This window comes from Blattabacterium cuenoti, from assembly GCF_014252275.1.
Taxonomy (GTDB): Bacteria; Bacteroidota; Bacteroidia; order Flavobacteriales; family Blattabacteriaceae; genus Blattabacterium; species Blattabacterium cuenoti_O.
Genome location: NZ_CP059214.1, coordinates 117,249 through 561,052, shown reverse-complemented (window position 1 = coordinate 561,052; position 443,804 = coordinate 117,249). Strand labels below are relative to the sequence as shown.

The 443,804-nt window shown below is 26.7% G+C and carries 398 protein-coding genes, 26 tRNA genes, 3 rRNA genes, 1 other RNA gene and 6 pseudogenes (1 of these 434 only partly in view); 255 read left to right on the top strand and 179 right to left on the bottom strand.

Annotated elements, in window-relative coordinates; translation table 11 throughout:
* Positions 1-128 precede the first annotated feature (128 nt).
* From H0H42_RS02725 to rpmA, 13 genes are all read left to right on the top strand, one after another.
* Positions 129-1,385 (top strand): mechanosensitive ion channel family protein, encoded by a 1,257-nt coding sequence (locus H0H42_RS02725; protein ID WP_223843683.1) that lies wholly within the window; start codon positions 129-131, stop codon positions 1,383-1,385.
* Between the two features lie 529 nt (positions 1,386-1,914).
* A complete protein-coding gene (locus tag H0H42_RS02720) occupies positions 1,915-2,685 on the top strand; it encodes an alpha/beta fold hydrolase (RefSeq protein WP_185868510.1) in 771 nt (256 codons plus the stop codon).
* A 28-nt stretch (positions 2,686-2,713) separates the two neighbouring features.
* A complete protein-coding gene (locus tag H0H42_RS02715) occupies positions 2,714-5,008 on the top strand; it encodes an aconitate hydratase (RefSeq protein ID WP_185868509.1) in 2,295 nt (764 codons plus the stop codon).
* The gene (gene yidD / locus H0H42_RS02710) at positions 5,009-5,212 is read left to right on the top strand and encodes a membrane protein insertion efficiency factor YidD (protein ID WP_185868777.1); all 204 of its coding nucleotides are present in this window, start codon (positions 5,009-5,011) and stop codon (positions 5,210-5,212) included.
* Positions 5,213-5,362: 150 nt separating this feature from the next.
* Positions 5,363-6,169: a prolipoprotein diacylglyceryl transferase gene (locus H0H42_RS02705; protein ID WP_394798836.1), complete on the top strand. Its 807-nt coding sequence runs from the start codon at positions 5,363-5,365 to the stop codon at positions 6,167-6,169.
* Entirely contained in the window at positions 6,166-6,687 is a 522-nt protein-coding gene (locus H0H42_RS02700) for a DUF192 domain-containing protein (RefSeq protein WP_185868507.1), read from the top strand. Before H0H42_RS02705 ends, H0H42_RS02700 begins: the two co-directional genes overlap by 4 nt.
* 64 nt (positions 6,688-6,751) lie before the next feature.
* A complete protein-coding gene (locus tag H0H42_RS02695; RefSeq protein ID WP_185868506.1) occupies positions 6,752-7,081 on the top strand; it encodes a HesB/IscA family protein in 330 nt (109 codons plus the stop codon).
* Positions 7,082-7,085: 4 nt separating this feature from the next.
* The gene (sufB, locus tag H0H42_RS02690) at positions 7,086-8,522 is read left to right on the top strand and encodes a Fe-S cluster assembly protein SufB (protein WP_185868505.1); all 1,437 of its coding nucleotides are present in this window, start codon (positions 7,086-7,088) and stop codon (positions 8,520-8,522) included.
* 21 nt (positions 8,523-8,543) lie between these two features.
* Positions 8,544-9,293, top strand: coding sequence for a Fe-S cluster assembly ATPase SufC (sufC, locus tag H0H42_RS02685; protein ID WP_185868504.1), 750 nt, complete (start codon positions 8,544-8,546; stop codon positions 9,291-9,293).
* A 21-nt stretch (positions 9,294-9,314) separates the two neighbouring features.
* The gene (gene sufD / locus H0H42_RS02680; RefSeq protein ID WP_185868503.1) at positions 9,315-10,640 is read left to right on the top strand and encodes a Fe-S cluster assembly protein SufD; all 1,326 of its coding nucleotides are present in this window, start codon (positions 9,315-9,317) and stop codon (positions 10,638-10,640) included.
* Between the two features lies 1 nt (position 10,641).
* The gene (locus tag H0H42_RS02675; RefSeq protein WP_185868502.1) at positions 10,642-11,877 is read left to right on the top strand and encodes a SufS family cysteine desulfurase; all 1,236 of its coding nucleotides are present in this window, start codon (positions 10,642-10,644) and stop codon (positions 11,875-11,877) included.
* 11 nt (positions 11,878-11,888) lie between these two features.
* Positions 11,889-12,215 (top strand): 50S ribosomal protein L21, encoded by a 327-nt coding sequence (gene rplU / locus H0H42_RS02670; RefSeq protein ID WP_185868501.1) that lies wholly within the window; start codon positions 11,889-11,891, stop codon positions 12,213-12,215.
* The gene (gene rpmA, locus H0H42_RS02665; protein ID WP_185868500.1) at positions 12,216-12,476 is read left to right on the top strand and encodes a 50S ribosomal protein L27; all 261 of its coding nucleotides are present in this window, start codon (positions 12,216-12,218) and stop codon (positions 12,474-12,476) included. It abuts the gene before it with no gap.
* A 22-nt stretch (positions 12,477-12,498) separates the two neighbouring features.
* On the opposite strand, the gene H0H42_RS02660 is transcribed toward rpmA, so the two are convergent.
* A tRNA-Ile gene (locus H0H42_RS02660) sits at positions 12,499-12,572 on the bottom strand.
* Between the two features lie 70 nt (positions 12,573-12,642).
* On the opposite strand from H0H42_RS02660, the gene H0H42_RS02655 reads away from it, so the two are divergent.
* On the top strand, positions 12,643-12,945 hold the full coding sequence (locus H0H42_RS02655; protein ID WP_185868499.1) for a ribosome-binding factor A: 303 nt from the start codon (positions 12,643-12,645) through the stop codon (positions 12,943-12,945).
* A gap of 222 nt (positions 12,946-13,167) precedes the next feature.
* Here H0H42_RS02655 and H0H42_RS02650 read toward each other — a convergent pair whose 3' ends face one another.
* Both H0H42_RS02650 and H0H42_RS02645 read right to left on the bottom strand, forming a co-directional pair.
* On the bottom strand, positions 13,168-14,085 hold the full coding sequence (locus H0H42_RS02650; RefSeq protein ID WP_185868498.1) for a ribonuclease Z: 918 nt from the start codon (positions 14,083-14,085) through the stop codon (positions 13,168-13,170).
* A 40-nt stretch (positions 14,086-14,125) separates the two neighbouring features.
* A complete protein-coding gene (locus tag H0H42_RS02645; RefSeq protein ID WP_185868497.1) occupies positions 14,126-14,950 on the bottom strand; it encodes a type II CAAX endopeptidase family protein in 825 nt (274 codons plus the stop codon).
* Between the two features lie 147 nt (positions 14,951-15,097).
* Here H0H42_RS02645 and H0H42_RS02640 point away from each other — a divergent pair, with 147 nt between their 5' ends.
* Positions 15,098-16,273: a M14 family zinc carboxypeptidase gene (locus H0H42_RS02640; RefSeq protein ID WP_185868496.1), complete on the top strand. Its 1,176-nt coding sequence runs from the start codon at positions 15,098-15,100 to the stop codon at positions 16,271-16,273.
* A 10-nt stretch (positions 16,274-16,283) separates the two neighbouring features.
* On the opposite strand, the gene rpmH is transcribed toward H0H42_RS02640, so the two are convergent.
* Positions 16,284-16,436 carry a 50S ribosomal protein L34 gene (gene rpmH / locus H0H42_RS02635; protein WP_185868495.1) on the bottom strand — a complete coding sequence of 51 codons (153 nt, stop codon included), beginning with the start codon at positions 16,434-16,436 and terminating at the stop codon, positions 16,284-16,286.
* 257 nt (positions 16,437-16,693) lie between these two features.
* On the opposite strand from rpmH, the gene fabZ reads away from it, so the two are divergent.
* The 6 genes from fabZ (at position 16,694) to gap (ending at position 21,668) form a co-directional block, all read left to right on the top strand.
* Positions 16,694-17,197 (top strand): 3-hydroxyacyl-ACP dehydratase FabZ, encoded by a 504-nt coding sequence (gene fabZ, locus H0H42_RS02630; RefSeq protein WP_185868494.1) that lies wholly within the window; start codon positions 16,694-16,696, stop codon positions 17,195-17,197.
* 52 nt (positions 17,198-17,249) lie between these two features.
* A complete protein-coding gene (sucD, locus tag H0H42_RS02625; RefSeq protein ID WP_185868493.1) occupies positions 17,250-18,131 on the top strand; it encodes a succinate--CoA ligase subunit alpha in 882 nt (293 codons plus the stop codon).
* A 24-nt stretch (positions 18,132-18,155) separates the two neighbouring features.
* Positions 18,156-18,746, top strand: coding sequence for an aminoacyl-tRNA hydrolase (pth, locus tag H0H42_RS02620; RefSeq protein WP_185868492.1), 591 nt, complete (start codon positions 18,156-18,158; stop codon positions 18,744-18,746).
* Positions 18,727-18,797 (top strand) — tRNA-Arg (locus tag H0H42_RS02615). Before pth ends, H0H42_RS02615 begins: the two co-directional genes overlap by 20 nt.
* An 18-nt stretch (positions 18,798-18,815) precedes the next feature.
* Positions 18,816-20,624, top strand: a complete 1,809-nt coding sequence (lepA, locus tag H0H42_RS02610; protein WP_185868491.1) for a translation elongation factor 4 — start codon at positions 18,816-18,818, stop codon at positions 20,622-20,624.
* A 33-nt stretch (positions 20,625-20,657) separates the two neighbouring features.
* Positions 20,658-21,668: a type I glyceraldehyde-3-phosphate dehydrogenase gene (gene gap / locus H0H42_RS02605; RefSeq protein WP_185868490.1), complete on the top strand. Its 1,011-nt coding sequence runs from the start codon at positions 20,658-20,660 to the stop codon at positions 21,666-21,668.
* Positions 21,669-21,676: 8 nt separating this feature from the next.
* Here the strand turns inward: gap and H0H42_RS02600 are convergent, their stop codons facing one another.
* Positions 21,677-22,120 carry a type I restriction enzyme HsdR N-terminal domain-containing protein gene (locus tag H0H42_RS02600; RefSeq protein ID WP_185868489.1) on the bottom strand — a complete coding sequence of 148 codons (444 nt, stop codon included), beginning with the start codon at positions 22,118-22,120 and terminating at the stop codon, positions 21,677-21,679.
* 45 nt (positions 22,121-22,165) lie between these two features.
* On the opposite strand from H0H42_RS02600, the gene trxB reads away from it, so the two are divergent.
* Entirely contained in the window at positions 22,166-23,104 is a 939-nt protein-coding gene (trxB, locus tag H0H42_RS02595) for a thioredoxin-disulfide reductase (protein ID WP_185868488.1), read from the top strand.
* Positions 23,105-23,126: 22 nt separating this feature from the next.
* A complete protein-coding gene (locus tag H0H42_RS02590) occupies positions 23,127-24,569 on the top strand; it encodes a glycine--tRNA ligase (protein ID WP_185868487.1) in 1,443 nt (480 codons plus the stop codon).
* Here the strand turns inward: H0H42_RS02590 and pheT are convergent.
* Both pheT and H0H42_RS02580 read right to left on the bottom strand, forming a co-directional pair.
* Positions 24,566-26,680, bottom strand: a complete 2,115-nt coding sequence (gene pheT, locus H0H42_RS02585) for a phenylalanine--tRNA ligase subunit beta (protein ID WP_185868486.1) — start codon at positions 26,678-26,680, stop codon at positions 24,566-24,568. The two genes, H0H42_RS02590 and pheT, sit on opposite strands and share 4 nt — an antisense overlap.
* Before the next feature lie 62 nt (positions 26,681-26,742).
* Positions 26,743-26,816, bottom strand: a tRNA-Met gene (locus H0H42_RS02580).
* A gap of 58 nt (positions 26,817-26,874) precedes the next feature.
* Between H0H42_RS02580 and pdxH the strand changes: the two genes are divergently transcribed.
* A complete protein-coding gene (gene pdxH / locus H0H42_RS02575) occupies positions 26,875-27,531 on the top strand; it encodes a pyridoxamine 5'-phosphate oxidase (protein WP_185868485.1) in 657 nt (218 codons plus the stop codon).
* A gap of 59 nt (positions 27,532-27,590) precedes the next feature.
* Here pdxH and H0H42_RS02570 read toward each other — a convergent pair whose 3' ends face one another.
* Both H0H42_RS02570 and fmt read right to left on the bottom strand, forming a co-directional pair.
* The gene (locus H0H42_RS02570) at positions 27,591-27,857 is read right to left on the bottom strand and encodes an HU family DNA-binding protein (RefSeq protein WP_185868484.1); all 267 of its coding nucleotides are present in this window, start codon (positions 27,855-27,857) and stop codon (positions 27,591-27,593) included.
* A gap of 57 nt (positions 27,858-27,914) precedes the next feature.
* Complete coding sequence (gene fmt / locus H0H42_RS02565) at positions 27,915-28,877, bottom strand: methionyl-tRNA formyltransferase (RefSeq protein ID WP_185868483.1); 963 nt, start codon at positions 28,875-28,877, stop codon at positions 27,915-27,917.
* 108 nt (positions 28,878-28,985) lie between these two features.
* Here fmt and H0H42_RS02560 point away from each other — a divergent pair, with 108 nt between their 5' ends.
* From H0H42_RS02560 to H0H42_RS02550, 3 genes and pseudogenes are all read left to right on the top strand, one after another.
* Positions 28,986-29,219 (top strand): DUF2795 domain-containing protein, encoded by a 234-nt coding sequence (locus H0H42_RS02560; protein WP_185868776.1) that lies wholly within the window; start codon positions 28,986-28,988, stop codon positions 29,217-29,219.
* 20 nt (positions 29,220-29,239) lie between these two features.
* Positions 29,240-32,318 (top strand): annotated as a pseudogene (locus H0H42_RS02555) (preprotein translocase subunit SecA); the annotation flags it as partial.
* A 243-nt stretch (positions 32,319-32,561) separates the two neighbouring features.
* Positions 32,562-32,960 (top strand): annotated as a pseudogene (locus H0H42_RS02550) (SanA/YdcF family protein); the annotation flags it as partial.
* A 121-nt stretch (positions 32,961-33,081) separates the two neighbouring features.
* On the opposite strand, the gene menD reads toward H0H42_RS02550, so the two are convergent.
* From menD to H0H42_RS02525, 4 genes and pseudogenes are all read right to left on the bottom strand, one after another.
* Positions 33,082-34,773, bottom strand: coding sequence for a 2-succinyl-5-enolpyruvyl-6-hydroxy-3-cyclohexene-1-carboxylic-acid synthase (gene menD, locus H0H42_RS02545; RefSeq protein WP_185868481.1), 1,692 nt, complete (start codon positions 34,771-34,773; stop codon positions 33,082-33,084).
* An 8-nt stretch (positions 34,774-34,781) separates the two neighbouring features.
* Positions 34,782-35,516 carry a 3-oxoacyl-ACP reductase FabG gene (gene fabG / locus H0H42_RS02540; protein WP_185868480.1) on the bottom strand — a complete coding sequence of 245 codons (735 nt, stop codon included), beginning with the start codon at positions 35,514-35,516 and terminating at the stop codon, positions 34,782-34,784.
* Entirely contained in the window at positions 35,500-36,195 is a 696-nt protein-coding gene (gene cmk / locus H0H42_RS02535) for a (d)CMP kinase (RefSeq protein WP_185868479.1), read from the bottom strand. Before cmk ends, fabG begins: the two co-directional genes overlap by 17 nt.
* A gap of 693 nt (positions 36,196-36,888) precedes the next feature.
* Positions 36,889-38,127 (bottom strand): annotated as a pseudogene (locus H0H42_RS02525) (PCRF domain-containing protein).
* 86 nt (positions 38,128-38,213) lie between these two features.
* Between H0H42_RS02525 and clpB the strand changes: the two are divergent.
* Positions 38,214-40,841, top strand: a complete 2,628-nt coding sequence (clpB, locus tag H0H42_RS02520) for an ATP-dependent chaperone ClpB (RefSeq protein WP_185868477.1) — start codon at positions 38,214-38,216, stop codon at positions 40,839-40,841.
* A gap of 610 nt (positions 40,842-41,451) precedes the next feature.
* Here clpB and tyrS read toward each other — a convergent pair.
* Positions 41,452-42,738 carry a tyrosine--tRNA ligase gene (tyrS, locus tag H0H42_RS02515; protein WP_185868476.1) on the bottom strand — a complete coding sequence of 429 codons (1,287 nt, stop codon included), beginning with the start codon at positions 42,736-42,738 and terminating at the stop codon, positions 41,452-41,454.
* A 359-nt stretch (positions 42,739-43,097) separates the two neighbouring features.
* Entirely contained in the window at positions 43,098-44,663 is a 1,566-nt protein-coding gene (locus H0H42_RS02510; protein WP_185868475.1) for a hypothetical protein, read from the bottom strand.
* 160 nt (positions 44,664-44,823) lie between these two features.
* On the opposite strand from H0H42_RS02510, the gene H0H42_RS02505 reads away from it, so the two are divergent.
* Genes H0H42_RS02505 through leuB form a run of 4 tightly spaced genes read left to right on the top strand, consistent with a single transcriptional unit; the run spans position 44,824 to position 49,085 of the window.
* Positions 44,824-46,029 (top strand): 2-isopropylmalate synthase, encoded by a 1,206-nt coding sequence (locus tag H0H42_RS02505; RefSeq protein ID WP_185868474.1) that lies wholly within the window; start codon positions 44,824-44,826, stop codon positions 46,027-46,029.
* Entirely contained in the window at positions 46,019-47,425 is a 1,407-nt protein-coding gene (gene leuC / locus H0H42_RS02500) for a 3-isopropylmalate dehydratase large subunit (protein ID WP_185868473.1), read from the top strand. The genes H0H42_RS02505 and leuC overlap by 11 nt, the downstream gene beginning before the upstream one ends.
* Entirely contained in the window at positions 47,412-48,008 is a 597-nt protein-coding gene (gene leuD, locus H0H42_RS02495) for a 3-isopropylmalate dehydratase small subunit (protein WP_185868472.1), read from the top strand. Before leuC ends, leuD begins: the two co-directional genes overlap by 14 nt.
* Before the next feature lie 15 nt (positions 48,009-48,023).
* Positions 48,024-49,085: a 3-isopropylmalate dehydrogenase gene (gene leuB, locus H0H42_RS02490; RefSeq protein WP_185868471.1), complete on the top strand. Its 1,062-nt coding sequence runs from the start codon at positions 48,024-48,026 to the stop codon at positions 49,083-49,085.
* On the opposite strand, the gene H0H42_RS02485 is transcribed toward leuB, so the two are convergent.
* On the bottom strand, positions 49,072-51,708 hold the full coding sequence (locus H0H42_RS02485) for a PD-(D/E)XK nuclease family protein (RefSeq protein ID WP_185868470.1): 2,637 nt from the start codon (positions 51,706-51,708) through the stop codon (positions 49,072-49,074). The genes leuB and H0H42_RS02485 overlap by 14 nt on opposite strands.
* A gap of 318 nt (positions 51,709-52,026) precedes the next feature.
* On the opposite strand from H0H42_RS02485, the gene atpD reads away from it, so the two are divergent.
* The 7 genes and pseudogenes from atpD to yihA all read left to right on the top strand — a co-directional run bounded on the left by atpD (position 52,027) and on the right by yihA (position 58,084).
* Positions 52,027-53,553 (top strand): F0F1 ATP synthase subunit beta, encoded by a 1,527-nt coding sequence (atpD, locus tag H0H42_RS02480; RefSeq protein WP_185868469.1) that lies wholly within the window; start codon positions 52,027-52,029, stop codon positions 53,551-53,553.
* A gap of 9 nt (positions 53,554-53,562) precedes the next feature.
* Positions 53,563-53,799 (top strand): F0F1 ATP synthase subunit epsilon, encoded by a 237-nt coding sequence (locus H0H42_RS02475; RefSeq protein WP_185868468.1) that lies wholly within the window; start codon positions 53,563-53,565, stop codon positions 53,797-53,799.
* Positions 53,800-54,388: 589 nt separating this feature from the next.
* Positions 54,389-54,652, top strand: coding sequence for an acyl carrier protein (locus H0H42_RS02470; RefSeq protein ID WP_185868467.1), 264 nt, complete (start codon positions 54,389-54,391; stop codon positions 54,650-54,652).
* A gap of 45 nt (positions 54,653-54,697) precedes the next feature.
* Positions 54,698-55,957 (top strand): beta-ketoacyl-ACP synthase II, encoded by a 1,260-nt coding sequence (fabF, locus tag H0H42_RS02465; protein ID WP_185868466.1) that lies wholly within the window; start codon positions 54,698-54,700, stop codon positions 55,955-55,957.
* 3 nt (positions 55,958-55,960) lie between these two features.
* Positions 55,961-56,686 (top strand): ribonuclease III family protein, encoded by a 726-nt coding sequence (locus tag H0H42_RS02460; RefSeq protein ID WP_185868465.1) that lies wholly within the window; start codon positions 55,961-55,963, stop codon positions 56,684-56,686.
* 10 nt (positions 56,687-56,696) lie between these two features.
* Positions 56,697-57,483: pseudogene (locus H0H42_RS02455) on the top strand (alpha/beta fold hydrolase).
* A complete protein-coding gene (yihA, locus tag H0H42_RS02450) occupies positions 57,458-58,084 on the top strand; it encodes a ribosome biogenesis GTP-binding protein YihA/YsxC (protein ID WP_185868463.1) in 627 nt (208 codons plus the stop codon). Before H0H42_RS02455 ends, yihA begins: the two are co-directional and overlap by 26 nt.
* Here yihA and H0H42_RS02445 read toward each other — a convergent pair.
* The 3 genes from H0H42_RS02445 to H0H42_RS02435 are packed head-to-tail and all read right to left on the bottom strand — an operon-like array spanning position 58,051 to position 60,109.
* The gene (locus tag H0H42_RS02445; protein WP_185868462.1) at positions 58,051-58,479 is read right to left on the bottom strand and encodes a type II 3-dehydroquinate dehydratase; all 429 of its coding nucleotides are present in this window, start codon (positions 58,477-58,479) and stop codon (positions 58,051-58,053) included. The two genes, yihA and H0H42_RS02445, sit on opposite strands and share 34 nt — an antisense overlap.
* Positions 58,457-59,200, bottom strand: coding sequence for a pseudouridine synthase (locus H0H42_RS02440; protein WP_185868461.1), 744 nt, complete (start codon positions 59,198-59,200; stop codon positions 58,457-58,459). Before H0H42_RS02440 ends, H0H42_RS02445 begins: the two co-directional genes overlap by 23 nt.
* Before the next feature lie 3 nt (positions 59,201-59,203).
* A complete protein-coding gene (locus tag H0H42_RS02435; RefSeq protein ID WP_185868460.1) occupies positions 59,204-60,109 on the bottom strand; it encodes a mevalonate kinase family protein in 906 nt (301 codons plus the stop codon).
* 60 nt (positions 60,110-60,169) lie between these two features.
* On the opposite strand from H0H42_RS02435, the gene H0H42_RS02430 reads away from it, so the two are divergent.
* The 3 genes from H0H42_RS02430 (at position 60,170) to H0H42_RS02420 (ending at position 64,478) form a co-directional block, all read left to right on the top strand.
* Positions 60,170-61,054, top strand: coding sequence for an NAD kinase (locus H0H42_RS02430; protein ID WP_185868459.1), 885 nt, complete (start codon positions 60,170-60,172; stop codon positions 61,052-61,054).
* 73 nt (positions 61,055-61,127) lie between these two features.
* Positions 61,128-61,859, top strand: coding sequence for an isoprenyl transferase (locus H0H42_RS02425; protein ID WP_185868458.1), 732 nt, complete (start codon positions 61,128-61,130; stop codon positions 61,857-61,859).
* Positions 61,860-61,874: 15 nt separating this feature from the next.
* Complete coding sequence (locus H0H42_RS02420) at positions 61,875-64,478, top strand: BamA/OMP85 family outer membrane protein (protein WP_185868457.1); 2,604 nt, start codon at positions 61,875-61,877, stop codon at positions 64,476-64,478.
* A 21-nt stretch (positions 64,479-64,499) separates the two neighbouring features.
* Here the strand turns inward: H0H42_RS02420 and H0H42_RS02415 are convergent.
* Positions 64,500-64,572 (bottom strand) — tRNA-Phe (locus tag H0H42_RS02415).
* Positions 64,573-64,714: 142 nt separating this feature from the next.
* On the opposite strand from H0H42_RS02415, the gene H0H42_RS02410 reads away from it, so the two are divergent.
* The gene (locus H0H42_RS02410) at positions 64,715-65,986 is read left to right on the top strand and encodes a hemolysin family protein (protein ID WP_185868456.1); all 1,272 of its coding nucleotides are present in this window, start codon (positions 64,715-64,717) and stop codon (positions 65,984-65,986) included.
* Complete coding sequence (locus H0H42_RS02405) at positions 65,983-68,109, top strand: SurA N-terminal domain-containing protein (RefSeq protein ID WP_185868455.1); 2,127 nt, start codon at positions 65,983-65,985, stop codon at positions 68,107-68,109. The genes H0H42_RS02410 and H0H42_RS02405 overlap by 4 nt, the downstream gene beginning before the upstream one ends.
* 5 nt (positions 68,110-68,114) lie before the next feature.
* On the opposite strand, the gene H0H42_RS02400 is transcribed toward H0H42_RS02405, so the two are convergent.
* Positions 68,115-68,420, bottom strand: a complete 306-nt coding sequence (locus H0H42_RS02400) for a Sec-independent protein translocase subunit TatA/TatB (RefSeq protein ID WP_185868454.1) — start codon at positions 68,418-68,420, stop codon at positions 68,115-68,117.
* Positions 68,421-68,526: 106 nt separating this feature from the next.
* Between H0H42_RS02400 and H0H42_RS02395 the strand changes: the two genes are divergently transcribed.
* A complete protein-coding gene (locus tag H0H42_RS02395) occupies positions 68,527-69,246 on the top strand; it encodes a TerC family protein (RefSeq protein ID WP_185868453.1) in 720 nt (239 codons plus the stop codon).
* On the opposite strand, the gene H0H42_RS02390 is transcribed toward H0H42_RS02395, so the two are convergent.
* From H0H42_RS02390 to folP, 5 genes are all read right to left on the bottom strand, one after another.
* On the bottom strand, positions 69,243-70,445 hold the full coding sequence (locus H0H42_RS02390; protein ID WP_185868452.1) for a dihydrolipoamide acetyltransferase family protein: 1,203 nt from the start codon (positions 70,443-70,445) through the stop codon (positions 69,243-69,245). The two genes, H0H42_RS02395 and H0H42_RS02390, sit on opposite strands and share 4 nt — an antisense overlap.
* A 19-nt stretch (positions 70,446-70,464) precedes the next feature.
* Positions 70,465-71,463: a pyruvate dehydrogenase (acetyl-transferring) E1 component subunit alpha gene (gene pdhA, locus H0H42_RS02385; RefSeq protein WP_185868451.1), complete on the bottom strand. Its 999-nt coding sequence runs from the start codon at positions 71,461-71,463 to the stop codon at positions 70,465-70,467.
* A gap of 74 nt (positions 71,464-71,537) precedes the next feature.
* The gene (locus tag H0H42_RS02380; protein ID WP_185868450.1) at positions 71,538-72,854 is read right to left on the bottom strand and encodes a UDP-N-acetylmuramoyl-tripeptide--D-alanyl-D-alanine ligase; all 1,317 of its coding nucleotides are present in this window, start codon (positions 72,852-72,854) and stop codon (positions 71,538-71,540) included.
* Positions 72,855-72,868: 14 nt separating this feature from the next.
* Positions 72,869-73,333 (bottom strand): diadenylate cyclase, encoded by a 465-nt coding sequence (locus tag H0H42_RS02375; RefSeq protein ID WP_223843682.1) that lies wholly within the window; start codon positions 73,331-73,333, stop codon positions 72,869-72,871.
* Between the two features lie 341 nt (positions 73,334-73,674).
* Positions 73,675-74,448, bottom strand: a complete 774-nt coding sequence (gene folP, locus H0H42_RS02370) for a dihydropteroate synthase (protein WP_185868449.1) — start codon at positions 74,446-74,448, stop codon at positions 73,675-73,677.
* A 117-nt stretch (positions 74,449-74,565) separates the two neighbouring features.
* On the opposite strand from folP, the gene H0H42_RS02365 reads away from it, so the two are divergent.
* From H0H42_RS02365 to H0H42_RS02355, 3 genes are all read left to right on the top strand, one after another.
* Positions 74,566-75,042, top strand: a complete 477-nt coding sequence (locus tag H0H42_RS02365) for a nucleotide modification associated domain-containing protein (RefSeq protein ID WP_185868448.1) — start codon at positions 74,566-74,568, stop codon at positions 75,040-75,042.
* A gap of 1 nt (position 75,043) precedes the next feature.
* Positions 75,044-75,802 carry a triose-phosphate isomerase gene (gene tpiA / locus H0H42_RS02360; RefSeq protein WP_185868447.1) on the top strand — a complete coding sequence of 253 codons (759 nt, stop codon included), beginning with the start codon at positions 75,044-75,046 and terminating at the stop codon, positions 75,800-75,802.
* A gap of 17 nt (positions 75,803-75,819) precedes the next feature.
* Positions 75,820-75,893: transfer RNA gene (locus H0H42_RS02355), tRNA-Arg, on the top strand.
* Between the two features lie 8 nt (positions 75,894-75,901).
* Here the strand turns inward: H0H42_RS02355 and H0H42_RS02350 are convergent.
* The 5 genes from H0H42_RS02350 to ubiE are packed head-to-tail and all read right to left on the bottom strand — an operon-like array spanning position 75,902 to position 81,526.
* Positions 75,902-76,765: a sigma-70 family RNA polymerase sigma factor gene (locus tag H0H42_RS02350; RefSeq protein WP_185868446.1), complete on the bottom strand. Its 864-nt coding sequence runs from the start codon at positions 76,763-76,765 to the stop codon at positions 75,902-75,904.
* A 4-nt stretch (positions 76,766-76,769) separates the two neighbouring features.
* Positions 76,770-78,944: a polyribonucleotide nucleotidyltransferase gene (locus tag H0H42_RS02345; RefSeq protein ID WP_223843681.1), complete on the bottom strand. Its 2,175-nt coding sequence runs from the start codon at positions 78,942-78,944 to the stop codon at positions 76,770-76,772.
* A gap of 13 nt (positions 78,945-78,957) precedes the next feature.
* Positions 78,958-79,221: a 30S ribosomal protein S15 gene (gene rpsO, locus H0H42_RS02340; RefSeq protein ID WP_394798835.1), complete on the bottom strand. Its 264-nt coding sequence runs from the start codon at positions 79,219-79,221 to the stop codon at positions 78,958-78,960.
* 36 nt (positions 79,222-79,257) lie between these two features.
* Entirely contained in the window at positions 79,258-80,790 is a 1,533-nt protein-coding gene (locus tag H0H42_RS02335) for a GH3 auxin-responsive promoter family protein (RefSeq protein WP_185868445.1), read from the bottom strand.
* Between the two features lie 7 nt (positions 80,791-80,797).
* Positions 80,798-81,526, bottom strand: coding sequence for a bifunctional demethylmenaquinone methyltransferase/2-methoxy-6-polyprenyl-1,4-benzoquinol methylase UbiE (gene ubiE / locus H0H42_RS02330; RefSeq protein WP_185868444.1), 729 nt, complete (start codon positions 81,524-81,526; stop codon positions 80,798-80,800).
* A gap of 535 nt (positions 81,527-82,061) precedes the next feature.
* Here ubiE and H0H42_RS02750 point away from each other — a divergent pair.
* The 6 genes from H0H42_RS02750 (at position 82,062) to H0H42_RS02300 (ending at position 88,407) form a co-directional block, all read left to right on the top strand.
* Positions 82,062-82,196, top strand: a complete 135-nt coding sequence (locus H0H42_RS02750) for a beta-ketoacyl-[acyl-carrier-protein] synthase family protein (RefSeq protein WP_262887291.1) — start codon at positions 82,062-82,064, stop codon at positions 82,194-82,196.
* Between the two features lie 544 nt (positions 82,197-82,740).
* The gene (locus H0H42_RS02320) at positions 82,741-82,995 is read left to right on the top strand and encodes a type B 50S ribosomal protein L31 (protein WP_185868443.1); all 255 of its coding nucleotides are present in this window, start codon (positions 82,741-82,743) and stop codon (positions 82,993-82,995) included.
* Between the two features lie 9 nt (positions 82,996-83,004).
* Entirely contained in the window at positions 83,005-84,210 is a 1,206-nt protein-coding gene (locus tag H0H42_RS02315; protein ID WP_185868442.1) for a putative sugar nucleotidyl transferase, read from the top strand.
* Between the two features lie 23 nt (positions 84,211-84,233).
* A complete protein-coding gene (gene metE / locus H0H42_RS02310; RefSeq protein WP_185868441.1) occupies positions 84,234-86,528 on the top strand; it encodes a 5-methyltetrahydropteroyltriglutamate--homocysteine S-methyltransferase in 2,295 nt (764 codons plus the stop codon).
* A 44-nt stretch (positions 86,529-86,572) separates the two neighbouring features.
* Positions 86,573-87,019, top strand: coding sequence for a SufE family protein (locus H0H42_RS02305; RefSeq protein WP_185868440.1), 447 nt, complete (start codon positions 86,573-86,575; stop codon positions 87,017-87,019).
* A 2-nt stretch (positions 87,020-87,021) separates the two neighbouring features.
* Positions 87,022-88,407 (top strand): aldehyde dehydrogenase family protein, encoded by a 1,386-nt coding sequence (locus tag H0H42_RS02300; protein WP_223843680.1) that lies wholly within the window; start codon positions 87,022-87,024, stop codon positions 88,405-88,407.
* Here H0H42_RS02300 and rpoN read toward each other — a convergent pair.
* From rpoN to H0H42_RS02270, 6 genes are all read right to left on the bottom strand, one after another.
* On the bottom strand, positions 88,402-89,880 hold the full coding sequence (gene rpoN / locus H0H42_RS02295; protein ID WP_185868439.1) for an RNA polymerase factor sigma-54: 1,479 nt from the start codon (positions 89,878-89,880) through the stop codon (positions 88,402-88,404). The two genes, H0H42_RS02300 and rpoN, sit on opposite strands and share 6 nt — an antisense overlap.
* A 5-nt stretch (positions 89,881-89,885) precedes the next feature.
* Complete coding sequence (gene asnS / locus H0H42_RS02290; protein WP_185868438.1) at positions 89,886-91,298, bottom strand: asparagine--tRNA ligase; 1,413 nt, start codon at positions 91,296-91,298, stop codon at positions 89,886-89,888.
* 5 nt (positions 91,299-91,303) lie between these two features.
* Positions 91,304-91,858 (bottom strand): ribosome-recycling factor, encoded by a 555-nt coding sequence (locus H0H42_RS02285; RefSeq protein WP_185868437.1) that lies wholly within the window; start codon positions 91,856-91,858, stop codon positions 91,304-91,306.
* Entirely contained in the window at positions 91,855-92,586 is a 732-nt protein-coding gene (gene pyrH / locus H0H42_RS02280; RefSeq protein WP_185868436.1) for a UMP kinase, read from the bottom strand. The genes H0H42_RS02285 and pyrH overlap by 4 nt, the downstream gene beginning before the upstream one ends.
* A 53-nt stretch (positions 92,587-92,639) precedes the next feature.
* Positions 92,640-94,070 (bottom strand): Glu/Leu/Phe/Val family dehydrogenase, encoded by a 1,431-nt coding sequence (locus tag H0H42_RS02275; protein WP_185868435.1) that lies wholly within the window; start codon positions 94,068-94,070, stop codon positions 92,640-92,642.
* A 77-nt stretch (positions 94,071-94,147) separates the two neighbouring features.
* The gene (locus tag H0H42_RS02270) at positions 94,148-96,940 is read right to left on the bottom strand and encodes a class I tRNA ligase family protein (RefSeq protein ID WP_223843679.1); all 2,793 of its coding nucleotides are present in this window, start codon (positions 96,938-96,940) and stop codon (positions 94,148-94,150) included.
* Positions 96,941-97,013: 73 nt separating this feature from the next.
* Between H0H42_RS02270 and mgtE the strand changes: the two genes are divergently transcribed.
* Entirely contained in the window at positions 97,014-98,387 is a 1,374-nt protein-coding gene (gene mgtE / locus H0H42_RS02265) for a magnesium transporter (protein ID WP_185868771.1), read from the top strand.
* Here the strand turns inward: mgtE and H0H42_RS02260 are convergent.
* Entirely contained in the window at positions 98,379-99,383 is a 1,005-nt protein-coding gene (locus tag H0H42_RS02260; RefSeq protein WP_185868434.1) for an RluA family pseudouridine synthase, read from the bottom strand. The two genes, mgtE and H0H42_RS02260, sit on opposite strands and share 9 nt — an antisense overlap.
* A gap of 39 nt (positions 99,384-99,422) precedes the next feature.
* Positions 99,423-100,022: a PASTA domain-containing protein gene (locus H0H42_RS02255; RefSeq protein WP_185868433.1), complete on the bottom strand. Its 600-nt coding sequence runs from the start codon at positions 100,020-100,022 to the stop codon at positions 99,423-99,425.
* Between the two features lie 14 nt (positions 100,023-100,036).
* Here H0H42_RS02255 and H0H42_RS02250 point away from each other — a divergent pair, with 14 nt between their 5' ends.
* Entirely contained in the window at positions 100,037-101,011 is a 975-nt protein-coding gene (locus H0H42_RS02250; RefSeq protein WP_185868432.1) for a D-alanine--D-alanine ligase, read from the top strand.
* Between the two features lie 109 nt (positions 101,012-101,120).
* Here H0H42_RS02250 and feoB read toward each other — a convergent pair whose 3' ends face one another.
* Together feoB and H0H42_RS02240 are read right to left on the bottom strand one after the other, a co-directional pair.
* Positions 101,121-103,229 (bottom strand): ferrous iron transport protein B, encoded by a 2,109-nt coding sequence (gene feoB / locus H0H42_RS02245; RefSeq protein WP_185868431.1) that lies wholly within the window; start codon positions 103,227-103,229, stop codon positions 101,121-101,123.
* Complete coding sequence (locus H0H42_RS02240; protein WP_394798845.1) at positions 103,214-103,426, bottom strand: FeoA family protein; 213 nt, start codon at positions 103,424-103,426, stop codon at positions 103,214-103,216. The genes feoB and H0H42_RS02240 overlap by 16 nt, the downstream gene beginning before the upstream one ends.
* A gap of 175 nt (positions 103,427-103,601) precedes the next feature.
* Between H0H42_RS02240 and rseP the strand changes: the two genes are divergently transcribed.
* Positions 103,602-104,885: an RIP metalloprotease RseP gene (rseP, locus tag H0H42_RS02235; RefSeq protein ID WP_394798834.1), complete on the top strand. Its 1,284-nt coding sequence runs from the start codon at positions 103,602-103,604 to the stop codon at positions 104,883-104,885.
* On the opposite strand, the gene H0H42_RS02230 is transcribed toward rseP, so the two are convergent.
* From H0H42_RS02230 to recG, 9 genes are all read right to left on the bottom strand, one after another.
* Positions 104,875-105,447: a 5-formyltetrahydrofolate cyclo-ligase gene (locus tag H0H42_RS02230; RefSeq protein ID WP_185868429.1), complete on the bottom strand. Its 573-nt coding sequence runs from the start codon at positions 105,445-105,447 to the stop codon at positions 104,875-104,877. The two genes, rseP and H0H42_RS02230, sit on opposite strands and share 11 nt — an antisense overlap.
* A gap of 18 nt (positions 105,448-105,465) precedes the next feature.
* On the bottom strand, positions 105,466-106,269 hold the full coding sequence (locus H0H42_RS02225) for an alpha/beta fold hydrolase (protein WP_185868428.1): 804 nt from the start codon (positions 106,267-106,269) through the stop codon (positions 105,466-105,468).
* Between the two features lie 62 nt (positions 106,270-106,331).
* Complete coding sequence (locus H0H42_RS02220; protein ID WP_185868427.1) at positions 106,332-106,736, bottom strand: HIT family protein; 405 nt, start codon at positions 106,734-106,736, stop codon at positions 106,332-106,334.
* Entirely contained in the window at positions 106,729-107,211 is a 483-nt protein-coding gene (gene greA, locus H0H42_RS02215; RefSeq protein ID WP_185868426.1) for a transcription elongation factor GreA, read from the bottom strand. Before greA ends, H0H42_RS02220 begins: the two co-directional genes overlap by 8 nt.
* A 184-nt stretch (positions 107,212-107,395) precedes the next feature.
* Positions 107,396-108,706, bottom strand: a complete 1,311-nt coding sequence (gene murA / locus H0H42_RS02210) for a UDP-N-acetylglucosamine 1-carboxyvinyltransferase (RefSeq protein WP_185868769.1) — start codon at positions 108,704-108,706, stop codon at positions 107,396-107,398.
* Entirely contained in the window at positions 108,636-109,289 is a 654-nt protein-coding gene (locus H0H42_RS02205; RefSeq protein ID WP_185868425.1) for a DUF4290 domain-containing protein, read from the bottom strand. The genes murA and H0H42_RS02205 overlap by 71 nt, the downstream gene beginning before the upstream one ends.
* Position 109,290: 1 nt before the next feature.
* Positions 109,291-110,322: a cation diffusion facilitator family transporter gene (locus H0H42_RS02200; protein ID WP_185868424.1), complete on the bottom strand. Its 1,032-nt coding sequence runs from the start codon at positions 110,320-110,322 to the stop codon at positions 109,291-109,293.
* A 24-nt stretch (positions 110,323-110,346) separates the two neighbouring features.
* Positions 110,347-112,488: an ATP-dependent helicase gene (locus tag H0H42_RS02195; RefSeq protein WP_185868423.1), complete on the bottom strand. Its 2,142-nt coding sequence runs from the start codon at positions 112,486-112,488 to the stop codon at positions 110,347-110,349.
* Positions 112,485-114,557 carry an ATP-dependent DNA helicase RecG gene (gene recG / locus H0H42_RS02190; RefSeq protein ID WP_185868422.1) on the bottom strand — a complete coding sequence of 691 codons (2,073 nt, stop codon included), beginning with the start codon at positions 114,555-114,557 and terminating at the stop codon, positions 112,485-112,487. The genes H0H42_RS02195 and recG overlap by 4 nt, the downstream gene beginning before the upstream one ends.
* 70 nt (positions 114,558-114,627) lie before the next feature.
* On the opposite strand from recG, the gene H0H42_RS02185 reads away from it, so the two are divergent.
* From H0H42_RS02185 to H0H42_RS02160, 6 genes are all read left to right on the top strand, one after another.
* A tRNA-Val gene (locus tag H0H42_RS02185) sits at positions 114,628-114,702 on the top strand.
* 27 nt (positions 114,703-114,729) lie between these two features.
* On the top strand, positions 114,730-114,927 hold the full coding sequence (gene rpsU, locus H0H42_RS02180; protein ID WP_185868421.1) for a 30S ribosomal protein S21: 198 nt from the start codon (positions 114,730-114,732) through the stop codon (positions 114,925-114,927).
* Positions 114,928-114,934: 7 nt separating this feature from the next.
* Positions 114,935-115,702, top strand: coding sequence for a shikimate dehydrogenase family protein (locus tag H0H42_RS02175; protein ID WP_185868420.1), 768 nt, complete (start codon positions 114,935-114,937; stop codon positions 115,700-115,702).
* Positions 115,690-116,691: a dihydrofolate reductase family protein gene (locus H0H42_RS02170; RefSeq protein WP_185868419.1), complete on the top strand. Its 1,002-nt coding sequence runs from the start codon at positions 115,690-115,692 to the stop codon at positions 116,689-116,691. Before H0H42_RS02175 ends, H0H42_RS02170 begins: the two co-directional genes overlap by 13 nt.
* Before the next feature lie 22 nt (positions 116,692-116,713).
* Positions 116,714-117,037 carry a 4Fe-4S binding protein gene (locus H0H42_RS02165; RefSeq protein WP_185868418.1) on the top strand — a complete coding sequence of 108 codons (324 nt, stop codon included), beginning with the start codon at positions 116,714-116,716 and terminating at the stop codon, positions 117,035-117,037.
* Positions 117,021-117,704, top strand: coding sequence for a uracil-DNA glycosylase (locus H0H42_RS02160; protein ID WP_185868417.1), 684 nt, complete (start codon positions 117,021-117,023; stop codon positions 117,702-117,704). The genes H0H42_RS02165 and H0H42_RS02160 overlap by 17 nt, the downstream gene beginning before the upstream one ends.
* Positions 117,705-117,713: 9 nt before the next feature.
* Here H0H42_RS02160 and lpdA (H0H42_RS02155) read toward each other — a convergent pair whose 3' ends face one another.
* Entirely contained in the window at positions 117,714-119,135 is a 1,422-nt protein-coding gene (gene lpdA / locus H0H42_RS02155; RefSeq protein ID WP_185868416.1) for a dihydrolipoyl dehydrogenase, read from the bottom strand.
* Between the two features lie 519 nt (positions 119,136-119,654).
* Positions 119,655-121,232: a ribonuclease Y gene (gene rny, locus H0H42_RS02150; RefSeq protein ID WP_185868415.1), complete on the bottom strand. Its 1,578-nt coding sequence runs from the start codon at positions 121,230-121,232 to the stop codon at positions 119,655-119,657.
* A gap of 217 nt (positions 121,233-121,449) precedes the next feature.
* On the opposite strand from rny, the gene H0H42_RS02145 reads away from it, so the two are divergent.
* The 8 genes from H0H42_RS02145 (at position 121,450) to rplS (ending at position 130,515) form a co-directional block, all read left to right on the top strand.
* A complete protein-coding gene (locus H0H42_RS02145) occupies positions 121,450-122,625 on the top strand; it encodes a cysteine desulfurase family protein (protein WP_185868414.1) in 1,176 nt (391 codons plus the stop codon).
* A 46-nt stretch (positions 122,626-122,671) separates the two neighbouring features.
* Positions 122,672-123,313 carry a succinate dehydrogenase cytochrome b subunit gene (locus H0H42_RS02140; protein ID WP_185868413.1) on the top strand — a complete coding sequence of 214 codons (642 nt, stop codon included), beginning with the start codon at positions 122,672-122,674 and terminating at the stop codon, positions 123,311-123,313.
* A gap of 17 nt (positions 123,314-123,330) precedes the next feature.
* Positions 123,331-125,379 (top strand): fumarate reductase/succinate dehydrogenase flavoprotein subunit, encoded by a 2,049-nt coding sequence (locus H0H42_RS02135; protein ID WP_394798833.1) that lies wholly within the window; start codon positions 123,331-123,333, stop codon positions 125,377-125,379.
* Between the two features lie 24 nt (positions 125,380-125,403).
* Complete coding sequence (locus H0H42_RS02130; protein WP_185868411.1) at positions 125,404-126,159, top strand: succinate dehydrogenase/fumarate reductase iron-sulfur subunit; 756 nt, start codon at positions 125,404-125,406, stop codon at positions 126,157-126,159.
* A gap of 29 nt (positions 126,160-126,188) precedes the next feature.
* Positions 126,189-127,145 carry an acetyl-CoA carboxylase carboxyltransferase subunit alpha gene (locus H0H42_RS02125; RefSeq protein WP_185868410.1) on the top strand — a complete coding sequence of 319 codons (957 nt, stop codon included), beginning with the start codon at positions 126,189-126,191 and terminating at the stop codon, positions 127,143-127,145.
* A 27-nt stretch (positions 127,146-127,172) separates the two neighbouring features.
* Positions 127,173-128,669 carry a replicative DNA helicase gene (gene dnaB, locus H0H42_RS02120; protein WP_185868768.1) on the top strand — a complete coding sequence of 499 codons (1,497 nt, stop codon included), beginning with the start codon at positions 127,173-127,175 and terminating at the stop codon, positions 128,667-128,669.
* Between the two features lie 107 nt (positions 128,670-128,776).
* Complete coding sequence (locus H0H42_RS02115) at positions 128,777-130,195, top strand: phosphohexomutase domain-containing protein (RefSeq protein WP_185868409.1); 1,419 nt, start codon at positions 128,777-128,779, stop codon at positions 130,193-130,195.
* Positions 130,168-130,515 carry a 50S ribosomal protein L19 gene (gene rplS / locus H0H42_RS02110; RefSeq protein WP_185868408.1) on the top strand — a complete coding sequence of 116 codons (348 nt, stop codon included), beginning with the start codon at positions 130,168-130,170 and terminating at the stop codon, positions 130,513-130,515. Before H0H42_RS02115 ends, rplS begins: the two co-directional genes overlap by 28 nt.
* Positions 130,516-130,575: 60 nt before the next feature.
* Here rplS and H0H42_RS02105 read toward each other — a convergent pair whose 3' ends face one another.
* Positions 130,576-130,893 (bottom strand): hypothetical protein, encoded by a 318-nt coding sequence (locus H0H42_RS02105; RefSeq protein ID WP_185868407.1) that lies wholly within the window; start codon positions 130,891-130,893, stop codon positions 130,576-130,578.
* A gap of 215 nt (positions 130,894-131,108) precedes the next feature.
* Here H0H42_RS02105 and guaB point away from each other — a divergent pair, with 215 nt between their 5' ends.
* The gene (gene guaB / locus H0H42_RS02100) at positions 131,109-132,566 is read left to right on the top strand and encodes an IMP dehydrogenase (RefSeq protein ID WP_185868406.1); all 1,458 of its coding nucleotides are present in this window, start codon (positions 131,109-131,111) and stop codon (positions 132,564-132,566) included.
* Positions 132,567-132,568: 2 nt separating this feature from the next.
* Here guaB and H0H42_RS02095 read toward each other — a convergent pair.
* From H0H42_RS02095 to mutS, 3 genes are all read right to left on the bottom strand, one after another.
* Positions 132,569-132,653: transfer RNA gene (locus H0H42_RS02095), tRNA-Leu, on the bottom strand.
* Between the two features lie 12 nt (positions 132,654-132,665).
* Positions 132,666-132,739, bottom strand: a tRNA-Gly gene (locus H0H42_RS02090).
* Between the two features lie 48 nt (positions 132,740-132,787).
* A complete protein-coding gene (mutS, locus tag H0H42_RS02085) occupies positions 132,788-135,313 on the bottom strand; it encodes a DNA mismatch repair protein MutS (protein ID WP_185868405.1) in 2,526 nt (841 codons plus the stop codon).
* Between the two features lie 101 nt (positions 135,314-135,414).
* Here mutS and ileS point away from each other — a divergent pair, with 101 nt between their 5' ends.
* The 16 genes from ileS (at position 135,415) to rpoC (ending at position 152,279) form a co-directional block, all read left to right on the top strand.
* Positions 135,415-138,840 (top strand): isoleucine--tRNA ligase, encoded by a 3,426-nt coding sequence (ileS, locus tag H0H42_RS02080; RefSeq protein ID WP_185868404.1) that lies wholly within the window; start codon positions 135,415-135,417, stop codon positions 138,838-138,840.
* 49 nt (positions 138,841-138,889) lie between these two features.
* The gene (locus H0H42_RS02075) at positions 138,890-139,558 is read left to right on the top strand and encodes a lipoprotein signal peptidase (RefSeq protein WP_185868403.1); all 669 of its coding nucleotides are present in this window, start codon (positions 138,890-138,892) and stop codon (positions 139,556-139,558) included.
* Between the two features lie 82 nt (positions 139,559-139,640).
* Positions 139,641-139,714, top strand: a tRNA-Thr gene (locus H0H42_RS02070).
* 7 nt (positions 139,715-139,721) lie between these two features.
* A tRNA-Tyr gene (locus H0H42_RS02065) sits at positions 139,722-139,806 on the top strand.
* 11 nt (positions 139,807-139,817) lie between these two features.
* Positions 139,818-139,893 (top strand) — tRNA-Gly (locus tag H0H42_RS02060).
* Between the two features lie 23 nt (positions 139,894-139,916).
* Positions 139,917-139,988 (top strand) — tRNA-Thr (locus H0H42_RS02055).
* Between the two features lie 28 nt (positions 139,989-140,016).
* A complete protein-coding gene (gene tuf / locus H0H42_RS02050; protein WP_185868402.1) occupies positions 140,017-141,204 on the top strand; it encodes an elongation factor Tu in 1,188 nt (395 codons plus the stop codon).
* A 29-nt stretch (positions 141,205-141,233) separates the two neighbouring features.
* Positions 141,234-141,307: transfer RNA gene (locus tag H0H42_RS02045), tRNA-Trp, on the top strand.
* A 20-nt stretch (positions 141,308-141,327) separates the two neighbouring features.
* A complete protein-coding gene (gene secE / locus H0H42_RS02040) occupies positions 141,328-141,513 on the top strand; it encodes a preprotein translocase subunit SecE (RefSeq protein WP_185868401.1) in 186 nt (61 codons plus the stop codon).
* Positions 141,514-141,516: 3 nt separating this feature from the next.
* Positions 141,517-142,071, top strand: a complete 555-nt coding sequence (nusG, locus tag H0H42_RS02035) for a transcription termination/antitermination protein NusG (RefSeq protein WP_185868400.1) — start codon at positions 141,517-141,519, stop codon at positions 142,069-142,071.
* 21 nt (positions 142,072-142,092) lie between these two features.
* On the top strand, positions 142,093-142,521 hold the full coding sequence (gene rplK / locus H0H42_RS02030; protein WP_394798832.1) for a 50S ribosomal protein L11: 429 nt from the start codon (positions 142,093-142,095) through the stop codon (positions 142,519-142,521).
* A 13-nt stretch (positions 142,522-142,534) separates the two neighbouring features.
* Positions 142,535-143,230 (top strand): 50S ribosomal protein L1, encoded by a 696-nt coding sequence (gene rplA, locus H0H42_RS02025; protein ID WP_185868399.1) that lies wholly within the window; start codon positions 142,535-142,537, stop codon positions 143,228-143,230.
* Between the two features lie 4 nt (positions 143,231-143,234).
* Positions 143,235-143,813, top strand: a complete 579-nt coding sequence (gene rplJ, locus H0H42_RS02020) for a 50S ribosomal protein L10 (protein WP_185868398.1) — start codon at positions 143,235-143,237, stop codon at positions 143,811-143,813.
* 1 nt (position 143,814) lies between these two features.
* Positions 143,815-144,186 carry a 50S ribosomal protein L7/L12 gene (gene rplL / locus H0H42_RS02015; protein WP_185868397.1) on the top strand — a complete coding sequence of 124 codons (372 nt, stop codon included), beginning with the start codon at positions 143,815-143,817 and terminating at the stop codon, positions 144,184-144,186.
* Between the two features lie 24 nt (positions 144,187-144,210).
* Entirely contained in the window at positions 144,211-148,029 is a 3,819-nt protein-coding gene (rpoB, locus tag H0H42_RS02010) for a DNA-directed RNA polymerase subunit beta (protein WP_185868396.1), read from the top strand.
* 17 nt (positions 148,030-148,046) lie between these two features.
* The gene (rpoC, locus tag H0H42_RS02005; RefSeq protein WP_185868395.1) at positions 148,047-152,279 is read left to right on the top strand and encodes a DNA-directed RNA polymerase subunit beta'; all 4,233 of its coding nucleotides are present in this window, start codon (positions 148,047-148,049) and stop codon (positions 152,277-152,279) included.
* Positions 152,280-152,285: 6 nt separating this feature from the next.
* Here rpoC and glnS read toward each other — a convergent pair whose 3' ends face one another.
* The gene (glnS, locus tag H0H42_RS02000; RefSeq protein WP_185868766.1) at positions 152,286-153,911 is read right to left on the bottom strand and encodes a glutamine--tRNA ligase; all 1,626 of its coding nucleotides are present in this window, start codon (positions 153,909-153,911) and stop codon (positions 152,286-152,288) included.
* A 107-nt stretch (positions 153,912-154,018) separates the two neighbouring features.
* On the opposite strand from glnS, the gene H0H42_RS01995 reads away from it, so the two are divergent.
* Entirely contained in the window at positions 154,019-155,275 is a 1,257-nt protein-coding gene (locus H0H42_RS01995; RefSeq protein WP_185868394.1) for a bifunctional folylpolyglutamate synthase/dihydrofolate synthase, read from the top strand.
* Between the two features lie 12 nt (positions 155,276-155,287).
* A tRNA-Val gene (locus H0H42_RS01990) sits at positions 155,288-155,363 on the top strand.
* Here H0H42_RS01990 and miaA read toward each other — a convergent pair.
* The 6 genes from miaA to H0H42_RS01960 form a co-directional block, all read right to left on the bottom strand.
* On the bottom strand, positions 155,323-156,249 hold the full coding sequence (gene miaA, locus H0H42_RS01985) for a tRNA (adenosine(37)-N6)-dimethylallyltransferase MiaA (protein WP_223843705.1): 927 nt from the start codon (positions 156,247-156,249) through the stop codon (positions 155,323-155,325). The two genes, H0H42_RS01990 and miaA, sit on opposite strands and share 41 nt — an antisense overlap.
* 17 nt (positions 156,250-156,266) lie before the next feature.
* Positions 156,267-157,355 carry a chorismate synthase gene (gene aroC, locus H0H42_RS01980; RefSeq protein WP_185868393.1) on the bottom strand — a complete coding sequence of 363 codons (1,089 nt, stop codon included), beginning with the start codon at positions 157,353-157,355 and terminating at the stop codon, positions 156,267-156,269.
* 39 nt (positions 157,356-157,394) lie between these two features.
* Entirely contained in the window at positions 157,395-158,738 is a 1,344-nt protein-coding gene (locus H0H42_RS01975) for a DEAD/DEAH box helicase (RefSeq protein ID WP_185868392.1), read from the bottom strand.
* A gap of 84 nt (positions 158,739-158,822) precedes the next feature.
* A complete protein-coding gene (locus tag H0H42_RS01970) occupies positions 158,823-160,172 on the bottom strand; it encodes an MATE family efflux transporter (RefSeq protein WP_223843678.1) in 1,350 nt (449 codons plus the stop codon).
* A 13-nt stretch (positions 160,173-160,185) separates the two neighbouring features.
* The gene (gene gcvT, locus H0H42_RS01965; RefSeq protein WP_185868391.1) at positions 160,186-161,316 is read right to left on the bottom strand and encodes a glycine cleavage system aminomethyltransferase GcvT; all 1,131 of its coding nucleotides are present in this window, start codon (positions 161,314-161,316) and stop codon (positions 160,186-160,188) included.
* Between the two features lie 120 nt (positions 161,317-161,436).
* Entirely contained in the window at positions 161,437-161,997 is a 561-nt protein-coding gene (locus tag H0H42_RS01960) for an isopentenyl-diphosphate Delta-isomerase (RefSeq protein ID WP_185868390.1), read from the bottom strand.
* A gap of 55 nt (positions 161,998-162,052) precedes the next feature.
* Here H0H42_RS01960 and H0H42_RS01955 point away from each other — a divergent pair, with 55 nt between their 5' ends.
* A complete protein-coding gene (locus H0H42_RS01955; RefSeq protein ID WP_185868389.1) occupies positions 162,053-162,508 on the top strand; it encodes a PaaI family thioesterase in 456 nt (151 codons plus the stop codon).
* Positions 162,502-163,536: a chorismate-binding protein gene (locus H0H42_RS01950; RefSeq protein ID WP_185868388.1), complete on the top strand. Its 1,035-nt coding sequence runs from the start codon at positions 162,502-162,504 to the stop codon at positions 163,534-163,536. Before H0H42_RS01955 ends, H0H42_RS01950 begins: the two co-directional genes overlap by 7 nt.
* On the opposite strand, the gene H0H42_RS01945 is transcribed toward H0H42_RS01950, so the two are convergent.
* Positions 163,529-164,821, bottom strand: a complete 1,293-nt coding sequence (locus tag H0H42_RS01945; RefSeq protein WP_185868387.1) for an NAD(P)/FAD-dependent oxidoreductase — start codon at positions 164,819-164,821, stop codon at positions 163,529-163,531. The genes H0H42_RS01950 and H0H42_RS01945 overlap by 8 nt on opposite strands.
* An 84-nt stretch (positions 164,822-164,905) precedes the next feature.
* Here H0H42_RS01945 and H0H42_RS01940 point away from each other — a divergent pair, with 84 nt between their 5' ends.
* On the top strand, positions 164,906-165,604 hold the full coding sequence (locus H0H42_RS01940; RefSeq protein WP_185868386.1) for a zinc metallopeptidase: 699 nt from the start codon (positions 164,906-164,908) through the stop codon (positions 165,602-165,604).
* 61 nt (positions 165,605-165,665) lie between these two features.
* Here H0H42_RS01940 and H0H42_RS01935 read toward each other — a convergent pair whose 3' ends face one another.
* From H0H42_RS01935 to nusB, 4 genes are read right to left on the bottom strand one after another with little or no spacing between them, the layout of a single operon-like run.
* On the bottom strand, positions 165,666-165,782 hold the full coding sequence (locus tag H0H42_RS01935; protein ID WP_185868385.1) for a 30S ribosomal protein THX: 117 nt from the start codon (positions 165,780-165,782) through the stop codon (positions 165,666-165,668).
* A complete protein-coding gene (coaE, locus tag H0H42_RS01930; RefSeq protein ID WP_185868384.1) occupies positions 165,766-166,404 on the bottom strand; it encodes a dephospho-CoA kinase in 639 nt (212 codons plus the stop codon). Before coaE ends, H0H42_RS01935 begins: the two co-directional genes overlap by 17 nt.
* Positions 166,401-166,742, bottom strand: a complete 342-nt coding sequence (gene yajC, locus H0H42_RS01925) for a preprotein translocase subunit YajC (RefSeq protein WP_185868383.1) — start codon at positions 166,740-166,742, stop codon at positions 166,401-166,403. Before yajC ends, coaE begins: the two co-directional genes overlap by 4 nt.
* Positions 166,743-166,766: 24 nt before the next feature.
* On the bottom strand, positions 166,767-167,690 hold the full coding sequence (gene nusB, locus H0H42_RS01920) for a transcription antitermination factor NusB (RefSeq protein ID WP_185868382.1): 924 nt from the start codon (positions 167,688-167,690) through the stop codon (positions 166,767-166,769).
* 525 nt (positions 167,691-168,215) lie between these two features.
* On the opposite strand from nusB, the gene H0H42_RS01915 reads away from it, so the two are divergent.
* A complete protein-coding gene (locus tag H0H42_RS01915; protein WP_185868381.1) occupies positions 168,216-168,626 on the top strand; it encodes a DUF3276 family protein in 411 nt (136 codons plus the stop codon).
* Positions 168,627-168,705: 79 nt separating this feature from the next.
* Complete coding sequence (locus tag H0H42_RS01910; RefSeq protein WP_223843677.1) at positions 168,706-169,185, top strand: KdsC family phosphatase; 480 nt, start codon at positions 168,706-168,708, stop codon at positions 169,183-169,185.
* Positions 169,186-169,560: 375 nt separating this feature from the next.
* Here H0H42_RS01910 and groL read toward each other — a convergent pair whose 3' ends face one another.
* The 5 genes from groL to miaB all read right to left on the bottom strand — a co-directional run bounded on the left by groL (position 169,561) and on the right by miaB (position 174,595).
* The gene (groL, locus tag H0H42_RS01905; protein ID WP_185868379.1) at positions 169,561-171,204 is read right to left on the bottom strand and encodes a chaperonin GroEL; all 1,644 of its coding nucleotides are present in this window, start codon (positions 171,202-171,204) and stop codon (positions 169,561-169,563) included.
* Between the two features lie 55 nt (positions 171,205-171,259).
* Entirely contained in the window at positions 171,260-171,538 is a 279-nt protein-coding gene (locus H0H42_RS01900; RefSeq protein WP_185868378.1) for a co-chaperone GroES, read from the bottom strand.
* Between the two features lie 116 nt (positions 171,539-171,654).
* Positions 171,655-171,900 carry a preprotein translocase subunit SecG gene (gene secG / locus H0H42_RS01895; protein ID WP_185868377.1) on the bottom strand — a complete coding sequence of 82 codons (246 nt, stop codon included), beginning with the start codon at positions 171,898-171,900 and terminating at the stop codon, positions 171,655-171,657.
* Positions 171,901-171,952: 52 nt separating this feature from the next.
* Complete coding sequence (locus H0H42_RS01890; protein ID WP_185868376.1) at positions 171,953-173,206, bottom strand: sigma 54-interacting transcriptional regulator; 1,254 nt, start codon at positions 173,204-173,206, stop codon at positions 171,953-171,955.
* A 33-nt stretch (positions 173,207-173,239) separates the two neighbouring features.
* Positions 173,240-174,595, bottom strand: coding sequence for a tRNA (N6-isopentenyl adenosine(37)-C2)-methylthiotransferase MiaB (gene miaB, locus H0H42_RS01885; RefSeq protein ID WP_185868375.1), 1,356 nt, complete (start codon positions 174,593-174,595; stop codon positions 173,240-173,242).
* Positions 174,596-175,558: 963 nt separating this feature from the next.
* Here miaB and H0H42_RS01880 point away from each other — a divergent pair.
* From H0H42_RS01880 to H0H42_RS01865, 4 genes are all read left to right on the top strand, one after another.
* Positions 175,559-175,837 (top strand): RNA recognition motif domain-containing protein, encoded by a 279-nt coding sequence (locus H0H42_RS01880; protein WP_185868374.1) that lies wholly within the window; start codon positions 175,559-175,561, stop codon positions 175,835-175,837.
* Positions 175,838-175,923: 86 nt separating this feature from the next.
* The gene (gene dapA, locus H0H42_RS01875) at positions 175,924-176,835 is read left to right on the top strand and encodes a 4-hydroxy-tetrahydrodipicolinate synthase (RefSeq protein ID WP_185868373.1); all 912 of its coding nucleotides are present in this window, start codon (positions 175,924-175,926) and stop codon (positions 176,833-176,835) included.
* Positions 176,829-177,338 (top strand): ferritin, encoded by a 510-nt coding sequence (locus H0H42_RS01870; RefSeq protein WP_185868372.1) that lies wholly within the window; start codon positions 176,829-176,831, stop codon positions 177,336-177,338. The genes dapA and H0H42_RS01870 overlap by 7 nt, the downstream gene beginning before the upstream one ends.
* A gap of 64 nt (positions 177,339-177,402) precedes the next feature.
* Positions 177,403-177,711: a hypothetical protein gene (locus H0H42_RS01865; RefSeq protein WP_185868371.1), complete on the top strand. Its 309-nt coding sequence runs from the start codon at positions 177,403-177,405 to the stop codon at positions 177,709-177,711.
* Here the strand turns inward: H0H42_RS01865 and H0H42_RS01860 are convergent.
* Complete coding sequence (locus tag H0H42_RS01860; protein WP_185868370.1) at positions 177,698-178,366, bottom strand: transaldolase family protein; 669 nt, start codon at positions 178,364-178,366, stop codon at positions 177,698-177,700. The genes H0H42_RS01865 and H0H42_RS01860 overlap by 14 nt on opposite strands.
* Before the next feature lie 123 nt (positions 178,367-178,489).
* Here H0H42_RS01860 and lpdA (H0H42_RS01855) point away from each other — a divergent pair, with 123 nt between their 5' ends.
* From lpdA (H0H42_RS01855) to obgE, 3 genes are read left to right on the top strand one after another with little or no spacing between them, the layout of a single operon-like run.
* Complete coding sequence (gene lpdA, locus H0H42_RS01855) at positions 178,490-179,887, top strand: dihydrolipoyl dehydrogenase (protein WP_185868369.1); 1,398 nt, start codon at positions 178,490-178,492, stop codon at positions 179,885-179,887.
* Positions 179,888-179,937: 50 nt separating this feature from the next.
* On the top strand, positions 179,938-180,525 hold the full coding sequence (locus tag H0H42_RS01850) for an adenylate kinase family protein (protein WP_185868368.1): 588 nt from the start codon (positions 179,938-179,940) through the stop codon (positions 180,523-180,525).
* A gap of 8 nt (positions 180,526-180,533) precedes the next feature.
* Positions 180,534-181,523 carry a GTPase ObgE gene (gene obgE / locus H0H42_RS01845; protein ID WP_185868367.1) on the top strand — a complete coding sequence of 330 codons (990 nt, stop codon included), beginning with the start codon at positions 180,534-180,536 and terminating at the stop codon, positions 181,521-181,523.
* Here obgE and clpX read toward each other — a convergent pair.
* Complete coding sequence (gene clpX / locus H0H42_RS01840) at positions 181,514-182,707, bottom strand: ATP-dependent Clp protease ATP-binding subunit ClpX (RefSeq protein ID WP_185868366.1); 1,194 nt, start codon at positions 182,705-182,707, stop codon at positions 181,514-181,516. The two genes, obgE and clpX, sit on opposite strands and share 10 nt — an antisense overlap.
* A 23-nt stretch (positions 182,708-182,730) precedes the next feature.
* Positions 182,731-182,832, bottom strand: an RNA gene (gene ffs / locus H0H42_RS01835) — signal recognition particle sRNA small type.
* 105 nt (positions 182,833-182,937) lie between these two features.
* Here ffs and H0H42_RS01830 point away from each other — a divergent pair.
* Together H0H42_RS01830 and yidC are read left to right on the top strand one after the other, a co-directional pair.
* On the top strand, positions 182,938-184,581 hold the full coding sequence (locus tag H0H42_RS01830) for a CTP synthase (RefSeq protein WP_185868365.1): 1,644 nt from the start codon (positions 182,938-182,940) through the stop codon (positions 184,579-184,581).
* Entirely contained in the window at positions 184,578-186,260 is a 1,683-nt protein-coding gene (gene yidC, locus H0H42_RS01825) for a membrane protein insertase YidC (RefSeq protein ID WP_185868364.1), read from the top strand. The genes H0H42_RS01830 and yidC overlap by 4 nt, the downstream gene beginning before the upstream one ends.
* Positions 186,261-186,278: 18 nt before the next feature.
* On the opposite strand, the gene H0H42_RS01820 is transcribed toward yidC, so the two are convergent.
* Entirely contained in the window at positions 186,279-187,046 is a 768-nt protein-coding gene (locus H0H42_RS01820; protein WP_185868363.1) for a biotin--[acetyl-CoA-carboxylase] ligase, read from the bottom strand.
* A gap of 76 nt (positions 187,047-187,122) precedes the next feature.
* Here H0H42_RS01820 and rsfS point away from each other — a divergent pair, with 76 nt between their 5' ends.
* Positions 187,123-187,434 (top strand): ribosome silencing factor, encoded by a 312-nt coding sequence (gene rsfS / locus H0H42_RS01815; RefSeq protein WP_185868362.1) that lies wholly within the window; start codon positions 187,123-187,125, stop codon positions 187,432-187,434.
* 58 nt (positions 187,435-187,492) lie between these two features.
* On the top strand, positions 187,493-189,430 hold the full coding sequence (gene ftsH, locus H0H42_RS01810; RefSeq protein WP_185868763.1) for an ATP-dependent zinc metalloprotease FtsH: 1,938 nt from the start codon (positions 187,493-187,495) through the stop codon (positions 189,428-189,430).
* A gap of 155 nt (positions 189,431-189,585) precedes the next feature.
* Here ftsH and dnaK read toward each other — a convergent pair whose 3' ends face one another.
* Positions 189,586-191,475, bottom strand: coding sequence for a molecular chaperone DnaK (gene dnaK / locus H0H42_RS01805; protein WP_185868361.1), 1,890 nt, complete (start codon positions 191,473-191,475; stop codon positions 189,586-189,588).
* A 195-nt stretch (positions 191,476-191,670) separates the two neighbouring features.
* Here dnaK and rplM point away from each other — a divergent pair, with 195 nt between their 5' ends.
* The 44 genes from rplM (at position 191,671) to H0H42_RS01585 (ending at position 220,447) form a co-directional block, all read left to right on the top strand.
* Positions 191,671-192,120 carry a 50S ribosomal protein L13 gene (gene rplM / locus H0H42_RS01800; RefSeq protein ID WP_185868360.1) on the top strand — a complete coding sequence of 150 codons (450 nt, stop codon included), beginning with the start codon at positions 191,671-191,673 and terminating at the stop codon, positions 192,118-192,120.
* Positions 192,120-192,500, top strand: coding sequence for a 30S ribosomal protein S9 (gene rpsI / locus H0H42_RS01795; protein ID WP_185868359.1), 381 nt, complete (start codon positions 192,120-192,122; stop codon positions 192,498-192,500). Before rplM ends, rpsI begins: the two co-directional genes overlap by 1 nt.
* Positions 192,501-192,515: 15 nt before the next feature.
* Positions 192,516-193,223, top strand: a complete 708-nt coding sequence (rpsB, locus tag H0H42_RS01790; protein WP_185868358.1) for a 30S ribosomal protein S2 — start codon at positions 192,516-192,518, stop codon at positions 193,221-193,223.
* Positions 193,224-193,236: 13 nt separating this feature from the next.
* On the top strand, positions 193,237-194,061 hold the full coding sequence (gene tsf / locus H0H42_RS01785; RefSeq protein ID WP_185868357.1) for a translation elongation factor Ts: 825 nt from the start codon (positions 193,237-193,239) through the stop codon (positions 194,059-194,061).
* Between the two features lie 9 nt (positions 194,062-194,070).
* Complete coding sequence (gene gpmI / locus H0H42_RS01780; RefSeq protein ID WP_185868356.1) at positions 194,071-195,627, top strand: 2,3-bisphosphoglycerate-independent phosphoglycerate mutase; 1,557 nt, start codon at positions 194,071-194,073, stop codon at positions 195,625-195,627.
* Positions 195,624-196,442, top strand: a complete 819-nt coding sequence (map, locus tag H0H42_RS01775; protein WP_185868355.1) for a type I methionyl aminopeptidase — start codon at positions 195,624-195,626, stop codon at positions 196,440-196,442. Before gpmI ends, map begins: the two co-directional genes overlap by 4 nt.
* A gap of 40 nt (positions 196,443-196,482) precedes the next feature.
* Entirely contained in the window at positions 196,483-196,866 is a 384-nt protein-coding gene (gene rpsL, locus H0H42_RS01770; protein WP_185868762.1) for a 30S ribosomal protein S12, read from the top strand.
* Complete coding sequence (rpsG, locus tag H0H42_RS01765; protein ID WP_185868354.1) at positions 196,866-197,342, top strand: 30S ribosomal protein S7; 477 nt, start codon at positions 196,866-196,868, stop codon at positions 197,340-197,342. The genes rpsL and rpsG overlap by 1 nt, the downstream gene beginning before the upstream one ends.
* A gap of 2 nt (positions 197,343-197,344) precedes the next feature.
* Positions 197,345-199,459: an elongation factor G gene (gene fusA, locus H0H42_RS01760; RefSeq protein WP_185868353.1), complete on the top strand. Its 2,115-nt coding sequence runs from the start codon at positions 197,345-197,347 to the stop codon at positions 199,457-199,459.
* A 3-nt stretch (positions 199,460-199,462) separates the two neighbouring features.
* Positions 199,463-199,768, top strand: coding sequence for a 30S ribosomal protein S10 (rpsJ, locus tag H0H42_RS01755; protein ID WP_185868352.1), 306 nt, complete (start codon positions 199,463-199,465; stop codon positions 199,766-199,768).
* A 4-nt stretch (positions 199,769-199,772) separates the two neighbouring features.
* Complete coding sequence (gene rplC / locus H0H42_RS01750) at positions 199,773-200,399, top strand: 50S ribosomal protein L3 (protein ID WP_185868351.1); 627 nt, start codon at positions 199,773-199,775, stop codon at positions 200,397-200,399.
* Positions 200,400-200,402: 3 nt separating this feature from the next.
* Positions 200,403-201,032 (top strand): 50S ribosomal protein L4, encoded by a 630-nt coding sequence (rplD, locus tag H0H42_RS01745; protein ID WP_185868350.1) that lies wholly within the window; start codon positions 200,403-200,405, stop codon positions 201,030-201,032.
* An 8-nt stretch (positions 201,033-201,040) separates the two neighbouring features.
* Positions 201,041-201,406 carry a 50S ribosomal protein L23 gene (gene rplW / locus H0H42_RS01740; protein ID WP_185868349.1) on the top strand — a complete coding sequence of 122 codons (366 nt, stop codon included), beginning with the start codon at positions 201,041-201,043 and terminating at the stop codon, positions 201,404-201,406.
* Positions 201,372-202,196: a 50S ribosomal protein L2 gene (gene rplB, locus H0H42_RS01735; protein WP_185868348.1), complete on the top strand. Its 825-nt coding sequence runs from the start codon at positions 201,372-201,374 to the stop codon at positions 202,194-202,196. Before rplW ends, rplB begins: the two co-directional genes overlap by 35 nt.
* 9 nt (positions 202,197-202,205) lie before the next feature.
* The gene (rpsS, locus tag H0H42_RS01730) at positions 202,206-202,496 is read left to right on the top strand and encodes a 30S ribosomal protein S19 (protein WP_185868347.1); all 291 of its coding nucleotides are present in this window, start codon (positions 202,206-202,208) and stop codon (positions 202,494-202,496) included.
* A gap of 13 nt (positions 202,497-202,509) precedes the next feature.
* Positions 202,510-202,887: a 50S ribosomal protein L22 gene (rplV, locus tag H0H42_RS01725; RefSeq protein WP_185868346.1), complete on the top strand. Its 378-nt coding sequence runs from the start codon at positions 202,510-202,512 to the stop codon at positions 202,885-202,887.
* Between the two features lie 22 nt (positions 202,888-202,909).
* Entirely contained in the window at positions 202,910-203,623 is a 714-nt protein-coding gene (rpsC, locus tag H0H42_RS01720; RefSeq protein WP_185868345.1) for a 30S ribosomal protein S3, read from the top strand.
* A gap of 12 nt (positions 203,624-203,635) precedes the next feature.
* Positions 203,636-204,049, top strand: a complete 414-nt coding sequence (gene rplP / locus H0H42_RS01715; protein ID WP_185868344.1) for a 50S ribosomal protein L16 — start codon at positions 203,636-203,638, stop codon at positions 204,047-204,049.
* Positions 204,050-204,080: 31 nt separating this feature from the next.
* Complete coding sequence (rpmC, locus tag H0H42_RS01710) at positions 204,081-204,269, top strand: 50S ribosomal protein L29 (RefSeq protein WP_185868343.1); 189 nt, start codon at positions 204,081-204,083, stop codon at positions 204,267-204,269.
* 11 nt (positions 204,270-204,280) lie between these two features.
* Positions 204,281-204,538 (top strand): 30S ribosomal protein S17, encoded by a 258-nt coding sequence (gene rpsQ / locus H0H42_RS01705; protein ID WP_185868761.1) that lies wholly within the window; start codon positions 204,281-204,283, stop codon positions 204,536-204,538.
* Between the two features lie 7 nt (positions 204,539-204,545).
* Positions 204,546-204,923: a 50S ribosomal protein L14 gene (gene rplN, locus H0H42_RS01700; RefSeq protein ID WP_185868342.1), complete on the top strand. Its 378-nt coding sequence runs from the start codon at positions 204,546-204,548 to the stop codon at positions 204,921-204,923.
* Between the two features lie 2 nt (positions 204,924-204,925).
* Entirely contained in the window at positions 204,926-205,315 is a 390-nt protein-coding gene (gene rplX, locus H0H42_RS01695) for a 50S ribosomal protein L24 (protein ID WP_185868341.1), read from the top strand.
* Positions 205,299-205,874, top strand: coding sequence for a 50S ribosomal protein L5 (rplE, locus tag H0H42_RS01690; protein WP_185868340.1), 576 nt, complete (start codon positions 205,299-205,301; stop codon positions 205,872-205,874). Before rplX ends, rplE begins: the two co-directional genes overlap by 17 nt.
* A 17-nt stretch (positions 205,875-205,891) precedes the next feature.
* Positions 205,892-206,161 carry a 30S ribosomal protein S14 gene (gene rpsN, locus H0H42_RS01685; protein ID WP_185868339.1) on the top strand — a complete coding sequence of 90 codons (270 nt, stop codon included), beginning with the start codon at positions 205,892-205,894 and terminating at the stop codon, positions 206,159-206,161.
* Between the two features lie 16 nt (positions 206,162-206,177).
* Complete coding sequence (gene rpsH / locus H0H42_RS01680; RefSeq protein WP_185868338.1) at positions 206,178-206,567, top strand: 30S ribosomal protein S8; 390 nt, start codon at positions 206,178-206,180, stop codon at positions 206,565-206,567.
* Positions 206,568-206,604: 37 nt separating this feature from the next.
* Positions 206,605-207,153, top strand: coding sequence for a 50S ribosomal protein L6 (rplF, locus tag H0H42_RS01675; protein WP_185868337.1), 549 nt, complete (start codon positions 206,605-206,607; stop codon positions 207,151-207,153).
* A 19-nt stretch (positions 207,154-207,172) separates the two neighbouring features.
* A complete protein-coding gene (gene rplR / locus H0H42_RS01670) occupies positions 207,173-207,490 on the top strand; it encodes a 50S ribosomal protein L18 (RefSeq protein WP_185868336.1) in 318 nt (105 codons plus the stop codon).
* Between the two features lie 5 nt (positions 207,491-207,495).
* Positions 207,496-208,020: a 30S ribosomal protein S5 gene (rpsE, locus tag H0H42_RS01665; RefSeq protein ID WP_394798844.1), complete on the top strand. Its 525-nt coding sequence runs from the start codon at positions 207,496-207,498 to the stop codon at positions 208,018-208,020.
* Positions 208,001-208,501: a 50S ribosomal protein L15 gene (gene rplO / locus H0H42_RS01660; RefSeq protein WP_185868334.1), complete on the top strand. Its 501-nt coding sequence runs from the start codon at positions 208,001-208,003 to the stop codon at positions 208,499-208,501. The genes rpsE and rplO overlap by 20 nt, the downstream gene beginning before the upstream one ends.
* The gene (secY, locus tag H0H42_RS01655) at positions 208,501-209,856 is read left to right on the top strand and encodes a preprotein translocase subunit SecY (protein ID WP_185868760.1); all 1,356 of its coding nucleotides are present in this window, start codon (positions 208,501-208,503) and stop codon (positions 209,854-209,856) included. The genes rplO and secY overlap by 1 nt, the downstream gene beginning before the upstream one ends.
* 45 nt (positions 209,857-209,901) lie before the next feature.
* The gene (gene infA / locus H0H42_RS01650; RefSeq protein WP_185868333.1) at positions 209,902-210,117 is read left to right on the top strand and encodes a translation initiation factor IF-1; all 216 of its coding nucleotides are present in this window, start codon (positions 209,902-209,904) and stop codon (positions 210,115-210,117) included.
* A gap of 19 nt (positions 210,118-210,136) precedes the next feature.
* Positions 210,137-210,253 carry a 50S ribosomal protein L36 gene (gene rpmJ, locus H0H42_RS01645; protein WP_185868332.1) on the top strand — a complete coding sequence of 39 codons (117 nt, stop codon included), beginning with the start codon at positions 210,137-210,139 and terminating at the stop codon, positions 210,251-210,253.
* Positions 210,254-210,257: 4 nt separating this feature from the next.
* Entirely contained in the window at positions 210,258-210,638 is a 381-nt protein-coding gene (gene rpsM, locus H0H42_RS01640) for a 30S ribosomal protein S13 (RefSeq protein ID WP_185868331.1), read from the top strand.
* Between the two features lie 9 nt (positions 210,639-210,647).
* Positions 210,648-211,037 carry a 30S ribosomal protein S11 gene (rpsK, locus tag H0H42_RS01635; RefSeq protein WP_185868330.1) on the top strand — a complete coding sequence of 130 codons (390 nt, stop codon included), beginning with the start codon at positions 210,648-210,650 and terminating at the stop codon, positions 211,035-211,037.
* A gap of 26 nt (positions 211,038-211,063) precedes the next feature.
* Complete coding sequence (rpsD, locus tag H0H42_RS01630; RefSeq protein ID WP_185868329.1) at positions 211,064-211,675, top strand: 30S ribosomal protein S4; 612 nt, start codon at positions 211,064-211,066, stop codon at positions 211,673-211,675.
* Between the two features lie 20 nt (positions 211,676-211,695).
* On the top strand, positions 211,696-212,703 hold the full coding sequence (locus tag H0H42_RS01625) for a DNA-directed RNA polymerase subunit alpha (protein ID WP_185868328.1): 1,008 nt from the start codon (positions 211,696-211,698) through the stop codon (positions 212,701-212,703).
* 11 nt (positions 212,704-212,714) lie between these two features.
* Positions 212,715-213,200 carry a 50S ribosomal protein L17 gene (gene rplQ, locus H0H42_RS01620; protein ID WP_185868327.1) on the top strand — a complete coding sequence of 162 codons (486 nt, stop codon included), beginning with the start codon at positions 212,715-212,717 and terminating at the stop codon, positions 213,198-213,200.
* Positions 213,154-214,443 carry a phosphopyruvate hydratase gene (eno, locus tag H0H42_RS01615; protein WP_185868326.1) on the top strand — a complete coding sequence of 430 codons (1,290 nt, stop codon included), beginning with the start codon at positions 213,154-213,156 and terminating at the stop codon, positions 214,441-214,443. The genes rplQ and eno overlap by 47 nt, the downstream gene beginning before the upstream one ends.
* A 50-nt stretch (positions 214,444-214,493) precedes the next feature.
* Positions 214,494-215,768: a sodium:proton antiporter NhaD gene (nhaD, locus tag H0H42_RS01610; protein ID WP_185868325.1), complete on the top strand. Its 1,275-nt coding sequence runs from the start codon at positions 214,494-214,496 to the stop codon at positions 215,766-215,768.
* A gap of 90 nt (positions 215,769-215,858) precedes the next feature.
* A complete protein-coding gene (menB, locus tag H0H42_RS01605; RefSeq protein WP_185868324.1) occupies positions 215,859-216,683 on the top strand; it encodes a 1,4-dihydroxy-2-naphthoyl-CoA synthase in 825 nt (274 codons plus the stop codon).
* A complete protein-coding gene (gene menA / locus H0H42_RS01600; protein ID WP_185868323.1) occupies positions 216,680-217,597 on the top strand; it encodes a 1,4-dihydroxy-2-naphthoate octaprenyltransferase in 918 nt (305 codons plus the stop codon). The genes menB and menA overlap by 4 nt, the downstream gene beginning before the upstream one ends.
* Positions 217,598-217,621: 24 nt before the next feature.
* Positions 217,622-218,317, top strand: a complete 696-nt coding sequence (locus tag H0H42_RS01595) for a metal-dependent hydrolase (RefSeq protein WP_185868322.1) — start codon at positions 217,622-217,624, stop codon at positions 218,315-218,317.
* 8 nt (positions 218,318-218,325) lie between these two features.
* Positions 218,326-219,372: an enolase C-terminal domain-like protein gene (locus H0H42_RS01590; RefSeq protein ID WP_185868321.1), complete on the top strand. Its 1,047-nt coding sequence runs from the start codon at positions 218,326-218,328 to the stop codon at positions 219,370-219,372.
* Positions 219,373-219,415: 43 nt separating this feature from the next.
* A complete protein-coding gene (locus H0H42_RS01585; RefSeq protein WP_185868320.1) occupies positions 219,416-220,447 on the top strand; it encodes an AMP-binding protein in 1,032 nt (343 codons plus the stop codon).
* Position 220,448: 1 nt separating this feature from the next.
* Here the strand turns inward: H0H42_RS01585 and H0H42_RS01580 are convergent, their stop codons facing one another.
* Positions 220,449-221,690 carry an NADP-dependent isocitrate dehydrogenase gene (locus tag H0H42_RS01580; protein ID WP_185868319.1) on the bottom strand — a complete coding sequence of 414 codons (1,242 nt, stop codon included), beginning with the start codon at positions 221,688-221,690 and terminating at the stop codon, positions 220,449-220,451.
* Between the two features lie 257 nt (positions 221,691-221,947).
* Between H0H42_RS01580 and H0H42_RS01575 the strand changes: the two genes are divergently transcribed.
* Genes H0H42_RS01575 through H0H42_RS01565 form a run of 3 tightly spaced genes read left to right on the top strand, consistent with a single transcriptional unit; the run spans position 221,948 to position 225,377 of the window.
* Positions 221,948-222,781: a serine O-acetyltransferase gene (locus tag H0H42_RS01575; protein WP_185868318.1), complete on the top strand. Its 834-nt coding sequence runs from the start codon at positions 221,948-221,950 to the stop codon at positions 222,779-222,781.
* 10 nt (positions 222,782-222,791) lie between these two features.
* Positions 222,792-223,703: a cysteine synthase A gene (cysK, locus tag H0H42_RS01570; protein WP_185868317.1), complete on the top strand. Its 912-nt coding sequence runs from the start codon at positions 222,792-222,794 to the stop codon at positions 223,701-223,703.
* A gap of 9 nt (positions 223,704-223,712) precedes the next feature.
* Positions 223,713-225,377: a diflavin oxidoreductase gene (locus H0H42_RS01565; protein ID WP_223843676.1), complete on the top strand. Its 1,665-nt coding sequence runs from the start codon at positions 223,713-223,715 to the stop codon at positions 225,375-225,377.
* 520 nt (positions 225,378-225,897) lie between these two features.
* On the opposite strand, the gene H0H42_RS01560 is transcribed toward H0H42_RS01565, so the two are convergent.
* Positions 225,898-226,257, bottom strand: a complete 360-nt coding sequence (locus H0H42_RS01560) for a hypothetical protein (protein ID WP_185868316.1) — start codon at positions 226,255-226,257, stop codon at positions 225,898-225,900.
* Entirely contained in the window at positions 226,211-228,547 is a 2,337-nt protein-coding gene (locus H0H42_RS01555) for a transglycosylase domain-containing protein (protein WP_456318682.1), read from the bottom strand. Before H0H42_RS01555 ends, H0H42_RS01560 begins: the two co-directional genes overlap by 47 nt.
* A 480-nt stretch (positions 228,548-229,027) precedes the next feature.
* Here H0H42_RS01555 and coaD point away from each other — a divergent pair, with 480 nt between their 5' ends.
* Positions 229,028-229,528 carry a pantetheine-phosphate adenylyltransferase gene (gene coaD, locus H0H42_RS01550; RefSeq protein ID WP_185868314.1) on the top strand — a complete coding sequence of 167 codons (501 nt, stop codon included), beginning with the start codon at positions 229,028-229,030 and terminating at the stop codon, positions 229,526-229,528.
* On the opposite strand, the gene H0H42_RS01545 is transcribed toward coaD, so the two are convergent.
* Positions 229,508-231,442 carry a ribonuclease R family protein gene (locus H0H42_RS01545; protein WP_185868313.1) on the bottom strand — a complete coding sequence of 645 codons (1,935 nt, stop codon included), beginning with the start codon at positions 231,440-231,442 and terminating at the stop codon, positions 229,508-229,510. The two genes, coaD and H0H42_RS01545, sit on opposite strands and share 21 nt — an antisense overlap.
* 181 nt (positions 231,443-231,623) lie before the next feature.
* On the opposite strand from H0H42_RS01545, the gene H0H42_RS01540 reads away from it, so the two are divergent.
* Both H0H42_RS01540 and glmS read left to right on the top strand, forming a co-directional pair.
* Positions 231,624-232,466 carry a glycogen/starch synthase gene (locus H0H42_RS01540; protein ID WP_185868312.1) on the top strand — a complete coding sequence of 281 codons (843 nt, stop codon included), beginning with the start codon at positions 231,624-231,626 and terminating at the stop codon, positions 232,464-232,466.
* Positions 232,467-232,496: 30 nt separating this feature from the next.
* Positions 232,497-234,356, top strand: coding sequence for a glutamine--fructose-6-phosphate transaminase (isomerizing) (gene glmS / locus H0H42_RS01535; protein WP_185868311.1), 1,860 nt, complete (start codon positions 232,497-232,499; stop codon positions 234,354-234,356).
* Positions 234,357-234,371: 15 nt separating this feature from the next.
* On the opposite strand, the gene H0H42_RS01530 is transcribed toward glmS, so the two are convergent.
* The 5 genes from H0H42_RS01530 to H0H42_RS01510 form a co-directional block, all read right to left on the bottom strand.
* Positions 234,372-235,124 carry a uroporphyrinogen-III synthase gene (locus tag H0H42_RS01530; RefSeq protein ID WP_185868310.1) on the bottom strand — a complete coding sequence of 251 codons (753 nt, stop codon included), beginning with the start codon at positions 235,122-235,124 and terminating at the stop codon, positions 234,372-234,374.
* Positions 235,125-235,184: 60 nt separating this feature from the next.
* Positions 235,185-235,256 (bottom strand) — tRNA-Cys (locus H0H42_RS01525).
* Positions 235,257-235,264: 8 nt separating this feature from the next.
* Positions 235,265-235,618: a dihydroneopterin aldolase gene (gene folB / locus H0H42_RS01520; RefSeq protein ID WP_185868309.1), complete on the bottom strand. Its 354-nt coding sequence runs from the start codon at positions 235,616-235,618 to the stop codon at positions 235,265-235,267.
* A 9-nt stretch (positions 235,619-235,627) separates the two neighbouring features.
* A complete protein-coding gene (locus tag H0H42_RS01515; protein ID WP_185868308.1) occupies positions 235,628-236,248 on the bottom strand; it encodes a superoxide dismutase in 621 nt (206 codons plus the stop codon).
* A 48-nt stretch (positions 236,249-236,296) separates the two neighbouring features.
* Complete coding sequence (locus H0H42_RS01510; protein WP_185868307.1) at positions 236,297-237,502, bottom strand: phosphoglycerate kinase; 1,206 nt, start codon at positions 237,500-237,502, stop codon at positions 236,297-236,299.
* Between the two features lie 230 nt (positions 237,503-237,732).
* On the opposite strand from H0H42_RS01510, the gene H0H42_RS01505 reads away from it, so the two are divergent.
* The 3 genes from H0H42_RS01505 (at position 237,733) to H0H42_RS01495 (ending at position 238,330) form a co-directional block, all read left to right on the top strand.
* Positions 237,733-238,161, top strand: coding sequence for an RpiB/LacA/LacB family sugar-phosphate isomerase (locus H0H42_RS01505; protein WP_317167323.1), 429 nt, complete (start codon positions 237,733-237,735; stop codon positions 238,159-238,161).
* 5 nt (positions 238,162-238,166) lie between these two features.
* Positions 238,167-238,241, top strand: a tRNA-Asn gene (locus H0H42_RS01500).
* 14 nt (positions 238,242-238,255) lie between these two features.
* Positions 238,256-238,330: transfer RNA gene (locus H0H42_RS01495), tRNA-Pro, on the top strand.
* A 21-nt stretch (positions 238,331-238,351) separates the two neighbouring features.
* Here the strand turns inward: H0H42_RS01495 and gmk are convergent.
* Positions 238,352-238,918, bottom strand: a complete 567-nt coding sequence (gene gmk / locus H0H42_RS01490) for a guanylate kinase (RefSeq protein ID WP_185868306.1) — start codon at positions 238,916-238,918, stop codon at positions 238,352-238,354.
* Positions 238,919-238,965: 47 nt separating this feature from the next.
* Between gmk and H0H42_RS01485 the strand changes: the two genes are divergently transcribed.
* Entirely contained in the window at positions 238,966-239,961 is a 996-nt protein-coding gene (locus H0H42_RS01485; protein ID WP_185868305.1) for an aspartate-semialdehyde dehydrogenase, read from the top strand.
* On the opposite strand, the gene rsmI is transcribed toward H0H42_RS01485, so the two are convergent.
* Entirely contained in the window at positions 239,952-240,632 is a 681-nt protein-coding gene (rsmI, locus tag H0H42_RS01480; protein WP_185868304.1) for a 16S rRNA (cytidine(1402)-2'-O)-methyltransferase, read from the bottom strand. The genes H0H42_RS01485 and rsmI overlap by 10 nt on opposite strands.
* 223 nt (positions 240,633-240,855) lie before the next feature.
* Between rsmI and H0H42_RS01475 the strand changes: the two genes are divergently transcribed.
* Complete coding sequence (locus H0H42_RS01475) at positions 240,856-241,293, top strand: hypothetical protein (protein WP_185868303.1); 438 nt, start codon at positions 240,856-240,858, stop codon at positions 241,291-241,293.
* Between the two features lie 3 nt (positions 241,294-241,296).
* On the opposite strand, the gene topA is transcribed toward H0H42_RS01475, so the two are convergent.
* The 3 genes from topA to queA are packed head-to-tail and all read right to left on the bottom strand — an operon-like array spanning position 241,297 to position 245,458.
* On the bottom strand, positions 241,297-243,381 hold the full coding sequence (gene topA / locus H0H42_RS01470) for a type I DNA topoisomerase (protein WP_185868302.1): 2,085 nt from the start codon (positions 243,379-243,381) through the stop codon (positions 241,297-241,299).
* 15 nt (positions 243,382-243,396) lie between these two features.
* Positions 243,397-244,380 carry a polyprenyl synthetase family protein gene (locus tag H0H42_RS01465; RefSeq protein WP_185868301.1) on the bottom strand — a complete coding sequence of 328 codons (984 nt, stop codon included), beginning with the start codon at positions 244,378-244,380 and terminating at the stop codon, positions 243,397-243,399.
* 34 nt (positions 244,381-244,414) lie between these two features.
* Positions 244,415-245,458: a tRNA preQ1(34) S-adenosylmethionine ribosyltransferase-isomerase QueA gene (gene queA / locus H0H42_RS01460; RefSeq protein ID WP_185868300.1), complete on the bottom strand. Its 1,044-nt coding sequence runs from the start codon at positions 245,456-245,458 to the stop codon at positions 244,415-244,417.
* Positions 245,459-245,659: 201 nt separating this feature from the next.
* Between queA and H0H42_RS01455 the strand changes: the two genes are divergently transcribed.
* The 5 genes from H0H42_RS01455 to rrf all read left to right on the top strand — a co-directional run bounded on the left by H0H42_RS01455 (position 245,660) and on the right by rrf (position 250,590).
* Positions 245,660-247,195: ribosomal RNA gene (locus tag H0H42_RS01455) — 16S ribosomal RNA — on the top strand.
* A gap of 97 nt (positions 247,196-247,292) precedes the next feature.
* Positions 247,293-247,366, top strand: a tRNA-Ile gene (locus H0H42_RS01450).
* A 3-nt stretch (positions 247,367-247,369) separates the two neighbouring features.
* Positions 247,370-247,443: transfer RNA gene (locus H0H42_RS01445), tRNA-Ala, on the top strand.
* A gap of 56 nt (positions 247,444-247,499) precedes the next feature.
* Positions 247,500-250,413, top strand: a 23S ribosomal RNA gene (locus H0H42_RS01440).
* A 66-nt stretch (positions 250,414-250,479) separates the two neighbouring features.
* Positions 250,480-250,590 (top strand): 5S ribosomal RNA (gene rrf / locus H0H42_RS01435).
* Together the 16S, 23S and 5S rRNA genes with 2 tRNA genes alongside form the textbook arrangement of a ribosomal RNA operon.
* Before the next feature lie 63 nt (positions 250,591-250,653).
* Here rrf and H0H42_RS01430 read toward each other — a convergent pair.
* Together H0H42_RS01430 and rpsA are read right to left on the bottom strand one after the other, a co-directional pair.
* A pseudogene (locus tag H0H42_RS01430) lies at positions 250,654-252,318 on the bottom strand (ribonucleoside-diphosphate reductase subunit alpha); the annotation flags it as partial.
* 12 nt (positions 252,319-252,330) lie between these two features.
* Positions 252,331-254,142 (bottom strand): 30S ribosomal protein S1, encoded by a 1,812-nt coding sequence (gene rpsA / locus H0H42_RS01425; protein WP_185868299.1) that lies wholly within the window; start codon positions 254,140-254,142, stop codon positions 252,331-252,333.
* A gap of 148 nt (positions 254,143-254,290) precedes the next feature.
* On the opposite strand from rpsA, the gene dnaE reads away from it, so the two are divergent.
* The 11 genes from dnaE to H0H42_RS01370 all read left to right on the top strand — a co-directional run bounded on the left by dnaE (position 254,291) and on the right by H0H42_RS01370 (position 270,327).
* Positions 254,291-258,550, top strand: a complete 4,260-nt coding sequence (gene dnaE, locus H0H42_RS01420; RefSeq protein ID WP_185868757.1) for a DNA polymerase III subunit alpha — start codon at positions 254,291-254,293, stop codon at positions 258,548-258,550.
* 123 nt (positions 258,551-258,673) lie between these two features.
* Positions 258,674-260,482: an argininosuccinate synthase domain-containing protein gene (locus H0H42_RS01415; protein WP_185868298.1), complete on the top strand. Its 1,809-nt coding sequence runs from the start codon at positions 258,674-258,676 to the stop codon at positions 260,480-260,482.
* Positions 260,483-260,498: 16 nt separating this feature from the next.
* Positions 260,499-261,479, top strand: a complete 981-nt coding sequence (gene argC / locus H0H42_RS01410) for an N-acetyl-gamma-glutamyl-phosphate reductase (RefSeq protein WP_185868297.1) — start codon at positions 260,499-260,501, stop codon at positions 261,477-261,479.
* Positions 261,480-261,493: 14 nt separating this feature from the next.
* Complete coding sequence (locus tag H0H42_RS01405) at positions 261,494-262,642, top strand: aspartate aminotransferase family protein (protein WP_185868296.1); 1,149 nt, start codon at positions 261,494-261,496, stop codon at positions 262,640-262,642.
* Positions 262,632-263,726 (top strand): glutamine-hydrolyzing carbamoyl-phosphate synthase small subunit, encoded by a 1,095-nt coding sequence (gene carA, locus H0H42_RS01400; RefSeq protein ID WP_185868295.1) that lies wholly within the window; start codon positions 262,632-262,634, stop codon positions 263,724-263,726. The genes H0H42_RS01405 and carA overlap by 11 nt, the downstream gene beginning before the upstream one ends.
* A 76-nt stretch (positions 263,727-263,802) precedes the next feature.
* On the top strand, positions 263,803-267,042 hold the full coding sequence (gene carB / locus H0H42_RS01395) for a carbamoyl-phosphate synthase (glutamine-hydrolyzing) large subunit (RefSeq protein WP_185868294.1): 3,240 nt from the start codon (positions 263,803-263,805) through the stop codon (positions 267,040-267,042).
* A 9-nt stretch (positions 267,043-267,051) separates the two neighbouring features.
* A complete protein-coding gene (locus H0H42_RS01390; protein ID WP_185868293.1) occupies positions 267,052-268,008 on the top strand; it encodes a Rossmann-fold NAD(P)-binding domain-containing protein in 957 nt (318 codons plus the stop codon).
* A complete protein-coding gene (argB, locus tag H0H42_RS01385) occupies positions 268,005-268,781 on the top strand; it encodes an acetylglutamate kinase (protein WP_185868292.1) in 777 nt (258 codons plus the stop codon). The genes H0H42_RS01390 and argB overlap by 4 nt, the downstream gene beginning before the upstream one ends.
* Complete coding sequence (locus tag H0H42_RS01380; RefSeq protein ID WP_185868291.1) at positions 268,772-269,845, top strand: M20/M25/M40 family metallo-hydrolase; 1,074 nt, start codon at positions 268,772-268,774, stop codon at positions 269,843-269,845. The genes argB and H0H42_RS01380 overlap by 10 nt, the downstream gene beginning before the upstream one ends.
* Before the next feature lie 59 nt (positions 269,846-269,904).
* Positions 269,905-270,240: a thioredoxin gene (gene trxA, locus H0H42_RS01375; protein WP_185868290.1), complete on the top strand. Its 336-nt coding sequence runs from the start codon at positions 269,905-269,907 to the stop codon at positions 270,238-270,240.
* Positions 270,241-270,253: 13 nt separating this feature from the next.
* A tRNA-Asp gene (locus tag H0H42_RS01370) sits at positions 270,254-270,327 on the top strand.
* 55 nt (positions 270,328-270,382) lie between these two features.
* Here H0H42_RS01370 and H0H42_RS01365 read toward each other — a convergent pair.
* Positions 270,383-272,293: a DNA translocase FtsK 4TM domain-containing protein gene (locus H0H42_RS01365; RefSeq protein WP_185868289.1), complete on the bottom strand. Its 1,911-nt coding sequence runs from the start codon at positions 272,291-272,293 to the stop codon at positions 270,383-270,385.
* Positions 272,294-272,825: 532 nt separating this feature from the next.
* Complete coding sequence (locus H0H42_RS01360; RefSeq protein ID WP_185868288.1) at positions 272,826-273,731, bottom strand: 5'-3' exonuclease; 906 nt, start codon at positions 273,729-273,731, stop codon at positions 272,826-272,828.
* Positions 273,732-273,779: 48 nt separating this feature from the next.
* Between H0H42_RS01360 and metG the strand changes: the two genes are divergently transcribed.
* Positions 273,780-275,462 carry a methionine--tRNA ligase gene (gene metG / locus H0H42_RS01355; RefSeq protein ID WP_185868287.1) on the top strand — a complete coding sequence of 561 codons (1,683 nt, stop codon included), beginning with the start codon at positions 273,780-273,782 and terminating at the stop codon, positions 275,460-275,462.
* 29 nt (positions 275,463-275,491) lie between these two features.
* On the opposite strand, the gene H0H42_RS01350 is transcribed toward metG, so the two are convergent.
* The 4 genes from H0H42_RS01350 to ligA all read right to left on the bottom strand — a co-directional run bounded on the left by H0H42_RS01350 (position 275,492) and on the right by ligA (position 281,408).
* Positions 275,492-275,578 (bottom strand) — tRNA-Ser (locus H0H42_RS01350).
* 7 nt (positions 275,579-275,585) lie between these two features.
* Positions 275,586-276,815: a diaminopimelate decarboxylase gene (lysA, locus tag H0H42_RS01345; protein WP_185868286.1), complete on the bottom strand. Its 1,230-nt coding sequence runs from the start codon at positions 276,813-276,815 to the stop codon at positions 275,586-275,588.
* Positions 276,816-276,848: 33 nt separating this feature from the next.
* Positions 276,849-279,251 (bottom strand): endopeptidase La, encoded by a 2,403-nt coding sequence (lon, locus tag H0H42_RS01340; protein ID WP_185868285.1) that lies wholly within the window; start codon positions 279,249-279,251, stop codon positions 276,849-276,851.
* Between the two features lie 147 nt (positions 279,252-279,398).
* Positions 279,399-281,408 carry an NAD-dependent DNA ligase LigA gene (ligA, locus tag H0H42_RS01335; RefSeq protein ID WP_185868733.1) on the bottom strand — a complete coding sequence of 670 codons (2,010 nt, stop codon included), beginning with the start codon at positions 281,406-281,408 and terminating at the stop codon, positions 279,399-279,401.
* Positions 281,409-281,697: 289 nt separating this feature from the next.
* Here ligA and mnmE point away from each other — a divergent pair, with 289 nt between their 5' ends.
* From mnmE to mtaB, 15 genes are all read left to right on the top strand, one after another.
* Complete coding sequence (gene mnmE, locus H0H42_RS01330; RefSeq protein WP_185868732.1) at positions 281,698-283,128, top strand: tRNA uridine-5-carboxymethylaminomethyl(34) synthesis GTPase MnmE; 1,431 nt, start codon at positions 281,698-281,700, stop codon at positions 283,126-283,128.
* A 7-nt stretch (positions 283,129-283,135) separates the two neighbouring features.
* Positions 283,136-284,656 carry a glutamate--tRNA ligase gene (gene gltX / locus H0H42_RS01325; RefSeq protein WP_185868731.1) on the top strand — a complete coding sequence of 507 codons (1,521 nt, stop codon included), beginning with the start codon at positions 283,136-283,138 and terminating at the stop codon, positions 284,654-284,656.
* A gap of 64 nt (positions 284,657-284,720) precedes the next feature.
* A complete protein-coding gene (gene rpsF / locus H0H42_RS01320) occupies positions 284,721-285,068 on the top strand; it encodes a 30S ribosomal protein S6 (protein WP_185868730.1) in 348 nt (115 codons plus the stop codon).
* Positions 285,065-285,382 carry a 30S ribosomal protein S18 gene (gene rpsR / locus H0H42_RS01315; RefSeq protein ID WP_394798843.1) on the top strand — a complete coding sequence of 106 codons (318 nt, stop codon included), beginning with the start codon at positions 285,065-285,067 and terminating at the stop codon, positions 285,380-285,382. Before rpsF ends, rpsR begins: the two co-directional genes overlap by 4 nt.
* 13 nt (positions 285,383-285,395) lie before the next feature.
* Entirely contained in the window at positions 285,396-285,851 is a 456-nt protein-coding gene (gene rplI / locus H0H42_RS01310; RefSeq protein ID WP_185868729.1) for a 50S ribosomal protein L9, read from the top strand.
* Between the two features lie 174 nt (positions 285,852-286,025).
* Entirely contained in the window at positions 286,026-286,865 is an 840-nt protein-coding gene (locus H0H42_RS01305) for a prephenate dehydratase (protein WP_185868728.1), read from the top strand.
* Positions 286,862-288,016: a pyridoxal phosphate-dependent aminotransferase gene (locus H0H42_RS01300; protein WP_185868727.1), complete on the top strand. Its 1,155-nt coding sequence runs from the start codon at positions 286,862-286,864 to the stop codon at positions 288,014-288,016. Before H0H42_RS01305 ends, H0H42_RS01300 begins: the two co-directional genes overlap by 4 nt.
* Positions 288,013-288,861: a prephenate dehydrogenase gene (locus H0H42_RS01295; protein WP_185868726.1), complete on the top strand. Its 849-nt coding sequence runs from the start codon at positions 288,013-288,015 to the stop codon at positions 288,859-288,861. The genes H0H42_RS01300 and H0H42_RS01295 overlap by 4 nt, the downstream gene beginning before the upstream one ends.
* Before the next feature lie 15 nt (positions 288,862-288,876).
* Positions 288,877-289,965, top strand: coding sequence for a chorismate mutase (locus H0H42_RS01290; protein ID WP_185868725.1), 1,089 nt, complete (start codon positions 288,877-288,879; stop codon positions 289,963-289,965).
* A gap of 38 nt (positions 289,966-290,003) precedes the next feature.
* On the top strand, positions 290,004-291,254 hold the full coding sequence (metK, locus tag H0H42_RS01285; RefSeq protein ID WP_185868724.1) for a methionine adenosyltransferase: 1,251 nt from the start codon (positions 290,004-290,006) through the stop codon (positions 291,252-291,254).
* 8 nt (positions 291,255-291,262) lie between these two features.
* Positions 291,263-292,054 (top strand): enoyl-ACP reductase FabI, encoded by a 792-nt coding sequence (locus tag H0H42_RS01280; RefSeq protein ID WP_185868723.1) that lies wholly within the window; start codon positions 291,263-291,265, stop codon positions 292,052-292,054.
* Between the two features lie 39 nt (positions 292,055-292,093).
* On the top strand, positions 292,094-292,753 hold the full coding sequence (gene rpe / locus H0H42_RS01275) for a ribulose-phosphate 3-epimerase (RefSeq protein WP_185868722.1): 660 nt from the start codon (positions 292,094-292,096) through the stop codon (positions 292,751-292,753).
* On the top strand, positions 292,750-294,639 hold the full coding sequence (gene dnaG / locus H0H42_RS01270; RefSeq protein WP_185868721.1) for a DNA primase: 1,890 nt from the start codon (positions 292,750-292,752) through the stop codon (positions 294,637-294,639). Before rpe ends, dnaG begins: the two co-directional genes overlap by 4 nt.
* Positions 294,640-294,707: 68 nt before the next feature.
* The gene (locus H0H42_RS01265) at positions 294,708-295,352 is read left to right on the top strand and encodes a peroxiredoxin (RefSeq protein WP_185868720.1); all 645 of its coding nucleotides are present in this window, start codon (positions 294,708-294,710) and stop codon (positions 295,350-295,352) included.
* Positions 295,346-296,677 (top strand): tRNA (N(6)-L-threonylcarbamoyladenosine(37)-C(2))-methylthiotransferase MtaB, encoded by a 1,332-nt coding sequence (gene mtaB, locus H0H42_RS01260; protein WP_185868755.1) that lies wholly within the window; start codon positions 295,346-295,348, stop codon positions 296,675-296,677. The genes H0H42_RS01265 and mtaB overlap by 7 nt, the downstream gene beginning before the upstream one ends.
* 22 nt (positions 296,678-296,699) lie before the next feature.
* On the opposite strand, the gene lipB is transcribed toward mtaB, so the two are convergent.
* Entirely contained in the window at positions 296,700-297,395 is a 696-nt protein-coding gene (gene lipB / locus H0H42_RS01255; protein ID WP_185868754.1) for a lipoyl(octanoyl) transferase LipB, read from the bottom strand.
* 59 nt (positions 297,396-297,454) lie between these two features.
* On the opposite strand from lipB, the gene lysS reads away from it, so the two are divergent.
* Positions 297,455-298,942, top strand: a complete 1,488-nt coding sequence (gene lysS / locus H0H42_RS01250) for a lysine--tRNA ligase (protein ID WP_185868719.1) — start codon at positions 297,455-297,457, stop codon at positions 298,940-298,942.
* 1 nt (position 298,943) lies between these two features.
* On the opposite strand, the gene H0H42_RS01245 is transcribed toward lysS, so the two are convergent.
* Entirely contained in the window at positions 298,944-299,909 is a 966-nt protein-coding gene (locus tag H0H42_RS01245; protein WP_185868718.1) for an amidohydrolase family protein, read from the bottom strand.
* A gap of 361 nt (positions 299,910-300,270) precedes the next feature.
* Here H0H42_RS01245 and H0H42_RS01240 point away from each other — a divergent pair, with 361 nt between their 5' ends.
* Positions 300,271-301,461: a pyridoxal phosphate-dependent aminotransferase gene (locus H0H42_RS01240; RefSeq protein ID WP_185868753.1), complete on the top strand. Its 1,191-nt coding sequence runs from the start codon at positions 300,271-300,273 to the stop codon at positions 301,459-301,461.
* 8 nt (positions 301,462-301,469) lie between these two features.
* Here H0H42_RS01240 and H0H42_RS01235 read toward each other — a convergent pair.
* From H0H42_RS01235 to H0H42_RS01220, 4 genes are all read right to left on the bottom strand, one after another.
* A tRNA-His gene (locus H0H42_RS01235) sits at positions 301,470-301,544 on the bottom strand.
* Positions 301,545-301,572: 28 nt separating this feature from the next.
* Positions 301,573-302,649, bottom strand: coding sequence for a diphosphomevalonate/mevalonate 3,5-bisphosphate decarboxylase family protein (locus tag H0H42_RS01230; protein ID WP_185868717.1), 1,077 nt, complete (start codon positions 302,647-302,649; stop codon positions 301,573-301,575).
* A gap of 18 nt (positions 302,650-302,667) precedes the next feature.
* Positions 302,668-304,062 carry a dicarboxylate/amino acid:cation symporter gene (locus H0H42_RS01225; protein WP_185868716.1) on the bottom strand — a complete coding sequence of 465 codons (1,395 nt, stop codon included), beginning with the start codon at positions 304,060-304,062 and terminating at the stop codon, positions 302,668-302,670.
* Positions 304,063-304,127: 65 nt separating this feature from the next.
* A tRNA-Gln gene (locus H0H42_RS01220) sits at positions 304,128-304,198 on the bottom strand.
* Positions 304,199-304,310: 112 nt separating this feature from the next.
* On the opposite strand from H0H42_RS01220, the gene rpsP reads away from it, so the two are divergent.
* Positions 304,311-304,649 carry a 30S ribosomal protein S16 gene (gene rpsP / locus H0H42_RS01215; protein ID WP_185868715.1) on the top strand — a complete coding sequence of 113 codons (339 nt, stop codon included), beginning with the start codon at positions 304,311-304,313 and terminating at the stop codon, positions 304,647-304,649.
* Here the strand turns inward: rpsP and truB are convergent.
* The 4 genes from truB to trmD form a co-directional block, all read right to left on the bottom strand.
* Positions 304,646-305,383 (bottom strand): tRNA pseudouridine(55) synthase TruB, encoded by a 738-nt coding sequence (truB, locus tag H0H42_RS01210; protein ID WP_185868714.1) that lies wholly within the window; start codon positions 305,381-305,383, stop codon positions 304,646-304,648. The genes rpsP and truB overlap by 4 nt on opposite strands.
* Complete coding sequence (locus H0H42_RS01205) at positions 305,380-306,186, bottom strand: undecaprenyl-diphosphate phosphatase (protein ID WP_185868713.1); 807 nt, start codon at positions 306,184-306,186, stop codon at positions 305,380-305,382. Before H0H42_RS01205 ends, truB begins: the two co-directional genes overlap by 4 nt.
* A 25-nt stretch (positions 306,187-306,211) precedes the next feature.
* Positions 306,212-308,131, bottom strand: coding sequence for a DNA topoisomerase subunit B (locus H0H42_RS01200; protein ID WP_185868712.1), 1,920 nt, complete (start codon positions 308,129-308,131; stop codon positions 306,212-306,214).
* A 107-nt stretch (positions 308,132-308,238) separates the two neighbouring features.
* The gene (trmD, locus tag H0H42_RS01195; RefSeq protein WP_185868711.1) at positions 308,239-308,913 is read right to left on the bottom strand and encodes a tRNA (guanosine(37)-N1)-methyltransferase TrmD; all 675 of its coding nucleotides are present in this window, start codon (positions 308,911-308,913) and stop codon (positions 308,239-308,241) included.
* A 93-nt stretch (positions 308,914-309,006) separates the two neighbouring features.
* On the opposite strand from trmD, the gene der reads away from it, so the two are divergent.
* Genes der through H0H42_RS01180 form a run of 3 tightly spaced genes read left to right on the top strand, consistent with a single transcriptional unit; the run spans position 309,007 to position 313,267 of the window.
* Complete coding sequence (gene der, locus H0H42_RS01190; protein WP_185868710.1) at positions 309,007-310,332, top strand: ribosome biogenesis GTPase Der; 1,326 nt, start codon at positions 309,007-309,009, stop codon at positions 310,330-310,332.
* A 21-nt stretch (positions 310,333-310,353) separates the two neighbouring features.
* Positions 310,354-310,953: a Holliday junction branch migration protein RuvA gene (gene ruvA, locus H0H42_RS01185; RefSeq protein WP_185868709.1), complete on the top strand. Its 600-nt coding sequence runs from the start codon at positions 310,354-310,356 to the stop codon at positions 310,951-310,953.
* A 37-nt stretch (positions 310,954-310,990) separates the two neighbouring features.
* Positions 310,991-313,267: an inorganic phosphate transporter gene (locus H0H42_RS01180; RefSeq protein WP_185868708.1), complete on the top strand. Its 2,277-nt coding sequence runs from the start codon at positions 310,991-310,993 to the stop codon at positions 313,265-313,267.
* 46 nt (positions 313,268-313,313) lie between these two features.
* Here the strand turns inward: H0H42_RS01180 and H0H42_RS01175 are convergent, their stop codons facing one another.
* Positions 313,314-313,871 carry a CvpA family protein gene (locus H0H42_RS01175; protein ID WP_185868707.1) on the bottom strand — a complete coding sequence of 186 codons (558 nt, stop codon included), beginning with the start codon at positions 313,869-313,871 and terminating at the stop codon, positions 313,314-313,316.
* 116 nt (positions 313,872-313,987) lie between these two features.
* Here H0H42_RS01175 and pheS point away from each other — a divergent pair, with 116 nt between their 5' ends.
* Positions 313,988-314,977 carry a phenylalanine--tRNA ligase subunit alpha gene (pheS, locus tag H0H42_RS01170; RefSeq protein WP_394798842.1) on the top strand — a complete coding sequence of 330 codons (990 nt, stop codon included), beginning with the start codon at positions 313,988-313,990 and terminating at the stop codon, positions 314,975-314,977.
* Between the two features lie 6 nt (positions 314,978-314,983).
* Here pheS and rlmB read toward each other — a convergent pair whose 3' ends face one another.
* Together rlmB and H0H42_RS01160 are read right to left on the bottom strand one after the other, a co-directional pair.
* Positions 314,984-315,766 carry a 23S rRNA (guanosine(2251)-2'-O)-methyltransferase RlmB gene (gene rlmB, locus H0H42_RS01165; RefSeq protein ID WP_394798841.1) on the bottom strand — a complete coding sequence of 261 codons (783 nt, stop codon included), beginning with the start codon at positions 315,764-315,766 and terminating at the stop codon, positions 314,984-314,986.
* A 140-nt stretch (positions 315,767-315,906) separates the two neighbouring features.
* On the bottom strand, positions 315,907-316,182 hold the full coding sequence (locus H0H42_RS01160; RefSeq protein ID WP_185868706.1) for a YtxH domain-containing protein: 276 nt from the start codon (positions 316,180-316,182) through the stop codon (positions 315,907-315,909).
* Positions 316,183-316,269: 87 nt separating this feature from the next.
* Here H0H42_RS01160 and murB point away from each other — a divergent pair, with 87 nt between their 5' ends.
* Entirely contained in the window at positions 316,270-317,289 is a 1,020-nt protein-coding gene (murB, locus tag H0H42_RS01155; protein WP_185868705.1) for a UDP-N-acetylmuramate dehydrogenase, read from the top strand.
* A 208-nt stretch (positions 317,290-317,497) separates the two neighbouring features.
* Here the strand turns inward: murB and H0H42_RS01150 are convergent, their stop codons facing one another.
* Positions 317,498-318,523, bottom strand: coding sequence for an Mrp/NBP35 family ATP-binding protein (locus H0H42_RS01150; RefSeq protein ID WP_185868704.1), 1,026 nt, complete (start codon positions 318,521-318,523; stop codon positions 317,498-317,500).
* Positions 318,524-318,788: 265 nt separating this feature from the next.
* Between H0H42_RS01150 and H0H42_RS01145 the strand changes: the two genes are divergently transcribed.
* Entirely contained in the window at positions 318,789-319,241 is a 453-nt protein-coding gene (locus H0H42_RS01145; RefSeq protein WP_223843701.1) for a 4'-phosphopantetheinyl transferase family protein, read from the top strand.
* A 33-nt stretch (positions 319,242-319,274) separates the two neighbouring features.
* Here H0H42_RS01145 and hisS read toward each other — a convergent pair whose 3' ends face one another.
* The 14 genes from hisS to rsmH all read right to left on the bottom strand — a co-directional run bounded on the left by hisS (position 319,275) and on the right by rsmH (position 334,326).
* The gene (hisS, locus tag H0H42_RS01140) at positions 319,275-320,681 is read right to left on the bottom strand and encodes a histidine--tRNA ligase (protein WP_185868703.1); all 1,407 of its coding nucleotides are present in this window, start codon (positions 320,679-320,681) and stop codon (positions 319,275-319,277) included.
* A gap of 49 nt (positions 320,682-320,730) precedes the next feature.
* Positions 320,731-322,074, bottom strand: coding sequence for a cell division protein FtsZ (gene ftsZ, locus H0H42_RS01135; protein ID WP_185868702.1), 1,344 nt, complete (start codon positions 322,072-322,074; stop codon positions 320,731-320,733).
* Complete coding sequence (ftsA, locus tag H0H42_RS01130; protein ID WP_185868701.1) at positions 322,074-323,441, bottom strand: cell division protein FtsA; 1,368 nt, start codon at positions 323,439-323,441, stop codon at positions 322,074-322,076. The genes ftsZ and ftsA overlap by 1 nt, the downstream gene beginning before the upstream one ends.
* Before the next feature lie 302 nt (positions 323,442-323,743).
* Positions 323,744-324,073 (bottom strand): hypothetical protein, encoded by a 330-nt coding sequence (locus H0H42_RS01125; RefSeq protein WP_185868700.1) that lies wholly within the window; start codon positions 324,071-324,073, stop codon positions 323,744-323,746.
* Complete coding sequence (murC, locus tag H0H42_RS01120; protein ID WP_185868699.1) at positions 324,074-325,453, bottom strand: UDP-N-acetylmuramate--L-alanine ligase; 1,380 nt, start codon at positions 325,451-325,453, stop codon at positions 324,074-324,076.
* On the bottom strand, positions 325,450-326,550 hold the full coding sequence (gene murG / locus H0H42_RS01115) for an undecaprenyldiphospho-muramoylpentapeptide beta-N-acetylglucosaminyltransferase (RefSeq protein ID WP_317167340.1): 1,101 nt from the start codon (positions 326,548-326,550) through the stop codon (positions 325,450-325,452). Before murG ends, murC begins: the two co-directional genes overlap by 4 nt.
* Positions 326,547-327,776 (bottom strand): FtsW/RodA/SpoVE family cell cycle protein, encoded by a 1,230-nt coding sequence (locus H0H42_RS01110; RefSeq protein WP_185868698.1) that lies wholly within the window; start codon positions 327,774-327,776, stop codon positions 326,547-326,549. The genes murG and H0H42_RS01110 overlap by 4 nt, the downstream gene beginning before the upstream one ends.
* Positions 327,769-328,629 (bottom strand): UDP-N-acetylmuramoyl-L-alanine--D-glutamate ligase, encoded by an 861-nt coding sequence (gene murD, locus H0H42_RS01105; RefSeq protein WP_262887295.1) that lies wholly within the window; start codon positions 328,627-328,629, stop codon positions 327,769-327,771. Before murD ends, H0H42_RS01110 begins: the two co-directional genes overlap by 8 nt.
* Positions 328,630-328,646: 17 nt before the next feature.
* Entirely contained in the window at positions 328,647-329,123 is a 477-nt protein-coding gene (locus H0H42_RS02755) for a Mur ligase family protein (RefSeq protein WP_262887294.1), read from the bottom strand.
* Positions 329,124-329,135: 12 nt separating this feature from the next.
* Positions 329,136-330,311: a phospho-N-acetylmuramoyl-pentapeptide-transferase gene (locus H0H42_RS01100; protein ID WP_185868697.1), complete on the bottom strand. Its 1,176-nt coding sequence runs from the start codon at positions 330,309-330,311 to the stop codon at positions 329,136-329,138.
* Positions 330,312-330,334: 23 nt separating this feature from the next.
* On the bottom strand, positions 330,335-331,789 hold the full coding sequence (locus H0H42_RS01095; protein ID WP_185868696.1) for a UDP-N-acetylmuramoyl-L-alanyl-D-glutamate--2,6-diaminopimelate ligase: 1,455 nt from the start codon (positions 331,787-331,789) through the stop codon (positions 330,335-330,337).
* 256 nt (positions 331,790-332,045) lie between these two features.
* Entirely contained in the window at positions 332,046-333,098 is a 1,053-nt protein-coding gene (locus H0H42_RS01090; protein ID WP_207105629.1) for a hypothetical protein, read from the bottom strand.
* A gap of 47 nt (positions 333,099-333,145) precedes the next feature.
* Complete coding sequence (locus H0H42_RS01085) at positions 333,146-333,445, bottom strand: FtsL-like putative cell division protein (protein ID WP_185868694.1); 300 nt, start codon at positions 333,443-333,445, stop codon at positions 333,146-333,148.
* A gap of 11 nt (positions 333,446-333,456) precedes the next feature.
* Positions 333,457-334,326, bottom strand: a complete 870-nt coding sequence (rsmH, locus tag H0H42_RS01080; RefSeq protein WP_185868693.1) for a 16S rRNA (cytosine(1402)-N(4))-methyltransferase RsmH — start codon at positions 334,324-334,326, stop codon at positions 333,457-333,459.
* 64 nt (positions 334,327-334,390) lie between these two features.
* Between rsmH and tgt the strand changes: the two genes are divergently transcribed.
* Positions 334,391-335,515 (top strand): tRNA guanosine(34) transglycosylase Tgt, encoded by a 1,125-nt coding sequence (gene tgt / locus H0H42_RS01075; protein ID WP_185868692.1) that lies wholly within the window; start codon positions 334,391-334,393, stop codon positions 335,513-335,515.
* A gap of 83 nt (positions 335,516-335,598) precedes the next feature.
* On the opposite strand, the gene H0H42_RS01070 is transcribed toward tgt, so the two are convergent.
* Positions 335,599-336,807, bottom strand: coding sequence for a S1C family serine protease (locus tag H0H42_RS01070; RefSeq protein WP_185868691.1), 1,209 nt, complete (start codon positions 336,805-336,807; stop codon positions 335,599-335,601).
* Between the two features lie 127 nt (positions 336,808-336,934).
* Here H0H42_RS01070 and dapF point away from each other — a divergent pair, with 127 nt between their 5' ends.
* The gene (gene dapF / locus H0H42_RS01065) at positions 336,935-337,777 is read left to right on the top strand and encodes a diaminopimelate epimerase (RefSeq protein WP_185868690.1); all 843 of its coding nucleotides are present in this window, start codon (positions 336,935-336,937) and stop codon (positions 337,775-337,777) included.
* Entirely contained in the window at positions 337,755-338,840 is a 1,086-nt protein-coding gene (locus H0H42_RS01060) for a zinc-binding metallopeptidase family protein (protein ID WP_185868689.1), read from the top strand. Before dapF ends, H0H42_RS01060 begins: the two co-directional genes overlap by 23 nt.
* 4 nt (positions 338,841-338,844) lie before the next feature.
* Here H0H42_RS01060 and H0H42_RS01055 read toward each other — a convergent pair whose 3' ends face one another.
* Positions 338,845-339,840, bottom strand: coding sequence for a redox-regulated ATPase YchF (locus tag H0H42_RS01055; RefSeq protein ID WP_185868688.1), 996 nt, complete (start codon positions 339,838-339,840; stop codon positions 338,845-338,847).
* Positions 339,841-339,875: 35 nt separating this feature from the next.
* On the opposite strand from H0H42_RS01055, the gene tatC reads away from it, so the two are divergent.
* Entirely contained in the window at positions 339,876-340,682 is an 807-nt protein-coding gene (gene tatC, locus H0H42_RS01050; protein ID WP_185868687.1) for a twin-arginine translocase subunit TatC, read from the top strand.
* 103 nt (positions 340,683-340,785) lie between these two features.
* On the opposite strand, the gene H0H42_RS01045 is transcribed toward tatC, so the two are convergent.
* Together H0H42_RS01045 and smpB are read right to left on the bottom strand one after the other, a co-directional pair.
* Positions 340,786-342,471, bottom strand: a complete 1,686-nt coding sequence (locus H0H42_RS01045) for a hypothetical protein (protein WP_185868686.1) — start codon at positions 342,469-342,471, stop codon at positions 340,786-340,788.
* 113 nt (positions 342,472-342,584) lie between these two features.
* Positions 342,585-343,031: an SsrA-binding protein SmpB gene (gene smpB, locus H0H42_RS01040; protein WP_185868685.1), complete on the bottom strand. Its 447-nt coding sequence runs from the start codon at positions 343,029-343,031 to the stop codon at positions 342,585-342,587.
* A gap of 82 nt (positions 343,032-343,113) precedes the next feature.
* Between smpB and H0H42_RS01035 the strand changes: the two genes are divergently transcribed.
* The 6 genes from H0H42_RS01035 to murI all read left to right on the top strand — a co-directional run bounded on the left by H0H42_RS01035 (position 343,114) and on the right by murI (position 347,462).
* Positions 343,114-343,974, top strand: coding sequence for a transketolase (locus H0H42_RS01035; protein WP_185868684.1), 861 nt, complete (start codon positions 343,114-343,116; stop codon positions 343,972-343,974).
* Between the two features lie 22 nt (positions 343,975-343,996).
* Complete coding sequence (locus H0H42_RS01030; protein WP_185868683.1) at positions 343,997-344,977, top strand: transketolase family protein; 981 nt, start codon at positions 343,997-343,999, stop codon at positions 344,975-344,977.
* 37 nt (positions 344,978-345,014) lie between these two features.
* Positions 345,015-346,253, top strand: a complete 1,239-nt coding sequence (locus H0H42_RS01025) for a 3-phosphoshikimate 1-carboxyvinyltransferase (RefSeq protein ID WP_185868682.1) — start codon at positions 345,015-345,017, stop codon at positions 346,251-346,253.
* Between the two features lie 48 nt (positions 346,254-346,301).
* A tRNA-Glu gene (locus H0H42_RS01020) sits at positions 346,302-346,373 on the top strand.
* Between the two features lie 22 nt (positions 346,374-346,395).
* A complete protein-coding gene (gene rpsT, locus H0H42_RS01015; RefSeq protein ID WP_185868681.1) occupies positions 346,396-346,629 on the top strand; it encodes a 30S ribosomal protein S20 in 234 nt (77 codons plus the stop codon).
* Positions 346,630-346,640: 11 nt separating this feature from the next.
* Complete coding sequence (murI, locus tag H0H42_RS01010) at positions 346,641-347,462, top strand: glutamate racemase (protein ID WP_185868680.1); 822 nt, start codon at positions 346,641-346,643, stop codon at positions 347,460-347,462.
* A 1-nt stretch (position 347,463) separates the two neighbouring features.
* Here murI and H0H42_RS01005 read toward each other — a convergent pair whose 3' ends face one another.
* The 7 genes from H0H42_RS01005 to gcvH form a co-directional block, all read right to left on the bottom strand.
* Positions 347,464-349,746 carry an NADP-dependent malic enzyme gene (locus H0H42_RS01005; RefSeq protein WP_185868679.1) on the bottom strand — a complete coding sequence of 761 codons (2,283 nt, stop codon included), beginning with the start codon at positions 349,744-349,746 and terminating at the stop codon, positions 347,464-347,466.
* A gap of 52 nt (positions 349,747-349,798) precedes the next feature.
* Positions 349,799-350,248, bottom strand: coding sequence for a cytochrome C oxidase Cbb3 (locus H0H42_RS01000; RefSeq protein WP_185868678.1), 450 nt, complete (start codon positions 350,246-350,248; stop codon positions 349,799-349,801).
* A 22-nt stretch (positions 350,249-350,270) separates the two neighbouring features.
* Positions 350,271-351,158, bottom strand: coding sequence for a cbb3-type cytochrome c oxidase N-terminal domain-containing protein (locus H0H42_RS00995; RefSeq protein ID WP_185868677.1), 888 nt, complete (start codon positions 351,156-351,158; stop codon positions 350,271-350,273).
* Between the two features lie 171 nt (positions 351,159-351,329).
* A complete protein-coding gene (gene ccoN, locus H0H42_RS00990) occupies positions 351,330-353,531 on the bottom strand; it encodes a cytochrome-c oxidase, cbb3-type subunit I (RefSeq protein ID WP_185868676.1) in 2,202 nt (733 codons plus the stop codon).
* 29 nt (positions 353,532-353,560) lie between these two features.
* Positions 353,561-353,686, bottom strand: a complete 126-nt coding sequence (locus H0H42_RS00985; RefSeq protein WP_394798840.1) for a cbb3-type cytochrome oxidase assembly protein — start codon at positions 353,684-353,686, stop codon at positions 353,561-353,563.
* 23 nt (positions 353,687-353,709) lie between these two features.
* Positions 353,710-355,938, bottom strand: a complete 2,229-nt coding sequence (locus H0H42_RS00980) for a heavy metal translocating P-type ATPase (protein WP_185868674.1) — start codon at positions 355,936-355,938, stop codon at positions 353,710-353,712.
* 13 nt (positions 355,939-355,951) lie between these two features.
* Complete coding sequence (gene gcvH, locus H0H42_RS00975; RefSeq protein WP_185868673.1) at positions 355,952-356,359, bottom strand: glycine cleavage system protein GcvH; 408 nt, start codon at positions 356,357-356,359, stop codon at positions 355,952-355,954.
* Between the two features lie 346 nt (positions 356,360-356,705).
* On the opposite strand from gcvH, the gene H0H42_RS00970 reads away from it, so the two are divergent.
* The 7 genes from H0H42_RS00970 to trpA are packed head-to-tail and all read left to right on the top strand — an operon-like array spanning position 356,706 to position 363,073.
* A complete protein-coding gene (locus H0H42_RS00970; protein ID WP_185868672.1) occupies positions 356,706-358,112 on the top strand; it encodes an anthranilate synthase component I family protein in 1,407 nt (468 codons plus the stop codon).
* A gap of 6 nt (positions 358,113-358,118) precedes the next feature.
* A complete protein-coding gene (locus H0H42_RS00965) occupies positions 358,119-358,691 on the top strand; it encodes an anthranilate synthase component II (protein ID WP_185868671.1) in 573 nt (190 codons plus the stop codon).
* An 18-nt stretch (positions 358,692-358,709) separates the two neighbouring features.
* Complete coding sequence (trpD, locus tag H0H42_RS00960) at positions 358,710-359,705, top strand: anthranilate phosphoribosyltransferase (protein WP_185868670.1); 996 nt, start codon at positions 358,710-358,712, stop codon at positions 359,703-359,705.
* Complete coding sequence (gene trpC, locus H0H42_RS00955; protein WP_185868669.1) at positions 359,702-360,484, top strand: indole-3-glycerol phosphate synthase TrpC; 783 nt, start codon at positions 359,702-359,704, stop codon at positions 360,482-360,484. The genes trpD and trpC overlap by 4 nt, the downstream gene beginning before the upstream one ends.
* A 23-nt stretch (positions 360,485-360,507) precedes the next feature.
* Complete coding sequence (gene trpF / locus H0H42_RS00950; protein WP_185868668.1) at positions 360,508-361,122, top strand: phosphoribosylanthranilate isomerase; 615 nt, start codon at positions 360,508-360,510, stop codon at positions 361,120-361,122.
* A complete protein-coding gene (gene trpB / locus H0H42_RS00945) occupies positions 361,119-362,309 on the top strand; it encodes a tryptophan synthase subunit beta (RefSeq protein WP_185868667.1) in 1,191 nt (396 codons plus the stop codon). Before trpF ends, trpB begins: the two co-directional genes overlap by 4 nt.
* Complete coding sequence (gene trpA, locus H0H42_RS00940; protein ID WP_185868666.1) at positions 362,306-363,073, top strand: tryptophan synthase subunit alpha; 768 nt, start codon at positions 362,306-362,308, stop codon at positions 363,071-363,073. Before trpB ends, trpA begins: the two co-directional genes overlap by 4 nt.
* 10 nt (positions 363,074-363,083) lie before the next feature.
* On the opposite strand, the gene H0H42_RS00935 is transcribed toward trpA, so the two are convergent.
* Genes H0H42_RS00935 through H0H42_RS00920 form a run of 4 tightly spaced genes read right to left on the bottom strand, consistent with a single transcriptional unit; the run spans position 363,084 to position 366,673 of the window.
* Positions 363,084-363,722 carry a YggS family pyridoxal phosphate-dependent enzyme gene (locus H0H42_RS00935; RefSeq protein ID WP_185868665.1) on the bottom strand — a complete coding sequence of 213 codons (639 nt, stop codon included), beginning with the start codon at positions 363,720-363,722 and terminating at the stop codon, positions 363,084-363,086.
* On the bottom strand, positions 363,719-364,786 hold the full coding sequence (serC, locus tag H0H42_RS00930) for a 3-phosphoserine/phosphohydroxythreonine transaminase (RefSeq protein WP_185868664.1): 1,068 nt from the start codon (positions 364,784-364,786) through the stop codon (positions 363,719-363,721). The genes H0H42_RS00935 and serC overlap by 4 nt, the downstream gene beginning before the upstream one ends.
* A gap of 26 nt (positions 364,787-364,812) precedes the next feature.
* A complete protein-coding gene (tilS, locus tag H0H42_RS00925) occupies positions 364,813-366,144 on the bottom strand; it encodes a tRNA lysidine(34) synthetase TilS (protein WP_185868663.1) in 1,332 nt (443 codons plus the stop codon).
* Between the two features lie 19 nt (positions 366,145-366,163).
* Positions 366,164-366,673, bottom strand: a complete 510-nt coding sequence (locus tag H0H42_RS00920) for a shikimate kinase (RefSeq protein WP_185868662.1) — start codon at positions 366,671-366,673, stop codon at positions 366,164-366,166.
* A gap of 41 nt (positions 366,674-366,714) precedes the next feature.
* Between H0H42_RS00920 and H0H42_RS00915 the strand changes: the two genes are divergently transcribed.
* Positions 366,715-366,787, top strand: a tRNA-Lys gene (locus H0H42_RS00915).
* Here the strand turns inward: H0H42_RS00915 and H0H42_RS00910 are convergent.
* Entirely contained in the window at positions 366,780-367,583 is an 804-nt protein-coding gene (locus tag H0H42_RS00910; RefSeq protein WP_185868661.1) for an exodeoxyribonuclease III, read from the bottom strand. The genes H0H42_RS00915 and H0H42_RS00910 overlap by 8 nt on opposite strands.
* A 160-nt stretch (positions 367,584-367,743) precedes the next feature.
* On the opposite strand from H0H42_RS00910, the gene hisG reads away from it, so the two are divergent.
* Genes hisG through hisIE form a run of 8 tightly spaced genes read left to right on the top strand, consistent with a single transcriptional unit; the run spans position 367,744 to position 374,898 of the window.
* Positions 367,744-368,601 carry an ATP phosphoribosyltransferase gene (gene hisG / locus H0H42_RS00905; protein WP_185868660.1) on the top strand — a complete coding sequence of 286 codons (858 nt, stop codon included), beginning with the start codon at positions 367,744-367,746 and terminating at the stop codon, positions 368,599-368,601.
* A gap of 21 nt (positions 368,602-368,622) precedes the next feature.
* Positions 368,623-369,915 (top strand): histidinol dehydrogenase, encoded by a 1,293-nt coding sequence (hisD, locus tag H0H42_RS00900; RefSeq protein ID WP_185868659.1) that lies wholly within the window; start codon positions 368,623-368,625, stop codon positions 369,913-369,915.
* Between the two features lie 11 nt (positions 369,916-369,926).
* Positions 369,927-371,024, top strand: coding sequence for a histidinol-phosphate transaminase (gene hisC, locus H0H42_RS00895; RefSeq protein ID WP_185868658.1), 1,098 nt, complete (start codon positions 369,927-369,929; stop codon positions 371,022-371,024).
* A complete protein-coding gene (gene hisB, locus H0H42_RS00890; protein ID WP_185868657.1) occupies positions 371,017-372,162 on the top strand; it encodes a bifunctional histidinol-phosphatase/imidazoleglycerol-phosphate dehydratase HisB in 1,146 nt (381 codons plus the stop codon). The genes hisC and hisB overlap by 8 nt, the downstream gene beginning before the upstream one ends.
* Positions 372,163-372,174: 12 nt before the next feature.
* A complete protein-coding gene (gene hisH, locus H0H42_RS00885) occupies positions 372,175-372,765 on the top strand; it encodes an imidazole glycerol phosphate synthase subunit HisH (protein WP_185868656.1) in 591 nt (196 codons plus the stop codon).
* 14 nt (positions 372,766-372,779) lie between these two features.
* Positions 372,780-373,502 (top strand): 1-(5-phosphoribosyl)-5-[(5-phosphoribosylamino)methylideneamino]imidazole-4-carboxamide isomerase, encoded by a 723-nt coding sequence (gene hisA / locus H0H42_RS00880; RefSeq protein WP_185868655.1) that lies wholly within the window; start codon positions 372,780-372,782, stop codon positions 373,500-373,502.
* Between the two features lie 18 nt (positions 373,503-373,520).
* Complete coding sequence (hisF, locus tag H0H42_RS00875; RefSeq protein WP_185868654.1) at positions 373,521-374,297, top strand: imidazole glycerol phosphate synthase subunit HisF; 777 nt, start codon at positions 373,521-373,523, stop codon at positions 374,295-374,297.
* 1 nt (position 374,298) lies between these two features.
* Positions 374,299-374,898 carry a bifunctional phosphoribosyl-AMP cyclohydrolase/phosphoribosyl-ATP diphosphatase HisIE gene (hisIE, locus tag H0H42_RS00870; RefSeq protein ID WP_185868653.1) on the top strand — a complete coding sequence of 200 codons (600 nt, stop codon included), beginning with the start codon at positions 374,299-374,301 and terminating at the stop codon, positions 374,896-374,898.
* Positions 374,899-374,921: 23 nt separating this feature from the next.
* Here hisIE and H0H42_RS00865 read toward each other — a convergent pair whose 3' ends face one another.
* Both H0H42_RS00865 and rsmA read right to left on the bottom strand, forming a co-directional pair.
* Entirely contained in the window at positions 374,922-375,797 is an 876-nt protein-coding gene (locus H0H42_RS00865; RefSeq protein WP_185868652.1) for a bifunctional 5,10-methylenetetrahydrofolate dehydrogenase/5,10-methenyltetrahydrofolate cyclohydrolase, read from the bottom strand.
* The gene (gene rsmA / locus H0H42_RS00860) at positions 375,790-376,563 is read right to left on the bottom strand and encodes a 16S rRNA (adenine(1518)-N(6)/adenine(1519)-N(6))-dimethyltransferase RsmA (RefSeq protein WP_185868651.1); all 774 of its coding nucleotides are present in this window, start codon (positions 376,561-376,563) and stop codon (positions 375,790-375,792) included. Before rsmA ends, H0H42_RS00865 begins: the two co-directional genes overlap by 8 nt.
* Positions 376,564-376,649: 86 nt before the next feature.
* Between rsmA and serS the strand changes: the two genes are divergently transcribed.
* Positions 376,650-377,921, top strand: coding sequence for a serine--tRNA ligase (gene serS / locus H0H42_RS00855; protein WP_185868650.1), 1,272 nt, complete (start codon positions 376,650-376,652; stop codon positions 377,919-377,921).
* 12 nt (positions 377,922-377,933) lie between these two features.
* Positions 377,934-378,896 (top strand): methylenetetrahydrofolate reductase [NAD(P)H], encoded by a 963-nt coding sequence (gene metF / locus H0H42_RS00850; RefSeq protein WP_185868649.1) that lies wholly within the window; start codon positions 377,934-377,936, stop codon positions 378,894-378,896.
* 10 nt (positions 378,897-378,906) lie between these two features.
* On the opposite strand, the gene H0H42_RS00845 is transcribed toward metF, so the two are convergent.
* Together H0H42_RS00845 and H0H42_RS00840 are read right to left on the bottom strand one after the other, a co-directional pair.
* Positions 378,907-379,890 carry a pyruvate dehydrogenase complex E1 component subunit beta gene (locus H0H42_RS00845; RefSeq protein ID WP_185868648.1) on the bottom strand — a complete coding sequence of 328 codons (984 nt, stop codon included), beginning with the start codon at positions 379,888-379,890 and terminating at the stop codon, positions 378,907-378,909.
* Positions 379,891-380,544: 654 nt separating this feature from the next.
* A complete protein-coding gene (locus H0H42_RS00840; protein WP_185868647.1) occupies positions 380,545-381,045 on the bottom strand; it encodes a dihydrofolate reductase in 501 nt (166 codons plus the stop codon).
* Positions 381,046-381,083: 38 nt separating this feature from the next.
* Between H0H42_RS00840 and H0H42_RS00835 the strand changes: the two genes are divergently transcribed.
* A complete protein-coding gene (locus H0H42_RS00835) occupies positions 381,084-383,747 on the top strand; it encodes a valine--tRNA ligase (protein ID WP_185868646.1) in 2,664 nt (887 codons plus the stop codon).
* Here H0H42_RS00835 and H0H42_RS00830 read toward each other — a convergent pair.
* From H0H42_RS00830 to H0H42_RS00820, 3 genes are all read right to left on the bottom strand, one after another.
* A complete protein-coding gene (locus H0H42_RS00830) occupies positions 383,744-384,457 on the bottom strand; it encodes a TPM domain-containing protein (protein WP_223843700.1) in 714 nt (237 codons plus the stop codon). The genes H0H42_RS00835 and H0H42_RS00830 overlap by 4 nt on opposite strands.
* A gap of 61 nt (positions 384,458-384,518) precedes the next feature.
* The gene (locus tag H0H42_RS00825) at positions 384,519-385,121 is read right to left on the bottom strand and encodes a LemA family protein (protein WP_185868644.1); all 603 of its coding nucleotides are present in this window, start codon (positions 385,119-385,121) and stop codon (positions 384,519-384,521) included.
* Positions 385,118-385,576: a nucleoside-diphosphate kinase gene (locus tag H0H42_RS00820; protein ID WP_185868643.1), complete on the bottom strand. Its 459-nt coding sequence runs from the start codon at positions 385,574-385,576 to the stop codon at positions 385,118-385,120. The genes H0H42_RS00825 and H0H42_RS00820 overlap by 4 nt, the downstream gene beginning before the upstream one ends.
* Positions 385,577-385,636: 60 nt before the next feature.
* Between H0H42_RS00820 and H0H42_RS00815 the strand changes: the two genes are divergently transcribed.
* The 11 genes from H0H42_RS00815 (at position 385,637) to rplT (ending at position 398,779) form a co-directional block, all read left to right on the top strand.
* The gene (locus H0H42_RS00815; RefSeq protein ID WP_185868642.1) at positions 385,637-388,084 is read left to right on the top strand and encodes an alpha-ketoacid dehydrogenase subunit alpha/beta; all 2,448 of its coding nucleotides are present in this window, start codon (positions 385,637-385,639) and stop codon (positions 388,082-388,084) included.
* A 12-nt stretch (positions 388,085-388,096) separates the two neighbouring features.
* Positions 388,097-389,158 carry a branched-chain amino acid aminotransferase gene (locus H0H42_RS00810; RefSeq protein WP_185868641.1) on the top strand — a complete coding sequence of 354 codons (1,062 nt, stop codon included), beginning with the start codon at positions 388,097-388,099 and terminating at the stop codon, positions 389,156-389,158.
* 24 nt (positions 389,159-389,182) lie between these two features.
* Positions 389,183-390,946 carry an arginine--tRNA ligase gene (gene argS, locus H0H42_RS00805; protein WP_185868640.1) on the top strand — a complete coding sequence of 588 codons (1,764 nt, stop codon included), beginning with the start codon at positions 389,183-389,185 and terminating at the stop codon, positions 390,944-390,946.
* A gap of 20 nt (positions 390,947-390,966) precedes the next feature.
* Positions 390,967-392,328, top strand: coding sequence for a signal recognition particle protein (gene ffh / locus H0H42_RS00800; RefSeq protein WP_185868639.1), 1,362 nt, complete (start codon positions 390,967-390,969; stop codon positions 392,326-392,328).
* A gap of 111 nt (positions 392,329-392,439) precedes the next feature.
* Positions 392,440-394,077, top strand: a complete 1,638-nt coding sequence (locus H0H42_RS00795; RefSeq protein WP_185868638.1) for a glycerol-3-phosphate dehydrogenase/oxidase — start codon at positions 392,440-392,442, stop codon at positions 394,075-394,077.
* Between the two features lie 28 nt (positions 394,078-394,105).
* Positions 394,106-395,596, top strand: coding sequence for a glycerol kinase GlpK (glpK, locus tag H0H42_RS00790; RefSeq protein WP_185868637.1), 1,491 nt, complete (start codon positions 394,106-394,108; stop codon positions 395,594-395,596).
* A gap of 64 nt (positions 395,597-395,660) precedes the next feature.
* Complete coding sequence (locus H0H42_RS00785) at positions 395,661-396,410, top strand: MIP/aquaporin family protein (RefSeq protein ID WP_185868636.1); 750 nt, start codon at positions 395,661-395,663, stop codon at positions 396,408-396,410.
* A complete protein-coding gene (gene thrS, locus H0H42_RS00780) occupies positions 396,403-397,647 on the top strand; it encodes a threonine--tRNA ligase (protein WP_185868635.1) in 1,245 nt (414 codons plus the stop codon). The genes H0H42_RS00785 and thrS overlap by 8 nt, the downstream gene beginning before the upstream one ends.
* Positions 397,648-397,772: 125 nt before the next feature.
* A complete protein-coding gene (gene infC, locus H0H42_RS00775) occupies positions 397,773-398,234 on the top strand; it encodes a translation initiation factor IF-3 (RefSeq protein ID WP_394798839.1) in 462 nt (153 codons plus the stop codon).
* A gap of 4 nt (positions 398,235-398,238) precedes the next feature.
* Positions 398,239-398,427: a 50S ribosomal protein L35 gene (gene rpmI, locus H0H42_RS00770; protein WP_185868634.1), complete on the top strand. Its 189-nt coding sequence runs from the start codon at positions 398,239-398,241 to the stop codon at positions 398,425-398,427.
* A gap of 4 nt (positions 398,428-398,431) precedes the next feature.
* A complete protein-coding gene (gene rplT, locus H0H42_RS00765) occupies positions 398,432-398,779 on the top strand; it encodes a 50S ribosomal protein L20 (protein WP_185868633.1) in 348 nt (115 codons plus the stop codon).
* Between the two features lie 41 nt (positions 398,780-398,820).
* Here the strand turns inward: rplT and def are convergent, their stop codons facing one another.
* Entirely contained in the window at positions 398,821-399,303 is a 483-nt protein-coding gene (gene def / locus H0H42_RS00760) for a peptide deformylase (protein WP_185868632.1), read from the bottom strand.
* Positions 399,304-399,307: 4 nt separating this feature from the next.
* Positions 399,308-399,730: a RuvX/YqgF family protein gene (locus H0H42_RS00755; RefSeq protein ID WP_185868631.1), complete on the bottom strand. Its 423-nt coding sequence runs from the start codon at positions 399,728-399,730 to the stop codon at positions 399,308-399,310.
* 73 nt (positions 399,731-399,803) lie between these two features.
* Between H0H42_RS00755 and H0H42_RS00750 the strand changes: the two genes are divergently transcribed.
* The 4 genes from H0H42_RS00750 to H0H42_RS00735 are packed head-to-tail and all read left to right on the top strand — an operon-like array spanning position 399,804 to position 403,638.
* Positions 399,804-400,625, top strand: a complete 822-nt coding sequence (locus H0H42_RS00750; RefSeq protein WP_185868630.1) for a 2,3,4,5-tetrahydropyridine-2,6-dicarboxylate N-succinyltransferase — start codon at positions 399,804-399,806, stop codon at positions 400,623-400,625.
* Positions 400,625-401,209, top strand: a complete 585-nt coding sequence (locus tag H0H42_RS00745) for an L-threonylcarbamoyladenylate synthase (protein ID WP_185868629.1) — start codon at positions 400,625-400,627, stop codon at positions 401,207-401,209. Before H0H42_RS00750 ends, H0H42_RS00745 begins: the two co-directional genes overlap by 1 nt.
* Before the next feature lie 7 nt (positions 401,210-401,216).
* Positions 401,217-402,653, top strand: coding sequence for a CCA tRNA nucleotidyltransferase (locus tag H0H42_RS00740; RefSeq protein ID WP_185868628.1), 1,437 nt, complete (start codon positions 401,217-401,219; stop codon positions 402,651-402,653).
* Between the two features lie 4 nt (positions 402,654-402,657).
* Positions 402,658-403,638: a DHH family phosphoesterase gene (locus tag H0H42_RS00735; protein ID WP_185868627.1), complete on the top strand. Its 981-nt coding sequence runs from the start codon at positions 402,658-402,660 to the stop codon at positions 403,636-403,638.
* 1 nt (position 403,639) lies between these two features.
* On the opposite strand, the gene H0H42_RS00730 is transcribed toward H0H42_RS00735, so the two are convergent.
* Genes H0H42_RS00730 through H0H42_RS00720 form a run of 3 tightly spaced genes read right to left on the bottom strand, consistent with a single transcriptional unit; the run spans position 403,640 to position 406,110 of the window.
* The gene (locus H0H42_RS00730; protein WP_185868626.1) at positions 403,640-404,182 is read right to left on the bottom strand and encodes a thioredoxin family protein; all 543 of its coding nucleotides are present in this window, start codon (positions 404,180-404,182) and stop codon (positions 403,640-403,642) included.
* On the bottom strand, positions 404,154-404,975 hold the full coding sequence (locus H0H42_RS00725; protein ID WP_185868625.1) for a zinc ribbon domain-containing protein: 822 nt from the start codon (positions 404,973-404,975) through the stop codon (positions 404,154-404,156). The genes H0H42_RS00730 and H0H42_RS00725 overlap by 29 nt, the downstream gene beginning before the upstream one ends.
* A 1-nt stretch (position 404,976) precedes the next feature.
* The gene (locus tag H0H42_RS00720; RefSeq protein ID WP_223843699.1) at positions 404,977-406,110 is read right to left on the bottom strand and encodes a Nif3-like dinuclear metal center hexameric protein; all 1,134 of its coding nucleotides are present in this window, start codon (positions 406,108-406,110) and stop codon (positions 404,977-404,979) included.
* A gap of 50 nt (positions 406,111-406,160) precedes the next feature.
* On the opposite strand from H0H42_RS00720, the gene lipA reads away from it, so the two are divergent.
* Positions 406,161-407,015, top strand: coding sequence for a lipoyl synthase (gene lipA, locus H0H42_RS00715; RefSeq protein WP_185868624.1), 855 nt, complete (start codon positions 406,161-406,163; stop codon positions 407,013-407,015).
* An 8-nt stretch (positions 407,016-407,023) separates the two neighbouring features.
* Here the strand turns inward: lipA and H0H42_RS00710 are convergent, their stop codons facing one another.
* On the bottom strand, positions 407,024-409,621 hold the full coding sequence (locus tag H0H42_RS00710; protein WP_185868623.1) for a UvrD-helicase domain-containing protein: 2,598 nt from the start codon (positions 409,619-409,621) through the stop codon (positions 407,024-407,026).
* A gap of 128 nt (positions 409,622-409,749) precedes the next feature.
* Here H0H42_RS00710 and fbaA point away from each other — a divergent pair, with 128 nt between their 5' ends.
* Together fbaA and accD are read left to right on the top strand one after the other, a co-directional pair.
* Positions 409,750-410,817: a class II fructose-bisphosphate aldolase gene (fbaA, locus tag H0H42_RS00705; RefSeq protein WP_185868622.1), complete on the top strand. Its 1,068-nt coding sequence runs from the start codon at positions 409,750-409,752 to the stop codon at positions 410,815-410,817.
* A 10-nt stretch (positions 410,818-410,827) separates the two neighbouring features.
* Positions 410,828-411,667: an acetyl-CoA carboxylase, carboxyltransferase subunit beta gene (gene accD, locus H0H42_RS00700; RefSeq protein ID WP_185868621.1), complete on the top strand. Its 840-nt coding sequence runs from the start codon at positions 410,828-410,830 to the stop codon at positions 411,665-411,667.
* 1 nt (position 411,668) lies between these two features.
* Here accD and guaA read toward each other — a convergent pair whose 3' ends face one another.
* From guaA to aroB, 14 genes are all read right to left on the bottom strand, one after another.
* A complete protein-coding gene (gene guaA, locus H0H42_RS00695; RefSeq protein ID WP_185868620.1) occupies positions 411,669-413,204 on the bottom strand; it encodes a glutamine-hydrolyzing GMP synthase in 1,536 nt (511 codons plus the stop codon).
* Between the two features lie 13 nt (positions 413,205-413,217).
* Entirely contained in the window at positions 413,218-414,456 is a 1,239-nt protein-coding gene (purD, locus tag H0H42_RS00690) for a phosphoribosylamine--glycine ligase (RefSeq protein WP_185868619.1), read from the bottom strand.
* Between the two features lie 12 nt (positions 414,457-414,468).
* A complete protein-coding gene (purH, locus tag H0H42_RS00685; RefSeq protein WP_185868618.1) occupies positions 414,469-415,992 on the bottom strand; it encodes a bifunctional phosphoribosylaminoimidazolecarboxamide formyltransferase/IMP cyclohydrolase in 1,524 nt (507 codons plus the stop codon).
* A 56-nt stretch (positions 415,993-416,048) separates the two neighbouring features.
* Positions 416,049-416,606, bottom strand: coding sequence for a formyltransferase family protein (locus H0H42_RS00680; protein WP_185868617.1), 558 nt, complete (start codon positions 416,604-416,606; stop codon positions 416,049-416,051).
* Positions 416,603-417,592 carry a phosphoribosylformylglycinamidine cyclo-ligase gene (purM, locus tag H0H42_RS00675; protein WP_185868616.1) on the bottom strand — a complete coding sequence of 330 codons (990 nt, stop codon included), beginning with the start codon at positions 417,590-417,592 and terminating at the stop codon, positions 416,603-416,605. Before purM ends, H0H42_RS00680 begins: the two co-directional genes overlap by 4 nt.
* A gap of 12 nt (positions 417,593-417,604) precedes the next feature.
* On the bottom strand, positions 417,605-419,023 hold the full coding sequence (gene purF, locus H0H42_RS00670; protein WP_185868615.1) for an amidophosphoribosyltransferase: 1,419 nt from the start codon (positions 419,021-419,023) through the stop codon (positions 417,605-417,607).
* A 58-nt stretch (positions 419,024-419,081) separates the two neighbouring features.
* Positions 419,082-419,828 carry a phosphoribosylaminoimidazolesuccinocarboxamide synthase gene (purC, locus tag H0H42_RS00665; protein WP_185868614.1) on the bottom strand — a complete coding sequence of 249 codons (747 nt, stop codon included), beginning with the start codon at positions 419,826-419,828 and terminating at the stop codon, positions 419,082-419,084.
* Positions 419,825-420,307, bottom strand: coding sequence for a 5-(carboxyamino)imidazole ribonucleotide mutase (purE, locus tag H0H42_RS00660; RefSeq protein WP_185868613.1), 483 nt, complete (start codon positions 420,305-420,307; stop codon positions 419,825-419,827). Before purE ends, purC begins: the two co-directional genes overlap by 4 nt.
* A gap of 29 nt (positions 420,308-420,336) precedes the next feature.
* A complete protein-coding gene (locus H0H42_RS00655) occupies positions 420,337-424,038 on the bottom strand; it encodes a phosphoribosylformylglycinamidine synthase (RefSeq protein WP_185868612.1) in 3,702 nt (1,233 codons plus the stop codon).
* A gap of 52 nt (positions 424,039-424,090) precedes the next feature.
* On the bottom strand, positions 424,091-425,506 hold the full coding sequence (purB, locus tag H0H42_RS00650; RefSeq protein ID WP_185868611.1) for an adenylosuccinate lyase: 1,416 nt from the start codon (positions 425,504-425,506) through the stop codon (positions 424,091-424,093).
* 12 nt (positions 425,507-425,518) lie between these two features.
* Positions 425,519-426,820, bottom strand: coding sequence for an adenylosuccinate synthase (locus tag H0H42_RS00645; RefSeq protein WP_185868610.1), 1,302 nt, complete (start codon positions 426,818-426,820; stop codon positions 425,519-425,521).
* Between the two features lie 74 nt (positions 426,821-426,894).
* Complete coding sequence (gene ruvB / locus H0H42_RS00640) at positions 426,895-427,857, bottom strand: Holliday junction branch migration DNA helicase RuvB (RefSeq protein WP_185868609.1); 963 nt, start codon at positions 427,855-427,857, stop codon at positions 426,895-426,897.
* Positions 427,858-428,027: 170 nt separating this feature from the next.
* Complete coding sequence (gene gyrA, locus H0H42_RS00635) at positions 428,028-430,478, bottom strand: DNA gyrase subunit A (protein WP_185868608.1); 2,451 nt, start codon at positions 430,476-430,478, stop codon at positions 428,028-428,030.
* 23 nt (positions 430,479-430,501) lie between these two features.
* On the bottom strand, positions 430,502-431,587 hold the full coding sequence (aroB, locus tag H0H42_RS00630; RefSeq protein WP_185868607.1) for a 3-dehydroquinate synthase: 1,086 nt from the start codon (positions 431,585-431,587) through the stop codon (positions 430,502-430,504).
* Positions 431,588-431,820: 233 nt separating this feature from the next.
* On the opposite strand from aroB, the gene H0H42_RS00625 reads away from it, so the two are divergent.
* On the top strand, positions 431,821-432,471 hold the full coding sequence (locus tag H0H42_RS00625) for a DedA family protein (RefSeq protein WP_185868747.1): 651 nt from the start codon (positions 431,821-431,823) through the stop codon (positions 432,469-432,471).
* Here the strand turns inward: H0H42_RS00625 and H0H42_RS00620 are convergent.
* From H0H42_RS00620 to H0H42_RS00610, 3 genes are read right to left on the bottom strand one after another with little or no spacing between them, the layout of a single operon-like run.
* Entirely contained in the window at positions 432,464-432,919 is a 456-nt protein-coding gene (locus H0H42_RS00620) for a nucleoside deaminase (RefSeq protein ID WP_185868606.1), read from the bottom strand. The genes H0H42_RS00625 and H0H42_RS00620 overlap by 8 nt on opposite strands.
* A complete protein-coding gene (locus tag H0H42_RS00615) occupies positions 432,916-433,515 on the bottom strand; it encodes a 50S ribosomal protein L25 (RefSeq protein ID WP_185868605.1) in 600 nt (199 codons plus the stop codon). Before H0H42_RS00615 ends, H0H42_RS00620 begins: the two co-directional genes overlap by 4 nt.
* A gap of 2 nt (positions 433,516-433,517) precedes the next feature.
* A complete protein-coding gene (locus H0H42_RS00610) occupies positions 433,518-434,456 on the bottom strand; it encodes a ribose-phosphate diphosphokinase (protein ID WP_185868604.1) in 939 nt (312 codons plus the stop codon).
* A gap of 58 nt (positions 434,457-434,514) precedes the next feature.
* On the opposite strand from H0H42_RS00610, the gene H0H42_RS00605 reads away from it, so the two are divergent.
* On the top strand, positions 434,515-435,324 hold the full coding sequence (locus H0H42_RS00605; protein WP_185868603.1) for a thymidylate synthase: 810 nt from the start codon (positions 434,515-434,517) through the stop codon (positions 435,322-435,324).
* Positions 435,325-435,342: 18 nt separating this feature from the next.
* Here the strand turns inward: H0H42_RS00605 and thrC are convergent, their stop codons facing one another.
* From thrC to thrA, 3 genes are read right to left on the bottom strand one after another with little or no spacing between them, the layout of a single operon-like run.
* The gene (gene thrC, locus H0H42_RS00600) at positions 435,343-436,671 is read right to left on the bottom strand and encodes a threonine synthase (RefSeq protein WP_185868602.1); all 1,329 of its coding nucleotides are present in this window, start codon (positions 436,669-436,671) and stop codon (positions 435,343-435,345) included.
* A 21-nt stretch (positions 436,672-436,692) separates the two neighbouring features.
* Positions 436,693-437,658 carry a homoserine kinase gene (locus tag H0H42_RS00595; protein ID WP_185868601.1) on the bottom strand — a complete coding sequence of 322 codons (966 nt, stop codon included), beginning with the start codon at positions 437,656-437,658 and terminating at the stop codon, positions 436,693-436,695.
* Positions 437,659-437,663: 5 nt separating this feature from the next.
* Positions 437,664-440,111, bottom strand: a complete 2,448-nt coding sequence (thrA, locus tag H0H42_RS00590) for a bifunctional aspartate kinase/homoserine dehydrogenase I (protein WP_185868600.1) — start codon at positions 440,109-440,111, stop codon at positions 437,664-437,666.
* 292 nt (positions 440,112-440,403) lie between these two features.
* Here thrA and H0H42_RS00585 point away from each other — a divergent pair, with 292 nt between their 5' ends.
* Together H0H42_RS00585 and ureC are read left to right on the top strand one after the other, a co-directional pair.
* Entirely contained in the window at positions 440,404-441,033 is a 630-nt protein-coding gene (locus H0H42_RS00585; protein WP_185868599.1) for an urease subunit gamma, read from the top strand.
* Positions 441,030-442,742 carry an urease subunit alpha gene (ureC, locus tag H0H42_RS00580; RefSeq protein ID WP_185868598.1) on the top strand — a complete coding sequence of 571 codons (1,713 nt, stop codon included), beginning with the start codon at positions 441,030-441,032 and terminating at the stop codon, positions 442,740-442,742. The genes H0H42_RS00585 and ureC overlap by 4 nt, the downstream gene beginning before the upstream one ends.
* Positions 442,743-442,751: 9 nt before the next feature.
* Here ureC and H0H42_RS00575 read toward each other — a convergent pair.
* Together H0H42_RS00575 and H0H42_RS00570 are read right to left on the bottom strand one after the other, a co-directional pair.
* A tRNA-Leu gene (locus tag H0H42_RS00575) sits at positions 442,752-442,839 on the bottom strand.
* Positions 442,840-442,846: 7 nt separating this feature from the next.
* Positions 442,847-443,161: a cytidine/deoxycytidylate deaminase family protein gene (locus H0H42_RS00570; protein WP_317167343.1), complete on the bottom strand. Its 315-nt coding sequence runs from the start codon at positions 443,159-443,161 to the stop codon at positions 442,847-442,849.
* Between the two features lie 233 nt (positions 443,162-443,394).
* Between H0H42_RS00570 and H0H42_RS02780 the strand changes: the two are divergent.
* A pseudogene (locus H0H42_RS02780) lies at positions 443,395-443,490 on the top strand (hypothetical protein); the annotation flags it as partial.
* A 60-nt stretch (positions 443,491-443,550) separates the two neighbouring features.
* Positions 443,551-443,804 carry the beginning of a TrmH family RNA methyltransferase gene (locus tag H0H42_RS00565; RefSeq protein WP_223843698.1) on the top strand. It continues 274 nt past the right edge of the window, so the window shows 254 of its 528 coding nt (coding positions 1-254); its start codon is at positions 443,551-443,553; its stop codon lies beyond the right edge, outside the window.

Below are 443,804 nucleotides of genomic sequence, written 5' to 3'. Positions count from 1 at the left end.
AAAAATTAAAATTTTAAAATCGAATTGAAATTTTTTAAATTCAATGCCTCATCCGTTAATTCAAATAAAAGACATATAAAAAATATATAAAAAACAAATTTATTGAGAATAACCGATTATATTATATTATGATGAAAATATTATCAGTAATTTTTCAAGATCAAATTCCTTATGAGTTTATTTATGATTTTGATTGGAAGAAGTGGGGAAGTATGATAATTTTTGTGATTGTAAAATTAGTATTATTTTCGATGTCATTATTCATATTGGAAATATTATTTAATCGAATCATTCACTATATAGAAAAAAAGGCAATTTCTTCTAATTTTGTTTGGAAACGAATATTATATGAAAATAAAGTTTTTGATAGTTTATCGCATTTTTTTCCACTTTTAATTGGATTTTTATTAATCAATCCTTTATTCAAAAAAAATACTCCTGTTGTCTTTTGTTTAGATAGAATTTTTAACATTTTATTTGTTTTAATCGTTTTACAATTTTTAATCAGATTAGTCAATTCGATTATAAAAATTGCTACAAATGAAAATAATCATCAAACTATTGCGATACGTACTATTTCTCAATTACTAAAAATTATGTCTATTTTATTATGTAGTTTGATGATTATTTCTATTCTCACAAGAACTCAGCTCATTACTATTTTAACAAGTTTAGGTGCTATTACTGCATTCGTTATATTAGTTTTTAGAGATGTCATTCTTGGATTTGTTTCTGGAGTACAAATATCTTTTACAAAGATGATTAAAGTTGGAGATTGGATAGGAATTCAAAAATATCATGTAGAAGGAACTGTTATAGAAATCAATTTAACTTCTGCGAAGATAGAAAATTTTGATAAAACAATTACAAATGTTCCAACATATGATTTAATCTCTACTGCTGTCACTAATTTTGAGGAAATGCGAAAGAAAAATATGAGAAGAATTAAAAGATCTATTTTATTTAGTATTCCATCGTTTCATTTTTGTAATGAGGAGAATTTGAAAAAATTTAAAAATGTTTTTTTGATTAAGAATTATATTGAAAAAAAACAAAAAGAAATAAATTTTTTTAATAAAAAGAAAAATATAGATGATAAAAATACCAATCTTAATGGAAAAAGAATAACGAATATTGAATTATTTCGTCAATATGCATGGGAATATTTAAATCATCATCCTAAAATTTTAAAAAAAGAAATTTTAATGGTTAGGTATTTAGAACCTAATCATTATGGACTTCCTATAGAACTATATTGTTTTGTGAAAACATCTGAATCCATTAAATATGAACAAATACAGTCCAATATTTTGGATCATTTATTAACCGCAGCAAAAGAATTTAATTTAGAAATAACACAAGTTTTAAATGAAAAAAAATATTGATATAAAAACTCAATTTAATTTTGAATTAAAATAGAAGAGACATTAAGAAATTTTATATGTGTGAAATTTGAACAAAAAATTAAAATTCCTTGTAATGGACGAAAATTGATATAACTAACTAGTCATTATTATATACGTTATCATAAATTAACAACATCAGTTAATAATTTTGATAATTTTAATTATAGATAGAATGTAGTAATTCATCAATATTTTTTGAAACGAATCAATTGAAAAATATAAAGAAATACGTAATTCGATTTATTAATCACGATACAACCATGAGATATCCATGATGTATTCATAACATAATTCAATCCTGGAAAAAATAAGATTGAGTATTGATATAACATATTTACTTCATAGTAAGAAAAAAATCGTTAATATTTATTTTATTCATTAAATATTATAAATAATTGAAATAAGAAATTCGTTAATTTCTTATGCTCTATTATAATTATATGAATGAGAAAAAACAATTCAAAAATATTTAAAAGAAATACATAAATTTTTGAAAAAAAAGATGAAAATGTTATTATATTCTAAAATTTTTGGGAAAGGAAATGACTTTGTTATTCTTCATGGATTATTTGGAAATGGAAACAATTGGATTTCTTTTGCTAAAAAAATAGCAAAAAATTTTCAAGTCCATTTATTAGATATTAGAAATCATGGTTATAGTTTTTTTACAGATGAAATGGATTTAGATCTTATGTCAAAAGATTTATTAAATTATATTAACTATCATAAATTAAAAAATCCTATTTTGTTAGGACATTCATTAGGAGGAAAAATTTTAATGCATTTTTCGATGCAGTTTCCTTTTTTTACGAAAAAATTGATTATAGTTGACATTGCACCGAAATTATATAAAAAAAATAATCAAAAAGAACTGATATCAATCTTGAATAAAGTAAATTTTAACGTAATTAAAACAAGAAATGAACTTAGTTGTTTTCTAAAAACACATATCAAAGATATTAAGATTATAGAATTTTTTTCTAAAAATGTTGAAAAACAAAAAAATGGAAAATTATGTTTTCGTTTTTTTTTATCGGGAATTGAAAAAAATTATGATAATTTTATGTTTCAAAACATGAAAAATAAAATATATAATGGTTCTGTATTATTCATCCGTGGAGAAAAATCTGATTATATTTCTTTGAATGATTTTTCTTCTATAAAGAAATTTTTTCCTAAAGCAATAATTAAAACCATAAAAAATGCATCACATTGGGTTCATATAGATAATCCTAAAGATTTTTATAATATCATTCATGGGACTGTTTTACAAGAGTAATTTTTTTGATGTTAAAAAATAATTTTTTATGATTTTTGATTTTCATATTGTAAAAAAATTTTATTCAAAATTTGAATTTTTAATTAGGAAGGTAAGGTCTTTTATTCATTCTCCTATGACCTATTCTGAAAAAATACTATACTCTCATCTTTTTGATATTAATATATTGAAGAATAAGAAAAAACATTCTATTAAAAAAAGTTCATGTTATATGGATTTTTTACCGGATAGAATTGCTCTTCAAGATGCAACAGCACAAATGACTATTCTTCAATTCATGCAAACAGAAAAAAGAAAAACCATAGTTCCTACTACTATTCATTGTGATCATTTAATTTCTGCAAAATATGGAAATAATAGAGATTTATCTTTTTCTATCAAACAAAATAAAGAAATTTATAATTTTCTTCAATTATCATCGAAAAAATATGGAATTGGTTTTTGGAATCCTGGATCTGGAATTATTCATCAAGTGATTTTAGAAAATTACGCATTTCCTGGAGGTATGATGATTGGTACTGATTCTCATACTCCTAATGCAGGAGGATTAGGAATGTTAGCAATAGGTGTTGGTGGATCCGATGCTGCTGAGGTTATGTCTGGTTATTTTTTAGAGTTGAAAATCCCTAAAATTATTGGTGTTCACTTAAAAGGAAAACTAAGTGGTTGGGTTTCACCTAAAGATGTAATTTTAAAACTATCCGGCATGATGGGTGTTATGGGAGGAAAAAATGCAATTATAGAATATTTTGGAGAAGGAACTAAAAGTATCCATTGCACAGGAAAAGCGACGATATGTAATATGGGAGCAGAAATAGGTGCAACTGCTTCGATATTTCCCTATGATATCAATATGAAAAATTATTTAGATAATCATGGAAGAAGAAAAATTTCCGTTATGTCTGAAAATATAAAATATTCTTTAATAGCTGATAAAGAAGTATATCTCAATCCATCTCATTATTATCATAAAGTCATAGAAATTGATCTCTCTAATTTAGAGCCCCATATCAATGGACCTTTTACTCCAGATAAATCCACTCCAATATCTAAGATGAAGGAAGAATATAAAAAATATAAATGGCCAAGGAAAATATCAGTAGGATTAATTGGGTCATGTACTAATTCATCTTATGAAGATTTATCAAGAGCTATATCAATTATTATACAAGCGAAGAAAAAAAAATTAAAAATAAAGTCTAAATATTTAATTTCTCCAGGATCTAAAAGAGTTTTATTTTTATTAAAAAAAAAGGGAATTTTACATTATTTTGATTGTATTGGAGGAAAAATTTTATCAAACGCTTGTGGTCCTTGTATTGGACAATGGGATCGAACAGATAATATAAAAAAAGTAAAAAATACTATTATTCATTCTTTTAATCGTAATTTTTCATCTAGAAACGACGGAAATCCTAAGACATATGCTTTTATTGCATCTCCAGAAATTGTAACTGCTTTAGTTTTATCAGGAGATATTACTTTTGATCCTAGAAAGGATCTAATAATCAATGAAAATGGTGAATCTGTTAAACTTGAGGAACCGAAATACGAAGAATTTGATTCAAGTCTTCAAATAAATCCAAAAAAATTAGGATATCTTATGAAAGATGATCTTGATGATAATGAAAAAATAAATGTTTTAGTAAAGGAGAATTCTGAACGATTACAATTATTGAAACCATTTAATCCATGGAATGGAAAAAATTTTTTACATGTTCGATTATTAATCAAAGTTCAAGGCAAATGTACAACTGATCATATATCCATGGCAGGTCCATGGTTAAAATATCGAGGAAATTTATCAAAAATTTCAGAAAATTTACTTATTGGATCTCTAAACAGTTTTAATGGAGAAAAGAATAAAATAAAGAATATTATAACAAATTGTTATGACTCGGTTTATAATGTTGCAAAATTTTATAAAAATCGAAAAATTTCTACCGTAATAATAGGTGAGGAAAATTATGGAGAGGGTTCTTCTAGAGAACATGCAGCGATGGAACCAAGATTCTTAGGTGTTTGTGTAGTTCTTGTTAAATCTTTTGCAAGAATACACGAAAATAATTTAAAAAAGCAAGGAATTCTTGCATTAACATTTTCAGAATATGATGATTATGAAAAAATACAAGAAAATGATATTTTTAATTTTTATATCAAAAATATCATTCCAGATAAAGATATTAAAGTAGATATTATTCATTTTAATGGATGTAAAGATCATATAATTGTGAAACATTCTTATAATAGAAGGCAAATCGAGTGGTTTAAAGCAGGATCTTCTTTAAATTTTATTAAAAAAAAATTTCATTATGATAAATGAATTATTAAAGTTTTTTTTTTAATTATTGTAAAATTTTATCAAATTAGCATATCTCCGTATATCGGAAAATATTGCATTTATATTCCAACATGTTCAGAATATATGGTAATTTTATTAAAAAAAAAATACAATGTTTTTAAAGTGTTTTTTTTAATCACAAAAAGAATTTTGAGTTGTCATCCTTTTGGAAAATCAGAATATTAAGATATAATCAAATATCTGTATATAATGTATATAATTAATAATAGATTTTTTCTATATAGTATTAAATACTTTAGATTATCATATATTTTTTGGGATCCAATTTATAAATTTAAAGTTTTTAATGGATTTTTTATTCATATATACAGTGTAATGTTTTTGATTTCTTTTTTATTAGGATGGGGATTTATTTATTACATTTATCAAAAGGAGAATATAAAAAAAGAACATGTAGATTCTTTGTTTCGTTATATTTTTTTTGGAACGATCTTAGGTGCAAGAATAGGAGAGATTATATTTTATAGTTTTCCATATTTTTCATCCCATTGGATAGAAGCTATTTTTCCTGTTAAAGAAGATTATAATCATTCGATATTAGGAATAATAAAAGGATATCAAATTGTTGGATATAGAGGATTATCGAGTCATGGTGCATCAATAGGAATTATTTTTTCTATTCTTCTTTATTATAGAAATAATGGAAAAAAATTAAGAAAATCAATTGTTTGGTTATTTGATCATATATGTATTATTTCCTCCATTTCAGCGGTTTTTATTCGAATAGGAAATTTTTTTAATTCTGAAATTGTAGGGAAACCATGTAGTGGAACATACCCATTTTCCATAAAATTTGTTCAAATGGATACGAAAATATATGGAAAAATTACACCTAGACATCCAACACAAATTTATGAAGCAATTATTTATTTATTTATTTTTTTATTGCTTTGTTACATCTATAGAATACAAAAAATGAAAGAAGGATATCTCTCAGGATTATTTTTTATTTTTATTTGGATTTCACGATTTGTTATAGAATTTGTTAAAGAACCCCAATCAAATGAATATATTCATTTATATTTTTTAAATACTGGTCAATTATTGAGTATTCCTTTTATTATATTTGGATTCTTTTTGATAAATAGATCAATCATAATGAAAAAATATTTTTCTTCATGATAAGAATGATCTATTCTATTTTATTATGTTTTCTATTTTTTTTTCTGAAGGAAGAAAAAAAAATAGAAAACGATTGTAATCTACTAAATTTAGAAAATCTTGTTGATATAAAATTTAATAAAAATGGAATAGTTTATATAAAGAATCAAAAAAATATTGCTATAAAAGTATTAAATATAGAGATAGCAAGAAACAAAATAGAAAAAATGAATGGATTAAAGTATCGTTCCCACTTGATGGAGAATGAAGGAATGTTATTTATTATTAATGATAAAAAAGATTATCAAAAAATAAATATGGATAATATGCGTATTCCTTTGGATATCATTTATTTAAATATGAATGGAGAAGTTGTTAATATACTACCTGATGTAAGTCCCATGAGGAAAATAAGAAATATCGTCGATTTTCCATCGAAAATAAAATATATATTAGAAGTAAATGCAGGAATGTGTAATAAATGGGGCATAAAAAAAGGATTAACGAACATTTCTTATGTTATAGAAAATAATTCATAAGAATATGTATTCTACATATTTTATTTATGAATATCTTTATTTTTTTAATAAAATTTTAATTATTATGGTTTTTATATCTGACAAAGCAAAACAAAAATTAATTTCTCTTATGAAAGAAGAAGGTACTTCTCAAAATCTTACTTTTGTAAGAGTTGGCGTAAAAAATGGGGGATGTTCTGGGATGTCTTATGAACTGACTTTCGATAAAAAAAGAAACAAAGAAGATGAAATTTTTCAAGATAAGGATATGAAAATATTAGTTGATAAAAATAGCATTCCTTATTTGCATGGAATTACCTTAGAATATTCAGATGGATTAAATGGAAAAGGATTTTATTTTATAAATCCTAATGCTAAACATACTTGTGGATGTGGAAAAAGTTTTTCATCATAAAAACATGGAAGAAGATATTAATAAAAAAATATTAGAAAATTTAATAAGTTCTGATTATAAATATGGATTTTATACAAAGATAGAATCGGATAAAATTCCTATTGGATTAAATGAAAAAGTCATTCGTCAAATTACGGAAAAAAAAAATGAACCTAAGTGGATGTTGAAATGGAGATTAGAATCATATAAAATATGGAAAAAAATCTCTCCTCCGAAATGGGGAAATATAGAATACAAGATTCCAAAATTTCAAAAAATTAGTTATTATTCTGCTCCTATAGATAATGAAAATAACCGGTTAAATCCTGAAATTATAGATACTTTTAAAAAATTAGGAGTTCCAATAGAAAAGGAAGAACAATATAATAAAATTGCTACAGATATAGTATTTGATTCGATATCATTAACAACGACTTTTCAAAAAAAATTAGAAGAAAAAGGAATTATTTTCTGTTCTATCAATGAAGCAATCAAAAAATATCCATTTATTATTAAAAAATATTTAGGATCTGTTGTTCCTAAAAATGATAATTTTTATGCATCTTTAAACTCTGCTGTTTTTTCTGATGGATCTTTTTGTTACATTCCAAAAGGAGTTCGTTGTCCTATGGAATTATCCACATATTTTCGGATTAATGAAAAAGGAACTGGTCAGTTTGAAAGAACCTTAATTATTGCAGATGAGGATTCCTATGTAAGTTATTTAGAAGGATGTACAGCACCAAAACGTAAAGAAAATCAATTACATGCTGCGGTTGTAGAACTTATTGCATTAAAAAATGCAGAAATTAAATATTCTACTGTGCAAAATTGGTACCCTGGTAATAAAAAAGGAGAAGGAGGAGTCTTTAATTTTGTTACTAAAAGAGGATTATGTGAAAAAAAATCAAAAATATCTTGGATACAAGTAGAGACTGGTTCTGCCATTACTTGGAAATATCCATCTTGTATTCTAAAAGGAGAGGGTTCTATAGGAGAATTCTATTCTTTGGCTTTTACAAAAAATTTTCAACAAGCAGATACTGGTACAAAAATGATTCACATAGGTGAAAATACGAAAAGTATTATTGTATCGAAGGGGATTTCTTCCGATAAATCTCAAAATAGTTATCGAGGATTGGTAAAAATTATTCCTAAAGCTAATCATTCTCGTAACTTTTCACAATGTGATTCATTATTAATTGGAAATGAATGTGGTGCTCATACTTTTCCATATATTGATGTCGAAAATTCGACATCTCAAATAGAACATGAAGCAACAACATCAAAAATTGGAGAAGATCAAATTTTTTATTGTAATCAAAGAGGAATAGATAACGAAAAATCTATTTCATTAATTGTAAATGGGTTCAGTAATGAAATTATCAAAAAATTACCAATGGAGTTTGCAATAGAAGCTCAAAAACTTTTAGAAATTTCTTTAGAAGGATCTGTAGGATAAAAAATAACAAACAATCTACTTATGTTATTAAACATAACAAATTTACATATTTCTATAAATGGAAAAAAAATCCTAAAAGGTATTAATCTTGATATTAATCAAGGTGAGATTCATGTAATTATGGGTCCTAATGCTTCTGGGAAAAGTACTCTTGCATCTATTATTGCTGGAAAAAAAGAATATAATATAAGTCAAGGAAATATTTTTTTTATGAAAAAAAATTTAATTCATTTATCTCCTGAACAACGTGCACATTTAGGAATTTTTCTTTCTTTTCAAAATCCCATTGAAATTCCTGGTATATCTATTATGAATTTTATAAAAACTTCAATCCAATCTATTAGAGAAAAAAAAAATATGAAAAGAATGTCTATGACAGATATGATTTTAGAAGCCAAAAAGGTTGCTTTATTATTAAATCTTGAAAAAAATTTTATATACCGTTCTTTAAACGATGGATTTTCTGGTGGAGAGAAAAAGAAAAATGAGATGTTTCAAATGATGATGTTAAATCCTATTTTTTCTATTTTAGATGAAATAGATTCTGGATTAGACATAGATGCTTTACGAATCGTTGCTAAAGCAATTAATGTATTTAAAAAAAATAGAAAAAATTCAATCTTAATTATTACTCATTATAAAAGATTACTAGATTACATTAATTTGGATTATAAAGTCCATGTTTTGTATGATGGAAAAATTATTAAGTCAGGAAATAAGGATTTATCTGATAAAATAGAAAAACAAGGATATGATTGGATAGTTAGATAAAATTAATGGATAAAAAAAGTAATGAAATTAAAGAATAATATATATTTTCTCATTTCAGAAATAGAAAATTCTTTAGAAACAAAAAAATCATATATATCGTATTTAAAAAAAAAACATATTCAATTATTAAAAAAAAATGGATTGTTTTATTCAACTCAATTAAATAAAAATCAATGGAGTCTTAGAGAAAAAGATATTCATGATTGTTTACAACAAAAGAATTTTTTTTATGAAAAAAATCATGATATAGAATATAAAAAAATTGAAAAATTTCTATTATTAAAAAAAGATCATTCTTTTTTATTTGTCCTCATAAATGGTCAATATAATAATTCAATTTCTGAAAAGTATAATAAAAGTTTATTAAATAAATCAATTATATTATCAAATATCAAATCACAAAAAGAAGAACATCTTAAAAAATATTATGGAAAATTAGATGATAAAGATAATAATGGATTTTATAGTATAAATACTATTTTTTCAAACGATGGGCTTTATATTAAAATACCTGATAATACTATTTTAAAAAAACCTATTGAAATTATTTCAATTTCTACGGGATTAGAACCAAAAGTAACGTTACATACAAGGAATTTGATTATAGTCGGTAAACATTCTTATGTAAAAATTATCGAACATTTTAAATCTTTAAAAAAACATTCTGTCCTTTTAAATTCTGTCAATGAAATATATTCGGATTATTATAGTAAAATTAATTATTATAAAATTCAAGATGATTTAAAAGAAACATTGATGATTGATAATACATTTGTTAAACAAAAAAAATATAGTAAATGTCATCATTATACTTTTTCTTTTGAAAGTAAAATAATTAAAAATTATTTAAATTTTTATTCTTGTGGAGAAAAAACATTCTCTTATTTATATGGAATTTCTCTTTTATCAAAAAAACAGTGTGTTTATCATCATACTTTAATAAATCATTTATCTTCTAATTCTTATAGTGACCAATTGTATAAAAATATTTTATCATATTATTCAAATGTATTTTTTCATGGAAAAATACATATTACTAAATTAGTAAAAGGAATCAACGCTTTTCAAAAAAATAATAATATTTTATTATCTGAACAATCAAAAGTTTATGCAAAACCTGAACTAAAAATTTATGCAAAAAATGTAAAATGTTCTCATGGATGTACTGTTGGATATCTGAAAGAAGAAGAATTGTTCTATCTTCAATCAAGAGGAATTAATGAAAAAGAAGGAAAAAAAATAATATTATATTCATTTATGAATGATTTATTAGATCATATCGATCTTGATATACTTAAAAAGTGTATCTATAAGAAAATAAATAAAAAATTAAAACAATCTTTATGATATGTTTTCTGAAGAAGAATTGCAGAAAATTAGAAATCAATTTCCTATTTTAAAAGAAAAAATTTATTCTAATCCTTTAGTTTATATGGATAATGCAGCTACTACTCAAAAACCATTACAAGTAATTAATGCATGGAAAGATTTCTATTCTAAAATTAATGCAAATGTTCATCGAGGAACACATTTTTTAAGTCAACAATCTACTATCCAAATGGAATCTGTTCGAAAAAAATTAAAAAATTTCATTCATGCTAGATATTCATCAGAAATTTTTTTTACAAAGGGAACGACAGAATCTATTAATTTGGTAGCATCCATGATCAGTGATTTTATAAATGAAGGAGATGAAATTATGATTTCATCTATAGAACATCATTCTAATATTGTTCCATGGCAAATTCTTTGTGAAAGGAAAAAAGCTGTATTAAAAATAATTCCCATTTTTGATAATGGAATGTTAAAATTAGAAGATTTTGATTCTATGATTTCATACAAAACGAAAATAGTTGCTATTAGTCATATTTCTAATGTTATAGGAATTATAAATCCTATTAAATATATTATTCATGAATCTCATAAATATAAATCTTTTGTTTTAGTTGATGGTGCTCAAGCAATTTCCAATCTAAATTTAGATGTACAAAATCTTGATGTAGATTTTTATGTATTTTCTGCACATAAAATGTATGGTCCAACTGGAATTGGAGTGTTATATGGAAAAAAAGAGATTATGAATCGTATGAAACCTTATCAATTTGGAGGAGAAATGATAAAAAATGTTAATTTTAAAAAAACTACTTTTTCTGATTTACCATTTAAATTTGAGGCCGGTACTCCAAATATAGGAGGAATTATTGTATGGGGAAAGGCAATTGATTTTGTAGAAAGAATAGGAATATTAAAGATAAAATCTTATAAAGAAAAATTAACAAAATATGCAATAAAACAACTAAGTCTTATAACAGGAATAAAATTATATGGAATGACAAATGATTTTTATAAAAAATTTGGGATTGTTTCATTCAATTTAGATAAATTGCATTGTTTTGATATAGGATTAATTTTGGATCGTTTAGGAATTGCGGTAAGAACCGGTCATTTATGTGCACAACCATTAATGAATTTTTTTAAAGTTCCTGGAATGATACGAGCGAGTTTTTCTGTATATAATACTTTTCAAGAAATAGATTATTTATTTGATAGTATTTTAAAAGCAAAAAAAATCTTAAAACATTAAAAAAAAATGATATGAATTCTTATGCTATTGTTAATATAAAAGGAATACAATATAAACTTTTTGAAAAGCAAAGTATTTATTTACCTCATCTTTTTCATGAAATAGGAAAAAAAATATTATTAGACAAAATTTATTTATTTGTTGATCAAGGTATAGTTCAAATAGGGAACCCATACTTAAAAAGTATTCATGTGAAAATTGAAATTTTAGAACATTTAAAAGGAAAAAAAATGATCATTTTCAAAAAGAAAAGAAGAAAAGGATATAAGGTTAAAAAAGGATTTCGACCGTTATATTCGAAAATTCAAGTAGTTTCTTTTTTAAAAAAAATTAAATAAATGGCACATAAAAAAGGTTCAGGAAGTTCAAGAAATGGAAGGGATTCTATTGGAAGACGATTAGGAGTAAAAATATATGGAGGTCAATATGTTTATCCAGGGCATATTATCGTACGTCAAAGAGGAACAAAACATCATCCTGGAATGTATGTAAAAATGGGAAAAGATCACACTTTATATGCTATAAAAAGTGGTATTGTTCATTTTAAAAAAATTAAAAAAAATCGATCTATAGTATTTATTACTTTATTAGATCATTAATGAATGAATAGGAAATAACAAATGGTCCCAGCTGGACTTGAACCAGCGACTTCCTGATTATGAGTCAGGTGCTCTAACCAACTGAGCTATGGGACCGTAAATACAATGTTACAATATTATTTAAACGATTACAAATTTTTGTAAAATTTTTATTTTTTGTATAAAAATGGATAACATCAAATGTAATAAATTATCTTCTGTTCTTTATAAAGAAATAGCAGAAATTATCAATGAAGACATGAAAAATAATTTTCATTATACTAAATTGTTAATAACATTGATAAAAATATCAATGGATTCTTATAAAAATTCAATGAAAGTTTATATAAATATATATCCATTTTTTAACGAAAAGGTTATGTATTTTTTACGTTCTAGATCTTCTTTTTATAAAAAATCTCTCACTAAAAGATTAAGATATCGTATAAAAAAAATTCCTAATTTATTTTTTTGTTATTTTTCAAAATAATTTTGTTTTACAACAAAGAATATTTTAATCTGTAATGTAAAAATGTTTTAATTGATATTGATTGGTTTATGTCAAATAAAAAGTATGAAACACTAAAAAAAAGTAGGAGATGATATTATATGCCCATTAGTAATTTATCAAAAAGATTCATATACAGTTCTTTTTACAATTTTAATGATAAATGAAAAATTATATCGTTTTATTATGTTAATCAATACTTAATTATAAATAATATTTTTTCAAATCTTCAGAAGCTTCTACATTAAAAAATATCTCTTTTGCTTCTTTTTCAAAATCTTTTGTATTTGGAAAACGATTTGAATAATGTCCTAACAATAGTTTTTTTACTTTTGCTTTTTTTGCTATGTATGCAGCTTGAATAGCAGTAGAATGCCCCGTCTTCATAGCACGTGCTTCTTCTATTTTTAGAAAAGTAGATTCATGATATAAAAGATCTACATCTTTGATATATTTTGTAATAGGTAGATAAAAAGATGTATCAGAACAAAAAGCATAAGAAAATATTTTAGGAGGATCAAATGTAAGCTGAGAATTAGGAATTACTTTTCCATCATTCATTTGAAAATCTTTTCCTAATTTTAGATTATTGTAATCTTTTATCTTAATGGAAGATATTTTTTTAATTTCTTCCATATTTAATTTTCTTGCATTTGGTTTTTCTTTAAAAAGAAATCCATTAGTATAAATTCTATGTTTTAGTGGAATAGAAAATACTTCTATTTTTTTATTGTCTATAATTTTTTCTATTTTTTGAGATGATAATTCTTTGTGTTCTATAACATATTTTATTTTAGTATAAGACCATTTAAAATGAATATCTATAATTTCTTTTAATCCTTTGGGAGCATAAATAATTACGGACTTTTCTCTTCCTAATAAATGGAAGGTTGATAATAATCCTATTAATCCAAAAAAGTGATCTCCGTGCAAATGAGAAATAAATATATGAATGATTTTATTTAATTTGATTTTTGCTTTTCTTAATTGCATTTGTGTTCCTTCTCCACAATCAATAAGGAATTGAAAATTTTTCATTTCCAATATTTGAGATGTTGGATGAAATTTATCTGTTGGGATGGAGGAATGACAACCTAAAATAGTCAATGAAGGTTTTTTCATCATTTCAGTGGTACATATAATAACATTATTTTTTCTTGAATTATATTTCTGTTTGTATTTCTAGATCTTTCTTTTTTTTTAACATTAATAAAGATCCTAATAATAGAATGTTTATTCCTAAAATTAAAAATGACCAGTAATAGATATTATTCCTTTCTGAAAAAGAATAAATTTTATTATAATGATATTTTGAAAGAAAGAACATAGTAAATACTGCAACCATGTTATTGATCATATGTAATAAAATACAATTTACAATTGAAGAAGTTGTATAAAATATAAATCCTATAAAACTTCCGATAAACATTCCTCCTACAAATTGCCATGGATTCATATGTGCCATACCAAATAAAAATGAAGAAAACAAAACGGCTTTAATAGGATGAATTTTATTTTTCAGCATTCCGTTTAAAATGACACCACGGAATAAAATTTCTTCACAAAAAGGTGCAACTAAAATAGTTGTCGAAAAAAATGCAATGGGATGTTTCATTTCCTTATGTAAAAACAATTCAATTTCTTTGTAAAGATTTCCTAATATAGGGCCTTTTCTAGGAATAAACGAAGAAAAAAAATCGTTTAGTATAACCATTCCAAACATCATAAATAAAATAATAATATAAATTGACCAATGAGATCTTTTAATAGGTAAATCAATTTTAAGATTTTTTTTTCTAGATTGATAAAAAATGAATAGAAATAAAATGGAGAAAGGAATTATATATAACAAAAAAAACATTATACTTGCAGGTAAATGCATGGATATAAACATTTTTTTGAAAAATATGTTTAAAAAATTTATTGTAGAAAATTCTACAATTAATAAAAATGATTCCATATAATTCATTTTAAAATAATTCTTCATAATAAATATTTTCTTTTTTGTTTTTTTAAAGAAGATTCGAAAAAAAAATAAATGAATATTTTTATTGAAAAATTTTGTGGAAAAAATCCTAACATTTTCTTCAAAATTGTAAAAAAATTGTACTATTTCTAAAAAGTACCTAAAATTATGTTTTTTTTTGATATTAAATCGATATTTCTTGATTATGAAAATTTTCAGGAAAAACACATCAGTAATTCCTCTAAATTATTTAGATATAATGAAATGACAAAAGTTATAGAAAAATACAAAAGTTGTTTTCAAATAACAACTTTAGGTGTATCAACAGATAATAGAAAAATATTTAAAATTCAATGGGGAAAAGGAAAAAAAAAGGTTTTTATATGGTCTCAAATGCATGGTAATGAAACTACTGGAACGAAATCAATGTTTGATATTCTTAATTTTATTTTAAACAATAGAAATCATGATATAGTTTGTTTGATGAAAAATAAAATAACTATTATTTTTATTCCTATGTTAAATCCTGATGGATCTGAATTTTTCAAAAGAAGAAACGCAGTAAACATTGATTTGAATAGAGATTTAATTTACATGAAATCTATGGAAATTCGTCTTTTGTTAAAAGAATTAAATAAAGAACAACCGTTTATTTCATTTAATTTACATGATCAGAGAAGTATTTATAATGTAGGAGATAAATTTTTTAATCCTTCTATTTTATCTTTTTTATCTCCATCTATAGATAATAAAAAAACTAATTCTATTACAAGAATGATGTCTATGGGAATGATCAACAAAATAGTCAACGAAATAAGAAAAATTTTACCTGATAAAGGATCAATTTCTCGATATTCTGATAAGTACTATCCATTTGCAACTGGAGATTACTTGCAAAAATTAGGATATCCTTGTATTCTTTTTGAAGCTGGTAATTATCCAGGAGATATCAACAAAAGAATAATTAGAAAATATAATGCTATATCCATTTTTTTAGGACTTTATTTTACTTCTTCAATAGAAGAGCATGAGATAAAACACAATTACAAAAATTATTTTTATATTAAAAAAAATAAAAACATTTTATTGGATAAAATATATAGAAACGTTAAAATACAAAAAAATAATAATTCGTTTTTAGTAGATATAGGATTAATGAAAATTGATACATTCAATATCAAAAAGATGAATCTTGATTCTAAATTTGAAATAGTTGATATAGGAGATTTATCTTCATTTTTTTCTTACAATGAAATTTTTTCAAAAGGAAAAATGTTTTATAATAAAAAAGATAAAAAAAACTATCCAACCATTGGAGAAACAGAATGTTTTGATATAATATGAAAAAAAATATTTACTTTTTTTTGTAATTCGAAATAGCTAACTCTTTTCTTCCTTTACGTCTTCTTCTAGATATAATCGTACGACCTTGTTTTGTCTTTTTACGTTTCATATATCCATGAACATTGATTTTTTTTCTTTTAGATGGTTTAAATGTTTGTTTCATAATTATAAAGTTTGTTGTTTTTATTTTATGTAATTTTTCTCTTTTGCATAGAAGAAAAATAAAATACAAATTCCTATTAAAAAACCAATGATAAACAATATAATTCTTTTTGAAACATTCATGAAACTAATGAGAATTTATTTTTTATAATAAGCAAAACCAATATTTAAAAATAAAGATACATAGAATATTGAAGATGTTTAGTAACATTTTATGAAACATAAAAATAATTTATTATTTCTTAATTCAAGAAGAGTATGAAAATTTTTAAAAAAAAAAATATTCATGAATGGAATCAGGAAAAAGATCCAATTTTTGATATAACAAAAATTATGAATATTTTACCTCACAAACCTCCTTTTTTATTGGTAGATAAAATAATAGATATATCAGATCAAAAAATTGTTGGAGTTAAAAATGTAACAATTAATGAATTTTTTTTTACAAATCATTTTCCAGAAGAACCAATAATGCCGGGAGTTTTACAAATTGAAGCTATAGCACAAGTAGGTGGAATACTCGTTTTAAGCAAATTTCGTCATCCTCGATTATATGGAACCTATTTTTTGAAAATAGAAAAAGCAAAATTTAAGCATAAAATTATACCTGGAGATGTAATCATATTCAAAGTTTGTTTATTAAATGCTATTAGAATGGGAATTGTTCATATGAAAGGAGAAGGATATGTAAGTAATAAACTTGCAGTAGAAGCAGAGTTTATGGCAAAAATAGTTCGAAAAAATCGTTTATTTATACGTTAATGAATATAAAAAAATATATATTTTAAAATAATAAATTTGTTCACAAAATAACATGAGTATTTTAATTAATAAGAACATGAAAGTTCTTGTTCAAGGACTGACAGGAAAAGAAGGATTATTTCATACCGAACAAATGATTAATTATGGAACCTATATAGTAGGTGGAATAACCCCTGGAAAAGGAGGAAAATTTTCTTTGGGCATTCCTATTTTTAATACAGTGGAAGAAGCTGTTAAAAATACTGGAGGAAATGTTAGTGTTATCTTTGTACCTGCTAATTTTGTTTCAGATGCTATATTAGAATCTATTTATGCAGGAGTTGAAATAATTGTTTGTATTACCGAAGGAGTTCCTTTATCGGATATGGTTTATATTAAATCTTTTTTAAAAACTACGAAAACTCGTTTAATTGGACCGAACTGTCCAGGAATTATTTCTCCTGAAGAATCTAAATTAGGAATTATGCCTAATTCGGTATTTCAAAAAAAGGGAAATATTGGAATTATCTCAAGATCCGGGACACTAACTTATGAAGCAGCCGATCAAATCATGCAAATGGGATATGGAATTTCTACGGCTGTTGGTATTGGAGGAGATGCTATTGTAGGAACGACCATGAAAGAAGTCATGGAATTATTCTTAGAAGATGATGAAACAGAAGGATTGGTTTTAATTGGAGAAATAGGGGGACAATTAGAAATTGAAGCGGTTGAATGGATGAGTAAGATAGAAAATAAAAAACCATTGATAGGATTTATTGCTGGAAAAACGGCACCTATGGGAAAAACTATGGGACATGCTGGAGCAATTATAGAAAGAAAGATTGAAACTGCTCATTCAAAAATAGATCTCATGAAAAAATTAGGCGTATCTATCGTTTCTTCACCTGAGAAAATAGGATTAGAAGTTCATAAATTATTTCATAAACCTTGAATTTATATGTTTTTTCTATAAAAAATGAAGAACTATTTAATAGTTGGATTAGGAAATCCTGGATGTTTATATAAAAAAACAAGACATAACATCGGTTTTTTTTTATTAGATCAAATATCTAAAAAATATTCATTAAATTTTGTCAATAAAAAATTTGGATTACTTTCAAAATTTTATTACAACAATCACTTAATATTTTTTTTAAAACCTACTACATTTATTAATGAAAGTGGTAGATCTGTGAAATATTGGATGAAAAAGAAAAATGTTTTATTAGAAAATATTTTAATTATTTCTGATGATTTTTATCTTCATTTTGGATTTATACGTTTTAGAGGTGAAGGTAGAAGTGGAGGACATAATGGGTTAAAAAGTATAGAACAAGAAATTAAAAGCTTAAAATATTCACGTTTACGTATTGGTATTAGAAATAAGAATTTTATTTCTAACAAAAAAAATTATGTATTGGAAAATTGGAATACGGAAGAAGAAAAGTTTTTATATTTAAAATCGGAAAAATTTATTAAAATGATATTTTCATTTGTTTTAAATGGATTACAAAAAACAATGAATTTATTTAATGGAAAAATCGAAAAACCTTGTAGTTTAGGATAGAATATAGGATTCCGATACCTATGGGTATGGGTTCAAATCCCATCAAGGTTATATAATTTTTATTTATTTATGATTCATGATATTGAAAAAATTCGAAATTTTTGTATTATAGCTCATATAGATCATGGAAAAAGTACATTAGCAGATCGTCTTTTAGAATATACAAATACAGTAAAAAATATTAAAAAAAAGCAATTATTAGATGATATGGACTTGGAAATAGAAAAAGGAATAACTATCAAAAGTCATGCGGTACAAATGGAATACAAATACCTTAATAATAAGTACATCCTTAACCTTATAGATACTCCTGGACATGTGGATTTTTCTTATGAAGTTTCTCGTTCAATTGCTTCATGTGAAGGAGCATTATTAGTAGTTGATTGTACTAAAAGTATACAAGCACAGACTGTATCAAATCTTTCTTTGGCATTAAAGAATAATTTAGTTATTATTCCAATTTTAAATAAGATTGACTTGTCTTATTCAAGATCAACGTATGAAGAGGTAATCGATGATATGATCAATTTACTGGGATGTAAAAAAAATGATATTATTCCAGTTAGTGCAAAAAATGGAATAGGAATTCAAAATGTTTTAGACCGAATCATTTCTCTTATTCCACCACCAGAAGGTAATAAAAATGGACCATTACAAGCATTAATTTTTGATTCTTTATACAATCCATTTACAGGAATTGAAGTCCTTTTTAGAATTAAAAATGGAAATATCAAAAAAGGACAGAAATTACGTTTCATGTCTACTGGAAAAGTATATTCTGCTTATGAGATTGGATCCCTTAAATTAAGACATTTTTCTAAAGATTTTGTTGAAACAGGAAACGTAGGTTATGTTATTTCTGGAATCAAAAATCCTTTTGAAGTAAAAGTAGGAGATACTATTACAGATGATAATGATCCTGCAAAATATCCCATAGAAAAATTTGAAGAAATTAAACCAATGGTTTTTGCAAGTATTTATCCAATTGTATCGGATAAATATGAAGAATTAAGATCTTCTTTAGGAAAGTTACAATTAAACGATGCTTCTTTTTCTTTCACTTCAGAATATTCTCCTGCTTTGGGAACTGGATTCCATTGTGGTTTTCTGGGTCTTCTTCATATGGAAATTATTCGAGAACGATTGGAAAGAGAGTATGGAATCAAAGTTATTATAACGGTTCCCAATGTTTCATATCAAATATATAAAAAAAATGGAGAAAAAATTTTTATAAATAATTCTTCAAATTTTCCAGATACAGAAAAAATAAAAAAAATTGAAGAACCTTATGTATTTGTTAAGATTCTTACTAAAGAAATATACATGGGGAATATTATTTCTTTATGTATAAGTAAACGTGGGATAATGAAAAAAGAACAAAGTTATTTATCATCTGGTAAAATTCAACTTTCATTTGAAATGCCATTATCTGAAATTGTATTTAATTTTTATGATCATTTGAAAACCGTATCTAAGGGATACGCATCATTTGACTATCATTTTATTGGATATAAAGAATCTGATATAAAAAAACTTACCGTATTAGTTAACTATGAAAAAGTAGAATCCTTATCGTTTTTAGTTCATAAAAGTAAATCATTTTCTTTAGCAAAACACATATGTAAAGAATTATCAAAATCTATTCCTAGACATCAATTTAGCATTCCGGTACAGGTTGCAATATCTGGAAAAATTATTGCAAGAGAAACAATAAAATCTTTTAGAAAAAATGTAACTGATAAATGTTATGGTGGAGATATTTCTAGAAAGAAAAAACTTATAGAAAAACAAAAAAAAGGTAAGAAAAAAATGCGTAAAATAGGTAAAGTTGAAATTCCTTCATCTACTCTTATCAATTTTTTCAAAGTTAAAAACTAATTTTGTATAGTAATTTATTAAAAATTTTCTAATATGTCTATTAAAATAGGAATTAATGGGATTGGTAGAATAGGAAAAATGATATTATTATCTGCTATAAATAGAAACGATATTGAAATAATATCTGTAAATGATTTAGTTTCTATAGAATATTTAGCTTACATATTAAAATATGATTCAATCCATGGATCATTTCATGGAAATATTCGTATTGAAAATGATGATCTATTTTTAGATGAAAAACGAATCAAAGTAACTAATATAAAAGATCCTGAAAAGTTAAAATGGGGGAATCTAAATATCGATTATGTAGTAGAATCTACAGGACTTTTTTTAAATAGAGAATTATCTAATAAACATTTAAAAGCAGGTGCTAAAAAAGTTATCTTATCCGCACCACCAAAAGAAGAAGATATTCCTATGTTTATTATGGGAGTAAATCATAAAACTATGAAAAAAAGAGATAATATTGTATCAAACGCCTCTTGTACAACAAATTGTTTATCTCCTATTGTAAAAGTTTTGCATGATCATTTTGGAGTTTCTCATGGATTAATGACTACGATTCATGCATCTACTTCTAGTCAAAAAGTAGTGGATAATATTTCTTATAAAGATTGGAGATCAGGTCGATCATCTATGATTAATATTATACCCTCATCCACAGGAGCTGCTAATTCCGTAGGAAAAATTATTCCTAGTTTGAATGGAAAACTTACTGGGATGGCTTTTAGAGTCCCTATCGCTAATGTATCCGTTTTAGATTTTACAGTATGTCTAAAAAATGAAACAAATTATGATCAAGTCAAATATTATATGAAGAATGCTTCTAAAACAACTTTGAAAGGAATATTAGGTTATACAGAAGATCCAGTTGTTTCTACAGATTTTATAGGAGATAAAAGAATTTCTATATTTGATGCAACATCAAGTATAATGTTAACCAATAATTTTTTAAAAATCATTTCTTGGTATGATAATGAAGTAGGATATTCTAATAAATTAATAGATCTTATAATACATATGGATTCTTTAAGTAATTAAAACCTTTATTAAGGTATTTTTTTTTCAAAAGAATATTTTTTATTTAATTTATCAATTTTAAATAAAAGGTTAGTTATTCCGTTACTTATCCATAAAAATGGAGCATTAATGACTGTATTGTACATAGAAATTTGATCAAATGTTTTTTGTGTAATTTTTATACATGGGGATTTACATTCAATTAATATATGAGGTTTTTGATGAGTTTTTATTACTAGAATATCTGTTCTTTTATGAATTCCATTTATGCAGATAGGGAATTCTACAAGAATATTTGTATATTCATAATTTCGTATTTTCTTTAATAAAAAAATGATATATTGTCGAGTTAGTTCTTCTTTTTTAAAGAGGAAAAGTTTTTTGCGTATTACGCAGTATATGTATATGTTGTTTTTTATTTTTTTTAATTTTATATGCTTTTTTATAAAAGTATTAAGAGAAATAAAACACATATTTAAAAATATTATTTTTTAAATTTAATCATATCTACAAATTATATGTCTAATATAAATAAATGTATTATTATTGGTTCAGGTCCAGCAGGATATTCCGCAGCAGTATATGCATCAAGAGCAGATATGAATCCTATTTTAATTTCTGGTCCTAAACCAGGTGGACAATTGATAGATACAAATGATGTTGATAATTATTTGGGATTTTATAAAGGAATAAATGGAAAAGAATTAATGGATCATTGTGAAAAACATGCAAGAAGATTTCATACAGAAATAATCAATCAATCTGTTATTAACGTAATATTTTCTAAAAAAATAGGAGGAATACATAAGATATTTATTGATGATCATCAAAAATTTTTATCTACTTTTGGAGTAATTATTGCTACTGGATCACGTCCTAATTTTTTGGGATTAAAAAAAGAAAAAGAATTTATTGGATTGGGAATTTCATTTTGTGCGACTTGTGATGGATTTTTTCATAAAAAAAAATGCGTTTCCGTTGTAGGTGGAGGGGATACAGCATTAGAAGAAGCTTTATATTTATCAAAGATTTGCAAAAAAGTTTATCTTATTGTACGAAAAAATTTTTTCAAAGCATCAAAAATATTGCAGAAACAAATATATAAAAAACACAATGTAGAAATTTGTTTTGATTCGATTGTTCAAGAAATTATTGGAAATGAATATTTGGAAGGAATCAAAATTTTAAATAAAAAAAAAAAAATACAAAAGACTATTTTTATTAGCGGATTATTTATTGCGATAGGACATGTACCAAATACAGAAATATTTGAAAATCAAATTGAATTAGATAAGAATAATTTTATTGTTGTTAAACATCCTAAAAATTCTACTAATAAACCAGGAGTTTTTGCATCAGGAGACGTAGTAGATTTTCGTTATAGACAAGCAATTACTGCTGCATCTAGTGGATGCATTTCTGCTTTAGAATTAGATAGATATTTGTCTTCTTTTTAAAAGAAAAAAAACATTTTCTTTAATGGAAAAAAATAAGGATTTTCTTGAGTTTTTGGTTTCTCATTCCAAGAGATATGGATTTATTTTTCCTTCTAGTGAAATATATGGAGGAATAAATGCTATTTATGATTATGGAGAATATGGAGTTGCATTAAAGAATAATATTAAGGATTTTTGGTGGAAATCTATGACGCAGATTCATGATAATATTGTAGGAATAGATTCCTCTATTTTAATGCATTCTGATGTTTGGTCCGCTTCTGGACATGTTCAAAAATTTAATGAATTATTAATTGATAATAAAGATTCTAAAAAACGATATCGTCCAGACCTTTTGATAAAAAATCATGTTGAAAAATTTTTTTATAAAAACGAAAAAAAACGTAAAGAAATATTATCTCGTTTATATGATTGTTTAAGTAATAATAATCTATTAGGTATTAAAGATTTGATTCATGAATTAAATATTCATGATCCTATTAGTCATACTAATCATTGGACGGATATAAAATATTTTAATATGATGTTTAAGATTGAAGATCATAGGAAAAAAAACTTATTTCTTCGACCTGAAACAGCACAAGGAATATTTATTAATTTTCAAAATGTTATAAAATCTAATCGTATGAAAATTCCTTTTGGCATTGCTCAAATAGGAAAATCATTTAGGAACGAAATTGTTGCAAGACAATTTTTATTTAGATTACGAGAATTTGAACAAATGGAAATGCAATTTTTTATTCTTCCTGAAGAAGAAAAATTTTGGTTCAAATATTGGAAAAACATGCGAATGAAATGGCATTTATTGTTTAATTTAGGTGATGAAAAATACAGATTTATTGAAAATACTCATCTTCCTCATTATGCATCTTTAGGAACAGATATAGAATTTAATTTTCCTTTTGGTTTTAAAGAAATTGAAAGCATCCATTCTCGTCGAGACTTTGATTTAATCAAACATGAAAATTATTCAAAAAAAAATATGAAAGTTTTTGATAAATCAAAAAAAAATTATTTTCCCTATGTGATAGAAACATCTTTGGGGTTAGACCGATGTTTTTTTACTATATTTTCTTCTTCTTTAAAAAAGGAAAAAATAAACAATGGTAAAATACGAACTGTATTAAAAATACCTTCTTTTTTATCTCCTATAAAAGCAGCAATTTTACCTTTAGTGAAAAAAGATGGACTTCCAGAAATTGCAAAAAAACTGTTTAATAATATTAAGTTTGATTTTAAATTATTATATGATCATACAGAATCTATTGGAAAGTTATATCGTAGACAAGATGCAATAGGTACACCTCTTTGTTTTACCATTGATTATGATACATGTAAAAATGAAACTGTTACTGTAAGATATAGAGATTCAATGAAACAATATAGAATTCATATTAATGAAATAAAAGATGTAATCAAAAAAGAAACTGAATTAAAATCTATTTTAAGAAAAATTCATAATTAATAGTCTCCTCTTATTTTTGCTTTAAATTCTTTTTTTAGAAAAAAAATAATTTTTTCCATTGAACTATCTATCAATTTTTCAGTTAATGTCTCTTTATCATTTTCAAATAGAATACTAATGGTATAAGATTTCTGAGAATTTGAAATATTTCCAAATTCATAAATATCGTAGATATCAATGTTTTTTATTATACTATTTTCTTTTCTTTTAATTGATTGATATAGTTCTTCAAATGATATACTCTTATTAATTAAAATGGATAAATCTCTCTTTGATGAAGGATATTTAGAAAACGGATAAAATATAGTATTTATTTTTTTAATAATAGATATGAAATATTTCCAATCTATTTCTGCATAAAAAATCATTTTTTTTTCTAAAAAATGATTTTTTACATTTCCTAATTCTGCTAATTTTTTATGATCATAAAATAAAGAAATTCCTTTATCCAATAAAGGATGTTGAGAATGCTTTTGTGTATAATCAGTTATACCCATTCTTTTAAAAAGTTTTTCTATAATTCCTTTTAAATGCAAAAAGGAATTATAGAAATATTGATTATCTTTTTTAAATACCATATCTAATATAGATATTCCTAAACATGATTTTTCATAGGATATATCATGTTTTTTATAATATATTTTTCCAAGTTCAAATAATTTTATATATTTTTTTATAATATTTTTATTTCGGTTATAGTTTTTTTTTATACAATCTAACATGCCAAATAACATACTAGATCGTAATGAATTATAATCTTTGTTTATAGGGTTTATCACCTCAATCTTATCTCTTTTAAAAAAAGAGTTTAATAAAATAGAATCTTGATTATAAGATCTCATAGGAGAAGAAATAATCTCATTAAATCCATAAGAAATAAGCTGATTGTAAATAATGTTTCGTATAATATTTTCATTTTTATAATGAAATGAATGAGGTGGAAAAATTTTCATATAATTGCATGTTCGAATTTTATTAATTCCATACATTCGTAATATTTCTTCTATTACATCAATGTCTCTTTTAAGATCTGTTCTATAAGTAGGAATGGAAATTATCAAGAAACTTTCTGTTTCAAAATGAATTGAAATTTTTAAAAACGATAAAATCTCTTTAATTTTTCTTTTGATTATTTTTTTTCCAAGAATATTAAAGATTTTTTTATAATAAATTTTAATGTTATTAGGATATCTAGGAGAAAGATAAACATCAACTATTTTAGAAATTTTAAGATCTTTGGAAACAATTTGTTTTAATAAAAAAATTAATCGTTTCAAAGAAAAAATAGTTTGGTTTGGATCTGTTTCTTTTCCAAAAAGAAAAGAATCTTTCGTTTTTACATTATATTTTTTTTTTATTTTTTGCAATAAAAACGGATCGAAACAAGCACATCCTATAAAAATGTTTTGTTTATTTTTATAGGAATTATATCTTATATTATTTATGATACCTGCTATAGACAACAAGTTTTCGTTACTATCTGTTATAACTAAATCATTTTGATCAATTTTCTTTAAAATTTTATCATTCCATGTAAATCTTCTTAATTTCTTATTATTAGAAATATCACAATATTTTTTAACAAAAATTTTATGATTATTAATTTTATCTAAATCAAAAAAATGGAAAGAGATCCCTAACTCATAGGATACGAAATTGATTATATCTATAATGCTATTTGTAATAGAAATATTCATTAAATTTAATCGATTTTTCATCCAAATAGGAGTATTTATTATCTTTAATTGAAAAATGGATATTCCAGAATAACGATGACATTTTTCATTTTTAATAAAAATTTCAACAGGATTGTCTATCCATAATTCTTCGTTCCATTTATTATCATAAAGATCGTACCCTATGAATTGAGTATTATATCCTCGATATTTTAATGCAGCATATAAATCTCTTGCTATTCCATAATGGCTCATAATATCTGTTCGATTTGCAGGAATTTCTAGATCTATTAGATAATCTTTTTTATTATGATAATCTATAATTGTTTTAATATTTTTAACTGAAATTCCTATATCTGTTAATATATCAGATACTTTTTGAATGTTAATTTTAAAGGATATATAATCTCTTATCCAATTGTATGATATTTTCATTTTTTAATGATCTGTAGATGATGAAAATAAATGAAAAAAATTAATTTTATTAAAATAAATAGTAGCGTGAGGGGGATTTGAACCTCCGACCTTTGGGTTATGAGTCCAACGCTCTTACCAACTGAGCTATCACGCCTTTGATGATTATATCAAAGAAAAACTAAAATGTTTTTAAATTTAAATATATTTTATTTATGAATATCGATTTAAGTAAATACAGAAAAAATTATAAACATAATCGTTTATTAGAATATGATATTCCAAATAATCCTTTACAATTATTTCATAATTGGTTTGATAAAGAAAAATCTTTATATGAAAAATATAAGGAAATAAATGCCATGTCTCTTTCTACGATAGGAAAAGATGGATGTCCAGAAAATCGAATTGTATTATTAAAAGAATATTCTAATTATGGATTTATTTTTTATACCAACTATCGTAGTAACAAAGGAAAATCTATTTATCAATTTCCGAAAGTTTGTCTATCATTTTATTGGAATCAAACGGAAAGACAAATTATTATAAAAGGAGATATACAAAAAATAAATAGAAAAAAATCAGATGAATATTTTAATAGAAGACCTAAAGAACATAAAATAGGATGTTGGACTTCGATACAAAGTTCATTTCTCGTTTCTAAAGAAAAATTAGAAGAACAATATAAAAAATGGAAAATATTTTTTATAAAAAATAAAAGTTATATAGAACGTCCTTTTGATTGGGGTGGTTATATCGTTCAACCATATCGAATGGAATTTTGGCAAGGACAACCTAATCGACTTCACGAAAGGATTATTTACACATTAAAAGATAAAAATTTATGGGAAATTAAAAGATTATATCCTTAAAAAAAAGGAATAGTAATAAATAAAATTAATAAATTTTTATTACTATTCTTTATATCATTCTACAAGTTGGATAATTCTGCTCCTATTTTAAACTTTGCAACTTTTTTTTCTGGAATATATATTTTTTTTCCTGTTCTAGGATTGACTCCTTGTCTCGAATTCCTTTTCACAACAGAAAATGTTCCGAATCCAACTAGAGTGACTTTATCTCCTTTTTTTAATGATTCAATAACTGTTTGAATAAATGCATCTGTTATATGTTTTGCAGTTATTTTCGTAATTCCAGTTTTTTCAGCAATTGAATTAACTAGTTCTGTTTTATTCATGAATGTAATTTTTTTTAGTTAAAAATATTTTTTATATTATATGCAAACAATTTGATTTCATTCAACAAAAATATTTTTTTTTAGATGGAGAATTCCATTAAAAATATCTTTTACATACATTCTTTTTCTTCCTTCTATCTGTCCTTCTATAATAGATATAAATCCATTTTTTACTGAAATCATCATCTTACAATCTTTAAGTATTACTTTTCCTATCTGAAAAGAATGGACGCTATAAATTTTTTTTACAATAAATATTTTAAATCGAACATATTTTTCTTTATTTAAACATAAAATTGTCCATGCTGTTGGATATGGACTTAAACCTCTTATTTTATTATAAATAGATTCTATAGATGAATGTTTCCATTGTATTCTACATTCAATAGAAGATATTTTTGGAGCATATTTAAGAAAATATATATTTTTTGTTTTTTGATCAATTGTCTTTATATTGTCGTTTAAAATACTTTGAATAGATTCATGGAGTATTTTACCGCTAATTTTTTTCATTTTATTTTCCAAATCGCCTGCGGTATCTTCTTTTTCTATGTTTATTTTTTTTTGTATAATGATTTTTCCATGATCTATTTTTTTTTCGATGAAAAATACACTGATTCCAGTATATTTTTCTCCGTTTATAATTGCCCAATTGATCGGGGATGGTCCACGATATTGTGGCAAAAAAGATGCATGTAAATTAATAGTGCCCATTTTTGGTAAATTCCAAATTTTTTTTGGTAAAATGCGAAAAGAGACGACTATTTGCAAATCAGGATTCCATGCTTTTAAATTTTTTAAAAAAAGAGAACTATGAAGATTTTTTGGTTGCATAAAAGGAATGCTATATTGTATAGCATATTTTTTTACGGGAGAAAAAGATTGATCTCCATGAAAAATTTCATTGTCTGGAGTTGTAATAATCCCAACAATATTGTATTTTTCATTATATAATTCGTTTATTGAATAAATAGAAAAATGATTAGAGCCGAAAAATACTATCTTTGGAAATTTATTCATGAAATTTATTTTGCAATTTTAAATCATGAACTTTATCTTGCACTTTTATGAAAAAGTTCATTGATTTTTGAAAATCAAATATATAAAAATAAAAATATCTATCATAATATGTATTGGACTTTAGAATTAGCTTCACATTTAGAAGATGCACCTTGGCCAGCAACAAAAGATGAATTAATTGATTTTGCTATTCGTACTGGCGCTCCATTAGAAGTTGTAGAAAATTTACAACAGTTGGAAAATGGCGATGGAGAAATTTTCGAATCAATCGAAGATTTATGGGCCGATTATCCACGTGACGACGAAGATTTTTATTGGAATCGAGATGAATATGAACTTTAAAAAAAGTTACTTAATTTCTAATGAATTTTATTACGTCAATTTTAAGAAATTTTTTTTTAAATAAACATCAAAAAGATCTTAAAGAAATAAATGTTTTTTTAAAAAAAATAAAAAAAGAGGAACAAAAAATATGTACGTTATCTAACGATAAATTAAGAAATAGAACACAACAATTAAAAAATCTAATCAAAACGTCTTTAGAAAGATTTTTTGAAAAGGAAAGAAAATTATTTTTTTATATTAAAAATTCATCTGAATCTATAAAACTCATTGAAGGTTTTTATTCAGATATAAAAAAGTTAAGGAAAGAATGTTATAAAGAAGAACAAAAAATATTAATACAAATATTACCGGAAGCATTTTCTATTATCAAAGAAACTGCTAAACGTTTTAAAAAAAATAGAGAATTGATTGTCAAATCAACACCTTTTGATATAAGACTTTCTCAAAAGAAATCTTATGTTTCTATAAGAAAAGATAAAGCAATTTGGAAAAATAATTGGAATGTTTGTGGAAGATTAAGAAATTGGAATATGGTTCATTATGATGAACAATTGATGGGTGGTGTAGTATTACATCATGGAAAAATTGCAGAAATGGCAACAGGAGAAGGAAAAACGTTTGTTGCAACATTATCTTCTTATCTAAATGCTTTATCTGGAAAAGGTGTACATATTGTAACAGTAAATAATTATTTATCAAAAAGAGATTCTGAATGGATGTCTCCGTTAATGGAATTTCATCAATTAACAGTCGATTGTATCGATAACTATGCATCATCTGATGTAAAGGGAAGGAAGCAGGCTTATCAATCGGATATTACGTATGGAACTAATAACGAGTTCGGTTTTGATTATTTGCGTGATAACATGGTTAATAATAAAAATGATTTAGTTCAAAGAAATTTGAACTATGCTATAATAGATGAGATTGATTCTGTTTTAATTGATGAAGCTCGTACACCACTCATTATATCTGGTCCTGTAGACAAGAAAAAAGATAATAAAAAAGATTTCGAACTATTCAGAAATCAAGTATTTAATCTAGTTTATCAACAAAATCAGATTGTACATTCTTTTTTAAAAGAATCCAAGGTACTTATCAAAAAAGGATCTAAAGAAATAGGCGCTTTTAAGTTATTTCAAGCACATAGAGGATTACCTAAAAAAAAATCTTTACTTAAATTTTTAAGCAAAAAAAACATTCGTTTAATTTTACAGAAGATCGAAGATCGATATATGCAAGATTATGGAAGAGAAATGTATAAGGTAGATCAAGATTTATATTTTGTAATTGATGAAAAAAATAACACTGTAGAATTAACAGATAAAGGGATCGAATTTTTATCAAAAAATGTAGAAGATAAAGAATTTTTCATATTACCTGATGTGAATTTAGAATTTTCGTATTTGGAAAAAATGAATTTACCAAAAGATGAAGAAATTCAAAAAAAAGAAAAATTACTGAACATTTTTTCCATAAAATCAAAAAGAATTCATACGATACATCAGTTGTTAAAAGCCTTTACTCTATTTGAAAGAGATGTGGATTATGTTTTGATGAATGGTAAAATAAAAATAGTTGATGAACAAACCGGTCGTATTATGGAAGGACGTAGATATTCTGATGGGTTACATCAAGCTATAGAAGCAAAAGAAAATGTAGCAATTGCCTTATCCACTCAAACTTTTGCAAATATTACTTTGCAAAATTATTTTCGTATGTACAAAAAAATATGTGGAATGACAGGAACTGCAGAAACAGAATCTGGAGAATTTTGGCATATTTACAAACTTGATGTTGTTGTAATTCCTACGCATAAACCGTTAAAAAGAAAAGATTTTCAGGATCTTGTATTTAAGACAAAGAGAGAAAAATATCATGCAGTTATCGAAAAAATCATTTCTTTATCTACGAAAGAAAAACGCCCTGTTCTTGTAGGGACTACTTCTGTAGAAGTATCAGAATTTTTGAGTAGATCCTTAAAATTTCGTAAAATTTCACATAATGTTTTAAATGCTAAATTGCATGAAAAGGAAGCTGATATTATAGAAAAAGCAGGATGTTCTAGTGTAGTAACCATAGCAACTAATATGGCAGGTCGTGGAACAGATATAAAATTGACTGATGAAGTAGTAAATTGTGGAGGTCTTGCCGTATTGGGGACAGAACGTCATGATTCTAGGAGAATAGATAATCAATTGAGAGGAAGATCAGGTCGTCAAGGAGATCCGGGAACAACACAATTTTATGTATCCTTGGAAGATAACTTAATTCGTTTATTTATTGATTCAGAAAGAATTTCTAATCTTATGGAAACATTTGGACATAAAGAAGGAGAGATTATACAACATCCTTTATTAACAAAATCTATTGAAAAAGCACAAAAAAAAATAGAATATAACAACTTTAGTATTCGAAAACGTTTGTTAGATTATGATGATGTTATTAATAAACAAAGAGAATTTATCTACAAAAGACGTAAAAATGCTTTATTTCTTAACAAGATAGATTTAGATATTTCCAATATGATTTATTTTGTATTGGATTATATAATCCATCAACATTCTTGTTCTTTTAAAGATATAAAATATGAATTTTATTATGTTTTTGGAATTAAATTCCCGTTTGAAAAAAATGATTTTCATTCTAAAAATGATCACCATCGTGATGTTTATACTCTTTATAAGTTAGTTATGAAGAAATATAAAGAAAAAAAGAACGATATAATTCAAAACAATATCCACCCTTATGTTGGATCGAAATATTTGGAAAAATATAAAGATTTTTATTATATTCAAATGATTTTTTCCGATAGGAAACAAAATTCAATATATGTTTTATCGAAAATAGATGAATTAATTAAAAATCAAGGAAAATCTTTTTTCTCAATTTTTGAAAAAAATACTATAATATTTTTCATGGACGAAGTATGGAAAGAACATTTAAGAGAAATGGATAATTTACGTTTTTCTGTACAGAATGCAGTTTTTGAACAAAAAGATCCTTTGATTGTTTATAAACAAAATGCTTTTAATCTTTTTCAAGAAAGAATCTATGAAATGAATAGAAAGATTCTTTCTTTTCTTATTCAATCAAATATTTCCAATAAAAATATTTGTTTTGTTCCAAATAAACATTCCATGGATAAAATTGTTTTTGAACAAAACAAATATTATCAATAAATAATAAATTTATTTTCATGATAGTATAAATACAACACTTCTATATGAATATATTGCTCTGAAATATAGAATAAAAACATTGATCTTTTTTTTTAAAAGAAAAAAATATTATTTATTAAAAATAAACCACATATTTTTTATTGGTATTTTATTTATAATGTTATGTTATTTCATAATAAGTTTATTTTCATATCAACAAAATTATGATTGCGAAAAGAAAATTCCATACAATACATTTGGAGTGGTTTTAGGAACTTCCCAATATTTATACGGAGGTGGAATGAATGCTTATTTTCAATATCGAGTTGATGCTGCTTTTTGTTTATTTCGTGAAAATAAAATACGTTATATTATTGTAAGTGGTGATAATAGAGAAAAAAATTATAATGAACCAAGAATGATGAAAAATGCTTTAATTAAAAAAGGGATACCTTCTAAATTTATATATGAAGATTTTTATGGAGTAAATACATTACATTCTATTTTAAGAGTTCATAAAATATTTCGTCAGGATAAGTTTACAATTATATCTCAAAAATTTCAAAACGAAAGAGCAATTTTCATTGGAAAATGTTTTGGTTTGGATCTAATAGGATTCAATGCAAAAAATTTATTTTTTGATAGTAAAACGTTATGTAGAGAAATTTTATCGAGAATTAAAGTTTTGTGGGACATATTTATAATGATAAATAGGAACAGAATTTTCGAAAAACTTTTTCATTTTCTTTACCATTTGTATGGATTTCTAGTAAAAAAGGACTATCATAGTTTTTCCAAAAAATTTTTAAAATTTTTTTTAATTCCTTAAAATTTGATACTTGTTTATATTTCCATTGGTACATTTCGCATATTTTTTTTGCGGTCATATCATGTTTTGTCTCAAAAAAATTGAATACTTTTTTGGGTAATTTTTTTTTTGAAACAAAACGAAAAATATTCCCTCCTCCATTGTTAATAAGTATAATTCGAAAGTTATTTGGAATATAATTATTCCATAATGCATTACTATCATAAAAAAAACTAATATCTCCAATAATTAACGTTACTCTTTGTTTACTAATCACAGAACAACCTATTGCAGTTGAAACACTTCCTTCAATCCCTGAAGTTCCTCTATTACAATAACATTGTATAGATGAATTTTTATCGATAAATAATTGATAATATCTTATAACCATACTATTTCCCAACTGTAATATAGAACGATTAGGAATTTTAGGAAAAATCAAAGAAAATACCGTTAAATCTGAAAAACTTTGTTCTTTTTTAAAAAAACATTCTAATTTTTTATTTTTTTTTTTTTGAATTTTATTCCATTCTTTTTTATAATATGAAAATAAATGTTTATCGTTTCGTGAAAAAAATTTGAGGAATAACTCAGGTTTTATTGGCCAAAAAGTATTTAATCTATAATAATTGTCTGGATAATTATCATTTTTTTCCTCTAAATGCCAATGAAATTTTGGAGGGGATTTTTTGAGAATAGATTTTATTTTTTTTGATATAAGATTTCCTCCAATTGTTAATAAAATTTCTGGTTTCATTAGATGAATCCAATAATGAAGATTCATTCCTGAAATAAGTTGATCAATATTTGAAAAAAACATTGCTCCACGTACATGAGAAATATTTTCTACAAATATTACAATAGAAGGATTTGAACTTAAAACTGTTAAGTATTTAACGATTTTTTTATTGATTGGACAAAATCCTAATAGAATCATTTTTTTTTTACTTTGATTCCACAAAGACAATTCCTTTTTATAATAATTGAATTTATTTAAACAAGTTTGTACACTAATCAATTTGATTATTTTAGGATTTACATATATACGTTTTGTCGTTTCATAAAGAGGTTCTGAAAAGGGGACATTAATATGTATAGGTTTTTTATATATAATACATTTATTAATTGATTCATTTAATAATTTTTCATCATATTCCAATCCCTTTTTTGTTTCTTCTTCTGTAAGTTGAATCGATGATTCAACATGTTTTGAAAAAATATTTTCTTGAAAAATGGATTGACCTTCAAAAATATTCCTCATGTGTTTAGGACGATCAGCCGTAAGGATAATAAGAGGAATGTTTTGATAAAATGCCTCTGTGACAGCAGGATAGTAATTTACAACAGAAGATCCAGAAGTACAATTAATTATCACAGGTTTTTGTAACATTTGAGAAATTCCTAAAGCAAAAAATGCGGCACAACGTTCATCAACTATACTATATGTTTTAAATTGTTCATCTTGTGTAAAATGAATAATAATTGGAGCATTTCTAGATCCTGGTGATATGATTATGTGAAATATTGATTTTGATTTTAATATTTCTCCTAAAATTTGAACAATTTTTTTATTGGAATACATATTAATTTTTAAATTATTCCACCATTTACATTGAAAACTGATCCTGTTATATAACTAGATAAATTAGAAGCTAAAAATAGGACACAATTTGCAACATCTTGAGGAATTCCAGGTTTTCCTAATGGAATATGTCTTATCCATTCTTTTTTTATTTGATCTGTTAAATGAGTATTCATTTTAGTTGAAATATATCCTGGAGATATCGCATTACAACGTATATTTTTTTTTCCAAATTCTCTCGAAATAGATTTAGTAAAACCAATTATTCCCGCTTTAGAAGCTGCATAATTGGATTGTCCTATATTTCCAGTTAATCCAATAATAGAACTAATATTTATAATATTTCCCCTCTTTTGTTTTATCATGGGAAATATGGAATATTTTGTCATATTAAATACTGAATAAAGATTGGTCTTAATTACCTTATCCCATTCTTTTTCGGACATTTTTATTAATAAATTATCTTGAATAATTCCCGTATTATTTACTAATATATCTAAATTTCCATATTTTTCTATTACATCATGAATCAATGTTTTTGCAGAATCTATATTAGATAAGTCTTTTTTATAAGAAATTGCGTATTGATTCGTATCAATTTCTAATTGATTTGCTTTTTTCTCGGAAGAAAAAAATGTAAAAATTACGGTAGCTCCATGTTTAACAAAAGTTTTAACAATAGATTCTCCTATGTCTCCAGTACCTCCTGTAACTATTGCTAGTTTATTATTTAATAATTTCATTAATTAATTGATTTATCATTTTTATTTGTTCTTGAATATTCAAAAATGTATTATCGATTTCAATATGATCATAAGATTTTTTCAGTGGATCAATTTTACGATTGATATCTATATTATCTCTATTATGAATATTTTTTTTTACTCTTTCGAAAGTAATGTTTCTATTTTTCTTTTTCAAAAATTTATACTTTCTATAAGAACGGATTTCTATAGATCCTTTTAGGAAAATTTTTAAGTCTGATTCAGGAAAAACACAATTTCCTATATCTCTACCGTCAATGACAATTCCTTTTCCTAATCCCATTTTTCTTTGAATTTTCTTTAATAATCTACGGATTTCTGGGATCTGTGAAATAAATGCAACATTTTCGTTAATTTGATCTGTTTGAATTTTTGTACGTAAATTTTCTCCATTTAAAATAATATCTGTTTCATTTAATGTTTTATTCCATTGAAATTGAAATTCTAATCTCATTTTTTTTAAAAAATTCACAAATTTTCGTTGATTCCATAAATCACTATTAAAAATTTTCTCTCGAATACCCAATAAGGTAATACTCCGATACATCGAACCAGTATCAATATGTTGATATTTTAATGTTTGAGCAAGATCTCTTGCTAAAGAACTTTTTCCAGAGGAAGAAGCCCCATCAATGGCAATGATTATCTTACGCTTCATAATGTGTAAAACAATTTATATTTATATGATAATAATTTATACAAAAGTTTTACGTTGTAAAAATCATTAAATACGTCATTTTTTTTAGAAAAAAATTCTCAAAATATCAAAAATTATTGCATTTTTTTTGAGGCATATATTTTTTGATAATATCAAACATCGATTCCATTGCAATCCTAATACAGGTTCTGTCATATCTGTCGATAGTTTATATTTATAAAATAAAGATCACGCTAATATTATTTCATAGGGAGAGATTATTGCAACGATAAATCACCATTATTATAAAATATTTTTTATTCATTACCCATGCATGTATCAGGAAGTATAGTTATAAAAAAACTATCAATCATATTCTATTTTTCTCTATTTATAAAGATTTTTAATAATTTGTATATCATCATCATATGAAGTTTCCATGCTACTAATATTATTATTTTTTCACGATTTCTAAAAGAGAAAAAATATGAAATTTTTGCACAAAAAAATGAGTGTATTCATTTTTAATTTCTATTCGATTTGATTGCTTTATGAAATCATGTATTTGATTTTTGGATATTTGTTGATTTTTTTGTTAAAAAAGTAACTTTTAAGGAAGTTTAATAATTTTTTATAAGATAATTTCAAGGAGTTTTATAAAATTTATTGAACAAATCATCCTTAAAAATTTATTAATAATGATAAAGTGATTTTTTACGTATGTTTTTCCTTATACATTAAGTATTTTTTTAAAAAAATATGAATTCCTCCATTCATGACAGAATGAACATTTGATGTTTCATGATTGGTCCTTAAATCCTTTACTAACTTATAAGGATGCATAATATAGTTTCGTATTTGAGAACCCCATTCAATTTTTTTTTTTTTTAATTCTATTTGTTTTTTTTTTTTTTTTTTTTTTTTTTTTTTTTTTTTTTATTTTTTTTTTTTTTTTTTTTACTTTTAGTTTTTTTTTATTTAGTTTTTTATTTTTTTTCCCCTTTTTTTTTTTTTTTTTTTTAATTCTATTTGTTTTTTTTTTTCTTTTTTTTTTGATAATTCTATATTAAATAATCTTGATTTTAGCAATTTTATTGCTTTTTTTCTATTTTGTATTTGAGAACGTGATTCAGTATTTTCTATGATAATACCACTTGGTATATGACTTAATCGAACACCGGTCTCGACTTTATTTACATTTTGTCCACCTGCTCCACTAGATCGAAATGTTTCCCATTGAATTTCTGAATTTTTAATTTCTATTTGAATATTATGATTAATCATTGGATAAACATAAACCGAAGAAAAGGAAGTATGTCTTTTTGAATTACTGTCAAAAGGAGAAATTCTTATTAGTCTATGTACACCATTTTCTCCTTTTAAATATCCAAAAGCATAAGGACCTTTTATTTCCATGGTTACGGATTTCATTCCCGTAATTTCTCCTGTTAATTGGTGAATTTTTTTTACTAAAAAATTATTCTTTTCGGCCCACATACAATACATACGCATAAGCATATAGGTCCATTCACAACTTTCAGTCCCTCCTGCACCAGAAGAAATTTGCAAAATAGCATTAAAAAAATCTTCTTGTTCAGGAAAAAGAATCTGTAATTCTATTTTATGTAGAAGTTTTTCAGTATTTATAAATTGATTGATAAGATATTTTGTTTCTTTTTCATTTTGATTTCCTTCTTGGTATAAAAAAAACGTAATTTTTAGATCTTCTAACGAATTAGTTAATGATTGAAATAATTCTATACATTTTTTCATATTCTGCATTTTATAACTCCAACTAGCATATTCTTTTTTATCTTTCCATAAATTTGAATTACTTAAGATTCTTTTTTTTTCAATTTTAATAGATTCTTTAATTTCATCTATTTTAATAAAATTTAAGATTTTGTAAATTTTTTCTGAAAGTGATCGAATATCTTCTTTTTTTATCCTCATAATTTCGAAAATAAATATTTTAAAGTAATTAAAAATTTACTATTTTGATGGTCAATATTTTTATTATATTAATAAAAAAATTTTATATGCATTCAAAAAAATTCACAGTAAAATCACAAGAATCAATCCATATGGCACAAAAGATTGCATTAAAAAATAATCAACAATCTATTGAAAATGCACATATTTTAAAATCGTTAATGAAAATTGATGATAATATAATTCCTTTAATTTTTCAAAAATTAAATATTGTTCCCCAATCAATAATGATGGAATTAGATAAAATAATATCTTTTTACCCAAAGAGAAAAAGCGGAAATTTTAATCAACATTTGAGTACACATGTTTCAAATATGATAACCATTGCAGAACATTATGCTACTCAATTAAAAGATCAATTTATTTCCATAGAACATCTTTTTTACGGAATTTTTATGAGTGCAGATCAAACATCTCGATTACTAAAACATAAAGGAATAACAGAATATAAAATTAAAAAAATTATTGAAGAGATCAAAAAGAAACATGGAAACGTAATTTCTACCCATTCAGAAATTACATACAATGCTTTAGAAAAATATGCAAAAAATATTAATGAATGGGCTGAAAAAGGAAGATTAGATCCTGTAATAGGAAGAGATGAAGAAATCCGTAGAGTTTTACAAATCTTATCTAGAAGAACAAAAAATAATCCTATTCTTATAGGAGAACCAGGTGTTGGAAAAACAGCAATCGCAGAAGGATTAGCTCATCGTATTATTAGCGGAGATATCCCAGATAATCTAAAAACTAAAAAAGTTTTTTCTCTTGATATGGCCTTGTTAATTGCTGGGGCCAAATACAAGGGGGAATTTGAAGAACGTCTTAAATCTGTAATCAAAGAAGTTACTCAATCAAATGGAGAAATAATTTTATTTATTGATGAAATTCATACTTTGGTTGGTGCAGGAGGTGGTGAAGGTGCAATGGATGCAGCAAATATTTTAAAACCTGCATTATCAAGAGGAGAATTAAGAGCTATAGGTGCTACAACTTTAAATGAATATCAAAAATATTTTAGAACAGATAAAGCGTTAGAAAGAAGATTTCAACAAGTTTATGTTGATGAACCAACTATATCCGATGCAATTTCTATACTTCGTGGAATTAAGGAAAAATATGAAAGTCATCATAAAGTGAAAATTAAAGATGAATCAATTATATCTGCAGTAGAATTATCCAAACGTTATATTAATGAAAGATTTTTACCAGATAAAGCTATTGATTTGATTGATGAAGCTGCTTCTAAATTAAGAATGGAAATTGATTCGAAACCTGAGGAATTATATGTTTTACATAGGAAAATCATGCAAATGGAGATTCAGATAGAAGCATTGAAAAGAGAAAAAGATGAAAAGCAATTAATTCCATTAAGAAAAGAACTTGATAAAATGAATGAAAAAAAAATTCGATTACAATCGCAATGGCAAAGTGAAAAAGATTTAGTAGATGGAATTCAGAAATCTAAAGATAAAATCGAACATTTTAAATTTGAATCTGATCAAGCGGAAAGACAGGGAGATTATGGAAAAGTAGCGGAATTAAGATATGGAAAGATAAAAGAAGAAGAAAAAAAAATAAAATTTTTTGAAAAGGAACTAAAAAAACAAGAAGATCAAGGGAATAAAATGATACAAGAAGAAGTATCTAAAGAAGATATTGCTCAAGTAGTTTCTAAATGGACTGGAATTCCAATTACTAAAATGCTCGAAAGTGAAAGGGATAAACTATTAGTTCTTGAACAAGAGTTACATAAAAGAGTTATAGGTCAAAATCATGCGATTCAATCAGTATCAGATGCAATAAGACGTTCTAAAGCAGGATTACAAGATGAAAAGAAACCGATTGGATCTTTTTTATTTATGGGAAGTACAGGAGTAGGAAAAACAGAACTTGCAAAAACATTAGCAGAATATTTATTTGATGATGAAAATAATATGGTACGAATAGATATGAGTGAATATCAAGAACGTCATTCTATAAGTAGACTAATTGGAGCTCCTCCGGGATATGTAGGGTATGAAGAAAGTGGTCAGTTAACAGAGTCTATAAGAAGACGTCCTTATAGTGTTATTTTATTGGACGAAATTGAAAAAGCTCATTCTGATATTTTCAATATACTTTTGCAAGTTTTAGATGATGGAAGATTAACTGATAATAAAGGAAGAACAGTAAATTTCACAAATACAATTATTATTATGACTTCCAATATAGGATCAGAAATTATTCAAGAAAATTTATGTCAAAACATTTCTTTTCAAAAATTGGAAGATACAAGAAAAGATTTAATAGATTTATTAAAAAATATGGTAAAACCTGAATTTATTAATCGTATTGATGAAATTATTTTATTTAAACCTCTTTCTCAAAAAGAGATTGAAAGGATTGTTGTATTACAAATGAAAAAGTTAAAAAATATGTTATCAACAAAGAACATTTTTATAGACTTTACTAATGAAGCTATTGAATATTTATCAGAAAAAGGATATGATCCCCACTTTGGAGCAAGACCGTTAAAACGAGTTATTCAACATGATATTTTAAATCATCTTTCTAAAGATCTGATCAAAGGAAAAATTCATCATTATCATGGTATTTTAATTGATTTTTTTAAAGAAAAAGGAATTGTATTTAGAAAATCGGAAAAAATTATAAATTATAAAAACAATAGATAAATTAATCATTCTAAATTTTTTTGTAGATTCCAATGTTGGAATGTCTATTTTAATGAATTCTACATAACTATAGTTACTTAGAAAATATAAATAACTTGTTTATCTAATATTTTATATTATCAAGGAATCTAATTTTCAAATTATTTTTTCTGATACGACAGGATTTTTCTAGATATAAAACGTTCATTGGATGATGAATGATATCAATGTAATTTGATTAATTACAAAAATTGGAAATTTCCGTTATTTTTGATGTTTAAAAATTGTATAGTAAAAATATTCCTTAGGAATCAAAAAAAATAGGAAAAAAATATAAAAATTATATGAAATAATAGAATATCATTGATCAATGATGTTCCAATGAACAATATATTTATATAATCCTTATTAAACAATAATCCATCAATATTTCTTAAATAGAAAAAAATTATTGACTTAACAAGTTCCTTATTATTCAGAAGTAAAACGTCTTTTTTCCAAGAAAAAAAATAAATATTTTGAATATTTATTTATCTATTTCTTTTGATCTATCTTTATAGAAATAGATATTAATAGGAACAAATATCTAAAAAAATAATTTAAAAAATTAATGCATAGTTATTGCATATTATTATGATTTTATTTTTGTGATGAAAAATTCTTTCTTTCCAAATTGGAATAATAGATATTTATTTCCTATCATATCTTTTTTTTTAATTAAGAAATTTTCTTTTATAGGTTGATTATTTAGATAAATAGAATGATTTTTTATAGCATGAAAAACTTTTTTTTTAGATGAAAAAAAATCAGTTTTTTTTAAAAAATCTGATAATAATATTCCTTTTCCAAATTCATTTTCAAAAATTATCATATGTGGAAGATGATTATATAAAAGAGATAAAATTCTTTTATTCTTCAATGATGAAAAATAATTTAATTTTTTGTTAAATAATAGATGTGTAATTTCTATAATTTCGTTTGTTTTTTGTTTTCCATGAACCCAAGTAGTGATTTCTTTGGCCAATGTTTTTTGTAACAATCTTTCTTGAGGTTTTTTTACATGGATCGTCGTCAATTCATGAATCCTTTTTTTAGAAAAAAAGGTATACATTTTTATAAATTTTTTTGCTTCATTATCCGATACATTAATCCAATATTGATAAAACTTGTATGGCAAAGTCATAACAGGATCAATCCATATATTATTTTTTTTTTCACTTTTTCCAAATTTTCTTCCATTAGATTTTGTTATTAAAGGAAATGTGAACCCATAAACGGATTTTCCTGTTTTTTTTCTAATTAATTCAATTCCTGTAAGAATATTTCCCCATTGATCTGATCCACCAATTTGTAATTGACAATTTCTAGTTTTATTCAAAAAATAAAAGTCATATCCCTGTACAATAGCATATGATAACTCTGAGAAAGACATTCCCTTTTTTTTATCTCGAATTCTATTTTTTACCGAATCTTTCGAAATCATATAGTTAACAGTGAGATATATTCCGATTTCTCGAACAAATTCTAAAAATGAAATATTTTGTATCCAATCAAAGTTATTTAGTAATTCAACTTTTTTTTCTTTTGAAAAAAATCGAAAAAGTTTTAATATTTGATCTTTTATAGATATTGCATTTTTCTTGATTATGTATGTATCTAAAAAAGGTCTTTCCTTTTCTTTTCCTGAAGGATCTCCGATTAATCCTGTTCCTTCTCCAATAATAACAATAGGTTGATATCCCATTTTTTGAAAATGAATTAAAATAATAATAGGAAGTAGACTCCCAATATGTAAAGAACTTGCAGTTGGATCGAAACCGATATATATTGTATTTTTTTTTTCAATTATATATTCTATTCCAAAAACTTTATCTTGTATTAATCCTCTCCAAGAGAGTTCATTAAGAATATCTTTCATTGTATAATAACAATATTTTTTATGATCAAAAAAATGAAATTGCACATTTATTTAACTTTTTTTTTTAGTATTATTCATTTATTTTTCATCATGTTTTTTTTCGGAAAATTATATCAATTTATATTGAAAATATATATATTTTTACTACCCATCAATAATGGTTTTTTTCTTCTATGTTTATCAATGAAAAATAAATATAAATCATTTATTAAAGTTCATATATATACTACTTTTTTAAAAATATTTTTGATATCTTTTATCCTCTTTTATTTTTTATTTGAAAAATACGAAGTTTCTTTAGAATACATCATCCATTATATATTTACCTATTTTATAATGTTATTTTTAGGAATTTTTTGTCATTTAAAGTGATAATTGTTTATTTTATTTTTTTTTAGAAATTTTTCTCTTATAATAATTTCTACGGGTTTATTTTCTATTTTAGATGATAACCAAGAAATAATATCTAAATATAAAAATGTTCTTTTTTCATAAGGATGTTCATAATATTTTATTAATTTTTCTTTTAATTTTTTAAATTGATTTTTGATTTGATGTGGATAAACATTTCCTAAATTTTTGAAGAAAAAAATGATTTCTTTTTGAACTTGGTACCAATCGTTCATTTTAATAAAAAACTTATATGTGGAATGAATTTTTTGATCCAAATTTTCATCTAATCCACTTTCGTAACAGGCAATTAAATATAATAATCTAGAAAAACATTGTAAATCTTGTCGTAAATGTTCTTTTTTACTTTCTATAATATTTGATAAATATTGAATAGTATTTTTATAATCTCCACTCCCAAAATATAGACAAGAAATTTTATAATATAAAACCATAATATAATGAGCATCCATTCTTTTATACATTTTTTTAAGATTGAACATTAAAGATGGAATAATCTTCTTCACTCCTTCAGAAAAAGTACCTTCCATGTAATGTTTATTAATTCGATTCGTGTATTTATACATAAAAATTAAAATTTCTGTATTTTCATTGATTAATATTCCACCGTTTTTTACTTCCGTTTCAAACTGATAAAGAACACTCGTAAATTTGTAATAATGATTTAAATAAAAAAGGGTATCTAATAAATAATGATATCCTTTTATATAACTTATAGGAGATATTTTTTTTGCATCAGGATGATTTTTAAAAAGTTTCACCCATTTTTTAGAAGATCTATAGCACATAAGAAAATCTTGTCTTATATAATGATACCACATTTGTGATTGATAAAGAAATAACTTTTCATAAAAATGAAGCTTTTCTATATTGAATTTTGGAAGATTAGTTCGAAAATATGTTTCTATGAAAATACGATCTTTTTCATTTCTTACACATCCAACTTTTAAATATAAACCATATAATTCTAATGATAAATTAGAAAGAGCATTACTATATTGTATTCTTTCCACTAATTCTTTTGATTCTACAGAAAGTTCATATGATCTAGTACAAAGACTTCTTGTAATATGCAGAGATTCTATCATTTTTTCGAATTCTATTAATTCTAATAAAATTGTACTATATTGATAATTTCTTGCTATAATTTTTGCTTTTCCTAAAAGTTTTAAACTTTGTATGTATAACCCTTTGTTATATAAAATTTTTGAAAAATCTAGATATTCACGTATTTGAATATCATAATTTGTTTTTGTATGTTGTTTTTTGATACTCATCAAAATTTGTTTATATAAATATCCTTTGATATTGGAAAGCTGATTTTTTTTAATATTTGTATTATCTAATATTTTTTTTTCATCATAAAAATGCATTTTTATTAAAATTTCAAATAGCTGTATAAACTTTGCATTTTTATTCTTTTCTATACGATTTATGTAAAGATTAAAATTTTTTTTTTCAGACTGTGATAAAGTTTGTATTAATAAGAATAGATGATCATATCGATTTTTCATAAGATTATATATCGTAATTTTTCTTATATTATTATATTGATAAATAATCAAATAATATATGTATATTATTCATTATAAATTGTAATTATTGTGATAATATATTTCTCTTTTCTTTCTCTAAAAAATAGATTTGGTCTTAGAAATCAAATATCAATGTAGGATGGAAAAAAGAAGAATTCAAATTTTTGATACCTCGTTACGAGATGGAGAACAAGTGCCTGGATGCAAACTAAATGCAAAAGAAAAAGTAAAAATAGCAAAGAAGTTGGAGGAATTGGGAGTTGACGTAATTGAAGCAGGATTTCCTATTTCCAGTCCAGGAGATTATGAGTCTGTTCAAGAAATTTCTAAAAATATCTCCCATACGACTGTATGTGCATTATCTCGAGCAATGGAAAAAGATATAAAAATCGCAGGAGAATCTTTAAAATATGCAAAATATCCTAGAATTCATACAGGAATAGGAACGTCGAATGTTCATATTCGTTATAAATTTAACAGTACTTTAGACAAAATCATTGATCAATCGATGGAAGCGGTTAAATATGCAAAAAAATTTGTAGAAGATGTGGAATTTTATGCTGAAGATGCGGGAAGAACAGACAATCAATTTTTATCAAAAATTTGTGAAAATGTGATTAAATGTGGAGCAACCGTTATTAATATTCCAGATACAACAGGTTGTTGTTTACCAGAAGAATATGGTAAAAAAATTCAATTTTTAATGGAAAATGTTAAAGGAATTCATAAAGTAGTAATATCTACTCATTGTCATGATGATTTAGGATTGTCTACAGCAAACTCGTTGTATGGTATTATAAATGGGGCACAACAAGTTGAATGTACTATAAATGGAATTGGAGAAAGAGCAGGAAATACTTCTTTGGAAGAGATTGTTATGATTATTAAACAAAATCCTCATCTCAATTTTTTCACTAATATAAAAACCCAATGTTTCGCAGATATTAGCCGATTAGTCTCAAAATATACAGGAATGAAAATTCCAGCAAATAAAGCTATCGTAGGTATAAATGCATTTTCTCATTCATCTGGAATTCATCAGGATGGTGTAATTAAAAAAAAAGAAACATACGAAAGTATTAATCCAAAAGATGTAGGAGTTAATGATTCTTCTATTATTTTAACTGCAAGAAGTGGACGCGCAGCGTTAAAATATCGTTATCAACAAATAGGATATTTTTTGAAGAAAAATTCTTTGGATCTAGTGTATTCTATTTTTTTAAAATATGCAGATAGAAAAAAAGAAATCACGGACAAAGATCTCGAAACGATACTGGAAAAAGCAAATCTTATTAAGAATCATTCTTCACGTTTATCTTCTGATATAAGTAGACATGTTATATAAGAAACATACCCCCCAATCATTGTTTGATAAAATTTGGGATGATCATGTAGTAAAAAAATTGGAAAACAACATTGATATTCTCTATATTGATAGACATTATATTCATGAAGTTACTAGTCCTCAAGCATTTGAAGAATTAAAAAAAAGAAATCTTCCTATTTTTAGACCGGATCAGATTATTGCAACTGCAGACCATAATGTTCCAACAATTAATCAACATCATCCAATTTTAGATTCCTTATCAAAAAAACAAATCAATTTATTAACAGAAAATTGTAAAAAATTTGGAATTTCTCATTTGTTTCCTCTAGGAAATAAAAACCATGGAATAGTTCATGTCATCGGACCAGAACTAGGATATACTTTACCGGGAATGACACTTGTTTGCGGGGATAGTCATACTTCAACACATGGAGCCTTTGGTTGCATTGCTTTTGGTATTGGAACTAGTCAAGTTTCCATGGTAATGGCAAGTCAATGCTTGTTATTATCAAAACCAAAAAAAATGATTATTTATGTAAATGGAAAATTAAAGGAACATGTAACAGCAAAAGATGTTATTCTGTACATTATTTCAAAAATAGGAGTTGATGCCGGAATAGGATATTTTGTAGAATATAGTGGATCTGTTTTTTCAGAGATGAGTATGGAAGAAAGAATGACCGTTTGTAATATGAGTATTGAAATGGGATCAAAAGGGGGATTAATCCAACCAGATCAAGTAACTTTTGATTATATCAAAAAATGTAATACAAATGCTTTTTACAAAAAAAAGAATTTTTGGAAATCGTTGAAAACAGATGAAAATGTTTCTTTTGATAAAGAGTATTCTTTACAAGCAGAAAACATTGATACCATGATAACTTATGGAACTCATCCAGGAATGGCAATGAAAATAAATGATAACATTCCAGAGGAATCGTTTTTTGACGAAAATGGATTAAAATCATTAAAATATATGGGATTTCATCCAGGAGAATCCTTAATTGGTAAAAAAATCAATTATGTTTTTATAGGAAGTTGTACAAATTCAAGAATAGAAGATCTCAGATTAGTTGCATCCGTTGTAAAAAATAAGAAGAAAGCAAGTCATGTTCATACTATGATTGTCCCTGGATCAAATCATGTACTAAAACAAGCTAAAAACGAAGGATTGGATTTGATCTTTAAAGAATCTGGATTAGACTTTCGTCAACCAGGATGTTCCGCATGTTTAGGGATGAACGAAGATAAAATACCTTATGGAGAATATTGTGTTTCAACATCTAACAGAAATTTTGAAGGACGTCAAGGAATCGGATCTAGAACTTTATTAACAAATCCTTTTATGGCCGCTATTATATCGATCGAAGGAAGAATTGTTGATATTAATAAATATACTTATGAAAAAATTTAGAATTTTAGTGAGTACTATCATTCCTCTTCCTATGGAAGATATAGATACAGATCAAATTATTCCATCTCGTTTTTTAAAGGAATCTAACCGTAAAATATATTCAAAAAATCTTTTTGTTGATTGGCGCTATAATAAAGATGGATCGATAAATAAAGATTTTATATTGAATAATAAAAAATTAAGAGGAAAAATTCTTTTATCAGGAAGAAATTTTGGTTGTGGATCAAGTAGAGAACATGCTGTATGGTCCATTTTAGATTATGGATTTCAAGCAATAATATCTAGTTTTTTTGCAGATATTTTTAAAGAAAATTCATTAAATAATGGATTATTACCCGTGGAAGTTTCAGATTTTTTTTTGAAAAAATTATTTGATTTTACGAAAAACAATCCACAAGCAAAAATTAAAATTGATTTAATAAATCAACAAGTGGTTATCATAGATACAAAAGAATATGAACATTTTCATATACATCCGTACAAAAAAACATGTTTTTTGTATGGATATGATGATTTAGATTTTCTAGTCGGAATGAAAAAAGAAATAGAAGATTTTGAAAAAAAACGAAAAATATCTTTTTAAGAAAGAAAATAAAACATGAAAAAAAAAATATCTGTAATAGATGGAGATGGAATCGGTCCAGAAATTATGGAATCCACTATAAAAATTTTAAAATCTATTGAAAAAAAATATCAACATCATTTCTCTTATCATAGAGTATTAGGAGGAGGAATGGCAATAGAAAAATTTGGAGTTCCCATGCCAGAAGAAACAATGAATATCTGTTCAAAATCAGATGCAATTTTATTGAGTTGTTTTGGGGATCCTAAATATGATCACTTTCCAATAGGAATGAGACCAGAAGACGGTTTATTAAAATTACGTAAATCCATGAAGGCATATTGCAATATACGTCCCATATTCTTCTATAATACTCTTTCGAATCAATCTCCTATTAAAAAAGAATTATTAAACGGAGTGAATTTTGTGATATATCGTGAATTAACGGGGGGCATTTATTTTGGAAAGAAAGGAAGAATAAAAAATGGAGACATTGCTTATGATCATTGTACGTACTCTAAAAAAGAAATCGAAAGAATTGGGTATCATGCTTTTCATGCAGCTATGAATAGAACAAAAAAATTAACGTTGGTAGATAAATCTAATGTACTGGAAACATCTCGTTTATGGAGAGAAGTAATTTGTAAAATGGGAAAAGATTATCCAGAAGTAACGTTGAATTTTTTATACGTTGACAACGCAGCTATGCAAATCATTTTAACTCCTTCAAAATTTGATATTATTTTAACAGATAATATGTTTGGAGATATTTTATCAGATCTTTCAAGTGTTTTAATTGGATCTTTAGGATTATTACCTTCTTCTTCCATTGGATATGGAACGCCTATATTTGAACCGGTACATGGTTCTTATCCTCAAGCAAAAGGAAAAAATATCGCTAACCCGATAGGATGTATTTTATCTGCATCTATGATGTTAGAATATTTTGGAATGTATAAAGAACAAAAACTTTTAATAGAAGCAGTGAATCACTCTATAAAACATGGAATTATTACCAAAGATCTTTGTTCCTGTCCTTTATCAAGGACTACCAGTGAAGTAGGAAATTATATAGTAACATATATCAATAATCATTAAGATTTTCAATCATTGGTTGTTTAAGATCAAAAATAGATAGAATCCTTTCAATAAGAAAAGGAAGAATTTTTTTTTTATACTCTTCATAGGTAATCATATTTTTATTTTTTTTTAAAAAAAATATAGGAATTAAAAATAATTTATCGCTTTTTATAGGAGAAATTATGGATATGGATGCGGAGACTCTTTTTCTTTTTGATTTGAACCACAAATAAATATATATCATTAATTGCATTACATTTGCATAATTAGGATTAATAAATATTTCCTTGTATTGATTAATAGATATTTGTATTTTTTTTTTTTTTGAGAATCCTATTTTATAATCGAGAATTCTAGTCATTCCATCTATTTCATCAATGCGATCGATAATACCATGTATTTTTACTTTTTCATTTTTTAAATGGAGTAAAGTTGACATATTATATTCGATTTTTTTAAGAATTACTTGATGTCCTTTTTTGATATGATTTTCATCCCAAGAAATAAAATTATATAGATAATTTTTAATAATAGAATAATACAATACGTTTTTACCTTCTATAATTTTTTTTTTTTCTAAAAAGTATTTTTTTATTGTAGGATTGATTCTATTTTTCATATTTTTAATTTTTTCTATAGTAATAGGACATCCTTGTATCGGTTTGTATAATATTTTTATGATATCATGAATTATGGCACCTATTTGCATATTAAATGACTTTTTTTCTTTTATATTTAGGATTTTTTTACAATAAAAAAGAATAGGATTTTGATTATATAACTTTATAGAAGTTGGAGATAAACCTTTGATTTTTAATTCATTAAAACGTTGAATAATCGTACTTTGTTTTTTAATAGTAAGTGTGTATTTTATTTTTTTCTTTTGAATTGAAAATGTTTTTTTTTTAATTAATGTTTGTAAATTAATTTTCAATCGATGAATTAAAGAATGAATTTCTCCACGACTAATTTCATCTGTTTGATCTTTAAAGAGAATGTAAGTTTTTTTTGATGCGTAAAAAATTCTTATGAAATGATGAAAGTAATAATTGTTTTTATACATATTCATTTCGAATCTTTTTTGTAATTCAATAGGAATGAAAGATTCATGGATATAAGAATAATTTTTTGTAGGAATTACCCCTTCATTGAAAGAAGTAATGATTGTTAAATCAAATTTTTCTAAAAAATTTTCTGTAAAATTTTTAATTGATAATCCTAAATAATTTTTTTTTCGATAATTAATTTGTTCAATTTTAACAAATTGTTCATATATATGAAATAAATCCTCTATACTGAATAGAGGAATTATTTTTTTTCTTATAAAAATTTTTAATCTAAATATTAAACATTCTAGTTTTAGAAGGAATTGTAATTCTATTTTATGTTTTTTCACATTGTCCAATAATAAATTGGATGATTTTCTTATGAAACTTAATATTCCTTTTAAAACATTTTTAATATCATGGATATCCGTTTGTAAAATCATCTGTAAATCATATGGAAACGAACATTGTTTTATAAAATCAATTGATATAATTTCCGAATCATTTAAATCATAGAATTTTTTTATAAAAGAATTTTTTTTTGAAAAGAATTTTAAAATATATCCATTTGTAATAATTTTTTCTATATCATTCCTATTCATAATTCCTCTTTTGTGTTTTTTTAATAAGAAAAATTGGAATATTGCTTGAAAAGTTTTATGAATTGGAACATGTTTTAAAGGATATTTTATATTTGATGAAATATTGATTTTTAATTTTTTTTTTACAGAATATATTAATGGAATAATCATACTATGATTACAAGGAATAATTAAAATTTTACGAGGTAAAATATATTGATGGGATATTATTTCTTCTATGACTTTGATTTGTTCAATTTCGTTGGATACACTAATTATCTCTAAATTTTTTATTTTTTCTGAATAAGATATAGATTCATTTTTCCTAAAATGATTTGTTATCGAATTTTTATTCAATTCATATAAGATACATTGAGGAATCTCACGAATTTTTTGTACAATTTTTTCTTCTAATCTATTGATTATCGAATGTTTTGTAAAAAAAAATAGAATTTTTACATTCAAACTTTTTTTAAAAAATGCATTTAAATGATTTATACATTGTTGAAAAAGCATTTCTTTGTAAGCGTATCCTTTTTTTAATAGGTGAGATTGTAAAAGGTTATAATAATGATAAATTTTTTCCCAAAAAATAAATCTTTTTTCTTCTATAGAACTTGTGTTCCATTTTGTGATTTTTTCTTCAGAAATAAGAAGTTTAAAAAAATACTTGTGATTCAGAAGATTTCCATCAATGATTTGAAAATCATTAATAATGATAGGAATCCATTTAATAAACTGAACGAATTTTTTTTCTAAAAAATCATTTTTTCTTATAAATGAAAGAAAATGAGTAAATACGCAATAATTATCTATTTGTTTTAAACCAGTAATCTTTTCTGAGAATTTCTTAATTGTCAAAAATTGATTTTGATTTTGTTTAAAATAGGAGCCATATTCTTTTTGTATAAATTCTATAATCGATGGATCTTTTGATAAAAAAATAAGTTGATGATTTAACAAATACTTTTTTCTTAAAAGATCTTCTATGATTTCTATGATTTCTTGTTTCACTACAATATTTATGTTTTTAAAAATTTTTTATTGATCTAAAATTTAAGAGTATGATTGATCCATTTTCTTTTTTATAACAGGTACAATGGAAAAATATTCTAAATAAATAGAAAACTTTTTTTATGAAAAAACTTTCGAAAAGTTTGGTAAAAAAAATGGAGATCATTCCATAAACAATATGAATTTGTTTTTATTAAAAAAAAACATGGAAATGAAGAACAAAATTCATCAATAAATAAATTTTTCCAACTTTTTATCTTTTTCGTTTACATTTACATATGAATATATAATTTATAGAAATTTCGTTGTTTTAATAAGATGGAAAATGCTAAAAACTATAATGACCCAAAAAATCAAGGAATTATTAGTAAAATAATAGGACCGGTTATAGATGTTTCTTTTCAAGAAGGAGTTCAATTACCCAAAATTTATGATGCATTAGAAATAAGATTATCCGAAAACGATAAAATTATTTTAGAAATACAACAACATATTGGTAATAATACCGTTCGATGCATTGCAATGCAAGAAACTATTGGATTAAGTAGAGGAAAAGAAGTGTATATGTTAAATCGACCAATTAGTATTCCAGTAGGAGAATCAATTAATGGAAGAGTATTTAATGTTGTAGGAGATTGTATTGATGGATTAGGTAATATAGAAGAATCAGAAATGATGATGCCTATTCATAATGACCCTCCTAATTTCGAAGATCTTTCAACAGATACAGAGATTTTGTATACAGGTATCAAAGTTATTGATTTAATTGCTCCTTATCCAAAAGGTGGAAAAATCGGTCTGTTTGGAGGAGCAGGAGTAGGAAAAACGGTTTTAATACAAGAATTGATTAATAATGTGGCAAAAAAATACGGAGGTAGGTCCGTTTTTGCTGGTGTTGGAGAAAGGTCAAGAGAGGGAAATGATTTATTGAGAGAGATGTTGGATGCTGGAATTATAAAATATGGAAATTCCTTCATGAGTGCTATGAAAAAGGGATCTTGGGATCTTTCTAAAGTAGATAAAAAAATCTTAAAACAATCCAAAGCAACATTTATTTTTGGACAAATGAATGAATCTCCAGGTGCAAGGGCTCGAGTCGCATTATCCGGATTAACCATAGCAGAATATTATAGAGATCATTTTATTCAAAATGGAAAAAAAGGGCAAGATATTTTATTTTTCATTGATAATGTATTTCGATTTACTCAAGCAGGATCTGAGGTTTCAGCCTTGTTAGGTAGAATCCCTTCATCTGTTGGATATCAACCAACTTTATCATCCGAAATGGGAAGCATGCAAGAACGTATTGCATCGACAAAACATGGATCAATTACATCAATACAAGCCGTTTATGTTCCTGCTGATGATTTAACAGATCCAGCACCTGCTGTGACATTTGCTCATTTAGATTCGACGACTGTTCTTTCAAGAAAAATAGCTTCATTAGGAATTTATCCATCGGTTGATCCCTTAGATTCTAATTCACGTATTTTATCTCCAGATGTAGTAGATAAAGATCATTATTTATGTGCACAAAGAGTAAAGGAGATTTTACAAAAATATAATTCATTACAGGATATCATTGCCATTTTAGGAATTGAGGAACTTAATGAAGAAGATAAATTGATTGTATCAAGAGCTAGAAGAGTTCAAAGATTTTTATCTCAGCCGTTTCATGTTGCAAAGCAATTTACTGGAATGAATGGTGAATTTGTGAATATCGAAGATACTATTGAAGGATTTAATATGATAATGAATGGAGAAATGGATAATATTCCAGAAATTGCGTTTAATTTAAAGGGAACGATAGAACAAGTTATTTCATATGGAAAAAAAAATTTATGAATATTTTTTATGGATTTAAAAATTATAGATCAAAAAAAAATAGTATTTCAATCAAATATTGTTTCTATCATAGTACCTGGCATTGATGGATATTTTCAAATATTAGAAAATCATACGTCATTTATTTCTTTATTAAAAAGTGGATTTTTGGAATGCTCTTTAAAAAATTCAAAATCTAAAAAAAAAATACAAATTGATTCAGGTATTTTGCAGGTATATAAAAACAATGTTTTAATTCTTTTATAAGAATATAAGTATAAGAAAGAATCATTATTCATGAACGATAAAAATTTTTATAAACTTGATAATTTTTTTTGATATTTCATGATAAAATATGAACCCCATAATATACTTTCTAAACATTCTGTATCACCAAAAAAAATGAAAAATTCTGAATCTTTATGTTTTTTTTTATTTATTGAGAAGGAATGTGAAAGTAGATCCATTTCATGTTTTTTAATAGGTTTTTTTTAAGGATTCTTGAAGTAAAACATATTTACCATGATTTTGATCTTTAAGTTTCATACTTCTTAATTCAAGAATGGAATGAATACAAATAATATTTCTGTAAAACATGGAAAGATCTATTGATTGGGAAAAAACTGTTAAAAAATTTTTATTCCTAATTTCATGAATATTCCTTTTAATGAACAACGTATTGAAGGATTTTTTTTGATTCATTCGAAAAACATTGATAAAAAAATTGTATTTCTAACATATATCATATAATGTTAGAAAAAAAACAATATCTATCATTCATTAATGAACATAGTTAAAAATAAACTTTTTTTTAGAAAAGTTTATTAATTTTGTATCATAAAAAAATTATGATAAAATGTCTGATATTGTATCTAAAGTACATTCAATCATTGTAGATAAATTGAATATAGAAAAAAGTGAAATTCTTCCTACCTCTAGTTTTACCAACGATTTAGGAGCTGATTCATTAGATATTGTAGAATTGATTATGGAATTTGAAAAAGAATTTGATATAAGTATTCCTGATGAAAAAGCAGAAAAAATAACCACTATAGGGGAAGCCATAGAAGCTATAGAATCTCTTTTAAATGAAAAAGGTCATTCTGAAAAAAATATATGAAAAATATTTTTATTCCTATTTCCTTTCACAACTATTCAGAAATAGATGAAAAGTTTAAAAAAAGTGGTTATTACTGGAATGGGAGCAATTACTCCTATAGGAAATACATTAAAAGAGTATTGGAATTCACTCATTCATGGAAAAGGTGGTACGGCACCTATCACTTATTTTGATACAAAAAAATATAAAACTAAGTTCGCATGTGAATTAAAAAATTACGATCCTAATGTTTTTTTTAGTAAAAAAGAAATAAAAGCATTAGATCCTTGTTCACAATATGGAATTATTGCTTCTCAAGAAGCAATAAAAAATAGTGGTATCAATTTTTCCAAAGAAAAAAAGGATCGAATAGGAGTTGTATGGGGATCTGGAATAGGAGGATTATTAAATTTAGAATTATCTATTGCTGATTATTTCAATTCTGGAAAAGGTCCAAGATTTAGTCCTTTTTTTATTCCTAAAATGTTGATAGATACTACGGCTGGATTTATTTCTATGAAATATGGATTTCATGGACCTAATTATGCTACAGTTGCCTCTTGTGCTTCGTCATCTCATGCAATAGCAGATGCTTATTATTTAATTTCTTTAGGAAAAGCAGAGATTATGATTACTGGAGGTTCAGAAGCCGCTATCACACAAAGTGGGGTTGGTGGATTTAATGCACTTCATGCTTTATCTACGAATAATAATCATTATCAAACTGCTTCACGTCCTTTTGATAAAGATAGAGATGGATTTGTATTAGGAGAAGGAGCAGGGTGTCTTGTCCTTGAAGAATATGTCCATGCAAAAACAAGAGGAGCGGAGATATATGCAGAAATCGGAGGCGTTGGGTTATCTGGAGATGCTTATCATATAACGGCACCACGTCCAGATGGAAAAGGAGTTATTTTAGCATTGAGATCTGCAATAGAAGAATCAAAAGTGAAATATAATGAAATAAATCATATTAATGCACATGGAACATCTACGAAGCTAGGAGATATTGCAGAATTACAAGCAATACATAAAGTATTTTCTGATAGGATTTACCATATTGATATTAATTCTACAAAATCTATGACCGGACATTTATTAGGTGCTGCTGGTGCAATAGAATCAATTGCTACTATTCTTTCTTTAAAGAAAGGGATCATTCCTCCTACCATTAATTTATCTCATGTAGATAAAAAAATTGATTCGAAAATTAAACTTACTCCCAATAAATCCATTCAAAAAAACATCAATATCAGCATATGTAATACCTTTGGATTTGGAGGTCATAATGTTTGTCTTTTATTTAAGAAAATAAATGTTACTTGAATAATGGATCACAATAATAATGATAAAGATTTCATTTTAGTAAAAAAATTGGAAAGAATATTAGGATTTTTTCCAAAAAACATAAATGGATTAAAGGAAGTATTTATATATAATTTTTCTTCAAAAAGGAGAAATTTTAAAAAAAATTATTCTATCAATTTTCAAAGATTGGAATTTTTAGGGGATGCCGTTTTAAATACTATCATTTCTCATTTTTTGTTGGAAAAATTTCCAGAAAAGAAAGAAGGAGAACTTACTAGAATAAGATCACAAATAGTTTGTAGAAAAAATTTAAATGAAATTTCTAAAAAAATTGATATTACAGATATCTTTTTCGATAAAAAAATGATATATGATAATAATGTATTAGGAAATACTCTTGAAGCATTAATAGGATTCATTTACTTAGAATTAGGATATGATAAATGTCAAGATTTTGTTTATCAAAGAATTATCAATCATCATGTAAATGTATTGAAATTGCAACATGAAATTTTTAGTTATAAAGTATGGATCATTGAATGGTGCCAAAAGAAGAAATTTTTTGTAAAATTTAATACGTTTAGAGAAGAAACGGAAAAAAACATAAACATATATTTATCCGAATTTAAAATATCAGAATGTGATATTCTTACGAAAGGAAGAGGATCATCTAAAAAAAAATCAGAGGAGATGGCCGCAAAAAAAGCATATTTTATAGTTAATGGAAAAGAAATAAGAAATATTTAATGAAATAGATATGAATTCGTTTTCTAAAGAAGAATTTCCTCATGTAAAAAAAGGAAAAGGACATCCGTTAATATTACTTCATGGATTAATGGGTGGATTGAGTAATTTTAATGCAATTATAGACTTTTTTCCAAAAATAGGATATAAAGTTATTATTCCATCTTTACCTCTTTATCGCATGCCTTTATTGTTAACCAACATTTCTAATTTATCTAAATATGTTATGAATTTTCTTTTGAAGATCAACGTAAAAAATGTTACTTTAATTGGAAATTCTTTAGGTGGTCATGTGGCATTAATTATCGCAAAAAATAGATGTGATTTAGTGCATTCTGTTGTTTTGACAGGAAGTTCTGGATTATTTGAAAGATCATATGGATATTCTTTTCCTAAAAGAGAGAATTATGAATACATTCGAAAGAAATCACAAGAAGTATTTTATAATCCTAAAATAGCTACAAAAGAATTAGTAGATGAAGTATTTCAAATTGTGAATGACAAAAAAAAGGGGATAAAAACTCTTTATCTTGCTAAAAGTTCAATAAAATATAATATGTCGAAAGATTTATCGAATATTCGTCAACCTATTTGTTTAATTTGGGGAAAACAAGATCCCGTAACTCCTCCAGGAGTAGCAAAATTGTTTCATCAACTATTACCTCAATCAGAACTACATTGGATCGATAAATGCGGACATGCACCAATGATGGAACATCCTAAAGAGTTTATCAAGATTCTTAAAAAATGGCTTAATAAATTTAATTTTAAATCGTGAAAATTTTTTCTGCTACCTTTGAAGGAAGTATTAATCAATTAAACCACTCTTCTATATTAAATGAAAGAAATTTAGAATATGCTTTTGCAGGAAGATCTAACGTAGGAAAATCTAGTTTAATTAATTTTTTAACTCATCGTAAAAAACTTGCAAAAGTTTCTTCAAGTCCCGGAAAGACAAAATTAATTAATATTTTTTTAATTAATCATCAATGGTATTTAATTGATTTACCTGGATATGGATTTTTTCCTGATATAAAAATGAAAAGAGAAATCTATCGAATTATAAAAGATTATATTTTTTATCGAAAAAAAATGACTTATTTATTTTTATTAATCGATTGTAGAAGATTAATTCAACAAATTGATTATTATTTTATTGAAATGTTATTGGAAAATCATGTACAATTTTGTTTTATTTTTACAAAAATGGATAAATTAAAAAAATATATGAATATTGATAAAAAAATTTCAACATGTTTAGAACAATTAGAAAAAAATATGGGAATAAATCCTCCTAAATATTTTAAGATATCTATAAAAAATCAATTAGAAAAGAAAAATATTATGAAATATATAGAACAACTAAATTATAAAAGAAAACTCATTATACCTAATTCATAGGATTTTAGTCCAAAACCAAAAATTGTTCCTTTACAAACAGAAGAAATAAAGGATTTTCTTCTAAAAATTTCTCTTGCGTATATATTCGAAATATGTATTTCGATAACAGGAGTAGAGATCGATTGAATTGCATCTGCAATTCCTATCGAGGTATGAGTATATGCACCTGCATTTAATAGGATCCCATCGTATGGACAATTTCCAATGTTATGTAAACAATCGATAATTTTTCCTTCGCAGTTATTTTGATAATAGTCAATTATTATTTTCGAGAATAACTTTTTATTTTTTATTTTTTTAAGAAATTCCATAAAATTTTCGTTTCCATATAAATGAGGTTCTCTTACTCCTAACAGATTTAAATTCGGACCATTAATAATGGTGATTTTTTTCATGATATATATAACGTTTTAAAATATTTTTTATTTTTTCTTTGCTTACAAGGGTATACCCGCCTTTTTTTATACCTTTTTTTTGTAATCCAGCAAAACTGATTCGGTCTAATTTGATCACTTTATAACCTAGTTTATGAAAGATTCTTTTTATAATTTTATTCCAACCAATGGATAATCCTATGTACAATTCATGACGTTTATGAACTTTTCGAAGAAAATTTATTCTTACTCTTCCTTCTTTTAAACGTATTTTCCCATTTATAATCTTTTCGATATCATCTTCATGGATTTTTTTATTTAGAAAAACATGATAAACTTTTTGTACTTTATATTTAGGATGAGTTAATTTTTGCGATACATTTCCATCATTTGTAAGCATTAACACCCCTGTGGTAGATCGATCCAATCTTCCTACAGGAAAAAGATTCCATTTTATTAAATGATTAGGAATTAAATGCATTACTGTTCTTCTTTTCAATGGATCTTTTTTAGTTGTAATAAATCCCTTTGGTTTGTTAATCAGTAAATAAATATTTTTATTTATCTGTATTTTTTCTCCATGTAATTTAACAATATCATCGGTTTGTATAATAGTTCCTAATTCACAAACAGTTTTTCCATTTACTTCTATCACTCCTGATTGAATTAATTGATCTGCTTTTCTTCTGGAAGTGATCCCAGAACGCGATAAATAATGATTTAATCGAATTTTTTTATTCATATTTCAGAATTGAAAAATGACTTCCATGGAATATTTTATTAATTTTCTTTTAGATTTTTCATAATTGGGGGAAAATCCTAGTAAAAATCCTCCACCTCCGGAACCACATAATTTAAAGTAATGAACATTTTGTTGAATTCCTTCTTTCCAAAGATTTATAAAATTGATTGGAATCATGGGTTTAAAGTGATCAAAAATCCAAATAGAAAGTTGTTTTACGTTTTTTAACAAAACGTAAAAATCGTTTTTTAAAAACGATTGGATGCATTGTTCATTATATTTTGAAAATTCTTCTTTAAGAATTTTTTTGAATTCTTTGTTCTTTAATTTATTTAAAAATAATTGTATCATATATGATGTATTACTTGGAATTCCTGAATTTAATAAAAATATAGCACCTTTTCCATAAACATTTTTTTGAGGAATTTTAACTGTAAAAATTTTTTTTTTTGAAAAAATTAGAAAAGGTTTATTAAAATAACATATTAAAGGATCAACGCCAGAACTTTTTCCATGAAAAAAAGATTCCATTTTACTGAAAATATTTTTTAAAATTCTTGGATCATTTTTTTTGTTACTGAAATATCTATCATAAATGGCCGCTACCAATGCACCTGAACTTCCTAAACCATATCCTTGTGGAATATTAGAATCAAAAAAAAGACCATTTTTTATATCATTATACAATGTAGATATATCAAAATTGGATAAAAACATTTTTTTCTCAAATAAAAAATCACAATATTTTTTGATTTCGTAATTTGATTGTATAAATTTTTTTTCAAATTTCAAAATAAATTTGAACCTTCCTTGATAATATGAATGAGGAATTGATAAACCACAATAATTCTCAATAATTCCATATTCTCCAAATAACAATATTTTAGAAGGATACATTTCGTTTGTCATTGTTTTTATAAAGAAATTATTAAATTTAGAAAAAAATGAGAAGTTGTCATTTCTTAATTAATGAAAATTGCGGTGTATGGACAAAAATTGGTGAAAAATCATATTCCATATTTAGATAAGTTCATTACCTATGTATTAAGTCATTCCATTGATTTACATATTGAACAATCTTTTTTTAATAGATTGTTATTATTTGATAAATTTAAATATATTAATTTTCCTGTTTTTTCTCATCATAAAGATCTTACTAAAGATTTTAATTTAATGTTTACTTTTGGAGGAGATGGAACAATATTATCTGCGATCTCTTTGATAAGAGATTCTGGAATTCCAATAGTAGGAATAAACACAGGAAAGTTAGGATTTCTTGCTACTTTTAATAAAGACGTTTTCATAAAAAATATAGATAAGATTTTTAATAAAAAACTCTTTTTAATGCAAAGAAGTTTATTATATTTAAAAACTTCTATTACAAAAATTCAAAATTTTTTCAATTTTGCTCTCAATGAAATTGTAATTCTTCGAAAAGAAACCGTTTCAATGATTACCATTGATGTATTTATTGATAATGAATTTTTAACTTCATATTGGGCAGATGGGTTAATTATATCGACTCCAACTGGTTCTACTGGATATTCATTAAGTTGTGGAGGACCGATTATTAGTCCTGATAACAAAAATTTCGTACTTACTCCAGTATCTCCACATAATTTGTTTTCAAGACCATTGGTCATCTCAGATCAACAAGAAATTCGTTTAAAAATCAATAGTAGAGTGGAATCTTATTCTTTATCTATGGATACTCGATTAACTTTTTTGAAAAAAGAAAACGAATTATATATTAAAAAAGCTCCTTTTTATATATCTATTTTTCAAGAGAAAAAAAATACATATTATCAAACGTTAAGAGAGAAACTTCTTTGGGGCATGGATCAAAGAAATTAGATAATCTATTATATATTTGTGTGTAATTCTTGTGTTTTATACTTTTTTGTACTTTTTTATACTTTTAAAAAAAATGGAAAAATTATTAAAAAAAATAGATTATAAGAACATTCCATCTCATGTCGCTATTATTATGGACGGAAATGGAAGATGGGCAGAAAAAAGAGGAAAACTAAGAGATTTTGGATATCAACAAGCGATGGTCTCCGTAAGAGATTCTTTAAATGCTTGTAAAGAATTAGGAATACCTTATATTACTTTATATGTTTTTTCTTCCGAAAATTGGAAACGTCCTAAAAAAGAAATCAACAAATTAATGAATTTATTTCACAGTCATTTACACAAATATTTGAAAGAAATTCATGAAAATAATATTAAAATTCTTACTATCGGTGATGTTAGTAAATTTTCTAAAGAAATACAAGAAAATCTTCATTTTTTTATTAAAAAAACTAAAAATAATACATCTGGAACATTGATTTTAGCCTTAAGCTATGGAGCCAGAGAAGAAATTTTAAGAGCAACGCAGAAAGTTGCTAAAAAAATATATAAAGGATTATTTACTTTAGGTGATATAAATCACTCTTTTTTTCAAAATCATTTATACACAAAAAATCTTCCTGATGTAGATCTGATCATTAGAACAAGTGGTGAACAAAGAATTAGTAATTTTTTATTATGGCAATCGGCTTATGCAGAATTATATTTTACTAATGTATTATGGCCTGATTTTCGTAAAAAAGATTTTTTTAAAGCTATTATTAATTATCAAAAAAGAAATCGTCGTTTTGGAAACGTAAAATAAAAAAATCTCATTGTTTTGGAAACAATTCATTTTTTTCTTAATAGAGGAAAAAGAATGAAGTTTTTTTTCCTCGTTTTCTTTCTCATATTACAAATACAAAAAAATCGCGTTTTTTCTTTTCAAGAAAACGTATTATCCAATCATTCGACAGATGAAAAACCAACACGTCTTATCCATGGAACAATAAGATCTATTCATCTAAAGGGACATAATACAAAATATGATCAACATTTTATATCAAAAATTTCTGGTCTTTATGTAGGAAAATTTGTAGATAATTTAAAAGTAGAAGATGTTATTCAACAAATAAACAACAGTGGAATATTCCAACATATTTCTTTATATACAAAACAAGAACAACATAATATTGATTTATTTTTTACCATTCAAGAGTTTAAACAAATAGATCAAATTTTAATAGAAGATGAATTTGGAAAAAAAATAGACCCTAATAAATTTTTAAGGATAAAAAATAGTTTTTGTAATGGAACCTCATTGTATGAGGATCAAATACAAATTATTGAAAATGAAATTCAAATCTATTATCAATCTCATGGATATGATCATGTAAAAATCTACCATTCTCTTGTAAATAGAGATCATAAAAATGTTTTACAAATTTTTGTAAAGAAAAAAACATTAATTTCTATCGATCAAATTATATTTGATGGAAATCAAGCAATAGATGATCTATCTTTAATCAAAGAGATAAATTTTCAAGATTCCATCAATTTTTTAATTCCTAATAAAAAAAATATTAATTTTTATATTAAAAAAAGTTTCCGTAAGGAAATAAAAAATATAAGAAAAAAATATGAACGTTTAGGATTTTTATCTGTTCAAATTTCTGTAGATTCTTTGTGTAAAAAAAAAAATGAGAAATATATCTTAAAAATCAAGATTAATGAAGGAAATCAGTACCATTTGGGAAATGTTCATATTCATGGAAATCAAAAATTTATTTTTCATGATTTAATGAACATGATAGGATATAAAAAAGGTTCCCAATATTTCAAAAACAAAATCATAGAAAATGTATTGAGTAATGATCATCCAAAAAGTATAGCTTATTCTTATCTTAAATTAGGTCATTTATTTGTTAATATATTTCCTACTGAAAAAAAAATTGATCAAGAAAAAATTATTCATTTAGATATTTTTATAAAAGAACATTTTCCCGTTGTTATTAAAAACGTAAAAATCATAGGAAATAAGATTACGAATAATAATCTTATTCAAAGAGAATTAAAAACTGTTTCAGGAGATCTTTTTTCTCCTGAAAAATTGAAAGAAACTTTATTAAATCTTAAAAACTTAGATATTTTATCAGATGTTTCTTTTCTTGTAATCCCTCATAACGATCAATCGATAGATCTATTATGGAAAATAAAGGAAAAAAATCCTAATGAAATTAAATTGCAAGGAGGATTTTTAGATTCTGATAAAAAACAATTTATTGGAAAGATAAAATTCAAATGCAATAATTTTTCTCTTAAAAATGCTATGCATTTGAAAAAATGGACTCCGATTCCTCGAGGAGATGGACAAAAATTTGTAATTTCTGGTCAGTTAGGAAAGAATTTTAAATCATACGGATTTTCTTTCATAGAACCTAGATGTTTTAATAAAAAAACGGATGCATTGTTATTTGATTTTGATTCTTCAGTCAGAAATATTAAACATGAAGAAAAATCATTTCTTGTTGATATAAATAGAATGTTTATTCCAAAAAAAATTATGAAATCTCATGAAGATTTTTTCTTAGAAAGAATGAGAAGTTCTATCATTTATAAAAAACTTTTATTAGGTAAAGATAATCAATTATCTATTGATATCCATGGAGATCAATCTGTATACAGAGGAAAAACATTGTCTCGTTTAAGAGAGATTAATGCTTCAATTTCACTAAAAAGAGATACTATAGGAGTAAAAAATCAAGTTTATCCATTACAGGGATCACAAGTAGAATTGAATGGAACCTTTTCTTTTCCATACTCTAAATGGTTTCAAAAAAATAATTCTGAAGAGGGAGAAAAATGGATGGAGTACTTTCAATATAATATGTCTGCATCTTTTTATAAAAAATTGATCAATAGGTTCATATTGAAATGGAAAGGAGATGTTGGGTATATTGACTCATATGATCATAAAAGAGAATCGTTATTACCATTTCAAAAATTTCATTTGGGAAGTTTAAAAAACAGATCAACAAATAATCATTCTATTTTTCTTCATGGATATTCAGTTGATAAAATGGATATGCAAAACAATTATAAAAAATCTTTTACAGAACATGATGAGGATGTTCAAAAAGAACATAAAAAATATTACTATGGAGGAAACATCTATAAAAAAATTCTTATTGAAGCAAGATATTTGATGAAAAATTTTTCTAATATTAGAATATGGACAAGATTCTTTGTAGAAGGAGCGAGTATTGAGGACTCTTATGATTCATTTAAGAAAAATCTATTTAATTTTAATAAAACTAAAAAATCTATTGGTTGTGGGATACGTGTATTTTTTGCTCCAGTAGGAGTAGTAGGATTTGATATTGGCTATCCCCTTGATCAAAGAAATCCAAAATGGAAAACTAATTTTTTAATTGATAGAAATTGATTTGATAGAAACATAAAAATATGGTATCTCCCGGAATCGAACCGGGGACACAAGGATTTTCAGTCCTTTGCTCTACCTACTGAGCTAAGATACCTTTTTAACAAAAATACAATAAATAAGATATTAAACTTTATAAAATAAATTCATATTTTATTTTTTATTTGAATTTCAATTGAAATTTACAAGGATAAATTTATCTTAAATAGAATCATAATATATAAAAATTATAAAACGATATGGTTCTTTATATTGGGATAGTTTTCACTACTATGCTTATTTCTGCTTTTTTTTCTGGAATGGAAATGGCTTTAATTTCTTCTAATCCTTTTCAAATAGAATTAGAAAAGAAAAAAGACTCATTACATTCAAAAATTCTTTCGAAAAGCATTAATAATACAAAAAAGTTTTTAACAGCGATGTTGATTGGAAATACTATTTCTTTAGTAGTATATAGTATATATATGGAAAAATTATTTTTTTATTTATTTCCAAAAGCATCTTTATATAATTCTTTATGGTTTTTTTTGTTGGAAACTGTTTTTTCAGCTACAATTATTTTAATAATTGGAGAATTTCTTCCTAAGGTAATATTTAGTATTTACGCTAATGAATTATTAAATACATGTATCATTCCTGCTTACATTGTAAGTATAATCCTTTTACCTTTGACCAATACTATTTTTTGGATTTCGAATATATTTTTAAATATTTTAGGAGAAAAAGAAAATAATCAAAAAAAAGTTTTTGATAAAGATGATTTAATTTATTTTTTATCAGAAAAAATGAAGTATAATATTAAAGAAAAAGGAGAGGTAGAATCACAGATTCAAATTTTTCATAAATCTTTAGATTTTTATGAAAAAAAGGTAAGGGAATGCATGGTTCCAAGAAAAGAAATCATCTCTTCTGAGATGAACTGTTCTTCCTCAAATGAAATAAGAAATCTTTTAACAAAAAGTGGATTATCCAAAATTGTTATATACAAGGATAATATAGACAATGTAATTGGATATATTCATTATTTAGAAATTTTAAAGAATCCTAGAAATATATTTCCTTCAATAAGACCTGTAGAATTAGTTTATGGGACCACACCGGTTAAAAAAGTAATGGATTTATTAATTAATAAAAAAAGAAGTATAGCTATTGTTTTAGATGAATATGGAGGAACAGCAGGATTGATAACTATTGAAGATATTTTAGAAGAATTTCTTGGGGATATTAAAGATGAACATGATGAAATTAATCTTTTAGATAAAAAAATTAATTCTTATGAATTTTTATTTTCTGCACGGTTGAACATTGAATTTATTAATAACAAATACAACATAAATATTCCAAAATCCGTAAAATATGAAACTTTAGGAGGATTTATCGTTTCTTATATAGAAAAAATTCCAAAAAACGGAGAAAAAATTATCATTAATAAAAAATTTCTTATTAAAATCAAAAAGGTATCAAAAAATAAAATAGAAGAAGTCTTCTTTAAAAAATTGTGTAAAACATGAGTTTTTTAGAAAAAATAAGAAAAAATACATGGATAATTTTCCTATTCATTATGATTCCCCTTTTATTTTTTATTATTGATCCCAATTTTTTATTAAAGTTTATAAACAAAAAAAATATTTTTACAATAGGACGTGTCAATGGAGAAAATATTGATGGAAGAGAATATTGGAATGATTTTCAATGTTTAAAAATATCGAAAACAAAACATTCAGATTTTTCATTAAGAGATGAGGCATGGAAATCAATAAATTTTGAAAAAATATGCGAACAAAAAGCAAAACAACTAGGAATCAAAATTTCGGAAGAAGATTTTTGGGAAGGAATACAAACATATTCTATATATAACTTAATATATGATTTTCTTGATACAAATGGAAATATAGATATGAAATATTTTAGATTATATTTAAATCATATCGAGAATACACCTATCTATAAAAGTCAACAAATTGAAAAAGAAAGAAATATATGGAATACCGAGAAAAATAGGATAACAAGAAAACTTCTTGCAAAGAAATATATCAAATTTTTAACGAATGGATTAAATAGTTCTTCTATGGAAGCAACATCTAATATTAGAAATAAAAATTTTTTTTCTGTTATAGATTATATTTTCATTCCATATAGAGAAATAGAAAAAAAATATCATATTGATGTGAGTAATAAGGAAATTATTAATCATATTAAAAAATATAATTTTTTATTCTATAAAAAAAGAGATATAAGAAACATTAATATTATAAATTTTCGACCTCATCCTTCTTTACAAGATGAAAAAAATATGAACAAAAAAATCAAAAAAATATTTAAAGCATTAAAAACTTCAAATAAAGATTTTTTTATAGTTTCGAAATACTCTGATAGACCCGTCGATCAACATTTTTATTTTAAACAACATCTTCCTATTTCATTACAATATTTTTTATATAAAAAGAAAAAAGTAGGAAATATGTTTGGTCCTGTAAAAGAGAATAATGTATATATCGTTGCTAAATTAACAGGTAAAAAAAAAATATTTCGATCAATATTATTGAGTCATATATTGATATCACATAGAAAATCTTTGAATTCTTTAAATGGAAGATCTAGAGAGGAAGCAAAACAAATAGTCCAAAAAATTTACAAAACTATCATTAAATATCCAGGAAAATTTAAATTTTTTGTGAAGAATAAATCAGATGATTCAATTAATGGACAAAAGAATCAAGGTAGAATAGGATGGATAAATTATGAAGAGAGAAATTCTATAGGAAATTTAGATTTTTTTAATAAAAAAAATAAAAAAGGAAAAATCATGCTGATGGAAACAACTCTTGGATATCATATTATTAGAATTGATGATCAAAAAACACCTGATATAGTTTATCAATTTGCTATCGTTATTCAAATTCTTCATCCTTCAAAGGATACAAAAAACCTACTTCATAAACAAGTAAAAAATTTTTTGGAAAAAAATAAAGAATTTAATTTAAATCGTATTATTAATAATTCAAGGACATTAAAAAAATATCCATGTGAAACTGTTCTATTTAAAGAATTAAATAATGATCGTGAAGAAATTGAAGGATTAAATAAAGAATTAAACAAGGATATTCTCCATTGGTCTTATAATAAAAACAGGAATGTAGGAGATAGAAAAATTTTTTTCGATTCTAAAAAAGATTGTATAACAATAGTATTGTTTTCAGGAAAAGAAAAAGTTTCAATAAAAAATATGAAGCATAAAATTGTTCCTTTTCTTATCGATCAAAAAATAAAACAAATTCTAAAAAAAGATTGTAATCATAAAAGTTTGGAAGATATTTCATCAAAATTTGATAAGAACATTCATCATCTTTGTAAGATAAATTTTTTCAATTCTATCATTGGTACGAATGTAGAACCAAAAGTTATAGGAATGATTTTTTCTTCAACATTATATCAAACTTCTTTACCAATTTTAGGAGAGAGGGGAGTTTATTTTGTCAGACCATTAAAACGTTTTAATAATGTTAAAAAACATGATTCTTTAAATGTTGAAATAGACCTTTTGAATAAAACATTCAAAGAAGAATTTTTAAAAAAAATACCATTTTTTCTATTAAAGAAATCAAAAATTGAAGATTATCGTTTAGAACAATAATCATTTTATTCATGACGTTTGATAGAAGAATAAAGAGATTTTTTTTTATTTTTCTCATTTTCATTAAAATATTTTTCTTTTTTTTTCATTTGATGAAAATTGTGATCTCTTATATTCATCATTTCCTCTGTTATTTTATTTTTTGCTTCTCTAAAATACCGTATACCTTCACCTAATCCACGAGCAATATGTGGGATTTTTTTAGGTCCAAAAATAATAATAGCAATGAAAATGATTAGAAAACTTTCTTCAAAACTAATAAATAAAAAATTTATGTTTTTTCTTAAAAATCCTTCAATAAGAATTTCCATATTATAATAATTTTTTATAGACAAAGAATACATACAAAAATAAGATTATTCATCAAATTTATTTTACGTTTCTATATCAAAAACTATTTTTAAATCATTATCATAAATGGTAAATTTTTTTACAAAAAATATCCAAGATATTATTAATCATCCGATGTTATCACTTTCTATTATAGGAAATCTTTTTTTGATAGAGAGTATTTTATCTATTGATAATGCGGCAATACTATCTTCTATAGTCATGAATTTGAAAAAAGATCATAGGAATAAAGCCTTGAAATATGGAATTGTTGGAGCTTATTTTTTCCGTGTAATATGTATTGTTTTTGCTTATAAAATTATGAAAATATGGTGGTTAAAATTATTTGGAGGATTGTATTTAATTTTTATTGGATTAGATGGTTTATTTTTTAAGAAAAAAAGAAATCTAAAGACAGAGAAAAAATCAACTTCTTTGTTAAGATCAATTTTATATATTGAATTTATAGATTTAGTTTTTTCTATTGATAATATCTTTGCTTCTTTAGCAGTCTCCGATAATTATTTATTGGTTTTATTAGGTGTTTTTATTGGAATTCTATCTATGAGACTTATTGCAAATTTATTTTTACAAATAATAAACAAATATCCGGAAATGAAAAAATCAATACATTATGTCATTGTGCTTCTTGGTTGTAAACTCATTTACTCAATTTTTATGAAAAAAACATGGATTGATCATCATAATCATGATAATAATATTTTTTTTACATTATTAACAATTTTATTATTTTTTATTCCTATTGTTATTTCACAAATAAAATATTTTTTTGACAAAAAAAATTAAATCAATATATTCATAGGATTCTCCAAAAACTCTTTAAAAGAATGGATATAATTACTTCCTAACACACCATCTATTATTCTATGATCACATGATAAAGTGATTTTCATGGTATTTCCAATTTCAATTTGAGAGTTTTTATTAATAATTGGACGTTTTATAATCGATCCGATAGATAGGATCGAAGAATTAGGAACGTTAATAATTGAAGTAAAAAAATCTATTCCATACATTCCAAGATTGGAAACTGTAAAGGTACTATCTTCCATTTCTTCCGAATGAATTTTTCTCGACTTTGAACGAACAATTTTATCTTTAATTTCTTGAGAAATTTGAGATATTGATTTTTTATCAACGTTATTTATTACTGGTACAATCAATCCTTCTTTGATAGATACAGCAAAACCAATGTTGATATTTCGATGAATTAATAATTCGTTTTCTTTCCAAGAAACATTCACTTTTGGATTTTTTTTTAATGCTAGTGCAGAAGCTTTGATAATAAGATCGTTAAATGAAATTTTTTCTTCATAAGAACGATTTTCATTTAAATTTATTCGTAAACTGATTAGTTTATCCACATTTATTTCACTAAATAAATAATAATGAGGAGCTGAAAACTTAGAAAAAGTTAGATGTTTTGCTATTTTCTTTCTCATAGAAGAATTTGGAATGGTATCATCAGTATTATTATGATCATTACTAGAATTGAGTGTTGGGATTTCTCCATGAGATGGAATATCTCTTTTCACTATTCTTCCCTTATCACCACTTCCATTTTTCACTGTTTCTATAGGAATTCCCATTTCTTTAATCATTTTTCTTGCAATAGGAGAAATAAATGTTCTTTTCTCCTCTTGATTGGAAAATGTACGAATCTTTTCCTCTTTTTTATCCTTTTCTTTTTTCTTTACATTTGTTTTTGATGGATTTTTTTTGGATAGGATATGAGTAATATCTTCTCCCTTTTCTCCGATGATAGCTAATATATCATTTACACGTGTTGTCTCCCCTTCTTTAACTCCGATGAAAAGAAGAGTTCCATTCATATCAATTTCAAAATCTTGAATAGCCTTATCAGTTTCTATTTCTGCCAATAGATCCCCTTCTGAAACAAAATCTCCTATTTTTTTATGCCATTTTATTACAGTTCCTTCTTCCATTGTATCACTCAACTGGGGCATTGATATTATTTCTGCCATTATTATAAATATTTTTATATTATATAGTTCTATCTAAGAAAGGATATTCTTTTTCAAAATAAACAACATCGTACATTTCATTTATAGAGGGAGGTCTGGATGTTTCTGCAAATTTTACGCAAGAATCTACCTTTATTTTAACTTGTTCTTCGATAAGACTTAAATGTTCTTCATTTGACCATTTATTTTCTAATATAAAATTTTTTAATTTCAAAATCGGATCTTTTTTTTTAAAAAAGTTTATTTCTTCTTTATTTCTATATGATTCGGAATCAGACATAGAATGCCCTCTATACCTATAAGTTCTTATTTCTAAAAAAGAAGAACCTTTTCCATTTCTTGCTCTCTCAATTGCTTGAGATGCAGCATTAGCTATTTTTTCAGGATCCATTCCATCAATTGGATAAGAAGGCATTCCATATGATAGACCGATTTTATAGATATCTTCTATATTTGTACTTCGTTTTACAGAAGTTCCCATAGCGTATTGATTGTTTTCACAAACAAAAACAACAGGAAGGTTCCACATCATAGACATATTGAAAGTTTCATGTAAAGACCCTTGTCGAACTGCCCCATCTCCCATAAGAGTGATAGTCACTGATTTTCTATTGAAATATTTATCTGCAAAAGCAATTCCCGCCCCTAATGGAATTTGACCTCCTACGATTCCATGTCCTCCATAAAAACGATGTTTTTTACTGAAAATGTGCATGGATCCTCCTATTCCATGAGATGTACCAGTTTTTTTCCCGAAAAGTTCTGCCATAATTTCTTTAGGATCTACTCCCATAGACATAGGTAATATATGACATCTATAAGCAGTAATCATATGGTCTTTAGATAAATCCATAGCATAAGTTAATCCTGCAGGAATCGCTTCTTGTCCATTATATAAATGTAAGAATCCTCTAATCTTTCTTTTTAAGTATAACGACCGACATTTATCTTCGAATTTCCTCCAAAAAGACATATCTTGAAACCATTTTAAATAGGTTTGTTCGTTGATCTTTTTCATAAAAAGAACTTTATGAAGTTACATATGCAAAGGTAATCATCTTTAAGATATAAATCGAAAAAGAAGAAGTTTTTTTAGATAAATGAAATAATACTTTCTAATGAAACTTTTCTTGATCCTTTAATAAGAACAAAATCGATATTTTTCATAGGATTTTTTTTAATCCATTCCAAAAACATGTTTTTATTGATAAATTTTTTAATTTTTTGATCTGTTTTTTTAGTTTTAAAAAAATCTTTTCCAATTAAAAAAGCATAATTTATATGACTTTTTTCAATAAAATCAACAATTTTTTCATGTTCTTGATTTGAGAAAGGTCCTAATTCCAACATATCTCCTAATACAACAGCTTTATTTCCTATAATTCCTTTTTTACTTTCAAAAAAGATCAATGATTTCATCATACTTGTTGGATTTGCATTATAGCAATCGATGATAATATTTTTTTTATTTTTTTTTATAAGCTGTAAACGATAGTTGTTGGGAATGTATTCTTCTACTGCTTTTTTAATATCAAATAATGGAACTTTAAAATATATTCCTAATGTGATTGAAGAAGCAATATTGCATAAGTTGTATTCCCCCATAACAGATGATATGATTTTCGTATTATTTACTGTTAATTCATTTTTCATCTTCTTTTCATTGTAAAAATATTTGAATAAAACATCTGGTTTTTTTATTTTCGATGAAAAAATAAATTTTCTTAAATTTTTAGAATTATTCATTTGAATTGGGTCATCACCATTAATAAATGCTAATTTATTATGTTCTCTTAGAAAATTATACAATTCTAATTTACTTTTGATGATTCCTTGAATATTATAAAATCCTTCCAAATGGGCTTTTCCAAAACTTGTGATGTATCCATAATCTGGATTTACAATAGAACACATCTTTTCTATTTCTTTTTCATGACTAGCTCCGATTTCTATTAATGATATTTGCGTTTTTTTAGGCATAGAAAGAATAGTTAAAGGAACTCCAATGTGATTATTCATATTATGAAAAGTAGAATGAACGTGTTCATATTTTTTTGATAATATTAATTTTGTTATTTCTTTGGTAGTCGTTTTTCCATTACTTCCTACAATAGCAATTGTAGGAATATGAGCATTTTTAATCCTATGATAATAGGCCAATTTATGTAAAAAGGATAATGCATTTTTTACGAAAATGATTTTTTCACTTTTAAAATTGTATTTATCATTATCCATAATTGCTAAAACGGCTCCATTGGATATGGCTTCTGATGCAAAACAATTTCCATCATATCTTTCCCCTTTTAAAGAAATAAATATTGATCCTTCTTTAACTTTTTTGCTATTTATTTCTACTCCAGAAGAAATCTTATATTTTTTATATACTTTTTCTAGTATTGTTAAATTCATAATTTAATTCTATTTCATAACAAATCTTTTTCTAATTTGATTTTTAAATGATTCATGTTTTTAATGATATTTCTTTTCTGATTTTTTATATAAGATATATATCCGGTTTCCTCAGAAATTACAATACATATTGCATCCACTTTTTCTGATAACCCTATAGCTGCTCTATGACGTAAACCTAAACGAGAAGGAATTTCATTGTTATAAGATAATGGTAGAATAGCTCGTGTTTTAATAATTTTATTTTCTATAATGATAACAGCACCATCATGTAATGGACTATTTTTATAAAATATACTTTCCAAAATAGGTATATTAACTTTAGCATCCATCTCGTCTCCGTTTTGTATGAAATCTTCCAATTCTTGATCCATTTGAATCACAATTAATCCACCGGTTTTATCCCCTGATAATATTCCACAAGATTTTACTATATTAGTTATGGTTTCTTTTTTTATCGAAATTCTTGATTTTCTCAAAAAGAAAAAAAAAATTTCGATAATAAATTTTATTTTTTATTAAAATGAGAAATTTTCTTATTTCTTGTTGAAACCCTATTATGAGGATGAAGAAAATTCCTTTTACGAAAAAATTGATGAATATAAAAAAAATATTGTAGGTCATTCATCGTAAGGATTTTGTAAAAAAGAAAAGTAATAATAATTCCATTATACATTTTAAAATAAGCATGGTTTATAAATAAGTTTTGATCAATAATAAATGATTCAATCAAATTAGAAAATATAAAGAAATACTATTGAACCCATACGTTTTTTTGTAAAGGAAAAAAAATTGGATGAAATTATTAATCGTAGAATAATTATGAGATACTTCGGTAATAGGATACTAATTTTATACATTCTTTGATCTCTTTTACATCATGTACACGAAATAATTTTGCATTTTTGAAAATTGCTATTGTATGAAGAATTGAAGTTCCATTTAAAGCATTTTTACAAGAAATATTTAATAATTGATGTATCATTGATTTTCTAGAAATTCCTATTAATATTACATGATTATTATACAAATTTAATAGAGATAAATGTTTCAATAATTGAAAATTTTGTTTTAATGTTTTTCCAAAACCAAATCCAGGATCTATAAGAATATCATTAATTCCATGTCGTTTTAAAAAAACGATTTTTTCCGAAAAAAAACGATGTATTTTTATGATGATATTTTCTTTTTTTTTTCTTTTTTTTTCACGAATGTGATAATAATTTAATACATAGGGTATTTGATATTTTCCTAACCAAGCATACATATTTGTATTGTACTGTCCTCCTGATATGTCATTGATCATGGTTACTCCTTCATTGATTCCTTGTTTTGCTACTTCACTACGAAAAGTGTCCAAAGAAATTTGAATATTTGGAAAATGTTTCTTAATCATTCGAATAGGAGAGATGACTCTTATTATTTCTTCTTCTTCTTTGACCCATCGTATTCCTGGTTTTGTAGAACAACCTCCAATGTCTATAATCTCTGCTCCTTCTTTTAACAAATTTTCTACATGTTTTAATATAGTATATTTAGAATATAGTTTGGACCCATCATAGAAAGAATCTGGCGTTAAATTAACAATCCCCATAATTTTGGGATGGTTAAAATCTAATAACCTTCCGGAAAAATTAATTATCGTCAAATTGTTATTTTTGTTATCATTGTATTTTAAATATAATTTAAATTAAATAAAATTCTTCATTTTATGAATGAAGTTATTTTTAAAAAATGTAAAAAAATTTTTATCGAAAAATTATATGATTATGATTTTCCTTGGATTGATCTTTCGAAAAATTCTCTTATAGATCAAATCTTCATCAAGATTTTTCGTGTAAAAAATATTCAATCAAAAAAATATCTTTCGGTAAAAGAAGAAAAAATTATAGATACCTATATTGATATTATTAATTACATTATTATAATGTTAATACAAACAGAAGCAAAAAAAATACAAAACATATCCCATAAACAGGTAATAATTTTATATAATAATAAAATTATTAGTATAAAACGTTATCTCAATGATTGTTTATGCATAAAAACATCTCCTTCGATAAAAGATTTATTGAACAAGATATGGTATTTAAAAAGTAATAAAAGTATTTCTATTGAAAGATTACAACATATCTCTTTCAAAATGATATATAAAATCATTCTTTTATCCAAAATAATGAATAAATAATATGAAAAAAAACATTGTCCTTGCAAATTGGAAAATGAATTTTGATTTCCATGAAACTACTTCTTTTATTAGAAATTTATTAAAATTTTTTTATGATCAAAATATTAATCATAAAAAAAAAATCATTCTTGCACCTTCTTTTCCTTTTTTACACATTTCTAACCAAATTGTACAAGGAACCAAATTAAAAATTGCAGCACAAAATGTTCATCATATGGAAAAGGGGACATATACTGGAGAAGTCTCTGCATTGATGTTATCATCTATAGGAATTTATAACGTGATTATTGGACATAGTGAACGAAGAACATTATGTTTTGAAACAGGAAATATCCTATTGAATAAAATTAAAATATCGATTAAATACGGATTTAATATTTTTTTATGTATTGGAGAAACAGATGAAGAAAGAAAAAAAAATGAACATTTTAATGTAATTCGTCAACAGTTAGAAGATACTGTATTTCATTTTTCTGTTGAAAAAATTCGATTTTTTTATATTGCATACGAACCTATCTGGGCAATTGGAACAGGAAAAATAGCAACAATTGAACAAATTCAAAATATGCATTGTTTTATTCGTTCTTTGTTTTTAAACAAATATGGAGAATCTATTTCCAATAAATTGTATATATTATATGGGGGGAGTATTAATCATGTTAATGCAAAAGAAATTTTTTTACAAAAAGATGTAGATGGAGGAATTATAGGAAATTGTTCTCTTGAATTTTCTAAATTTTTAAAGATTATTCAATTTTAGATTCTTTTATTTTGTTTGGCCTCGTAGCTTAAATGGATAGAGCATCTGATTACGGATCAGAAGGTTATGGGTTCGAGTCCCTTCGAGGTCTTTATGTTATTATCCTAAATAAGGTTTTAATATTTTACTCCTTGAAGAATGTTTAAGTCTTTTTAAAGCAATACTTTCTATTTGTCTTACTCTTTCTCTTGTTAAGTCACAAAATTGACCTACTTCTTCTAATGTCATAGGAGGTGAACCATTGAGTCCAAAATGTAGGACAATGACTCGACGTTCTCTTTCACTTAAAGTTTCTAAAATTCTTTTTATATCCTTTTTTAAAGATTCTTTTTCCAAATTTTCATCTGGTCTAGGCGATTCATCCGATCGTACTAAATCATATAAATTAGAATCTTCTCCTTCTATTAGAGGTGCATCCATAGAAATATGTCTTCCTGAATTCTTAATAGAATCTTCAACTTCTTTTTCATTCATCTTTAAGAATTCTGCTATTTCTCTAATAGATGGAGTTCTTTGTAACTCTTGTTCTAGTTGTGCTAAAGTTTTAAGGATTTTATTTAATAAAGCTAATTTATTGGTAGGTTGACGAATAGATCTTGATTGTTCTGCAATAGCCTGTAATATAGCTTGTCTTATCCACCAAACAACATAAGATATACATTTAAATCCTCGAGTTTCGTCAAAACGTAATATTCCTTTTATTAATCCTAAATTTCCCTCATTAATTAAATCACATAAACTTAATCCTTGATTTTGATATTGTTTTGCAACAGATACCACAAAACGTAAGTTCGCATTAACTAATTTATTTATTGATGAAGTATCTCCTTTTCTTGCTTTTCTTGCATATTCAACCTCTTCTTCAGGAGTTAATAAAGGAATTTTTCCAATTTCGTGAAGATATTTATCTAATGATTCTGATTCACGATTTGTAACCTGTTTTGTTATTTTTAGCTGTCTCATATGTTTATGATGTTTTTGGACGTGGTAGAAGAACTTTTCTAGAAAGTTTCATTTTTTTATTTTTTTCGTCTATACCCATAAATTTTACCTCAATAATATCTCCTATACGAAAGACTTCTTCTATATTTTTTAATTTTTTCCATCCTATTTCTGAAATATGTAATAACCCTTCCACTCCTTCTGAAATCTCTACAAAAGCTCCAAAATCTTTTATAGATTTTACTTTTGCTTTATATATTTTTCCTAATTCAGGAACAAAAGTCATTTTCTTAATTTTATCAACAGCGGTTTCAATTTGTTTAACATCTCTTCCAATAATTTCAATATATCCAAAATTTTCCTTTTCTTCAATTAAAATGTTTGTGTTTGTAGAAGACTGTATTTCCTGAATTACTTTTCCTCCTGGTCCAATCACTGAACCAATAAAATTTTTAGGAATGGTAAAAGTATATATTTTTGGAGCATGAGGTTTTAATGTTTTTCTATATTCAGGAAATGTTTTTAACATTTTATTTAAAATAGAAATACGTCCTTCCAACGATTGCATTAGCACTTTATGTAAGATTTCATACGTTAGTCCTTTATAATTTTTTACATCCATTTGACAAGCTGTAATTCCATTTTTAGTTCCTGTAATCTTAAAATCTAAATCTCCAAAATAATCTTCCTCTCCAAGTAGATCTGAAACAATAATTTTTTTATTTTTTTCTGTAAATACACCCATAGAAATACCAGATACAGGATTTTTTATAGGAATTCCTGCATCCATCAATGCTAAACTTGCTGCACAAACAGTTGCCATTGAAGATGATCCATTAGATTCTAATATCTCTGATACTACTCGAATAGTATATGGGTTTTCAGGAATAACATTTTTCAAAGCTCTTTGTGCTAAATGTCCATGACCGATTTCACGTCTAGAAACTCCTCTGATAGATCGTAATTCCCCTGTGGAAAACGGAGGAAAATTATAATGTAAATAAAATTTTTCTTGATTTTCCATGATAACATTATCTATTTTATTAGCATCTAAAGAAGATCCTAAGGTAACTGTTGTTAAGGCTTGTGTTTCTCCTCTAGAAAATAATGCAGATCCATGAACACCAGGTAGATAATCCACATATATAGATATCGGACGAATTTGATCATTTTTTCTTCCATCGAATCGAACTCCTTTTTGAAATAAAAAAAAATTGATCAATTTTTTTTTCAATTCTTCATAATAAGAATTTATGATCAATTCTTTTTTTTCAAAATCTTCTTTATTTGTGATAAATGATTTTTTAAAGTCGTTTAAAATGATTTGTTCTTGTACAGAACGATCTTTTTTTTTTAAACATTTTTCATACATCGTTTTTAAACGTTCATGTGAAAAAGAAAATAATTTTTGTTTTAATTCTTCATTTTTTTCTTCATTTATTTTTTTTTCTTCTACAAATTTTTCAAAAAAATATGTTTTATTTTTTTTGTCTTTTTTTAACTGATTCACTAATCGTTTTTGCGCTTCAATTTGTAATTGAATAGAATGATGAGCATGAATAATAGTATCTAGCAAATCTTTTTCTTTCACTTCTTTCATTTCTCCTTCTATCATTAAAATAGAATCCATCGATGCACCTACCACTAGATCTATATCTGCTTCTTGTAATTGTTCTAGGCTGGGATTGATGAAGAAATTTCCTTTCGAACGGATAATACGTACTTCTGATATAGGTCCATTAAAAGGAATTCCAGATACAGATAATGCCGTAGATGCAGCTAATCCAGCTAAGCCATCTGGTAAAACAGTTTTATCATATGATAATAAAGAAATCATAATTTGGATTTCTTTATTTAAAAAATTTGGGAACATTGGACGTAAAACACGATCTACTATTCTCATGGTTAATATTTCTTCATTAGAGGGTCTTCCTTCTCTTTTAATGTACCCTCCAGGAATTTTTCCACCTGCATAATATTTCTCTCGATAATCTACGGTCAATGGGAGAAAATCATATTCGTTATTTTTTTCTTTTGATATGACAACGGTAGATAATAACATTGTATCATTGACACGAACTATAGCAGATCCATCAGCCTGTTTTGCTAATTCACCGGTTTCTATAATAATATTCCGATTATCTTGCATCGAAATTATCTCTTTAATTGTTCCTGATGTATCTGTCATATTTTTTTCCATATTATATTCTACATTATTTCCTCAATCCTAGATGATGAATGATATCTTTATAATTGTTTTTATCCTTTTTTTCTATATACTTCAATAATTTTTTTCTTTTACTTACTAAGTTAATCAAGGATCTTTCTGTCTTAAAGTCTTTTTTATTTTTTTTTAGATGTTTGCTTAAATGATTGATACGATAAGTGAATAAAGCAACTTGAACGTTTGAAGAACCTGTATCTTGAATGGATTTTCCATAATTTTTAAATATTTCTTTTTTTTCCTCTGAATTCATAATAATACGTTAATAAAAATCATATTTTTGATAAAGTTAAAGATATTTTCTATATGGATTTTTATCTACCTCGAGTATAGATTCAATGTATTTTCTGTTATTACATAAACGAGGAATTTTATTTTGTCCTCCTAATTTTTTATGTTTTTTTAACCATTCATAAAATAAACCTTTTCTTACACTACATATTACGGGTTTTCCTAAAACAATATTTTTATATCGTTTGGTTTCATAATCTGAATTTAAATTTTGTAATTCTTTATCTAGAATATTTCTAAATTCATCAATATTTTTTGGAAATTTTTTAAATTCGATAATCCACTGATGATGTCCAGCATGATTATTCTTCATGTACATTGGTCCTGCTGTATATTCTTCAATTATCGCATTTGTCACTATACAAGCTTTATGTAAAGCTTTTTCCGCATTATCAATGATTAATTCTTCTCCAAAAGAATTAATATAGTGTTCTGTTCTTCCAGAAATGATCAATCGATAAGGAGATAAACTAGTAAATTTTATAGTATCTCCAACAAGATATCTCCATAATCCTGCATTTGTAGATATTACCATTGCATAATTTTTATTAGTTTCTACATTATCAATAGAGAAAATTTTCGGGTTGTTATCATTTAAATTTTCTATTGGAATAAATTCGTAGAAAATTCCATGATCTAATAGAAGTAAAAGATCTTCTCCATTATTTTGATCTTGAACGGCAAAAAAACCTTCTGATGCACAGTATATATTATAATAATTCACTGTTTTTCCAATAATATTTTGATATTGTTGTATATATGGGTGTATCCCAACTCCTCCATGAAATATTGCTTCTATTTTTGGCCATATTTCTTGAATATTTTTTTTACTGTATTGTTTCAATAATTGATTCAAGAATACTAACATCCAAGAACAAACACCTAATAAGATCCGTACATCATGATGAAATGTATATTTTATAATGTTTTCTAATTTTTTTTCCCAAGAACTCATTAATACAATGCTTTTTTTTGGAATACATATTTTATCCGCCCAAAAGGGCATATTTTTAATAAGGATAGAAGACAAATCTCCATAAAATGTATTATATTTTTTGTGAAGTTTATAACTTCCTCCTAAACGAACAGCTTTTCCAAAAAAAATCTTTGTTTTTGGATGATTATGTATATAAATAGATAACATATCTTTCCCTGCTTTATAATGACATTTACTCATAGAATCATCGGTAATGGGAATATATTTACTCCTAGTACTTGTTGTACCTGAAGACATAGCAAACCATTTAATTTTTCCTGGCCATAATATATCTTTCTCTCCTTTTCGAATTCTTTGTATGATATGATGTATATCGGAATATTTACATATCGGAATTCTTTCAGAAAATTGTTTATATTTTTTTATATCTCGGAATCCATATTGTTTTCCAAATTCAGTATCTTTTGCAGAATAAATCAATTCATTTATCAATCTGTTCTGTACATCTATTGGATTGTTTATAAATGATTCTATTTTTTTGATTCTTTTTTTAAGAAAAGAAGAAGTGAAATATCCTGATAAATAATTGATCATAATATTTTCAATTTTTTTCCGATAAATAAATAGAGACAATTTGAAAAGTTAATTCTTCTATACATATAGGATTAAATCGATGGAATTTAAGCCAATTTGTCATGTTTTTTCCGCAATAGCAAAAAGATTGAATTGATTCTTTTAAATAACAATACGCATTGTAATTCCCGGATAAAAGTCCTCCTAATTTATTAGTTATCAAAAAAGAATACCATTGGTATATTTTTTTGATAAAAAAATTAGATGGATAAGAGAATTCTAATATTTCTAATATTCCATGAGGTTTTAATATTCTAAATATTTCTTGAATAGAAACATGAATATCATAAAAGTTTCTTATTCCAAAAGAGATAGTTACGACATCAAATGTTTCGTTATTAAATGGAATAGAGTGAGAATCTCCTTGAATTAATTGGATTTTTTTATCCAAAAATTTTTTTTTAATTTTTTTTTTAGCTAAGATTAGCATATTCTTTGATGGATCCATTCCTATGATAGTAGCATTGCGAAATGTTTTTGCCAATAATATGGCAAAATCACCGGTACCAGTAGCTAAGTCTAATATTTGATTATATGAATGTTTTTCTATTTTTTTTAATAATTGAATAGATTTGTATCTCCAAAAATTATCCATTCCTAAAGATAGAAAATGATTGATAAAATCATATTTATTCGCAATTTGATCAAACATCTTCTCCAATTCTTCTTTTTTTAAAGAAAAAGAATGTTTATTCATATTTTATTTAAATTATAATCATAATATACAATTCAATTGATTTATTTTTTGCTTTATTATTGAAAAAATTTTAATTTATTAATGATTCGATCAATCATTACAGTTAAAGGGCATTATTTTCCAAAAAAATTATAAAAAATGATGACTTTTTAAATTATGAATTTTATGATCAAAGGAGGAATAAAAATAAAAACGTCAAATGAAGAAATTATTAAAAAATTTAAACATAGGAATGAGAGAGAATAATTATCTTCATAAAAAATTATTTAATTCTGATATGGCAACTATTTCCGTAAAAAAAGTAATCATATAATTCAAGAATTTACAAAGAAAAAATAGATTATATCATTGATTGATTCACATAATTATGGAAATATTCATTCTAATTTTTTACAATCCGATATCATTCCTCTATGGATATGGATAATCTAGTAACAAATAAATTGAACATAAAAAATGTTAAGTGTAAATTCCATATGATATGATTATTGAATGTTCATGAAGGATAGCAGGAACGATCATAGCAGAATCATTATTGCAATCTAAATATGAAAAAAATGTTTTAATCATAAGATATGAACCATTATCAAAAGTTGTCGATCTATATGATCGAAATTCTATGATATTTTCATATGGAGATGGTGTTACGTTTGTTTTATCTGCAATATGATGATATCAAATCTTTGAATGATCATTAAAAGTATGGAATTATTTGTTATGATAGTTAATGTAATAACGATCATGATGAATTGTATTATTTAACCAATGGTTTTTCTTTAAATTTTAAATTACAAAAAATCATTGATTAATATTTGGAATGAATAGAAGGAAAATTTATGAATCTTCATTAAAAGAAGGATCAAACATGATGAAAAATATTTTTGAAAAAACACATTTGCATTTAAAAGACGTAGAAAAAATTTTCTTCATCAAGTTAATGTAAAAATGGATTATACTATTTTAAAAAGACTATTAAAATTGTATGATTGTCCATTTTCAAAAAAAGAAATTTATCAACAAATTATCCTTATGACAATTGAAAAATTTGGAAATTCTTCTTTGGCAAAAAGGCCTAATTTACTATATTGAATTTTTCAAAAAAAAATGATGACTCACTAAATCAAATCTTTTGATATAATTCTTAATGAACTCTTTAGGAGATGGAAGAAATATACATAGCATGATTGATCATTTTCTAAAACAAAATAGATATTATGAAAAAAAAAATACATCCAAAAAATTATAGACTTGTTGTTTTTAAAGATATTAACAACGAAAAAATTTTTATATGCAAATCTACTGTTAAAACGAAAGAAATCATTCGCATTAACGAATGCGAATATCCATTATATAAAATGGAAATATCAAGCTATTCACATCCATTCTTTACAGGAGAAAAAAGATTTTTTGGTAAGACAGGACCAGCAGAAAAATTTAAAAGAAAGTATAAAAAATATAAAAAATTTTAAATTTTATTGATGAATTTTGTATTATATGATGGATTGTTAGAATGGAAAAATTTATTTCCGTTAACACTAACACGATCTATTTCTGAAATTCGTTTGGGGATGTTTACCATAAAAGAAAGATGGAAAAAATATCTTGAAAAAAAAATTGTATACATCGTTACACAATCCTTTCTCATGCAAAATAATTTTTCAGATAAACATCCACTTACAATTGAGGATGCTGTACTAATCAACTCTTCATTTATTCCTAATCAAGAATTGATAGGAATGATTACTACCATGAAAAAAAATGAAAAGATCTGTTTAGAGAATGGAGATCTTATCGCAACAAGATATGATCATTTTTTGTATGAAAAAGATTATCACAATGGTCTTTTGAAAAAAGAATATTGGATAAAGGAATCCTATATAAAAAATATTATACGTATTAAAAATATTTATGATATTTTAATGAAAAATGAAATTGTATTGAAAGAGGATTTTCGTTTTTTTTCAAAAAAGAATAAATCTTATCATTTGTTGGGAAAGAACGTAATTCTTTGTAAAGAAAAAATTTTTTTAGAGGAAAACATAAAAACAAATAATATTGTTTTAAATGCAGAATATGGTCCAATATACATACAAAAAGGAGTAAAAATATTGGAAGGAAGTGTGATTAGAGGCCCAGTATCAATTGGAAAAAATACGACATTAAGTATCGGATCAAAAATATATGGAAATACCACTATCGGTCAATGTTGTAAAGTAGGTGGAGAAATTGTAAATTCTGTGATTTTTTCGTATTCAAACAAATCTCATGACGGATTTTTAGGAAATTCTATTATAGGAAAATGGTGTAATTTAGGATCTGGTACAAATGTATCAAATCTAAGGAATGATTATAAAAATGTAACGTTGTGGAATTATGAAAAGAAAATGTTTATTCCAACAAACATACAATTTTTTGGTACGGTAATGGGGGATCATTCTAAGTCTTCTATCAATACACAATTAAATACTGCAACGTTAATCGGTGTGGGATGTAGTATTTTTGGATATGGATTTCCTCCTAGATATATTCCTTCTTTTTCTTTAGGATGTATACAAAATAATAAAAAAGTTTCTTTTAAAGAATTTTGCGAAACGATCGATATTGTAATGAATAGAAGAAATAAAAACTTAGATTTTTTTGAAAAAAGTATATTAAAGTATTTGTATCAATTATCGAATATTTAATTTTTTATTAAAAATATAATTTTATGCTGAAACATAATTTAGGATTTCCTCGTATAGGAAAAAAAAGGGAATTTAAAAGGGCTTGTGAAGATTACTGGTCAAATAAAATTGATTTATCTACTTTATTTCAAGTAGGAAAAGAAATCAAAAGAGAAAATTGGATTCTACAAGATATCGCAGGAATTGATTTGATTCCATGCAACGATTTTAGTTTCTATGATCATGTATTAGACATGTCATTATTATTGGGTGTTATTCCAAAATCTTATTCTTCTATTTCTGTAATAAAAAACCATATAGACTTGTATTTTTCTATGGCTAGAGGATTTCAAAAAAATGGATGGGATATCAAAGCAATGGAAATGACTAAATGGTTTAATACAAATTATCATTACATTGTACCTGAATTTGAAAAGAATCAAAAGTTTTTGATTTTCTCAAATAAGATATTTGAAGAAATAGAAGAATTAAAAATTCTATTAAAATCTACAAAAAAAATTAAACCCGTATTAATCGGTCCCATGTCATATCTTTTTTTGGGAAAAGAAAAAGATAAAACATTTAATAGAATGGATTTATTGAATCAATTGATTCCTGTTTATATTAAAATCATTAATAAAATTAAAAATCAGGGAGTTAACTGGATTCAGTTGGATGAACCTATTTTATCATTAGATTTATCAAAAGAATATAAAGACTTTTTTCTTCATTCCTATGAAATGTTGTCTCAATGTTTTTCTAATATCAATGTATTATTAGCAACTTATTTTGATGGAATAAGTGAGAATTATTCAATCGTAAAAAATTTAAATATTAAAGCTTTACATATAGATTTGGCATCAGATATAAATCAACTAGAAAATATATTGACTAATATTAAAAATTCAAACATGTCTTTATCTTTAGGATTGATTAATGGAAGAAATATATGGAAGAATGATTATAAAAAATCAAAACATTTGATTGAAGAAACTATTCAATGTATAGGAAAAAATCGTGTAATGATTGCACCTAGTTGTTCTCTTTTACATGTTCCTATAGATATAGGATATGAAAAATCTATTCCTAAACATCTCAAAATGAGAATGTCATTTGCAAAACAAAAAATTCATGAACTAGTTGATTTAGAAAATATTATAAATGGAGATAAGGACCTACTTGATAAGAATATTAATATATTCAATACATCTCAATTTTTTTATGATAAAAAAGTTCATAAGAAGTTTTTCATTAAAAATGAAGATTTAAAGAGAAATAGCCAATTTAAATTTAGGAAAGAAAAACAACGAAAAAAATTTCGTTTTCCATTGTTTCCAACTACAACTATCGGTTCTTTTCCACAAACAAAGCAAATAAGGATTATACGTAGTAAGTTTCGTAATAATAATTTGAGCCGACAAGATTATGAAAAAAAAATAAAATTTTTTATTAAAGATGTAATTAAAAAACAAGAAGAAATTGATTTAGACGTTTTCGTTCATGGAGAATTCGAAAGGACTGATATGGTAGAATATTTTGCAGAAAAATTAAATGGAATTATTTCTACTGAAAATGGCTGGGTACAAAGTTATGGAAGTCGATGTGTAAAACCACCTATTATTTGTGGAGATGTAAGTAGAAACAAAAATATGACTACACATTGGATTAATTTTGCTCAATCTCAAACCAAAAAACCAGTTAAAGGAATGTTAACTGGACCTGTCACTATTTTGCAGTGGTCTTTTGTAAGAGATGATCAACCTGTTTATAAAACAGCATATCAAATTGCTTGGGCCATTAGAGAAGAGGTAAAATCTTTGGAAGATGCTGGTATTCAAATTATTCAGATTGATGAACCTGCTTTAAGAGAAGGGTTTCCATTGAAAAGAAAAAATTGGAAATTTTATTTTGATTGGTCGATAAAATCTTTTCTCATTGCTTCCAGTGTAGTAAAAGATGAAACTCAAATACATACGCATATGTGTTATAGTGAATTTAATGACATATTAAATTATATTACTGAATTAGATGCTGATGTAATCACATTAGAAACCTCTAGATCAAAAATGGAGTTATTAAAAGCGTTTTCTAAATTTTCTTATCCAAATGAAATAGGTCCTGGAGTGTATGATATTCATTCTCCAAGAATTCCTACAGTCAATGAAATTTTGGATTTAATTAAAAAAGCATCAGAATTATTACCGATTGAAAATATTTGGATAAATCCAGATTGTGGACTAAAAACAAGAACTTGGGAGGAAGTAATGAAATCTTTAAAAAATATGACAAAAGCTGCAAAAATCGCAAGAAAAAATTATAGAATAAAACAGATAAAGTAAAAAAAAGATTATTTCCCTATTTTTGTTCATAGAATACGGAAATAATGAACTTAAAAGAACGAGAAAATAGAATTAAAAATGTATTTAAAAACTTAACAAGTTGGGAAGATAAATATGAATATTTAATAGATTTAGGAAATAGTTTAAAAAAAAAATCGAGTGAATTTAGATCTAATGATAAATTAATCCAAGGATGTCAATCTAATGTTTGGTTAGAAGCAACATTGAAAAACAATCGTCTTTTCTTTGAAGCAGATAGTGAAGCAATTTTACCTAAAGGAATGATTTCCCTTATGATTCGTCTATATTCCGGACTAAATCCCTTAGAAATTATTTATGCAGATTCAAATATAATTTCAGAAATTGGATTAGATACTTTTCTTACCCCTATTCGTGCTAATGGAATAATTTTATTCTTTAAAAAAATAAAATTTTATGCATTTGCTTTCAATTATAAAATAAATCTTCTTCAAGAGAAAACAAAGATGTAGTTGTGACAAAAAATAATAATATAGTTCAAACTATTAATCCGGTTGATAACCGTATTTTAAATAAATATTTTTTTCTCAATGAAAAAAATATTGAAAGAAAATTATATATATCTAATCAAGCATATAAAATATGGAAAAATATTTCTATAAAAGAAAGGATTTTTTATCTTAAAGAACTTTCTTTTCATATGAAAAAAAAAATGGATCATATTGCACGTTTGATCACTATAGAAATGGGAAAACCTATTTCACAATCTCGTTTAGAAATAAAAAAAAGTATTGAACTTTGTAATTATTATGCTAATCATATCAATGATTCTATATTCTTTCATTACATAAATGAGAAAAAATTCCATGGTAAATGTTATGTTGAATATTCATCTATAGGTCCTATCATAGGATTTATGCCTTGGAATTTTCCTATTTGGCAAACAATACGATCTTCAATTCCGAACATAATGCTGGGAAATGTTATCCTTATTAAACCTTCTACGAATACTTCAGGTTGTTCATTTTTATTGGAAAAAATCTTTTTAAGATCTGGTTTTCCAAAAGGAATTTTTCAAATTTTATTAATAGATATTGATCAAACTGAATCTGTTATATCTCATGATATTATACAAGGAGTAACGTTTACAGGAAGTTATAAAATTGGTAGTATAATTGGATCTTTATCTGGAAAACACATTAAAAAATCAATTTTAGAATTAGGAGGAAATGATGCTTTTGTTGTAATGAAGGATGTAAGAGATCTTCAGAAAGTTGCTAAATACGCAGTACAATCAAGATTAAATAATACTGGACAAACATGTATTTCCGCAAAAAGATTTATAGTAGATGAATTAATCCTTGATAACTTTATTGATTTAGTTGTTCAAGAAATGAAAAAATTTCATAAAGGAGATTTATTTGATTCTTCAACAAAAATAGGATATATATCACGTATTGATTTATCGGATAGATTATATAAACAATATTTAAAAATTTTATCTAGTAATGGAAAAATATGTTTATCATCTAATCGAGAAGGGAATTTTTTTTCTCCATCATTATTAAAAATAGAAAAAAATAATTCTTTCATATCTCAAGAGGAAATTTTTGGTCCAATAGGAATTATCATGTCGTTTTCTAACGAAAATGAAATTCCTGATATTGTAAATAATACGTTATATGGACTTGGTGCATCTATTTGGACAGAAGATTTAAAAAAAGCAGAAATCATATCCAAAGAAATACAGACAGGAATGATCTTTATCAATGACATTGTACAATCGAATCCTATGTATCCTTTTGGAGGAGTGAAGAAATCTGGATATGGAAGAGAATTATCCTTATTATCCATTAAAGAATTTGCTAATTGTAAAACTTTTTTCGTCAAACAATTATAAAATTTTACGCATTCTTGAAACAGGAATATTCATTTGTTCTCGATATTTAGTTATTGTTCTACGAGCAATAATGTATCCTTTTTTCTTTAATATTTGAGATAATTTTTCATCAGTAAGGGGATTTTTTTTATTTTCCTTAGAAATAGAATCTCTTAATATTTTTTTTATTTTTATAGAAGAAATTTCTTCTCCTTTTTTATTTTTCATTTTTTCGGAAAAAAAACTTTTTATTAAAAATGTTCCATATGGAGTGTTTACGTATTTACTATTAGCAACACGTGAAACTGTAGATATTCCTATTCCAATTTTTTGGGATATATTTTTTAAAATCATAGGTTTTATTTTAGTTTTATCTCCTGTTAAAAAATATTCTTTTTGATATTCCATAATAGCGTTCATAGTTATTAATAATGTATTTTGACGTTTTTTTATAGCATCAACAAACCATTTAGCTGAGTTTACTTTATTCTTTATAAAGAGAAAAGTATTTTCATTATTTCCTCTTTTTTTAGAGTATGATTTTTTGTAAGACTTTAACATATCTAAATAAATAGAAGAAATTTTTATTTCCGGAATATTTCTATGATTTAATGATAATTCTAACTTTTCGTTTACAATACAAATTGTGAAATCTGGAATGATATGGGTTATATTTTTATAATTTTCAGAATAAATCTTTCCTGGTTTTGGATTTAATTTTTTTATTTGATAAATAGCATCTTTTAACTCTTTTTTTGAAATTTTTAATTTATTTTGTAATTTTTTATAATTTTTTTTAGTAAAAAATTCAAAATAATTTTTAATAATTTCTTTTGCTAAAAGAGTAGATTTTTTTATTTTTTTTCCTTCTAATTGAATAAACAAACATTCCTGTAAATTCCTTGATCCGACCCCAATTGGATCCAATTTTTGGATATACTTTACAAGTAATTGTTCTATTTTTTCTTCTTTAATTAATTTTCCATATCTTAAGAAAATATCGTCAGATATATATTTTATTTTTCTTCTTATATACCCATTATTATCTATATTTCCTAATATAAAATCTGCTATGAATAAATCTTCATTATTTAATGAACGGAAAGTATGTAATTGATGTTTTAAAAAATCATGAAAAGAAATATTAGAAACAATAGGTATATTATTCCTATTAATGTTTTCATAAACATTTTTTTGTTTTTCATGAAAATCTTCTATACCATTATCATCATCGTTTAAATTATAATAATCATCGATATCATCATGATTATTATTGTTTGTTGTATTATTTTCTTCATTAGATATAAGATCATAATTTTCATTATTTATTTCTTCTTCATAAGATGATTCTAATTCTAAAGCAGGATTTTCTTCTAACTCTTGTCGAACTTTTTTTTCAAAATCTAAAGTAGATAATTGAATCAGTTTCATCAATTTTATTTGTTGAGGAGAAAGTTTATGTTGTCCTTTCTGTATGAGTTGTTGTTTAAGCATATTTATTAAAATGATGCATTTTTTGGCGTTCTTGGAAATGGAATGACATCACGAATATTTTTCATTCCTGTCATAAATTGAACAAATCGGTCAAAACCTAGTCCAAATCCACTATGAGGAACAGATCCAAAACGACGTGTATCTAAATACCACCAGAGTAATTTTTTATCTAAACTTTTGTTTTTGATATTTGTTAATAAAACTTCATAACGTTCTTCTCGTTGAGATCCCCCTATAATTTCTCCTATCCCTGGAAGTAATATATCCATTGATTTCACTGTTTTCCCATCATCATTAACGCGCATATAAAATGATTTAATACAAAAAGGATAATTATAAATGATTAAAGGTCTTTTTTTAAAATATATATTTACTAAATATTGTTCATGTTCAGATTGTAAATCCATTCCCCAAAAAATTGTATGAGTAAATGTTATATTTTTTTTTTCTTTTTCTTGATTTAGAATATTTATAACCTCTGTATAACTAATTTTTTTAAATGGATATTTTAGTATATATTTTAGTTTTTCTAAAAGAGAAATTTCTCCTTCCATATTCCATTTTTTTATATTTTCATTTAAAAACGATAAATCATCCATGCAATGATCAAGGATATATTGAATGGTAAATTTTATTAAGTCTTCCGCTAAATGAATATTTTCTTCTAAGTGAAAAAATGCCATTTCTGGTTCAACCATCCAGAATTCAGATAAGTGTCTTGATGTATTTGAATTTTCTGCACGAAACACAGGTCCAAAAGTATAAACTTTTCCTAATCCTAAAGCTGCCACTTCAGCTTCTAATTGACCAGATACGCTAAGATAAGTTTTACATTTAAAAAAATCCTTTGTATAATCAATATCATTTTGATTGAGATCCATGGATGTAACTTGGAACATTTTTCCAGCTCCCTCACAATCTGAAGTAGTAATAATTGGAGTATTTATATAAAAAAAATTTTTTTCATAAAAATATTTATGTATAGAAAAAGACATATTATTTCTTATTCTCATAATACAACCAAATATATTTGTTTGAAAACGTAAATGAGATTGTTCTCGTATTTTTTCTATACTATGTTTTTTTGGTTGTAAAATAGATTTTTGCATGATTTGAGTAGGAACCGATTGATATATTTTAATATCTGTAGAATGTAATTCTATACATTGTTTTTTTCCTATACTTTTTTTGATAATTCCTATTACTCTGATAGAAGTTCCAATAGTAATTTTTTTTAAGAATTCTTTTTTGAAATATTTTGATAAAACAATTTGTAAATGATTTATTGTTGATCCATCATTTAATGATAAAAAAATAGAATAACGCATAGAACGAATCCATCCTTCAACTAATACTTTTTGATTTAAAAAAAAAATCCCTTTCTTCAACAATTCTTTAATTGAATACTTTTGAATCATTTTTTTTATATTTTCAATATTTCTTTCTCTTTTTTCGAAAAAAAATCATTTATTTTATCTATGTATTCAATGGTTATTTTTTGTATATATTTTTCTCCATTTTTCGATATATCTTCAGATACTTTTATTTTTTTGATATTTTTTTTATTTTTTTTTCTTGTTTCTCTTATAAGAATTTTTGCATGTTCTGTTTGAGATTTAATTTTTTTTATGAAAAATCTTCTTCTTTCTTCCGTTATAACTGGAAGATGAATATGAATCGTATTTCCTTTATGAGTAGGAGTAAACCCTAAATTTGCATTTATAATAGATTTTTCTATATAAGGAAGAATATTACGATCCCAAGGTCGAATTGAAATATTTCTATGATCTAGAACATGAATGTTTGATACTTCCAACAATAAGGAAGATGTATTATTATATTTTACGTTCATTTCTCCTAATAAAGAAGAAACTGATTTACTTCCTAATCGTATACAATAAATTTCTGACTTTAGTTGATCAAAAATTTTTTCCATATCTTTTTTACAAGAAGAAAAAATTTTATTTAAATTACTCATACATTTTTCCTTTTATTTCTGGATACCAGTGTACCAATTTCTTTTCCAGAAACTAAATTTTTAAAATTTTCTTTCTTATTAATATCAAAGATAACAATTGGTAAATTATTTTCGCTTCCTAGGATAAATGCTGTTTGATCCATGACTCGAATTCCCATTTTACAAACCATTTCAAATGAAAGATATTTTAGTTTTTTAGCATCTTTATTTTTTTTTGGATCTTTTGTGTAGATTCCATCTACTTTAGTTCCTTTTAATAATACATCAGCTTTGATTTCTATAGCACGTAAAACAGCTGCAGTATCTGTAGTAAAATACGGATGCCCTAATCCTGCAACAAATATTACAACGTTTCCTTTTTCGAGTTTTTGAATTGCGATATTTTTTCGACATGGTTCCGCAATTTGATCCATTCTAATTGCTGTTTGCATATAAGTACTAATTCCTACATTTTCTAAATGCGATTGAAAAGCAATCCCATTAATAACAGTTGCCAGCATACCCATGTAATCTCCATCTATACGATGAATATTTCCTGATGATATTTTAGGAAGAAATCCTCTAAATATATTTCCTCCTCCTATTACTATTGCGACTTCTCCTCCCATATCTACAACTTTTTTTACTTCTTCAGCATATTGTTGTAAACGATTTGAATGAAAAACGTATTTTCCGTTTCCCATAAGAGCTTCTCCACTTAATTTCAATAATAATCTTTTGTATTTCATGAAATAGATGTTTCTTCAAAAATAAAGTTTTTAAAAATTTTTATAAATAAATTTTATGGAAAAATTCCTAATTTTTCATAAGAATCAACGATTTTATTAATAGCAAACAAAAATGCTGCGGTACGTAAATTATCAATTTTTAATGATTTTTTCAAATCTCTTATTTTGTGAAATCCACTAATCATTGTGTCTTCCAATCCACTTCGAACTAAATCAATTTCTCTTGCACCTCTTAGAATGATTTTTTTCTCTTCATTAGAAATTTTTTTATTACACGTTGTTTCAATTACTTGCAATAATTCTGCGTTCATATTTTCACTAAATCGTTTTTCCATACGTCCGTGACGTACATGACTGAGATTTTTTAACCATTCAAAATAAGAAACAGTTACACCACCTGCATTTAAATAAATATCTGGAACAATAATAATACCTTTTTTTTCTAAAATTTCATCTGCTTCGGGAGTTATTGGCCCATTTGCTGCTTCTCCTATAATTTTCGCTTGAATACGATGAGCATTTCTTTTATGTATCACGTTTTCTAAAGCTGCTGGAATTAAAATGTCACATTCCAATTCCAATGCATTTTCTGTATTTTTTATATTTTTTGATCCTGGAAAATTTAATATAGAACCTGTATTTTTTAAGTGTAAAATTACTTCATGAACATCCAACCCCTTTTTATTGTAAATCGCACCTTCTCTTTCTGCTAAAGCAACGATAATTCCTCCATACTGATGAAAAAATGAAGCAGCATGATATCCTACATTCCCTAATCCTTGTATAATAATTTTTTTCCCTATTAATCCTGTATTAAGACCGACATATGCCATATCTTCCTTCATTTGACATAATTCTCGGATTCCATAAAAAACACCTAGTCCTGTAGCCTCTTTTCTTCCTCTTACCCCTCCTTGAGAGACAGGTTTTCCAGTAACACAAGCTAATGCATCTATATCTCCTGGACGAATCGATGAGAAGGTATCAAAAATCCAACTCATCTCTTTCTCTCCAGTTCCATAATCAGGGGCAGGGACATCAATTCCTGGACCAATAAAATTTTTTTTAATTAATTCTAAAGTATAACGACGTGTAATCGTTTCTATATTTTCTTCCGACATTTTTTGAGGATCTATTTTAATCCCCCCCTTAGCTCCTCCAAAAGGAACATCAACTATTGCACATTTATAGGTCATTAAAGCGGATAAAGTCATAATTTCATCTTGATTAACTTTAGTACTGTATCGTATTCCTCCTTTACAAGGAAGTTTGTGATGAGAATGTTGAACTCTATAGGCCTCAATAACTTCAATGTTTTTTCCTATTTTCACAGGAAAGTGAATTCTATAAACGGAATTACACGATTTAATTTGGTTTAAAAGTCCTTGTTCAATGGAGAGATATCGGGATGCCTTATCAAAATTTTTTTCTATACAATTAAAAAAACTATATGAATTAATTTTATTTTGGTTTTTTTTTGACATAAAAAAAAGTTTTTACACATTTCTAAAAAAATTTAGACATGATACAGAAAGCATCCTGTATTATGAATAAATTGTTATCAATATAAAATATTAATTATTTTTTTTGGGATGATTACTAATTTTTTTATTCTTTTTTCTGTATTTTTTATTTTTTTATGATTTAGGATGTTTTTTTCTATTTGTTTCATACTAAGTTTTTTATCAAATTTTTCCAAAAATTTGAATTTTCCGTTTATCATAATTTTATATGTTATTTGTTTATCATTTAAAAGGTATTGTTCTTGAAGAGAAGGTATAGGAAAATAAATAATAGATTTTTTTTTCCCCAATTTCATCCATAATTCTTCAGATATATGAGGAGCAAAAGGAGAAATTAATTGAATCAGGGGTTCTAGGATCTTTCTTTTATTGCATTTTAAAAAAATTAATTGATTTACCATAATCATAAAATGACTGATACATGTATTAAAGGAAAATAATTGTATTTTTTTTTCAATTTTTTTGATTAAAGTATGTAAAATTTTAAATTCTTCATTAGTTGGATTTTCTTCATTTACTTGAAAAATTCCATTTTTATGAAATAAATTCCATAATTTTCTTAAGAAATTTTTTATTCCAATGATTTTTTGTAAACTCCAAGGTTTAGACTGAACGATTGGACCTAAAAACATTGCATACATACGAAATGTATCCGCTCCATATTGTTCGCAAATTAATTCAGGATTAATTACATTGTATTTTGATTTAGACATTTTTTCTAATTGTCTTTTGCAAAAAAATTCTCCATTTTTGAGAATAAATATCGGATTGTAAAATTCGGGATAATGATATTTAAATTGATTTATATCTAACTTATCTTTCTCTTTTATACAAGTATGACTGATATAAAGTTCTTGAAATAAGAAAAATGTTTTTTTTCGATTTTTAAGATTATAAGATACAAATATATTTTTTCCAATCACTTTCAATATAGTAAAAGAATAACTTAAAATCATTCCTTGATTTAATATTTTTTTAAATGGTTCTTCTGTTTGTACCCAACCTCTATCTTTTAAAAATTTGTGCCAAAATCGAGAATAAATTAAATGTCCAGTACTATGTTCTGATCCTCCAATATATAAATCAATATTTTTCCAATACATTTCTTTTTTTTTGTCTATAAAAAAGTTATTGTTTTCAACATCCATATACCGCAAAAAATACCAACTTGAACCTGCCCAACTAGGCATAGTACTAGTTTCTATAGGAAAGATTGTTTGATGATCAATTAAATGGGTTTCAACTACTCTTTTTTTCTTTTTATCCCAAGCCCATTTCTTTAGTAATTTTTCATGATTAAAATGATTCTTTTTTGGAAGAAGTAATGGTAAATAATCAACAGGAATAGTTTTAGGGATGTTATTTTCGAAATAAATTGGAATAGGTTCTCCCCAATATCTTTGTCTAGAAAAAATAGCATCATGAATTTTATAACTTTTTTTTGGAATAAGAGATTCTCGTAAAATTTTTACGACTTTTTTTTTCGCTTGATTCAAGGAAAGTCCATTTAAAAAATGAGATCTTATACATATGTTTTTATTTTCTTTTATGCAAAATTTCACTACTTTAACGGATTTTAATCCAAATTTTTTTGCAAATTGGTAACTTCTTTTTTCATGTCCTGGAATGCCTATCATGGATTTTGTTCTATGATCTAAAGGAAAAAAATTACTAATATAAATAGGAATTTTTTTTTTAGTAAATGGATGTATAACATGGTTTCCTGTAAAAACTCCAGATATACTTTTTGAAAAATTATTTTTTATGAGAAAATGGGTTAAAAGATATTTTGATACATTTTTTTTATCTTTATGGGATGTGCTTATCCTTTTTGAAAAAGGATGATATGGAGATAAAATGATAAAGGTAATACCGAATATTTTTTCAGGTTCAAAAAGAAGACATTCAATGATTTTTTCTTCACTTTCATGAAGACGTACTTTGAAAAAAATAGAAAAACAATGTTTCTTTCCTATCCAATGAATTTGAATTTTTTTTAAAGAATCAGAACATTTAATATTATCTAACCCTTTTAATAATCGTTCTGCATAAGCACTAATTCTTATATGCCATTGAAGCATATTTTTTTTATAAACTGGATATCCTCCTCTTATGCTTCTTCCATTTTTTATTTCTTCATTTGCTAAAACAGTACCAAGATAAGGACACCAGTTTACAATATTTTGACATAAATAAGCTAATCGATAATTCTGCAATATATTTTCTTTTTCTTGAACATTGAATTTTTTCCAAGTAGTACTACTAAATTTTTCTTGATATGAAGTTATAGCATTAACTAACACATTTCCATGTTGATTAAATTCTTGAATAAGTAAATGTATTGGTTTAGCAGATTCGTAATTTTTATCATACCAAGAATGGAAAATTTGAATAAACATCCATTGAGTCCAACGATAATATTGAGGAGAACTAGTGCTTATTTTTCTATTCCAATTAAACGATATCCCAATTTTTTTGATTTGATTAGTATATTTTTTTTCATTCTCTTTAATTGTATCTAATGGATGCTTTCCTGTTTGAATAGCATATTGTTCTGCAGGTAAACCAAAAGAATCAAATCCAATAGGATGTAATACATTATATCCTTTTATTCTTTTATATCTTGCATATATATCCGAAGATATATACCCTAAACAATGTCCTACATGTAGTCCATATCCTGATGGATATGGGAACATATTCAGTATATAATATTTTTTTTTATTGTTTTCTTCTCCTAGAAATACATGATGTTTTTCCCAATATATTTGCCAATATTTTTCTATTTTTCTAAAATTATATTCTGTATCCATTTTTTTTACATATTTCATAAAAAATTACAATAAATTTTATTATGTAATTTTAATATTTTCTTAATTAGAACAAGGAGATAAATGATTAAAAATAATTTTTTTAAAAAAAAAAAAAAAGTTTAATGAGAATAAAAATGATTTTTTAAATGAAAAATTTTTAAATAACAAAAATATCGATGAATTAATTAAAATAATTCATAAAAATCCTATTCTTGTTGGAAAAATATTTAGATTATTAAATCTTTATAAATCTATTTCTATATTTAGAATATTAGATCTTACTATTAAAAAAAAAGTTATAGATCAATTACCTTTGATTAAGAAAATGGAATTATTGAATAATCTATCTGTAGATGATCGTGTTTCTTTTTTAGAAAATCTTCCCAATCATTTCCTCAAAGATTTAATTAAATATTTGAATCCAGAAGAAAAAAAAAAAACGTTGGTATCTTTGGGTTATCCAGAAAATAGTGTTGGTCGATTGATGATTCCCTACTATCTTGCAGTAAAAAAAACTTGGAAAGTCCAAGATGTATTAGATCATATACGAAAAGAAGTAAAAAACAGTGATTTTATAGAGATTATTTATGTCATAGATGAAAAAGGAAAACTAATAGACGATATTAAAATTAAAGAATTTTTATTGGTTGATCCAAAAACAAAAGTCTCTTATATCATGAAAAAAAAATCTACTGTTTCACTAAAGGTTACTGATACAGAAGAAGAGGCAACCAAAATATTTTCCATGAACAATCGTGTTTCATTACCTGTTGTAGATCATTACAATTATTTACTTGGAATAGTTACTGTAGATGATATACTTTGGGTATTAAACGAAAATTATAGGGAAGATTTTCAAAAAATAGGAGGAGTGGAAGTTTTAAATCAATCTTACATGAATATTCCATTATATAGTTTGATAAAGAAAAGAGCAGGCTGGTTAATACTTCTTTTTATAGGAGAAATGTTTACAACAACAGTCATGCAAAACTTTTCAAGTGTAATAGAAAGAGCGGTTGTTCTTGCTTTATTTATTCCTTTAGTAGTATCAAGTGGAGGAAATAGTGGATCTCAAGCATCTAGTTTAATTATTCAAGCTATGGCTTTAGGAGAAGTAAAAATAAAAGATTGGTGGATCGTAATGAAAAGAGAAATTGTTTGTGGATTTTTCTTAGGAAGTATTTTAGGATTAACAGGATTTTTACGTGTTGTTGTTTGGCATAATGCAAAATTATTTAATTATGGGCCACATTGGATTCTTGTTGGAATTTCTGTTTTTTTTTCTCTTATTGGTATAGTTTTATGGGGAACATTGAGTGGATCAATGTTGCCTTTTATTATTAAAAAATTTAAGGGAGATCCAGCTACTTCATCTGCTCCTTTTGTTGCAACTATTGTTGATGTAATAGGGTTAATTATATATTTTTCAATATCTTATACTCTTTTGCATGGAACTTTATTGTAATAAAAATTGTTGACATTGTTGAATAACATAATCAAAATCATTTGGAATAGGACAAGAAAAAAAACATTTTCCATATTTTGGATGGATTAAATGAAGAGAAATTGCATGTAATGCTTGTCTTTTTAATAGATTCAAACAATCATCAAAAAATTTAATGTATTTTTTTTTATATCTTTTTTTCATAAAAATTTTTCTACCTCCATAATCTTCATCACCAAAGATAGGATTTCCTAAGTGTTTAAAATGTGCTCTTATTTGATGAGTTCTTCCTGTTTCTAATTCACAAGAAACACATGTTAAATATAAATCTTTGAATCTTTCTAAAACTTTATAATGTGTAACAGAATACTTTTTATTTTTTTTCATTTCTTTATTATCTGGAAATACCATCATTTTTTTTCTATTTTTTGGATTTCTTCCAATAAATCCTTTTATATGTCCTTTTTCATTTTTCAAATCCCCCCATACTAATGCAATATATTTTCTTCTAATGATTTTTAATTGAAATTGTTTTTTCAAAAATTTTTGAGTATCTATATTTTTAGCAAAAACCAATAATCCAGTAGTATTTTTATCTAATCGGTGAATTAATCCGAATCGATCTAATCTAGATAAATAAGGATGGTGTTGTATCATATAATGTATCAGCGTATTTTTTTCGTTTCCACATCCAGGGTGAACTACCATGTTAGATGGTTTATTTACAATAATAATATCTTTATCCTCATAAAAAATAATATTCATATTATTCATTATTTTCTCATGGAGATTTTTTTGTTCTAGTTCTAACACATTTTTTATAGAAGAAAAAAATTTGCATTCGATAGAATCAAACGGTTTTATTTTGTAATTTTTTTTAATTATTTGATTATTGACATAAATATTTCCATACTTTAAAAATTTTTGTATCTGATTTCGACTGATGTTTTGTAGTTTGTTCATTAAAAATTTATCTATACGTATAGAATGTTGATTTTTATCCGTAATAATTCTCATATGGATTAGATTTTCTTTGTATACAAAATTTATTATAGATTATTTTTTATTATCCATAATTTTATTACTATTTTTTTCATTGGATTTACCGATATTTTTATTTTTTTTTAAAATGGATTTTTTTTTACATTTATGATTGGTCGAATCACAGGTTAATGGATCATCGATTAAATTCTCTTTTGATTTTTCCAAAAGAGAAGGTTCTTCTCCATTCCAAGAAATGTTAGGAGGTAATATTGTATGAAATCTTTTATCTGACATATCATTTCTTAATTCTAAATTATTCTTTAGTAATTCATAATATTTACGATTATAGTTTAATACATTAGAATTTACAATAAGATATATACATCTTCCTTTTTTTATGTAATTTCCTGCTTTTGGTGAAAATGAAATAATTTGATTTCTTTTATAAAAAGGATGATAATATTCTAGTCGATAAATATGATATTTCAAATGAAGACGTTTTAATATCGAAATAGATTGTGGCAAAGTATAACGACATAAATTGGGCATTATTATGCATGAGTCATGTTGAGTGTATGTATTCATCCATTTTAGAGAGTATTGAGTTATTTTATAAATAAAAAAAAAGGATATTAATAGATGAGTCATAAAAATTAAAATATATCTTTTCATAAAAATAAAATATCATGAAAAAAATTGCAGTTATTATGGGAGGATACTCTAAAGAGTCCAGCATTTCCTTGAAAAGTGGAAACATTGTATATGAAAATTTGTGTAGAAAACATTTCATGCCATATCGTGTATATATCTTCAAAGATAAATGGTTTATGAAAGATGATCAAAATAGAGAATACATAATTAATAAACATGATTTTTCTGTAAAATTAAATGAAGAAATTTTAACATTTGATTGTATTTTTAATACGATTCATGGAACTCCTGGGGAAGATGGAATATTACCTTCGTATTTTGATTTGTTGAATATTCCATATACAGGTTGTAATCAACAATATTCTAATTTAACTTTTAATAAGAAATATTGTTTATCACTATTGAAATGTTTTGGAATTAACATTGCAAAATCGATGTTTCTTAATAAAGATCAATTTTTTTCTGAAGAAAAAATATTGAAACGTGTTGGTCTTCCTTGTTTTGTAAAACCCAGCAAATCAGGTTCGAGTATAGGAGTAAGTAAAGTTTATAAACAAGAAGATCTACATAATTCTATAAAAGATGCCTTCCAATATGATGAAGAAATTATTATTGAATCCTTTCTTCAAGGAAAAGAAATTTCCGTAGGAGTTTTTTCATTTGGAAATGAAATTACTGTATTACCTATAACTGAAATAATTAGTCAAAACGATTTTTTTGATTTTGAATCAAAATATTCTGGAAAATCACAAGAGGTTACTCCAGCAAATTTATCTGTTAAAGTTACTAATCGTGTGAAAAGAATGGTCAAAAAAATATATAAAATCCTTAATCTTTCCGGAATTTCTAGATCGGAATTTATCATTTGTCATGATAAGCCATATTTTTTAGAAATCAATACAATTCCAGGATTATCTATCGAAAGTATTTTTCCAAAACAATTAAAAGTAGCAAATATATCTTTATCTGATTTTTTTTCTGATTTTATCAATTATTCAATGAATAAATAACATAATATATTTTATAATTTACAACGACATTTTTTTTTGCAATAGGGTGATGAGAAAAAATAAAATATTTTTCTTATAAAGCACCCTATTGCAAAAAAAAATAAAAATCCTATAATGATATATTCCCATGATGATCCATGAATTTTATGAGTATTTGATAACTTATAAAAGAAAATACATATGCTAGTAATGTCATTAAAACAAATTGTGTAATTGGCCATTTCCAAGACTTTGTTTCTTTTCTCATGATTGATACAGTACTCATACATTGCATAGAAAATGCATAAAAAAATAATAAAGAAACTCCTGTAGGAACGTTGCAAACAAACTTATTATTATAAATATTTTTATGCATTTCATTTTTATTGATATTTTTTGGTCCTTCTATTTTATAAAGGGAATTCATAGTACTTACAAAAACCTCTCTTGCTACGAAAGAAGATAATAATCCTATTCCAATCTTCCAATCATATCCTAAAGGAGAAATGATAGGTTCTATTTTTTTTCCAAACAGTCCTAAATAAGAATTTTCTAATTTTCTTTCTTCTATATTTATAGGATATAAAAAAGAATGATTTTTCTTAAAAAAATTATTTTCAGAAGGACCAAAAGTTCCTAATACCCAAATCAATACATTAATTAATAAAATAATCTTTCCCGTATTTAAAATAAAAGATTTAATATGTAACCATAAACTAATGAAAATATTTTTTAATACAGGAATTTTATAAGTAGGAATTTCCATAATTAAATGACTATCATAACTTTTTTTTAAATATTTATGAAATATCATAGCAACACAAAGAGATGTAATTACACCTAAAATATACATCATCATTAATATGATCCCTCTCAATTGAAAAAATCCCCATTTGATGTTTGGTATGATTAAAGATATGATAATAGTATAAATTGGTAACTTTGCTGAACAAGTCATAAAAGGAGTTACAAGGATAGTAATTAAACGATCTCGGTAATTTTCTATATGTCTCGATGAAATAATTGCAGGAATAGAACAAGAAATAGCGGAAATAAGAGGAACAATACTTTTTCCATTTAAACCAAATGGACGCATAATTTTATCCATTAAAAATATAACTCGACTTATATATCCACTTTCTTCCATAAGAAGAAGGAAAAACAATAAAATAAAAATTTGTGGAATAAAACTAATAATAGTATTGATTCCTGGCAAAAATCCTTGTAAAAAAAAATTACTTAATGGACCCGTATAAATATTTTCTACATTTTGTTGTATGTAAGAAAAAAAAAATTTAATAAACCTTACAGGAAATTCTGACCAAAAAAATATCAATTGAAAAACAAAAAATAATAAAAAGAAAAATACTATATATCCTAGAAAAGGATGTAGAATTAGTGATTTATCTAATTTTTTTAAAAATTCTAAACGATTTTTCGTTTTTTCAGAAATAAATTCAGAAACAGTTTTAGAATATATATTTCCAATTTCTTCATATCTATCTAATATTTCTTTGACTTGTAATCTTTTTGAAATAATTTTATACTTTTTTCGAATCTCCTTTAACAAAGGATTTTGTTTGACAAATTTTTTGTCACATGCTAAATGATACCAAGCTTCATAAGGATTCTTTATATGAAAATGATTTTTGACTTCTTGAATAGCATGAAAATATTGTTTTTTTATAGAAAAGGATAAAGATTTTATTCGTAATGATCGAATTTTTTTTTGAATTAGAATTTTTAATTGATTCTTCATTTCTTGGATTCCATCTCCATTTCTAGCATTTATAAGAGTAATTTTTGTATTAACAATTATTTCTAATTTTTTTATGTTAATATATATTCCCTTTTTTTTAGCTTCATCTAACATATTTATAACAATGAACATGGAAAAACCAAGATCTTGTACTTGTCTAAATAAAAGGAGACTTTTTTTTATGTTAGAAGCATCAACAACAAAAAGAATATAATCTGGATGATCCTTTATCTTTTGATTCAATAAGAATGTACTAATGATTTCTTCATTTTCAGATGAAGGATATATACTATAAATTCCTGGTAAGTCTATTATTTGATAGCTTATTTTTTGATCACAAAAAAATCCTATTTTTTTTTCTACTGTAACTCCTAAGTAATTCCCTATTTTTTGATTAAGTCCTGTAAGTTTATTAAACAAAGAAGTTTTTCCTACATTAGGATTTCCTAAAAGGGCTAATTTTATCAATCTTCCTTGCATAATTTTTTATTTTTAATAATAGGTTTTATTAAAATATTTTTTGCTTCTTTTCTTCTAAAAATTAAATAGGATTTTTCACATTTTATACATAATGGATCATGAAAAATAGAAACGAATAATACTTCAATTTTGATTCCTGGTAACACTCCTAACTCTATTAATTTTATTGGTACATCTTCATTTTTATACCCATGAATAATTCCAACATCTCCTTTATTCAGATCAGATAACCTATATATTTTTTTTTTTTTCTTTCATATAAATAATAAATTTTCAATAGTAAAATAAAAAATTAAATTTATCTTTTTTATTTAAACTATTAAAATGACATTTTTTTTTATAAAATTAATACAATTATTAATCAGTATTTCTATGTTAATTGTGATTCATGAATTAGGTCATTTTTTTTTCGCAAAATTTTTTAACGTTCACGTTGAAAAATTTTTTTTGTTTTTTAATCCATGGTTTTCTTTATTTAAAAAAAGAATAGGAAATACTACTTATGGAATTGGATGGATTCCTTTAGGAGGATATGTAAAAATAAATGGACTCAACCATCAATCAAAAACTTCTTTGGAAAAGAAAAACAAATACAGTTTTAATTCAAAATCATCATTTCAAAGACTTTTCATTATTTCTGGAGGAATTATTGCAAATGCCTTACTATCTATTACAATTTTTTCTTTCTTATTTTTTTATTATGGAGAAGTTAATCTACCAATCAAAAATATTCAATATGGTGTTGAAGTTGGTTCATTAGGTAAAAAAATTGGATTTATGAATGGGGATAAAGTTTTATCGATCAATGGAGAAAATGTACACTATTTTAGTGAACTTCCTAAATCCTTATTACTTGGAAAAAAAATTTTGATCAATCGAATGGGAAATGTAATAAATTTATCGATAAATAATAAAACAAAAAAACTTATTTTTAATCGAAAAAAAAATAAAACGTTTACTTTTCAACCTAGAATTCCATCGATTATTTATCATATTGAAAAATATAAAATAGCAGAAAAATGTGGATTTCAAGTTAATGATGAAATATTATCAATGGATAATGATCATATCTTATTTTTTGATCAAATAAAAAATATGATATTTAAAGAAAATAACAAAAAATGGATCTTTTCTATTAATAGAAATGGAACATTTATACAAAAACATATATATGTAAATATAAATCAACTTTTAGGTATGAGGATTCAAAATGGGATGGATTTAAGTAATATTTTTTGTTTTGAAAAAATGGATTATTCTCTATTTAAAAGTATTCAATATGGATATATGAGAACTTGTTCCGTTTTAAAAAATCAAATTCATCTTTTTAAAAATATATTTCATACGGAAACTGGAGCTTATAAACAAGTAGGAAGTTTTTTATCCATGGCTAAAGAGTTTCCATCTGTGTGGAATTGGGAAATTTTTTGGAATTTGACAGCTACTTTATCTATTTGGTTATCTTTTATTAATATTTTTCCTATTCCATCATTAGATGGAGGATATATATTGTTTATAATCATGGAAATATTTATGGGAAAAAAATTAAGTGAAAAAATTTTGGAACGTAGTACTATTGTTGGTTTTTTCATAGTCAGTATACTAATGATATTGGTTGTTGTTTGGGATGTTTTTAAAGTGTTTTTTATTTCTTAAAGAAAAAAATGGAATCAGGAGTAACTCCTATATCTAAATAAATATCATGTTTATGAATAGATCCAATACTTTTTATGGGATGAAAAAAGCTCATACCTATTTTCAATAGGTTTTTTTTACATAAAGGGATCATTCTATCATAGAAACCTTTTCCATATCCTATACGATATCCATTAATATCAAATATAATTAATGGTATAAAAATAACTTCAATTAGATGATTTGGAATGATTTTTTTATAAACTGGTTCCATTATCCCAAATGGATTTTTTTTTAAAATTGTTTTTTTATTATATATACAATTCTTTATCGAAAAATTTCTAAAATTAGAATAAGGAACAGTAATGCATTTTTTTTTCTTCAGAAGAAAGTCTATAATAAAAAATGTATTGAATTCATTATTATTTTTTATAGGTAAAAAAATATTATAATGTTTTTTGTTATAAGGAATAATTCTATTCATACGAAGAGAGATCTTATAACTCATTTTTTTAATATATATCTTGTTTAGTAATTTTCTTTTTTCTAAAAATTTTTTTCTGATTATTTCTTTTTCATTCATATCAAAATTTTATTTTTATTATCCACTTATACATTGATTGATAAATGAACTCAGTATGTTTTTTATAACCTCAGGTTTTTCTACATGTCCCATATGTCCCGTATATATTTTTTCTACATATGTTCGATATCCATTTTTTGTTTCTTCATCAATTTCTTTTTCCTCTAAAATAGAATCATAGATCCCAAAAATATATAATTTAGGAAATAACTTTTTTTTTAATAAAAATTCTCGATCATTTCTAATAATCATTCCTTTTAAAAAAGAAATAACACTATGTTGATTTGTAGAATAAGCAATTTTTTTCGTTAAGGAAATTTCCTTTTTAAGGAAAAAAATTGTTTTTTGGTTAAACCATTTAGGTACTATTTGATTTATAAATGAATAATAATTGGATTTTACCATACGTATTGATTGAACACGTTGTTTCATTTTTTTAAATGAATCTTTTTTTGCAGTGGAATGAAGTAAACATAAACCTAATAAAATTTCTGGATATTTTTCTGCAAATGCTAAAGAAATATATCCACCCATAGAATGCCCAATGAATATTGCTTTTTTTATAAATAAAGCTTCTATAATATTTTTCAATACATCTGCCATCCACTCCATGGAAATAACTTCTTTTTTTATTTTGTAAATACTTTTTCCATGTCCTGGTAGATCTATGGAAATAATTTTGTATTCTTTTTGAAGAGATTGACAAATTCCATTCCATAAGAATGAACTTCCCATAAATCCATGTAAAAAAATAAGAACTGGAACGTTTTTGTTGTGATTAAGCGAAAAATTTTTCTTTATATAAATATTATTGATAAACATTATAATAAAATTCTTTATCTAAAGAATCTTGATTTTAAAAATAATATATTGATTCTATCAATTTATAAATTGATATTCTTTTTTATTTCTTTTGATAAAAACTCTAGTTTTTTTTGAGAAATATTGATTCTTTTTTTTAAAAAATTTGCATCATTTTCATGATCCATAGGAATTAGATGAATATGAATATGAGGAATTTCAAATCCCATAATAAATAAACCTATTCGTTTGCAAGGGATAGTTTTTTCCATTCCTATTGCAACTTTCCTAGAAAAAGACATAATAGAGATAAAATCTTTCTCTGAAAGGGAAAAGATTTTATCTCTATTATGTCTTTTCGTTATAACCAAGGTATGTCCAATTTTTATCGGATAAATATCTAAAAAAGCTAAATGATCTTCATTTTCTACTATTTTGTAGGAAAAAGTTTCATTTTCAATAATTTTTTGAAATATATTTTTATTCATTAAACGCAATTTCTAAAATCTCATAATCAAGAACCATATTATTTGGTAATTTAATTCTTGCAGTTTCTCCCACCTGTTTCCCTAGTAATCCAGAAGATATAGGAGTATTAATGGATATTTTTCCAGACTGTAAATCTGCCTCCCCTTCAGGTACTAAAGTATATATTTGTTCTCCTCCATAAGTTAAATTTTTTATTCTTACTGTGGATAGAATAGAAACTCTATTCTTTTTTATTTTTGTTTCATCTATTACACGTGCGATTTGTAATTTTTTTTTTAATTTTGCTATATTCATTTCCAATAATCCTTGTGCTTCTTTGATGGCATCATATTCTGCATTTTCTGATAAATCTCCTTTATCTCTGGCTTCTGCTATTTGCATGGATATTTTAGGACGTTCTATATTTTCAAGTCTTTCTATTTCTTTCTGTAGTTTTTTCAATCCTTTCTCTGTTATATATTCAAATTTTTTCATGATTTTCGAGTTATATTTCATTTTTTTGAAAAAAAAAGAAAATGAATTTTATTCATCCATGAAACTTTTTTAAAAATGGATTTATTTCATATACATAAAATTACAAATTTTTATATTCTTTAATTTTATTGAAGAATCATACAATAATACAAATCATTGTTAATTGATTCATTTCATTGATCATTTATTCTATTCTTACAATATTTGCACCTATCGATCGTAATCGTTCATCTATATTTTCGTAACCTCTATCGATTTGTTCGATATTTTTTATAATACTTGTACCTTTTGCAGAAAGAGCTGCAATAAGAAGAGAAATTCCTGCTCTAATATCTGGAGAGTTTAAAATAGATCCTTGTAAAAAAGACTTATGATTTAATCCAATAACAGTAGCCCTATGAGGGTCACATAATATAATTTGAGAACCCATTTCAATTAATTTATCTACAAAAAATAAACGACTTTCAAACATTTTTTGATGAATTAATACACTTCCTTCTGCTTGTGTTGCAACAACAATGAGTACACTTAATAAATCTGGTGTAAATCCAGGCCATGGAGCATCTGAGATGGTTAATATAGTATTATTAAATGATCTAGAAATTTTATAAGATTCTTGCAATGGAATAAAAATATCATCTTTTTCTTTAATTATTTTTATTCCCATTTTTTGAAATGTACATGGAATGATTCCTAAGTTTTTCCAACTAACATTTTTTATTCGTATTTCAGAACAAGTAACAGCCGATAAACCAATCCAACTTCCTATTTCTACCATATCGGGTAATATAGTATGGACGCATCCATTTAAGTTTTTAACCCCAATAATTTCTAATAAATTCGACCCTATTCCTTTTATTTTTGCACCCATTTTATTCAACATTTTACATAACTGTTGTATATAAGGTTCACATGCAGCATTATAAATAATTGTTTTTCCTTTCGCAAGAGTCGATGCCATAATTACATTTGCTGTACCCGTGATGGAAGCTTCTTCCATTAAAATATATGTTCCACTTAATCTTTTTTTCGAATATAAATAAAAACATTTATGTTTATTATTGTAATGGATGTTACATCCCAATAATTGTAATCCGTTTAAATGAGCATCTAAACGTCTTCTACCTATTCGATCTCCTCCAGGAGTAGGAATACATACTGCTCCTAACCTTGTAAGAAGAGGTCCAGCAAGCATAATAGATCCTCTTATAGATTGAATTTTTTTTTGAAATGGCTTTTCATTAAGAGATTCTATTTCTATATTTTTTGCATGAAAAGTATAATCTTTAATTCCATTTTTTTTTATGATAACTCCTAAATGTTTCAAAATTTGAATAATACATTTAACATCTCCTATTTGTGGAATATTCTTAATTCTTACTTCTTCTGAAGTTAATAGTGTAGCACATAATATTTGTAATGATTCATTTTTTGCTCCTTGAGGAAAAATGACCCCTTTTAAAGGAATCCCTCCTTTGATTTTGAATATCCCCATCATTTCTATATTTTTTAATTTTTGAGTATTGTAATAATGGATAAGGCTTTTTTCCGTTATATTTTAAACATATTTTCCCCTTAGAAAGTTTTTTTAAATCATTAAAAATAGTATCATCTTCGACTAGACTTTTATTCCATCTTAAATAATTTTTTTTCATTGTATTAGCTATTGCATAAAACAATCCTTCTTTTTTTTTTCTATCTTTACATTGAATAGCCACATGAATCATATTTCTTATGATTTTTCCATAATGTCGAAAATTATTTAGTGATTCGGGATATGTAATTTTTTTTTCAAAAGATTTAAATTTTTCTGACTCCTTTTTAGGAAAAGGAAGATCAATATCTAATTTATGTTGAGACATAATCATTAATTGATTCCAAAGTTTTTGTTGAAAAAAAGGAATAGATTTTCTTAGTCTATGATTTAAAACAAAATCTGTCATTAATTTGATAATTCCCAGTGCACAACGATTTCTTTTATCACGATCTTTTATTTTTATGGCGTAAGATATCATTTTATGAATATTTCTCCCATATTCTGGGATAATTAATTTCAAACGATTAGTATTGTATTCCATATTATTCTGTGTTTTTTATATGTGATAGTTTCTTAGTTTCATTGTTTTTATATGATACGACATTCAATGTCCATAAAATTTTTTTATGAAAAAAATTTTTTCTCATTTTACAAGAATCATGAAAACAAAATGTACAATGATGATTTTTACATGCATCTACATGAACGGAAAATTCTACTTTTGATCCAAATTTATTTTTAGTTAATTGTATCAAATTTTCTACTTCTCTATTAGCTTCTTTAATATTAAAATACCAAGGAACAGTTAAATGACAATCAATATGTAATGCACTTCCATATTTAATCATTTTTAAATGATGTAGATCAATCCAATAAACATTTCTTTTTTGATTCAGATAAAGAGATAGTTTGTTTAATAATTCTTTATCTGATTCATCCATAATTCCAGCCGTTGCATTTCTTATGAGTTTAAATCCAGTGTATAAAATGATAGAAGAAAATATTAAGGATAATAATGGATCGATCCATACATGTTTTGTTTTATTTAGTATGATTAAACCTATAATAATAATAATAGTAGAATAAGTGTCTATTTGAAGATGTTTTCCACTAGCAACAAGAATAATATTATTATTTTTTTTACCTAATTTACAAGCCCAATATCCTAAAGAATAATTGATGATAGCGGTTATTAACATTAAAACAACTCCGTGATCTAATTTAGAATAGAAAACTCTATAATTCATAGATCCTTTCCATTTTGTAAATGTATTAGAAAAAATTATAATTCCTGCTATAAAAATCATAACTCCCTCTATCGCTGTAGAAATAAATTCTATTTTTCCGTGTCCATAAGGATGATTTTGATCTTTTGGTAAAGAAGAAATATAAAGACAGAATAATCCGATAGATCCACTAATAACATTAATTAAACTTTCCATAGCGTCACTAAAAATAGATAGTGAATAAGTTAGTTTCCATGCAATCCATTTTACAAAGAAAAAAAAAATGGATACAAAAAGAATAACTTTTTGTAAAAAAAAATTTGATTGTATTTTTTTGGAATGATTCATGGGCAATCTATAGAACAATTATTATTATGTATAAATCTTTAATTTATTTAAATTTAATAAGATCTTTTTTTTACCAAATTTTTTGAAATATACAGTAACAATTTGTTGATTTTTTTGTATGTCTAAAATAATTCCCAATCCAAAGGATTCATGAAATACTTGATTTCCTTTTTCAAAATTTATGTTATTTTTTTCATATGTATGATATTTATAATATTTTAATGATTTTGTTTTAAAGGAAGGAATATTTTTTGTTTTTAGGAATTTTTTATTTATTTCATTTATGAAACGACTGGGTTTAGTTTTTCGTTTTTTTCCCCAAATAAATCTATTTTTTGCATAAGTTAATCTTGCAATTTTTTGTGCTCTTGTTAAAGCAACATAGAATAATCGACGTTCTTCCTCTATTTTTGATGGATCATTCAAATTTGATTTTGAAGGAAACAAATTTTCTTCTAATCCTGAAATAAATACAATAGAAAATTCTAGGCCTTTCGATAAATGAATTGTCATTAATGACACTTCATTATTTTCATGTTTACTATTATTTATCAAATTATTTTGATCATTATATTCTTTTAGATAAAAATGTTGTAAAAATCCTGACAAACTAGGATCTCCTTTAGGAATCATTTTGTTTTGATTATTAACATAATAGTTTATATTCTCAATCAAATATTGGAAATCTATCACTTTCTTATTATAGAATTGATTTTCGTTACAAAAGAAATCAATTATATTTTTTGCTATTTGATAAGCATCTTTGTTATTTACTTCTTTATGTATTTTTTCAACATTTAAAAAAATTTTTTTTAATTTATTTCTTGTATTTTGTTTTATTTTTTTAAATTCATGATATATATCAATATGTTTTATAATATTATATATATTTTTATTTTCTGTTTTTTTTTGTTGAAAAAAGGAAAATAACGTATTTAAAGTTTTTTTGTATCCTATTTGATTTTTAAGAATTCGATATAATGCTTCTTCATCGTTAGGATTAATCACAATCCTAAAATAGGACAATAAATCTCTTGTCTCTTTTCGATTTTCAAATGAGATATTTCCATATATTTTGTAAGGAATATTTCTTTCTTTTAATGCATATTCAATCAGTTTCGATTGTGAATTTACTCGATAAAGAATTGCAAAATCTTTATAATTCATTCTTTTTTCTTTTTTTAAAGAAACAATAGAAGATGCTATGTATTTTGCTTCTTCTATATCAGAAATCGCTCCATATATATTGATTTTTTCTCCTTTTTCATTTCTTGTCCAAATATTTTTAATAATTTGATTTGTATTGAATGAAATGATTGCATTTGATGCTTGTACAATAACATTTGTAGAACGATAGTTTTGTTCTAATCGAAATATTTTTGCATGAGGATACTCATTATGAAAATTTAATATGTTTGAAATATTTGCTCCTCGAAAAGAATAAATGCTCTGTGCATCATCTCCTACAACAAATAGGTTGTTCGATGGATAAGACAAATTTTTTATTATAAAATTTTGTGATAGATTTGTATCCTGATATTCGTCAACAAGAATATATTGAAATTGATTTTGATATTTTTTTAATACGTTAGGAAAATAGGAGAATAATTGATTTGTATATAGTAATATATCATCAAAATCTAAAGAATTAGAATGAAAACATCGTTGATTGTATAATTGATATATCTTTGAAAAAAACTCATTTTTTTTACTAGGTAAGAATAAATTATTTTTGTATTCAGAAATTCTATTTCTTATATCTTTAACATTTAATTTTGTTTCAATGTTGATATCCTTTAATATTTTCTTGATAACGTTTTCAGAATCTTGTCGATCATAAATAGTATATTCTGATGTAAATCCTAAACGATATGCTTCTTTCCTTAAAATAGATGAAAAAATAGCATGAAAGGTTCCTATTGTTATTTTTTGTAAATCTTTTTTAGGAATCATCAACGAGATTCTTTTTTGCATTTCTTTTGCAGCTTTATTTGTAAAAGTTAAAGCCAGTATATTTTTAGGATGTATTTTTATATTTTTAATCATATGTGCTATTCGATATGTAATTACACGAGTTTTCCCTGATCCTGCACCTGCAATAACTATAATTGGCCCATTAATAGTTTCGATAATTTTTTGTTGAATATTATTTATATTTTTATTCATGTTATGAATAAATTTTTGATTTTTTTTTGATAGTGAAAATTTGATTTATCATTAAAAAAATTCGGATTTTTTTTTGAAAAATTTTCAGCTATTTGTATCACTTTTTTGATGAATTTATAATCTTTACAAAAATTTGTAATTCGTAGATAATGTTTTCCACTTTGTTTAATTCCTATTAAATCTCCACTTCCTCTCAATTTCAAATCTTCTTTTGCTATTTTTAATCCATTATTAGTATTACACATTTTTGTTATTCTTAAAAATCCTTCTTCACTCATATTTTTATCAGTCATAAGAATACAATAACTTTGGGATTTTCCTCTTCCTACTCTACCTCTCATTTGATGTAATTGAGATAATCCAAAACAATTAGCATTTTCTATTAAAATAACTGTTGCATTTGGAATATCAATACCTACTTCTATAATTGTCGTTGTATTAATAATTTTAGTATTTCCATTACAAAATTGATGCATTTGCATTTCTTTTTCGTTCTCTTTCATAGAACCATGTAAAATGCCTACCTCTACATCTTTAAATCTCTCTTTAATTTTTTTGTATCCATTCATTAAATGATGATACTTATTTTTTTTTGATCTGTTAATAGTGGGATAAACAATATAAATCTGTCTTCCTATTAGGATCTGTTGTTCGATGATTTTCCATGCTTGATCACGTTTTTCATTCAAAATATGAATTGTCCGAACAGGTTTTCTTCCATCAGGAATTTTTTTTAATATAGAAATATATAAATTTTTATAAAGTACTTGAGCAAGTGTACGTGGAATAGGAGTGGCAGACATGATTAAAACATGGGGTGGGTATCGGTAATGATTACAGATCTTTTTTCTTTGTTCAACTCCAAAACGATGTTGTTCATCTATTATCGCTAAGCCTAGATTATGAAAGCTTACTTTTTTTTGTATTAATGCATGAGTTCCTATTACAATATTTACTGTTCCTTTAACAATATTATGGTAAATTTGTTTTTTTAAAGGTTTCGAAATAGAACTTGTTAATAAAGCAATTTTAACATCAATTTTTGAAAACATTTTTTTTACGTAGTGATAATGTTGAATTGCTAAAATTTCAGTAGGAACCATGAAACATGATTGAAATCCATTATCTAATGCAATCAACATGGATAACATAGCTACGATGGTTTTTCCACTACCTACTTCTCCTTGTAATAACCTATTCATTTGAATAGGCTTTTTTAAATCATTTAATATTTCTTTAAAAGCTTTTTTTTGATCATGAGTTAAATTAAAAGGTAAGAAGTATTTGTAAAAATGATAAAATTTTTTTCCAAATTTATAAATAGGTTTACTACATATTTTTTTTTTTTCGTATAAAAAGAATAATTTTATCAAGAAAATTTCTTCAAATTTTAATGAATATTTTGCTTTAAATAAATCTTGGAAAGATTTAGGAAAATGAATTTGAACTAAAGCTTGATTTCTTGGCATTATTTTTTTTTTCAGGAATTCCTGAAAAAAAAAATCTTCTATAGAATTTTTTTTGAATTCTTTTATAATATTTGATAATACATTTATTATCATCGAATTATTAATTCCATTTTCTTCTAATTTTTTAGATATACGATAAATAGGATGTATGAATAAAATGTTTTTGCAAATTCTTAATTCCTTAATATTAGGATGTATAATTTGAATTTTTTCTTGAAAAAAATTAGTTCTTCCAGAAACTAAATATTTATAATTTTTTTTTAAAATTCGTAAAAAATGATATTTATAAAACCATATCAGTTCAATCGATCCAGTATCGTCTTTGAAAGAAACAACCATTATTTTTCCTGGTTTATTTTGATATGAAATCTCTCGTATTTTTTCGATTGTTCCTATTATTTGTACAATACAATTTTGATTTTTTTTTTGTTCTAATTCTGATATATTTTTTATTGGTGTATAAATATATGTTTTCGGATAAAAAAGAAGAAAATCTTCATATGTATAAATATTTAGTTCTGAATTAAGTAAATGAACTTTTTTTTTACTTAATCCTTGTACATGTTTGATCGATTTTTTTAAAATATTATTGACGCACATTTATTAATATTTTGATAAAAAATACTTAATTTCGTGGAATAAATAATGTAAAAATTTAAAGGTTTCAAAAGGACATTTAGCTCAGTTGGTTTAGAGCGCTACTTTGACAGGGTAGAGGTCGTCGGTTCAAATCCGATAGTGTCCACAAAAAAAATCATTATCAAAAGTTATTATGGTTCTAATCACGACAGTAAGAGAAGGCGAATCTATTGATAAAGCCTTAAAAAAAAATAAAAAAAAGTTTGAAAAAACTCGTGTTTTAAAAGAATTTAGAGAAAGACAGCAATATGTAAAACCATCAGAATGGAGAAGAAATGAAATATTAAGAGCAAGACATAGACAACGTATAAGATTAAAAAAAGAAGGATAGATTTATAATGTTAAATAACATCAAAAATCAAGATATATCTATTTTTGGATTAATTGGTAGAAATATTAATTATTCTTTTTCAAAAAATTTTTTTTTAAAAAAATTTAAAGATGAATCTATTCATAATACTACTTATGAAATTTACGATATTCCAAAGATAGAAGAAGTACATAAAATATTTCAAAATTCCAATGTAAAAGGATGTAATGTAACTATTCCTTATAAGATTAAGATTATTCCTTTTTTAAATCAAATAGATTCATTAGCAAAATCCATCGGTTCTATTAATGTTATCAAAATTCATAAAAAACAAAAAATTGGATTTAATACAGATATCACAGGATTTGAAATTTCTTTAAAAAATATTTTAAAAAAAATTTTCAAAAAAAATTTGAAAGCATTGGTATTAGGAACGGGTGGTGCTTCAAAAACTATTGTTTTTGTACTAGAAAAAATGAATATACCATATTTGTATGTATCTCGAAAAAAAATCGGGAAAACAATTATATCTTACAAAGATGTCGGAAAAGAGATTATACAAGAGTTTCAAATCATTATTAACTGTACACCAATAGGGACATTTCCAAATATTCATACTTGTCCTCCTTTACCTTATCAATATATTTCTCAAGAACATATTCTTTATGATTTGGTTTATAATCCTGAAAAATCTCTTTTCCTGAAAAGAGGAGAAGAATATGGATCAATTATTAAAAATGGATTAGAAATGCTTCATCTTCAAGCAGAAGAATCTTGGAAAATATGGAATTCTTAAAAAACATAAATGTGATTAATGAAGTTTTCATGAGAAGAGCTATTCAATTAGCTTATAATGGTTTTTTTTTAATGGATCATTTTTATCCATTAGTTGGATACGTAATAGAAAAAAAAGGAAAAGTAATATTAGAAGATTGGTATTGTAACAAAAATCATAATGAAATGTTCTTTTCTTTAAAAAAGAGGATAAATAATGAAATAGAAAAGAAAAAAATTCTTTTATCTTCGACATTGTATATAACAATGGAACCCATTCTTTCTTATCAATCATGCATTGATTTAATTATAAAACATCAAATTCATACAGTTGTAATAGGGATGAAAAATTACCTTCTTAAAGAAAAAGGTCTATGGATAAAATCTTTAAGAAAAAATGGAATTCTAGTCTTAGAAAATTGTTTAAAAAAACAATGTTTTTTTTTAAACCGACGATTTTTTCTTTTTCGAAAAAAATTACGTCCTTATATTATTTTAAAATGGAATCAAAGTTTAGATGGTTTTATAATAAATAATAATCACTATTATAATAAAATATTTCATAAAAAATGGAAATATGAAGAACATGGATGTTTATTAGAATATAAGGTATTAATGAATTATTATAATAAAGAAAATTTAAAAATTGATTCTGATAAAATTAAATATAGGATCTTCACTATTGCTAAATATTATTATAAAAACAAAAAACAATTAAAAAATATATACCCAAAAATTGGTAATTTTTTTTTATTCTCTCATGAGACTAATAACATTAAAAATATTTTACGTTTTTTATATCGAAACAAAGTACAATCGTTACTTGTTGAAGTTGGATTAAAAATGTTAAAAATTTTTTTAAAAAAAAATATATGGAATGAATGTAGAATTTTATTGCATAAAGTTTTTATAGGAAATGGATTAAGAATACCTGACATACAAAAAAAAATATTTCATAAAACAGTTTTTAATAACAAAAAACATCAATTAATTTATATTTATAATAAATAATTTTTTAAAATTAATTTATAACATGTCAATAACCATTACTGATGATTGCATTAATTGTGGTGCATGTGAACCAGAATGTCCAAATCATGCTATTTATGAAGGAGGAAAAAAATGGAAAATATCAGATGGAACCTCTTTATGTCATGATACATTATCACATAATCCAATTAAGAAAGATACTTATTTTATTGTTTCAGAAAAATGTACAGAATGTGTAGGATTTCATGAGGAGCCACAATGTGTATTGATCTGTCCTATGAACTGTTGTATAAAAGATGATCAAAATATAGAAACAAAAGAAAATCTTTTGAAAAAAAAATTATTTTTACATGATGCAAAAAAATAATTGTTTAGTTAATATGAATTGGAATAATTTTTTGAAAAAAGAATATAAAGAAAGTTATTTTATTCGTCTAATAAATTTTCTTAATAAAGAATATAGTAATTATTATTGTTTTCCAAAAAAAAATGAAATTTTATCTGCTTTAAAGTATTGTCCTATAAAAATTTTAAAAGTTGTTATCTTAGGACAAGATCCTTACTATAAAAAAAATCAAGCAGATGGATTATGTTTTTCTGTTCCAGTTGGTACCACCATTCCTCCTTCACTGAAAAATATTTTTATAGAAGTTCATCATTGTTTTCCTGAAAAAAAAATTCCTCAAAATGGTTCTTTAATTCGTTGGGCTAAACAAGGAGTATTACTTTTAAATTCTATTTTAACCGTAAGAGAAGGAACTGCTGGTTCTCATAAAAAAAAGGGTTGGGAAATTTTCACAGATCACATAATACAATATCTTTCTAAAAAGAAAAAAAACATTGTTTTTCTTTTATGGGGGATAGAAGCAAAAAAAAAATATCATTTAATTAAATCTGTGAATAATCAACATTTTATATTAACCACATCTCATCCATCTCCTTTATCTGTACGAATGGGATTTTTCGGATCAAAACATTTTTTAAAAACCAATAACTTCCTCGTAAAAATTGGAAAATCAAAAATCATTTGGTAATGTAGACCATTACATATGAATTGCTCTGTTCTCAAAATTTAATAAGGATACTTCTTTAAACGCTTCACTTAAAGTCGGATGAGGATGACAAATTTTATAGATATCCTCAGAAGATGCATAAAATGACATTGCAACAGCACCTTCCATAATTAAATCTCCAGCGTGATCTCCAATAATATGAATTCCTAATATTTCATCTGTTTTTTTTTCAGTAATCATTTTTACAAATCCATCAGTACATCCAATCGATTGTGCTCTTCCTAACGATTTCATAGGAAATATTCCAATATTATATTTAATATTTTTTTCGATAATTTCATTTTCTGTATATCCAATACTAGCAGCTTCAGGGTACGTATAAACAACTGAAGGAATTAAATAATTGTTTAATCTTAATGTTGTATTTCTAAATTTTCCACTAATATGTTCTAGAACGTGTAATCCTTCTTCTTCTGCTTTGTGAGCTAACATTTTACCACCAATCACATCTCCGATAGCGTATATGTTTTTCACGGAAGTTTGGAAATAATCATTTACTATGATAAATCCTTTATCATCTTTTTTGATTCCTATATTTTCTAAATCTAAATATTTAGTATAAGGATTTCTTCCTATCGAAATAAGACAACAATCTCCTTCTATTGTAAATGGTTTATTTTTATATGAAGCAATGATATATATTTTTTCTTTTTTATAGAAAATATCAGATATAGAAATAGAAGTTTTTATATCCATATGCTTTCCTAAAATATTTTTCATTCCTTGACTAATAGAAGGATCCATATTTGAAAGAATATTATCCATGGAATCTACAATAGTAATTTTACTTCCTAGTCTACTAAAAATTGATCCAAATTCTAATCCAATAATTCCTCCACCTATAATAATCATTTTATTAGGAATCTTTTGAATATTTAAAAGATCATTAGATGAAAAAATATTTTTTTTATTATTAAAATTAATTCCAGGAAATGGAGTGGGATAAGATCCTGTAGAAATAATACAAAATTTAAAATGAATTTTTTTCTGTTCTTTTAAAGAAGAATAATCTTTAACAGATAGAGTATTTTTTGTTTCAAATGATCCAATTCCTTTGTAAATATCAATTTTGTTCTTTTTCATCAAAAATTCTAATCCTTTATTAAGATTTTGTATAATTCTATTTTTTCTTTCCATCATTTTTTGAAAGTCAAAAGATAATTTATCAAAAAAAATTCCATGTGAATGATAATTTTCTTTTGCAAGAAAGAAATGTTTTGAAGATTCAAGTAATGATTTAGAAGGAATACATCCAACATTTAAACAGGTTCCTCCCATTTTTCTATTTTTTTCTATAAGTGCGGTACGAAATCCAAGTTGACTTGAACGAATAGCAGAAACATATCCTCCTGGTCCAGAACCAATGATGACAACATCGTATAAATTATTCATAGTAATAATAAGTTTTAAAAAATAAAATTACATATTTAATACATATACAAAGATTAATGCTTCTACAATAGAAGAATATGATTTAATGAATGAAGATTATAGTATTTTTTTAAGTTTTCTTTACAAATGTATTTTTTCATCATTTAGATGATTGTTCTTCATAAATACAAAAATCGATAATTCAAAATAATCCTTTATTAAAAAAAAAGAAGATTCGTTCTTATTATCAGATGTTAAGTTTCTACAATTATAAGAATCTTTCTATTATATGAATGAATTATTAAATTTTATTTGTTGTCCTAGACGTTCATGTACAAGAAATAATTTATATTTGATTTTTCGAATCATTTTATATAAAATTTTTCTTAATTTTGCAGTAGTTATTGATCCTTATAAATTCAGCATTGTTTTTCCATTATTTTTTATTAGGATTTTTGTATGCTATTGATGATTCATGTAAAATTAGTTCGTTAAAATGAAGAAAATATTTTTATAAAAAAGCAAAATATAAAATATTTTTTATCTAATGACTTGTATTGATCTAATTTCTCTAATTACTGTGACTTTTATTTGACCAGGATAAATGATTGTATTTTTTATTTTCTTCATGATGTCGTAAGAAAGTTGTAGGGATTGTTTATCATTAATTTTATTACTTTCTACTAAAACTCTTAGTTCTCTCCCTGCTTGTATTGCAAATGCTTTTTTTACTCCATTAAAACTGAAAGCAATAGATTCTAATTCTTTTAATCTTCTTGAATAAGATTCGAATGAATTTTTTCGAATTCCTGGACGTGATCCACTGATGGCATCTGAAATTTGTATAACGGGTCCTATGAGTCCAGTCATTTCAATTTCGTCATGATGTCCCCCTATTGCATTATAAACTTCTATTGTTTCTCCATATTTTTTTGCCCATTTCATTCCCAAAATAGCATGAGGAAATTCTGATTCTAATTCTGTTTCAGGAATTTTTCCTATATCATGTAATAATCCAGCACGTTTTGCAATTTTTGCATTTAATCCTAATTCAGAAGATAACATCGATGATAAATGCGCAACTTCACGAGAATGTTGTAAAAGATTTTGTCCATAAGAAAAACGATACTTCATTTTTCCTATCATACTAATTAATTTTGGATGCATATCATAAATTCCTAATTCTATTAAATTTTTTTTACCTATTTCTAGAATGTCTTTTTCAAGATTTTTTTCCGTAGTTCTTACTATTTCTTCAATCTTCGCTGGGTGAATTCTACCATCTATTACTAATTTAGTAAGAGAAACTCTTGCTACTTCTCTTCGTATGGGATTAAAACATGATAAAAGAATAGTTTGTGGAGTATCATCTACAATAATTTCTACTCCTGTTGCTTTTTCTAACGCTCTAATATTTCTTCCTTCTTTACCAATGATGCGTCCTTTTACTTCATTTGAATTAATATTGAAAATTGATACGGAATTTTCAATGGATTGTTCTTTTCCAATTCTTTGAATTGACTGAATTAAGATTTTCTTTGCTTCCTTTTCTGCATTTTTTCTTGATTTATCGAGAATTTCTCTTATATATAATTTAGCTTGTTCCTTTATATTTCTTTGTAAAATTTCTATTAGTTTATCTCTAGCATGACAAGTTGATAAATTAGAGATTTTTTCTAAAAGTGCAACTTGTCGAATATGAATATTTTTAAACTCTATTCGTTTATTTTTAAGAATATTATATTTACTTTCGTAATCTTGTATTTGTAATTTTAAACGATCATTTTTTTCTAAGTAAATTTCTATTTCTTTAGAAAGATGTTCATCTTTTTCTATCGTTTGATTCTCTATTTTTATTGTTTTTTTTTCTCTAAAACGTGCATGTTTTTCATGTTGTATTCTAAGTTCTATAAATTTTCTTTTTACCTGAATCATTTGTTTCCTTTTTAGAAATTCTCTTTCTTTTTCTGCATTTCTAATAATTTTTCTTAATTGTATTTTTGATTTTTTTAACTGATGAATATGTGTTTTTAGTATAATTTTTTTTACAAAAAGATAACAGATTATAATGCCTATCAACCACCCCATTAAGAACGAAATTCCAACATTTTTTTCCATATTTTTCAATTTAAATAAAAATAAAATAGACATTTAATCCTATTTAAAACCCATATTTTTTTGAAACAAAAAACAATTTTGATTAAGGAAATTTTTTGAATAAGTACCCCATATTTAAGCATGATATATCCTTATTAAGGAGCTTAGTAATGATCAGTAAATTAGTATATTATAAAAAGTAAATAAAGTAAATAACGTACGTTAAAAATAATTTAAAATGAAACGAGTATATTTAGATAATGCAGCAACAACTCCAATGAAAAATGAGGTTATAAAAGTAATGATAAATAGCTTGAAATACTCTTTTGGAAATCCTTCTTCAATTCAACATAGTGATGGAAGAAAATCAAGATCTTTAATTGAAGAATCTAGAATATTTATAGCAAATTGTATTAATGCGTTTCCTGAAGAAATTATTTTTACTTCTGGAGGTACTGAAGCAAACAATATGATACTACGATCTTCTGTTTTTGATTTAGGAGTAGAACATATTATCACTTCTAAATTAGAACATCTGTCGGTATTACAACCGATTCATGACTTATCTTATAAACATAAAATATCTATACACTTCGTACAATTTAATAGTCAAGGAGTCCATGATATAAATCATGTAGAATTTTTACTAAAAAAATATAAACAAAAGAAAATGATGGTTAGTTTAATGTATGCTAATAATGAAATCGGAAATATTTTAGAAGTAAATAATATTTCCTTCCTTTGTAAGAAATATAATGCATATTTTCATTCAGATACAATTCAATTTATTGGAAATTATCCATTGGATATAAAAAAATTATCCTTTGATTTTGCAACAGCAAGTGCTCATAAATTCTATGGTCCTAAAGGAATAGGATTTGTTTTTATAAAAAAGTCTCTTCTTGTAAAAATAAAAGGATCCATCCTTGGAGGATTGCAAGAAAAAGGTTTACGATCAGGAACAGAAAATATATCTGGTATTGCAGGAATTTCTGAAGCATTTCGTTTATTTCAAACAAATCATTTTCATCATATAGATCAATTAAAAAAATTGAAAAAATATTGTATTCAACAATTAATAAAAATGAATAAAAATATTCTATTTAATGGTCTTTCTGATCATTACGAAAAAAGTATTCCATCTATTATAAATTTTTTATTTCCCGTAAAAAAAATAGATAATCTATTTTATTTTCGTTTAGATTTAATGGGAATTTCTGTCTCTAACGGGAGTTCTTGTAATAGTGGAAATACAAAAGAAATTTCTCATGTTATTCGGTCAATTGTCAAAAATTCAATTTTGAAGAAAACAATGCCTATAAGGATTTCTTTTGGAATTTTTAATAAAAATGAAGATATAGATATGTTGATTCATTCTTTAAATGAAATAGGAAAATACAAAAACATTTTATAATTTCAAATATCTTATTATATTTAAATCAAAAAATGAATACTGTAAAGTGAGTGGTTATATTTTTTTTCGCTCTTCTATTGGTAAGAAAATTGTTATGGCATTAACAGGTATTTTTCTTATGATTTTTTTATTATTTCATTTAACCATTAATCTTTTCTTATTTCGTGGAGAAGAATCCTTTAATGAAGCCGTAATATTCATGAGGACACATTTCATCATAAGATTATTTGAATATGTTCTAGCATTAGGATTTTTAATTCATATTATCATGGGAATTAAATTACATATTCAAAATAAGAAGAAAAATAATACAATAGATTATGCTGTTAATGCTTCTCATATTACTACAAGTTTTAGCAGTCGTACTATGATATATACTGGAATTTCTATTCTTTGTTTTTTAATTTTGCATTTGATAAATTTTATGATTCCTATGAAATATCTTTCAGGAAGATCCGATTATCATTTAGTTACCTCTTTATTTAAGAATCCCTATTATACTATTGTATACGTTTTTTCATTTTTTATGTTAGGTATTCATTTACATCATGGATTTCAATCGGGGTTTCAATCTTTGGGATTATCTAATAAAAAAAGATTTTTATGGATACAAAGATTATGTTTGATCTATCTCTTCATTATATGTTCAGGTTTTTCCATGATTGCTATTTGGTTTTTTTTTAATTAATAAAATATTTTATATGAATGATGAAAGAAGTTTTTGATATAGATGCAAAAATACCATCAGGTAATCTAAAAAATAAATGGAAAAATCACAAAGAGACATTAAAACTCGTATCTCCTAGTAATAGAAAGAACATTGAAATTATAGTAATTGGAACAGGATTAGCTGGAGGTGCTGCTTCAGCTTCTTTAGCAGAATTAGGATACCAAGTAAAAACTTTTTGTTATCAAGACTCTCCAAGAAGAGCACATTCTGTTGCCGCACAAGGAGGAATAAATGCAGCTAAGAATTATAAAGGAGATAATGATTCTATTTATCAACTTTTCCATGATACTATAAAAGGTGGAGATTATAGATCAAGAGAATCCAATGTTTATCGTTTATCTGAAATATCTTCTAATATCATTGATCAATGTGTTGCTCAAGGGGTTCCATTCGCTAGAGATTATGCTGGATATTTAGAAACTAGATCTTTTGGTGGAACTCAAGTATCTAGAACGTTTTATGCTAAAGGTCAGACTGGTCAACAACTTTTATTAGCATGTTATTCTGCTATGTCTCGACAAATAGGAAAAGGAAGAATTAAAATGTTTAATCGTCATGAAATGTTGGATCTAGTGGTGATAGATGGATATGCTCGTGGGATTATTGCAAGAAATTTAATTAACGGAAAGATTGAGAAACATGCATCTCATGCAGTTGTGATTGCTTCGGGAGGATACGGAAATGTTTTCTTTTTATCTACTAATGCAATGGGAGCAAATGCTAGTGCTATTTGGAAAGTTCATAAAAAAGGAGGATTTTTTGCAAATCCTTGTTTTACTCAAATACATCCCACTTGTATTCCTGTACATGGAAATTATCAGTCAAAACTAACATTAATGTCTGAATCATTGAGGAATGATGGAAGAATATGGGTACCTAAAAAATTGGAAGATGCTGATTTAATAAGAAAAGGAAAAAAGATTCCTAATGATGTTCATGAAAATGATAGGGATTATTTTTTAGAAAGGCGTTATCCTTCTTTTGGAAATCTTGTTCCTAGAGATGTTGCTTCAAGAGCATCTAAAGAACGTTGTGATCAAGGATTTGGAATAGAAAATAATGATACTAATGAAGGAGTTTATCTGGATTTTCATCATGCAATAAAAAGATATGGAATAGAAATATGTAATGAACTTGGTTACACCAAATTAGATGATGAATCTATCAATAAATTTGGGAAACAAATAATAGAGTCAAAATATGGTAATTTATTCCATATGTATAAAAAAATTACCGATGAAAATCCTTATCAAAGTCCTATGAAAATTTATCCTTCTGTCCATTATACTATGGGAGGATTATGGGTAGATTATAATTTAATGTCTTCTATACCAGGATGTTTTATAATCGGAGAAGCTAATTTTTCTGATCATGGAGCAAATCGTCTAGGCGCATCGGCATTAATGCAAGGATTAGCGGATGGATATTTTATTCTTCCATATACTATAGCAGACTATCTATCTGAACATATTATAAAAAAAAGGGAACGTTTAGAAAATTCTTTATTGATTAAACATAAAGCCTTTGAACAATCAGAAGAAATTGTAAAAGATGGTATAAAGTTATTAATTCAAAATAACGGAAAAATTTCTGTGGATTCTTTTCATAAAGAATTGGGGAAAATTATGTGGAAAAATGTAGGTATGATAAGAAACCATTCAGGTTTGTTAAAAGCTATTCATCAAATTAAAGAATTACGTTATGATTTTTGTAAAAACGTTTTTGTTCCAGGGCATGTTGACGAAGGATGTAATTCAGAATTAGAAAAAGCAATTCGAGTCATTGATTTTTTAGAAGTTGGAGAACTGATGGCAATGGATGCATTAAAAAGAAAGGAATCTTGTGGAAGTCACTTTAGAGAAGAATATCAAACAAAAGATGGAGAAGCTCTTCGTGATGATGAACATTATAAATATGTTTCTTTGTGGAAATACAAAAATCATCAATCGATTGATAAAGAAATTATGTATAAAGAAAAGTTGAATTTTGAATTTGTTAAACTTCAATCACGTTCTTACAAATAAAAAACATTAAATAAAAATTTTTTTATGAAAAAACTTCTCAATTTTAAACTCAAAATATGGAGACAAAAGAATCATCAAACAAAAGGATATTTTCAATCTTATACAATAGAAAACATATCTCCGAATAGTTCTTTTTTAGAAATGCTTGATATTTTAAACGATAAAATTGTTCGTAGTAAACAAGATTTTCCAATATCATTTGATCATGATTGTCGCGAAGGAATCTGTGGCATGTGTTCATTATATATCAATGGAAGAGCTCATGGTCCAGATCATTTAATTACTACTTGTCAATTACATATGCGTAAATTTAAGAATAATCAATTGATATATGTTGAGCCATGGAGATCACAATCATTTCCTATTATTCGAGATCTTATCGTTGATCGATCTGCTTTTGATCGTATTATTATTTCAGGTGGATTTATTTCTGTAAACACATTTGGAAAAACAATAGATGGAAATATAATTCCTGTTCCGAAAGAACAGGCTGAAAAATCATTTGATGCTGCAACTTGTATTGGATGTGGAGCATGTGTAGCCGCATGTAAAAATAAGTCTGCAATGTTATTTGTTGCGGCAAAAGTAGCACAATTTTCCTTTTTACCTCAAGGAAAAATAGAAAGAAAAAATCGAGTAAGAAAAATGGTTCAAAAAATGGATGAAGAAGGATTTGGATCATGTACTAATAATAAAACATGTGAAGTAGAATGTCCCAAAGGGATATCTACAGAATACATATCAATACTAAATAAAGAATATATTTGTTCTTTCACTTAATTAAAATGATTAAGAAATTTCTTTTCCTTATGGAATATTTAGATTTTGAAAAACCTATTCAAGAAATCAGAGAACAATATATTAATTGTATTCTTATAGAAAAGAAAAGTGGAATTAATATGAGGAAAATTCGTAAACAGCTACGATTTAAATTAGAAGAAACAATCAAAAAATTACACAAAAATTTGACGCCATGGCAAAGAGTTCAGTTATCTAGACATCCTAATAGACCATACACTTTAGATTATATAAAATCTATTACAGAAGAAAATTCTTTCATAGAATTACATGGCGATCGTTGTTTCGGGGATGATAAGGCAATGGTAGGTGGGTTTGGAAAAATAGAAAATATTACTTTTATGTTGATAGGAACTCAAAAAGGAAAAAATACTAAGGATAGACAATATAGGAGATTTGGGATGCCAAATCCAGAAGGATATAGAAAAGCCTTACGTTTGATGAAATTAGCAGAAAAATTTAATAAACCAATTGTTACTTTTATTGATACTCCTGGTGCATATCCAGGAATTGATGCAGAAAAGAGAGGACAAGGAGAAGCAATAGGAAAAAACATTTATGAGATGATGTGTTTAACAGTTCCTATTATTGTTTTGATCATTGGAGAAGGGGCGAGTGGTGGAGCATTAGGAATTGGAATAGGAGATCGAGTATTAATGATGGAAAATTCTTGGTATTCCGTTATTTCTCCAGAAAGTTGTTCAACAATATTATGGAAAAATTGGGATAAAAAAGAAAAATTGGCAGAATCATTAAAATTAACATCGGAAGATATGTTTAAATTAAATCTTATTGATGATATTATAAAAGAACCTCTTGGTGGGGCACACTTTTGTCCAAAAGAGGCCTGTCAATTTGTTAAAAAGAGAATTATTAAACATTACGAACATTTATCTAAATTAGATATACAATCTGTTGTTAGAAATAGGAAAAATAAATATATTTCCATAGGATTGTTTGAAAACTAATCATTTTAGTTTATAGATAACAATAACATTTTTTATTGGAAAATAAATAAAACAATTATTATTAATAATCATATAAAAAAAATAATTCCTCCTCAATCGATAGATTTAGAAGAAGCGATCATCGGTGCTATTATAGTAGATAAAAAGGCATTAGATGATATTATTGATCTAATTCCTTATGAAGTATTTTATAAAAAGGAACATCAAATAATATTTGAAACTATCAAAAAATTATATATTGAATCTCATCCAGTCGATTTATACACATTATCAAACGAATTAAAAAGAATAGATAAGTTAGAAATTATAGGTGGTGAGTTATATTTGGCTGAATTAACACAGAAAGTTATTTCTTCTGCACATATTGAATATCATTGTCGAATAGTGATTCAAAAGTTTCTTTTAAGAAGATTAATCAATTTATCTTTTGAAATTACAAGAAAATGTTATGAAGAAAAAACTGATGTTTTTAATATATTAAATTTTGCAGAATCCAAAGTATTTGAGATAAATCAAAAATATTTGGTAAAAAAAAAATATGAAAATACAAAAGATCTTGTTCAGCAAGCTATTGATAGAATCAAAACAACTAAAAAAAATGGAATAATAGGAATTTCTACAGGATTTCAAAAATTAGATGATATTACTTCAGGATGGCAAAATTCTGATTTGATTATTATAGCTTCAAGGCCGGGAATGGGAAAAACAACTTTTATGTTATCTATGATACAGAATATTGCAGTTAAAAAAAAAATTCCTTCTGTTATTTTTTCTCTTGAAATGTCTTCAATACAATTAATTACTAAATTAATTTCCTCAGAAACATGTTTGTCTTTAGATAAATTAAAAAAATCTAATTTATCCATGGAAGAATACGATTTATTAATAAGTAGAACTAAAGATTTAAAAGAATCTTCTTTATTTATTGATGATACTCCATCTTTATCGATATTTAACTTACGTGCAAAATGTCGTTATTTAATTACTCAATATGGAGTAAGATTGATATTTGTAGATTACATGCAATTAATGAATACAAATGATTATGAAAATAAATTTCAAAATAGAGAACAAGAAATATCTTTGATATCTAGAAATTTGAAATCAATGGCTAAAGAACTTAATTTACCTATTATTGCATTATCACAGTTATCAAGAGCAGTAGAAACAAGAGGAGGAAATAAACGACCTTTATTATCCGATTTAAGAGAATCTGGTTCTATTGAACAAGATGCAGATATTGTTTTATTTATTTATAGGCCAGAATATTATGGATTTAATTATTGGGATTCTAATCAAGAAAATGATTCTTGTATTGGTCAATCAGAAATTATTATAGCGAAACATAGAAATGGAAGATTAGGTAGTTTTCGATTAAGATTTATAGGGGATCAATCGAAGTTTAAAAATATAGAAGAAAAAAAATATATTCCTTTAGTTTGGGAAGAGGATTATAAAAAAAATGTGATTGAAAAAGAAAATGAATTTATACCTCCTTACGAAGAAGGAAATTTTTCTCGATAATTATTCCTAATAAAAATATTAAAATACAAAAATAAACATTGAATTATAATATTTAAATATAGAAAAAAAATTAAATTTGTATTTCTATATAAAAAACATAATATTTTTTGATACTTGTAAAATCTTCATCCGGAATTAGAGGAACCTTAGGAGGAAGAAAAGGAATGGGATTCACTCCTTTTGAAGTTATCCAATTATCTGTAGGATTTGTTTCTTGGATGAAAATCAAATATAAAAAAAATAAAAAAAAATACTTAATTATTTCTGGAAGAGATGGACGAGGAACATCTAAACTTCTACAAAATATTTTAATTAATGTTCTTCAATGTATAGGAGTGGATGTTATTGATATTGGATTATCTACTACACCTACTGTAGGTATTTCTGTGGTTAATGAGAAAGCTGATGGAGGAATGATGGTGACTGCTAGTCATAATCCAAAAAATTGGAATGGATTAAAATTATTCGATTCTTTTGGAGAATTTTTATCTGGAAAAGAATTTAAAAAACTTTTTTTATTATCCGAACAACAATGGTTTCCTTTTGCTCCTTATAAAAAATTAGGAAAATATTTATATCAAAATAATTGTATTCAAAAACACGTAGATAAAATTTTATCTTTACCTATTATAGATGTCAATCTAATTAGAAAATTACAATTAAAAATTGTGGTAGATGGAATTAATTCTACAGGTGGAATTGCCGTACCTATTCTTTTGAAACGTTTAGGAGTAGAAATTGTTAAGATATATTGTAATCCAAATGGAGAATTTATGCATAATCCTGAACCTATTCAAAGAAATTTAAAAGAAATTTGTAAAAAAGTTCCTGATATTCAAGCAAATATGGGAATTTCTGTAGATCCTGATGTCGATCGTGTAGTTTTTATCTGTGAAAATGGTGATTTTTTTGGAGAAGAATATACATTAGTCTCTATCGCAGATTTTGTGCTGGAAAATACTTTAGGTCCAGTAGTGTCAACCTTATCTTCTTCTTACGCACTTAAAGATCTTTCAATTAAGAAAAATGTTCCTTTTTATGAAACTCCTGTAGGAGAAATAAATGTTATAAACAAAATGAAAGAAACAAATGCTGTGATTGGAGGAGAAGGAAATGGAGGAATTATTTATCCCAATTTCCGTTATGGAAGAGATGCTTTAGTAGGTATTGCCTTATTTTTAACACAAATTGCAAAAAAATCTTCTATCTTATTATCTGAATTGAAAAAAAAATATTTTCATTCTTTTATATCTAAAAAAAAAATTCAATATGCATATAATCACGATATTTTATTTAGAAAAATAAAAGAAAAATATATAGATAATAAAATGGACTTTAGTGATGGAATTAAAATATACTATTCAAAATATGAATGGACTCATGTTAGAAAATCTAATACGGAAAATATTCTTCGAATTTACTCAGAAAGTATATCAAAAAAACGATCTGATTCGTTATCAAAAAATATGATATTGTATATAAAAAATTTTATCTCATTATGTCACAAAAAATCATTGAGTATATAGAAAATAAATTTATCGATAAAAAAATGTTTCCTTCTTTTCGTTCTGGAGATACAATTACCGTATATTTTGAAATTAAAGAAGGAGAAAAAAAAAGAATTCAATCTTTTAAAGGAATTGTAATAAAAAAACAAGGAAAAGGACTAACAAAAACATTTACTGTTCGAAAAACAAGTGTTGGTGGAATTGGAGTTGAACGTACATTCGGAATCAATCAACATAATATAAAAAAAGTAGATCTCAATAAGCGAGGAAAAGTCCGAAGGTCAAAAATATTTTATTTTCGTTTTCTTAGAGGTAAAAAAGCAAAAGTAAAAAATTAGAAAATAATAAAAAGCAAAGAAGAGAGAATATCTCTCTTTTTTGCTTTTCCAATTTTTTATTTATTGTTTATTATCTTTAACGTTATTTTCAGTATTTGGTTTTTCTTTATCAGAGGTTACGTTACTTCCACTTGTTTCATCATTACTACTTTTTTTAGAAGAAGATTCTTCATTATTTGATGTTGTAGGTGGAGTAGTAGGTGGCAAATCATTGTTTTGTCCTTCATTATTTGTTTTTTCTTCTTCGGATAATGTTCCATTATTATTGTTAGAAGGGGAAGATCCGCTTTCACTTTTATTTTTGTTATTACAACTTACGGTAAACAAAAATATTGCTAATAAAATTGTAGTAAACGTAATTCTTATTTTTTTCATCATAATCAAAAGATATTTCTGTTATTAGTTAATCAATATTTTGGACAAATTTATATAAAAATTTTAAATGAAAAAATATATCATTATTTGTATTTTACAATAAAAAATAAAATAACTTATTATTTTTTCATTTTTCTTTTGCATAGAAAGAATGTTACATAAAATATCTTAATTAATTAGAGAATTATTTGATAAAAATTTTTTAAAAACAAAAAATTATGTCTTTAAATGAAAAAATTTTGAAGAATGCGTTAACTTTTGACGATGTTTTGCTTGTACCCAATTATTCTTCCATTTTACCTTCGGAAGTATCTCTTGAAGTTGATCTTACACTAGATATAAAACTCAATATTCCAATATTAAGCGCTGCTATGGATACTGTGACTGAATCTTCTCTTGCAATTTCTCTTGCAAGAGAAGGGGGGATTGGGATTATTCATAAAAATATGAATATAAAAAGTCAAACAGAAGAAGTTTATAAGGTAAAAAGAAGCGAAAATGGAATGATTGATCATCCTATCACTCTTTCTAGAAATTCCACACTAAGACAAGCACAATATCTTATGAAAAAATATAAAATTTCTGGATTACCTGTAGTAGAAAAAAATCAATATCTTTTAGGAATCATTACAAAAAGAGATATAAAATATCGTAAAAATTTAGATTCTTTGGTTGAAGATGTTATGACAAAAGAAAAATTAATTACTTCTCAAAAGAATATAAATATGGAAGAAGCAAAAAATATTCTATTAAAAGAAAAAATTGAAAAACTTCCTATTGTAGATGAAAAAAATAAATTAATTGGTTTAATAACAATTAGAGATATTGATAATGTCATTGAATATCCAAATGCATGTAAAGATTCAAAAGGATGTCTACGTGTAGGTGCGGCTGTAGGGATAAATAAAGAGACAATGAATAGGGTAGAATCTTTACATAAAAAAAGTATTGATCTTATTGCAATAGACTCTGCACATGGACATTCTTCAAGAGTATTAAATATAGTTCAAAAAATTCGAAATGCTTATCCTAACATGGCTTTATTAGTAGGAAATATAGTCACTCCTCAAGGAGCTAAAGATTTGATTGATTCAGGAGCTACTATTTTAAAAGTAGGAATTGGATCTGGATCTATTTGTACCACTAGAGTGATAGCAGGAGTAGGAATGCCTCAAATTACAGCGATCAATGATGTTTATGAATATGCAAAAACTCGAAACGTTCATATTATTTCTGATGGTGGAATTAGATATTCCGGAGATATTGTAAAAGCTATTGCTTCTGGAGCTAGTGCAGTAATGATTGGAAGTTTATTCGCTGGAACGGATGAATCTCCTGGAGAGGAAGTAATTCTTCAAGGAAGAAAATTTAAAAGTTATGTAGGGATGGGATCTCTAATTGCTATGAAAAGAGGAAGTAGAGATCGATATTTTCAATTTAATGAAAAATATGTTCCAGAAGGAATTGAAGCAATTGTTCCATACAAAGGAACAATGAAAGATGTACTTTATCAAATATGTGGAGGATTGAGATCTGGAATGGGATATTGTGGAACACCAACCATAAAAAATTTAAAGAAAACGGGAAAGTTTGTAGTTATTACAAATTCTGGATTGAAAGAAAATCATCCACATAGTGTAAACATTATAAAAGAATCACCTAATTACAGCAAATAAAGTACCCGGGACGGGAGTTGAACCCGTACGATCAAAATGATCACAGGATTTTAAGTCCTGTGTGTCTACCAATTCCACCACCCGGATAGATTTATTTAAAGCGAGAAACGGGATTCGAACCCGTGACTCCGACCTTGGCAAGGTCGTACTCTAACCAACTGAGCTATTCTCGCAATGAGATAACTAATTTAAAAATAGTTTAGTATATCTAGCAAATTAGTTTATTTTAATGAATTAATTATATCATTAACTTTTATTTTTTCATTAGATAATAAATGGATAATATCATTCATTTTTTTTATAGAAATTGTGAGAATTTGTTTATGAGATTCTAGATCAGAATTATTCAAATTTGTTTTGAATATTTTTTTTGCTCTATAAATAACCTTTTCTGGAATTCCAGCCATTTTTGCAATATGAATTCCGAAGCTGTTTTTACAATGACCAGTCATTAATTTTCTCATAAAAATGAGTTCTTCATCTATTTTTTTTACAGAAATATAAAAATTTTTGATTCTTTTGAAGAAGCGATTCATTTTCGTAATTTCGTGATAATGAGTAGCAAATAAAGTAAAAGGACGACATGAATGTTCATGTAAAAATTCTACGATTGATTGAGCTATAGAAATTCCATCTTGCATACTTGTTCCTCTTCCTATTTCATCCAAAATAATAAAACTTCTTGCAGTTATGTTATTCAATATATTTGCCGTTTCATTCATTTCTACCATAAAAGTGGATTCACCTATAGATATATTATCATATGCACCAACTCTACTAAATATTTTATCTACTATCCCTATTTTTGCATTTTTTGCAGGAATGAAACTACCTATATGTGCCATTAATATGATAATTGCAATTTGACGTAAATATGCAGATTTACCAGACATATTTGGACCTGTGATCATTAAAATTTGTTGAATTTCTTTGTCAAGAAAAATATCATTAGGGATATATGAGTTTTTACTCATTATTGTTTTTTCAATTACAGGATGTCGACTATCTACAATGGATATTCCTTTATGATTCGTAATTGTAGGCATAGTATAATTATTTTCTAAAGCTACTGAAGAAAAAGAACACAGTACATCAATTTTTCCAATTTTTTTTGCATTATTTTTTAAATCTTTTATTTCTTTTGAAATTTCTTTAATAAAAGAAGAAAAAATTTTTTTTTCTATATAAAAAATATTGTTTGAAGCATGTAATATTTTTGATTCAAAATCTTTTAATTCTTTTGTAAGATATCTTTTGCAATGAGATAATCGTTGCTTTTCAATCCAATGATGAGGAATTTTCTTTTTTTCGTGGATTTTTATTTCAAAATAATATCCAAATATTTTACTATATCCTATTTTAAGATTAGATATCCCTGTATTTAATTTTTCTGATAAGCATAATTTTTCAACGTATTCTTTTTGGGAGAAATATAAATCACGCATTTTATCTAACTCTTTTGAAACTCCTTTCATAATGACGTTACCTTTCCCTTTTTCTATAGAAGATGGTGGATTTTCTTGTATTGTTTTTCGAATTTTATCAGATATATGTAAACAATCTTTCAAAGATGAAAAAATAAGGGTTAGTACACTTTTTTTTTTATGAATAAGAATTTCCTTTTTCATTTTATCAATGGATATAATCGATTTTCCCAATAAATCTATTTCTCTAGGAGAAACTTTTTCCAAAGAAATTTTTGAAGTTATTCTTTCTATATCACATAATTGTTTCATTTGTTTGTTTATAAAAATTCGTAAAGAGTTGTTTTCACATAATTCCTTAACTATTTTTTGACGTTTTTCGATAATATATTTTTTCGATGAAGGAAAAAGAATCCATTTTTTTAAAAGTCTTCCACCCATGGGAGTAATTGTTTGATCCAATATTTTTAATAAAGAAAATCCTTCTTTATTAAAAGGTTGAAATATTTCTAAGTTTTGAAATGTATAGTCATCTATACAAACTGATTCTTCTTTTTTTATGGGATGAATATTATATATATGATTGATTTTAAAGTGATTTGTATCATGAAGATAACATAATATTACTCCTGATGATATAATTCCAAGTTTTAAATTATTGATTCCAAAACCTTTCAACGAATTTGTTTTAAAATGTGATATTAATTTTTCATATGCAAAGGAATATTCAAAAATCCAATCTTCCATTAGAAATGTGTAATATTTATTTTTTAATAATTTTTGAAAAAGGTTTTTTTCTTTTCTTTGAATAAGAATTTCACTGGGATCAAAATTTCTTATATATCTTAAAATATTATCTTGTTTATCTTCTGTTGTAAAAAATTCTCCCGTTGAGATATCTAATAAACTTAATCCGAAAAAATTTTTTTCTACATGAATTGACGCCAAAAAATTGTTACTTTTACTCGGTAAAACATTATCATAAGTATTTATTCCAGGAGTAATCAGTTCTACTACTCCTCTTTTTACAAGGTTTTTTCCTTTTTTAGGTTCTTCTAGTTGATTACAAATAGCAACACGAAATCCTGCATGAATTAATTTTGGTAAATAGATATTTAAAGAATGGCATGGAAATCCTGATAATTGAATATGATTCAATCGTTTTGTTAATACAATATGAAGTGTTTGAGAACAGACAATTGCATCTTTGCCAAACGCTTCGTAAAAATCTCCAACTTGAAAAAGTAAAATGGTGTCTGGATATTGTTTTTTTATATCATTGTATTGTTGAATTAATGGAGTATTTTCTTTTTTTTTACTCATATCTATGTTTATATAAAGTGTATATAAATTGAATTTTATTTTTATAAAATAATAGATTTTTTCACTATTAACATTGATTTTTGTTATAATAAAAAATACGCATGCTAAAAAAGTTTAGAGAATATAAAAAATTAGATATAAAAAAAATAACAGAAGAAATTTTTCAATATTGGAAAAAAAATAAGATTATTTTACGTAGTTTCAGAAATTTATATCAAAAAAAATGTAGAAAATATGTTTTATACGAAGGACCACCATCTTTAAACGGAGAACCAGGGGTTCATCATATGTTAAGTAGAACTATAAAAGATATTTTTTGCAGATTTCATGCTTTGAAAGGAAACAATGTTTTTAGAAAAGCTGGATGGGATACTCACGGATTACCAGTTGAAATTGCTATAGAAAAAAAAATTGGAATTAACAAAAATCATATTGGGAAAAAAATAAGTATAAAAAAATATAACGATTTATGTTATAAGTTTGTAAAACAATCTCTAAAAAAATGGATTTCTTTTACAGAAAAAATTGGTTATTGGATTGATACAGAAAATGCATATATCACTTGTAATGCCAAGTACATCGAGAGCGTTTGGTCATTAATTAAAAAATTACATGATAAAAATTTTCTTTATAAAGGATATACGGTACAACCTTATTCTCCTTCTGCAGGTACAGGAATTAGCTATAACGAACTCAATATGCAAGGAGCTTATAGAAAGGTAATACAACCTTCTCCTTTTTTGAAATTTAAATCTATCAAGAAATCATTACCTGAAAAGTTTAAAAATATCAAAGAAGATATTTATTTGGTATCATGGACGACAACTCCTTGGACTTTACCATCTAATACAGCATTAGCTGTAGGAAATAATATATACTATGTGTTGATCAAAACATATAATAAAAATACCCATAAAAAAGAATTATTAATCCTTTCTAAACAATCCATTCATCATGTATTAATATCCAAAAAATATTACGAAGTTTTTAAAGAAAATGAATTAGATCTTTGTTATGATGGAAAAATTCCTTTTTTAATTATAAACGAATTTAAAGGAAAGGAATTGTTCAACAGTAAATACGAACAATTATTACCTTGGTTTTTACCTTATTATAATAAAGATCATGCATTTAAAATTGTAAATGGAGATTTTATAAAGGAAAAAGAAGGTACTGGAATTGTTCATATAGCTCCAACATTTGGCATGGATGATTTTTCTCTATCAAAACAATATAATATTCCATTGATGTTAGTATTAAATGAAAAGAATCAACCCATTCCATTGGTAGATCTTCAAGGAAGATTTCTTAATATTTTACCTTTTGGATTCGGAGGCAAATACATAAAAAATGAATATGATCCATATGGAATACAAAAAACATCAGTAGATGATGAAATGATTTCTTTTCTAAAAAAAAATAATTGTATTTTAAGAACGGAAATGTATTCTCATTTTTATCCTTATTGTTGGAGAACGGAAAAACCAATATTTTATTACCCATTAAATTCATGGTTTCTAAGTACTACAAAAATAAAAGAAAAAATTATTCTTCTTAATAAAACTATTAAATGGCATCCAAGTTTCATAGGAAATAAACGTTTTCATTCTTGGTTACAAAATTTGAAAGATTGGAATTTATCACGTTCTAGATACTGGGGGACCCCGATTCCTATTTGGACTACTCAAGAAGGAGATGAAAAAAAAGTTATTGGATCTATTAAACAATTATATTCAGAAATACAAAAATCTATTGATAAAGGATTTATGAAAATAAATATTTTTAAGGATTTTATATTGGACGATATGAGCAATGAAAACTATGAAAATATAAATTTACATAAACATATTGTAGATAAAATTATTTTAGTTTCTTCAAAAGGAAAACCAATGAAAAGAGAGTCAGATGTAATAGATGTATGGTTTGATTCTGGATCGATGCCTTATGCACAAATTCATTATCCTTTTGAAAATAAAGAAATGATAGATAATAAATTATTATTTCCATGTGATTTTATATCAGAAGGAATAGATCAGACTAGAGGATGGTTTTTTACCTTACATACAATAAGTAGTATGGTATTTGATACTATTGCCTATAAAAATGTGGTTTGTACAGGACTTGTATTGGATAAATATGGACAAAAAATGTCAAAAAGTAAGGGAAATTCAATTAATCCTTTTGATTTACTTGAAAAGTACGGTCCTGATGCTATTCGTTGGTATATTGTTTACAATTCTCCTCAATGGGAAAATTTAAAATTTAATTTGGATGGAATTGATTCATCAATTAAAAAGTTTTTTGTTACATGGTTTAATGTTTATAAATTTTTTTCTTTATATGCCAATATAGATGGATTTTCTCATAAAAAAGAAAAACAAATAATACTTAAGGATTGTACAATTTTAGATTTATGGATACTTTCCGAATTGAATACAATGATCAAGAAAACCAATGAATCCTATAAAATATTTAATCCACACCAATCTGCTCGATTAATTTTCTATTTTGTTTTAAATCAATTAAGTAATTGGTATGTAAGATTATGTAGAAGAAGATTTTGGAAAGAAGAATATTCAAAAAATAAAGAATGTGCCTATCGGATCCTTTATTATTGTTTGATTAATATATCAAAAATATCTTCTCCAATAATTCCCTTTTTTTCAGAAAGAATGTACGTAGATTTACGTATTCCATATGAGGAAAAAGAATTAATTAGTGTTCATTTAAGTGATTTTCCAAAGTATGATAATCAATTTATCAATAAAAGATTAGAAAAAAATATGTTATTTATTCAACAAATAGTTGGAATGATTTTTTCGTTAAGAAAAAAAAATAATATAAAAATTAAACAACCTATAAAAAAGGGACTAATATTTATCTATAATCCAAATCATCTTCCTAAAAAAAAAGAATTAAATGAGTTAGAAGGAATTCTTTTAAAAGAATCTAATGTAAAAAAAATAGATTTTATTACTAATTTTCAAAAATTAGAAATGGAAAAAAATATAAAACCTAATTATAAAGTTTTAGGACCTAAATTTAGAAATAAAACAAATAAAATATCTAAAATTATTAATCAATTTACTCAAAAAGAAATTGAAAAAATAGAGAAAAATCAATCCATTTTTATTCCTTTGGAAGGAGAAAAAATTTCTATTTCATTAGAAGACGTAATAATTATTTCAACTCCTTATAAAAATTGGTCTATTTTAAAAGGAAAAAACATGACAGTTGCTTTAGATTTACGTATTTCTCATCATCTTGAAGAAGAAGGATTTATTAGAGAATTTATAAGAAATATACAAATTTTGAGAAAACAAAATAACTACCATGTAGTTGATAGAATCGTACTTTTTGTTCAAGTCAAGGATTTTACTTATAAATCTTTTATAAAACAGAATCAACCTCTTATTTGTAAAGAAATTCTTGCAAAAAAAATTCTTTTTGATTTTCAAAAAGATATGAAAAAAATTTCCATGAATAATCATATCTTTTACATAAAAATAAACAAATTGAAAAGTTAATAATAAAAAGTTTTTAAAATCCATCAATAAATTGATAACATTAAAAATTATGAATCTTTTTCGAAAGACTTTTTTTATTATTTTATTTACTCTGTTAATTGATCATATTTTAAAAATATATGTAAAAACTCATTTTAAACTAGGAGGAATATTTCCATTATTTTCTTTTTTTTGGATTGTTTTTATAGAAAATCCTGGAATGGCATATGGAATGCTTTTAGGAAAAGGATATTATGGGAAAATATTACTTAGTGTAATTCGTTTTTTTTTGATTATTATTATTTCTTTTTTTCATTTTAAAATTATTAAAAAACTTGAGAAAGAGAAAAAAAAAAAAGAATATCTTATTATTCCTACTAGTTTAATTTTATCAGGTGCTATAGGAAATTTTTTAGATAGTGCTTTGTATGGATCCTTTTTTGATAAAGGAACTATTTATAATAAAGAAAATCAAAAATGGATGCCTTATTCTGGAATATCTAGAATAATTTTTGGAAAAGAAAGTGGATATGCTACTTTTATGGAAGGCTGTGTTGTCGATTTATTTTTTTTTCATATAAAAAATTTCCATATTCCTGGATATATCCCTTTTTTTGGAGGAGATCAAGTGCAATTTTTTCAAACGGTTTTTAATTTTTCTGATGTTATAATATTTATTGGAATCATTTTGTTAATTTTTTTTAAAACAAAAATTCAATGTTATGGGAAATTTTTTTGATGTTTGCATTATTTTTTGATAATTATAAAAATCTCTATAGATTTGTATCAATCTGATTTTCATTATTACGAATGAAATATAAGCCGGTGTAGCTCAGTTGGTCAGAGCACGTGATTTGTAATCTCGAAGTCGTGGGTTCGAATCCCTCTACCGGCTTTTTTTTGGGGAGATACTCAAGTCTGGTTAACGAGGACAGACTGTAAATCTGTTGGTATTTACCTTCGCAGGTTCGAATCCTGCTCTCCCCATTGAAATTGAAGCGGAAGTAACTCAGTTGGTTTTAGAGTATCAGCCTTCCAAGTTGAATGTCGCGGGTTCGAATCCCGTCTTCCGCTCTGCATAACATCATAAGTATATGGCCAATGTAGCTCAGTGGTAGAGTACTTCCTTGGTAAGGAAGAGGTCACGGGTTCAATTCCCGCCATTGGCTTTTTTGTGAAAATCTATAATATTTTATAATGGCAAAAGAAAAATTTAAAAGAGACAAACCACATTTAAACATAGGAACTACTGGACACGTAGATCATGGAAAAACAACTCTTACTGCAGCAATAACGAAAGTATTATCCCAAGACGGGTTAGCTGAGGAAAAAAGTTTTGATGCAATCGATAATGCACCAGAAGAAAAAGAAAGAGGAATTACTATTAATACTTCTCATGTGGAATATGAAACTATAAAAAGGCATTATGCTCATGTGGATTGTCCTGGTCATGCAGATTATATTAAAAATATGATTACTGGAGCGGCACAAATGGACGGTGCTATTCTAGTTGTTGCGGCTACAGATGGTCCAATGCCTCAAACTAGAGAACATATTTTATTAGCACGTCAAGTAGGAGTTCCAAAAATAATAGTTTTTATGAATAAAGTTGATCAAGTTGATGATCCAGAACTATTAGAATTAGTAGAAATGGAAATAAGAGATTTACTTTCTAAATATGAATATGATGGAGAAAATATTCCCATTGTACAAGGATCGGCATTGGGTGCATTAAATGGAGATAAGAAATGGATTGAAAAAATAAAAGAATTGATGAATGTTTTAGATGAGTATATTCCAGAACCAGTAAGAGAAATGGATAAACCATTTTTAATGCCTGTAGAAGACGTTTTTACTATAACAGGGAGAGGAACAGTAGCTACTGGACGTATCGAAAGTGGAATAATTCATACTGGAGATGTAGTAGATATTATTGGAATGATAGAAAAAAAATTATCATCAACTATTACAGGAGTAGAAATGTTTCGAAAAATATTAGATCAAGGACAAGCTGGTGATAATGTTGGTTTATTATTACGAGGAATAGAAAAAAAAGATATTCGTAGAGGAATGGTAATTTCTTCTCCAGGTTCTGTAAAGTCTTATAAAAAATTTAATGCAGAAGTTTATATTCTCACTAAAGAGGAAGGTGGTAGACATACTCCTTTTCATAATAAATATCGTCCTCAATTTTATTTAAGAACTACCGACGTAACAGGGGAAATACATCTTTCAAAAGGAATAGAGATGGTGATGCCAGGTGATAATGTATCAATGGAGGTACAATTACATCAACCTGTTGCATTAAGTGAAAAGTTACGTTTTGCTATTCGTGAAGGAGGGAAAACAGTAGGTGCTGGACAAGTAGTAAATATTATTTCATAAAAAGATTTTATTATCATGTTTTTTAACAAACGGATGTAGCTTAGTTAGGTAGAGCATCGGTCTCCAAAACCGAAGGTCGTAAGTTCGATTCTTACCATCCGTGTGTATTTTTTAAAATATAATATGAAAAAACGTTCTATTTTTTTAGAATTATACTATGAATTTTTTCATTGTATTAGTTGGCCAAAATGGAAAGAATTAAAAGATAAAACAATATTAATTTTTTTTCTTTCTATATTTTTGTCAATATTTTTATATGTTATCGATGGAATATTTATTTTAATAGTAAAAATATTATTTTCTTTATAAAGTATGGAAGATTTAAAAAAAAAATGGTATGTGATAAAAACCATGAGTGGTCAGGAGAATAAAGTAAAGTCGTATATTGAAAATGAAATTAGAGATAATGGATTTCAAAATTCTATAGGAAAAATTTTAGTTCCTATTGAAAAAATAGTTCAAATGAGAAAAGGAAAAAAAATTTATAGAGATAAAGTCCATTATCCTGGTTACGTTATGATTGAAGCAAATCTAGAAGGAGAAACTTATCATAAAATAAAAAATGTTTCTGGAGTTATTACTGTCTTAAGTGAAGGAAAAGGAAATACGGCTCATCCTACTCCAATGAGAAAAGAAGAAGTCAATCGAATGTTAGGAAAAATGGATCAACTTTATGAGAAAGTTGATCCATTACATCTTCCATTTGTTGTAGGAGAAACAATTAAAGTAATCGATGGTCCATTTAGTGGATTTAATGGAACTATTGAAAAGATACATGAAGAAAAAAGAAAAATAGAATTAGCTGTTTTAATTTTTGGTAGAAAAACTCCACTAGAATTAAATTTTACACAGATAGAAAAAATTTAAGATTTATTTTTATTAAAAAATATGATAAAAAAAAGAATAATAAAAAAAATAAAAATTTGTAAAATATATGGAGGAAAAGCGAATCCATCTCCTCCTATAGGTCCAATCTTAGGAAGTTCCGGAGTAAATATTATGGAATTTTGTAAACAATACAATATTAAAACAAAAGATAAAATTGATCAATTATGTCCTGTATTGATTACAGTGTATGAGGATAAATCTTTTTCTTTTATTATTAAAAATCCTCCTGTATCTATACAACTATTAAATGCAATAAATAAAAAAAAAGGGTCTAAAGAATCTAACCGTACGAAAATTGGAAAAATAAGTATGAATAATATTAAGAAAATTGCAAGTAATAAAATGGAAGATTTGAATTGTTTTTCCATTAAATCTGCAATATCTATGGTGTGTGGTACAGCGAGATCAATGGGGATTGAGATAGATTAGATAACTAATAAATATGTTTAAAAGAAAACTAACCAGAAATAAAAAAAAAAATCTTTCTAAAGTATTAAAAAGTTCTTATCTTTTAAAAGAAGGAATTCCGATTCTTAAGGAATTAAGTTTTGCAAAATTTGATGAATCTGTAGATATCTCTATTCATTTAGGAAAAAATAAAAATCATTCTTCTAATGAAAACCTGCGAGGATCTGTGAAATTACCTTATGGTACAGGGAAAAAAATACGTATTTTAGCTATCGTATCGAAAGAAAAAGAAGAAGAATTGAAAAAAGCAGGAGCTGATTATGCAGGAGGAATGGATTATATTGAAAAAATACAATCTGGTTGGATAGATTTTGACATTATTGTAACAATGCCTAGTATGATGAATCAATTAGTCGATTTAGGAAAAATTTTAGGACCTAAAGGATTGATGCCCAATTCAAATCTTGATACCATATCTATTCATCCAGAAATATCTGTAAAAGAAATTAGGTCTGGAAAAATATTTTTCAAAACGGATCGTTTTGGATCCATTCATTCTTCGATAGGAAGAAAATCATATTCAAATGAACATTTATTAGAAAATATAATAGTTTTTGTAAAAACTATCATAAAAAATAAACCTAATTCTTACAAAGGAGATTATATAAAGAATATATATTTATCCACTACTATGAGTCGTTCTATATCAATAGATCTAAAAGTTTTTTGAGTAAATGAAAAAAGAAAAATCACAAAAGCAAAAAGAATTATTAAGTTTGTTCAAAATATTATCTAATAATAAAGTAATATATTTGATTGATATTTCTGGATTAAATTCCAATCAAATATTTTTTTTACGAAAATCTTTTTACAAGAATTTCATTCATATGAAACTAGTGAAAAATACCATTCTCAAGAAAGCTATGGAAAAAGTTGAAAAAAATAAATTTCGTTCATTTTTTTCTATTTTGCGTGGAAATACAACTATTTTGTTTTCAAATGAAAATTCGTGGAATATAATGTCGAAAATAATTAAAAAATTTCATCTTAAAGAAGATATGGAAAAACCATATTTAAAAGCAGCATATGTTCATGACTTATTTTATTTTGGAAATAAAAGTTTAGAATTACTCATGAGTATGAAATCTAAGGAAGATATGATTGTATACATTTTGTCAAATTTAAAAAATCCTATACAAAATCTAATTCTTTCTTTAGAAGAATCAACAAAAAATAAAATATTTAAAATTTTAAATATTTTTTCCCTTAATTCTACAAATAAAGGAACAGGATTAAAAAATAAAATAAAATAAAATGATCGAAAAATTAGCAGAACAATTGGTGAATTTAACGGTAAAACAAGTAAATGAATTATCTTCTATTCTGAAAGAAAAATATGGAATACAACCTCAAAGTTCATCATATCGTTTAGAAGAAACTTCTGAAAAAGAAAAAACTTCTGAAAAAAAAGAACAAAGTATCTTTAATATTTCTCTAAAATCTTCAGGAAATTCTAAATTATCTGTAGTAAAGTTAGTAAAAGAAATAACAGGAAAAGGATTAAAAGATTCGAAAAATTTAGTTGACAATATTCCAAGCATTATTAAAGAATCGGTAGATAAAAAAGAAGCGGAAGACATCAAAAAGAAATTTGAAGATCTTGGTGCAGAAATTGAATTAAAGTAATAATTTTAATAATTGGATGAATTCGTGAATACCAACAATATTTCAGAAAGAATTACGTTTTCTTCAGTAGCAAAAAAATATAAGTATCCTGATTTTTTAGATGTTCAGATTGAATCTTTTAAAGAATTTTTTCAATTAGATACAAAACCGGAAAATAGAAAAAATGAAGGATTGTTTAAAGCTTTTTCAGATAATTTTCCTATTTCTGATGCAAGGAATTCTTTTGTTTTAGAATTTAAAGGTTATTCTATAGATTCTCCTAGATATTCAATAGAAGAATGTCTTGAAAGAGGATTAACATATAGTGTACCATTAAAGGCAAAATTAAAATTATATTGTACGGATCCAGAACATGAAGATTTTGAAACAGTTTATCAAGATGTATATTTAGGTACATATCCATATATGACTCCTTCCGGATCTTTTATTTTCAATGGATCTGAAAGGGTAATCGTATCACAATTACACCGTTCTCCTGGTGTATTCTTCGGTCAATCGCATCATGCAAATGGAACAAAACTTTATTCCGCAAGGATTATTCCCTTTAAAGGATCATGGATAGAATTTGCAACGGATATTAATAATGTGATGTATGCATATATTGACCGTAAAAAAAAGCTTCCAATGACTACTTTATTACGTGCAATAGGATATGAAAGAGATAAGGATATATTAAAAATATTCAATCTAGCAGAAGAAATTCAAATGGATCATACTAATAATAGAAATATTTTAGGTAGGACATTGGCTGAAAGAATATTGAGAATTTGGCATGAAGATTTTGTAGATGAAGATACAGGAGAAGTCATTTCAATGGAAAAAAATGAAATTCTTATTGATAGAGATGTCCTTTTAAAACAAGAACATATAGATATTATAAATAATTATGAAATTACTAGTATTTTACTTCATAAAACAAGTGGAATTCAAAAAGATTACTCTATTATTTATAATACTCTCCACAAAGATCCTACTAATTCTGAAAAAGAAGCTGTAGAATATATATATAAACAAATGAGAAATACAGAACCTCCAGACGAAGAAACAGCAAAGGGGATTATAGAAAAACTTTTTTTCTCCGATACTCGATATAGTTTGGGACCTGTTGGAAGATATCGTTTAAACAAACGTCTTGGATTAAAGATCGATCCTAATCATTTAGTTCTTAGTAAAGAAGATATTATTGCTATTATTGAACATTTAAACGATTTATTCAATTCAAAAAGAGAAGTTGACGATATTGATCATTTATCTAATCGTAGAGTACGATCTGTAGGTGAACAATTATATACTCAATTTAATATAGGACTAGCGAGGATGTCTCGTACTATAAAAGAAAGAATGAATGTTCGTGATAATGAAGTTTTTATGCCTTCAGATCTTATTAATGCGAAAACTCTTTCTTCTGTTATAAATACTTTTTTTGGTACTAATCAGTTATCTCAATTTATGGATCAGACAAATCCCTTATCTGAAATTACTCATAAAAGGAGACTTTCTGCTTTGGGACCAGGTGGATTATCTAGAGAGAGAGCAGGATTTGAAGTAAGAGATGTTAACTATTCTCATTATGGTAGATTATGTCCTATAGAAACTCCTGAAGGTCCAAATATTGGTTTAATCTCTTCACTTTCTGTCTTCGCTAAAATTAACAATATGGGATTTGTAGAAACTCCTTATAGAATGGTAACGAATGGAATAGTTAGATTAGACCCATCTTCTGTGAGATATTTAAGTGCTGAAGAAGAGGAAGGAAAATCAATTGCTCAATCAAATTCCATAGATAAATTTGGTAGATTTATTTCTGAAAGAATTATTTCACGTAAAGATGGAGATTTTCCTGTTGTCAATCCTACTCAAGTTGATTATATTGATGTTGCACCTAATCAAATAGCTTCAATATCTGCTTCTTTAATTCCTTTTTTAGAACATGATGATGCAAATAGAGCACTTATGGGTTCTAATATGATGAGACAAGCAGTACCACTTTTACAACCTGAATCACCTATTATTGGGACAGGATTAGAAAGTCAAGTTGCTATAGATTCAAGAATTTTAATTAATGCAGAAAAAGATGGTGTTGTAGATTATGTAGATGCTAAAAAAATAGTTATAAAGTATCATCAAACAGAAGAAGAATTACTAGTGAATTTTGAATCGAATACTCGTATATATAATCTTATTAAATTTAGAAAAACAAATCAAAATACATGTATTAATTTAAGACCTATAGTCAAAAAAGGAATGAAAATTCATAAAGGACAAATATTGTGTGAAGGGTATGGAACAGAAAATGGAGAATTAGCATTAGGGAGAAATTTAAAAGCTGCATTTATTCCATGCAATGGATATAATTTTGAAGATGCTGTTTTAATTTCTGAAAAAGTAGTTACTGAAGATTGGTTTACCTCTATACATATAGAAGAATATTCTTTAGAAGTACGTGATACAAAATTGGGAATGGAAGAACTTACCAATGACATTCCTAATGTTAGTGAAGAAGCAACAAAAGATTTGGATGAAAATGGAATTATCCGTGTTGGAGCGGAAGTGAAACCCGGAGATATTTTAATTGGTAAAATTACTCCAAAAGGAGAATCGGATCCTACTCCAGAAGAAAAATTATTAAGAGCAATTTTTGGAGATAAAGCAGGAAATGTTAAAGATGCTTCATTGAGAGCAGAACCATCTTTATTTGGTGTAGTAATTGATACTAAATTATTTACAAGAAGTATTAAGGATAAAAATACTAGAGAAAAAGATAAAGTTAGCATAGAAATTTTAGAGAAAAAATATAAAGAAAAATTTTCTTTAATAAGAAGCATCTTAATTAATAAATTATCTTTTCTTTTGAAGAATAAGAGTTGTCATTATGACATTTTTAATGAAAAAAAAGTAAAAGTCATACAAAAAGGAATAAAATTTAATAAAATTTTACTTTCAACTATTATTGACTATTCTAACATTTTTTTCTATCATTGGACGGAAGATCAAAAAATCAATGATTTAATATTGAAAATATTGCACAATTATAAAGTCTTATTAAATAATTTGAATAGTGAATTAAAACACAAAAAATTTTCCATAACAATTGGAGATGAATTGCCTTCAGGTATTGTAAAAATGGCTAAAGTATACGTAGCGAAAAAAAGAAAATTGAAGGTAGGAGATAAAATGGCAGGAAGACATGGCAATAAAGGTGTAGTAGCAAGAATTTTAAGAGAAGAAGATATGCCTTTTTTAGAAGATGGAAGTCCAGTAGATATCGTATTAAATCCATTAGGAGTACCATCAAGAATGAATATAGGACAAATCTATGAAACTGTATTAGGTTGGGCAGGAAAAGAATTAAATATAAAATTTTCTACTCCTATATTTGATGGTGCTACATTAAAAAAAATATCAGAATATACTAAAAAAGCAAAAATACCAAATTTCGGTACTACACATTTATTTGATGGATCAACAGGAGAAAAATTTGATCAACCTGCTACGGTTGGAGTTATATATATGTTGAAATTAGGTCATATGGTCGACGATAAAATGCATTCTCGTTCAATAGGTCCTTATTCATTGATTACTCAACAACCTTTAGGTGGAAAATCACAATTTGGAGGACAACGTTTTGGTGAAATGGAAGTTTGGGCATTGGAAGCTTTTGGTGCATCCAACATTTTGAGAGAAATTTTAACTGTAAAGTCAGATGATGTTGTAGGACGATCAAAAACATATGAATCTATAGTAAAGGGGATAGAAATGCCAGAACCTAATAATCCAGAATCTTTTAATGTTCTTTGTTATGAGTTAAAAGGTCTAGGATTGGATATCAATTTAGAACAATAATGAATTTTTTGTAAAAAATGAATAGAAAAAAAACTACCAAATTTAATAAAATTACTATTAGATTAGCATCTCCAGAAGTCATTTTAAAACAATCTCATGGAGAAGTATTAAAGCCAGAAACAATAAATTATCGTACTCACAAACCAGAACGTGATGGATTATTTTGTGAGCGTATTTTTGGACCAGTAAAAGATTATGAATGTGCTTGTGGTAAATATAAAAGAATTCGTTATAAAGGAATTGTATGTGATAGATGTGGGGTAGAAGTTACTGAAAAAAAAGTAAGAAGGGAACGTATGGGACATATTAGTCTTGTTGTTCCTGTAGTACATATTTGGTGTTTTCGTTCTTCTCCTAATAAAATAGGATATTTATTAGGATTTCCATCAAAAAAACTTGAAATGATTATTTATTATGAAAGATATGTTGTTATTCAAGGAGGTCTTGCAAAACGTTCAGATGGAAGTTTTTTAAAAAAAGGAGATTTTTTAACAGAAGAAGAGTATTTATATTTTTTAGATAGATTGCCGAACAATAATCAAGATTTAGAAGATAATGATCCTAATAAATTCATTGCTAAGATGGGAGGGGAATGTATTAAAGATTTATTAAATCGTATTGATTTGGATAAATTATCTTTTGAATTAAGAGATCAATCGAAAAATGAAACGTCTAAACAAAGAAGAATAGAGGCATTAAAACGATTACAAATCGTGGAATCTTTTAGAGAGGGAAAAAAAAATGGTGGAGATCCATCTTGGATGATTGTTCATGTCTTATCAGTCATTCCTCCAGAACTAAGGCCTTTAGTTCCTTTAGATGGGGGAAGGTATGCAGCTTCGGACATGACTGATTTATATCGAAGAGTTCTGATAAGAAATAATCGTTTAAAAAGGCTTATAGAAATTAAAGCTCCAGAAGTTATTCTTCGAAATGAAAAAAGAATGTTACAAGAATCTGTAGATTCTTTATTTGATAATTCAAGGAAAGTATCTGCAGTAAAATCAGAGGCAAATAGACCATTAAAATCGTTATCAGATTCTTTAAAAGGAAAACAAGGACGTTTTAGACAGAATCTACTTGGTAAGAGAGTTGATTATTCTGCAAGATCTGTTATTGTAGTAGGTCCTCATTTAAAACTACATGAATGTGGTTTACCTAAAGAAATGGCTGCAGAATTATATAAACCTTTTGTAATAAGGAAATTAATTGAAAGAGGTATAGTTAAAACGGTAAAATCAGCTAAAAAAATTATCGATAAAAGAAATCCTGTTATATGGGATATTTTGGAAAATGTTTTAAAGGGGCATCCTGTTTTATTAAATCGAGCACCTACTTTACATAGACTCGGAATTCAAGCTTTTCAACCTAAAATGATAGAAGGAAAAGCAATTCAATTACATCCTCTAGTTTGTGCTGCATTCAATGCAGATTTTGATGGAGATCAAATGGCCGTTCATTTACCATTATCTTATGCTTCTATATTAGAAGCACAATTATTAATGTTAGCATCTCAAAACATTTTAAATCCTGCAAATGGATCACCTATAACAGTCCCTTCTCAAGATATGGTACTAGGTTTATATTACATGACAAAACCACTTTTATCTGATGATAATAAAAAAATAAAAGGAGAAGGTAAAATTTTTTATTCTCCTGAAGAAGTAGAAATAGCATATAATCAAAAAATAGTAGATTTACATGCCTTAATCAAGGTAAAAGTAAACATACGTAAAAATAAAACCTTGTATAAAAAAATTATAGAAACTACAGTTGGAAGAGTTTTATTTAATCAAGTAGTTCCTAAAAAAGTAGGATATATCAATGAATCACTTACTAAAAAATCTTTAAGAGAAATTATAGGAAAAATATTGTATTTAACCGATGTTCCTACTACTTCAAATTTTTTAGATGATATCAAAGAATTAGGTTTTTATAATGCTTTTAAAGGTGGTCTTTCGTTTGGATTAGGAGATATTATAACACCTAATAATAAAAAAGAAATGGTTGAAGATGCCATAAATAAAGTTGATAATGTAAAAAATCATTATAATATGGGATTGATCACGAATAATGAACGTTATAATCAAGTGATTGATATATGGACTAATGCAAATACTATGTTAACGGAACAAGTAATGAAACATATGTCTGAAGATCGAAAAGGGTTTAATCCTGTTTATATGATGTTAGATTCTGGAGCAAGAGGTTCAAAGGAACAAATTCGACAACTTTCAGGAATGCGTGGTTTAATGGCAAAACCTCAAAAAACAGGTGCTTCTGGAGGTGAGATAATTGAGAATCCTATTTTATCTAATTTTAGAGAAGGTCTATCTATTTTAGAGTATTTTATTTCTACTCATGGAGCAAGAAAAGGGTTAGCTGATACTGCTCTAAAAACAGCAGATGCTGGATATCTTACAAGGAGATTAGTCGACGCAGCACAAGATGTAATTATTAAAATGGAAGACTGTAATACCTTGAGAGGATTAGAAATGGTCGCATTAAAAAAAAATGAAGAAGTCATTGAAACATTGTTTAACAGAATTTTAGGACGAACATCTTTATATGATATTTATCATACGGAAACGAATAATTTAATTATTTCTTCTGGTGAAATGATAGATGAAGAAATTGCAAAAACTATTGAATCATGTAATATTGAAATGGTTATGGTACGTTCTCCTCTTACATGTGAAGCAAAAATGGGAATTTGTTCTAAGTGTTATGGAAGAAATTTATCTACAGGAGAAATGGCTCATAAAGGAGAAGCAGTAGGTGTTATTGCCGCACAATCTATAGGAGAACCAGGAACACAGTTAACTTTACGTACATTTCATGTTGGTGGAACAGCAGGAAATATTGCTGAATCATCACAAATAAAAGCAAAATATGATGGATGGATAGTATTTGATGATTTGAAATTTGTAGAGACAAAAAAAGACGATAAAAAAATTGGAATAGTTGTATCAAGAACTGCAGAAATGAAATTATTGAATGAAGATAAATCTTCTATTTTAATGATTAATAATATTCCCTATGGATCTTCTTTATATGTAAAGGATGGAACAAAATTAAAAAAAGATACCATTATTTGTAAATGGGATTTATATAATGCAATTATTATTTCTGAATTTGATGGATATGTTTCTTATAAACATATAGAAAAAGGAACAACATTTCAGGTTGAAACAGACGAACAAACAGGTTTTCAAGAAAAGGTAATTACAGAAGTAAGAAATAAAAATTTAATTCCTACATTACAAATTATTGATGATTCTCAAGAAGTTTTAAAAACATATAACCTACCTGTAGGTGCACATTTAATAGTGGAAGATGGAGATAAAATAGAAAAGGGTCAAACACTAGTAAAAATTCCTAGAAAATCAGCTAAATCTGGAGATATTACTGGTGGATTACCTAGATTATCTGAATTATTCGAAGCACGCAATCCATCAAATCCTGCTGTTGTTTCTGAAATGGATGGTATTGTAAGCCATGGAAAAATAAAAAGAGGGAATAGAGAGATAATTGTAGAATCTAGAACAGGAGAAATTAGAAAATATCTAGTTAAATTATCTAGTCAAATCTTGGTTCAAGAAAATGATTATGTAAAAGCTGGAATGCCTTTATCAGATGGAGCAATTACACCTAATGATATTCTTAATATCAGAGGTCCTAGAGCTGTACAAGAATATCTTATTCAAGAAATACAAGAAGTATACCGTTTACAAGGTGTAAAGATTAATGATAAACATTTTGAAGTGATTGTCTTACAAATGATGAGAAAAGTAGAAGTAATAGATGTTGGCGATACAAAGTTTTTGGAAGGAAATATTGAATATAAAGATGATTTTATGGAAGAAAATGATCGAGTATCTAATATGAAAATAGTAGAACATTCTGGAGATTCTAATTTTAATAATGGAGATCTGATTAGTAATAGAGATTTTATTAATGAAAATACTATATTAAAATATAATCATAAGATTTTAATGAAAGTAAGGAATGCTATCCCTGCTACAGGTAGACCGATATTGCAAGGAATTACGAGATCTGCTCTTCAAACAAAATCATTTATATCTGCAGCTTCTTTTCAAGAAACTACTAAGGTATTGAGTGAAGCGGCAATAAGTGGAAAAACTGATGCATTGCATGGATTAAAAGAAAACGTTATTGTCGGTCATAAAATTCCTGCAGGAACAGGAATAAAAGAGTATGAAAATATTCATGTAGATCTTTTAGAATAAAATTTTTTATTCCCATTTATTTTTGATAGATAATGTTTTATTTAAAATGATTTTTCCATTATGTACTTCTTCTACACAGAAATATCCGATTCGTTGAAATTGTAAATAATCTCCTTTTTTAACTTTTTTTAAAAATGGTTCTGCATATCCTATAATAGTTTTTTTGGAATTTGGATTGATTTCATACTCATCGAGTAGTTTATTATTTTTTTTTTTCAAAAATAATGTTTTATATATATTTATTTTTATAGGAAAAATATGAGGAATCGAAACCCAATGTAAAGTACTTCTAATTTTTTTTATAGATTCTGTTTTTGAAAAATAATTACAGTGGATTTCTTTAATTTTTCCTTTTTCATTTTTTACAACATATTTTGCTTCAATAACATAAGATCCTTTTAATCTTACCTTATTCCCAATAAATAAACGAAAAAAATTGTCTTTTTTTTCTTCTAAAAAATCTGATTCTTCAATATATATATTTTTAGAAAATGGAACATTTCGTATTCCTGAATGTTTATCCTCAGGATTATTTTTTAATTTGATCCATTCTATTTTATTTGAACAATAATTATCAATAATGATTTTAACAGGGTTTAATACTACCATTACTCTTGTAGAAATTTTGTTTAAATGTTTTCTTCCCCAATATTCCAATAAAGAGATATCAATCATACTATTTCTTTTTGTAATTCCTATTTTATGAATGAAATCTTTTAAAGCAATAGAGGGATATCCTCTTTTTTTTAATCCGCATATTGTTAGTATACGTGGATCATCCCAAGAATAGATAATATTTTTTTTAATTAAATATTGAATTTTTCTTTTACTTGTTACAGTATTACTTATATTAAGTCTTGAAAATTCTATTTGTTTTGGTCTTATTTTTGATGTATTAAGATTAATTTTCTCTAAAAACCAATTATACAAAGGTCTTTTATTTTCAAATTCTAATGAACATAAAGAATGTGATATTTGTTCAATATAATCACATTGACCATGTGTCCAATCATATGTAGGATAAATACACCATTTTGATCCGGTTTTGTGATGTGTTTTATAAAGAATTCTATACATTATTGGATCCCTCATATTTATGTTTGGAGAACTCATATCTATTTTAGCTCTCAAAACACATGTTCCTTCTCGAAAAAATCCATTTTTCATTTTTTCAAAAAGATCTAAGTTTTCATTTATAGATCTTTTTCTATTAATACTATTAATTCCAGATTCAAAAGAATCTTTTCTTTGAAATTTTATATCATATTTTGATTGCGTATCAATATATGCAAATCCTTTTTTGATTAATTTTATTGCCCATTCATAAAGATTTTGAAAATAATCAGAAGCATAACTTTCCTTATTCCACCGAAATCCTAAAAATAACAAATCTTTTTTTATTGATTTTACATATTTTTCATTTTCTACAGTAGGATTGGTATCATCAAATCGTAAATAAACTGGAGCTTTATATTTTCTTCCTAATTCGAAATTTAAACATATTGCTTTAACGTGACCAATATGTAAATATCCATTTGGTTCCGGAGGAAAACGAAATTTTATTTTTTCTAAAGGAAATCCATCTTTGATGTCTTTCTCTATAATTTTTTCAATGAAATTAAAATGAGTAATACGAAAAAAATTTTAATCAATTATTGTAATATAATACAATTAATTTTTTTTAAAAAAATACTTTTATTTAATTTTAATTAATGTTACAATAGTTAATCAGTTAAAAATTGAATTATTCAAATATTATTCAATGGATATTGGAATATACTCCGATTGATCAGGATAATGGAATAAAATTTTATAAACCTGGTTTAGAAAGAATAAAAGATTTTTGTTCATATTTAGGAAATCCTCAAAAATATTTCAAAAGTATTCATATAGGAGGAACAAATGGAAAAGGATCTACTGCACATATGTTGTCTTCTATTTTTCAAGAAGAGGGATATAATACAGGACTTTTTATTTCTCCTCATTTAATAGATTTTAGAGAAAGGATTATTTATAATGGAATTTTAATAGAAAAAAAATTTATAGTACATTTCATTGAAGAACATAAACAATTTATAGAAAAAAAAAGTATTTCATTTTTTGAAATGAATACTGCTTTAGCTTTTCAATATTTTAAAGAAAAAAAAATAAATATTGCTATAATTGAGGTAGGATTGGGAGGAAGATTAGATTCAACAAATATTATCCATCCTGAATTATCCGTAATTACGAATGTTAGTAAAGATCATACAGAAATTCTTGGAGAAAAAACAATTCAAATTGCTTATGAAAAAGCAGGAATTATTAAAAATACGGTACCAGTTGTTATAGGACGAATAAAATCAAAACAATTAAAATATTTTTTTTTAAAAGAAGCTTTTAAAAAACATTCTCCTATCTATTTTACAGATAGTAATGAAAAAAATATAAAATATAAAATTCCTTTTCAAGTAGATTATCAATCTATTAATAGGGATACGGTAATAAATGTTATAAATATTATAAACAAGAAAAAAAGATTTATAATTTCTAATAAATCAATAAAAGAAGGATTTAAAAATGTAATAAAAAATACAAGTTTTAGAGGTCGTTGGCATATTCTTAAAGAGAAGGATCCAAAAATTATTTGTGATATTGCTCACAACGAAAAAGGATTTTGTATGATAAATAAACAACTGAAAAAAGAATTCTATAAACAATTACATTTAGTTTTAGGTTTTGTAAAAGAAAAAAATGTTAAAGATTTTTTTAAGTATTTACCTGATAAATCATATATTTATTTTTGTCAGCCTAATATAAAACGAAAATATCCTATTGAATGTTTAAAGATTATAGCTAATAATTTTTTTTTCAATAGAAAAACAATAAGTTTTCATGTTACTGTAAAAGATGCTTTTTTATACGCAAGGAAAAAATCTAAAAAAAATGATTTAATTTTAATTAGCGGAAGTACTTTTGTCGTATCTGAAGTTCTTTTTTTTCATAAATTTGAATAGTTTATTTCTCATGGGCAATTAGCTCAGTTTGGTTTAGAGCATCTGTTTTACACGCAGGAGGTCACTGGTTCAAATCCAGTATTGCCCATTTTCTTTATATTTTCTAATATAAAATTAAGAATTTTATCTTTTTCTTTTGGATGGAACCAAATGATATCCTTTTCATTTTTATACCATTTCATTTGTTTCTTTGCATATTTCATAGTATTGATTTTTATATTTTCTATAGATGTTTTAAGATTATTTCCTTTTTTTTCTAAAAATGAAAATAATTCTTGATATCCGATAGTTTTTAAGCTATTTAATGTTCTATAAGGATAATAATTTTTTGCTTCAAGTAATAATCCTTTTTCCATCATAGTTTCTACTCTTTTATGGATTCTATCAGAAATTTCTTCTTTAGATAAAGTGATTCCAATTTTTAAGATTGAAAATGGTCTTTTTTTATTTTTTTTTTTAAAAAAAAAAGATGGATGATACCCTGTTGACTGAAATATTTCTAAATATCGAATGATACGCCTAGGGTTTTTTATATCTAAAACATCTTCCTTTTTTTTTATTTTTTTAAATTCTTTCTGTAAAAATTCAATCCCTCTTTCTTTTAATTGATTATTTAGATTATTACGGACTTTTAAATCAATTTCAGGAATTTCAGATAATCCTTCTGATATTGCTTTTTGATACAAACTAGATCCACCAACAGAAATAAGAATAGAGTATTTCATGAATAATTCATGAGACTTTTTTAAAAAATCTCTCTCAAAACATTTAGCATTATAATATTGATTAATGCCTAAGTGTCCTATAAAATGATGGGGAATGGAAATAAGATCTTTTTCATTTGGCATTGAAGTTCCTATTTTTAATTCTCTATAAAATTGCCTAGAATCTAAAGAAAGAATTTCAGTTTTAATCCTTTTTGCTAAAAAAATAGATAGATAAGTTTTTCCCACACAAGTTGGGCCTAAAATCATAACAAGAAGTTTTTTTTTCATTCTTTAAAAAGAGGAAAATATTTTGATAAATTGGAATACATACAATAATCAACCAATACTAGTGCAGTCATAGATTCTACAATAGGAACAGCTCTTGGCAATACACATGGATCATGTCTACCTTTTCCTTCTATATATATAGTTTCTCCCTTTTTATTAATAGTACGTTGTTTTTTCATAATTGTTGCTACTGGTTTAAAAGCTATTCTAAAATAAATATCCATTCCATTGGATATTCCTCCTTGGATACCTCCAGAAAAATTTGTTGATGTAGTTCCATTTGAATAAAATAAGTCGTTATGTTGTGATCCTAAAAGTTTTGTACCATCAAAACCACTTCCATATTCAAATCCTTTTACAGCATTAATAGAAAGCATCGCCTTTCCTAATTCAGCATGTAATTTTTCAAATACTGGTTCTCCTATTCCTGCAGGAAGATTTTTTATCACACATGTGATAATTCCACCAATAGAATCTCCATTTTTTTTTATTTTTTCCACTTCGCTAATCATTTTATTGGATGTTTTTGAATCAGGACATCTTAAAGGACTTCTTTCAATTGACGTTAAAGATAAATCCAATTCTTCATAAGATTTTTCAATAGAAATATTTCCAACACTAGACACATAAGATATTATGCTTACATTTTTTAATAATTGTTTTGCAATTGATCCTGCTACAACTCTACAAACAGTTTCTCTAGCTGAAGATCTTCCTCCTCCTCTATAATCTCTTATTCCATATTTTTTTTCATAAGTAAAATCAGAATGAGAAGGTCTATAAGCATGTTTTATATGATCATAATCTTTTGATTTTTGATCTTTATTATATATTAGAAATCCAATAGGAGTTCCAGTAGTTTTATTTTCAAATATACCAGATAGAATCTGTACTCTATCTTTTTCTTTTCGTTGAGTAACGATTGATGATTGTCCCGGTTTTCTTCTGTTGAGATCAAATTGAATTTTATCTATGTTAATTGTTATTCCTGAAGGACATCCATCAATGACTCCTCCTAAAGCTAATCCATGACTTTCTCCAAACGTGCTTACTCTAAATAATTTTCCAAAAATATTACCTGCCATAGCAAAAATCTTAATTAAGATAAAAAATAAAATTATTTTCTAATATTTGTTTTTCGTGTTTNCATTCTTATTATGTTTATAGTGATTCATAAATCGTTTTAATTCAATCCAAAAGAATCGTTTGATTATTTCATTTTTGTCGAAAATGCTTAATTTTTTTTGTATTTCAGGAAGAAACTTTTTCATATTTTTTTCATCAACAATGGTTTGTTGTATTTTTTGTAAAATATGTGAAATTTTTTTTTCATATATTTCGATTTCCGTAGGAATGGTAACGTGATGAAAATTTTTCTTGATTTTTTTTTCAAATAGTTTAACGGTCTTTTTTTCTCTATTATTTATAATACAAATAGATATTCCTTTATTTCCTGCTCTACCAGTACGACCACTTCTATGAATATAAATATCATATTCTCTTGGAATATCATAATTAATAATATGTGTAATATTTTTTACATCTATTCCTCTAGAAGCAACATCTGTTGCAACGAGAAATTGTAATTTTTTTTTTCTAAATTTATTCATTACACGTTCTCTTTGTATTTGAGTCATATCTCCATGTAAAGATTCTGTATTGTATCCATCTTGATTTAAATAATCATTTATGATTTTAGTTTCTTTTTTTGTCCTACAAAATATAATTCCATATATTTCATAGTTCATATCCATAATTTTTTTTAAAACTAAATATTTTTTGTTTGAATTATTTACTGTATAATAGACGTGTTTTACATTATTACATCCGATATTTTTTTTACCTACAGTAACTTCTTTAGGATTTGTTAAATAACTTTGTGCAATTTGATGGATATAACTATTCATAGTTGCAGAAAATAATAATGTACGTTTTTTCTTAGGAAGAAAATTAATGATACAGTCTAATTCTTCTTTAAATCCCATACTCATCATTTCATCTGCTTCATCAATAATTAAATTTTTTATATTGGAAAAACTTAATTTCTTGCGTCTAATAAGATCATAGATCCTTCCTGGAGTTCCTACAATAATGTGAATATTTTTCTTTAAAGATTGAATTTGTCTTTCTATACTAGTACCTCCATATATAGATAAAATTTTGATAAGAGGAGAATATTTTGCAAATAATAACAAATCATTAGTAATTTGCAGACATAACTCTCTTGTAGGACATAAAATCAAAGACTGAATATAATTCAATTGATAATTAATTCTTTGAATCATTGGTAATCCAAACGCAGCGGTTTTTCCGGTTCCTGTTTGAGCTAAAGCAATGATATCTTCGTTCGAAGATAAAAATATAGGAATTACTTTTTCCTGAATAGGTGTTGGATACTTAAATCCAATTGATTCTAATGCTTTAATAATGTTGTCATTAAAAAAACAGTATTCTTTAAATGTTTTCATAAGATAAATAAAAAACAATATGTTTTCATATTTGTAACATACAGAATATATTGAAAAGTTTTTATAATAAATTTATTAATATCTTTAAATGTTTTTTTTTATATTTTTTTTACATATTTGATTAATGATAAAATCATATCTTATGAATAATAAAATTGATGATATAGTCATTCCTATTCCCAATCCCATCCATACTCCTGAACCATCCATATAATTAGATAAAAGAAAAGCTAATGGAATAGCTATAATCCAATAAGAAAAAAAAATAATATACATAGGAATTTGAACATCTTGTAACCCTCTCAATGCTCCCATCAGTATTCCTTGTAATCCATCAAATATCTGAAATATACTAGAAATTATTATCATTTTTTCTGTTATTGAAAATAACTCCTCATCATTTTTAATGTACATACGAGGAATTTCTTTTCTAAAGAACAAAAAAAAGAAACTGCATATTAACATAAAAAAAATTCCCATTAAAAAAATTGATGTTCCAATTGTTTTTAATTTATGATAATTTTTTAACGCAACTTGTTGTCCCATTCTAACTGTAGCGGCAATAGATAATCCTGTACTTAGCAAATAGGATGATGATACTAAATTAAGAACAATTTGATGTGCAGTTAAAATTTTTAATCCACATCTACCAGATATAAAAGAAGATACAGCAAACGTACTGAATTCGAATAACATTTGAAATCCGGAAGGAATTCCTATTCGCAAAATTTCCGCAAAATATTTTTTTTTAAAAAAAAATTGAATATTACAATAATAATTATGTACTTTTTTTTGTTTTCTTAATAAAAGAATCATCACAAATAACATAAAAATACGAGATATTAAAGTAGAATACGCAACTCCTAATACACCCATTTTAGGAAAACCAAAACTTCCTTTAATTAAAACATAATTTAGAATTATGTTGAGAATAGATGAAGACCATACTACAATAATACTTGGATAATTGAGAGATAATCCTTCCGAAAATTTTCTAAAGACTTCGAATATCATCCATGGAACAAATGTAATAGATATAATTCTTAAAAAAGAAATCGAATCATGTAAAACTTCTTTAGGTTGTCCTAAATATGGAAGAATATAAGAAAATATATAAACCATAATATACATGATAATAGATAAAAACGTGTTCATAATAAGACCATGAAAAAGGATTATTGCACCTTTTTTATACTCTTTTTTGGCATCTACATAAGTAATTAATGGAGATATTGCTGTTGATATTCCTAATCCAAAAATGATTACAATAAAAAATGTTGATGTTGCTAGTGATACAGAAGCTAAAGATTTTTTTCCTAACAATCCAATCATAAAATTGTCAAAAAAATTTACAGAAAGGGCTCCTAATTGAGAAAAAAATATGGGTAAAGCTAATTCTGTATTTTTCTTAAAATTTTTTAAATATTTTTTCAAAAAAAGAAGTGTTTCAAATTTTTTTTGAAAAAGAAGATATTTCGATAAATGGTAATTGTTTTTTTAAAACAGGAAATAATTTGTTTTTTCTTTTTAAGAAAGGAATTTCATTTATTTTATCATTATATATATATCCTAATCCTATTCCTTGATTTAAAATAGGGGAATAATTTCCAGAAGTAACATATCCAATCTTATCATGTTTTTGATTTAATAGAAAAGATCCTTCTCTTGGGATGCAATGCGAATTTTTATCTTGCAAAGAAAATGGAAAAAATTTTTTGTATTTTTTTTCTTTTATTTGTTTTTTTAAAACATTTTTTGCAATAAATGGTTTATTGAAATCAACTATCCAAGATAATCCTGCTTCTATTGGGGTGGTAAATTCTGAAATATCCTTTCCATATAGACGATATCCCATTTCTAATCTTAAAGAATCTCTACTAGCAATGCCACAAGGATGAATTTTTCCATTTCCTATATGAAAAATATCATCCCATATTTTTTCTACATATTTGTTTGGAATATATAATTCTAACCCCTGAGATCCCGTATATCCTGTATTAGATATTAAAATATTTTTTACTCCTGATAATTCTCCAATCGAAAAATGATAAAAAGGAATTTGATGTAATAAAATATTTGTAAGTTTTTGTATATAAAAGTATGATTGAGGACCTTGTATAGATAAAAGTGCGTATTCTATAGAAAAATCTATTAGATCTATCCTTTTCCATTTTTTCTTATTTTCATTGATCCAATTTTTATTTTTTTCAATGTTTATTGCATTTACTATTAACAAAAATTCTATATCAGAAATTTTATAAATAACTAAATCATCCATAATCCCTCCTAGTTCATTCACAAGGCATGTATATTGTGCTTGTCCTATTCTAATTTTATTAATATCATTTGTCGTCAAAAATTGAATTAATTCTCTCGATTTTTCTCCTTTAATTAATAGTTTTCCCATATGACTTACATCAAAAATTCCGATATTTTTTCTTACAAAAAGATGTTCTTTTAAAGAAGAAATATATTGTAAAGGCATATAAAATCCCGCAAAAACACACATATTTGCTCCTAATTGAAGATGCTTATTATATAATTTGGTTTTTTTAAAATCCTTTTTTATATTGCTCATTACAGAATATTTTTACTTTGAATTATAACAAATTTATGCAATGAATAGGGATTTATAAAAAATGTAAAAATTTTTTATTATTCTTTAATATTTTAATTCTTTATATTTTTTTATTAAAAATTAATTCATGAGTTTATCTATATAGTTATTTATAATTATTTTAAACCATATTGTATATAAATGAGGAAAAATTCGAATACTTTTAATTAATTTTTTTAATGATATCCACTTCCAATTATCAACTTCTTCCTTATTTATAATAGGATATTTGTTGTAGTTTCCTATAAATACATGATCTAATTCATATTCAATTAATCCATTTTTTAATAATTCATGATAAATAAAAAAAAATTTTTGTTCTAAAAAACAATCAAATCCCATTTCTTGTAATAAACAACGATGTGCTGCATTGATAAGAGATTCATATTTTTTAGGATGACTACAACATGTATTAGTCCATAATAAAGAAGAATGATATTTTTTATGGGATCTTTTTTGTATCATTAAATCATTTTTTTTATTGAAAATAAATACAGAAACAGCCCTATGAAATAATCCTTTTTTATGAATTTTTTCTTTGCTTTCAAATCCAATAATTTGATTTTTTTTTCCTATAATGGGAATAAGATTATGTTCTTTTGTTTCATTAAACTTATTTAATATTTCTTTATTATTATTCATTTTTTAATAAAATTATAATGTAATTTTATGGATCGTTATTTGTGTATTCATAACAATGAATAAAAAAATTCAAAATCTTTTAATAAAATTAAATCATTTGGGAAAATCTACTTTTTTAGAAATTATGAAAATAAAGTTCATTTTTTTATCCGAAAAATTAGATATTCTTGTTGCAAAAATGCCGATTAACAAAAGAATTACTCAACCATTTGGATATCTCCATGGAGGTGCAACCTCAACCTTATCTGAAAGCGTAGGAAGTTCGTTATCTTTTTTGAATATTTTGAATATAGAGAAAAGTAAAAAAAATAAATCATATGTTTTTAACATTGAAAATTCAATCAATCATATTCGAAGTATGAAAAGTGGGATATTATTTGCTATGGCAAAAATTTTACATAAAGGAAAAACTACTCATTTTTTAAGAATTAATATTTTTAATGAAAAAAAAATTCCTATTAGTTTTTGTAAAATGACAAATCTCATAATAAAAAAAGATGTTTCATGTTAAAAAAAATTAAATTATTTCAATTATATCGAAAAATAATAAAAAACTATCATAATAAAAATAAATTTGTGATTTTAAAAAAACCTTTTGAAAATAAAATTTATTTTTATTATGAGCATCAATCCCAAGGATTAAAATATTTTTTTATACAAGATTTTTATCATGAAAAAACAATAAAAATTTTCTATAAAACAATTTATTATACGGATCTAAATGTAGAGGATAATAAAAAAGATTTTTTAAAAAAAAATTTTTCGTATTTAATTCCAAATTCCTCAGACTATCTTAAATTGATAAAAAAATCAATTTTTTTTATAAAAAAAAAACTTTTTGATAAAGTTGTTGTTTCTCGTACTGTTAAAATTCCGTTTGAAAAGTTTTTTTTTAAAAAAACTTTTCAACATTTAATTCTGAACTATTCTAATACTTTAATAAGTATTTGGTATGATCCATTGTATGGCACATGGATTGGGAATACTCCAGAGTTATTAATGGAATGTATAGGAAAAAAATTAAAAACAATAGCCTTAGCAGGAACCATATGGGATTCTAATACATGGGGAAAAAAGGAATTAAGAGAACATAAAATTGTTATTCGATACATCATTGATTTATTACTTCAATATTATCAAGGTAAATTATTTGTTTATCCAACAATTCCTTTAAAAATTGGATCTATAAAACATTTAAAAACTATTATTTCCTTTGATTTTTTAGAAAAGCCAGATTATTATGAAATATTAAATCTTCTACATCCTACTCCTTCTATCTGTGGATTTCCTAAAAATCAATCTATGTATTTTATAAAAAAAAATGAACCATTTCATAGAGAATTTTATACGGGAAGTATTGGAATCATTGATAATATTAGTATGGAATTATATGTAAACCTAAGGTGTGCGAAGGTTTATAAAAAAAAAATAACATTATATGCTGGAAGCGGAGTTACTTATGAGAGTAATGTTTATCAAGAATATATAGAAACAGAACAAAAAATAATAAACGTACTATCATATTTGCATTTTATATAATTTTTTTTCTGTGAAAAGGTCGTATAATGAGTCGAACACTTTTATTATAATGAAAATATTGTATAATCCAATTTGTTAAAGCAATTGCGCGATTTCTAAATCCTACTAAACTTACAAGATGAACAAACATCCAAATAATCCAAGCTAAAAATCCTTTTAATTTAAAACAAGAAAAATCACAAACCGCCTTATTTCTTCCAATTGTAGCCATGGATCCTAAATTCTTAAAAAGAAAAGGAGAAATATTCTTTTTGTCTAAAAAGAAATTCATATTATTAAAATTATTAACTAAATAATTTCCTTGTTGTATTGCTGGAGGAGCAGTCATAGGATATCCATTTGGATAAGATGGATTCATATTCATTAATGCAACATCTCCAATAGCAAAAATATTTTTATATCTGATTGTCTGCATGTAATGATTAACCAAAATTCTATTTTTTTTAATATCATCCTTTAAGAATCCTTGAATCAGTGCACCTTTAACTCCCGCAGCCCATATTACATTGACGGTATCTATTTTTTTATTTTTTTCTGTAAATACTTCTTTTCCATTATAGTCTTTTACTAAACAATTTAACCAAATGGTTACCCCTAATTCTTTTAAGTTTTTATAAGCTTGTTTTGCAGATTCTTCAGACATTCCATCTAATAATCTTTTTGATGCTTGTAGTAAGTGTATATTCATATGTTGTACATCTAAATCGGGATAATCATTAGGCAATACATATCTTTTCATTTCTGCTAAAGCTCCAGCTAATTCTACTCCTGTAGGGCCACCTCCAACAATAACAAAATTCATCAGTCTTTGTCTTTCTTTTATATCTTTTTTTAATAATGCGGATTCAAAATTTTGTAATATTAGACTTCTTAGATTTAATGCTTCTGGAATAGATTTCATAGGAAATGAATAAAATTCAATATTTTTATTTCCAAAATAGTTTGTTATAGATCCCGTAGCGATAACGAGATAATCGTAATCTAATTCTCCAATGTTTGTATAAATCATTCGTTTACAGGTGTTTATAGAATATACATTGGCTAATCTAAAAAAGAAATTTTTTGTATTTTTTACTATATTTCTAATGGAATGTGCAATTGAATCTGGTTCTAAACCAGCTGTTGCTACTTGATATAGTAAAGGTTGAAATGTATGATAATTATTTTTATCTATAAGTATAACTTGATATTTATCTCTTCTTAATTTTTTTGCTATTTGTAATCCAGAGAATCCAGCACCAATAATAATTACTCTTTTCAAATTTTTTCTTTTTGGAATATTCATAGTAAGAAATTTGATGAAAAAGCTAATTTATGTATATTTTATTTTTAATTGTAAATTAATATTTTTAATTAAAAAATAGATTTTATGTCATATTATTTATCTGTTATTATATTTTTTTTATTAAGTCTTTTTGTTCATAGAACGTTGAAAAATAAATTAAGGAATGGATCTAAAATTATTTCAAGCTCTCATATGAGTGGAGAAGAAATTGCTAAAAAAATGTTGAATGATTATTCGATTGACGATGTTAACGTTTTATGTACAGAAGAAGAATTTTCTGATCATTATAATCCTTTAGATAAAACAATAAACTTAAGTCAAAAAGTTTTTTATAGTAAAGATTTAACTTCTCTTGCGATTGCATCACATGAATCTGCACATGCAATACAACATAAAAATGGATATGAATTACTTAAAATGAGAAATCATTTGGTACCTATTTTAAATTTTAGTTCAAGGTTTGTTAATTTAGCTATTTTATCGGGTTTATCGATATTTTATCATTCCAGTGGGAGAGAATCAATGATTCTTAAATTAGGAATAGGATTATTTTTTCTTGTTATCTTATTTTCATTAATTACATTACCTATTGAGTTTAATGCTAGTAAAAGAGCTTTGTTTTGGATTAGAAATAAAAAAATAGCTAATTCCAAAGAAGATATGAAAATTAAAGAGTATTTAACATGGGCGGCAATGACTTATGTTATATCTACTTTAGGAAGTATAATTGAGTTTACCTATTTTATTTCATTTTTTCATAATCGTCATTCTGATAAGGAATGATAAAAATTTTATTTTTTTCCATTGAAAAAGAAGACAATAGATAATGCATTTTTATTATTCATTATTTATTGGAAATCTTTTTTTTTCTATTTTTTTGATTTTTTGGACTAGGTCTAAGTTTTCCGTACGTTTTGTTTCGTATTTTACCTCTTCGAGTTTTTTTATCTCCTTTTCCCATATTTTTCTATTTTTTTTATTATTTTTTCATGTATAACATGAGATTTTTCTTCTAAATATTGTCTCGAACAATTATTGTTTACTAAAATATCCGATGCTTTTTCTCTCATTTTATTTGAAATTTGATTTTTTAAACGATTTATAATTTCTATTTCATTTAAATTATCTCTTTTTATAATTCTTTCGATTTTGTTTTTTAAAGGAGAAGATAAATTGATAATCATATCGCAATCCTTATAGCTTCCACTTTCGAATAACAAAGCTGATTCCTTAATAAGATAAAACCTTTTTTTATCAATGTTGGAATTGACAATAGCAATCATCCATTTTTTAAAATCTATTTTTATCCATGGATGAATAATAGAAGATAATAATTTTAACGCATCATAATTATTGAACAAAATTTTTGATAAAAAAAACTTATTTATTTTTTTTTCTTTTGTATAAGAATTTTTTCCAAAAAATTTTATTATTTTTTTTTTGATAAGACTCATTTTATTCATTAGTATTCTACATCTTTCGTCTGATGAGTACACAGGGATTCCTTTTTTTTTTAGGTGATAAGAAAATAAACTTTTCCCAGATCCCATTTTTCCTGTTACTCCTATTAATACACATTTCATTTTTTATTAATTTTTTGTTTTTTTTCTAAACTATTATGATTGGAATGTTCATAACGAAGTTTTGTTAAATCTTTAGATATTGTATTTTTCTCAATTTTGATTTGTCCTAATATTGATTCTATAATACAATAATCATTAGTTACTTCTGAAATTTTTCCATGTATTCCTGAATTTGTTACAACATATTTTCCTTTTTTTAAACTTTGATGAAATTCTTTATCATCTTTTTGTTTTTTTATTTGAGGTCTTATCATAAAAAAGTAAAATATAATGAAAATTAATGCAAACATCCATAAAGTATTCACAATAGTGCTTTGTTGTAATATTGAAGGATTCATAGTGTAATTAATTATTAATTAAAGTTATTTGAATAGAATTTTTTTATATATCTTATTTTTTTCTTGAAGATACTTAAGAGCCTTATCTAAAATTCCATTAACAAACATTGTACTCTTTTTCATACAAAATATTTTTGCGATTTCTATATATTCATTTATAGTTACTTTAGGAGGAATGTGAGGAAAATATAGAAATTCGCAAATAGCCATTTGCAAAAGAATTAAATCTATAATAGATATCCTTTCTACATTCCAATTATCGGATATTTTATTGATTAAATGATTAAATTTTTCTTTATGAAAAATAGTATTTCTATATAAATTTAATATGAATTTTTTATTTTCTTTATTATAAATATTATATAATTTAAAATCGTTATTAGAATTATTGATTAATTGTAAAGTTTTTTTAACCATTTGATGAACGAAATCAATATTTTCTTTTTCATAGAGAATATAGGAATCTTGAACTAAAGATTCTATCCAAGTTTCACTTGATATGAAAAGAAATTGATAACATTTTAATAAAAATTTTTTCTCTTCTTCAAAAGAAGAGCAAGGAACTTCAAAAAATTTATATTTTTTTGATTTTTTTTTCAATTCCTGAAGAAAGAAAAAAATACTTTCTTTTTTATTTTTAAAAAATATTTTTCTGTCATTATATTGATCTACTAAATATTGATGGTTAGATAATATTTTAATTACGGAATTACATGAAAAATTATCTATGTAATTGAATTTTTCTTCTTTTCTATTCAATTGTTTTTTAATGTTTAACGAATTTTCTTGTATTGTGATCATTAAACAAAAAAAATGTACATAGAAATTGTTTAATGATTTTATGTTTTCAAGTAAATTTTTTTCAACTTTATATAAATCTATTTTCGATAAATATTGAGCATATAAAAATTTCATACACTGTATTCTCAAGTATCTTCTTATTGACATTTTTTATGAATAAAAAATTTGCTTTTACAATTATATAAATAAAAAATTTGTCCTAAAACAAATTTTTGTAGTTTTTAAAGAACTTATAAAGTTTTATGTTCCATAAAATAAAAAATAAACTATTTTATTATTGAAGTCTAAAAAATATCAAATAAAAATACAAGTGTTGAACTTTTATTATAAGGATATAATCTAAATTTTTGATCAAAAAACAAGAAAAATCATTTTTTTTAATAAAAAATTTGGATAATCTCCTAAAAAAAAAAAAATTTTATATGACAAATTTTAATATTATTATTCTATTTTTTTAATTATTTTAATATGATAAATAATTTGTATATAATTGATATATAATGATTTATAATAATATTAAAATTAATAATAATGTTCTATGATGATAAAAAAAATTAGAATTGTAAAAAAAAATTGAAAAAAATTTCATTAATTTTTCATTAAAAATGGTTTAAAACATTTTTTTTATTTAGATTTGTCCTATTAGGTTTATAATTTTTAATTCGCAATGGAATGGACGGTCTGTTAAGTCATAAAGAAAGAAATGAGATTTGTTCAAAAACATTAAAAACAGGAAGTCGTACATATTTTTTTGATGCAAGAGAAACAAGAGCCGGTGATTACTATTTAACTATTACCGAAAGTAAAAAATATTACAATGAAATAGGAGAAGTTTCATATAAGAAACACAAAATTTATTTGTATAAAGAAGATTTTTCCAAGTTTCAGAATATTTTAGATGATATAATTCGATTTATCATCCATGAGAAAGGAAAGGAAGTTATTTCAGAACGTCACCAAAAAGATTTTAAAAATCATTCCTCTTACAATCAAAAAATGAAGATGAAAGATAAAAATCGAAATGATCAAAAAAAGGACTCAGATAAGAAACAATTAACAAACATTAATTTTGAAGATGTATGATTGATTATGATTGTATCATCATCGATTTTTAATAAATGTATATGTAAATAGATGGTTTATGAAGAACTATATGAATATAATGAATGATATTAACACTTTTATATTCGATGTTGATGGAGTTCTTACAAATTGTTCTTTACATTTATTTCCTGATGGAAATATGGTTCGACAAATGTTTGTAAAAGATGGATATGCAATGCAACGCGCAAAGGACATGGGGTATAATTTGTGTATTATTACAAGGGGAACAGATTTAATGGTTTTTCGAAGATTAAGAGGTTTGAACATTCGTTATATTTATCAGGGCGTCAATAATAAGAAAAAATATTTTGATGAATATTGCAAAATATTAAATATCGAAAAAAGAAAAATTCTTTATATGGGCGATGATATTCCTGATATTGAAATAATGAAATCTGTTGCTCTTCCATGTTCTCCTATCGATGCAGTACAAGAAGTAAAAGATGTTTCGAAATATATTTCTCCAAAAAAGGGAGGTAGAGGTTGTGTAAGAGATGTGATTGAAAAAACGTTGAAAATACAAAATAATTGGTCCTGATTTTAAGTTTTTGAAAAATTTTTATATTATCCAAGGTTTTAAAAAAGATGGATAATATTCTTGAATAAAAGAATCAACATTTGTTTGGTTCTTTTATTATTTTTAGTTATCCCATCCTTCAAAAGATTCCTTTCTCTCTTGTCTTTCCTCTTTGTTTCCAACAAATCCTTCAAAAGATTCCTTTCTCTCTTGTCTTTCCTCTTTGTTTCCAACAAATCCTTCAAAAGATTCCTTTCTCTCTTGTCTTTCCTCTTTGTTTCCAACAAATCCTTTATCAATAAAAAAGAGTCAACATTGAGAAAATGTTGACTCTTTTTATGATATGAGTGATTTAAATATTAAAAAATAATAAAGAGGAAAAATGATAAAAAACTTTTACATCATACCTCCTCCTCCCATTCCACCAGCACCTGGCATTGGAGGAACAGAATTATTCTCTTCTTTTTTAATTTCTGTTACAACACATTCTGTTGTTAATAACATACCAGATACTGAAGCAGCATTTTCTAATGCTACTCTAGCTACTTTTGTCGGATCAATAATTCCTTCAACGATCATATTTTTATATTCACCCATTTTTGCATCATAACCAAAATCTCCTACTCCTTCAGAAACTTTAGCTACTACAACTGATCCTTCTCCACCTGCATTAGCAACAATTTGACGTAAAGGTTCTTCTAAAGACCTTCTTACTATTTGTATTCCAGTATCTTGATCTGAATTATCCCCTTTTGTATTTTTTAATGCATCAACAGCACGAACTAAAGCAACACCTCCTCCAGCAACGATTCCTTCTTCAACTGCTGCTCTAGTTGCATTTAAAGCATCATCAACTCGATCTTTTTTTTCTTTCATCTCTACTTCTGAAGCTGCACCTACATAAAGTACGGCAACACCTCCAGCAAGTTTTGCTAGTCTTTCTTGCAATTTTTCTTTATCATAATCAGAAGTTGTTGTTTCGATTTGCGCTTTAATCTGTTCTACTCTTGCTCGAATATCTTTTTTATTTCCTCCTCCATTAACAATAGTTGTATTATCTTTATCTATAATTACTCTCTCTGCTTTTCCTAGCATATTAATTTTTACATCTTCCAGTTTACTTCCTGTTTCTTCAGAAACTACAGTTCCACCGGTTAAGATAGCAATATCTTCTAACATAGCTTTTCTTCGATCACCAAATCCAGGAGCTTTTATTGCAGCTACTTTTAGTGTTCCTCTGATTTTATTTACTACCAATGTAGCTAATGCTTCCCCTTCTACTTCTTCAGAAATGATAAGTAAAGGTTTTCCGGATTGAGCTACAGGTTCTAATATAGGAAGAAGATCTTTCATTGCTGCAATCTTTTTATCAGATAAAAGAATACGAGGTTGATCAAATTCTGTAATCATTTTTTCAGTATTTGTTACAAAATATGGGGATTGGTATCCTCTATCAAACTGCATTCCTTCTACAACATCAACAGATGTATCAGTTCCTTTCGCTTCTTCTACAGTAATTACACCTTCTTTTCCAACTCGTTCAAAAGCATCTGCTATTAATGATCCTGTTTTTTCATCATTATTTGCAGAAATAGAAGCTACTTGTTGTATTTTTTCTGTATTTCCTCCTACTTCTCTAGATTGTTTTTTTAAATCAGAAATAACAACTTCTAATGCTCTGTCAATTCCTCTTTTTAAATCCATTGGGTTAGCTCCAGCTGCAACGTTTTTTAATCCTTCTCGAACGATAGCCTGTGCTAAAACAGTAGCTGTGGTAGTTCCATCTCCAGCAACATCATTAGTTTTTGATGCTACTTCTTTAACCATTTGTGCACCTAGATTTTCGATAGGATCATCTAACTCAATTTCTTTTGCAACAGTTACACCATCTTTTGTTACTTGTGGTCCACCAAAAGATTTTTGTAAAACTACATTTCTTCCTTTTGGTCCCAAGGTGACTTTTACTGCATTAGCTAATGCATCTACTCCTTTTTTTAGTTTATCTCTTGCTTCAATATCAAATTTAATATCTTTTGCCATAATTTTTAAAATTTTTTAAACAAATTTTTCATCAATTTATAAAGATGACAATGAACTATATAATAGCAATGACATCGGATTCTCTCATAATGAGATATTCCTCATCTTCCCATTTTAATTCTGTTCCGGAATATTTTCCATACAAAACTCTATCTCCTTCTTTTAAAATCATAGGATCATTTTTTTTTCCTTTTCCTACTGCTATAACAGTACCTTTTTGAGGTTTTTCTTTTGCAGTATCAGGGATAATAATTCCTGAAGAAGTTTTAGTTTCAGCAGGATCAGGTTTTACGAGTACACGATCCGATAAAGGTTTTATTTTTACTTCCATCATAATTTTAAATAGTTTATAAGATTTAATCTATAAAAAGCCAAAAACATGCCAAATCAAAAATATATGAAAAATATTGATACTTTTTATAGTTAAGTGTCAATGTGACAGAATACATTTTAACTTTTCAATATTAAAAAATGATTAAGAAGGATAATCAATAATAACATAATAATAGACAATATCCATGTAATATTTTCTAATAATGTATTAGTTCTTTTGATTCCAAAAAATCTAAAATTTTTTTCTGTAAAAAACTGATTGATAGTTTGATCTTTTTTAGGATTTTGTATTAAAATGAGAAAGATAATAAAAATGCATAAAATCATAAGAATAAATCCAATGATATATGTTTTATTATTCATATTTTTTTCATAATAATAAAAAATGAAAAAGAATTATGAAAAAATAACAATTTCATAATCCATATTGTTTAATTTTTCTATATAATGTTCTTTCTGAGATTCCAAGTTCTTTTGCAGTTTTTTTCCTTTTTCCCTTATTTTTTTTTAAAGCTTTTTGTATAAATTCAATTTCTTGTTTTTCTAAAGAGTTGGATGTTTCTAACTCTTTATCTTCTTCTATTTCTATATAGTCTAAATCTTCCTCACTTTTTGAGGAGTCTTCTAATTGGAAAATTGATTTTTTTTTATTATATATTATCATTTTTCCAAAAAAATCATTGATAGATTTTATTTCTTTTCTATTAAAGTGAATATTTGGATTATTTTTGATTAATTGATATGTAATATTTTTTAAGTCATCAAAATTTTTTTTCATATCAAATAATATTTTATAAATAAAATCTATATCTCTTGAAAAATCACGTTGAATAAAATTTTCATTATTTATATGATGTTTATTTGATGAATAAGATAAAGATGGAATATTATTAGGAATGTATTCTTGTAGTTTTTCTATCTTAATTTCACGTTCTGTTTCTACTACAGATATTTGTTCAATTAGATTTTTTAATTGTCTAATATTTCCTGGCCAAGGATAATTTTCTAAATACTTTAATGATTGTTCATTTAATATAATTGGAGGCATATGATATTTTTCTGCAAATTCATGAGAAAATTTATGAAATAAAAATTTTATATCGTTTTTTCTAAGTCTTAAAGGGGGAATATTAATTTGTACGGTATTTAATCGATAATAAAGATCTTCTCTAAATTTTCCTATTTTTATAGATTCTGTCATATTTAAATTTGTAGCAGCAACAATACGTACATTGGTTTTTTGTATTTTAGAAGAACCTACTTTAATAAATTCTCCAGATTCTAATATCCTCAATAAACGTACTTGTGTTGTGAGAGGTAACTCACCTACTTCATCTAAAAAAATAGTTCCTCCATTCGCTACTTCAAAGTAGCCTTTTCTCATACTAGTTGCACCAGTAAATGATCCTTTTTCATGTCCAAATAATTCACTATCTATTGTTCCTTCTGGAATAGCACCACAATTAACTGCAATATAAGAATGATGTTTTCTGAAAGAATATTGATGGATTATTTTTGGAATAAACTCCTTTCCCACACCGCTTTCTCCGAGAACTAATACAGAAATATCTGTTGAAGAAACTTGTAAAGCTTTTTCTAATGCCCTTTGTAAAACTGCGTCATTTCCAACAATTTGAAATTGTTGTTTTATTCTTTGAATAGATTCCATGTTTTATTTGCTATTTCTTAAACTTACTTTCCATTACACAATATTTCCTATTAATGTTGCAGATGTAACGGTCTTGATTTTTACATGTACTATATCTCCTACTTTAAAATTTTTTTTTGGGAAAACAACTCCAAGATTTTGTGAATTTTTTCCATACCAATATTGATCACTTTTTTTTGATATTCTTTCAATTAATACTTCTTGAAGTTTTCCTAAATATTCTTTCATTCGAAAAAGTGAATGTTTCCTTTGTAAGGATATAATTTCTTCTAAACGCCTTTTTTTGATATGATCAGGAACATTATTTTTCAAATTTCTATATGCATAAGTTCCAGGTCTAGGAGAATAAGAAAACATGTATCCATAATTATATTTTACTTGATTCATTAAATCAATAGTATCTAGATGATCTTTTTCGTTTTCATTACAAAATCCTGTCATAATATCGTGAGAAATAGAACATTCAGGAATAATACTTTTAATTTTTTCAATCAAAAAAAGATATTCTTCACGTGTATATTTTCTATTCATTAATTTTAATATTTTATTACTACCAGATTGAACTGGTAAATGAATATGTTTGCATATATTTTTATTTTGAGCAATCACCTTTAAAACTTGTTCTGACATATCATGGGGATTAGATGTTGAAAATCTAATTCTCATGAAAGGAAGATTTTCTGCTATGATTCTTAAAAGATTAGAAAAATCTATAATTTTTTTTTTATGATTTGAATTGGGTTCAATCCATTTATATGAATCAACGTTTTGTCCTAATAAAGTGATTTCTTTATATCCTTCTTTGTACAAAAGATGACATTCATGAAGAATAGAATTAGGACTTCTGCTGATTTCTCTACCTCTCGTAAAAGGAACAATACAAAAAGTACACATATTGTTACATCCTCTTGTTATACTTAAAAAAGTTTTTATTTTTTCTTGATTTAAAAAACGAAAGGGAAGAATGTCTTCATAAGTTTCTTTTTGACTTAAAATATTATTTTTTTTTATCAGTTCTCCCTGATTCAAGGACCTAATAATATATGGTATTTTTTTGTATGCATTTGGATTTAAAAAAAAGTCGATTTTTTTATCTAGTAATTCTCGATTGGATTTCGAAATGCATCCTATAATTCCAAAAAAAATTCCATTTTTTTTTCTAAGATATTCTAGTTCATCTATTTTTTTTTTTAAACTTATTTCAGCTTTTTTTCGTATAGAACAAGAATTAAAAAGAATAAGATTTGCATTTTCTACTTTTTGTGATAGTTGATATCCACATTTTAATAAAATAGAAGCAACAATTTCACTATCTGAAAGATTCATTTGACATCCAAAATTTTCTATATAAAAAAAATTTTCTGATTTGTTTTTTTTTTTTTCTTCCATGAATTATGAATTTTTCATCGTTTATGACATATACAAATTTATATATGAAGATTTTTTTTTCGAAAAAAATTCTATTTTTTTCTTCTACATAAATTCTTTATCAATATTAAAATAATTTTATAACTGATTTCCATTTTTTTTATAAGATTATATTTATAATAATGTTCATGGAAATATTGATCAATATCATTGGTAAAATAAGTTCTTCTATATAAAGAAAATTCAATTTTTTTTATTACAAAAATATAAAATATACTTTTTATTTTTTGTATCTAAACTTTCATAAAAAATGGTTTTTTTATGATTTATTTTAAAATTTATCATTGTGTTTGATTATATTCTTTGTAATGAAATGAATAGAATTTCTACTACCATTATATTTTATTTCATTAAAAAAGTTTAATAATTTTTTTTAATGAATATTGGATGTATTACGGATAAATTAATTTCTAATTTTAGGATTTATAAAAAATATGATAAAGATCTCCCCTACAATTAACGATAAAATAAATAAATCCTTCTTTATATAAGAAGAATTTTTAATACTCACTTTTTGAAGTTTGTGATATCTAACTGAATAATCTCATATTCAGAAATTGAAAATTTCATTTTTTTATCAAAAAATATTTTTGGTTCATTTTTTTAATCTATATGATTTGATATACGGTTGTATATGTCATTTCCATATAATTATAAGAAAATTTGAAATAATACATATACAATTATCATTTATAATGATAGCATTTACAAATGTTTTAAACAAATGTTTCTATCCATTAAAAAAATAATTGAATTACTTCATTAATCATTGTAAATTTACAAAAATCATTATCTAATAATAATAATATAATTCAATAATTATTCAAAAAAAATATTCTTTCTTATTCAAGAATAATTAATATTATATTTTTCTTTTAATAGAAAAAATATTTTTCTAAATTTGCTTTTATAAATAATTTAATAATGGATAATAACAATACAAAATTATACATAGGAAACTTATCATATAATATAACAGAACAAGAATTAAAAAAATACTTTGAAGATGTAGGAGAAGTTTCTAATGTAAAAATTATTTTTGACGAATATAGTTCAAATAGAAGAAGTAAAGGTTTTGGATTTATAGAGATGTCTGATGAAGAAAGTGCTAAGAAGGCTATAGAAAAGTTAAATGGAACAGAATTCATGGGTAGGAAAATCATTGTTTCTGTAGCTAGACCTAGAGGAAAAAAAGATTCTTAACTTTTAAAATGTTTTATCGCTTACATCTGTTTTAACAAATACAATAATTTTAAATAAATATATTTCAAAATAAAGTAAAATAATCTATGAAAAAATTATATGGAACAGGTGTAGCGTTAGTCACACCTTTCAAGGTAAATGGAAAGGTAGATTTTAATGGGCTTGAAAAATTAGTAAAATATGTAGGAAAAAATGGAGTAGACTATCTTGTATTATTAGGTACAACAGCAGAAATATCTACTTTAGAAAAAGAAGAAAAAAAGGAGATTCTTTCTTGTGTATTACATGCAAATAGTGAAAAACTACCTTTAGTTATTGGAATAGGGGGGAATAATACAAAATCTATTATAGCAGAAATTAATTCAATAGAAGAATTAGATCGTTATCATGCAATATTATCGGTTTGTCCTTATTATAATAGACCTTCTCAAGAAGGAATTTATCAACATTATAAATCAATAACTCATTGTACAGAATCTAAGATTATTATTTATAACGTACCTAAAAGAACTGGATTAAACATTCTTCCTGACACTGTATTACGTTTAGCTAATGATTTTGAAAATATCATAGGAATTAAGGAAGCTTCTGGAAATATATTACAATCTTATCAAATTATAAATAAAAAACCAGAAAATTTTTCTGTTATATCTGGAGATGATTTCATTACTTTACCTATTATTTTTGGAGGAGGAGATGGTGTAATATCTGTGATAGCACAAGGATTTCCTTATATTGTTTCTCAAATGATATCCTTAGCAAGAAAACATAAAGTAAAAGAATCTTATTCTATTTTTTATAAAATATTTGATATAATTAATTTAATTTATGAAGAAGGGAATCCAACAGGAATCAAAACTTTATTAAAAATCATGAAAATATGTCATTCTTATGTTCGATTACCATTATTATACGGAAGTCATTCATTAGAAAATAAAATGAAAAGATTTATTGCATTGAAAGAAATGGATAGTTATTATTTATCATCAAAATGTTAAATAAAAAAGTACAAATCGGATTAAATCAACAGTTAAATAGAGAATTTTACTCCTCTCAATTATATTTAATAATGGCTTCTTTTGTCGAAAGGAAAGGATTCGATGGAGTATGTCAATTTTTATATAATCATTCCAATGAAGAAAGATTACATATGATTAAATTAATTAGATATATTAATAAAAGAGGAGGAAATACAGAAATCAATCATTCTATTTTATTTAGAAAAATACATCGGAATACTTCTCTAGAAGAAATATTTTTGATTTTATTTGAACAAGAAATAGAGATCTCTAAAGAAATTGATTATTTAGTTGAATTAACAATGAATGAAAAAGATTATGCTACACATCATTTTTTACAATGGTATGTAAAAGAGCAGATAGAAGAGGAAGAAATAAGTAAAAAAAATTTAGATAAAATTAAATTATTAGGATCCAATAAGTTCGGTTTATACTTATTTAATGAAAATATAAGAAACATTGTGGAAAAAAAAGAAACATAAAGTTTTGATTCTTAAATACCATTATATCTATCTAATAAATACTAATAAATAAATCATTTTAGTAATGAAATTAAATTTTAATGCACCAATTAATACAGAAACTGTTGACCGAATTTTAATACAAAAAAAATCAGGAAAAAATATTTATCAAACTGTTTGTGTTTTAGAAAAGATAAGTCAAAAAATAGGAAAAATCATAAAAAATGATATGGATAAAAAACTTCAAGAGTTTGATATTTTAAATAAAAATGATTTAGAAGAAGTTAATGAAAATAAGGAACAAATTGAATTATCGAAATTTTATGAAAGACTTCCGAAACCTACTTCTTTATCCATAAAATATTTACTTGATGATAAAATCAAGTTAAATTAATTTTCTTTTTATAATCTTCTATAAATTTTTTTAAACCTTTATTTGTTAATGGATGATTTAATAATGAATAATATATATTTATTGGAGATGTTATTGCGAATATTCTAGATTTAGAACACTCTAAAATATGAATAGAGTTTCTAATCGATGCTGCTATAATTTTTGTATGAAAATTATATTCATCATATATATATTTAATTTCTTGAATTAATTTTATTCCATTATATGAAATATCATCTAATCTTCCCAAAAATGGAGATATGTAAGTAGCTCCTGCTTTTGCGGCTAATATGGATTGACCTATAGAAAAGACAAGAGTACAATTTGTAGATACTCCTCTTTCATGAAAAAAATTGATAGACTTTATTCCATCTCTTGTTGCAGGTATTTTCACTACAATATTTTTATGTAAAGAGGAAAGTTTCATTCCTTCTTTAAGAATATCTTCATATTTAGTACTAATCACTTCAGCACTAACAGATTTATTATTTCCTATTATTTTACATATAGAAATATAATGATTTTCAATCTCCTCTTTATGAAAAAGATTTTCCTTGGAAATTAAAGTAGGATTTGTTGTAATTCCATCAAGAAATCCCATAGATTTCGCTTCATTAATTTCCCTTAAATTTGCAGTATCTAGAAAAAACTTCATTATTAATAAAATATAAAATGCACAATTTAAAATATTTTTTTAAACATATTTATTAATATTTATAAAATTTTCAATATAACTGAAAAAAAATTCTGTAATTTTATATAAAGAAATAAACAATTTATGCATTTTGATGTAGTTATTTTAGGGGGTGGTCCAGGAGGATATGTTGCTTCTATTCGTTCCTCTAAACTTGGAATGAAAACAGCATTGATAGAAAAGGATTCTCTAGGTGGAATGTTTATAAATAATGGAATCATTCAAAAAATATCTTTATTAAAAAGTGCAAAAATTTTACAAATTATTAAAAATCATGGATGTTTATTTGGAGTAAATAATAAAAAACTACAAATTAGTTTTTCATCTATTATGGAGAAGAGTAGGAATGCATCAGAAAAAGTAAGAAAAAGGATTTCATTTATCATGAAAAAAAATAACGTATCAGTTATTTATGGAAAAGCACAATTGAAAAAAGGAAAAAAAATTGAAATTTTTAAAGATGAAAAAGGTTTTGAAGAATATTCAGCTTCAAATATTATTATTGCTACTGGATCTATTCTTAATAAAGATGAAATTCCACTATACGATGGAGAAAAAATAATAACTTATAAAGAAGCTCTTTCTCTTATAAAAAATCCAAAAAACATGATTGTTGTAGGATCAAATGAAATAGGACTAGAATTAGCTTATTTTTATCATTGTATGGGGACGAAAGTTACTATTATTGAAAATTGTAAAAAAATATTTCCAAATGGAGATCATGATATATCAGATTATTTGGAAGCATCTTTGAAGAAAATGGGAATTGATGTATTGACAGATTATTCGATAGAAAAAGTACAAAAAGAAAAAGAAAAAGTAATATTATATATAAAAAAAAGAAATCATGATAAAAAATTGACTTTAATATCTGATAAAATTCTTTATTCAATAGGGTTTATTCCGAATACTGAAAATATTAATTTAGAAGAATTAGGAATTCAAACTGATAATAAATTTATAGTAGTAAATGAAAATTATCGTACTAATATAGATGGATATTATGCAATTGGAAACGTGATTAATACACCTTCCTTATCTCATGTTGCTTCATGCGAAGCTATGAACTGTATTGAAGGAATTAAAGGATTAAATTTTCAGAAAATAGACTATAAAAACATACCAACATGTATTTATTCCCATCCGGAAGTTTCATGTGTAGGGTATACTGAAAAAGAATCAAAAAAAAAGGGGTTTCAGTTGCAAATTGCTAAATTTCCATTTAAATCTTCGATACAATCAATAGTTGATGAAGAAATTGATGGATTTGTTAAGGTTCTTTTTGATAAAAAATATGATGAATGGTTAGGATGTCATATTGTAGGAAATAACGCTACTAATCTTATTTCAGAAGTTGTTATTGCAAGAAAATTAGAAACAACTAGTTATGAATTATTTAACAATACTATACCACATCCTTCATTAAGTGAATTAATTTCGGAATCTGTATCATCTGCTTATGGCAGATCCATTTATTTATAAATATTGTTTTTTTTCTTTTTAAGATAGAATTTACAATTCTTATTTTTTTTATGATACATATTATATTGTTTGGACCACCTGGATGTGGAAAGGGAACACAATCTAAAATAATAGAAAAAAAATTTGGATTTTTTCATTTATCAACAGGAATGATATTCAGAGATCATATAAAAAGAAAAACAAGTTTAGGAAAACTTGTGAATTTTTATATAAATAAAGGAAAATTAGTACCTGATCAGATTACAACAAAAATTTTAGTTGATAAAGTAAAAGAACTTTTTCAATATAAAGGAATTATTTATGATGGATATCCAAGGACAAAAAATCAAATTTTATCCTTAAAAAAAATTTTAAATAGATTTTCTTTAGGAAAAATCAATTTAATTTTCTATTTTAATCTGCAAAAAGATTTAATCATTAAAAGATTATTGCAAAGAGGAAAAACTAGTAATAGAAATGATGATATTAATATTAATACAGTTAATCGTAGAATAGAGGAATATAATAAAGAAACTTCTTTAATTTGGAAAAATTCTTTATTAAAAAATAATAATATTATTATGCTAAATGCATCTCTTTCTATAAAGAAAATTTCTGTATTTATAGAAAAAAAAATATATGATTTAATGAAAAACTGAAATTTTTTATGGAAGATTGTTTTATAGATTTTATAAAAATTTTTTGCAAAAGTGGAGATGGTGGTGATGGATGTATTCACTTTCAAAAAAAAAAACGTAAATCAAGAAAAATTCCTGATGGAGGTTCAGGAGGAAAAGGAGGTGATATTATTATACAAGGAAATTCTCATATTAGTAATTTATTTCATTTAAGATATAAAAAACATTGTATTGCTCAATCTGGATATCCAGGAGATAGGAAAAAAATAACAGGGGCTAAAGGAAAAAATTTAGTAATAGAAGTTCCGATTGGAACTTTAATAAAAGATGAAAAAAAAAATATATTAATAGAAATTCATGAAAATTTACAAAAAAAGATTTTATTGCAAGGAGGAAAAGGAGGAATAGGAAATTCATTTTTAAAAAATAAAAAATCTATGTACTTTTACAATCATGATAAGAATGGTAAAAAAACAAAAGGATACTGGATGTATTTTGAAATGAAAATGTTATCAGATGTAGGGATCATAGGTCCCCCTAATGTAGGAAAATCTACATTACTTTCTAAGATAACAAATGCAAAACCAAAAATAGGAAACTATTCTTTTAGTAATAAGATTCCATATTTAGGGGTAGTAAAAATGGGTTTTGAAAATTTTTTGGTATCCGATATACCAGGTATTGTAAATAAAGCATCAGAAGGGAAGGGTTTAGGTCATTATTTCTTAAGACATATAGAAAAGAATTCAGTTTTATTAATTTTAATATCTTCAGATTTTAAAAATAAAAAAAAAAGATATTTTGATTTGCTCTTGGAACTAAAAAAATTTAATAAAAATCTTTTAAATAAAAAACGTCTATTGGTGATTTCAAAATCGGATTTGATTGATAAAAAAGAAAAGGAAAAAATAAAAGAGAAATTTGAAAATATTGAAAAAAATATTATTTTTATTTCTTCTTTAAAAAAAGAAGGATTAGATAAATTGAGATATAGACTTTTTTCTTTGATTCAAAAATAATTTAATTTTTTTATTACTATATTTCTATCTATACTCAGTACAGGTTTCATTCTTTCAATATTAAATATATAATCAACAAAAATTTTTTCGCAACATGATCGTAAACCTCTTGCTCCTAATCCTAAATGGAATGTTTTATCTACGATATAATCTAAAGCATCATCCGTAACATTTAATATTACATTGTCTAAATAGAATAATTTTTTATATTGTTTTATTAAAGCGTTTTTTGGTTCCGTTAAGATCCTTTTTAATAATTTTTTATCTAGTGGATTGAGAAAATTGATGATTGGAAATCTTCCTGTTAATTCTGGGATTAAACCAAATTTTTTGAGATCAATAGCCGAAATGTTTTTTCTTATGTTTTTTTTTTTTATTCTTTTACAAAGAAATCCGATAGAAAAAGGGTTTTGTCTTTCCTCCATGATTTGTTCGATTCCATCGAACGTCCCACCTCCTATAAAAAGAATATTTTCAGTATTTATTGGAATTGTTTTTTGATCTGGATGCTTTCTTCCTCCTTGTGGAGGAACATGAATAATTGATCCTTCTAATATTTTTAAAAGTGCTTGTTGAACACCTTCTCCGGAAACGTCTCTTGTAATAGAAGGATTTTGACTTTTCCTTGAAATTTTATCTATTTCATCTAAAAATACTATTCCTCTTTCTGCAGAACGAATATTATAGTCTGCAGACTGTAATAGTCTTGTTAATACGGATTCGACATCTTCACCCACATATCCTGCTTCTGTTAATGAAGTAGCATCAGCAATAGCAAAAGGGACTTCCAATAATTTTGCAATATTTTTAGCAATAAGCGTTTTTCCCGTTCCTGTTTCTCCTATGAGTAAAATATTAGATTTTTCAATTTGTATTTCTTCATCATCTTCTTTTAGATTAAAAACTCTTTTATAATGATTATAGACTGCAACAGATATAATTTTTTTTGTATGATCTTGTCCTATAACATATTGATCAAGAAAAAATTTAATTTCTTTTGGTTTTTTAACTTGTATATATTCTTTTTCCATATATTTTTGTTTATGATTACATTTTCGATCATGTAATATATAATAAGTCTTTTCAATACAAACATTACAAATATGCCCACTTATTCCTGATACAAATAAGTCTGCTTCTTTTTTTTTTCTTCCACAAAAATTACATATTAATAAATCATTCATATCATAGAAAATTATGGGGAGAAAAGGAGCAAGCGTAACTACATCACATCGCTACGACCATACTTACCCTTGCTATGTTCCCATCCTGGGGGATTAATAGGGAGCTGATTGTGTAGGACTTGCTCCATATTTTGGTAAATATAAAAAAAAAATCATAAATTTTCATTCTTGAAGAAAAAAATTACATTGCTATCTTCTGATACACTACCAAATATCTATTTAATGAATTAATGGAAACAAAGTATATTTTTATTACTGGAGGTGTTACTTCTTCTTTAGGAAAAGGAATTATTTCTGCTTCTTTAGGAATTTTATTAAAATCTAGAGGATATAGAGTAACAATTTTAAAATTGGATCCCTATTTTAATGTTGATTCTGGAACTATGAATCCTTATGAACATGGAGAATGTTTTGTTACGAAAGATGGTGCTGAAACAGATTTAGATTTAGGACATTATGAACGTTTTTTGAATCAAGAAACAACCAAAAGAAATAATGTTACATCTGGATTAATTTATAAAACGGTTTTACAAAATGAAAGAAAAGGAAAATATTTAGGAAAAACGGTACAAGTAATTCCACATATTACTGATGAAATTAAAAGACGTATAAAAATTCTAGGTGAATCTGGTAATTATGATATAATTATTACAGAAATTGGAGGAACTGTTGGAGATATCGAAGTTCTTCCTTATATTGAGTCCGTACGTCAATTAAAATGGGAATTGGGAAAATTTAATGGATTATCAATTCATCTCACACTTTTACCATATATTTCAGTAACTGGAGAAATTAAAACAAAACCTACTCAACATTCTGTTAGAAAACTCATGGAAAATGGAATACAGTCCGATATTATTGTATGTAGAACTAAAAAACATATCTCTCAAGAAATTAAAAAAAAAATAGCATTGTTTTGTAATGTCCAAATAAATAATGTTATTGAATCTATTGATACAAAGATTATATATGAGATTCCTTATTTGTTGAATCAACAACAATTTGATAACCTTGTTTTAACGTACTTAAAACTCAAAACAATTGTTCATCCTAATTTGAGAAAGTGGAATTTTTTCATAAAGAAATATAAAAATCCAAAATACGAAATAACCATTGCTTTGGTTGGTAAATATGTATCATTACATGATTCTTATAAATCTATTGAAGAAGCATTAATTCATGGAGGAACTACCAATAATATTCTTGTTCATATTAAATGGGTTGATTCTGGATTAATTAGAGAAAATAATGTTAAAAATATATTTTATGGAATATCTGGAATTTTAATTGCTCCAGGATTTGGAAATAGAGGAATAGAAGGAAAAATACTAGCAACAAAATATGCTAGAGAGAATAAAATTCCTTTTTTTGGTATTTGTTTAGGAATGCAAATTGCTATAATAGAATTTTCCCGAAATGTTTTAGGAATTGAAACCGCAGAAAGTCATGAAACAAATCAAAATGCATTTCATCCAGTTATTAGTTTAATGGAATCGCAAAAAAAAATTATCCATAAAGGAGGAACGATGCGTTTAGGAAATTGGAAGTGTATATTTAAAGAAAATTCTAAAATATTTTCTATTTATGGTGGTTTAAAGGAAATCTTTGAAAGACATCGTCATAGGTATGAATTTAATAATAACTATCTAGAATATTTTTCAAACACAGAAATGGAATTTGTTGGAATAAATCCAGATACTGGATTAGTTGAAGCAATAGAATTAAAAGGAAATGATTTTTTTTTGGGGGTACAATATCATCCGGAATACAATAGTTCAATTATAAATCCACATCCATTATTTGTTTCTTTTGTAAAAGTTTCTAACGATTATAATAATCAATCTTTTGAAAAAAAGAAAACTTCTTTTGTATGAAGGATAAAAATTTGGATTATCATTATATTATCGGTTTATTTTTGATATTGTTAGTTTTAACATGTTTTACCCTTTTTTCTAAAAAACAAATATCAAAAAAAGAAAATCCTTTTAATCAGGATAGATTATCTTTTTTTTATAAGAAAAAAAACAATAAAAAAGAACAATTCTTTTCATTAGAAAATAATGTAATGAAAATAAGAATTTCTAATATAGGTGGTGTAATTCATGATATATATTTAAAAAATTATAAGGATTATAACCAATTTTCATCTTATAAAAATCGAAAACTTTATTTATCATTAAATTCCAGTTTTTTTCACGAAATTTTATTATCTAATAAAAAGGGAATCATCATTCATACAAGTGATTTGATATTTCATCCTTTTTTTATAAAAAGAAACCATTTGTATACTACTATTGTAATGCGTGCAAAAAATCCTCATGGCAATGGATTAATAGATTTTATTTATAAAATAAATAATAATAAACGTTATGATATTAGATTTTTTGTTCGTATTGTTAATATGTACCCTTTTAATAAATTTGTTTCATTCAATACAGAACAAAATATTTTATCTTTAGAAAAAGATAAAAATTGGGAAAATTCGTATACTCAAGTATATTATTCAATTTTTAATCAAAATAAATTGAGTTCTTCCATTCATTATTTGTCTTCAAAAAAGGAGGATAAAAAAAATATAAATAATATTAAGTGGATTGCTTTAAAACAGCAATTTTTTTCTACTATTGTTATTCCAAGCAAAATAATGAAAAATGTTTTTATTTCTTCAAAAATTTTTTCTTCAAAAAAATTTTTGAAAAAGGTTTATTTTCATTCGTGGATGAATAATAAAAAATCAGATGTCAATTTTTCTTTTACATTTTATTTTGGACCACTAGATTATTATTCTCTTAAAAGTTATCATAATGATTTTGAAAATATTATTCCATTTGGATGGGGATTTTTAAAATGGATTAATACTTATTTTTTCTTAAACATTTTTCAACTCTTAGAAAAAACAGATTTGAATTATGGAATTATTATCATTCTCATGACAATAGTAGTAAAATTGATTTTTATGCCAATTACTTATAAACAATATAAATTGGGTGCTGTTATGAGATTAATTCGACCAGATATCGAAAAAATAAATAAAACATATCAAAATGAAGATGTAATTAGAAAACAGCAAGCTATTATGAGTTTATATAAAAAAAATGGAGTAAATCCAATGTCTGGATGTTTATCGGCTTTGTTTCAAATTCCTATTTTTTATTCATTATTTAAGTTTTTTCCAACCCTTCTTAATTTAAGAGGAAAACATTTTTTATGGGTTAATGATTTAACTTCATATGATTCAATATGGGAATTACCATTTTTTATTCCATTTTATGGAAATCATGTCAGTCTTCTTACATTATTATACTCTATTGCTTTGTTAGTTTATACAAAAATGAGTGAGAATGATAATAAGGAGGATTCATTTCAAGAAAATTCGATGCATTTGCATTTATTATCATATTTAATGCCTTTCATGATGCTATTATTTATCAATAGTTATGCATCTGCATTATCTTTATATTATTTTACTTCAAATATTATTAATATTATTTTTCTATTTTTTATGAAAAAAATTGTTAATTATGAAAATAAAAAAATAGTTATTATTAAATAAATCGTTAAATTTGCAAGATCAAATTAAAAATTTGATTTCTTTTTGTGAAAATGTTAATAATTCATTATCAATTTCTATAATAAGAAATCCATGCTGATCAACAGATCTGATTATTCCTTTTTTTAAGGTTTCTGATTTATAAAAATAAAAGGAAGATATTTTATTTTTTAAATATAAATTTTCAGTATAGTAATGTTTTATAAAATTTTCTCCATATTTTGTAAAATAAAATAATTCTTCTTGAATAGAGAAAACAATATGTCTAAAAATATAATGTAATTGAAAATGTTTATTAAAAATCTTTTTTAAAGAAGTTGCGTTCCATTCATTATCAAATTTTATTTGGTTAATATTTAATCCGATTCCAATAATAGTTTTATAAATTTTATTTATTAGAATATTATTTTCTGTTAGAATACCTCCTATTTTTTTGTTATCTATGGAGATAATATCATTTGGCCATTTAATCCAAAACATCTTTTTTTTTGAGAAAATTGATAATGTTTTATGTATGGCATTACTTACGATAATGTTTATGATATATAGTTTTTCAGCAGAAAAATTTTTAAAAAAATTTAAAATTATACTAAATGTTAAGTTTTTTCTTTTTTCTGCATACCAAATATTTTTTCCATATCCTAATCCTCTTGTTTGATAATTAGATAAAATAATATACCAAATTTCATTTTCCTGATGGTAATTTGAACAATGTTTTTTTGCATATGTATTTGTTGAATCAACTTCTTGAAGAAAGATGAAATTTATTGGCCAAATATATTTTTTCAAAACGTTTATGTAATAAAAAAATTTAATTTCTTTAAAGTGAAAAGATTATTTTTGCTAATAAAAAGTAACTAATATTTTGTTATTAAAAAAAATTGTAGAAGGAATAAAAATAGTAAAAGGATCAGATATTTCCATTTTAAACTTAAAAAATAAAGAAAATTTTATATGTGATTATTTTGTAATTTGTAATGGATATTCTAAAAATCAAGTATTTGCTATATTTCATTCTATAGAACAAATTGTAATTGAAACCTTTAAAAAAAAACCTATCCGTGTAGAAGGAAAAAGAAATAGAGAATGGATCTTAATAGATTATGAATCTATTATCGTTCATATTTTTCAAAAAAAAACAAGATTATATTATAATATAGAAAATATTTGGAGTTAAAATTTTGAAAAAATTATCATCAAATGTAACTCATTAAATAATGAAGGAAACCTATAATATGATAAAAAGAAAAATAAAAAATAAAAATAATTTTTTTTGGGTTTATGCAGTAATATTTGCTATATTTCTTGGAATATTTTTTTTAAAATCTACTTTTTCCAATCCTAAAAAAATAGATCAAGACACTTTTTTCGAAATCTTATCCAAAGGAATAGTTCAAAAAATTATAGTACAACACAAAGAGTTAGTACATGTTTATATAAAACAAATATCGATTTTAAATAATAAAAAAAGAATTCTCCTCGAAAAAGGAAGACTTATTATCCCCTCTTCATTAAAATATGAATTTGAGATAGGTGATTTACAATTTTTTCAGATAAAATTTGAAAAGTATAAAAAAAAATATCATTTAGACACTATTATCGATTTTAAAAATCAACAAGAATATACTGCAACAAAATTTTTTTTTGACTATGGAATATTTTTTATATTGCTCATTATATTTTGGTTTTTTATTTTCAAGAGAATCGGAACTACTGGAGGTGGGCCCGGAGGACAAATATTTAATATTGGAAAATCGAAAGCAAAATTATTTGATGAAAATGATAATGTAAAAACTACTTTTAAAGATGTAGCTGGATTGGAAGGTGCTAAAGAAGAAGTTCAAGAAATAGTAGAATTCTTGAAAAATCCAAATAAGTATACTAAACTCGGAGGAAAAATTCCAAAAGGAGCATTGTTGATTGGACCTCCAGGAACAGGAAAAACGTTATTAGCAAAAGCAGTAGCTGGAGAAGCAAAGGTTCCTTTTTTTTCATTATCAGGATCTGATTTTGTTGAAATGTTTGTTGGTGTAGGAGCTTCAAGAGTAAGAGATTTATTTGAAAAAGCAAAGGAGCGATCTCCTTGTATAATATTTATTGATGAAATTGATGCTATTGGAAGATCTAGAGGAAAAAGCAGTATTGCTGGATCAAATGATGAAAGAGAAAATACATTAAATCAACTATTAACGGAAATGGATGGATTTGATACAAATAATCATGTGATTGTTTTAGCAGCAACAAATAGATCTGATATTTTGGATAAAGCCTTACTTCGTCCAGGTCGATTTGATCGAACAATATCTGTTGATTCTCCAGAGTTAAATGAAAGAAAAGAAATCTTTCATGTTCATTTAAAAAGATTAGTTTTATCTAAAAATGTTGATATAGATTTTTTGGCAAGACAAACTCCAGGATTTAGTGGAGCAGATATTGCAAACGTTTGTAATGAATCTGCATTAATTGCCGCAAGAAAAAATAGATCAAAAATAGGAAATAATGATTTTTTAGATGCAATTGATCGTATTGTAGGTGGATTGGAAAAAAAAAATAAGATCATAAAACCGAATGAAAAAAAAAGAATTGCTTATCATGAAGCTGGACATGCAACAGTCAGTTGGTTATTAGAACATGCGGCTCCTTTAGTGAAGGTAACTATCATTCCAAGAGGAAAATCTTTAGGATCTGCATGGTATCTTCCTGAAGAAAGACAAATAACAACTCAGGAACAAATGGAAGATGAGATATGCGCTTTATTATCTGGAAGATCTGCAGAAGAAATCATTTTTAAATCTTTTTCAACTGGAGCATTAAATGATTTAGAACGAGTAACTAAACAAGCTCAATCTATGGTTGTTATTTTTGGATTAAATGAAAGAATTGGAAATGTATCATATTATGATTCTCAAGGACAAAATGAGTTCAATTTTTCTAAACCTTATAGTGAAAAAACTGCTCAAATTATAGATGAAGAAATATCAAAAATTATTTCAAAACAATACAAACGTTCAAAAGAAATATTAAAAAAACATAAAAACGAATTGTCTACTCTCGCAAAAAATTTACTAGAGAAAGAAGTAATTTTTAGAAATGATTTAATGAAAATTTTTGGGGAACGACCATTTCCTGATGAAACAGATAATATATTAAAAAATGTAGAAAATAAAACATAATTTAATAATTATCGTTTAAAAAATAGGAAAAAGTTTATTGGATTTTTGATAAAACTAATTAACATTATCACTAATTTTACTTACTATTTATTGAATGTTCTTTTTTTATTTATTTTATGCATCCAATTATCTTTTTCCTTTTATTTACAATCACTTTATTTTACTTCTTCATAATCTACATCTTGTACATTTTCGTTTCCTTTTTCATTTTTATCATCTTTTTTTGCATATTTGTCTTTTTTATTTTTATAATTATAAATTTCTTTTGAAGCAAGATTCCAACATTCATTAACTTCTTTTATATATTTTTTCATAGAAGAAATATCTTTTTTAGCATAGGAATCTTTTAATTTTTTTAAAGCATTTTCTATATTTTTTTTATTTTCACTTGATAATTTATCTCCATATTCTTTCAATTGTTTTTCAGTATGAAAAATTTGATTATCCACATTATTTAATGTATTGATCTCTTTTTTTATTTGTTCATCTTTTTTTGCATTTTCTTTAGCTTCTCTTTTCATTTTTTCTATTTCATCTTGATTCAGACCTGAAGACGTTTCAATTCTGATAAATTGTTTTTTTCCTGTTCCTTTTTCTTTTGCTGAAACATTTAAAATGCCATTTGCATCTATATCAAAAGTTACTTCTATCTGTGGAACACCCCTTGGTGCTGGTGGAATATCAATTAAATCAAATCTTCCAATTTCTTTATTATCATTAAACATTGATCGTTCTCCTTGACCAACACGTATAGTCACTGCAGATTGATTATCTGCTGCGGTAGAAAATATTTCCGATTTTTTTGTAGGGATTGTTGTGTTGGAGTCAATTAATTTAGTAAACACTCCTCCTAATGTTTCAATACCTAATGATAAAGGAGTCACATCTAATAACAATACATTTCTCACATCTCCTGTTAATACTCCACCTTGTATTGCTGCACCAATAGCTACCACTTCATCAGGATTTACCCCTTTGGAAGGTTTTTTTTGAAAAAATTTTTCAACTTCTTCTTGTACTTTAGGAATTCGAGTAGATCCTCCAACTAAAATAACTTCGTCAATATCTTTTGTACTCAAATGAGCATCACTTAATGCTTTATCACAAGGCTCTATCGAACGTTTAATAAGTGATTCTGCAAGTTGTTCAAATTTTGATTTAGTAAGAGTGATAACTAAATGTTTAGGTCCAGATTCGGTTGCTGTTATATATGGTAAATTTATTTCTGTTTGATTTGATGAGGATAATTCTATTTTTGCTTTTTCAGATGCTTCTTTAAGTCTTTGCAATGCCATCGGGTCTCTTCTCAAATCCAACCCTTCTTGAGATTGAAATGTATTAGCAAAATAATCTATTATAACTTGATCAAAATTATCTCCACCTAAATGGGTATCTCCATTTGTAGATAATACTTCAAAAACACCATCTCCTAATTCCAAAATAGATACATCAAAAGTTCCTCCTCCTAAATCATAAACAACTATTTTTTTATTTTGTTTGTCCTTATCTAATCCATAAGCTAAAGCTGCTGCCGTAGGTTCATTAATAATTCTTTCTACTTTTAATCCTGCAATTTCTCCAGATTCTTTTGTTGCTTGTCTTTGAGCATCATTGAAATAAGCAGGTACAGTTATCACTGCTCTGTTAATTTCTTGTCCAATATAATCCTCCGCTGTTTTTTTCATTTTTTGTAATATCATTGCTGATATTTCTTGAGGAGCATATAATCGATTACCTATGTTAACACGAGGAGTATTATTACTTCCTTTTGTAACTTTATAAGGGATGTGTTTTAATTCTTCAGAAACTTCTGAATACATTCTTCCCATAAATCTTTTTATTGAAAAAATGGTTTTTTGTGGATTTGTCACTGCTTGTCTTTTTGCCGGATCTCCAATTTTTCTTTCTCCTCCATCTATAAAAGCAACAATAGACGGAGTTGTTCTTTTTCCTTCTGCATTTGGTATTACGACTGGATCATTTATTTCCATTACAGCTACACAAGAATTCGTTGTTCCTAAATCTATTCCTATTATTTTACTCATTTTTATAATATGTTTTCATTATTCAATAAATTTATTCAATCATTATGCCATAATATAAATCAAACCTTTACACATAAATGTAAAGGTGATATGACAATAAAAATGATTCTTTTTAAATAAGTTATGACAAAAAGTCATTTGTATATATAATATTTTTTGAAAAATTCTTATCTTTAGAAATCTAAAATAATTAATATGGATTTTTTAAGCTTTAAAACTTCTTTTCCTAAGAAAGACTCATTGATTAGATCGTGGATTATTTTGGATGCAACAAATCAAATGCTTGGACGATTTTCTTCAACAGTAGCTTCGATTATGATAGGAAAACATAAACCTTTTTTTTCTCCACATCTTATGTGCGGAGATCGTGTGATTGTAATTAATTCTAATCATATTAAAATCTCTGGAAAAAAATGGAATAATAAAATATATATTCGACATACAGGATATCCTGGAGGAAGAAAAATAACTACTTTTAAAGATTTATTTTATAAAGATTCAAGAAAAATTATTTTTAAATCTGTAAAGAGAATGCTTCCAAAAAACCGTTTAGGACGTTTGCTTTTAAAAAAAAGTCTACATATATATCCCGATTCATATCATAAACACGAAGCTCAAAAACCAATCATCATAAAAATAAAATAATGAAAATCCATTCTATAGGAAGAAGGAAGAGATCCTTAGCACGAATTTATCTAAAAAAAGGATTAGGATCAATTATAATAAATTCTAAGAAATTTGAAGAATATTTTCCAAAATATGTTCGACAAAAAATTCTATATCCAATGTATATAATTAACGAAAATAACAACTTTGATATTGATATTAAAGTTGTTGGTGGAGGATTTAATGGTCAAGCTGAAGCAATTTGTCTTGCTATTTCTCGTGCATTATGTCTTTATAATTCAGATTATCGAAAAATTCTCAGAGATACAGGACTTTTAACACGTGATCCTAGAGAAGTAGAAAGAAAAAAATTTGGTCAAAAAAAGGCACGTAAAAAATATCAGTTTTCAAAACGTTAAAAATTTTTATTATATATGGAAGTAAATACAAAAGATTTTTTAAAAGCAAAAGTTCATTTAGGACATCTTACTAGAAAGTGGAATCCAAAGATGAAACCTTTTATTTTCATGAAAAAAAAGGGGATGCATATTATAGATTTATCTAAAACGATATTGAAACTAAAACAGGCATGCGATGCAGTAAAGCAAATCATTATTAATGGGAAAAAGATATTATTAGTTGGAACGAAAGATCAAGCAAAAGAAAGAATATCTTTTTACTCAAAAATCGTTGAAATGCCATATGTAACAGAAAGGTGGTTAGGAGGATTTCTTACAAATTTTGTTACTATTCGTAAATCTATAAAAAAAATGAAGGGAATAGAAAAAATGAAAAAAAATGGAACATTCGATACTTTATCTAAAAAAGAAAAATTATTGATTAATAGAATGTACAATAAATTATATAAAGATTTAGGAAGTATTTCAAATATGAACCATATTCCTGGAGCTATTTTTTTGGTTGATCCAAATCATGAAAGAATTGCATTAGATGAATCAAAGAAATTAAAAATCCCTATTTTCGCTATGGTAGATACTAATACTAATCCTAATGAAGTACATTATCCAATTCCATCCAATGATGATTCTTCAAAATCTATAGATGCGATATTAAAAATTTTTACAAAATCTATAACAGAAGCTACATCGATCTACAGAAATAATAAATATAAAAATACTTGAAAAATCGATTTTTATGAAGAAAATATCTATATCTAAAATCAATGAACTTAGAAAAAAAACAGGAATAGGAATTATAGATTGTAAAAATGCATTGGAAATTTCAAATGGTGATATAAATAAGGCAGTTTTTTTTTTGAGAAAAAAATTTAAAAACATTTCTTTAAAACGATCTAATTTTCATCTTAAAGAAGGAGCTATTCTATCATCTTTGAATCTTGATTATTCAATGGGAACCATTGTAGGAATAAGTTGTGAAACTGATTTTTTATCTAGAAGTTTAGATTTTTTAAAATTTTTACGTACTATTTCTAAACAATCATTATTATATCATGGATATGATAAAAAAGAATTTTTAAATTTTTCATGTAAACAATATGGATATCAATGTATCCAAGAAATGATTGATTATTACATGGGCGTTTTTAGAGAAAAAATTGAATTAAAAATTTTTGAAAAAATTTGTTCTCCTTTTACTATTCAATACACTCATAATTATAAAATTGCGACATTAGTAGGGTTTTCATCTTCATTGGATCTAAATATTGCAAAAGATATTGCAATGCATGTAACTGCAATGGATCCTATTTCAATAGAAGATCTTCCAGAAACTTTCTTAAAAGAGGAAATGGAAATTATGAAAAACCAGATAGAATATAAAAACAAGTCTGAACAAGTTATCAAAAGAATTCTTGATGGTAAAAAGCAGAAACTTGTAGAAGAACACTCCCTTCTTCATCAGAAATTTATTAAAAATCATAAATTTTCTGTTAAAGATTACTTACATACACATAATAATCACGTAAATATTCTTTTTTTTAGAAGAAGAACAATTCAATAGTTATTTTGAATGAAAAAAATTATTTTAATTATTCTAGATGGTTGGGGAATTGCTTCTGAACATGATCTTAATTTATCTGCAATCCATCATGCTCATACTCCATTTTTTGATTTTTGTTATAAAAACTATCTTACTAGTAGATTATTTGCTTCAGGTAAACATGTGGGATTACCAGAAAAACAATTTGGAAATTCTGAAGTAGGACATATGAGTTTAGGATCTGGAAGAAAAATCATACAAAATTTAAAAAAAATCAATACTGCAATTCAAACAGGAATATTTAGAAAACAAATTGATATTCTTTTTGAAAAAATTAGAAAAAGAAGAATTCATTTTATTGGATTGTTATCTGATGGAGGTGTACATTCTCATATAAATCATCTTTTTTATCTTCTTAAAATGGCTTATGAGAAAAAGATGAAAAATGTATTTATCCATGCCTTTACTGATGGACGAGATACTATACAAAAAAGTAGTATTTCATATATCAAAAAACTTATTCAAACTTCACAAAAATATGTTGGACGTTTATCTACTGTCATTGGTCGATATTATTCAATGGATCGTGATTTAAGATGGGATAGAACAGAAATAGCATATAATGCAATGGTTTATTCAAATGGAGTTTTTACAAGTAATATTTTTAATGCTATAGAAAAATCCTATGAACAAGGAATAACAGACGAATTTTTTCGTCCTTTTATTATTGTAGATCAACATAATCATCCAATTGCTAAAATTGAAAACGAAGATGTTGTGTTTTGCTTTAATTTTCGTTCAGATCGATCCAAACAAATTACAGAACTTCTCACAAAAAGCTCAAAGAATTCTTATAAAAGAAGATTAAACATACATCAATATATTACAATGACATGTTTTAATCTAAAAAAAAATCAAAAAAATATTGATTCTCTTTTTAAAAAGGAAATTTTATCAGATACTATAGGTGGAATTTTAGAAAGTATAGGAAAAAATCAAATACGTATAGCAGAAACAGAAAAATATCCTCATGTAACTTATTTTTTTTCCGGAGGAAGAGAAAATCCATTTGAAAAAGAAACACGAATTTTATGTCCATCTCCTAAAGTATCTACTTATGATAGAAAACCTGAAATGAGTGCTTTTTTAATTACTAAAAAAATTATTCCTGAATTAAAAAGAAGAAATTCTGATTTTATTTGTTTAAACTTTGCGAATCCCGATATGGTAGGACATAGTGGAAATATAAATGCTACTATAAAGGCTTGTGAATTTGTTGATAAATGTATGAAATTATGTGTTGAAGAAGCTATCAGAAATTCTTATTCAATTATTATAGTTGGAGATCATGGAAATGCAGATTGTATGGTTAATTATGATGGTACTCCACATACATCACATACAATGTCTTTAGTCCCTTTTATATTAATAGATGAATCGATAAAAAAAAACAATTTTTTTTTAAAAGATAAAGCAGTTTTATCAGATGTAGCTCCAACTATTCTTGAATTAATGAATATACCAATTCCTGAGATTATGAATGGAAAATCTATTATTAAAAATTACAAAACATTAATCAAATTGTGATATATAGAAAAACTATTGAAGAAATAATTCTAATAAAAAAAAGTGCATGGTTAGCTTCTAAAACATTAGGAATGTTAGCAAAAGAAATTAAACCAGGTATTACGACCCTATATCTAGATAAAATGGCAGAAAATTTCATACGTGATCACGGTGGGGTCCCAGCATTTTTAGGATTGTATGATTTTCCATATACTATATGTGCTTCTCCTAATGATCAAATAGTTCACGGATTTCCTAATGATCAACCTCTTCAAGAAGGAGACATAGTTTCTATAGATTGCGGTGTGTATATGAATAAATTTTATGGAGAACATGCCTATACATTTGAAGTAGGAAATGTTTCAAAAGAAATAAAATCATTCATTGAATGTACTAAAAAATCGTTATATATTGGAATTAGTAAATGTATAAGCGGAAATCATGTAGGAGATATAGGATATGGAATAGAATCCTTTATTAAAAAAAATGGATTTTATATAGTAAAAGATTTTGTAGGTCACGGAATTGGAAAAAAAATGCATGAAAATCCACATATTCCAAATTTTGGAAAAAAAGGAAAGGGTCCTTTATTAAATAATGGATATGTACTTTCTATTGAACCTATGGTAAATTTCGGAACTTCTGAAGTATTATATAAAAATAATGAATGGAATATAAAAACGTCAGATGGAAAAAAATCTGCACATTATGAACACAATATTGCGATCGTAGACGGAAAACCTTGTTTATTGTCTACTTTTCGTTACATTTACAAGGAACTTAATATTAAATCTTTAGAAGAAAAAAAGTATCAAAATAAAAAAATAATTATTTAATATTGTTTTTATTTGTTTGAATTTTAAAATAAAAAGTTTTATGCCTACAGTACAACAATTAATAAGAAAAGGAAGATTATCTATTAAAAAAAAAAGAAAGTCTATTGCTTTAAATTTTTGTCCACAAAAAAGAGGAGTCTGTACGAGAGTATATACCACAACTCCAAAAAAACCGAATTCTGCTATGCGTAAAGTTGCACGTGTTCGATTTACAAATGGAAAAGAAGTCATTAGTTATATTACTGGAGAAGGACACAACCTACAAGAACATTCTATTGTTTTAGTTAAAGGAGGAAGAGTAAAAGATTTACCTGGAGTAAAATATAAAATAGTTCGTGGTGCACGTGATACCGCAGGTGTAAGTGGAAGAAAAAAAAGTAGGAGCAAATATGGTACGAAAGTAAATAAAAAATCAAATAATTAATGAGACAGAGAAGAAAAAAAGAAAAAGTATATATGCCTGATCCTCTGTTTAATGATCCACTTGTTACAAGATTTGTAAATAATCTTATGAAGAATGGTAAAAAAAATGTTGCATATCGAATATTTTATGGTGCAATGGAACGTATTGATATCATTAAAAAAGAAGAAGAAAAATCATCTTTAGATATATGGAAACATGGATTGAAAAATGTAATGCCTCATGTTGAAGTAAAAAGTCGTAGAATGGGTGGTTCGAATATTCAAATTCCTGTCCCTATATCTTCTAAAAATAAAGTAACAAAAGCCATGAAACTATTAATTAAATGTGCTTCTTTAAGAAAAGAGAATACGATGGAAAAAAAGTTAGCATTAGAAATATGGGATGCTTATAATGAACAAGGAGAAACCATAAAGAGAAAGGAGAATATTCATAAAATGGCGGAAGCAAATAAAGCTTTTTCTCATTTTAGATTTTAAATATGGAAAGGAATTTAAAATATACAAGAAATATAGGAATTGCGGCTCATATAGACGCTGGAAAAACAACAACGACAGAAAGAATTTTATTTTATACAGGAATAAATCATAAAATGGGAGAAGTCCATGATGGAGCAGCAACCATGGATTGGATGTTACAAGAACAAGAGCGTGGAATAACAATTACATCTGCGTCAACAAGATGTGAATGGAAATATAATAACAACAAATATTTTATTAATCTTATAGATACTCCAGGTCACGTAGATTTTACTGTTGAAGTGGAACGTTCTATGAGAGTGTTGGATGGTATGGTAGTACTTTTTAGTGCAGTAGATGGTGTAGAACCGCAATCTGAAACAGTTTGGAGACAAGCTGATAAATATGGAATTCCTCGTATAGCTTTTGTAAATAAAATGGATCGACAGGGAGCAGATTTTTTAGATGTTTGTTTTCAAATAAATAAGGATTTAGGAGCAAGGCCTGTCCCTTTACAAATCCCTATGGGTTCTGGAGAAGATTTTGTAGGAGTTATTGATTTAATTTATAATCAATTAGTAATATGGGATGAAAAAAATTATGGAATGACATATAAAAAAATGCCTATTCCAGATAATATGAAAAACATCACCAAAGATTATCATAACAAGATAATAGAAACTTTATCAGAATATGATGATGTTATTATGGAAAAGTTTTTATATGATGAAGATTCTATTTCTGAAGATGAAATAATTCAATCTTTGCAAAAAAATACAATAAAGATGAATATCATTCCTATATTATGTGGTTCTTCATTTAAAAATAAAGGAGTACAAGCTATACTAGATGCTATTTGTAGATATTTGCCATCTCCATTAGATGTTAAAAATGTAGTTGGGATTAATCCAATAAGTAAAAAAAATGAGTATAGAAAACCTGATGAAAATGAACATTTTTCTGCATTAGCTTTTAAAATAGCAAGTGATCCGTTTGTTGGTCGATTAGCTTTTTTTCGAGTTTATTCTGGAAAAATTGAATCTGGATCCTATAGTTTCAATGCTCGTTCAGGAAATAAAGAACGTATATCAAGAATATATCAAATGCATGCTAATAAACAAAACCCCATCAATAAAGTAGGAGCAGGAGATATAGCAGCTATAGTAGGATTTAAGGATATTAAAACAGGAGATACTTTATGTGATGAAAAACATCCTATTTTATTAGAAAATATTTCATTTCCTGAACCAGTAATTGGATTAGCTGTTGAACCAAAATACAAATCTGATATTGATAAAATGAGTTTAGCTTTATCTAAATTAATGGAAGAAGATCCAACATTTCAAGTTAGAATTGATCAATATACTGGACAAACGATCATTTCTGGAATGGGAGAATTACATTTAGAAATTATTTTGGATCGTATAAAAAGAGAATTTAAAGTTGAGATAAATAAAGGAAATCCACAGGTAGAATATAAAGAAGCTTTAACCGATTTAGTAAAACACAGAGAAATATATAAGAAACAAACAGGTGGAAAAGGAAAGTTTGCCGATATCTTTTTTATTTTGGAACCTGGAAATAAAAAAGATACTGGTCTTTTATTTATTAATAAGATAAAAGGGGGGAATATTCCTAAGGAATATATACCTTCTATTGAAAAAGGATGTAAAGAAATGATGAAAAATGGTCCTTTATCGGGATATGAAATAGAAAATGCAAAAATTACGATTATTGATGGTTCATATCATCCTGTTGATTCTGACCAACTTTCATTTGAATTAGCAGGTAAATTAGGTTTTAGAGAAGCAGCAAAAAAAGCAAAGCCAGTTCTTTTAGAACCGATTATGAAATTAGAGGTTCTTATTCCAGAAGAAAACATGGGAGATGTTATCGGAGATTTAAATAGAAGGAGAGGGACAATTCAGAATATGATTGAAAAAAATAATATAAAAGTTATACAAGCTATTGTACCAATGTCTGAAATGTTTGGATATGTTACTGCATTACGTACTTTGTCTTCAGGAAGAGGAACATCTATTATGGAATTTTCTCATTATGATATGGTTCCAAATCTTATTACGGAGAATATTCTTCTAAATAAAAATCAAAAACAAAAAAAAAAAATAAAAAGATAATATATGGGATATAACATAAAAATCAAATTGAAGTCTTATGATCATAATTTGTTAGACAAATCAGCAGAAAAAATTGTAAATTCCGTACTTCCAACCGGAGTGGTATTGAATGGACCAATTCCATTACCTACTGATAAGAAAATATTTACAGTTTTACGATCTCCACATGTCAATAAAAAATCTAGAGAACAATTTTTACTTCCTACTCATAAAAGACTTTTACAAATTCATAATGCTTCTTCAAAAACAGTAGATGCATTGATGAAGTTAGAACTTCCTAGTGGAGTTGATGCGGAAATAAAAGTATAAGACAATGAGTGGATTAATAGGGAAAAATATGGGTATGACTAATATTTATTTAAATGATGGTAGAAATGTTGCTTGTTCTATTGTACAAATAAATAAATGTTATATAACTCAAATAAAAACATTTAAAAAAGATGGATATAACTCTATTCAATTAGGAGTAGATGATAAAAAACATAGTAAAACAAATAATCCTTTATTAGGACATTTTAAAAAATCAGGAGTTCATCCAAAGAAAAAATTATCGGAATTTAAAGTCGATAATATATCGAATTTTCGATTAGGAAATTTTTTAATGATTGATTTTTTTTTAAAAGTTGGTGATTTAGTTAATGTTAGAGGAATATCTAAAGGAAAGGGATTCCAAGGCGTAGTAAAAAGGCATAATTTTTCTGGAGTTGGAGAAAGAAGTCATGGACAACATAATCGTCTAAGATCTCCTGGTTCAATTGGTGCTGGATCTAATCCATCACGTGTTTTTAAAGGTAAGAAAATGGCTGGAAGAATGGGAAATAAATATGTAACAATTAAAAATATTCAAATATTAAAAATTGATATGACTCGTAATATTTTGTTGTTGAAAGGATCCATTCCTGGGAATAAGAATTCATATTTAATAATTAATAAAGCATAGAATATGAAATTAGAAATTTTAGATATTAATGGAATGTCTACTTCTAGATTTGTAGAATTTAAAAACGAGTTCTTTTTGAAAAAATTTTATGGATATCCTATATATTTAGAAATGAAAAGATATTTATTTTCTCAACGTCAAGGAACACATAAATCTAAGGAAAAAGGAGAAATAACTGGAAGTAATAAAAAATTGTATAGACAAAAAGGAACAGGAAGTTCAAGGAAAGGGGATTGTAAAAATCCTATATTCAAAGGTGGTGGTCGAGTTTTTGGCCCCAAACCAAAAAAATATTCGATAAAATTAAATAAACGTACAAAAAAAAAAGTAAAAAGATTTCTTATTGAACAAAAGATTATTGAAAAAAAAATAATTATTGTAGAAAATATCCAATTCAAATCTCCAAAAACAAAACTAGTTATAAAATTTGTTAAATCTTTAAAAATTAATTATAATAAATTTCTTATAGTCTTCGGAAAATATAATAATAATTTTTATTTATCATCTAGAAATTTAAAAAACTTTAAAACTATCCATATTAATGAGCTGGATTGTTTTTCTTTAATGAATTTTCCATATGTTATATTTTTTGAAAATTCTATTGACACAGTTCAAAAATATTTATCCGAATAACTTTCGTTATGTTTATAAAATTAATTGTTACAGATAAATCTATAAAAGAAGGTAGAACATTGAATAGATATCATTTTTTTGTTTCTCTTTATTGGAATAGAAGATGTATTAAATCCAAATTAACTAATTTTTTTGGTGTTCCTATCAAATATGTTCATACATCAGTTTTTCTAAAAAAAGGAAAAAATTGCTTTGGGAAAAAAAAAGTTCTGTCTAAAACTCAAAATAAAAAAATCAAAAAAATCGTTGTTCAATTTTCTGGAAAAAAATTTATTGATTTTTTTCAAATGGAAAAGGAATTTAGTATTAAAAAAAATAAAAAAAGTAAAATAGAATCAAATGGCAATAAAGAAGTTAAAACCGACAACACCTAGTCAAAGATTTAGAACAGTAAATAGCTTTGATAAAATAACTTGTAGATTTCCCAATAAAAAATTAACGAAAGGAATAAAAAGAACTGGAGGAAGAAACAATAGTGGAAGAAGAACAATTCGATATATTGGAGGTGGACATAAAAAAAAATACAGAATAATTGATTTTAAAAGAAGGAAATTTAATATATCTGGTATTATAAAATCTATAGAATATGATCCTAATAGATCTTCTTTTATATCACTAGTTTATTATGAGGATGGTGAAAAAAGATATATTCTATCTATAGACGGATTAGAAGTTGGACAAAAAATAGTTTCTGGAAAAAATATATCTTTTAAATTAGGTAATTCTACTTTTTTGGAAAAAATTCCATTGGGAACTATCATTTCTTGTATAGAAATAAATCCAGGTCAAGGTGCTAAAATTGCAAGAAGTGCAGGAGCATTTGCACAATTATTTTCAAGAGATGAAAAATATTCAACAATTAAATTTCCATCTGGAGAAGTTCGTCTAGTTTTGAATACTTGTATGGCAACTATAGGAATAGTTTCTAATGTCGACCATCAACTCATAATGTATGGTAAAGCAGGAAAAAAAAGACATTTAGGAAGAAAACCAAGAACTAGAGGGGTTGCTATGAATCCTGTAGATCATCCAATGGGTGGAGGAGAAGGAAAAGCTTCCGGAGGAATTCCAAGAAATAGAAAGGGTTATCCATCTAAAGGATTTAAAACTCGTTCTAAACGAAAAAAATCCAATAAATTTATATTACAAAAAAGAAAAAAATAAACGTTTATTATGGTAAGATCTTTAAAAAAAGGTCCATATGTATCACATGCATTATATAAAAAAGTTTTAGATAATATAAAAAACAACAAAAGAAAAATTATCAAAACATGGTCACGTCCTTCGACAATATTACCTGATTTTGTCGGACAAACATTTGCTGTTCATAATGGTAAAAAATTCATTAATGTATATGTTACAGAGGATATGATAGGAAGAAAATTAGGTGAATTTTCTCCTACACGTAGTTTTAAAGGACATTCAGGATCTAAAAGTAAAATTAAAATAAAAAAAAATAGTTGATAAAAATTAAAAAATGAAAAAAAATGGGGAAAATATCAATCGAGTTTCAGCTTCTTTAAGGAAAATTAAAAGTTCTCCAAGAAAAATAAAAAAAATTATTGATCTCATTCGAAATAAAGAAATAAACAATGCTTTAGATATCCTTTCTTATGGAAAAATAAATAATAAAAAATCTATTATAATAAGCAAATTATTATTGTCTTTATTATCAAATTGGAAGAAAAAGAATAATAAGAATTATTCTTCTGAAGATCACTTTTTGTATATTAAAGATGTTCGTGTTAATCAAGGATTAACATTAAAAAGAATTCAACCAGTTCCTCAAGGAAGGGGACATAGAATACGAAAAAGAACAAGTAAAATTATCATTTATTTAGAAAGTAAAATATAAACATTCAAATTTAATCAATTATATGGGACAAAAAACAAATCCAATAATTAATAGATTAGGAATTATAATGGGTTGGCAATCAAGTTGGTGTAATAATTACAAAGATCGTTTAAAAGAAGATTTTGAAGTAAGGCGATATATCGAAGCTAGATTTCCAAAAGGAATTATATCTCGTATTTTTATAGAACGAACATTAAAATTTATAACTATTACGATTCGTACTTCAAGGCCGGCGATAGTTATTGGGAAAGGAGGTGATGAAGTTGATACTGTTAGAAAAGAATTAAAAAAAATCACTAAAAAAGAAGTTCAGATAAATATTTCTGAAGTTAAAAGACCCGAATTAGATGCTCCTTTAGTATCCAAAAATTTGGTCAAACAATTAGAAAATAGAATGGCTTATAAAAAAACTATAAAGTTATCGATTATATCTGCTATGAGAATGAATGCTCAAGGTATAAAAATTCAAGTTTCTGGAAGGTTAAATGGAGCTGAAATGGCTAGAAAAGAAACATATAAAGATGGAAGAATCTCTTTAGGAACTTTTCGTGCGGATGTTGACTATTACATGGAAGAGGCCCATACAGGATATGGAAGTATTGGAATAAAAGTATGGATTATGAAAGGAGAAGTATATGGAAAAAAAGATTTATCTCCATTATTAGGAATTCATAAAAAGACAAGAGGATTCTTTAGTAGAAAGAAAAAACATATTTCGAAAAAACATATTTATTAAAGTATTTACATAATGTTGCAACCTAAAAAAAGGAAATATAAAAAAGAACAAAAAGGGAGAATTCGTGGAAATTCTAAAAAAGGAACACGTTTAACTAGAGGTTTATATGGAATAAAAGCTTTAGAACCAGCATGGATTTCTTCAAAACAGATAGAAGCTGCACGTATTGCAGCAAATCGTTATATGAAAAGAGAAGGAAAACTATGGATAAATATTTTTCCTGATAAACCAGCAACAAAAAAACCTCAAGAAGTTCGTATGGGAAAAGGAAAAGGACCAGTTGAATTTTGGGTGGCGGTTGTGAAGCCAGGAAGAATTTTATTAGAAGTAGATGGTGTAACAATGAAAATTGCTAAAGAAGCATTAAGATTAGCCTCTCAAAAATTTTCTATTAAAACGAAGTTTATTTCTTCCTTTTTTTTCTAAAATTAGTTAAATCAAATAAATGATTTTTTATATGAAAAACTCGGATATAAAAAATTTATCGTTAGATGAATTAATTAGAAGAATTAAGATTTTCAGAAATGATTATAAAAAAATAAAATTTAATCATTCTGTGAAAAAACAAGAAAATTGGATGTTCATAAAACATTTGAGGAAATTTATTGCTAAATTACAAACAGAATTGAATAAAAAAATTAAATGAAAAAAATGAATATCTCTAAAAGGGGACATAGAAAAAAGAGACAAGGAATTGTTGTAAGTGATAAAATGCAAAAAACAATCATTGTTTCAGAAATAAGAAAAGTACAACATAAATATTATGGGAAAAGTATCATAAGAAAAAAAAGATACATGGTACATGATGAAAAGAGTTTATCTAAAATAGGAGATAAAGTTATGATTATGGAATCTCGACCAATAAGTAAAAGAAAAACTTGGAGACTAATATCCGTTATAGAAAAATTCAAATAATTTATTTATGTTGCAACAAGAATCTGTATGTAAAGTTGCGGATAATACGGGAGCAAAAGAAGTATTAATTATAAGAGTTCTTGGTGGAACTGGAAAACGATATGCTTCTATAGGAGATTCTGTAATTATTACGGTAAAATCATCTATCTCTACAAACAAAGGAGGATCAATAAAAAAAGGGCAAGTTACCAAAGCTGTAATTATAAGAACAAAAAAGAGTATTAGAAGAAAGGATGGATCTTATATTAGTTTTGATGATAATGCTTGTGTTCTTATGACGACTTCTGGGGAAATTATGGGGACAAGAGTATTTGGTCCAGTTGCAAGAGAATTAAGAGAAAAAGAGTATATGAAAATTGTTTCTTTAGCACAAGAAGTCTTATAATTATGAAAATAAGAATAAAAAAAAACGATATAGTTTATATATTGTCAGGAAACAATAAAGGGAAAAAAGCAACTGTCATTAAAGTATTTACAAAAACTTATAAAGTTCTTTTGAAAGGGATAAATATGGCTAAAAAACATATTAAACCAAGTGCTCTTCATCCTAAAGGGGGTATTTTAGAACAAGAATCACCTATACATATTTCTAATATTAAAAAATTTGAAGAATTTGAAGAATTTGAAGAATTTGAAGAATTTGAAGGAACAGAAGGAACAGAAGGAACAGAAGGAACAGAAGGAACAGAAGGAACAGAAGGAACAGAAGGAACAGAAGGAACAGAAGGAACAGAAGGAACAGAAGGAACAGAAGATAGAGATGATAGAGATAAATAAGGATATTTATTTTCCAAGACTAAAGAAATTTTATAAAGAAAATATAGTCAAACAATTGATCAATAAATTTAATTATTCTTCTATTATGGAAGTACCTAAACTAATTAAAATAGTGGTTCATCAAGGAATTGGAAATTCTATTTTAGATAAAAAAATTTTAGAATCTTCTATAAAAGAAATTACAAATATTACTGGTCAAAAATCTATTTTTTGTTATTCAAAACATGATGAATCTGGTTTTAAATTAAGAAAAGGAATGCCTATTGGTGTAAAGGTAACTTTACGAAAGAATAAAATGTATGAATTTTTGGAAAGATTAATCTTTATTGTTTTACCTAGAGTAAGAGATTTTAATGGAATAAAAAATAATGGATTTGATAAAAATGGAAATTATAATCTAGGAATTTTTGAACAAATAGTTTATCCAGAAATTAATATTGATGAGGTTAGAAAAAATATGGGTATGAATATTACATTTGTAACTTCTGTAAAAAAAATTAAAGAATCAAAAGCCCTTTTATCACTTTTTGGAATGCCTTTTGATAAAAATACAAACTAATAATAAAATTAATAAATATGGCAAAAGAATCTGTATTAGCAAGACAAAAAAAAAGAGAAAAACTTGTGAAAAGGTATGAAAAAATAAGAAAATTTTTAAAGAAGTCTAAAAAATACGATCTTCTTCAAAAATTACCGAGGGATGCCTCTCCTGTTCGTTTGAGAAATCGATGTTCTATAACAGGAAGATGTAGAGGATATATGAGGAAATTTGGTGTATCTCGAATTGTTTTTAGAAATTTAGTTTCACAAGGACTTATTCCAGGAGTAAAAAAAGCAAGTTGGTAAAAAAAATATATGTTATATGGATCCAATAGCAGATTTTTTGACTAGAATTAGAAATGCTACATTGGTAAAACATAAAGTTTTAACAATTTCTCATTCTAAAATTAAACAAGAAATTTCTAGAATTCTATTAGAAAATGGATATATAATAGGATATAAAGTAGAAAAAATAAATAATAAAAAGAAACTTAAAGTAGCTTTAAAATATTATAAAAAAGATATTTCTGTTATTCAAGGAGCTATAAGAGTTAGTAAACCTGGATTAAGAAGATATTCTAAATATAAAAAATTGCCACGTGTACTAAATGGATTAGGAATTGCAATTATGACTACTTCTATTGGAATAATAACCGATAAAGTTGCAAAAGAAAAAAGGATAGGTGGAGAAGTTATATGTCATATTCATTAATAAATATTTGAATAAATTATAAATCACATTATTAAGTATGTCAAGAATTGGAAAAAAGGAAATTTTCATTCCCGATAATGTACATGTAAAAATTGTTAAAAAAGAAATATTTGTAAAGGGAATTTTAGGATCTTTAAAACAAAAAATTTCAAATCAATTGAAATTAAATATTGTTAATAATAAATTATTTATCACACGATTCCTTGATGATAAAATTTCTAAATCTTTACATGGATTATATAATGTTTTAATTTATAATATGATTTTTGGTGTATCAAAAGGATTTAAAAAAAAATTAGAATTAGTTGGAATTGGATATAGAGTCCATTGTGATCAAAATAATATTTTATTAATGCATTTAGGATTTTCTCATAGTGTAATGATAAAACTTCCTAAGAAGGTAAAAATTAGCATCGATTTTTCAAAAGAAAAAAATCCAATTATTATTATGAGTTCTTGTGACAAACAATTATTAGGAATTATAGCTCATAAAATTCGATCTTTACGTCCTCCAGAACCTTATAAAGGAAAGGGAATTCGATATGTAGGTGAACAAATTCGTAGAAAAACTGGAAAATCTGTATAATTTATCAAATTTCATTATTATGAAAAAGAGAAGAATTATTGGGAACATGCATCGTCCTAGAGTGTCTGTATATAGAAGTAATAAGTCAATTTATGCACAAATTATAGATGATTTGAAAGGAAAAACATTAACTTACTCCTCTTCTATAGAGAAAGAATTAAAAAATTTTAAGAAAATAACAAAAATTGATATTTCCTATGAAGTAGGAAAGCTTTTGGGATATCGAGCAAAAAAATTAAAAATAACTAAACTGGTTTTTGACCGAGGTAAATATTTGTATCATGGAAGAATAAAGTCATTAGCTGATGGAATAAGAAAAGTTGGATTAGATTTATAAAATTAATAATTATGGATAAAAGAAAAAAATATTTAGGATTAGAATTAAAAGAAAAATTAGTAGGTGTTACAAGAGTTTGTAAAGTGACTAAAGGAAGAAGATATTTTAGTTTTAGTGCAATTGTAATTAAAGGAAACGAAAGTGGATTAGTTGGATATGGTTTTGGAAAATCTCAAGAAGCTCCTGAGGCAATTAGAAAAGCAGGAGATAGGGCTAAAAGGGATGTGAGAAAAATATGTGTTATACATGGAACTGTTCCTCATGAACAAAAAGCAAAATATAGAGGAGCTAGAATTTTTATAAAACCTGCTTCTGAAGGAACAGGAATTATTGCTGGTGGTCCATTAAGATCAGTCTTTGAAGCTTCTGGAGTAAGAAATATTTTATCAAAGTCTCGAGGTTCTTCTAATCATCATAATCTTATTAAAGCTGCTATTAAAGCATTAAGTAAAATAAGAGATGCAAGAGTTATATCAAAACATCGAGGTGTTCCTATTAAACAAGTTTATAATGGAGAATGGAGAGGTTGATATTAAAAGAAAAGTTTTCCGAAAGGAAAATATAAAAAAATGGATCAAAAAAAAGAAGGTAAGATTAGGAAGAGGGCAAGGTAGTGGAAAAGGAGGGACTTGTGGAAGAGGACATAAAGGATCTAAATCAAGATCAGGATTTTCTAAAAAGATAGGATTTGAAGGAGGACAAATGCCATTACAAAGAAGAGTACCAAAATTTGGATTTGTAAGAAAAAAAAATAAACGAGAAAAATTTGTAATTATTAATCTTGATACTATTCAATTATATATTGATAATAAAAAGATTGATAAAAATCGAATTATTAATAAAGATGTATTACTAAAAAAAGATCTATTAAAAAAAAATAAGTGTATTAAAATACTTGGAAGAGGATCGATAAAAGATTCTATTAAAATATATGCTAATAAATTTAGCAAAAAAGCTTATGAAGCGATTAAAAATGTTGGTGGTGAAGCATTTTTAGTACAAAATTCATGATAGGAAATTTTTTAAAAAATATTCATAACATTTGGAGGATGGATGAACTACGTAATAAAATTGCATCCACCATATGTTTTTTATTGATATATCGTTTTTGTGTTTATATTCCAATTCCTGGAATTAATTCATTAGGAGTAAGTAGTTTTTTTGATAGCCTTTATTCAGGATCTAAGGGATTAATGCAAATATTATCCTCTTTTACAGGAGGTGCATTTAACAGAGCTTCTATTTTTGCATTAGGAATCATGCCATATATATCTTCTTCAATCATAATGCAATTAATGTCTATAATGATTCCATTTTTACAAAAATTGCAAAGAGATGGAGAAAGTGGAAGAGAACAAATTAATTTTATTACAAGATGTTTAACGATAGTTATATCTATTATACAATCTATGGTTTATCTGTTCTCTTTAATACAAAAATTGGTTCCTTATTCTCATCCTATTTTTAATAGTAATTCTTTTTATGGAAAATTCTTATTTTTGATCTTGGGAACAATTTTATTAACTTCTGGTACTATGTTTACTGTATGGATTGGAGATAATATAACAGATCGTGGAATAGGAAATGGCATATCTATTATCATTATGTCTGGAATAATATCTCGTTTTCCGGAGGCTATTTCGAAAGAATTTTTTAGTAAAATAAAGAATATTAATAAAGGAATTATTATTTTATTTTTTGAATTTTTTTTGTGGTTAATCGTTATTTTATTTACTATTTTTATTATTCAAGCAGTTCGAAAAATTCCTGTTCAATATGTATCTCATTACAGATCTTTCGGATTAGAATCAAAATTCATTAGTAATAAAAAACATCAATATATTCCATTAAAGATAACATCTGCTGGTGTTATGCCAATTATATTTTCTCAATCAATTATGTTATTTCCATTAATTTTTTCTCATTATTCAAATAATGAATCTTTTAAAAATTTTTTAAGGGTTTTTCAAAATGTGTATGGATTTTGGTACAATATAACTATATTTACATTAGTTGTTATTTTTACATTTTTTTATACTGCGATTACAATGCCTGTGAATCAGATTGCTGATGAATTAAAAAGAAATGGTGGGCATATTCCTAAAATTAGACCTGGAAAGGAAACTTCTGAATATATAGATAAAATTTTGTCTTATGTTACATTACCAGGATCAATGTCTTTAGCTTTCGTTGCAATTTTACCATCCATTGTTTTTAAAATGGGGATCAATCAAAGTTTTTCTTTATTTTATGGAGGGACGTCATTGTTGATAGTAGTTGGAGTATTTCTTGATATATATCAACAATTTAGTATTCATTTATTAAATTATTATTATGATGGATTAATGCATATAAAAAATAAATAAACAAAAAGTTGTAATTTTGTATTAATACAAAATATTGATTTTTTTATGTCAAAACAAAAACATATTGAAGTGGATGGAGTCATTATAGAATCTTCTCCAAATGCGATGTTTCGTGTAAAATTGGATAATGGATGTATAGTAAAAGCTCATATATCTGGAAAAATGAGAATGCACTATATAAAAATACTGCCAGGAGATAAAGTAAGATTGGAAATGTCATCATATGATTTGGAACGTGGTAGAATTACTTATAGATATTAAATAATAAAAATTCATTGATATGAAAATTAGAGCTTCTTTAAAAAAAAGAACAAAAGATTGTATAATTGTTCATCGAAAAGGATGTTTGAGAATTATTAATAAAAAAAATCCAAAATTTAAACAAAAACAAGGATAAATTTATGTCTGTTAGAATTTCAGGAATTGATCTTCCCTCTTCAAAAAGAGGATTGATTGGGCTTACTTACTTGTATGGAATCGGAAAAAGTTTGTCAAAAAATATATTACAATCTATTGGAATAAATGAGAATAAAAAAGTTCAAGATTGGACAGATGAAGATATAAAAAAAATAAGAAAGTATATATCGAATCATGTTAAAGTAGAAGGAGAATTAAGATCGGAAATTCAATTTAACATTAAGAGATTAATAGATATAGGATGTTATATAGGAATTAGACATAAAAGAGGACTTCCATTAAGAGGACAAAAAACAAAAAATAATTGTAGAACTAGAAAAGGAAGAAGAAAAACTATAGCAAATAAGAAAAAATTAAAAAAATAAAAATCCTTTATGAATAAATCACATTTAGGGAAAAAAAAAAGAAACGTAGTAGTAGATCCCATTGGAAAAGCACATATACAATCTAGTTTCAATAATATCATTATTACTTTAACAAATAAACAAGGAGATGTTATTGCTTGGTCTTCTGCTGGAAAAATGAATTTTAAAGGATCAAAAAAAAATACTCCATACGCCGCACAGATGACTGCTGAAAATGTAGCAAAAAAAGGAATAAATGCTGGATTAAAAAAAATAGAAGTTAACGTTAAGGGTCCTGGTGCTGGAAGAGATGCAGCTATAAGAGCATTAAGTAATTCTGGACTAATAGTAACGATGATTAAAGATATCACCCCATTACCTCATAATGGATGTCGACCTCCAAAAAGAAGGAGAGTTTGATAAAACTAAAAAAATATTAAATATTTATGGCAAGATATATAGGACCGAAAACTAAGATTTCAAGAAAATTTGGACAATGTATTTATGGAGAAGATAAATATTTTGGACGTAAAAAATACCCTCCTATTTCTCACATTATTGTGAATAGAAGAAGAGGAAAAAAGTCTGAATATTTTACACAATTAATGGAAAAGCAGAAAACAAAACATATTTATGGTATACTGGAACATCAGTTTAAACAACTTTTTTTAAATGCTTCAAAAAAAAAGGGAGTTACAGGAGAGTTATTATTACAATCTTGTGAGAGACGTTTAGATAATATAGTTTTTCGTTTAAATTTTGCATTATCAAGACCTGCTGCACGTCAAATTGTTTCTCATAAACATGTAATAGTAAATGGAGTTATCGTAAATATACCTTCTTTTAGATTAAACCCTGGTGATAAAATACAAATAAAAAATAAGTCTAAAAATCATCCTGCTATAAATAATTCTATGAAAAATCAAAAAGGAACCTTGGTTGATTGGTTATTATTAGACGAGAAAAATATGTATGGGATGTTAATGTCAATTCCGAAAAGATCACAAATTCCTGAAAATATTAAAGAACAATTAATTGTTGAATTATATTCAAAATAATTTTTATAATATAATTTTTTATGTCTATTTTAGATTTTGTTAAACCTGATAGGGTTTCTATGAAAGAATTTTCCGATTATAAAGGAATATTTCATTTACAACCTTTAGAACCTGGGTATGGAGTAACATTAGGGAATGCATTAAGAAGAGTTCTTTTAGGTTCACTAAAAGGATTTTCTATAACATCCATAAGAATTAAAGGAGTTCAATATGAGTTTTCTTCTATAGAGGGAGTTTTAGAAGATGTTACAGAAATTATTCTTAATTTTAAAAAGATTCGTTTAAAACGAATCACTCCTGATATTCATCAAGAAACGGTTCATGTATATATTAATAATGAAGAAGAAATCATAAATGGAGAAATTATAAATAAATTTATTTCCGGTTTTCAAATTTTAAATCATGATTTGGTTCTTTTTCATAAAAAAAAAGGGATTTCTATGGAACTTAGTTTCACAATTGATGAAGGAAGAGGATATGTCCCAGCAGAAGAGAATAAAAAAAAAAGTGATAGTTTAAATTTAGTTGGAACTATTCCAATAGATTCTATTTATACTCCTATAAAAAATGTAAAATATTTTATAGAAAATTGTAGAGTGGGACAAAAAACAGATTTTGAGAATCTTTCTTTAGAAATCAAAACAGATGGGTCTATTTCTCCAAAAATAGCATTAATGGAAGCATCTAATATATTAATTCAATATTTTTCTATTTTTTCTTATGATAAAATTGGAAAAGAAAAAAAAGAAAAGATAGATAATAGAAAAAAGTATAATGAAGAATTTTTAAAAATGCGTACTTTATTAAAATCAAAATTAAATGATATGGATTTATCTGTTCGAACAAAAAATTGTTTAAAATTTGCTTCGATAGAAACGATTGCAGATTTGGTAGTTTGCAGTAGAAGCTCTATATTAAAAATGCGCAATTTTGGAAAAAAATCATTAGATGAATTAGAAGGAAAAATGAAGGAAAAAGAATTGCATTTTGGAATGGATATTTCAGAATATAATCTAGATAAAGAATAAAATATTTTTTAATGAATCATGGTGATAAAAATAATAATTTAAAAAGAAAGTATGGACATAGAAATTCTTTACTTTCTAATATGGCATCATCTTTAATTAAAGAGAAAAGAATTTTTACTACTTTAGCTAAAGCAAAGTCATTGAGAAAATATATAGAACCTATTATTACGAAATCAAAATTGAAATCAACTCATTCTATGAGAAAGGTTTTTTCATATTTAAGAGATAAAAATGCGGTTGCTGAACTATTTAAAAAAGATTTTGATCAGGTTCGAAAACGTCCTGGAGGATATACAAGGATATTAAAAATAGGATCTTGTATTGGTAAATATTCTCGTTTTTCTTTAATCGAATTAGTAGATTTTAATAAGATATATAATCCCAATAAAAAATATCATACCAGAAGAGGAAGAAAAAAGAAGAGAAATCAAGAAGAAAAAAAAATGAGTAATGAGCAAAATAAAATTCATAAAAGCAAGACAAATATTAGATTCTAGAGGACATCCAACAGTTGAAGTAGATATTTTAACAACAAATAATATACTTGGACGTGCTTCTGTCCCATCTGGATCATCGAAAGGAGAACAAGAAGCTTTTGAATTACGGGATAATGAAAAAGATAGTTTTTTAGGGATGAGTGTTTCTCAAGCAATTAAAAATGTAAATAATATTATTGCTCCTGAATTAATAGGAAAATCTGTATTAGACCAATTTCATATAGATCGATTAATGTTGGAATTAGATGGAACAAAAAATAAAAAGAGATTGGGTGCTAATGCAATACTTGCGATTTCATTAGCTAATGCAAAAGCTGCATCCAAAGAAGTAGGATTACCTATTTATCAATATATAGGAGGTTCATACAGTCATATCCTACCTATTCCGTTAGTTAATGTTGTAAATGGAGGAAAACACTCAAATATTTCTATAGCTTTTCAAGAATTTATGATTGTTCCTATAAAAGCAAAAAATTTTTTTGAATCTTTACATATTGTGTACAATATTTTTTATCATCTTAAAAATTTTTTGAATGAAAAAGGTTATTCCACAAATGTTGGTGATGAAGGAGGATTTTCACCGAATTTTGAAAAAATAGAAAATATTTTGGATATCATTTTAGAAAATATTCATCTTTCTGGTTATGAGCCTTATGATGAAGTGGGTATTGCTATTGATTGTGCAGCATCTGAATTATACGAAAACAAAAAATATAATTACTCAAAATTTAATAGAGATCAAAAAAAAGATCCTTTATTGAAATCAAGTGAAGATCATGTTCAATATTTATCTTTCCTATCAAGAAAATATCCTATTATATCTATTGAAGATGGAATGGATCAAAATGATTGGAAAGGATGGAAATTATTAACTGATGAATTAGGAGATAAAATACAGTTAGTAGGTGATGATATTTTTGTTACTCAAATAGATAATTTAAGAAGAGGAGTAAATAATGGAATTGCAAACTCTATTTTAATAAAAATTAATCAGGTGGGGACATTAACGGAAACTATGAACACTATTGATTTTGCAAAAAAAAGTGGATACAAAAACGTAATTTCTCATCGTTCTGGAGAAACAGAAGATCATTTTATATCAGATTTATCTGTAGCATTTAATATCGAACAAATAAAAATTGGATCCATTTGTCGTTCTGAACGTACTTCTAAATATAATCAATTATTGCGTATAGAAGAAGATTTAGGAAAACGTTCTGTATATCCAAATTGGATTTTTTGAATAAAAATGTTTTTATTATTTTATCATTCAATGAATATAATATTCGATAGATGTTAGTAATCATATTTTTCGTTTTCGGATATTTATTCATTATTTTTGAAGACTACTTTTCTCTAAACAAGGTAATTCCTTCGTTATTAATGGCAACTATTTGTTGGTCTTTAATAATGTTTTTTAACATTCCTGTTTATGAATTAAATCATAACTTAATAAAAGTTAGAGACAATCATCATTTATTATTAGTTCATTTAGGAAAAGCTTCAGAAATTGTATTTTTTCTACTTGGAGCTATGTTAATTATATCTATTTTAGAAAAATCTTCAGCTTTTGATGCAATGAGTGAATTACTTTATACCGATACAAAAAGAAAATTTTTATGGAAAATAAGTATCATTTCTTTTTTGTTATCTGCTTTAATAGATAATTTAACTGCTACTGTTGTCTTAATATCTCTTTTGAAAAAAACCATTCATAATTACAAAGAACGTTTATATTATTTAGGGTTGTCAATTATATCTGCAAATGCAGGGGGAGTTTGGTCACCAATCGGTGATATCACTACAACTATGTTGTGGATTTCTAAAAAAGTAACAACTTTTTGTCTTTTAAAAAAAATATTTTTTCCTTCTATCATTTGTATGTTAATTTCCACTCAAATTATATCCTATATGTCAATTTTTAATGGAGAAATGAAATGGAAAAAAACTCCATTATCAAAAAAAAACCTAAAAATAGGACTCTATATGTTATTAATAGGATTGATATTAATGTTTTTTGTTCCTATATATAAAACGATTATTGGAGTTCCTCCATATATAGGAATGATGTTTTCTTTGGGAATTATGTTGACTATATATTCGGTACTTTACGAAAAAAAAATATTACTTTTTTCAAGTAAAAACATTTTGAAAAAAGTAGATGTTACTAGTATTTTATTTTTCTTTGGAATCCTACTTTCAATTTCTTCTCTTGAAGGAATAGGAATTTTGTATAAAATGTCCCAATGGATTAATCATATAGTTTATAATTGGGAGATAACAACTATTCTTTTAGGATTTATATCATCTATTGTTGATAATGTTCCATTAGTTGCTGCAACTATTTCAATGTTTTCTCATCCTATTGATCATAGTTTTTGGCATTTTATTGCTTACGTATCAGGAACAGGAGGAAGTTTATTGATTATTGGATCTGCATCTGGAGTTGCTGCTATGAGTATAGAAAAAATTGATTTTTTTTGGTATTTAAAAAAGATTAGTTGGATTGCATTTATCGGATATATTTCTGGTTTTATCTGTTTATTATTTATAGAAAAAATAAATTAGTACTGGATATTTTGTTGATTAATTTTTTCATTTAATATAAAAATTTTTCTACTATATTGTGATTTGAATATAATTAATCATAAACTTTTTATGAAACTATCAATTGATTGGAAGTTGGTAAAAAAATACGAGGATATTTTATTTTTTTTTTGGAAAGGAATATCTAAAATACAGATAAATAGACCTTGGTGTCATAATGCTTTTCGTGTAGAGACAGTTGATGAAATGATTGATGCTATCGATATATGTAGAAAAAGAGAAGATATTGATGTAATCATTATCACAGGATCTGGAAATAAGTCATTTTGTTCAGGTGGAGATCAACATACAAGAGGGTTAGGTGGTTATTTGGGAAAAGATGGAGTACCAAGATTGAATATTCTAGATTTCTATAAAAAGATACGTGAGATTCCAAAACCAGTTATAGCTATGGTCAATGGATTTGCAATAGGTGGAGGACACGTTTTACATGTAGTGTGCGATTTAACTATAGCATCTGATAATGCAATTTTTGGTCAATCAGGTCCAAGAGTAGGATCATTTGATGGAGGATTTGGAAGTTCTTATTTAGCTCGTCACATTGGACAAAAAAGAGCAAGAGAAATGTGGTTTTTATGCAAAAAATATTCAGCAAAAGAAGCATTATCAATGGGATTGATCAATAAAGTTGTAAATAAAAATATTCTTGAAAAAGAAACCATTGAATGGTGTAAAAAGATACAAGAACGAAGTTCCATGTCTTTGAGGATGATTAAACGATGTTTAAACGCGGAATTGGATGGACAGCATGGAATTATGCAACTTGCTGGAGATGCAACGTTATTATTTTATTTAACAGAAGAATCTCAAGAAGGTAAAAGAGCTTTTCTAGAAAAAAGAATCCCTAAATTTAAAAAATTTAAAAAATTTTTATGAACTTGAAAAATTGGATATTTGCTACACGTTTATATACTTTACCTCTTTCTATTTATGGAATAAGTTTAAGTTTTTTTTTGTCAACTCATTCTATTATGGAGATGTATAAGTGTTTAAAAACATATGTATTCTCTATTTTAACGGCATTATCCTTGCAAATATTAGCAAATTTTTCTAACGATTATGGAGATAGTATAAAATTAATTTTTCATGATAATGAAATGAGTATGAAAAAAAAATTTGTTTATGAGGGAATCATTTCATCTAAACAAATGAAAAAAGCAATTTTTATATTATTTATTCTCTCTTTTATTTTAGGTTTTATTCTTATATATCCGATTTTATATGAAAATATTATAATTTTTTTTACCTATCTAATAGGGTTAATTTTTTGTATTTTGAGTGCTATCAAGTATTCATGTGGAAATAACCCTTATGGTTGGAAATGGGGGATGGGAGATTTATCCGTATTTTTGTTCTTTGGAATTTTTTCTGTTCTAGGAAGTTTTTTTTTGTATAACAGATTAGTTCCTTCTTTTCAAGTGATTTTATTATCTATATCTATGGGATTTTTAAATACGGCTATATTGAATATCAATAATATGAGGGATCTTTATGAAGATTCTATAAATAGAAAAGAAACAATCGTGGTACGTTTTGGATTAAACTTTGCAAAGTGGTATCATTTTGTAATGATTCTCAATGCAATCCTTTTAGGATTTTTATTTATATCGATGAAAAATAATATTTATCAATTGTTCTCATTATCCATTGTATCAGTATTATTAATAATGCATTGTAGAAATATTATGTTAATTAATAATAATAAATTTCTATTACATTTAGAACTAAAAAAACTTGTTTTTCTTATTTTTTTATATGTATTAAGTATTGGAATGCAAAACTATTTATAAAAAAATCATAAAAAATAATCATTGATGAAAGTTATTTATTTAACACATAGTACATGTATTATACAAATCCATGAAAAAAATTTATTAATTGATCCTTTTTTATATGAAAATTCTTCTTTTGACAAGAGATCGTTAAATACGTATATGGATATGTATTCACCAATCCATTATATACTAATCACTCATGCTCATTATGATCATGTTTGTGATGTAGAATTTTTTTCAAAAAAGTATCCAAATGCTTTGATCATCGCTAACTATGAAATATCCAATTTTTATTCGAAAAAGGGAATCAATACATATGGAATCAATTATGGATCTTTTATACCTTTTTCGTTTGGAAAATTAAAATATACTTGGGCTTGTCATTCAAGTGTTTTTAATAATGGAATATATGGGGGGAATCCTGGAGGATTTCTTTTACATACAGAAGAAGGAAATCTTTATATTTCTGGAGATACATCTATTACATGGGAAATGAATCTTTTTCCCATATTTGGAAAAATTGATTTATCTATCCTTCCTATAGGAGGAAGATATACAATGGATATTGAAGAAGCAATTCAAGCTTCAAATTTATTAAAATGTGAAAGAGTTTTAGGCGTCCATTATAATACTTTTAATGAAATTAAAATCCATAAAGAAAAATCTGTCAAAGATTTTATGGAAAATAAAAAAGATTTGATATTATTAGAATCTTGGGATTCTATCACTATTTAGAATTTTTCATGAAAAGATTTTGTTTTTGTAAAAAAGATCTTCTTTTTAAAAAGAACATATCTAATGCATATCGATGGTTTAATAAACATTCGATAATTTACCTTTTTCTTTTTGATAAAGAACGTTTTTCTATTGGAGAATGTAATACATTATTTATTTCATTCGAAGAGATAAATCGAATGAATCATATATTAAATAATATTCCTTTTGAGGAAATTATAAATAATTTTAATGTTTTTCCTTATTTTAAAGGATCTTTTTTACATCCCATATTTATTTTTGGATTGGAACAGATGTTAATCGGATTTAATAGTCATTTTCCTATTTTATATCATTCACCATTTACAAAAAAAAAAGAAGGTTTGTCTATTAATGACATTCTATGGCTTCATTTATGGATTGAATACGATGAATATAAAATTATAAAAGAGATTGAGAAAAAAATTATTCAAGGATTTTCATGTTTCAAGATAAAAATGCACATGGATTTGTTTGATTTTCAATATAAAATTATCAAAAAAATAAGTAAGATGTATCCTTTTATAAACGTTCGTATGGATGCAAATGGATGTTTTAAGAATATAAAAGAAGCATTATATTATTTAAATAAACTTTATGATCTACGTATCGTTAGTTTATTAGAACAACCAATATTACCTGGATCTTGGAAAGAATTATCGATGATATGTAAAATATCAAAATTACCTATTTCTTTAGATGAAGAGTTAATAGGAGTAACATCCCTCAAAGAAAAGAAAAAACTTTTAGATCTGGTTAATCCCAAATATCTTGTAATAAGACCTAGTTTACATGGAGGATTTATGAAATCTGAAGAATGGATTATAGAATCAAAAAAAAGAAATATAAAATGGTATGTTAGTTCTTCTTTTGAAAGTAGCATAGGAATGAATGCAATTGCTCAGTGGACTTATGTTATGCAAAAAAAATATTTTAATAATTTTATTGTTCATCACGGACTAAATACATTGAATGTATATAAAAATGAGTCCTTTTCTTTGATAGAAAAAAGAAAAGGACTCATTTGGTATATATAATCCTTCTTTTTATTGTATTGAATAACAAATTTTTATAAAATTTATGTGGATAGATTTCAATCATTACAATTATAAAATTGATGATCAATCGTTAGAAAATTCATGTACCTTATCTCATTCTATTCGTTCTTTTTTAAATGATTGGTATGATCAAAAAAAAAATACAATTACTGTACTCACTTCTGGAACTACAAAAGGAAATCCAAAAGTTTGTTTTTTAAAAAAAAAACATATGTATCAAAGAGCTTGTCTATCTGCTCAATTACTAAAAATAAATAAAAGAGGTGTCAAAGGGTTATTATGTTTACCTATTCATACCATAGCAGCAAAAATGTTTTTGTTAAGATCTGTTATTTTTAAATGGATTATTTTTTGTGATCATCCATCATCTAGACCATTAAAAAATATTAAAAATTTTTTTGATATATCTTCAATGACTCCTATGCAAGTAGAATATAGTATCAAGAAATTATATTATATAAAAGTTTTATTAATTGGAGGATCCAAGGTATCTAATTCTTTGGAACGAAAGTTACAACATGTATCGACTCATTGTTATGCAACATATGGAATGACAGAAACTTCAGGACATATTGCATTAAAAAGAGTTAATGGAAATTACAGAAACGATTTTTATAAATCCTTTAATGATGTCACTCTTTATGTAAATAAATATAATTGTTTAAGGATCCGTTTTATGGATCTTTTTGTAAAAACAAATGATATCGTTTCGATAAAATCTTATAATGAATTTTCTTTTATTGGAAGATATGATAATGTAATTAATAGTGGAGGAATTAAAATTATTCCTGAATTAATAGAAAAATTACTTTCTCCTTTTATTATGAATAGAAGATTTTTTATTTCTTCCATTCCAGATAAAATTTTGGGAGAAAAAATCATTTTAGTTATTGAAGGGCCTCCTTTTTTATTTTCTATTCCTAAAGAAATTTTTTTTGGAAAAATGAAATATTTAAAACCAAGAAAAATATTTTTTTTAAAACGTTTTTTGGAGGATTTATTAGGAAAAATAAAGAAAAAAGAAATGAAAGATTCATTATTCAAAAATCTATAAATTATAAAAAAATAGTCATAGATTTCGTTTTTTTATCAAGATTTATTTTTAATTCTTTTATAAAAGTTTCAGTATCCAGAAAACATTCTTTTTTTTTATTTAAATAAAAAAAAAGATCTTTCGTTACTTTTCCTGATTCCACTAAATCTATACATGTTTTTTCAAGTATTGTGGAAAATTTTTCTAAAATTTTGTTTTTGTCTAAAAATGCACGATGTTTGAGTCCTCTTGTCCAAGCAAAAATAGATGCAACCGGGTTTGTTGATGTTTTTTCTCCTTTTTGATGTGATCGAAAATGTCTTGTAACAGTACCATGAGCCGCTTCAGATTCAAATATTTTTCCATCTGGATTAAGTAATACAGACGTCATCATTCCTAATGATCCAAATCCTTGAGCAATGCAATCAGACTGTACATCTCCATCATAATTTTTACATGCCCATATAAATCCACCATCTGATTTGATAGTTTTTGCAATCATATCATCTATTAAACAATGTTCGTATGTGATATTCATTCTTTTGAATATTTGGTAAAATTCATGTTTATAGACATGATCAAAAATATCTACGTATCTACCATCATAGGATTTTAAAATTGTATTTTTTGTAGATAAAAAAAGTGGAAGTTTTTTGTAAATGGAATAATTAAAGCAGGAACGAGCAAATCCATAGATTGATTCATCTGTATTAAACATTCCCATTGCGATTCCATTTCCTTGAAAATGATGGATTTTAATTTTTTTTAATCCTTTACTTTTTTTTTTTTCTGGTAAAAAAATAAAATATAGATTTCCTTTTTCTTTGATAGAAAATTCTTTAGCAGCATATTGATCTGCATAAGCATGTCTAGCTATGCATATCGGTTTTTTCCATCCTGGAATGAATTTTTGAATATTTTTTACTAAAATGGGTTCTCTAAAAATTGTTCCATGAATAATATTTCGAATTGTCGCATTTGGAGAATCCCATATTTTTTTTAATTGGAATTCTTTCATTCTTTTTTTGTCAGGAGTTATGGTAGCACATTTTATTCCAACTTGATATTTTTTTATTGCACGAGCTGCATCTTTGGTAATATCATCATTTGTTTCATCTCTATTTTTTATTCCTAGATCAAAATAGATAATTTTTATATCTAGATAAGGTAAAATCAAATTCTCCTTAATCCTATCCCACATGATCCTAGCCATTTCATCTCCGTTTATTTCTACAATAGGATTTGTGACTTTTATTTTTTTCATAATAAATTCATGGTTACAAATTCGAAATAATAAAAAAGAATGCTTAAATTTGTTGTATAGTTAGTGGTAAATATAGGAATTTTCCTATTTTATTCATAGATTTGTTCTTCATATGAAAAAAATCTTTTTATTTTTTTCATTCAAAAAAAAGGAAAAGAAAACATTTAATAACAAACAATGTTGATATCTATTTTTGAATAGATAATGTATCCTTGTAACGAAAGGTAGATGTTCTTTTTTTTTCGTAATACAAAATAATGATGGATGAAATTTTTTTAAAAATTGTATTTGAAAATTATAAAAAAAAAAAAATTACAACATTTAGCAAAAAAAAAATAGAATTTCTTGTAGAACAATTATTTTATATACTTTTTACGCCAGATAAATCCTTATTAACTAATCAATTTATCCTTTTAAAGGAATATAAAACATTAAGAACTTTATTAAAGGAAATTTTTGAAGATTTGAATTTATCTAAAGAGATCTCTGAGAAATCTTTGCATGATTTTTTCGAAGAAATTCCTCGTATTTATCGGATGTTACTCATAGATGCTAATTTTATATTAAATTCTGATCCTGCCGCAATTTCGATAGAAGAAATTTTTCTTTCTTATCCTGGATTTTTTGCTACTGCATTATATCGAATCGCACATCAATTATGGAATCAGAACATTCCCATTATTCCAAGATTAATAACAGAATACGCACATAGTAAAACTGGTGTAGATATCCATGCTGGTGCTAATATAGGAAAATCCTTTGCTATTGATCATGGAACAGGAATAGTAATAGGATCAAGTACAAAGATAGGAGATGAAGTCAAACTTTATCAAGGTGTTACATTAGGAGCAATTTATGTGGATAAAAAATTATCCAAAGTCAAACGCCATCCAACTATTGAAAATAAAGTCACCATTTATGCAGGAGCAACTATTCTAGGAGGTAATACCATTATAGGTCATGATAGCATTATTGGAGGAAATGTATGGATTACAAATAGTATTCCTGCTTTTTCCGTAGTTTATCAAAGAAGTAATATTAAAGTAAAAAATAAAAGTATTTATTCCAATTCTATTGATTTTATGATATGATATAAAAATTATGAAAATAGATAATAGCATTTTAAAAACAATAGGAAATACCCCCCATATACATCTTAGTCAATTATTTCCAGATCATAAAGTTTGGATGAAATTAGAAAAAAATAATCCAGGAGGGAGCATTAAAGATAGAATAGCTTTGTCTATGATAGAAGATGCAGAAAAGAAAGGAATTCTTGAAAAAGGTCATGTGATTATAGAACCGACTTCTGGAAATACTGGTATTGGTCTTGCTATGGTTGCGGCTGTAAAGAAATATCGTCTTATTTTAGTTATGCCAGAATCGATGAGTATTGAAAGAAGAAAATTATTTTCTATTTTTGGAGCAAAATGTATTTTAACTCCAAAAGAAAAAGGAATGAAAGGAGCAATTAAAAAATCTGAAGAGTTGATTGATACCATTCCAAATTCTTGGATGCCTAAACAATTTGAAAATAGATCGAATCCTTCTATTCACGAAAAACAAACAGCAAAAGAAATTATAAATTTTTTTCCGAATGGAATTGATTATTTTATTACAGGAGTTGGAACAGGAGGACATATAACTGGAATAGGGAGGTCCTTAAAAAAAAGATATAAACATATGAAAATTTTTGCTGTAGAACCAGAAGAATCTCCAGTGATATTTGGAGGAGAACCGAATACACATTTTTTACAAGGGTTAGGAGCAGGTTTTATTCCATCTGTATTAGATGTAAATTTATTAGATGGATCCCTTTTAGTTTCTCAAGAAGAATCTTATCAATTTGTAAGAAAATTAGCAAAAATAGAAGGAATTCTAGGAGGAATTTCTACAGGATCTTCTCTATCTGCAATACATAAAAAACTACCTGACATCTCCAAAGATTCTATTATACTTACTTTTAATTATGATACAGGAGAAAGATATTTTTCCGTGGAAAATCTATTTTAATTAAAAAAAATGAATATATTATCTGAATCAAAAAAAAAAACGTTTATTCATTTGATCGAAACTTCAACCAAAGAAGAAATCGCATGGATGAATGGGTACATTTCCGGTTATTTATTGGATAAAAGAAAAAATAATGAGTTCTCAATTCATGAAAACAATCATATTACATTAGTGTATGGGAGTGAATCAGGAAATGCAAAAAAATTATCTTTGGAAATTTATCATCGATTTATAAAAGAAAAATTGAATATAAGATTATTTAATTTATCTGATTATTATTTGAATGATTTGGAAAAAGAAAAGTATTTACTCATTGTAATTAGCACTTATGGATATGGAGATGCTCCTAAATCCGCAAAAGGTTTTTATAATTTTATTCATGAAAATAAAAGATTTTTTTTAAAAAATCTTCAATATAGTGTTTTAGCTTTGGGAGATAGATCTCATTCTTTTTTTTGCAAAGCAGGAGAAGATATTGATAAACGATTAAATGATGTTGGTGCATCAAGAATTATTCCATTACAAAAATGTGATGCAGATTATAAAGAAAGTTCATATCAATGGTTATCTAACATATTAGATTTTTTCGTAAAAAAAAAAAAGAAAAAAAATATAACAAAAATATTAGGAAAAATTTCTAATAAAATTCCTTTGAGTGATATAAATAAAACATTTCAAAAAGAAGTTTATCATATAGAAATTTTAATGCCGTATTATGTGAATTATTGTCCAGGAGATTCTATAGGGATTTTCCCTGAAAATGATACCAACAAAGTAAATCGAATTATCAATTTCTTTTTGGAAAAAAAATGGATCAAATTTCATCAAAAAGATGATTTTTTTAAAATTTTAAAAAAAGAAAAAAGTGTTGATTTTTTATCGGAAAATTTTTTATCAAATTATTCCTTGTTTTTAAAGAAAAAACAAGAGATTATAAATGATAAAAAATGGAACCTTTTAGATATCATGAAAAATTATCCAATAGATTACGAACAATTTTCATGTTATGATATGTTAAAGATTATGGATCCTATTAAACCTCGATTATATTCCATATCTTCTTCTCCGAGAGTTCATGGAAATGAAATACACATTGCGGTATCTATTCATTATTTTTATTCAAATCGTCAAAGGATATACGGAACTTGTTCGAACTTTCTTTCGAAAATAAAAAAAAATGATTCACTGAAATTTTTCATTTGCAAAAATCAATTATTTAAACTTCCCAAAAAAAATGAAAATATTATTTTAATTGCTGCTGGAACAGGAATTGCCCCATTTCGTTCTTTTTTATATGAAAGAGAATCGTTGAATGTGTTGGGAAAAAGTTGGTTATTTTTTGGAGATCAATATTCCGATAAAGATTTTTCTTTATATCAAAAAGAAATAAAAATTTGGGTAAATAAAAATATTCTTTATAAGGCAAATTTTTCTTTTTCAAGGGATCAGAAAAAAAAAATCTATGTACAACATCAAATATGGGAAAATCGAATAGAATTTTTTTCATGGATGAAAAGTGGTGCATATATATTTATTTGCGGAAAAAAAGTTCCCATGAGTATTGACGTTGAAAATACTATAAAAAATATAATTTATCAAGTAGGGAACATCGATGCAACAAAATTTATGAATGATATGAAAAAAGAAAAAAGATATTTAAAAGATGTGTATTGAATATGATTTTTTCTTAAAATATGTAGTTAATCTAATTTTATTAGATTTTATAAAATAATAAAAAATGATCCAATTTCTTGATTATAAAAAATTCTTACAAAAGAAGAATTTTCATATTCTAATTCATCTCCACTGACTTCCTTTATTCTTCATATTTTTCATATTTAAATTATTTAATTCGAATCGATCAGGATTTATTAAGTAAAATGATCTATTAATTGAGGAAATAGTTATTTATTTATTTCATGAATTTGTTTTTGATAAAGATCAAAAAGTAGGACCCTTATAACTGTCTAATAATTTTTTAAAATGGTATTTATATTAAATTGTCTTGTATATTTATATTTTTAAAAATATCCAAACAATTTTTTCATAAAATAAATTATGAAAAAGATTTTTAAAATTTTCCTGTATTAAGAATTATTTCCTTTTTTCATTTGTTATTTTTTTTCATGAATAATCTTAATTCTTCCTCATATTATACAAAATCATTCTTCTATAACATGTTTTCCAACAATCGTTAATTTACAGTTCTTTGTTTCGACGATTTTAACGAATAGGACGGTTTAATTCTTGCTCTTTTTTTCGGGTGGGACGGAACGGTCTGGTTCTTTTTCTGGGTAGTCCCTGATCCTTTTTTCGGGTGGGACGGAACGGTCTGGTTCTTCTCCTGGGTTATCCCTGATCCTTTTTCCTGATCATTTGCATTTGAATTATTTTTTTTATCTAATTTTTTCAAACGATCACAAGAATATTGAAATTCTTTCGGTCTACGAAAAACTAATTTTTCATGATACATAAGATATTTATCATGATATAATTTTTTCATATAATCAGCCCATATAGGAAGGGCCATATTTGCACCTTGTCCAATACTCATNCGGGTGGGACGGAACGGTCTGGTTCTTCTCCTGGGTAGTCTCTGATCCTTTTTTCGGGTGGGACGGAACGGTCTGGTTCTTCTCCTGGGTAGTCTCTGATCCTTTTTTCGGGTGGGACGGAACGGTCTGGTTCTTCTCCTGGGTAGTCTCTGATCCTTTTTTCGGGTGGGACGGAACGGTCTGGTTCTTCTCCTGGGTAGTCTCTGATCCTTTTTTCGGGTGGGACGGAACGGTCTGGTTCTTCTCCTGGGTTATCCCTGATCCTTTTTCCTGATCATTTGCATTTGAATTATTTTTTTTATCTAATTTTTTCAAACGATCACAAGAATATTGAAATTCTTTCGGTCTACGAAAAACTAATTTTTCATGATACATAAGATATTTATCATGATATAATTTTTTCATATAATCAGCCCATATAGGAAGGGCCATATTTGCACCTTGTCCAATACTCATATTATTAAAATGAGTAAAACGATCCTCCCATCCTACCCAAATTCCCGTCGTTAAGTTTGGAACCATTCCAATAAACCATCCATCTACATAATCATTGGTTGTTCCTGTTTTCCCGATTATATCCCCTTTCATATGGTATTTATTTTTTATTCTTTTTGCCGTTCCATATTTAACGACTCCTTCCATTAAATTTAACATAATATGAGATACTCTTTTATTCAAAACTTTTGTTTTTTGAATATTGTTCTGATTATTGATAATCACATTTCCATATTTATCTTCTATTTTGATTAAAATTTTAGGCTTAATATAACAACCATAATTTGCAAACGTGTTAAATGCTCCAGTCATTTCATATAATGTTAAATCAGCGGAACCAAGAGCAATAGATGGATGGTTTGGAATCAACGAACGTATTCCCATTTTTCTTGCCAGATTAATGACTGGTTTAGTTGTTATTTTTTCAATAAGACGTGCTGATATGGTATTTACAGAAAAAGATAATCCATCTTGTAATGTTAAAAATCCGCCATATTTTCCACTAGAATTTCTAGGAGTCCAATTTCCTAACTGGAATTTTTCATTGGAAATTTTGGTACATGGATCATAATGTAATTCATTAATTGCTGATGCATAAACAATCGGTTTAAATATAGAACCAACTTGACGTTTTGTTTGTAAAACGTGATCATATTGAAAATGATTGAAATCCACTCCTCCTACCCAAGCTTTAATATATCCTGTAGATGGTTCTATAGATAACAATCCTGATTGAATGATTCCCTTTTTATAACGAATTAAATCCCATAAAGACATTACTGTTTTTTTATCTCCATTCCATGTAAATATATCTATCATTTTTAATTTTTTAAATTCATCCATAATTTCCTCTTCAGAAAATCCTTTTTGTTTTAAATTTTGATACATCGTAGTTCTACGCATCGAAGACAAGAGAATTTTTTTTGTTTTTTCTTTAGAAACATTTATAAATGGAGCATTTTTATTCTTCTTCTGCAAGGAATTAAATAAAATTTGTAATCGACTAAGATGTTTTTTAACGGATTTTTCTGCATAGATCTGCATATTTTTATTAATGGTGGTATATATTCTTAATGCACTATAGTCAAGGCTATACTTTTTACCAGTCTTTTTTTCATATTCTTTCAAATACTTTTGAACTTCTTTTTTCAAAAATTCACCATAATAAGTAACAAGTTCTAAATCCTTTTTCTGTATATTAAAATTGAGAATAATAGGTTTTTTTAATTCTTTTTTATACTTACGATCGGTTAAAAAATGGTATTTTTTCATTTGAAACAAAACTAAATTTCTTTGTTTCTTTGATTTTTCTGGAAAATTTTTCGGATTGTATAAAAATGGATTTTCCAACATCCCAACTAATGTTGCACATTCACTGAGATTAAGTTTTCCTACTTTTTTATGAAAATAAGTCCTTGATGCATTGTCGATTCCTTTTGCATTATATAAAAAATCGAATTTATTACAATACATGGTGATAATTTCATCTTTTGTATATCGTTTTTCTAATTCGATGGCCATTATCCATTCCAATATTTTTTCATGGATTCTTTCCAATTTATTTCTGGATGATTTTCCTGTAAAAAGAAGTTTCGCTAGTTGTTGAGAAATTGTACTACCTCCTCCTTTTTTTCCAAAAGTCACTGTTGCTCTTAATAAGGACTTGATATCAATACCAGAATGTTGTCGAAAACGTATATCTTCTTTAGATAAAAGTGCACAAATAAAATTCTTAGGAAGTTGGTTATAAGTGATTAATCTTCTATTTTCAGAAAAAAAATTCCCTAAGAACATTCCATTAGCATCATATACGTCAGTCCCTACTTTAAGGAGAGGTTTTCCCATTTTTTTATTTATCGGTAAATCTCCTAAATATCCCTTATATGAAGCATAAAAAAGGAAGAAGCATCCTATTATACCTGAAAAAAATAAAACCCAAAAATAAAAAATCAATTTGAAAAACGAATCAATTTGTTTTGATTTTTTTTTATTACACACGCATAAAAATGATTTATTTCACATGATCAAGTGAAAATATATTTATTACAAAATATGGATGATAATTATTTTCAAATTCTATGTGTTCGCATTATAAATATTTACATTGAAATTTTCATCCCTTAAAAAGGATTATGGATGAATTCAAAAAACCATTAAAGAACGATATATTAAATATATTCACAAAAATAAAACTTTTATTCTGCTTCTTCTTTATTTCTTTAGAATTAGGAAAAAAATTATATTCATTATAATACAAAATTAACATTATTGAAAATGAATCATGATGATAAAAAAATTGCTGTTTTTCCAGGATCTTTTGATCCTATCACAATAGGACATTATGATCTTGTTCTAAGATCTCTCAATCTATTTGATAAAATTATTATAGCTGTTGGAAATAATAGTAAGAAAAATAATATGTTTTCTATTGAACAACGAATCAAGTGGATTCGTAATACTTTTTTTCAATTTCCTAAAAAAATAGAAGTTGATGTATTTCATGGATTAACTATCTCTTTCTGTAAAAAAAAAAAAGCAAATTTTTTATTAAGAGGAATACGAAATCAAACGGATTTTGAATTTGAAAAAAACTTATCATTTACAAATAGTTTTCTAAATAATGAACATAAAATCGAAACCATTATTTTGTTATCAAATCATGAAAAATCTTTCATAAGATCTTGTATTGTAAGAGAAATTATAAGAAATGGAGGTGATTATACTCTTTTTGTCCCTTCTTCCGTTAGAATCGAATTATTTTCCGATCCAACATAATAGAATTTGTTTTCTTTCCAAATCAATATTTAGTAACTTCACTTTTATTTTATCTCCAATATGATATATTTTTCGTTTTTTTTCTCCAATGATACTATAATCGTTGAAATTAAAAGTATATTTATCCTCATTAATATCAGAAAGTTTGACTACTCCTTCGGTTTGAAATGAAATTAAATCAACATAAATACTCCATTTGTTGAATCCTGTGATCATCCCATCAAATTCTTTTCCAAGAAATTTTTTTAGAAATTTTACTTGTATAAATTTTAAAAATTCCCGTTCCAAATCGATAGCCAATCGTTCCTTAAAACTACAATATTCAGATTGTTTTTCATAAAATTCTTTAGATTTTATGGAATTGTTGGAATTATGTTCTATTAAATAATAATGAAGTAATCGATGGGCAATAATATCTGAATATCTTCTTATAGGAGATGTAAAATGTGTATAATGAATAAAAGATAATCCATAGTGTCCGATATTTTTAGTGGAATATTTCGCTTTACTCATACAACGAAGAATTAAATTTTCAATCATATTTTGTTCCGGTCTTCCTCTACTTTTTACAAGTAAATGATTGATGGAATTCTTGATATTTTCCAAATTGAAAAAATATCCTAATGGTTCGATGATTCTTTTTAAGAATAAAATTTTTTCTATGTCAGGTTCATCATGTACTCTATATATATATGATGTTTTTTTTTGATCTATATGAAAACTAACAAATTCTGAGATTTTTTTATTTGTTAGTAACATAAATTCCTCTATTAAACGATGAGCATCCTTATTTTTTTCTAAAAATATTGATACGGGATTTTTTTTATGATCTAAATGAAAATTGATTTCTTCTTTTTCCAAATATATGGATCCATTCTTCAACCTTTTTTTGCAAAGGATTTTGGAAAATAAAAACAAAGCATTGATTTCCTCACAATAATCTCCTCTTTTTTGATCTATAATTTCTTGAACTTCTCTATAAGTAAATTTTTTATTGGATTGTATGATTGTTTTTCCTAACCAATTTTCTAATATTTCTCCTTTATGATTAATATTGAACACAAAAGAAAAACTTAACTTATCTTTTTTTGGTTGTAAAGAACAAACATGATTGGACAATATCTTAGGAAGCATTGGAATTACTTTTCCAACAAAATAAATAGATGTTGATCTTGAATATGCTTCTTTATCCAATAAACTATCCTCCTTGACATAGTAAGAAACATCAGATATATGAATGCCTATTTCCCAAATTTTTTCATTTAATTTTCTTATTGATAATGCATCATCAAAATCTTTTGCATTTGTAGGATCTATCGTAAATGTATTAATATGACGCATATCTCTTCGAGATTTCCAATCAGAAACGTTTTTCAACGCTATTTTTTTAGCTTCATGTTCTATCTCTTTTGGAAAATTTATATTAATTTGATACTCTTCTAAAAGAGAAAAAAATTCTGTATTATATTCTCCTACGGTACCATAGGTTTTGATGATTCTTCCCAAAGGATGTTCTAATTTTTTTGGCCAAGAAATCATTTCTACTAAAACTTTATCATTATTAGAATATTTTTGATATTGTTTATAAGGAATACCCAATTTTAATACATTTTTTCCGTTATTGTATACATTAACTTCTCCTCTTTTGAGATTGGGAAGATACTTCAGAATTCCAATAAATTGTTTTTTTTTTCTTTTCAGTATTCTTATAACTTTTCCTTGTATTCTTTTTTTGTTTGTTTGTAATTGTATTTTCACAAAATCTCCTTCTAAAGCTCTATGAGTTTCATTTTTTGGAATGAAAATATCTTTATTATACGATGGGATCTTTACAAAAGCATATCCATGTTGAGTAATATTGATTACTCCAATTAAAGATTTTTTGTTTCTTTTTTTTTCTTTTTTTAATTTCATAATTAAAAAAAATGAACATTATAAAGTATTTTATATATACAATCTACAAGATTTTATTTTGAAAAAATTCTTTATTCAAAAACTTTTTTAAAAAAATTGTATATTATTTATTATATTTGCGATGATCCGTATTTTTTCCTTATAATTAATCTCTTAAACAACAATATAAAACAACTATAAAATGACAGGTAAACGAATATTATATGTTTCTTCGGATTTATTTCCTTTTTCTTCAGATAATCCGATGTCTTTATCAGTTTTAAAAGTTTCTAAGTTTATGCAATCCATGGGAAATGAGGTACGAATATTCATGCCACGTTTTGGAGTGATAAATGAAAGAAGACATCAGTTGCATGAAGTAATTCGTTTATCAGGTATGAATTTGATAGTTAATGAAATTGAACAACCTTTATTAATTAAAGTTGCTTCTATTCCCGATGCTCGATTACAAGTGTACTTCATAGATAATGAAGAATATTTTCAAAGAAAAGCTCTTGAAAAAGATGAACATGGAAATTATTTTCAAGATAATGATGAGAGAGCCTTATTTTTTACAAAAGGAGTTTTAGAGACTGTGAGAAATCTGAATTGGAAACCTGATATTATTCATATATATGGATGGATTACGGTATTTATTCCTTTATACATAAAAAATTATTACAAAAATGAATCAATATATCAAAATTCAAAAATAGTTGTATCTATTTATAATCAAACTATTAAAGATTTTTTTAATAAAAGTAAAAAAATCGTAAATAAAATAAAACTTGATGGAATTGGATCGAAACAATTAAGTGGTTTAGAAAAGATCAATCAATTTCGTTTTATTAAGCTTTGTTTATCCTTTTCAGATGCCATCATCAAAGGAGACGTTACTCTTCCTAAAGAGGTAGAAAAGATTATAGATTTGAATAAGTTATTGGTATTAAAATATCATCCAATAGAAAATATTGAAATCGTTTATCAAAAATTTTACGAAGAAACCATTTTAGAACAAATTGATTCAAAAAAATTAAAAAAATAGGAAAAAACTATATAATTTTCTTTGTTTGTAATGTGTGGAATAATTGGTTATTTAGGGAATAGAAATGCATATCCTATTCTCATTGATGGATTAAAAAAATTAGAATATAGAGGATATGATAGTTCTGGAATTGCTGTGTTTTGTAATAATGGATACAAAATATGTAAGACTAAGGGAAAAGTTTCTGAATTGGAAAAAAAAATTTTTTATCAAAAAAAAAATATGATTGGAACTTCCGGGATAGGACATACTAGATGGGCCACCCATGGAGTTCCAGATAATATTAATGCTCATCCTCATGTATCTAATTCTCATAAACTTATTATCATCCATAATGGAATTATAGAAAATTTCCATGCAATAAAAATTATTTTATTAAAAAACGGATTTCACTTCAAAAGTGAAACAGATACAGAGGTTCTTGTAAATCTTATAGAATACATTCAAACTGAACATCAGTGTTCTTTAGAAGAAGCTGTGAGAATTTCATTAAATGAAGTAATTGGGGCCTATTCCATTGCAATTGTAGAACGATCAAATCCTAATACAATGATAGTGGCTAAATTAGGAAGTCCCATTGCGTTAGGAATCGGATCCAACGAAAAAGAATTTTTTATTGCTTCTGATCCTATTCCTTTTTTGAATTATACAAAAAATGTGATTTATTTAAAGGATGGAGAAATGGCAATTATAAAAAAAAATGAAAAATTAGATTTGAGGAGCATTGTAAATAATCATAAAATTAGTCCTGTAATTGAACAATTACAAATTAATCTTAAAGAAATTGAAAAAGGTCATTATAAATATTTTATGTTAAAAGAAATTTATGAACAACCAAAAACTATATTAGATACTTTAAGAGGAAGATTATTAAATCAAAATGGAGGTATCATTTGCATTGATGGAATTGAATTAAATAAAAAAATATTTACTTATGCGAAACATATTACCATCATCGCTTGTGGTACGTCATGGCATGCAAGTCTAATTGGAGAATATTTATTAGAAAAATTAACAAGAATTCCGGTAGAAGTTGAATATGCTTCAGAATTCATATATCGGGATCCTATTATAGAAAAAAGAGATATTGTTATTGTGATTTCTCAGTCAGGAGAAACTGCTGATACTCTTTCAGCTTTGAAACTTGCAAAACAAAGAGGATCTTTTGTTTTTGGAATATGTAACGTTGTGGGATCTTCTATTGCAAGAAATGTAGATGATGGTGTTTATACTCATGCAGGACCTGAAATTGGAGTAGCATCTACAAAATCTTTTACTGCTCAAATTACAATCCTTGTTTTATTGGCTTTGACAATTGGAAAATATAGGTCAACTATTGATAAGCATCTATATCATAATTTATGTGAAGAATTAGGGAATATTACGGAAAAAGTTTTTTGTACACTCAAGATTGATCGTTATCTCAAAGAAATTTCAAAAAAATATTGTAACGTAAAGAACTTCCTCTATTTAGGAAGAGGAATTAATTTTCCTGTAGCATTGGAAGGTGCTTTAAAATTAAAAGAAATTTCTTATATACATGCAGAAGGATATCCTGCCGCAGAAATGAAGCATGGACCCATTGCTTTGATCGATGAAAAGATGCCTGTTGTTATCATTGCTACAAAGAATATTCATTATGAAAAAATTATCGGAAACATACAAGAGATCAAAGCAAGAAAAGGAAGAATTATTGCGATTATAAATGAAGAAGATCTACAGATTCAAATGTTAGCAGATCACATTATAAAAGTTCCAAAAACTTCCGAAGAGATTAGTCCATTAATCAATATAATTCCTCTACAGTTATTAGCTTATCAAATTGCCTGCATCAGGGGAAAAAATGTTGATCAACCCAGAAATTTAGCTAAGTCCGTTACAGTAGAATAAAAAAACTTTATTTTTTCATTTTTTATGTGTATTGGATGTTTTTATGTATTTCTCTAACGCCATTGCCATGGAAGGAAATTCTGGAGTAGGAACTTTGATATCAATTTTCAATCCTGCCTTACTTGCTGCATCTAATGTATTTTTTCCAAATGTGGCAATTTTTATATTATTTTGATGAAAATTTGGAAAATTTTCAAATAAAGATTTAATTTCCGCAGGACTAAAAAATACTAAAATATCATAATACGAATCTTTTAAATCTGATAAATCACTAGAAGTTGTTTTATAAAGAATTGCCCTTTTCCAAGAAATATTTAATTGATTCAACATTTTTGGTATTTCCTGTTTTAATATATCTGAAGATGGTAAAAGAAATTTTTCTTTTGAATATTTTTTAATGTAAGGAATAATATCATGAAATGATTTTACTCCTATATGAATTTTTCGTTTTCTATATACAATATATTTTTGAAGATAATAGGCAATTGTATCTGTCTGACAGATGTATCTCATAGAAATTGGTACTTTAAACCTCATAGATTCTGCTAATCTAAAATAATTATCTACAGATCTTTTGCTTATAAAAAGAATTGCAGAAAAATCAGAAAAATTAATTTTTTGTTTTCTTACATCGCTAGAGGATGCTCCAATTACTTTAACAAAAGATCGAAAATCGATTTTAACATTTTTTTTTTTGCTAAGTTCTATATATGGCGTATGAGAACCACCAGTAAGAGGTTGTGAAATAAGTATATTATTGATTTTCATAATTTTTTAAAAATTTTGAAAAATTTTAAAAAAAATGATAGAAAAATTGTTCCTTTAAAAAGGCACAGAGCGGAATCGAACCGCTATAAAAGGTTTTGCAGACCTTTGCCTATTCCATTCGGCCACCGTGCCAAAAAAATCTAATCTTCTAAAACAACACAAACCTGACCTACAGGACCACCAATAGGAGGATATTTTTTACAAATTTTTATTTTTGTGTATTTCAATTTCTTAAATGTTTGAAATCTTTTAATAATTCTTTTTGCTAAATTTTCTATAAGTTTGGATTTTGTATTCATTTCTTCTTTGATAATTCGGTACAAATCCACATAATTTACAGTTTTTGATAAATCATCATTTTCAGATGCTTCATCTGCATCCAATTCTACTTCTACGTCAATGGAATAATGAGAACCAATCAAATTTTCTTCTAACATGATTCCATGAAATCCAAACAATTTAATATCATTCAAATTCAATATTAATTTTCCCATAAAAAAATATTATTGTTTTTTTATAGTAGCATGGTTATAATTCTCCTCTACCATTTTCCAATCAACAATATTCCAAAAAGAAGATATATAATCTATACGTCTATTTTGATATTTCAGATAATAGGCATGTTCCCAAACATCTAATCCTAGTATTGGGATTCCTTCACATTCTACACCGTACATGATTGGATTATCTTGATTAGCTGTAGAACCAATAACCAGTTGATTATTTTTGACGCATAACCATACCCATCCAGATCCAAAACGATTCATTGAAGTATCTGTAAATTTTTTTTTAAAATTATGAAAATTTCCAAAGTTTTTATTGATTACGTTATATAACGATTGACTGGGATTTGAAAATTTTTTTGTAGGAATCAGTATTTTCCAGAAGAAATTGTGATTATAAAATCCTCCGCTATTGTTTCTTATACCAGGACTTTCAATATGAGACCTTCTCAAAATTTCCTCAATAGATAGATTCCTCATATCAGTTTCTTGAATCAAATTATTTAGATTGTTCGTGTAAGTTGCATGGTGTTTATTATAATGAATTTCCATGGTTTTACCATCTATATTTGGTTCAAGATCTTCGTAGGAATATGATAATTTGGGAAGTTGAAATGACATAATTCTATTTTTTTAAATAGCAAATATAAATAATATAATGAAAAATTTTTATATATCGATAGCTTTTATTCCTGGAAGAGTTTTTTTTTTCAAAATTTCTAACATTGCTCCTCCTCCAGTAGATAAATAACTAATATCTTTTTCACATTTTTCCATTTTTAATGCTGCAATTGAATCTCCACCTCCAACCAATGAAAAACATCCTTTTTTTGTAACATCTGCAATTTTTTTTGCAATACACTTTGTTCCAAAAGAAAAATTAGAAAATTCAAAAACGCCTAATGGTCCATTCCATAAAATAGTTTTTGATTTTTCAATAATATTGCAAAAATATTTTATGGAATGAGGACCTAAATCTAATCCTCTCCATCCATTTGGAATGTTGTGTATTGGACAAATTTTGGTTTTTGCATGATTTTGAAATGAGTCTGCGGCAATCACATCTTTAGGAAAAAAAAACATATTGGGTTGTTTTTTTGGATGATTCATGGACAATATACTTTCTAACGTTTTTTCGATTTTTTCATTATATTTTTCTGTCATAGAATTTCCTATATTTCCTCCTTTTTTTTTAATAAAAGGGTAAGCCATTCCTCCACCAATCAAAAGATAATCAGAAAAGATTAATAAATTTTTTATAATATTAATTTTTGATGAAATTTTTGATCCACCTAAAATAGTTGTGATTGGTTTTTTTCGTTTTCCATAAAAAAAATTATCGAAATTATCAATTTCTTTTTTCATAAGAAAACCAATACATTTTCTTTTGAAAAATTTTGGAATTACTGTGATTGAAGAATGAAATCGATGAGATACACTGAAAGCATCATTGATATAAATATCCCCAAATTTAGATAATTCCCATCCAAATTTTTCGTTTTCTTCTTCTTCCTCTTTATAAAATCGTAAATTTTCTAATAGTAACACCTCACCATTTTTCAATTGATCAACTTCCCTTTTTGCTTTTTCACCAATACATGGTTCACAAAATTTTACAGATACTTTTAATTTTTTCGAAAGAAAAGGAATAAGAAATTTTAAAGAATAATTTGAAATATTATTCCCTTTGGGTCTTCCGAAATGCGAAATCAGAACTACTTTTCCACCATCAGAAAGAATTTTTTGTATAGTGGGAATACTATATTGAATTCTCGTTTCATCTGATATTTCACCATTTTGATTGATAGGAACATTAAAATCTACTCTTATTAAAGCAACTTTATCTGCAAAATTAAAATCATTAACATTTTTCATGTTTCATAAATTAGATCAAAAATTTTTCACACAAAATTAACTTTAAATCTTCAAGAAGATAATAATTTATAAAATTTTTTAATGTATCTTTATTCTTTTGAAAAAGAAAGAAAAATTCAAACAAATTGAGAACATAACATTGAACATCAACGAACAATAGATTTATTGCAGCAATATTGGTTCATTTTCTCATTTGTTTGAAACAATAACACTGATTTAATTGACGTGTGATGATAAAAATTGCCATAGGATCTGATCATACAGGAGTTTATTATAAATATTTAATCAAAGATTTTTTAAGACAAAAAAAATATGAAATCCAAGATTTTGGTAGTTTTAATTATGAAGAAAAAGTAGATTATCCTGATTTTATTCATCCCACAGCAAATTCTGTAAACAATCATTCTTCCCATTTTGGTATAATTTTATGTGGTAGTGGAAATGGAGCTTCTATGACAGCCAATAAATATAAAAACGTTCGTTCTTCCGTGGTATGGAATAAACAAATTTCTTCTCTTGCAAGAAGACACAATAATTCAAATATAATTAGTATTCCTTCTCGTTTTGTAAAAACATATGAATTATTGGAAATTGTAGATATTTTCTTGCATACAAGTTTTGAAGGAGGAAGACATCAAATAAGAATCGAAAAAATTTAAAACAATCCTCAGTAGCTCAGTTGGTCTAGAGCACCTGACTGTTAATCAGGGTGTCGCTGGTTCGAATCCAGCCTGAGGAGTTTATTTTTTATTTCGGGGTGTAGCTCAGTATGGTTAGAGTACACGTCTGGGGGGCGTGCGGTCGCTGGTTCAAGTCCAGTCACCCCGATTTTTTTCATTGAATCGAATATTAATAAAGAAATTGTTTAATCAGAATTAACATGTGTTTTTGAGTTTCTAATAAATTGTTATTTGAAACAATAACATCAAATAAATGTGAAAAGTTATTTTCATATTCTACTCTTTTCAGTCGCATTTTAATTTTTTCCATGTTTTCATCCTTTCTATCAATCAACCTACTTTTCAGAATATCAATCGATTGCACCATTAAAAATATAGAATAAGAATGATTTGGATATTGTTTCTTTATATTTAATCCACCTTTTACATCAATATCAAATAATACAATTTTATTATTTTTCCATATTCTATGAAGTTCACTTTTCAATGTTCCATAAAATTGTTTTTGATATACCTCTTCCCACTCTAAAAATTGACATTTATTGATTTTAGAAAAAAAATTTTTCCTAGAAAGAAAATAATAGTCTATTCCATGGATTTCATGTTTTCTTTTTTTTCTTGTGGTACATGAAATAGATAGTTCTAAACAGGATATTTTGGAACGTAAAAAATTCGATATTGTAGTTTTTCCTGATCCGGAAGGTCCTGATAAAATAATGATTTTTCCTTTTTTCAAAATTAATTTACTAAATTTGATTCTTTTCCAATTTAAATTATAATCTTATGAAATTAGGAATTGTAGGTGCCACAGGAATGGTGGGACGAGTGATGTTAAAGGTTTTAGAAAGTAGAAATTTTCCGATTACAAATTTATATTTGTCTGCTTCTAAAAAATCTTTAGGGAAAAGATTATTTTTTCGTGGAAAAAGTTATGAATTGATCGATATAGAAGATCTTTTGTATAATAAAAAACCAAATATTGTTTTATTTTCTGCAGGTTCATCAGTTTCTAAATCTTGGGCAAGAAAGTTTGAAGATCTAGGATCTATTGTAATAGATAATTCTTCAGCATGGAGAATGCATGATCATGTGAAATTAATTGTTCCTGAAATAAATGCTCAATTATTAGAAAAAGATGATAAAATTATTGCAAATCCCAATTGTTCAACGATACAATTAGTTATGGTTTTATTTCCATTACATATCCAATATCACATAAAAAGAGTAATCATCTCTACATATCAATCTGTTACAGGTACTGGAAAAAGAGCGGTAGATCAATTAAAAGAGGAAAGTATAGGAAATTTTTCTTGTAAAAAAATTTATCCATATCCTATTTATAACAATGTGCTTCCACATTGTGATTCTTTTTTGGAAGATGGATATACTTTGGAAGAAATGAAATTGATGAAAGAAACAAAAAAGATATTGAATAATCAAAATATTTCTATTACAGCTACATCTGCAAGAGTTCCTGTTATTGGAGGTCATTCAGAAAGTGTTAATATTTCCTTTACAAAAGATATAAATATTGATAAAATTCGAGAAATATTATTGAATATAAAAGGATTAATTATTCAAGACATTCCTAATAAAAATATCTATCCAATGCCTTTAAATTCTCATGGAAAAGACGATATTTTTGTTGGAAGAATACGAAGAGATTATTCTTTTCCAAATTCTATCAATCTTTGGATTGTATCCGATAATTTAAGAAAAGGAGCTGCGACAAATGCAGTACAAATAGCAGAATATTTGATAAAGAAAAATTATGTATGATCTTTCTTAAGATTTTTTTCAATGACAATAGTATATTCTCCTCGAATTTTTTTATTCATTTTATAATAATGTAATATATATTGTATATTTCCTCTTAATATTTTTTGATATATTTTCGATATTTCTTTACATACAACAATATTTCTTGTTAATCCAAAAAAGATTTTTATATCGTTTAAAGTTCGTAATAATCTATGCGGGGATTCGTAGATTATAATAGTTCGAGGTTCTCTTGATAAATTTTCTAATTTACTATTTCTTTTTTTTTTAGGTAAAAATCCAATAAAAGTAAATTCGTTCATAGAAAGTCCTGAATTTACAAGTGCTGGAATGAATGCAGTAGCACCAGGTAAACAATCTATTGGTATAGAGTGATTTATGCAATGTTTAATCAACAAATATCCAGGATCAGATATTCCAGGTGTTCCTGCATTAGATATTAATGCTACTTGTTTCCCTTTACGTATCTCTTTGATCATTAAAGGGGTAATTTTGTGTTCATTATAAACATTATATGAATGAACATGATTTTTAATATTGTAAAAATCAAAAAGTTTTTTAGAAGTTCGAAAATTTTCTACTAAAATAAGATCTACTTTTTTCAAAATTTTCAATCCTCTATAGGTAAAGTCTTCTAAATTTCCTATAGGAGTGGGTACTATGTATAACATGAGAATTAAAAGATATTTAAAATCGTATTTTTTTTTTATTCAAAAATCTATAACTTTTACTTAATTATGTTCATTTTTCAATGATTTTTGTTTGAAAAATGCTATTTGAATAGCAAAGATTATGTAATCAATTCTTTTTATAAAAGATTTTATTACGACATAAAATTTATGTAATAAATGAGAAATTTATAATACAATATCATTAATTCATTTTAAATAAAGAATGAGAGGTAAGAAGTATATATTTAGAAGTCCTTTGGTATCCGGAGATATCATATTCAAATATGATTTAAATGGATTTTTAAGAGAAATTGTTCTTCCTGAAAATCTATCTATATCCCATTATATATGGATTGGAAAATATTTACCTTATAATGAATCTATTATAAATAATATGATGCCAAATAATATAATGCCTTCAAAATCTTCCTTTTCTATAGAAGAAGTTCCAGCAGATTTATCTTTTAATCGTTTTTGGACTGACTATAAATACAAAGTAGGGAAAAAAAAAATGGCGGAAAATATATGGAATAGAATGTCTTTATCTGATAGAGTAAAAGCTTTATCTTATATTCCTAAATATTTGGATCATGTAAAAAGAACGGGACATGATCAAGCATATCCAACGACATATTTAAATCAAAGATATTTTGATGGATGAATTTTAATGTTTTTTAATAATATCAATAGCTTCTTTTAAGTCGATTGAAGAACTGAAAAATTTTTTTTCATCAATAGGGATGAACTTTTTATTATATTTTATATGAATATTGTATTTGTTTATGTTTATAAATACTTTTTTTTCTTTGAATAACCCTAAACATTTTGGTAATTCAATAATTTTTAAGGCTTCTTTCAAAGAAAGAGTATCGATTTTTTGTTTATTTAATAAAGGAATAAATTTGGGTTTTTCCTGATTGTTGAATTCTCCAATTTGAAGTACTGCTCCAAATCTTGCAATTTTTGCAACGATTTTCTTGTTAGATTTTTTATCTATTCCTAGAAATCGTTCTTTGTGAACTCTTTTAGTATGATGATGAACATACTGTATTTTTTCATGAAATTTTTTATAAAACGGTTTAATAATCTTCATCCAGAAGATAGATCCTTTGGCAATATCATCAAAATTTTTTTCTAAATCTGCAGTAAAATGATAATTTACGATATTTGGAAAATTTTCTAACAAAAAATTGGTTGTTACGATTCCTAATTCTGTAGAAAAAAATTTATTTTTTTCTACTTTTTGAATGTTTTCCGTTTTTATTTTTATCTCATTGTTATTCATAATCATCGTTTTTTGTTTGTTGATTTTTTTTATAATTCTATGGATACTGACGTAGTTTCTTTTTTGAATTGTGGATATGATAGGAACATATGTTGATGGTCTTCCGATTCCTAAAGATTCTAATTTTTTTACTAGAGAAGCTTCATTATATCTCATTGGAGTTCCTTTATATACTTGTTTGGCTATAATATGATCTATTTTTAAATGAGTATCTATCATTTTTGATAATTGATCTTTATTGATTTGTTTTTCTAATATTTTTAAAAATCCTTCAAAGAGAACTTTCTGTTGATTATGAATAAAATAATATCCTGAAATGGGAGGTTCTATATGAAATGTTTTTAATTCAAAAACGGCATCTGACATTTGACTCATGATAGATCGATTCCATATTAGTTGATAAAGTTTTTTTTCAGAAGGATCCAGATTTTTTAAATCACTTTCCTTTCTATCAATGGAAGTTGGGCGAATGGCTTCATGAGCTTCTTGAGAAAATTTTTTAGAAAGATGAAAATTTCTCATACAAAAGTATTCTTTGCCATAAGATTGAGTGATGTATGCTTGTATTTCAGATACAATTGTACTTGATAATTTTATGCTATCAGTTCTCATATATGTTATATAACCTTTTTCATATAGTTTTTGAGATAAAAACATAGTTTTTGATATAGAAAAATTTAAATTATTATATGATTCTTGTTGCATAGAAGAAGTCGTAAAAGGAGGTGTAGGACTTTTTTTAACTTTTCTTTTTGTTGTTTTTATAATGAAAAATTTATCTATTTTCATGGATAATAAAAGAAATTTTTGGATTGTATTCTCATCTTTTATTTCTTTATTTAATTTTGCAGAAATTAATTCTTGACCATTTTTGAAATACCCTTTCACTTGATAAATAGAAGAGGGGATGAAATTTTTGATTTTCTCTTCTTGTTCTACAATTAATCTCACGGCTGCTGATTGTACCCTACCAGCAGACAATCCATTACTTACCTTTTTCCATAATATAGGAGATAAAAGAAATCCAACCAATCGATCTAAGATTCTTCTTGTTTGTTGAGCATAAACTAAGTTTTTATTAATTTTTCTTGGATGTTTCATGGAATAAAGAATCGCCTTTTTGGTAATTTCATGGAAAACTATTCTTCTATATTTTTCTTCAGGAATTTTGAATAAATGGCAAATTTGATAAGCAATTGCCTCCCCCTCTCTGTCTTCATCTGAAGCTAACCATATAATGTCATAGCTATTCACTAATGATTTGATATTTTTTACTAAATTCTTTTTTTTCGATGAAACTACATATTTAGGATGAAAATTATTTTCAATTTGAATTCCCATTTCTTTTTCTGGAAGGTCGACTAAATGTCCGTAACTAGAAACTACATGATATTTTTCTCCAAGAAATTTTTGGATTGTATTTGCTTTCATTGGAGATTCTACAATCACTAAATTTTCTTTCATATCAAAATTTTTATTTTATTGACTTCTTTCAATAATAAAACTAGCCATAGTTTTCAATGATTCCTTTGCAGATCCTTCAGGATAGGAGGATAAAATATCTAAAGCATTATTTCGAAATTTTATCATCTTTTTCCTTGCATATTCCAATCCTTTATATTTTTTTATCAAATCTATGATTTGTTTTTTATTTTTTTCTTCATAATTTTTGATGGAATTTAATAGAAATTTTTGATCTTCTTTCGAAGCTTTTTGAATAGTATAAATGAGAGGGAGAGTAATTTTTTTTTCTTTGAGATCAATTCCAATAGGTTTTCCTATCATATTTTTTTGATGATTATTGTATTCATAGTCAAATAAATCATCTTTAATTTGAAAAGCAATTCCCATAAACACTCCAAATTTTCTCATTTTTGAAACGTTTTCTTTACTTGCATTCACAGAAATAGCTCCACATTCACAAGAAGATGCCATTAAACTAGCGGTTTTTTGATAAATAATTTTATGATAATTTTGTTCAGTAATATTTAAATCTTTTGATTTTTCTATTTGCAATAATTCTCCCTCGCTCATATCTTTGACCGTTTTACATATAATTTTTAAAATATCTGAATAATTATTATTTGTAGCTAGTAAAAGACTTTTTGATAAAAAATAATCTCCCATTAAAACGGCAATTTTATTTTTCCATATAGCATTGATAGAAAAATCTCCTCTTCGTAAATGACTATTGTCAATTACATCATCATGAACCAATGTGGCCGTATGTATAAGTTCTATTAAACATGCTGTATGATAAGTTTTTTTTTGTATTGTTCCTAACATTTTAGCAATCAGAAAAACAAATATCGGTCGAATCAATTTTCCTTTTCTGCTATTAATATAATGATTGATTTTATTAATAAGAGAAACGTTGCTTTTTATAAGAAGAAGAAATTCTTTTTCAAACGTTCTTATTTCTTCTTGAATCGGTATTTTGATTTTATCTAAAATTATTTTCATAATGAAGTTTTTTTCATAAAATTATGATTGATAATCATAAAATTAGCATAGCATCTCCATAAGAATAAAGTCTATATTTTTCTTTGATTGCTATTTGATAAGCTTTCATTGTTAAATCAAATCCAATAAAAGCGGCAGTCATCATCATTAATGTTGATTTAGGCATATGAAAATTTGTAATCATCGAATTTGCTATACTGAAGTGATAAGGAGGATAAATGAATTTATTTGTCCATCCTGAAAAAGGATTTAAATTTTTTTTAGAAGAAACAGAACTTTCAATCGCTCTCATTGAAGATGTTCCTACCGCACAGATTCTTCTTTTGTTTTTTATACCATTATTAATAATACTACAAGTTTTTTCACTAATTAAACATTTTTCAGAATCCATTTTATGTTTGGAAATATCTTCGACTTCCACAGATAAAAAACTACCTAATCCTAAATGTAGAGTGATTTCAACTAAATTGATTCCTTTTATTTCTAATATTTTTAATAAATGTTTTGAAAAATGTAGTCCTGCAGTGGGTGCTGCAACAGATCCTTCATGTTTTGCATATACAGTTTGATAACGTTTTTTATCACTTTCTTCTGGATCACGATGAAGATATTTTGGTAAAGGGGTTTTTCCAATTTTTTTGATTTTTTTCAATAAATTTTCATGTGTCCCATGGAAATGAAGTTGTAAAATTCTTCCTCTTGAAGTGGTATTATCAATTACCTCACCTGTTAATCCATATCCAAAATTTAGTTTATTTCCTACTCGAACTTTCCTTGCAGGGTCTACAAGAACATCCCAAGTACGATCCTGGGAATCTAATTCTCTTAGCAAAAAAACTTCTATATTCGCATCTGTTTTTTCTTTGTTTCCCAATAGTCTTGCAGGAAATACTTTTGTATTATTTAAAATTATGATATCCCCTTCTTCAAAATATCGATGGAGATCCTTAAATGATTTATGTTCAATTTTTTCATTATGACGATGAATCACCATTAATTTAGATTCGTCTCTTTCCTGAGAAGGATATTTTGCAAGAAGTTCTACTGGAGACTTGTAGTCGAAATCTGAAGTTCTCATAAACTAATGGATTTATTTTTTAGAAATTTTTTTTATAAAAATAGATGATTTTTTTTCAATTAAAAAAAATATATCTATCTTTATCGAATAGATATTTAATATTTAATATCTGATAGTTTAATTGTTCTTTGCATATAAAAGCTTCTAGACCTGATTGTTAAGGATTTTTTAATAGTATTTTTGTGTATTTGATAATTTTTTACAACGAAGAGTTTGATCCTGGCTCAGGATGAACGCTAGCGGCGGGCCTAACACATGCAAGTCGAGGGGCAGCATGAAATCTACTTTGTAGATTTTGATGGCGACCGGCGAACGGGTGAGTAACACGTACGTAACCTACCTTTTGCTAGAAAATAGCCTGAGGAAACTCGGATTAATATTCTATAGAATGGACAAATCGCATGACTTGTTTATTAAAGCGAAATAGTGCGGCAAAAAATGGGCGTACGTCCGATTAGTTAGTTGGTAGGGTAAATGCCTACCAAGACCATGATCGGTAGGGGGCCTGAGAGGGTGATCCCCCACACTGGTACTGAGATACGGACCAGACTCCTACGGGAGGCAGCAGTGAGGAATATTGGTCAATGGAGGAAACTCTGAACCAGCCACGCCGCGTGCAGGAAGAATGCCTTACGGGTTGTAAACTGCTTTTGTATAGGAATAAAAATTCTTACGAGATAAGAGTTCTGAAGGTACTATACGAATAAGTGTCGGCAAACTCCGTGCCAGCAGCCGCGGTAATACGGAGGACACAAGCGTTATCCGGATTCATTGGGTTTAAAGGGTGCGTAGGCGGTTTGTTAAGTCAGTAGTGAAATATTGCAGCTCAACTGTTAAAAGTGCTATTGATACTGGCATACTAGAGTGAGATTGGAGTAGCCGGAATGTGTGGTGTAGCGGTGAAATGCATAGATATCACACAGAACACCGATCGCGAAGGCAGGTTACTAAGTCTATACTGACGCTGAGGCACGAAAGCGTGGGGAGCAAACAGGATTAGATACCCTGGTAGTCCACGCTGTAAACGATGATCACTAGTTATTGGATTTTTTTCAGTGACCAAGCGAAAGTGATAAGTGATCCACCTGGGGAGTACGGTCGCAAGACTGAAACTCAAAGGAATTGACGGGGGCCCGCACAAGCGGTGGAGCATGTGGTTTAATTCGATGATACGCGAGGAACCTTACCAAGGTTTAAATGTACTACGAATAAATTGGAAACAGTTTAGTCTTCGGACGGAGTACAAGATGCTGCATGGTTGTCGTCAGCTCGTGCCGTGAGGTGTTGGGTTAAGTCCCTCAACGAGCGCAACCCTCATTGTTAGTTGCCAACGAGTCAAGTCGGGGACTCTAACAAAACTGCCGATGCAAGTCGAGAGGAAGGTGGGGATGACGTCAAATCATCACGGCTCTTATACCTTGGGCTACACACGTGCTACAATGGTCGGTACAAAGGGTTGCTACTGGGTGATCAGGAGCTAATCTCTAAAAACCGATCTCAGTTCGGATTGGAGTCTGCAACTCGACTCTATGAAGTTGGAATCGCTAGTAATCGCATATCAGCCATGATGCGGTGAATACGTTCCCGGGCCTTGTACACACCGCCCGTCAAGCCATGGAAGTCGGGGGGACCTGAAATCGGTATCCGTAAAAGGAGCTGCCTAAGGTAAAATCGATAACTGGGGCTAAGTCGTAACAAGGTAGCCGTACCGGAAGGTGCGGCTGGAACATCTCTTTTTTTAGAGTTTTTCTATTAGAAAAGAATTATCAATTCTAGGTATAGAAGCTTTTTATTATTTTTGATAAATTTTTTATTAGAGATTGATTTCTCAATCAGTCTCGTAGCTCAGATGGTTAGAGCGCTACACTGATAATGTAGAGGTCCGCGGTTCAATTCCGCGCGAGACTATTGGGGGAATTAGCTCAGATGGTTAGAGCGCCTGTTTTGCACGCAGGAGGTCATCGGTTCGACTCCGATATTCTCCATTTAATTTTCAATCTAGTTCTTTGACATAATTTAATTTTAATATTGAGGAATGATACAATAAGTTAGGTAAGGGCGTACGGTGGATGCCTTGGCTCTGAGAGGCGAAGAAGGACGTGATAAGCTGCGATAAGCTGTGGGGATTGGCAGATACGAATGGATCCACAGATTTCCGAATGGGAGAACCTATCACATTAGGTGATGTTATTTAATAACGCAAACCTAGAGAACTGAAACATCTTAGTATCTAGAGGAAAAGAAAACAATAGTGATTTCGTTAGTAGTGGCGAGCGAAAACGAAACAGCCTAAACCATTACAGTAATTTGCTGTAATGGGGTTGTAGGTCTACATTTATGGACTTTTGTTTCATAGCGAAATAGATTTGGAAAAATCAACCATAGAAGGTGATAGTCCTGTAAACGAAATGAAACAAATACCTAGTAGTAACCTGATTAGAACGGGACACGTGAAATCTTGTTTGAATCTACCGGGACCATCCGGTAAGGCTAAATACTCCTCAGAGACCGATAGTGAATTAGTACCGTGAGGGAAAGGTGAAAAGTACTCCGAATAGGAGAGTGAAATAGATCCTGAAACCATACGCTTACAATCTGTCGGAGCTCCTTTAAGAGTGACGACGTGCCTTTTGCATAATGAACCTACGAGTTAATTTCTTCGGCAAGGTTAAATAGTTCAGCTATGTAGCCATAGCGAAAGCGAGTTTGAATAGAGCGATTTAGTCGGAGGAATTAGACGCGAAACCGAGTGATCTACCCATGAGCAGGTTGAAGCTGTGGTAACACATAGTGGAGGACCGAACCGGTGGACGTTGAAAAGTCTTCGGATGACTTGTGGGTAGGGGTGAAAGGCCAATCAAACTCGGAGATAGCTCGTACTCCCCGAAATGCATTTAGGTGCAGCATCGTGTAAAATAATACAGAGGTAGAGCTACTGATTGGATGAAGGGGTGTCATACACCTACTAATTCCTGATAAACTCCGAATGCTGTATTATGTTTCACGGTAGTGAGGGCATGGGTGCTAAGGTCCATGTCCAAGAGGGAAACAACCCAGACCATCAGTTAAGGCCCCTAAGTATATGTTAAGTTGATTTAACGAAGTTTAGTTACTTAAACAGCTAGGATGTTAGCTTGGAAGCAGCTATTCATTTAAAGAGTGCGTAACAGCTCACTAGTCTAGTGATTAAGCATGGATAATAATCGGGCATTAAACATATCGCCGAAACTATGGGATTAAAATTTTTTAGGAAATTTTAATCGGTAGGGGAGCATTGTAATGGCGCAGAAGCTGTATTGTGAAATACAGTGGAGCTGCTACAAAAGAAAATGTAGGTATAAGTAACGATAATGTAGGTGAGAAACCTACACACCGAAAAACTAAGGTTTCCTCAGCTATGTTAATCAACTGAGGGTTAGTCGGTACCTAAGATGAAACCGAAAGGTATATTCGATGGAAAACCGGTTGATATTCCGGTACTTGCTTTTATTTTGCGATTTTTCGGGGTAACGGAGGAATGAAACTGTCGCGTACGGACGGAAGTGTACGTTGAAATAGTTAGGTATAGAGCATATTGGAAAATCCGTAAGCTTTGCTGATCTATGATAGTACCATGAACCAATAAATAGGGAATTGGATAGCACAGGTAAGAACTTCCAAGAAAAACCTCTAAGCTTTATAATAAAAGCAATCCGTACCAAAACCGACACAGGTAGTTAAGGAGAGAATCCTAAGGTGCTCGAGTGATTCACGGCTAAGGAACTAGGCAAAATAAACCTGTAACTTAGGGAGAAAGGTTACCTTCTTTTTTAGGAAGGTCGCAGTGAAAAGTTCCAGACGACTGTTTATCAAAAACATAGGACTCTGCTAAATCGAAAGATGATGTATAGGGTCTGATACCTGCCCAGTACTGGAAGGTTAAAGAAGAAGGTTCGCTTTTATAAGCAAAGCTTTTGACTGAAGCCCCAGTAAACGGCGGCCGTAACTATAACGGTCCTAAGGTAGCGAAATTCCTTGTCGGGTAAGTTCCGACCTGCACGAATGGTGTAACGATCTGGAAACTGTCTCGGCCGTGAGCTCGGTGAAATTGTAATATCGGTGAAGATGCCGATTACTCGCAATGGGACGAAAAGACCCTGTGAACCTTTACTATAGCTTCGTATTGATTTTGATTAAAAAATGTGTAGGATAGGTGGGAAACTGTGAATCATCATCGTCAGTTGGTGTGGAGTTGTCCTTGAAATACCACCCTTTTTTTAATTGAAATCTAACTCAACTGTAGAAAGTTGAGGACACTGCGTGGTGGGTAGTTTGACTGGGGTGGTCGCCTCCAAAAAAGTAACGGAGGCTTCCAAAGGTACCCTCAACACGTTTGGTAATCGTGTGTAGAGTGTAATGGCATAAGGGTGCTTGACTGTGAGACTTACAAGTCGATCAGGTACGAAAGTAGGGCATAGTGATCCGGTGGTTCCGCATGGAAGGGCCATCGCTCAAAGGATAAAAGGTACTCCGGGGATAACAGGCTAGTCTCCCCCAAGAGCTCACATCGACGGGGAGGTTCGGCACCTCGATGTCGGCTCGTCACATCCTGGGGCTGAAGAAGGTCCCAAGGGTTGGGCTGTTCGCCCATTAAAGTGGCACGCGAGCTGGGTTCAGAACGTCGTGAGACAGTTCGGTCTCTATCTATTGCGAGCGTTAGAAGCTTGAGTGGACCTGATTCTAGTACGAGAGGACCGAATCGGACGAACCTATGGTCTATCAGTTGTATCGCCAGATGCAGCGCTGAGTAGCTATGTTCGGAAGAGATAAGCACTGAAAGCATATAAGTGCGAAGCTCACCACAAGATTAGGCTTCTTTATAAAGGGTCGTTGAAGATTACAACGTTGATAGGCTATAAGTGTAAAGACAGTAATGTCATAGCTGAGTAGTACTAATTACCCGTAGACTTTTTGTACATTCCTCATTTTTTTTATTAAACTATGTATTTATTATTATTTTTAAATAACTGTTTTTAAATAACATGGGTGGTTATAGCAATGTGGCCCCACCTCTTACCATTCCGAACAGAGAAGTGAAACACATTAGCGCTGATGGTACTGGATTATTCTGGAAGAGTAAGTCGCCGCCCTTTCTCTTTTTTATGATTATTTTTTTTTATCCATTGATATTTACATTTTGTATCTGCACGTAGAATACTATCACTTCTATAATAATAGAGACTTTTCAATCCTATTCTCCATGCTTCAATATGAACTTGATTAATATATCTTGATGGAGTATTATGATAAAATGCAAGACTTATACTTTGTCCTTGATCGAGATATTTTTGTCTTATACTTGCTTGTCTTACCAATTCTAATTGATCTATTTCTTTAAAACATCTAAAAATATTTTTTTGTTTTTCGCTAAGAATTTTATCTTTTAATCCAAGACATGATCCTTTTTCGTTTGCTATTTGTTCCCATACTTCAGAAACATTATATCCATTCTTGATAAGAACTTTTTCTAGATAAGAATTTTTTCTTATATGCATTCCTTTTGAATCATCATCAACATAAATGTTTGCAGCTAATGGCTCTATCCCTTGAGAAATTCCTCCTGCTAATTTTGCAGAACTCCTATTAGGAGCAATAGCCATCAATGTTAAATTTCTTTTTCCAGTACCTGAATTCCATTCTGATTCTCCATACTCTTTTGCTAAAAACTTGGTTGCTTTTTGTGATTCTTTTCGAATATTTCCAAATATTTTATGTGTTAAAATTCTTGATTGATGAGATATAAAAGGAATCATATTGGATTGTAAATATGTGTGCCATCCTAAAGTACCTAATCCCAATGCACGACTTTTTTCAGCAAATCGTACAGCATCTTCTATTCCCTTAATATTTTTTCCTTTATCAATGAATTCTTGTAAAGCCGCATCCAAAAATAATATAGAATAAAAAACAGTTTTTGTATTTTTCCATTCTTCATATTTATGTAAGTTCAGAGAGGATAAACAACATACAAGAGTATGATTTTCATTTGTTGGAAGCATAATTTCTGAACAAAGATTACTGTGATATATTTTTAATCCATATCTCTTCCAATGTTCTGGAATGTTCTGATTCGCATTTCCTTGAAAAAAAATATATGGTTCTCCAGTGGTTACTCTTTCTTTTAAAGTATTAATCCATAATTCTTTTTTTTCTTCGTCATGTGCTAATAATTTTTTCATGAATGAATTAGATATAATAACTCCTTGATGAATATTATGACATTGACGATTAATATCTCCCTTAGGTTCTCTTATTTTTAAAAATTCTGGGTATTCTTCATGTTCTATGTTTAAATAAATTGCTACAGCTCCTCTTCTTGTTCTTCCTTGTTTACTTGCAAGAATTGTACTATCATAAGATTTTATGAAAGGAATGATTCCATCAGATCTTCCCAATGTTCCATTTTTGATAGGACTTCCAATCGATCGAATTAAACTAAAATCATAAGCAGTCCCTCCTCCATGTTTACTAAGAATTGCCATTTCTAAATTTTTACGATAGATTTCATACATACTATCTCCGACTCTGCTTGAAAAACAACTGATAGGAAGTCCCTTTTCTGTTCCAAAATTAACCATAACTGGAGTGGAAGGAATTAACCATCCCATCCAAAAAATATGAAAAAAATTCTTTTCTATATGAGGATTTCTAAGAATTTTAGAGGCATTCCTTGCCAATCTTTTATAAGCACCATAAGGTGTCTCCCCATCTAATAAGTATCCACCTTTAATTGTTGTTAAATACAATTCATTATTTCCCCAGATAGGATAGTCGATACCTACTTTCCATCCTTCTTTTTCCGCAATAGGGTGTGTTACCATGATAATTAATAGCTATTTATTTTTTTCCTTTTCAATTTTTTCTTTTAATCTTACTAATCCTTCAAGATCTCCTAAAGTAGATCGTTCAAATTTTCTATTTCGTACACGTTGATCTTTTTTATGTTCTTTATCTCTATAAGTAGAAGTATGAGAAATAATAATTTTTTTGTTGTCTTTATTAAATTCTAGAACTCTAAAACTAGATGTTTCTCCTTTTTTTAAAAAGGTTCCATCTTTTTTTTCTAAAAACCTCATTGGAACAAAAGCATCCAAGAAATGATTATCAACAAATTGAACATGAGCTCCTTTATCAAAAATATTCGAAATCTGACCTTTATGAATACTTCCAATAAAATAAATACTTTCGTACTTTTTCCATGGATTTTCTTTTAATTGTTTATGTCCTAAAATTAATCTTCTTGTTTGAGAATCTAATGAAAGAACAACTACCTCCAATTTACTATTGATGTTACAAAATTCAGAAGGATGTTTGATTTTCTTTGTCCATGAAAAATCATGAGTATATAAAATTCCATAGATACCTTCTTCTAATTCTACAACGACTCCAAAATTGGTAAATTTTTTTACAGTTCCAAAATGCTTGGACCCTACAGAATATTTATTATGAATATCTTTCCAAGGATCTTGAGTGAGTTGTCGCATACTCAAAGACATTTTTCGTTCCTTGCGATCTATCGTTAAGATCATTGCTTCAATTTTATCTCCAACTTTTACAAAATCTTTTGTAGAAGATAAGTCAGAAGACCAAGACATTTCACTGATATGAAGCAAGGCTTCTACACCTGGAATAATTTCAATAAAAGCTCCATAATCAGCTAAAACACTGACTTTTCCATTAACCTTACTTCCTATTTTTAATGCATTATCTAATGAATCCCAAGGATGAGGTTGTAATTGTTTTAATCCTAACTGGATACGATTTTTTTCTTTATCTACTCCTAATACAACAAATTTTAACTGTTGTTCTAATTGGACGACTTCTGTCGGATGATTAATATGTGGCCAACTCATATCGGTAATATGAAGTAAAGCATCAACCCCTCCTAAATCAACAAAGGCACCATAAGGAAGAATATTTTTGATTTTTCCTTCTAAAACTTGTCCTTTATCTAGTTTGGAAATCATTTCTTTTTTTTGTTCTTCTATATCTTTTTCTATTAATACTTTATGTGAAACAACAACGTTTTTTGTTTTTTGATTAATTTTTACTACTTTTATTTCCATAGTTTTTCCAACATATGTATCATAATCTCGTACAGGTTTTACATTAATATGTGATCCAGGTAAAAAACATTCAATTTCAAAAACTTCCACAATAAGACCTCCTTTCGTTCTGGCAGATACATATCCTAATATCACTTCAGAATTATTATAAGCGTTATTAATTTTTTCCCAATTTCTTAACATTTTTGCTTTTTGATAGGAAAGAAGACATTGTCCTTTATAATCAATTTTCTCGACCATGACTTCTAAATGATCTCCAACCTTAATGGAAAGATTCTCTTTAAATTCACTCATAGGGATAATTCCTTCTGCTTTAAATCCAAAGTCTACAAGTACCGTTTTAGTATGTATACTAATTATTTTTCCACCGTATATCTCTAACTCTTGAACATCTGGTAATGTTTTTACATATATTTCTTCATATTTTTTTCTTTTTTGTTCCCTTTCTTGACGTATGAATGATTCATCATATTTCGTCCAATCGAAATTTGTTTCAAGATCATCCGTTTCTTTTATAGATTCATTGAAATGGTGATGAGACGTTTGCTGTGTTATTATTTTTTCGTTTTGATTAGACATAGTTATTTATATTAATTAATTTTCGTTATGATGATGAACAGGTATCATACAATAAAATATGATAATTGTTTTCCGAACATATGAAAAAAAGTATTACAAAACTAATAATTTTTTTAGTAACTTTTCTACTGAAAATTTAAATAAAATAATGTACCTCATTGTTGATACAGAAACAACAGGATTACCTCCATCTTATCAAATTTCCTGTTCCAATATTGATGAATGGCCAAGATTAGTACAGTGTGCTTGGCAAGTACATGATGTAATGGGGAATTTAATAGAATTTGAAAATTTTATTATCAAACCGGATCACTATGAAATTCCTTTTAATGCATTTAAAATTCATGGAATTACTAATGAGATCGCTTATCAATATGGTGTGAATATAGACCTTGTTCTTTCTAAACTGAATCAATGTTTTGATACATATGCATGTATTATTGGACATAATTTAGAATTTGACTTAAAAATTCTCGAATCCGAGTTCTTTAGAAAAAAACAAAATGTTTTTCCTTTAAGAAAAAAAAAGTTTTTAGATACAAAATTATTTTCTGTATCCTATTGTGGTTTGATAGGAAAAGGAAAACGATATAAGTGGCCTACATTATCAGAATTATACCACAAACTTTTTCAAGAAAATTTTATCCAATCACATAATGCGTCTAATGATGTGAAAGCAACATCTCGTTGTTTTTTAGAATTATTACGTATTGGAATTATTTCATCTAAAGATATTGGAATAAAGGCCCATTTCATTTATAATTTTCAAAAAAAGTATAGGAATACTATTCCAAAATCTTTAGTATCGTTTGTCAATGAAAATGAACAGAAAAAAAAAATCATATATCAAAAGAATAAGAATAGGAAGATAAATATGATAAAAAGTAAAAGGTACTCTCATATTCATAATCATACTCATTTTTCTATTTTATATTCAACTATAAATATTAAATCTTTAATTAGTCAAGCTTTACATTACAATATGCCTGCTGTGGGGATTACAGATTATGGAAACATGATGGGATCATTTTATTTTCTGAATGCTATTCATTCCATAAATACAAAATATTATCCTAATAAAAAAATTAAAGGAATTGTTGGATGCGAGATGTTTATTTCCGAAAATCATGTTATTAAAAAATTTACCAAAGAATATCCAGACAAGAGATATCCTCAAGTTTTTTTATCGAAAAACAAACAAGGGTATAAAAATTTATCTAAACTTTGTTCTTTGGGATTTATAGAAGGATTATATTCAGGAATTCCTAGAATTGATAGAAAATTAATAGAAAAATATAAAGATCAACTTATTGCTCTTACAGGAGATATTCATGCGGAAATTCCTCATACCATTCTCAATGAGGGAGAAAAAAAAGCAGAAAAAAAATTTTTGTGGTGGAAAGAATTGTTTGGAGATAACTTTTATATCGAATTACTTCGTCATGGATTAGAAGAAGAAGATTATGTTAATGATATTTTGTTAAAATTTTCAAATAGGTATAGCGTAAAATATATTGTACAGAATAATGTATTTTATTTAAATCAAGAAGAAGCACCAGCACAGGATATTTTACTGTGCATAAAAAATGGAGAAAAACAATCGACTCCGATAGGAAAAGGAATGGGGTATAGGTTCGGATTTCCGAATCATGAATTTTATTTTAAAAGTGTCCAACAAATGAATCATTTGTTTTCAGATGTTCCCGAAGCGTTTGATTTTTTAGATGAATTGATCGAAAAAATTGAATGTTACCATATTTCCAAACACATGTTGCTTCCAACATTTCAAATTCCTACATCTATTAGAAGAATCATAGGGAATGAAACACCTGCATATGATGAAAATGATTTCTTGAAAAAGACCACTTATGATGGAGCAAAAAAACGTTATAAACCTATTACAAAAACAGTAAAAGATAGAATAGGGTTTGAATTAAGAATTATTGAAAAAATTGGATATCCTGGATATTTTCTGATTGTAAAAAATATTATTGATCAAGCGAAGAAAATGAATATATCAGTAGGTCCCGGAAGAGGATCAGTTGCAGGTTCTGTTGTAGCTTACTGTCTCGGTATTACGGAAATAGATCCAATAAAATATAATTTGTTATTTGAACGATTTTTGAATCCAGATCGAATTTCATTGCCAGATATTGATATTGATTTTGATGATGTTGGTAGAGAAAAAATTATAGAATGGGTTGTTCAACAGTATGGAAAAAATCAAGTATCTCAGATTATTACCTATGCCACCATGGGTGCCAAATCTTCCATAAGAGATGTAGGACGTGTATTAGGGGTTCCTTTAAAAAATATTGATAATATTACCAAAATGATTCCCTATTCTCTTTCTTTGAAAACTCTTTTTTCGAACGAATTTCCGTTGGAAAAAATGAAAAAGGAAGAAAAAAAAAATATACATGAATTAAGAAAAGAAATAAAAAATCCGTCCAGTTTATTAGGTGAAGTTTTAAGGAAAGCAAAAATGTTAGAAGGAACTATCCGTAGTACTGGAATTCATGCTTGTGGAATTATAATAAGTCCGAATGATATTACAGAATATGTTCCTGTTGCAATGACGAAAGAGTCTAATTTATTAATTACTCAATATGATAATCATGTGGTGGAACACATGGGATTATTGAAAATGGATTTATTAGGATTGAAAACGTTAACAATTATTAAGGATACGATAAAACATATTCAAAAACATACAAACGTTCAAAACATTAAATTTTCTTTAACAGATCAAAAAACTTATCATCTTTTTCAAAAAGGAGAAACCATTGGTATTTTTCAATACGAATCTACAGGAATGCGAAAGTATCTTAGAAAATTACAACCTGATAAATTTGAGGATTTAATTGCTATGAATGCCTTATACCGACCCGGTCCAATGCAGTACATTCCGAATTTTATAGATAGAAAACATGGAAAGGAACTCATTCATTATGACCTTCCAGAAATGGAAGAATTTTTAAAAGAAACATATGGAATTACAATATATCAAGAACAAGTAATGTTAATTGCTCAAAAAATATCTGAATTTAGCAAAGGTGATGCTGACGTACTTCGTAAAGCAATGGGTAAAAAACAAAAGGATATTCTTTTCAAGATGAAAAATCGATTTATTTCTCAGTCGAGAAGGAAAGGATATAAAAAGAAAATTATTGAAAAAATATGGAGGGATTGGGAACATTTTTCTTGTTATGCTTTTAATAAATCTCATGCTACATGTTATTCTTACATTGCTTTTCAAACCGCTTATTTAAAAGCGCATTTTCCATGCGAATTTATGGCTTCGGTATTAAGTCATAACATGAACAATATTAAGCAAATGACCTTTTTTATAGAGGAATGCAGAAGAATCGGAATTTCTGTCATTGCTCCTGATATCAATGAAAGTCTCTCTTTTTTTAGAGTGAAGAGTATGAATTGTATTCAATTTGGTCTTGCTGGAATTAAAGGGATTGGAAAAAATGCGGTAAAAATTATTCTTGATGAAAGAATCAAAAATGGAAATTTTTCTTCGATTTTTGATTTCGTCAAACGAGTGGATTTACGTGTTGTGAATAAAAAATCGATGGAAAGTTTGATTCTTTCGGGATCTTTGGATTGTTTTCATATAGAAAGGGAACAATATTTTTACATCCAAGATGGAGAAAAATTAAGCACTTTAGAAAAGATCATCCAATTTTCCTCAAAAAATCGTAAAGTAAAAACTCATTTGGAGGTCCCAGTTTTTTCAAGAAAAGGAATTCGATGGAATAACATGGAAAAATTGTCCAAAGAAAAGGAAGTATTAGGGATTTACGCAACATCTCATCCTTTAGATGAGTACGTTTATGAAATCAAATATCTTACAAATTCTAACATCAAAAAATTAAACCATCAAGAATATCCGATCAATGGAAAAAAATTATATGTTCATGGAATTTTATCTCATATTGAAAAGAAAAATGATCATGGAATACAATATGGAATTTTTCAATTAGAAGATTCTTTTGATTCCAAAGAATTCCGAATTTACGGAGATACATATAAAAAATACGAACCGCTACTGTATAAAAATAATATATTGTATTTGTGTCTATCTCTAGAAAAATCAAAACAAAACGATTCTAAAATCAATATTATACATATTGAAAATATGAAAGATGTTTTGAACAATTTAGTAAGAAAGTTAATTATCAAAATTAATGTGAATCATTTAAATAGCGTATTGATTAATCATGTCGAAGAAGTGTTATGTAAGCAAGTCGGTGATAAAGATGTAGAATTTTTTCTTTATGAAGAAGAAAACAAAACATTCTTAAATTTTCGATCAAAAAAATATAAAGTGAGAATGGACGATAATTTATTCAGAAAATTAGAGAAGATCAAAGGATTAGATTTTTATTTAAATTAATCGTGAAATAAAAAGACTTTATTAAATTTGTATTAAAAAAAATATATGAAGTCTAAATATGATCAATCATTCTATCACGGAAAGGAAACATTTTTTAATTAGTTAGGTATTTTTTTGACGAACATGAACATCAAAGTACGCGTTTCTCATGAGAGAGATACCAAATATGCCTCTATAATTTGTCAGAAAATCCATGAATCAGCCCTTATTAGGGGTACTGGAATAGCGAAAAAGGATCCAGAACAGATCAAAGCTTCCATGGTTCATGGAAATGCTATTATTGCTTTTTATAATGAAAGTTTAGCGGGATTTAGTTATATTGATGTTTTTCAAAATAAAGAGTTCATTGTCAATTCCGGTTTAATTGTATTTCCGGAATTTAGAAAAAAAGGGTTGGCAAAAATTATAAAAATTGAGATATTTAGACTTTCTCGAAAAAAATTTCCCAATTCCAAGATTTTTAGTATCACCACAAATAATACGGTGATAAGAATTAATACAGATTTAGGATTTAAACCAGTTTCTTTTAGTGAATTAACGCAGTCGGAATCCTTTTGGAAAGGATGTCAAAGTTGTTCAAATTTTGATATTTTAATGAGAAATAGGAGAAAGATGTGTTTATGTACAGGTCTTTTATATCAACCAAAAAATAAAACCAAAAAAATGGACAAACGTAGAGAAAAAGATATGTATAACAAAACAATTCAAAAAAAAAATCAAGAATTATATCCAGGAGATAAAATTGTTTTAGCTTATAGTGGAGGATTAGATACTTCATTTTGTCTAAAATATCTTCTGAAAAAAGAGTATGAAGTGCATACGGTTATTGTAAATACGGGAGGATTTACGCAAGAAGATTTGAGAATTATAGAAAAAAGATCTTTAAGGATCGGATCGTCATCTCATAAAACGATTGAAGCAATCGAAGAATATTATCAAAATTGTATTAAATATCTTATATTTGGCAATATTTTAAGAAGCAATAGTTATCCGTTATCTGTCGGTTCTGAACGAATTTTTCAAGCTATTAAAATTGCAAAACATGCTCGATTCCTTAAAGCTAAAGCGATTGCTCATGGAAGTACTGGTGCAGGAAATGACCAAGTGAGGTTTGATATTGCATTTCAAATTATCTGTCCCGATACCATCACTTTATCTCCTATAAGAGATATGAGAATATCTAGACAAGAAGAACTCCAATATTTAAAGGAACAAGGAATTCCTAATTGTTGGGATCATTTTGAATATTCTATTAATCAAGGAATTTGGGGGACGAGTATTGGTGGAAAAGAAACACTAAATTCTCATGATGAATTTCCGGAAGAAGCATATCCAACAAAGTTAAAAAAAAATATTCGGGAAAATTTAGAATTGGAATTTGAAAAAGGAGAATTAGTCGGGGTGAATAAAGAAAAAGGAAATGCTGTAGATAATATCATAAAAATTGGAAAAATAGCTTCTGCATTTGCGATTGGAAGAGATGTTCATATAGGAGATACAATTTTAGGAATTAAAGGACGAGTGGCTTTTGAAGCCTCTGCAGCCATTATTATCATTAAAGCACATCATTTATTGGAAAAACACATTCTCACGAAATGGCAATTGTATTGGAAAGAACAATTATCTAATTGGTATGGAATGCTCATTCATGAAGCACAATATTTAGATCCGGTCATGCGTGACATAGAAAAATTTTTGAAAAGTACACAAAAACGATTAAATGGAACTGTGAATCTGGTCCTTTATCCTTATAGATTTCATTTAGTTGGAGTCAAATCAAAATTTGATTTAATGTCCTCTTCCCATGTAGCAGATTATGGGGAAATGAATTATGCTTGGAATGGAGAAGATGTAAAAGGATTTACAAAAATTTTGAGCAATCAAATGAAGATCTATTACAGTTTGAATTATGAAGATATAATGTTGAAATGATGATGAATTATTTATTATGATTGAAGTGGGAATTGTAGGAGGAACAGGATATACAGCAGGAGAATTAATGAGGTTAATTCTCCATCATCCCAAGGTAAGGATTAAAGAGGTAGTTAGTAGTAGTCATCCTGGGGAATTAGTTCATCTTTTTCATCAGGATTTATTGGGAGAGATCGATCACGTCAAGTTTTCTCGTCATCTCAGTGATGGAATAGATGTGGTGTTTCTTTGTTTAGGACATGGAAATGCTCGAAGTTGTTTAACAAATATCAACCTCAATGATCAAACAAAAGTCATTGATCTCAGTCAAGATTTCAGAAGTATGAAACATGCATATTTTCGAAATAGAAGTTTTATCTATGGATTGCCAGAATTACAAAAAGAATTAATAAAAGAATCTATGAATATTGCAAATCCTGGATGTTTTGCCACATCCATTCTCTTAGCACTTTTGCCATTAGCTAAACATAAATTATTGAAATATGATATTCATATTAGTGCGATAACTGGATCGACTGGTTCTGGAAAAAATCCTATTGATACGACACATTTTAGTTGGAGAAATAATAATATTTCTGCTTACAAAGTTTTTATGCATCAACATTTGAAGGAAGTGAGACAAGTTCTTTATCAAGAACAGAAAAATTTGTGTTCAGATATTTATTTTGTTCCTTATAGGGGAAACTTTTCTAGAGGAATATTGACAACACTATATACTCCTTCTTTCATTTCTTTAGAAGAAACGCAAGAAATGTATAAGGAATATTATAAGGATCATCCATTTGTATATCTTTCCGAGATTAATATTGATATGAAACAAGTCATCAATACGAATAAATGTATTTTATATCTTATGAAAGAGAAACAACGGATTATTATTGTAAGTATTATAGATAATCTCATTAAAGGAGCTTCTGGTCAAGCTATTCAAAATATGAATTTGATGTTTAATATAGAAGAAACTTGTGGATTAATATTAAAATCCATTCGTTTTTGAATGAAAAGAAAAAAATGGAATTATTTAATGTCTATCCAATTTTAAATATTGAGATCCATAAGGGATTAGGAGTATATGTATTTGATAGAAAAGGAAATAAATATTTAGATTTTTATGGTGGACATGCGGTGATTTCCGTAGGACATGGACATCCATATTATAATCAATCTCTTACAAATCAGATTGAAAAAATAGTTTATTATTCCAACAGTATCGTAATCGATCAAAAACGTAAACTGGCAAATCTTTTAGGGAAAGTTTCAGGATATGAAGATTATTCTCTTTTTATTTGTAATTCTGGAACAGAAGCAAATGAAAATGCATTAAAAATTGCATCTTTTCATTCAGGAAACAAGAAAGTTATTGCTTTTAAAGGATCCTTTCATGGAAGAACAAGTGGAAGTGTATCCATAACAGATAACTATAAAATTGTCTCTCCTTTTGATTCTCAACATCAAACGTTATTTGTCGATTATAAAAATCTAGATAGAATCGAATCGTTATTGAAAAATGGAGATATTTGTGCTGTTATTACGGAAGGAATCCAGGGATTGTCTGGAATTATAGATCCAGGAAGGGATTTTTTTTGTAAAATTGCAACCCTTTGCCATAAATATAATACTATATTGATTGTTGATGAAGTACAAAGTGGATATGGAAGAACAGGAAATTTTTTCTCTCATCAATTATACAATATTCAACCAGACTTAATTACAGTTGCGAAAGGAATGGGAAATGGATACCCGATAGGAGGGGTATTGATTCATCCTAAGTTTTGTCCATATTATGGAATGTTAGGTACTACTTTTGGAGGAAATCATTTGGCTTGTGTTGCAGGAATTTCTGTGTTAACAATTATTCAACAAGAAAATTTAATAAAGAATGCAAAAATCATGGGGGGATTGCTTATACAAGAAATGTCTTCCATTCCTGAAATTAAGGAAATAAGGGGAAGAGGATTGATGTTAGGAATCGAGTTTAATTTTCCTATTGAAAAAATCAAAAATATTCTCATTTATGGAGAACGAGTATTTGTTGGAATCTCTAATAATCCATATGTATTGCGATTATTACCTCCATTGAACATTCAAACGAAGCATGTGAAATTGTTTGTGAATAAATTAAAAAATGCTCTTTTGCATATCAAAAAACATGGAAAATAATATAAAAAAAAAGGGGATACTAGTTCTTGAAGATGGTACAAAATATGAAGCATGTCATTTTGGAGCACCCAAATCATCTGCAGGAGAAGTGGTTTTCAATACATCTATGACGGGATATACGGAAAGTCTCACTGATCCCTCTTATAATGGTCAAATATTAACGTATACTTATCCTATCATAGGAAACTATGGCGTACCATCATTGTCGTATGATAAAGCATCTATTATCAAATTTTATGAATCGAATAGAATTCAAGTTTCTGGACTGATTATTTCTTATTATTCTGATCGACCATATCATTGGAATATGAGCCAATCTTTATCCGATTGGTTATGGAAACATAATGTTCCTGGATTATATGGAGTAGATACTCGATTTCTCGCAAAAAAATTGAGAGATCAAGGAGGGTCTCTGCTAGGAAAAATTCTGATAGGAAACGAACGAGTTCCTTTTTATGATCCCAACAAAAATCTCCTTTCCGAGAAAGTTTCTATAAAAGAAAAAATGATATATGGAAATGGAAAATACAAGGTATTACTTGTCGATTTTGGATTAAAAAATAATATCTTACGATGTCTTTTACAAAGGGATTGTACTATTATCAGAGTTCCATGGAATTATGATTTTACTCGAGAAAAATACGATGGGTTGTTGATTTCGAATGGACCAGGAAATCCTGAGATTTATCAAAAACCTATCCATTATATTCGAAATTCTATAGAAAAAGAAATTCCTATATTTGGAATATGTTTAGGAAATCAGCTATTAGGAATTGCGGCAGGAGGAACCACTTATAAATTGAAGTATGCACATAGAAGTCACAATCAACCTGTTATTTTCCTAAAAAATGGAAAAAGTTATATTACTTCTCAAAATCATGGATATGTATTGAATACGCATTCTTTGTCAAGTGAATGGAAAATATTGTTCAAAAATTTAAATGATGATACGTGTGAAGGAATCATTCATGAGAGAAAACCCTTTTTTTCTGTTCAATTTCATCCGGAAGCTTCAAGTGGTCCGACAGATACCGAATTTTTATTCGATCTTTTTATCAAGTCAATGGTTCAAAAAAACAATTAAATGATTCATTATCATCATCAATAAATCAAATAATAACACAAAAATTATAAAGAATCTTTCAACAAGAATATAGTATATGAAAATAGATAAAGTACTGATCCTAGGTTCAGGAGCGTTAAAGATAGGAGAAGCAGGAGAATTTGATTATTCTGGTACACAAGCATTAAAAGCTCTTAAAGAAGAGGGAATTTATACTATATTGATTAATCCAAATATTGCTACGGTACAAACTTCCCAAGAAATTGCTGATAAAGTATATTTTCTTCCTTTAACATTTTTTTTTATTCAACAGGTTATAAAAAAGGAAAGGCCACAAGGAATTTTACTCTCCTTTGGAGGACAAACGGCCTTAAATTGTGGAATCAAGCTCTTCCGAGAAGGAATTATAAAAAAATATAATATTCAAGTACTAGGAACTCCTATGGAATCGATCATCCATAGTGAAGATCGAAATTTATTTCGAAATCGAATGAAAAAAATTCATAGTAAAATTACAAAAAGTTTTGTAGTCTATTCTATAGATGAGGCCCTATCTTATGCGAAGGAAATCGGGTTTCCTATTATTATGAGATCTGCTTATACTCTAGGAGGGTTAGGAAGTGGATATGCAGAAAATATGGAGGATTTAAAAACAATGGTAACTCAAGCTTTTTCTCATTCTTCTCAAGTCATTGTTGAAGAATATTTGAATGGATGGAAGGAAATTGAATATGAAATTGTACGAGATAAATACGATAATTGTATTTCCGTTTGTAATATGGAAAATATGGATCCTATTGGAATACACACGGGAGAAAGTATCGTTGTTGCGCCCTCTCAAACGTTGACAAATTCAGAGTATTTCCAATTAAGAAAAATGGCGATTCATATAGCAAAAAATTTTAATATTATTGGAGAATGTAACGTTCAATTTGCGTTAAATTCCCAATCGGAAGATTATCGTGTAATTGAAGTGAATGCTCGTCTTTCTCGTTCCAGTGCTCTTGCATCGAAGGCAACGGGATATCCTTTAGCTTTCATTGCCGCAAAATTATCCCTAGGTTATGGATTAACGGAGTTAAAAAATGTTGTAAACCAACGAACTACTGCCTTTTTTGAACCTGCTTTAGATTATGTGGTCTGTAAAATTCCTAGATGGGATCTTGAAAAATTTTGTAAAGTTTCAAATAGAATAGGAAGTAGCATGAAAAGTGTTGGGGAAGTGATGTCGATTGGAGGATCGTTTGAAGAAGCGATACAAAAAGGGATTCGCATGTTAGATATTGGAATGCAAGGGTTTGTCAATAATCATGGAAATAAAAAAAAAATAGATTCTTCTCTTCTTTTAGAAGAATATTTAAAAAAACCTACATATCAAAGAATTTTCTTTTTGGAAGAAGCGCTGGAAAAAGGATTATCCATTGATAAAATTCATCTCTTAACTAAAATAGATCCGTGGTTTTTATATCAATTAGATAATATATTTCAAACAAATAAGAAAATACAGAGGTATTCCCAATGGGAGGAGATTCCTCATGCATTATTAAAAAAAGCAAAAAAAGAAGGATTTTCCGACCTACAGATTGCAAGTATTTTTTTTCATAAAAAAAGTAATACATGTAAGAATCTTTATGAATTGGAAAAAAAAATAAGGAACTTACGAAAAGAGATTGGTCTCCTCCCTTATGTAAGAAAAATTGATACGTTAGCTTCCGAATATCCAGCACATACCAATTATTTGTATTTAACTTATCATTCGATTCAACATGATGTTCTGTATGAAAAAGATCATAAATCGGTCATTATATTAGGTTCTGGCGTGTATCGAATTGGAAGTAGTGTGGAATTTGATTGGTGTTGTGTCAATGCATTAAATACCATTCATAAAGAATCTTATCGATCTGTCATGATTAATTATAATCCGGAAACTGTGAGTACCGATTTTGACATTTGTGATCGATTATATTTTGAAGAACTGACCCTGGAAAGGGTATTAGATATTATTGAATTGGAAAATCCAAAAGGAACTGTAGTATCTATGGGTGGACAAATACCGAATAATTTGGTTTTAAAACTTTATCAAGAAAATGTTAAAATTTTAGGAACTTCTCCTATTTCTATAGATAAAGTAGAAAATAGATACACATTTTCCCATGTAATGGATAATTTAGACATTTCGCAACCTGAATGGAAAGAATTATCTGATTATGATTCGATTTTACAATTTATAAAAAAAGTGAATTATCCGATTCTTATCAGACCTTCGTACGTTCTTTCAGGATCCAATATGAATGTGATTTCCAATAAATATGAACTAAAAAATTATTTAAAAAAATTAGGATCCATTTCAACTGATTACCCATTAATTGTTACCGAATTTATAGAAAATGCGAAAGAAATTGAATTTGATGCTGTTTCTCAAAATGGAAAGATCTTGTATTACGCCATATCGGAACACGTAGAATTTGCAGGAGTTCATTCAGGAGATGCAACCTTAGTATATCCTCCATTTCATCTTTATATATCGACTTTAAAGGAAGTGATACGAATATCCAAAAAAATATCTCAATATTTTGAAATATCTGGACCTTTTAATATTCAATTTTTATCGAAACATAATCAAATTAAAGTGATTGAATGCAATTTAAGAGCTTCTCGAAGCTTTCCATTTGTATCAAAAGTTTCGAATTTTAATATGATTGAATTATCTACTCAAGTAATTCTTGGAAAAAAGAAAAAGAAAATAGAACAAAATATTCTTTTACAAAATTTTGTAGGGATCAAAGCTTCTCAATTTTCTTTCTCGAGATTGCAAGATGCAGATCCAATATTAGGCGTTGATATGGCTTCTACTGGAGAAGTCGCTTGTTTAGGAAATAGTTTTGATGAAGCGTTGTTAAAAGCAATGCTTTCTGTGGGATATCATATTCCACAAAAGAATATATTAGTTTCTGGAGGTCCGATTGAGTCAAAATTGGATCTTTTATATGCGTTTCAACTATTGTATCAAAAAGGATATGTATTATATGCAACAGAAGGAACTAATCATTTTTTATCTAAAAATGGAATTCCCTCAATTAAAGTTTATTGGCCAAATGTAGAAAAATATTTAAATGTTATTGAAATCATAAAAAACAGAAAATTAGATCTTATTATTAATATTCCAAAAAATTTCACAAAATCAGAATTGGATAATGATTATGCTATTAGACGTTCCGCCGTAGATTTCAATATTCCTTTACTTACTAATGTTCGTTTAGCAAAAGCATTCATCCAAGCATTTTGTCATCTATCTATCGAAGAATTATTGATCAAATCTTGGGATGAATATAAATGAAAAAAATTTATGAAGAAATTTTTTAGTGTGGAAGATGTTACAAATGTATATGAAATTATTCGAGAAGCTCTAATAATCAAAAAAAATCCATATGCTTTTCGACAGATGGGAAAAAATCGTACAATTGGATTAGTTTTTTTTAATCCTAGTTTACGAACACGAATTAGTTGTCAAAAAGCAGCATTTAATTTAGGATGTCATACATGGACAATGGATATCCAACAAGATACGTGGAGAATAGAAATGAATGATGGAACTATTATGAAAAATACCCAAGAACATCTGAAAGAAGCCATTTCTGTGATGAGTTTATATTGTGATATTCTTGCCGTAAGAACGTTTCCGAACCTTATTGATAAAGATTATGATTATCAAGAAGTGCTTTTTAAGAAAATATTGAACTTTTCTCAAGTGCCTGTTGTGAATATGGAAAGTGCGACTTTACATCCTTTACAATCTTTATCAGATGTAATCACTATTGCAGAATATACTTCTTTTTTCAAAAAAAAATGTAAAGTAGTATTAAGCTGGGCACCCCATTTTAAACCATTACCTCATTCTGTAGCAAATTCTTTTTCTCAATGGATCTCAAAGATTGATCAAATTAATTTTACGATTACGTGTCCAAAAAAATATGAAATACATACTAAATTTTCTCGGGGGGCGAAGATTATATACAAACAAAAAGAAGCCTTTACAAATGCAGATTTCATTTATGCAAAAAATTGGAGTAGTTATTTATGTTATGGGAAAATAGTTGGAGAACATGGAGATTGGATTATTACGAAAGATAAAATGCAACTGACGAACAAAGCAAAATTTATGCATTGTTTACCCGTAAGAAGAAATGTGATTGTCGAAGATAATGTTTTGGATGGTTGTGATTCCATTGTGTTAAAACAAGCAGAAAATAGAATATACGCAGCACAAACAATTTTTTTAAAAATATTAAAATGTTTATCATGAAAATACACATAGTGAAGATTGGAGGCCAGTTGATTAACGATCGGAATGTCCTGAAATCTTCTATCAAGCATTTTTGTGAATTACAAGGACATAAAATTTTAGTGCATGGAGGAGGGAAAAAAGCGGATCTTATCTCCAAGAAAATGGGAATACATCAAAAAATGATAGAAGGTCGCAGAAAAACCGATAGAGATACTTTAGATATCGTTGTTATGACTTATGCAGGAATGATTAATAAAAATATTGTAGCTTTATTACAATATTACCATTGTAATGCGATAGGATTGTGTGGAGCAGATGGAAACTGTATGAGATCCTCTTTACGGGAAAAAAAAACAATTGATTATGGATATGTAGGAGATCTTTCCCATTCAAGCATAAATTCCTCCTTTCTTACATGTTTATTGAAACATCAAATCACTCCCGTATTATGTCCGATTACTCATGATGGAATGGGACAATTGCTCAATACCAATGCGGATACAATTGCTTCTTATATTGCGATATCACTTGCAAAATATTATACCATAGATTTACATTTTTGTTTTGAAAAAAAAGGTGTACTGCGAGATATGAAAGATTCGGAATCTTATTTTCATACAATGGATTTTCATTTATTTCAAAAAATAAAAAAAAATCATCTTATTTCTCATGGAATGAGACCCAAATTGGAAAATGCATTTATCGCTTTACAACATGGAGTTGATCACGTTAGTATTGGAATGACAAAGTATTTAAATGAGGTGAATAATAAAACCATATTATGTCTTTGAAGATGTTAAAAAACGAAGCCATTCAGCTGCTGATAGAACTTATCAATACACCTTCTGTATCTAAAAACGAAGATGAGGTTTCTTTTTTAATAGAAAATTATCTTCAAAAATATGGATTTCATGTTCAAAGAAAATTCAACAATATATGGACCGAGAATTCGAATTATGCGAAAAAAAAACATGTAAAAACAATATTATTAAATTCTCATAGTGATACCGTTAAACCAGGAAAAAATTGGAAAACTAATCCTTTTCATGCTATAAATCATGACAATAAAATTATAGGATTGGGAAGTAATGATGCAGGTGGATCGATTGTTTCCTTGATTTCTTCTTTTATATATCTCAGCAATCTATCTGAATTGTCCTATAGATTAGTACTTTCTATTACTGCAGAGGAAGAAATATCTGGATCTTTAGGAATAAGATCCATTTTAAAAGAATTGGGGAGTATTGATTTGGGAATTATAGGAGAGCCTACACAAATGCAAGTAGCTATTGCAGAAAAAGGATTACTTGTATTAGATTGTATAGCAGAAGGAAAAACTGGTCATTCCGCAAGAAGTTCGGGTAGCATAAATGCGATTTATATTGCTTCTCGAGATATTGAAGATTTAAAACATCTTCGTTTTAATAGAAAATCGGAGTTATTAGGATATACGTTATTAAATGTAACTCAAATTCAAGGTGGGATTCAACACAACGTGATTCCTGATTGTTGTTCTTTTGTTATTGATATAAGAACCAATGGTTTATACGAAAACAATGAATTAATGAAAATCATACAAAGAAAAATTAAATCCAAAATTCATATACGCTCAAATCGTTTTAATTATTCTTTCATTAATCCTCATCATCCTATTGTTTTACAAGCTCAATTGATGGGGAGGAAAACATATGGATCCCCCACTCTTTCCGATCAAAGTGTCATGTCCTTTCCTACGATCAAAATGGGAGTAGGCGATAGTTTTCGTTCCCATACACCAAATGAATATATTGGGATTTCAGAAATTATTGAAGGAATAGATATATATATTTGTTTATTGAAAAATTTTCAGTTTTGAATTTGTAACAAAACATTTAAATTTGTTCTGTTCTGTTTTTTTTAATAAAAAAGTATCTTATGTTACAAGAAATCAATGATAATAATTTTCATGAATTAATTATTGAATCGCATTCGAACAAACCTATTTTAGTCGATTTTTGGGCACCATGGTGTACCCCTTGTAGGACCTTATCGGAGGTATTAGAGGAAATATTGGATGAATATAAAGAAAAAGTATTATTTTTTAAATTAAATGTAGATAAGAATCCCACAGTCTCTTCTCAATATGGGATCCGTAGTATTCCAACCATCATTTTTTTTAAAAATGGACAAAAACAAAATATTCACATTGGAATAGCATCGAAAAAGGATATAAGGAACAAGATCAATATTTTGTTGACTGAAAAAAAATAATTTCTTGATGGATGGTCTGGTAGTTCAGTGGTTTAGAATACATGCCTGTCACGCATGGGGTCGCGGGTTCGAATCCCGTCCAGACCGCAAATTGTGTTTTATCATAATATAATATATGTTTGTTTGGGTAATGAATCCCATTTCATCCTTGATTGAATCGAATTGATGAATCCATTGCGCATACATCTGGTTTTGGTAAAAGATATTTCTTTTTTTTTGCATAGATATTTCCATAATGATGAACGATTTTTTGTATATCTTCCAAATTTATAAGAGGACATTGTACGCGGATTAATTCATTTTTATTGGAAAATAAAAGATCTCCTTTTCCTAGGAGTTTTTCCGCACCGGAACAATCTAAGATGGTCCTCGAATCAATTTGAGAACTGACTTTAAAGGCAATCCTTGCAGTAAAGTTCGATTTTATTATTCCAGTAATAACATCCACCGATGGTCTTTGTGTAGAAAGAATTAAATGTATCCCAACAGCACGAGAAAGTTGTGCTAATCTGGTAATATACCTTTCTATGTTTTTAGTTTTTAAAGAGCAAATTAAATCTGAAAATTCATCAATGACCATTATAATATAAGGGAGGTTTGTAGGAGTATGATGATGAAATGGGATTTTGTTATATTCTTGAATGTTTCTCACTCTATATTTTTCTAGCAAAGCAAATCTTTGATCCATTTCTTTACATACGGAATGTAATACCTTTTCGGTTTCATGTGAATTGGTAATAATGGGATTAATGGTGTTAGGAATTTGGGCAAAATAAGATGGAGATATGTTTCTATAAACGGACATTTCCACTTTCTTTGGATCAATCAAAATCAATTTGATTTCTTCTGGAGTTTTTTGAGATAATAAAAAAGTAAGAATCACATGTAACCCTATGGATTTTCCTTGTCCAGTAGATCCGGCAATGAGTAAATGGGGCATTTCGTATAGATCGATCATGAATAGTTCATTAAATACGGTTTTTCCTAAGGATATGGGTAATTCCATGTTCTGACTTTTTTTTTCAATTTCTTCTGAAATGAAAATATCTTTTATATGTAAGGGATATCGTTTAGAATTGGGAATTTCTAATCCGATAGTTCCTTTTCCTGGAATAGGTGCAAGAATCCTGATGGAAGGGACGGATAACCTCAAAGCAATTTCTTGTTCTAAATTTTTTATCTTAGAAATGCGAGTTTTGATATTGGGATGTATTTCATAAACTGTAACATTTGGACCTGCAATGGCATGAATTTGAGAAATAGAAATATTGTAATAGTTTAGAATCTGTCCGATTTTTTTCTTATTTGATTCCAAATGGATTTGCATATCATGCACATGATTGATCCATGAATTTTGGTCCTTTGTAAACAGAACATGGATATTTTTAATTTGTTGTTTATTCCCCTTATTTTTTTTGAATTCATGAGAATGTTTGTTTTTTGAAAATGAAAATCGGAATTGATTATGGATTTGTTTCTCTATTATTTTGATTTTTTTTTTTACATGTGAATGTAAGTGCCATATAAGAATGAAGTATAAAATGATGCTTGTGATCATCAGAAGAGATAATCCTAATTTTCCAAAGAAATTTTTTAATATCCCCCCCCATTCGAATCCGAATATTCCCATTAAAATTCCTTTTTTAGGAAACAAAAGATAGGAAGCTAAAGGAGTCCATATACTAAAAAATATGAAGGTGTATATGATGGATTTATAAAACAAATTGTTCATCCATTTTTCTTTATGAAAAAGTATCTTACCTCCTGTGAGGAACAATAATATCGGAATGAAAAATGCACTAATTCCTATTCCACAATGAATGAACACATGTGATAGGTAGGCACCTATCTTTCCCATGATATTTTCCACTATGATTTCATAATCCAAAATTCCATCTAATTGACTTTGATCACATTTCCAATGGTACAAAAAAGAAAAAAAACTAAAAAATAAAAAAATACTGATCAACAATAATAGAGCACATTGAATGAAATGTATTCTATGATTTTCTTTTTTTTTGATGTGATTCCGTTTTGATGTCTTTTTATCCATGATTTTTTTGTAATTTCTTAATATGTTTTAAACGTTATTTTTTTTGATCAAAAAATTCCAAAAAAACCTATTTCTAGGAAATACCTCCATTTTCATATCAAAAAAAATTTTGATATTGGAAAATCAGAACATGGGAGATTTCCAATAATCAACAAATAGGTGATATTTTTTTAAAAATTAATGATTGACCATGATGAAAAAATTTATCAATGATATTGATTTTTTATGGTTATTTATTCGTAGTATCCAAAAAATCCATTTAAAAAAAACAAAAATTATCCTAAATAAGATGATAGCCATTGTATAGAAATGGTTCGTATCTCCGTTTCAAATAATAAACATATCCTTCTTATGGATCTTGAATTTCATTGATAATTACCTTTATTGTTTTTCAAACGAAAAGAAAGATCTTCTTCTTTTATTCGGAATTCTATGCGAATAACAAAAAATCGACAAGATTTCCTTCATGAATACGTTTGGGACGCCATCAATCAATACAAATTATATATGTAAAAAGTAAAAAATATTCAAATTAACAACGATTTCGTTCTCTCAAATATTGAGAGGCTTTCTTGAACAATTGATGAAATTCAAGTTTTTCGAAAATTTTTTTGATTTCCTCCCATTTGGGATTTCCTATAGAAAATTCTTGATCATTAAAATCAATACATGGAACGTTGGTTTGAATGGTTACCAATCTTTTGGATAAAATTCCTAAATTTTTATTTTTTTCGATGTTTTCCTTCATTTTTCCATGAAGATCTTGTATAGAAGATAATAAATTTTCTAGGCTACCATATTTTTTAATAAATTTTTTTGCGTTTTGTTTTCCAACTCCTGGTAATCCTGGAATCTTATCAGAAGGATCGCCAATCATGCTCAGTAAATCGATAAACTGTTTGGGATGTTTCAGATGAAATTTTTTTTGAATTTCCTTCATTCCAAAGATTTTACTTGTATTTTTTTTAAATGGAGGAATGAAAATTCTCACATTTTTTGTAACTAACTGAAAAAAATCTTTATCCATAGAAATAATATCAATCATATATCCTTTTTTTTCCGCTTTTTTTGTAATAGTACCGATAATATCATCGGCTTCATATCCATAATATGAATGCAATGAAGAAATATCAAAAGCTTTTAAGATCTTCATAAGATAAGGAATGGAATCTACAATCGCTTGAGGTATTTTTTTTCTATTTGATTTGTATTTTGCATATTCTTTTTTTCGAAAATTTTCTGTTGGATCATCAAAAATCACCGACATATATTTAGGTTTTTTCTCATATAAAATTTTAATCAAAAAATATATAAAATTAAAAATAGGAGAAGTATTGATCCCTAGGGAGGTGACAAGAGGTCTTTTTATCAAAGCGTAATAACTTTGATAAAGAAGAGGATAAGCATCAATTAAAAATAATCTTTTATGAGGATTCATGTCTCAATTTTATTATACATTCCTTTCATTAATGAAATTATTATATATATGCAAGAAAAATATATAGTTACCGCTGCATTTCCCTATGCGAATGGTCCCATTCACATTGGTCATTTAGCAGGAGTTTATTTTCCAGCAGACGTTTTTGTTCGTTTTTTAAGAAAAAAAAAAAAAAATGTTTTGTTCATCAGTGGGTCCGATGAACATGGGGTACCCATTGCGATACAAGCTCAAAAAGAAAAAAAAACTCCTCAAGAAATAGTGAATAAATATCATAATATGATTTATAATTGTTTTCTCAATTTTGGGATACAGTTTGATAATTATTTTCGAACATCGAAAAAAATCCATCATAAAATCGCTTCTTCTTTTTTCATGAAATTGTATAAAAACAATCAAATATTTCAAAAAACCTCCAATCAATATTATGATCCCAACGTAAATCAATTTTTATCAGACCGTTATCTATGCGGAATCTGTCCTTATTGCAAAGAAAAAGATGCCTATGGAGATCAATGTGAATCTTGTGGGAGTTCCTTATCGACCGACGATCTGATCCATCCAAAATCTATGATTAGTGGAGCCCATCCCATTTTAAAACAAACTCAACATTGGTACTTTCCTTTGAATAAATATCAAAAATTTTTAGAAAATTGGATTTTGGAAAATCATAAAAAAGATTGGAAGATTAATGTCTATGGTCAATCAAAATCGTGGTTGGAACAAGGATTAAAACCACGTGCTATTACAAGAGATTTAACATGGGGGGTTCACGTACCAATCGAAAACAACAAAGGAAAAGTTTTATATGTATGGTTTGAAGCTCCAATAGGATATATTTCTTCTACAATAGAATGGGCGAAACAAAAACATACTAATTGGAAAGACTATTGGAAAAATCCTCAAACCAAACTCATTCAATTTATAGGAAAAGACAATATCGTCTTTCATTGTATTATGTTTCCAGTTATGTTAAAAGCATATAATAGTGGATATATTCTTCCTCATCAAATTTTGGCAAACGAATTTCTTAATTTGGAAAATAGAAAGATATCAACTTCCAGAAATTGGGCCGTTTGGGCCCATGAGTATCTAATTGATTTTCCTAATCAACAAGATACCTTACGTTATGTATTACTATCTAATATGCCAGAAACAAAAGATAACAATTTTAATTGGAAAGATTTTCAAAGGAAAAACAATAATGAATTAGTCGCTGTATTAGGAAATTTTATCCAAAGAAATTTTGCATTAGTTCAAAAATACTATCAAGGAATGATTCCAAATCACGGAATGTTTTCAGAAAAGGATCAAAATATGTTAGAAAATATTCAACAATATCCTAAAAAAATTCGTTGGTTCATAGAATCTTATAAGTTGAGAGAATCTCTATCATATTTCATGAAATTAGCTAGATTAGGAAATAAGTATTTAACAGAGGAAGAACCATGGAAAAGAAAAAATGCAAAACGTGTACCAACCATTCTTTATGTATCGATGCAAATCGTTGTTATGTTAGCACAACTATCGGAATTATTTCTTCCTTATACGTCCCAAAAATTATTCGGGATGCTTCGTGTAAAATCTTGTTCTTGGGATCAATTAGAAAATGGAAAAAATAGATTGGATCCAGGACATAGGTTAGGGGATTGTACTTTACTTTTTCAAAAAATAAATAACGAAAGTATTCATCAACAAATACAAAAATTGCACATGATACAAAAAAAATGAAGGAAAATTAAAATTTCGTAAAAAATCAGCGGAGAGAGAGGGATTCGAACCCCCGGAGGAACGTGATCCTCAACGGTTTTCAAGACCGTCGCAATTAACCACTCTGCCATCTCTCCATTTCAATTACATCTTGATTTCTATTACATTTCTAAGAAGATCTTTCATGGTTTCTCTTTTACGGATTAAGAAATCTTTTCCATTGAAAATCATAACTTCAGAAGGTTTGTAACGGGAATTATAATTAGAAGACATCGAGAAACAATATGCACCTGCATTTTTGATACATAAAATGTCTCCTTCACGGATTTCAGAAATTTTTCTATTTAATCCAAAAGTATCTGATTCACAAATATATCCTACAACGGTATAAAACCTGAATGGTCCTTTAGGATTAGAAATATTCTCTATATAATGATATGCATTATAAAACATCGGTCGAATCAAATGATTAAATCCTGAATCCACTCCAGCAAACACAGTAGAAGTCGTCTGTTTAATAACGTTGACCTTTACCAAAAAAAATCCGGATTCACTTACCAAAAATTTTCCAGGTTCAAATATTAACGTTACGTTTTTTCCATATGTATTACAAAAATCATGAAATTTATCTTTGATGCAATGACTTAAAGAAATTAAGTTGGTTTTTAAATCTTCTTTGGAATATGAAACTTTAAATCCACTTCCTAAATTAATATAATCAATATTTGGAAAATGCATTGCAGTTTGAAATAGCACATCATATGCAGAAAAAAAATGATGAAGATCCGATATATCAGAACCTGCATGCATATGAAATCCATCGATTTTCAATCCTGTATTCTTTAATATTCTTTTAACATGAGGCATTTGATAATAAGAAATGCCAAATTTTGAATCAACATGACCTACTGAGATTTTTGAATGACCTCCAGCCATAATATGTGGATTCATTCGAATTCCTATAGCATAATGTTTGAACAATTCTCCAAACTGTTCTAGAATGGATAAATTATCTAGATTAATTCGAACTCCCAATTCAACCGCTTTTCTGATTTCTTTTATCGATACCCCATTTGGGGTAAAAATAATTTTTTTTGGATGAAATCCAGCTTTTAATCCAATTTCAATTTCCTGAATAGAAACGGTATCTAATCCGCCTCCTATTTTTTTCAAAAATTTTAAGATATTTAAATTGGTATTTGCTTTACATGCGTAGTTGATTTCTAATTTATTGATTCCAATAAATGCTTTTTGCATTTTTCTATATTGTTCTTTGATCTTACACGTATCGTATACATACAGAGGCGTACCATATTTTTCCGTGAGTTGAATCAAGTATTTTTCATTTATGGAACATTCTATGGCATTCATCATACAATTTTGTTAACATCCAAACATACAAATTGATTATAATAAAGATAAATGTACAACATCATTCATATTGATTACGTAATCAAACGTTAATCCCTTCAGGTGGTCCATACGAATTTCTTCGATATCTTTTTTATTTTCTTTGGGAAGAATTATTTCTTTGATATTCGCACGTTTAGCCGCTAGAATTTTTTCTTTAATCCCCCCAACGGGAAGGACTTTTCCTCTTAAAGTGATTTCTCCTGTCATCGCTAAATAAGGTTTGATTCTTCTTTTTGTATAAATGGAGACCATAGACGTAAGCATGGTCACTCCCGCGGATGGTCCATCTTTCGGTACTGATCCTTCGGGAACATGCAAATGGATATTTTGTTCTTCAAACATAGAAGGATTTATATTAAATTCTTGATAATGAGCTTTAATATAATGTAATGCAATGTTTGCCGATTCTTTCATGATATCTCCTAAATTTCCCGTTATACTCAAAATTCCTTTTCCACGAGATAAACTAGATTCGATATACAATATATCTCCTCCAAAATGAGTCCAAGCTAACCCCGTTACAACCCCTGGGACACGGTTCCCTTCATAACGATCTGGATCATGGGGAATTCCAAGAATATTTTCAATTTTTTCAAGACTAATCCGTTTAATATACTTTTGTTTCATCGCTATATGTTTTGCCGTATAACGAACAATTTTTGCAATATGTTTTTCCAAAGATCGTACTCCGGATTCTCTTGTATAACTCTCAATAACTTTTTCGATTTGTTCGGTTCCCAATATTAAATCAGACCTTCTTAATCCATTTTCTTTTAATTGTTTGGGAAAAATATGTTTTTTAACAATTTTGGTTTTTTCTTCGATCGTGTATCCATTCATTTCTAGAATTTCCATTCTATCTATAAGAGCGTGTTGTATATGAGAAAGAGAGTTTGCCGTTGCGATAAACAAAACTTTTGATAAATCATATCCTATTTCTAAGAAATTATCATAAAAAGAAGTATTTTGTTCTGGATCTAATACTTCAAGCATTGCAGAAGAGGGGTCTCCATTCGTTCCAATCCCCATTTTATCAATTTCATCAATCACAAAAACAGGATTGGATGTTCCTGCTTTCCTGATGGATTGTAACAATCGTCCTGGCATTGCTCCAATGTACGTTTTTCTATGTCCTCGTATTTCCGATTCATCATGTAATCCTCCTAAGGAAATACGAACGTATTTTCTTTTCATTGCAATCGCAATGGATTTTCCTAACGAAGTTTTTCCGACTCCAGGTGGGCCATAGAAACATAAGATGGGAGATCGCATATCTCCTCGTAATTTTAATACCGCTAAATATTCGATGATTCTTTCTTTGATTTTTTCCAATCCATAATGATCTCTATCCAATATCTTTTGTGCATATTCTAAATCAAAACTATCTTTTGAATACTTGGACCAAGGAAGATCAATCATAAATTCTAGGTAATTTCTTTGCACCGTATATTCTGGCATTTGAGGATTTGTACGTTGCATTTTGATTAGTTCTCTTTCAAATTGTTTTTTTGCTTCTTGAGGCCATTTTTTTCTCGCAGCTTTTACACGCATTTCGTCAATCTCCTTCTCATAAGAAATATCTCCTAATTCTTCTTGAATCGCTTTAATTTGCTGATGCAAAAAATACTCTCTTTGTTGTTGGTCCATGTCACTTTTCACACGAGACTGAATATCATTTTTTAACTTAATTTGTTGATGTTCTAAATTGAGGAAACGTAATGTCTCCATTGCTCTTTTTTTTAAGTCATCATATTCCAAGAGTTTTTGTTTATCTTTGGTGGCTAAATTCATATTCGCTGCCACAAAGTTGATTAAAAAAGAAGGACTTTCAATATTTCGTATTGCAATACTTGCTTCTGATGGGATATTGGGATTCTCTTGAATAATTTTGATAGCAACTTCTTTGATAGATTCCACCAAAGCAAGATATTCCTTATCCTTACAGGAAGGTTTTTTTTCTTCTAAAGCAATGATTTCTGCTTTAAAATAGGGATCGTTTTGTATAAAACGATTGACTTTGAATCTTTTTTTTCCTTGTAAAATCACCGTGGTGTTTCCATCAGGCATTTTTAATAGTTTCAAGATTTTTGCAACGGTCCCAATAGAATACAAATCTTTTTCCCTAAGTTTTTCTTTTCCTGCATTTTTCTGTGTTAATACCCCAACCGTTTTATCCAATCCATAAGCATCTTGTAATAATTGAATGGATCCACTTTTTCCTGCAATAATTGGAAAAACAATTCCAGAATACAAAACCATATTCCTGACGGTTAATATACATAATTGATCAGGAATATCGTCTTTAAGTAGATGATCCTCTTCATCTTGATTCATCAATGGAATAAATTCAGCTTCAGAATCGAATCCAGATTCGGTAAATATATTTTTTAGTAACATAAAAAAATAGATTTCATACTTAAACGATGAAAATGATGATTAATTAATAAATTAATACACCAGTGGATTAAATATACTGTTTTCTATATGAAAAAAAAAACCCTTACTAGGGACCATGGGGCCATTTTTCTTTTGAAATTCATGGATTCAATTTTCTAAAATAGGTGGTAATTTTTTTGTTCGTATCATTTGTATAAAATGATCTTCTGTCAAAATTGTTATATGATTTTTCTTCATACTTTTTTCTAGTTTAGATCCACAATTTTTTCCTATAATTATAAAGTCAATTTTGTTATTGACCGTATTAAAGACCCTTCCTCCTAAGGATTCTATCATTTTTTTTGATTGATTTCGTGTCATACATGATAACTTTCCTGTAAACACAAAAGAGGTTCCTGAAAGAGGCAATGATTGATTTTTAGTAGGAGATAATTGTGAAACATGTAATCCACATTGTATAAGACGTTGAATCATTGCTAGGTTTTCTTGTTTAGAAAAAAAATTGAGAATACTTTTTGCAATTTCTTCCCCCACCCCATGAATTGCTAACAAATCTTCATAATTTGCAGATATTAACTCATGGATATTTGAAAATTTTTCTGTTAATTTTTGGGAAATATGTTCGCCAACATAACGAATGCCTAAAGCGTATAAAACTTTATGGTAAGGAGTATTTTTAGAAATTTGAATATTGGTAATGATCTTGTTTGCCAATCCCTCTTCGATTCCTTCTATTTTAAGTAGATCAGTTTTTTTTATTTGAAAAAAATCAAAAAAATTAGATACAATTCCGTGTTGGTATAATTTTTCAATTATTTTATGACCAATATTTTTTATATTCATTGCTCTATCGTTGGAAAAATGTTTTAATTTCATGATGATTTTAGAAGAGCAATTATCGTTATGACAATAATACAATTCCTTTTTCTTGATCAATAGACTCTTGCATGATGGGCATTTTTTCACAAAACAAATAGGAAATGAACTTTTTAATCGCTTTTGTTTATTGATGGTTTTTATAATCGGAATAATGTCACCTCCTTTTTCCAATAGGATTGTATCACTATGATGCAATTCTTGTTTTTTAATAAAACGATGATTATATAAAGAAACGCGTCGAATTACTGTTCCAGAAATGGAAATTGGATGGACTTGAGCGACAGGCGTGATAATTCCCGTACGTCCTACTTGAAAATTCATATCGATTAATTTAGTTTCTGATATTTTTTTTTGTCGAAACTTATATGCAATTGACCAACGAGGATATTTTTTGGTATATCCCAATATGCATTGTTGTCGATATTCATTTACTTTGATTACGATTCCATCAATTTGATAAGGAAGGAGGGATCGAGAGGTTTCCCAATAAGATAGAAAATGAAAAACTTCTTGTAAATTGTGACATTTACAGAAATGTTCTGGGACGATCAATCCCCATGTTTTTAGAGTTTTCAAGGATTGATATTGTTCTTTTTCCAATCCTATTGCATGAAATGTTACATAAGAAAGATGTTTTTTATAGATTTGATTACGATTTTTTAGTATGCCACTGGCAGTATTTCTGGGATTAGAATATAGAGATTCTCCATTTTTTATACGATTTTTATTAATTTCTCTCAAATTTTTTATAGAAATAAAGATTTCCCCTCTTATTTCTAAATAAGGAGGATATAAGGGACCAGTCAATTTCATGGGGAAATTGGGAATATTTTTGATATGTTCCGTAACATCTTCTCCTTGTTTTCCATTTCCACGAGTTATTGCATGTGTTAATATGCCATTTTCATAAATTAAATTGATAGAAACTCCATCATATTTGAGTTCACATGTAAATGAGAAATTTGTAATGGATTTTCTCATTCTTTGTTCCCAAAGAATTAATCCTTCTTTAGAAGAACAATTTTGTATTGAATACATCTTGTATTTGTATGTATACCTTTTAAAGGGACCTTTATTTACTGGAAATCCAATTTTAATAGTTGGCGATTCCGAATGGGATAAATGTGGAAACTTTTGTTCTAAATCATATAATTCTCTCATTTTTTTATCAAAATCCCCATCCGATATCTTGGATTCATCAAAATTGTAATATTGATCATTGTATTCCGATAATTTTTTTCTTAGTTGAGATATTTTTTTCTTAATTTTTTTATCCATAGTTTTTTTTTATTTTTTATTTCAAGGAAAATCCCTTCATTCCATGCTATTTTTCACCTTTTTTGGATAAAAGATCTTCCTTTTGATTCTCCTATTTCCATTTGGGAGAATACAACATGTACGTATGCGATTTTTTTAGATAAAATACAATTCTTTTGTAAATTAGAAAATGACAAAAAATGCCAATTGATAAGTAAGAAGGAATAATCAATAAATAATTGACTTAATTAAGTAATTAATTTTTATGTATAAATACAAATTCAATCCATATGAAATATTTTAAATAAATATGTTAAAGGAGGATACTACTATTATTGCTCTTGCTACTCCTTTTGGAACCAGCGCGATTTCTGTGATTCGCATTTCAGGAAAGGATTCCATTTCTATGATTAGCAAGCATTTTCATGCTATGAAAATGGGGAAAAAACTCTATAAACAATCGACACATACAATCCATTTAGGATATATTCAAGATGATAGGGATCAATACGATAGTTTCAATCACGAACACGAACATCAATCATTTTTAGATCAAGTATTAGTTTCGATTTTTAAAGCGCCATTTTCTTATACAGGAGAAAATATGGTCGAAATTTCTTGTCATGGATCTGAATACATTCAACAAAAAATTATTCAATTTTTGATTCGTAAAGGAATGCGTTTAGCATATCCTGGAGAATTTACTTTCCGTGCTTTTATGAACAAGAAATTAGATTTATCACAAGCTGAAGCCATTTTTAACCTGATTTCATCGAAGAATGACTTATCACATGAAATTTCGTTACAACAAATTAAAGGATCCATCTATGAAATCATTCAAAATTTAAAAAAACAATTACTTCATGTTTCTTCCTTGTTGGAATTGGAATTGGATTTTGATGAGGATCATCTAGTGGGGAGAAACAAAGAAGATATTGATGATGTTTTAAATCAATTGAAAACGACCCTCTCCAATTTAGTAGATTCTTTTTCATTAGGAAATGCAATCATCCAAGGAATTGGTGTGGTAATTATTGGAGAAACGAATGTCGGAAAATCGACGTTTTTTAATCAAGTAATTCAAGAAGAACGGTCCATTACCTCTCCTATCAAAGGAACAACAAGAGATTTTATCGAAGGGACGAGAATGTTAAGGGGAATTCTTTTCCGTTTTTTAGATACCGCCGGAATTAGAAAAACGGAGGATGAGATCGAACAAATGGGAATTCAAAAAACCCTCAAACAAATTGAAACATCGACCGTGATTCTCTATATTTTAGATTCTTGTATGAAAAAAAAACAACAAAAAAAAATATTTTTTGACGTAAAAAATCTTCAAAAAGAATATCCTTCAAAAACAATTTTTGTCATTGCCAATAAATCGGATATTTCCTCTTTTCATGATTGTTATGGAATCAAAGATCATGTTTCTTACTTTTTTGAAATTTCTTCGAAAAATCCAAGGGATATACAAAAGATTATTAATACTTTAGAAAAATTCATTATTGAACAATTCAACCATTACAAAGTGGTTGTAATACAACATAGACATTACGAAGCATTTCGATTGTCATTAAAAGAAATAAAGGAGGCCGATGATTCCTTTAACAAAGGAATTTCAGAAGAAATTATCTCTATACATCTTAAGAGAGCATTACAGCATTTAGAAAAAATCACGGGAAAAATTACTAGTGAAGATATATTAAATAATATTTTTTCTCAATTTTGCATTGGAAAATAAAAATTTTATGTCAAATCATTCATCATCAGTAAGAGTTCGCTTTGCTCCGAGTCCTACCGGACCTATTCATTTAGGAGGGATACGAACGGCATTATACAACTATCTTTTTGCTAAAAAGTGTAAGGGTACATTTATTCTAAGAATTGAGGATACAGACCCGAATCGATTCGTAGAACATTCAGAAACGCATATCTTAGAATCATTAAAATGGTGTGGAATACTACCTGATGAAGGAGTGGGATGCGGAGGATCATCGGGTCCTTATTATCAATCTCAACGGGGAAATATTTATCGATTTTATATTCATCAATTATTACAAAACGGTCATGCCTATTATGCTTTTGATACGGATCAAGAAATTGATCAAAAAAAAAAAGAATGTCAAGATAGAGGAATTATGTTTTCCTACAATCATAGATTCCGAATGGAATTAACTAATTCTTTAACAATGACAAAACAACAGTTACATAGCAAACTCCAGGAGGGCGTTCCTTATGTGGTTCGATTTAAAATTCGACCTGGAAAAATATTAAACATTCGTGATCTTGTACGAGGAAATATAGTCATGCATACAGAACATTTAGATGATAAAATTTTGTTAAAGTCGAATGGAATGGCGACGTATCATTTGGCTAGTACTATTGACGATTATTTAATGCGTATCACGCATGTCATTCGAGGATCAGAATGGATTCCTTCTATGTTTTTACATGTTTTATTATATCGATCTTTTGGATGGATTTCTCCTCATTTTGTTCATCTTCCTCTCATTTTAAGAAAAGATGGAAAAGGAAAAATTAGTAAAAGGAATCTAGATGGAAATTTTCCTGTATTTCCCATTCAATGGAAGGACCTCGAGCATAACAAAGTTATTCCTGGATATAGAGAATTAGGGTATTTTCCAGAATCATTTGTCAATATGTTGGTATTATTAGGATGGAATCCAGGTAAAAAAAAAGAAATTTTTTCTTTACATGAATTGGAAGATATGTTTTCTTTGAACAGAATAAAAAAATCCAACGTATTTTTTGATATCAAAAAATCCATTTGGTTTAATAAACAATATGTATGTAAAAATAAACAAAAAGTTTTGTTTTTTTTATATGAAAAATTAACAAAACGTTCCATTTTATATAAAAAAAATTACGTAGTCAAAGTGATTGATTTAACAATAGATCGAATTTATTTTATTCATGAAATATGGAGCCATACTTTTTATTTTTTCGTTTCCCCACATACATATGATATCTCTTGGTTGGAGAAAAAAGATAAACATTTTATTATTTCTACCTTGAAAAATCTTTATCATGTATTGTTCCATATGGAGGATTCATTAGAAAATATCAAAGGGGAATTTTATAATAAAATCAAGGAAGATAAAAAACGATACATTATGCAGATGATGCGATTAGCTCTCATAGGATGTTTAAAAGGGATTGATCTTATCACAATTATAAGAATGATAGGAAAAGAAGAAAGTATGAAAAGGATCCAAAAATTGATTGATCACCTCAATGAAAAAATATAATAATTTTTTTGAAAAACGAACATAAAGATATAGATTTACACTTTTATAAAAAAAGATATTTTTAATGTTGAGACATTATGAAAATATACTCGTCATCACCCCGATTTTATCTGATGATCAAGCCAAAAAAACTGTAAAGGAGTATGAAAATTTTTTAATACAACAAAAAGGATCCATTATCCATCAAGAACATTGGGGATTAAAAAAATTAGCATATCCGATTAAAAAGAAACAAAGCGGTTGTTTTCATTTATTTGAATTTTTATTTCCTTCAAATTTAATTTACGAGTTAGAAATAAAATTCAAACAAGATGAGCGTATATTACGTTTTTTGACGGTAAAATTAGATAAATATGGGATAGCATATGCCGAAAAAAGAAGAAAAAATTTAAAAAATCGTGAAGAAGTATGATGATATTTTTCCCGGAAGATGAGAACAATTCCTCAAAAAAGGAGAAAGAAAAAGAAAGTGAATTAAGATATTTATCTCCTATCAAAATAGAAACAAAAGTAATAAAAAAATATTGTTATTTTGAAAAAAGAAACATTAAATATATAGACTATAAAGATCCGGATTTTTTAATAAAATTTTTAAATGAACAAGGGAAAATATTACCTCGTCGTATTACCGGTACTTTACAAAAATATCAACATAAGTTAAATTCAGCCATCAAAAGATGTCGACAAATTGGTTTGTTACCTTTTATTACAGACGATTTGAGATAAGTATAATAACAGCATGAAAATTATCTTAAAAAAAGACGTAGAAAACTTAGGATTTCAATATGATGAATTGGATGTAAAACCTGGTTATGCGAGGAATTACCTCATTCCTAAAGGATTTGCAGTTCCTGCGTCTCCCGGATATATTAAAAATATTCAAGAAATATTTAAACAACGAGCTAAAAAAGAAGGTTTTTTGATTGAGCAATCGAAAAACATAGAAGAAAAATTAAAAGAGGTGGTTTTAACCATACCAGTAAAAGTTGGAAAAGAAGGAAAACTTTTTGGGTCCATCAACAATCAACATATTGTGAAAATTTTAAAAGAGGAAAAAGGAATTTCGATAGAAAAAAAATTTATTCGCATTCCGGGAAATAAGTCTATTAAAACGATTGGAAAGTACTATGCAAATATTCGTTTGCATAAAACATGTGAATTCGTTTTAAAATTTCAAATTATAGAACGTTCGTAAGATTCTATTCTTTTTTGTAAGGAATATCAATCTTAGAAACGAGGTCTTTGGATTGTTCGTCCACCATTTAGAAGATAATTGCATGAAATGGAATAATTCTTTATCTTTGGAGTGAAGTCTTTTTGAGAAAATCAATGTTTTTCAATTTTCAATGCTGATATTTTTCTTTGTTTCATGAAAAAGATCGCTATACAAGGAGTGAAGGGGTGTTTTCATCATGCTGCGGCATCGAGGTATTTTCAAGGATGTCATTTTCATTTGACGGAATGTTCTACGTTTAGGAAATTGGCGTTTTCGGTCGCTAATTCAAATGTAGATATAGGAATTATGGCCATCGAAAACACAATAGCAGGAACTATTTTATCCAATTACAGTCTATTATCGGAATATAATTTAAAGATCGTCGGAGAAGTTTATATGCCCATAAACCATTATTTAATGGCATATCCTGGACAAAAAATAGGAGATATCAAAGAAATCTATTCTCATCCAATGGCAATTTTACAATGTGAATTATTTCTTGATGCACATCCCCATATGAAAATTTCCGAATATTCGGATACTGCTTCTGCAGCAAAATATATTGCTTCATGCAAAAAACGAGGAATTGCGGCTATTGCCTCCGAAATGGCCGCAAAAGAATATGGGTTGGAAATTATTTCCGAAAATATACAAACCGTTACAAAAAATTTTACAAGATTTTTTGTAATTACCAGTCATTATGTGAATCGTAAATGTTATTTTAACAAAGCTTCATTAACATTCAAAATATTGCATACGATTGGGAGTTTATCTCATATATTAAGTTTTATATCCAATCTTGGAATCAATATGACAAAAATACAATCTATTCCAATACTCACAAGACCTTGGGAATATACGTTTTATATCGATTTGATATTTAATAATATCAAAAATTATCATAGAATGAAACAAGACATTCAAAAAATTCCTTGTCTACATCAATTATCAATTATGGGAGAATATCAAAACGGGATAATTAGAATATCATGATTGCAGTAGCAAAAAGAATGCATAAAATATCGGAATATTTTTTTTCAAAAAAAATACAAGAAATTCAAGAACTAGAAAAGAAGGGAATTGTTGTAATTAATTTAGGAATTGGAAATCCAGATCTTTCTCCTCCCAATGGAGTGATACAAAAAATGAAAGAAGCCTCGGAACGTTCTTATGCTAATTCATATCAAAGTTATATTGGAATTGATCCCTTACGACAGGCAATTGCTCAATGGTATCATCACATGTATCAGGTATGTATAGATCCTCAAAAAGAAATTTTACCTTTAATGGGATCTAAAGAAGGCATTATGCAGATCAGTATGTCCTATTTAGAAAAAGGAGATCAAGTCTTAATCCCTAATCCTGGATATCCCTCATATTCATCTATTTCCCATCTTTTAGGAGCAGAGATTATTTATTATAATCTTGATGAAAAAACCCATTGGATTCCTAATCTAAAAGCATTAGAATCTATAAATCTATCTAAAGTAAAGATCATGTGGCTCAATTATCCACATATGCCTACTGGTGCAGTGATTTCCTGGAAGGAATTAAAAAAAATCGTTCATTTTGCAATAAAAAAACGAATTTTATTAGTTTATGATAATCCTTATAGTTTCATATTGAACAAAACGCGTTATTTAAGTATTTTTAATATAAAAGAAGCGAAAGAAATTGCGTTAGAGTTAAATTCTTTAAGCAAAAGTTACAATATGCCTGGATGGAGGATTGGAATGGTTATAGGAAAACATAAGTTTATTAAAAATATTTTAAAAGCAAAGAGCCAAATGGATTCTGGAATGTACTATCCCATACAAATGGGTGCGATAGAAGCCATGAACCATAGAATAGCATGGTTTCGAACCTTGAATAAGGAATATGAAAAACGTCGAAAAATTATATGGAAAATCTGTGATTATCTATCTTTAGATTATTCGAAAGAATGTTCGGGAATTTTTGTTTGGGCAAAATTAAAAGGACCCTCAAAAAATGAGGAAAAATGGTCGGAAGAATTTTTCAAAAAATATCATATATTTATTACTCCTGGAAGGATTTTTGGAGATAATGGAAAAGGATACGTAAGGTTTTCTATCTGTTGTCCTATAAATATTTTATATCAAGCTAAAAAAAGAATTATTTCATGAATATTGGCATTATCGGATTAGGGTTGATTGGGGGGTCAATGGGGTTAAATTTGCGAAAATCTAATTTTGCACATTCCGTGTTCGGAATGGATGCAAATCCAACAAATGCATCGCATGCCGTTAAATTAGGAATTGTCGATAAAATTCTTCCTTTAGAGGATCTTTTATTAGAGTCCAATATTATCATTTTATCGATTCCAGTAGATGCCATTCAAAAAATACTTCCTAATATTTTGAATAAAATTTCAAATAGTTCCGTAGTTTTGGATACAGGGTCTACGAAACAAGATTTATGTAAGAGTATTCTTCATCATCCTCAAAGAAGGAGATTTGTGGCAACACATCCCATTGCAGGAATTGAACATTCTGGACCTATGTTTGCTGATTCCGATCTTTTTTTGAAAAAAAATTGTATTATTTGTGATGCTCAATTCAGTGATGGTGAGGCCTTATCTCTTGTAAAACAAATCTATTCTACAATGAAAATGCGAATTATTCACACAACTTCTGAAGAACATGATTTGTATATTTCTTATATTTCGCATTTACCACATGTTCTTTCTTTTTCTTTAGCACGTACCATCTTAAAAAAGTTTTTCAAAAAAGAAAAAATAGTAAATACCATGATGGGAAGTGGATTATATTCTACTATACGTTTAGCTAAAAGCAATCCTAAAACATGGCTACCGATCTTTGCATCGAATAGAAATAATATGATTCAGGCAATCAATGGGTATATCCATGTTTTAGAAGAATTTAGATATTATTTATTAAACAAAAAATTTCATGAAATTTTTCATTATCTCAAAAAAGCCAACAGTATAAAAGATAAAAAATATGTGTAAATTAAATATTTCGTGATGGAAAAAGATATTTTAAATAAAAATATAGATAGATCATGGGTTGATAATAATGATCAACCATTCATTATATCAGGACCTTGCAGTGCAGAAAATGAAAAGCAAATTTTAGATACGGCACAAAGATTGAAAAATATTCAATATGTTCGAATTTTTCGTGCAGGGATATGGAAGCCTAGAACAAAACCCAATAATTTTGAGGGGATTGGTCAAGAAGGGTTAGAATGGATGAAAAAAGTCAAGAAAAAGACTGGAATGCTGGTGGCAACCGAAGTAGCGAATGCAGAACATGTAAAATTATGTTTATCTTTTGATATTGATGTTCTTTGGATTGGTGCAAGAAGTACAGCAAGTCCTTTTACCATTCAAGAAATTGCCAATGCTCTTGAAGGAGATCGAGATAGGATTGTCTTAATCAAGAATCCGATTCATCCTGATATAGATTTGTGGATAGGTGCGTTAGAACGTTTATTCATGAAAGGGGTAAGAAAGTTAGGAGTCATTCATCGGGGATTTTATACGTATAAACATTCTCAATACAGAAATACACCTTGTTGGGATGTGATTTCAAAATTTAGAGAGATGGTTCCAGATGTTCCCATTATATGTGATCCTTCACATATTTGTGGAAATAAAATAGGATTAATTGATATCATGAAAAAAGCATTTCATTTTCAATATGATGGATTAATGATTGAAAGTCATTGTGATCCCATTCATGCTTGGAGTGATGCCGATCAACAGGTGACTCCAGAGCATCTTTTAGACATGTTACAAAAAACCATCAACAACGTTGAAGAAGATCCTAAAGGAAGTGAAATAAACTTAAATTCTTTAAGAATTTTTATTGATGAAATAGATGAAAATCTGATTTTTCTTTTATCAGAAAGAATGCATATTGCCAAAAAATTGGGGAGTATTAAAAAATCTTCAGATATTGATACACTTCAACCAGATCGTTGGAAATCTGTTATGGATAAATCCATGAATTTAGGCAGGAGTTTAGGTCTTTCTGAGAAATTTTTAGAAGGAATTTTTCAACTTTTACATCAAGCCTCTATTAATGTTCAAAATACCATCAGAGAATAAAGAAAGAAGGATTGAAGGAATAAAGAATAGTCAAAAACATGTCGTATTTATTTACCAGTGAATCTGTCTCAGAAGGTCATCCTGATAAAATTTCCGATCAAATATCGGATGCAATATTGGATCATTTTTTAGCAAATGATCCATATGCTAAAGTTGCTATAGAAACATTAGTAACGAACGGACAAATTATTATTGCTGGAGAAGTTCATTCTTCAATCTTCATCAATGTTCAAGAAATTGCTCGTAACCTTCTTCGAAAAATAGGATATATCAAACACGATTATAAATTTCATGCAGATTCATGTGGAATTTTTTCTTCTATTCAAAAACAATCCTCAGACTTACGTGAGGGAATTTATAAAAAAGAAGAAATTGGTGCGGGAGATCAGTGTATTGTTTTTGGATATGCTATCAAAGAAACCGAGAATTACATGCCTTTATCATTAGAATTATCTCATCATGTACTCAAAGAACTTTCTAAGATTAGAAACGAAGGTAAAGTCATGACGTATTTACGTCCCGATGCAAAGTCACAAATAACTTTAGAATATTCAAAAAAACATATACCTTTTCATATTCACACGGTAGTCCTTTCTACACAACACGATGAATTTGATTCAAAAGAGAAAATGCATCAAAAAATTGTACAAGATGTACGAAGTATTTTGATTCCAAGAGTGAGAAAAAATTTTCCTTATCCCAATATGCATCAATTATTTACGGAAAAAACAAAATATTATATTAATTCTACGGGAAAATTTGTGATTGGTGGTCCTCATGGAGATACTGGATTAACGGGTAGAAAAATTATCGTGGATACTTATGGAGGAAGAGGGGCTCATGGTGGTGGTGCATTTTCGGGAAAAGATCCATCAAAATTGGATCGTTCAGGAGCATATGCCGCACGTCATATTGCAAAAAATATGGTTGCTGCAGGAATATCGAAGGAATTATTGATACAAATTTCTTATGCCGCAGGCATTTCACGACCGTTAGGAATATTTGTGAATTCCTATGGAACATCAATTTTCGATGATGCATCCATTGCATTGCATATTAGGGACAATTTTGATTTACGTCCTTATGCCATCGAAAAAAAATTTCAACTTCGTCAACCAATATATGAAGAAACCTCAGTATATGGACATATGGGAAAAACCCCGAAGAAAGTGTTCAAATATTTTCCAGGAATTTCAGGAAATACAATCAAAAAAGAAGTAGAACTTTTCCCATGGGAAAAGTTAGATTGTATTCCTATGATACAAGAAATTTTTCATTTAAAAAATTAAATACGAATATGTCTTATAATTTATTACAAGGAAAAAAGGGAATTATCTTTGGTGCATTAGATGAGCATTCTATTGCTTGGAAAGTAGCAGAACGTGCTCATGAAGAACAAGCTCGTTTCATATTAACCAATACGCCAATTTCTCTTAGAATGGGAAGACTTCATGAATTATCTCATAAAACAAAATCGATGATTATTCCTGCCGATGCTACTTCTCTTTCGGATCTTGATATGTTATTTGAAAAAACATTAGATTTTTTTGGAGGAAAAATTGATTTTTTATTACATTCCATTGCGATGTCTGTAAATATAAGAAAAGGAAAGAAATATCCTTATTTAGATTATGAATTTTTACGAAAAGGATGGGACATTTCTTCCGTTTCTTTTCATAAAATTATGAAAATAGCTTGGGAAAAAAACGCAATGAATAAGTGGGGATCTATTGTTGCTTTAACTTATATTGCTTCTCAACGAAGTTATCCATGTTATGGAGATATGTCCGATTACAAATCTTATCTAGAAAGCATTGCAAGAAATTTTGGATATTATTGGGGAAGGGAAGAAAAAGTAAGAGTCAATACGGTTTCACAATCTCCTTGTATCACGAAATCTTCCAAATCAATTCAAGGATTTAATAATTTTTATATGTTCTCCGATCAAATCTCTCCATTAGGAAATGCTTCTTCAAAAGATTGTGCAAATTATATCATTACATTATTTTCGGATTTAACTAGAAAAGTTACGATGCAAAATTTATATCATGATGGAGGGTTTTCTAACACAGGATGGTGGGAAAAATGATCATATAGAAACACGTAATTTCCTAATTATAAAACAAAGATGAAAAAAATTATAGCTCCATCATTGCTATCTTCTAATTTAGCTTTTTTATATCGAGAGATCGAAATGATTAATCATAGTGAAGCCGATTGGGTCCATGTGGATATTATGGATTCTTCCTTTGTTGATAATATTTCATTTGGATCATTATTTGCAAAATTTGTCAAAAAATATATTCATAAACCCATGGATGTTCATTTAATGATTTTTCAACCGGAAAGATATGTAGAACAATTTAAAAATAGTGGTGCCGATCATTTACATATTCATTACGAAGCGTGTATGCATTTACATCAAACCATTTTTGCTATTAAAGGATCCGGATTAAAAGTTGGTGTGGCGATCAATCCACACACGTCTGTATTTCTTTTGAAAGATATTATTAATGATATAGATTTTGTGTTATTAATGAGTGTAAATCCTGGTTTTGGAGGACAAAGGTTTCTTTCTCATACTTATCAAAAATTAGAAGAAACTAAAGATCTCATCTTAAAGCACAATTCCTCTGCACTTATTGAAGTGGATGGAGGGATTAATTTAGAAAACGCTTCTTTATTGTTTAAAAATGGTGCAGATATATTGGTATCAGGAACTACTATTTTTTCGGATGAAAATCCGCAAAGAATCATTCAAAAAATGAAATTAGGATATTCCACATGATTTCTTATGAAGAAAAAAATAAAATTCTATCGGCTGTTTGTATCGAAGAGGTCATTGGGGATTTTGTAGAATTGAAAAAAAGTGGATTGAATTATAGAGGATTGAGTCCATTTTCTGAAGAAAAGAATCCTTCATTCATCGTTTCTCCTATAAAAAAAATATGGAAAGATTTTAGTTCTGGAAAAGGGGGCGATGTGATTAATTTTCTTATGGAACATGAACGATTGAATTATGTAGAATCCTTACGTTATTTAGCTCATAAATATCATATTGATATAAATGAGAAGGTAGGAGGCATTTCTTTTAATGAAAAGGATCGAAAAAGGAAACAACAGGAAAAAATATTATATCTAATGCAAGATTATGCAAAAAATTTTTTTGTTCATCAATTATTTCTTACTCAAGAAGGAAAGAAAAATGGATTGTGTTATCTCATAAACAAAAGAGGATTTAAAATGGATGTTATCAAATCTTTTGAATTAGGATATGCACCGGTTTCTTGGACATCTTTAACACGTAACGCATTAAAAAAAGGATTTAAATTGCAACAATTAATATCCTCGGGATTAACTTCATATAGAAGAAGTAATTATTTTGATTGTTTCCGTCAACGGATCATGTTTCCTATCCATAATCTATCAGGAAAAATCATTGGATTTGGAGGTAGAAATATCGATGACACGTCTCGTTATGCGAAATATATCAATTCTTCAGAAAGTTCTATTTTTAAAAAAGGGGAAATGTTATATGGTTTATTTCAGTCTAAAAGAAACATCTTGAAAGAAAATTTTTGTTATGTGGTGGAAGGATATACCGATGTGATGGCTTTGCATCAATCAGGAATAAAAAATGTAGTTTCTTCTTCTGGAACCGCATTAACCATAAATCATCTTCGATTAATTAAAAAATTTACAAACAATATTGTCATTTTTTATGATGGAGATTATTCAGGAATACAAGCAACTTTGAAATTAATTGAAACCATATTAGATCATCACATGAATTTACGTATTGTATTCCTTCCTGATGGAGAAGATCCGGATTCCATCTCTAAAAAATATTCTCATACGAGCATACGATCTGTTTTAATAAAGAATAGTTACCATTTTATTTCCTTTCAACAAAAAATATATGAAAAATTCTATCTAGATGATCCAATAAATAAATCCTGTTTTACAATGAAAATATTAAATGGTTTATCGAAAATAGGGAATGTTTTTCAAAAAGTATTCTTTTTACAAGAAGCTGCCAAGATTCTTAATCTTCGTAAAGAATTTCTTATTTCTGAATTATACAAAATGCAAAGAAAAAAACAGAATCTTCAAAAAAAAAAGGAATCCCTAATGCAAAAAATACCGGTGAAACGTCAGGAAAGAAAAAAGAATTGTTTATTTAAACAGGATGGATCTCCACTTCTTCTTATTGAGAAAAAAATCATTAAATTAATTTTAATATACGGACACAAAAAATTGAAAAAGGAAGGAGGGACCATTACAATTGGGGAAAAGTTGTTACAATTTTTCCAAAAGAAAAAACAAACAATACGTTTTTTATCCAAAAAACATGAACATTTATTTTCCACGGTATGTTCTCATACAAAAAATAAAAAGAGTTTGTTGGATGGAAAAAATAATGAACCTGTTCATTCATTATCCACATGGAATCTAAAAAAAATGGGATTTTCTTATGATGAGGATCATATAGAACAATATCTCGATGATCTTTTATTGAGATATCAATCTTTATACATTTCACACATAATAAAACAAAAAATGGACCATTATATAATGAATAAAAATTCCGATCGTAAATTTTTCTTAAAAACCATCATGGATTTAACACATCTTAAAAATGAGATTCTTAAAAAATTACATCGTTATGTATGATAAATGGTTTTTTAATGTTTTGAATATTTTTTGTTAAATTCGTTGCATTATAAATTGGTTGGAATAAGATGAAAACTTTAATTTCAAAAAAAGCTCCGAATTTTACAGCGAGTGCCGTATTAAATGGAAAAGATATTGTGCATAATTTTACATTATCACAATTCAAAGGAAAGAAGTATATTCTACTTTTTTTTTATCCTAAAGATTTTACTTTTGTCTGTCCTACAGAAATTTTTGCCTTTCAAGAAAGAATACAAGATTTTGAAACGAAAAATGTGCAAATCATTGCAGTTTCCACCGATACAGAATATTCTCATTGGACCTGGTTACAAATGCCAAAAGAAAAAGGTGGAATTCGTGGAATCACTTATCCGATGGTCTCTGATATCAATAAGACTATATCATATAACTATGGGGTATTATCTGGAGATTGGATTTGCAATGATGAGAATGATAAATGGGAAGTTCAAGGGGAATTGATTGCATATAGAGGATTATTTATTATAGATAAAAAGAGTATTATTCGCCATCTTTTAATTAATGATCTTCCTTTAGGAAGAAATGTAGAGGAATCGCTTCGTATGATTGATGCTCTTCAATATTTTGAAAAAAGTGGTGAAGTATGTCCAGCTAATTGGAAAAAAGGGAAACAGGCCCTACAACCCAATCCTCGTGGAGTAATCGATTTTTTTCATAAAAAGAAAAAATCTTGAAAAAGAAAATTGCATTTTATACAATGGGATGCAAACTCAATTATGCAGAAACCTCCACTATCTCAAGAAAATTTTCTGATTCTTTGTATCAAAAGGTTTCTTTTAAAAGTTTTGCAGATATTTACATTATTAATAGTTGTTCTGTTACGAACAATGCAGAAATAGAATTTCAAAGAATTGTTCGATATGCTAAAAATCAAAATGCAAAATCCATGATTGTAGCTATCGGATGTTATGCTCAATTGAATCCTGAAAAGGTCTATTCTGTGATAGGAGTCGATCTGGTTTTAGGTTATGAAGAAAAATTTCATATTATAGAATATCTTCATAACGAAAGAGTTGGATTATTAAAAAATAAAATTTTTTCTAAAATAAGAAGAAAAAATTATAATTTTTTTCCTTCCTTTTCTGTAGGAGATCGAACACGATCTTTTTTAAAGATCCAAGATGGATGTGATTATAAATGTAGTTACTGTATTATTCCGATGTCAAGAGGTCCATCACGTTCTGAACGTATAGAAAATATATTAAAAAACATTGATATCCTTTTGAAAAAGGGAGTCAAAGAAATTGTATTAACAGGAATTAATATTGGAGATTATAGAGTAGGACAACGTCGTTATAAATTTTTCGATCTGATCAACATAATAGAAGAAGATCAAAGACAAAGAACAGACAAAGTACGTATACGTTTATCTTCTATTGAACCGAACTTATTAACCAAGGAATGTATTGAATTTGTATCTAAAAGTCAATGTTTTGTTCCACATTTTCATATTCCTTTGCAATCGGGTAGTAATGAAATTTTAAGAAAAATGCATCGTCGTTATAAAAGAGAATTATATCAAGAAAAAATTCATTATATACGAGATCTCCTTCCCCATGCGTATATAGGTTCCGATGTTATTGTCGGATTTCCTGGAGAAACACATGAGAACTTTTTAGAAACTTATTTGTTTCTAAAAACATTAGACATCTCCTCAATGCATATATTTTCTTATTCTCCAAGACCTAAGACAAAATCGATGATGATTCCCGAAAAAATATCCAGAACGACTCAAAAAAAAAGAAGTCGAATGTTGAGATTACTGTCCAATAAAAAATATAGATTGTTTTGTACACGACAAATTTTTAAAAAAAAAACTGTATTATTTGAAAAAATACGAAAACATCATCCATATATTTATGGGTATACCGAAAATTATATTCGCATAAAAATCCATAGGAATGAATTAGATTCATCTAAACGCATTGAAAATACCTTACAAAAGGTATATCTGAAACAAATGGATAAGGATAACATTATGATCGCAGAAATGATATAGAAAGTCATAAATCTTTTTTGTTTTATTTTCTGGAAATTAATTGTACTTCAAAAATTTCTTGAAAAGAAATTTTGATTTTTTGTTTTACCTCATGAAAAGAAATATGATCGTTTTTTATTTCCTTTCTCAAGGAAGTCACTTTTCGATTTTGAGAAATTCCACAGGGAATAATATAATTAAAATATTGTAAATCTGTATTTACGTTGAAAGCCAATCCATGCATGGTGGCCCAACGACTCATACGAATTCCTATCGCACATATTTTTCCATGATTGACCCAAACTCCAGTATATCCTTTTTTTCTTAATCCTTGAATTCCATAGTTTTTCCATAAAAAATGGATAATGACTTCTTCTAATTGACGAAGATATTTATCAATGTCTTTGAAGAAATAATTCAAATCTAAAATAGGATATGCAAGTAGTTGTCCAGGTCCATGATAAGTAATATCTCCTCCTCGATCTATCTGATAAAGATTTGCGTGGATATGTTTTAAAAAATCTAAGGAAACAAGTAAATTTTTTTCTTGTTTTCCATTTTTACCGATGGTATATACATGATGATTATTTTCAACAAAAATCAAGTATCCAACTTCTTGAGAAGAAAGATGATTTTTCTTTTTTTTTATAATGTTGTAAAACAATGTTTTTTGATAATTCCAAGTGCTTTCATATTCCTGTTTCCCCAAATCTTCGAAAAAAATGATTTTTTGATCCATCGTTAATTTATATAATAAAAAAAACAAATGTACCTTCATTTTTTTTAATACATATACTTATGTGCGTTCTATCCGAACAACAAATTATAAGAAGAAAAAAACTCAAAAAGTTGCGTTTATTGGGAATTAATCCATATCCTTCAGAAGAATATATCGTTACGACTACTATCAAAAAGATCAAACAATCTTTTCAAGAAAATGAAAAGGTTAATATAGCTGGGAGATTAATGCGTTTACGCATTTTGGGAAAAGCATCGTTTGGTGTACTTCAAGACCATACAGGAAGTATCCAAGTTTATTTCAAAAAAGATCATTTTTTTTCGGATAAAATCGGAAAAATAGAGGCCTACCAAGTTTTATTCAAAAAATTGATAGATATCGGAGATATCCTAGGAATCCATGGATTTTTATTTAAAACACAAATGATGGAAATCACAATACATGTGAACCAACTGACTTTATTATCTAAATCTATACGACCTTTACCACAAGTCAAGGTGGATAAAAATAAAAAACAAGTGTATGATGCGTTTACGAATGTTGAGCAACGGTATCGTATGCGTTATGTCGATTTAATTGTCAATGACCATGTAAAAGAGGTCTTTATTCAACGTACTCGCATCATACAAGAAATAAGGAAATTTTTAGATGAAAAAGAATATTTAGAAGTTGATACTCCTGTATTACAAACGATTCCTGGAGGTGCGATCGCTCGTCCTTTTATTACATATCACAATTCCCTTGGAATTCCTTTGTATTTACGTATTGCGAATGAACTTTATTTAAAACGACTGATCATTGGTGGATTTCATGGAGTATATGAATTTTCGAAAAATTTTCGAAATGAAGGAATGGATCGTGTTCACAATCCAGAATTTACCGTTTTAGAGCTCTATGTTGCTTATAAAGATTATTATTGGATGATGGATTTTACAGAAACACTAATGAAGTGTATTTTTAAAAAATTTTCATCCAAACAGCACGTTTCTATCGATAGACCATTCCCACGTATTGCAATATTAGATTCTATTAAAAAATATACAGGATTAGACATCCCAACCATTGGAAAAAAAGAATTGCTTCAATTCTGTAAAAACAGTTGTCATATGGACGTAAATGAACAACAAAGTAAGTCTAAAATCATTGAAGATCTTTTTGAAGAAAAGTGTGTAAAACATTACATAAATCCTACTTTTATTACGGATTTTCCATTAGATACAAGTCCATTAGCGAAAAAACATCGTGATAAAAAACACGTAACAGAGCGTTTTGAATTGATTATCAACGGAAAAGAAATTGCCAATGCTTATTCAGAACTTAATGATCCCATTGATCAACTGGATCGTTTTCAAAAACAAATCAAATCGAACGATCAAACAAATGAATCAATGTTTCTTGATCAAGATTTTTTACGTGCTTTAGAATTTGGAATGCCACCTACGGCAGGAGTCGGTATAGGAATTGATCGTTTAGTAATGTTGATTACTGATCAAACGTCGATTCAAGATGTATTATTTTTTCCTCAAATGCGTCCGGAAAAAAGATAATTCATTTTTTTTCTAATCCTAAAACTTTCAATCCATTTACTGTCGCAATTTGGACTAAATGATCAATATTATAATAATGACAAGCTTCTAACATCACACGTAATTCCATCCAAAGATTTCCATCTGAAAATGGTTTGTATATATCACAAATATTATCCGTTCCAACAGCAACTAAAATTCCTTCAGAAACCATTTCATCGACTGGGGTAATCGCATTATGAGTCGGAGTTAAATATTCATTTCTTACATGATCAATCCAAGCGATGGGACACGAGATGACCATTAAATTTGCTTTTTTCATAATCCTATAAATGTGAAAACGATAAGATTGATAATGTGAAGCCAAAGAAATACTATGGATAGCTACTACACGTCCTTGCATTCCATGTTCAATGGTTTTTTTTGCTAATTGTTCGGTTTCTTTTTCTTTTCTACTATTCAATTGATCTACATGAACATGGACCATTTTTCCTTTAATTTTTGCGGTTTGCAGTACCATATCGAGGTGTTCATTTTCTCTTCCTTCGTCTTTGGCAGGTAATCCACCGATAATATCGACAAACTCTAATGATTTTTCAAACCAATATTTTGCATTCTTGTCAAGCACACCTTTCATGACGTGATTTGCAAAACAAATTTGTATATCCCTTCCATAATTTTTTTTTAGTTTTTGAGCGGCTTTTAATGCACGATCTTCAATAAGTTCGTCTACATCAATAAAGGTACATAACGCTTGTGTTCCTTGTATTAAAAAATATTCTAATGCCTTTTCCATACGGATGTAAATATCCTCCTCTGTTGATAAACGTTTCATTTCGTCGACTAAATACCATTTTTTTTTTAGGGGGTAATAGGCATATCGAAAATTTTTTTTTGTTAAAGTATATGCTCGATCTAAATGTGCATGAGCATTTACCCAGCCTCCTTTTTGTTTTACTTTTTTCATGAAAATTTTTTTGAGATTCATATGTGGATTCTTTATCATAATTTACAGTACAAATTACTTTTTTGTCATTAAATCAAAAAAATGGAATGGTCCATTCTTTTCTTAATAATTTCTATTCGAATAGAAATTATTCTACAAAAAATGTTATCAACGAATTTTTTATAAAAACACTAAAAAATACAGTTACGATAATCCATAAAACAAAACATAACATCGCTATTATAATGTTTCAAAAACTTTATGAATTACATAAAAATCATCTAATGTTCTTCAAAAGAATCAATTCATTTTATTCTATCTATCCTAGATGTAGGAAGGAAGGAAAATGAATTATCAACAAATTTCTTTAGATTTGTATGGCATTTCAAATTGTATTTCATTCATGAAAGATAGATTATCCTATCGTTTGAAGAATATATCTTATTCACAAACTATAGCAATGTCATCCAAAGCGAGAGCAATGAAAAAAAAAGGATATGACATTATTAACTTAAGTTTAGGAGAACCGGATTTTTTACCTCCTGATTTCGTTTTACATGCCGCAAAACAAGCCATGGATGATGGATATCATTATTATACCCCTGTTTCTGGATATTTGGATCTTAGAGAAACGATATGCGAAAAATTCTCTAGAGATAATCGATTAAAATATACTCCATCTCAAATTGTTGTTTCCACAGGTGCAAAACAATCGATTATAAATGTACTTCTTTCTTTGTTGAACAAAGACGACGAAGTCATTATTCCTGCTCCTTATTGGGTCAGTTACTATCAGATGGTGAAGTTTTGTGAAGCGTATCCCGTTATCATTCCTACACATATGAAGAATGATTTTAAAATTACCCCAGAACAACTGGAAAGTTGTATTACGGAGCGAACAAAATTATTTATTTTTAGTACTCCTTGCAATCCTACGGGAAGTGTGTATTCTTATGAAGAATTAAAAAATTTGTCAAAAATTTTTAAAAAACATCCACAAATCATGATTTTATCCGATGAAATTTATGAGCATATTTATTATGGAAAAAGTCATCCTATTAGTATAGGAATTTTTCATGAAATCTATCCTCAAGTAATTACATTAAATGGAATCTCAAAAGCCTTTTCTATGACAGGTTGGAGAATTGGATATATAGGTGCACCAGAATGGATAGCACAGTCTTGTGATAAAATTCAAGGACAAATGACCTCTTGTGCAAATTCTATTGCGCAAAGAGCAGCTATTGCAGCATTAAAATCTCATCCCAAAAGCATAGGGTATATGATCAAAGAATTTAAAAAACGAAGAAATCTAGTTCTTGATCTGATTCAAGAGATTCATGGAATTCAATGGAATAAACCCCATGGATCTTTTTACATATTTCCGAATATTTCTTCTTTTTTTGGTAAAGAGATTCATGGGGTGATCATTCAAAATGCTAATCAATTTGCGGAGTTTCTCCTTGAAAAAATTTATGTAGCAACCGTTAGTGGAAGTGCTTTTGGAGATCACGAATGTTTACGCATTTCGTATGCTTCATCCGAAGCAACCATCATCGAGGCATTTATGAGAATAAAAAATCTATTGAATTAATCTTTTTGGGTGGACGACCGGATTCGAACCGGCGACCCTCAGAACCACAATCTGATGCTCTAAACCAACTGAGCTACGTCCACCATATCAAAGGAACAAATATAAAAAAAATTAGAAACAAATGCTTTCAATAATTTTTTTACAATAGAACATTAAATCGTGTTTGATCCATTTTCCAATGAACAATCGCTCGTTCATAGGGTATAAAAGATGGATATTGGCGCCTGCATCCAATGTGAAATAAACATTCTTTTTACTTTGTATTCTCAAATCCCATACCATGTGAATAATTTGTACCGTATTCGGTTTCATCCATAAAAAATAGGGATTAGATGTCATGATCATAGCATGTAAGGTCAGGGCTTCATGTTCAATTAATTTTCCAAACTCTTGAAAATCTCCCATTTCTAATATGGAGATCATGCAATCCATATTCTTATTTGCACATTTAAATCTTTCTTTAGCATAAGGATGAGTATTCATTAATTGGTGTCCTTGCGTACTTAGAATTTTTTTGGGTGTTTCATCGATGATTAAAATTGTATCGATCAGGTTTTGAAAAATAGAATGGATCTTATATGGATATGGAATCGCATAAAGATTGTTACTTCCTATGATAGATTTATGATTTCCCCAAACCACTAATCCAGGATATACCGATCGACAGGCACTTCCAGATCCTAATCGAGCGAGAAATGATGCTTTTTTTAAAAAAAAACTGTGTGTTAAAGAGGGAACTAATTGTTTTTCCATTTCCATGATACAAAGGGCTAAAGAACTCATAAATGACGCGGAAGAAGCAATCCCACTACTGTGTGGAAAGTTATTATAAGTTTCTATCGTAAAATGATAATCTCGTAAATAAGAACAATAGGAAGAAATTCTATAAAAAAATACCAATATTTTTTTCCAAAAAATGAATTTTTTTTTTCCGAAAAAAAAAAATTTTACGGAAAAATTTTTTTTGTATGGAGGAGTTTTTACATGATACCTTAGTTTGGTACCTGTAAATACTTTTTCTAAGGAAAAACTAATAGATGAATTTAAAGGGATTTGAAGGGTATTTGTTTTTTTCCCCCAATATTTGATCAATGCAATATTGGAAGAACTTCTTTTGAAGACTTCTCCTTCTTTGTTGTTTGATATAGCATATTGATTTTTATGCAAAAAAAAATCCTTTTCTTTCAAATTCAATAAAAATTGAAATTACAAATTTGTTTTATCCTTCTTAATATAATCTAACATTTTTTGATCGTTAAACTCTCCTTCAGAACGAGCAATCACACAACTAGCTAATCCATTTCCTATAACGTTAACGGTGGTCCTCGCCATATCCATTAATTCATCGATTCCAATAATTGCTAATATTGGCCAATTAGGTAATCCAAAAGAGGCAACCGTTGCCAAAAGAATAACTAACGAAGCTCGGGGAACACCTGCAACCCCTTTACTAGTTAAAATTAATGTTAAACCAATAAATATCTGCTTACTAAAACTTAATGGAATTCCAGCCGCTTGTGCTACAAAAACCGTTGCTAACGATAAATAAAGAGTCGTACCATCTAAATTAAAACTATATCCAGTGGGAATGACGAAAGCAACAATTTTTCTAGGAACTCCTAATTTTTCTAAATTCTCCATCAAAAGAGGTAAAGCCGATTCGGAACTTGTCGTTGCAAAAGCTAACGAAACAGGTTCGGTAAGTGCTTTCACAAATCCCTTGAGAGGAATTTTAATCCAAAGAAGGATAGGAAATAGTACCACGAGTAAAAAAACAAATAAGGCAATGTACAGAGTCAGTAATAATTGGAATAAATTATACAAAATTTCCAATCCCATATGCCCTACCGTATAAGCAATTGCCGAACCCACCCCTATGGGAGCAAAATACATGATAATTTTTGTAAACTTAAACATAATCTCTGAAAGACTCTCTGAGAATAATAAAAGGGGATTTCTCTTGTTTTCATCTAAAAAAACCATGGAAATGCCAAATATCACAGAAAATACAACAATTGGAAGAACATCACCATGATAAATTGCCTTAATAAAATTTTCTGGAAATACATGAAGAATGGTTTCTTGCCAAGTTTTACTTTCTATTTTTGGTAAATGTTGCTCATGGATTCCCGAAGGAATTGCTATCCCCACACCCGCTTGAGATATATTGATAGCAATAAGTCCAATGAATAATGCTAACGTAGTAACAACTTCAAAATACAACAAAGATTTCCAACCCATACTTCCTAATTGCTTAATATTGGAATGACTGGCAATCCCAACCACTAAAGTGGAAAATAGAATAGGAGCAATAATTGTTTTTATCAATCTCAAAAATATTTGAGATAAAAATCTGAGTTCTACAGCAATTTTGGGAAGATCTAATCCTATTTCGATTCCTATAACAATAGAGAGTAAAATCCAAGTGGTTAAATCTTTTTTTAGAAATGCATAGAGAATGAAAAGAAAAATAACAAAACATCTCATCATGCAAAGAGTAACTTTATCCAAGTATAAAAAATTCCTTAATACATGGAAAAATATACAAGATATAACACTTAAAAAAGCGAAAAATAATACTTTTTCTTTCTTTATATTCATGATCAATACTCATTTTGAGAAATTCAACATATATCAAAAAAAAGGATATAGATAGAAAACGGTAACAGACCCGCAGGGACTCGAACCCCAACTAACAGAACCAAAATCTGCTGTGCTACCGTTACACAACGGGTCTACGGAAAATGTAAATATATACCATTTTTTTTCAAAAACATCATAATTATATTTAAATTTAGATGACTTTATAAAAAGGTCATTTTATTGTTTTGTGTAAAAAATTTGAATTTATGTCCGTTAAAATACGTTTAAAAAGAGTTGGAAAAAAGCATTACCCTCTTTATCATATAGTGGTTTCAGATTCTCGTTCTCCACGAAATGGAAGGTTTATAGAAAAAATAGGAAGTTATAATCCACATACCAATCCTCCTTCTACCGTATTGAATATTCAACATGCGTTATCATGGTTGATGAAAGGTGCAAAACCAACAAATACAGTCAAGTCTATTTTTTCTAAAAATGGTGTGTTGCTCAAAAAACATTTATTAGAAGGGGTCAGAAAAGGGGCCTTTACTCATGAAGAATCTCAAAAAAAATTTGATATATGGTATAAAAAACATCGTCTTTAGAATACATAACAGGGATATTTGTTGGAAATTTGTAATTTCATGACAACTTTCATGTCTTTACGATTGATCGAATACTTACCGATACGTTCTCTCCTCAAAGAAAGAAGATATGATGTACTCTTCAGTGCTATTCCAAAATCCTTTGCCAAAGATCGTATATACGTTCCTTTTCCACATTCTATAAAAAATTTTATGTAAGGGATTCGTATTTTGATCGTACGAAACTGATAAATGGTAATTTTTCTCGATCTAATAAAATCCATTTTTTCTCCAAATCTAGCATATTTATAAAATCTTTTTCCTTTTTTTTTTAATGAAGAAAAAGAAGGAGGAATTTGATGGATTTCTCCTATGAATTGTTTCGATACGGTTTCAACAAGATGGGGTGTAATATGTGAGATAGAAGAAAAATTGTATTCGTTCGTTTCGGAATCAAAAGAAGGGGTTTCACAACCCAATTTAATAATTCCTGTATAAATTTTTCTGTAACAATGAATCTCCTCGGTTTTTTTTGTTTTTTTTCCAAGCAGAATAATTAATAGTCCTGTTGCAAGAGGATCCAAAGTTCCAGCATGTCCTATTTTTAAAGAGTTCTTATTATGGATTGTAGGAAATGAATTGATAAGAAAATTCTTCATTTTCTTTACCACTTCGAACGAAGTCCATCCCCATGGTTTATCGACTAAAAAAATTTTTCCCTTTTGAAATTCCGAGAAATGTAAATATTCAATCAAAATATTTTTATTGGTTTAATGAAATAATGTATAATAATGAGAAAAACACCAAAAATCATCCGATAATATCCAAATAATTTCAAATTATTTTGTTGTAAATATTTCATAAAATATTTGATAGCAATTATAGAGGTAAGAAAAGAAAATACATTTCCCAATAATAAAATATTGACTTCTCTATGAAAAGAACAAAGGGCATTTTGATGATCTATGTAATAGTCAAATAATTTTTTACATGTAGCTATTCCAATAACTGGAACAGATAAAAAAAAAGAAAATTCAATGGATTTTTCTCGACTTATATTTTGCATCATACAAGAAACAATAGTGATCGCACTTCTTGAAATTCCTGGAATAAAAGCAAGACATTGAAATAATCCTACGATAAAAGACTGATAATAAGTGATATTTTGACTATTTTGATGCGATATTTTTTCATAAATATGTTCGCATTTTAAAATTACGATTCCTCCTATAAAAAGAGATAAAGCAATGATGATCGGATTTTTGATAAGAAAATCAGTCCTATGTTGTAAGAAAAATCCCAGTATGCATACGGGACACATGGCAATTAATATTTTGATATAAAAATGCCAATATTGAAAAAATATTTTTTTTCTATATAAAAATAGAATTGATAGAATAGATCCAAACTGTACCGAAACAAGAAATAATTTGGTTATTTGATCATCTATTATTCCTATCATGGAAGCAATAAGGATCATATGTCCTGTTGAAGAGATGGGAAAAAACTCTGTAATTCCCTCAATAATTCCTAATAAAATAGATTGAAGATAGTTCATTGTTTATTCATAATTCCTCATCAAATTAAACATCTATTTTTGCATGGATAGCATGTTGTTCTATAAAGGTTCTTCGTGGTGGAACGTCCCCTCCCATAAGAATAGAAAAAATTTCATCTGCATGGACAGGATTTGCTATGCAAACTTTTCGAAGAGTACGTTTTTTAGGATTCATAGTTGTTTCCCAAAGTTGTTCGGCATTCATTTCCCCTAATCCCTTATATCGTTGGATATATACAGATTTTTGATTTCCTAATTTATTTATAATTTCTTCTCTTTGTTGATCATTCCATGCATATTGAGAATACCCTCCTTTCCGAATCAAATAAAGAGGAGGAGTGGCAATATAAATATATCCTAGTTCTATTAACGATTTCATATAACGGAAAAATAAGGTTAAAATTAATGTAGAAATATGACTTCCATCTATATCTGCATCTGTCATAATAATAATTTTTTTATATCTAAGTTTTTGAATATTCAATACTTCTTGATCATTTTCTATACCAATAAAAACTCCTAAAGAAGTAAAAATCTTTTTTATTTCTTCATTTTCAAATATCTTGTATTGCATGGATTTTTCTACATTAAGAATTTTCCCTCGTAAAGGAAGAACGGCTTGAAATTTTCGATCTCTTCCTTGTTTTGCGGTCCCACCTGCAGAATCGCCCTCGACTAAATAGATTTCGCAATGGGATGGATCGTCATACGAACAATCGGCCAATTTTCCAGGTAATACACTATTTGTTGTAGGCGTTTTTTTTTGGATTAATTCACGTGCTTTTTTAGCTGCTTGACGGGCTTTAGCCGATAAAATCACTTTATCAATAATTTTTTTTCTCTCGTTAGGATGTTCTTCTAAATAGTTACTTAGTATTTCTCCTACAATTTTTTCGACAATTCCTCCAATTTCATGGTTGCTCAGTTTAGTTTTAGTTTGTCCTTCAAATTGAGGATGCATCATTCTAACTGATAAAACCGCGGTGACTCCTTCTCGAAAATCCTCCCCGATAAACTCCATTTTAGAAACTAATCCGTCGGTATATTTTTTTAATGTTCTCGTTAAGGCTCTTCGAAATCCAGAAATATGTGTACCCCCTTCATAAGTATTGACATTGTTCACATAAGAATAGATTTTTTCTTTAAAAGAGGTATGATAAACCATTGCGGTCTCTACCAAAATATTATCTTTTTCTCCTTCCATAAAAATCACCTCTTTGATTAAAGGAGATTGATTCTTTGCAAGAAGAAGGGGGAGGTATTCTTTTAAACCATTCTTTGAAACAAAATGGTTGATTTTATTACTTCTTTCATCTTTCAAAAAGAGATGTAATCCTTTATTTAAAAAAGCGAGTTCTCTCATTCGATTATATATGATTTGATAATCATATGAAATTGTTTGAAAGACCGATTCGTCTGCAAGATAATGAATCTTTGTTCCTCGCAGATTGCTTTTTCCCAAATATTTGACTGGATACAAGGCTTTTCCCTGAAAATATTCTTGTTGATACATGTTTCCATGACGATAAATGTTGACAACAAGTTTTCTGGAAAGCGCATTAACACAGGAGATTCCCACCCCATGCAATCCTCCAGAAACTTTATATGAATTTTTATCAAATTTTCCTCCCGAACCAATTTTTGTCATCACGACTTCTAAAGCAGATTTTCCTTCTTTTTTGTGAATATCAATGGGAATTCCTCGACCGTTATCCAGTACGGTAACAAATCCATCGTTATGAATAGTAATCCATATTTTATCACAAAAACCTGCTAAGGATTCATCTACAGAATTATCGAGAACTTCTTGTAATAAATGATGTAGCCCCCTCAGTCCTACATCTCCAATATACATCGAGGGTCTTTTTCGGATATGTTCAATCCCTTCTAAAGATTGAATGCTGTCCGCTGTATAATTTTTTCCATCAGGATGATTATTGATCATAAAAACATAAATTTTACTAGAAATTTACGAAAGAAACAATCTATAATTATCAAATATAGAAAAAATACAAAAAATGATGTTTGATAGATATCAAAATATTCAAATGATTAATCCGTAAAATCCAATGTTTTATTAAGTTCCATGGATTTAACTTGTAACCAATTTTTTATTTTTTTGTGATTTCCTGATAAAAGCACTTCGGGGACTTTCCATCCTTGATAAATGGATGGTCTCGTATAAATCGGAGGTGCAATAGCATTTGTTTCGTTTTGAAACGAATCTGTGAGAATAGAATTCTGATTATGAATTACACCAGGCAATAATCTCACCACAGAATCTACAAAAACGGCGGCTGCTAATTCTCCACCAGATAAAATATAGTGACCAATAGAAATTTCTTTAGAAATTAAATGATCTCGAATTCTTTGATCAATTCCTTTATAACGTCCACAAAGAAGAATAATATTTTTCTTTTTTGCAAAGAATTTTGCATGTTTTTGTGTAAACATTTCTCCATCAGGAGTCATAAAAATAATTTCATCATAATTTCTTTCTCTTACAAGTTTTGAAAAACATTGATGTACAGGTTCTATTCGAATCACCATTCCTGATCCTCCTCCATAAGGATAGGCATCTACTTGTTTACGAGGACCTAATCCATAGGAACGCAAGTCATGAATATAAACTTGTAAAAGGTTTTGTTGAATAGCTTTTTTGATAAGACAATGTGAAAAAGCTCCCTGGAAAAGGGAGGGGACAAGACTTACAATATCTATACGCATAATTTTTTATTTGATCTAATAATATATAATTTGACTAAAGATCTAGTAATGAAACTAGTAAAAAAAATCTAAATTTGTGAAGAATATAAAAATATGAATTATATCGCATCGATAGTAGGACGTTCAAATGTCGGAAAATCCACGCTATTTAACCGATTAGTGGGACAAAGACAAGCCGTTGTCCATGAACAAGAAGGGATCACAAGGGATCGGATCTATGGAAGTTCCGATTGGAATGGAGTATCCTTTACTATCATTGATACTGGGGGGCTTCCGACAAAAGAAACCAACCTTCTTGAAAAGGAAATAAAACATCAAATTTCTTTGGCTATTAACGAATCGTATGTGATTTTGTTTGTCGTAGATGCGCAAATAGGATTGTTAAATGCAGACATAAAAATGGCGAGTTTACTAAGAAAATGCCATAGAATCATTTTATTAGTCTTAAATAAAGTAGATAATGATAAATACCTATATAAAAAGGATATAGATTTTTTTCATTTGGGATTCTCCAAGTATTATTATGTATCCGCACTCAATGGAAGAGGAACTGGAGATCTATTGGATGATTTGATTAAACTATTTCAAAAAAAAAAATTAGTGAAACAAAAACCTCAAGACCCTTCGAGATTTCCTAAATTTACTATAGTAGGACGTCCCAATGTTGGAAAATCCACGTTGATTAATTCTTTGTTAGAAAATAATCAACATATTGTAACCAATTTTGCGGGAACTACAAGAGATAGTTTACATGTTCTGTATGAAAAATTGGACCATACATGTATGTTGTTCGATACGCCTGGATTGAGAAAACGATCAAAAATTAAAGAGAATATAGAATTTTATTCTTCTATAAGAACATTCCAAACCATAGAATATACCGATGTATGTTTATTAATGATTGATGCCATGAGGGGATGGGAAAAACAGGATATGATTCTTTTTAGATTGGTAGAAAAATATCAAAAATGTATGATGATCCTCATTAATAAATGGGATTTATTCACAAACAAAGAGATTTCTATTCGTAAAAATTTTGAATTATTCATTCGTAAAAAAATTCATCCTTTTTATAATGTTCCTATTTTTTTTATTTCTGCTAAAAATAGACATGGAATACAGGATATCATTCCCATGGCCTATCATCTTATAGAATTAAGAAAAAACAAATTAAAAACAAATACATTAAATAAAATTATGTTACCGATTGTAAAAAAACATCCTCCTTCTTCAAAGAAAAAATTGATAACAATTAAATATTGCACACAAATTCCATCATGTATCACTCCTAAATTTATATTTTTTTCGAATTTTCCTAATCATATTAATAAATCTTATAAGAGATTTATTGAAAATAAAATTCGCGATCATTTTGATTTTTCAGGAGTTCCCATACAAATTTTTTTTCGAAAAAAATGATTTTTTATTTTTTGATATATTGTGATTACATATTTAATAGGAAAATTAGTTGAAAAAAACTCCTCTCGTTTGATTATAGATTGTCATGGAATAGGATATCATATTTGTATATCTTCTCATACATATTCTTTTCTATTAAAACAAAATGTAGGGGAAAAAATTCATATCTACACGTATCTTTTGATCAAAGAATCTCAATATGTTTTATATGGTTTTTTTGAAAAAATAGAAAGAAAAATTTTTTCCTATTTAATTTCCGTTAATGGAATTGGTCCTAGTTTAGCTATCATGTTATTATCATCTCTTACGCCACATGAAATACAAGAATCCATTTATAAAGGAAATGTGGAACCATTGAACAACGTCAAAGGAATTGGAAAAAAAATCGCTAAACGAATTATCATCGAACTTAAAGATAAAATTTCAAAAGAATTTACGGGAAAAGAAAATCCCTTCAAAAGGGAAATTCCCCATTATCATAAAAAAAAAGAAGCGTTGAGAGCACTACATGTACTCGGATTTTCCTCAAAAAATTCGGAAGGAATATTAGAGGATCTTTTGGAAAAACATCCATCTTATTCTGTAGAACATGTAGTTAAGGAATTTTTAAAAAAATTGTAAAAAAAATTTTTTCGAAAAATTAAATACTATTATTATTATGAAACTTTTTTATCCTGTAGTTCTCGGGATTCTTGTTTTACTATCTGTATTTGATCTGATTGTTGGTTTAATTAATGATGCTGTAAATTTTCTAAATTCCGCGATTGGATCTCAAGTTGCTTCAAGAAAAATAATAATGGTTTTTTCCAGTTTAGGGATTTTATTAGGTGCTTTGTTATCTAGTGGAATGATGGAAGTAGCGAGAAAAGGGGTTTTTAATCCCTCCCTTTTTTCTTTTTCAGATATCATTTATATTTATTTATCAGTGATGATCTCCGATATAATTTTATTAGATTTATTTAATACATTGGGATTACCTACTTCGACCACGGTATCTATGGTTTTTTGTTTATTAGGAGGAGCATTTAGTATTGCAACAATCAAAATTCTATATAATCATGAACCTTTTCATTTGTTACAACAATATGTTCGAGCAGAAAAAGCATTCAATATTAGTATCGGAATTTTTTTATCTATTATCATTTCTTTCATATCAGGATCCTTCATTCATTATTTTATTCGTGTTTTATTCAGTTTTGATTATAAACCCCGTTTAAAATTTACGGGAGTAATATGGTCGGCTATTTCATTAAGTAGCATGACGTATTTTCTTATCATTAAAGGATTACAAAATACGTTAAAAGTCCAAATACATTCTCCTTTTAACGTGTTTTTATTCTATATTCATCATGTTATTGATTGGAGTTATTCTCATTGGTACACGTTTTTTTTTATATTATTTTCCACATGGGCCTTGATTTCAAAAATCTTTGTTTCTTTAGGATATAACATATTAAAATTTGTTGTTTTGTATGGAACGTTTTCTCTTGCCATGGCGTTTTCTGGAAATGATTTAGTAAACTTTGTGGGAATTTCCATAGCAAGTATGCAATCCTACAACATATGGAAAAATAACGGATATCCTCCTGCAGAAAAATTCACAATGAATCATTTATCAGAACAAGTTCATGTTCCCTCTTTATTTTTAATATGTTCAGGACTGATCATGATCATAACTTTATGGTTTTCCAAAAAAACAAAACATATTACAAATACAGAACTCAATTTAAGCAGTCAACATGAAGAAGGGACGGAACAATTTGTATCTAATTCTTTTTCCAGAGGAATGGTCCGATTGGGATTATTTTTGGGAAATAAATTTTTTCGTTTATTTCCTAAAAGACTCTTAGTAAAAATCGAAAAAAATTTCAAGAATTACAAAAAAAACGAAAAAAATAGGGCCTTTGATTTAGTAAGAGCTTCCGCAAATCTAACAATATCTAGCATATTAATCTCCCTCGCAACAATACAAAAATTACCTGTATCTACTACGTTTGTAACGTTTATGGTCTCTATGGGAACTTCGTTTTCTGATCGCGCTTGGGATCGGGAAAGTGCCGTGTATCGTATTTCTGGTGTGATGAAAGTGATACGAGGATGGTTTTTAACTGGACTCATGGCGTTTGTCATGGCAGGATTAACCGCTACTTTCCTCTATTTCTTTAAATCATGGGCTCTTTTGATCATGATGTTCTTAATTGCTTTTATCTTTTACAAAAGTTACCAACATTATTCTCATCGAACACATGATAAAAAAGAAAAATTATCTAACGACATCGTCGATTTGAATTTGGAAAAAACATTAGAAAAAACCTTGAATTTTTTATATCCTATTTTAGAATATATTGAAAATATGGATAAAAATACTATAGAAGGAATTATAAACGAAAATGTAAAAATTCTGAAAAATAGCAGAAATACTTTTTTTCAAGTAAAAAAAAAATTTACAGAAATACAGAATTCTTTGATTCCAGTTATTCGAACAACGACCCGTAGAGATCCTCTCGTAGGAATCTTCTATTTAAAGATATACAATCATATGAAAGAGATGGTGGAATCCTATGATATTTTTACGTATCATCCTTTATTTCACGTTATAAATAGTCATAAACCATTAAAGTATAAACAAAAAAGAAATCTTCTTCTTCTAGAGCAACTCATGCTAGAACATATTCATGTGATGAAACGAATTATCATGCAAAAACATTGTAAAGAAATTAAATTTCCTTGTGGAATATCCCATCAAATCCTACAGAACATAGAAACATTTATTCATCAACAATCCGTAGGAATTGGACATGATCAATATGGAAAAAAAAATACATTTTTAATGTTAGATCTCCTTTTATCATCTAAAAAAATTACAAAGAATATAGAAGAAATGATGTATTTATATTGTGATATGTTTTCGAAACATTCTTTGTTTGTTGAATAATGTTTTTCAATGGTTCTTGTTGTTATTATCATTTTCTTTCCATATTTTATGATATAAAAAATTTCTCTTTTTCTGTATCAAAAAAAATAGGAAATTGAAAATCCCATGTTTTGAATTGATGATAGAAAGATTCTTTATGATCTATAATCATTTTAAATATTTTATCGAATGAATTTTTCAAAAAAATATCAGGAAAAAAGTTGAATTGTTTATTAGTTTCTTTGATTAAAAAAAGACATATTAATATATATATAAAATATTTGATCATTCCCAATATTCCCCCTAGCATTTGATCAATAGGTTTCATGCAAGTAAAAGAAAGGAATCCGTCTATGATTCTTTTTAAGAATAAAGTACAGAAAATGATAGAAAAAAAGGACATGATGATAGGAAATACGATCAATAAATAACTATTTTGACTAGTATCATTGTGATCAAATTTAATTAACAAGTTCCTGAAAAATTGAAAAAAAAATGATCCTTGGTAGAAAAAAAGAAAGAAAACCATAAACACATAGAATTGCGCAATCAATCCTTTGTGATATCCATCATACCCTCCATACAATACTGCAATTAATATAATGATGTCTGCTAAATAAACCATATATATCTATAAAATTTAGAGAACATAATAGTTGAAATTATTTTCATAATTTCAAAATAATACAAAAATTTTATATGTTTGATATTTGTTCGTATGAAACATGATAATCCTAATGTATGATGTATGATCAAAAAATCAAAAAAATAAAAGAAGAAATCAAAAATTTTAAAATAAAAACCTCTCAGGATTTAGAAACCTTCAAAGGTCAATTTATAGGAAGAAAAAAAGGAATGATCACTGAATTATTCAAGGAGATCAAAAATCTTTCTTTAGAAAAAAGAAAAGATTATGGAAAAATATTGAATGAATTAAAGAAATATGTAAAAAAAAAAATCAACCATGTTGTCCATAAAAAATCCTTTTTTCCTTCTTCGAAAGGAATTGAATTTGATCCTACCATCCCTGGAGAATATTCAGAAATAGGATCCATGCATCCCCTATCGATTATAAAAGAAAGGATTATTGAAATATTTATGAATATTGGATTTTCTTATATAGAGGATAGAGAAATGGAAGATGATTGGCATAATTTTACAGCATTAAATATCCCTCCATTGCATCCATCTAGAGATATGCAAGATACCTTTTTTTTAGGTGAAAAAAATTTTGTTTTGCGTACACATACTTCTTCGGTACAAATACGATATATGAAAACACACAATCCTCCAGTTCGTATTTTATCAATAGGAAAGGTTTATAGAAATGAAACGGTTTCCTCCCATTCACATTTTATGTTTCATCAAGCGGAAGGATTTTATATTGATAAAAACGTTTCTTTTTCCGATTTAAAACATACAATTCAGTACATGATCCATTCGATTTTTGGTAAAAAAAAAGTCAGATTTCGTTCATCTTATTTTCCATTTACTGAGCCTAGTGCGGAAATTGATGTATTTCATAACAATGAATGGATAGAAATTATGGGTTGTGGAATGATCGATCCCCATGTATTAAAAAACGTAAATATTGATTCAGAAGTATATTCTGGTTTTGCTTTTGGTATTGGAATCGAACGGATATCTTGTATCATTCATCAAATACAAGATATTCGAACCTATTTCGATAACGATCTTCGTTTTTTAAGACAATTTACGAGTGATTTTTAGTCAACACTAATTTAATTTTCTTTGTCGAAAGACTTCATATAAAAGAATCCCACAAGCGACTGAAACATTTAATGAGGATATTCCTCCTATAGATGGAATTTTCACTGTTTCACAAGAAATTTCTAAATATTTTTGAGAAATTCCTTTTTCCTCATTTCCTAAGATTAAAGCAAATGGACCAGAAAAATCAACTGTGTACCAATCGTGAGGAGATGTTTCTATTGCGGAAATAATTTTGATTCCATGATTGATTAAAAATTTGATAGTATTGATAATGTTCTGTTCTCGACAGATGGGAATTTTAAATACCGCACCTGAAGATGTTTTGATGGTATCAGATCCGATCATAGCATTGGATTTATGGGGGATAATAATGGCATCTGCTCCAGCACATACTGATGTCCGAATGATTGACCCAAAATTTCGTACATCAGTAATACGATCAAGAATAATTAAAATTGGATTTTTTTTTTGAAGAAATAAAGGAAGTAGATGTTTGATGGAAAAAGTTTTGATAGGATCAATTTCTGCAAATACTCCTTGATGATTTTTATTTTTTAATTTAAAAAATTGATGTTGTGGAACAATTTGAATTTTTATGTTTTTTTTCCTGGAAATCTGGATTAACTTTTTATATGCACTGGACCCTTTTTCTTTTTGTAAAAAAAGTGTTTTAATCTTTTTATTTGCTTGTATTGCTTCAATCAATGGGTGAATCCCATAAACAATGGATGATTTTTTCATTATGAAAATTTGATGAGTTGTTTTATTCAAGGGAACAGGCAACATTTTTCCTCATTTAAATGACAAAAAAGAGTAAAAATAAAAAATAGAATATCCCAGAAATTCCTTATCAAAGGTTCTATGAAGTATGAAGAAAGCATCCAACCATAGTTGAAATGAACTATCATGGATCCTCTGTTCATGTTCTAAGTTCCTAATTCATCTTCTACGTGATCTATTTTATCTAGATCATTTTTTATTTTATTTTGTTTCCACTTTTCACTCAAATCCAATTTCATTTTGTTGACTTTTTCTCCAATCTTGGTTCCAAGATCTTGTAAACTATTTTTTATTTCTTCAGTGGCTTCCTTAAAGGTATTGTTGATGGGTTCCTCTTGTTTTTTCTTCATCCTCATTCCCATAAAAAATCCGGCCATAGTCCCAATGATCATACCCCAAAAAAAACTTCCTCCTTTTTTCATAAAAAATTATCTTTAATAATGAATAAATTTAATCATACAATATTTATAAACAAAATTGTATTTGTTTATGAATCAAATATTTTTTGAATGATCATACAACAGAATTTTTCTCTTCAAAAATTCAACACATTTGGTGTTGAGATCTATACACGTTATTATGTAGAAGTCAAAAATTTGTATGAGGTAAAAAAAGTATTTACGATGTTTCCATATATTCCCAAATTTATTTTGGGGAATGGAAGTAATCTTTTGTTTTTGAACAATTATTATCCAGGGGTAGTGATTAGAGTAAAAATAAAAGGGAAAAAGATTATAGAGGAAAATCGTGATCAAGGAATTGTTCAAGCTTTTGCAGGAGAAAATTGGAGTCATTTCGTTATGTGGACTGTTGACAATGGATTTTATGGATTAGAAAATTTATTTGGTATTCCTGGTACCGTTGGCGCATCTCCAATACAAAATATTGGAGCATATGGTACGGAAATACAAGATTGTTTATTCAAAGTGCAAGTATACCAAATAAATCATGGAAATATTATCGAATGTTATCGAGAACAATGCAATTTTCAATATCGTTCTTCTATTTTTAAAAATCATAATTATAACAATCAATTTTTCATTTTATCTGTTTTTTTTGTGCTAAAAAAGAACAAAAAAATGAATATTTCCTATGTAGGGATTCGTAAAGAACTACAAAATATGCACATTACCAATCCCAATAGGTATGATCTTATGCAAGCCATTATGAATATTCGATCGCAAAAACTACCTGATCCAATCACGATGGGAAATGTTGGTAGCTTTTTTATGAATCCGATAGTGGAAATAATGTTTTTTGAAAAATTGAAATTGAAATACCCAATGATTATAGGAAATCTCTTGGGGGAAAAAAAAGTAAAAATATCTGCTAGTTCTTTAATTGAACATATAGGATGGAAGGGAAAAAGAATGAGAAATGTTGGAGTATACGAAAAACTTCCCATTGTTTTAGTAAATTATGGAGGAGCAAGTGGAAGAGAAATTTATTTTTTTTCTAAACAAATTATTAATCAGGTTAAAAAAACATTTCACATAGCTTTCCTACGAGAAGTCCATCTGATACGATAATCCTTGAGAAATATAGAATTTTTGGATCATATATTTTCGATGTATTGCTCGAAAAATCATGGAAATATCAGAACATTTCATCCATCCATAAAAATCTATTGATTCCAATAGAAATCCTATAGAAAGGACAGGATGAAATAGGCGATAGGAGAATCATAACCTTTCAGATCAAAGGATTTTCACAATTTTCAATAATTAAATAAAAGATTCATTGAATTGATTTTAATTGATTGAGGATATTATTTGTAATAGTAGTAAAAATACTACGTATTTTTTCGTTTTTCATAACGGCTGGAATTCCTAAATCCGAATATTTTCGTAAGGATGGAACCATTGGAATTTCTCCAAGAAAAAAAATATCCATTTGTTTAGAAAAGTCTTTTACTCCATGTTTTCCAAAGAAAAAATATTTTTTTTTCATCTCTTCGTGAAAAAAATACGACATATTTTCTATGATTCCAGTAATTGGAACATAAATGGATTTCATCCGAAACATTTCGACTGTTCGATGAACATCTGATAGAGCAATTTTTTGAGAGGTACTCACAATCACAATTCCTTTCAATGAAACTTCTTGTAACAAAGATAAATGGATATCTCCTGTTCCTGGAGGTAAATCGATAATTAAAAAATCTAATGATCCCCAATCTGTTTCATGAATAAATTGCATAATCACTTTAGAGACCATGGGCCCCCTCCATACAAGAGCTTGTCCATTCTTTAGAAAAAATCCAATAGATACTATTTTTACTCCATACCTATTGATAGGATAAATGATATTTTTTTTTGTTTGCAAAAGAGAGAAATCTTTGGTTTGAATATCAAACATTAAAGGAATAGATGGACCGTAAATATCAGCATCTAACAATCCTACATTAAATCCCATTTTTACTAAAGAAACAGCAAGATTAGATGCAATTGTAGATTTGCCTACCCCCCCCTTTCCAGAAGCTACGGCTAGAATATTTTTTATAGAATGTTTTGTTTTCCCATTGGATGGGCCTTCGATGGTGATCGAAATCTTCTTTTTTTCATGAATTTGTTTGTTAATGGAATGATGAATATTATTGATAATTTTTTTTTTCAAATGCATGGTAGGATTGGGTAATTTTAAACAAATGACAATATGATTATCTTCTAATAAATCGATGGTTTTTACTAATCCATATTCTATAATGTTTTTTCCTTCCGAAAAGAAAACATTTTTTAATGCTTTTTCAATTTTTTTTTTCATATTATTTTATGTAGTATATTATTTATGTGTAAAGAAAGAAATGTAATATGATCAAGTAATTTTTGCAAAAAAGGATTATATTGAAAGAAAAATAAAGTTTGATTTTTAGTAGATTTCATACCAAAATTCTGGTTTTAAAATGGAAAAATTTTCTTCGATCTTTTTCTATCAATCAACTGAGTTTATCCAAAAAAGATAAACTATTATTGTGTTCTTTAACAGAGAAAAGAAAAAGAGAGTTTCTCGGAGTTCGATACGCATTGAAATGTCTAGGAATAAAAAAAAAATTTTTTATGATAAAAATAGAAAACCATTTTTAATGGATCCAAAAAAATATATTTCTTTTAGTCATTCCTATGAACGTACGGCAGTAGCCGTAAGCTGTTCGAAAATAGGAATTGATATCGAAAGGGTGCGTACCGATAAAAAAATTATTACTATACAACAACGATTTATTCGAAAAGATGAATCCATATTTATTCTTCCTAATTATGAAGAAGATTATTTACATATAATATGGGGGATCAAAGAAAGTCTATACAAATTAGTCGGAGGACTTTACTATAGTTTTATCAATCATTACAAGGTTTCTCCTTTTTATCTTCATAAAGAGGATTGTGTTTCATGTTGGATTATAAACAATTCACATAGCCAAAAATTTTCTGCGTTTTATAAAAAAATAGAAAATCATTATCTTGTTTATATAATAGATAAATAAATTCTTCTATTTTTAGAAAATCAGGTTATTCGTTTATTCAATGAAAGAACCTAATTGATGAACAACCATATTGATGTTATCATATTCTTTTTCTGTTCGATCTTTTAAATTTTTCACTTTTATTTTCTTTTTTTTTATCTCCTCTTTTCCTAAACTAATCACAAAGGGAATATGATTTCTATTAGCATATCGAAATTGATTGCTGATTTTAATTGCATGAGGATATAATTGTGTAGATATTCCATTGTTTCTTAATACTTGTATCATACGATATGCATACAAAACTTCTTCATATCCAAAATTAATAAATAAAACCATTGAAGGAGAATAAGTAAGATGTTGAAATAATTTTTTTTTCTCCATAGATAAATAAATTCGATCTAATCCCAAAGAAATTCCTGTTCCTGAAATGTTTTTCATTTGAAATACATGATCTAAATCATATCGTCCACCTCCTCCAAGGGAAAAATGAAAATCATGATCACATAGAAAAATTTCCCATATAGTTCCTGTATAGTAACTCATTCCTCTTGCTAAAGAAAGATTCCATTCCAATTTAATGTTCTTGAAAGACATATGTTGGATCGTTTGAAAAATCCATTTCATCTCTTTCATTCCTTTCTTTCCTTTTTCAGAATCTTGAAAATCTTTAATAAATAATCTTTCTTGTTCAAAAAAATCTTTTTTTTTTTCTAGAAATAAGGAAATTTTTTCAAAAATTTTTGATGGCACTCCCATTTGCATCATTTCCTTTTTCACTAAAGATTTCCCTATTTTTTTCCATTTATCTAAAGAGAGTAAAAAACTTTTCCATAATCTCGTTTTTAATCCCGTAATTTCTGCTAATCCTTTGAGAATTTCAATATGATTAATAGAAATAATCACAGGAAGATTTAAATCAGTAAAAATGTTATCACAAAGTTTTATCAGTTCAATTTCTTCCCACAAAGAAGAAGAATAAGACATGATATCGGCATCACATTGGTAAAATTCTCGGTATCTCCCTTTTTGTGGTTTATCAGCTCTCCAAACAGGTTGAATTTGGTATCTTCTGAAAGGAAAAATAATTTCATGTTGATGCATGGATACATATCTTATAAAAGGAACCGTTAAATCATATCTAAGAGCTTTCTGAGCGATACATTCAGTCAACAATTTTATTGTATGATCATTAACGGATAGTTGATGAGGGGGATCTGTTTTCAAAAAAGAGGAAAGATTGTTTTTCAAAACATTCCCTGATTGAAGAATTTTAAATATCAACGAATTTCCTTCCTCTCCATACTTTCCTACAAGAGTAGATATTTCTTCAATAGAAGATGTTTCTATAGGGTAAAATCCAAAAAGTTTAAAATGTTTTTTTATGGTTTGAATAATAACATTTCTTTTCATTATTTCCATTGAGGAAAAATCACGAGTTCCTTTAGGAAGATTTCCCATAAATAATATTTTTTTAATTGTCTTTGTTGTTTATCATATTACAATAAAACTAATCATTTCTATGATGTTTTTCTTTACGATTACGTGTTGATGTCTTTTGTTTTCTTGATATAGGAAGATTAAAATCTTCTTCTAAAGAATATTTTTTATGCTTTTTTTCGGGAAAAACATTCGAATTAATAGATTGATCAAAAATGGTTTCTTTTAACGAATATTTTTTATGATGACTATAATTTTCTCCTAAATTTTTTGAATATTTTCTTTTTTTATAATTTTCTTCAAAATTACTTGAATACTTTTTTTTATGTGTTGGTTGAGATAGATTATTCGTCAGTTTTTGCTCATAAGGCTCTTCTAATCTATGAAATATTTTTTCTTCTTCATGATGGATGACTCGTTGTATTTCTGTAGGAAAACCAGTCGCAACAATAGTAACGGAAATACTTTCTTCTAATTTTTCATCTTCTCCGATTCCCATAATAATATTTGCATTATTTCCTGCTTCTGTTTGAATATAATCGCTAATAATTCCAATCTCATCTATAGTAATTTCAATTCTTCCTGAAACAATGAGAAGAAGAACATTTTTAGCTCCCGTGATTTTATTATCATTTAGTAAGGGAGAATCTAATGCTTGTACAACGGCTTCTTTTGCTCGATTTTCTCCAACAGAAACTGACGAACCCATTACAGCAGTTCCACTTTCTTTCAATACGGTACGTGTATCACGTAAATCAATGTTTTGCTTATAATGGTGCGTAATCACTTCTGCAATTCCTTTAGCTGCCGTAGTCAACACTTCGTCCGCCTTTGCAAATCCTGCTTTAAAACCTAAGTTTCCATACAATTCTCTAAGTTTATCATTATTAATCACAATGAGGGAATCTACATTTTTTCTTAATGATTCAATTCCTTTATGTGCTTGCTTCAACCTCATTTTTCCTTCAAAATGAAAGGGAATAGTCACAATTCCTACCGTAAGGATCCCCTTCTCTTTAGAAATTCCTGCAATAATGGGTGCTGCACCAGTTCCTGTACCTCCCCCCATTCCTGCTGTGATAAAGGTCATTTTGGTATTCGAGTCTAATACACTTTTTATTTCTTCTAAACTTTCCAAGGCGGCTTTTTCTCCTATTTCTGGATCTGCACCCGCACCTAATCCTTCTGTAATAGAAGCTCCTAATTGAATTTTTATAGGAACTGGATTATTATTTAATGCTTGTGCATCTGTATTACATGCAATAAAATCAACTCCAGTAATTCCTTGTTCAAACATATGACTTAATGCATTACTTCCACCTCCACCCACACCAATAACTTTAATTGCAGATGATCGTTTTTTAGAAAATCCAAACTGTTTTTTTTGTGTTGTTATAAAATCTTCGTTTTTCATTATTCTATGTCATTCAATATTTGACGGAATTTATCTGCCCAAATTTCAAGAAAAGATTTTGATTTTTTTTTCTTTTTTAAAGAAGAATTATATACATGTTCATGATCTCCTGATATATGATTTTTATTGTTGTAAAATTTTGTAGAAAAAAATTCATAATTTCTCTCTTGTTTATGGAATGTATCGGTTCCGGAATGAGATTTTCTTTTATCATCAATTCCTTTGATCACTAATCCAATTGATGTTGCATATTCTGGATGACTAATAAAACCATTTTCATTTCCTGAAATATGTTCATTTGAGTAACCAATACGAACATCCATTCCGGTGATATATTCTGTTAAAGGACGTATGTGTTTCAGTTGTGATCCACCTCCAGTCATTACTAATCCGGCAATTAATCGCTTTTTCTGTTCTTCGTTTCCATAATTATTAATTTCTACATTTACTTGTTCCAATATTTCACATACACGTGTATGGATAATTTGAGAGAGATGTTTTAAAGAAATTTCTTTTGAATCACGTCCTCTTAATCCTGGTATACAAACAATTTCCGTATCTTTATTTTCTCCAGGCCATGAAGAACCAAATTTAATTTTTAGCAATTCTGCCTGACGTTCAATAATGAGACATTCTGTTTTAATACTTTCAGTAATGACATTTCCTCCAAAAGGAATGACCGCAGTATGACGGATAATATTATCTTTAAATATGGCGATATCGGTGGTTCCTCCTCCTATATCGACTAAAGCTACACCTGCCTCTCTTTCTTCCTTATTTAAAACGGCCTCCGCAGAGGCTAAAGGTTCGAGAGTCATCCCCGATAGATTCAATCCAGCGGCTTTTACACATCTTCCAATATTCCGAATTGAAGAAACTTGTCCGACCACCACATGAAAATTCGCTTCTAAACGACTTCCATACATTCCGATAGGTTCTCCAATTTCCGATTGACCATCTACTTTATATTCTTGTGGAAGGACATGAATTATTTCTTCTCCAGGCAACATTACTAATTTATGTACTTGGTCAATAAGCTTTTGTATATCATTTTGATTAATAACATTCTCAATGTCTAATCGAGTAATATAATCATTATGTTGTAAGCTTCGAATATGTTGGCCTGCAATTCCAACAATCACTTCTTTGATTTTTAATCCGGAACTATGTTCTGCCTCAGATACTGCTTCACGGATCGCTTCAATGGTCTGAGTAATATTGTTGACAACTCCTCTGTGTACTCCGATACTTTTCGATCGACCTATTCCTAAAATTTCAATTTTATTATATTCATTTTTCCTTCCTACCATAGCTACAATCTTGGTGGTACCCACATCAAGACCAATAGCTATATCTTGATATTCCATACTTTTTTTTTCGACTATTTGTTCTTTATATTGCAAATCGATCCTTTTCGATTATCGATATCGACCTAATTATATTTAGGTATTTTTTGTTTTGTTTTTTTTTTCATGCTATAAGAAATTATAACGAACGAATTCTTTTCTCATGTATGCATTAATTTTTCATAAATTTAACAAGAATTTATGTGATAAATAATTTCTTTATTATCCAGTCTTTGACTATCAAAAAACATTGTTCTTTTATGTTAAGAACAATGGAATAATTTCCATTTTTTTTTGTATCTGATACAATAATATTTTTTATCTTAAAAAATAGGTTTTTTGTGAAAAATATTTATATGTAGTGTTCCGTCCACACTGAAAAAAACATCAGTTTTTTTTATAAATGGATCATTATTTAATTTTTTCTCCATTTCCAATATACATAATTGACCGATTTTTTTATCAATTTTTTCTATTTTTTGGAATAGAATCTTATCAAGAAGATTTTTATTTAACCAATAACCCTTGGAATCTACATCAATATGTATTGATTGAATTTTTCTATTTCGATGATTTTTTACAGAAGAAAACGAAAAAAATATCATGCAAAGGATATACAAGGAAAAAATAAATAATAATTTATTCTTGTTCATTTATCCATATTTGTTACGTAACCATCGTTGGATAGGAAAAATTAATTTATCTATATCTCCTGCACCTATGGTAATCAGAATATCAAAATTTTTGTATTCAAGTCTATCTAACACCTCATACATTCGAGAAATTTCTTTTTTGGTTTCACTCATATTGATCGTTTTTAATAACCTATTGGAATCAATAGTAGGATGATTGTTTTGATCTTCCCTTGATGGATAAATATCCAATAATATTAAAAAATCCAATTTCTCTAAACTCTTTGCAAAAGAGTGTTCAAAAAATTTTGTTCTACTGAAAAGATGTGGCTGAAAAATTCCTAATATTTTTTGTTTTGGATAACAGGTTCTAATCGTATGAATTAATTCTTTGATTTCTGTAGGATGATGAGCATAATCATCAATATATATTTTTCCATTTGATTGATAATGAATAGAAAATCGTCGTTCAATTCCTTTAAACGAATACAATGCTTTTCTTATTTTTGATGGATGGATTTTCAAACAATCCGATATTGCTAATGCTGCGGTTGTATTTTTAATGTTATGCATTCCGGGAATTGGTAAGGGTAGCGATTTCCATGTTTTTTCAGGCGTATGAAAATCGAAATACCATTTATTATTTTCCATAAAAATGCAATCAGAATAATAATGATTTTTTTCTCCAACAGAATAATAAATTGCATTATTTATAGGATAGGTTTTTTGCTCTTTGCAAAGAAGTATTTTTTTATATGGTTTTTTGGTTTTTTTCAAAAAGTTTATATAAGCTTTTTGTAAACTTGTTTTTTCAGGATAAATATCTACATGATCTTGATCAAACGAGGTTATACATGAGATGTTTGGTGATAAATGTAAAAAGGAATGATCAAATTCATCCGCTTCTACTAAAAAAAAATTTTCCCCATTTAATATTAAATTAGATTGATAATTTTTAGATATTCCTCCAATAAATGCCGTAAATTTTATTCCAGCAATATATAAAATATGGGCTAATAAACTGCATGTAGTTGTTTTCCCATGAGCTCCTCCTATTGCAATACAAATGGAATGTTGTGTTACTAGAGATAGTACTTGTGATCGTTTTTTAATATGTTTTCCATTTTTTTTCAAAAACTTCCATTGTGGATTCCAAAAAGGAATAGCCGGAGTATATACGATCATGCATTTTTCAGATCTAATCCATTGAGGAATACTTTTTACGTCATTATGATAATGAATCGAAATTCCTTCTTTTTCTAGCTGTTTGGTTAAATATGTTCTGTTTTTATCATATCCATAAACGGTTTTTCCCATGATATGAAAATATCTGGCTAAAGAACTCATTCCTATTCCTCCAATTCCTAAAAAATAAAAAAAATCAATGTGATGGAGATTCATAGAATAATCTGTAAAATTTCATGAACAATATCTTGTTTTGCTCTTGGTTTTCCTAAAGAACGAAGATTTTTCATCATTTTTTTTTTCATATAAGAATTATTCAATAATTTAACTGTTGTATCCACTAATTTCTTTTCTATATCTTCATTTGGAAGAATCCATGCTGCCTGTTTTTTTTCTAAGAATTGAGCATTTTTTGTTTGGTGATCGTCTGATGCCCATGGAAAAGGAATTAATATATAAGGTTTTCCTATTAAACACATTTCCGATATTGTTAAAGCACCAGCTCTAGATACCACAACATCTGCCGCTGCGTAACACATAGATATATTTTCAATAAATTCCATGCAAAGAACATTTGAATGATGAGAACGTTTATCATTTCTAATTTGTTGAAAATCATACGTTCCTGTTTGCCAAATGAATTGGATGTCTAATGCAATTAGTGTATTTAACCCTTTGAGCCATGCATTATTCACACTTTTTGATCCTTGACTTCCTCCTAAAGATAAAATAACAGGTTTATTGGGTTTTAATCCTAAATATTCGCATGATTGTATTTTTTTAGGTAATTGAAAAATTTCTGAACGAATTGGATTTCCAGTCAACACTGTTTTTTTTTTAGGAAAAAATTTCATGGACTGTTCATAAGCCACACATATTTTTTTAGCATAACGAGAAAATATTCTATTAGTTAATCCAGGAAACGAGTTTTGTTCTTGAATTAAAATAGGAATTCTATTTTTCATAGCTGCGATTAATGTCGGTATTGTCACAAATCCTCCTGTACCAATCACAATATTAGGAGAAAAATTTTTAATAAATTTATTTACTAAAAAAGAGCTATATATTATTTCTGATAACAATAAAAATCCTGATATGGATAGAAATTTATTTTTTCCTCCAGAAATACGAATGCCTTGAATGGCATATCCAGATCTAGGAATTTCTTTCATCTCCATATGCTGGTTGGATCCAATAAATAAAATATTCTCCTTCGGAATTTTTTTGGTCAATTCTTCCGCAATGGCAATGCCTGCATAGACATGGCCTCCACTTCCTCCACTTCCAATAAGTATTTTTGGAAAAGTATTCAAAATCGTTCTTTTCTATTTTTATATTCCTTATATTTTTTTTCAATCATTTGATCTCTTTCCTCAATCATTCGACTGACACTTAATATAATTCCAAAACTAAAAAAAGTGACCCATAGATAGGTTCCTCCAGCACTGATTAATGGTAACGGTTGTCCTGTCACTGGAATTAATCCTATGTTTACACCAATATTTACGAATGCTTGATGAACAATAGGAAACCCAACGGATAGTACTAACAAAGAAGCAAAATAATCGTTTGCTTTCGTTGAAATAATCAAAATTCTGAATAAAATAAGAAGATAGACTAATATCAATAAAATTCCCATGGAACATCCATATTCTTCAATAATAAGAGCATAAATAAAATCACAAACTATGTGTGGCAACAAAAATTTAAATACACTTTTTCCTGGTCCACGTCCACATTTTTTTCCGGAAAAAATAGCCGATTTTGCTTGCATTATTTGAGAATTTTCGTCTTCTTGAGCCTTCATAAAATTTTCAATACGATGCCTCCATGTGTAGATCCTCTGAATGGTATAATGATTTTCTCCACCAACACATTTGACTACAACAAACATGTAGATCCAAGAGATCATTGTTCCCATAAACAATACAAGTATGAGTTTGTGAAACGGGTATCTTCCTAAGAAAAGGGAGCATAATACAGAAATAAACATAATAATGGAAGTAGATCCATTCGCAGGAAGAATAAAAGAAAGGACACTAAATATAGGAAATAATAATGGAAAAAATGTGTTAGAAATAGTAATTGGTTTATGTCTGTTTATATAAAGAATTCTCGAACAATAAATAAGTAAAGATAATCCTGAAAGATTAGACGTTTGAAACGATAAAGAAGTGAAAGGAATCTGTAACCATCTTGGGACCCCAGCCCTATAGAATCCTTGACATAAAGTCATCCATGATAAAAACACCATTAAAGGAATCAAAAAAATAGATAAATGATAAAAATATTTATGATCAATAAAATGAGTAAAAAAAAGAATAATTAATCCGATAATTAAGAAAATTGCGTGTTTGAATAAAGGAACATATATATTGTATGGATGAGTAGGATGATGAGGATTAATATGAGTTAAAAGAGAAGCATTCGCAGAATATACTGGAAGGAAAGAAAATAGAGATAACAATAGGATCAGAGCCCATAAATATTTATCTCCTTTAATATACTTTTTAATAAAAGTACTAATAGTCTTACTCATAAAAAAGTTGTTTGACTTCTTTTTTAAACTCATTTCCTCTTTCTCTATAATCTTTAAACAGATCCATACTCGAACATGAAGGAGATAATAATATACTATCTCCTTGAGAAGCATATTTATATGCCATCCTTACAGCTTGTTTCATACTATTTGTTTCCAATATAATATTTACAATTTTTTTAAAAAAATTGTAAATATTATGATTATGTGTTCCTAAACAAATCATCACTTTAACTTTTTTGCTCACTAATGGAATTAAATCTTTATAGTCATTTCCCTTATCTTTTCCCCCTGCGATCCATATAATAGGATTATTTAAGCTTTTTAATGCACAACAAGCAGAATGTACATTGGTTGATTTGGAATCATTAATAAACAACACTCCATTCATATGAAAAAATTTTTCCATTCGATGGGGAAGTCCAGTCATATGATGAATCACAGAGCAAATAGATTTTCTTTGTACATTCAAAATATCAGATACAATTAACGATGCCATTATGTTATATACATTATGATCTCCTGATAAAGAAATATTTTTTAACAAATATTTGGATAAACGTTTTTTATTACGAATGTATATTTTATCTTGTTTTAAATATGCTCCAAAATTTAACTCTTTTTTAATAGAAAAGGGAATGCATATAGATTTTAACAAAAATTTTTTTAATCCATTTCTAATAATAGGATCATCATAATTATATATCAATATATCGTTTTTATGTTGAAAAATAGCTATTCTAAATTTAGAATTTACATAATTTTCTATGTTATTATTATATCTATTTAAATGATCTCTTGTAATATTCAACATTATGGCAATATTTGAACGAAAATGAAAACAGTCATCCAACTGAAAACTACTTACTTCTAATACATAAAAACTTTTTTTTTTATAGATTCTTTAGAAAAACTTCTTCCAATATTTCCCGCTAATCCTACACAAAACTTTTTATCACTTTTTAGGATATTGTATATTATCGTACTTGTTGTAGTTTTACCATTACTTCCTGTGACACTGATGATATAAGAATTTTTTAGAAAACTTTTTCCAAATTCTAGTTCCGATACTAAAGGAATCCCTAACGAATCAATTTTTTTGATAAAAGCATTATTTCTAGATATTCCTGGACTTTTAATCACTTGAAAAGCATTTTTTAGAATAAAATCTTCAGAATGCCCCATTTCTTCAAAAGGAATCTGATATTTATACAAAATTTTTTTGTATTTATTGGAAATTTTTCCGGAATCGGATAAAAATATTTTAAATCCATTTTTTAGGGCCAAAAGAGAAGCACCAATTCCACTTTCTCCTCCTCCTAATATTATTATTAATTCTTTTTTCATATATAGAATGAATTACATTAATAAAACAAAAATAGAAAGTAACGAAAGAATGATCTGTATAATAAAAAAACGATGAAAAATTTTGTTTTCATGATATCCTAATTTTTGAAAATGATGATGAATAGGAGCCATAAGAAATACTTTTTTTCCTATAACATATTTTCTTTTAGAAAACTGCCAATACAATACTTGTATTAGTACAGAAATGTTTTCTATAAAAAAAATTCCACATAAAATAGACAATACAAATTCTTTTCTATTGATTATAGATAAGGTGGTAATGAGACTTCCTATGGTTAGGCTACCGGTGTCTCCCATGAAAATTTGGGCAGGATATGCATTATACCAAAAAAAACTCATTAAAGTTCCTAAAAAAGCCAAAGAAAATACAATAATTTCTTTTGAATGAGGAATATACATAATATGAAAATATTTAGAATACATAGAATTACTAGAGATTATAGAAAATAAAGACAAGATGATAAAAATTACGAATGAAATGCCTGTCGCTAATCCGTCTATTCCATCAGTTATATTAGATCCATTAGAAAAAAATATCATTTTAAGAATAATTATAGGAATAAAAATGATCCATGTATATTTTTTTAATTCGCTAGAATACCAACTCAATATATAAGAATAATCAAATGATTTCTTGGAATGATGCATAAAGAATATGGGGATATCTGTTTGAAATCCATATGAATCTTTCTTTTTATTATAAATATTCTCTTGATTTTGAGGAGATATATCGGGATGAAAGTACATCATGGTTCCTACAACAGTTCCAATAACTATTTGCCCCAGAATTTTAGAAATAACACTTAAACCTTTTTTGTGATATTTTATTTTTATATAGTCATCTAAAAATCCAACACATCCTGTCATTAACATCACAATGATTAGTAAAAAAATATAAACATTGTTCAAAGAAGAAAAAAGTAGGGTTGCTATGAATGTAGATAAGATCATCCCCAATCCTCCCATAGTGGGTACATTTTGTTTATCTTTTTCTCCTAAAATACCAAGAAATCGAATATTTTCAGATATGCGATTGCTTTTGTTAAAAAGAATAATCTTTTCATAAAAGATGAAAGATATAAAAAACGAAAAAAAAAAAGCAATAAAAGATCTATAAAAGAGAGAATGTTGATGAAACAATTCTATAACATGATTGATAGTTCCCATTGTTTTATATTATAATGTTTTTTTTAAAGGAATTCTTTGGCCACATTCATATCATTAAATGCATAACGATGTCCTTTAATTTCTTGATAATTTTCATGACCTTTTCCGGCAATTAAAACAACATCTTTTTTATTTGCTATTTGAATTGCTTTTTTTATGGCAATTCTTCTATTCACAATAGTTAAAATTGAATGGTTTTTGACACATGATTGAAAGTTTTTCATATCTTTTATAATTTCATTAGGATCTTCTTCTCTAGGATTATCGGAAGTAAAAATAGATACATCACATTTTTCATAAGCAATCTTTCCCATTAAAGAACGTTTTTTTTTATCTCGATTTCCTCCACATCCTATAACACATATTAATTTTTCATCATTTTGTTTCATTTTTTCAATGGTCGTTAAAACTTCTTCTAATCCATTAGGATTATGAGCATAATCAACAATAATACGAATTCCTGAATACGATTCAAATTGTTCGAAACGTCCCTTGATTGAAGAGATTTCTTGTAATATTTTTAATATTTTATGTTTCTCTATTCCCAATAATATAGAAACCGCATAACTCGATAATATATTATAAGCATTAAACTTTCCGATTAGCTGAATCAAAATTGGATGTTTATCAATTAATAATTGAGTACCATGAAAATCTTGATGCAATATTTTAACATGAAAATCGTAATGATTTTTCAATCCATAAGAATATATTTTAGCAGAAATATCTTTCTTAAAATGAGAAGCATGGACATCGTCATAATTAATTAAAGCAAAAGAATTTTTTGATAAATTTTTGAAAAACAAGGTTTTCGTCAATAAATAGTGATCGAACGATATATGATAGTCTAGATGATCGTGTGTGATATTCGTAAATACTCCTCCTTGAAAGAATAATCTACTGATTCTTTTTTGATGAATTCCATGTGAACTTACTTCCATAAAAGCATATTTACACTGTTTTTTGATTGATAAATATAAATATTTATTTATTTCGATAATATTCGGAGTGGTATGGATCGTTTCATATTCCTTGGACAAAATTTTAATTCCTATTGTGGATATAAGAATATTTTTTTCTCCCATTTTAGAAAATAACTTATGTAATAAAAAAGCAACAGATGTTTTTCCATTAGTTCCCGTGATTCCTATCAATTTTATCTTTTTTGTAGGATTTTCATAAAAATTAGAAGAGATCATTCCTAAAGCTTCTATCGAATCCAAAACTAATACATACATTACATTTAAATGGATATGTAAAGGAAGCTGTTCACAAACAATAGTATTTGCTCCTTTTCTGATTGCATCGATAATAAAAATATGACCATCTATTTTTTTTCCTTGAATTGCAACAAAAATCATATTTTTCTTGACCATATTAGAATGGATAGAAATCCCAAAAACATATTTATCCTCACATGTACCTATTTTTTTTAAAATATTTACATTTTTTAAAACTAATCTTAATGATTTTTTCATGTTCTTTCTTCTATAATTGTGAATTTCATAATAACGTTGAAGAAATAATTCTATAGATTATCGTTCAATATTTATCCATCTAATCCATAAATTGGATTTTATATTCTAATAATCATCTTATGATTTATATTTTTATCATTACATGATGTTCAAAAAAGAAATGATGAATAGAAAGAATTTATAAGAAATTTTATCATCATTTTCTTCATGAAAATAGATTATTAATTTTATTTCTTTTCGTTCAACACCTTAAGACTTATTCATTGAAATAGATAACATCTTGTTTATTAAAGACATGTCCTAGATGGTCTAATTTATTAGATTCTATATGATATAAAGGGAAGATATTTTTTTTCTTATTTTTTTGAAAAAAAATATCTTTTTTACTTATATGAATAATTGTAGGAACGTTTTTATGATAATTTTTTTCATGATGTATAATAATGTGTTCTCCATGATATGTTTTCTCAATAAACAATTCTCGAAATAGAAGATGATCATTATGATCATATTTTCCATCTTCTATAGATAAATGGATTGTATTCGGATATGATGGATACGTTTTATTGATTGAATTTATAATGAAATTTTTCCACTGTAATCCTTTCCATAGGATATTGTAAATAATCCATTTTTCTATTTTTTTCCCATATTCCCCATTCATATATCGATGAAATAGTGTCGAAAATTTTATGAGTATTCTTTCATCTTGAATAGGAAAATCCTTATGTAATCCACTGTTTTTTAAACATGGAATTTCATATGTTTTTTTTTGTATGATCAATCCCTTTTTTATCAATTTATTTTGAAAAACTGGAAGGGTTTGTAATGTTTTAAAATATCTATAATCTAGACCTTTTGCTAAAAAAAAATACCTGTTCCCTTTCTTTTTTTCTTTCCAAAGTCGTTTATAAATGATACTTTTTGGTTGATGAAATAAACAGGATAATGAACGAGATAATTCCTTGACATTATCTGAAAATACTACATTGGAAATTGATTGAAAATCAACAAATATGTTATATTTTTTTCCATAGATAAACAACATAGCATGTCCTTCACAAAAAAAATTTTCTTTTGCTTGTTCACGATGATTTTTGATCAATCGTATGGTTCTATGGACGATTCTTATTATTTTCTTATTTTTTACGAAAAATTGATGATATAATAAATGAGATATAAGAACTAAAGAAAAACATAGATATAAAAAAGCAAGAGAATATGATCTATATAATAATTCATGGATGATTCTTTCCTCTTCATATTTCATGATGATGTCATTTCCATCGTTCATAGCCTCCTTCATCATAAGATTTATTTTTTATAGTATTCTTTGTTTTGATTATTTATTTTCATCTACATCATAGATGTAGATTGTTGAAATGTTTTCAAGATGTTAGGATCTTTTTTATGAAGAAAATAAAAAAACTTCATTTTCATATATGTATGATGTACATCCGCATATTCAGCATGCAATTCTTCGACTTCCTTTTTCATACATAGACATTTTTGTATTTGGTAAACAGTTAAATGCGAATTAGTAATACTAATAAAAGATAAAAACGTGATATAAATCAGGAAGTACCAAACTTGATAAGCATTTTTATCCACCAAAAACTTTCCTGTTAAAATTCTTATAATTATATTTTTTTTCATGTTCATCATGTTTATATAATTTCTGCAATTCTTAATTTTGCACTTCTAGATCTGGAATTTGTCTTAATTTCTTTGATTTTTGGCTTAATCACTTTTTTGTGAATCATTCTAAAGGGAATATCCTGATTTTTTATTTTGAAAAAAAGTTTTGCAATACGATCTTCAATAGAATGATAGGAAATTACGGCAATTCTACCACCTTTCAAAAGAATGGTAGAAGATTTTAACAAAAAACTTTTTAAAATATTAATTTCATCATTAACTTCGATTCGTATAGATTGAAATAAACGTGAGAAAAATCTTTTTCTTTTTGAGAAAGATCCATTAATGTAAAAAATGTTCATTAAATCAAAAGAAGTAATAATTCTTTTTTTATTCCTTTTTTTCATGATTCTATCAGCTATGCGACTAGCGTTTTTAAAATCTCCGTATTCTTTGAAAATTTTTGATAATTTTCTTTTGGAATAGTTATTTATAATATCTTGAGCAGAATAAATATTTTCTTGATTCATTCTCATATCTAAAATACAATCATATCTGTTAGAAAATCCCCTTGATGGATTATCTATTTGAAAAGATGAATACCCTAAATCCAGGAGTATTCCTGTTACTTGTTTTATATTTTTTTTTTTTAAAATTTCATTTACATGAATAAAATTAGCATGAAATAGATGTAAACGAGGATCCTTAATACAATTTTTCATGACTGCCTCTTTATCCTGATCAAAAGCGATCAACATTGCTTTTTCGTCTAAATTTTCTAGAATATAAGAAGAATGTCCACCACCACCAAAAGTAGCATCTATATATACACCATTTTTATCCGTAAGAAAATTTTCTACGCTTTCTTTAAGAAGGACAGGTTGATGATAATATTTCATGATCATTTTTTTTTATATTGAATATGATTTATAATTATTTTTTTCAAAAATTTTCGAAAAATTTATGAAATTTTATTTAATAAAAAAAGATTGTTTTTCTAAAGCACGATTAGGATTGATACAAACTGATCATGGAAATATACAGACTCCTACATTTATGCCAGTTGCTTCAAAAGGATATGTGAAATCAACGCCCATACAAGATTTATATAAAATATCAGATATTATTTTAGGGAATACTTATCACTTATATTTTCAACCGGGAATTGATATTATTCGAAGAACAGGGGGAATCCATCCCTTCATGAATTGGAAAAAACCTATTTTAACAGATAGCGGGGGATATCAGGTTTTTTCGATGAAAAAAATCAATAAAATAACGGATAATGGTGTATATTTTAAGTCTTTATTAAATGGATCTTCTCATTTTTTTTCTCCAGAAAAATCGATGGAAATACAACGAATGATAGGAGGAGATATAATTATGTCTTTTGACGATTGTCCATCATATCCATGCAGTTATTCAGAAGCAGAACAATCTGTGGATAAAAACCTGTTTTGGCTTAAAAGATGTTCTTATTTTTTAGAAAAAAAAAATGAATTGTATCCACATAAACAAGGATTCTTTCCTGTGATACAAGGAAGTATTTATACTGATTTAAGGAAAAAATATATAAAGAATATGAATACGATCAAAGCTGATGGATATGCTATTGGAGGATTAGGGTTGGGAGAATCCAAAAAAGATGCATATAATGTGATTAATGTATTAACAGATATTTTACCTCATGAAAAACCTAGATATTTAATGGGAATAGGTAATCCCACAGATCTTTTAGAAGGAATTTCTATGGGAATTGATATGTTTGATTGTGTTATTCCTACAAGAAATGGACGTCACGGAATGATATTTACTTGGAATGGGATTTTAAATATTAAAAATAAAAAATGGAAATACGATTGTTCCTTTTTAGACAAAAATGGGGATTCTTATGTTGATACATTATATAATAAATCTTATATAAGACATCTTTTTTTATCAAAAGAAAATTTAGGAAAAGAAATTATTTCTATCCATAATCTTTCTTTTTATTATAAATTAATAAGTCAATCAAGAAAACACATTATGAACAATGATTTCCTATTATGGAAAAATTCTATCACGCCCAATTTAACAAAACGTTTATAATCTATTTCTTTGTATATTAAGATGAAAAATTCGATAAAATCAGATGGTCCATCGTTGATGGATGATATCTTTTAATTTTTCATTTATTTTTTAATACGTTTTAAAACTACAGACAAATATTTTATTTCTTTTTTTCGAACAATTTCTAATACGATGATATCTCCTGGATGTTTCATCCCTATCATGAAAATAAGATCTGAGGAGTTATTTATTAAATGTCCATCAATACGTTTAATAACATCTCCTGTTTGCAGTCCTGCATCATATGCACTACTATGATCAATCACTTCTCCAATAAAAAATCCTTGTTGTACATTGAAGTTTTTTGATATTGTTTGATTTTTATTCCTAAGATAGGAGTAAATATCTTTCATATCCCCTCCTTTAACTCCTAAAAATGCACGTTGTACCGATCCGTATGTTTTTATATCTTTTACTACTTTCAAAACCAAATTAGATGGGACCGCGAAACTATATCCTATAAAATTTCCGGAAGAAGAAGAGATTGCAGTATTAATTCCAATAAGTTTTCCATTCATATTTAATAAGGGGCCTCCACTATTTCCAGGATTAACGGCCGCATCCGTTTGAAAAAAAGATTCGATAGATGAGGAAGGAGAAGCCTTTTCATTCAGTATTCCTATGTTTCTATTTTTTGCACTAATAATTCCCGAAGTAACAGTAGCGTTTAAATCAAATGGATTACCAATAGCAATTACCCATTCTCCTACTTGAACTTGATTAGAATCTTGAAAAGCAACAAAAGGTAAATTTGTTTCATGAATTTTGATAAGTGCCACATCTGTACTTGGGTCTGAACCTATGAGTTGAGCAGGATATATTCTTTGATCGTTAAGGATAACTTCAATGCTTTCAGCGTTATGAATCACATGATGATTCGTTACAATATATCCATCAGATGAAATGAGCACTCCTGACCCATGAAATCCATAAATATCATGTTTTTTCCCCCATTTTCTTCTACTGAAATCATCGGGAAAACCAAAAAAGAAATCAAATGGAGATAAGATCCTATTCCTTTTAGAATAATTTTTTACTTTAACAACGGCATTAATATTTTTTTGGACTATTTCTGTAAAATCAGGAAAATAAAAATGACTATGACTAAATAAAGAAGTTTTTAATGGAATATTTTGTGATTTTTGAAATGCATATACAGGATTCCATGGAAGGAATTTTTTTTCTTTTTTTTCGTAGTTTCTATATATAGAAATACTCAAAAAAGAAGTTATTACACTGCTTAATAAAACATAAAAAAACACATTTCTCATAATTTATTTGTAATTTTTTTCGATTATGATGTTATATTTATATGCATATTCATAAATATATTATTTTGAATTGTAGAAAAAAAAAATGTTAAATTTCTACTCCTATCTCAAAGATTTGTAATGTGTTATGAAATTGGATTTTTTTAAATTGCATGGAACGGGAAATGATTTTATTATTATAAATTGTATGGAAAATCATTCTAATTACCTAGATAATGATTCATTTCTGAAAAAATTATGCGATAGACATTTAGGGATTGGTTCAGATGGAATTATTTTAATTAAAAAAGATTTTCAAAGTGATTTTTATTTTGATTACTATAATTCGAATGGAAAGAAAGGGACAATGTGTGGAAATGGAGGAAGATGCGCAGTTTTTTTTTACAAAAATTATATTATCAATAATAATAAAATAAATGAAATTTATTTTCGATCTATAAATGGATTTCATGAAGGATTAGTGAAAAAAAATAATTTAGTTTCCATTAAACTTCTTGATTTAAAAAAAGAATTAATTCAAATTGAAAAAGATCACGTATTTTTAGATACAGGATCTCCTCATTATGTTTTATTTGTAGAAGAAGAAAACATGAAAAATATTAATGTTTATAAAGAAGGTAGAAAAATAAGATATCAAAAAATGTATGCAAAAAACGGAGTTAATGTTAATTTTGTAAGCATAAAAAATAACAATACGTTGCAGGTACGTACTTATGAAAGAGGAGTAGAAAATGAAACATTATCTTGTGGTACAGGGGTGACTGCATCAGTTATTGCATCATATGAAACAAATAAAATTAATTCTCATTTAGAAACATTAAAAGTTCATACGTTAGGAGGTCCTTTATGGGTTTCTTTAAAAAAAGAAAAAAATAAGTATAAAAATATTTATCTGACAGGATATGTAGAATGCGTATTTAAAGGATCTTTATATGATATAAAAAATTATGAAAAAAAATTACGTAATTGATAAAAATGCATTAAAATTTATTGAAAAATATTTAAATAGTATAGCACCAACAGGAGAAGAGGAGGAAGGACAAAAAATATGGGTAAAGTATATTACTCCATATGTAGAAAAAGTACAAATGGATTTATATGGAACAGCAGTAGGAATTATAAATTCTGATAGTCCATATAGATTACTTATTGAAGCACATGCGGATGAAATTTCATGGTATGTTAATTATATTGAAAAAAATGGAATTATTCACGTTTCTCATAATGGTGGATCTGATCATCAAATAACTTTATCTAAAAAAGTTTCGATTCATACAAAAAAAGGAATTATAGATGGAGTATTTGGTTGGCCAGCTATTCATATAAGGAAATCATTAGAAGAAAAATATCCGAGTGTAGACAATATATTTATTGATATTGGTGCGGATAGTATAGAAGAAGTTCTTAAGATGGGGGTACATGTAGGATGTATAGTTACTTATCCTGATCAATTTTTTGTTATGAATAAAAATTACTTTGTATCTAAATCTTTGGATAATAAAATTGGAGGATTTCTTATTGCAGAAGTGGCAAAAATGTTGGTAAAAAACAAGATTGATTTACAATTTGGATTGTACGTTGCAAACTCTGTACAAGAGGAAATAGGTTTTAAAGGAGCAAAAATTATAGCGAACACTATTAAACCTCATATAGCTATTGTAACTGATGTCACTCATGATACATCAAATAGTATGATAAGTAAACGAATTGAAGGAGATATTTTGTGTGGATCAGGTCCAGTTATTACATATTCTCCATCTATCAAAAAAGATATTAGAGAAATGATTATCGATTCAGCAAACAATGCAAAAATAGAATACCAAAGATTAGTTGCATCAAGATCTACAGGAACAGATGTAGATGTAATTGCTTATTCAGGAAAAGGAGTATTATCTGCATTAATATCCGTTCCTGTAAAATACATGCATACTACAGTGGAAATGGTACATAAACAAGATGTAGAAAAAACGATATTGTTAATCTATGAAGCTTTATTAAGAATAAATAATAATATGGATAAATTTTTTGTATAATTATTTATCGATTAAAACGAAAATGGATAATATCTCCATCTCGAATAAGAGATTTTTTTCCTGCTAAGAATATTTTTCCAAGCTTTTTTATTTTTTCTTCTGATTTGTATTTGATATAATCATGATAATGTATAATTTCTGCTTTTATAAATCCTTTTTGAAAATCTGTATGTATTACAGAGGATGCTTCATAGGCTGTACATGGAATAGGAATATTCCATGACCTAATCTCTTGTTTTCCTACTGTAAAAAAGTTTTGCAATGTTAATAAATTCATTAATTGTTTAATTACATTTTCTATTTTATCAAAAGAAGGATTTTTCATAGGAAAAATAAAAACATTAGATTTGTCATTTTGAAGAGATTCTTCGAATCTCTTCAAAGATGAAGAATTTATATTCTTATTTATATTTGCTATATAAATAACAGGTTTTTCTGTTAAAAAATGAAAAGTATGTTTGATATATTTTCTTTCGTAATGACTATGGAATGGAAACATTCTTATATTTTTTCCTTGTTTTAGAAAACAATAAAGATCTTTTAGAAGATTTTTGTACTTTCCTTTTTCTTTTTTTAATATTTTTTCTATTGTTTCTAAATCTTTTAATTGCATTTCTAAATCAACAATTTCTTTATCTCTAATAGGATCGATAGTTCCTTCTACATGAGATATATTTTCATCATTAAAAAAACGGATCATATGAACGATTCCATCAGTTTCTCTAATATGAGATAAGAATCTATTTCCTAATCCATCACCTTTATGTGCTCCCTTAATTAATCCTGCAATATCTATAACTTTTATTTCAGATGGAATAATTTTCATGGGATTTACTATTTCTTGTAAAATTTTTAACCTTTTATCTGGAACTTTTATCGTTCCATAATTTGGTTCAATTGTACAAAATGGAAAATTTTCTGATAAAACATTAGATCGAGAAAGTATATTAAAAAATGTTGATTTACCTGTATTTGGAAGACCAATAATTCCGCATTTCATGGTTTTTGAATTGATGTTATTATATTCATAATATTATGCATAATAAAAAAAAAGAGTTTCCGTTATGGAAACATATTGAAGAATTAAGAAAACATTTAATACATTGTTTATGTGTCATTGCCATTTGTACGATTTTTTTAATGTATAATAAAAAAATAATATTTGATCAAATTATTTTTGGACCTGCAAAAAAAAATTTTATTACTTACAAAATTTTTTATAAAATAATAAAAAAAATTCCATTATTTCCTTTTATCCCTGTTACATTTTTATCTAATGATCTAGAAATTCAAAATAGAAAAATATTTGGTCAATTTAATATGTACATGTGTACGTGTATTATTGGAGGAATAATAATATCTTCTCCTTATATTTTTTATGAATTATGGACATTTATAAAACCAGGTCTATCTAAAAAAGAAGAAAAATATTCAAAATGGATGATGATCTCAATTTCTTTTTTATTCCTTTTAGGAATTTTTTTTGGATATTATATTTTATTTCCATTTCTTATTCATTTTGGCTATTCTTTTAAAATTAGCAATTTTCCGAAAAACATATTTGATTTATCAGATTATATTTCATTGATTATACATTCTGTATTGTCTATGGGAATTACATTTTTATTTCCTTTTTTTATATACTTGTTGACTAAGATGGAATTAATATCACATATTTTTTTAAAAAAGTATAGAAAATACGCTTTTTTTATTATACTAATTATTGCTTCAGCCATTACCCCAGGAGATATATTTAGTACAATTATAGTAATAATTCCACTATTATTTTTATACGAATTAAGTATATTAATTTCTTTTTATATAAAAAAAAACAAGGAATAAAAAAACATTTTTATAAGTTTTAATATTCCTCGAATTAAAGAATAAAAGATACAAATCTTTATTTTTCATTCTTTTTTAGAAGATTGTCTGATGTTTTCTTTCCTTAACTTTTTCCTCGTCCTCGTACGGATTTTGTTCTTTGTTGGATCCTCGAGGAGCCTAACGGTTTTTTTCCTTTTCCTCGTCCTCGTACGGATTTTGTTCTTTGTTGGATCCTCGAGGAGCCTAACGGTTTTTTTCCTTTTCCTCGTCCTCGTACGGATTTTGTTCTTTGTTGGATCCTCGAGGAGCCTAACGGTTTTTTTCCTTTTCCTTGGACTTGTGTTCCAGATTCGGTCTTTTGTACTGGAATCGAAGAAGTTCCGACCAAGGGGTGCTCGGTTCCTTGGACTTGTGTTCCAGATTCGGTCTTTTGTACTGGAATCGAAGAAGTTCCGACCAAGGGGTGCTCGGTTCCTTGGACTTGTGGTGTTCCAGATTCAGTCTTTTGTACTGGAATCGAAGAAGTTCCGACCAAGGGGTGCTCGGTTCCTTGGACTTGTGGTGTTCCAGATTCGGTCTTTTGTACTGGAATCGAAGAAGACCCGAGATTAAACTTTGTAAGTTCTCTATGAAACAGACATTTTTCTAAATCATTATTATAGAATAGTATAGGATCTCTTATCCTATCTGATCCTTGATTTTGATGGATTGAAATGGATTCGATTTTATCATTATTTGAAATAATTTTTTGATCTTCTTTATTTCTGTAAAGGGAATCAATCCTTTCAATTCTATAAATTTTTTTACTACAAATCATTTTTCGTTTTTTAGGAAAAATAATTTCTCGTTTTTTCAATTTTGTAAAATTGTAAGAATCATGATTAAGATTATAGAAAGTATTTTTGGATTGATGAGGAATCCTTTGAGGAATAGAATCGGATTGATTTGTTTTATGACGATCTATATATAAATGATTTTCTATAGGATTTATTTTTTCATAAATTGAACCTATAGGAATAAAAAAAGGATATTTTTTTTGATTAATTTTCAAATTTGTTTGTACATATTTTTTTATCAATGACGTTCCTTTTTTTCCATTTTTTATTATTAAACGATTGATTTTCATTGTATTACCAAATTTAAAAATCAATCCTATGTTATGTTTCCAAAAATCAAGATAATCTCTAGATTGTCTTGCAAAAATATGATTATAAGTACTTTGAATGTTTAATCCCATATTAGGAATAATCCAGAAATTAATTCCTAAACCTCCATCCAATACTAGAAACTTATTTCTATCAGTCATAAAACATTTCGTAGAAGAAATTACATATTCTTTACCATTATATCCATCAAATTTATGAAATGCACCTCCTAATCTAAAATAGGGATCAATCATATTGTAAGGATGAGTAAAAGGATAAACATGGATCCCATTACTAATTTTTAAAAAATTTGCATTCTTGATTTTCCATCTATCATTAGTTATCATTCCTGATGATACATCCAAGAAAAAACCTAAATGTTTATTTTTATATCCTAATCCAACGTTAGAAATTTTTGGAATGATAAAATTATTTTTTTGATTAGAGAATCCTTGAAAAATATCTTTCACTGCAGGAGATAAATCCGTAGGAAAATAATTTATATCAGAAGTTCCTACTTTAATTAAATAACCATCTTCCTTCTCTTTTTTTTTAATCCCATTCTTATGGGTATTTGTTTTCGTTTTCACGATTAAATCTTTAGAAAAGACAGATGAAAAAAAAGTAAACAATAAAACAATAAAAAAATTTACGTTTTTCATAAAAGACTAAAATTTTTCTATAACTCTTACGAAGATATAAAATTATTCAAATGAATTTTTTTTGTTCTATTTTCGTATCGTTTTTCATATTTTAAACGTGAAATATCATTCAATCAATTTTTGTATTTTTTAATAAATTGTTGCATGTCTCGTTGGACATCTTTTTTTCTCAAAATTTCACGTTTATCATACTCTTTTTTTCCTTTAGCTAAAACAATTTTTAATTTGATATATCCCTTGTCGTTAAAGAAAAGTTTTAAAGGGACTAGAGTTAATCCTGGATTAAACAATCTCTTTTCAATTTTATTCAACTCCTTTCTTTTTAATAAAAGTTTTCTTTCTCGGTTTACTAAGTGATTAGATGCTGTACCAAATTTATATTCATCAATGTACATATTTGCTGAGTATAATTCTCTATTTTTCATATAACAAAAACTATTAGTAATATTTACCTTATTTTGTCTTATAGATTTGACTTCTGTTCCAAATAATTGTATTCCAGCTATATAATATTCTAAAAAATGATACTGAAATTTAGCTTTTCTATTTAGAATACTCATAATTAATTATTAATTTTGTTCCTTATAAAAAATAAAGAAACTATCATTAAAAAATAATAGTTAAAAAAATTTTATTTTAGAAATGAATGAACGTTATTTAAATGATTTATGTCGTCAAGTAAGAAGAGATATTTTACGAATGATTCACAATGCAAAATCTGGACATCCTGGAGGATCTTTAGGTTGTGTTGAATATTTTGTCGCTTTATATTTTGAGATTATGAATTATAACTCAAAAAAATTTACAATGGATGGAAAAGGGGAAGATCTTTTTTTCCTTTCTAATGGACATATATCTCCTGTATACTATAGTGTATTAGCTCGATCAGGTTTTTTTTCAGTTAAAGAACTTTCTTCTTTTAGAAAAATTAATTCTCGATTACAAGGGCATCCATCTGTATATGAAAACCTACCAGGAATACGTATTTCTTCTGGATCCCTAGGACAAGGAATGTCAGTGGCTATCGGAGCATGTTTATCAAAAAAACTTCAAAATGAAGTTGATTCTATTATTTATAGTTTACATGGAGACGGAGAATTAAACGAAGGACAAATATGGGAGGCAGTTTTATATGCTGGATCAAAAAACATCGATAATTATATTGCAACAATAGATTATAATGGAAAACAAATTGATGGGCCAACCGATTTAGTTTTACCTATGAGAAACTTAAAAAGTAAATTTGAATCTTTTGATTGGGATGTATTAGAAGAGTTAGAAGGAAATAACATAAAAAATGTTATTAATATTTTAAAACAAGCAAAAAAAAGAACAAATAAAGGAAAACCAGTAATGATTCTCTTACATACACAAATGGGGTATGGTGTAGATTTTATGAAAGGAGATCACTCTTGGCATGGAAAACATCCTAATAATGAAGAGTTAAAAAAAGCGTTAAATCAACTTCCAGAAAGTTCATTAGTTGATTTTCCAATAATGTGATAAAAAATAATTTACAATTTTTATGAAAAAATATAAAAATAAAGGATTAAAAGAAACAAGAGCAGGATTTGGAAAAGCTTTATCCGATTTAGGTAAAAAAAATGAACAAGTAGTGGCATTATGTGCAGATCTTACTAGCTCTTTATTTATGAATGATTTTTCCGAAAAGTTTCCTAAAAGATTTTTTCAAATAGGAATTGCAGAAGCAAATATGATCGGAATAGCAGCAGGATTAAGTATTGGTGGATATATCCCTTTTGCAGGAACTTTTGCTAATTTTGCCACTTCTCGAGTATATGATCAAATACGTCAATCGGTATCTTATTCAAAAAAAAATGTGAAAATATGTGCATCGCATTCTGGATTAACCCTTGGAGAAGATGGGGCAACACATCAAAGTTTAGAGGATATTGGTATGATGAAAATGTTACCAGGAATGACCGTCATTAATACATGTGATTACAATCAAACATATGCTGCTACAATAGCCGCATTTAATTATTTGGGACCGATCTATTTACGTTTTGGTCGTCCACCTGTTGCAAACTTTACAGAGGAAAATCAGATATTTGAGATTGGAAAAGCTTTTCTTTTGACAAAAGGAAAAGATGTTACTATTGTATGTACTGGACATTTAGTTTGGGAATCCTTAGAAGCTTCTAAATTTTTATATGAAAAAAAAGGATTAGAATGTGAAGTAATTAATGTACATACTATTAAACCTCTCGATGAAGAAACAATTATAAAATCCATAAAAAAAACCAAATGTATTATTACGGCAGAAGAACATAATTATTTTGGAGGATTGGGAGAAAGTATTGCAAGATTGATCACAAGTAAAAATCTTTCTATTCCACAAAATTTTGTAGCGGTTCAGGATACATTTGGAGAAAGTGGAAAACCAAATGAACTTTTAAAAAAATATAAAATTGATCGTTTAACAATTATTGATCAAGTAAAAGATATTTTATTAAAAAAAGAAAAAAATACTCATGATAGATGAATAAGGATTATAATAAAATGAAAAATTAAAATAATTTATGTCTTTCTATATTTCTAAAAAGGAAAAATCCTTATACGGATCATTATCTATTACAGGATCAAAAAGTATTTCTAATCGATTTTTAATTTTACAGGCACTTTATGAAAAGAAAATTCATTTGGAGAATCTTTCCGATTGTGAAGATACTAATGTTTTAAAAAAAAGTTTGTATAGTTCTTCAAAAGTATTAGATATAAAACATGCAGGCACTGCAATGCGTTTTTTAACTTCTTTCTTTTCTATCAAAGAAGGAAAAATAACAATTTTAACAGGATCAAATAGAATGAAAGAAAGACCTATCTCTGTTCTTGTTAATGCGTTAAAAAATTTAGGATCAAATATTTCTTATCTAGAAAAAGAAGGGTTTCCTCCGATAAAAATTATTGGGAATAAGATTTTAGGAGGGTCTATTTATGTAAAAGCCAATGTAAGTAGTCAATATATAAGTTCTCTTATGTTGATCGCTAGTAAATTTACTAACGGATTAAAAATTTTTTTAGAAAATCATATTACATCTCTTCCGTATATCAAAATGACATTTGATATATTAAGATTATCAGGAATCAAAGCCTTATGGAAAAACAGAATAATTCATATTTATCCAGGAGAAATACATAAAAAAATCTCTTTTCATATAGAATCAGATTGGAGTTCAGCTTCATATTATTATTCTATGGCTGCAATATCAAGTAAAAGTAAAATTGTTTTACGTTCATATAAAAACTGTAGTTTACAGGGAGATAAAAACGTATCTCATATATATAAAAAGTATTTTGGAATTAACACGATTTTTCATAATAATGAAATTCTTTTGACAAAAGAAAATCGTATCAATTATAAAAAATTTATTGAACTTGATCTTAATAAAACACCCGATATTGCACAAACCATTGCAATAACTTGCGCATCAATTGGAATTAAATGTTTATTAAAGGGATTAGAAACTTTAAAAATCAAAGAAACAGATCGTTTATTAGCTTTAAAAAATGAGCTTATGAAGTTTGGAGTGATTATAAATATCACAAATTCTTGTTTAGAAATTACTGATTTTATTCAGAAAAATAAAAAATCAGTAATTAAAATTAATACATATGAAGACCATAGAATGGCTATGTCCTTTTCTGCATTTGCATTGCAATCCATGTTATTAAAAATAGATCATCCCAATGTAGTTGATAAGTCTTATCCCAAATTTTGGGAAGATTTAAAAAAATTAGGATTTTCCATAACAAAATAAATCCTAAAATAAAATACTTGTATATTTATATCTCTTTGAAAAATAAATGGCCCATTCGTCTATTGGTTAGGACGTCAGGTTTTCATCCTGGAAAGAGGGGTTCGATTCCCCTATGGGCTGCAAAATAAAAAACAATTGATTTATGGCAAATCATTTATCTTCTTTAAAGAGAATAAGACAAAATCATATAAAACGTAAAAGAAATAAATATCTTTATAAAAGCACGAAAACTGCTATAAAAAAAATAATAAAAACAAAAAATCACAAGGATTTTCCTAAAGTTATTTCTATGATAGATAAATTATCGAAAAAAAATATTATACATATAAATAAGTCTTCTAGACTAAAAAAACAATTGATCAAAAAATTACGATAATATTTTTTACAATGCATAAATATGCATCAAATTGTTTTTCAAATAAAGAACCGATAGGAATTTTTGACTCTGGCATTGGAGGGTTAATTATAGCAAAAGAAATCAAAATCCATATGCCTAATGAAACTCTTATTTATTATGGGGATACTAAAAATATGCCATATGGAAATAAATCTAGAGATTTTATTATTGAAAATTCTATGAAAATGGTTGCTTTTTTTTACGAAAAAAAATGTAAAGCAATTGTAATTGCATGTAATTCTATTACATCCAATGCGTTAGAGATTATTAAAGATAAATTTAAAAGGAAAATACTGATTTTTGATGTTATAAATCCTGTGATAAAGAATAATATCTTTCTTTCTTTTAAAAAAATAGGGATCATTGCAACACCAGCTACTATTTATTCAAATTTTTATGAGGAAAAAATACGATCATATTATAATCATTTAAATATTTTTTCATTATCCATTCCTTCATTAGCTCTTTTAATTGAGAAAGGAACGGATATGAAAATAATCAAATTTTTTTTAAAAAATTACTTGAATCGTATCCAATCAATTGATGCAATTTTATTGGCTTGTACTCACTATTTATTTCTTAAAAAAGAAATTGAACATTTTTATCATGGAAAAGTTTATTTAATTGATATACCAAGAATTGTTGTACAAGAAATAAAAAATAAACTAGAAGAAAAAGGATTATTGTGTATTCATCCATCATGGAATAATTATAATATTTTCTACACATCTAGTTCTATTTCGAATTTTTTTGAAAAAAAAGTACGAAGTCTTTTTCGAAATAATATTTTTATAAAAAGGACATTGATCTGATTTAATCTTCTCTAAGTTGTGCATCTATTACTGCTAAAGTCGTTAGATTTACAATTTCTTCTATATCAGCATGCATAGGCATTATATGTACAGGCTTTCTAATTCCTAGCATAAAAGGACCTATAACTTTGAAATTTTCCAATCCTTTGATAAATTTGTATGTTAAATGACCTGATTCAATATTTGGAAAAATAAATATGTTTGATTTATTTTGAACTAGTTTTGAAAATGGAAATGAACGTTTCTGTAGTCTTTCATTTAAAGCAAAATCAGGTTGTATTTCGCCGTCTACTATCAAATTAGGATATTGATCATGTAAAAAAGATACTGTATTAGCAACTTTTGAGGAAGTTTTATTATTTGATGAAAAATTTTGACATGATAACATAGCTATATGCGGTTCAATTCCAAGTTTTTTAACCACACGAGAAACCATAATAGCAATTTGAGATAATTCTTCACTTGTTGGATTTTTAATCACTTCGGTATCTGCAAAAAATAGAAATCCTCTTTTGGATAAGATTATCATCATAGAAGAAATCTTTTTTTTCGAATCTTTAATTCCTAAAACTTTGACCACTGTTTTCAAACTTGAGGAAAATTTTTGGGAATATCCTGTAATGAATATATCAGATTCTTTTTGATCTAACATCATAGATCCAAAATATTGACCATCTCTCATCTTTATAATCGATTCATCGAAAGTAACTCCTTCCCTCTTTTTTTTATTCCAAAAAATAGAAGCATAATGTTTGATTTTTTTTTTATTTTCTTCTTTTTTTGGATCGAAAATATATTTAGATTTAATATATAAATTATTATTTATAATCGTTTTTTTTATAATGGATTCATTTCCTAATATTATCGGATCATAAATAATTCCTTCTTCAATAAGAATTTGTACTGATTTTAGAACGTTATATTCTTCTCCATTGCAAAACACTACCCTTTTAGGATTCTTACGAGCTCTATGTTTAATTGTTCTAATCATTTTACTTTCATAAGAAATCCTATCTAATAATTGCTCTTTATATACATTCCAGTCTAATATTTTTTTTTTCGCTACTCCTGAATTTATTGCAGCTTTAGCTACTGCAGTAGATACACAAGTAATTAAACGATGATCAAGAGGTTTAGGAATAATATAATCCTTTCCAAAGGAAATATTTTTTTTGTTATAGGCAATATTTACTTGTTCTGGTACAGGTTCTTTAGCAAGATTAGCAATTGCATATACTGCAGCAAGTTTCATTTCATCGTTAATTACACTAGATTGAACATCTAAAGCTCCCCTAAATATGTAAGGGAATCCTAGAACATTATTTACTTGGTTTGGAAAATCACTTCGTCCTGTAGCCATAACAATATCAGGTCTAATTTTTAAAGCGAGATTATAGTCAATTTCAGGATCAGGATTTGCCATAGCAAAAACAATAGGATTTTTTGCCATACTTTTTAACATATCTGATGTTAATATTCCTCCAACAGATAATCCTACAAATACATCCGCATTCTTAATGGATTCTTTCAAATTTTGAATAGGATATGTATCTATGCAAAATTCTTTTTTTTCATCATTTAAATCATTTCTTGAAACATGTAATAATCCTTTACTATCAAACATGAAAATATTTTTATGGTTAACTCCTAACTTTTTGTATATTCTTGTACAAGAAATAGCCGCTGCTCCAGCACCATTCACCACTATCTTTATATTATTAATTTTTTTATTAACATAATCTACAGCATTGATCAAAGCAGCTCCTGAAATAATAGCAGTTCCATGTTGATCGTCATGCATCACAGGAATATCTAATTCTTCTTTTAATCTTTTTTCAATTTGAAAAGCTTCTGGAGCTTTAATATCTTCTAAATTAATTCCTCCAAAAGTAGGAGATATCGATTTTACTATTTCTATAAATTTTTCTGGATCTGATTCATTGACTTCAATGTCAAACACGTCAATATCAGAAAAAATTTTGAATAATAACGCTTTTCCTTCCATAACTGGTTTAGATGCCAATGCCCCTATATTTCCCAATCCTAAAACTGCAGAACCGTTGGTGATGACAGCAATCAGATTTCCTTTAGAAGTATATTTATATACTTTTTTATGAGAAGCCACTATCTCTCTGCATGGTTCTGCAACGCCCGGTGAATAAGCAAGAGATAAATCTTTTTGACTATTATATTTTTTTGTTGGAGAAATTTGTATTTTTCCAGGAGGGAATTTACTGTGATATTTTAAAGATTCTTCACGCAAATCATTAATTTTTTTTTTCATTTTTTTCATACACCAAATTTTAATGATACTTGTACATTACAAGTACAATTTTTCATTCCCAAAATAAATTTTTTTCAAAAAAAAATTTATTATTTGATTTCCATCGAATTATAAGTTTATAATATCCTCTTTTTAGTTGATGTTTTGGAATAAAAATTTTTTTTTCGCAATATTTTATAATACAAAAATGTTTTGTGATATCTAAATCTTTCGAAGAAAATCGAAGTAACTTAACAAAGCCTTGAACTGTATTTTCATAATCATAAGGAAATCGAATCTCAATTCCATTATATAAAATCATAACTTTTACTTTTTCTGGAAAATTCAATACGTTGTTCTTTTCATTTATAATTTCCTGATATTTTATTTCATCTTCATAATATTTATTAGAAATCAGTTGACTTTCAACATTTGGAAAGAAAAAAGCCATATATAGAATAAATATCATAAAACAAATTATAGATAATGATATTCCAATACCCCAATTGAATTTAATTTTCATAAATTAAAAAATAAATATTCAACTATTTTTTTGATTCCCATTCCAATATTTTTGTTCCTTGAGGATCTTTTTGTTTGATAGGTTTTTCAATTTTTTTGTTAATAAAATATACGTAACTCGATATTTTTTCAATATCATTTCCCTTGATTTCTCCAGTTTTTCCAAAAGCACGCATAGTTGGGTTTTTTTTACTTCCGTTCCATATCATAGAAAATATATTTTTGTAAAGATCTTTTTCTACTCGATTAATCCAATAGTTATCTGTTAAATTTGGCCCTATATTTCCACTTCCATCTGATTGATGACAAGTAGAGCAATTTTCTTCAAAAAGTTTTTGTCCTTCATTTACCATATTTTTTTTAAAGGAAGAGGTCGATAAAGATGTTTGAGGGGTATTTTTTTCAAAAATTTTTATTTCTTGTAATTGTTTTTTGTATGAATAATCATATTCTTTATATGGATCAGAAAAATCAAACAAAAAATAAGAAAAAAAATATATACAGGAAAATACTACGGTAATGCAAAAAAGATGGACCCACCAGACTGGTAATTGATTATCTAATTCCAAAATTCCATCAAATCCATGATCAATTTTTCTTACTCCTTTATTCAATATTTTCGGATCATAAAATAAAAATTTATAAAAAGTATATAAATAATTTCCTTCATTTTTTTCTAAAATTTTCTTTTTTTCTTTTTCAGAAATAGATCGTAGTTGAATTTTGAAAATAAGATGATTAATAGATTCTAAAATAATTAATAAAATTGTTACTACAATGATAAAAAATATAGTAATAGGATCAGTCATGTATCCCAATCGATTATAACTTCGAAGAAAAGTGTATAAAGCAAATATAATCACAGATAAAAAAGAAGGAATCATAATGAAAGATGAAATTTTATACCTCATGATTTTCTTTTTTTTTATCTAAAGGAATAAAACTAATATATTCGTAATATTTTTTACTTTTTGAAAAAACATAAAATAATATAAAAGAAAAAAACAAAAGAAAAATTACCAGAATAATGGATTGAAAGATCCCGATATGTTTCTCTCCTCTAAAATAATTTTTAAAAAAACTCATTTTGAATGATTAGAAGTTTTTATATCGGTTCCTAATCTTTGTAAATAAGAAATTAAAGCAATAATTTCTCGTTGTTCTAATGGAATAAATTTTTCTTTTTCTCGTTTTTCTTGCATTATTATTTCTTCTCTCAATTTTGGATATTCTTTATAAATGTTAAAAACAATCTTTTTTGCTTGTTCATCCATGTCTTTATAAAGATTTTTTATATATTTTTCATTATATGGAACTCCTAATTTCATCATAGCTTTCATTTTTTTCTCTGTATTAGATCGATCTAGTTTATTAGATATTAACCATGGATATCTTGGCATAATAGAACCAGGAGAGGTTGATCTAGGATTTAACATATGATTATAATGCCAAGAACTTGGATTTTTTCCTCCTTCTCTCGCTAAATCTGGACCAGTACGTTTAGAACCCCATAAAAATGGATGATCATATACAAATTCACCAGCTTTAGAATATTCTCCATAACGAACAACTTCATCTCTAAAAGGACGAACTTGAGCACTATGACATCCATTACATCCTTCTCTTACAAATAAATCTCTTCCTTCTAGTTCTAATGCACTGTATGGTTTCACATTATGTATTGTAGGAACATTAGACTTAATAATTATAGTAGGAATAATTTCTATAAAACCACCAATAGCAACAGCGAGAAAAGAAAAAATAGTTAATTGTATTGGTTTTTTTTCTAACCAACTATGAAATCCTTCATTTTTTTCTTCAATATTAGGATCAACATAGAATTGAAATTTTTCATTATCAACGAAATGACCATTATAAATTGTTTTTAATACATTATATATCATAGATAAAAATCCTATGAAATAAATTAATCCTCCTATAAATCTCATTTTATAAAATGGAATAATAGCCATTACAGAATCTAAGAAGTTTTTGTGTAATAACGTACCATCCGGATTAAATCTTTTCCACATTAAAGATTGTATAATCGATCCGATATACATGGGAAATATATATAGAATAATTCCTATCACGCCCATCCAAAAATGAAAATTTGCTAACGATTTAGAATATAAATTCGTATTCCATAATTTTTTGGTTATCCAATAGATTATTCCAAATGCCATAAATCCATTCCATCCCAAAGTACCTAAATGAACATGAGCAATGACCCAATCAGTAAAATGAGCAATGGAATTTAACGTTTTAGTTGCTAACATGGGTCCTTCAAAAGTAGCCATTCCATAACAAGCAATTCCAACAACAAAAAATTTAAGGATAGGATCCTTTTTTACCTTATCCCATGCCCCTCTTAATGTTAAAAGACCATTCAACATTCCTCCCCAAGAAGGAGCAATCAACATAATAGAAAAAATTGTTCCTAACATTTGAGCCCAATTAGGCAAAGATGTATACATTAAATGATGAGGTCCAGCCCATATGTATATAAATATTAATGACCAAAAATGTACAATAGATAGTTTATAAGAAAAAATAGGTTGATTAGAAGATTTTGGAACAAAATAATACATAAGTCCGAGAATAGGAGTAGTCAAAATAAATGCAACAGCATTATGTCCATACCACCATTGCATTAAGGCATCTTGTACTCCTGCATAAATGGAATAACTTTTAAAAGATAAAAGGGATATGGGAAGTTCTAGATTATTGAATATATGAAGCATTGCCATTGCAACCCAAGTACCTAACAAGAACCAAATACTAACATATAAATGCTTAATTCTTCTTTTTAAAATACTACCTATAACGTTGATTCCATAAATGATCCAAATTAAAAAGATTAAAATATCTATTGGCCATTCATGTTCTGCATATTCCTTGCTGGTATTTATTCCTAATAAAAATGTTATCCAAGTAGAAACAATAAATGCTTGCCATCCCCAAAAATGAATCCAACTAAGAATATCACTGAAAATTCTAGTTTTTAATAAACGTTGCAATGCGTAATAATATCCAGTAAAAATTACATTTCCTACAAAAGCGAAAATTGCTGTATTAGTATGCAACATTCTCCATCTCCCAAATCCAAAAATTCCTTTTGTATCTTGCAAATGATCTCCAAATATAAACTCAGGAATTCTTGGACAGAATAATAATAAAGCAATAAATAATCCGGCCAGAAAACTAAAGAAAGCCCAAAACATCGTAGCGTATAAAAAGGCTTTTACAATACTATTATTATAATAATAGATTTTTGATTTCATTATAAAATAAATATTTTATTTTTTTTGAATTATTCATCTTCCATTAAAATTCTCATTTTTGGAGAATCAAAGTCATCAAATTGTTTTCCATAGAATAAACTAATAAGAAAAAGTATAAGGAAAAAACCACCCAGAGAAACACTTGATAAAATCATGATTATTATTATATCCATAAGTATTAATATGTCAATTTTTTTGAAACTATCCAAGTTGATACAATAGAAAAAATAATCACAGAAATAGAACTTAAAGGCATGAGAAAAGAAGCAATAATAGGTTTTAAATTTCCTGTTACGGCAAAGATAATTCCACAAACATTATAAAAAAAACTAATCAAAAAATTAAATATAACTAATTTAGTAGAGATTTTTGATATTTTTAAAAATAAATAAATTTTATGTAAACAATCTGATTGTAAAAAAGCATCACAACTAGGAAAAAAATTGGTAGGATTTTCAGATACTGCAACTCCTATATTACTTTGATTCAATGCAGCACAATCGTTAATTCCATCTCCAAACATCATGACTTTTTCTCCATTTTTTTGTAATTTTTTTACATAATTCAATTTATCTTCCGGATTTTGATTAAAAAATACTTTACTTGATTTAGGAAGGATCGATTTTAAATGGTTTTTTTCTTTATCATTATTATCTCCAGATAAAATAACTATTTTGTATTGTTTTAATGATTGAAAAATATTTTTTATTCCTTTTCGATAATAATTTTGAAATGAGAAATATCCTAATAAATTATGATTGATTGATATTGCTACAACTGTTTTATTATTTTGTTCATTATCAATATTTATGTTTAAATATTTCGTAGAACCGATTTTAATGAGCATATTTTCTACATAACATTCTAATCCCTTTCCTTCTATTTCTCTAAAATTTTTAATGGAAACATAAGTGTTGATTGATAATTCTTTTAAAAGTCGTTGACTTAAAGGATGGGTAGAATTTCTTAATAAAGAAGAAACTAGTATTTTTTCATATCTATTTAAATGTCCTACAAAATGAATACGATATTTATTAGGATCAGTCAACGTTCCTGTTTTATCAAAAATCAAAGTTCCTATATAAGAGATTTGTTCCATGGTAAAAATATCTTTAATATAAAATCCTTTTTTAGATAAAAAATTGATTATCATTCCAAATATTAATGGACTAGAAAGAGATAAAGCACAAGGACAAGTAATAATTAAAACAGAAAAAATTGTATAAAATATTTTATTTGTATTAAATATACTCCAATATATTCCTGTGAATAATGATATCAAAAAAACAAAGATTATAAAATATTTTCCCAATATGTTTACTATTGAATTTAAGTAGATGTCTTTTTTTATGTTTTTTTTACTCTTATTCCATAAAGCACTTAAATAACTATGATCTACATCCTTGATCAATTTCAAATAAATTCTCTCTCCTTTCTGTTTAGAACCAGCATAGATATGCTCACCAACTTTCTTTTTTATCAAATAGGATTCTCCTGTAATAAAACTATTATCTATACTTGCATTTCCTTTGATTAATAAAGAATCTGCTGGAACAATTTCTTGATTTCTAATTAGAATAATATCTCCTTCTTTTAAAGAGGAAAGTAGGATTTCTTTTTCTTTTCCATAGTTATCGATTTTTGTAATTAAAATAGGATAAAAGGATTTATAATTTCTTTTAAAAGAAAAAATTCTACTATTGGTATGTACTTGAAATAATTTACTTATTGATAAAAAAAAAGAGAATCCACAAAGACTATCAAAATATCCAGATCCTAAATCAAAACATATTTCATAACAACTCCAAAAGAATAAAACGATTACTCCTACAGATATGGGTAAGTTCATATTTACAATATGTTTTTTCAATCCTAAAAAAGCATATTTTATGTGTTCTATAAAAAATAGAACGAATACTGGTAAAGAGAGAAAAAACATAAAATAACGAAAAAAATATCGATTATCATAATACCAAGGATCTTGATAAGATCCAACATATTCCGGACATGAAAGAAGCATAACGTTTCCAAAACAAAAAAATGAAATAGCTAGTTTTCCGATGAAATTACGATAAAAAAAAATTTCGTTTTTTTTTTGATGGTTTGCTATTGAAGCAAAATCAGTAGAAGGAGGATACCCAATTTTATTCAGTAATTTTGCAATATCACTGATTTTTAAAAATTTATTATTGAAAGTAATCCAAATTTTTTTGTTTGGAAAATCTACTATTGAATCCAATATATATTCGTTTTTTTTGTATAAATTTTCTAATGTAGATATACAAGAACTACAATGAATATTGGGAATAAAAAAATGAATTTTTGTAACATTTTCATGATGAAAATCAATGAGTTTAACAGAAACTTGTTTATCATCAAGAATTTTATAACATTTGTTTCTTATCATAAAAAATTAAACATTATGTTTTTTTTGTATATTCCTCATATTCTTGGAAAGACATTAATCCATGATATTCATTTATATCTAAGATTTTTATTTTAATCATCCATTCTTCATAGGGATCCTTATGAAGAATTTCTGGTTGAGATATTAGTTGTTCATTGATTTCTAATACAATTCCTGATATTGGAATAAATAAATCTGATACTGTTTTGACTGCTTCAATCGTTCCAAATACTTCGTTTTTATTCATTGTTTTTCCTAGAATTTCCTCTTCAATATCTAAATAAACGATATCTCCTAATTCTTTTTTTGCAAATGCAGTAATTCCTATATATGCATATTTATTGTTTCCTACATTTTCTTGATTAATTAATTTAATCCACTCATGATTTTTACTATATCTCATAACATTATCGAAATTCATACTATTATTTAATTATAAAAAATATAAAAAAATTGAACATTTTATCGATGTTCATAAATATTATTTAATATTCAAATCGATTGTTCTTCTTTTTTTATGATAAACATTTAAAGTAAAAAATATTTTTCACTAATACAATTTTTTGTGCATTTATGAGAGATTGTAAAAACGAACATAATGAAGTAAGATAAAAAAAATACTTATCTTTGAATAGAAAGACGATTGTGATTTATTATCAAACTCAAAAAAGCAAATAGATTTCCCTATTGTTCTTTTGCAATCCTTGTTTTCAGGCTATTCATTTCAAATAGAAAGTCTTTTATTCATCAATAATAACCATAAAAGCATGTTTAAATTTAATTTTAAAACTATTCAGAAAAAAATTTTTATGGATAGTATTACACCTATAGAATTATATTTAAAGTTAAGAGACATTTTCCCAAATACGTTACTTTTAGAATTTCATGATTCTAAATTATTTAAAAATAATTCTTCTATTTTTTGTTTAAATCCAATATCAGAATTGATTTTACATGATAATGTATTGAAAATTTTATATCCAAATAAGGTACATAAACACGTTTTTATAAAAAATAAATTACATATAAAAAATTTGATAGAAGATTTTCTAGATAAATTTCATATCGATAATTATTCGATTTATTATTCTGGTTTATATGGATATTTATCTTATGATAGTATTCAATATTTTGAAAAAATTGCATTTCATGTTCCGATTCAAAAGTCATATAATATTCCTCAAATACGATTAGTATTTTATAAGAATTTAATTGTTTTTCATCATTTCTATAACGAATTACATTTTATTGAACACCAAATGGATAACGAAAAAACAACAAAAATTGATCAACTGATAGATATAGCAAAAAAGAATAAATTTTCATATTATCCATTTAGACCTGTTGGTGTTCGATCTTCGAATGTTACGGAAAATGAATATAAAAGTATGGTAAAAAAAGGAATAGATTCCTGTTTACGAGGAGATGTTTTTCAAATTGTTTTATCTCGTCAATTTCAACAAAAATTTAAAGGAGATGAATTTAATGTATATCGTGCATTACGGTTCATTAATCCATCTCCATATCTATTTTATTTTGATTATGGAGATTACAAATTATTTGGTTCTTCTCCTGAATCTCAATTAATCATTGATGATGGAATTGCTTATATTAATCCTATAGCAGGAACTATAAGAAAAACGAAAAATAAAAAAAAAAATAAAAAACTATCGAATATTCTTTTAAACGATCCCAAAGAGAATTCAGAGCATGTTATGTTAGTGGATTTAGCTAGAAATGATTTAAGTAAGAACTCTTCTGATATAAAAATAGAAAAATTTAAAGAAATTCAATATTATTCGCATGTATTACATATGGTATCCCAAGTTTCTGGAAAATTAGAAAATAATGTATCATTTATCAAAGTATTTGTTGATACTTTTCCATCGGGAACACTTTCAGGAGCACCTAAATATAAAGCCATGAAATTAATAGATGAAATAGAAAATCAAAACAGAGGAATATATGGAGGTGCTATTGGATTTTTTGGAATGAAAAATTCATATGTCAATACGGCTATTGCAATTCGTTCTTTTCTTAGCAAAGATAATATTCTATTTTTCCAAGCTGGAGCTGGGGTTGTAGCTGATTCAAAAGAAAAAACAGAATACGAAGAAGTGAATAATAAACTGATGGCATTGTTTAAATCTATAGAATTAGCCAAATTTATATGAAGTATTATGATGAAGAAAATATTAATTTTAGACAACTATGATTCTTTTACTTATAATCTTGTTTATGTAGTTAAAAAATTAACTAAAAATTCTGTAAAAGTATCAAGAAATAATGAAATTAATTTATCAGATGTGGAGAAATACAATAAGATTATTCTCTCTCCAGGGCCGGGAATCCCCGATGAAGCTCATATCTTAAAACCTCTTGTAAAAACCTTTGCATCAACTAAGAGTATTTTTGGTGTTTGTTTGGGTCAACAAGCTATTGGCGAAGTATTTGGAGCTCAATTAATTAATACAAAAAAAGTATATCACGGAATATCCAGTGTAATAAAAATTATTGATTCTGAAGAAATTCTTTTTAAAAAATTACCTAGAGAGATTATAGTCGGACGTTACCATTCTTGGATTATTTCTCATAAAAATTTTCCCAAAGAATTGAAAATAACTGCTGTTGGTAATAATGGAGAGATTATGGCACTACGTCATAAATTTTATGATGTATGTGGAGTTCAATTTCATCCAGAATCTCTTTTAACTCCATATGGAGAAAAAATAATAGATAATTGGCTCAATTAATTCAAATGATAATTACTTATGAATCAAGTATTAAAACATCTTTTTGAAGAAAAAACTTTAACAGAATCTGAGGCAAAAAATCTTATTATAGAACTATCAAATGGAAAAATAAATACTACTCAATCTATCGCTATTATATCTGTATATAATATGAGAAATCCAACGTTATTAGAAATAAAAGGATTTAAAAAAGCAATAATGGAGTTATCTATTAAGTTAAATTTTAATGATTTTAATGCTATTGACATTGTTGGAACAGGAGGAGATGGAAAGAATACCTTTAATATTTCCACTTTAGCTTGTTTTATTGTTGCAGGAACAGGAAAAAAGGTAATCAAACATGGAAATTTTGGATATACATCCACAACAGGATCTTCAAATTTATTGAAAGAACTCGGATGTCAATTTACAAATCAAGAAGATAAATTAAAATACCAATTGGATAAAGTAGGAATTTGTTATTTACATTCTCCTATATTTCATCCATGTTTGAATCATATGATGGATGTAAGGAAAAATTTAGGGGTAAGAACTATTTTTAATGTACTTGGTCCATTATTGAATCCAGGATATCCAAAAAATCAGCTATTAGGAGTAAGTAACTTAGAATTAGCAAGAATTTATAATTATTTGTATCAAGAAATGGATAGTAATTATTCTATTATTCATAGCGTAGATGGATACGATGAAATTACACTTACTAATGATGTTAAATGTTATACTTCTAGAGGAGAACGATATTATTATATGGAACAATTAGTTAATAAAAAACATGTGAATGTAAATCCTTTTGAATTAAGAGGAGGAAATAATATAAAAGATAATGTTCGAACATTCATAAATATTTTATCAGGAAAAGGAAGTATTTTTCAAAATACAGTGGTTTTAACGAATGCAACCTTTGCTTTGAATATTATGAATTGTGATAGTTTTGAAGAAAATTATAATAAAGCGGAATATGCTCTAACCAGTGGAAGAGCAAAAAATGTTTTAAAAAAATTTTTAAGTGTATGAATATTCTTGAAAAAATTTTGTATACAAAAAAAAAGGAAGTTCAAATTAGGAAGAAAATCAATCCAATTCAAAAGTTAGAAAAACATTCTTTTTTTAAAAGAAAAACGTTTTCGCTTAAAAAATCGATCGTAAAAAGTAATACAGGAATTATTGCAGAATTTAAAATCAAATCTCCTTCTAAAGGTATAATTAATAAGAATATTAAGTTAGAAAAGGTAGTTAAAGATTATGAAAATGCAGGTGTTTGCGGAGTATCAATTTTAACAGATTTTCATTTTTTTTCTGGTAAAAATGAAAACCTTGAAACATCTCGAATGTTATTAAATATCCCTTTGTTAAGAAAAGATTTTATTATTGATGAATATCAAATTATAGAATCCAAATCGATAGGATCAGATGTGATTTTATTAATATCAAAATTTTTAAAAAAAGAAGAAATCAAAAATTTTTCAAAACTTGCTAAAAATCTTGGACTAGAAGTATTATTCGAAGTACATAATGAGCATGAATTAGAGAATATTACAGATTATATAGATTTTATAGGAATTAATAATCGAGATTTAAATAATTTTTTCGTAGATCATCATCTTTGTTTCGAACTATGTTCGAAAATTCCGAAAGATTACATAAAGATAGCAGAGAGTGGAATTAATAATAAAAATCGTATTATGCAACTAAGAAAAATAGGATTTCAAGGATTCTTGATTGGAGAATATTTTATGAAGAATAGGGATCCAGGAGAAGTTTGTAAAAATTTTATTCAATCCTTAGAAAATTAAATAATATAATTTTTGATGAAGAAATGCATAATCGATTATTAAAAATAAAAATATGTGGATTAAAATATAATATTAATAAGATATCTCATTTATATCCTGATTTTATTGGATTTATATTTTATGATCAATCTCCTAGATTTGTTGGTAAATCTTTTTCTGTTCCAAATATTCCAAAAAATATATTTAAAACGGGGGTTTTTGTTAACGAAAATGAAAATTTAATAGTTGAAATATACAAGAAAAATAAATTAGACTTTATCCAATTACATGGAATGGAATCTCCTTGTTTATGTAGAAAATTATTTGAAAAAGGATTTAAAATCATTAAAAGTTTTAAAATACATAATTTTTTTTCTTTTAAAAAAATAATAGAATACATTCCTTTTTGTTCTTATTTTTTATGGGATAACAATGGAGGAAGCGGAAAAAAATTTCAATGGGAAAGAATTCAAGAATATGATGGAAATATAAAATTTTTCTTAAGTGGTGGGATTAGTTTAAAAGATATTGATAAAATAAAAAAAATATCACATCCAAAAATATTTGGCATTGATATTAATAGTAAATTTGAAATTTTTCCTGGAAAGAAGAATGAAAAAATGTTAGAAATTTTTATAAAAGAAATAAGAAGTTTATGAAATATTTTGTTGACGAAAATGGATTTTACGGGAAATTTGGAGGATCATTTATTCCAGAAATGTTAAATCATAATATTAATGAACTGATAAATACATACAATCAGAAATGTAAAAAAAATCATGATTTTCAAAAATTGTATAGAAAAATATTAAAAAATTATGTTGGTAGACCAACGCCTCTTTTTTTCTGTAAAAAATATTCCGAAATATACAATGCAAAAATTTTTTTAAAAAGAGAAGATTTAAACCATACCGGTTCACATAAAATCAATAATGCAATCGGACAAAGTTTGATTGCAAAACAATTAGGTAAAAAACATATTATTGCTGAAACAGGTGCTGGCCAACATGGTGTTGCCGTTGCAACAATATGTGCATTAATGGATTTTAAATGTATTATTTTTATGGGAGAATTAGATATCCTTCGTCAACAAACAAATGTAGTTAGAATGAAAATGCTTGGAGCTAAAGTAGTATCAGTTTCTAGTGGAAATAAAACTTTAAAAGATGCAGTAAATGAATCTATTCGTTATTGGATTAATCATCATGAAAGTTATTATCTCATTGGATCAACCGTAGGGCCTCATCCATATCCTCAGATAGTTTGTGATTTTCAGTCAATTATAAGCGAAGAAATTCAATTACAAATAGAAGAAAAAGGATATTTAAATCCTGATTATATCATTAGTTGTGTAGGAGGTGGAAGTAATGCTGCAGGATCTTTTTATCATTTTTTAAATAATAAATCAGTGAAACTTATAGCAGTAGAAGCAGCTGGACTTGGAATAAAAACAAAAAAAAATGCTGCATCTATTTGTTGTGGATCTAAAGGAATATTACATGGAAGCATGACGATGCTACTACAAGATAAAGATGGACAAGTTCTTCCTGCTTATTCTATATCTCCTGGATTAGATTATCCTGGAATTGGGCCAATGCATGCAAATCTTTTTGAAAAAAAAAGAGCTACTTTCATAAATTCTACTGATGAAGAAGCTTTGATATCAGCATACGAATTGATGAAATTAGAAGGAATTATTCCTGCTTTGGAAAGTGCTCATGCTTTGTCTGCATTAAAAAAAATTTCATTCAAAAAGAATGATATTGTCGTTATTACTTTATCCGGTAGAGGAGATAAAGATATTCATACATATGAAAAATTTTTTAAAAAATTTCAGGTTTTATGAATAAATTAAATTATTTATTTAACAAAAAAAATAAAAATATTTTATGTATTTATTTTACCGCAGGATATCCTAAAATTGACAGTACAGAAAAAATATTAAGAATATTACAAGATCTTAGAGTGGATTTAGTAGAAGTAGGAATTCCTTATTCCGATCCTTTGGCAGATGGAGGGGTAATACAAAACAGTAATAAAATATCATTAAAAAATGGAATGAATGTTTCACTGTTATTTCATCAGTTCCATGCGATCAAAAAATACATAAACATTCCTATTATTCTTATGGGATATTTTAATCAAATATATCAGTTTGGAGAAAAAAAATTTCTAAAAAAATGTAAAGAATCAGGTATATCTGGATTAATTATTCCTGATCTTCCGTCAGATTTGTTTGTAAATAAGTATCAAGTATTATTTAAAGAATATTCATTATCTATGATTTTCCTTATCACTCCAAACACCAGCTATGAAAGAATTTTATCTTTAAGTAAACTCACTAGTGGATTCTTATATTTAGTATCTTCTAATTCAATTACAGGAAATAAAAATCATTTTGGTAGTGAACAAATATTATTTTTTCAACGCATCAAAAAATTGCCAATTAAAATTCCAAAATTAATTGGTTTTGGAATTAGTGATAAAAAATCTTTTCAAACAGTATGTAAATATTCGAACGGAGGAATCATCGGCAGTAATTTTATTCAATCTATTGATGAAAAACAATTAGAAAAAAGTATCAAAAGTTATATAAATTCCATTATTTAGGAATAGAAATTTATTTGTTGTTAAATATTACATTTCCCAATCGAATTAATGTACTTCCTTTTTCTATAGCAATATGATAATCTCTACTCATTCCCATGGATAGTACGTTATGTTGGTATAATGTTTTATAATCATTATATATCTTTTGAAGATACGAAAATTCTTGAGATACTTTTTTCATGTCTCCCATTGAGGCCATCCCCATTAATCCAACGAATTTGATATATTTCATATTTTGACTTCGTTTTAATATTTCATAAGCTTCATGAGAAGTAATTCCTGATTTACTTTTTTCTTCACAAATTTTTATTTGTAACAAACAATGAATAACACGATTTTCTTTACATCCTATTTTATTAATCATTTTGATATGTTTCAATTTTTGAACACTATGAATCAAATGAATGAATGGAACAAAATATTTTAATTTATTACTTTGAATTTTTCCAATCATGTGCCATCGTATATCTTTGGGTAAAGTATGATATTTTTTTATCATTTCTTGAGTATAATTTTCCCCAAAATCTTTTTGTCCTATGTTATACAATTTTTCTAAAGAAGTAATTTTCTGATTTTTTGATACAACTAAAATTTTAACAAATGATGGTATTTTGTTTTTTATAAAAAGGTATTGATCTTCTATTTTCATGAAAATTTTTCTTCAAATTTTTTCATTACATTAATTAATACATGAACACTTTCTAATGGAAGTGCATTATACATGCTTGCTCGATATCCTCCAAATATTCGATATCCTTCTAAACCAACAATATTTTCGAACTTCCACATATTATCAAATTCTTTTTTCAATTTTTCTTCTTTCAAAAAAAATGTAACATTCATGCACGAACGATTTTCTTTATTTATTTTATTTTCAAAAAAAGTATTTCTATCTATTTCTTCATATAAAAGTTTCGATTTATATTTATTATGTTTTTCTAATACTTCTAATCCTCCTTGTTGAATAATCCATTCACAAGTTAACATAGAAGTATAAATAGAAAAAACATTCGGAGTGTTAAATATTCCATGATTTTTAAGATGTATTTTATAATCCATATAAGAAGGAATATTCTTTTTATATTTTTCCAATATTTCATGTTTTATAATTACTATTGTCATCCCAGAAGAACTGATATTTTTCTGAGAAGAGGCATAAATTAAACTAAAATTTTGAAAATTTAATTTTCTACTAAAAATATCTGAAGACATATCACAAACTATAGGGACACAAGTATTTGGAAATATTTTCATTTGTGAACCTACAATGGTATTATTAGATGTACAATGAAAGTAATCCATTTCTTCTGGAACTACATATTTATTTGTAATATAATTATATCCTTTATGTTCTCCAGAAAATAATACATTTACTTTTCCAAAAAGTTTTGCTTCTTTTATGGCCTTTTTTGCCCATATTCCTGTATTTAGATAAGCAGCTTTTTGATTCATTAAATTATAAGGAACCATAGAAAATTGCAATGTAGCTCCGCCTTGCAAAAATAACACAGAGTAATTATCATCTAGTTTCATAATTAATTTTACTAAATGCGTAGATTTTTCAAGAATCTTCCAGAAATCTTTACTTCTATGTGATATTTCAAGCAAAGACAATCCTGATTTATTAAAATTTAAGACAGATTTTGCCGATTGTTGAATCACTTCTTTTGGTAAAATGGATGGTCCTGCGTTGAAGTTATGCATTTTTTTCATACAGAGAATAATTTTTTAAAAGACTATTAAAAGATAATCCCTAAGGTATTTTTTGTCTTTTTTGTTACTTTATATCTATGATCTAAACAGTGTTTTATAATTAAAATAATATCTTTATTACCATTAATTAATAACCATATTTGTTCTTTTTTGAGTAAAGAAAATTTCCTATCTTTATAATATTTACTCAACTTTTTTCTTCCAATTATGTCAGAAGGTACAAAAAAGTCTCCTTTTCTCCATGTTCTTATTAATAAAGGAAACTGAATTTTTTCAAAATCTACAATAAAAATATTTTTTTTATATTTTATATTAGGATTTACAATAAATTTAATTTTTAAAGGAAAATTGAAATATTTAATTTCTTTAAAATTGTGAATAAAAAATATTTTTTTTTGATTTTCTGATAACATATGTTTATCAAACATAATCCAATGATCTCTATTTTTAATCATTCGATATTTATGAGAAACAATTTGTCTTCCCGACTGGGAATATATCAATCGTTCAATACTTTTTATGTCACGAAATCCGTAAGGAGAAAATAATTTAAACAAATAATAAGATAGAGGATTCAACATTTTGATTTTTTGATAAGATATTTTCCAAATAAAAGGATTTTTTTTGATTGATAAAGTTACGGAATGATAGACTTTTTTGATTTCTTGATTTATTATCATATTTTCCTTTTTTAGATGATTCATTGTTTTTTTCAATCCATTATAAAATGGATATGAATAAAAAGATGATTGATGAAAATTGAAACGTATTTTATTCCTTAAATATTTTTTATTACTATTACTACTGTCTTCTCTCCAAAAAATATTTTTTTGTTTTGCATAAAGGAATATTTCTTTTTTAGTAAAATTGTATAGAGGACGAATAAATTTCTTATTTTTATTAGGAATCCCTAATAACCCTCTAATTCCTGTTCCTCTGAATATGTTAATAAAAAAAGTTTCTATAGAATCATCAAAATGATGTGCCAATAAAATGCATTCATATGATTGTGATTTTAATAATTGATTAAACCAATCATATCTCAATTTTCTTGCTGCCATTTGTATAGAAATATGATTGTTTTTTGAAAAAGATAACGTATCAAATTTTTTTACATGACATGGAATTTTTTTTTCATAACAAAATCTTTTTACAAATACTTCATCTTGATCAGATTCATGTTTTCTTAACTGAAAATTACAATGAACAACTTCGAATTGAATGGAAGGAAGGTCAAGAAGTAAATTAAAAAGGACCATACTATCCAAACCACCACTCACAGCAATACAAACATTTTTATAATTCAAAAGAAAATTTTTTACATCTGAAATTAAACGATTATACAATACGTTGTTCATAATTATACGTTTGTTTGTTTTAAAGATGTTTTATAATAGTTTCCACTATTTGATTTTGAGATTTGTTGTTTGCATCTATCTTTTTGATAGATTGGTTATAGAAACCTATTCTGTTTGATAAATTTTTTATAATAAATTGAAATAAATCATCATTTTGAAAATGAGAAATTAATGGTCTTTTCTCTTTATCTAAAAGTAATCGTTTAAATAACGTATACGTATTTACTATCAAATAAAAAGTTTTTGAATATTTATTTAATAATTGAATATTATTATAAAAACAAGGAGTTCCTCCACCTACAGATAAAATATATTTTTCATTTTTTTGAAGAAATGTTTTTAAAATATTATGTTCTATTTTTCTAAAAAAAGGTTCTCCTTTTTTCTTAAAAAGATTTGATATGGATATTTTTTGATGACTTTCGATAATACTGTCTAAGTCAAAAAAATTAATGTTTATTTTTTTTGATAATTTTTTTCCTATACAAGTTTTTCCACTTCCCATATATCCGATTAAAGTGATTTTCATAAAAAAAACATAAAATTTATGAGTATATTTGTTTTATGAAGGACCTGGTAGCTCAGCTGGTAGAGCATTACACTTTTAATGTAAGGGTCCTGGGTTCGAATCCCAGTCAGGTCATTTTACCATCGAAATCGAACGAAGAAGATAATTCTAATACCATTGGACAATGATCTGAATAATAGATCTCTGGTAAAAGATAAGCATTTTTCATATATTTTTCCAAAATATGACTTACCATAATATAATCAATTCTCCATCCCTTATTTTTTTTTCTCGCATTAAAACGATAATTCCACCAACTGTAATGGTTTCTTGTTTTGACATAGAATCTAAAACTATCTATAAATCCCAATCTTACCAAATTTTCGATCCATTTTCTTTCTTGAGGTAAAAATCCAGAAATATTTTGATTATTTTCAGGATCGTGAATATCTATATCTGAATAACAAATATTAAAATCTCCACATATAAGAATATTTTTCATGTTTTTTTTTAATTTTTTTATATAAGAAAAAAATTTCTTCATAAAAAAAAATTTGAAAGATAATCGTTTTTCCATATTACTTCCTGATGGAAGATATATATTAATAATTGATATTCTTTTTTTATCAAAATTGATATCTATACGTAATACTCTTCCCTCTTTATCAATAGATTCTAATCCTATTCCATATTTTATATACAATGGCTTTTTTTTTGATAAAATTGCAACTCCACTATATCCTTTTCTTTGAGAGGGGAACCAATAACAATAATATTTCAAATGTTCAAATAAACTAGTATTTATTTGTTCAGGAAATGCTTTAATTTCCTGTAAACATATTATGTCTGGATGATACATATTTATCCAATTTACAAATCCTTTTCTAATCACAGATCTAATTCCATTTATATTATAACTAACAATTTTCATTTTTTTCTTAAAATTCGTTTATTACAAGGTTCATTATAAAATTTTAAAAATTGTTTTTATCTTTGTAAGAATGCATGAATGAAATGCATCAAAGAAATGTAAGATTGCTAAATAAAAGCTTATCACTTGTAAGCTTTTATCCTTTTTTCCCTATTATGGTATGGATAAACTAAAAATAGCTATTCAAAAATCAGGTCGTCTTTATGAAGACTCTATAAAAATGTTGAAAGATTGCAGTATTGAGATTAATATAGGAATAGATAAATTAAAAACAACGGCCATGAATTTTCCTTTAGAAATCCTTTTTTTAAGAGATGATGATATTCCACAATATTTAGAAGATGGGGTGGCAGACATAGGAATTGTTGGAAAAAATGTTTTGTTAGAAAAAAGAAAAAAAATCAAAATCAAAGAAACTTTAGGATTTGGAAAATGTAGATTATCTATTGCTATTCCGAAATCATCAAAATATCATGATATTGAAGATTTACATGGGAAAAAAATTGCAACAAGTTATCCTTTTTTAGTTCAAGAATTTTTTATGGAAAGATGTATTTCTGCAGAGATACATGAAATATCTGGAGCAGTTGAAATTGCTCCTGGTATAGGATTAGCGGATTGTATTTGCGATTTAGTAAGCAGTGGATCAACTCTTTTTATGAATGGACTCAAAGAAGTAGAAACCGTACTTCAATCAGAAGCAGTTTTAGCTTCTCATCTCAATTTATGTTCTTCCAAAAATATTATTATGGATAAATTATTATTCAGAATTAGAGCCGTAAAAAGAGCAAAAAATAATAAATATATTCTTTTAAATGTTCCTAATGATCGATTAGATAAAATTATATCTTATCTCCCAGGAATTAAGAGTCCTGTTATTTTACCTTTAGCAAATTCAGAATGTAGTGCTGTACATTCGGTAGTAAATGAAAATGATTTTTGGGGAATTATAGAAAATTTAAAATCATTAGGAGCTCAAGATATCCTAGTCCTACCTATAGAAAAAATTGTTTTATAATATAACACGAAAATCATACATATGATTCAACAAGTATTAAAATATCCTGATGAATGGAATCCTATCATAAAAAGAAATTATGATCAAAATATTTTTCATTATAATGTAGTAAATACGATTATAAATGATGTTAAGTTACATGGAGATGAAGCATTAAAAAAATATAGTAAAAAATATGATCAAGTAGATATTGATAAATTTCAGGTTGGAAAACAAGATTTTATTCAATCATCCCTAACATTGTCAAATTCTTTTAAAGCATCTGTTGAAAAAGCATATAATAATATAAAATTTTTTCATGAAAAAAACATTCCTAAAAATTGCAGAAAAATAAACGTTTCATCAGGAATTACTTGTTGGAATAAATATATCCCTATTGAAAAAGTGGGATTTTATATTCCTGGTGGAAATGCCCCCTTGTTATCTACAATTTTAATGTTGGGAATCCCTGCAAAATTAGCAAAATGTAAGGACATCATTTTATGTACTCCTCCAAATAAAAAAGGACAAATTCATCCTGCTCTGTTATATGTTTCTAAATATATGAATATTCATCGAGTATACAAAATAGGAGGGGCACAAGCTATAGCAGCCATGGCATATGGAACAGAAAGCATTCCTAATGTTTATAAAATTTTTGGTCCAGGAAATGCTTATGTAACAACTGCTAAACAAATTGTATCTCAAAAAAATAACGTATCTATAGATATTCCTGCAGGTCCTTCAGAAATAGTTATAATTGCAGATGAATTTGCAAATCCAAAATATGTTGCTTCTGATTTATTATCACAATCAGAACATGACGGAAAAAGTTATATTAACTTACTTACAGTAAACACAAATTTTTGGATAGATACAGTGAAAAAAGAATTAAAAAATCAATTTTCTTATCTATATAAGAAAAAAGATATTATTGAAAAATCATTAAAAAACAGTAAAATTGTGATTCTTTCTTCCTTAGAAAAGTGTATTTCACTATCTAATCAAATTGCTCCCGAACATTTAATTATTAATTGCAAAGATGCTTGTTATTGGTCTGAAAAAATTATTAACGCAGGATCCGTATTTCTTGGAAATTATTCACCAGTGAGTGCAGGAGATTATGCATCTGGAACAAATCATGTTCTTCCAACCTTTGGGTATGCAAAATCTTGTAGTGGATTATCCGTTGATAGTTTTTTAAAAAGAATTACATTTCAAAAGATATCTAAAAAAGGATTAAAAAGTCTATCAGATTGTATTGGTCCTTTATCTTATGAAGAAGGATTATTAGCACACAAAAAATCTGTTGATATTCGTGTTCAAGATTATTAATTAAAAAAATTATGAGTTACCACTATTCAAATTTTGATTTATTTTCTTTAATAAGAGATAATATCATTCATGTAGATCCCTATACATCAGCAAGAAAAGAACATAAAATAGAAAAAGAACATATATTTTTGGATGCCAATGAAAATGCGTTTGGATCAACATTATCTGTTGCTAATTCTTATCATAGATACCCAGATCCTTTTCAAACATCCCTTAAAAAAAAAATATCAGAAATTAAAAATATTCCTGTACATAATATTTTTTTAGGAAATGGAAGTGATGAAATTATTGATTTAGTTTATCGCATATTTTCTCGTCCTGGAATAGATCATTCTATCATTTTTCCACCTACATATGATATGTATGAAGTAAGTGGAAAAATTCATGGAGCAAATGTGGTAAAAATTCCTCTCACTGAAGAAAAATATCAATTGAATATGAACAAAATTGAAAATTTTTTACAAAAGAAAAATAGTAAAATTATTTTTATTTGTTCTCCAAATAATCCAACAGGAAACGATTTAAATAAAAAAGATATTGAAACCATTATTAAAAATTTTAATGGAATTATTGTATTAGATGAAGCATATATTGATTTTTCCAATGAAACCTCTTTTTCAGAAAAAATTCATAAATATCCTAATTTAGTAATTATGCAAACATTATCGAAATCTTGGGGTTTAGCAGGAATAAGAATTGGAATTGGAATTGCATCTAAATCTATTATAAAATGGATGAATAAAATAAAATATCCATATAACATTAATATGATCTCTCAAGAAATTGCCATTAAAGCACTCGAAAATAAAGATTTATTTTTCTATCATCTTAACCGATTGATCTCAGAAAGAAAATATATGGAAACCCATCTTAATAACATTTCTATTGTAGAAAAAGTATATCCAAGTTCAACAAATTTTTTGCTAGTAAAAATAAAATTTTCTTCTAAACATCTTTATCATTATTTGATGCATCAAAAAATTTTTGTTCGAGATCGATCTAACATTCATTTATGTCATGATTGTTTAAGGATTACTATAGGGACTCATAAAGAAAATCAATTTCTAATCAAACAGATTCAAAGTTACTCTCATTCAAAAAATGCATAAGAAAAAAATATTGTTTATTGATCGTGATGGAACTATTATTGAGGAATGTCCTCGTACTCATCAAATCGATTCAATTGAAAAAGTTCACTTTCTTCCAAAAGTCATCTTTTTTTTATCTAAAATATATAAAGAACTTGAATTTGAACTAGTCATGGTATCAAATCAAGATGGATTAGGTACATCAAAATTTCCAGAACAAACTTTTTGGCCGATACATGATCACATTATAAATATAATGAAATCAGAAGGAATTCAATTTTTTTCTGTTCATATAGATCAAACGTTTCAACATGAAAAAAAATCTACGAGAAAACCAGGAATAGGAATGTTAACTTCTTATTTAACAAAAAAATATGATATAGAGAAATCATTTGTTATTGGAGATCGATTTACCGATATTTTGTTAGCCTATAATTTAGGTTGTAAATCTATATGGATAAAAAAAGATGGTAATAGAAAAAATGAAGAATATTTTTATAATGGAAAAAATTTAAAAAATATAATTTCATTAATAACTGATCAATGGAATGAAATATATGAATATTTACGATTTAATTGCAGTGGACAATCTTTTTTGCAAAGAAAAACTTATGAAACTAATGTAAAAATAAATCTTTCTGTTTATGGATACGGAAAGAATGACATAAAAACTGATATTGGTTTTTTTGATCATCTTCTTAAACAAATTTCGATTCATAGTTCTATGAATATGAATATAGAAACCATAGGTGATTTATATGTTGATGAACATCATACTATAGAGGATACGGCAATTACATTGGGAAAAGTATTCTGTAATTCTTTAGGAAATAAAAGAGGTATAAATAGGTATGGATTTTTTATTCTTCCTATGGATGATTGTGTATCGACAGTTGCTTTAGATCTTAGTGGAAGAAGTGACCTTATATGGAACGTAGAATTTTTTAGAGAAAAAATTGGAAATGTTCCTACAGAAATGTTCTACCATTTTTTTAAATCTTTTTCTTTAAATGCAAAGTGCAATCTATATATAAAAGCTTTAGGAAATAATGAGCATCATAAAATAGAATCTATTTTCAAATGTTTTGCTAGATCTATTAAAATGGCAGTAAAAAAAATTACTTTTAACAAGATATCTAGTTCTAAAGGGTTGTTATAAAAAAAAAGATTTATGAAAACAATTATTATAAAATATCCTGCTGGAAATGTACAATCCGTTCTCTTTTCTCTTGAGAGAATTGGAGTAAAGGCAGTTGTAACAGACTCCCAAGAATGTATAAAAAATGCAAAAAGAATTATTCTTCCTGGAGTTGGAGAAGCCAATTACGCTATGAAATATTTAAAAGAAAAAAAGATAGATACTATTTTATACAATTTGAAACAGCCTGTATTGGGAATATGTTTAGGGATGCAATTACTTTGTAAATATTCAGAAGAAAGTAATACTTCATGTATGGGAATTTTTGATTTGTCTGTAAAAAAATTTCAATCAAACAATAAAACCTATAAAATTCCTAAAATAGGTTGGAATACCATTCATAATTTAAAAGGCCCTTTATTTTACAAAATACCTGATGGTATTTATCAATATTTTGTTCATGGATATTATGCACCCTTAGGGAAGGATACTATTGCTCAAACTGAATATATTATTCCTTATAGTGCAGCATTACAGAAAAATAATTTTTATGCTGTTCAATTTCATCCAGAAAAATCTTCTTATGTAGGACATAAAATATTAGAAAATTTTATGAATTTATAAACGTTAGTATATTAATGAAAAATAATAATATTATAGTAGCTATTGATTTAATGGATAACAAGTGTGTTCGTTTAAATCAAGGAAATTTTAACAAAAAAAAAATTTATAGTAATAATCCAATAGATATAGCTTTATTATTAGAAGATAATGGAATCCATAGAATTCATTTAGTAGATTTAGATGGTGCAAGAAAAGGAAAGGTTATTCATTGGAAAGTATTAGAAAATATAGCTAAAAATACTAATATGATCATCGATTTTGGAGGTGGAATTCATACAAAAAAAGATATACAATCTGTATTTGAAAGTGGAGCAGATATAGCTACTGTTGGAAGTATTGCAGTGAATAATCCATCTCTTTTAAAAGAATGGATCAATGTTTATGGACATGAAAAAATTCTTGTAGGAGCAGACATAAAACACGATAAAATTGCAATAGATGGATGGAAAAATATTTCTAATATTTCACTACTAAAATTTTTAAAAGAAAAAAAAAAACATGGAATTAAGTATATTTTTTGTACAGATATTTCAAAAGATGGAGAATTATCTGGGCCATCTTTTCTTTTATATAAAAAAATCATTCATCAATTTCCATCTATTAAATTAATAGCAAGTGGAGGAGTTCGCAATATTGATGATATCAAAAAATTATTAGAATTAGGATGTTTTGGAGTTATCATTGGAAAAGCGATATATGAAAATCGAATATCATTTCATGAAATTTTAGAATTGTAATTTCAAAAAGAAACGGTTATGTTAGCGAAAAGAATTATTCCATGTTTGGATATTAAAAATGGACGTACAGTAAAAGGAGTCAATTTTCAACATTTACAAGATGCGGGAGATCCTATCGAATTAGTTCGTTGGTATACTCAACAAGGAGCCGACGAGTTAGTATTTTTGGACATTACGGCAACAAATGAACAACGAAAAACTTTGATTAGTCTAGTAAAAGAAATTTCCCGTTATATTAACATACCTTTTACAGTAGGAGGAGGGATCAAAAAAGAAGAAGATGTTGAGTTACTTTTATTAGCTGGAGCAGATAAGATCTCTATTAATACAGAAGCTTTTTATAATCCAAATCTTTTAGAAAAAATTGCAAAAAGATTTGGCAGTCAATGTATTGTTCTATCAATTGATACAAAATATAAAAATCATGAATGGTGGGTATATCTTAATGGAGGAAGAATTTCGACTAATAAGAAATCTTTAGATTGGGCGAAAGAAGCCTATAATAGAGGAATTGGTGAAATATTATTGACTTCTATGAATCATGATGGAACGAAAAATGGATTTGCGATTGATATTACTAAAAATATATCTGAACAATTATCAATTCCAGTCATTGCTTCAGGTGGAGCAGGAAAATACGAAGATTTTTTAAATATTTTTAAAAAAGGAAAAGCTGATGCAGCTTTAGCAGCAAGTATTTTTCACTATAAAGAAATAAAAATTCCTGATTTAAAGATTTATCTAAAAAATCATTGTATTCCAGTAAGAAATGAAAATTCTATAGAAAGAACGTGATATGAAACAAAAAATAAATTTTGAAAATGGATTAATTCCTGTCATTATTCAAGACCAAGAAACAAACAAGGTGTTAATGTTAGGCTACATGAATCGAGAAGCATACGAAAAAAGTTTGTATGAAAAAAAAGTTACTTTTTATAGTAGATCAAAAAAACGATTATGGACGAAAGGAGAAATCAGTAAAAATTATCTTATTATTAAAAAAATATTGATTGATTGTGATAGAGATACTTTATTAATTAAAGTCGTTCCAAAAGGGCCTACATGCCATCATGGGACAGATACTTGTTGGAAAGAAAATAACAAAAAAAATTTTTTGTTTTATTTAGAAAAGATCATATCATATAAAATTTCTAAAAAGGAACAAAATTCATACACATATAAATTGTATAAAAAAGGAATTAATAGAATTTCTCAAAAATTTGGAGAAGAGTCAATAGAATTAATTATTGAATCCAAAGACAATAATAAAAATTTATTCTTAAATGAATCTGCAGATTTATTATTTCATTATTTAGTTCTTTTATATTATAAAAATATTTCTATCAAAGAAGTAATAAAAACTCTTGAGTATAGAAATTTATTAAAAAATCAGTAAAATAATAAAAAAATCGATCAATTTCATTTGATTCTATAATGTAATGCAGCATGTAAAGTATTTTTTAATAACATTACTCGAGTCATCGGACCAACTCCACCGGGAACTGGTGAAATGTAGGATGCAATTCCATTAACACTATCAAAATCAATATCACCTAATAATTTTTTAGAATTATGAATGTTATTTATTCCTACATCTACTAGAATAACCCCTTTTTTGATCATTTTTCCTTTAAGAAAATTAGGAATTCCTACAGCAATGATAATAATATCTGCATGTTTTGTATAGAATGATAAATCTTTAGTATAACTATGCGCAATCGTTACGGTACTGTTACCAAAAGTGGCTTTTCTACTCATGAGAAGACTTGTTGGCAATCCTACAATTCTACTACGACCGATAATTACGGTATGTTTTCCATGGATATTAATATTATTTCTTTCTAAAAGTGTTATGATTCCCAAAGCAGTTGCAGGAAAAAAACTTTTTGTATTTTTTAAGGATATTTTTCCAAAATTTTCAGGATGAAATCCATCAACATCTTTTTTAGGATTAATTGAGGAAATGATTTTTTCTTGATTAAGATGTTTTTCAATAGGTAATTGAATAATAAAACCATCTATCATGGGATTATTATTCATGTTATTAATAATTTCTAGTATTTTTTTTTCTTCAATGTTTTTATGAAGATGGATTAATGTTGATTGCATTCCTATCTTTTTACATTCCTGTATTTTGCTGTTTACGTATATTCTACTTGAATGATTTTCCCCTACTAAAATAATTCCCAAATGAGGAACACGTTGTTTTTTATTTACTATTTTTTTTACGATCTCATTTGAGATCTCTTTTCTTATTTTCATGGCAACTTGATTACCATTTAGTAGTTTAGTCATGTTTAACTGGTATTTTTTTTGTTATTTGAATAAAATCTTTGAAAGATAACTCTTCTGCTCTTTTATTGAGGATGAAAGAATCGTTTTCAATATTTAAAATATATTTTAGAGATTTCAAAGAATTTTTTATCTTTTTTCTTCTTTGATTAAAAGCCATTTTAACACATTTAAAGAATAATTTTTTTTGATAAAATGAAAATAATTGATTTTCTTTTCTTCTTAAAAAAATTACTGATGAGTGAATTTTTGGTATGGGATAAAAAACATTTTTTTTAACAGTAAAAAGATATTTTATATCATAAAATGTTTGTGTTAGAACCGAAGAAATTCCATATAATTTTTTTCCTTTATGAGACATAATTTTTGTTACAAATTCTTTTTGAAACATCCCTATGCATTCGGGAATATAATGACTATATTTTATTATATGTAATAATATTTTTGTAGAAATTCCATATGGAAAATTTCCTATTAATGCAAAATTTTTTAATTGATTTTCATCAGGATTCCATTTTAAAAAATCTTTATTAATTATTCGATGTTTAGAAATTGAAAAAATGTTTCTTAAAAAAAAAGATAATTCTTTATCAATTTCGATTAAAAACAAATTATTGGATATTATCTTTAATAGTTCTTTGGTTAACATTCCTGTTCCTGGTCCTACTTCAACTACTGTTTTATACTTTTCAAAAGTGAGATATTTGACAATTTTTTTTGCTATATTTTTGTCCTTTAAAAAATGTTGACTCCATTTTTTTTGATTCATAGAATAACGAATGAATTTCACGAAAATGTTTTGTAATATTGTATCTTGTAATGGAATAAGAGATATAATAATTTTATTTTTTGGTTATGATAAAACCATACTTTATACGTAAAAATATAGAAAAAGTTCTAAATGGTTTAAAAAAAAGAAATTTTAAAAAAATTTATTTAATAGATAAGGTATTGAAACTTGATGAAGAAAAAAAAAAGTATCAACATATTTTTAATAAAATATTGGAAAAAGAAAATTCCTTATCCAAAGAAATAGCAATTTTGTTAAAAACAAAAAAAATTGATCAAATTGAAATATTAAAAACACAATCTTTTTTTTTAAAAAAGAAAAAAAAAGAGATCAACTTTCAATTGAAAGAAACAATTAATATTCTAGAAAAATGTTTATATCAAATTCCTAATCTTCCTGATAAATTAGTCCCAAATGAATTTGGAAAATGCCATATTATTTATCAATATAATCCTGATATAAAAAATGTTTGTATTGATAATCCACTTCCTCATTGGGAGTTATCAAAAAAATTTCCTTTATTTAATTTAAATATAGGATCAAAAATATGTGGATCTGGTTTTTCCGTTTATATAGATAAATGTGCTAAACTACAAAGATGTTTAATTCAATATTTTTTGGATAAAAACGAGGAAAATTTATATAAAGAATATAGTTTACCTTATCTTGTAAATCAATCATCAGCTTTTTCTACAGGACAAATTCCTGATAAAGAAAATCAAATGTATTTTATAGAAAAAGATAATTTTTATCTTATTCCAACGGGAGAAGTCCCGTTAATGAATTGTTATAGAGATCAAATATTTTCATATTTGGATCTCCCTATTAAAGCGACCTCTTATACTTCTTGTTTTAGAAGAGAATCTGGATCTTATGGATTAAAAGTAAGGGGATTGAATCGATTACATCAATTTGATAAAGTTGAAATTATTCAAATAACCACATCAAATTCTTCATCGATTTCATTAAAAGAAATGATAGAGCATATTAAAAATATTCTTAAATCCCTATATTTACCTTTTCGTATTATCCTTTTGAATGGCAATGAACTGGGATATTCTTCTTCAATTACTTATGATTTTGAAGTCTATTCTTTTGCACAAAAAAAATGGTTAGAAGTTAGTTCAGTTTCGAATTGCACTAATTTTCAATCTCATCGATTAAATATTAAATATAAAAATCCAAAAGGAAATATTGAGTATTGTCATACACTTAATGGAAGTTCCTTAGCCTTGCCAAGGATTTTGGTAACTTTGTTAGAAAATAACCAATCTTACTATCATATTAACATTCCTAAAGTTTTAATTCCTTATACAGGATTTGATAGTATTAAGTAAAATGTTGTTTTCATGAAAGTTATAGAACATATAGAAAAATCAAAAAAAAACTTATTTTCTTTTGAAATTATTCCTCCTTTAAGAGGGAATGATATTAAAAATATTTTTTCTACATTAGATCCTTTAATGGAATTTCATCCTCCTTTCATTGATGTAACCTCTCATCGAGAAGAATTTATTTATGTAGAAAGAGAAGATGGATTGTTACAGAGAAAAAAAATTTCAAAACGACCAGGAACTGTAGGAATTTGTGCAACTATTATTAATAAATATGGAATTGATGCCGTCCCCCATCTTATTTGCGGTGGATTTAATAAACAAATGACAGAAAATACATTAATAGAATTAAACTTTTTAGGAATTGATAATGTATTTTTACTTAGAGGTGATCCATTAAAATCTGAAAAAAGCTTTTTTGCTTTAAAAGATGGTCATAAATATGCTGTTGATCTCGTAAAACAAGTAAAAAATTTAAATACAGGAAAATATATTGACTCCTCTTTTGCAAAAGAGGAGAATCATCCTTCCTTTAATTTTTGTATAGGTGTTGCAGGATATCCAGAAAAACATTTTGAAGCACCTAATATAGAGAGTGATTTATTTTTCTTAAAAAAAAAGATAGAAGCAGGAGCAGATTATATCGTGACTCAAATGTTTTTTGATAATGAAAAATATTTTTCTTTTGTAGAACAATGTAGGATCGAAGGAATATCGGTTCCGATTATTCCTGGAATAAAACCAATTTCTTCAAAAAGACAATTAAATATTCTTCCGTCTCGTTTTTATTTAAATATTCCCAATGAATTAGTTAAAGAAATTGATAAAGCAAAAAATAAAGAAAGTGTTTTTCATATTGGAATTGAATGGGCAATTCATCAATCTAAAGAATTAAAAAATTATGGGGTAAAAATTATTCATTATTATACCATGGATAGACCGGAAAATATCTATAAAATTGTTCAAGCTATTTATTAATCGATAATGATCAAGATATATACAAAGTATTTTTTATGACTTGAATGAGATCATTTTTATTAGGATACCAATCTTGTACGAGATTAGAGGAATATGGGGCGGGTGTATCTGGTAAAGTAATTCGTTGAATAGGAGCATCAAGATAATCAAATGCTTTATTTTGTATAAAATAAGCAATTTCTGATGAAACTGAAGCAAATGGCCAAGATTCTTCCAAAATAATTAATCGATTTGTTTTTTTTACAGAAAAAAAAATGGATTCATAATCCAATGGACGTATTGTTTGAAGATCTATGACTTCTACGCTAATGTTAGAATCGTATTTTAATTTTTTTGCTACCTCTAACGCAATCTTGATAATTTTTCCAAAAGATACAATGCTAATATCTGTTCCTTTTCTTTTTATATCAGCTTTACCAATGGGTAAGATATATTCCTGATCTGGAACTAACATTGTATCTCCATACATTTGTTCGGATTCCATAAATATAACAGGATTATTATCTCTTATAGAAGATTTTAATAATCCTTTAGCATCATAAGGATTACATGGAATAACAACTTTTAATCCCGGACAACTTGCATACCAACTTTCGAATGATTGAGAATGAGTAGCTCCTAATTGGCCTGCAAACCCAGTAGGACCTCTAAAAACAATCGGAATTTTCCACTGTCCTCCACTCATATAACGTATTTTAGCTGCATTATTAATAATTTGATCCATTGCTACTAAAGAAAAATTAAAAGTCATAAATTCTACAATTGGTCTACATCCGTTCATGGCAGAACCAATTCCTATTCCAGAAAATCCTAATTCTGATATTGGAGTGTCAATAACTCTTCTTGATCCAAACTCTTCCAACATTCCTTTAGATGCTTTATATGCACCATTATATTTAGCGACTTCTTCCCCTATCAGGTAAACGCTACGATCTCTTCTCATTTCTTCACTCATTGCCTCTTTAATGACTTCACGGAAAGTTTTTTTTTTCATAACATAAGTTTATTTAATCATTTTAATCAAATTAATATGTAATAAAGGAAATGAAAAAATTAATGTTGATTGAATTTTTTTCAGATTCTTTTTCTATTTATTTCTTTGATATTTATTTGTTTTCTAATTTGGTTCATTTTTAGAATATATTAGATAATTGCTTTTGAAGGAAAAATCGTTTATTTGAATTAAAGTAAATCCATTATTTACGTATTAAAAAAATCATACGTAAAATTCATAGAACTACTATACAATTGTTTTATTTTCTAATGAATTTTTTTTTCTATTAAAGTTAGAAGAACCTAATAATTAATGGGAATGTTTTTCAATTTTATTAAAAATAAATAATAAAAAACAAATAGAAAACGATCAGATATTCTGATTTTCGAAAATTTATAATGAATTATCAATTCGATTTGATTCTCTTATTTATACTATTCAAATTTGTTTATTCCATTTTTTTAAAAAAGTAAAATTATAGGATGAAATAAAAAAAATTCTGTGTTAGAACCATCAGAAAATTATGAATTTTTTCGAAAAGGAAAATTAAGATGGATAAAAAATAATGAATATTTTTAAATATCAATTATTAGTAAATAAGTTTAATGAATTTTATGAATGATCTATGAATCTAACAAAATACTATAGAATGGATTAATGTTTTTTTTCAAATTTTATAAAACTATAATCATACATATTTTTTTGATCTTTTTCATAAAACCATTCATAAATTTTTTTCCAATTTTTGTATTTTATTTTTGGAAATTTTGTATCTCCTATAAAATCTTTATGAATTAAAGTTAATTCGATCGTATGAGCCATTTCAAAAAAAGTAACATAAGTCTTTTCTCCACCTATGATAAATAATTTCTTTAAAAGAAAATTATTGATCTCTCTTACAGAAGAGATAAGGATCCCTCCACTTTTTTTAACATTATTTTTTAATGCATTCGAATTACTATTTGTTAATATAAGTTTTCTTCTTTTTGTAAGAATTTTTCCTACAGATTCAAATGTATTTCTACCCATTAGAATGGTTTCTCCTAAAGTAAAATGTTTAAATCTTTTTAAATCATTGGGTAATTTCCACATTAGTTGATTATTTTTTCCTATAAATCCATTTCTAGAAACTGCTGCAATGATTATTATTTTCATGTTTTATGAATTGAATTTTTTTTTATATTTTTATTAACATGAACATTTCATTTAAATATAATCCGAAATCTGTTGAAAAAAAAATTTATCATGAATGGATGAAAGAGAACTGTTTTTCTTCATTTCCAGATAATAAACGTATTCCTTATTCTATTATAATGCCCCCTCCTAATATAACAGGAATTCTTCATATAGGACATATGTTAAATAATACCCTACAAGATGTTCTTATTCGATATGCAAGAATGAACGGATATAATTCCTGTTGGATCCCAAGTACCGATCATGCTTCTATTGCAACGGAAGCAAGAGTTTCCTATGAATTGAAAAAAAAAGGATTATCGAAATTTCTTTTAGGAAGAAAAAGGTTTTTATCTCATGTTTTAAGATGGGCTAACAAACATCAAGAAATTATTTTTGATCAAATACGTCAAATCGGATGTTCTTGTGATTGGAATCGTGTTCAATTTACAATGGATAAAAATTTATATGATTCAGTAAAAAAATGTTTTATCGATTTATACGATCAAGGATTTATTTATCGAGGATATCACGTTGTGAATTGGGATACACAAGCGAAAACAACAATTTCTGATGAAGAAGTCATTTATAAAGAACAAATGGATAAATTGTATTATCTTACCTATAAGATCAAAAATGAAAATTATCATGTAACAATAGCGACTACACGTCCTGAAACTATTTTTGGAGATACCGCTATTTGTTATCATCCCTGTGATAAACGTTTTTTTCATTTAAAAGGAAAAAAAGCAATAGTTCCTATTATTAATAGAGAAATTCCAATTATACAAGATTCATGTGTGGATAGACAATATGGAACGGGATGTTTCAAAGTGACTCCTGCTCATGATAGAAAAGATCAAATTTTATATAAAAAATATAAATTAAATATTATTAATCTTTTCCATGAAGATGGAACAATGAATGAAAATGCATTGCATTATCAAGGTTTGGATCGATTTGAAGTGAGAAAAAAAATAGTTCAAGAGTTAAATATTTTGGGTTTTTTAAAAAAAATAGAACCATGTATCCATAAAATAGGATTTTCAGAAAGGACTTCTACAATTGTAGAATATCGATTATCTCTTCAATGGTTCTTGAAAATGAAAAAAATATCTATTCCTGCAATAGAAGCCGTAAAAAATGGAGATATTCAATTTTATCCTGAAAAAATGAAAAAAAATTATATTGAATGGATGGAAAATATTCATGATTGGAATATTTCTAGACAATTATGGTGGGGACATAGAATTCCTGTTTTCTATTATGGAAAAAAAATGAATGAGTTTGTTGTTGCTGATAGTTGGGAAAATGCTTTGAAAAAAGCAAGAAAAAAAACTAATAATCCAATGTTAAAGGATCTTTTTCAAGAAAATGATGTGTTGGATACTTGGTTTTCTTCTTGGATTTTACCAATTACTTTATTTGATGGGATTAATCATCCAGAAAACAAAGAAATATGTTATTATTATCCTACTGAAATCATCGTTACAGGATATGATATATTATTTTTTTGGATTGCTCGTATGATTATATCCGGATATTTTTTTATGAAAAAAAAACCATTTAGTAAAGTTTTTTTTACTGGAATTATGAGAGATTCTAATGATAAAAAAATATCAAAATCTTTAAACAATTCTCCTAATACTATAAAATTGATTGATCAGTATGGAGCTGATTCCTTACGTTTTGGGTTAATGTTAAAAAATAGTGCAGGTAAAGATTTTCACTTTGATGAAAAAATTTGCTTGCAAGGAAAAAATTTTTCCAATAAAATATGGAATGCTTTCCGATTAATAAAAAGTTGGACTTTTGACGAGAAAGAGGAAGAAGATGGATCAGAATGCAATAAAATTGCTTGTAAATGGTTAAAAAATCGTTTTTATTTTATTTTAGAAAAATTTGAAAAATTTTTTGTAAAATACAAATTAGAAGAGTCCTTAATGATAATTTATAAATTTGTATGTTTTGATTTTTGTTCATGGTATCTTGAGATAATAAAACCAATAAAAAATAAAAAAAAGATCTCCAAAAAAACTTATAAGAATACCATTCTATATTTCGAATATATTTTGCAATTATTACATCCATATATGCCTTTTATTTCTGAGAAAATTTGGCATCTTCTCAAAGAGAAAAAAAGAAAAAAATTTCTGATATCTTCTCATTGGCCAAAAAGAAAATCATATGATAATAATATTATAAACTCTTTTGAAAAAACAATGCAAATAATCTCTAAAATAAGAAATATAAGAAAGGAAAATAACCTTCCATTTAAAGAAAGGTTAGTTTTATTTTTTATGAGAAAAATAAAAAAAAATGAATATGATTCTATTATCTTAAAATTGGCAAATATATCAAATATAATTTCTGTTGATAAAGAACCCAAAGGTTCTTCCTTTTTTTCTTTTATATTGAACTCAGAAAAGTTTTTTTTATTTCATGAAAATAAAAAATTTTCTAATAATCATAATACAATAATAAATATTGAAAAAAAGATCAAATATTTTTATGGATTGTTGTCAATAATTCAAAAAAATTTATCAAACAATGAATATATTCGTTCTGTTCCGGAATATATTTTTTTAAAAGAAAAAAAGAAGGAAAGAGATACATTAAAAAAAATTATACAGCTTAAAGAACACTTAAAATATTTGTTAAATAATGAAAATATATCTTAATTATCATCCCATTTTTCACTACTTCCTCCACCTCCAAAATTTCCACCATCACCAAATCCATCAAATGAATCTTCATTTTCAGAAAAATTTTTATAATTAGAAGAAAAAAAATGAGTCATCATAAAAGTATCAAAAATTGAGAAATTCATACAATGTCTTCGACATAAGAAATACATTATCATAATGAATAGTATTCCATATAGAAAAATCATATTCAAATTTTCTTTTTGATTATTTTTTTTTATAAAATTGTTTTTTAATATTGAAAATATTTCGTCAGTACAAGAATTAATAGCTTGATAATATAATTTTTTTTTTAAATATGGTTTTATATTATTTATAATTTGTTTCGTTAATAAATCCGTTATGTATGGTTCAATCCCATATCCGTTCTGTATGGATATTTTTCTATCATTGATAGATAATAAAATCACAATTCCATTATTTTTATAATATTTTCCAATTTTCCATTTTTCTCCCCATTTTTGAGAGATAACATTTGGATCTTCCCCATGAAGATCTTGAACGATAGGAACAAGAATTTCTGTAGATGTTTTACGATAATATTGAATTAATTTTTTATTAAGTGTATTGATTTCTTTTTTTGATAGAACATTAGCATAATCTTGAATAGGATATATTGGTTTTGAAGGTTTATCAGGAATCAAAAATTGACTTTGTCCCTGATTAATGGCAAGGAATATGCACATGATATTCATGATTATTTTTAAATACATAATAAAAACTTTATCTTTTAAAAGATTCTTTCAATTAGTATGCAAAGTCAACTATTGGAGATTTTTCTGAAGAAATTTGTGATTTAAAATATCCTTTTTCTTGAAATTCTTTAAAAAAATTAGCAATCATGATCTTTGGGAATTGATTTCTATACGTATTAAAATTATTGACTTGATCATTAAATCGATTTCTTTCTACATTAATTCGATTTTCTGTTCCTTCTAATTGATTCTGTAGTTCAGAAAAATTTTTTGTGGATTTTATATCAGGATAGTTTTCGACTGTAAGAATGAATTGATGAATAGAATGACGAAAATCCTCCTGAGCTTTCTGAAAATGATCTATTTGATTTTGATTTAATTTATCTGGATCAACTTGAACAGTACCCATTTTTGCTCTAGATTGTGTAATTTTATTTAATGTATCTTTTTCAAAATAAGAAGCCCCTTTTACTGTATTTACTAGATTTGGAATTAAGTCAGATCGTCTTTGATATACATTTTCTACTTGACTCCATTGTGTTTTTACATTTTCATTTAATTTGACTAGATTATTATAAATATTCACCATCCACCATCCAATCATAAAAGAAAAAGTAAAGATGAATAAAATAATTTTCAAACTGGATTTTTTCATAAATTATGATTTTTCATATCTATAAAAATCTCTTCATGATTGAAAATAAATTCACATTCCTTTATTGCATTTTCATCATTATCGGATCCATGAATGGCATTGGACTCAATAGAAGAAGCATATAGATTACGAATCGTCCCTTTTTTAGATATTTTAGGATCCGTATGTCCAATAATTGTTCTAAAATCTTTTACTGCATTTTTTTTCTTCAATATCATAGACACCACTGGTCCAGAAGACATGAATCTTACTAGAGACATAAAAAAAGGTTTATTTTGATGTTCTTTGTAAAATGTTTTATATTCTTTTTCTGTAAATTTTTTCATTTTTAGTGCAATTAAATGGAATCGATATCGATAAATATGTAGGAGAATAGGAATGATATATCCTTTTTTCACTGCATCTGGTTTAATAATAGAACATGTTATATTTCCTAATAAATGAGATATGAACATAATTTTTCATCGTCAAATAAATGATCGTAATATAAATGGAAATTTCTATATTAAAAAAATATGAATGATAAAAGATATGAGAAATATTTTTTTTCATATACAAAAGGGAGAATGTCTTTCAATTCGTTTAAAAACATGGTAATAAATGATTATAAATTAGCGAGAATTAGTCGTGAAATGAGTATAATTGGTCGAAAGGAAGTATTGAATGGAAAAGCAAAATTTGGAATATTTGGAGATGGAAAAGAAATTCCACAATTAGCGATGGCAAAAGTTTTTAAAAATGGAGACATCCGTTCTGGATACTACAGAGATCAAACGTTTATGCTTGCGATAGGTGCTTTAACTACTAAAACCTTTTTTTCACAATTATATGCGAATTCTGATATAGAATTGGAACCAACTTCTTCTGGAAGAATGATGACATCTCATTTTGGAACACGATTTTTGAATAAAGATGGAAGTTGGAAATATCTCGTCAAACAAAAACATTCTATTGCTGATATTTCTTCTACGGCCTCTCAAATGCCAAGGTTATTAGGATTAGCTCAAGCATCAAAAATTTATAAAAAATTAAACAACTTAAAAGAAACACACAAAAAATTTTCTCATAATGGAAATGAAGTAGCTTTTGGTACTATTGGAAATGCTAGTGTTTCAGAAGGGTTATTTTGGGAAACATTAAATGCTGCATCAGTTATGCAAATACCTCTTATTATCTCTATTTGGGATGATGAATATGGAATATCTGTTCCTAATAAATATCAGTTTTCAAAAAAAAACATTAGTGATTTATTAACTGGATTTCGTAGAAATCAAAAAGAAAAAGGAATTGAAATTATAAGAGTTAATGGATCGGATTACATGAAATTAATCAGTGCTTATGTAAATGCAGAACAAATAGCACGTTATGAATACGTTCCAGTGATTATTCATGTTACAAATTTAACACAACCTCAAGGACATTCCACTTCTTCTTCACATGAACGTTATAAGTCAAAAGAACGATTAGAATGGGAAAGAAAAAATGATGGATTAAAAATATTTAGAGAATGGATTTTGAATTTTCATTTAAAAAATGATGGAAGAATTAAAAATATCGCGAATCTTCATCTTTTAGAGAAATTGGAATTAGAAGCAAAGAATTATGTTATACAAGAACAAAAAAAAGCTTGGAAAGATTTCAAAAAACCAATTAATCAAATAAAAGAAGAAGTCTTACATATCTTAAAAAGAATACAAAATAATTGTTATGAACAAAAATGGATTCCAAAATTTATAGATAAAAATATAAAGAAGTTAAATCATTCTATTTCCATTCCAAACAAACGTTCCATATTTTGTATTGTAAGAAAAATTTTATATTTATTAGAGAATAATTATGAAAAAAAAAATTTAATAAAATGGACAAAAAAAAGATATCAAGAAGAACAAAATAATTACTCTTCACATTTGTATAGTACCTCCAAAAATTCCTATAAAGAAAAAATAGAAGTTTTTCCTTTATACAATAAAAAAAATGTTCAAGTGGATGGTAGGATCGTGTTAAGAGAAAATTTTGATAAACTTTTGGAGTTACATCATGATTTACTCATCTTTGGAGAAGATGTTGGAAAAATGGGAGATGTCAACCAAGGATTAGAAGGGTTACAAAAAAAATACGGAAAAATTAGAATTTTTGATACAGGAATTCGTGAATCTACTCTGATTGGTCAAGGAATTGGATTAGCCATGCGTGGTCTTCGTCCAATTGTTGAAATACAATACATCGATTATCTTCTTTACGCATTGCAAATTATGAGTGATGATCTTGCTTGTTTGCAATATAGAACAAAAGGTGGACAAAAATCTCCCGTTATTGTTAGAACAAGAGGGCACCGTTTAGAAGGAATTTGGCATTCAGGATCTCCTATGGGTGGGATTATAAATTATTTAAGAGGAATTTTGGTTCTCGTTCCAAGAAATATGGTAAAAGCTTCAGGTTTTTATAATATGTTGTTATCATCAGATGATCCTGCTTTAGTAGTAGAGTGTTTGAATGGATATAGGATTAAAGAAAGATTACCTGATAATTTAGGTTATTTTAAAACTCCTATTGGAATTGTTGAAACTACTCGAAAAGGAAAAGACATTACTATGGTAACTTATGGATCTACTTGGAGAGTAGTTCACAATGCGGCCGAAGAATTAGAACGAATTAATATAGATGTTGAAATCATTGATGTACAATCATTGATTCCTTTTGATTTACAAAAAGATATTGTAAAAAGTTTACAAAAAACTCACAGGTTATTAGTGATAGATGAAGATGTTCCAGGTGGTGCTTCTGCATATATTTTGCAAAATATTTTAGAAAAACAAAAGGGATATTATTATTTAGATTGTCCTCCTATAACAATAACAGCCAAAGAACACCGGACTCCTTATGGATCAGATGGAGATTATTTTTCTAAACCTTCCGTTGAAAATGTTGTGGAAACAACTATAGATATGATAAAAAAAGATTAAGTATTATTACATATGAAAATAGAAAGAACCTTACATTCAAAAATTAAAGAAATGGATTTTAAGAATATTTCTTTTGGAAATCATTATTCGGATCACATGTTTTTTTCTGAATTTAAAGATGGAGAGTGGAAAAATTCTATAATTAAACCTTTTTCAAAAATTTTGTTTTCTCCGGGATCTCTTGTTTTTCATTATGGACAAGCAGTTTTTGAAGGAATGAAAGCATATCGAGATAAAAAAGGAGAGATTTTTTTGTTTCGTCCAGAAGAGAATTTTAAAAGATTTAATCAATCTGCTCAACGTTTAGAAATGCCATCCATACCAAAAAATATTTTTATGAATGGATTGAAAAAATTAATTGACATAGATCGTGATTGGGTGCCTAATGATTATGGCCATTCTTTATATATTCGTCCATTTATGATTGCTACAAGTGGGATTTTATCTGCAAAACCTTCAAAAAATTACATGTTCCTTATTATTTCTACTCCTGTAGGATCTTATTATTTAAATTCATTAAAAATAAAAATAGAAGAACAATATAGTCGATCCTCTCCAGGAGGTGTTGGATTTACTAAAGCTTCTGGAAATTATGCTGCATCCTTTTATCCAACTAGGTTAGCTAATGAACAAGGATTTGATCAATTGTTATGGACAGATTCTTCTACTCATACAAAAATAGAAGAAGCAGGAACTATGAATGTATTTTTTTTTATGAAAGATAAACTTATTACTCCTAAAGCTAATGATAGTATATTAAGAGGAATTACATGTAATAGTATTTTGTCTTTATCAAAAAAAGAAGGATTATGTGTTGAACAAAGAGATATCAATATCTCTGAAATTATAGAAGGATTACGAAATGGAGAATTACAAGAAGCTTTTGGATGTGGTACGGCAGTAGTGATAAGTTCATTTAAAATGATTAGTTATCAAAATAATATTTTTCATTTTCCTAAGATTTCTAATCACAAAAGATTATCTTTTCGTTTAAAAAAGAAATTACTAGATATTCAACATAATTTATCAGAAGATCCTTTTGGATGGAGAGTCAAAATAAGAAGATATTTTTAAAATAATTTTAAAACGTTTATTCATATGAATGATAATTTTCAATCAGTGGAAAAAACGGTAAAAGAATCAATTATCCACATATATAATACTATTCCATGTCCCAAACTATATTTTCAGTATACTAAAAAAACATATAAAGGAGATATAACTTTAGTATTATTTCCTTTATCTAAACAATTACATCGACCTATAAAAGAAATAGGAGAAAATATAGGATTATACGTAATGGAAAAATTCAAGAAAAATGTTTTTTATTCTATTGTTGGAGGGTTTTTGAATTTTATCTATCAAAATGACTATTATCTTTTTCTTTTAAAGAAAATGATTCATCCACGTTTTTATCAGATTACTATAGATAAAACAAAAAACATCATGATAGAATATTCGTCTCCAAATGCAAATAAACCTCTTCATTTAGGACATTTAAGAAATATATTAATTGGTTCTTCTATTGCAAATATTCTTAAATTTGTTGGAAATCATATTATTCAAATTCAAATGATTAACGATCGAGGTATTCATATTTGCAAATCTATGATTGCTTGGAAAAAATTCGGTCATGGAAAAAATCCTACAAATAATAAAATGAAAGGAGATCATTTTGTAGGAAAATATTACAATCTATTTAATCAAATTCATCAACAAGAAGTTGAAGAATTAATACAAAAAAAACAAGAAAATCAAAGATTAGATACTTCAATTTTGAAAGAAGCAAGGATTTTATTAAAAAAATGGGAAGAAAAAGAGGTTGAAACTAGAAATCTTTGGAAAAAAATGAATAGATGGGTTTATGATGGATTTTCAGAAACTTATAAAAAGTTAGGAGTATACTTCGATAAAACTGAATATGAAAGTAATATTTATAAAATAGGGAAAAAAATTGTTCAAAAGGGACTGAATCAAGGATTGTTCTTTAAAAAAGAAGATGGATCAATTTGGATCGATTTAGAAAAAGAAGGATTTGATAAAAAACTATTATTGCGATCGGATCAAACTTCTGTATACATGACTCAAGATTTAGGTACGGCTATAGAACGTTTTCAAAAATATAATATTCATAAATTAATTTATGTTGTTGGAAATGAACAAAACTATCATTTTCAAGTTCTTTTTAAAATTTTAAAATGTTTAGGATTTCCATGGGTTCATAAATTATATCATCTTTCATATGATATGGTAACTTTACCTGGTGGAAAAATGAAATCAAGAGAAGGTAATGTAGTCACCGCAGATAGTCTTATAAAGAAAATGCATGAAATTGCAAAAAAAAGATTTTTAACAAGATCTAAAAAAACAGAATATGAAGAATCTTACAACATTATAGGATTAGGTGCATTGAAATACCACTTTTTAAAGGTAGATCCTAAAAAGGAAATTATTTTTCATCCAGAAAAATCTATAGATCTTAAAGGTAAAACTTCAACATATATTCAATATACTTATTCTCGTATTCGTTCGTTAGAAAAAAGATTTTATAATATATGTAAAATTATAAATGTTTTTTGTCATAAAGTTCTTTTCAGTGAATATGATAAAAAAGTGATTAAAATTCTTCAGCAATATCCTTCGATTTTAAAAAAATCATCGAAGGATTTAAATCCTTCTTTATTAGCAAATTATGTTTATGATGTATCTAAGATATTTAACAACTTATATCAAAATAAACGATTAATAAATTCTGTTAATACTTTATACAGTAATGTGTATATGCATATCCTCCATATCATAGGAAATATATTAAAATATGGAATGAATTTATTAGGAATAAATATGATTGACCAAATGTAAAATTAGAAAAAATAAGAGTTATGTTTGAAAGTTTACAAGAAAAAATTAATAAAGCAATTCATGTTTTAAAAGGACATAGTAAAATAACAGAAATTAATCTTGCATCTTCTATCAAAGAAATAGGACAAGCACTTATAGATGCAGATGTTAATTATCAAATTGTTAAAGATTTTATTAAAAAAATCAAAAAAAAATCTTTAGGAAAAAAAGTATTGACTTCGTTAAATCCAGAACAAATTATTATAAAAATAGTTTACGATGAATTAGTGACTCTTATGGGAGGAAAATCTAAAGTTGGGATTCATATTTCTTCTAATCCTTTTATTATTTTGATTTGTGGATTACAAGGAAGTGGAAAAACGTCTTTTTCATCGAAACTTTCTTTTTTTTTCAAAAAAAGAGGACACCATCCAATGGTAGTAGCTGCGGATATTTATCGTCCTGCTGCAATAGATCAGTTAAATCTCCTTTTAAAAAAGGTAAATATTCCTGTTTTTTCTTATGAAAGTAAGAATGTTCTAGATATTATTGATAGATCAATGAATTACGCATTGGAAAAAAAAAGAAATATTATCATTATTGATACAGCTGGAAGATTGGGAATTGATGAAAAAATGATGAAAGAAATTAAATTGATTAAACAACATGCAAATCCAAATGAAATTCTTTTTGTTGTTGATGCTATGACAGGACAAGATGCTATTAATTCTGCACAATCATTTTATAAAATATTAAAATATAATGGGATTGTGATGACAAAATTAGATGGTGATACTCGTGGAGGAGCAGCCATTACGATATCCAGTGTTATTAGAAAACCTATCAAATTTATTAGTAATGGAGAAAAAATAGAAGATATAGAAATTTTTTATCCAAATAGAATTGCAAACCGAATTTTAGGTAGAGGAGATATTGTTTCTCTGGTAGAAAAAGTTCAAGAACAATTTGATGAAAAAAAAGCAAAAAAGATATACCATAAAATTTCTAAAAACCGTTTTAATTTTAACGATTTGTTAAATCAAATAAAAAAATTAAAAAAAATGGGAAATATTAAAAACATTATTTCTATGATTCCTGGTATTCAGAATTCTAATTTTTTTCAAAAAAACAATCATATTTTTGATCATCATTCTTTCAAAAAAATAGAATCTATGATTTATTCTATGACTCCTTATGAAAGAAGACATCCTAAAATTGTTTCTAATATTGATAGAAAAAAAAGAATTGCAATGGGATCTGGCGTATCCTTATTTGATGTTAATCTTTGTTTAAAACAATTTAATAATATCAGTCAAATAATGAAAAAAATACATGAAAATTCAGGAAAAGAAATGGTAAAACAGTTTTTTTATGATATGATGAATAAAAAAAACGAATTGTGATTAAATCCTTCATAATTTTCTTTTATTGAAAATATTTTTAATTTTGTTCATTAAATACTTATTAAAAATATCAAAAATTTCCGTTTTTTTTGGAATTTTAAGTAAAAGAAGATGATGAAAGGTTTTTTAAATAGAGAACGATTTTTAAAAATCGTTAAAAATAAACATTTATGGGATGTTGTTGTTATTGGAGGTGGAGCGACGGGATTAGGTATTGCTTTAGATTCTTCTTCAAGAGGATATAAAACCATTCTTTTAGAACAATCAGATTTTTCTAAATCAACTTCGAGCCGAAGTACTAAATTAGTTCACGGAGGCATAAGATATTTAGCTCAAGGAAATATCAAATTAGTATGGGAAGCATTAAAAGAGCGCGGATATCTTCTCAAGAATGCTCCTCATTTAGTGAAAAAAAAGAAGTTTATCATCCCCATTTTTGATTGGAAAATGGGGATCTTTTATTGGATAGGGTTAAAAATTTATGAATGGTTATCTGGATCGTTAAGTTTTGGAAAATCCAGATTTTTGTCAAAAAATGAAATTGTTAAAAATATACCTGAAATTCAATGTAATCAATTGAAAGGTGGTATTTTATATTATGACGGACAATTTGACGATGCTCGTATGGCAATTAATTTGGCACAAACTTGTGTAAAACAAGGAGGAATTTTACTTAATTATTTCAAGGTTAAGAACCTTATTAAAAAAAAAAATAAAATATTAGGAGTGATTGCATCCGATATAGAAACCAAAAAAGAATATAAAATTTGTGCAAAAATTGTTATAAATGCAACTGGTATTTTTTCGGATTCCATTTTAAAAATGGATAATACTTCCAAAAATCATTCATTTATCAAACCTAGTCAGGGGACCCATATAGTGTTGAGTAAATCTTTTTTTAGCAGTCAGGATGCAATTGTAATCCCAAAAACTTCAGATGGTAGAGTTTTATTCTGTATTCCTTGGTATGAACATGTTTTAGTAGGTACGACAGATACATTTTTAGATAAATGTGTTTTAGATCCTATTCCCCTAGAAAAAGAAATTAATTTTATCCTAAAAACTTTTAAACAATATTTTCTTATTCGTCCTAATAAAAATGATATATTAAGTGCTTTTTCTGGATTACGTCCTCTATTTGTTTCGAGTGATCATGATATGAAAAATAAAACGAAAGATATTTCTCGAACTCATAAACTAATGGTGAATGATTCTGGATTGATAAGTATCATCGGTGGAAAATGGACAACGTATCGAAAAATGGCTGAAGATACTATTGATAAAGCAATTGAAATAGGAGGATTAAATAAAAAACCTTCTTTAACCAAAAATCTAAAAATTTATGGATCTCATTCTTTTTCGAAAAAGAGAGAAAAAATAAGTGATTATTGGGAAAAATATGGAGAAGATGCAAAGAAAATTAAAAAACTCATTCAACAACATTCTTTTTTAGGACAATCGTTATTCTTAAATCATAATCATGACCATAAATCTTTCCATTCCTTTTATGATGATGATTGCTACACTGAAGCAGAAGTAATATGGATGGTTCGTAACGAAATGGCTAGAACTGTGGAAGATGTTTTAGCAAGAAGGTTTCGTCTTTTATTTTTAAATGCGAAAAAAGCAATTGATATTGCTCCTAAAGTAGCATCAATCATGGCAAAAGAAATGGATCGAGATGAAACATGGGAAAAATTACAAGTATCTAATTTTGTCAAATTAGCTATGCAATATTTTTATCCATAAAAAAAATTGCAATAAACAGTTATTTGATATGAAAAAATACATGTTATCCTTAGATCAAGGAACTACTAGTTCGAGGGCCATTATTTTTGATAAAATTGGAAATATTATTTCTATAGCTCAAAGAGAATTTACACAAATATATCCTCATCCTGGATGGGTGGAACATAATGCAGAAGAAATATGGTCTACACAAGCTTCAGTGGCTTTGGAAGCAATATTAAAAGCCAATTTAGAAGGAGAAAATATCGAATCGATAGGAATTACAAATCAAAGAGAGACCACCGTTGTATGGGATAAAAAAACAGGAGAACCCATTTTTAATGCAATTGTATGGCAAGATAGGAGAACATCTAAATATTGTGATCAGATTAAGAAAGAAGGATTGACGAAAATGATTCGTGAAAAAACCGGTCTTATTATAGATCCTTATTTTTCTGCAACAAAAATTAAATGGATATTAGATCATGTCCCAGATGCTAGAAAAAAAGCGAATTTAGGAAATTTAGCTTTTGGAACGATTGATTCTTGGTTAATATGGAATTTAACAGGAAAAAAGATTCATGTCACAGATGTTACTAATGCTTCAAGAACCATGCTTTTTAATATTCATACTCTTCATTGGGATTATGAATTAATTGATTTATTTGGTATTCCAATAACAATGCTTCCGGTTGTTAAATCCTCTAGTGAAGTTTTTGGATATACCACAGGACATATTCTTTCTCATAAAATTCCTATATCAGGAATTGCTGGAGATCAACAAGCTTCTTTATTTGGACAGATGTGTACTAAAATAGGAATGGTGAAAAATACTTATGGAACAGGATGTTTTATGTTAATGAATGTTGGAAATAAACCAGTTTTTTCTAAAAATAATCTAATTACCACTGTGGCATGGAAAATAAAAAATAAAGTACAATATGCTTTAGAAGGGAGTGTTTTTATTGCTGGAGCTGTAGTGCAATGGCTAAGAGATGGACTAGGATTACTATTATCTTCTAATGAAGCCGAAAAATTAGCGTCTTCAGTAGAAGATACGGAAGGATTATATTTGGTACCCGCTTTTTCTGGATTAGGAGCACCATATTGGGATCAAAAAGCTAGAGGTGTTATTGTAGGAATTACAAGAGGAACTTCTTCTGCTCATGTAATACGTGCAGCTTTGGAAAGCATTGCTTTTCAAAATATGGATGTTCTTAAAGCGATGGAAGCAGATTCTGGTATTTCTATTAAAGAACTTCGTGTAGATGGAGGAGCAACTGTAAACAAGTTATTAATGCAATTTCAATCGGATATTTTAAAGGTCAAAGTGGTGAAATCAAGAATATCTGAATTAACAGCTGCTGGAGCTGCTTATTTAGCTGGATTAGCCGTTAACTATTGGAGTAGTTTAGAAGATATTCAAGATAAATGGCAAATGGAAAAAATTTTTGTACCAAAAGAAATGTTTTGTCGAAGAGATAGAATCAAAGGATGGAAAAAAGCAGTTAAAACAACTCGTTCTTGGTCGAAAGAATAGTGATATTTGTAATGAATATTGAATATATTTATTTAATATTGTGTAATATTATACAATAAATAATATGACAAATATATTATCGGAACTAATAGGGACCATGGTTTTAGTTACTTTAGGAAATGGCGTTGTTGCGAATGTAATGTTATCGAAAACAAAAGGGTATAGCAAAAATGAAAAATGGCTAACTATTACCATAGGTTGGGCACTTGCTGTGTTTATGGCAATGATTATCTCTTCTCCTTATAGTGGAGGACATTTAAATCCATGTGTTACTATCGGGTTTGCAATGATTGGAAAACTAAGTTGGAGTTTAGTTCCTTTTTACATAGTTTCTCAATTTATTGGAGCTATGTTAGGATCATCATTAGTGTGGATTTTATATAAAGATTATTTTTTAGAAACTAATAACGAAAGAGATAAATTATCAGTATTTGTAACCACTCCTGCTATAAGAAATTTTTGTTCTAATTTTTTCAGTGAATTTCTATCTACTTTTTTATTTATATTCATTTCTTTTTTTTTGAATAAAGAAGGGTCAATTTTTATATTCGGAAAAAAATATTTATTGGGATTAGGAGCCATGGGTGCGATTCCTTCTTCTTTAGTTGTTTTAGGAATTGTTTTATCTTTAGGTGGAACAACTGGAGCTGCATTAAATCCTGCTAGAGATTTAGGTTCAAGAATTATTCATTATCTACTCCCTATTCCAGGAAAAGGAGATAGTGATTGGAGTTATGCTTTAGTACCAGTTTTAGGCCCACTTTTTGGAAGTATCGTAGCATCAGCCTTATATTTATTTTTAAAGTATGAATGAAAACGCTTTTTTTGTAAAAAAAAAGGAAAACATAGATCATAGAAAAATAGGAAAAAAGTTAAAGCTTTTCTTATTCTCTGATAAGGTAGGAGTTGGACTACCATTGTGGTTACCTAAAGGAACAATATTAAAAAATGCTTTAAAGAATTTTTTAATCGATATACAAAAAAAAAATGGATATCAAATGGTTATGACTCCCCATATTGGAAATAAAGAATTGTATATCCAAAGTGGACATTGGGATCAGTATGGTCAAGATAGTTTTCGACCTATTCAAACACCTAATAAAAACGAAGAATTTCTTTTAAAACCAATGAATTGTCCTCATCATTGTGAGATATTTCGATCTCAATCATGGTCATATCGTGATCTTCCTCAACGTTTTGCTGAATTTGGTACAGTATATAGATATGAACAAAGTGGAGAAATACATGGATTAACTCGTGTTCGATCTTTTACTCAAGATGATGCTCACATTTTTTGTACAAATCAACAACTTTTAGAAGAAGTTCAAAAAGTTATTAAGTTAGTTATTTATGTTTTTAAATGTTTAGGTTTTTTAGAATATAAAGTGAGAATTTCATTGAGAGATCCTAAAAAAAACAAATGTTATATAGGATCAAAAGAAAATTGGAAAAAAGCAGAAGGAATATTATTAAATTCAGTTGAAAAATCGAAAATTAATGCCACTGTTAATTATGGAGAAGCATCCTTTTATGGTCCTAAAATAGATTTTATGATAAAAGATTCTTTGGGAAGAAATTGGCAACTTGGGACCATTCAAATTGATTATAATATGCCTGAACGTTTTAATTTATTTTATAAAGGAAAAGATAATAATAAATATCATCCTGTTATGATCCATAGAGCTCCTTTTGGATCTTTGGAACGTATAATTGGAATTATTATAGAACATACAAGTGGAAATTTTCCATTGTGGATGGCACCTATTCAAGCTATTCTACTTCCTATAGGGGATAAGTATATATCATATGCAGAAAAAATTTTAACTTTAATGTTAAACCATGATATTCGTGCGGTTATTGATAAAAGAAATGAGAAAATCAATAAAAAGATTAGAGATTCTGAGGAAAATAAAATTCCCTATATGTTTATTTTAGGAAAAAAAGAAAAAGAAAAAGAAATGATTTCATTACGTTCTCACGGAGTTGGAAATATGGGAATGTTTTCTATATATCATGGCATTAAAAATATTTTAAATAACATAAAATTTTAAAACATTACATTATTATAAAAAAAAGATTTTCAAAAGGACATAGAAGAAGAAGACCTCCTCGTCCGGTTATAAAGAAAAAAGAATCATATAGAATTAATGAAAATATTAATTCTCGAACCATCCGTTTGGTTGGAGATCCTTCAGTAAAAAATGGGATCTATTCTACAAAAGAAATTATTCATATTGCTTCTGAACGAGGGTTAGATTTAGTTGAAATTAACCCTAAATTAAATCCTCCAGTATGCAAAATATTAGACTATAAAAAGTTTTTATATGAACAGAAAAAAAGAAAAAAGCAATTTAAAGCTAAACAAATTAAGATAAATACTAAAGAAATTCGATTTGGTCCACAAATTGGTGATCATGATGGAAGGGTAAAAATAAAAAGTGCAGAAAAATTTTTAATGCGTGGAGATAAAGTTAAAGTATTCGTTTTCTTTAAAGGAAGATCTATTGTTTATAAAGAGCAAGGAAAAATAAAATTATTAAAATTTGCAGAAGAAATTGAAGAATATGGAAAAGTGGAACAAATGCCAGTGATGGAAGGAAAAAGGATGTATATGATTTTATCTCCAAAAAAAATGTAATAATATGCCAAAAAGAAAAACTAAATCAGGTGCAAAAAAAAGATTTAAAAAAACATATAATGGAAGTATAAAAAGAAAACATGCATTTAAAAATCATTTACTTACAAAGAAATCAAAAAAAAGAAAAAGAAATCTTTCAAAATTTAATGTTATAAGTAAATCAGATATGAAGAATATTAAAAAACAAATATAAAGTTATGCCAAGATCTACAAATTCAGTTTCTTCAAGAAAAAAGAGAAAAAAAATAATAAAGTTAGCAAAGGGTTTTTATGGATCAAGAAAAAAGATTTATACCGTTGCAAAAAATGCAGTAGAAAAATCGTTTTTATATGCTTTTTCAGGAAGAAAGAATAAGAAAAGAAATTTACGATCTCTTTGGATTCAAAGGATCAATGCAGGAACGAGAACATATGGAAAGTCTTATTCTGATTTTATAAAAAAACTATCATATCATAATGTAAAAATAAATAGAAAACTTTTATCTGATATTTCTATGAATGAACCTAAAGTATTTAAAAATATTATAGATTTTGTTTATTCATGATAATTCGTTGATAGAATTCAATTCAAGGAGCTTGTTTATTTTTATGATTTATGATTAAAATAATCAATAAAAAGTTTTCCTTCTAAATGGTCATATTCATGTAATATAATTCTTGCACGCATTCCTGATATATTTTCTTTTCGTTTTTCCCATTTTTGATTATAATATTCAATTAATACTTGAGATTTTCTTTTTATATTTCCCATAATTCCTGGAATACTTAAACATCCTTCATTAAAAAGGGTTTCTTTACCATGAATTCGTAGTATTTTTGCATTAATAAAAACTTTTTGATAATGAATTGTTTTATTATTCTTATTTAACAACGAAGTATTAACAATAAAAATACGTATTGATTTACCGATTTGAGGTGCAGATAATCCGATACCGTTTACTTTTTTCACGGTTTCAAACATATCTTGAATCAATTGTTTTAATTCTTTTTTTGGAAACATGCGATGATCTATATCGATACATTTTTTCCTTAAAATGGGATCTCCATAAAGAATAATTGGTAAAACCATGGATTTAAAGGATTTCTTGTTTTTTAAGATAAGATTGTAAAATAATAGTAGCACTAATTGTATGTAATATTTTTTTTTCTTTTCTTTGTTTTTTTTTAAAACCTAATTCTATCATAGAATAAAAAGCCATTTTTGAAGTAAAACGTTCGTCTATTCTTTCTATATCAATGTTTGGAAATTTTGTATGAAAAATATGAATAAATTTTATAATTTTCTTTTCTAAATTTATTTCTTTTTTATTATTCCATTTTCTAGGACATCCAATCACAATTTTTTCTATATTTTCGGTACACAAAAAAGGATCTAAAAAAATGAATAATTTTTCAGTATATAACGAAATTAACCCAAAAGAAAAAATTTTTTGTTCATCCGTTATAGATAATCCTGTCATGACAGTTCCATAATCAATTCCTAATATTTTTCCCATAAACAAATATAAAATATTTGATTGTTATCTTATTTTATTTTCCTACTTTTGTTTTATATAAATTTTGTTAAAGGTGAATCAATTAGAATCGAGAATAGAAGAAGCTTGGAGGGAAAAAGATACATGGTATACTAATAAATATACAAAAGATTTAGTAAATCAGGTCCTTTATTATCTTGAAAAAGGTGAAATTAGAGTATGTAATTTTGTGCATGAAACATGGAAGGTAAATGAGTGGGTAAAAAGAGCCATTATTATGTATTTTTCTATTCAAAAAATGAACAAAATAGAATTAGGACCTTTAGAATTTTATGATAAAATTCCTATAAAAAATCAATATAAAGAAAAAGGAATTCGCGTTGTTCCTCATGCGATAGCTCGTTATGGTTCGTATATTTCTCCTGGTGTAATCCTTATGCCGTCTTATGTAAATATCGGTGCATATATAGGAAAAGAGACGATGGTAGATACATGGGCAACAATTGGTAGTTGTGCACAAATTGGAAATCGTGTTCATATTAGTGGAGGAGTAGGAATAGGTGGCGTATTGGAACCAGTACAAGATCATCCTGTAATTATAGAAGATGATGTATTTATTGGATCTAGATGTATTTTAGTAGAAGGTGTACTCATTCAAAAAGGAGCAGTGTTAGGAGCAAATGTAGTTCTCACAGCATCAATAAAAATTTTTGATATAACAGATAACAGTGGTCCTATTGAAATAAAAGGAGTAATTCCAAAATATTCAGTTGTTATTCCAGGATCTTATCCTAAAAAATATCCTGCTGGAATATATTATATTCCATGTGCTATGATTATTGGAAAAAGAAAAGAAAGTACAGATAAAAAAACTTCATTAAATGACGCTTTAAGAACTCATAATATATCGGTATAATGTCTTTTTATAAAAAAGAAGTAAATAAAAGTATTTATTTTTTAAAAATAGGAAAGATTTTATTATATCCTACAGATACTATTTGGGGAATAGGTTGTGATGCATTTAATGAAAAATCAGTGCAAAAAATATATACAATTAAGAATAGAGATCCAAACAAATCAATGATTCTTTTAGTTGAAAGTATAGATCGTTTATGTGGTTTAGTAGGAGAAATTTCGGATTTTACCAGAAACATGATTTCGTACAATCATATTCGATATAAAAAAAAACCGATAACAATAATATATGAAATCAAAAAAAATATAAAATACAATTTCTTAATTCGAAATCATTCATTAGCTATACGTTTAACTCATGATCCTTTTTGTAAACTACTTATTAAAAATCTTAATCGTCCAATTATTTCTACCTCTGCTAATTTGTCTGGAAGTACTTCTCCACAATCATTTAACGATATTAATCCATGTATTTTAAATAAAATAGATTATGCTGTAAATCTGAAAAGAAAAGAGAAATCTTTGTATAATCATTCCATGATCATGAAAATCCAGTCGAATCAAATAAAAATATTACGTATGTAGAAATAAAATGAATTTATCATCTTTTCTACATAAAGAAAAAATATTTAAAATCGTAAATATTTGCTCAAAAAAAATTAAACAAAATAGTTATGTAGTCGGAGGATACGTAAGAGATATATTGTTAGGAAAATTGATAACGGAAGATATTGATATTATTACTATCGGAGAAGGAAGAAAATTAGCGATTGCTGTTGCAAATGCAATTTATCAATATAACAAATATTATCCTAAGATTATTGAATTTCAACATTATGGAACTGCTATGTTAAAATATCACGATAAAAAAATAGAATTTGTTGGTTCTAGAAAAGAATTATATACTTCTGTCAGTAGAAATCCAATAATAATGTTTGGATCATTAAAAGATGATCAAAAAAGAAGAGATTTTACAGTGAATTCTTTAGCAATCAGTTTGAATGATCAAAATTATGGAGATCTCATCGATCCATTCGATGGTTTATCAGATTTACAAAAAGGAATTTTAAGAACCCCATTAAATTCAGATATTACATATTCTGATGATCCATTGAGAATGATGAGAGCAATAAGATTTGCAACACAATTACATTTTTGTATTGAAAAAAAATCTTTCGATGCTATTAAAAATAATAAAAAAAGAATTTCCATTGTTTCTTCAGAAAGGATTATTGATGAATTCAATAAAATTTTGTTATCCGATCAACCTTCAATTGGTTTGTTTTTATTATATAAATCCGGACTGTTATCATTATTATTACCAGAATTAGTTTTACTCAAGGGAATAGATGAAAAAAATCAATTGAAACATAAAGATAATTTTTATCATACTTTACAAGTAATAGATAATATAAGTAAGGAACATTCTCCATCCCTTTGGCTTAGGTGGTCCGCATTACTTCATGATATCGGAAAACCTTTTTGTAAAAGTTTTTTTCCAGAATTAGGATGGACATTTCATTCTCATGAATTTATAGGAAGTAAAATGATTGAAAATATTTTTCAACGATTAAAACTTCCAAAAGGGAAAATTATGAATTATATAAAAAAAATGGTATTGAATAGTTATCGTACGAGATCTTTAATAGGAGATCAAATACAAGATTCTTCAATACGTCGATTATTATTCGATATGGGAAGTGATCTAGAAGATTTAATCAAATTAAGTATTGCAGATATTACAACTATTCATTTGGATAAAATGATCTATTATAAAAAAAATATTTTTTCTTTAATGGATCGAATGAAACATATAGAACTTAAAGATCGTGTAATGAACTGGAAATCTCCTATATCAGGATACGATATCATGAACACTTTTCATATTAAGCCATGCAAAGAAATAGGAATTATTAAAAATTACATTAAAGAAGCTATATTAGAAGGAAGAATATCCAATAGTTTTCATGAGGCTTATTTTCTTATGTTAAAAGAAGGAAAAAAATTAGGATTTACAAAAAAAATATAAATACATGATTAATCTTCATGAAATAAGTAAAAAAAAAATAATTTTATTACCCCATAATAATCCAGATGGAGATGCATTAGGTTCATCTTTAGCACTTTTTTTTTATTTTAAAAAATTAAGGAATAAAGTATCTATTATATCTCCTACAACATATTCAAAATCTTTTCAATGGATTCCAGGAGTCAAAGAAATTATCATATTTTCCGAAACAAAAAAAAATTCGATTCAAAAAAAAATTAATGAATCAGATTATATTTTTCTTATTGATTGCAATAATGTATCCCGTATCGGGGAATTAAAAGAATCCTTTTTTTCCTCAAAAGCAAAAAAAGGATTAATTGACCACCATCCATTTCCTATGAATTGTGATTTTATGTTTTATGATACAACAGTACCATCGACAAGTATGATGGTTTTTCGATTCATATCATATATGAATAATTTGGAAAAATTAGATAAAGATATTGCAACATGTTTATACATTGGTTTAATGACGGATACTGGTTATTTTCGTTATCCTTCTGTTACCTCAGAAAGTCATTTTATTGCAGGAAAACTTATTGAAAAAGGAATCAATATCCCTTTGATTTATAATCATTTGCAAGAAAAGTATAATGAAAACAAATTAAGATTATTATCTATTGCCTTAAAAAGAATCAAAATTATACCAAACCATCGAACTGCTTATACATTCATTAATGCCTTAGATCTTCAACGTTATCCATACAAAAAGGGGGATACAGATGGAATAACTAATTATGGATTAGGAATAAAAAATATTGTATTTTCAGCTTTTTTTTTTGAGGAAAGGGAAACATTTCCTATCAAGATTTCTTTTCGTTCAAAAGGTGATTTCGATGTTAATTTATTTTCTAGAAAATATTTCGGAGGTGGAGGACATAAAAATGCTGCAGGAGGTATATTAAATAAAAGTTTATATGAATCTATTGAATACTTCTTAAGTATTATAAATAATTACAAATAAATTATATTTTCCACTTAATACTACATCCATAACCTTCTTTTACCATCGTTGAATTCAACCCTTTTCCATATACAATATTTTTTAATATATTTCTTATGTCGTTTCCCGTTACAGGAATTTGATTTTTTGGTCTAGAATCATCTAATTGTCCTTGATAACATAAATTTCCATGATGATTAAAAATAAAGAATTCAGGAGTATATTGAGCCCCATAGTATTTTGCAACTTTTTGTTTCTTGTCAAAAAAATAAGGAAATGGATATCCAAGTTTCAAAGAAATATTTTTCATATTTTCAGGAGAATCTTCTGGATATTGTTCCACATCATTTGAATTAATAGCGATAAATGAAATTTCCTTTTTTGAAAAATCATTGTATAATTTGATTAATTCTTTGTTTATATGTTTCACATAAGGACAATGATTGCAAATAAACATAATCACATTAGCTTTTTTCGAAAAAAAATCTTTCAACGATTTTTCTTTCCATGAAGTAACTTCCAATAAGTGAAAATTCTTAATTTTTTTTATCCTGTTTTTTATCATAATCCGTAAATTCTTTTTTATAAAGAAATGATTTTTTTCGTTCTTCTTCTGCTAATTCTTCATCGATTAATATTCTTCCACTATGTTCATCGATTAATATTTTTTTTCTCTGTATCAGTTCAGAATATTTTTGAGGTGTAATAGCTAAATAGGAACCTAATGGAGCACCTCTTTGTACGGGTGCAATTGCAATTCCATTTTTAACTCCTTTTCTAATTTTTTTGTAAATATCAAATATCTTTTTTTCTAATTTATTAGATAATGAAAGATATCTTTCTAATAATATTTTCTCTTCTTTTTTATTTTTTTCTGTAGTTTTCTCTAGTTCTTTTTTTCTATGAATAAAGTGTTGTTTTTTGTTTTCTAATGTTTTTTCCCCTTCTTCAAAAAGAAGATTTTTGTTTCGTATTTTTGCATCAAATTCCTTAATTTTTTTTTTAGATAATTGTATTTCCAAATTTTGATAATCGATTTCTTTGTTAATAGTATATAATTCTCTATTACTAGTTATGCTATATTTTTGTTTTTTATATTTATGAATTAATAGTTCTGATTGATGAATGTTTTTATCCTGTTTATTCCTTTTTTCCTTTATAGATAAAATACACGAATGAATCTTTGATAAATGTTCTTTTGTTTTTTCGATTTCTTTTTCTAAGATCTTAATTTCCATTGGAACATGAAGATAAAAACTCCGTATTTCATCGATACGAGAATCAATTAATTGAATATTATATAAAACTCTCAATTTTTCTGTTACAGTAATATTTTTTTTGTTTATATCAATTTTCATATTAATAATAATATTCCACTGGATTAGTATTGATTTCTGATTTAAAAACAAAAATAGAATCAAAATTTTTTTCTAAAAAAGATTTTATCAAATTTTTGTTAAAATTCTCAGATTCATAGTGTCCTATATCTAAAATAACGAGATCTTTTTCAGATTTAAAAAAATCATGATATTTAAAATCAGAAGAGATAAATGCATCAGATTGTTCTTTAATAGCAGATTCAATTCCAAATCGTCCAGATCCAGGAATCATCGATACTCTTTTTATTTTTTTTTTATTATTCCGATTGGAATATTTTATACAAGATAAATTCATATTTTTTTTAATATATGAAAGAAAATCATGAAGATTCATTTCATCAATAAGATTACCAACCATTCCGATTCCTATATGAGGATTAGTATTATTGATATCGTAAATTTCGTAAGCAACTTCTTCATAAGGATGGGTTTGAAAAAGTGCTTCTTTTACCAATTTTAACTTATGATTAGGAACAAGAACAGATATACATATTTCTTTTTCTAGATGAAAAACTTCTTTTTTACCAAAAAAAGGACGAGTATATTCATTCCCCATATAACTTCCCAATCCTTCTACATTATAACTGCAATGACTATAATTAGAAATATTTCCTGCTCCTTTCAGAAATAAAGCATTTCTTACTTTTTCTGCATAATTAACAGGAACGTAAGTATTTAATTTTTTCATTGTTCCTTTTCTAGGAATTAATACTTTTTCTTTATTTATTTTCAATAAATTATATACAAAAGATCCCGTACCTTCCCATACAGCATCTAAATTGGTGTGGATAACATAAATGGATATATCATGTTTGATCGCATAAATGATCACTCTTTCAGAAAACGTGTTTCCATTTATTTTTTTTATCGGATGAAAAATAACAGGATGGAAAACGATTATCAAATCGCACTTTTTATTAATGGATTCGATCATAACCTCTTCGGTTAAATCTAATGTTATTAGAATATTTTGAATTTTCTTGAATAGATCTCCCACAATTAATCCTACGTTATCATACGGTTCACTATAATCTAACGGAGCTAAATCTTCCAATTTATCCGAAATATCTTTTACCATAATTTCCATAGGAAAAAAATCAATATTATCCAACAAATTTATTAAAATTAAACTGATTTTTATATATTAAATAAAAAATAAAAATAATGATATTGCATAATAGAAAACCCAAATGGATAAAAGTAAAACTACCAAGGGGAAAAAAATACAATGAATTAAAAAACCTTATTTCTTTAAAAAATTTAAATACAATCTGTCAAAGTGCTAGTTGTCCAAATATAGGAGAATGTTGGACAAATGGGGTCGCGACGTTTATGATATTAGGAAATATTTGTACAAGATCTTGTAAATTCTGTGGAGTGAAAACTGGAAAACCAGGAAAATTAGATTGGGAAGAGCCAAAAAAAATAGCAAACTCTATAAAAATATTAAAAATTAAACATGTTGTATTAACTTCCGTGAATAGAGATGATTTAAAAGATATGGGATCATTAATGTGGGTAGAAACAATAAGAAAAATAAGAAAGGATAATCCATGGATTACGGTCGAAGCTTTAATTCCTGATTTTAAAGGAAATGAAACCATAATTAATCGTATTATTGATATACATCCAGAAGTGATTTCTCATAATATAGAAACAGTGCATCGATTAACAAAAAAAATACGTGTACAAGCCAAATATGATAGAAGCCTAAAAATATTACAATATATAAAGGAAAAAAATAAAAATATTCGTACGAAAACAGGAATAATGTTAGGATTAGGAGAACATAAAAAAGAAATTATTGAAACCATGAAAGATATTAAACAATCTAATGTTGATATATTGACTATAGGACAATATTTACAACCTTCTATTCATCATTATCCTGTAAAAAAATTTATTATTCCTGAACAATTTAAAGAATACAAGTTCATTGGAATGAAAATGGGATTTAAATATGTAGAAAGTGGTCCATTAGTTAGGTCCTCTTATCATGCCGAAAAACATGTCAAATAAAATAAATTTTAAAATTCTTTTCCAAAAGAATATTGATGTTTTTTATTATTCCAAAGGTTTTTTTTGTTCAAAAAATTTTTGATATAATGGGAAATAGATGGTTTATTTTCTAATTTTGAAAATAAAATAAGTTGTTCAATAGGACGAGTGGTCGCAACATACAACAAATTAATATTATCTAATATAATGTCTAAAATATAATCATTATATATATGTTTTATTTTTTCATGATTTCGTATATTTTTATGGAAATTACTTTTCATCTCGATATATACATATTCCAATCCTTGATAGAATATAGGATCAACATGAATCCATTTTCCTTCCTTTTTTTTTGAAAAAATATTCCAATCTGTAAATGGAATTATCACAATAGGGAACTGAAGTCCTTTAGATTTATGGATGGTCATCACATTAATCATATTTTTTTTATTTTTACTGGAAAAGACAATGTTTTCTTTATCTTTTATAGAATCCCAATGATATAAAAAATCTGCAATTGAATTTGCCATATTTTTTTGTTCATTTCTATAAACAACGTCTAAAAAAGAATAGAGACAAGAAGCGTTATTTAAATGAAATAAATTAAATGATTCTATAATAATTTCTGAAATTTGATAGATGGATTTGTTATATATTTTCTCTAGTGTAATAGAATTTTTGGATAAAATTTTATCCAAAAATAAATTCAATGGAAGAAAAATGCATGTTTCAATGAAGTTATGAAGATTTTTTTTTCTAATAAAAAATTTATTTTTCAATAATAAAGAAATCAAAGAAAAACGTTTTTCATAAGAAAAAGGATGAGAAAGGATCTCAAAAACATTAATAATAATCTGAATTTCAATATGGTTTTTGATTAATACCGTTCCAGGATCATGAACGAGAAATTCATCTTCCATGAGTCTTTCGCATAAAAAATTACATTCTTCATTAGTTCTTACCAATAAAGCAATATCTGATAAACTATATTGATTATGTAATAAAAATTTATTTATTTTATTTATAATTTTATGATATATGTATTCTTGATAATTTTCCTTTTTCAAAAACATCTTGTGGAAGAAATTTATTTCAACATATCCTCCTATTTTTTTAGATATGTTTTGACCAACGTTTTCATATATTTTTTTATATGGAGTATTTTGAAAAACTTCCGAGAAATATTGATAAAAAGTGTTGTTAAATTGAACAATTTCCTTAAAACTTCTAAAATTCGTTGATAGTCGAACTATATCTTTTTTATAAAATTTGCTCTTTGAATCCATGAGATGGATAAATTGTTTTACACTTCCTCCTCTCCATCGATAGATAGATTGTTTTGCGTCTCCTACTATAATAGATGATCCATTTTCTGATAAAGAGTTCTCTAATAAAATTTTTATATTTTCCCATTGTAAATAAGAAATATCTTGAAATTCATCTATAAAATAATATTGATATTTCATTCCAAAAGTTTCATAAATTTTTGGAATGAAATGAGTAATTTTTTCATAAAGAATTTGATTTAATTCTGAATGAAGGAGAATGTTTCTTTCTTTTTTTAAAAAAGAACATTCTTTTTTTATTTCATGAATCATAGAAAAGATCCATAAATGTCTTTTACAAACTTTATCAATGAGATAACATTGAATATGTTTTTGATAGAACTTTTTTGTTTTTTCATATAAAGAAATAATTTTTTCTTTCTGTTGAAACCCACCGTTTTTTTTATTATTTAAATATTTTTTAGAAAAAATTACCCCATTCTTCATATTCTTTTCAAGACGTTTTGTAAATGGATTCACCAGTAATTTTTTCATTTTCATATTATCAAATAATCTAGGTAAATCTGAATAAATGAATGAATTTTCATTAATGGATTGTTCTCTTATAAAATTATAAAATAGTATTCCTTGCAATTCACACTTTTTTTCAAAAAATCGAATTCTTTTCGTTAAAATATCTTTTAATGTAATGAAATTTGTGAAAGAAAAATTCTCTATTTTCTTTATAAAGAAATATTGATTTTCATCCATTAATAAAAAGATCATTTGTTGAAGATCTTTTATTATATTCCATGATTGTCCTCTTTGAAATTTTTCAAGAGAGAATTGGATTAAAATTTTTGACCATTTTTCTGATATTTTCAATTTTTGTAAAATATTTTTTACTACTTGTTGGATAAAGTGATGGGTATTCATTTCTAATGAACATTTTTTACGAGAAAGAAACGTACGAACAATTCGATAAGTGAACTTATCCAAAGTACTTATATTGTTAGAAAAAGAAGAAAAATCATGAAAAATTTCATTCAATATTTTTTTAGAATGATAAAATAATTTTTCTTTCGTTAAAACGTATTCTTTATTGAGATTTATCAGGTATTGAAACATAGGATAAGAAGATTTCTGTATCTTTCCTACAGAGAAATCATGAAGACAATTTAAAATACGTGTTTTCATATCTTCGGAAGATTTTCTCGTAAATGTTAAAACGAGAATTTTCTTAAATTCATAAGGATCTTTACTATTAAATAACACATAAAGATAATTTATGATTAAAAAAGAAGTTTTTCCAGAACCTGCCGAAGCGGGATAGATTTTCAACGTTCCTGGTTCTAACATATTTATTAAATATTAAAAAATAATAATTTTTTATAAGAAAATTTCTTGATAAAAAAATTAAAATCATTAATTTGCAAATCAATCCAAAAATCAAATTTTTTTATTTGTTTAAAAAAATTCAACAAAACATGTATAGAAAATTCCCATTTGGAGTAGCAACTGGAAGTCTTGTAAAAGAAATATTCGAATATGCAAAAGAAAAGAAATTTGCTATCCCTGCAGTTAATGTGATTGGGAGCAATTCCGTTAATGCAGTCATGGAAACGGCTTCAGAAGTCAATGCTCCTGTAATTATACAATTATCCTATGGAGGTGCAATGTTCAATGCAGGAAAAGGGTTAAAAAATCATTCACAAGAATCCGCAATAAAAGGAGCTATTGCATGTGCAAAACATGTACATGAATTATCTACTTTATACAGAACGACAGTACTTCTTCATACTGATCATTGTTCCAAATCCATGTTGCCATGGATCGACGGATTAATTTATGCGAACGAGTGTTACTTTAAACATTTTCGAAAAACGTTATTTAGCTCACACATGCTAGACCTCTCTCAAGAACCCTTAGAAGAAAATATGAAAATATGTGAAAAATATTTTGATAAAATGAATAAAAATCAAATGATGATTGAAATAGAATTAGGGGTTACTGGAGGAGAAGAAGATGGAGTAGATCATTCCAATGTAGAAAATAATAAACTTTATACTCAACCAAAAGACGTATCATACGCTTATGAAAATCTTTTAAAAATAAGCAATAATTTTATTATTGCTGCAGCATTTGGAAATGTTCATGGAGTTTATAAACCAGGAAATGTAATGTTACGTCCTGAAATTTTAAAAAATACTCAGGAATATATAAGAAAGAAATTCAACACAAAAGAAAAACCAGTTTCTTTTGTATTTCATGGAGGATCTGGATCTTCTGAAAAAGATATAAAAGAATCTATTGAATATGGGGTGGTAAAAATGAATGTAGACACTGATTTACAATATGCTTTTACTTGTGGAGTAAGAAAATATATGAACGATAAAGAAAAATATATAGCACAACAAATAGGAAATCCAAAAGGAAAATATCTTCCTAATAAACCATATTACGATCCCAGAGTTTGGTTAAGAGAAGGAGAAAAATCTTTTAGGAACCTTTTAAAAAAATATTTTGTATTAATGAATAATATCAATACTTTATAAAAAATATTTTATGTCTTGGTTTTTAAGAAGGAAAAAAAAAATATCCACTTCTGTAGAGGATCGAAAAAATTTACCAAAAGGATTATGGTATCGCACTCCAAGTGGAAAGATTGTTGATACGGATCAGTTAAGAAAAAATTTTTATGTAAGTCCAGAAGATGGATACCATGTACGAATTCATAGTAAAGAGTATTTTGATATCCTTTTTGATAATGGAAAATTTATGGAAATACATGTAAAAATGAAAAGTAAAGATCCGATTCATTGGAAAGACAATAAAACGTATAAAGAAAGAATTAATGAATCCATAAAAAAAACGAAATTATATGATGCGATTAGAACAGGAATTGGAAAAATGAGAAAAAGAATGGTTGTTATTTCTTGCATGGATTTTTCTTTCATAGGGGGTTCAATGGGCTCTGTTGTAGGAGAAAAAATATCGAGATCCATAACTTGTTGTATAGAAAAAAAACTTCCTTACATTTTGATTTCGAAATCTGGAGGTGCAAGAATTATGGAATCTTCTTTTTCTTTAATGCAAATGGCAAAAACAGTGGCTAGATTAACACAATTACGTCATACAAAAATTCCTTATATTTCTGTTCTTACAGATCCAACAACAGGAGGTGTTACCGCATCATATGCATTGCTTGGAGATATTAATATTGCGGAACCTGGTGCTCTTATTGGATTTGCCGGACCAAGAGTGATTCGAGAAACAATAGGGAAACATATCCCGGAAGGATTTCAAACATCTGAATTTCTTATGGATCATGGATTTATAGATTTAATTTCTCCAAGAAATAAGTTAAAAGAAAATATATGTAATTTGATTTCTATGATGATTTAAATTATTCCCATTCAATAGTGGATGGCGGTTTGGATGTTATATCGTAAACCATTCGATTAATTCCATCGACTTCATTTATAATTCTATTGGAAATTTTTTCTAAAAATTGATAGGGTAAAGGAGAACAAGTAGAAGTCATGAAATCTTCAGTATTAACCACGCGCAATGCTGCAACATACTCATATGATCTCTTATCCCCCATAACTCCGACAGATTTAATAGGTAATAAAACAATAAATGCTTGACTAACAAGATGATAAATTCCAAATTTTTGTAATTCTTGTGATAGTATGGATTCTGATTTTTTTAAAATGGAAATTTTTCTTTTATTCACTTCTCCAATAATTCGTATACTTAATCCAGGACCAGGAAATGGATGACGATACAAAATATTTTTAGGAACTCCTAATTGTTTACCTAATCTTTTCACTTCATCCTTAAATAATTTTTTTAATGGTTCAATGAGTTTAAATTTCATCCGTTGAGGTAATCCTCCAACATTATGATGAGACTTAATAGGAGATCTTAATGTCCCCATTGGAGAGGATTCTACAATATCGGAATAAATGGTTCCTTGTGCTAAAAAATTAACGTTTCCTATTTTTTCTGATTCTTTTTGGAAAAAGTAAATAAATTCTTTTCCTATAATTTTTCGTTTTTGTTCAGGATCATTAATTCCTTTTAATTGATGCAAAAAATGTTTTTTTGCATCAATTACTTTGATCGGAAAGTTCATTTTTTTGGATAAATCATGGATATTTTTTTGATCTTCTTCAAGTAAGAATCCAGTATCTATAAAAATACAATATAAAGAACTTCCAACTGATTTGTATATAATGCAAGCCGTTACACACGAATCTAATCCTCCAGAAATTCCCAATAGGACTTTGTTTTTTTGAACACGTCTTCTTATACTGTATATCTTTTTTTGTAAAAAGTTCTTCAGAATCCAAGTAGGATGACATTGACAAATAGTCAATACAAAATTTTTAAAAAGAACTATTCCATATTTTGTATTTTTTACTTCTGGATGAAATTGAACTCCATAAATATTTTTTTTATTATGTTGAATTGCCGCGATAGAACAGGAGTCGGTATGTCCAATAACATGAAATGTTTCTGGAACTTTTGTAACTTCATCCATATGACTCATCCAAACATTGGATTGTCTAGGAATATTTTGAAATAATAAACTTTTTTGATCTATGATAAAACAAGATTTTCCAAATTCTTTATGAATAGATTTCTTTACTATTCCTTTGAATAAAGAAGAAATCATTTGCATTCCATAACAAATTCCAAGAATAGGGATATTTAAATAAAATATTTCTTTCAGAATTAATGGAGATTGATGATGATAAGTTGAACATGGTCCCCCCGAAAGAATAATTCCTTTTGGATTTTTTTTTAAAATCTCCGATACGGATAATTTATACGAACATAATAAAGTATAGACTCCAATATCCCGAATTCTTCTTGCAATCATATGACTATATTGCGATCCAAAATCCAAAACAATAATCAAATTTTTTTGCATTGTATTTTTTTTACTATATTTTTCCTATATCTTTTCTAAAATACATATTTTCAAATTTGATGTTTTTTATTTTATCGTAAGCCAAATTTCTTGCTTCCTTTATTGAATTCCCTAATCCTACAATATTTAATACACGACCACCTGATGTAATCCATGTTTCTTTGATTTTTTTCATACCAGAAATATAAAATGGTTCTTTTAAAGAATCTATTCCATAAATTACTTTTCCATGTTCATATTCTAAAGGATATCCATGGGAAGATAAAACGATACAACAGGAATGTAATTTTTTCCAAACAAAATGAATTTCTTTTTTAAGAAAGACAGAATTAAAAACTTCCAATAAATTATTATTCATTAGTGGAAATAATGTTTGGGCTTCAGGATCTCCCATTCGAGTATTATATTCTAATAAATAAACTTTTCCATGATGAATCATTAAACCAAAATATAAAAATCCTAAAAAATTTAATTTTTCTGATCTCAATCCTTCCAAAGTAGGAGTTAATATGTTTTTTTTAAAATCTTTCCAAATTGAATCGTTGAAAGAAGGATGTGGAGCAATACATCCCATTCCACCAGTATTTAATCCAGTTTCGTTTTCTCCTATTTTTTTATAGTCTTTAGAAGATAACAAAGGAATAATTTTTTTTCCGTTAAAAATTGAAATTACGGTAGCTTCAATTCCTGTTAAAAATTCTTCTATAATGACTGTTTCACCAGATTTTCCAAACTTTTTTTGTATCATTATTTTTTTTAATGCATTTTTTGCTTCTTCTTGATTATGGACTAATATAACTCCTTTTCCATATGCTAATCCATTAGTTTTGATTGCAAAAGATCCTTTTTGATTTTTAAAGAAATTTTCAGCACGTTGATAACAACGAAAAGTATGATAATCTGGAGTTCGTATTCCATATTTTTTCATAAAATTTTTAGAAAAACTACGATCTCCTTCTAATCTAGACGCTTGATAATGTGGACCAAAAATTTGTAATTTTTGATAATGGAACATATCAACAATTTTTTCCATTAAAAACATTTCGGACCCTACAATTGTAATGTTAATGTTTTCTTTTTTAGCAAAACAAACTAATTTTCTAAGAGAATGAAAGTGATCTATATTTTTACCTATTATCTTCGTTCCTCCATTTCCAGGATAAAAATATAATTTCAAAAAAGGATTATCTTCCAATAGTTTTTTTCCAATTGCCTGTTCACGTCCACCATTTCCTATGATTAAAACTTTCATATAATTTTTTCGTTAATGTTTAAAGGATCTTCTTCCAGTAAATGCCATAGAAATTCCATATTCATTACAAGCTTCTATCGATTCTTTGTCACGAATAGATCCACCTGGTTGAAGAATTGATTGAATTTTTCCATAACGAGCTATTTCGTCAATTACATCACGAAAAGGAAAAAAAGCATCTGATACAAGGACAAGTCCCTGTTCTTTTTTTCTTTTTGCTTGTTGTATTGCCTGACGAACAGCACAAATTCGATTTGTTTGTCCTCCAGAAATTCCTATTGTTTGAGTTCCTTTAGCGATTACGATTGCATTTGATTTTACATGTTTCACCACTCGTTGAGCAAAGAATAAATATTTCTTTTCTTCTTGAGAAAATTTGTTTTCTGTAACTATTTGATAGTTCATGTTTTCATGAAAAGAGGAATCCGATTCTTGTACTAATAATCCTCCATCTATTTGAACACATTCTATTTTTTCTGAAATAGAATGATTGATTTGAATTACTCTTAAATTTTTTTTATGATGAAAAATTTTTAATACATGTGGATCACAATGAGGAACAATGACTAATTCTATAAATATTTGATTAATTTTTTCCGCCAATTCTAATGAAAGAGGACAATTCAATGATAAAATACCTCCAAAAGAAGAAACAGGATCTGTCTCATAAGTTTTTCGAAAGGCTTCCAAACCATCTTTTCCTAAAGAGACACCACAAGGAGTAGAATGTTTGACAATACAACAAGCTGGTTCTGAAAATTGGGATACTATTTTCCATGCTACATCCATGTCTCTCAAGTTATTAAAAGACAGTTGTTTTCCATATAATTGTTTAAAATTTGTTTTATATGATTTATTTTTTGTATAAAAAAAAGCTTTTTGATGAGGGTTTTCTCCATAGCGGAGTTCCATCTTTTTTTTATAAGATTCATGTAAATAAATAGGAAATTTTTCTTCTTTCAAAAAAAATTTAGAAATAATAGAATCATAATATGAAGTAAAATTAAATACTTTTCCCGCTAATTTCTTTCTTAATTGTAATGAAGTAGATCCATGAAAATTGATTTCATTTTTAACTAATTCAAAATCACGATCATCAATCATCGAAGTAACATGAAAAAAATTTTTTGCTGCAGCACGTAATAGAGAAATTCCTCCAATATCAATAAATTCAATTAAAGAACGTATGTTATCATGATGATCTTCATATTTTTTAATAAATGGATAACATTCAATGAATACGATATCAATAAAATGGATATTATGTTTTTTCGCAGAATTTATATGTTGTTTTATATTACGATTTGCAAGAATTCCTCCATAAATTAAAGGATGTATCGTTTTTACTCGTCCATCTAGAATTTCAGGAAACGAAGTTATTTTTGATATTTCCTTTACATGAGATAATCCATTTTCTATAAAATATTGATATGTTCCTCCAGTAGAAATAATTTGATATTTTTTTCTATGTAAAAAATGAACAAAATCAATTAATTTTTTATGTTTGTTATAAACACTAATTAAGGCTCTTTTCATATATTTATCTTCCAAGTATTTATAAAAAATTGATTATTTTTTTCCTATGAGAAAAATTAAAAATTTTTTATTGATTGAATTAATATTTCTTTCTCTATAATAGAAACTTTTTTTGATAAAGATATGGGATTATCCTTAATAGAAACTTTACAGGATTTTTGTAAAAGAATTTTTCCTTCATCTATATGTTTTGTTACATAGTGGATCGTTGCTCCGGATATACATTCTTTATTTTTTATTACAGATCGATGTACATTCATTCCGTACATTCCCTTTCCTCCATATTTAGGTAATAAAGAAGGATGAACATTAATAATTTTTCTTTCCCATTTTTTGCAAAATTCTTCATCAAGAAAAGATAAAAATCCAGATAATACAATCATATATGGAATATTATTTAATAGAATATTATCAATTTTTTTTGACAAAAATTGATCTTTTTTTAATGAAAAAATTTTTATATTTTTTTTTAATGCATAGAAAATAGCAGGGCAAATTCTATCTGAAATTACTGAATTTATTGAAAAAGTTGAAAGGGTTCCATTATGAATAGATCGAACTATATGTTTGAGATTTGTTCCTTTTCCAGAAACTAAAATAGTAATTTTTTTCATGTTTGTAATAAGACTTTTGTTTCACCTTTTACAATGTTTCCTAAAAAACGTGGATTTTCTCCAGACAAACGTAATGTTTCTAATACTTCATTTTTGTATTTATATGAAACGACAAAAATCATTCCAATTCCCATATTAAAAGTTTCCCACATTATTTTATCAGATAAATGACCTTTTTTTTGAATCAAACTAAAAATGGAATGAATGGGAACATTTTTTTTGTATATGATGGCTGATAATTTATCAGGAATAATCCTGGATAAGTTATGAGAAATTCCTCCACCGGTAATATGTGCAATTCCGTGGATACAAGAAAATTTTTTTAATAAATAATGAACAGGGATATAATACACACGGGTAGGAATTAAAAGCGTTTCATATAATGGTTTATTTTCAAAAATTTGTACAAAATCTTTTTCATAAAAAAAATTTCTAATTAAAGAAAATCCATTACTATGAATTCCCGATGATGGAAGACCAATTAAAATATCACCTTCTTGAATGAGTTTTTTCCCATTGATAAGATGATCTTCTTCTACCATTCCAACACAAAACCCCGAAATATCATAATCATTTTCTTTATAAAAACCTTTCATTTCTGCGGTTTCTCCACCAATAAAACAAGTATTGCTTTCTTTACAAGAAGAAGCCGCACCTTCTATTATTTTAGATGCTATAGAAGCATCGATCATGTTACATGATAAATAGTCTAGAAAAAATAAAGGAATTGCTCCGTGACAAAGAATATCATTAATACACATAGCAAAACAATCTTTTCCAATGACATCGTATTTTTTGTAATTTATTGCTAAACGAATTTTAGTCCCTACACCATCTACTCCAGAAACTAAAATCGGTTTTTTCCAAACAGATTGATCCATTTTATAGAATGCAGCAAAATTCTTTAGATTACTTAGAATTTTTTTATTATATGTTTTTTCCAAAATTTTATTGATTTTGCAAATAGTTAAATCAATTTCTTTCATGATCCGAATTTATTAATCACTTTTTATGACTGGATAGTTTCCCGTAAAACATCCAAAACAATAACTTTTTCCTCCTAAAATTTCAATAAAATTTTCCATACTTAGGAATTCTAAACTATCTACATTTAATACTTTTTTCATAGTATTTTGATTTATCTGATATGAAATGAGATCTTTTTTTATAGGAGTATCCACCCCTAAATAACAGGGTGCGATAATAGGTGGAGAAGCACTTCTAAAATGAATCTCTTTAGCTCCTGCTCTTCTTAAGAGCGTGACCAATCTTTTACTAGTTGTTCCCCTAACAATGGAATCGTCAATAATCACAATTCTTTTTCCTATAATTTCATATAAAATAGGATTGAGTTTTAAATTTACCATTTCCTCCCTCATTTCCTTTTTAGGAAGAATAAAAGATCTACCAATATATTTATTCTTTACTAAAAGAGGTTTAAATGGAATTCCAGAAGCTTTAGAATATCCAATAGATGCAGGAACTCCAGAATCTGGTACACCAATTACAACATCTGCTTCTACTGGATGTTGTTGATAAAGTTTTTCACCACTTTTTTCACGTATTTCATAAACATTTATATTTTCAATTAAAGAATCAGGACGAGAAAAATAAATATATTCAAAAGAACATATTCTTCTTTTGATCCATGTTGTTTTTTTTAAAGAAAAAAAATAAACCGATTGTTTTTCAACAATAATGGATTCTCCTGGAAGTAAATCTCTTATATAAAATCCTCCAACAGAATCAATGCCACAGGTTTCGGAACTAAATAGATATGTTTTTTCATTTAACATTCCATAACACAAAGGGCGTATTCCGTAAGGATCACGAAATGCCGCTATTTTATTATTCATTAAGACTATTACGGAATAAGCTCCTTTAATATCCATTGTTGTCTTCTTGATTGCTTTTTTGAGACAATTATTATACTTCAATAAATATTTCTGTATTAATCGTAATATAACTTCTGAATCTGAATATTCAGATATAAAATGAACCCCCTCAGATTCTAATTTTTTCCGAATATTACATGCATTGATTAAATTTCCATTATGGACAATAGAAATGGTACTTTTCCCATAAGAATCTTCACAAAAAAATGGTTGAATATTTCTTTTACTTTGTCCTCCTTCAGTGGAATACCGCGTATGACCAATGGCAGCATTTCCATGGTAACATTCAGAATTATATATTTTACGGAAAAAATCTAAAACAAGCCCTTCATTTTTATGAGAAATAATAAATCCATCACGTAATACAGAGAAACCACATGCTTCTTGTCCTCGGTGTTGTAACGCAAATAATCCAAATTGGATTAAAGAGAAAGTATCTATTTTAGAAGGGGAATAAACTCCGAATATTCCACATTCTTCATGGAATTTATCTGAAAGAAAACTACTATCCTCTTTTTTCATAATGGATTAAAATAGTTAGAATTCCATCCTTTTTTTTTACAAAAAAATTATTTTGTTCTTATTGATAAGATGAATTATGATGGAGTCTTTTTAAAATTTCCATGTACACATCAATAATGTCTATATGTTTTGTTGTTAAATTTTTTCTAAACGGATCTTTATCTAATTTTTTCATAGTGATTTTATCCCAGAAACGACAGGTTTCAGGACTAATTTCATCAGCAAGTGAAATTTCATTGTTTGTATTTTTTCCAAATTCTAGTTTAAAATCTACTAATATAATATTTTTGCTTAAAAAATATTGTTTAAGAATATTATTGATTTTTTTCATGATAGAATATATATAATTTAATTCTTCATAAGAAATAATATCCAAAAATATTGCATGATGATCATTAATTAATGGATCTTGTAATTGATCATTTTTATAAAAAATTTCAATAATTCCATTTTTGTTTATTTTAATTCCTTCTTCAATACCTAACCGTTGAGCCATACTACCAGAAACAATATTTCTCAAAACAAATTCTAAAGGGATCATCTTTAACTTCATGCATAATTGTTCTCTATTGTTGATTCTTTTTATAAAATGGGTGTTGATTCCACAAGAATTGAGAAATTGAAAAATATGTGTATTGATTTCGTTATTTAATATTCCTTTATCCTGATAAATTTCATTTTTTTTACCATTTAAAGACGTTAAATTATCTTTATAATGTATAATAATTTCAAATGGATTATTTGTACAGTATATTTTTTTTGTTTTTCCTTCTATAAGAAGATTTTTTTTTATTACGGAATTCATAAATTTATGTTTATTTCATTTATCAATTTTTGTTTTTTATGCATTTGGAAGGTAATTAGTAAATTTTTAATACATCTATATTTTATAGATAGAATACGAATAGCTAATAGTGCTGCATTATAAGAATTATTAATACCTACGGTAGAAACAGGAACTTCTTTAGGCATTTGAATCATAGATAAAAGTGCATCCATTCCACCTAATAATCCATTTGTTGAACAAACGGGGACACCGATAACAGGTAAAATGGTTCTTGAAGAAATGATTCCTGGTAAATGAGCGGATAATCCTGCAACAGCAATAATTACCTCCGTACCATCAGATGATGTTTCTTTTAATTGTGTAATTAACCTATCTGGTAATCTATGTGCAGAAATTACATAACATGAGTAGTTTATATTGAATTTTTTAATGAGTTCTATTGCAGGATTGATGATGGATTGATCCGATACACTTCCTAAAAAAATGGAAATTTTCATAAAAATATTTAGGTTATTCAACGTTTTTTTTACATAAAATATTGTACTGCATTTTTAAAAATAGAATGAGAATTTCGAGAACTATTTGGAATATTCTTTAATAATCCTTGATCACATCGTTCTGGATGAGTCATTCTTCCATAAATTTTTCCATCTACACTTAATAATCCTTCAATAGATTCTACAGATCCGTTGGGATTATCCGTTGGACTTAAACTAGGAAGTCCATTTGTATTCACATATTGAGACGCAACTTGATTTTGATCGAATAAAACCTTTATCATGTTTTTTTTAGCGTAAAACCTTCCTTCTCCATGAGAAATAGGTAATGTATATATATTATTTTTCATTCCCATGAGCCATGGTGATTTATCAGATAGAATTTTTATGTGTACACATCGAGATATATATTTGTTCCTCTTATTATATGTTAATGTAGGAGAGTTTTCATTTCTTAAACAAATTTTACCATATGGTAACAGTCCTGATTTAATTAAACTTTGAAATCCATTACAAATTCCCAATATTAATCCATCATTTTCTAAAAAACGATGGATGGATTCTTGAATATGAGGATTATATAATATAGATGCTATAAATTTTCCAGAACCGTCTGGTTCATCTCCATAACTAAATCCACCACATAACATAATAATTTGTGTAGATTCTATATATTTTTTACATTCTAATATAGAATTTAGAATATCTTTATCTTTCATATTTTTAAATACAAAAGTTTTTATGATGGAACCTACTTTATGGAATGAACGAATGGATTCAAATTCTCCATTAGTTCCTGGAAATATGGGAATGAATACTCTTGGAATTCCTTTATAAAAGGAAGATTTTCCTATAACAGTGGAGAATTCGGATTGATGAATAATTGTTTTTTTTTCAATATGATTCTGGATGATAGTGTTTCTTTTTTCTTTTTTATCATGTTCAAAAGAAAAAACAGAAGATAAAGTCTTCAACCAATGGAATTGTGCAACATTTATATCAATAGATACATCATTAAATATTAACGATTTATTGGATATGACTTTTCCTATTAAAATGAAATCATCCGATAGATATGAAGATGATTCTATAATTAACGATCCAATTTGAAGATCCAAAAGATTTTTTTTACAGTTTATTATTGCCCCCAAACGATTTCCAAAGGACATTTGTGCAATAGCAATTGATATTCCTCCATCTTTTACCGTTTTTACTGATATTATTTTTTTGGAACGTATTCCATCATAAATTTGATTGTATGCATTTTTAATAGATTCAAAATTAGGCATTTCGTCCGTTAATGGACTATGATGAAATAAATAAATTTTATTACCTATTTTTTTAAATTCAGGAGAAATTACATGATCACAAAATCCTGTTGTAATTCCAAACGAAATCAATGTAGGAGGAACATGAAAATTTTTATAAGATCCTGACATAGAATCTTTTCCTCCAATTGAAGCAATTTCTAAAGACATTTGAGTATGATATGCACCCATTAAGGATGCAAAGGGAATTCCCCACGTTTTTGAATTATTCCCTAACTTTTGATAATATTCCTGAAAACTGAGGTACGTATTTTTATAATCCCCCCCCATTGATACAATTTTTGATATGCATTCGATAATTGCATAAGATCCTCCATGAAAAGGACTCCAATTCGAAATATCAGGATGAAAACCCCAAGATACCATACTTACCGTATTGGTATTTCCATGTAATACAGGAATTTTTTGAACACTTCCTTCAGAAGGAGTCATTTGATATTTTCCTCCAAATGGCATAAGTACGGTAGTTCCTCCTACCGTATTATCAAACATTTCTACTAAATGAATTTGAGATGCAACATTTAATTTAGAAATAGTATGTAGAAAATTTTCTTTGTTGAAAATCAATTGTTTAGATTTTTTGAAAGGAGAACATGTTATAGGTGAATCTAATATTACGGATTGTTTTTTATTTGAACCTTTTGTATGAAGAAAAGAACTTTTGACATTAAAAACTTCCTTTTTTTGATAATAAAAAATAATACGTTTGTTATCAGTGATTTTTGCAATAGGAGTGGCCATGAGATTCTCTTCATGAGCTAATTGTATAAAATGATTAACATTTTTAGGATGTAAAACAACGGCCATACGTTCTTGAGATTCGGATAGAGATATTTCTAATTCGTTCATGGTTTGATTTTTATCTATAGGTATTTGATCTAAATCAAGTTCAATGCTGTCATGTAATTCTCCAATTGCAATTGCTCCACCACCTGCTCCAAAATCATTGCATTTTTTTATTAAAGAAGTGACTTTTTTTTTTCTAAAAAATCTTTGTATTTTTCTTTCAGTTAAAGGATCGCCCTTTTGTTGATTAATCTTATTTTTTTTAATCCTTTTATTGTTTTTTTTAGAAGAATCTGTTGCATCTCCGATTCCATGTTTTCCTGTTAATCCTCCTATTAATAAAATAATGTCTCCTTTTTTTAATGTTTTTTGTTTGACAAATTGCATAGGTGAAGCTCCTACAACCATACCAATTTCCATTCGTTTAGCACGATATCCTTCATGATAAATTTCATGAACATGTGTTGTTGATAATCCTATTTGATTTCCATAAGAGCTAAATCCCATAGCCGCTTCTCTACTAATTTTGTTTTGAGGAATTTTATCATAAAACGTTGTAGAATTGGTAGGATTTGCTGATCCACTTAAACGAATTCCTTGATAAACGAAAGATCTTCCAGATAATGGATCTCTGATTGCTCCACCTAGGCAAGTTGCAGCTCCTACGAATGGATTAATTTCTGTAGGATGATTATGCGTTTCATTTTTAAAAAACAAATACCATTTCTCTCGTTGATTATCAACATCGACATTGATCATCATCATACATGCATTTTTTTCGTTAGATGGACAATAATGTTTCAACTTACCTTTTTGGTAAAGAATTTGAGAAGGAAGTATAGATAATTCCATCAAAGTAATCGGATGATGGGAAATTCCAAGAAAAGATTTATTTTTTAAGTATTCTTTAAATATATGTTGATATTTTTTTTTCAAAATTCCATTAAAACGTATTTTTTTTAATGAAGTAAAAAACGTTATGTGTCTGCAATGATCTGACCAATAGGTTTCTAAAATACGTATTTCTATTTCTTTTGGATTTCTTTTTTCTTGAATAAAGTATTTTTTTATAAATAGTAAATCTTTAAAAGAGATCGATAAATCCAACTTTTTATGAAGTTTTTTTAATTCTTTCATGGACAAATGAATAAAATTAATTAAAAGATCCTTCTTTAAGGAAGAAGAATCTACCTTATTTATAACATCAAAAAAATTTGAATATTTAGAAAAAAAATATTTTTTAGATTTTTCTACATCTTCTTTTGTTTTTATTCCTATCAATTCCACAATTGAATATGTATGGATTTTTATACAAGATGCAGGATATAAAATTTTTATGCATTGTTTTGCTGCATTAGATCTATCTTGATCTTTTAATGAAAAAAATGGAAAATGATGATGAAAATATTTTTTTTGATAAAAAATATCTGTTACAGGATCAAAAAAAATTTTTGGTAAACTTTCTAAAAACGTTGTTTCGTCAACATTGCATATTTTATATACACGATATATAATTACTTTCTTTATAGGAATATTTAAATCCATTAATTCATAAAATAATGCATTTGAATCTTGATTAAAAGGACGTTTTTTTTTTATAAAAATTTTAAAATTCATTTTTTTCAAAAAATATAATACTTATTTCAAAAAAAATAATAAAAATTTCATGTTATATATTTTTATCAATCAATTGATAATATTTTTTTAAAAAAGGATTTACTTTTTTTTGAATAAATTCCAACGTCTGTTCGGAAGCGAATCCAATAAGATTTTTAGGATTGATAATCTTTTTCATTTTTTCTTTACATATTGGAATTTTTTCATCACATAAAATTTTTTTTATAAAATGGTTTTTTTCTCCTTTCCATTGCATATCAAAATGTGTTTTCATGGAATGTTTTCGAATTCTTTCATGAACTTCTTGTCGATCTCCTCCATTTTTTACTGATTCAACAATAATATATTCAGTAATTAAAAAAGGAAGTTCGTGATTTATATTTTTTTCAATGACTTTAGGATAGACTACAATGTCTTTAATTATATTTTTCCAAATCATTAAAATAGCATCTACAGAAAGAAATGACTGTCCAATAACCAATCGTCTATTTGCAGAATCATCTAAAGTACGCTCCAACCATTGAGTTGCTGCAACCATTGCTGAACTATTCGATAAAGATATCACATATTTGGATAAAGAGGACATACGTTCACTGTATATTGGATTTTTTTTATAAGACATTGCACTAGATCCAATCTGTTCTTTTCCAAACGGTTCTGATAATTCTTTGAGATTTTGTAACAATCGAATATCATTACTAAATTTATGGGACGATTGAGAAATATTGGACAATAAATTTAATATTTGAGAATCGACTTTTCTATCATAAGTTTGTCCAGTAACAGGGAAAACATTTTGGAATCCAAACATATTCGATATCTTTTTATCTAACAATTGAAATTTTTTAATATCCCCATTAAATAAATCTTTGAAACTTGCTGCAGTTCCAACAGCTCCTTTTACACCTCTAAAATGCAGATGATTCAATCGAAATTCTAATTCTTCTAAATCCATAATGAGACTTTGCATCCATAACGTTGCACGTTTTCCTAACGTTGTTAATTGAGCTGGTTGATAATGAGTAAAGGCCAAAGTTGGTAAATCATGATATTCTAATGAAAAATTTCTCATAAAAAAAAGAACATAAATTATTTTTTTTAATAGAATTTTTAATCCGTCACGAATAAGAATAATATCGGTATTATCTCCTAAAAAAGCACTTGTTACTCCAAGATGGATAATAGGTTTTGCAATTTTTGCTTTTTCTCCAAAAGCATATAAATGTGCCATTACATCATGTTGAAATTTTTTTTCAAAAAAATCGACTCGTTCCCAATCAATGTTATACAAGTTTTTTTTCATATCATTGATTTGTTTTTCGCTAATATTGAGTCCTAATTCTTTTTGAATCATTGCTAAATGAATCCATAATTTTCTCCAAATAATGAATTTTTTTTTAGGAGAAAAATTATATAACATTTCTTTACTACTATATTTTTCTACTAAAGGATTTTTGTATTCGTTCACAAGAAAAATTTTTTAAGAAAAAATTTTATTGAATAATTGATTATTTTTTATAATATTTTGATTTCTTTCGGATCCAACTGAAATGAGTACAATTTTTAACTGAAGATATTTTTCAATGTATTCCACATAATTTTTGCAATTTTTTGGTAAATGATCATATTCCTTAATAAAAGAAATATCTTCTTTCCATCCAGGAAACTCTAAAAAAATACATTCTATTTTTTTTCCTTGCATGTCTGAAGGAAAATTTTTGAATATTTTATGATGAATTTTATATTTTACACAAATTTTTAAAACGTTTAATCCACTAAGTATATCTAATTTAGTAACAATTAAACAATTAATTCCGTTGATCATGCAAGAATATTTTAAAGCGACCAAATCCAACCAACCACATCGTCTAATCCTTTGTGTAGTAGATCCATACTCATTTCCTTTTTTTTGTATGTGATTGTTAACGTTTTGATTGAATATTTCTGTAGGAAATGGGCCATTTCCTACACGTGTGCAATATGCTTTGGATATTCCTATAAAATTTTCCAAAAAATTGGGAGGAATTCCACTTCCTGTACACACTCCTCCAGTAGTCGTAGAAGATGGAGTAACATATGGATACGTACCGTAATTGATATCTAATAACATGGCTTGTGCACCTTCAAACAAAAGATTTTTCTTTTCTTGAAAAGCACGATGAATTCGATAAATAGAATCTATAATTCGTTTATATAGAAGATTGGCATATTCTTCATATTCATGATAAATTTCTTCAAATGAAAGAGGAGGTTTTTTATAAATTTTCGTAATTAATGCATTATTCAAATGAACGTTATATTGTATTTTTTTATATAAATTCTTTTTATCCAACAAATCTAACGCACGAATTCCTATACGTGCTATTTTATCTTCATAAGTTGGACCAATTCCACGATGTGTAGTTCCTATAGCTTTTTTTCCTAATGATTCTTCTCGATATTGATCGATCAGTAAATGATAAGGCATAGTAATATGCGCACGATGTTCTATAAATACTTTAGAGACATCTATGCCAATAGATTCTAAGTTTTTGATTTCTTGAATGAAAGATTTGGGATCTATGACCACTCCTGCGCCTACGATGCACGTGACATTAGGATATATTACTCCAGAAGGAATTAAATGAAGTACGAAATAACGATTTTTTACATGAATAGAATGTCCTGAATTATTTCCTCCTTGATAACGTATGACATAATCCGAATTTTTTGAAAGTAAATCCGTTATTTTACCTTTTCCTTCATCTCCCCATTGTAACCCCACAATAACATTTGAAGGCATAATTTTAATATATTTTATAAACTTGAACCAAAGTTAAAGGAATTGTTTATAAATGAATGAATCAAATTAATATTTTATTTTTTTTGTAACCGATTTTTTAAATGTTGAAATGCTAAATTTGTTGCTTTTCTTCCTCTTGGAGTTCTTATTAAATATCCTTCCTGTATAAGAAATGGCTCATATACTTCCTCTAAAGTCTCTGGATTTTCATTGACAGATGTAGCAATCGTTTTTATCCCTACTGGACCTCCTTGAAAATTATTAACAATAGAATACAAAATTTTATTATCCATTTCATCTAATCCATATCGATCGACATTTAATGCTTGCAATCCTAACCTGCATATGCTCAAATCAATTATTCCATTTCCTTTAATTTGAGCAAAATCACGGATTCTCCTTAATAATGCATTAGCTATCCGTGGAGTCCCTCTACTTCTACATGCTATTTCGAACGAAGCTTCATCTGTAATGGGAATGTTTAATAGATTAGCATTTCTTTGTATAATAGTTTTTAACAATTCTTTTTTATAATAATTGATGCGAAAATTAATTCCAAATCTAGATCTCATGGGAGAGGTTAACAATCCATATCTTGTAGTTGCCCCTATTAATGTAAAAGGAGATAAATCAATTTGGATCGATTTAGCGTTAGATCCTGAATCAATAATAATATCTATTTTATAATTTTCCATCGCAGAATACAAGTATTCTTCAATGATTGGAGATAATCGATGAATTTCATCAATGAAAAAAACGTCATGTAATTTTAAATGAATCAATAATCCTGCTAAATCTCTAGGTTTATCCAAAACTGCTCCTGATGTTACAGTAATATTCACACATAATTCATGAGCTACTATATGAGCAAGAGTCGTTTTTCCTAATCCTGGAGGTCCGTGAAATAAAATATGGTCTAGAGTTTCCTTTCTCTTTTTTGCAGCTTTGATGAAAACATTAAGATTCTCCAATAAATATTCTTTTCCGATGAATTCTTGGATATTTTTTGGATTTAAATAAATATTTGAACATGACATAACAACGAAATATTGTTGATTAATTTTTCTTTGATTTAAAAAAAAACAATTGTTTCATAAATATATTTGTTCTATTCAATTTTATCATCAACGATTTGTTTATGCATAAAAGACAATCTTAACACATTCTAATTTCTTTTTTCTTCAAATTAAAGAATATGATTCAACAATCAATCCATAATTGGTTTATATACTTTTGCTACATCCGCAATAGCATCCTTTTCTTTTAAATTTATCAATCGTACTCCTTGAGTAGTTCTACCCATAATTCTGATATCTGATACTGGAATTCTTATCATAATTCCTGATTTTTTTATAATCATTAAATCATCTTGTTCTGTTACAGATTTGATAGAAATCAAATTTCCTGTTTTTTTAGTAATGTTTAGGGTTTTTATTCCTTTTCCTCCTCGATTGGTTAATCGATAATCTTTTAATTGAGATCTTTTTCCAAAACCTTTTTCAGAAACTACTAATAATTGTCCTTGACATTTTTCTTCTACACATATCATCCCAATGACCATATTTTCATTTTTTGATGAAATTCCTATTACTCCTGATGAATTTCTTCCTGTAGGACGAACTTTTTTTTCTGAAAAACGAATAATTCTTCCACTATTTAAAGCGATAAGTACCTGGCTATTTCCTTTAGTTAAAAAAGCTTCTAATAAAGAATCTCCTTTTCGAATAATAATGGCGTTAATTCCATATTTTCTTGGACGAGAATAATGTTCTAGTGATGTTTTTTTGATTACTCCTTTTTGTGTGACCATTACAACATAATGATCTTTTACATATTTTTTATCGGATATATCTCCAGTTAATATGTAAGCATTTACTCTATCATCTGTTTGAAGATTAATGATGTTCTGAATTGCTCTACCTCTAGAAATTTTAGATCCTTCTGGAATATCATAAACTCTCAACCAAAAACATTTTCCTTTTTCTGTAAACAATAACAAATGTTGATGATTGGTTGCTATGAGTAAATGTTTAAAAAAATCAGATTCTTTTGCTGTTGCTCCACGATTTCCAATTCCTCCTCGTCCTTGACGTTTATATTCAGATAAAGAAGTTCTCTTAATATATCCTGCATGAGAAATGGTCAGGACAACTTGTTCATTTTCAATTAGATCTTCCATATGGACTTCTCTTCCTGAATGATCAATTTGTGTTCTTCTCGAATCTTGATATTTTTTGTTAATTTCTAATAACTCTTGTTTAATAATTTCTGTTCTTAAAGAGTATTGATCCAGTACCTTCTTATAAAATTCTCGTTTACTTTCTAAATCTCGATATTCTTTCTGAATTTTCTCCCTTTCAAGAGAAGTAAGACTTTGAAGACGAAGATCTAATACAGATTTTGATTGATTTTCCGATATGTTAAACTTACGAATTAATCTCTCGCAAGCTTCATGTCGACTTTTAGATTCTTTAATTAATTGAATCATAGTATCTAAATGATTCAATATCTTTAAAAATCCTTTTAAAATATGAAGACGATGTTGACATCTTGTTAACTCATATTTTGTTCGACGGATAATCACGTCATGTCGATGATCGACAAAATTTTGAATTAAATCTTTTATATTCAATTGAACGGGTTTTCCGTTCACTAAAGCAATAGTATTAACATTGAAATAAGTTTGTAAAGAAGTATATTGAAATAATTTATTTAATAATACATTGGGATTTGCATTTTGTTTAAGGATATATACAATACGTAATCCTTTTCTATCAGATTCATCACGTATTTGATAAATGCCATCCATTTTTCCTTCTTTTATTAATTCAACAGTTTTTGATATCATATCGGACTTATTCACCTGATAAGGCATTTCATCGACCACAATACATTTTCTTCCTTGTATTTCTTCAAAGTGAACTTTAGCACGTAAAACAATCCGACCTCTTCCAGTATGAAACGCATTTTTAACTCCATCATATCCGTAAATAATTCCTCCTGTAGGAAAATCAGGCGCTTTAATATATTTTATAATTTCTTCTACGGATAGGGTATTATCACTTTCTATATATGCACAAATTGCTTGAATGGTTTCCTTTAAATTATGAGGTGGGATGTTTGTTGCCATACCGACTGCAATTCCAGAAGATCCATTGATTAAAAGATTTGGAATACGTGTTGGTAATATGCTAGGTTCTTCCAAAGAATCATCGAAGTTCAATTGCATCTCCACGGTTCCTTTTTGGATGTCTAATAACATCTCTTCAGAGATTTTTTCCATCCTTACTTCTGTATAACGCATTGCTGCGGGAGGATCAGAATCCAAGGATCCAAAGTTTCCTTGTCCATCAATTAATGGATAACGCAATGACCATTTTTGTGCCATACGGACCATTGTTTCATACACTGAAACATCTCCATGAGGATGATATTTTCCTAACACTTCTCCAACTACACGAGCAGATTTTTTATATGGATTTTTAGATAGAAGCCCTAATTGATACATTCCATAAAGAACTCTTCTATGAACAGGTTTTAATCCATCTCTTACATCAGGAAGAGCTCTAGAAACTATCACAGACATAGAATAATCGATGTAAGATGATTTCATTTCATCTTCAATATTAATGGAAATTAATTTTTCACCTTCAATCATTTTTTTATAAAATATTAAAACAATTAATACATAAAACTTTTTTTGATCAACGAATAAGAAACAGGACAATTGTATAAGCATTCTCCTATCCTCTTTAAAAGAGAAAATAGAATCTGATTATTTTCATTTTTTTTATCATTTTCCATAATAGGAAACAGATGGTCTATTTCTCTTTCGCATATTTGATTTTTTTCTAATGAGTACAATTTAGAAAAAATAAAATTTATTTCTTTATAATCTTGCATGGATAATCCATTTATCTTATTTGAAATAAATGATTCACATATCATTCCCATCGCAATGGCTTTTCCATGAGTTATTTTTTGATTATTCATAATAAAATAACTTTCTAACGCATGACCAATGGTATGACCAAAATTGAGAATCTTACGTAATCCTTTTTCTTGAGGATCATGATCTACAATATTTTTTTTGATTAAAATAGATTGTGAAATTAATGATTCCCATTTCTTTTTGTTTGTTATAACATTTTTTTCATGAATTTTTTCGATATAAAATAGATTTTTCATTTTTATCCAAAAACTTCTATCCGATATTAATCCATGTTTTAACATTTCTGCCATACCAGAAAGAATTTCCTCATTAGACAGGGTTTGCAAAAAATTTATATCAATGATTAAAAATTCTGGACTATAAAAAGATCCTATCTCATTTTTTACAGTATTTAAATTTACCCCTGTTTTTCCTCCTATAGAGGCATCTACCATACCAAGTAATGTAGTAGGAATGTTAATAAAACGTATTCCTCTTTTAAAAATAGAGGATACGAATCCTCCGATATCCGTTATCACACCACCTCCTAAATTGAGGATCAAACTTTTTCTATTCGCTTTCCATCTTTCTAATTGATTGCATATTTGAATACAAGTATGTATATTTTTTTCTTTTTCTCCTGTTTGAATACGAATAATATGCGATCTTTTCAAAAGATCTATAGAATGAAAAAGTATAGGAATACAATATTTTTCAGTTATATTATCTACTAAAATAAATAGATTGGATCTATCATCAATATGATGATTTAAATAAAAGTTTAAAATTTGATATGCATCTTTTTTAAAAAAAATAGATCCTTTTTTGATTTTCACATCATTCAAAATTTTATAAAATCATTAACTATTAAAATGAAATATGTTATACAACCAATAAGTTATAAAAATAAAACCTATTATTAAAAACAATAAATTAGGTAACCATCCTAAAAGATTAATAAATTTGAATAAATATTCCATGATAATTAGAAAATTTTAATGAAACATATCTTAAGATATTCAAAAAATAAAAAATGCAAATACATAATTTTTATGATTATTGTTTCATAATCTCCGATATTCTTGATTTTTTAAATCATTTACTAAACCCTAGGTGGATTTTTGTGCATTTTGGAAATACAGCATTATTGATTCTTTTAGCTATTGTATTTTCAGAAACCGGGTTGTTTATTGGATTTTTTTTACCAGGAGATTCTTTGTTATTTACAGCAGGAATTTTTGGTGAAGATTTACGGAAAAATTTTTACAATATTCCTTTTTTTGTGATTATTCTCCTCGTTGCTTTAGCAGCAGTATTAGGAAACATACAAGGATATTGGTTAGGATATAAATCAGGAAAATTTTTGTATCAAAAAAAGGATTCTTTCTTTTTTAAAAAGAAACATTTAATCTTAGCAAAATTATTCTATAATCAATACAATTCTATAGCATTGGTCATTAGTAGATTTTTTCCTATATTTCGTACTTTTGCTCCTATTGTTGCCGGAATACTACATATAGATTTTAAAAAATTTATGATCTATAACGTGATTGGTGCATTAACATGGACATACTCCATTATGTTATCTGGACATTATTTAGATAAACATTTTCCAGAAATCAAAGACCATATTGAATGGATTATTGTAGCTATTATATGTATCACAACAGTTCCTTTTATTTTAACAATGAAAATCAAAAAAAAGAAATTTATTACTTAATTTTTTTTTTTTTTCTTCTGATAGAAAGAAAAAATTTTTTCATTAATAATTTGCATTGTTGTTCCATAATTCCAGAACTAAAAGTAGTTTTAGGATGCAATCGTATTCCATACCCTAAAAATCCTAGATTGGAATGATTTGAAGCTCCATAAACTAATCTACCCATTCTAGATAAAAACAAAGCACCTGCACACATAACGCATGGTTCAATAGTCACATAAAGAGTACATTCTGTCATATATTTTTTTTCTAAATAATGAGAAGCTAGATTTAGTACTATAATTTCAGCATGTGCTGTAATATTTTTTGATTTTTCGGTTAAGTTATGTGCTTTTGCAATTACAAAATTATTATGAATCATCACAGCACCTATAGGAATTTCATTTTTATGAAATGCAATACAAGCCTCTTGAAATGCAATGTTCATAAAGAACATATCTTTTTTCATGATGAATTTTCTTTTACCTGATTTTCTGATTCTTTAGAACTCTTTGCAATTATTCGAGATGTTGTAATCTTCACTATCATTGTATTTGAAGGATGTAAAATATCATATTTTTCATTATGTAAATGTTTCACTGTTATTTTATCACCAATGTCTAATTTATCAGTAGACAATTCTATATAATCTGGAATATTCTTTGGTAAAGATTTGATTTTTAATTTTTTTATAGGAGAATAAAAGAGACCACCCTTAGAAACTCCAATTGGTCTTCCGGTATATTTTAATGGAATTTCTAACACAACAGGTTTTAATTCATCGAATTTATAAAAATCTACATGAAGTGGATGGTCATTAACAGGATCAAATTGTACTTCTTTACGGATTGTATGGATATTTTTTTCATAATTTTCAATGGTTATCACTACTCTATAGACCTCTTGCTTATGAATGATTTTTTTGATTTCTTCCAATGAAATTGAAAATGGAATGTTGATATTTTTTCCGTATAAAATGCATGGAATTTGATCTGAACGTCGAAGAAAACGGACTGTTTTTTTTCCAATATCTCTTCTTTTACCGTATATATTTACCTGTTTCATACTTAAATTATAAATTTATTGCTTATGGACTCATCATTTTTTATAGATTTCATCACTTCTGCAAAAAGTGGAGCACAAGAGATGACACGTATTTTTTGATTTGTTTGATGTTTTTTGATAGGAATAGTATCTGTGACTACTAATTCTTCAATAGAAGATTGATAGATTTTATCGTATGAATTTCCTGATAATACCGGATGTGTAGCAATTGCACGAACACTCAATGCTCCTTGTTGTTTAATTAAATTTGCGGCTTCTGTTAATGTTCCTGCAGTATCTACCATGTCATCTATCAGTACGATATTTTTTCCTTTTACTTTTCCTATAAGATTCATGAATTCTATTTTATTTGCTTTTTTTCTTTCTTTATAACAAATCACTACATCTGTTCCTAAATATCCTGCATAGCTTCTTGCTCTTTTTGCTCCACCCATATCTGGAGAAGCGATAGTTAGACGATCAATATTTAATTTTTTAATATAATCAATAAAAATTCTAGAAGCATATAAATGATCTACAGGAATATCAAAAAATCCTTGTATTTGATCTGCATGTAAATCCATAGTGATTAATCTGGTAGCTCCAGAAGAGACCATTAATTGTGCAACAAGTTTTGCTGCAATTGGCGTTCTTGGTTGATCTTTATGATCTTGCCTTGCCCATCCAAAGTAAGGAATTACCAGTGTTATGTTATAAGCAGATGCCCTCCTAGCAGCATCACACATTAATAGGAGTTCCATGAGATTATCGACTGGAGGAAAAGTAGATCCAATTAAAAATACTCTACAACCACGAACAGATTCTTGAAAATGTGGAATATATTCTCCATCACTAAATTCTAGAAACTTTACTTTTCCAAGTAATTTTCCATAATATTGAGATATATTTTTAGATAATTCCAATCCACGTCTTGTAGAGAAAAAGAGAACTTTTTGATTCATATCTATATTTTTTATGCAAAAATACTTCTAAAAGAAAAAATAAACATATTTTTAAATCATGAGACAATATTTGGAGCTGATACAACAAGTTTTGCAACATGGAAAAAAAAGAAACGACCGAACCGGTGTTGGAACCAAAAGTATATTTGGATATCAAATGCGATTTGATTTAAAGAAAGGATTTCCATTGTTAACTACTAAAAAAATGAGTATAAAATCCATAATCCATGAACTTCTTTGGTTTTTAAAAGGAGATACTAATATACAATATTTGAAAGATAATAAAGTAACAATTTGGAATGAATGGGCTGATAAGAATGGAGAATTAGGACCTATATATGGATATCAATGGAGAAAATGGCCTACATATTATCGTGGAAATGAAATATGTGTTGATCAAATATCCAACGTAATCAAAGAAATTCGATATAATCCAACCTCTCGACGTCTTATTGTCTCTTCTTGGAATGTAGGAATGATTAAATTTATGGCATTACCTCCTTGTCATGTCATGTTTCAATTATTCGTTGATAATGAAAAGAAACAATTGTCTTTACTTCTATATCAAAGAAGTGCGGATATTTTTCTTGGACTACCTTTTAATATTGCTTCCTATTCTTTGTTGTTAACAATGATTGCTCATATCTTGAATTTTAGAGAACACGAGTTTATCCATTTTATAGGTGATGCGCATATCTATATGAACCATATAAAACAAGTAAAAAAACAATTAAAAAGAAATCCAAGAGATCTTCCAAAAATTATAATCAATCCGATGATAAAAAATATTTTTGAATTTTCTTTTGAAGATTTTCAATTAAAAAATTACCATCCATTTTCACACATTAAAGGAGATATTGCTATTTAAAATTAAAAAATAGATTATTTAGATCGATCTATCTAACAACCAATTTTTAAATTCATTGAAATTATTTTTTATAGCATTTTTTTTTACTTCTCCTATTGATTTTAAAAATTTTTTTATTTTTTTAGGAAAAAAAACTTCTTTTCTCAAAGAAAAAGGAATTTTATCCAAAAATTTAACGGGATGTGCAGTTTCCAAAAAAACGGATAAATATGGAGTTTTTGGATCTTTATATAAATATTTTGTAGCTCCTAAATATCCAACTGCTCCATGTGGATCTAACATATATTTATGATTTTTCCAGACTTTTTTGATCATGGACAATGTATTATAATCGGTAAATCGAAAAGAAGATAATTTCTTTTTCAATGAAAACATATTTTTTTTATATAAAAAATTCCATATTCTTGGAAAATTACTGGGATTGGCAATATCCATTGCATTAGAAATTGTTTTTTTCACATTAATAGGATGATATATTCCAGATTTCATGAATCTTGGAATAGTATCGTTGATGTTTGTAGATGCAACAAATCCATGGATAGGTAACCCCATTCTTTCAGCGATCATTCCTGCACATATGTTTCCAAAATTACCACTAGGAACCGAAAAAATTATTTTTTTCCCTCCATACATTTCTTTTATATTTTTATAAGCAGAAAAATAATAAAACATTTGAGGTAATAATCTTGCTGTATTAATTGAATTCGCTGATGTTAATGTATATTTTTTTTTTATTTGTTTATCTGAAAAAGCTTTTTTTACCATTTTTTGACAATCATCAAAATTTCCAAAAATTTCTAATGCAAATACATTAGAAGAATTTAATGAAGCAATTTGTTTTTCCTGTAAAGGACTAATTCCATTATGTGGATATAAAATAATAACTTCAATTCCACTTTTATTATTAAATCCTTTTGCTACGGCTCCTCCAGTATCCCCAGATGTAGCAACTAAAACTGTAAATTTTTTTCCTATTTTTTCATAAAAATAACTTAAACATTCAGACATAAATTTTGCTCCAATATCTTTAAAAGCGAGAGTAGGACCATGAAATAGTTCTAATGCATAAATATTATCATGGATATTCTTTATTGGAAAATCAAATTGTATTGTATTTTTAATAATTTCTTCTATTCTATCATCAGGAATGGAATTTCCAATATATGGAATAATTACTTCTCTAGCAATATGATGAATATCATAACTTGTTATTTGTTCAAAGAATGATGGATTCAATCTTGGAATAGATTGAGGAACGTATAAATCTCCATCCGAGGATAATCCAGATAAAACAGTATGTTCAAAAGAAGATAAATTATTTCTATTTGTTAAACTGTGATACAACATATTTTATTAATTTTTCTTTCATTAAAAAATCTTAATCCATTTCAACCCTTCTTGATTAATAGGAGATGTATAGGTTTTATATCCAATTTTTAGGGAAGAGTATACTTGATTCATAACTTCAGTGACTTTTTTTGCGGTTTGATTTCCTTTGCTTAACATAAAAACCGAAGGACCAGAACCAGATATTCCCCCTCCTAATGCACCAATTTCTTTGCATCTTATTTTTAATTCATAAAATGATGGAATAAGGATGGATCGTATCGGTTCTACAATAACATCTTCTAAAGATCGACTAATTAACGCATAATTTTCTTGATACAATCCTGCTACCAATGCACCAATATTACCCCATTGACGTATCGCATCTGTCATTAATATTTTTCTTTTCAAAATGTTTCTTGCATCAGATGTTTTAATTTCAATTTGTGGATGAATGATACTTACCCATAATTCATTAGGGGCATGTAATCTTGTAATATCTAAAGGTTGATAACTTCTTACCAAAGTCAACCCTCCCATGATGGCAGGTGCAACATTATCAGCATGTGCAGTTCCACTTGCTATACGCTCCCCTTCCATTGCAAATCGAATTAATTGGATATTATTAAAAGGATTCCCTAATAAGATATTTGCGCCAAAAACCACTCCAGCGGCACTCGCAGCACTCGAACCTATTCCACTACCGGGATTAATATTTTTTATTAATTCTACTTCAAATCCTATTTTTTCATCTTGATCATTTTTTTGATGAAATTTTTGTTTTTGTTGATATTTTTCTAATAAAAATTGTAAAGCTACAAACGCAACGTTTTTATTAGGATCTTTAGGCAATGAAGATCCACAAATTTTATTTATTCGAATTCCAGGATGATTAGATTTATATAAATGAATTTCATCTTTTGGAAAATCTAAAGCTAATCCGATAATATCGAATCCACAAACTACATTTGCCACAGTAGCCGGAGAAAATATTTTAATTGCCTTCATGATTTTTATTTAGTAGCTTTAATAATATCAGAAAAAACTCCCGAAGCAGTTACTTCTGCACCAGCACCTGCCCCTTTTATGATTAGAGGCTGTTCTTCATATCGAGAAGTATTATATAAAACCATATTATCTTTTCCTTCTAATTGAAAAAATGGATGATTTCGTTTAATGGACTCCAATCCTACGAAAGCTTTTCCATTTTCGTAACGTGCAACGAAACGTAATCTTGATTGATTTTTCTCCGAAACATTTCGTATGTTTAAAAAATGTTCATTATATTTTTTCAATTCTTGATAAAAACTTTTTATCGAATTAGATTGATAACAACTTTTCGGTAGAAAAGATGTTTGATTTATATCTTTTAATTCCAATGAAGAACCACACTCTCTTGCAAGAATGAGAATTTTTCTCATCACGTCTAATCCACTTAAATCTATTCTAGGATCTGGTTCTGTATATCCTTTTAATTGAGCTTCTTGAACTACTTCTGAAAAAGTAATATCATTAATGAAGTGATTGAATATGAAATTTAAACTTCCTGATAATACAGCTTCTATTTTATGAATTTTATCTCCACTATTAATTAGATCATTGAGGGTACTAATAACCGGTAAACTAGCACCAACATTAGTTTCAAATAAAAATGGAGCATTAAAATTTCTAGAAAGTGTTTTTAATTTTTTATATTGACTATAAGTTGAAGAACAAGCAATTTTATTACAAGTGATTACTCCAATTCCATGTTTTAAAAATTCTCCGTAAATTTTTGCTGTTTCTTCACTTGCAGTATTATCAACAAATAAACTATTTCTTAAGTTTAACTTCCATACTTTTTTTATGAAAGAAATTATATTCATTTTCTCTCCTTCTTGATTAAGAAATTCTTTCCAATGACGGAGATTAATTCCATGATCATGAAAATACATTTTTTTACTATTCGAAATTCCTATAACTCTCATTTGAAGTTTTAATTCTTCCAACAGATAATTTTTTTGTTGATCGATTTGTTCAAGTAATTTGCTTCCTACATTTCCTAATCCACAAACAAATAGATTAATCTGTTTTGTGGGCATTTTAAAAAATGCTTCGTGTAAGGTATTTAATGCTTTTTTAAAATCTTTTTTTTGAATCACGGCCGATATATTTTTTTCAGTAGATCCCTGTGCAATAGCTCTTACATTAATACTGTTTCTTCCTAGTGAAGAAAACATTTTTCCACTGGTCCCGTGAAGATTTTTCATATTTTCTCCTACTACTGCAATAATACAAAGATCTTTCTCAATTCTTAATGGATCAATACGTTTTTGTTTTATTTCTTGATAAAATTCAAGATCTATCGCTGATTTAGCTTTTACAACATCTGTTTCATGAATTCCTGTTGTTATTGAATGTTCTGAAGAACTTTGAGTTATCAAAATAACATTTATTTTTTCTCTTGATAGAGCGGCGAATAATCTTTTTGAATATCCAGGAACTCCAACCATCCCACTTCCTTCTAAAGTAATTAATGAAATCTGCTGAATTCCAGAAATTCCGGTTACTGGTTGACTAATATTTTTATTTTTATTGATATAAATGATAGTCCCCTCATCTAAGGGAAAAAATGTATTTTTTATATGAATAGGAATGTTCTTTTTCATAGCAGGTTGTATAGTCGGAGGATAAATTACCTTTGCACCAAAATGCGATAGTTCCATGGCTTCTTCATAGGATATTTCTCTGATAGGAAAAGCTTGATTCACTATTTTTGGATTCGCTGTCATCATTCCACTTACATCTGTCCATATTTCTAGTAATCTAGCAGATGTAGCTGCAGCAATAATTGCAGAAGTATAATCAGATCCTCCTCTTCCCAGGGTTGTTGTTTCCTTTCTTCTAGTAGCACCAATGAATCCAGGAAAAACTACGTATTTATATGTATTTTTTAAAAAAAATTGATCAATTTGTTGATTACTTTTCATAAAATCTACTTGCGCACATCCAAATTGTGAATCAGTAGTAATTAAATCTCGACTATCCTTACAAATAGCATCTAAACCACATTGTTTTAATTTTTCTGAAATAAGAAATGAAGAACTAAGTTCTCCAAAACTCATAATTTTATCCAAAGAACGTTTCGATAATTCTTCTACTTGAAAAATTCCGTCACAAAGGTTTTCTAAATCATTGATATTTTTTTTGATCCAACTAATTAAATGACTATGGTAAGTGATTGGGAATAATTCTCTAATTATATTAATATGACGAATTTCTATGTGTTCTAATATATTTTTATAAACATTCTTTCTGTTAGAAGCTAATTTTCCACATTGAACTAACTGATCTGTTATCTTTCCTAAAGCAGATACAATAATTGCATATTTTCCATTAGGTTTTTTTTCTAATAAAGAACAAATTCGTTTTATGGAATGAGAATTAGCAACAGAACTTCCTCCAAACTTTAAAACTTGCATTATTTTTAACTATTTTTTACAATCTTTCCCATTATTATAAATATGTTAACAAAAATAATGATAATTTATGGAGACATATGTTTTTTTATGATTTGTTTGTATAAAATTTAAATTTATCAAAATGTTTTGTAAATATCGACTGAAAGTGGATCATAAAAATAAGTTTTTCTTTGATTTGATTCCTTCAAAGAAAGAACTTGGATATGATTCCTTAATCTTCTTTATTGAATGAATATGTAGTTCTTAAATAAATGGAGTAAGTACTTGTTATATCTAAAGAAAATTTTTTTATATGCATTTAACTTCTTATGAAAAGGAAAAAATTCTTCTGTACGTTGCGGGAGAATTATCAAAAAAACGTTTAAAAAGAGGTGTAAAATTGAATTATCCTGAATCTTTAGCACTCATTACTCATCACATCATGGAAGGTGCGAGAGATGGAAAAACAGTAAAACAATTAATGAATGAATCGAGTAGTATTTTAAACAATGAACAAGTTATGGATGGGGTAGATGAATTACTTAATGTTGTTCAAGTAGAAGCTACATTTCCAGATGGAAAAAAATTAGTTACTATCCATAATCCCATTAAAAAAATAAAATCATATCTAAATAAAATGATACCGGGAGAATATAAATTATTGAAGGAAGATATTCCTCTCCTTTCTGGAAGAAGGAGAATTCATAGGATTGTATCAAATGTAGGTACGCGTCCTATCCAAGTGGGGTCCCATTATCATTTTTATGAAACTAATAGATTCCTTCTTTTTGAAAGAAAAGGAACTCAAGGATATCGATTAGATGTTCCCTCAGGACGTTCAATACGTTTTGAATCAGGAGAAACAAAAAAAGTGGATTTGGTAAAAATAGGAGGAAATCAAAAAATTTATGGTTTTTCAGGAAAAGTAAATACAAAAGTATGAAACAAATAGATAGAATTTCTTATGCAAATATGTATGGTCCTACTACAGGAGATAAAATTCGTTTAGGAGATACTTGCCTTTGGATTGAAATAGAAAAAGATTATACATTTTATGGAGATGAATGTGTGTTTGGAGGAGGAAAAGTAATTCGAGATGGAATGGGACAACATGCGACGGCCACCAAAGAGGAAGGAGTATTAGATTTAGTTTTGACAAATGCCATTATTATCGATTATTGGGGCATTGTCAAAGCTGACATTGGAATAAAAAATGGAATGATTGTATCTATTGGAAAATCTGGAAATCCTGATATAATGGATGGAGTCAATAATAATATGATCATCGGAGTTGGAACAGAAGTAATTTCTTCAGAAAATTTCATTGTAACCGCTGGTTGTGTTGATAGTCATGTTCATTATATATGTCCACAGTTATTTAACCTAGCGTTGGAAAGCGGAACAACAACCATTATTGGAGGTGGAACTGGACCTGCTACGGGAACAATTGCAACTAATTGTACTTCAGGAGCATGGAATATAAAAAATATGTTAAAAAGTACTGATCATATTCCAGTTAACTTACTTCTTCTTGCTAAGGGAAATAGTTCCAATCCTAACGCGTTAATAGAACAATTAGATGCTGGTGCTGGAGGATTAAAAATACATGAAGATTGGGGAAGTACTCCACATGTGATTGAAAAATGTTTAGATCTATCCGAAAAATATGATATACAAGTAAATATCCATACCGATTCATTGAATGAATCAGGATATATAGAGGACACCATAAAAGCATTTAAAAACTGTACGATTCATACCTATCATACAGAAGGAGCTGGTGGAGGACATGCCCCTGATTTATTAAAAGTCATTTCATTAGAAAATGTTCTACCTTCTTCTACTACACCCACTATGCCTTATACAAGGAATACTATTGATGAACATTTTGATATGTTGATGATATGTCATCATTTAGATGATAAATTACCAGAAGATATTGCTTTTGCACAATCACGAATAAGATCAGAAACTATTAGTGCTGAAGGTGTACTCCATGATATGGGTGCGATTAGTATGACCAGTTCTGATTCTCAAGCTATGGGAAGGATTGGGGAAGTTATAACGAGAACATGGCAAACTGCGGATAAAATGAAAAAACAAATAGGTCCAATAAATAAGGAAGATAGGGAAAATAGGAACGATAATTTCCGAGTAAAACGATATATTTCTAAATATACAATTAATCCGTCTATTACTCATGGTATTTCTGAATATGTAGGTTCTATACAAGTAGGAAAAATAGCAGATATGGTATTATGGAAACCTTCTTTTTTTGGAGTTAAACCAGAATTAGTCATAAAAGGAGGAATGATTATCTATGCCGCTTTAGGAGATCCTAATGCCACTATTCCAACTCCTCAACCATTTATGTATCGAAAAATGTTTGGATATTTTAATCCAAAATTAAGTAGTCTTTTTGTTTCAAAAAATTCTATGAGTAATCATATATTTTTTCAAAATGAAATTAATAAACAAATACGATTAGTGAAAGGATGTCGAACCATTAGTAAAAAAAATATGATTTTAAATGAACAAACTCCAAATATCGAAATTGATCCGAAAAAATATAGTGTATTTATTAATGGAGAAAAAATACAATCCATTCCTTCTGAGGTTGTTCCCCTTGCTCAAAGGTATTTCTTATTTTAGTAAAAAAAATACCCAAGGCGGGATTTGAACCCGCATGATAATGATTATATCACTGGATTTTGAGTCCAGCGCGTATACCTAATTCCGCCACTTGGGTAATCGTTTTAAGATAAAATAGAAATACTATTTATAGATATATGAACTTTTTTGAAAAAATTTATCGTTTCTTTTACTCCTTCTTTAGGGTATAAATAACAAACCCTTTTAATATTTGATAAATATATTAATTTACTGCATTCTTTGCACGGAAAATGTGTAATGTATATTATCGAATGATTGAAAAATTTTGGAAATCTTGCATCTAGTTTAAAAATGGCATTAGCTTCTGCATGAATCACATACCATTTTGTATCTCCATAAACATCTTCGCACTTTCCATGATATCCGTATGGAGTTTGATTATACCCATGAGATACAATTTTATTATCATAAACAATTACTGCACCAACTTTTTTTTTTTACAAACAGAATATGTTGATTGCTCAATCGCCATTTTCATATAAATAACGTCTCTGTTATTTTTTTTTATAAATTCCATAGTCATGAAAAGAATAGAAACCATGAAAAATACAAAAATAAATTTTTTAAAAAAAATTTATAAAAAAAAAAAGGTCTTTTTCTTGTAGAAGGAGTAAAAGAATTTCTATTAGCTATTAAAAATCAATTTATTCCAAACACAATATTCATATGCAATTCTATATTTGATCATCAACGTATAGTTCAACCATATTACAAGATTACATATTGTATAAATAAGAAAGTATTTAAAAAGATTTCCTACAGAGAAAATTCTGGTGGAATAGTAGCATTGTTTCAAGAAAAAAGGAGATGGAATCATCAATTAAAAAATATTAATTTTTTAAAAGAAAAAGATTATTCTTTACTTGTATTAGATGGAATAGAAAATCCGGGAAATTTAGGTGCTATTTTCCGAACATCTTTAGCGATTGGATTTGATATGATTATATTATCAAATATCAAGACATATATTTTTAATCCTAATGTAATTAGATGTAGTTTAGGATATGTTTTTAGCATCAATATCTATATAGAAAATAAAAT

Excerpts from the sequence above, each read along its gene's own strand:
- trxA (WP_185868290.1), top strand. The coding sequence starts at position 269,905 with ATGTTACAAGAAATCAATGATAATAATTTTCATGAATTAATTATTGAA.
- hisF (WP_185868654.1), top strand. The coding sequence starts at position 373,521 with ATGTTAGCGAAAAGAATTATTCCATGTTTGGATATTAAAAATGGACGT.
- H0H42_RS01465 (WP_185868301.1), bottom strand. The coding sequence starts at position 244,380 with ATGAAAATAATTTTAGATAAAATCAAAATACCGATTCAAGAAGAAATA.
- gpmI (WP_185868356.1), top strand. The coding sequence starts at position 194,071 with ATGAAAAAAATTATTTTAATTATTCTAGATGGTTGGGGAATTGCTTCT.
- H0H42_RS01530 (WP_185868310.1), bottom strand. The coding sequence starts at position 235,124 with ATGAAAATCAATAATATACTTATTTCACAACCTCTTACTGGTGGTTCT.
- guaB (WP_185868406.1), top strand. The coding sequence starts at position 131,109 with ATGTCTTTAAATGAAAAAATTTTGAAGAATGCGTTAACTTTTGACGAT.
- H0H42_RS01360 (WP_185868288.1), bottom strand. The coding sequence starts at position 273,731 with ATGAATCCTCATAAAAGATTATTTTTAATTGATGCTTATCCTCTTCTT.
- pth (WP_185868492.1), top strand. The coding sequence starts at position 18,156 with ATGAAGAACTATTTAATAGTTGGATTAGGAAATCCTGGATGTTTATAT.
- guaA (WP_185868620.1), bottom strand. The coding sequence starts at position 413,204 with ATGCAAAAAAATTTGATTATTGTTTTGGATTTTGGATCGCAATATAGT.
- H0H42_RS00920 (WP_185868662.1), bottom strand. The coding sequence starts at position 366,673 with ATGAAAATCACTTTAATCGGATATATGGGAAGTGGAAAAACTTGTATA.
- der (WP_185868710.1), top strand. The coding sequence starts at position 309,007 with ATGAATTATATCGCATCGATAGTAGGACGTTCAAATGTCGGAAAATCC.
- rpsC (WP_185868345.1), top strand. The coding sequence starts at position 202,910 with ATGGGACAAAAAACAAATCCAATAATTAATAGATTAGGAATTATAATG.
- H0H42_RS02405 (WP_185868455.1), top strand. The coding sequence starts at position 65,983 with ATGAGTTTTTTAGAAAAAATAAGAAAAAATACATGGATAATTTTCCTA.
- fabG (WP_185868480.1), bottom strand. The coding sequence starts at position 35,516 with ATGAAATTATTAAATAATAAACTAGCAATAGTTACAGGAGGTACTGGA.
- coaE (WP_185868384.1), bottom strand. The coding sequence starts at position 166,404 with ATGAAATGTGTATTAATAGGAGTAACAGGAAAAATGGGATCTGGGAAA.
- rplU (WP_185868501.1), top strand. The coding sequence starts at position 11,889 with ATGAATTCTTATGCTATTGTTAATATAAAAGGAATACAATATAAACTT.
- H0H42_RS01935 (WP_185868385.1), bottom strand. The coding sequence starts at position 165,782 with ATGGGAAAAGGAGATAAAAAAACTCGAAGAGGTAAAATACGAAACAAA.
- H0H42_RS01405 (WP_185868296.1), top strand. The coding sequence starts at position 261,494 with ATGGAATTATTTAATGTCTATCCAATTTTAAATATTGAGATCCATAAG.
- rpsR (WP_394798843.1), top strand. The coding sequence starts at position 285,065 with ATGATGATATTTTTCCCGGAAGATGAGAACAATTCCTCAAAAAAGGAG.
- H0H42_RS01510 (WP_185868307.1), bottom strand. The coding sequence starts at position 237,502 with ATGAAAAATGTTAATGATTTTAATTTTGCAGATAAAGTTGCTTTAATA.
- H0H42_RS01390 (WP_185868293.1), top strand. The coding sequence starts at position 267,052 with ATGAAGAAATTTTTTAGTGTGGAAGATGTTACAAATGTATATGAAATT.
- rplE (WP_185868340.1), top strand. The coding sequence starts at position 205,299 with ATGATAGAGATAAATAAGGATATTTATTTTCCAAGACTAAAGAAATTT.
- H0H42_RS00970 (WP_185868672.1), top strand. The coding sequence starts at position 356,706 with ATGTTTAAATTTAATTTTAAAACTATTCAGAAAAAAATTTTTATGGAT.
- ruvB (WP_185868609.1), bottom strand. The coding sequence starts at position 427,857 with ATGTCATGTTCAAATATTTATTTAAATCCAAAAAATATCCAAGAATTC.
- H0H42_RS01100 (WP_185868697.1), bottom strand. The coding sequence starts at position 330,311 with ATGGGAACTATCAATCATGTTATAGAATTGTTTCATCAACATTCTCTC.
- H0H42_RS02165 (WP_185868418.1), top strand. The coding sequence starts at position 116,714 with ATGTCAATAACCATTACTGATGATTGCATTAATTGTGGTGCATGTGAA.
- lipA (WP_185868624.1), top strand. The coding sequence starts at position 406,161 with ATGATATTGCATAATAGAAAACCCAAATGGATAAAAGTAAAACTACCA.
- H0H42_RS02285 (WP_185868437.1), bottom strand. The coding sequence starts at position 91,858 with ATGAGTAATTTAAATAAAATTTTTTCTTCTTGTAAAAAAGATATGGAA.
- H0H42_RS01070 (WP_185868691.1), bottom strand. The coding sequence starts at position 336,807 with ATGAGAAATGTGTTTTTTTATGTTTTATTAAGCAGTGTAATAACTTCT.
- rpmA (WP_185868500.1), top strand. The coding sequence starts at position 12,216 with ATGGCACATAAAAAAGGTTCAGGAAGTTCAAGAAATGGAAGGGATTCT.
- H0H42_RS02475 (WP_185868468.1), top strand. The coding sequence starts at position 53,563 with ATGGATTTAAAAATTATAGATCAAAAAAAAATAGTATTTCAATCAAAT.
- H0H42_RS00785 (WP_185868636.1), top strand. The coding sequence starts at position 395,661 with ATGACAAATATATTATCGGAACTAATAGGGACCATGGTTTTAGTTACT.
- rplQ (WP_185868327.1), top strand. The coding sequence starts at position 212,715 with ATGAATCATGGTGATAAAAATAATAATTTAAAAAGAAAGTATGGACAT.
- secG (WP_185868377.1), bottom strand. The coding sequence starts at position 171,900 with ATGAATAATAAAACATATATCATTGGATTTATTCTTATGATTTTATGC.
- pyrH (WP_185868436.1), bottom strand. The coding sequence starts at position 92,586 with ATGAAATACAAAAGATTATTATTGAAATTAAGTGGAGAAGCTCTTATG.
- thrC (WP_185868602.1), bottom strand. The coding sequence starts at position 436,671 with ATGTTGTATCACAGTTTAACAAATAGAAATAATTTATCTTCTTTTGAA.
- glmS (WP_185868311.1), top strand. The coding sequence starts at position 232,497 with ATGTGTGGAATAATTGGTTATTTAGGGAATAGAAATGCATATCCTATT.
- rplO (WP_185868334.1), top strand. The coding sequence starts at position 208,001 with ATGGAGAATGGAGAGGTTGATATTAAAAGAAAAGTTTTCCGAAAGGAA.
- ftsA (WP_185868701.1), bottom strand. The coding sequence starts at position 323,441 with ATGGAATATCAAGATATAGCTATTGGTCTTGATGTGGGTACCACCAAG.
- rplI (WP_185868729.1), top strand. The coding sequence starts at position 285,396 with ATGAAAATTATCTTAAAAAAAGACGTAGAAAACTTAGGATTTCAATAT.
- ileS (WP_185868404.1), top strand. The coding sequence starts at position 135,415 with ATGCTAAAAAAGTTTAGAGAATATAAAAAATTAGATATAAAAAAAATA.
- H0H42_RS02570 (WP_185868484.1), bottom strand. The coding sequence starts at position 27,857 with ATGAATAAAACAGAACTAGTTAATTCAATTGCTGAAAAAACTGGAATT.
- H0H42_RS01865 (WP_185868371.1), top strand. The coding sequence starts at position 177,403 with ATGAAATTAAATTTTAATGCACCAATTAATACAGAAACTGTTGACCGA.
- rpsD (WP_185868329.1), top strand. The coding sequence starts at position 211,064 with ATGGCAAGATATATAGGACCGAAAACTAAGATTTCAAGAAAATTTGGA.
- H0H42_RS02430 (WP_185868459.1), top strand. The coding sequence starts at position 60,170 with ATGAAAATTGCGGTGTATGGACAAAAATTGGTGAAAAATCATATTCCA.
- rplF (WP_185868337.1), top strand. The coding sequence starts at position 206,605 with ATGTCAAGAATTGGAAAAAAGGAAATTTTCATTCCCGATAATGTACAT.
- H0H42_RS02640 (WP_185868496.1), top strand. The coding sequence starts at position 15,098 with ATGTTTTTTTTTGATATTAAATCGATATTTCTTGATTATGAAAATTTT.
- H0H42_RS01055 (WP_185868688.1), bottom strand. The coding sequence starts at position 339,840 with ATGAAATGCGGAATTATTGGTCTTCCAAATACAGGTAAATCAACATTT.
- H0H42_RS00585 (WP_185868599.1), top strand. The coding sequence starts at position 440,404 with ATGCATTTAACTTCTTATGAAAAGGAAAAAATTCTTCTGTACGTTGCG.
- H0H42_RS02315 (WP_185868442.1), top strand. The coding sequence starts at position 83,005 with ATGAATTTTGTATTATATGATGGATTGTTAGAATGGAAAAATTTATTT.
- H0H42_RS01110 (WP_185868698.1), bottom strand. The coding sequence starts at position 327,776 with ATGAGTAAGACTATTAGTACTTTTATTAAAAAGTATATTAAAGGAGAT.
- H0H42_RS02410 (WP_185868456.1), top strand. The coding sequence starts at position 64,715 with ATGGTTCTTTATATTGGGATAGTTTTCACTACTATGCTTATTTCTGCT.
- dnaK (WP_185868361.1), bottom strand. The coding sequence starts at position 191,475 with ATGAGTAAAATAATAGGAATAGATTTAGGAACAACGAATTCTTGTGTA.
- rplR (WP_185868336.1), top strand. The coding sequence starts at position 207,173 with ATGAAAAAGAGAAGAATTATTGGGAACATGCATCGTCCTAGAGTGTCT.
- H0H42_RS01240 (WP_185868753.1), top strand. The coding sequence starts at position 300,271 with ATGAAAGATAGATTATCCTATCGTTTGAAGAATATATCTTATTCACAA.
- H0H42_RS02655 (WP_185868499.1), top strand. The coding sequence starts at position 12,643 with ATGGATAACATCAAATGTAATAAATTATCTTCTGTTCTTTATAAAGAA.
- H0H42_RS00740 (WP_185868628.1), top strand. The coding sequence starts at position 401,217 with ATGAATTTATCATCTTTTCTACATAAAGAAAAAATATTTAAAATCGTA.
- rny (WP_185868415.1), bottom strand. The coding sequence starts at position 121,232 with ATGGAAAAAAATGTTGGAATTTCGTTCTTAATGGGGTGGTTGATAGGC.
- H0H42_RS01580 (WP_185868319.1), bottom strand. The coding sequence starts at position 221,690 with ATGAAAAAAATAAAAGTCACAAATCCTATTGTAGAAATAAACGGAGAT.
- metF (WP_185868649.1), top strand. The coding sequence starts at position 377,934 with ATGAAAGTTATAGAACATATAGAAAAATCAAAAAAAAACTTATTTTCT.
- atpD (WP_185868469.1), top strand. The coding sequence starts at position 52,027 with ATGGAAAATGCTAAAAACTATAATGACCCAAAAAATCAAGGAATTATT.
- argC (WP_185868297.1), top strand. The coding sequence starts at position 260,499 with ATGATTGAAGTGGGAATTGTAGGAGGAACAGGATATACAGCAGGAGAA.
- H0H42_RS02755 (WP_262887294.1), bottom strand. The coding sequence starts at position 329,123 with ATGAAAAAAGAATTAATAATAATATTAGGAGGAGGAGAAAGTGGAATT.
- H0H42_RS01870 (WP_185868372.1), top strand. The coding sequence starts at position 176,829 with ATGTTAAATAAAAAAGTACAAATCGGATTAAATCAACAGTTAAATAGA.
- tuf (WP_185868402.1), top strand. The coding sequence starts at position 140,017 with ATGGCAAAAGAAAAATTTAAAAGAGACAAACCACATTTAAACATAGGA.
- H0H42_RS00840 (WP_185868647.1), bottom strand. The coding sequence starts at position 381,045 with ATGAAAATAATAATCATTGCAGCAGTTTCTAGAAATGGATTTATAGGA.
- H0H42_RS01180 (WP_185868708.1), top strand. The coding sequence starts at position 310,991 with ATGAAACTTTTTTATCCTGTAGTTCTCGGGATTCTTGTTTTACTATCT.
- H0H42_RS01125 (WP_185868700.1), bottom strand. The coding sequence starts at position 324,073 with ATGAACAAGAATAAATTATTATTTATTTTTTCCTTGTATATCCTTTGC.
- H0H42_RS02590 (WP_185868487.1), top strand. The coding sequence starts at position 23,127 with ATGGAAAAAAATAAGGATTTTCTTGAGTTTTTGGTTTCTCATTCCAAG.
- tilS (WP_185868663.1), bottom strand. The coding sequence starts at position 366,144 with ATGAACAACGTATTGTATAATCGTTTAATTTCAGATGTAAAAAATTTT.
- serS (WP_185868650.1), top strand. The coding sequence starts at position 376,650 with ATGATAAAACCATACTTTATACGTAAAAATATAGAAAAAGTTCTAAAT.
- murA (WP_185868769.1), bottom strand. The coding sequence starts at position 108,706 with ATGGGGATATTCAAAATCAAAGGAGGGATTCCTTTAAAAGGGGTCATT.
- rpsB (WP_185868358.1), top strand. The coding sequence starts at position 192,516 with ATGGAAGTAAATACAAAAGATTTTTTAAAAGCAAAAGTTCATTTAGGA.
- rplB (WP_185868348.1), top strand. The coding sequence starts at position 201,372 with ATGGCAATAAAGAAGTTAAAACCGACAACACCTAGTCAAAGATTTAGA.
- dapF (WP_185868690.1), top strand. The coding sequence starts at position 336,935 with ATGAAATTGGATTTTTTTAAATTGCATGGAACGGGAAATGATTTTATT.
- eno (WP_185868326.1), top strand. The coding sequence starts at position 213,154 with ATGAGCAAAATAAAATTCATAAAAGCAAGACAAATATTAGATTCTAGA.
- H0H42_RS02320 (WP_185868443.1), top strand. The coding sequence starts at position 82,741 with ATGAAAAAAAAAATACATCCAAAAAATTATAGACTTGTTGTTTTTAAA.
- H0H42_RS02705 (WP_394798836.1), top strand. The coding sequence starts at position 5,363 with ATGTTTTTGATTTCTTTTTTATTAGGATGGGGATTTATTTATTACATT.
- H0H42_RS02345 (WP_223843681.1), bottom strand. The coding sequence starts at position 78,944 with ATGGAAAAAAATATGACAGATACATCAGGAACAATTAAAGAGATAATT.
- H0H42_RS02335 (WP_185868445.1), bottom strand. The coding sequence starts at position 80,790 with ATGATCAATTATTTATCAGGATATTTCACTTCTTCTTTTCTTAAAAAA.
- miaA (WP_223843705.1), bottom strand. The coding sequence starts at position 156,249 with ATGATTTTAGGCCCAACTTGTGTGGGAAAAACTTATCTATCTATTTTT.
- recG (WP_185868422.1), bottom strand. The coding sequence starts at position 114,557 with ATGTGCGTCAATAATATTTTAAAAAAATCGATCAAACATGTACAAGGA.
- H0H42_RS01890 (WP_185868376.1), bottom strand. The coding sequence starts at position 173,206 with ATGGAATCTATTCAAAGAATAAAACAACAATTTCAAATTGTTGGAAAT.
- H0H42_RS01030 (WP_185868683.1), top strand. The coding sequence starts at position 343,997 with ATGAAAAAATATAAAAATAAAGGATTAAAAGAAACAAGAGCAGGATTT.
- topA (WP_185868302.1), bottom strand. The coding sequence starts at position 243,381 with ATGAAAGAAAATTTAGTGATTGTAGAATCTCCAATGAAAGCAAATACA.
- menD (WP_185868481.1), bottom strand. The coding sequence starts at position 34,773 with ATGTATTCCAATAAAAAAATTGTTCAAATTTTAGGAGAAATATTAAAA.
- H0H42_RS01000 (WP_185868678.1), bottom strand. The coding sequence starts at position 350,248 with ATGAAAATTAAATTCAATTGGGGTATTGGAATATCATTATCTATAATT.
- H0H42_RS01945 (WP_185868387.1), bottom strand. The coding sequence starts at position 164,821 with ATGAATATTCCAAAAAGAAAAAATTTGAAAAGAGTAATTATTATTGGT.
- H0H42_RS01060 (WP_185868689.1), top strand. The coding sequence starts at position 337,755 with ATGAAAAAAAATTACGTAATTGATAAAAATGCATTAAAATTTATTGAA.
- H0H42_RS01960 (WP_185868390.1), bottom strand. The coding sequence starts at position 161,997 with ATGAATAATAATAAAGAAATATTAAATAAGTTTAATGAAACAAAAGAA.
- rpoC (WP_185868395.1), top strand. The coding sequence starts at position 148,047 with ATGAATAGAAAAAAAACTACCAAATTTAATAAAATTACTATTAGATTA.
- H0H42_RS00980 (WP_185868674.1), bottom strand. The coding sequence starts at position 355,938 with ATGATAAGAAACAAATGTTATAAAATTCTTGATGATAAACAAGTTTCT.
- tyrS (WP_185868476.1), bottom strand. The coding sequence starts at position 42,738 with ATGAAAGATATTCTTAATGAACTCTCTTGGAGAGGATTAATACAAGAT.
- H0H42_RS01910 (WP_223843677.1), top strand. The coding sequence starts at position 168,706 with ATGAATGATATTAACACTTTTATATTCGATGTTGATGGAGTTCTTACA.
- groL (WP_185868379.1), bottom strand. The coding sequence starts at position 171,204 with ATGGCAAAAGATATTAAATTTGATATTGAAGCAAGAGATAAACTAAAA.
- H0H42_RS01085 (WP_185868694.1), bottom strand. The coding sequence starts at position 333,445 with ATGAAAAAAAATATAATTATAAGAATTTTAACAGGAAAGTTTTTGGTG.
- H0H42_RS01850 (WP_185868368.1), top strand. The coding sequence starts at position 179,938 with ATGATACATATTATATTGTTTGGACCACCTGGATGTGGAAAGGGAACA.
- argB (WP_185868292.1), top strand. The coding sequence starts at position 268,005 with ATGAAAATACACATAGTGAAGATTGGAGGCCAGTTGATTAACGATCGG.
- infA (WP_185868333.1), top strand. The coding sequence starts at position 209,902 with ATGTCAAAACAAAAACATATTGAAGTGGATGGAGTCATTATAGAATCT.
- H0H42_RS01485 (WP_185868305.1), top strand. The coding sequence starts at position 238,966 with ATGAAATTAGGAATTGTAGGTGCCACAGGAATGGTGGGACGAGTGATG.
- rplJ (WP_185868398.1), top strand. The coding sequence starts at position 143,235 with ATGAAAAAAGAAAAATCACAAAAGCAAAAAGAATTATTAAGTTTGTTC.
- H0H42_RS02725 (WP_223843683.1), top strand. The coding sequence starts at position 129 with ATGATGAAAATATTATCAGTAATTTTTCAAGATCAAATTCCTTATGAG.
- rlmB (WP_394798841.1), bottom strand. The coding sequence starts at position 315,766 with ATGTTGCCTGTTCCCTTGAATAAAACAACTCATCAAATTTTCATAATG.
- H0H42_RS02600 (WP_185868489.1), bottom strand. The coding sequence starts at position 22,120 with ATGTGTTTTATTTCTCTTAATACTTTTATAAAAAAGCATATAAAATTA.
- H0H42_RS00645 (WP_185868610.1), bottom strand. The coding sequence starts at position 426,820 with ATGCCTTCAAATGTTATTGTGGGGTTACAATGGGGAGATGAAGGAAAA.
- tatC (WP_185868687.1), top strand. The coding sequence starts at position 339,876 with ATGCATAATAAAAAAAAAGAGTTTCCGTTATGGAAACATATTGAAGAA.
- gap (WP_185868490.1), top strand. The coding sequence starts at position 20,658 with ATGTCTATTAAAATAGGAATTAATGGGATTGGTAGAATAGGAAAAATG.
- H0H42_RS01505 (WP_317167323.1), top strand. The coding sequence starts at position 237,733 with ATGATAAAAATTGCCATAGGATCTGATCATACAGGAGTTTATTATAAA.
- rplD (WP_185868350.1), top strand. The coding sequence starts at position 200,403 with ATGAAATTAGAAATTTTAGATATTAATGGAATGTCTACTTCTAGATTT.
- H0H42_RS01090 (WP_207105629.1), bottom strand. The coding sequence starts at position 333,098 with ATGATGAAGGAGGCTATGAACGATGGAAATGACATCATCATGAAATAT.
- H0H42_RS02305 (WP_185868440.1), top strand. The coding sequence starts at position 86,573 with ATGAACTTAAAAGAACGAGAAAATAGAATTAAAAATGTATTTAAAAAC.
- rplP (WP_185868344.1), top strand. The coding sequence starts at position 203,636 with ATGTTGCAACCTAAAAAAAGGAAATATAAAAAAGAACAAAAAGGGAGA.
- H0H42_RS00735 (WP_185868627.1), top strand. The coding sequence starts at position 402,658 with ATGATTAATCTTCATGAAATAAGTAAAAAAAAAATAATTTTATTACCC.
- H0H42_RS00655 (WP_185868612.1), bottom strand. The coding sequence starts at position 424,038 with ATGAATTTTAAAATTTTTATAAAAAAAAAACGTCCTTTTAATCAAGAT.
- H0H42_RS01625 (WP_185868328.1), top strand. The coding sequence starts at position 211,696 with ATGTCTATTTTAGATTTTGTTAAACCTGATAGGGTTTCTATGAAAGAA.
- ccoN (WP_185868676.1), bottom strand. The coding sequence starts at position 353,531 with ATGAAATCAAAAATCTATTATTATAATAATAGTATTGTAAAAGCCTTT.
- rpmH (WP_185868495.1), bottom strand. The coding sequence starts at position 16,436 with ATGAAACAAACATTTAAACCATCTAAAAGAAAAAAAATCAATGTTCAT.
- H0H42_RS00795 (WP_185868638.1), top strand. The coding sequence starts at position 392,440 with ATGATGAAAGGTTTTTTAAATAGAGAACGATTTTTAAAAATCGTTAAA.
- hisH (WP_185868656.1), top strand. The coding sequence starts at position 372,175 with ATGAAAACAATTATTATAAAATATCCTGCTGGAAATGTACAATCCGTT.
- leuC (WP_185868473.1), top strand. The coding sequence starts at position 46,019 with ATGTTATATAAGAAACATACCCCCCAATCATTGTTTGATAAAATTTGG.
- H0H42_RS02350 (WP_185868446.1), bottom strand. The coding sequence starts at position 76,765 with ATGAGACAGCTAAAAATAACAAAACAGGTTACAAATCGTGAATCAGAA.
- H0H42_RS02695 (WP_185868506.1), top strand. The coding sequence starts at position 6,752 with ATGGTTTTTATATCTGACAAAGCAAAACAAAAATTAATTTCTCTTATG.
- fusA (WP_185868353.1), top strand. The coding sequence starts at position 197,345 with ATGGAAAGGAATTTAAAATATACAAGAAATATAGGAATTGCGGCTCAT.
- rpsK (WP_185868330.1), top strand. The coding sequence starts at position 210,648 with ATGAATAAATCACATTTAGGGAAAAAAAAAAGAAACGTAGTAGTAGAT.
- pdxH (WP_185868485.1), top strand. The coding sequence starts at position 26,875 with ATGAATATCGATTTAAGTAAATACAGAAAAAATTATAAACATAATCGT.
- rpsL (WP_185868762.1), top strand. The coding sequence starts at position 196,483 with ATGCCTACAGTACAACAATTAATAAGAAAAGGAAGATTATCTATTAAA.
- H0H42_RS01200 (WP_185868712.1), bottom strand. The coding sequence starts at position 308,131 with ATGATCAATAATCATCCTGATGGAAAAAATTATACAGCGGACAGCATT.
- fabZ (WP_185868494.1), top strand. The coding sequence starts at position 16,694 with ATGAAAATTTTTAAAAAAAAAAATATTCATGAATGGAATCAGGAAAAA.
- clpX (WP_185868366.1), bottom strand. The coding sequence starts at position 182,707 with ATGAATGATTTATTAATATGTAATTTTTGTGGAAGAAAAAAAAAAGAA.
- gcvH (WP_185868673.1), bottom strand. The coding sequence starts at position 356,359 with ATGAATTTCGATAATGTTATGAGATATAGTAAAAATCATGAGTGGATT.
- H0H42_RS00995 (WP_185868677.1), bottom strand. The coding sequence starts at position 351,158 with ATGAGGTATAAAATTTCATCTTTCATTATGATTCCTTCTTTTTTATCT.
- lon (WP_185868285.1), bottom strand. The coding sequence starts at position 279,251 with ATGTTACTAAAAAATATATTTACCGAATCTGGATTCGATTCTGAAGCT.
- H0H42_RS02400 (WP_185868454.1), bottom strand. The coding sequence starts at position 68,420 with ATGGAAATTCTTATTGAAGGATTTTTAAGAAAAAACATAAATTTTTTA.
- H0H42_RS01175 (WP_185868707.1), bottom strand. The coding sequence starts at position 313,871 with ATGGTTTATTTAGCAGACATCATTATATTAATTGCAGTATTGTATGGA.
- H0H42_RS02255 (WP_185868433.1), bottom strand. The coding sequence starts at position 100,022 with ATGAAAAGATATATTTTAATTTTTATGACTCATCTATTAATATCCTTT.
- rsmA (WP_185868651.1), bottom strand. The coding sequence starts at position 376,563 with ATGAATCAAAAAAAATGGAGTCAACATTTTTTAAAGGACAAAAATATA.
- rplT (WP_185868633.1), top strand. The coding sequence starts at position 398,432 with ATGCCAAGATCTACAAATTCAGTTTCTTCAAGAAAAAAGAGAAAAAAA.
- lpdA (WP_185868369.1), top strand. The coding sequence starts at position 178,490 with ATGCATTTTGATGTAGTTATTTTAGGGGGTGGTCCAGGAGGATATGTT.
- hisC (WP_185868658.1), top strand. The coding sequence starts at position 369,927 with ATGAGTTACCACTATTCAAATTTTGATTTATTTTCTTTAATAAGAGAT.
- rplL (WP_185868397.1), top strand. The coding sequence starts at position 143,815 with ATGATCGAAAAATTAGCAGAACAATTGGTGAATTTAACGGTAAAACAA.
- lpdA (WP_185868416.1), bottom strand. The coding sequence starts at position 119,135 with ATGAATAATTTATACGATGTTGTCATCATTGGTTCTGGACCAGGAGGA.
- H0H42_RS02645 (WP_185868497.1), bottom strand. The coding sequence starts at position 14,950 with ATGAAGAATTATTTTAAAATGAATTATATGGAATCATTTTTATTAATT.
- tgt (WP_185868692.1), top strand. The coding sequence starts at position 334,391 with ATGAAATTTTATTTAATAAAAAAAGATTGTTTTTCTAAAGCACGATTA.
- H0H42_RS01515 (WP_185868308.1), bottom strand. The coding sequence starts at position 236,248 with ATGTCATTTCAACTTCCCAAATTATCATATTCCTACGAAGATCTTGAA.
- H0H42_RS01565 (WP_223843676.1), top strand. The coding sequence starts at position 223,713 with ATGAATATATTATCTGAATCAAAAAAAAAAACGTTTATTCATTTGATC.
- murC (WP_185868699.1), bottom strand. The coding sequence starts at position 325,453 with ATGAATCTCCATCACATTGATTTTTTTTATTTTTTAGGAATTGGAGGA.
- H0H42_RS01950 (WP_185868388.1), top strand. The coding sequence starts at position 162,502 with ATGTTAAAAAAAATTAAATTATTTCAATTATATCGAAAAATAATAAAA.
- H0H42_RS00755 (WP_185868631.1), bottom strand. The coding sequence starts at position 399,730 with ATGGGAAAAATATTAGGAATTGATTATGGAACTGTCATGACAGGATTA.
- H0H42_RS02560 (WP_185868776.1), top strand. The coding sequence starts at position 28,986 with ATGTATTGGACTTTAGAATTAGCTTCACATTTAGAAGATGCACCTTGG.
- thrS (WP_185868635.1), top strand. The coding sequence starts at position 396,403 with ATGAATGAAAACGCTTTTTTTGTAAAAAAAAAGGAAAACATAGATCAT.
- gltX (WP_185868731.1), top strand. The coding sequence starts at position 283,136 with ATGTCAAATCATTCATCATCAGTAAGAGTTCGCTTTGCTCCGAGTCCT.
- rplM (WP_185868360.1), top strand. The coding sequence starts at position 191,671 with ATGGATTTTTTAAGCTTTAAAACTTCTTTTCCTAAGAAAGACTCATTG.
- trxB (WP_185868488.1), top strand. The coding sequence starts at position 22,166 with ATGTCTAATATAAATAAATGTATTATTATTGGTTCAGGTCCAGCAGGA.
- H0H42_RS00835 (WP_185868646.1), top strand. The coding sequence starts at position 381,084 with ATGAACATTTCATTTAAATATAATCCGAAATCTGTTGAAAAAAAAATT.
- metG (WP_185868287.1), top strand. The coding sequence starts at position 273,780 with ATGCAAGAAAAATATATAGTTACCGCTGCATTTCCCTATGCGAATGGT.
- H0H42_RS01005 (WP_185868679.1), bottom strand. The coding sequence starts at position 349,746 with ATGAAAAAAAAAATTAATGATTTGCGTGAAGAATCTTTAAAATATCAC.
- argS (WP_185868640.1), top strand. The coding sequence starts at position 389,183 with ATGAATGATAATTTTCAATCAGTGGAAAAAACGGTAAAAGAATCAATT.
- H0H42_RS02260 (WP_185868434.1), bottom strand. The coding sequence starts at position 99,383 with ATGAGAATTATTACGGATAAAAATCAACATTCTATACGTATAGATAAA.
- rpsA (WP_185868299.1), bottom strand. The coding sequence starts at position 254,142 with ATGTCTAATCAAAACGAAAAAATAATAACACAGCAAACGTCTCATCAC.
- dapA (WP_185868373.1), top strand. The coding sequence starts at position 175,924 with ATGAAAAAATTATATGGAACAGGTGTAGCGTTAGTCACACCTTTCAAG.
- fabF (WP_185868466.1), top strand. The coding sequence starts at position 54,698 with ATGAAAAGTTTAAAAAAAGTGGTTATTACTGGAATGGGAGCAATTACT.
- H0H42_RS01045 (WP_185868686.1), bottom strand. The coding sequence starts at position 342,471 with ATGAAAAACGTAAATTTTTTTATTGTTTTATTGTTTACTTTTTTTTCA.
- menA (WP_185868323.1), top strand. The coding sequence starts at position 216,680 with ATGAACTTGAAAAATTGGATATTTGCTACACGTTTATATACTTTACCT.
- H0H42_RS01035 (WP_185868684.1), top strand. The coding sequence starts at position 343,114 with ATGAATGAACGTTATTTAAATGATTTATGTCGTCAAGTAAGAAGAGAT.
- pheT (WP_185868486.1), bottom strand. The coding sequence starts at position 26,680 with ATGAAAATATCATACAATTGGATAAGAGATTATATATCCTTTAAAATT.
- H0H42_RS01540 (WP_185868312.1), top strand. The coding sequence starts at position 231,624 with ATGACAGGTAAACGAATATTATATGTTTCTTCGGATTTATTTCCTTTT.
- H0H42_RS01585 (WP_185868320.1), top strand. The coding sequence starts at position 219,416 with ATGTGGATAGATTTCAATCATTACAATTATAAAATTGATGATCAATCG.
- H0H42_RS02275 (WP_185868435.1), bottom strand. The coding sequence starts at position 94,070 with ATGTCAAAAAAAAACCAAAATAAAATTAATTCATATAGTTTTTTTAAT.
- rplS (WP_185868408.1), top strand. The coding sequence starts at position 130,168 with ATGTCACAAAAAATCATTGAGTATATAGAAAATAAATTTATCGATAAA.
- H0H42_RS00910 (WP_185868661.1), bottom strand. The coding sequence starts at position 367,583 with ATGAAAATTGTTAGTTATAATATAAATGGAATTAGATCTGTGATTAGA.
- H0H42_RS00680 (WP_185868617.1), bottom strand. The coding sequence starts at position 416,606 with ATGAAAAAAATTACTATTTTAGTTTCTGGAAAAGGAACAAATCTCAAA.
- rpoN (WP_185868439.1), bottom strand. The coding sequence starts at position 89,880 with ATGCTTAAACAACAACTCATACAGAAAGGACAACATAAACTTTCTCCT.
- gyrA (WP_185868608.1), bottom strand. The coding sequence starts at position 430,478 with ATGATTGAAGGTGAAAAATTAATTTCCATTAATATTGAAGATGAAATG.
- yajC (WP_185868383.1), bottom strand. The coding sequence starts at position 166,742 with ATGAATCCTTCAATATTACAACAAAGCACTATTGTGAATACTTTATGG.
- rpsM (WP_185868331.1), top strand. The coding sequence starts at position 210,258 with ATGTCTGTTAGAATTTCAGGAATTGATCTTCCCTCTTCAAAAAGAGGA.
- rplW (WP_185868349.1), top strand. The coding sequence starts at position 201,041 with ATGTTTATAAAATTAATTGTTACAGATAAATCTATAAAAGAAGGTAGA.
- lipB (WP_185868754.1), bottom strand. The coding sequence starts at position 297,395 with ATGGATCAAAAAATCATTTTTTTCGAAGATTTGGGGAAACAGGAATAT.
- H0H42_RS00610 (WP_185868604.1), bottom strand. The coding sequence starts at position 434,456 with ATGAATCAAAAAGTTCTCTTTTTCTCTACAAGACGTGGATTGGAATTA.
- H0H42_RS00730 (WP_185868626.1), bottom strand. The coding sequence starts at position 404,182 with ATGATAAAAAACAGGATAAAAAAAATTAAGAATTTTCACTTATTGGAA.
- H0H42_RS02135 (WP_394798833.1), top strand. The coding sequence starts at position 123,331 with ATGATGAAAGAAGTTTTTGATATAGATGCAAAAATACCATCAGGTAAT.
- rpsT (WP_185868681.1), top strand. The coding sequence starts at position 346,396 with ATGGCAAATCATTTATCTTCTTTAAAGAGAATAAGACAAAATCATATA.
- H0H42_RS00845 (WP_185868648.1), bottom strand. The coding sequence starts at position 379,890 with ATGAAAAAAAAAACTTTCCGTGAAGTCATTAAAGAGGCAATGAGTGAA.
- folB (WP_185868309.1), bottom strand. The coding sequence starts at position 235,618 with ATGGGAAAATTAATATTGAATTTGAATGATATTAAATTGTTTGGATTT.
- murI (WP_185868680.1), top strand. The coding sequence starts at position 346,641 with ATGCATAAATATGCATCAAATTGTTTTTCAAATAAAGAACCGATAGGA.
- H0H42_RS02715 (WP_185868509.1), top strand. The coding sequence starts at position 2,714 with ATGATTTTTGATTTTCATATTGTAAAAAAATTTTATTCAAAATTTGAA.
- H0H42_RS02270 (WP_223843679.1), bottom strand. The coding sequence starts at position 96,940 with ATGAAATATGTAAAAAAAATGGATACAGAATATAATTTTAGAAAAATA.
- purD (WP_185868619.1), bottom strand. The coding sequence starts at position 414,456 with ATGAAAGTTTTAATCATAGGAAATGGTGGACGTGAACAGGCAATTGGA.
- H0H42_RS01160 (WP_185868706.1), bottom strand. The coding sequence starts at position 316,182 with ATGAAAAAAGGAGGAAGTTTTTTTTGGGGTATGATCATTGGGACTATG.
- mnmE (WP_185868732.1), top strand. The coding sequence starts at position 281,698 with ATGTTAAAGGAGGATACTACTATTATTGCTCTTGCTACTCCTTTTGGA.
- hisB (WP_185868657.1), top strand. The coding sequence starts at position 371,017 with ATGCATAAGAAAAAAATATTGTTTATTGATCGTGATGGAACTATTATT.
- H0H42_RS01575 (WP_185868318.1), top strand. The coding sequence starts at position 221,948 with ATGATGGATGAAATTTTTTTAAAAATTGTATTTGAAAATTATAAAAAA.
- clpB (WP_185868477.1), top strand. The coding sequence starts at position 38,214 with ATGCATTCAAAAAAATTCACAGTAAAATCACAAGAATCAATCCATATG.
- secE (WP_185868401.1), top strand. The coding sequence starts at position 141,328 with ATGAAAAAACGTTCTATTTTTTTAGAATTATACTATGAATTTTTTCAT.
- H0H42_RS01940 (WP_185868386.1), top strand. The coding sequence starts at position 164,906 with ATGTCATATTATTTATCTGTTATTATATTTTTTTTATTAAGTCTTTTT.
- ftsZ (WP_185868702.1), bottom strand. The coding sequence starts at position 322,074 with ATGAAAAACGAAGATTTTATAACAACACAAAAAAAACAGTTTGGATTT.
- feoB (WP_185868431.1), bottom strand. The coding sequence starts at position 103,229 with ATGCAAGGAAGATTGATAAAATTAGCCCTTTTAGGAAATCCTAATGTA.
- H0H42_RS02390 (WP_185868452.1), bottom strand. The coding sequence starts at position 70,445 with ATGGCAGAAATAATATCAATGCCCCAGTTGAGTGATACAATGGAAGAA.
- H0H42_RS02250 (WP_185868432.1), top strand. The coding sequence starts at position 100,037 with ATGAAAAAAATTGCAGTTATTATGGGAGGATACTCTAAAGAGTCCAGC.
- rpmJ (WP_185868332.1), top strand. The coding sequence starts at position 210,137 with ATGAAAATTAGAGCTTCTTTAAAAAAAAGAACAAAAGATTGTATAATT.
- purC (WP_185868614.1), bottom strand. The coding sequence starts at position 419,828 with ATGAATTCCGTAATAAAAAAAAATCTTCTTATAGAAGGAAAAACAAAA.
- H0H42_RS01415 (WP_185868298.1), top strand. The coding sequence starts at position 258,674 with ATGAACATCAAAGTACGCGTTTCTCATGAGAGAGATACCAAATATGCC.
- queA (WP_185868300.1), bottom strand. The coding sequence starts at position 245,458 with ATGAGAACTTCAGATTTCGACTACAAGTCTCCAGTAGAACTTCTTGCA.
- H0H42_RS00865 (WP_185868652.1), bottom strand. The coding sequence starts at position 375,797 with ATGACTAAACTACTAAATGGTAATCAAGTTGCCATGAAAATAAGAAAA.
- H0H42_RS00710 (WP_185868623.1), bottom strand. The coding sequence starts at position 409,621 with ATGTTAGAACCAGGAACGTTGAAAATCTATCCCGCTTCGGCAGGTTCT.
- H0H42_RS02230 (WP_185868429.1), bottom strand. The coding sequence starts at position 105,447 with ATGAATGAAAAAGAAATAATCAGAAAAAAATTTTTAGAAAAAAGAAAA.
- rplA (WP_185868399.1), top strand. The coding sequence starts at position 142,535 with ATGTTTAAAAGAAAACTAACCAGAAATAAAAAAAAAAATCTTTCTAAA.
- serC (WP_185868664.1), bottom strand. The coding sequence starts at position 364,786 with ATGAAAAAAATGCATAACTTCAACGCAGGACCATCCATTTTACCAAAA.
- H0H42_RS01280 (WP_185868723.1), top strand. The coding sequence starts at position 291,263 with ATGTCTTATAATTTATTACAAGGAAAAAAGGGAATTATCTTTGGTGCA.
- greA (WP_185868426.1), bottom strand. The coding sequence starts at position 107,211 with ATGAAAAAATTTGAATATATAACAGAGAAAGGATTGAAAAAACTACAG.
- H0H42_RS00810 (WP_185868641.1), top strand. The coding sequence starts at position 388,097 with ATGAAAATAGAAAGAACCTTACATTCAAAAATTAAAGAAATGGATTTT.
- H0H42_RS02105 (WP_185868407.1), bottom strand. The coding sequence starts at position 130,893 with ATGATGAAAAAAATAAGAATTACGTTTACTACAATTTTATTAGCAATA.
- H0H42_RS02175 (WP_185868420.1), top strand. The coding sequence starts at position 114,935 with ATGTTAAATAACATCAAAAATCAAGATATATCTATTTTTGGATTAATT.
- rpsS (WP_185868347.1), top strand. The coding sequence starts at position 202,206 with ATGGTAAGATCTTTAAAAAAAGGTCCATATGTATCACATGCATTATAT.
- nusG (WP_185868400.1), top strand. The coding sequence starts at position 141,517 with ATGGAAGATTTAAAAAAAAAATGGTATGTGATAAAAACCATGAGTGGT.
- H0H42_RS01900 (WP_185868378.1), bottom strand. The coding sequence starts at position 171,538 with ATGATGGAAGTAAAAATAAAACCTTTATCGGATCGTGTACTCGTAAAA.
- H0H42_RS01300 (WP_185868727.1), top strand. The coding sequence starts at position 286,862 with ATGATTGCAGTAGCAAAAAGAATGCATAAAATATCGGAATATTTTTTT.
- H0H42_RS00815 (WP_185868642.1), top strand. The coding sequence starts at position 385,637 with ATGAATGATAAAAGATATGAGAAATATTTTTTTTCATATACAAAAGGG.
- sufC (WP_185868504.1), top strand. The coding sequence starts at position 8,544 with ATGTTATTAAACATAACAAATTTACATATTTCTATAAATGGAAAAAAA.
- H0H42_RS02510 (WP_185868475.1), bottom strand. The coding sequence starts at position 44,663 with ATGAAAAATCGATATGATCATCTATTCTTATTAATACAAACTTTATCA.
- H0H42_RS01380 (WP_185868291.1), top strand. The coding sequence starts at position 268,772 with ATGTCTTTGAAGATGTTAAAAAACGAAGCCATTCAGCTGCTGATAGAA.
- hisIE (WP_185868653.1), top strand. The coding sequence starts at position 374,299 with ATGAAACAAAAAATAAATTTTGAAAATGGATTAATTCCTGTCATTATT.
- trpD (WP_185868670.1), top strand. The coding sequence starts at position 358,710 with ATGAATCAAGTATTAAAACATCTTTTTGAAGAAAAAACTTTAACAGAA.
- sucD (WP_185868493.1), top strand. The coding sequence starts at position 17,250 with ATGAGTATTTTAATTAATAAGAACATGAAAGTTCTTGTTCAAGGACTG.
- H0H42_RS01295 (WP_185868726.1), top strand. The coding sequence starts at position 288,013 with ATGAATATTGGCATTATCGGATTAGGGTTGATTGGGGGGTCAATGGGG.
- rpsN (WP_185868339.1), top strand. The coding sequence starts at position 205,892 with ATGGCAAAAGAATCTGTATTAGCAAGACAAAAAAAAAGAGAAAAACTT.
- H0H42_RS02170 (WP_185868419.1), top strand. The coding sequence starts at position 115,690 with ATGGAATTCTTAAAAAACATAAATGTGATTAATGAAGTTTTCATGAGA.
- coaD (WP_185868314.1), top strand. The coding sequence starts at position 229,028 with ATGAATCATGATGATAAAAAAATTGCTGTTTTTCCAGGATCTTTTGAT.
- H0H42_RS02435 (WP_185868460.1), bottom strand. The coding sequence starts at position 60,109 with ATGACAAACGAAATGTATCCTTCTAAAATATTGTTATTTGGAGAATAT.
- H0H42_RS00595 (WP_185868601.1), bottom strand. The coding sequence starts at position 437,658 with ATGAAGGCAATTAAAATATTTTCTCCGGCTACTGTGGCAAATGTAGTT.
- aroC (WP_185868393.1), bottom strand. The coding sequence starts at position 157,355 with ATGGCAGGTAATATTTTTGGAAAATTATTTAGAGTAAGCACGTTTGGA.
- lysS (WP_185868719.1), top strand. The coding sequence starts at position 297,455 with ATGTGCGTTCTATCCGAACAACAAATTATAAGAAGAAAAAAACTCAAA.
- miaB (WP_185868375.1), bottom strand. The coding sequence starts at position 174,595 with ATGGAAGAAAAAAAAAAAAACAAATCAGAAAATTTTTTTTATATAGAA.
- trpC (WP_185868669.1), top strand. The coding sequence starts at position 359,702 with ATGAATATTCTTGAAAAAATTTTGTATACAAAAAAAAAGGAAGTTCAA.
- tsf (WP_185868357.1), top strand. The coding sequence starts at position 193,237 with ATGAAGAAAATATCTATATCTAAAATCAATGAACTTAGAAAAAAAACA.
- mutS (WP_185868405.1), bottom strand. The coding sequence starts at position 135,313 with ATGAGTAAAAAAAAAGAAAATACTCCATTAATTCAACAATACAATGAT.
- H0H42_RS01595 (WP_185868322.1), top strand. The coding sequence starts at position 217,622 with ATGAAAGTTATTTATTTAACACATAGTACATGTATTATACAAATCCAT.
- menB (WP_185868324.1), top strand. The coding sequence starts at position 215,859 with ATGAAACTATCAATTGATTGGAAGTTGGTAAAAAAATACGAGGATATT.
- sufD (WP_185868503.1), top strand. The coding sequence starts at position 9,315 with ATGAAATTAAAGAATAATATATATTTTCTCATTTCAGAAATAGAAAAT.
- thrA (WP_185868600.1), bottom strand. The coding sequence starts at position 440,111 with ATGCAAGTTTTAAAGTTTGGAGGAAGTTCTGTTGCTAATTCTCATTCC.
- rpsF (WP_185868730.1), top strand. The coding sequence starts at position 284,721 with ATGTTGAGACATTATGAAAATATACTCGTCATCACCCCGATTTTATCT.
- H0H42_RS00935 (WP_185868665.1), bottom strand. The coding sequence starts at position 363,722 with ATGAAAATAGAAGATCAATACCTTTTTATAAAAAACAAAATACCATCA.
- H0H42_RS02195 (WP_185868423.1), bottom strand. The coding sequence starts at position 112,488 with ATGAATAAAAATATAAATAATATTCAACAAAAAATTATCGAAACTATT.
- H0H42_RS02395 (WP_185868453.1), top strand. The coding sequence starts at position 68,527 with ATGGTAAATTTTTTTACAAAAAATATCCAAGATATTATTAATCATCCG.
- H0H42_RS00825 (WP_185868644.1), bottom strand. The coding sequence starts at position 385,121 with ATGAAAAAATCCAGTTTGAAAATTATTTTATTCATCTTTACTTTTTCT.
- H0H42_RS01150 (WP_185868704.1), bottom strand. The coding sequence starts at position 318,523 with ATGAAAAAAAAAATTGAAAAAGCATTAAAAAATGTTTTCTTTTCGGAA.
- H0H42_RS02445 (WP_185868462.1), bottom strand. The coding sequence starts at position 58,479 with ATGAAAAAAATCACCATTATTAATGGTCCGAATTTAAATCTGTTAGGA.
- ftsH (WP_185868763.1), top strand. The coding sequence starts at position 187,493 with ATGATAAAAAGAAAAATAAAAAATAAAAATAATTTTTTTTGGGTTTAT.
- rplK (WP_394798832.1), top strand. The coding sequence starts at position 142,093 with ATGATAAAAAAAAGAATAATAAAAAAAATAAAAATTTGTAAAATATAT.
- H0H42_RS02160 (WP_185868417.1), top strand. The coding sequence starts at position 117,021 with ATGATGCAAAAAAATAATTGTTTAGTTAATATGAATTGGAATAATTTT.
- H0H42_RS01475 (WP_185868303.1), top strand. The coding sequence starts at position 240,856 with ATGAGAGGTAAGAAGTATATATTTAGAAGTCCTTTGGTATCCGGAGAT.
- rpe (WP_185868722.1), top strand. The coding sequence starts at position 292,094 with ATGAAAAAAATTATAGCTCCATCATTGCTATCTTCTAATTTAGCTTTT.
- lysA (WP_185868286.1), bottom strand. The coding sequence starts at position 276,815 with ATGATGAATGCCATAGAATGTTCCATAAATGAAAAATACTTGATTCAA.
- fmt (WP_185868483.1), bottom strand. The coding sequence starts at position 28,877 with ATGAATAAATTTCCAAAGATAGTATTTTTCGGCTCTAATCATTTTTCT.
- nhaD (WP_185868325.1), top strand. The coding sequence starts at position 214,494 with ATGTTAGTAATCATATTTTTCGTTTTCGGATATTTATTCATTATTTTT.
- fbaA (WP_185868622.1), top strand. The coding sequence starts at position 409,750 with ATGTATAGAAAATTCCCATTTGGAGTAGCAACTGGAAGTCTTGTAAAA.
- ureC (WP_185868598.1), top strand. The coding sequence starts at position 441,030 with ATGAAACAAATAGATAGAATTTCTTATGCAAATATGTATGGTCCTACT.
- rpsJ (WP_185868352.1), top strand. The coding sequence starts at position 199,463 with ATGGGATATAACATAAAAATCAAATTGAAGTCTTATGATCATAATTTG.
- dnaG (WP_185868721.1), top strand. The coding sequence starts at position 292,750 with ATGATTTCTTATGAAGAAAAAAATAAAATTCTATCGGCTGTTTGTATC.
- leuD (WP_185868472.1), top strand. The coding sequence starts at position 47,412 with ATGAAAAAATTTAGAATTTTAGTGAGTACTATCATTCCTCTTCCTATG.
- tpiA (WP_185868447.1), top strand. The coding sequence starts at position 75,044 with ATGAAAAAAAACATTGTCCTTGCAAATTGGAAAATGAATTTTGATTTC.
- hisS (WP_185868703.1), bottom strand. The coding sequence starts at position 320,681 with ATGGGAAATCTTCCTAAAGGAACTCGTGATTTTTCCTCAATGGAAATA.
- H0H42_RS00605 (WP_185868603.1), top strand. The coding sequence starts at position 434,515 with ATGAGACAATATTTGGAGCTGATACAACAAGTTTTGCAACATGGAAAA.
- H0H42_RS01245 (WP_185868718.1), bottom strand. The coding sequence starts at position 299,909 with ATGAATCTCAAAAAAATTTTCATGAAAAAAGTAAAACAAAAAGGAGGC.
- H0H42_RS00820 (WP_185868643.1), bottom strand. The coding sequence starts at position 385,576 with ATGTTCATATCTCATTTATTAGGAAATATAACATGTTCTATTATTAAA.
- rpsU (WP_185868421.1), top strand. The coding sequence starts at position 114,730 with ATGGTTCTAATCACGACAGTAAGAGAAGGCGAATCTATTGATAAAGCC.
- accD (WP_185868621.1), top strand. The coding sequence starts at position 410,828 with ATGTCTTGGTTTTTAAGAAGGAAAAAAAAAATATCCACTTCTGTAGAG.
- H0H42_RS02125 (WP_185868410.1), top strand. The coding sequence starts at position 126,189 with ATGGAATATTTAGATTTTGAAAAACCTATTCAAGAAATCAGAGAACAA.
- H0H42_RS02365 (WP_185868448.1), top strand. The coding sequence starts at position 74,566 with ATGAATGAAGTTATTTTTAAAAAATGTAAAAAAATTTTTATCGAAAAA.
- rplV (WP_185868346.1), top strand. The coding sequence starts at position 202,510 with ATGAAAAAAAATGGGGAAAATATCAATCGAGTTTCAGCTTCTTTAAGG.
- hisD (WP_185868659.1), top strand. The coding sequence starts at position 368,623 with ATGATTCAACAAGTATTAAAATATCCTGATGAATGGAATCCTATCATA.
- H0H42_RS01955 (WP_185868389.1), top strand. The coding sequence starts at position 162,053 with ATGAATAAAAAAATTCAAAATCTTTTAATAAAATTAAATCATTTGGGA.
- trpB (WP_185868667.1), top strand. The coding sequence starts at position 361,119 with ATGAAATATTTTGTTGACGAAAATGGATTTTACGGGAAATTTGGAGGA.
- H0H42_RS00725 (WP_185868625.1), bottom strand. The coding sequence starts at position 404,975 with ATGAAAATTGATATAAACAAAAAAAATATTACTGTAACAGAAAAATTG.
- ligA (WP_185868733.1), bottom strand. The coding sequence starts at position 281,408 with ATGGATAAAAAAATTAAGAAAAAAATATCTCAACTAAGAAAAAAATTA.
- H0H42_RS02440 (WP_185868461.1), bottom strand. The coding sequence starts at position 59,200 with ATGAATAAAAAAATTCGATTAAATCATTATTTATCGCGTTCTGGGATC.
- rpsI (WP_185868359.1), top strand. The coding sequence starts at position 192,120 with ATGAAAATCCATTCTATAGGAAGAAGGAAGAGATCCTTAGCACGAATT.
- rpsG (WP_185868354.1), top strand. The coding sequence starts at position 196,866 with ATGAGACAGAGAAGAAAAAAAGAAAAAGTATATATGCCTGATCCTCTG.
- H0H42_RS02425 (WP_185868458.1), top strand. The coding sequence starts at position 61,128 with ATGGAAAAATTATTAAAAAAAATAGATTATAAGAACATTCCATCTCAT.
- H0H42_RS02700 (WP_185868507.1), top strand. The coding sequence starts at position 6,166 with ATGATAAGAATGATCTATTCTATTTTATTATGTTTTCTATTTTTTTTT.
- rpsO (WP_394798835.1), bottom strand. The coding sequence starts at position 79,221 with ATGAATTCAGAGGAAAAAAAAGAAATATTTAAAAATTATGGAAAATCC.
- H0H42_RS02470 (WP_185868467.1), top strand. The coding sequence starts at position 54,389 with ATGTCTGATATTGTATCTAAAGTACATTCAATCATTGTAGATAAATTG.
- purH (WP_185868618.1), bottom strand. The coding sequence starts at position 415,992 with ATGAAAAGAGCCTTAATTAGTGTTTATAACAAACATAAAAAATTAATT.
- trpF (WP_185868668.1), top strand. The coding sequence starts at position 360,508 with ATGCATAATCGATTATTAAAAATAAAAATATGTGGATTAAAATATAAT.
- H0H42_RS01830 (WP_185868365.1), top strand. The coding sequence starts at position 182,938 with ATGGAAACAAAGTATATTTTTATTACTGGAGGTGTTACTTCTTCTTTA.
- H0H42_RS01145 (WP_223843701.1), top strand. The coding sequence starts at position 318,789 with ATGTCTAGGAATAAAAAAAAAATTTTTTATGATAAAAATAGAAAACCA.
- rsmI (WP_185868304.1), bottom strand. The coding sequence starts at position 240,632 with ATGTTATACATAGTACCCACTCCTATAGGAAATTTAGAAGACTTTACC.
- purF (WP_185868615.1), bottom strand. The coding sequence starts at position 419,023 with ATGAAAAAAGAGGATAGTAGTTTTCTTTCAGATAAATTCCATGAAGAA.
- H0H42_RS02200 (WP_185868424.1), bottom strand. The coding sequence starts at position 110,322 with ATGAATCATTCCAAAAAAATACAATCAAATTTTTTTTTACAAAAAGTT.
- ffh (WP_185868639.1), top strand. The coding sequence starts at position 390,967 with ATGTTTGAAAGTTTACAAGAAAAAATTAATAAAGCAATTCATGTTTTA.
- H0H42_RS02130 (WP_185868411.1), top strand. The coding sequence starts at position 125,404 with ATGAAAAAACTTCTCAATTTTAAACTCAAAATATGGAGACAAAAGAAT.
- H0H42_RS01880 (WP_185868374.1), top strand. The coding sequence starts at position 175,559 with ATGGATAATAACAATACAAAATTATACATAGGAAACTTATCATATAAT.
- H0H42_RS02205 (WP_185868425.1), bottom strand. The coding sequence starts at position 109,289 with ATGGAATACAATACTAATCGTTTGAAATTAATTATCCCAGAATATGGG.
- H0H42_RS01860 (WP_185868370.1), bottom strand. The coding sequence starts at position 178,366 with ATGAAGTTTTTTCTAGATACTGCAAATTTAAGGGAAATTAATGAAGCG.
- ubiE (WP_185868444.1), bottom strand. The coding sequence starts at position 81,526 with ATGAATAAACATTCTTTTTCTTTAAAAAAAGAAGAATTGGAGAAGATG.
- H0H42_RS02675 (WP_185868502.1), top strand. The coding sequence starts at position 10,642 with ATGTTTTCTGAAGAAGAATTGCAGAAAATTAGAAATCAATTTCCTATT.
- smpB (WP_185868685.1), bottom strand. The coding sequence starts at position 343,031 with ATGAGTATTCTAAATAGAAAAGCTAAATTTCAGTATCATTTTTTAGAA.
- H0H42_RS02225 (WP_185868428.1), bottom strand. The coding sequence starts at position 106,269 with ATGTTTATCAATAATATTTATATAAAGAAAAATTTTTCGCTTAATCAC.
- purE (WP_185868613.1), bottom strand. The coding sequence starts at position 420,307 with ATGAAAATTTCCATTTTTTTAGGAAGTGTATCGGATCAATCCATCATC.
- rplC (WP_185868351.1), top strand. The coding sequence starts at position 199,773 with ATGAGTGGATTAATAGGGAAAAATATGGGTATGACTAATATTTATTTA.
- rpsH (WP_185868338.1), top strand. The coding sequence starts at position 206,178 with ATGGATCCAATAGCAGATTTTTTGACTAGAATTAGAAATGCTACATTG.
- rplN (WP_185868342.1), top strand. The coding sequence starts at position 204,546 with ATGTTGCAACAAGAATCTGTATGTAAAGTTGCGGATAATACGGGAGCA.
- rplX (WP_185868341.1), top strand. The coding sequence starts at position 204,926 with ATGAAAATAAGAATAAAAAAAAACGATATAGTTTATATATTGTCAGGA.
- dnaE (WP_185868757.1), top strand. The coding sequence starts at position 254,291 with ATGTACCTCATTGTTGATACAGAAACAACAGGATTACCTCCATCTTAT.
- trmD (WP_185868711.1), bottom strand. The coding sequence starts at position 308,913 with ATGCGTATAGATATTGTAAGTCTTGTCCCCTCCCTTTTCCAGGGAGCT.
- carB (WP_185868294.1), top strand. The coding sequence starts at position 263,803 with ATGAAAATAGATAAAGTACTGATCCTAGGTTCAGGAGCGTTAAAGATA.
- sufB (WP_185868505.1), top strand. The coding sequence starts at position 7,086 with ATGGAAGAAGATATTAATAAAAAAATATTAGAAAATTTAATAAGTTCT.
- metE (WP_185868441.1), top strand. The coding sequence starts at position 84,234 with ATGCTGAAACATAATTTAGGATTTCCTCGTATAGGAAAAAAAAGGGAA.
- H0H42_RS01290 (WP_185868725.1), top strand. The coding sequence starts at position 288,877 with ATGGAAAAAGATATTTTAAATAAAAATATAGATAGATCATGGGTTGAT.
- H0H42_RS02145 (WP_185868414.1), top strand. The coding sequence starts at position 121,450 with ATGAAACGAGTATATTTAGATAATGCAGCAACAACTCCAATGAAAAAT.
- gcvT (WP_185868391.1), bottom strand. The coding sequence starts at position 161,316 with ATGAGCAATATAAAAAAGGATTTTAAAAAAACCAAATTATATAATAAG.
- cysK (WP_185868317.1), top strand. The coding sequence starts at position 222,792 with ATGAAAATAGATAATAGCATTTTAAAAACAATAGGAAATACCCCCCAT.
- H0H42_RS00830 (WP_223843700.1), bottom strand. The coding sequence starts at position 384,457 with ATGTGCATATTCCTTGCCATTAATCAGGGACAAAGTCAATTTTTGATT.
- rpmI (WP_185868634.1), top strand. The coding sequence starts at position 398,239 with ATGCCAAAAAGAAAAACTAAATCAGGTGCAAAAAAAAGATTTAAAAAA.
- H0H42_RS00615 (WP_185868605.1), bottom strand. The coding sequence starts at position 433,515 with ATGAAACAGGTAAATATATACGGTAAAAGAAGAGATATTGGAAAAAAA.
- yidC (WP_185868364.1), top strand. The coding sequence starts at position 184,578 with ATGAAGGATAAAAATTTGGATTATCATTATATTATCGGTTTATTTTTG.
- H0H42_RS02380 (WP_185868450.1), bottom strand. The coding sequence starts at position 72,854 with ATGAATTTAACAATACTAGAAAAAGTATATAAAAAATATAAGATTTCT.
- H0H42_RS00745 (WP_185868629.1), top strand. The coding sequence starts at position 400,625 with ATGTCTTTTTATAAAAAAGAAGTAAATAAAAGTATTTATTTTTTAAAA.
- pheS (WP_394798842.1), top strand. The coding sequence starts at position 313,988 with ATGATGTATGATCAAAAAATCAAAAAAATAAAAGAAGAAATCAAAAAT.
- murB (WP_185868705.1), top strand. The coding sequence starts at position 316,270 with ATGATCATACAACAGAATTTTTCTCTTCAAAAATTCAACACATTTGGT.
- carA (WP_185868295.1), top strand. The coding sequence starts at position 262,632 with ATGGAAAATAATATAAAAAAAAAGGGGATACTAGTTCTTGAAGATGGT.
- folP (WP_185868449.1), bottom strand. The coding sequence starts at position 74,448 with ATGGGGATTGTTAATTTAACGCCAGATTCTTTCTATGATGGGTCCAAA.
- purM (WP_185868616.1), bottom strand. The coding sequence starts at position 417,592 with ATGAAAGAAATTGATTTAACTATTTGCAAAATCAATAAAATTTTGGAA.
- H0H42_RS01225 (WP_185868716.1), bottom strand. The coding sequence starts at position 304,062 with ATGAATATAAAGAAAGAAAAAGTATTATTTTTCGCTTTTTTAAGTGTT.
- H0H42_RS01915 (WP_185868381.1), top strand. The coding sequence starts at position 168,216 with ATGGACGGTCTGTTAAGTCATAAAGAAAGAAATGAGATTTGTTCAAAA.
- H0H42_RS00985 (WP_394798840.1), bottom strand. The coding sequence starts at position 353,686 with ATGATTTTATCAAGTGTTTCTCTGGGTGGTTTTTTCCTTATACTTTTT.
- H0H42_RS01095 (WP_185868696.1), bottom strand. The coding sequence starts at position 331,789 with ATGAAAAAATCATTAAGATTAGTTTTAAAAAATGTAAATATTTTAAAA.
- rsmH (WP_185868693.1), bottom strand. The coding sequence starts at position 334,326 with ATGAAATATTATCATCAACCTGTCCTTCTTAAAGAAAGCGTAGAAAAT.
- hisG (WP_185868660.1), top strand. The coding sequence starts at position 367,744 with ATGGATAAACTAAAAATAGCTATTCAAAAATCAGGTCGTCTTTATGAA.
- def (WP_185868632.1), bottom strand. The coding sequence starts at position 399,303 with ATGGTTTTACCAATTATTCTTTATGGAGATCCCATTTTAAGGAAAAAA.
- rseP (WP_394798834.1), top strand. The coding sequence starts at position 103,602 with ATGTTAATTGTGATTCATGAATTAGGTCATTTTTTTTTCGCAAAATTT.
- nusB (WP_185868382.1), bottom strand. The coding sequence starts at position 167,690 with ATGTCAATAAGAAGATACTTGAGAATACAGTGTATGAAATTTTTATAT.
- H0H42_RS01365 (WP_185868289.1), bottom strand. The coding sequence starts at position 272,293 with ATGGATAAAAAGACATCAAAACGGAATCACATCAAAAAAAAAGAAAAT.
- trpA (WP_185868666.1), top strand. The coding sequence starts at position 362,306 with ATGAATAAATTAAATTATTTATTTAACAAAAAAAATAAAAATATTTTA.
- lepA (WP_185868491.1), top strand. The coding sequence starts at position 18,816 with ATGATTCATGATATTGAAAAAATTCGAAATTTTTGTATTATAGCTCAT.
- H0H42_RS02220 (WP_185868427.1), bottom strand. The coding sequence starts at position 106,736 with ATGAATAAAAATATATTTCAAAAAATTATTGAAAATGAAACTTTTTCC.
- glpK (WP_185868637.1), top strand. The coding sequence starts at position 394,106 with ATGAAAAAATACATGTTATCCTTAGATCAAGGAACTACTAGTTCGAGG.
- metK (WP_185868724.1), top strand. The coding sequence starts at position 290,004 with ATGTCGTATTTATTTACCAGTGAATCTGTCTCAGAAGGTCATCCTGAT.
- H0H42_RS01025 (WP_185868682.1), top strand. The coding sequence starts at position 345,015 with ATGTCTTTCTATATTTCTAAAAAGGAAAAATCCTTATACGGATCATTA.
- H0H42_RS01545 (WP_185868313.1), bottom strand. The coding sequence starts at position 231,442 with ATGAAATTAAAAAAAGAAAAAAAAAGAAACAAAAAATCTTTAATTGGA.
- H0H42_RS01305 (WP_185868728.1), top strand. The coding sequence starts at position 286,026 with ATGAAAAAGATCGCTATACAAGGAGTGAAGGGGTGTTTTCATCATGCT.
- H0H42_RS02075 (WP_185868403.1), top strand. The coding sequence starts at position 138,890 with ATGAATCTTTTTCGAAAGACTTTTTTTATTATTTTATTTACTCTGTTA.
- H0H42_RS01590 (WP_185868321.1), top strand. The coding sequence starts at position 218,326 with ATGAAAAGATTTTGTTTTTGTAAAAAAGATCTTCTTTTTAAAAAGAAC.
- H0H42_RS02650 (WP_185868498.1), bottom strand. The coding sequence starts at position 14,085 with ATGAAAAAACCTTCATTGACTATTTTAGGTTGTCATTCCTCCATCCCA.
- H0H42_RS02720 (WP_185868510.1), top strand. The coding sequence starts at position 1,915 with ATGTTATTATATTCTAAAATTTTTGGGAAAGGAAATGACTTTGTTATT.
- H0H42_RS02460 (WP_185868465.1), top strand. The coding sequence starts at position 55,961 with ATGGATCACAATAATAATGATAAAGATTTCATTTTAGTAAAAAAATTG.
- obgE (WP_185868367.1), top strand. The coding sequence starts at position 180,534 with ATGGAAGATTGTTTTATAGATTTTATAAAAATTTTTTGCAAAAGTGGA.
- H0H42_RS02505 (WP_185868474.1), top strand. The coding sequence starts at position 44,824 with ATGGAAAAAAGAAGAATTCAAATTTTTGATACCTCGTTACGAGATGGA.
- H0H42_RS00620 (WP_185868606.1), bottom strand. The coding sequence starts at position 432,919 with ATGAAAAAAGATATGTTCTTTATGAACATTGCATTTCAAGAGGCTTGT.
- H0H42_RS01560 (WP_185868316.1), bottom strand. The coding sequence starts at position 226,257 with ATGAGTATTGGACAAGGTGCAAATATGGCCCTTCCTATATGGGCTGAT.
- rpsP (WP_185868715.1), top strand. The coding sequence starts at position 304,311 with ATGTCCGTTAAAATACGTTTAAAAAGAGTTGGAAAAAAGCATTACCCT.
- rpmC (WP_185868343.1), top strand. The coding sequence starts at position 204,081 with ATGAAAAACTCGGATATAAAAAATTTATCGTTAGATGAATTAATTAGA.
- pdhA (WP_185868451.1), bottom strand. The coding sequence starts at position 71,463 with ATGAAAAAGATCAACGAACAAACCTATTTAAAATGGTTTCAAGATATG.
- cmk (WP_185868479.1), bottom strand. The coding sequence starts at position 36,195 with ATGAAGCGTAAGATAATCATTGCCATTGATGGGGCTTCTTCCTCTGGA.
- leuB (WP_185868471.1), top strand. The coding sequence starts at position 48,024 with ATGAAAAAAAAAATATCTGTAATAGATGGAGATGGAATCGGTCCAGAA.
- H0H42_RS00965 (WP_185868671.1), top strand. The coding sequence starts at position 358,119 with ATGATGAAGAAAATATTAATTTTAGACAACTATGATTCTTTTACTTAT.
- H0H42_RS01265 (WP_185868720.1), top strand. The coding sequence starts at position 294,708 with ATGAAAACTTTAATTTCAAAAAAAGCTCCGAATTTTACAGCGAGTGCC.
- asnS (WP_185868438.1), bottom strand. The coding sequence starts at position 91,298 with ATGATTCAAAAGTATTCAATTAAAGAATTGTTGAAGAAAGGGATTTTT.
- hisA (WP_185868655.1), top strand. The coding sequence starts at position 372,780 with ATGAAAAATAATAATATTATAGTAGCTATTGATTTAATGGATAACAAG.
- H0H42_RS01205 (WP_185868713.1), bottom strand. The coding sequence starts at position 306,186 with ATGAACTATCTTCAATCTATTTTATTAGGAATTATTGAGGGAATTACA.